Origin of the sequence: Natronorubrum texcoconense, from assembly GCF_900100335.1 — an archaeon.
Taxonomy (GTDB): domain Archaea; phylum Halobacteriota; class Halobacteria; order Halobacteriales; family Natrialbaceae; genus Natronorubrum; species Natronorubrum texcoconense.
Window position 1 is genome coordinate 335247 of sequence record NZ_FNFE01000002.1, and the last position, 448273, is coordinate 783519.

Genomic DNA, 448273 nt, shown 5'->3' on the forward strand with positions numbered 1-448273 from the left:
AATCGCTCGAGGTCGACGCCCATCGGGACGACTCGAACGGGCGTCGAGATGCCGATCGACTCGCGGACGTAGCGACGGGTCGTCTCCGACGGCGCGAGAACCACATCCGCGCGGTCGTAGAATCGACGTTCGTATGCGAGCGCACCGCGTCGTGCAAGTCCTTCGACGCTCCGGAGGCGATCCGACGGCAGGAGATACCGCGCGTACTCGGCCGTCGGCGTGTGATAGGAGGCGACGAGCGGCACGTCGGCGCGGCGCGCGAGTCGCTGGGCTGCGAGCCCGAGACCGAATGGGGTGTGCGTGTGGACGACGTCCGCCCGCGAGAGGTCGTGGCTGGCAGGAACTCGCGGCCAGCCGAGCCGATAGCCGTCGTACCACGGAAACGGCACGCTCCGGACGGCGTGTTCTCCCACCCGAGGATCGTAGCCGGGCGCGTTCGGGAAGACGACGGCCATCCGGCCGCCGCGCTCGAGCCAGCGGTCGCGCCAGTTGCGGACGGTGTACGTCACGCCGTTGATCGTCGGCAGGTAGCTATCCGTGAAGACGGTGATCTGTGGGTACGTCACGGGTCGCGGTTGCGGAGGCCACCGATCGTGGGAACGCGGCCGTCGACCCAGTCAGAAAGCGACCAGCGACCGACGAGGAGGTGTGCGAGTTCGACGCTGACGTACGCGAGCACGATCCCGGCGACGACGTCGATCGCCCAGTGGATGCCGAGGTACATCGTCGAAATCGCAACCGAGACCCCGAGGAGGATCGCGACGACGTTCCACTTCGGATAGACGTCTCGCGTGCGGTAGGCCAGGAAGGTGACGGTCGCCGCGAGCGAGGTGTGCAGCGACGGAAAGACGTTGGTGTTCCGATTCACCTGACGCGTGAGGTGTTGATACTGCGGGTACGTGTCGTACAGCAGCGCCTCGACGAGTTCGGGCATCATGTTCCGCGGCCCGTAGGCGATGACGAAGATGTAGAGCACCAGCCCGAGCGTGTAGTTCAGCGTGTACGCGGCCAACAGCTCCCGCAGCGGCCGCGTGTTCGACAGCGCGAAGTAGGCGACGACGGGAAAGACCAGCAAGAAGACGTAGCCGTAGATGTAGATAAACGAGAAGTACGCCGTCAGCCACGGCGTCGCCTGATCCTGCAGCCAGAGGATGAACTGCCCCTCGATGTCGTAGATCGCCCACGTCAGGTTCCAACCGATCATCCACGAGAGGTCGGGGACGATCTGTCTGGCGACGCTGTTGAACAGTAAAACGACGGCGAGCACGACCGTGATCGGTGCGGCCGCCCGAATCCGCCCGCGCCACTCCGTTCGCGTCTCGCGGAGCCGGTAGCGGCCAACGAAGAGCCCGATCGAGACGATCACCATGAGCGTCACGACCACGGCCAACTGCATCAGCACTTGTACCAACATCAGTGTCTCACCCGGAGGGTGCCGTCGGAATCGTACCGAAATCCGGCGTCTTCGAACGCCGCCCGCGCGGCCTCGACGTCGAGGTCGCCGTTCGAGCCGAGAAACGGCATCTCGGGGTCCTCGCCGTCCCACTCGAGCCCGTCGGGAACCCACTCCTCGGTGACCGGCGTCGCGATCGGTCTCGCGTGGCCGTCGAACACCTCCTCGACCAGCCAGGCCTTGTCGAGCAGCCGGGCGACGACCTGGCGGAATCGCGGGTTGCTAAAGGGTGCCTTGCGCGCGTTGAACCCGAGGTGGTAGAACGTCCACGACGGCGACTCGACGAGTTCGACGTCCTCGCTTACGTCGATATCGTCGACGACGTAGGTCTCGAGGGCCGAACTCGTGACGTCGGCGGCGTCGTCCTCGAGCAGCTGGATCGCCGACGTGCTCCGCGGATCGATCTGGACGCGGAGTTCGTCGACGGTCGGCTCCGGGCGGTCGACGTCCTCGCGTAGCGTGAAGTGGTCGTCGAACCGCTCGAACGTGACGTGCTCCCGGTCGGTGTGATCGGCGTACTGGAACGGTCCGCTGCCCACCGGCGGGAAGTTGTTCGTCACCACTGCCTCGGTCGTCCCCTGTGCGACGCGAACGCCGCGAACGGACGCCTCGTCCGCGCGGTCGCGCCAGATATGCTCGGGAAGGATCGGTACCGTCAACGCCTGTTCGCCGACCGCCTGACCCGCGTCGACCGCGAACTCGAGGGTGTGTTCGTCGCTCGCCTCGACCTCGTCGATCGCTGCAACGCGGCCCCGAAACCGCGGTGACGGCGCGGGCGAGCTGTCGCCTCCGAGCGCGGTGTCCGCGAGGAAGCGATAGCTGAACGCGACGTCGCTTGCGGTGAGCGACTCGCCGTCGTGGAACGTACAGTCGGGCTGAAGTTCGACGACGAGCGTCGACTCGTCGACCCACTCCACGTCCTCGGCGAGCCACGGCTCGAGCGAACTGTCGCCGTCGGCGGTGACGGTCTCGGTCGCGAGCGAGTCGTACAGCAGACCGGTGATCGTTCCCCGGTCGCGATACTCGGCGGTCAGGGGGTTGAGGTTCTGTGACGGACGAGCGTCCATGTGGACGGTCCGAAGCTGTTCGCTGCTCTCCTCTGTCAGCGGCTCGAGACCGAGATACCCGCCTCGCGTCGCGAGGTGGCCGTCCGCCCAGCCCTCGAACCGGTCGGCTCGCACGAGTCGGTGCTCGGTCGGCGTACAGACGGGGACGAACGGCTGTTCGACGGCAAGCGCCTCGAGTAACGTTTCGACGGCGTCGCGGCGCTCCTCGCCGTCGGCCTCTCGCTGTGTCTCGAGCAGGTCGTCGACCAGCAGGTTCGTAAAGCCGAAGGGGTTCTGCCAGCCGGATTCGTCGGCGTACAGCGAGTGCAGCGACTCGTAGAGAAAGTCCGGATCGATGCCGCCCGGATGCTGGCCGACGTAGATATCGAAGTCGTGGTTGATCAGGATCGCTCGCAGGAACTCCTCGTTCGAGCGCATCTCGATGGCCGTATCGACGCCGGCGGTCTCGAGCACGGCGGCGATCTCTCGAGCCAGCCGGATGCTCTCCCGGTCGCCGTCGGCGGGAAGCGTCGTGATGGTCAGCGAGAGCTGGTCGATATCGTCACGGTTGACGATGCTTCGGAACTGGCTGAGACAGCCGCTCGTCGCCATCGTGAGGCCGGCGGCGCCGGCCAGTGCGGCCCGACGGCTGATGGCGGGTGACCGACCGCCACGCCGTCTCTCGCCTTCGGTGTCGACCGACGCAGCTCCACGCTCACTCATTCGGATCGTTTGTCACAGTTCGCCGGTGGCGGTATAACAGTATTGCGTTGGCGGGCGGCGAGACGCGCCGCGAACGAGTCAGTCCGAGTCGACCCCATCGGACTCGTCGGCCCCGTCAGACCCGTCGGAACCGGTCAACCGACCGATCGATGCCGACAGCGACCACCGACCGACGATGACGTCCGAGAGCCAGACGCAAAGCGCCGCGAGCGCGAGGCCGGCGACGACGTCGATCGCCCAGTGGATGCCGAGGTACATCGTCGAGATGATGACGCTGACCGCGAGCACGACGGCGACGGGGAACCACTTCAGGTACTCGTCGCGGGAGAGGTAGGCGAAGATACCGACCGTGGCCGCGAGCGAGGTGTGCAGCGACGGGAAGACGTTGGTGTTCCGATTGACTTCCCGCGTGAGGTGCTGATACTCGGGGTTGTGATCGTAGAGGACCGTCTCGAGTTCGCCCGCCAAGATGTTCCGCGGCCCGTAGGCGATGACCAGGAGGTACAGGACGAGCCCGAGCCCGTAGTTGAGCGTGTACGCCGTCAACAGCCGCCGGAACATGCGGGTGTCCGAGAGCACGAAGTACGCCACGGCCGGAAAGATCAGCAGGTAGGTGTAGCCGTAGACGTAGATCCACGCGAAGTACTCCGTCAGATAGGCGTTGGCGACCCGCTGAAAGATCAGGATGAACTCCCCCTCGATGTCCCGGATCGCCGAGGTCATGTGGAAGCCGATATCCGGATCGCTTCGTCGCATCATCCGGTTGAGAACCAACGCGATTCCCAGCACGACGAGCACCGGGCCGGAGATCCGTAGGCGAGCGCGCCACTCGGTGAACGTGGTCTCGAGTCGTTCGCGGCCGATGAACAGCGCGATCGAAATCGGGAGCATGATCCCGACGACGACCGCAACTCGCGTCAGTACCTCAGTGAGCATCAGTTGTGCCTCAGTCGCCCGGCGTCCTCGTCGTATCGGTAGCCGATCTCCTCGAACATATCGTGCGCGAGCGTGACGTTCGGTTCGCCGTCGCTGCCGAGGAATCGGGTGACGAAGTCGTCGTCCTCGCTGTCCCACTCGAGGTGATCCGGGGTCCACTCGTCGGTGACAGGCGTCGCCAGCGGCTCCGCGTGGGCCTCGTCGAAGAACACTTCGTCGATGACCCACTCCTTGTCGATCAGCTGTGCGACCGCCTGTCGGAAGCGGAAGTCGCCACACGGCATCCGCCGCGTGTTGAAGCCGAGGTGGTAGAACGTCCACGAGTCGTCGTCGTAGCGTTCGATCCCGTCGTCCTCGGGGATGTCGGCCAGCGAGAACGCCTCGAGCATCGACTCCGTCAAGTCGGCGCCGCCGCTCGCGACGCGCTCGATGGAGGAGACGCTTCCCGGGTCGACGGTGAAGCGAATCTCGTCGACGGTCGGCTCGAGGTGGACGTCCGCGTCGAGCGTGTCGTCCTCCTCGTCGAGCGTGAAGTGGTCGTCGAAGCGCTCGAGGGTCAGGTGGTCGCGCTCGGACTGACTCTCGAACTGGTAGGGTCCGCTGCCGATCGGATCGATCGCGTCGCTGGTGACGATTCCCCAGCGCCCCTGCGGCGCCGAGAAGTCGTCGAGGTCGCCGATGCGGTCGTTGAGTTCCGCTAGCCAGACGTGCTCCGGCAGGATCGGAACCGTCAGCGCTCGTTCGGCGACCTCCCGGCCGGCGTCGAACGAGATCCGGAGCGTGTACTCGTCCTCGTCGTCGGTCTCGATCTCGTCGATCGCGCTCACGTGCCCGCGATAGCGCGGCGCCGGCGAGGGGTGCGTGGCGCTCGTGTACGACGTGTCCTCGAGGAACGCGTAGGTGAACGCGACGTCCGCGGCGGTGACCGGCTCACCGTCGTGGAACGTACAGTCTTCCCGGAGCGTGACGGTTGCGGCCGTCCCGTCGTCCTCGGTCTCGTCGTCCCACTCCCAGCCCTCGGCGAGCCACGGTCGGATCTCGTCGTCGACGAGGGTTCCGAGCGAATCGTAGAGGAGGTCGACGACCGTCCCCCGCTCGCGAACCGTCGCCGAGAGCGGGTTGACGTTTCGGGAGGGTCGCGCGTCGGTCACGAGGGCGTTCAGTCGCTCGACGTCGTCGTCCGGCTCGAGCCCGAGGTAGCCGCGTCGGGTCGCGAGGTGGCTGTTGTCCCAGCCCTCGAACCGATCGCTGGCCACCCGGTACTCGGTGGGTCGACAGATCGGCTCGAACGGTTTTTCGACGGCGATCTCTTCTAAGAGCGGTTCGATCGTCGCTTTCCGGTCGTCGGGGTCCGCCAGCCGCTGTGCTTCGAGGAGGCGGTCGATCTCCCTGACGGTTAGCCCGAAGGGGTTCTGCCAGCCGGATTCGTCGGCGTACGTGGAGTGGAGGGCCTCGTACAGAAAGTCCGGGTCGAAATCCGCGGGGTGGCGACCGACGTAGAGATCGAAGTCGTGATCGATCAGGGTCATTTCGAGAAACTCGGAGCGAGAGCGCACCGTGAGATCCGCGTCGATGCCGACTGCCTGGAGGTTCGACTCGAGATGGCGGGCGATCTGGACGGTTTCTCGGTTGTCGTCGCGGGGGACCGTGACGATGGAGAGCGAGAGTTGGTCGTCTTCCTCACCGGTGACGACGCTTCGAACACTGTCGATACAGCCGCTCAGGGAGAGCGAGAGCCCCGCTGCACCTGCAGCGAGGACAGAGCGTCGATCGACGCCGTCGACCGGATCAGTTGTATTACGGTTCATTCAGTCTATTACACCCATTTGCTGTTGATATATAACAATATTGCGCACTACGATCGACTATGGTGAGTCGTCAAAAACTTTTTCAATTGTCGTCCTTTTCGCAGAGATTCGCGCCACCTATGTTGTTTGGTGGCGCATAACTCGACAATAGATCGGAACCAAACGCTCACCAACGCGCTCGAGTGCGTGCCTGTGAGCGGTCTGCCGGGCGTTCGCTCCGAGACGAGTCCGGAGGTCGGGGTCGGCGACGAGTCGCTCGATCGCATCGCGAAACTCCCGCTCGGTCTGGCACTTGAGACAGTCGGTGCCGTGGGTGTAGAACTCCTCGAAGACCGGCAGATCCCGGAGAACGACGGGTTTGCCACAGGCCATCGCCTCGAGGACGGCGATCCCCTGGTTTTCGGCGTGGGTCGGAAAACAGAACACGTCGCCGGCGCCGAACGCGCCGCGTTTGTCCTCGATCCAGCCGGTGAACGTGACGTTTTCCGGCGGGTTGGCCGTCCAGTACTCGACCGTCCGACTCGCACGGATGCCGTCGTCGTAGGGACCGAACCAGACGAACTCGTAGGGAGTCCGCCGTGCCAGTCGGCAGAACGTCGACAGCCCCTTGCGCTCGAAGACGTTGCCGAGCGCGAAGACGACCGGTCCCTCGAGATCGTAACGCTCGCGGGAGGGATCGCGAAATCGCTCGTGGCCCGTCAGCGAGTCGCGGTCGACGCCGTTCGTGATCGACTCGATCGGCGCGTCGACGGGATAGGCCTCGAGATGACGTTTCGTCTGCTCGCTCGGACACAGCACGAGATCGGCCTGCGAGTAGAACCACCGCAGATAGCGACCGAGCGGTCTCGAAAGCGCGTTCGACGCGCGAAAGCTCTCCCGAAAGTCCTCGCGGGTGACGTGGGCGTGGAGAATCAGCGGCCGGCCGGTGCGTTTGGCGTGTCTGGCGACCGCGACCGATCCCGGACCGATCGCGTGGCAGTGAGCGACGTCGTAGTCGACGACCGGCGACTCCCCGCGACGGAGCCGCGACGGCAGCGACCGCGGCGATCCGTCCCACGGATCGGTCACCAGTTCGATCGCCGGTCTCGAGTCGGACTCGGGACTCGAATCGCTATCCTCGCGGCCGCCGTCGGGTTCGAACCTCTGGTCGTCCCCGTTGCGGCCGCTATCGGACTCAGCGTCGGACCTGCCACCGATTCGCTCGATGGCTGCCCGCTGCTGCTCGGCTGCCGTACTGATTCCGCTGCGCTCGAGTAGCGAGGCACGCTCGAGGTAATGCAACACGCGCAGGCTCACGGATCGGTATATTCGAGGTGCCGACGAAAACCCTCCCGATCTCTGCCGTGACGGTCGCCCGACGCTCGTCGCCGACACCGACGCGAGGTGAGCGCTCGGAGCGGAGAGCACAACACCGATATGTGAACCGGAGAAAGACGGGGTATGGACATCGCCGCCGAACGGATCGAGCGCCTCCACGAGTTGGCTCGAGCGGCGGCGGCGAATCGAAACGACGACCGGGCGCGCTACTACGTCCGACTCGCCCGGCGCGTCGCGGAACGGAACCGGCTGACGCTCCCTCGAGAGTTTCGGCGGTTCACCTGTGATCGCTGCGACGCGTACCTGCGTCCGGGGGTGAACGCCCGCGTTCGACTGCAGAACGGCCACGTCGTAATCACCTGCGACTGCGGGGATCACGCTCGGTATCCGTACGAGGATTGAGTGCGGACGAGCGTGGATACGTCCGGAGCGAACCCTGCTCGAACGGCCGACGTGTGGTCCAATCAACCGGGGAAACCGGGTCGACCGACCGACGGAGACGGACCAACTGACCGACGCGATCGGATTGTTACGCGTCTTGGCGACGGTTGTTCTATGACCGTGTGTACACGGAACGTCGACATTCCGATTCGAGAAGATTCAAACGGCTCGGTTCGGTAGGGTATTCCATGGATAAACAGACGCTCAAGCAGGAAGCGCACGACCTCGACGTCACCGTCTGGGTCGGCAAGAGCGGCCTCGAGTCGGTCGTCGACGAACTCGACGATCAGCTCTCGAACGAGAACCTGGTCAAAATCAAATTCCTCCGCGCGGCCCGTGCGGGCAGTTCGACCGAGGAGAAAGCAGCGGACCTCGCCGACCGCGTCAATGCCGAACTGATCGACACGCGCGGGCACACGGCGGTGGTCCATCGATGAGTATGGGTGCCGGATCGCTCCTCCAAGCTGACGGACTCGGGCCGATCGGTCGCGGACTCGAACAGCTGGGCCTCCCGTACGTCGACGCGGCCGTCGCCGGGAGCGCGGCGAGTATCATCCGGTTCGTCCTCGCGCTCGCCGTCATCTGGCTCGCGGGTCGTCTCGTCGTTATCCCGCTCATCAGCCGAGCGCTCGACAGGCGGGAGCTAGACGAACACGCCCAGAATCCCCTGCTGATGCTTACCCGCTTCGGCGTCCTCTTCTTCGGGGTCGCCGTCGCGTTCGGCTTCGCCGGCTTCGGGAACTTCCTCGTCTCCATGGCCGGGATCGCCGCGGCCGGCGCGCTCGCTATCGGCCTCGCGATGCAGAACGTCATCGCGAACTTCGTCGCCGGCGTGTTCATCTACACCGACAAACCGTTCCGCATCGGCGACTGGATCGAGTGGGACGACGGCACCTACTCGGGCACCGTCGAGGACATCAGTCTGCGCGTGACTCGAGTTCGAACGTTCGACAACGAACTGCTGACGGTTCCGAACTCTGCACTCACCGACAGCGTGCTCAAAAACCCCGTCGACGGCGGGAAGCTCCGCCTGAAGTTCGTCTTCGGCATCGGCTACGGCGACGACATCGAGGAGGCGACCGAGATCATCGTCGACGAAGCCGAGCGCCACCCCGACATCATGGACGATCCCGCACCCTCCGTTCGGCTAACCGAACTCGGCGACTCCGACGTCGGCCTCCAGTCGCGGTTCTGGATCGAAAACCCCTCGCGAGCCGACTTCGTCCGCACCCGCGGCGAGTACGTCACGGCCGTCAAGGAACGCTTCGACGAGGAAGGGATCGACATCCCCTACCCCGTCCGCACGCTCGAGGGCGGGCTGCAACTCGAGAACAGACAACAGATCGGCCAGACGGCCGAGTGAGTCACCGGCCGTAGCGATACGTTTTTTGTCGTCTTCGACTACCGCGATTCGACCGTGGCGTTTTCCGGCGGCTCGAACTCGAACGTCTCGTCGTCGAGTCCGTCGTTGAACGAGACCGTCTCGAACTCCTCGGTCATCTCGTACCGTTCGCCGCCGATCTCGAAGACCATCCGCTCTTTTATCGGGTAGTCGTACTCGTCGTCGACCCAGACCGTCTGCTCGACGACGGTGAGCTCGTCGGGCGCCTCGACCGTCTCGAGCGCGTAGACGTACTCGGTGCTCCCGATGAGGACCGAAATGCCGTCCGCGACCGCCTCCTCGTTCAGATCGACGTCGAGCACGTGCGTCTCTCGATCGGCGATCGTCTCGACGCCCAGATACTCGAGGTCGTACCACTCGAGGTGCATCTGGGCCATCTCGGCGCGATCCGACCGCACGGCCTCGCTCTCGAACGGTTCGTCGGCCTCGTGGTGCTGGGCGAGCGACGACTCGGGATAGTACCACCACGCTCCCGACGCGTTCGAGGCGAAGATGGCGCCGTCCTGATCGGCTTCCGTCGTCTCGAGTGTCTCCTCGTAGTAATCAACGTAGGGGCGCTCGTGGACGCGAACGGTTTCGGAAACCGTCTCGTTACCGCCGGTGATCTCGATCGTCATCTCGCCGGAGACATCCTCGAGAGTATCGCCGTAGACGTACGTGCTCTCGAATAGCGTCTCCGGGTCGGGATCGTCCGGTTCGGGGTCGTCGGTTGCGGGCGGAGAGAACGCGATGCAGCCCCCGATGAGAACGAGAATCACGACCGCTCCGAGAACAGCGTTGAATCGACGAGACGCCATAGAACGGGTAATACGAGAGAGGAGTCCTAAGCTTTGTTATTTCGTGGACGAACGAAAAGCGACTGCCCTGCGAATCGGGTCGAACGGGCTCCGGGTACGGACCGGAGACGAATGTCCGGGTAGGTCGGGTAACGCAGGTCTGTGACTACCGTTCTCTGATCGAAAGTGCACGCCGAACGCTGTGAGTGATATACGACCCTCCGGAAGAGTGTGTCTCCGAGCAGTAACGTCTCTGCCTTCTCGATCGACACGACGCGCAGCGCGGTCGCTCACGGAGGTGAACTGCATGAAGTATGAGTGTGGAAGCCGCGATTGCCCGGCGTTCCGGTCGGGGGAATCCCGGTTGCCTTCTCCACCCCGCGACCCGTCGAGCGACAGGTGTCCGGCGGTCCACTGCTCGCTTCCGCGCCTGATGGGCTGTCGCCGGCTAACCACGATGGGACGTCCCTGCGGACGGCCACCGTAGACCGCTGTCCCCGACGGACGAGGCTTCTCTGTTGGCTCCCGGGGCCCCGGCCGGTCTGACCGGACGCCCGCGGTGTTTGGTCCCCGCTAATGACCATAGCGCGGGTAACGAGCAGGGCCAAACTGCCCGACCTATCCATCCCTACGTAGGGGGGTGGAACTTAAGGACCTTTCGTCTCCCGAATCGCCGGCGCGCGCGGTGGTCAGTCCCGGAAACCGGCGTGAGATAAGGGAGGATTCGAGTCGTTCGTCGTCGAGAACGACACGAGTTCACGCGGCTGCGCCTCGAGCGCGACTTACTCGAGGTCGCCGTGCTCCGCCTCGCCCGATTCCCCGCGCTCTTTCGCCGACAGCGGGATCGCCAGCAGGAGCAAGGTGCCGTAGTAGATTCCGACCGCGGCGACGACGACGGTACCGTCGATTCCGGGGAGCGACGCGCTCTCGAGCAGCGTCTCGTCCGGGTTAAACGCCCAGATGTGAAAGAGCCAACCGACCAGCATCGCGGTAATCAGCGGGAGGTACACCCGCCGAAGGCGATGGCTGAACGCGCCTCGGTAGCTGATGTTTCTCGAGGGGTCGCGGTAGTCCTCGCTCAGTTCCTCCCGCCACGCGTCGCGTTCGACCCCCGCGGAAGGGTCGAGCGCGTTCGCGAAGAGGTTCTCCTGAAGTACGCGGACTCGAGAACGCCAGACGTCGTAGTCGCGAAACCGGCGGGCCTCGATGAAGAGGAAGACGGTTCCCATGATGAGTCCAGCGAGGATAACCGCGTGAGAGACCTCCCCCGAAAAGGCGTAGGCGACGATCGCCGACATCACCGTCACCGCCCAGTTCGTGGTGGTGTCGAGTCGGTCCCGCCACTCGACCATGCGTTCCATCTCGCCCCGGTAGAGGTGGGCCGCGACGGAGCCGAGACCGGTGCTCTCGTCGACCATCTCGCGGCCGATCTCCTTCTCCTCGGGAGCTTCGGGATCGAAGTCGGACTCGCCGTCGCTCATACCGATCGTACGACGTCACGGTACAACATGTTTACACCACCCACACTACCCTAGCCGACTGACCTCTCGCCGTACGCCTCGCGGAACGCCTCGAGTTCCGACTCGGTCCCCGCGAGGACGAGTCGGTCGGTTGCAGCGGGCGTTTCACCCTCGAGAAGCGGGCCCACGTCGCCGTCTCGTTCGCGCGCGACGACCGCACAGCCGGTTCGATCCCGGATCGTTTCCCGGTCGAGGGGGTCGGTCGTCGAACCGGGCACGTCGACGCGACGGAGGCGGATCCGGTCGCTGAACGTCATGGTCTCGCGCTCGAAGATCCGAAGCGCGAGCATTCGGCCGGCAACGCTCGCCAACCCGAGCGCGTAGGTCGCGCCGGCGTCGCGGAGCCGACCGACGTTCTCCGATCGAGTGGCGGCCGCGAAAATCTCGAGATCGGGCTCGAGTTCGCGAGCGACCAGCGTCGCGAGGAGCGTCGTCACGTCGTCGTCGAGGGCGAGGATCAGCGTGCCGGCGTCGGAGAGGGCCGCCGCGGCGAGTCCCGCTTCGGTCGTAGCATCGCCGACAACGTCGACGAGGTCGCCGTCGTGTCGGTCGAGAACGACGGTCTCGACGTCGGATCGCTCGAGCGTCCCGATCACGGACGCGCCGACGGTCCCGGTCCCGGCGACGACGACGGGTTCGGACTGCGGCCGATAGCACGAGCCGGACAGCCCGGTCGCCTCGGCGACCGACTCGATGGAATCCGCCGTGCCGGCGAGCAACAGCGTCGTGTTGACGTCGACGTGGACGTCCGTCGAGAGCGAGCGCAGGAAGTCTCCCCGAACCCACGCGCCGAGGAGCGTCACGCCCTCCGTCTCGATCGATCGGCAGTCGGACAGCGGTTCGCCGTAGAGATCGCTCCCCGGATGGATCGGATACTCGACCAGTTGCAGGCCGTCGTCGCGGGTATCCGCCGCCTCGGGTGGATTCGTGTCGCCGTGACCGTCGCGGTCGTTCGTACGCTGACGGTCCGTCGTGTCCGATCGGGCTGTATCGTCCGCGCTGGCTGGGGCGACTTCGAGGTCGAAATCGGCGTCGACGACCGGTCGCACCTTGTCACCGAGCGCCTTTCCCAGCCGGTGTTTCGGCGAGAGCACCTCGTCGGCACCGGCGTAGCGGAGGTACCTCGCGTGCGAGGGATCCACGACGAGGGCGAGCACTCGAGGGTCGTCGTCGCGTTGATCCAACTCGATGACGGCGGCGATCTGTTCGGTCTTCGAGGCGTCGACGACCACGGCGAGGGCGTCGCCGACCTGTGCGTCTTCGAGCGTGTCCGCGGCGGCAGGGTCGCCGTGGAGGACGACGAGACCGGCCTCGTGCAGCGATCGGGCTCGCTCCTCGTCCGGCTCGAGAACGACGTACTCGGTCCCGTCGGACTCTAGTTCGTCGACGAGCGACTCGCAGAGCGCGGTGTAGCCGACGATGATCACGTGATCTTCGAGTTCGCTGACGTCCGCCGGCGGCGTCGGTTCGACGATCGTCTGCAGCCACGGGACGACGAACAGCGGGATGGCCACGAAGATGTACGCGATCCCCGTCACCTGAATCGCGACCATCAGCGCCGTCATCGCGAGGGTCTCCCATGGAGCGTCCTGACCGTAGCCCGTCGTCGTCATCGACTGAATCACGACCTCGAGGGCGTGAAACCACGATCGCGACTCGCCCTCGAGCGTCGCCATTCCCCACTGATAGACCGCGACGTAGATCGCCGTCAAGAGTAGGAAGGAGCCGACGTAGGCGACGAGCCGGAAGCCGAGTCGAGCCACGGCTATCGTCGCTGTTCGCGTCGTTCACGGCCGTTCGTCCGATCTCGACTCGACTCGGCGCCTCCGGTGCCGTCGATCATGCGAGCTGCAACGCACAACGCCCTCCCGAACTATCGTTCTTTGTGGGGCCAGTGCAAGTCGGCGAGCGGACGCTGGACCGAATGGAACTAACGTCTTCGCTGTCCGTCGATCGTGCGGCGAGTCACGTTGTGACACCCAACGTGCTTTGGCAACGGTTGAAAGACGATAGCGAACGAACACCTCTCGTGATCCGTCCCGACGTTCCGAACGGCTCACGTCCGCTACACTCGAGCACTCATGAGTAGTAATTGTCCGGAGTCCGATGCGACCGATGCCGGGGTACCGCCGAACGAACACTGGTCGAGCGTGTCGAAACACGTCGTCAACAGCTACGTCGAGGCCAACAACGCCCTCCTCGCCGCGATGGGCTTTTCCTCGTCGTCCGGCGAACCGACCGGGACGCTCACCGCACGGCACCAACCCGAGACGGTCGACGCTCCGGTCACCGAAGTCGCCTTCGGCGACGAGTCCTGGCTGATGGAGCGCTCGACCGACGAGTACGAGGACCTCGCGGTCGGCGACTACGTCCGCTTTACGAAATCGATCGAGGAGACCGACGTCTCCGCGTTCGCACAGGTTTCCGGCGACACCAACCGACTCCACCTCGCGGAGTCGTTCGCCGAGGAGACCCAGTTCGGCGGCCGTATCGCCCACGGCACGCTCGTCGCCGGGACGATCAGCGCCGCACTCGCCCGGTTCCCCGGCCTCACGATCTATCTCTCACAGGACCTCGAGTTCCACGCGCCCGTCGAAATCGGCGAGACCGTCACCGCCGACTGCGAGATCGTCGAGGTGCTCGGCGACACCCGCTACCGACTCCACACGACGGTCGAGACGGCGGACGAGGAGACGGTGATCGACGGTGAAGCGATCGTCGTCATCCAAGAATCGCCCGACGCGTGATCTGAAGTCGGGAGTATCGACTCCGGTTTCTTCGCTTTTCAGTCGATTCGATAGCTGCAGGTCGGGACGTTCCGTCTCGGTCGGTTCGTCGTCCGTGGGGTTGTGAGCCGTGAAACGACCGTTTTCCCTCGTGTCGCTTTCACACAGCCAAAATACCTTGGAGCAATGGTGATACCCCTCCGCGTCCTTTTCACACGTAATGAGTAGGTCAGAATCGGTGTCGCGGATCGTCGCCGTGTGTCGCTCCTGTGAGTCGGTGTTCGTCTCCGAGCAGAAGCCGGACGGGACGATCAGGCCCATCGGCGTCTCCCAGGAGTGTACCTGTGGCGACGGCGATTTCGAGCGGATCACGCCCTCGGGTGGCAGCGAGCCGACGAACGACGGTGGCCCGGCGGTGCCACGGCCGTCGGACTAAGGCCTGAAGCGAGTATCAGACGAGAGCGGTGAATTTGCTACCCGCGGGCCAGAACGTTTTCGCGCGAGCGACCCGCACCGATTTCCGGCACCCGACCGTTTTTGGAACGCATCGGTCTGCGTAGCGTATGCCCAGACCGACGAAACGGGTCCGCCGAGCCGAGCGCTCGAGCATCCGCGTCATGTTCGATCTCGCGGAGCGCCACGACGGCGACCTCGTTCGGCTCGAGGTCGGCGAACCCGACTTCGACACGCCCGAACACGTTATCGACGCCGCCGCGCGCGCCGCTCGAGTAGGAGAAACACATTACACGTCGAACGCGGGACTGCCGGCGTGTCGGCGGGCGATCGGTGATATGCTCGCCCACGATCACGGCGTCGAGCACGATCCCGACGAGATCGTCGTCACGGTCGGCGGGATGGAGGCGCTGCATCTGGCGATCATGGCGACGGTCGGTCCCGGCGAGGAGCTCCTCGCTCCCGGGCCGACGTGGCCGAACTACGAGATCCAGGCACACCTCGCGGACGGCTCGTTCCGCGAGGTCCCGATGCCGGCCGAATCGGGGTTCGATCTCGAGGCCGACCGCGTCGTCGAGGCGATGAGCGACGACACCGCCGCGGTCGTGCTCACGACCCCCTCGAATCCGACCGGGCGCGTCTACGATCCGGTCGAGTGTCGAGCGGTCGTCGAAGCGGCCGCCGACCACGACGCCTACGTCATCGCCGACGAGGTGTACCTCGGGCTGACCTACGACGGCGAACCGGAGGGAATCGCCGCTCACACCGGCCATCCAAACCACGTTATAACCATCGGCTCCTGCTCGAAGACGTACGCGATGACCGGCTGGCGGCTGGGCTGGCTCGCCGGCGACGGCCACCTCGTCGACCGCGTGGTTACGGTCCGCGAGGCGACGACCGCCTGCGCCTCGAGCGTCTCCCAACACGCCGCAATTGCGGCGCTGACGGGACCCCAGGAGCCGTTCCGGCAGATGTATCGCGCGTTTCGGGAACGGCGTGATCTGGTCGTCGACCGTATCGCGGGGATCGAGGGTGCCTCCTGCCCCCGACCGGAGGGGGCGTTCTACGCGTACCTCGACCCGGGTATCGACGACGACAGCCTCTCGATCGCGAAACACTTGCTCGAGGAACACGGGGTCGTCCTCGCTCCGGGAGACGGGTTCGGCGAGTCGGAGCCGGGGCGACTGCGGCTCTCGTTCGCGAACTCGATGGAGCGGTTGGACGAGGGGTTCGATCGACTCGAGGCCGGGTTGAAGACGTACTGAGCGACGGGCTGGGGAATCGGTCGATAACGGTCGGAGACGTGACGACCCGGGAGACATCCCCGTCACCGAGACAGTAGAAGCCACCCGTCTCCGAGACGATTCGTCAACGGCGTGTTATCGTCGCCGGTCCGCGATGAACTCGAGGTTATTCGGTTCCGGTGTGTGAGATCACAACTCCATCGATCCCGACCGAACGGCAAAGTCATACGGGTGAAACAGCGTCTAACGGCCGTTTCGTCGCCGCCCCAGCGAACGCCCCGTCGACCGACGAGTCACCGCTCGAGGCGGAAACGTTCGCGTACTGTGACGACTTCGATCGAACACGGCTCCGCGTTCGCCGACTAACATCTCGGCGCAACGGGTTACTACAACGCAACCGTCCGTCGAATGAAGGCGCGGATTACAAAGCGGGGCGCAGCCGTTCCCGACATCGAGACTCTCACCCCGATGAGCGACGAACTACGCGTGCCCCAACCGACCGACGAATCGATCCGTTCGATGCTGGTAACGCTCGAACGGGACGCCGATCTCACCCTCTCCCCGATCGAACGGCTGTTTCTCGCGACCGACGGGACCGTCACCCACATGCTCGAGGCGCTGACGAGGGGCGACGTCTCGGTTAGCATTCTCGACCGCGCGGTGGCCGACAACCGGCTGTTCCGAACGGTCGCGCTCGTGCCGGACGCCGAGCGAAACCCGTTGGTCTGGGCTCGGTCGACCGTTCGGCTCTCGCCGCTTGCGGACACCGTCGCCGACGAACTCGTCGACGGCGAGATCGGTATCGGAGACGTGCTTCGCGAAGAGTGTACGGAGACGAGACGCGAAATCGTCGAGATGAATGTCCATTCGACCGCCGATCGCTTCCCGTCGTTCGTCGAGAGCGACGCGGCGTGTCTCCTCGAGCGGACGTATCAGATCTACGCCGCAGACACCCGTATCATGACCATTACCGAGTACTTCCCGAAGGATCGCCTCAGCACGTATCGAACGCCGTAGCCTGTGGCCACATGCCGGTCGCCGAAACGAGAACCGGCGCGTCGATCGTTCAAAACCGAACCATAACAAAGCCCGGATAGTCGCTACCCTCGAGCGAGACCATGGCCGACATGTGGAACCCGTTACTCGAGAGGATGCCGCGCGATCGACTCGAGCGCCGGCAGATCCGGAAGTTCAGGGCGCAAGCCGTCTACGTCTACGAGAACGTCCCCGTGTTTCGCCGAAAGCTGGATCGAGCCGGCATCGCGCCGGAGGAGATCGACTCCTTCGAGGATATTCGCGCCGTCCCGACGACGACGAAAGACGAACTGCGGCGGGCACAGGAGACGAGCGAGGACGGCTCGGAGGGATCGGCGGAACGGACCGATCGACCGACGGAGGCGGAACCGACGCCGTACGGAGAGCTTCTCGCCGTGGAGCCGACAGCGGTCCGCGAGTACCACCAGACCTCCGGGACCAGCGGCACGCCGCTCCGACAGGCGGATTCGGGCCGGGACTGGGAGTGGTGGAGCGACTGCTGGGCGACGGTCCTCTGGTCGCAGGGGATCCGACCGGACGACCGCGTCTTCTTCCCGTTCTCCTACAACGTGTTCGTGGCGTTCTGGGCCGCACACTACGCCTGCGAGCGGATCGGTGCCGAGGTAGTCCCCGGCGGCAACCTCTCGTCCGTCGAACGCGTCGAACTGATGGACGACCTCGAGGCCACGGTCTTCATGACCACGCCGACGTACGCGCTTCGACTCGGCGAGGTCGCCGAACAGGAGGGGATCGATCCCGCGGCGACCAGCATCGAACGGATCGTCTGTGCGGGCGAACCCGGCGCGAGCGTTCCGGGGACGAAAGCGAAACTCGAGGACCGCTGGGGAGCGACGGTCCACGACCACGCCGGCGCGACCGAGACCGGCGCGTGGGGGTACAGCTGCGAGGGCGACTCGCTCGGCCTCCACTTCAACGAGGCCCAGTTCCTGATCGAGGTGGTCGACGACGACGGCGTCCCGGTCGAACCGGGCGAAACGGGAACGCTGATCGCGACGCCGCTCGATCGACACGCCCAGCCGTATCTCCGATTCGAACAGCGCGATCGAGTGCGACTCGAGGAACCGAGCGCCTGCGACTGCGGCCGGACGTTTCGCCTCGCCGACGGCGGCGTTCTCGGCAGAGACGACGACTTCACGACGGTCAACGGGGTGTTGCTCTCCCCGACGGCCGTCGAAGACGTCGTCCGCCAGCACGACGGCGTGGCCGACGAGTACAAGATCGTCATCGACCACCACGACGAGAAGGAGTCGGACGTCGTCACCCTGATCACCGAGGCGAACACGCAGGACGTAGAGACGGTCAGAACCGAACTTCGCCACCGGCTCAAACAGGCCTGTGGCCTCTCGTTTCGAATTACACTGCGCGAGCGGGGTGCCCTCGAGCGACCCGAACTCAAAGCCGATCGCGTCGTCGACCAGCGGGTGAACCATGTCTGAGGACGACGACACTGGGCACCACGACGGCGACTCGCAGCCGCACCGATCGCAGCCGGCCGGCGACCAAGCCAATCGTGGCGCCGGCCGCGGTGACGAACGAACTGCGGTGGACCTCGACGAACTCGCTGCGCTCGTCGACGACCTCGAGGAGGCGTCGACGACCCTGATCGAACGGGGACGGGAACACGACGTTCCCGCGATCGAACACAACGCCCAACGGATCCGCGACGTTGTCCATATTCTCGAGCAACACGTCCCGGAGCAGAGTGGCGACGACTGAGACGGTTTGCTGTCCCGATGTATCGGTGGGACCGCAGGACAAATCGCGATCGCCGGAACTGACTTACAGCAGAGAGTATGGAGAGAAGGCACCGAGTGACAACCGAACGAACGGTCAGATCACGCTCGAAACCGATCCGAACGTGGGTTAGCCCGTATCGTACTCGCTGAACGTCGTCCGCCAGGCGTCGGGATCCGTTACTCGTTTGCCGTCGACGACCCAGCGGTCGCCGTCCGCTTCGTCGTCGTCCGTCAGCGCGTAGACGCCGTGAATCGTCGGCGTCGAGACCAGCGAGAGCGGGACGGTCTGATCGCTTCGAAAGCCGTACGCGGAGAGTACGGGGTCCGGAATCACGCCGGACGGCGCGACCACGAGCGCCGCGTCCTCGTTCGCCTCGAGGATCGCCTCGAGAACGGAGACCAGGACGGCCGTTCGCGGTCGACTCGAGACGAGCGGAACGATATCGGTGAGATGGACGATAGTCGTCCCGTCGTCGACTTTCGTTCCGGTGGTGACCGCAGCCACCGGCGAGCCGTCGTAGCGCCCGACGTAGGTCGTGTACTCCCAGTGGGGGTTGCCGAACCGCCACTCGTAGAACGTCTCGTCGCGGACGAGGTGGAGTTTGTCGGGGATGTCGTGTCGGTAGAGCGCCGCGAGCGTTTGCGCAGGAATCTCCGCAGTCCGTTCGACGTCGATCTTCGGGTGGTCGGCGACCGACGGACGCTGCCGGGATTTCGCCGCGAGATACCCTCGAGAAAGTACTCGAGCGCCGCCTCGAGCCAGCGCGGAGAGCGGACCGACCGACTCGCCGTCGACCATCGCGTCGGGCTGTTGGACCCGGAAGTACGTCTCCTGGCGTTCGACGAGCTGCCAGCCGTACTTCTCGAACGTCGCTTTGCTCAACTGATTCGGGAAATCGAACACGATCTCGAACCCGTCGTCAGCGGCGAACCGATCGAGCCCAATCCTGAACAGTTCGGTAAAGAGCCCTTCCCGCCGGTGTTCGGGTCGAACCGCGCCGTCACAGGACTGAACGGCGGGAATCTGCCGCGAGCCGGTGTGCAACTCGAGGACCCAGAAGCCGACCGCGCCGACGATGTCGTCGTCGAACTCGGCGACGTAAACCGGGATCTCCTCGGTGTACGGGTTGGTTTCGTACTTCCACGCGAACCAGTCACTGGAGAGCGCCGGATCCAGCACCTCCTGGTACACCGCAAGCAGGTCGTCGCGATCTCCCTCGCGGTACTGCCGGATGGTGTACTCGCGGTCGCCGCTGGCGTACTGTCGCTCCAACGAATCCATCCGATCCCGTCCGAACATACCCTGTCCAACGACCGATCAGCCATAGTAATAGATCCGGTATTTTGGATCTCGAGCGGGCTAGTATCGTGCTGACAGCAGTATCGACGTACTAGTGATCACTGCGGTGATAGCTAGTTGCTCGACCGAGTGACGGTCTCGAGAGCACGCCGTCCGTACAATTACGGTCGCACTACCGGACTCTTGAACCGGCGTCGCGCTGTCCGGAATGGGCTCGATCGGGACTAGGTGTGAGTTCGTTTACGGACTCGAGGGCGGCTCGATAGTCCATGCGCGACTACCGAATGATTGCTGTTCCACGGATAAACGGATCGACGAAGCAGAGTTGTTGGAAACGAGGCCGTGGGTAGGCGCTACAGGATTTGAACCACGCCGTCGGCTCGCTTCGCTCGCCGCCGTCTCATTCAAATCCTTCGCGGTCCAGTATCTGTCGCTCACGAATTTGTTCGCGACAGAAACATGGGCGCTACAGGATTTGAACCCGTGGCAACTTGGTCCGAAGCCAAGCACTCTGTCCAGACTGAGCTAAGCGCCCTCACTTCAGCATTTTCCGGCGACCCCGTATAAGTCGCTCGGTTTGGAGGCATTTCGACAGCCACCACCACGCACACTATCGGAACTTCTCAGCCGGTGAAAAGTGCCGCCCAGGGTCTTTGTCCTGCACCCGGAACACCTAGCTATTCATGACGGTGAACGAGGCCCCAGTTCCCGACGATGGTCGGTCCAGCGACGCACCGCTCGAGTTACTCACCGACGACGAGGACGTCTGGACCGCCGTCCCCGCCGATGCGACGGGTGACGACCGTGTCTGCAAGTGGCTCTCGATCGACGCCGACGCGCTCTGCGACCTCGAGGAGTGGCGGTGACCGTCGCGCTCGAGTGAAATCGGCCTCCGACTGACCCCGATTGCGACGCCGTCTGTGCCCTGTTCTCGACCGAGTGTGGACCGTACCGTTTAACCACCAGCGCTGAGCAGTTCCGGCAATGACAGCGGGGGAGACGATCCGCGGGTTGCTCGAGTTGACGCGGCCGGTGAACGTGATTGCGGCGAGCGCGTTGCCGTTCATCGGGGCGTTCGTCGCCGGTGGCGTCGGCGACCATTCGCTCGCGGTGGCGGCTGCGGTGGCCGCGACCGGACTGGCGGTCGGGGCCGGAAACGCGATCAACGACTACTTCGACCGGGAGATCGACCGGATCAACCAGCCCGACAGGGCGATTCCTCGCGGGGCGGTGAGTCCGCGGGGGGCGCTCGCGTTCAGTCTCGTCCTCTTTGCAGGTGCAGTTGCGCTCGCGCTCACGCTCCCGACAGCAGCGCTCGCGATCGCAGGAATCAACCTCGTCGCGCTGGTGGCTTACACCGAACTTTTCAAGGGATTGCCGGGGCTCGGAAACGCGCTGGTCGCCTATCTGGTCGGGAGTACGTTCCTCTTCGGTGCCGCAGCGGTCGGCGATATGGGGCCAGCCGTGGTGCTGTTCGTCCTTGCGGCGATTGCGACGCTAACTCGAGAGATCGTCAAGGACGTCGAGGACATCGACGGCGATCGCGAGGAGGGGTTGAACACGCTCCCGATCGCGGTCGGCGAAACGCGCGCGCTGCAGATCGCCGCCGCCCTGATCGTCGTCGGCGTCGTCGCGAGCCCGGTGCCCTACTTACTGGGCTACTTCGGCGTCGCGTACCTACTCGTGGTGATCCCGGCGGACGCGATCATGTGCTACGCAGCCTACGAGAGTTTCGAGGATCCGACAGCCGGGCAGTCACACCTCAAATACGGAATGTTTCTCGCCGCGCTGGCGTTCGTCGTCGGCCGAGCGGCGGTGGCGATGCCGGCCGGACTCTGAGCTGAATCGCGAGACGGTTCGTCGACGAAAGCGGACATAGCCAGAATGAATTAGCAATGGTTGTGCTCCTACAATCAAAAGTAATATAAGCTGGATCACGCATTCTCATAGCAACGCCGGAGTAGTCAGCGGACCCAGCAATGGACGTCACTACGGCTGATGGATGTGAGTATCTGGTATGTATGACCTCGCCGATGTCATTCCGGACGCCGAAATCGAACCGGGGACGAACCTGCTCGTCGCGGGCCCGCCTCTGACGGGAAAGCGACAGATCGCGTTCGATATCCTCGCGAGCGGTGCTGATCGGGGCGACGGATCGATCGTCGTTACGACCAAGGATAGCGCCGACAAAGTGCTCGAGACGTTCACCGCCTCCGTCGACGCCAGTACCGACGCCAACGTCGGTGTCGTCGACTGCGTCACGAAACAGCGCGGGATCGGCACGGTCGACGACGACCCGCGGATCAAGTACGCCTCCTCGCCCGTCGATATGACCGGCATCGGGATCAAGCTCTCCGAGTTCCTCCAGGAGTTCTACGAGGACCGCGGGCTGACCGAGAACCGCGTGCTACTCCATTCGGTCTCGACGCTGCTTATGTACTCGAACCTCCAGACGGTGTTTCGCTTCCTCCACGTCTTCACCGGTCGCATCCAGAGCGCCGACGCCATGGGCGTCTACGTGATCGATTCGACGGCCCACGACGACCAGACGATGAACACGCTCAAGCAGCTGTTCGACGCCGTTATCGAACTCGAGGAGCCGGCCGACGGTGAGGAGCCGGAGATCCGGACGGCCGGCCTCTCGACCTGAGACGTCCACACCGTCGCGCCGAGACGTCCGTTACTTCTTCCGTAACCCCGAAACGTTTCACTCGCGAGCCCCTCCACTCGCGTATGCCCGTCGACGCCACCGACGACCTCGCGGACGTGTTCGAGTACGAGACCATCGCCGTCGTCGGCTGCTCGAGTACTCCAGGAAAAGCGGCCCACGACGTTCCGAACTACCTGCGCGAGCAGGGCTACGACGTGATCCCGGTCAACCCGTTCGCGGACGAGATTTTCGGCCGGCCGGTGTACGACTCGCTCGCAGACGTCGAGGAGGCGATCGACGTCGTCTGTATCTTCCGCCCGAGCGAGGAAGTGAGCGAGATCGTCGACGCGGCGCTCGAGCGCGACGACGTCGAGGTCGTCTGGACCCAGCAGGGAATCCGCGACGACGAGGCGGCGGCCCGCGTCGAAGACGACGGCCGGGTGGCCGTCCAGAGTCGGTGCATGATGGTCGAGCATCGCCGGCTCTCGGCCTGACTGGTTGCAAACTACCACGGAAGGACGATGTATTAGATCGTCGACGCCGCACGTCGCTCGAGCGTCGCGAGCGCCTCCTCGAGCGAGGTGCTCATGACGCCGTCGGCGACCGTCGCGACGTGCGTGAGCGCGACGAGCACGTCCGCGAGCGGGTCGGCCGGAAGATCGGCGACTGCCTCGGCCAGCGTCTCAGGGTCGACGGCGGCCACGGTCTCGGAATCGTCGGCTGCACTGAACGGAAGGTCGGCGACGACCCTCTCGGCGACACGGTGCCTCGCCGTCTCGTCACCGGCCACCTGCGTGTGGATCTCACGTTGTCGGGCCGGCGGTACGGATTGTGCAACCGGAATCGAGCACGCCGACTCGCAGTACCACGCCAGCGCGCGATGCACCGCGTCGAGAATCGCCGCGTTCGGTCGATCCATGGTTTCGCCGAGGTCGTGAACGCCGGCCTCGAGGACGGCCCGTCGGTCGTCGAACAGCGTCTCGAGCCGTCGGGGCGCGTCGGACGCGAGAAACGAGTCGGCGATCGCGGCCGGCGAGTCGCACGCCGAGAGATCGCCGTCGTAGAGTGCGGTCGGAACGCTCGCCACGCCGTTGGCCACGTCTTCCGGAAGATCCTCGACGTCGTCGACGACCGTGAGAACGAACATCGCGTTTCTCGTGGCCGTTCGAAGTCGCTCGAGCTGCTCGTTCGAGTAGCCGTCGACCGCGCCGATCAACGAGACGGCGAGGTCGGCCCAGACGGCGCCGCGCTCGTCGACGCGAGCGATGGCGTCCTCGAGCGTCGCCGTGGACGGTTCGAGCGCCTCTTCTCCGAGTTGCCCCCGTCCGATCTGCCGGACCGTCTCCAGGACGGGCGACAGATCGATTTCGTGGGGGAGCGAGTTTGCGGCCTCGAGAACGTTCGTAAACGCGAGATCGCCGAGCGTGACGTGTTCGTTCAGCCGCCGCTTTCGATTTCCGATCCAGTCGTCGGCCTCATCGATCGCGTCGTCGTGGAGGCTGCTCGTGACGAAAAGCGCGGTGGGGATCGAAGCCAGCGTCGCCGCGAGGCCGTCGTCGTCGGTCTCGAGGACGACGGCGGCGTACGTAAACGCACCGAGCAGGCCACCCTGAGCGGCGTACGCCTCGTACTTCGTCCGCACGGCGGGGGAGAGCTCCCGTTCGGTGGGGAGGGCGAAAAGCGACTGGTCCATACGCTCACCTGTCAGCAGTGCGCAATCAATGTATTGGTCACCGAGGCCGCGCCGTTTCGAGTCGGCACGGACTGCTGCCACACGACTCGAGTCAGTCTTCCCACTCCTCGAACGACCGGTAGATCCCCTTCGAGAGGTAGCGCTCGCTCGAGTCCGGGAACACCGTCACCACCGTCTCGTGTGGCGCGTCGATCGCCCCCTCCGAAATACCGCGAGCGACCCGCTTCGTCGCGACGCTGGCGGCCCCGGCGCTCGAGGCGACGAGGTGGCCCTCCTCGCGGGCCAGCCGTTCGAGTTCGTCGTGGGCCTCGCGGTCGGGGACGGCGTGGACGGTGTCGACGAGATCGGGTTCGAACAGTTCGTTGGTCTCGGTGTTGTGCGTGCCGATCCCCTCGGTCTTGTACTCTCCCTCCTCGCGCTTTTCGTCGAGCAACTCGCCGTACAGTGAACCCTCGGGTTCGACGGCCGCGACGTAGGTGTTCGGGTCCTGCTCGCGTGCGTACCGCGCGATCCCCATGAGCGTCCCCGCGGTGCCACAGCCGGCGACGACGGCGCCGACCTCGCCGGAGAGCGCCGCGTAGATCTCGGGGGCGGTCGTCGCGTAGTGGGCCTCCGTGTTGAGCGGGTTCGAGAACTGCTGGGGGACGACGGCGTCGTCGAGTTCGGCGGCCAGTTCGTGGGCTCGCTCGATCGCGCCGCCCATGCCCGCGTCCGTAGGCGTGTTGATAACCTCGGCGCCCAGCGCGGCCATCAACTGCTGTTTCTCCAGACTGAAGCGCTCGGGGACGACGAAGATCGCCTCGAGTCCCAGCTGTTTGGCGGCGATGGCGAGCCCGATCCCGGTGTTCCCCGCGGTCGGTTCGACGATCGTCCCGCCCTCGCTCACGTCGCCACGCTCGAGCATCTTCCGCAGCATGTAGCGGCCGATCCGGTCTTTCACGCTCGCTCCGGGGTTGAACGACTCGAGTTTCGCGTAACACTGGACGTCCTCGGGACCGTCCTGAAGGGCGACGAGTGGCGTCCGACCGATCGTCTCGAGGACCGAGTCCACCGGCTGCTCGTGGGTCGTCATCGTGCTGGCAAAAGTTGCCCCTGCTGTTAGGTTTTACTCATCGAGCGGGACGCGTGACTCGGTACCGAGCGACCTACTCGGCGGTCGCGTCGGTTGCTTCGGCGTCGCTGGCGTCTGCGTCACCGTCGGCAGTCCCTGGTTTGCTGCCGTCCTCGTCGTCACCGTCGTCCGCGGCTTCGGCCTCGTCGATGGCTGCCTCGGCGAGGATCTGTTCGCCGTCGATTCCCTGCTCTTCGGCCAGCGCGAGCAACAGCGCGCGTTGTTCGGTGAGCTGGTGGTCGATGCTCTTGACCGTGTCGTGGGTGTCGTCGACCTCTTCCTCGAGACCGATGATGCGCTGTTGAAGCTCCTGTACCTGCTTGTACATCGCTTCGGCGCGGTCCGACAAACTCTGAATCTTCTTTGCAGTGCTGCCAAGTCCCATGCCTGAACGATGTGTCGGGTAACTAATGGGCCTTTTCCTCCGTCGGTCGCGGTCGCTGCTGGTTACGCCGCGCTCCCGTTCTCGAGAAACGCCGCGCTCGCGGAATTGAACGCATCCGGCCGATCCTGATTGACGAGGTGGCCCGACTCCGAGAGTTCCAACTGCTCGCCGGTCGCGACCTCCGAGACGAGTTTCGCGCCCTGCTGTTTGACCAGCGGGGCCTCCTGTTCGCCGTGGACGACGAGCGTCGGCGTCTCGACGTGCGAGAGGTCCGTAGGCTCGTAGCGGTAGAGCGCGCCGAACACCTTCCGGAACTCGCTGCGGGAGATGTCGCCGACGGCGTCCATCGCCTCCGAGCGGACGTCGGGGTTCACCGACAGCCAGCGCTCGCCGGTCGTCGCCTGAATGGAGTACAGCATCGATCGGAACGTCGTCTGCGGACCGGTCATCGACAGCGAGGTCGACAGCGCCGGCAGCGGCGACATGAGGGGTTTCATCATCGGCGGCAGATCCATCGGCGGCATCGACCGCACCGCGCCGCCGAGGATCGCGCCCGCCGCGCGGTCGGGGTGGCGGTCCATGTACTCCTGGACGACCATCGAGCCGAGCGAGAGCCCACAGAGGATGGGATCCTCGAGTTCGAGTTCCGAGAGAAGGGCCTCGAGGTCGTCGGCGAAGAGTTCGATCGAGTAACTGCTCGGCTCGGTCGTGCCCGTCTGCCCGTGGCCGCGAACGTCCATCGTGATCGCCTGATAGTCGTCCGCGAAACGGTCGACCTGCGGTTTCCAGGCCTGTCCGTTCATCCAGCCGCCGTGGATGAAGACCAGCGGTTGCCCGTCGCCGCGCGTTTCGTACCAGAGCGTGCCGTCCTCGAGAGCGAGTTCTGCCATTAATACGTGATGGGTGGGAACAGGTAAAGAAGAACGGGTTGCAGGACGTGCGAACAGCGATCGGTTGTCGAGCTTCGAATCGGTGGATCGTTCTGTTCGGATCGACTTCCGTACAGCCGAGCGTCCTGCGATCCTGGCAACGATGATCGCCACATCCTCCCCAGCCGATTCGCTCGCAAGCTCGCTTCATCCCTCGCACGACTTCGGTTCGTGGCTCACTCGGCTCACGGGTCGCGTTGCTCCCCGTTCGCTGGCCGAGACGCTCGCTTTGCTCGCGTCTCGCTTTCGTTCGCCACGGCCCAGCGCGCGCCACCGCACGTGGATCAGCCGGCCCGAAGCGACGCGTCGGACTGAAGCCAGCGTTACTCGAGGAAGTCCGTTACTGCCCCCGATCGGAGCCGACCCAGCGGTCCCAGAAGCTCTCGAAGTCGGACTCGTCCTCGGTGAGTCGATCCCACTCGGCGAGGCCGCGCTCCTCGCGGGTGCCCGGAATCGTGTTGTCGAGGACGAGCGCCGCGAGGCCGCCGACGGCCATCCCCGTCGAGCCGATGATGAAGACGGTGTCGACGACGGCCTCGGCCGCGGTCTCGAGCGGGGCCGGATAGCCGGCGAGTGCGGCCTCGAGGCCGATAGCGTCGCGGAACGCGAGCGTGCTCTCCCAGTTCCCCATGTAGGCCGGCATCGCCAGCCCGACGAACAGCGCGAAGCCGACGATGAAGACGTTTCTCGAGGAGTCCAGATCGACGTGTTTCAGGTTGCCGATACCGACGGCGACGATCTGGGCGAACATGGCGATGAACAGCCCGCCGACGATGGGATCCGGAATCGTCGCGATGAGTTGGCCGAAGTAGCCGATGAAGCCGAAGAACAGCATGACGACGGCGCCGATCTGGACGACGTAACGGGAGGCGACGCCGGTCAGGCCGATCGCGCCGATGTTCTCGGAGTAGGAGGTTGAACCGCCGGTTCCCATGACGCCGGAGAAGACGTTCATTACCCCCTCCATTCCGATCCCGTGGTTGATCCGTTTCTCGCTGGGCGCCGCGGCGCCGGTGAGATTCGCGACGGCGTAGTAGTCGCCGATGCTCTCGACGATCGAGGCGAGCACGCCCGCGAACATGCCAATGACGAACGCGGTCGTAAACTCCGGAATCCCCCACTGGAAGGGATAGATCGGGAGGAACAACGTCGTGTCAGTGACCTCACCGAGCGGGACGTGTCCCGGGTGGTCGGCGTCGAACACGTCCGCGAACGAAAGCCCCGCAGCGACAAACCACGCGATACCGATCGCTAGAATCACGGGATACAGACGAAACGCCTTGTGTTTGAGATCGAGATACTGTGAGAATAGCAGGATGAGTCCGAGCGTCAGCCCGAGCAGCAGCCAGTTCTGATCCGGCGTCGTGATCTGGGGCGCGTCGAACAGCGCCAGCCCGATCAGCGCGATCGTCGGCGCGATGACGACGGGCGAGAGGAACCGTCGAAGCTTCCCGACGAGGCCGAAGTACCCCATCGCGACCTGCACGGTCGCGGCGACGATGATCGCTCCCTGTAGCTGCAGGAGGGCGGCCTGCCAGTCGTCCCCGGTTCCGACGCCGCCCGCCGTGACGACGGCCACGATGGCGAGTGCGGGTGCGAGCATCGAGAACGGCGCGCCCTGGACGATCGGGTACCGGTTCCCGAACGTCGTCTGGGCCAACGTCGCGATTCCCGAGACGACGAAGAAGGTGCCGACGAACTGCGCCGTCACGTCGCCGGGCATCCCCATCGCCTCGGCCAGAATCAGCGGCACCGCGATGTTCGCCCCGACCATCGTCAGGTAGTGCTGGATTCCCAGCACCGCCGATTCGCCGACTGGCGGCCGGTCGTCAATGCCGTACTCGATATCGTCGCTGACGTCGCGATCGCCTGGATCACCGCCGGCGTCAGCGCTTCCGCCTGCTGATTCGTCCCCCGCGTCAGTCATGTCTCGTCGGATAACGATCGACCGGGGTCAAATGGATGTTGATCCGTCGGGCGCGACGCTCCGACAGAACCGGATTCGGTGGACGCTCACCGAACGCGGCGCCAGACGTGTCCGCAGTCGTCGCACTCGAGGCGCCGTTCAACCCGATCGTCGAGGACGCGTCGCTCGAGTTCGGTTCCGGCGTCGGCCAGACACGACGGACAGTCGTGTCGCTCGCTGACTCTCACGAAACACGATTATCGGGCCGCGATCCTGTGCGATGTGCCTACCTAGTTGGGGAGTCGTCCGCCGCAGCCCGATTGGCTGCGGCGCGAACCGTTTCGGCGGACAGCGACGAGAGGTCGACCAGTTCGCCGTCGGCTTCGGCTGCGACAAGTTCCGAAAGCCCGGCTCGAGAGTCGTCGCCGGCGTCCACGACGATCACGGTCGCGTCGTCGGCCGCGAGCCCGCGTGCAGCCCGACGCGTCGCCTCAGTCGGACTGCCGTCGGCCACGTTCGCCCGGCCGTCTGTCACCAGAACGACGACCGAGGCGTCCGTCTCGGCGCGCTCGAGGACCCGTCTCGAGGTCTCGAGCCCCGCCGGAAGCGGCGTCCGATCGCCCGACGGCAACTCCTTCAGGTGCCGCGCGGCCAGCGAGACGCTGTCGGTCGGGGGGAGCAGGACATCCGCATCGTCGCCCGCGAAGGCGACGAAGGCGACCTGATCGCGGTGTTCGTAGCTGTCCCGCAGGAGTTCGAGGACAACCCCCTTGGCAGTGCGCATCGCGGGTCGCATCGAGGCGCTGGCGTCGACCGCGAAGACGATCGTCACCGATGTCTCGCCGGCGCGGACCGACTGGCGGAGGTCCCGTTTTTCGATCTTCGAGTCCCCTCGAGCCGCGGCGGATCGAACCGATGCAGCCGCATCGATGGGGCCGTCTCCCGACGCGGGTTCCGTCCGAACGCGCGCGCCGCGGTTGTCGACGCTGGGGGTCGTGCTGGCTCGAGCGCCACCGTTCCCCGTCGCCCGTCGGCTCTCGACATCGGGCGAGTCGAGGTCGGGCGCCCGCGCCTCGCCGACGTCGGCAACCTCGCCGCGGCGCTGGCCGGGAACGAGCGGCTGGGCGTGATCTTCCTCGCTGTCGTCACCGTTTTCGCCGTGGTCGTCGGAACCGGATTCGCTCGAGTCGTCGCCCTCGCTCTCCCCGCCGTCGTCAGCTCGGGCAGGTGCGGGATTGCCACCCGACGGGTCGGTGCCGTCGTCGGGTTGACGTTCGGTTCCGGAGTCGTCCGTCTCCGGGTCGTCATTCCCGTCCGAGTCGTCGGTCCCGTCGTCGCCATCTTCCGAATCGGATTCGCTACGGTCCTCACTGCCCTCGCCGCCGGACTCGTTTCCCGTCTCACCGGCGTCCTCTCCGTCGTCACTCTCGCGCTCGTTCTCGTTCTTGCCCGACTCGTCCGCTTCGCCGTCCTCGACATCTTCGGGTGCGTCCTCCTCGAATCGATCCTCGAGTATATCCTCCAGATCCGGTTCGTCCTCGAACGGCGTGCTCCGGAGTCGGTGCGGGAGGGCGTAGCGCGCGGCCTCGTGGACGTCTGACTCGATAACCGTCGTCCGGCCCTCGAGTGCGGCAATAGTCATCGCGGTCCGGGCCGTTGCCACGTCGCCGCGGTGGCCGTCGACGCCGGCCTCGAGACAGAGGTGGGCGATCTCCTCCTTGAAATCGGTGGGGAGGGCGACGCTCGAGAGCCGTTCTCGGGCCGATACGACCACCTCCCGCAACGCTGCCGTCTCGTCGGCGTGCTCGACCCACGGATCCGACTCGTCGGTTCCGTTGTCGATGCCTGAGCCGTCGGACTCGAGCGCCCGATCGATAATTTCGACCCGATCGTCGACCTCGCGACACCCTTCGACGGTGGCCTGGAGGGCGAACCGGTCCCGTAACTGTGGCCTGAGGTCGCCCTCCTCGGGGTTCATGGTCCCGATTAGGGTGAACTCGGCGGGGTGTGAGACGCTGATCCCGTCGCGCTCGACGGTGTTGACGCCGCTTGCGGCCGAGTCGAGAATGACGTCGACGAGGTGGTCGTCGAGCAGGTTGACCTCGTCGACGTAGAGAATGCCGCGGTGGGCGCGAGCGAGCAGGCCGGGGTCGAAGTCGGCCGCACCGGCGAGGGCGTCCTCGACCGAGAGGGTGCCGACGACGCGGTCTCGAGTCGCGCCCAGTGGGAGGTTGACGAGTGGAACGGGCCGGGTTTCGACTGGTAGTTCGTTTGGGTCGCGCTCGCGGCAGTCGGCACACTGCTGTGTCGAGTCGTCGGGCGCACAGCCGTACGGGCAATCGGCGACGGCTCGCTGGTCCGGGAGGAGATCGACGAGTCCCCGGACGGCGGTCGACTTCGCGGTGCCTTTCTCGCCGACGATCAGGGCCCCGTCGAGGCCGTCGTTGGCCGCGACGGCGAGCAGCACGCGCTTTAACTCGTCCTGCCCGACGATCGCCGGAAAGGGGAGTGACGACAGCTTTTTGCCCCCAGCGTCTGCAACCATAGTTGAGCTAATACAATAGAGGTTTAAAAGTACGATGACACGGATCGGGATCTACACCGCGACGGAGAACGAACTCGGCTCGATCGGCCAGGCCGCCGAGCGCCTCGAGGGTATCGAGCTGGTCGTTCGCTCGGAGAGCGACCTCGAGGACGAAGCCGACATCGAGGAGTTCGTCGAGGAATTGACCGACGCCGCCGCGGCCATCTTCTGGCTGCACGGCGCCGAAGACAGCATGCCGGGCTACGACTACGCGACGGGCGCGCTCGAGGAGGCGGGCGTCCCGCTGATCGTCAAGGCGACCGGCGACGCGTTCGCGTTCGAGGATACGACGGTCTCGGAGGGACATCGCGACCTCGTCTACGACTATCTGGAGAAGGGCGGCACGATCAACGTCGAGAACTGCTGTCGGTTCCTCGCCGCCGAGTACGAGGGTCTAGACATGGAGTACGACGACCCCGCCGAACTCCCTACGGAGGGCGTCTACCACCCCGACTATCCCGGCGTCGAGTACGAGGAACTGCTCGAAACTCACGACGCCGAGAAGCCGACGGTCGCAGTCTGGTTCTACGAATCTCACTGGACCCACGAGAACACTCGCTACGTCGACGCACAGGTTCGGGCGCTCGAGGAACAGGGCGCGAACGCCCTGCCGATCTTCTGTAATCCGGCAACGGACACCGACGAGCAGGAGGATGCGGAGTGGGTGACCGACAACTGGCTCATCGACGCCGACGGACGGCCAGTCGTCGACGCCGTGCTGTCGTCCTTTATGTTCTCCCTCTCCATGGACGAGCGCGGCCGCAGCGCCAGCGACGAGGGATCGAGCGCCGAGGACGTCTTCCTCGACCGACTCGGCGTCCCCGTCCTCCAGACGATCACCACGATGCGCTCGCGGTCGCGCTACGAATCCAGTGACACGGGCGTGATGGGCTTCGAACTCGCGCTCTCGGTCGCCCTGCCCGAGTTCGACGGCAACGTCATCACCCATCCGATCTCGGGGAAGGAACGCACCGACGACGAGGCCGGCATCGGCAGCGCGCCGAAACACCACTACCCGATCGAAGATCGCGTCGATCACGCGACGCGGCTCGCGGTCAACTGGGCCGAGCTTCGACACACCCCGAACGAGGAGAAGCGGGTCGCCGTCGTCCTGCACAACTACCCGCCGAGCGACGACGGGATCGGGACCGCGTTCGGGCTCGATTCGCCGGAGTCGACCGTGAATCTGCTCGAGGAACTCGACGCTCGAGGATACGATTTAGGCGGAGAACTGCCCGAGAACGGGCAGACACTCGTCGAGAAACTTACGTCGCAACTCACGCTCGAGGACCGCTGGGTCGCCCCCGAGGACGTTCGCGACCTCTCGGTCGACGTCGTCGCCTCTGACACCTACGCGGACTGGTTCGCCGACGCCGACGAGCGATTTCAGGAGAACATCGTCGAGGAATGGGGCGAGGTTCCCGACCGGCCGTTCGCCATCCCGGGCGTCGAGTTCGGTAACGTGCTCGTCACCGTCCAACCCCCGCGCGGGTTCGGGATGGATCCCTCGAAGGTCTACCACGATTCGGACCTGCAGCCGCCACACGACTACTACGCGTTCTACGGCTGGCTGCGCAACGAGTTCGAGGTCGACGGGGTCGTCCACCTGGGCACCCACGGCAGCCTCGAGTGGCTTCCCGGAAAGACCGTCGGGCTGAACGGCGAGAGCGCGCCGGACCAGTTGATCGACGACATTCCGAACGTCTACCCCTACATCGTCAACAATCCGGGCGAGGGGACGCAGGCCAAACGGCGGTCCTACGCCGCCATCGTCGACTACCTAACGCCCGTGATGCGGAACGCGGGCACCTATGACGAGTTGTCCGAACTCGAGGAACTCGCCAATCAGTACCGCGAGGCCGGGATGGAAGACGCCCGCGCGGACGATGGTCAGCACCTCGAGGATCTCATGCGCGAGAAAGTCGAGGAACTTGATCTCGCCGTAGAGTTGGGTATCACAGGCACGATCGACGAGAAGGCCGACGTCCGCGGTCCGGACGAGGCGGGTTCGACCTTGGCTGAGGGCGACGTCGAAGGCGACGACCTCGCGATCGACGACCTCGTCGAGCGCATTCACGAGTACCTCACGGACGTCAAAACGACCCAGATTCGGCTGGGGCTGCACACGATGTCCGAGCCGCCGGCCGACGAGCGCCTCGTGAAGTACCTCGTCGCGCTGATGCGCCTCGAGAACCCCGGCGCGCCGAGCCTGCGCGAGAGCGTGGCCGGCGCGCTGGGCGTGGACTACGAGAAGATGCTCAACTCGCCCGGCGAGTACGACGAGGATCTGGGGATGACCTACGCTGAGGCCGCGGACGTAGTCTACGAGACCAGCGTCGACCTGATCGAGACGCTCGCCGAGCACGAGTTCGACGTGCCCGTGTCGGAACTCGAGGGCGGCCCCGACGACGAAGTGAACATGAACCTGCTCGTGGTCGACCTCGAGACGATCGGCGACGGGCGCGCGAAGTCACGCGCTCACGACAACTTGCGAAAGGCCCTCGCGTACATCTGCGAGGAGGCCCAGCCCCGCGTTCAGGGGGCCGAAGACGAGATTCCCCGGACAGCAGACGCGCTCTCGGGCGAGTACGTGCCCCCTGGCGGCTCGGGCGCACCGACCCGCGGCGGCGTCGACTTGCTGCCCACGGCTCGTAACTTCTACACGCTCGATCCGCGCAAGGTGCCCGCGAAGGCTGCCTGGCAGGTCGGAAGCGAGGTCGCGGAGGGAGTCCTCGAGCGCCATCACTCTGAAGAAGGGGCCTACCCCGAGGAGATCGGCGTCGTCGCGTGGGGGACCCCTACCGTCCGTACCCGCGGCGAAACGATTGCACAGGTGCTCGCGATGATGGGCGTCGAGCCACAGTGGACCGACGCCGGGCGGATCGACGACGTCGAGCCGATCCCGCTCGAGGACCTCGACCGTCCTCGAGTCGACGTGACCACCCGCGTCTCCGGGCTCTTCCGGGACGCCTTCCCCGCTGCGGCGGGCGTCATCCACGATGCCGTCGACGCTGTCGTCGACCTCGACGAACCGCTCGAGATGAACTACGTGAAGAAACACGTCGAGGAGGAGGCCGAAGAGTTGCAGGAAGAAGAGGGGCTCGACGAATCCGACGCCCGAAAAGCGGCCCTGCACCGCGTCTTCACCACCAAACCCGGCGGCTACGGCGCGGGGACGAACAAGGCCGTCGACGAGGGTAACTGGGAGGACCGTTCCGACCTCGCCAACGTCTACGTCCAGTGGGGTGGCTACGCCATGGGCTCTCGCGGGCGGGTTTCGGACGCCCACGACGCGTTCGAACGGCGGCTCTCGAGCGTCGACGCGACGGTCAAGATCGAGGACACGATGGAACAGGACGAGTTCGACTCCTCGGACTGGTACGCTTTCCACGGCGGCTTCATCTCCGCGGTGTCCGAAATCTCGGGCGAGGAGCCCGCCTCCTACGTCGGCGACTCCTCCGATCCCGACAACGTGGACGTCTACACGAACGAGGAGAAGGTCCGCAAGGCGATGCGCGCTCGCGTACTGAACCCCGACTGGCTCGAGTCGATGGAGGACCACGGCTACAAAGGGGCAGGCGACCTCTCGACGACCGTCGACGTGACCCTCGGCTGGGACGCGACGACGGGCGTCATCTCGGATACGCTTTGGGAAGACGTCGCCGCAAAGTTCGCCTTCGACGAGGATCGACGGGAGTGGATGCGCGACGTGAACCCGTGGGCCCTCGAGTCCATCACGGACACGCTGCTCGAGGCCGTCGAGCGCGACCTCTGGGACGCCGACGACGAGACGGTCGATCGACTGCGCGACCTGAACCTCGAGGTCGAGGGCGACCTCGAGGCGCGAACGACCAACGAGGCCGTCGGCGCGGGGGTGACCAACGATGACTGAGGGAGATCAACAGTTCGAGAGGGAGTACGCCGACCTCGGCGCGACCACCCAGAACGCGATGGATATCGCGGAGACGAGCATGGACATCGTCCGACAGTTCGTCCCCGACGAGACGCTGGCCGACCGAATTCGGCAGAAATCGGTTCACTCGATGGGCGACATCGAGTTCCAGCACCTGATCGAATTTTCGGGAAGCGACGAGCTCGGCGACGACGAGGACGCCCCAGTTCGCGCCGGTGCGCGGGCCGTCCTCAAGGAGGCAATCATCGTCACCGACATCACGATGTCCAAGGCCGGCATCACCGGCCGCGGCCACAACTGCGAGAAGCGCAAGGCGATCGGCAACGGGGCCGAACTGGCGAAGGAGACGGGGATGACCCGAACCGCGGCTTCGGTGCTCGAGTTGGACAAACAGGGCGTCTACGACGGTGCTATTGCGACGATCGGAAACGCCCCCACGGCCGCGTTCGCGCTCGCGGACTGCATCGAGAACGGTACCAGGCCCGCGGTCATCGTCGCGACGCCGGTCGGCTTCGTCAAGGCCGAGGAGAGCCGCCAACGCATCCGCGAGGTCAGCGAGGAGTACGATATCCCGGCGATTACGAACGTCGGCCGCCGCGGCGGGAGCGGGCTGGCGGCCGCGCTGACGAACGAACTGATCCACGTGGCGAAGGACGTGCGAACGGACGGGCTCGAGTTGGATATCACGGCCGACGAGCGGGCCGCACAGGCCACCAGAGATTCCGAGGAGGGCGAATGAGCGGCGAGTACGACCTCGACGCCGGCCCGGATCCCGCGACGTTCGCCGCGGCAGCGGCGGAGCCGGATATCGACGAAGAAGCGGACGACCCCGTTTACGCCGTCGGCGTCGGCCCGGGCAATCAGGAGTACCTCACGCCCCGTGGCCGGCGGGCGATCGAGGAAGCGGACGTCGTCGTCGGCTTCACGACCGTCGTGGAGTTCGTCGAGGATCTCACCGACGCCGACCTGCTGACCTGTGGCTACGAGGACGAAGCCGAGGCGCTCGAGGAATTCGGCGAACGCGTCGCGGCCGGCGAGCCAGGCACTGCCGTCGCGATGGGCGACCCGAATCACTCGGGCTACCAGTTCGTCGGGAAGGTACAAGATACTATTCAGCGACAGGATTCCGAAATACCCGTTCGCGTCATTCCTGGCATCTCATCGCTCCAGATGGCTGCGAGTCGTGCCCGGACACCGATGGAAGACACCGAGTTCGTCACGCTGCACAAAAGTGGCGACCTCGAGGCCGACATGGATCGTCTCGCCACCGCGGTCGCAGTCGAAGAGCGACACGCGCTCGTACTCCCGCGGCCGTACGATCGAATGCCCGGCGATCTCGCCCAGTTTCTGCTCGAGGAAGGGGCTGCGCCGGATATCGAGGCGCTGGTGCTCGAAAAACTAACGCACGACGACGAGCAGATTCACCGCTTCACGCTGTCCGAGTTGGCCGAACACGCCGGCGGAAGCGGGACGGAGGACACGCCGTTCTCGGATCTGGTCGTGCTTGCGGTCAGACAGCCCGTGTCGTAAACGGACTCGAGTCGCGTTTGGACGGCCGCCTCGTCGTCCCGTAACTTTTCGAGAACGCGTATCGTGGTGCTCGAAGAAATCGTGTGGGCGCGTGACAGAACGAACTACTCGGGCACGTCGCCGACCATGATGTACTTCTCGTAATTCGGCTCCTGTCCCCAGAGCGCAGACTCCGCCAGGGGGTCGTACTCGACGTTCTCGAGTCCCTGCTCTCTGAGGAACGCCGCCAGCTCTTCGGGCGGCCGACCGTCGTACAGCGGCAGGTCGTCGTGGATCTCCTCGTAGCCCTCGAACGTCTCGTCGAAGTCCCAGTGCCCCTCGATTAGGACGAGACGACCGCCGGGATGGACGACGCGCTGCCACTCGTCGATCGCGTTCTCCGGGGTCGGCAGCGTCCAGATGAGGTGGCGCGCAGTCACCAGGTCATAGGTGTCCTCGCGCTGTGCCAAGTTCTCCGCGTCGCCGCGCTGAAACTCGGCGGACAGTTCCGACCGCTCGACCTTCGTTCGCGCCTGCTCAAGCATTTCCGGCGCGAAGTCGACGCCCGTGACGTCGTGGCCGAGCTCCGCTAACAGCAGCGAGATCACGCCGGTGCCACAGCCGACGTCGAGGATCTGCTGTGGGGGATCGCCCGTCCACGGACGCAGCACCGACAGCCACGCCTCGCGTTGTTCCTCGCTGTGAATGCCGTGTTGGCTGTCGTCGTCGAACGACTCGGCGCGGCCGTCCCAGTACTGCTTGACGGTCGCCTTGACCTCCTCGTCGGACTGGGTCGGCTGAGTCATCGTTCACCCTCGCTACTTCGGTTGGTGTACTGTGCCGACAGACCGTGTTCGAACGGCTCGTGTGGGACAGTTCGAATTCGCGTCTCCGTTCCGGATACTCGCCGACTCGAGTCGTGTGGTGATTGCATGGGTGTAGTCGACTGGTCGTTCCCGTTCGCGGTGGGGCGATACCCAGTCACGAATCAGTAATATATCCAACTATGAGAGTATTACAAATAAATCTGCCTCTATGTATCCGTGCTAAGTGAGGTTAGGGAACGATACGTGCGGAAAAATACAGCGACGGACGTCGGCCGAAATCCGTCACTCGTCCTGCTCGTGCTCTCGCAGTACCGACGACAGGGTGTTCGAAACCTCCTCGAGCGCGACGGCGTTCGTCTTGCGGAGGTCTCCCTGCTGTGCGTCGCCGAGGTGTCGCAGTGCTTCTCGGAGGTGATGTTCGGTCTCGTGTTCGGTTTCGTCGGGCATGGGAGGGAGACGGTCGTAACCGACTCGAGTACTTACGTTCGTCGGCGGACCCCACTCTCATACGGATTGCTGTGAGTCATTTCGGTGCAACCGCAGGATGGTCGCGGTTACACCGGTAAATCGTTACAGCAGACCGTATCACTCGAGGGCGTCCCGAACCGCCGCCCGACGCTCGGCGAACGTCGGATCGTCGAGGACCGGCGTCGTCGACTCGAGACCGATCTCGACGTCGTCTGCGAGGTCGATCCACGCGCGACAGCCCCGATAGCTTCCCCGTTCTTCGATAATCCGGGGCGAGTCGAGTTCGCTCACTCGAAGTAACAGCACGCGCAGGTCGCCGTCCGGATCGTACTTGTCGCGCAGTCCCTCGGGGGTGTAGACATAGTGTCGGGCGAGGGACGCGAGGTCGTCGCTCGAGACGGTGTACTCCCCGCGGACGTCAGCGACAGCACGGATCGGCACCCCCTCTTCCGGCTTGGCACTGGCTCGGTAGTAGTAGTCCTCGTACCGGGGTTGATAGCGATCCGGTTCCTGATGGGTGTACGCGGGATAGAGCACGAACGGACCGTCGATCGTGCCCGGATCGAGCGTGGGGTGTCGAACGAGGACCGTCTGAGTGCCCTCGAGTACGGCGTTGACCACCCCGGCACGCTCTTTTAGTGCGGGTATCGCCGCCGTCTTGGCTTCGCTCATTGGTCTCGCTCGACCGAACGCAGACGAGTCCCAATTCGGTTTCGGTTACTCGAGATCACCGTCCCTACCGACGCATTCAAGTTCAGTTGTGCGAACGCAACCACAATGATAAACGGATTCGTCCTCGGCGGCGTCAGCTCCGGCGTCGGGAAGACGGTCGCGACGCTGTCGATCATTCAGGCGCTCGAGGACGCAGGCTACTCGGTCCAGCCCGCCAAGGCGGGGCCGGACTTCATCGACCCCAGTCACCACGAGGCGATTGCCGGACGACCCTCCCGAACGCTCGACCTGTGGCTCTGCGGTGAGGACGGACTCCGACGCAACTACCAGCGCGGCGAGGGAGACGTCTGCGTCGTCGAGGGCGTGATGGGCCTCTACGACGGCGACGGCTCGAGCACCGCGATGGTCGCCGAAGCGCTCGACATTCCCGTCGTGCTCGTCGTCGACGCGAAAGCGGGCATGGAGAGCGTCGCGGCGACCGCGCTCGGATTCCAGCAGTACGCGAAGGCGATCGGCCGCGACGTCGAGGTTGCCGGAATCGTCGCCCAGCGCGCCCACGGCGGCCGCCACGAGCAAGGCATCCGCGACGCGCTCCCGGATGACCTCGAGTTCTTCGGTCGAATCCCGCCGAATCCGGAACTCGAGATCCCGGATCGACACCTCGGTCTCGAGATGGGCGAGGAAGCCGCGCTGCCGAAAGCGGCGCTCCGGGAGGCTGCGGAGTCGCTCGAGGCCGAGCGTCTGGCAGCGGTGGCGAGCGAGCCATCCGCTCCCGACGGGTCGAGTTCGTCCGAAGAACCTGCTCAGTCCGGCGATCCGATCGACGCCACCGTCGCCGTCGCGGACGACGCCGCCTTCTGCTTTCGGTATCCCGCAACCATCGAACGGTTCCGCGAGCGGGCCGAACTGGTCACGTTCTCGCCCGTCGCGGGCGATCCCGTCCCCGATTGCGACGGCGTCTACCTGCCCGGCGGCTACCCCGAACTTCACGCCGCGGAACTCGAGTCCTCAGGCACCCTCTCGGAACTCGGCGAGTTGGCCAGCGAGGGACTGCCAGTCCTCGGCGAGTGCGGCGGCTTGATGGCGATGGGTCAGTCGCTGACGACAGCGGAGGGCGACCACCACGAGATGGCCGGTATCCTCCCGGCGGACGTCACGATGCACGACCGCTATCAAGCGCTCGATCACGTCGAACTCGAGGCGAGCGAGGGAACGCTGACGGCCAACGCCGGCGAGACGATTCGCGGCCACGAGTTTCACTACTCGAGCGCCGACGTCGACGGCGACGCCCGCTTCGCGTTCGAGACGGTGCGAGGGGACGGCATCGACGGCGACCACGACGGCCTGACGGAGTACGAGTCGCTCGGGACGTACGTCCACGTTCACGCCGAGAGCGGGGCGTTTGATCGGTTCCTCGAGCGGATCGACGAGTAGACCGATCCCTCTCATGTCGATCCCGCGGCCGTTTCCCGGTTCCGGACGGTCCATCGACCCAGATTTATCACGGGACGGCGACAAGAACCTGGCATGCCGGCTGCCACGCCGACGAGCGTCGTTCTCCCCACTACCGGCTGGACCGACGCCTGCGAGGAAATCGTCGAACAGCTTCGGCCGAGAGACGAGTTGCTCGTGGTTTGCGACGCCGAACGCGAGTCGGTCGCCGACCGCATCGAGGGCTGTCCGGACAACGCCAGGCTGGTGATCGCGGGCGAACCCGAACGCTGTTCCGGCAAGGCCAACGCGATCGCCGCCGGCATGGAGGCCGCCGAACACGATCGGATCGTCTGGACCGACGACGACTTCCACCATCCGCCGGAGTGGCTCGAAACCCTCCGAGCCGACTACGATAGACACGGGCCGACGACGGAGCTCCCGGTTTTCGTCGGTCGAGATCCGCTGGCCGTACTGCTGGAACCGATATTCGTCCTCAACGCCACGTTGGGGGTCTATTTCACAGCGATTCCGTGGGCCGGTGCCGTCGTCTTCGAACGCGACGACATCGACGAAGCGACCTTTCTCGACGACCTTCGTCGGACGGTGAGCGACGACGGTCTCCTCGCCGAGTACGCCGACGTCACTGCTGTCAGGCGGACGCGGCGCGTCGATATCGGCGGGTCAATCCGCGAATCGCTCGAAAACACCGCCAGGTTCGCGCAGATCGTCCGCTACTGTGTGCCGTTTGGCACTGCGACGCAAGCCGCGGCCGGCGCGCTTCTCACCGCCGTCTGCCTCCTGTTTCCGCTGCCCGCGCTGGTGCTGTCGACACTCGCGATGGGTGCCGTCTACGTCACATTCGGTATTCGCCGGTGGACATTCCTCCTGACGTACGCGGTGTTGCTGGCGTCGATCCCGCTCTTGCTCTACGGCCTCGCTCGTCGAACGTTCATCTGGGGCGGTCGGCGGTATCGCTGGCGAAGCAAATTCGACGTGACGGTGGAGTCCGAGTGAGGACGGTGGCTACTGATTTTGAACTAACGTTCGACGTGGCATTCATCGATTCCAACCATTAGTCAAACGGTTAACACCAATGCCGATGTAGGCCCAATCGTATGTCCGAATCAGTCCAGCGACTCGAGCCGCTAGACCAGCGACCACTGGCCGACAGAACCTGCCTCGTTACGGGATCCTCGCGCGGTATCGGCCGCGATATCGCGTTCGAACTCGCCCGCTGTGGGGCCGACGTGGCGGTGAACTACCGATCGGCAGAAGAGAAGGCCCGCGAGGTCACGGAGACTATCGAGGCTAACGACGAGACGGCCGTTCCCGTACAGGCGGATATCTCCGAACCGGCGGAGGTCGAAGCGATGGCCGAGACGGTCCGCGACGAACTGGGCGGGATCGACGTACTCGTCAACAACGCCGGGATCACCATCGACCGAAAGTTCGAAGACATGACTCACGAGGACTGGCAGACGGTCATCGACGTCAACCTGAACGGGACGTTCAACTGCACGAAGGCCTTCTTCGACGACATCAAGGCCTCTGACAACGGCCGCCTCATCAACATCTCGAGCGTCGTCGGCCAGCAGGGCAACTACGGGCAGGCCAACTACGCGACGTCGAAGGGTGGCCTGTTCGCGTTCACCCGAACGCTGGCGCTGGAACTCGCCGCGCACAACTCCACGGCGAACTGTGTCGCGCCCGGCTTTACCCAGACGGACATGCTCGAGAAGGTTCCCGAACGGGTCCAGGACAAGATCCGGGAGGATATCCCGCTGAACCGGTTCGCCCAGACCGAAGATATCGTCGGTATGATCCGGTTTCTCACCAGCGACTACGCGGAGTACATGACGGGGCAGGTGATCGGCATCAACGGCGGGATGGAGTGGTAACGAGAGTTGTCTTACGAAGTTTTGGCTCGAACGGCGAACTCGGTCCGGATCATCCCTGCAGCGGACAATCTGGATAAACGACGTTGAACCACGAATCTGTTTTTTCCACGAACTTTCATTTCGGGGGAGGTGATCTAGCAACCGTATGCCAATAGAGTACAGTAACCGTGAGAAATCGTACCAACTGTATCGGAAGGGGAAGCAGGAAGGGACGTGGGACCCGGACGAGTTCGACTTTGCGGCCGACAGGGCCGACTGGAAACAGTTCTCCGACGCGGAGAAACAGCGCTTTCTCGCCTCGTGTGCGGCCTTTTACGACGGCGAGGAGGACGTGACGCGGACGCTCGCGCCGTACATGATGGCGCTCGACGCGCTCGAGAACGACGAGATGCCGTTCGACACCGTCCAGGAGGAGATCTACCTGGCCCAGCAGGTCTACGAGGAAGCGAAGCACACCGATCTCTTCAGTCGGTACTTCGAGGAGGTGTTCGAGACCCAGGACACCGAACCGCACCGCGTCGGTGGCTATCAGGAGCAGGGGTACAGCACGGACGATCTGTACGACACCGCGGACACTCTCTTGGCCGCGATCAATAGCGGCGACCAGCGAGAACTCGTCTACGCGCTCGGCGAGGCCTACCTGAACTACATGGGGATCGTCGAGGCGCAACTCGCTCGCGGCGGCTATCTGAGCTTCGACCAGATGATCGAACTGAAAGCCGAGGAGATGGGGCGAGAGGTCGTCCTCGAGTCGTTCCAGACGGCCATCGGGAAGGTCAGACAGGACGAAACCCGCCACATCGAGAACGGCCGCTGGATCATGCGGAAGCTGGCCGAGGCCGAACCCGACATCGTACAGGACGTCTACGAACCCCGGATCGAGGAGTATGTCGAGAACCGGCTTCTCGGTGCACCGCCGGAAGAGATGCCGTTCGAGGGTTACGACCAGAGGAAGATCGGCAAACAGACGATGCAGTACCTGCAGGACACCGTCGATTACATCGGCGCCGATCGGTTCGAGGAGTACGACGACGTTCGTCGAGTCGTACAGACCCGGCGCGCCGCGGACTGAGTCCTTCGTTGCTTCGTCTCCCCTCGCTGAGCACCCACATTGTTCGATGGTCTCGACAGTCACGGGCCCGTGAACAAATCGCGTTGTTCTACTCCAACTCCATGTGGGCAATCGTAGTTTCTCTACTCCAAACAAAATTGTTTTAGGGACGGGCTCTGTTCCCACAGGGTGATGCCACCCATCGCGCTTCCACACGATGCGAAGGCCGGACCGACCAAGTCTGAGGTCCGCGCCGTCGTCCACTCGAAGCTCGCACTCGAGGACGACGATCACTTCGCGGAGGTCGGCTCCTGTACGGGGGCCGTCACGATCGAAGCCGCACAGCGAGCCGGGCGGGTGACCGCACTCGAGCGGAAACCGGAACGACTCGAGACGACCGAGAAGAACCTCGCGGCCAACGCGGAGTCGGTACGGGCCGACGTCGAACTGCGCAACGAGGAAGCGCCCGAGGGACTGCCCGACGACGCCGACGCGCTCTTTCTGGGCGGGAGCCGGAACTTCGAGGCCGTGTTGGATCACGCCGTCGCAACCGAAATCGACCGGGTCGTGATGAACGTCTCGCGACTCGAGGTTGCAGGCAAGGCGACGGAAGCCTTCCGCGAGCGGGATATCTTAGAGGAGGTCGTCCAGTTCCAGGTGAGCCACGGCTACGAACTCGCCGGGGCGACGAGTTTCAATTCGGACAACCCGGTTTACATGCTGGTCGGAAGCGCGACGCCGGAGTCGGATGACGAAGACGACGGTGGGAAGAAGATCGCTGCGGATGGACGCGGAGGGTCTCGATGACGCTCTTCGGCGTCGGACTCGGTCCCGGCGAGGCCGATCTCGTGACGGTTCGCGGCAAGCAGGTGCTCGAGAACGCGGACGTGGTCTACTCGCCCGGCCGCCTCTCGCGATCGGTCGCCCTCGAGCACGTCGACGAGTCGAAGATCGGGGACCTCGATTTCCCGATGACGAAAGACGAGGAGAAGCTTCGGTCGGCGTGGAAGGAAGCCGCGGCTGAGATCGCGCCGAACGCACGCGAGGGCGACGTCGCCTTCGTCACGCTTGGCGATCCGAACGTCTACTCGACCTTCGGGCACTTGCGCCGGACGATCGACGCCTTTCATCCGGACGTCGAACTCGAGATCGTCCCCGGTGTGAGCGCCGTAACCGCGTTCGCGACCGCGATGGGCGTCGAGATCGAAGCCGGCGCGGGTCTCTCGCTTCGCGAGGCCGCGAACGGCCACAGCCCGACCGGTCCGGACCGGATGATTCTGTTCAAGGTCACCGACGCGCCGGCGACCCACGAGGGGCTCGTCGAAGCCAGCTACGACGTGACATACGGCCGCCGGCTGTTCATGGAACAGGGCGAGACGCTGGTGACGGACGACCCCGCGGAGATCGACGAGCGAGACTACTACACGCTGGCGTACGCCGTGAAGGAGGATCTCGAGGTCGAGCAGGCGACGGCGGCGTTCCAGCAGGAGGGCAACGGAACTGAGGATGCCTCGAGCGAGGACGACTCGACGACGAGCGGCGAACCAGTCGCAGACGGTGGAGAGGTCGTCGTCGAAGAGATGGCGGAAGGCTGTGCACACGGCGACTGTGGAGGCCACTGAACATGACGGAGACAACTACGAACGACGATCCCGACGCAAGCGGCGGCGACCCGCAGGAAGCGATCGACGCCCAGGGAGCACTTCGCCGCGAGGAACTGGACGACCGAATCTTCGATCACAACGCCGGCGACGAACAGGAGGGGATCCCCTTCGTCGGCGCCGGCCCTGGCAACCCGCGACTGCTGACAGTCGCCGGGAAGGAACTGCTCGAGGAGGCCGACCTCGTCGTCCACGCGGGCTCGCTGGTCAACAGCGAACTGTTGGACGAGTACTGCGCCCACGCCGAGCTGGTCAATTCGGTGGGCAAGGATCTCGAGGAACTCATCCCCCTGATGCGCGACGCCTACGAAGACGGCGAGAACGTAGTGCGGCTCCACAGCGGCGATCCCGCGATCTACGGGGCCGCACTCGAGCAGATGGACGCCCTCGAGCACGAGGGCGTTCCGACCTACTTCGTGCCGGGCGTCACCTCGGCCTTCGCTGCGAGCGCGACCCTTCGGACCCAGTTGACGCTCAACGAAGTCTCGAACCACGTCGCGTTCACTCGGCCACAGGGCAAGACCCTGACCGAGGAGGAAGACCACATCTCCGAGTTCGTCGGCATGGGCGACGTGACGAGCTGTATCTACCTCGGCACCCACGCGGTCCGAGATACGATGGATCGGCTGCTCGAGGACGGCCACGACCCCGAAACCCCGGTCGGCGTGATCTACCACGCCTCCTGGCCGGACGAGGACGTCATCATCGGGACGGTTGGGAACATCGCGGACAAGGTTGAGGAGGCCGGCTATCGGGCCTCCGCGATGGTCGTTATCGGCGACGCCGTGACGGGTGCGGGCTACGAGCGATCGTTCCTCTACGGTGACTGGGCCAATCGAGGCTCGAGCGATACGAACGAAACGGAAACGCAAGCGGGGGACGACTGAGATGTCTTGCAGTCACTACCGCGAACACCGTGAAAGCCCCTGGCTCGCTCGACGGCTGCGACTCGCTTCGCTCCTCGCTCCTAACAGTCGCTTCGGTGCTTACATCGTCTCGCTCGCCGAGCGAGCCAGCCCCTTTCAGCCCCACCCACGCGGTGGACTGGACGGGTCGATAGGACGTGGACAGTACGGTTTCGGTACGATGGAGGTTTCACAATGAGTTCAGGAAGCACAAATACGGACGATACGGATAACTCGAGTACCGATTCCGGCGGCCACTGTTCGACGGCAGATTCGGACGGCGAGGTCGCCGAAGAGATCGCGATCATCTCCTTCGGGCGGAAGATGGAGACCGCCGAGGAGATCAAGGACGAGATCGGCGACCGGTACGAGACGATCGACATCATCGAGTACCACGGGACGGTCTTCGACGAGTACTGGGGCGAGTACGACTGCTTCATCGGGCTGATGGCTTCGGGAATCGCGATGCGGAAGACGGCCCATCTGCTCGACGACAAGTGGGACGATCCCGCGATCTGTGTCGTCGACGAGGAACTGACGTGGGCCATCCCGATCACGGGGGGCCACCACGGCGCGAACCAGGTCGCACAGGATCTGGCGACGATGGGCGCGATTCCGGCGATGACCACCGCGAGCGAGGCCGCCGGTAAGCAGGGCGTCGAGTCCCGCGCGAAGGCGATGGACACCCACGTCGTCAACGGCGATTCGACGGTGAAGACGAACCTCGCCGTCCTCGACGACAATCTGGGTCCCGTGGAACGACTCGAGGGCCCGAAAGCCGTCCTCGTCGGCGACGACGTAACGGTCCTGAAGCGAAACAAACGGGACGGGATCGTCATCGGCACCGGCAGCGTTTCCGGCGCGAGCAAGGACTCCTTCATCGCCGCGTGGGAGGAAGCACTCGAGCAAACGGAGTACGACCTCTCGGACGTCGAATTCGTCGGGACTGCAACCCGGAAGGAAGACGAGGAAGGGCTGCTCGAGGCCGCCCAGGAACTCGATCTCGGCGTGGTCGCCTTCGACAAGGAGACGCTCCTCGAGCACGAGGGGCCGACACCATCCAAATCGAAGGAGCTGATCGGCTGGCCCGGCGTCTCGGAGGCGAGTGCGATTGCGGGGAGTGCCGAACAGGAACTGGTGCTCGAGAAGATCGGCTACGAAAACGAGGTTACGGTGGCGATCGGCCGATGAGCGTCGACGATTCAGCTGCCGATACCAGTGACGGCACCCCCGACGACCACGGCACCCTCTACGTCGTCGGCATCGGCCCCGGCCTGCCGGATCATATGACCGCGAAAGCCAAGCGGGTCATCGAGTCCTCGGAGGTCGTCATCGCCTCGAGTCTCTACCAGGAGTTCCTGCGCGACGACGGCACGCTGCCGCCGGAAGACGCCGTCGACGACGAGGGATTTGCGACTCGAGACGACGGCTTCGAACAGGAGATCGTTCGCTCGACGATGGGCCGCCAGATCGAACTCGCCCGCGCGGCGTTCGACTACGTCCGCGAGGGGAAAGACGTCGCTCACGTCTCGGGCGGCGACCCCTCCGTCTACGGGAAATCCGACCTCATCTTCAAAATGGCCGAAGAGGAGGACGCGACGGACGTGCCGATCGAAATCGTTCCCGGCCTCACGGCGGCGCTCGGCGGCTCCGCCAACGTCGGCGCGCCGCTGTGTAACGACTTCTGTACGATCTCGCTGTCGGACAAGTGGCGCGGCTGGGAGGAGATCGAGGAGAAACTGCGCGCAGCCGCAATTTCGGGCTTTGTAATCGTCCTCTACAACTGCTGGCGCAACTACGAACAGGCCGTCGAAATCGTCCGCGAGGAGCGGACCGACGATGCCCTCGTGGCCATCGTCAACGATGCGGGCCGCGAAGACGCCGGCCGCAACGGCGAGAGCGAGTTCATTACGACACTCGGCGAGGCCGCCGACCACGACAACAAGGTCTCCGGGATGGGGACCTCGCTGATCATCGGCAACCACGAGACCGAGACCTGGAGCAACGACGATCGAACGTACCTCGTCACCCCCCGCGGCGGGCGTGACGTCGACGACTTCTGACGAATACACACGACACCCTATACCCATGAGCACAGACACCAACGCAGATGCTGACGACGAATCGACATCGAAGTGCGGTGCCTCGAGCACGACCGAAACGGAGACAGAGTCCTCGAGCGGTTCGAAGTGCGGTGCCTCCTCGAGTGACACCAGCGACGACTCGGGTTCGAAGTGTGGAGCGTCGGGTTCCAGTTCCTCGTCTTCGTCCTCCGGCTCGAACTGTGGCGCCTCGAGTTCGGACGACGACTCGAGCAGCAACGAGCAGGAGGTCGGCGCGAAAGTCGACGATTTCGACGCCGACCCGGGCCAGCTGACCGCCGTCGGTCTCGGGCCCGGTCACGCTGAAGGGATGACCGAGCGCGCGAAGAACGCGTTACTGGATGCCGATCACATCGTCGGCTACACGACCTACATCGAACTGATCCCGGACGAGATCACCGAGCAGGCCGACGACATCTACGACACGCCGATGTGCGGCGAGGTCTCCCGAACCGAGGAGTCGATCGACCGCACGCTCGCGGGCAACGACGTCGCCATCGTCGGCAGCGGCGATCCGAACGTCTACGCGCTTGCAGGACTGGCGCTCGAGATTCTCGAGTCCAAGGGCGCGACGGCCTCGATGGTCGATTTCGAGGTTATTCCGGGCGTCCCCGCAGCCCAGTCCTGTGCGGCCCGTCTCGGGGCGCCGCTGGTCAACGACACCGTCTCGGTCTCGCTGTCGGACCACCTGGTCCCGATGCCGGAGATCGAGTCTCGGCTGCACTCGGTCGCCAGCGAGAACTTCACGATCACGATCTACAATCCGTGGAGCCGCAAGCGCCGGGAGAACTTCCAGAAGTGCTGTGAGATTCTGCTCACCCACCGCGACGAGGATACGCCGGTCGGCATCGTCCACGGCGCGGGTCGCGAGGACGAGCAGGTGATGATCACCGAACTCGCCGAACTCGAGGACTTAGGCGAGAGCGAGATCATCGACATGACGACGACCATCGTTGTCGGCACCGAGGACACCTACGTCTGGGACGACCGGATGGTCACGCCGCGTGGCTACGAGACGAAGTACGACTACTGATTCAACGACGCGACCAGCGAACACACCCAACCCACAATGCCACGATACGAAGTCACCATCGAGAAGGACGCCTGCGACGGCATCTTCGCCTGTCTAACCCGCGATCCGCGGTTCGTCGAGGGCGAGGACGGCCTCGCGACGATCGATCCGAGCGCGGACCCCGTCTACGACTGCGAGGGCGAGGTCACCGACACCGACGAGCGGGTCGTCGCGACGTTCGACGACGACCGCATCGACGAAGCCAAACAGGCCGCCGCGGCCTGTCCGACGGACGCCATCGTCGTCGAGGAGGTGGCCGAATGAGCGAAACCGAACGGCAGATCGAAGTCCCGGCCGACCCGCTCGCGGGTCACCCCGCGACGGCGTACCTCTGGGGGCACGTCGCCGGGAGCGGCGACGTTTCGAATGATGGGATCGAAGTCGTCACTAACGACGAGGAGTCCGCACAGGTACTCGCTGCGGTCGCCGGCGGCAGCCTCGAGCACGAGACGACCAGTCGCGAGTACGCCCACGATACGTCGATCACCCGAACCGAGGACGAGTACACGCTCTCGATCGGCGGAGACGAAGGCGACGACGGGGACACGAGCCTACTCGGCCGCAGCGGCGCGCTCGGCCTTCCCGTCGACGGCCGCGGAAACTACCGATTCGGCGCGTTTGCGAGTCACGACCGTGAACTCCTTCGAGGGTTGCTCGAGGGCTGTGGCACCATCTGCTTCAAGTCCTCGAGCGGCACCGTGGGCATCTCGTTCGTTCACGACGATCAGGACCTGCTCGAACTCACGCGAGAGCTGATCGCCGACTGCCCGGTAGACGCGCCGATGGGCGACCTCGGCGAGACGTCCTCCGGCGGCTACTGGTTCGGCGTCGACGACGACGCCGCGCCCGCGTTCGGCACCTGGCTCTACGAGAACTGCGAGGAGACGGGGCTGTTCGCACCGAGTCGCCGCCGCAAACTCGAGCGCAGCCTCGAGCAGGCCGACGCGTACGAGTAGCCGACCGAGAATCCACAGACAACAGCGATCGAACCGGGCACGATCCGGAACCCCACAATGAGTACACCCGACAACGCCGACGAGACCACGTCCGCTCGCGCCACGGCCTTCGACGACGAAGCCATCCTGCTGATCGGCCACGGCTCTCGCCGCGAGAAGTCGAACGAACAGGTGCGCGAACTGGCCGCCGCCCTCGAGTCGCGACTGGGAATCCCGGTCGACGCCGCGTTTCTCGAACTCGCGGAGCCGGCGATCGACGAGGCCATCGCGGAACTCGCGGCCCTCACCTCGCAGGTGACGGTCGTCCACTGCTCGCTGTTCGCGGCGAGTCACGTCAAGAACGACGTGCCGCTGGCGATCGAACAGGCCCGTGCTGCGTACGACCTCGAGATCGACAACGGGGCCCACCTGGGGGTTCACCCCGCGATTCTGGATCTGCTTGACGACCGCGCCGCCGCGGTCGAAGACGAATTAGGCGTCGACCGCGCCGAAGACGACGTCGCCGTCGTCCTCTGCGGTCGGGGCTCGAGCGATCCGGACGCCAACGGCGACGTGCACAAGCTGGCCCGGCTGCTGTACGAGGGCCGAGAGTTCGACCGCGTCGAGGCGTCGTTTATCGGCGTGACCGAGCCGACGCTCGAGGAGAGCCTCCACGGGCTCTCCAAACACCGGCCAGACGCCGTGGTGGTCCTTCCGTACATGCTCGGCGACGGCGTGCTCACCCAGCGCGTTCGGGACTGGACGACGGAGTTCGATGACGAGTATCCGTACGTCGACGCACTCGCTGGCGACCCGCTCGGCACCGACTCGAGGCTCCTCGACGTCTTCGCTGACCGCTGGCAGGAGGCCCGCAGCGACAGCGTGGAGATGTCCTGTGACACCTGTAAGTACAAGGTGGATCTCGAGGGGTACGAGGAGGACGTCGGCGGCGCGCGAGCGATGCTGCGCGCACTGGCCCACCAGCAGTCCCACGCGGATCGCGAAGACGTCGACGACGAACCGCACAGCCACGACGCACCGGGGAAGCACGTCGCGGTCTGTACCAACCAAACCTGTGCGAAGATGGGGTCGCCGGCGGTGCTCGAGCGCCTTCGACAGGCGGCCCGCGACTCCGACCACTGCGACGCCCGCATCACCCGTACCTCGTGTCTCGGCCGCTGCGGCGACGGGCCGATGGTCGCCGTCTACCCGGATGGCATCTGGTACGGCGACGTCGCGAGCGAGGACGCCGAGCGGATCGTCGGCGACCATCTCGATCGCGACCGGATCGTCAGCGATCTGGTCGACCAGACGCTCTGAAAGCGGAATCGACACGAAACTATCGGACGCGAACACCACATCTGAAGATCACACATGAGCTGCCACGAAATCGAAGCGCTACGACTCGGACTGATGAACGTCCTCGGCGTCGGGGACCAGAGTACCCGCGACCACGCCGAGAAGGAACTCGAGGGCCACCTCGAGGGTCCCATCGAGGCCCTCGTCGAGGCCGAGAGCCTCACGGCGATCGAACGCCACCTCGACGCCGCACTCGTCGACTTAGAGGAGGAGGTCGCCGGAATGGATACCGATGATCCCGAGTACGACTATACGCAGGGACGGCTGCTCGAAGTCCGCAACGCCGAACGGACGATTCAGCGACTGACCGCGCAAGGCGAGAGCATCGTCGACGGACTCGGTGAGTCCCACGACATGCTTCACGAGACCTTCCCGGTCGAGGACTGACCATGGCCGGGACTGCTAACGCCGACCGCGAAGAGGAACGGGAACAGTCGCTCGAGTTCCAGTCGATCCCGCTGGGTGAGATCGAGACGGCCCGGAGTCGCCACATGTGGACACGATCTGCGGTCCACGTCGTTTCGGGTGGCGACCTCGTCGTCACGGGCGAGTGGGACGGGACCGTGACCGCTCGCGAGATCGGATCGGGATCGGAGTCGCTCGAGAGCCGCTGGGCCGTCGATCACCCGGACCACGCCGTTGGCATCACGACGATCGAGAGCGATGGCGGCGACGGAACCGTCGTCGTCGCCGGCCGCGGCGAAACCGGGACGATCGCGGGCTACGACGCCGCGACGGGCGAACAAGAGTGGCGGTACGACACGGTCGACGACCTCGGCGAGGCCGTCAAAGACACCGTCTTCTATCTGCCCTACGTCGTCTCAATCGAAACGGGAACCGATGCCGACGGCACCCAACGGCTCTACGCCGCCGCGCGACGCTACGAGCGCGACGGTGAAACCCGCCAGTGGCACAGCACCGTCTACGCGTTCGAGCCCGATGGATCGATCCGCTGGACGTACGAGACCGACGCCTCGCCCATCGCGATGGATCTGGACGAGACGGGCGAGCGTCTGGCGGTCGGCTACAATCGCTGTATGGGTGACCACGACACCGGACTCGTCGTCCTCGAGACCGAGACGGGAGACCTCGAGTGGACCTGGGACCCCGGCACGGAGGGAGACCGACGCGTCGGCGACGTGTCCTTCGACGGCGACTCGATCGCGGTCTCGAGTCACGGCGACAAACGAGGCTATCTGCTCGGTCCCGGCGGGGCCGAGCGGTGGCGCGTGGATCTGGCGATCGAGACCGATATCGGCGACGAGACGCTCTACGCGTATCCGAACCACGCTACTGCGAACGACGGTCGCGTGACGTTCGTGACCGGCAACACCTACGCCGTCGAGAGCCGCGAGACCGAACGTCGCCATCCCAACGAACACCGAATCGCGACGTACGACGTCGACGGCGAGTTGCGATGGGACGACGAGGTTCGCGGATTCGTACACGGTCTGGACGATGACGGCGACACGGTCGTCGCGCCCTGCGCGCAGAGCTTCCGCGTCCGCGACCCCGAGACGCACGCCGTCCGTTGGTTCGACCGCGAGTCCGGCCTGATCGGAATCGAACGCCTCGAGGGAATTGCCACCGCTGCCGCCGCAGCCGACGGGACGCTCGCGGCGATCGAAGAACCGGTCGAGTACCACGACGAAGGGCAGACGCGTGGCGAGTACGCCCTGCACGTCGCCTCGCTCGAGTAGGTCGACGGAAACTATCGGTTTGAAACCTAGTTTGAGGGTCTCGTTCGCCCTCCTAGAGAGCCGTCTGGCTCACAATCGTTCTGTACGACCAACAGTCGCATACGCAAGGCCAATTACCACAACGCTAACTCACGTGAGTTTGCCCGTATAATGACAACGGGCCTAGAAGATGTTGGCTCCGAGGAGTGTTCCGATCCGAAGGAGGTCGAGGACTCCTCGAGTCACTGTCACGGCGGTGAGCAAGCGGAGCTAACGGATCGCAGACTGATGACCGACGGCGGTCAAGCGGAGATGGCAGACGAGGACGCCGAAGAAGAATCGGCCGAGGAAGAATCGACCGAAGTGGAAGAAACCGGTGAGGGTGACGACGCTTCGACCGACGAGGAAACCGAAGAGAGCGAAGACGAAACAGAAGCCCAAGAGGAGGGCGAAGAAGACGAGAGCGAAGCCGAAGAGCAGGAAGTTGACGAAGCAGAGTCTGAAGACGAAGAAGATGAGAGCGAAGCCGAATCTGAGGACGAAGAGACAGCAGCGGAAGAAACCGAGAGCGGCGACGAAGCGGACGAAACGGAAGAAGCGGAAGAGCCGGAAATCTCGGACGAAGAAGCCGAAGAACCGGAAGTAGCGGCCGAAGCAGCGGACGAAGAAGGTGAGGAGGAGGCAGAAGCCGAAGAAGACGAGGACGAACTGGACGCCACCGGCGACCTCGTCGAAGACGACCGTGAGGAGGGCCACGCCGACGACGCCGAAGTGGTGTACGAGAGCGACGACGCCTCCGGCGTCCTGCACCTCGACCTCGACGGGCTGTTTCTCGACCTGCTCGGTCTCGAGGTCAACCTGAACCCGGTTACGCTCGATATCTCGGCCCGCCCCGGTGAGAACAATCTGCTCGGGAACCTCCTCTCTGCGGTGACGGGTCTGCTGGACGGACCCGGTGCGATGCTGGACAAGGCGAAGTCGCTGCTGAAGAAGCCGCTGGAACTGCTCAAAAAGGTTCCTGGGAAGGCGAAGGAGCTACTCAGCGGTCTGCTCGAGAAACCGAAGAAACTGCTCAGCGGTCTGCTCGAGAAGCCGAAGAAGTTCCTCAGCGGATTGCTGAGCAAACCGAAGGAACTGTTGAGCAAGCTCCTCGGAATCGGTGGCGAAGAGGCAGCAGACGAAGACGCTGCGGCGGACGAAAAAGGTGAGGAGGAAGCCGAATCCGGCGGTCGCCTCTCCTCGCTCGCGAGTTGGCTGAAGGGAATCGTCAGCAAGCCCGTCGAGTGGCTCCGCGGGCTCTTCGGCGGTGCAGACGAGGAGCCGGCCACCGAAGATGAAGCAGAAGCCGACAAGGGCGAAGAAAGCGACGCCGAGCCGGCGGACGAAGAGGAGACTGCAGAAGAGGAGTCTCCGGGACGGATCTCTGCGGCGACAAGTTGGCTGAAGGAGAAGCTACTCGGCCTCGTCCCTGGACTCCCAGTCGAAGACCTCGTGGCGGCGGTCGTGAGCCAGGTAATCGAACAGGTGATCGAGCAGTTAGAACCGGACGACCAACAGGACGAATCGGGTGACCAGCCCGAGGCACAATCACAGGAGGCAGCCTAATCATGAGCGAAGAATCTGAATCATCATCGATAGCGCAGCGCATCGATTTCGAAAAAGTCACCGAGAACGTCGACGTCGACGAACTAATCGAGGGAACCCAGTGGGAAGACGAGATCGACGAGGACCAGCCGCTGGGGGAAGCCCTCGGCGGACAGATCGGTGCGCTCGTCGGCCGAAAGGTCGGCGAGTCCATCGGGCGGACGATCGGCGATATGGTCGTCGACGAACTCCTCAGCCCCGACGAGGAGCCCGAAATTGAGGCCGACGAAGACGATGACGAAGAGGCGGACGAGGAAGAAGCGGAAGACGAAGATGCCGAAGAAGACAGCGACGACGAGGAAGCGGAGTCCGACGACGAAACTGAAGACGAAGAAGAGGAAGAAGCCGACGAGTCCGAAGCGGAAGAGACGGACGAGTCCGCGGACGAAGGCTCCGAGGAGGACGACGAAGCGTCGGCAGACGAGGGTGAGGAGGACAGCGACGACGACTCGAGCGGGGAGACAGAGGCCGGAGACGACTCAGCGGAAGAGGACGAGGAGGAGTGACCATGGCGACGAACCACCCTTCCGACGCGGAAACGAGTGCCCGTCGAGGTGTAGCCCATGAGTGACGGCGGGCTCAAAGAGATGGTCGCCCGGGAGGTAAGCGACCAGATCGACGTGGCCGATCTGCTCGGCGACGGGAGCCTCGAGGACAACATCGACGGCGGCGACATCGGCGCCGCGGTGGGTCGCGAGTTCGGCGAGCGCGTCGGTCGTGAACTCGGCGCCTCGATCGGCCGCGGGATCCACGAATCGATCGCCGCGGGGATCGAGGAGGAGAAAGACCGCAAGGAGGTACAGTCGGACCTCAAGTCGGCGATCCGCGACGGTATCGCGGAAACGGTCGAACAGAACGAGGCCAAGGAGTCAGTCAAGTCGCTCGCCCAGAGCGCGACCGAGGGAAGCGATCTCGAGGGACTCCTCGAGAGCGACTCCGAAGCGGAATCGGAGTCCGAGAGCGACGGCGAATCCGAGGAGACGGAGTCCGATGCGGCGGACTCGATCGAGTCGGTCGTCGAGGAGGTCAGCGAGAGCAGCGGACTCGACGAGTTCCTCGAGGCCGACGAGGCGTCCGAGGAGGAGGCAGATGCCGAAGACGACGGGGCTGAATCCGAAGACGAGGAGTCGGATGCCGACGAGATGGACGACGAAGCGGCGGAGGAAGCGGACGTTGAAGACGAGGAGACCGACGCTGAAGACGAAGAGACGGATTCAGCGGACGAAGAGGGTGACACCGAAGACGAAGCGGCGGAGTCCGAAAGCGAGGACGACGGCGGGGAGGAGTCCGAATCGACGGACGAGTCCGAGGCCGACGACGTCGACGAGGAGAGCGCCGGCGAGGACTCCGATGCCTCCGTCGAAGATATCGAGGATCTGCGACGAGACACCCTCGAGGACTTCCTCGGCGTCATGTCCTACGAGGATCTGCAGTCGGTGGCCAAAGACGTCGACGTGAAGGCGAACCTTAGCCGCGAGGAGATGACCGAAGAGATCATCGCAGCGGTGACGGACGAGGACGACGAGTCGAACGACGAGAACTCGGAAGCGGAAGCCGAAGCCGAGTAACCGACCGTCGTCCCTCGAGCGTTCACCGTCCGAGATCACCGGTACTGCGAACCGACGGCCGAACGCCGACCGACAGCGACAGAGAGACACTATGAGCCAAGACCTCCACGAACAGGTGAGCGAGATACTGCACGACGCCGAGACAGCGAGCGGTTCGATGATCACCGACGACGAGTCGGACGGACCCGACCTGCTCGAGACCGCCGAGCGGGCGAGCGACCTCCTCGAGTCGTCCGACCCGGACGACCTCCTCGAGGCGGTCGGGCTGGACGAACTGCCGGACGGCAGCGAACCCGACTCGCTTCCGGCGGCTATCGCACAGGGTGACCCCGAACAGGTCGAAGAACTCCAACGGCTGCTCCACCTCGGAAATCTCGCCGACGGGGACGACGGTGGTGCGCTCGAGGGGGCCGTCGGAGCGATACAGCAGTCGATCGACGACGGCGAGGACGAGGCGACGGACGAATCCGCGACGGCGGCGGACGATGGTGGCGACTCCGACGATGCGTCGGAGGCTGACGAAGACGTTGATGAAGACGCGGACGAATCCGAGAGCGAAGAGGGGGTCGTCCAGAAAGCGGTCGAATCAGTCACCGGCGACGATGACAGCGATGCGTCGGCCGACGGCGAAGCAGACGAAGGTGAATCAGGCGAGGGCGGGATCGTCCAGGAGGCGGTCGAGTCGGTTACCGGCGACGACGGTGACGAATCGGAACGCGAGGGTGGCGGGGCTCGAGAGGCCGTCGAATCGGTCGCTGAAGGTGCCAGCGACGCTCTCGGGAGCGACGATGCGGACGAAGCCGAGTCCGGCGACGAAGACGGCGAATCCGATGAGGAAACGGGCGACAGCATCGGCGACCAGCTCAGATCGACGATGGAGTCGACGTTCTCGGACGTCGGCGACGACCTCGAGGGACTCCAGGAGCGACTGCAGGAACGGTCTGCTAGCTCCGTCGGCAGCGAGACCGACGACGCAGACGATGCGGAAGCCGACGAGGAGGACGAAGACGACGGGCTACTCGGCTCGGGACTCGGCTCGGATCAGGACCGCGGGACGTCCTCCGGCGGGGCGACGCGCCACTCCACGATGGCACCACCGCCATCGGAGCGCGCCGATATGAAAGGGACCGCCCGTCACTCGACGATGCCCGACAAACACTGATCGTCACCTCGAGCCACACCGCACACCGCGTGTAGCCGGCACAGGACCGCTGAACCCTTATCCGCCGTCCCGACGTTCGGAACGAATATGAGACACGTTAGCGAGACGCAGGTCCACGAGTGGCTGGACGAGACGGCGATTCGCGACGTGACCGCCCACACCGACGAGGAGACGGCGTTCAACCTGCAGGTCGAACTCTCACAGCTGCCGGTCCACGTCATCAAGGAAGGCGAGTGGGATCCGGTCAGAATCGTCGGTCGGAGCGGCTTCGACACCGAACGGACGAAAGACCTCCTCCGGGACGATCAGCGGCGAAGCGAACTCCTCGAGTACGTCGGACCGATGCTGGCGGCGACGCCCGGGTTCTACACGTTTCTCGACTCGGCGGGGGAGTCCTGCCAGCTTCGACGCGCCGAGACCGTCCAAGTCGAGTACCGGCTCTACCCCGACGGGGCCAGCCAGCAGGCGCTGATGGACGCCGTGATGGCCATCGCGACGAGCATGCGCTACGTCAGAAACGTCGTCGCGGTGGTCGGCGCTCGAGCGCCGGCAGACGACGAGTGACGGAGGACCACGTGAGTCTCGGCACGGCGAGTCAGATCAGTCGTCTTGCTTCCAGTCGTCGATGAAGAGCCGAACCCCCATGATAGGGATGAACAGGAAAAACGCGAGCATCACCGCGCCGACGAACACGGCGTTGACGAACCGCGGAGAGAGTTCGAGCGAGACGGTCCCCCACGCGATGAGAAATCCGCCGCCAAGCGAGACGGCCACGAGGACGAGCAGATCAGTCCGAGTTACCGGGACTTCCTCGGTCATAGCTGCGTCTACGTCCCGCGGCATATATAGTAGACACTGAAAGTCAATGCACACCCGGTCGCTGGACAGCGTTGCGATCGGTGTGTAAATCGTTTCAGTGTCTACTATAGTGCGACGAGGTTTCGGCCGAACCCGAACGGTCGCGCCGGTGTGCTCGCATCGGGCGTAGGGCTTTGGTTCAGCGGGGCAAACGAGCAGGCATGTACGACGCGATCCTCGTCGCGACGGACGGGAGCGAGACGGCGGCCGAGGCCGTCGAACACGCGATCGAACTCGCCCGACAGGTCGACGCCACGCTGAGCGCGATCGCCGTCCTCGAGAGCCGAACCGAGTACGACAACGCCATCGTCGATCCAGAGACGGTCGATCGACGACGCCGGGAGCAGGCCGCGGCGACGCTCGGAGAGATCGTGGAATCCGGAGACGACGCCGGGGTCCAGGTCGAGACGGCGATTCGGAACGGCGTCCCGTCCGAGGAGATCGTCGCGTACGCCGACGAGCAGGCTGTTGACGCGATCGTTATCGGGGCGCGCGGCCGCTCGTCGCTCCGCGGCGCGCTCCTCGGAAGCACCGTCGACCGGGTGGTCAGAACCGCGCCCCAAGCGGTACTGGTCGTCGGTGGTGACAGCAGCCAGTAACGCCTCGACTCGTTGTCGGAGGCCGAACATTTACCTCGAGTGTCGTCGCAGATAGTGGCATGACGTTACTCGTCCCCTTCGATGCATCGCCGCTCGCGAGCAAAGCGCTCGAGAAAGCCTCGACGTTCGGCGACCTCCTCGACGAGGAACTCGTCGTGCTGACGGTGATCCCCGACGACGCGGAGTACGCGAGAGATCGAGGGTGGATTACGGAGGGAGAGCCGTTCAACGCCGACGCCATCGAAACGGGTATTCAGAACCGAGCGAGCGAGATCGCACCGGAGGCGACCTACCGGACGGAGCGCGTCAGCTCCGACGAACCGACGGCGACGTCGACGACGAACGTCGTCCGAGAGATCAGGCGTATCGCCGCCGAAATCGGTGCCTCGGTGGTGTTCATCGGCTCGGAGAACGCCGGCTCGGTGATCGCCCCGCAGTCGAGCGTCGGCAACCCCGTCGCCAGCGACCACCGCTACGACGTGTACGTCGTCCGCGAACCCGGCGGAGAGATCGATCCCGCGGAGCTGGCGGACATCGACTCGACGATCGACTGAGCCGACGAACGCCCGACCCGTCCACCGAGGCACGTCCTCGGTCGAAGCGAGAACGGGAGGGTAGAAACCCCAGGCTGCGCAGCCGAGATCCACAGACGGGAGGAACGTTTATTCCGCTGACTGTCCTCGGTTCGAACGTACTATGGTCGATCGGAACGGGTGGGGAGGCGACCGTCCCGTCCTCACCGGATCCCGCCGCAGCCCGCCACCGTCGTTCGTCGAACAGGCGAACGTCACGGACTCGGGCATCTACGACGAGTTCGACGCTAACTGGCCCGACTGCTGGGAACGTGCAGCCGACTTGCTCTCCTGGAACCGGCCGTACGAGACCGTCCTCGAGGACGAAAACGCCCCCTTCTACCGGTGGTTCACCGGCGGGCAACTGAACGCGGCCGAAAACTGCGTCGACCGCCACCTCGAGGCGGGCCGCAAGACCCACACCGCGATTCGTTGGGAGGGAAAACACGGCGACCGGAAGACGTACACCTACCGGGATCTGTACGTCGCGATCAACGAGTTCGCCGCCGCTCTCCGGGAGTTGGGCGTCGAAGAGGACGACGTGGTGACGATCTATCTCCCGATGATCCCGGAGCTCCCGATCGCGATGCTCGCGTGCGCCCGAATCGGCGCCCCACACAGCGTCGTCTTCGCCGGGCTATCGGCGGACGCGCTCGCGACGCGGATGGACGCCGCCGACAGCGAGTTTCTCGTCACCTGCGACGGCTACTACCGTCGCGGCGACGCCTTCAACCAGAAGAGCAAGGCCGACAACGCACGGCTCAAACTCGCACAGGACGTTCGAACGGTCGTCGTCGACCGACTCGGCGAGGACCTGCCCCACGTCCTCGGGGACGAGGAGTTCGACTACCACGGCCTCCGCGAGGAGTTCGCGGGCGAAACGGTCGAACCCGTCCCGAGAGACGCCGAGGACATGCTGTTCCTGATGTACACGTCGGGGACGACAGGCGAGCCGAAAGGCGTCGTCCACACGACCGGCGGCTACCTCTCCCACGTCGCGTGGACGAGCCACGCGGTCCTGGACGTCAAGCCCGAAGACACCTACTGGTGTGCCGCCGACATCGGCTGGATCACCGGCCACTCCTACATCGTCTACGGGCCGCTCGCGCTCGGGACGACGACGGTAATGTACGAGGGGACGCCCGACTACCCCGACCGCGATCGTCTCTGGGAGATCGTCGACCGGAACGCCGTCGACATCTTTTACACCGCGCCGACGGCGATTCGGGCGTTCATGAAGTGGGGTGAGGACTACCCCGATCGCCACGACCTCTCCTCGCTGCGGCTGCTCGGAAGCGTGGGCGAACCGATCAGCCCGCGCCCGTGGAACTGGTACTACGAGCACGTCGGCAACGGCGAGTGCCCGGTCGTCGACACCTGGTGGCAGACCGAGACCGGAGCGGTGACGATCTCGACACTGCCCGGGATCGACGAGATGAAACCCGGCGCTGCCGGGCCGGGGCTGCCCGGGATCGACGTTCGCGTCGTCGACGAATCGGGCGAGCCCGTCGAGCCCGGGGAGTCCGGCTACCTCACCATCGCCCGGCCGTGGCCGGGGATGGTCCGAACGCTGTACGACGGCGACGACCGGTTCCGGGCGGAGTACTGGGACCAGTTTTCGGCCCCCGACCGCGGGGAGTGGTGGTACGGCAGCGGCGACGCCGCTCGCATCGACGAGGACGGCTACATCACCGTCCTCGGCCGGGTCGACGACGTGATCAACGTCTCCGGCCGACGGCTGAGCACGATGGAGATCGAGAGCGCGATCACCGGCGTCGAAGGCGTCGCCGAAGCCGCCGTCGTCGGCCGCTCGAGCGGAACGAACGGAACCGACATTCAGGCCTACGTCAGCACCGAGGGTGGCTACGACGACCAGGGCGCGGTCCACGAGGCAATCGTCGACAACATCGAAGCTGCGATCGGGCCGATCGCCCGCCCGACTGACGTGCTCTTTACGCCAGAACTCCCGAAGACGCGCTCGGGGAAGATCATGCGACGGCTACTCGAGGACGTTGCGAACGACGAGGAACTCGGCGATACCAGCGCGCTCCGGAATCCCGAGATCGTCGGCGAAATTCAGGCCGAGATTCGCGAGGAGTGAGCTGATTTAGAACCTGTTTCGCTGATTCAAATGAGGCGAAACGGGATAGCGAGCCGATGGCGGTGGAAGAATCGCGTTCCGAGTTGTAATCGACGGGAGCGTCGATAGAATTATATTCGCGCCACTTGAACGAGCGAACAATGAGTCTCGAGGAGCCGGACTCGGCGACGCTCTCGCGGAGCCAGTACGAGTCGCTCCTCGACGCCGCCGAAACCTACCGCGAGGCGCTCGTCGTCCGCCTCTGTGGCGACGTCGGGCTTCGACCGACGGAGCTCACCGAACTCACTGTCGACGACGTCGAACAGGTCCGCATCGATCCACCACGATACCTCGTTCGGGTGCCGGCCGTCGACGACGGCTCGGGACGGACCGCCTACCTGCCGACCCACGTCGAGCGAGAACTGCGCCGGTACGCCCGGAGCAACAGGCTGTCGACCGACGACCGGATCTTTCCCGTCACGGCGCGCCGGCTCCAGATGCTGGTGTCGGAGGTCGCGGATCGGGCCGCCGAGTTCCTCGACCAGCCGACGCTCGCCGACGTCTCGACGAGCGATCTCCGGCAGTACTTCGCTCGAACCGCGCTCGTCGACCACGCGGTCAACCCGCGCGTCGTCAAGACCGTCGGCGGCTGGCGGAGCTTCGAGGCCCTCGAGCCCTACCTCCCCGAGCCGACGGACGCGGAGATCGTCGACGCCTTCGACGCCGCGGAACGACCGTCGGGTCCCGGTCGCGGCGGATCGGGAGCCAGAACCGGGCCGATGGTGAGCGACGACAGCGTTATCCGCCTGCTGCTCGCCGCGAGCGACCGGTACGCCCTGTTGCGACTCGACGCCGACGGCTACGTCGAGCGCTGGAACCGGAGCGCGGCCGCCATGTTCGGCTACCGGGCCGGCGAGATCGTCGGCACGCACGTTTCGACGTTCTACACGGACGAGGCCGTCGACGACGGCGTTCCCGAGCGGACGCTCGCCGCGGCGCTCGAGGACTCCGGCACCGAGACCGACGGGTGGCGCATTCACGAGGACGGCACGCGGTTCCGGGCGACCGAAGTCGTCTCGCCGCTACGAGACGAGCAGGGCCGCCACCGCGGGTTCGCCGTCTTCGTCCGCGACGCCTCGGCCGTCCGCGAGGAGATCGAGTCGGTCCGGGCGCGCCGGGACGAACTCGAGGATCGTTACGCGGTTGCGACGGCCCATCGTGCGGTCACTCGATCGCTGTTCGAATCGACCGATCACGAGGAGATCGAGACCGATACCTGCGCCGCGCTGGCGGACGGCCGAGCCTACGAGTGCGCCTGGATCGACCGGGCGACGCACTCGAACCAGCGAGGGGAGTGGCGGGTCTCGAGCGGGATCGACCCCGACGCCGTCACCCACCTGGTTCCGGATCGGTGGCGCGAGACGTCCGCGACGACTGCCGATCTCGTCGGCGAACGGACGAGTGACGAGAGCGAGGCGACGGTCTCGGTCGCGACCGACGTTTCGCTCACGACGGATCGGGACGACAGCAGTGAGTCGAGCGACGAGAGCGGCGCCCTCGCACGCGTCCCGCTAGTCTACGGCGACACGGTGTACGGGACGCTCTCGGTCGTGAGCGAACGGGACGGGGCGTTCGACGCGGACGAACGCCAGTGGCTCGAGACGATCGGCCAGCAGGTCGGCTACGCCATCGCGGCGGTTCGTCGGCGCAACCTCCTGCTCTCGGATCGCGTCGTCGAACTCGAACTCACCTGCCGCGACGAAGACTCCTTTTTCGTCGACGCCTCGCGCCGACTCGGCTGTCGGTTCGAACTCGATTCGCTCGTGCCGCTCGGGGAGACGACGCAGCTGTACTACCTGCGCCTCGAGGGGGCGTCGCCGGCCGACGTATTCGACCTCGCCGCGGACGAACCCGGGATCGAGGACTGCCGACTGATCGAGACCTACGAGGGCGGATGGCGCGTCGAGTTCGTCATCGACGGCTCCTGTCCGATCGTCACGCTCATCGAGTACGGCACCACCGTCCTCGACGCGCGATTCGAGGGTGGAACCGCGACGATCACGACCGAGTGTGCGGCCGACGCCGACTTGCGGACGATCGTCGACGGCCTGCGCGCCGTGTTCCCCGACTCCGAACTGGTCGGGAAACGCGAGGTCGAACGGACCGTCCAAACCGCCCGCGAGTTCCAGAAGGGACTCGAGGAGCGGCTGACCGACCGCCAGGAGGCGGCGCTTCGAGCGGCGTACTTCGGCGGCTACTACGACTGGCCGCGCGAGAGTACGGCCGAAGAGATCGCCGACGCGATGGGGATCTCCTCGCCGACGCTCCACAATCACCTGCGAAAGGGCCAACACGAACTCCTGCGAACCTTCTTCGACGATCCGGACGACGGCGGATCGGATAACGCCACGTAACAGTCCGGCGACGAACGCCGTCGGGTCGACACTAAACCTCTAGAGGGACGGCCTTGCGCCTGCGTGGTTACGCTCGTCGTCGGCCCGGTCGATTCGCGGGTGATCCGCGCCGCCGCGCCGCGCGACCGCTCAGCGGGGGGACCCTCCCCCATATAATCGACTATAGTATCCTAATACAGTCAATATCCTCTAGTTATTCGACCCGATTTTGCACAACTAGATGCCGACTTTACTATACCGGTTGTGTATTGAGTTGGTGTATCATGTCACAGGAGGATGCCAACCTCGAGGCCCGTCTCGAGGAACAGGAGACGTTCGAGCCCCCCGAGTCGTTCGTCGAACAGGCGAACGTCACGGACCCGGGGATCTACGATGAGTTCGAAGAGAACTGGCCCGACTGCTGGGAGCGGGCCGCCGATCTGTTGTCGTGGGAGGAGGAGTACGACACCGTCCTCGACGACGATAACGCGCCGTTCTACGAGTGGTTCACGAACGGGACGCTGAACGCCTCGTACAACTGTATCGACCGCCACGTCGAGGGCGACCGCGCCGACGAAACCGCGATCGAGTGGGAGGGCGAACTCGGCGAGACGCGCAGCTACACCTACAGCGAACTGCTCGAGGAGGTCGAGGAGTTCGCCGCGACGCTTCGCGAGCTCGGCGTCGAGGAGGACGACGTCGTCACCCTCTACCTGCCGATGATTCCGGAGCTCCCGATCGCGATGCTCGCGTGCGCCCGAATCGGCGCCCCACACGCCGTCGTCTTCGCTGGGTTCTCCGCGGACGCGCTCGCGACGCGGATGAACGCCGGCGAGAGCGAGTATCTCGTCACCTGCGACGGCTACTACCGTCGCGGCGACGCGCTCGATCACATCTCGAAGGCCAACGAGGGACTCGAAGGCGTCGAGCACGAGGTCTCCGACGTCGTGGTCGTCGATCGACTGGGCGACGACCTGGAGCACGACCTCGCGGACAACCAGCACGACTACGACGACCTCGTCGCCGAACAGGAAGGGGCGAGCGTGGATCCAGTCTCGAGGGACGCCGAGGACATGCTGTTCCTGATGTACACCTCGGGGACGACCGGCAAGCCGAAGGGCGTCAAACACACCACGGGCGGCTATCTGGCCTACAGCGCGTGGACGAGCCACGCGGTCCTGGACGTCAAGCCCGACGACACCTACTGGTGTGCGGCCGACATCGGCTGGATCACCGGCCACTCCTACATCGTCTACGGCCCGCTCGCGCTGGGGACCACGACGATGATGTACGAGGGCACGCCGGACTACCCCGAGAAAGACCGGATGTGGGAACTCGTCGAGAAGAACGACGTCGACATCTTCTACACCGCGCCGACGGCCATCCGCGCGTTCATGAAGTGGGGCGAGCAGTACCCCGCCGAGCACGACCTGTCGTCGCTCCGCTTGCTCGGCACCGTCGGCGAACCGATCAACCCGCGGGCGTGGAAGTGGTACTACAAGCACATCGGCGGCGAGAACTGCCCCATCGTCGACACCTGGTGGCAGACCGAAACCGGCGGCATGATGATCACGACGCTACCGGGGATCAGTAAGATGAAACCCGGTTCCGCGGGCCCGCCGCTCCCGGGAATCGACGCCCGGATCGTCGATGCGGAAGGGAACGAGATCTCGGCCGGTGAAGCCGGCTACGTCACGGTCAACAACCCGTGGCCCGGGATGCTCCGGACGCTGTACAACAACGACGAGCGGTTCATCAGCGAGTACTGGGCCGAGTACTCCGACGAGGAGGCCGACGAGTGGGTCTACTTCCCCGAGGACGGGGCGAAGATCGACGAGGACGGCTTTATCACCGTCCTCGGCCGGGTCGACGACGTCATCAACGTCTCCGGGCACCGACTCGGGACGATGGAGATCGAGTCGGCCGTCGTCGGCGTCGAAGGGATCGCCGAAGCCGCCGTCGTCGGCGGCGACCACGAGGTCAAAGGCGAAGCCGTCTACGTCTACGCGATTCCCGAAGACGGCTACGAAACCGGCGACGAACTCGAGGAGCGCGTCGTCCAGGGCGTGCTCGATTCGATCGGCCCGATCGCGAAACCGGAAGAAGTGATCTTCACGCCGGAACTGCCGAAGACGCGCTCGGGCAAGATCATGCGGCGCTTGCTGGAGAACATCGCGAGCGGCGACGAGCTGGGTAACACCTCCACGCTGCGAAATCCGGAGGTCGTCGACGAGATCGCAGAACAGGTCGACCTCGACTGAGTCGACCGGCTTCTTTCACACGAAATCACAGTCACGAAAACACAGACAGCGACACACACGGACAACACTACATGTCAGACAATAGCTCTCAAGGTTCGGAGCCGACCGCCGAAACGGACGGCGGTGTCACGACGGAAGCGTACCTCGATAAGGAAATAAACATATTCAAGCCGGCGACGCCGTTCATGCGGGATCACCTGCGGGTGATCTGGCTCTCGTTCGTCGCGTGGATCATCGTCGTCTTCGGCCCGACGACGGCAACGCTGCTCGCACCGGACCTCATGACCGGGACGACCGTCCTGAACGGGTTCCCGCTCCACTTCGTCATGACGGCGATCTTCACGCCGCTCGCGGCCTTGCTGCTCTCGGTCGCCTACGCCATGCAGCGCGACCGCCTCGACAGCAAGTACGATATCTCTCACGACGAGGAAACCGAGTCCGGCAGCGCCGTCGCCGCGGACGGAGGTGAGTCCGAATGATCGAGGCGGTCGATCCGGTGATCCTCCAGGAGACCGCCCTCGACGTGGGTGAGTTCAAACTGGTTCCGGCACTGACGGTCGCCGCGATGCTGGCGCTGTTCCTCGGCGTCGGCTACTTCTTCCGGGTCGCCGCGGTCGACGAGCTGTGGGTCGCCGGACGATCCATCGGCTCGATCGAGAACGGGATGGCGATCGGTGCCAACTGGATGAGCGCCGCGTCGTACCTCGGCGTCGCGGCGCTCGTCGCGACGGCGGGCTACTTCGGCCTGGCGTACGTCGTCGGCTGGACGACGGGCTACTTCATCCTGCTCATCTTCCTGGCCGCCCAGTTCCGCCGATTCGGGAAGTATACGGCCCCCGACTTCGTCGGTGACCGGTTTTACTCCGACTGGGCGCGCGGAATCGCCGCGTTCACCACGCTCGCGATCGCGTTCACCTACGCGATCGGTCAGGCGAGCGGAATGGGATTGATGGCCCAGTACATCTTCGGCATCTCCTACGAGGCCGGCGTCATCCTGCTGATGGCCGTCACCATCGGCTACGTCGCGCTCTCGGGCATGCTGGGGACGACGAAGAACATGGCCATCCAGTACGTCATCCTCATCATCGCCTTCACCCTCGGCCTATACGCCACCGGCTGGACCCAGGGTTGGTCCACCGCGCTGCCGTACTTGGAAGCCGGGCCGCAGGTCGCCGAAGCGGCGAGCATCGAAGCGCAGTTCGTCGAGCCGTTCGCGAACGCGAGCTACTACGCCTGGATCGCCCTGGCGTTCAGTCTGATCGTGGGGACCTGCGGACTGCCCCACGTCCTCGTGCGGTTCTACACGGTCGACAACGAGCGCACCGCGCGCTGGTCGACCGTCTGGGGCCTGTTCTTCATCTGCCTGCTGTACTGGGGAACGGCCACCTACGCCGCGTTCGGCGGACTGCTATACGCCGACGGTCCCGGTGACGGCACCTTCACCGGTATGGCGGGTGCCGAAGCCGACGCGCTGGTCGTGTTGACCGCCCAACTCGCCGACCTGCCAACGTGGCTCGTCGGACTTGTCGCGGCCGGTGCGGTCGCCGCGGCGCTCGCGACGACGGCCGGACTGTTCATCACCGCCTCCTCGGCGGCGGCCCACGACATCTACACCAATCTGTACAAGGAAGACGCGACCCAGCGCGAGCAGATGATCGTCGGCCGTGCGACGATCGTCGGAATCGGTATCCTCGTCGCGCTCATCGGCCTGAACCCGCCGGCGCTGATCGGCGAACTCGTCGCGATGTCGTTCGCGATCGCCGGCACCGTCTTCTTCCCCGTGTTCTTCCTCGGGCTCTGGTGGGAAAACACGACTCGAGAGGGCGCCCTCTCGGGGATGATCGTCGGCATCCTGATCTCGTTCGGGGCGATCCTGAACGACACCGCGATTCCGATGTACACCGGCGTCGAAGAGGCGGTCCTTCCCGGAGTCGCGACCTACCTTCCGGGTACCTCGTCGGCGCTCATCGGCGTGCCGGTCGTCTTCACTGTGATCATCGTCGTCTCGGTGGTCACGGACGAACCGCCACAGCACATCAAGCGCCTCGTCCGCCAGTGTCACAGCCCCGAACCGATGAGCCAGATGGAATCGGCCGAAGACGCCGCCGCTAACGGCGGCACCCCAGCAGACGACTAACCATGTACGATACGATACTCGTTCCCACTGACGGTAGCGACGTTGCAGCGAACGCGGTCCACCACGCGATCGATCTGGCCGAGAAATACGACGCCGCCGTCCACGCGTTGTACGTCGTCGACACCAGCGCGATGGACATCAGCCTCGGCACCGAACAGGTCGACCGCATCCGACAGGGCAAGTACGACGAGATGCCCGAAGTACAGGAGCGCGCCAACAAGGCGACCGGCAGCGTCGCCAGTCAGGCGCGCGAACGCGGCCTCGAGGTGACCGAATCCGTCGTCGCCGGCCAGCCCCACAGCCGGATCGCGGACTACGCCGCAAACCACGACGTCGACCTCATCGTCATGGGGTCGGCCGGCCGCGGCGGCGTCAAACGCGTCCTGCTCGGCAGCGTCGCCGAGCGGACCCTGCGGACGACCGACATTCCGGTCCTCGTGGTCGACATCCGGGAGGATTGACATCGGACTCGAGTCGAGTTTCCTCCTGTGACCGCTCGACTCGCTTTTTTGCGATGCGCTCAGTTCGAGACGCGAGCGGTGAGTCCGCCGCGATCAGCGCTCCGACGTCGCCAACTCGAGGCTCATAAAGAAGAGGAAGTAGGCGGCGATCCCCGCAAGCATGAACAGGTAGTACGCCCAGTCGGGGCCCTCGAGGACGCGAAAGATGAGGTCGACGACCGTCACCCAGACGATCGCGAACACCAGATCGACCAGCAGCCCCCAACGGTCCTCCCGGGCCTCCCGGATCCATTCGCGAACGCTCGTCATCGCCCGGTCACCCGCCGGCGTGCGAGGTCGGTCATTACGTGATCCTTTCGCAGGGGATCGAAAAAGCTTATCGACGACCGGAGCGCCGGTTACTCGTCCCAGTACGCTACGTCGTCGTCGATTCGATAGTAGCCGTCGAACGTCCGTTCATCGCGGCCGCCCGGCGGCGAGCCGACGAAGACGCCGAACTTCTCCATCTCGGGGTAGACGGTGAGGTCCGGCTCGTTCATCGTCGAGATCATCAGGTATCGGAGCGGTTCCTCGCCGTCGTTGACGATTCGATGGCCGCCGTTTTCGTCCGCCGGGAGGGTGACGAAGTCCCCGGCCGCCAGCGGCTCCTCGCCGGTCTCGGCTCGAAGCAGTCCCTCGCCCGCCAGCACGTACAGCGCCTCCTCGTTCGCCGTGTGGTAGTGGTAGGGCCACGAGCGCATCCCCGGCGGAAGTTCGTAGAGGCTACAGCCGAGGTCGTCGGCCTCGACGGCGCTCGAGAGCTCCTTGCGTCGGAACGCGGTCTTCCCGTGATCGTACTCCCGCCAGTCGACGTTCGATTCGTTGATCTTCTCCATACGGTCGGACAGAACACGTCACCGAAAGAAGGTTTGGGAGGAAAGGGTCGCGCACTCGGCGGAGTCGTCGAGTCGGAGTCGGCGGCTATTCGGCGGCAGGAAGCGTGAAGAAAAACGTCGATCCGTCGCCGGGTTCGGAGTCGACCCAGATTTCTCCATCGTGACGCTCGACGATCCGCTTGCACAGCGCGAGCCCGATCCCCGACCCAGCGTGTTCGTCGACCGAGTGTAGGCGCTGGAAGATGCCGAAGATTCGATCGGTCTCGTCGGGATCCACGCCGATCCCCTCGTCTCGGACAGAAATCGTCCACGTCGACTCTTCTCGAGTCGCCGAGACGTGAATCCGCGGCAGTTCGTCGCCGCTGTACTCGATCGCGTTGCTCACCAGGTTCTGGAAGAGTTGCTGTAACTGCCGTTCGTCTCCGTCAACGGCGGGTAACGGCTCTCGAGTGATCTCGGTGTCGGTCTCGTCGATCTTGAGCTGCAGATCCGTGAGGACGTCGTCGAGAACGGCGTCCAGATCGACGGGGTCAAACTGGCCGCCCTGCGTGCCGACCCGCGAGTACTCGAGCAGGCCGTCGATCATCTCGCGCATGCGATCGGCCCCGTCGACGGCGTACTCGATAAACTCCTCGCCGTCCTCGTCGAGTTCGTCGCCGTAGCGATCCTCGAGCAACTGGAGGTAGCTTGTCACCATACGGAGTGGTTCCTGGAGGTCGTGGGAGGCCGCGTACGCGAACTGCTCGAGTCGGTCGTTCGACGCCTCGAGCTGCGTGATCGCCCGCTCGAGGCGGTCCTCAGTTTCTTTCAACCGATCGTTCTGCTCTTCGACCGTTCGAGCGTGGGTGAGCGCCCGCGCCTCGTGGACGCCGATTCCCAGGCCTGCGATGGAGCCGATCGACAACAGGACCGCCTGCGTCCCGAACGTGTAGTTGACGGTGACGCCCGGGTGGAGGATGCGCAGCCCGACCACGAGACCCATAACGGCGATGCCGCCGAAGACCCACGTCACAATCCGCGGGTAGAGTTCGGACGGAATCGTCGAGGTGGGTAACCAGCGGCCGACGTACAGCATGATCAGCCCCGGCGTGCTGAGCAAGACCAGATCGAGCACCGCCTCGAGAAACCCACCAGTACCGATCAACGCGGCGAACGATCTGACGATTGAACTGGTGAGAAGCAACACACCGAGTACGGGAATAACGAGGTGCCAGCGGGTCGTCTCGTCCCGATAAGAGTCAGGAAGTATGTCGAGTTCGAGAGAGCCCACACCCATTACGGGTACATACGAACGGCGGCGCTGTTTAGCGTCGCTTTTTCGCACACAATCCGTTTAAATACTCAGCGGGAAGATTTCTCCAAGTCCGAGAGGGAACTCCCGAGGATTTGATTGATACCGCGTCGAAGTCGAGAGCCGACGGCTTGCTGCGTGATGCCGAGTTCCTCGCCGAGTTCGTCCATCGTCACCTCCCGCGGGGAGTTGAAGTAGCCGCGGTTGTAGGCGAGTACCAGCGCTTCTTGCTGCGAATCGGTCAGCGCCGCTTCGGGCTTCGTCTCTATCGGCGTGAGCGCGTGCAACTTCGTCAGCGTGATCGGAATCTCGAGTTCTCTGCACCGTCGCTGGAAGGACGCGATATCGCTTCGGTCGTCCCCGCGGATCTCGAACGTCCACTGCTGGTTCGTTCCGACCGCTTCGATGAGCGCGATATTCGTCTCCGTCAGCGTGTTCAGAACGCCGGCGTAATCCAGCGTCCACTCGATGCGCAACAGGTGCTCGTCCTCGACGGAATCGACGAGCTGGATCCCCTTCACCCCCGGATGCGCGGCAAACGAATTCTCGATGTCCTCGGCGGCAGTCCCGCGAACCCAGAAGTAGGGAACGACCACGTCACGTGCCGGGATGATTCGCTCCAGTTCGACCGTCACTCCCGGCAGTTGTTCGAAGACGCTCCCCAACGGGAACTCCTCGGACGGAACCGTAAACGTCGCCTCGGTAGCCATGCTCCGACCGTTATCTCCGCCGGTAAATATCTGCTACGGGGTTCGTTAGACGTCCATCCGACGCCGATACGAAACGACACCGCATGCGAGCCTGCGTCGCTACCAAAACGAAACCCCCTAACCTCGCCCGGGAGTCCACTCGAGCATGCACGACGACAGCGAGGTCGCCGTCCTCCGACTCGGCCACCGGCCCGGTCGAGACGAGCGGATGACGACCCACGTCGGTCTGACCGCGCGGGCGCTGGGTGCCGACCGCGTCTGGGTCCCCGACAACGCCGGCCAGTCCAGAGACACCGTCGCGGACATCACCGACCGGTTCGGCGGCCCCTTCGAGGTCGATCTCACGGACTCGCCGCAGGGAATCATCCGCAACTGGGAGGGGCGGGTCGTCCACCTCACGATGTACGGCGAGCAGGTACAGGACGTCGAGAACGACATTCGAGCCGCCCACCGGGATGACGGCAACCCCATCCTCGTCGTCGTCGGGGCCGAGAAGGTCCCGTTCGACGTCTACGAGGAAGCCGACTGGAACGTCGGCGTGACGAACCAGCCCCACTCCGAGGTTGCCGGCCTGGCCGTCTTTCTCGACCGGCTGTTCGAGGGTCGCGAACTCGAGCGCGAGTGGGAGGACGCGGACCGAGAAGTGATTCCGATGGAGACCGGCAAGCGCGTCGAGTCGACGGACGAAGAGTAACGAACGAACTCAACCGGACGGCCGAAACAGTCGAAACGGCCGGAGCAGTCGTCGGCCGACCGTCCGAACGACGTGTCGAGCCATCGCGACGGCACCCATCTCGTTCTCGTCGATCACGTAGCCGTTGCCGACCCGTTCGATCGGACCCGACTCGCCGTGAGTCTCGAGAAGACCCTCGAAGTCGGATTCGGTGAGCCCCGTCCGCGACTGGATCTCCGCGGCGGTGAGCGGTCGATCGGCCTCACGGAGCGTCTCGATCAGCCAGCGGTTGTGCTCTCCCAGCAGGAGCAGTTCGTCGTTCGATATGTCTTGCTCGTCCTCGCTCCGCTCGTCGGGAGGGGTGCCGTTGCGCCACGCGTCGACCCCGTCGAGTACGATCCAGGCCCCGACGACGGCGAGCGCCGGGCCGAGCCAGGAGTCGTCGGTTAGGACGCCGTAGCCGCCGGCGGCGAGGACGATCGAGCCGAGTACGACGGTCGCGAGTGCGGGCTCGATGTCGAGTCCCGCCGCATCCGCGGTCGTTCGAACGAGCGGTGTGACGACGACGATTCCGAGGACGACCGCGACCGCGGACGACTCGAGACCGAGCGCGTAGAGTACGCCGAGGAGGACGACCGCGCCGACGAGATCCGCCGTGTCGATCCCCTCGCGGAACCGGGCTGCGAACTGTCGGACCATTTGCACCAACGTAGACACTATCGTTCTTAACAGTATCGAGGATTCGGGGCTGACTCGTAAATCGCCGTGCGAACCGGTCTCGAGTCGGCGAGCAGCGATCGAAGTCGAATTGTCAGCACGCACTCCGGGGAACACGCGGCGAGCGGACGGGGGATGTCGAACCGCCGCGGACAACAGGTGACGAACTGCTGTGGACGAGTGGTGACGTGTGCCGTCGCACGACCCGAAGGGTGAGACGGGGACGGCCCGACCGACGAAGGGCTAGTTTTTCACCGTCTGCGAACGCAGCAGGCGTATGGACTCAGACTCGCCGCTTCCCCGGACGCCGATCGAGTGGTTCATGCTCGCCCCGGCGCTCGCCGTCATCAACGGAATCGTCCTGCTCGCGACCGGCCACACGCTTTTCGAGGCGATCGCGATGGGCGTCTTCTACGGGTTCGCGATGGCGTTCGTCGTCCTGCTTCTCGCCGTCACCTGGAACGTGCTCCGGAACAGGGGTAACGCGTCGGATGCGGACTCGACGGAGTAGCTGCCACGGCCATCTGGCCACAGCGGTTCCCGCTTCCGCTCAGTCAGTCCGGTAGAACCGAACGCCGTCCTCGAGATCGTACGTCACCGCTCCCCGATTCTCGAGCGTGCCGAGCGCCCCCATCGTATCCAACACGGGAGCCATGTAGCGAACGCTACCGGCCCGCTCATCGGCGACCGACAGCGGCGTCGCGGGTTCGACCGCGGCGAGCGCCGCTTCGGTCTCCGCGACCAGGCTATCGAGTCGGTCGCGCGTGAGTCCGACGACCCGGTTGGGGTCCTCGAACGTCGGCCCGTGGCCGGGGAAGGCGTGGGTCGCCGTCGTCTCCAATAGGCGATCCATCGCGTCGTAGTAGCGATCGACGCCGTCGTAGGTCTCCCAGTGGATCCCGGCGTGGAACGTCCCGGCACGGAAGGATTCGATCAGCGCGTCGCCGGAGAAGAGGACGGTTGCCCCCTCGAGCGTCGTCTCGAAACTCAGGTGGTTCAGTTCGTGACCCGGCGTCGCCAACGATCGAAACTCGCAGTCGCCGACCGAAAACGCGGCGTTCGGGTCGATCGGCTCGGTCGTCGCCGGGTCGAGCAGTTCGACGTCGCGCCGCAGCGACTCGAGTTCCTCGTCGACGATCTCTTCGCCCTTTTTATCGGTGTACCCCACCGACCGCGCGGTTTCGCGTACCGCCTCGCGGACCGTCTCGGGGTCGCGCTCGAGTCGGTCGAGGGCCGCCCGCGGCGCGTGAACCGTCGCGCCGGCCTCTCGCAGCGTGCCGGCCTGCCCGAGATGGTCGCTGTGGGCGTGCGTGACGAGCACGTGGTCGATGTCGTCGATCGTGTAGTCGAACTGCTCGAGGCCGGCCGCGAGCTCCGCCTCGCCCGCATCGGTCGGCGTGCCGGCGTCGATCATGATCGGTTCGGGTCCGTCGATCACGTACGCGGCGACGTGTTTCGGGGGCCACGGCACGTCGAACTCGAGGCGATGGATCGTCGAGAAGAGACGATCGCCTCGGCAGGCGCCTTCGGCGTCGGTATCCATTGACTCGAAGACGGCGGTCCGGAAAGGTGAAGGTTACTCTCTGCTGCGAGCGCCTCCCGCGGATGCACACCCGAGGTGGTCGCACGGCGAACCAGTGTAATAAGACTTAATGGCTTCATGCCGTTACACGTAGGTAATGGCTTTTGAGGACCTGCTCGAGGATCCAGTCATCCAGAAGTACTTGCACGAGCTGGTCGGTCCCAAGGGGATGCCCGTCGCGGCCGCGCCGCCTGACGGGGAAGTGACCGACGAGGAGCTTGCGGAGGATCTGGATCTCGAGTTGAACGACGTGCGGCGGGCGCTGTTTATCCTGTACGAGAACGATCTGGCCACCTACCGACGGCTGCGCGACGAGGATTCGGGGTGGCTCACCTACCTCTGGACGTTCGAGTACGGCAACATCCCGGAGAACTTAGAGGAGGAGATGTATCGGCTTCACGACGCCTTAGAAGACCGTCGGGAGTACGAGCGCAACCACGAGTTCTACCTCTGTGAGATCTGTTCCATCCGCTTCGAGTTCGGCGAGGCGATGGACTTCGGCTTCGAGTGCCCCGAGTGTGGCTCGCCGCTGGAATCGATGGACAACGACCGCCTCGTCAACTCGATGGACGACCGCCTCGACTCGCTCGAGGACGAACTCAACATCGACGCGGACGCCTAATGGTAGTTCTCGCAACCAAACTCTACATCGAAGGCGACGCTCGCGACCGCGCGCTGGACTCGCTGCGCTCGCTCGTGAACAACGAAATCGGCGATCTCGACGTCGAGTTCGAGATCGGTATCCGCCACGACGACTTCCCGAGCGTGACGATCGAAGGCGAGGACGCCACGGTCGCGCGCAACGTCCTCCGCGAGGAGTTCGGCGAGATCGTCCCCGACCTCGAGGTCGGCGAGACCTACGTCGGCACGCTCGAGTCGTGGGACGAGGACGGCTTCGTGCTCGACGCCGGACAGGGCGAGGGCGTTCGGATTCCGACCGAGGAACTCGGCCTCGGTCCGGGGTCGGCGATCCAGATCCGCGAACGGTACGGACTGGTTCAACATCTCCCGTTGCGGTTCGTCTACGGCACCGGCAACGGCGACGACGGCGGTGACCCACCGCGACTCGCCGAGGAAGAACAGGATCGCCTCTACGAGTGGACCCGCGGGAACGGCCGACTCAACGTCAACAGCGCGACTCGCGCAGAGGTTCGGGCGACGCTCAACCGTGCGGGCCACGCCCAGGACTACGTCACGGTCGAGCGACTCGGACTCCTCGAGCAGAGTGTAATCTGCCCAGAAGACACCGACCCGCCCGGCCTGCTGGCGAGCGTCGGCGAGTACCTCCCGGCGGAGCTCCGCTGTGTCGTCCCATAACATGAATCGACGGCTCGTTCTCGCGGTGCTCGCGGTCGGCTTGCTCGTCGGTCTAGCCGGCTGCTCGATGTTCTTCGGCGGCATCTCCGACGAGGACCTCGACCAAGAGCAGGAGTACGACGACTTACGAGACAGTGACGCCGACGTCGCCATCGACCTCGAGAGCGGGAGCCTGATCAGCAGCGGCGAGTTCCGTGCGGTCTACGAGCTGGAAGACAGGGAGTCGCTCTCGCTGTACCGATCGAACATCTACAGTGATCGAGCCCTCGATATCCACAGCGTCCGCTACTGGTATCCCAACGGGACGGAGGTGACCGGCTCGGAGCTGGACGTCGATCAGAGCCAGACGAGCACCGACGTCCGGGTTCCGGACGGCAACGGCACGCTCGCGTTCTCGGGTGACGCCGACCGCAAGTCGTTCACGCTGCCGGCCTACGTCGAGGGCTCCTACGAGGTGACGATTCCCGAAGGACACCGGACCACCGCCTTCCTGTTCGGCGACGTCAATCCCGGCGGCTACGAACGGGAGGTCGTCGACGACCGAGAACGACTCACCTGGGACGAGATGGATAGCACGCTCAACTTGCAGTACTACCTCACTCGCGACATCCCGCTGTTCATCGGCCTGGTGGCGGTCGTCACCACCGTCGGCGGCATCGGGATCGCCTACTACTACCGAAAGGTCAAGCGACTCCGGGAACAGCGCGAGGAGATGGGGTTAGACGTGGATATCGACGACGATTCCAACGACGGGCCGCCGCCGGGCATGAAGTGAGGTCGGCGACCCGCTCGTCACTTCGTTCGATACCGACGGAGAACAGCACCGATACGGAGCGTTAGCCGTGAATCGCCTGTTCGTCGAGCCACACAACGTCCTCGCCGTCGATCTCGAGGCGCCCCTTGACGTGGAGCATGTGTCGGCCCATTCGCGTCTCCTCGAGATCGCTCGGCCGGATCGTCCGCGTGACGTCGACGTCGTCGACGAGCCAGCCATAGTAGGCGTCGTCGGCGTCGGTGACGCGAAAGACGAGGAGCTTCGGCTCGTCGACGCGGGCCGTCGTTCGAACCGACGACGTAAACGCCCTCGGGAGGTCGACCACCCGCACTCGTTCGCCCCCGACCGAAACCGAGCCAGCGTTCCACGGATCGTCCGCCGTGGCGATCGACTCGTCGTCGGTCACGCCGAAGACGGACGCGACGGCGTCGGCTCTGACGCAGTATCGGTCGTCCTCGAGATCGAAGGTAAGAACGCTAACGGGATCGTCGGAATCGTCGGGCGTTGTCGCCGATGCCATGCTGCTACAAAATTTAGGAGGGGGAAAATAAACAGTTCGGGTTCGCTGGTCCGGACCGATCAGTCGTGTGGCGACTGCGGCCAGCGCAGTGTGACGCGCCGTGGGAGTCAACGTTTTAGTGTTGGAATGTGATGGACGAGCAAGAACATGGTACCGGATCTCTCCGAAAAACTTCTCGGAATCGATATCGACGATGCCGACGACCCCGATCGTCGGAACGCGGACGGCCCGGACGAGGACGAAGTGGAACTCGAACAGTTCGTCTACTTCGGGCTGGGCGACGACCGATTCGCGCTGCCGGTCGACGCGATTCGAACGCTCGCCGAGGTCTCCGAACAGGTGACGCGAGTCCCGCGCTCCCCCGACGCGATCGAGGGCATGATCGACCTTCGGGGAGAGATCACCGCCGTGATCGACCCGCACGTTCACTTTCCGGGCCTCGCAACCGACGAGCAGGTCGGGCGGGAACGACTGCTGGTGCTCGACCGGCCGGCCGACCAGCAGTCGGTCGCGATTCGCGTCGACGACGTGATGGGCGTCGAAACGGTTCCCGTGAGCGACGTCCACGACGAAGCGTCGCTGGAGGAGTCCCCGCTTTCTGGCGATGCACTCGCCCACCCGCTCGTGGTCGCCCTCATCGAACAGGAACGCGAGGTGGCCCCCGACGTCGACCGGCTCGTCTCCTCGAGTCAGCCGGAGACAGCTATCGCGTCCGAAACCGGCGGCGAGACCGATTTTGGCGGTGCCACCGCACTGTCGCCACCGGCAGGCGAGTCACCGGACGGTCCCGGAACCGTCGTCGGGAAACCCTTCGAACTCGAGACCGACGAGTCGGCGGAGTCGGAGCCCGTCGAGGCCGACGACGAACGGGCCCGAGAACTCGTCGTCGACGGCACGCCGCTGCTCGACGTCGAGAACCTGCTGTTGGCATCCGGACAGCAAGCGTAGCTGACTGGGTCGAAACCGCGTTTTCAGATGTCGTCGTCTGAACGGGGTCTTTGCCCCGTATTCGACACTTATCACGACTGATAATCGAGAGACAGCATTTATGGTAGTTGTATTTCTATCAGCGTTTGGTGTACTACTGAATGTCGACAGGGGTGCTCATCGTGGACGATTCTCATTTTATGCGGAATCTACTGCGCCAAATTTTGGAACAGGATTACCGCATTCTCGGAGAAGCGTCCAACGGCGCCGAAGCAGTCAAACTGTACAAAGAACACGACCCCGATATCGTGATGATGGACATCGTGATGCCCAAGTGCAACGGCATCAAGGCGACCGCCGCGATCAAGAAGATCGATCCGGACGCCCGAGTCATCATGTGTACGAGCGTCGGGCAGCGTGAGAAAATGAAACTTGCCGTGAAAGCTGGTGCGGACGGCTACGTGACGAAACCGTTCGAAGAACCCAGCGTCAGAAAGGCTCTCACAGACGTCGCGACTGCATGACGCGAGTACTCGTTGTCGACGACTCACAGTTCATGCGGACAGTCGTCGACAACGCACTCACGGAGGCTGGCTACGACGTCGAGACCGCGACGAACGGGTCGGAAGCGATCGAAACGGCCGCCGCGTACGATCCGGATATCGTCACGATGGACGTCGAGATGCCCGAACTGGGCGGTATCGACGCCGTCGAGCGAATTATGGCGAGGAACCCGACGCTAATCTTGATGCTGAGCGTTCATACTGAGCAGGGAACGGAGACGACGCTCGACGCCCTCGAGCGCGGCGCGATCGATTTCCTCCACAAACCCGACGGCTCGGACGGACGAACGCTCGCCGATCTCAGCAGCGAGGTCGTCGCGAAAGTCGACGAACTCGCGAACGCGAACGTCTCCTCGATCGCACTCGCTCGCGCTTCAGCGTCCGCGTACGCGACGCGGTCGTCCCGGGCGAACCGCGACGTGGCCACGGGACGGGCAGTCGCCGGAGCCGGAGCCGGAGCCGACTCGCGAGGCTCCCTCGAAGTCAGCGGCGGATCGACGACGAATCGACCGGCTGGCCCCGACGCCCAACGAGCGTTCAGCCCGGGATCCGGAGCCGGCAGCAAGAGCGAATCCGACGAGGATCCGGAACCGATCGAACTCGAGGGCGATCACGCGGACGATCCGACCGTCGTCCTCGGCGCCTCGACCGGCGGCCCGAAGATCGTCGAGGCACTGTTCGAACGGCTCCCGGCCGACCTCGGTGCCAAGGTGCTGGTCGTCCAGCACATGCCCGAGGGCTTTACCGAACGGTTCGCCGAGCGGCTCGACCGCCTCAGCGAGTACGACGTTCGCGAAGCGAGCGACGGCGAACTGGTTCGCGCCGGCGAGGCGGCGATCGCCCCCGGCGACGCCCACCTCGAGGTCGCGAACAACGTCGGCGGCCGCCTTCGCGTTCGACTCGACGACGGCGAGCGGATCCACGGCGTGCGTCCGGCGATCGACGTGACGATGCAGTCGGCGGCCGAAACGGCTGTCGACCCGATCTGTGGCGTCGTGCTGACCGGGATGGGCCGTGACGGAGCTGCGGGAATCGAATCGATCAAGCGTGCCGGCGGGCACACCATCGCACAGGACGAAGCGACGAGTCCGGTCTTTGGCATCCCCTGTCAGGCTATTCAGACGGGCTGTGTCGACGATATCGCACCCGCGACCGAACTCGTCGAGACGATCGTCGACGCGTTCGACACGGACGGTGAGACCGATGAGTGACTATCTAACCGACTTCGTTCAGGAGAGCGAAGAACGAATTACGGAGCTGAACAACGCGTTGCTCACGCTCGAGCGTGATCCGACCGACGACGACGCGATGGAGAACATCTTCCGCGTCGCTCACACGCTCAAGGGCAACTGTGGCGCGATGGGACTCGAGTCGGCGAGCGATCTCGCACACGCGATCGAGGACCTCCTCGATGCCGTCCGGCAAGACGAACTCGAGGTGACGCCCGAACTGATGGACGCCATCTTCGACGGCGTCGACGAACTCGAGACGATGGTCGACGAGGTGTCGGCCGAGGGTGAGATCGAAACCGATCCGACGGCGACGATCGAAGCGCTCCGTGAGCATCTCGGCGACGATGCCGACGCGGTCGGCATTGGCGTCCCGACGCCGAGCGAAATCGAGTCCGTCCTCGAGCGGTTCGAGCCGCCGGCGGACGACGAACACAACGCGTATCTGGTCCGGCTCGATATCGCGGACCGTCCGAACGTCAACAACGGCGAACTCGTCGTCGACGCGCTCATCGACGCGTTCGATCTCATCGGCACCGAGCCGCCGCGAGCGGAGATCGAAGCCGACACGTACGGCGGACAGTTCGACGCCGTCTTCGGCAGCGCCGTCGGCGAGACCGCGATTACGTCGGGTCTCGAGCCGGTCGAGGAGGTCGACGAGTTCGAACTGGTCAACGTGACCGAGCAGTTCGAACGCGTTGCCGGCGCGGCCAGCGAGGGCGACGCGGAGTCGGGCGGCGACACACCGACAGCCCAGCCGGGTGACGCGATCTCTTCGGAAGAAGCGCAGGATCTCGAGGTCGACGAACTGCTCGACGAGTTCGACGAGTTCGACGACTTAGACGAGATGGTCGAGGACGTCGGCGACGACGAACTCGACGCGTTCGACGACATGGGCGACGCCGGGACGTTCGACGACCTCCTCGAGGACGACGAACTGGCCGACGAATCGGGCGTCGACGCCGATACGGACGCTGATACGGGCTCCGAACCCGACGAGGCCACACCCGCGAACGACGAAGCGGACGTCGACGACGCGAACGCCGTCTTCAACGAACTCAAAAGCGAGGTCGAGATGGTCGGCTTCGACGAACTGCAGGACGAACTCGACGAACTCGAGTTCGACGAGTTCGACGACGACGACGAGGTCGGGATGGACGAACTCATCGGCGACGAGGTCGACATCGACGATACCTCGTTCCTCGACGACGAGGAGCCGACCGAGGCGACCATCGACGATATGCTGGTCGAGTCGGGCGAGGAGTCCGAGTCGACAGCTGTGACGGCGGACGCGACAACGGCGCAAAACGAGGCCGATTTGTCGCCAGCGGACGAGGCGACGGAAACCGGCCTCGAGAGCGAAACGGGTCTCGAATCCGACGACAGCGATATCGCGGTCGACGACGGATCGACACCGGATGCAGAGACGGCGGATTCGGAGTCGCCAGTCGAAACCGAACCGGCGACCGACCTCGAGGCGGACGCCGCCGCTGAACCCGAGATCGATTCCGATTCGGATACCGAATCCACGGACGAGGAACTCGAGGCGGATACCGAATCCGAACCGGACATCGAGTCCGAGACCGCTGTCGGTTCCGAACCGGACGCCGCGTTCGGCGAGGGAGACGAGAGCGAACCCGACGTGACTACCGAACCCGACTCACCACTGTCGGAGTCGGAAGCAGTCGATGCAGCCGACGACGATGATCCCGTATCGGCGGCGGACGCCGAAAACGGCGTCTCCGAGTCGGTCGAACCAGACGCGGACGCGGTTGAGACGGACGACGACGCGGCCGAGGCGAGCGAGGTATCCGCCCCGGATGGCCCTGCGACGGAGACCGAAGACGACTCCCCGTCCTCGGTCGAGACGGACGACGAAGAGCCGAGCGATGCGGCGGACGACGGTGATGCAATCACCGCCGACGCTGCGGACGGACTCGACGACGCGGACAGTACAGCCGAATCGGACGACGAGACCGAGTTCGAAGACGAGTTCGGCACGGCTCTCGAGGACGAGTTCGACTCGACGATGTCGTTCGACGACGGCACCGACACGGAGTCGTTCGACGACGACGATGACGCGGGCGTGGAGGACGCGGATCCGTTCGCCGACGACGCCTTCGACGACGAGTTGGAGGGCGACCTGTTCGCCGACGATTCGTTTACCGACGACGTCTTCGAGGACGACACCGACTTCGCCGATGCGGACGACGGTGACGCGTTCGGTGACGTCTCGGCGACACCGGACGACGAGACGTTCGGCATCGACGACGACGGATTCGATGCGACAGCGTCGAGTTCGTCGGAGAGCGAGACGACGGCCGCCTCGTTCGACGACGCTGCTGCCGAGACCGGCGGCGATGCAGACGAGGACGTCGTCCGTCGGATCGACGAACCGACGCTCGAGGTGCCGGACATCTCGATCTCGGAAACGGACGAGCGACCCGACGCCGACCAGCAGACAGACGAGATCCAGTCCGTCCGCGTCGACGTCGAACAGATCGACTCGCTGCTCACGCTCGTCGAAGGGCTGGTCACGAGTCGCGTTCGGCTCCGGCACGCGGTGACCGAAAGCGAAGATACCGGGGCGCTCGAGACGGAACTCGACGACCTGGAGGATCTGACGACGGAACTCCAAGAGACCGTGATGGACGTCCGACTCGTCCCGCTACAGACGGTGACGAACCGCCTGCCGCGGGTCGTCCGCGACATCGCGCGTGATCAGGACAAAGCGGTCGCGTTCGAGATGTCCGGCGAGGACGTCGAACTCGACCGGAGTATCCTCGATCGAATCGGCGATCCGCTGATCCACCTGGTTCGAAACGCCGTCGATCACGGCATCGAACCGCCCGAAGAGCGCGAGGCCGCAGAGAAGCCCCGTGACGGCGCCGTCGAGGTGCACGCCGATCGCTCGCGCGACCGCGTGACGATCACGGTCGAAGACGACGGGAGCGGGCTCGACCCCGACCGCCTCCGCTCGGAGGCCGTCGAGGCCGAGATCCTCACCGAGGACGAAGCCGCCGACCTGCCGGACCAAGCGGCCTACGAACTGATCTTCCACCCCGGGCTCTCGACTGCCGACGAGGTGACGGACGTCAGCGGCCGCGGCGTCGGGATGGACGTCGTCAAACGAACGATCGAGGACCTCGAGGGAACCGTCGCGATCGACAGCGAGGCCGGCGAGGGGACGACCGTCACGATGACGCTTCCCGTCTCGGTCGCGATCGACGACATCCTATTCGTCGAGTGCGGCGGCGAGGAGTTCGGCGTCCCGACGAAGACCGTTCTGGACATCGAACCCGCAGACAGACTGGAGACGGTCGATGGCGAACCCGTCCTCGCCGACGGTACCGACGAGTATCCGGTCGTTCGCCTCGACGAGACCCTCGAGACGCCTCGAGCCGGTGCGAACGGGGACGGCATGCTCGTCCGCATTCGCAACGACGTTCGGCCGGTAGCCCTCCACTGTGACCACGTCCACGGGCAACAGGAAGTCGTCGTCAAGCCCTTTGAGGGCTTTATGAGCGACATTCCGGGGCTCAGCGGTGCGACGGTACGGGGGCGGGGGGAGGTAGTCAACATTCTTGACGTGACGACACTATGACAATGAACGAATACCCACACCCACGGAGGAACCCATGACGCTAATGGTCGACATTCGAAAGCTGAGTTTCATCAACGAAATGGCAAAGGTCGGGACGAACGGCGTCGCCGACAACATGAGTAAACTGACCGGCGAGAACGCCCAGATGGAGGTGACGAAGACGAACTTCGTCGACGTCGACGACATCGAATCACAGCTCGACGCCGGCAAACGCGTCGGCGTTCGAGTTCGACTACTCGACCCACCGCACGGGCACATCCTCATTCTCTTCCCCGAAGCGAGCGCGAAGAAGATCACGGCGATCATGCTGCGTGACGTCGTCGACGACATGGGCGACGTCTCGGGGAAGATGGCCCGAAGCGCCGTCGAGGAGATGGGGAACATGATGGCGAGTGGCTTCATCGACGGCTGGGCGGACGTCCTCGGGCGCGCGATCGATATCGCGGCCCCACAGCTCGTCTACGCACCGACAGGAGACATCGTCACCCGGACGGCCGGGCTCGGCGGCGACGATCTCGCACTGTTCTTCGACTCGGATCTGACCGTTCCGAGCTACCAGATCGAGGCCGAAATCTACGCGTTCCCCGATCTCGAGGAGTTCGTCGAAATGGTCAACGGCATCGAAGTCCAACCCGCATGAAACTCGACGTCAACGCACTTGGAACGTTCTATCGAATGGCCCGGGAAGGTGCCGGGCTCGCCGCGGGTCGACTGACCCACATGACAGAGGTCGAGACGCAGGTCGGCGTCACGAAACTCAACTTCATGCGCGGCCGCGAAATTCGGCGCGATTTCGAGGACGCAACCGAGAAAGTCGCCGTCCGCGTCAAACTCACCGGCGCCATCGAGGGCTACTCGATGGTCGTCTTCGAGCGCGAGAATGCGCTTCGAGTCGTCGAAACGCTGCTCGCGGACTCCGACTCGGAGACCGATATCGACGTCGACGCGGGCGAGTTCGACGAGATGACCCAGAGCGCCGTAACCGAAGTCGGCCACATCATGAACAGCGGGTTCATCGACGGCTGGGCCGACGTCTTAGAGACCGTTATCGACGTCTCGACGCCCGAGTTCGTCGAGGGCGTGACGGCCGAGCCCTTCTTCGGTGAGGTCGACGAGACCCCGGACGAGGACGATCTCGCCTTGCTCTTCCAGAGCAGTATCGAGACCGTCGGCACCGAAATCGGCTTCAGCCACTACCTCTTCCCGAAGCGAGAGTCGATGGCCGCACTCCTCGATCGCCTGCGGACCAGCGGCGGCATCGAGTACGACAAACTCGACGGCTTCGATCGGATGGCCGAACGTGGCGCCGAGGAGGTCGCCAAGACGGCGACGACGCTGACCGGCATCGACACCAGCGTCGAGATTCGCCGGCTGAACTTCGTCTCGCTCGAGGCGATTCCCGAGCAGGTGGCCGACGAGACGCTCGTCGGCGTTGCCTTCGAGTTCGACGGGATGCCGAGCGGCTATCTGCTCTTCCTGTTCGACGAGGAGTCCGCCCACGAGATCGTCGATGCGATGGTTCCCATGGAGGTCGACGAGGACGGCTTCGGCGAGATGGGAACGAGTGCGATCAAGGAACTGGGCAACATCATGGCGAGTGGCTTCTTGGACGGCTGGGCCAACGTTCTCGACACGACGATCGACCACTCGACGCCGGAGTTCATCCACGATATGGGTGCCGCAGCGGTCGATCCCGTGATCATCCAACTCGGCGAGAATCAGGAGTTCGCGTTCGTCTTCGACACGGTCGTGATGGCCGACGGTCGGGAGTTCGACTGTGAGGTGTACGCGATCCCCGACGAAAACGACCTCGAACGCGCGCTGAACAACCTCGACGTCGATCGGATCGAAGAGACGCCGACGACGGCGGAATTCCAGGAACTCGAGAACTCATGAAGACGTACGGATCCGAACCGGGCGCGCCAACGCCGGTCCAGGTCGGCATCTCCGAACTGGTCGTCAGCGAGGGCGACGATACACTGAAATCCTACGGGCTGGGCTCGTGTCTCGCGATCGCGCTGTACGATCCGGAGAGCGACATCGGTGGACTAGCTCACGTTATGCTGCCGGACGGCGACGCTGCCGATAACAGCGACCGGAAACCCGGCAAGTACGCCGATACGGCGATCCGTGCGCTGCTGCGACGAATGGTCGAACAGGGTGCCAGCTACACCACCGTCGAGTCAAAAATCGCCGGCGGCAGCGATATGTTCGAGTTCGAGAGCTTCGGCGACGGCGTCGGACAGCGAAACATCGTCGCCGCGAAAGCAGAGCTCGAGAAACTCGGCGTCCCACTGGTCGCCGAAGACGTCGGTGGTGAGTACGGCCGAACCGTCGAGTTTACCCCAGGAACGGGGTCCCTCGTCGTCAAGACGGCCGACGAACGCGCCGAGAACGGAGTGACGGAACTGTGACCGACGACGCGTTCGACGCCCTCCTCACGTTCGTCGAGGACGAACTGGCGTTCGCGACGAGCCACTACAACGACAGCTACCTCGATCGACGCGTCTCCTCGCGCATGCGCCGGACCCGAAGCGACACCTACGCCGACTACCTCGAATTACTGCGGGCCGATGCCGACGAACAGCAGGCCCTGCTCGAGGCGATGAGCATCAACGTCACCGGCTTCTTCCGAAACCCGGACGTCTGGGCCGGAATCCGTGAGGTTCTTCGATCGCTCACAGCAGCCAACGAGACGGTCCGCGTCTGGAGTGCGGCCTGTGCCGACGGCCGCGAACCCTACTCCGTCTCGATGCTCGCACACGACGACTCCGATATCGACGAGTCGTCCCTCCGAGTTCTCGGCACCGACATCAGCGAACCCGCACTCGAGACGGCCCGAAACGGCGTCTACGAGGAGTCCCGAACCGTCGATTTCGACGACCAGCTCTCGTTTTTGGACGACTGTACCGACTACGTCGAACAGGACGGTCGCATCTACCGGATCGCAGCCGACGTCAAACGGACCGTGGACTTCGAGCGACACGATCTGATCAACGACGATCCGAAGACGGGGTTCGATCTCGTCATCTGTCGCAACCTGTTCATCTACATCGACAACGAGTACAAAGAGCCGATGCTCCGGACGATCGCCAGATCGCTCCGGGAGGACGGCTACCTCGTCATCGGCAAGGCGGAGACGATCCCGCCGACGCTAAAATCCGCCTTTTCGGTTCGCGACGCCCGGCTTCGGATCTACCACCGAGAGCCCCTGGAAACCAACCGGCTCTCGCGGGAGCAACCGCAGTCCAACACGTGACTGTCGGTACCAGCATCGACCAACGCGGCCGCGTTCCCGCCGCTCGTGTTGGGTGATGTTCCGACTGCTGAAAGACACACGGATGCTTACATACCGCTATGCCGAATACCACCGTAGATGAGTGTACTCGATCTCGACGCGTACGTCACCCGCTCCCGGGCGCTCGTCGACTCGACCCCGCCGTCGACGCGTCGGGAAACCCGTACCTGGCTCGTCGATCCCCTCCTCGAGACGCTGGGCTGGGACGTCCACGCCGACTCCTGTGTGACCGATACGGTCGTCGACGGGACCCGTCTCGAGTACGTCTGTTCGGTCGACGGCGTGCCCGCGTTGCTCGTTGCCGTCGATTCCTTCGGTGAGTCACTCGAGAAGTCCCGCGCCGTCGCCTTACTCGAGACGATGGCGTGGACGGGGGTCGATCGAGCGATCTACACCAACGGCCGCGACTTCCTGCTGCTGGCCGGAACGACCGACGTCGAACGACTGGCCTGTCGGCTCTCCTCCCTCACCGATCACGAATCGGCCATCGCCCACTACACGCGCGACGCCGTCGGTCGGTCCCTCGAGCGACACTCCCGCGAGTTCGTCGCTCGCCAACTCGCCATCGAACGATCGAATCTGGCCGACGCGATCGTCGATGAGTTGACGGACGCTACCGAACAAGGCGACGCCTACGCGAGCGAGTTCGAGTCCGCGGCCGATCGGTTTCTCGAGCGACTCGTCGCCTCGTTCGCCGACGGGGGGTCCGGCGGTGCTGTCGCGGAACTCGACTCGGCCGGCAGCGACGACGTTTCGGTCGAGTTCTCCGATCCATCGGCTTCGGACGCCGAAGCGGACCGATCGAGCGGCGAACGCTCGACGTCGCTCGGCGAGGGATACATCCGGCGCGAACGGACCGACGAGCCCACGCCCCCGGAGGAAGTCGACGACGCACGGTCCACCGGAACGGACTCGAGTGTACCCAACGCGAGCGACTCCGACTCCGTAGCCGACACCGGAGCCAGCACGGAGTCGGACGCCGTCGACTCGGATGCGGCGCAGCCGTCCGACGAGACGGGTGACGAAACCGAGACCGAAGGTGACGGCGAGTACGTCGTCCGATTCTTCAACGACCGCGGCTCGGTCGGTGCGATCGGTCACTCGAGTGCGGATCAGGCGCTCGTCGCCACCACGGAGTACCTCTTCGAGCGCGGGCTCTCGGGCGTCACCGTCCCCTGGCATCCCGACGACGAGGACGAACGCGCCGTCCTGCACGAGTCGCCGACTCATCCCGACGGAACGCCCATGTCCGAGCCACAGCAGCTATCGAACGGGCTCTACCTCGAAACGGCCGGCGACGCGGACGAACGGGCGGCGCGCGTCGACGCGCTGGTGGCTCGAGCCGGCTTGCGGGCGATGCTTACTGGGGACTGGGAGGAGTGAGGTTGCTCGAAAAGAGTTGGAAAGACGACGCCGAGATCAGAACGTTATCTCGGCTTCGACGATCGTTACGACGAGTCGGTCGGGTTCTACGCAGTTGCCCTCATCCCAGCCGTTACTGTTGAGAGCGGATTCCCACGCAGTGTCATACTGACTGTCCGTACTGCTGGCCTCGATCGAGACCGTATCACCATCATTAACGTCAATAACAGTGGAATATCGCTCATTGACACTCATCGTAACGCCAAGTCCCTCACTGCTCTGTATCGAGTGGTCTCCGCCGGTGATACTAACCAGTGAGATTATCGCCGTTTCATCCTTGCAGGTAATCCGTGGCTGTTTGAGAACGGCACTTCCGGACTCGTCCGCACGGACGAGCCCACCTCCCTCGTAGGCGACTGAGTCGCCCCCATCGTGGTACCTAAATTCGCCTAAATTAACCGTAGAGTCGGTTCCAAGGTCGAACTGTTCGTATTCGTCCTCAAGTTGCTCATCGCCAATCTCGATATCGATTGCCGTCCCGTCACCGCTCGTCGTCACCGTTCCCTCACGCATCGAAATCTCACCGTAGCGCTGATCGACGCCGCTGTAGCGCAACACGTCGTTGAAGTTGTCCGAAAGAGCGTCCATCGCGCGCTCGGCATTTGTGAGCTGTTCGTTCTCCTGATAGTCGTGCATCGCCTGGAAGCCGACGGTGTACAACAGCCCGACCGAGACGAGGATCATGCCGAAGACGAGCACGAACGCGACCACTTCGGAGACAGCACGGTCGTCGAATCGCGTCTTCGGACTCGAGTCGACTCGCCGATCGATCATCGGTCACCACCGGCGAGCGTGATCCCGTCGTCACTATCGTACGTAATTTCGACCGATCCACCGGTCACCGAAGTTTCACTCTCGATTCTATCGTCATCGATCGCGACCGGAACGTGAACCGTAACGTCGACATCGTATGAGGTCAATTTCACACACGGATTCGAGTCGTCGAGAAGCGGAGCCTCCTCGCAGGTTGTTCCCTGAAGTAACTCGATGGTATATTGGGAGTTCGCAATCGTCCGCGGGTGGTCGGCGACGATCGTCGCAGTATCCTCGTCCTTGTCCTCGTCTACGATCCGGTCGACGTTGTCGATTTCGCCGGCGAGCCGTTCGCCCACGGTCTCGAGCGAGGTTTCGGTCGATCGCTCCGTTTGCGAATCCAGCATCGCATTACCTGCCAGTAACAGCATCGCGATGAGAATCGTCGTGATGGCGATCGTCAGGACGTGCGTGAGCGCGACGGACATCCCGCGGTCGGTCTCCCGTGCTGGACCGATCATGATGGACACCCAGCTTCGATCGTCCGTTCCTGTTCGTAGCTGAGATCAGTTGAGTCGTACGTTATATCGACTGTCGCATTTTCTTCGGGATAGATATTATCTTCGGTGACATCGATATGTACTGCTGTTGGACTCGAATGAGCTGTCGAATTCTGGTACGTTCCCGCAAATGCCGTAATGTTCTCTTCGACTTGGCTACTGTTCCCTTCTGTCTTCTCAAGGACGCAACCGATCCCCTGCGTAATCTCGAGTTCGGTCTTCTCTGCAGTGCTCGCACTCTGACCCGTATCGGCCGACGAAAGCGTCTCGGTGTAGAGTACGCCGTTGAAGATGACGACGACACCGAGGATGATGAACGCAAGCGTGATCGCCCCAATAAGGATTACTTGACCTCGATCCCGCTGCTCACCACCGCCTGGACGTGTATGCTCTTGCTCTCGCATTCGGTCAACTACCATACGGAAACTCGCACCTCCACAACGTTGTACACGTTACTCGAATCGTCCAGAGCAGTGACCGGATAGTTGGACGTATTCCGGAGTTCAGTGTCATCATTTTCAGAGTATGTAAGCTCGTCGTCCTCAAATAGTGTCACAGTATAACTTGCTGTCACCGATTCAGATTCTCCCTGGTAGACGAGGTCCTCACTTTCATACGCATTTTCGCTCTCGTTCCAGTAGACCAGTTCGACGTTGTAGCTCTGGCCACTCGACGTGAACCGGTCCGAGAGGATTTCACCAAGAGTGAACTCGTAGAACACTGATTCGTCGGATCCGTCGTAGTGGTCACCACTGTCCGTATCGGGCCACTCATCGTTTTCTTCGTCATAGTGTCGAATCATCTCTGAAAGGTTGCCATCCTCTGCTGCAATCACCAGTGCGTCTTCCGCCTCCTGTTGCATCTGTGCCTCAACCGTCCGATCCGCCAGCCCGCCGGTCGTCGGCGTAATGACGATCGACTGTAGCGCGAACAGAAGCGCCATCAGAACGATCATCGCGCTGATGAATCCCTCGAGGGTGTAGGCCTGTCCACGATCGGTTGTAGTGTTGTCTCGCATGATATCACCAAATCCGTACGACGAGTCGGCACGCTGGATCACAGTCATCAGGGCCGTCTTCGACCGTCACGATCCGAGCCGAACTAGCCGCCGACTGGTCGTCGTACTCAGGCCCGAAGCCCTTGACCGTCGTACTCTCGTTGAGCGGTTGGAGGCTCACGTTCACCCGTTGGATGGGATCTCCATCTTGGTTCGTACGGAGGCCCAATGCCTTGGAGACGTTATGATCATCATCGTAATTTTCCAACTGATTGCCGTCGATCTCGTTTGCTGTTCCATCGGAGAGATTGTGCACGAGCCGATCCGCAACCCGATCAGCCTGTGCCGTCTGCCCGCCGCTGGTCGACGAGTCGAACGGCGTCAACATCGTCGGGAGAAACGAGAAGACGAACGCGACGGCGAGGATGAACACGCCAATCCCGACGATAAAGTCCTGCGTGGTCTGGCCGCGGTCACGCAGCGAGAGCGACACCGTCCGCGAGCGGCGGCCTCGTCCGTTTCGAGGTCGATCTCGAGTCATCTTAGGCCACCAGTGTCCAGCCGACCAAAGCAATCGTCGCCAGTCCGACGGCGTATTTCAGGCCGCTCAGGATGTCGGCGTCCCGGATGTAGCCGCAGATGAACCCGGAGATGATCGCCTGCATGGTGACGGCGTGGAAGAACAACACCGCCAGCATGTCGACCTGAATGTTCTCGCTCAGGTCGGCATCCGCGAGTTCACCACCGCCAGCACCACCAGCATCTGCGGTGTCGGCATCTCCGCTGCCGGCTTCCAGTCCCGCCATCGTATCGATGAACTGCGTCTTGAGGATCGCGATCACCGCGAGGACGGTCAGGAACGTCATGATGATGATCACGACCTGCATTCGGGTCCGGGACTTGCGTTCCCGTTCGATATCGTCGTGATTCTCGCTGGCGCGTGCGGCCGTTCGGAGCACGTCCGAGATCTGGTTCGACGCCTCTTGGGCTTCGGTGATCAGGCGAGTCGTCCGGGCGAGTCGGGGGATGTGGTACTTGTTGTTGAACTCGAGGAGCGCGTCTTTCAGGCTCGTTCCGTAGTTGACCTTCGTGTGCATCATCTCGAACTCACGGGCCAGTTTACCGCTCGTCGTGTCGGAGACGGCCTTGAGCGACTCGAGCAGCGTCAGTCCGGTGTCGTTCGAACTCGAGAGCTTGCGCAGGTCCTCGGACAGCTGACTGACGACGGCGTTTCGGTGGCGAACGTTCCACTCGCGGAAGACCGCAAGCGGGATCGCCATGACGTACAGCGGGACGTAGATGTAGAGGAACGTCCCCCAGATTGGATTGTCGAGGAGTTGCTCCCACGAGAGCGGTGCCGAGCCGTTCATCATGGCGGTCGCGATGATCACGAGCGACGCCGGCAGCGTCAACGCGAGCGTGAACAGGGGGTTATCCCGGAAGAAGATGTGTGGCTTCTGGAGGACCTCCATCGTCTCGTACGTTCCCTCCCGATTCTTGATGCGGTCGAAGACGCTGTGTTCGCCCGTGAACTGCTCGACGAGACCGAGGTTGAGCAGCCCCTGATCGCGCGGGGTCTCGATGCGTCGGTCGTTACCGCCCATCGAGAGGTAGCCGTCACCCGGTTCGTCGTGTTTGACCGTCGAAACAAGCACCAGAAAGCCGATCCCGGTCAGCGGAATGAGACCGTAGACGGTCATATACAGCATCTGGTTCGAGACCTCCGCATCGGGAATCATCTGCATGACGACCATGATGATGATCAAGAGCAGCGGGAACAGCGACAGCGTCATGTACATCTCGCCGAACAGTTCGAGGGTCTCGAGCGTGAGCTCCTGTTCCTGCTTGGCGGTTCGCATGTGCTTTTCCTTTTTGTCCTCGAGGAAGCTTTCCATGTCACCGCCGCTGTTGACGATCGAGAGCATGTCCGTCAGAAACTGGGAGAGTTCGTCGCTGGGCGTCTCGAGCGCCTGTGTTCGGATCGCCGTTCGGTAGTCGACGTCGAAGTACTCGGTCTCCTTGACGATGCTCTGGAACTCCTTTGCGACTTCGCCGTAGGTGTCGTCGGCCTCTGCCATCGCCTCGATGATTTCGAGCTGGTTGAGTCCGCCGACCGACAGCGCGTACATGAACGAGACCGAGTCGGTCATCAGCATGTTGATCTCGCGCTTGCGGGCAGATGCGCGGGAGTACGGAATCGCAACTAACGAGCCAAAACCGAGGGCGAAGCCGATCGAGCCGAAGACGAGTCCGGTGACGAAGACGAGCGCCGGCACCCGAAGCAGTTCGATGAGTTCGAGGATCGCCTCGCTGCTGACCGGGAATCCGAGAATGTTATCGACCTGGATGAGACCGGTCGCGAAGAGGGCGTATCCAAGGAGCAGTCCGAGCAGCCACAGTGCCAGCCCGCTAATGAAGCCGATTCCGAGCGCTCGAGAGAGGTACAGTTCGACCGTATCGGTCATCCGAGCCTGTGCGAGCTTCGTCTCGACGTCGGTGACGAACTCGCTGTCCTCGCTGAACAGCCAGTCGTACAGGGGGTAGAACGTATCACCCAGGACGTCGGAGCTACCCGATACGCCACCGGAGCCCCCGCCGCCGGTTTGGAGGCTCATGAGTCCGTCTCCTCGCTATCGTCGAACAGCGATCCATCGTCGCCGTCGTCTTCGTTCTCGTCCCCGTCGGTGTCGTTGGGGCCCTTGAAGATCGAATCGGCCGTCTCAGTTTGTTCAGTGTCGCCGAACAGCGATCCATCGTCGCCGTCGTCCGGAACGTCGCCATCGTCGTCGGCAAAAATCGGATCGGCGTCGTTTCCGAAGATCGATTCCGATTGCTCGACGTCGTCGGCGTCCGGTTCGCCGGGCGAGTTTGCCGCTGGTTCGTCGGCTACATCGCGAGATTCGTCATCCAGCGATTCGGAAGGGCGGTCGTCGTCTTCCGACGTCGCTGCGTTTGGCTCGCTGTCGACGATACTTTGCGGACCGTCACCGGTGTCACCACCGGACTCGATCCCGTCGCGCCCCGTCTCGTTGACGCTCGCTTCCTGCTCGTCTGCCAGCGGCTCGTCACTGCGGCTGCCATCATCGGCCCGTGCCGTGTCGGGTTCGCTCGACTCCTCGGACTCGTCTGTCCGTTCCGGCGTTTCGTCCGCCGACGGCACGTCCAGTTCGATCGTCGGTGCCTCGACGCTCTCCGCGTCTTCCGGTACCGACTCCGAGTCGTCGCTCGCCGCCAGCGTCGAGTCGTCGTCCGTTTCTGCCGCTGTGGCGTCGTCAGCGGTCTCGATCTGGTCGCTGAAGTCGCCTGCTACGTCGTCGGACGCCTCGGGATCGAAGATCGACTCGAGATCGCCCTCGGGGAACATCGAGTCGAAGTCCGAGGTGTCGGAGGTCGACTCCGACATGGCTTCGGTCGCTGCCGGCGACGTCTCACCGGCGTCGAGCCGATCGATCGTCTCATCCATGTCGTCGAACAGCCCGCCCATATCACCGTCTTCGGGGTCGTCGGTGGGGAGGACTGTCATCTCCTCGCCGGACTGTGACGCGGCCGGCGTGGATTCGGCTCCGGCACTCGTCGCCGGGGCGGGTGGCGTTTCGGCTTCCGCCGGCTCCTGACTACCCGTGTCGAGTCCGCCCGTTTCCGTACTCCGATCGGCGGGACTCGCGGACGAACTCCCACCGGAATCGGCGGCCGTCGCTTCGGTGGCCGTCCCGCCGGTGGCACTCGCGCCTCCGTCCTCCGACCCGATATCGAAGCCGGTGTCGTCACTGAGCCACGCCGGTTCGGTCTCTCCCTCTTGCGATCCGGCTCCGAACCCGCTCGAGCCGTCGCCGAGTTCCCACTCGTCGTCTCCGATGGTCTCGTCGACCTCGCCGGCGAACTCGAACTCGTCGGCGTCGGCGCGGTCGACCTCGATCGGGTCCGCCTCCTCGACCTCGCCGAGCGAACTCGCGAGTCCGCTCGGTACCTTGCCGCGGTACTCCTCGAACAGCGACTCCTCGGCGCGCTCGAGAATGTCCATCGAGAGGTTGTACGTCTCGTCGCTCGCGTCCGGGCGGGGAACGAGTTCTTCCTTTTCGGGGTCGACGTCGATCAGGACGCTCTCCATCTCCCGGAGGTCCTCGAGACTGTCCTCGAGTTGGCCGTTCGCGATGAGTGTCAGGATCGTGTCCGGGTCGTTGATGAACGCCTGGGCGGTCGCTGCGACCTCTGCGTACGTGTTCAGCCCGTTCTTGATGAGGTAGGCGAGGATGACCTCGCGTTTGAACAGCTCCTCCTCGAGTTTCTCGTTGCTCCAGCCGCGGTCGAACTGGATCTCGTCTAAGGTGTTCGAGTCCCCCATCTTGAGGTACTCGTCGGTCTCGGCCTGCCACTGGTAGACGTCCTGGACGTTGATCTCGTCGTGTTCGGCCTCGTAGTGGTTGATCTCCGTGAGGGATTTGTTTCGTCGAACCTTCCGGCCCTGAACCCGGGTCTGGGTCTGGATCGACACCAGGTCCAGCGCGGTGAACATCGTCTTCGAGACGTTGATCGGGTCCGTCGTGAACCGTTTGAGAACTTCGTCGACGGAGTCCGCGTGGAAGGTGGTGTAGGTGGTGTGACCCGTCGACATGACCTGGAAGAGGGTTCGACCCTCCTCACCACGGATCTCACCCATCACGATGTAGTCGGGCCGCTGACGCAGTGCGGCTTCCAGCAGGTCGAACTCGTCGACGTCACCCTGCTCGTCGTCGGCGAACGAGGGGCGAGTGACGCTCGCGATCCAGTTCCGCTGGGGAAGCTCGACCTCGCGGGTGTCCTCGATGGAGACGATCTTCGCGCTCGAGGGGATGAACAGCGAGACCGCGTTCAACGAGGTGGTCTTCCCGGACGCGGTACCGCCCGCGAAGATCAGGCTCTTGTGGTTCTCGATGCAGAGCCAGAGGAACGCCATCTCGTCCAGACTGAACGTGTTCCAGTTGATGAGGTCGATCGGCGTGAACGGAACGTCCTTGAACTGGCGGATGGTGTAGTTGGTCCCGTGGTCGGAGACCTCCTTGCCCAGGGTTAACTGCGCACGCGAGCCGTCGGGCAGCGTCGCGTCGACTTGCGGAAGTCGCTTACTGATACCCTTGCCCGAGCGCTGGGCGAGTTTGACGACGAAGTCGTCGAGTTCGTCCTCGCCGTGGTAGATGTTCGAGATGATCTGCTCGTACTCGGAGTGGTAGACGAAGACCGGGGAGTTGTAGCCGTCGACGGAGATGTCCTCCACGTTGATGTCGTGTTTGATGCCGTCGATGCGCTCGTAGCCGATGAAGTTCCGTTTGAGCTGGTAGAGCAGCTTCTCGACCTGGTACTCGTTTAACGTGTCCGGATCGTCCGCGAGAATAGCCGGCTCCGGTCGAACCTCGATCCCCTCGAGCTGTGTCGGCCCCGACGCTTCCTCAGCTTCCTCGTCGCTGTCGAGTAAGTTCTGGAGCGTCTCGAGGATGCCCTCCTGTGTGCTCCCGGAGGTCTTCTCGAAGAGGTCGTACCGTTTCAGCAGGCGTCGCGTCTCGTCTTCGATGACGACCCGTCGGCCGTCCTCGGTCGCTTTCTCCTTGATTCCATCTTCGGAGTACTTGATCGCCGTCCTGAGTTTGCCCGAGAGGAACTCCTGCAGTTCGATCTCGATCTCGTTCAGGTACGGCTCGATCATGTAGTACTTCTTCTCGTTTTCCTTCTCCGAGTGGAAGATGACGACGTACGCGTAGGGTTTGTTGACCCAGTAGCGTTCGACCTCACGGAAGTGAGTCTTCTTGTCCATCGGAACAGCCTTCTCGAGGTCGTAGCGGTTGGAGACGGTGGTGTTTCCGTCGGCCGTCGAGAAGAACTCGTCTTCGTCGATATCGTCCTGAATGTTGACGGTCCGCTCCTCGACGAGTTCGTCCAGTTCCATCGCGACTTCGTCACCGGCGAACAGCCGCTGCTCTAACGTGTCGGGGTCGAACCCGAGCGCTTCCTCCTCGTCGTGACGGACGATCTCGCCGTCGCTGTCACGCGGCCGGGAGCCGTCGTCTTCGTAGTAGTACTCCCACTTGTAGTGCTCCCACGTCCAGACGTCTTTGGTGACCGGCGTCGTCTCCGGATCGACGTAGTCGAGAAACGTCTCCTGAAGCGCGTCGGCGTTGTCGCCCGCGACTGGCAGCAGAGTCGATCGGAGATCGTCCGGATGAAAGCCGAGATAGGTCGCGGGATCGAACTCGACCCGATCCCAGTCGTCCCCGGTTGGGACCGAGTGTCGGGCCGATTCGTCGGTGTCGAGCCCCAGTTGGTCGTCGCCCGTCGGTTCGTCGGGATACAGCGTCGAAATCTCGTCGCCGTACCCGTACTCGTCCATGAACGTTTCCCACGTGTACTCGCCGACGTGAGCGCCGGGACTCGAATCCGAGTCCGTGCCCGGCGCGTGAGACCGGTTGTCCGCCGACCCGGAGTCGGATGCCTCCTCATCAGAAAAGTCCCCGGCATCCGACTGGTCGGCCTCGTCAATAGCCATTGTCGTCACCCAAACGCTTACCCTTCAAAAAATTCATCCACACATTACCACTTCTGATAACTCCGCGTACAAGGCTGCGTACCCGTCGTATTGCTACGTGTTTATTTGTTGCCATTCTTACAGTCACAGTACGAACACTCCGGTTGATTACCCCTACTTGTCTAACGATACTATTTATAATGTTGGACGAAATTATCAGTCGAGTCGATCCGAGCGTACGATCGAGCCATCCCTGACTGGTACAACGAGTGCGCCGGGGAGAACAAATATGCGGTCAGCACCAGTATCGATCGACCGATGACCACCACGCCGCAACAGGCTCGATCGGCCGAGGATTCCCGTCGAAGCGCGCCCACCCGACACGACGGAACGGATTCGTCGTCCGAACGGGTGATCTCGCGATGACCGAGCAGTTCAGCCTCGAAGGACAGGTTGCCATCGTCACTGGCGGTGGACGCGGTATCGGCCGGGCTATCGCACTCGGTCTCGCCGATGCCGGGGCCGCGGTGGTCCCGTCGGCGCGCTCGGCCGACGAAATCGAGGGTGTTGCCGACGAAATCGAAGCCAACGGCGGCGATGCACTGGCCGTTCCCGCGGACGTGACCGACTCGGACGCGGTTACCGACGTGATCGAGCGGGCCGACGACGTGTTCGGCGGCATCGACGTCGTCGTCAACAACGCCGGATTCAACCCCGGCGACGCGCTCGGCCGGCCCGAGGACGTCGCCACCGAAAGCCTCGACCGCGTTCTCGACGTCAACCTCAACGGTGCCTACGAGGTGACCGCCGCGGCGGCCGACCATCTCCACGAGAGCGACGGCGGGTCGGTGATCAACGTCGCGAGCGTCGGCGGTCTCGTCGGTCTCCCCCGACAACACCCCTACGTCGCCTCGAAACACGGCCTCGTCGGCCTCACGAAAAGCCTCTCTCTCGACTGGGCGCCCGAGGTCAGGGTCAACGCCGTCGCACCGGGGTACGTCTCGACGGAGCTGACCGAAGAGCTCGAGTCGAACGACCGTCTCAGACAGTCGATCATCGATCGAACGCCATTGGACCGGTTCGCCGAGCCCGACGAGATCGCCGGCCCGGTCGTCTTCCTCGCCAGCGACGCGGCGAGCTACGTGACGGGCTCGTGTCTCGCGGTCGACGGCGGCTGGACGTCCCGGTAGTCTGCAGACCAACCCCTGTACGGGGACTCTCTTCCATCAGTAGTCCTCACGGCAGTGTCTGAAACCAATGTATTCTTTCACGCGGTATACCTGAGTTATTATAAATACCTTTGGGAGTCTTCCACACGCCCGGGAACTCCCTCCCGCGCCTATCGTACGGCCGCGAGAAGGACTCGTATGCAGTACTCCGACTCGAAGCAGGCACAGGAGCTCGCCGACCGCGCGCACGAACTGATGGAGGAGGTCGTTCTCCCGCTCGAGCGGGAGCGACCGGGCGGCATGGCCGTCTCGAGTGGCACCGTCGCGGATCTCCGCGAATCGGCCCGCGAGTACGGCGTCTACGCACCCCAGATCCCCGAAGCGTACGGCGGAATGGGGATGAGCTTCCGCGACGCGTTGCCCGTCTTCGAGGAGGCCGGCCGCAGCCTGCTCGGCGCCGCCGCGATGCGCGTCGACGCTCCGGACGAGGGCAACATGCACCTGCTGGAGCTCGCGGGCGACAACATTCAGAAGGAGACCTATCTCGAGCCCCTCGTCCAGGGAGAAATCACCTCCGGCTTCTCGATGACCGAACCGCTGCAGGGGGCCGGCTCGGATCCGAAGATGATCCAGACCACCGCCGAAAAACGCGAGGCGCAGGGCGCCTCGGAACGGAGCGGCATCGCCGCGGAGAAAGACTCCGCCGAGGAAACCTCGGCTACTCGAGACGGCGACGAGTGGGTCATCGACGGTCACAAGTGGTGGACGTCCAACGGCGTCGAGGCCGATATCCTCATCGTCCTCGCACGAACCGATCCGGACGCCCACCCCTACGAGGGCTGTTCGCTGTTTCTCGTCCCGTCCGATGCTGACGGCGTCGACGTCGTTCGCGACGTTCCCCACATGGGCGGCGGAACCCGCGGTACCTCCCACGCCGAAATCGTCTACGAAAACGTTCGCGTGCCGGAGGAACACCTGCTCGGCGAACTAAATCAGGGCTTTACTCACGCTCAGGAACGACTCGGCCCCGCTCGTCTCACCCACTGCATGCGCTTTTCGGGCATGGCCCAGCGCTCCCTCGAGATCGCGAAAGCGTACATCAGCGAGCGCGAGGGCTTCGGGTCGACGCTCTCGGACAAGCAGTCGCTGCGCTATCGGATCGCCGACGCCGAAACCAGACTGCACGTCGCCCGAACCGCGATCCGCGACGCGGCCGACCGAATCGACGCGGGCGAGGAAGCGCGCATCCCCGTCTCGATGTGCAAAGTCTTCACCGCGAACATCACGCAGGAGGCGATCGATCTCGCGGTCCAATGCTGTGGCGCCAATGGCATCGGAAAAGACCTCCCGCTCGCTGATTTCTACGAGGCCGTCCGTACGTTTCGGATTGTCGACGGTGCCGACGAAGTCCACCGGCGCGTCATCGCTCGCGACGCGTTCGAAGGCACACACGACGAAGAACTCGAGCCCTTGACCCGCTTCGGCGAGCCAAACACGCGGCGCGCCGACGGGCACTGACTCGCGGCTCACGATCGACGGACTGTCGCCGTTTCTCTCGACTCTCGTTTTTGACGGAGCGCTCGAGTCGGTCGATATCTGTTGGCTCGAGTACCTTCCTGACGGTTAGTCTCGAGAGTAAGAGGTCCGAGCGGCCGCTCGCGACGGATTACGGGCGTGGCGGGATTCGAACCACGGTCGTTCCGCTTCGCTCCACTCCCTGATTCGAATCCCGTTCCCGTCCGCTCCTCACGTCCGTTCGTCGCGGACGGGCGTGACGGGATTCGAACCCGCGATCAGAAGGTTAGGAACCTCCTGCCCTCTCCGCTAGGCCACACGCCCCGTCAGAAAAGCGTTAGTTCGATTCCGTTTCGGTCTCTTCCTCAGTGACCGGCTCCGTATCGACGAAGTCGTCGTCGTCGGAATCGGTGTCGAGTTCCCCTTCGGCCTTGGCGGCGGCGAACTCCTCCTCTTCACCCTCTTCGAACCCTGCTTCGCGCATCTCCTCGAGTTCGGTTTCAACCTTTTCACGACCCTTCTGGAACTCGCCCATGGCCTCACCAGTCGATCGGGCCAGCTTCGGGATCTTGTTCGCCCCGAAGAGCAGAATGGCGATGAAAAGGATGATCAGTAGTTCCGGACCCCCTGGAATAGGGGCAAACAGCGGTGCGATTTCGACTACCATCTCTATGCGTGGCTAGTCCGCTGGCAATTATAACCTTTTTGGACCACTTAGAAAAACAAGTATCGCCGAAAGTCCGTTTGAGAGCGGTTTTCGAGCTAATTGTACGCTCCTGTCCCTGGAATATAGCTCCAGTTTTCGAACTGACCCAACACGTCAGCTGGTCGCCGAGCGAAGCGACACACGGCAGTATCGACCGCGAAGCAGCAGATTCGGTCGACTCGAGGGCGAACGATTGGGACCAAGGTTGCGCCCGCGCCCACCAGTGATCCGTTCCGCGAACGAAACTGACTTTCCGAGTTATCGTCAATCTACGGCTGATGCCAGAAACCGGAGATGCTGCGCCCGACTTCACTGCACCGCTCGCAAACGGCGACGTCGACTCCTTCACCCTCTCGGAGCGCCTCGAGAGCGAGGCCCCGATCGTCCTCGCCTTTTTCCCCGGCGCGTTCACCAGCGTCTGTACGACCGAGATGTGTGCGTTCCAGGACCGACTCGCCTCGTTCAACGACCTCGACGCCAGCGTCTACGGCGTCAGCCGCGACTCGCCGTTCACGCTCAACGAGTTCCGCGACCAGAACGATCTCGAGTTCGGGCTCATCAGCGACTACAACAAGGAGATCATCGACGACTACGGCGTCGCGATGGACTTCGCCGACCTCGGGGTCTACGGCGTCGCCAAGCGCTCGGTGTTCGTCGTCGACGCCGACGGCGAAGTTACCTACGCGTGGGTCAGCGACGACCCCGGCGTCGAACCCGACTACGACGAAGTCGAGGCCGCCGTCGAAGACGCGGCCTGAGCGGATCGGTCGATCAGATCCGACGGCCCCGTATCGATCATCGAACTCACTCGTCGCAGGGCTTTTTTAGTCGGCAGCCGACGTTCGCGTATGAGCGATTCTGCAGGCGACGACGCCGGGCGACGTGTCTATCATCCTGATGCCGACCACCATTTCCCGGACGCGAAACTCAACCAGGTTCTCGAGTTCGTACAGACGGACGAGGAGATCCAGACCTATCTCGAGGCCCAGAACGTCAACGCGGTCGACCGGATGCAGTACAACGATCACGGCGCGAAACACATCGAGATCGTCCGTAACCGCGCGCTGTGTCTCTACGACCTCCTCAAAGCCGGCAACGTCGACTTCAACGGCGCGCGCCAGCAGGGCCTCGAGGAGGAAGACGAGTCGGTCATCATCGCGCTCGCGGCGACGCTCCACGATATCGGCCACGTCGTCCACCGCGACGAGCACGCCTACTACTCGATCCCCCTCGCGGCGGACGTGCTCGACCGCGTCCTCCCCGAGTTCTACGGCGTAGCCGAGACCGTCCGGATGAAAGGCGAAGTCCTCCACGCGATCCTCTGTCACCACCGAACCGAGACGCCGCTGACGACCGAGGCCGGCGTCATCCGCGTCGCCGACGCCCTCGACATGGAACGCGGGCGTTCGCGGATCCCCTACGAACACGGCGGCCGCGGGATCAACACGCTCTCGAGTCAAGCCATCAGCCACGTCACCCTGCAGGAGGGCGACAGCAGCCCCGTCATGGTCGAGATCGCCATGACCAACGCCGCCGGCGTCTATCAGGTCGACAATCTGTTGAAGGCGAAGCTTCAGGGCTCCGGCCTCGAGGATCAGATCCGAATCGTCGCGGTCAACACGAACGAGAACCGCGAGCAGTTGGTGGAGCGGATCGAGCTCTAAAGAACCAAACTTTTGCTCTGCGTGCGGTCGCTTCGCGACCACACTCGGCAAAACTTTGATGAAAAGCACTCCTCCTTCCGTTCTCTCGCTCGTTTCACTCGCTCGTTCACATCAGTCGTCGGCCCGCTCGTTCGCCCTACGGGCTCACTCGCGGTGACTATCGTTGGATTGCCTACCCTCCCCCGGATCGCGAAAGCGCCGCAGATCGCGGCGCTTCCGCTCTCGGCCGTCGAAATCGCACCCCATCAGAAACCATCGTTCGTGGCTCGAGTCAGGCGAGTTCGAATCCGGAATCCGTCCGCTTGAGGTACCCCCGCTCACGAAGCGTGCCGGTGATCGAAAGCACGGTGCCCTTCTTGACGTCGAGATCGTCACAGAGCCGCTCGGTCGTCGCGCCGTCGGTCGTCGCGACGTACAGGTAGACCAGCTTCGCCCGTGGTGACTCGAGCTCGTCTGGAACCGGTACCGTCGACTGGAGTCGTCCGTCTGGTTGCATACGCCAGCGTCTATTTTCGACGATATTAAAACTGAGTGTCGTCATCTGTCGAACTTGAACGGGGACAGAACCGCCCGGTCAGAGTCGGGGCGTCGGGGCCGAGTCAGAGCGTTTTTTGGTATCGACCGTCTCCTCAACGGTCATGAATCTCCAACTCATCCTGTTGGGACTGCTGACCGGGACGCTCACCGGTGCGTTCTTCGCGTTGTTCGACGTCCCGATCCCGGCACCGCCGGAGCTCCCGGGACTCATGGGAATCGTCGGTATCTATCTCGGCTACAAACTCGTCCAGCACCTGGGCGTCAGCGTCGACGTCTTCGAGTCGGTCGGCTTCTGACGAGAACAGTCACGTCGGTTGTCGAACAGGTTGTGGCGTGTGGTATCAGGGCGCAGCGTCGAGGTCCGCGGCGAACTCGCGGGCCCGCGCTCTGATCGCCGCGGCGTCCGCGACGCACACGTCGCCGTCTCGCATCAGAACGTCGCCGTCGACCATCGTGAACTGGACGTCGTCGCCGTGCGCGGCGAACACCAGGTGGGAAAGCACGTCGTGAATCGGCGTGGCGCGGGTGATATCGGTCTCGAGCCCGACGATATCCGCTTTCCACCCCTCGCGAAGCGCCCCGACCCGGTCGAACCCCGCCGCGCGCGCCCCGTTGATCGTCGCCATCTCGAACACCGTCTGCGCGGGAAGCGCCTGGGGCTCGAGCCGATCGACCTTCTGGAGCAGGCTGGCCTGACGCATCTCCGTGAACGGATCGAGCGTGTTGTTACACGGCGGGCCGTCGTTGCCCAGTCCGACGTTGATCCCCCGGTCCAGATAGTCGAGCACCGGAGCCACGCCGCTCGCGAGCTTCATGTTCGAGGACGGGCAGTAGGTGACGTGCGTTCCCGTCTCCGCGAGCAGTTCCCGCTCCGCTTCGTCCGTCCAGACGCAGTGGGCGAGCACGACGTCCTCGCCGGTCAGCCCGACCTCGTTGAGCCAGTGGATGTTTCGGCGTCCGGTCTCGTCCTCGACCGTCTGGATCTCGCCCCGGTTCTCGCTCGCGTGCGTGTGAATCCGCACGCCGTCGTAGGCGTCCGCGAGTTCCCGGCTGCCGCGGAGACACGCTTCCGTACAGCTCACGGCGAACCGCGGCGTCACGGCGTACTGAATGCGGCCGTCCTCGATCCCGTGGTATCGCTGAATCAGCCGTTCGCTCTCCGCGAGAGCCTCGTCGGTGTCCTCGAGCAGCCCCGGCGGCGCCTCTTTGTCCATCATCACCTTCCCGAGTCGGGCGCGGATACCGAGCTCTCGAGCGGCCTCGAACGCCTCTTCGGCGTGGGCGACCGAGAGGTGATCGACACAGCCCGTCGTCCCGCTCTCGATCATCTCGAGGTAGCCGAGTTCGGCCGCGGCTCTCATCGCCTCCGGCGAGAGCGACGCTTCCATCGGGAGGACGTACTCGAAGAGCCAGTCGAGGAGTTCGGTATCGTCGGCGATGCCGCGGCCGAGACTCTGGACGGAGTGGACGTGCGCGCCGACGGTGCCCGGCGCGAGGAGGTCGTACGAATCGCGCTCGTGGTCCGGATACCGCTCGAGACAGGTCGACCGATCGCCGACGGCGACGATGCGATCGTCCTCGACGACGACCGCTCCGTCGTGAATCACGGTCTCGGCGTCGACGACGACGGTTCCCGACAACAACATATCGAGACTCGATAACCGGCGGTGGCCCTTATCTCTGTGGATCTCAGGACGATCTGAACGACATCGACAGCTGCGAGAGGCCCCACGCGAGCGATATGAGTACGGCGAACGTGAGGTAGCCGACGCCGAGCGGCAGGAGAATCAACGGCAGGTAGTCGGCGAGGAGGTAGAACGCGACCGCGAGCACCGGAACGAGAACGAGATTCAGCCGGACGAATCGTTCGATACCCATTACGTGAGGGAAACTGGACTGGACATTTAGCCCTGCTGGTGTTGGTCGAGAACGCGGCCGTCGGTAGCTGGCCGTCGGAAAACGGTCCGCAGTGAGCCGTCAGTAGCTGCGGTCTTTCGGCTCGTAGGTCTTGTCCTCGCCCTCGAGGATGACCGGCCGGTAGAAGATCTTCGGCTCGCCCTCCTCCCAGGAGATGAGCGTGTGTTTGAGCCAGTTCTCGTCGTCGCGGATCTGGTTCTCCTGGCGCCAGTGGGCGCCGCGGAACTCGTTTCGCACGAGCGCGCCGAGCGCGATGGTCTCGGCGACGTCGATCAGGTTGCGCGTCTCGATGGTCTGCTGAAGGTCGGTGTTGAACGTGCGCGAGGGGTCGTCGACGTAGACGTCCTGGTACTCCTCGCGGCACTCGCGGATGAGTTTCAGCGCCTTCTTGACGCCCTCCTCGGTCCGGAAGACGTTCACGTAGTCCGTCATCGCGTTCTGGAGCTTCTGTCGGATCTCGGCGTGCTGGACGCCGGTATCCTTCTCCATCAGGTAGTCGACGTGCTCGCGGGCGCTTTCGACCTGACGCTCGAGGATGCCCTCGGCGTCAGCGGTCATTCCGCCGTCCGCAGCGACACCGCCGCTGCCGTCGAGACCGGCGCTACCGGGCTGGACGGGCAACTCGGTGTCGGTCTCGTCCTCGACATCGTCGCCGTACCCCGTCCGAATCTGGGGCTCGCCGAGGTCGTCGCCGGCGGCGTGGCGTCCGGCGCGCTTGCCGAAGACGATCAGTTCCGGCAGGGCGTTGCCGCCGAGTCGGTTGCCGCCGTGGACGGAGACGCAGGCGCACTCGCCGGCCGCGTAGAGCCCGTCGATGCAGGTCTGGCCGTTCTCGTCGACCTCGATGCCGCCCATCGCGTAGTGCTGGCCGGGTTTGACCGGCATCGGCTCGATGAGGCCGTCGACGCCCTCGAAATCCTCCGCGAGGTGGAGGATGTTCTCGAGGCGGTCCAGAATGCGCTCCTCGCCGAGGTGGCGCATGTCGAGGTGAACGTACTCGTCGTTGACGCCGCGACCCTCCTGGACCTCGGTCAGTTCGGCGCGCGCGACGACGTCGCGGGAGGCGAGTTCGCCGTCGTTGTTCGCGTAGCCGTGTTCGAACATGAACCGCTCGCCGTCGTTGTTGTAGAGGATCCCACCCTCACCGCGGACACCCTCACTGATGAGGACGCCCGTCGAGGGGAGGGAGGTCGGGTGGAACTGGATGAACTCCATGTCCTCGAGCGGCGCGCCCGCACGATACGCCATCGCGTGGCCGTCGCCGGTACAGGAGACGGCGTTCGTGGTGTGGTCGAAGGCCTGTCCGGGACCGCCGGTCGCGAGGATGACGCCGTCGTTCGCTTTGAAGCCCTCGACGTTGCCGGACTGGACGTCGTAGGCGACGACCCCGTGGCACTCGCGCTCGTTGGGGTCGTCCTCGTCGGTCGTCGCCAGATCCATGACGTACCACTCGTCGTAGACCTGAATGCCGCGTTTGACGACCTGCTCGTACATCACGTGCAGCAGGTGGTGGCCCGTCTCCGCGCCCGCGTAGGTGGTCCGCGGGAACGAGAGTCCGCCGAAGGGGCGCTGGGAGACGCGGCCGTCCTCCTCGCGGGAGAACGGCATACCCCAGTGCTCGAGCGTGATGGTGTCTTCGGGCGAGTCCTGCGTGAGGGTCTCGACCGCCGGGGCGTCGGCCAGGTAGTCCGACCCCTTCATCGTGTCGTAGGCGTGGAGTTCCCAATCGTCGCCCTCGCGGAGCGCGGCGTTGATTCCGCCCTCCGCTGCACCCGTGTGACTGCGAACCGGGTGGAGTTTCGAAACGAGTGCGACGTCCGCACCCGCCTCGTCCGCTGCGACCGCAGCACGGAGACCGGCGCCGCCGGCGCCGACCACGATAACGTCGTGTTCGTACATGTTACCAGAATTTCAGGTTTTTCTTGACCGCTTCCCGCTTGAGCTCCTGAATGTGCTCGGTGAGCGGGATGTCTTTCGGACACACCTCGGTACAGGAGAACTGGGTCTGGCAGCGCCAGACGCCGTGTTCCTGTTCGATGATGCGAAGTCGGTGCTCTTTGACCTCCTCGTCCTCGCGGTCGTCCATCGCGAAGCGGTAGGCCTTGTTGATCGCGGCCGGGCCGAGATACTCGTTGTCGCCCGCGGCGATGTTACACGAGGACATACACGCGCCACACCAGATACAGCGCGTGGACATCTTGATCTTCTCGCGGTTCTCTCGAGACTGGCGCTGTTCCTCTAAGTCGCCCGTCGGGAGGTCGTCCTGCTGGAGGTAGGGCTCGACGGTGTGCATCTGGTCGTAGAAGTGGTCCATATCGACGACCAGGTCCTTGACGACCTCTTGGTGGGGCAGCGGCTCGATTCGAACCGGGTGCTCGAGGTCGGCCATCTGCGTCTTACACCCGAGTCGCTGCTTGCCGTTGACGAAGAAGGCGTCGGAGCCACAGACGGCCTGCCGACAGGAGTGTCGGAACGTCAGCGACGAGTCGTAGTGGTCCCGCGCGTACATCACGGCGTCGAGGACCGTCATTCCCTTCTCGAAGGGGACGTGGAACTCGTCGAACCGGGGTTCTTGCTTGTCCGCGACTTCGGGGTCGTAGCGGAAGACCTTGATGAGGACCGTCTCCCCCTCGAGTTCGGTCTCGTCCGCCGTCGTCTGGTCGATCTCACCGGTTTCTTTCTCTTTCTCGTCGACCGGTGACTCGGCCCCCTTCATTTCGGGGTCTTTCGGTGTCTCCTGACTCTCCGGCTGTTCGGGTTCCTGTTGTTGAGTGCTCATACGATCTCCACCCCTGCCATAGCCATTGCAACGTAGATTCCCTGCACGATGAGTGCCACGCTCGCGATAACAAGCACCGCGAGCACGACCTTCTTCTGCGTTCCCTTCAGCCCCTGGTTGACCAGCGCGTTGTAGACGCCGTTGACGCCGTGGAACGTCCCGGCGATCAGGAACAGGACCATCGTCAGGAAGTAGCCGACGTTCTCCATGCGGGCCTGCGTGCCCGCAAACGTGACATCGGCCGCGTGATTCACGAAGTGGAGCTGGAAGAAGTGGAAAGCGAGAACGACGACCAGAAACGCCGCCGTGATCCGCTGAAGCAGCCATCCGGTGCCGCCCGGCGTGAACGAGGAGTATCGTTCCGCCATCAGAGCGTCACCCCGTCCAGGAAGGTGGGAACGCTCGCGACGGTGATGATCGCCGTCAGCACCAGCGAGGCGTAGAAACTCTTGTCCTGTGCGTCCAGCCCGACGCCGAGATCGACCATCAGCAGTCGAAGCCCGTTCAGAATGTGGAACACGGCTACGGCGAGGAGACCGACCTCGAGCACGCGGACGATGAACAGTGACTCGAGCCCCTGGATCGTCGTCGTGTAGATGTCATCGCCCGATGCAACCAGCGAGGCGTCGCCGCTCGCTGCGCCGACGGCTGTACTCAGCACGGCGATATGGGTGAACAGATAACCGATTAGCATCCACCCGGTGAACTTGTGGAAGATCCACGCCCACATGCCGGCCGAGAACTCCTTCCATCGGCCGAAGTCCTCGATGAGACCGCGATTGTAAGACTGACTCATACGCTCATGTGCACCGTTAGACCGCGGGGGTATAGAAGTTACTTTTATCGCTCCTGTCTTGTCTTCCGCGCGAACACGAGTGGGCAGAAACAAACCAGGTTCGGCGACCGGTCCCGAACGGGTTCGCGACTCGGGCGCTGAGATGTCAGACGAAATATGTCAGTGGACTACTCAGTCTGGCCGGCCGGCCGGAGATCCGACTGCGAACTCTCCGTCGTTCGCTCGCGCTCTAAGGCCGTTCGGGTGTCCGCCGAGAGCCCGACGAGATGGCACAGCGGGTTCCCCGGGTAGACCACCGGATTCTCGAGGACGCCAACGATGAGGCCGGTGAACGGGGCTTCGACGGTGACGATGTCGTCTTCCTCCTTGAACGGGTTCGTGATCGCACAGATCACCTCGCCCTCGCGGACGAACTCCCCGCGACCGCGTTTCATGTCGACGATCCCGCCGGCGTCGGCGCGAATCCAGGTCTTCTCGTTGTCGTCGTCGATCACGGTCCGCCACCCGGGCCAGTGGACGGAAGAATCCGGGTGAAGCCCGAACTCGGCGAGGACGCTCGCCACGCCGGTCAGCGCGCGATCGATCAGGCGGCGCTGGAACCGGTGGGCTTCGCCCATCTCCACGGTGATGGTCGGGACATCGGCCTGCGTCGCCTCCCGTCGGAGCGTTCCGGCGGGTCCTTCGCCGGCGATGATGACGTTCGAACTGAACGACTTCGCGAGGCGCTCGACGCTCGGCTTCTCGATGTTCGCTCGCACGTGCAGCATGTTGGTTCGCCCGCGAGTGGACGTATGAAAGTCGATTCCGAGATCGCAGGGCTCGATGAAGTTCGTGAAAATGCGGTGGGCCATCCGTCGGGCACTGGTCGATCCCTCACGGCCGGGGAACGACCGATTCAGGTCCCGGTCGTAGATCGGCAGGTAGCGTTCTTGGGCGAGAAAGCCCGGCACGTTCATCACCGGGAGACAGACCAGCGTGCCGTGGAGCATCGAGTGGTCCCAGTCGTGTGCGACCTCGCGGACGACCTCGATCCCGTTGAGTTCGTCCCCGTGGGCCGCCGCCGAGAGACAGACCGTCGGGCCGGGATGTTTGCCGTTGATGACCGTTACGGGGATCCGTACCGGATCGCCGAGGTACGTCTCACTGATGCCGTACCGGATGTTGGCCGACTCGCCGGGATCGACCCGGCCACCGTTGTACGTAAACGCCTCGGCTGGGTCGGACGAACCGTCGTCGGGCGGTTCGTCTCTCTCGTCGCTCATAGTAGTGTCTCCGCGGGAAGCAATGTGAATGTTCTCTTGTAGACCCGAGAGATCCATCCAGTCGGACGGACGCCGGCGACTACTTACCGTTCCCGCGGTATCAATGTTACCGAAAAACGCTCGTTCCGCGAACAGAAGACCGGGAAAAACTGACCCCGTGGGCATACGTTTTGTACGAGGGCATGGTACTATCGGCTATGGAGATTCGTGAAGCGACCGACGACGACATCGACGCCATCCGATCGATCGCCCACCGCTCACTCGAGTCGACCTACACCGATTTCCTCGACGAGGAAACCGTCGACGACGCAATCGAACAGTGGTACGGCGAGTCGTTCGCCGACGAACTCGCGGACGACCACTCGCTCGTCCTCGTGATCGAACGCGACGGAGAGGTCGTCGGCTTCTCTCAAAACGACCTGATCGGCCAGCGCTACGATACCGGGCGAATCCTGTGGCTCCACATCGACCCCGACGCCCGCGGCGGCGGGACGGGTGTCCGCCTGCTCGTTCGGACCCGCGAGAAACTACTGGAGAAGGGTGCCGACCACGTGCAGGCGCTCGTCCTCGAGGACAACGAGGGCGGTAACGAGTTCTACCAGGATCACGGCTTCGAACGGGCCGGCCAACGGGATGTCGAGATCGGTGACGAGACGTTCACGGAGAACGTCTACGCCGAAGGCAAGATCGGTGACGAGGGCTGGGGAGCCGTCGACGAACTCGAGATCGACGGCGAAACCGTCTACGTGAGCTACGGCGAAGCCGCTCGCGGCGAGAAGTCGCCGTTCTACGGCGCCTACGAGACCGAAGAGCAGGAGGAACTGTACGCCTGGTTCTGTGGGAACTGCGACTCGCTGGACAACACGATGGACACGATGGGCCGAATCGAGTGTAACGTCTGTGGCAACCGACGGAAAGCGACGCGCTGGGACGCGTCGTACCTCTAACCTGCCAGCGACGCGACTGCTCGGGTGAGAACGGTCTCCGAATCGTTCACGCGTCCGATCCGATACGCGCACGATCGAAGTACGGCGGGCTTACCGAATCGTTTACGCGTCCGCTTCCCTCCTCGAGCGGGAAACCGGTCCGGGCGGCACATCGCCGGCGTGTCAGGCGGTTGGTACTGTAGCTGAACGTTTCAGCGCAGGTATCGCGACCGTACGCTGTTTGTCTCCGCATTACAATTGCGGGATCAGTCCACCGAACAACTACGTCGGACCCGCCGGTCGCCGAAGCCACCACGTCGTCCAACGGATTTCGAATGAGTAGACAGGAGCACATCGTTCACGGGTTCAAGGCAACGCTCGTCGCTCGAGCAGTCTACATGCTCTCGAGCGCGCTGTTGATGTTCGTTCTGGCGCGGTATCTCCTCGATACCGACGGCTACGGAACGCTGTACTGGGTGATCGGCATCCTAGCGATAGTGCAGTTAGTCGCGGACCTCGGGATCGGGAAATCCGCCGCCCGGTACATCTCGGAGTACAGCGAGAAGGATCCGGGACAGATTCCCTACCTGATCACGTCGACGATCACGATCAAAATTATCGCGATCACGTTCGTCGTCTACCTCCTCTTGCTGTTTCACGAGCAGATCGCGACCGTGTTGGGCAACCCCGAAGCCGCGCCGTTTCTCGCGGCCGGCGTGATCTACGTCACCGTCTTCTCCTTCAGCGGCTTCACGCAAATCGCCTTCCAGGGGTTCAACAATCTCACCTACAGCGCCGGTGTACAGGCGCTCAGCGGGTTCGCACGGCTCATCTTCGCCGTCGGATTCGCCCTGATGGGACTGGGTGCGCTCGGCGCCTTCTTCGGCTACATCGTCGGCTACGCGATTTCGGCCGCCGTCGGGTTAGCACTGCTTTACTACACCTACTACGCGCCGTACGACTCCGCAGACTCGTACGAGGACGGTCTGTCGCGACGGCTCCTCGAGTACAGCGTGCCGCTGACGGCGACGCGCAGCGCGAACGTCGTCGACAAGCAGATCGACACCGTCCTCGTCGGCGTCTTCCTGACACCCACGGCGGTCGCGTTCTACACGATCGCCAAGCAGATCACCGACTTCGTGCTCTCGCCTGCGGAGGCGCTCGGCTTTACGATCTCGCCGAACTTCGGCGAGCAGAAGGCCTCCGGACAGCTCGCGGAGGCCCGTCAGATCTACGAGACGGCGCTGACGAATACGATGTTGTTGTACATCCCTGCGGCCGCCGGGCTGGCGATCGTCGCGGGTCCGTTCATCACGATGATCATCGGCGAGAACTACGCGGGTGCGGTGCCCGTCCTCCAGATCCTCGCCGGCTTCGTCGTGTTGCAGGCGATTACGAACCTAACCAGCGACAGTTTGGACTATCTCGGCCGCGCCCGCCATCGAGCGATCGCAAAGGGTGGGACGGCCGCGGCCAACTTCGGGCTAAATATCGTCCTCATCCCGACGATGGGTGTTGTCGGCGCCGCAGCGGCGACGGTCGCCACGCACACGGTGTACGTCGCGGTAAACCTGTACATCGTCCACCTGGAGCTCGACCTCAACCTCCTGGCCCTCGCCCGTTCGGTCGGGCTGATCTGTGCCATCACGGGCGTGATGGCCCTCGCCGTGTTGGTCGTGATGCCGATGGTCTCGAGCATCGCGGTCCTGTTCGGTGCGATCGCACTCGGTGCGGCCACGTGGGCCGTCCTCGCCGTCGCGAGCGGACTGGTCGATCCGGGGGAAGTCCGAGCAGCAATTTCGTGAGAATTTCTCGGAAAGTCGAACAGAAACCAGCTATATCGGCCACCTGCCGTCGTTCGATGACAGTATACTTTTCCCGCACCTCATCGTCTACGCTAGTATGGCTGTCGACGATCCTGTCACCGTTGGAGTATTAAGTCTACACACGAGCAAGGAGACGAAGGCGATTTTGAACGCCGTCGAAGGGCTCGGTCACGAGACCGAGTGGCTCCGTTCCGAAAATACGTCGATCAGCGTGACCGACGGCAGCGTCGTCTTAGAACCCGACGTCGACGTCATCGCGAATCGAATGCTCCTGTCGAACACTGAACAGCCCGCCGAGGAGCTCGGGCTGGCGAACACCTTCGCACAGCTGGTTCCGACGCTGAACGAACCGTCGACGGTGCTGACGGCGATCCACAAACTCGCGACGGCGACGACGCTCGCGGCCAACGACGTGCGAACGCCCGACGTCACCCTCGCGCTGAGCAGCGAGAAGCTGAACGCCGCCCGCAAGCAGTACGGTGAGGAGGCCGTCTACAAGACGGCGATCGGGACCCACGGCGGCGGGACGTGGAAGGTCAGCGGTGACGATCCGGTCAACGCCAAAGTCGGTAACCGATACGCCTTCCTGCAGGAACTCATCGACCGAGACGACGATCGTCACTTCGACGCTCGCGTCTACGTCGTCGACGGCGAGATCATCAGCGCGATGTACCGCTACGCGCCGGAGAACGACTGGCGAACGAACGTCGCCCTCGGCGGCGACGTCGAGGATGCGACCGACGACCTCCCCGAAGAAGCGCGGGATATGGCCCGTCGAGCGTCCACCGCGATCGGCCTCGACTACGCCGGCGTCGACCTCGTCGAGGGCGACGAGGGCTGGTTCGTCCTCGAGGTCAACCCGACGGCCGGATTCAAGGGACTCTACGAGGCGACGCACGTGAGTCCCGCGCCGTACATCGCCAAGCTCGCGATCGAAGAGGCAGGTGGGGAGGTCGACGACGACCGCGTCCGCGACCTCGCGAACGTCCTCGACGACTCCCGACCGACGGCCCAGCCCGTCGAGGCGACGTCGCCGGATGCGGAGTCCGCCATCATCGGTTACACCGAAGAGGTCGTTCTGTCGGGAACCAGCGGCTCGAAATCCGTTCTCGCGAAGTCCGACACCGGCGCGACGCGGACGAGCATCGACACGAGTCTCGCGGCCGACATCGGGGCCGGCCCGATCAAATCCATCACGCGCATCCGCTCGGGCAGCAGCAAGACGGCCAAGAGCCGGCCCGTCGTCGACGTCGTCGTCGGCGTCGGCGGCAACCAGCACACCGTCACCGCGAGCGTCGAAGACCGCAGCCACATGGACTACCCCGTCATCCTCGGCCGGGATATCCTCGGAAACTACCAGGTCGACGTCGGTCGGCGAGCCGACAAGGACGTCCCCGACACGCCCGAAGAAGAGGAGTAATCGGACGAGACTCGGCGACTCCGGTGGGCTCTCGACGACCGACGACATCCGTCTCGAGTGGTCGCCAAGCAGTATCTCGCTTTTCGGTGTTCGAACACAACTCGAGTGGGTCAACAGTTATCGGTCTAAAACACGAATAGGGTAGCGAAGGAGAGGCACCATCGGGACCGAAACCGATCGCAGGCCACTGACGACGAGGACGGCTGAGTTTCTCGGATAACGATGGATCTCAGCGGTCGTACAGAGACACTTCCGAAAAGGTTTATGAAAATGAAAAATAAGTTGTGCCACAGCGAAGGCTAACTTCTCGCATTAGGAAATCTTAATACGGAAAAGACACAATCTCCCGATGATGACCAAGTCAAACCAAGACTGGTGGCCGAACCAGTTGAACGTGGACCTTCTCGATCAGAACGTCCCAACGTCCAATCCGATGGACGAGGACTTCGACTACGCCGAGGAGTTCGAGAAACTCGATCTCGACGAAGTGAAAGCGGACATCGCGGACGTTATGACGACGTCCCAGGACTGGTGGCCGGCCGACTACGGCAACTACGGACCGCTGTTCATTCGAATGGCGTGGCACAGCGCTGGGACGTACCGAACCAGCGACGGTCGCGGTGGCGCGGCCGGCGGTCGACAGCGCTTTGCACCCCTCAACAGCTGGCCCGACAACGCGAATCTCGACAAGGCACGCCGAGTGCTCTGGCCGGTCAAACAGAAGTACGGTCGCAAGCTCTCGTGGGCCGACCTGATCGTCCTGGCCGGAAACGTCGCCCTCGAGGAAATGGGATTCGAGACGTTCGGCTTCGCCGGCGGGCGCGAAGACGAGTACAAGCCCGACGACGCCGTCGACTGGGGTCCCGAAGACGAGTGGGAAGCGTCCGACCGCTTCGACGAGGAAGATTCCCTCGAGGGGGGGCTCGCCGCCACCGTGATGGGCCTCATCTACGTGAATCCGGAGGGTCCGAACGGTGAGCCGGATCCGGAGTGGTCGGCGGAACGGATCCGACACTCGTTCGGTGAGATGGCGATGAACGACGAAGAGACGGCCGCGCTCATCGCCGGCGGCCACACCTTCGGGAAGGTCCACGGCGCCGACGACCCCGACGAGCACGTCGGCCCGGAGCCCGAGGCAGCGCCGATCGACCAGCAAGGTCTCGGTTGGGAGAGCAGTCACGGCTCCGGGAAGGGGGCCGACACGATCACCAGCGGGATCGAAGGACCGTGGAACACCACGCCGACCCAGTGGGACACCAGCTACCTCGACAACCTGCTCGAACACGAGTGGGAGCCCGAGAAGGGTCCCGGCGGTGCCTGGCAGTGGACCACGAAGAGCGGCGAACTCAACGAGGCCGCACCGGGTGCCGAAGACCCGTCGGAGAAAGAGGACGTGATGATGCTGACGACAGACGTCGCCCTGAAGCGAGATCCCGAGTATCGGGAGATCATCGAGCGGTTCCAGGAGAACCCGATGGAGTTCGGGATGGCCTTCGCGAAAGCGTGGTACAAGCTGATCCACCGCGACATGGGGCCGAAAGAGCGGCTCCTCGGTCCGGAGGTTCCCGAGGAGGAGATGCTGTGGCAAGACCCCATCCCCGACGCCGACTACGACCTGATCGGCGACGAGGAGATCGACGAGCTCAAGGCCGAACTGCTCGACTCGGAGCTCTCGACCACCCAGCTCGTCAAGACGGCCTGGGCGGCGGCGTCGACGTACCGCGACAGCGACAAGCGCGGCGGTGCCAACGGCGCTCGTATCCGCCTCGAGCCCCAGCGGAGCTGGGAAGTCAACGAGCCCGACCAGCTCGAGACGGTGCTGTCGACCTACGAAACGATTCAGGAGGAGTTCAACGGCTCGCGATCCGACGACGTGCGAGTTTCGCTGGCCGACCTGATCGTGCTGGGCGGCAACGCGGCCGTCGAGCAGGCCGCGGCCGATGCCGGCTACGACGTCGAGGTGCCGTTCGAACCGGGCCGTACCGACGCTTCACAGGAACAGACCGACGTCGACTCCTTCGGGGCGCTCAAGCCCGAAGCCGACGGGTTCCGCAACTACCTCTCGGACGAGGCCGACCGATCCCAGGAGGAGCTGTTGGTCGACAAGGCGGACCTCCTCGATCTGACGGCACCCGAGATGACGGTGCTGGTCGGCGGTATGCGAGCGCTCGGCGCGAACTATCAGGACTCCGACCTCGGCGTCCTCACCGACCGACCGGGGACGCTGACCAACGACTTCTTCGTGAACCTGCTCGACATGGGGTACGAGTGGGACGCGTCCGACGAGAGCCAGGACATTATGGGCTGGGAAGCGGCCGCGGACTCCGAAGAGGACCAAGGGCAGGTCTTCGACATTCGCGACCGCGAGACCGGCGACGTCGAGTGGACGGCGACCCGCGCTGACCTCATCTTCGGCTCGAACGCCCGACTTCGAGCCATCGCGGACGTCTACGCGTCCGACGACGCGGAGGAGAAGTTCGTCCGCGACTTCGTCGACACGTGGAGCAAGGTCATGAAACTCGACCGCTTCGACCTCGAGTAACGACTCGAGCCGTCGACACCGGTCTCTCTGTCACCTCTTCTTTGCGGCCGTCGCGTCACGCAGTCGTGATCGCCCAGCGTCGTCACTCGACGTGTTCGTCGTCGCCTCGGTGCTGGATGATGACCTCGTCGTCGGTGATCTCGTTGATCTCGGAGCTCTCGACGGGGTAGTCGTCGTCGCCGTGGCCGCCCCAGTTCAGCCGCGCTTTGAGCCGGTCGGTCAGCCCCGGTTCGGGGTCGATGTAGGCGGTCTGACCCTCGACCTCCGCGACGATGCCGATCTGTTCGCCCCGCTCGTCGACGACGTCTTTCCCCTGATCGTCTTCGGAGAGTTCGACAGCTCCCGCACCGGTACCGCTCTCGACTTCGACGTCGGGTTCGGTATCGTCCGCCGCGGCACCAGCGCTCGCACCGGTACCAGCGCCGGCCTCGGCCGTCGTCTCCATCGCGCCGTACTCCTCGACGTCGATGATCTCGCCCTCGATGAGGTCGCTACCGATAACCTCCGACTCGAGCAGTTCGGTCTCCTCGAGCGCAAAGCGCATCCGGCTTCGTTCGTCGATCTGCTCCTCGATGGTGCGGCGCTCGAGCAGTTCGCTCCGGACGGTGTCGCCCTCGCCCCGCTTGCTCTGGATGACCTCTCGGTCGACGACCTCGTCGGCGGCGACGTCCGTCTGCACGACGTCGCTGTCGAGGATCGATCGCTGGACGCTCTCGAGTTCGATATTCGTCTTGACCTCGTCTCGTTCGAGCTGATCGTGCTGCTCGACGTCGACGTCGACCACCCGACTCTCGATCGTGTAGCGCTCGACCTCTTCGATCGTCTCGATGCGGGACTCGTCGGTCGTCACCTCGATGAGGTCGGCGTTGACGAACTCGGTGTCGACGATCTCTCGCGAGAGGAGTTCGGAGTCGACGACGGTGCGCTCGGCGAGTTCGGTGTCGACGACTTCGCTCTCGATCGTATCGCGTTCGACGACTTCGGTCTCGACGACCTGCGTCTCGACGATCTCGGTCGTCACGGTCTCGCCCTCCCGAAGCTGGTCTTCGAGCTCGCTCCGGCCGAGGTCGGCGCGCTCGAACGCCGCCTCGCGCTCGACGATCTCGAAGTGGCCCAGCCCCTCGCCGGTGGGTTCGTCCTCGTGGTAGACGAACACCAGATTCTCGTCGTCGAACGTCTCGACGAACTCGTCCCAGGTGTACTCCTCGTGGCGCTCCTCGAGGTGGCCCTGCCGGGCGAACGAGTGGCCGTGATCGTCGCTATCACGAACCGTGACGGGGACGGCGTCGCGGGCTTCCGCCCACTCGCGGATCCGTTCGGGATCGGTGGTTATTCGTCGCTGTTCGGGGCCGTCGTCTACGGGTGGTTCGTTTGCCATCTCGTTTCCGAACCCACCCGGATCGCACTTGAGTCGGTATGGCCGTCTCGTCGGTCAGTATCTCGTTTCTCGAGACGCCCCGTTCAGACTGTATCGTCGGGGACGTAATCGTCCGTTGTCCACCCGGGACGTCCGAACCTCGGGACGGAGATCGGCGACAGTAACGGATTACCGCAGCTGACCGGCCGAACCCGCCGCGACCGGCGACCGTTTCACTCCGTTTCTCCTCGGAAACTCGTGTTTGTACGTCGATCGCTGTGGTATTCGTGACCCGCACCGGAGCCCGCTACGCCGATTCGTACTCGGCCCAGATGTACCGCGTCGCGACGCTTCGGTACGGCCGCCACGCCTCGGCGATCTCGCGCATCTCCGCCCGCGTCAGCTCCTCGTCACCGTTCCCGTACAGCTGTTCGATACCGCGGCGAACGGCGAGATCGCCGAGGGGGAGAACGTCCGGACGCTCGAGGACGAACAGGAGGTACATGCGGGCCGTCCAGTCGCCGATCCCCTTGATTTCGGTGAGCAGATCCATCACGTCGTCGTTCGAGTGGTCGGCCAGCCCCTCCCTCGTGTAATCCCCCTCCTGAAACGCGCGGGCCGCGTTTCGGACGTACTCGATTTTCTGTCGCGAGAGTCCGGCCGACCGAAGGGCGTCGTCCGCCGCTTCGAGGACGGTTTCGGGCGTCACGTCGCCGTCTAACAGCTCGAAGAATCGCTCTCGAACGGCGGCCGCGCTCGCCGTCGACAGCTGCTGGTTGATGATCGAAATACAGAGCCGTTCGAACTCGCTCCAGTTCGGTTCAATGTACGGATCGTGTCGCTCGACGAGTTTCGCCATCACGGGGTCCTGCCGGAGAACCGGCTCGGCGTCTGCTAACATCTGTGTGGTTCGAATGAGAGGTGGCGAGGCGCCAAAGGCGTCTCGGTGACGATCACCGATCGGCAGAACCCGATCGACGGTCGCCCCGTTATTCGAGGTGGTGATAGTCGAGTTCGTGATCCTCGTCGAGGGCCGCTCGGACCGCATCCGACGGGTCGGCGACGCCGCGTCGCCGGATTCTGAGGCCGCCCTCGTCGGCCGAAAGGACGAGGTTCGCTCGCCAGTCCGAGTCGGTCTCGGGGAAGTCGGTCCGGTAGTGAGCACCTCTGGATTCGGTTCGCTCGAGTGCGGTTCGGAGCATCGTCTCCGCGACGGTGAGGCTGAACGAGAGGTCGACCGCGTACTCGAACGAGCGGGACGTTCGATCGCCGTCGACGCGGAGGTCGGCGGTCCGCGCTCGGAGTTCGGCGACGGCCGAAAGCCCCTCGCGGAGCGACTCTTCGTCGCGGAGGATGCCGGCGGTCTCCCACAGCACGTCGCCGAGTTCCTCGAGGAGTTCGACCGGGCGAACGCTGCCCTCGGCCGCAGCGAGGTCGTCGAGCGCTCGAAACTCCCGTTCGGCGAGGGCCTGTTGGGCGCTGGTCACGGTAGGCACGCGGTCCCTGCTGGTAACCGCGTTCACCACGTGCTCGCCGACGACTTTGCCCACGGCGACGGTCTCCGCCAGGGAGTTGCCGCCGAGACGGTTCGCGCCGTGGACGCCTGCGACGGTCTCGCCGACGGCGTACAGGCCCTCGACGCCCGTCTCGCCGGTTCGGAAGTCGATGTCGACGCCGCCCATCGTGTAGTGGGCGGTCGGCGCAACCTCCATCGGCTCCCTCGTGATGTCCACGCCGAGTCCCTCGAAGCGCTCGACCATCGTCGGCAGTCGGTCGCGGATGTAGTCGGGGTCGCGGTGGGAGATATCGAGGTAGACGCCGCCGTGGTCCGTGCCGCGACCTTCCCGCACCTCCTGTGCGATCGCTCGCGCGACGACGTCCCGCGCGTCGAGTTCCATCTGGGTCGGCGAGTAGCGTTCCATGAACCGCTCGCCCTCCGAATTGTACAGCCGTCCGCCCTCGCCGCGGACCGCCTCGGTCACGAGTCTGCCGTCCCACTCCTCGCCGTAGCGTTCGCCGACCATCCCTGTCGGGTGGAACTGGACGAACTCGAGGTCGACCAATCGAGCGCCCGCCTCGAGGGCCAGCGCCTGGCCGTCGCCGTTGTTCTCGTCGCCTCGCGAGGAGTGGCGGTGGTACAGCGCCGAGAAGCCGCCCGCGGCGAGCACGACGTGGTTCGTCCGGAACAGCAGCCCCTCGCCGGTCTCCATGTCGAACCCCACGGCGCCGTCGACGCGGGTGCCGTCGGAGAGCAGCCGGGTGATCATCACGTTGTCGCGGTAGGGGATCTCGAGCGCCTGTGCGCGGTCGATTAGCGTCTCGAGCATGGCCTCGCCGGTTCGGTCGCCGACGAAGCAGGTTCGGCGCGAGGACTGCGCGCCGAAGTAGCGCTGGTTGATCGCGCCGTCCTCGGTTCGATCGAACGGCATCCCCCACTCTGCGAGTTCGTGGATGCGGTCCGGCATGTGCTTCGCGGTCAGTTCGACGGCTTCGGGGTCGTTCAGGTGGTGGCCCTCGTTCAGCGTGTCCGCGGCGTGGATCGTCCAGTCGTCCTCGTCGAGCGAGCCGAGTGCGGCGTTGATGCCGCCCGCAGCCCACGTGGTGTGAGCGTCGCCGTGGTCTCGCTTCCCGATGACGAGCGGCTCGAGGCCCGACTCGGCGAGTTCGATCGCAACCCGTGCACCTGCGGCACCCGCACCAATGACGAGGACGGGGGTCGTGACGGTGTCGTACTCGATCTCGCGATCGGTGTCACCGCCGTTACGGGTGTTGATTCGGCCGTCGACGCCGGCGTCGTCGGTCGTCGGTACACCGTGGTCGGTCGGCGGTATTTTTGTCATCGATATAAGAGAAGGGGCGACGGGGAATAAGCCGACCACCAAACCATGCAGCCCGCGAAAGCGGTCGAGCGCGCACGCTCAGTCCGGGGATTTAGTAAGCTACATCGGCTACGTTCGGACGGATGCAACCGGTCGTCCATCTCGCCGTCGGCTACCTCTGTTATGCAGCCTACACGCGATGGCAACACGGTCGCGAGCCAGCCGATCTGCCCGCGCTCGTCGCCGTCTTCGCGGCCGGGCTCGCGGACTTCATCGACAAGCCGCTCGAGGCGGCGGGCGTCGTCCCGGTCGGCCGAACCATCGGCCACTCGCTGCTGTTCGTAGTTCCACTGGTCCTCCTCGTCTGGGTCGTCGCGAGCCGTCGGGACCGACGGTCCCTCGGCGTGGCCTTCGCGATCGGCTATCTCTCACACATCGCGACGGACGTGCCGTGGCACGTCCTCTCGGGCGATTTCGACGAACTCGGCTTTCTCCTCTGGCCGGTGACGGAGATGCCCGCGTACACGGGGGTCAAACCCCTCGGAATCGTCGGCGGGGTCGAGATCACGACGCTGTGGCTCGAGGCTGTAATCCTCGCCGCCGCCGTGGCTCTGTGGTGGATGGACGGGCGACCCGGCGTCGATCTGTTCCGTCCCAGCCGCAGAACGTGACAAACGGTGGAACTGACCGCTCGGTTGGGGAAATATCATAACCGCCGCGTCCGTTGGTTGTGGTATGAGTCCCGAAGAGAGACAAACCGTCGAAGACGTCATGTCATCCCCATTAGAGACCGTTTCGAAGGACGCGACGGTCGTGGAGGCCGTCCAGCAGATGCGTGAAAAGAATATCAACGCGTTGGTCGTCCCGACGACGCCACGGGCGATCATCAGCAGTACGGACGTCCTCGACGCCGTCGCCGACGGTCAGGACATCACGGAGCTGACGGTCGCAGACGTGATGACGACCGACGTCGAAACGGTCGCGCCGGATCTCTACATGGAGGAAGTCGCCGCGATGATGACCACGTACGGTATCAAACATCTCCCCGTCGTCGACGACGACTACGTCGGGATGGTGTCGTCGACAGACGTCACAGCGCACCTCTCGTAAGTCGGCCGTCCGCTCGATTCGCGCGCCGGAACGCTTTTCAGCAAATTCGATCGATCAGTGACCACCGTCGCCGCGCCCCTCGAGTCCCTCGGGCGTCTCGGGTTCGACGTTCGCCAGCCGCATCGCGTTGCCCGTCACGCCGAGGCTCATTCCCATGTCGCCGATGACGACCGCGTGGATCACCGTCACGATCCCGAACGGAGCACCAACCGCGAGGACGGCCTTGACGGCCAGACTCGACCAGACGTTCTGACGGATCACGCCGTTGGCCGTTCCGGAGAGTTCGAAGAGATAGGGGAGCCGAGTGAGATCGTCGCCCATCAGCGCGACGTCGGCGGTCTCGAGGGCCGTGTCGGTCCCCGCCGCACCCATCGCGATGCCGACGCTGGCGGTCGCGAGCGCCGGCGCGTCGTTGATACCGTCGCCGACCATGGCGACGTGGCCGTCGCCGCCGTTGCCCACACCCGCCTCGTCCGCTAACCGTCGGATCCACTCGAGTTTCTCGTCGGGCAGGAGCTCGGCGTGGTACTCGTCGATCCCGACCTCGCTCGCGATCGCGCGGGCGGTCCCCTCGTTGTCGCCGGTGAGCATGACGACGCGAACGCCCTGATCCTGGAGCCGTGAGACGGCCCACTTCGCTTCGGGCCGAACCCTGTCCGCGACGCCGATGACGCCGAGCGGTCGCTCTTCGGTGCCGACGATCACGACGGTCTTCCCCTCGGCCTGGAGGTCGGGGACGACCTCGCTGAGCACGTCCAGACAGCCCGCCCGGTCGCACTGGGACGAACCACTGTAACCCATCTCGGCGAGTGCCACGCCGCCGTCGGTCGTCGCGTGGGCGTGCTCGAGATCCGCGAGTCCGTCGAACAGGCCCGGTTTCCCGACGTAGTGTGTCGTCCCGTCGATCTCGGCGCGGACACCCTTGCCCGTCAGCGCCTCGAAGTTCGAAACATCGGATTCGGTCCCGTCCTCGCCGTCGGCCGCGATGCCCTGCTCGTCGGCGTAGCCGACGATCGCCTGCCCGATCGGGTGTTCGCTCCGTCGCTCGAGCGCACTCGCTCGGCGGAGCAGGTCGTCCTCGTCGGTGCCCTCGAGCGGGATCACGTCGGTGACCGTCAGATCGCCTTCCGTCAGCGTCCCCGTCTTGTCCACCGCGAGGACGTCGCTGTCGCCGACGGCCTCGAGGTGTTTGCCGCCCTTGATCAGGACGCCGTTGCGCGCCGCGCTCGTGATCCCCGAGACGACGCTGACCGGCGTCGAGATGACCAGCGCGCAGGGACAGGAGATCACGAGCAGCGTCAGCCCGACGACGAACCAGTAGCTCCAGGACGCGCCGAACAGCAGGGGCGGCACGACCACAGCTGCCACTGCGAGCACGACCACGATCGGCGTGTAGACGCTCGCGAAGCGGTCGATGAACTGTTCACGCTCGGTCTTCTCCCGCTCGGCGTCTTCGACCATCCGGACGATCCGCGCGATGGTGGAGTCGTCGGCTTCGCTTTCGACCTCGACCTCGAGATACCCCGACTCTGGGATCGTCCCGGCGAAGACCTCGGCCCCTGCGGCCTTGTCCACGGGCACGCTCTCGCCCGTGATCGGCGACTGGTCGATCGCGCTCTCGCCTTCCAGTACGACGCCGTCGGCCGGAATCTTCTCACCCGGTCGCACGATGACCGTGTCGCCGACCACGAGTTCGTCCGCGGGAATCGTCTCCTCGGTGCCGTCCTCTCGACGAACGGTCGCGGTATCCGGGGAGAGATCCATCAGTTCTCGTAGCGAGTCCCGGGCGCGGTCCATCGAGAACCGCTCGAGCAGTTCCGCGACGCTGAACAGAACCGCGAGTATGGCCCCTTCGAAGGGGTGGTGGGCCGCCACGCTGGCGACGATCCCGAGGCTCATCAGGAAGTCGATGTCGAGGCTCCGATTGCGCGCCGAGTAGTAGCCGTTGCGGAGGATCGGCGTCCCCGCGACGACCACGGCCGCGATGAACAGCAGATGCGAGAGTTCGTAGGTTCGGCCCGCGACGGCCCCCAGCGCTGGATCGAGGGCCGGGAAGACGAACTCGAGGGCCATCCCGACCGTCACGAGCACGGCGCCGATCGCGGTGCCGACGGCGCGGCGGCTCTTCCAGACGGCCGCTCGATCGGCGAGCGAGTCGCCGTCGTCGTCGATCGGCGACGCGTCGTAACCGGCGCTCTCGATCGCATCGATGACGGCCGTCGATTCGAGGCCATCGTCGACCGTCACGGTCACGCGACCCGAGGCGGGGCGCGTCTCGATGTCGTCGACGCCGTCGGTTCGCTCGAGGGCGTTCTCGACCTTGTTCGCACAGGAGGCACAGTCCATGTCGGGGACCGAAAACGTGCGCTCGTCGGCCGAGGATTCGATCTCGTAGCCCGCCGCACGCACGCGCTCGCGAATCTCGGACTCGCCGGTCAGCGTCGGATCGTAGTCGACGACGAGGCGGCCGCTGGTCACCCGTGGCTCGATGTCGTCGATGCCGTCGAGTCGTCCAACGCTGTTCTCGACCTTCCCGGCACAGGTGGGACAGTCCATGTCGGGAACGCGAAGTTCGAGGGTCCGACTCGAGTCCGGCGGCGTAGATGGGGAGGGGGTATCGCTCATTATCTGTTCATAGTCGCCGGGCCAACATACGGGTTATTTGGCGTGCGCCAACTCGCGACTCGTTCCGGGACAGCTCCGACTCTCGTATCGGCGTCTCAGCGTTCGAATCAGCGAACCATCGAGGGTCCAGGCGTTATTTGCCCCTGATTGACGTACCCTCCTCGATGGCAACACGCGTCAGGCTCGACGATTGGGAAGCGGCGGTCGACGAACTGCGCCGGTTCGGTAAACCCGGAGAGGTGACGACCGGCGACGACTGGATTCGGCTCGACTTCGGCTCCGCACAGGTCGAGGTAACACAAGGGGGGCGCGTCAGCACGGGTATGGCACTCCACGAGTTCGAACGAGAGGGGGAGGTCGAGCTTCTGGTGGACCACGACGAGGGGACGCTCGCGATCGAGACCGACGACGTGGGCTACACGTTCAGAAGACCTGGGGGGTGAACGAACCGCGAGCGACGATCCGTCCCCCGGCGACCGTTAGCGGCTCGCCGACAGCGCCTCGAGCGAGTCGTCCTCGTCGACGAACGTCGTCGCGAGGCTGGCTTCGGCCCGGCGAAGTCGGTAGGAAAGCGTCGACCGAGGGATCTCGAGCCGCTCGGCGAGGTCGGAGAGTTCGATCCGGCGCGGCGTCTCGTAGTAGCCGTGGTCGACGGCCGCGCGCAACGCCTCTCGCTGTTCGTCCGGCAACTCGTCTGCGGGTTCGGGATGGCTGCGATCCGGGTCGAGTTCGGTCAGCCGCAGCATCTCCATTCCCGTACACTCGCCGACCTCCTCGCCCAGCGCGTCGAAGAAGTCGTGAATCGGCGCGTCGCTCGCGAGGACGATCCGCCACCGGTAGCGCCGGCCCTCGCGGTAGGTTTCGAAGAGGAGTCCCTCGCCGAGGTACTCGAGGGCGACGTGGGGAACCGACGTACAGACCTTAGTTCGATCCCAGTAGGTGTAGACGACCAGCGTGTCGTTCGACCGGTCGAGCACCTGCACCTCACAATCCGCGCCGCAGTCGTCTTTCACGAGACAGTCGGCGAAGAAGTCCGCCGTCTCGTAGGCTTCCTCGAGGGCCTCGAGCGCCTCGCTCGACCCTTCGGCGTGGTCGACCCGCCAGAGGCTGTCCGCCGTGACGTGACACGACAGCGAGCGGATCGACGCGTCGGGGTAGTCCGCGAGCACGTCGGCGACCGGGTTCGTCCCCGATTCGTACTCGAGGGCGAAGACGAATTCTCTCATTAGCCCTACAGAGGGGGGCACACGCCAAAGGGGTTTCTCGATGGCTGCCGTAGCGATGACCGATGGGGCTGGCATCGACGGTCGTGCTCTCGAGCGTCACGCACTGGGTTCAGGACTTCTGGGTGTTCTATCGTCGCTATACGGACACGACGGTCCACACGGCGTCGACGGCGGCGCTCGCCATCTTCGGAATCCTCGTGTTCGTCGATCCCTGGTTCGCGGCGGTCGCGATCGTCTGTTACGTCGTTCCACCGATCGCGCTGTACGTGCTCGCGGACGACCCGATCCCCGGCCCGGAACGCCCCGTCGAACGGCGCGGTTCCGAGGGGAACGCGACAGAGACGGCCGGTCGAGCGGTCGAATCCGTGGCCGCGCGTTCGAACCCGGCACGCTCGAGCGGTGACGGGGACTCGAGGTCGTCCTCAAGCACGGCCGACGATAGCGTCGGCGCCGATAGCGGTAGCGAGGATGGAACGTGCGACGTCGATGCCGACTCCGGCGACGACGGCGACATTGACACCGATAGCGGTAGTACGGACACCGATTCGGACAGCGACGACGGTGACGCTAGCGCCGATTCTGATACCGATGATGGCGACACCGATTCGGACAGCGACAACGGCGATACAGACTCCGATAGTGACGACGGCGATACCGATTCGGATAGCAACGACGGCGACTCTGACTCCGACAGTGATTCGTGACGGGCCCTCACTCGTCGCAACCAGTTCGAAATCTCCGAGAGATACACTCGAGGTCGGCGGTCGACCGAGAACGGAGCGAGGTCGGACTGGGAACGGACGGTATCACGGCCCGGGGGCGACGCGGTGTCCGTCGCGTTGTCAGTATCGCTCGCCGTTTCCTGCTCGAACTCTCGTCCCGAGGCGGTCACGCTCCGACCCGAGCCGCGATCTCTTCGGCCGCCGTCTCGGCGCGGTCCAACACCGCCGATTCGTCGAGGGTTCGGACGTCGCGGTCGCGCATGAGAACTCGGCCGTCGCAGACGGTGTGTCGAACGTCGGCGGCCGTCGCCGCGTAGACGAGGTGGCTCACGAGATCGTGAGACGGCGTCAGATGGGGCTTCTCGAGGTCGATTACGGCCAGATCGGCCGGCGCGCCCGGTTCGAGTCGCCCGGCGTCGAATCCGAGTGCCCTCGCGCCCCCGCGGGTCAGCAACTCGACGACCGTCTCGGCGGAGACCGCTCCGGCGTCGTCAGCGGCGATCTTCCCCAACATGGCCGCGTCGCGGGCCTCGTCGAGCATCGAGAGATCGTTGTTCGAAGCCGCGCCGTCGGTTCCCAACCCGATCGAGACCCCCGCCTCGAGCATGCGCTGGACCGGAGCCATCCCGCTGGCGAGTTTCATGTTCGAGGCCGGGCAGTGGATCACGCTCGTCCCCGCGTCCGACAGCAGTTCGATCTCGCGGTCGTCGACGTGAACGCCGTGAGCGACGAAATCTTCGGGTTCGAGCAGCCCCCGTTCGGCCGCGTACGCGAGCGGTCGAACGCCGTGGTTCTCGACGATCGGCGACACTTCGTTCTGCGTCTCGTTCGCGTGGTAGTGGACCGGAAGGCCGGCCGCGCGGGCTTTCGGAACGAACTCCTCGAGGTACTCGGCCCCGACCGTGACCAACGAGTGGGGCATGAACGCCGTCGAGATGCGACCCTCGGCCGCGCCGTCGTACTCGCGGGCGAACGCGAGGCTCTCCTCGGCGTCGGCCCGCGCGGCTTCCTCGGCTTTTCCGACGGTCACGATCCCGTGTCCCAACAGGGCGCGGACGCCCGCTCGATCGACGACGGCGGCGATTTCGGGCGCGTGGAAATACATATCGGCAAACCCCGTCACGCCGGACGTGATCGACTCGAGGACTCCCAACTCGGCGCCCGCTCGGACGTCGGCGGCCGTAAATTCGCTCTCGGCGGGCCAGATGTCTTCCTCGAGCCAGTGATCCAACGGCTTGTCGTCGGCGAAACCGCGAAGCAGCGTCATCGGCGTGTGACAGTGGCCGTTGACGAATCCGGGCGTCACGAGGGCCCCTTCGGCGTCGAGCGTCTCGTCACCCTCGAGGTCGGATCCGATCTCGAGGATCGTGCCGGAGTCTCGATCGATCAGTACGTCCGCGCGTGTGGTCGTCAGATCCGGCAACAGTACGTCGCCGCCGGTCACCGAAAGCGTCACCATCGAGCGAATGTTTTCGACCTGCGCTAATAGTCACATGGTCACGCCCGGACGATTCAGAGGGTCAAGAACCCGGTCGAAGTCATCCATTGAGGGCAGCCCTCAGGCTTCGAGTGGACCGATGACTGGTGAGAGAGCGGCTGAAAGGAGCGAAAGAACGGACGGAGGTGCGTTTTGAATCGAATTTTTCCCGAGGGGCGCCGGAGGCGCACCCGTGGTTCGAAAGCCGCCTTCGGCGTCTTTCGTCATCGAGCGAGATCGAAGATCTCGCAGACCTCACGAATCGTTGACTCGCTCAGTCACGAGACAGTAAAACTACGTCTCTAGAATCCCTTGCCGAGCAGTTCCCGCGCGATCACGTTCTTCTGGATCTCGGAGGTTCCCTCGTAGATCTGGGTGATCTTCGAGTCGCGGTAGAAGCGCTCGACGGGGAAGTCGTTGACGTAGCCGGAGCCGCCGTGGATCTGGACGGCCTCGTTGGAGACGTCGACGGCGACGCGGGAGGTGTACTCCTTGGCCATCGAGGCGAGTTTCGTGATGTCGTTGCCCTGGTCGACGTTCCAGGCGGCCTTGTAGGTCAGGTTGCGGGCGGCCTCGGTTTGGGTCGCCATGTCGGCGAGTTTGTGCTGGATGGCCTGGAACTCGCTGATCGGCTGGCCGAACTGCTCGCGGTCCTGGGCGTACTCGAGGGCCGCGCGGAGCGCCCCTTTGGCGATGCCGACGCCCTGTGCGGCGACGCCGGTTCGGGTGGCGTCGAAGAACTGCATCTGCTGCATGAAGGCGGCGTCCTGCGTGCCGATGAGGTTCTCCTCGGGGACGCGAACGTCGTCGAAGATGAGTTCGGCGGTGTCCGACGCTCGAATGCCGAGTTTGCCGGTGATCTTGTCCGAACTGAAGCCGTCGCGGTCGGACTCGACGACGATCTGACTGAAGCCGTTGTACCGACCCTCGGCGTCGGGGTTGGTCTTACAGAGGACGACGAAGAAGTCGCCGACGGTGCCGTTGGTGATCCACATCTTGTTGCCGTTGACGACCCACTCGTCGCCGTCCTTTTCGGCGCGCGTCGAGACCGAGGAGACGTCGGAGCCGGTGTCGGGTTCCGAAATCGCGGCGCCCGAAATCTTCTCGCCCATCGCGACGGGCTCTAAGAAGCGTTCCTTCTGGTCTTCGTTCCCGAACTCCCGGATGGCTTCGGTCCCGAACGAACAGGCCATGATCGAGAGCGCGATGCCGGGATCCCAGGAGAACAGCTCCTCGGCGATGAGCACCGACTCGAGCGTCGAGTAGCCCGCGCCGCCGTACTCGATCGGGATCGACGAGCCGACGAGTCCCATGTCAGCGGCCTTGTCGACGATTTCGTGGGGGAACGTCTCTTCGACGTCGTACTTCTCGGCTTCGGGGACGATTTCGTTCTTGGCGAACCGCTCGACTTCCTCGCGAATCTGTTCCTGCTCTTCGGAGAGACCGAATTCCATGTGAACGTGTTCCTAGGCCAGCGGTAAAGAACTTTGTAACCGGGAGTAAACTGAACTGTAGTTTCTACCAAGCGGAGGGAAACGTTGAAACACGTGCCGATTGCATGTGTACCCATGGAGTTAGAAGATATCAACACCGTCGCAGTTCTCGGCGCAGGGAATATGGGCCACGGCATCGCGGAGGTCGTCGCGATGGCTGGCTACGACGTCAATATGCGCGACATCAAAGACGAGTTCGTGCAAAACGGTTACGACCAGATCGAGTGGTCGCTCGGGAAACTCGCCGAGAACGACCAGCTCAGCGAGGAGGAGGCCGACGCCGCCTTGGAACGAGTCACCCCGCTCGTCGACATGGAAGAGGCCTGTGGCGACGCGGACGTCGTCATCGAGGCCGTGCCGGAGCAGATGGAGATCAAAGAGGACGTCTACACCGAACTCGAGGCGGTCGCCCCCGACCGCGCGATTTTCGCGACGAACACCTCGAGTCTCTCGATCACGAAACTCGCCGAGTTCACCGAGCGGCCCGGGCAGTTCTGCGGGATGCACTTCTTCAACCCGCCGGTCCGGATGGACCTCGTCGAGGTCATCTCGGGAGCCGAAAGCGACGAGGAGACGCTCGACGTCATCGAGGAACTGGCCGACGACATCGGGAAATCGCCCGTGCGCGTGCACAAAGATTCGCCCGGATTCATCGTCAACCGCGTGCTCGTTCCCCTGATGAACGAGGCCTGCTGGCTCGTGAGCGACGACGAGGCGACCATCTCGGAGGTCGACTCGACGACGAAGTACGACATGGGGCTCCCGATGGGCTCGTTCGAACTCGCCGATCTCACCGGGATCGACGTCGGCTATCACGTCCTCGATTACATGCACGAGGTGCTGGGCGAGGCCTACGAGCCGAGCCCGCTGTTCGTCGAAAAGGTCGAAAAGGAGGAGCTCGGCAAGAAGACCGGCAAGGGCTTCTACGACTACGAGGACGGTCCGGGCGCCGAGATCCCGACCGACGAGCAGTCCGACCTCGTCAAGGCGCGACTGGTCGCCTCGATGGCCAACGAAGTCGCTAAACTGATCGGTAACGACGTCGCACCGCCGGCGTCCATCGACGAGGCGACCAAACTCGGCGCCGGTTTCCCCGACGGCCCCGTGAAGATGGTCGACCAGTTCGGCGTCGAGAAGGCCCTCGAGACGCTCGAGGAGGCCTACGAGAAGACGGGCCACGCGCGCTACGAGCCCGCCGACTATCTCGAGGAACGCGCCGGCGAGGGCGGCTTCTACGAGCAAGAGGGAGACGACGGGCGGACCGACTTCGACGCCATCCGCGTCGAGTACCCCGGGGACATGGTCGGCCACATCGTCCTCGACCGACCCCACCGAATGAACACGATCAGCGACGAATTGCTCGAGGAGCTCTCGGCGGCGATCGATCTGCTCGAGGACGACGACGAAGTTCGCTCGATCCTGATCACCGGCGAGGGTGAGAAGGCCTTCTCCGCGGGTGCGGACGTCCAGAGCATGGCCGCGGGCGGCGCGGACCCGATTCAGGCCCAGGAGCTCTCGAAGAAGGGCCAGTCCACGTTCGGCAAGCTCGAGGCCTGCGACATGCCCGTCGTCGCCGGCGTCGACGGCTTCTGTCTCGGCGGCGGGATGGAGCTGGCGACCTGTGCCGACATGCGCGTCGCGAGCGAGCGATCGTCGTTCGGCCAGCCCGAACTCGATCTCGGGCTGCTCCCCGGCTGGGGCGGCACCCAGCGGCTCAAACACATCGTCGGTGAGGGCCGCGCGAAGGAGATCATCCTCACGGCCGAGCGCTACGAGGCCGAGACGATGGCAGACTACGGCTTCGTCAACGATGTCGTCGACAACGACGAACTCGAGGATACGGCACTCGATCTGGCGGCCGATCTCGCGGGCGGGCCACCGATCGCCCAGAAGTTCACCAAGCGCGCGATGCTCGCCGGTCGCGACGACACCGACGCCGGCCTCGAGTACGAGGCCTCCGCGTTCGGTCACCTGATGGCGACCGACGACCTCATGGAGGGGATGACGGCCTTCATGGGCGACGGTGAGCCGAACTTCGAGGGCAAGTAAGGCGAGCGTCGAACGGCTCACAGCGCGAGTCGTTCGGACGGGAGCCCGAGTTCGACGAGACGTAACGCGGCGTCGGAATCCGCGGCCGACGCCGGTCGCCGACCATCGACACCGGTTACGATCGGCGTCTCCGCGAGTCCGCTGTAACCGCGTCTCTCGGAACGACTATGATTTTGAGACGGTCACTACTCCGTAGTTGTGTCTCTCGGTTATCGAGTACGCCGCGTCAGAGTCAGTCCAAAGCAGTCTGTGTTCTGACAACTGGTCGCGAGATTTATCACCAAGAGGTACCATTGGTGGCCCGTGGCAGTATTCGATGATGAGAACCGAGGGGGCAACCAATGAGTGAGAATCTCGAAGTACTCGTCGTAGACGACGAGTCTCGACTCGCCGACCTGTTCGCCGCGTGGCTGCAGAGCGAGTGGCGCGCCGATACGGCCTACGACGGCGAAGAGGCGCTCGAGAAGATGGCCGACTCCGTCGAGGTCGTGCTGCTGGACCGCCGCATGCCGGGGCTTTCCGGTGACGAAGTGCTGGCGAAGATCAGGGACGCCGGCTACGACTCGCGGGTGGTAATGGTCACGGCGGTCGATCCCGACTTCGACATCATCGAGATGGGCTTCGACGACTATCTGGTCAAGCCGGTCTCGAAGGACGAACTCGTCGACATCGTCGACAACGTCGCCGATCGATCGGAGTACGAGTCGGACATCCAGGAGTACTACGCGCTCGTCTCGAAGAAAGCGCTGCTGGAGTCCGAGAAGGCCGACCGCGAACTCGCGGACAACGAGGAGTACCAAGAGCTCCACGAGCGCGTCGCTGAACTCGAGAAACGGGTCGACGAGACGGTCTCCGGGATGACCTCCCACGACGACTTCGTCGGCGCGTTTCAGGATCTCCAGTCCGAGAACTGTAGCAGCCACTGAACGCCGATGCACACCCAATCGCACAGCACTCGTGCGATCAGTGTGTAACTCGTTTCAGTTGAGACAACGACGCCGGTCGTCCGACTCGGCGTCGAACGCGAACTCGAACCGGGCCCCTCCGGCTTCGCTCTCCGCTGCGGTAACCGACCAGCCGTGTCCAGTAGCGACTTCTCTGACGACCCACAGCCCGATTCCGAGCCCGTCCGACGACGACGAGACGGACGGATCGAACAACTCCTGGCGCATATTCTCGGGCAACCCCGCACCATCGTCCTCGACGAAGAAGCCGCGCGGCTCGACGTCCACCCCGTCGCCCGACTCGAGGAGCCCGATTCGAACTGAGAGCCCTGTGTCACCGTCGTTGCCCGTTTCTCCCTGAGCCCGTGACGCAGGGCTCGTCGAGCCGTGTTCCACCGCATTTCGAAACAGGTTCTCGAGCAACCGCAACAGCCGCGACCGATCGGCTTCGATGGCGGTCGTTTCCGCGACGGAGAGCGACGCGTCGGCCGTAGAAACGTACTCCCAGGCATCGTGGGCGACCGACTCGAGATCGACGGGTTCGGTGTCGGTCGCCCACTGGCCGTCGCGGGCGATCGCCAGGACGTCCTCGACGATCGATTCCATTCGATCGAGGCCGTCGCGGACGTTTTCGGCGTGCTCGAGCGATTCGGTCTCCTCGAGCAGGTCGAGATAGCCCTGGGCGACGCTCAACGGGTTTCGGAGGTCGTGACTGACGATTCGCGCGAAGGCGTCGAGGCGCTCGTTCTGCTCGCGGAGTTTCCGCTCGCTGCGCTTGCGTTCGGTGATGTCGCGGATGACGGCGACCGAACCCAGATACTCCCCGTCGTGGACGAGCACGGCGATCTGGACCTCGCACGGGATTCGGTCGCCGGTTTTCGTCTCGAGGTACAGTTCGAGGGTGTCGGTTCCGGTCCCGCTGGAGAGCAGCGAGCGAATCTTCGCCTCGCCGGCCTCGATATCGTCCGGATCGAAGACCAGCGAGGCGTGTTCGCCGAGTAATCCCTCGCGGCTGTAGCCGGTCATCTCCGTGAGGGCGTCGTTGACCGTCATGAAGTGGCCGTGTTCGTCGAGGACGTACATGCCGTCGCCGGCGGTCTCGACGAGGCGCTCGTATCGCCGGAGGCTGCGCTCCTGTTGCTCGAGGGCTCCGCGGGCGACGATCGTCTCGAGGACGTGCGAACTCGCGTCGGCGGCCGCGCGAATCGCCGTCCGTTCCGCCTCGGCGAACGGCTCGAGGGCGTAGACGACGAACACGCCGTAGACGTCGTCGCTGGAGGAAAGTGGGGCGACGGCGATAGCGTGGACGCCCCGATCGAACGCGTGGTCACCGAACGGAACGTCGTCGCGATTGTTCGCGATGTGTTGGAGCGTCTGCAGTTCGCCCGTTCGCAGTGCGCGTTCGAGCAACGGGTGCTCGCCGTCGCCGATGGGGAAGGTCCGTTGCATCGGCCACTCCATGCTGTCCGGATCGGTCAGCCACGGGACGACCTCGCGCTCACCGCGATCGTACTCGCCGACCCAGGCGAACCCGAACCGGTCGGTAGCCGTGAACTCCTCGCGGAGGATTCGTTCGACGGCGACGGGCGAAGTCACGTCGACGAGGCGTCGTCTGACGCCGCTGACGATGGCCTCGAGATCGTCCGGGAGGTCGGGGATACGCCGGTCGCCGTCCGTCCCGAGGGCTCCCTCCGTCGCACTCGAGCCGCCGGCTGCGGTCGATTCGTCAGTCTCGTCGGCCGCGCTCGAGTCGCTACGGGCGTCGTTTGCCGTGGCACTCGAATCAGCGTCGATACGTCCCGCGACGGCGTCGGCCAGCCGATCCGGTGACTCGGTGTCCTCGGTGCGCGCGACTACTTCGCTGAGGACGGCGACGGATCCCGCGTCCGTTTCGGTGTCGCCCCAGTGAACGAACGTCGGCGTCTCCGGCGACTCAGATTCGACGGTGTCGACGAGCGCCGGCACGTTCGCGACCGTGCTCGCGTCGATGACGATCGCGTCGATCGATTGCTGTGCGAGTCGCTCGACGGCGTCGGAAGTACACTGGGCGACGACGACGTTGACCGCGGTGTCGGTCAGCGCGAGCGTCACGGACGCTCGCGTCGAGCGATCGCTACTCACACAGAGGACGCGTGGTCGGCTCATCTCAGCTGAACTCCGTCGGGATATCCATCTCCATCACGGGGGATCGTCGGTGCTAGCTGATCGGAGGCGACCGCAACAGATTGTTCTTTCGACACAATTTTTGCGCTGGCCGGCCCGCAGGGCATCACTCCTGTTCGTCCGCAGTCAGACGTGTTGGTGGTTTCGGCCGAGGTCGTGGTCACGTTCGAGAGGCGAGAACGGACCTGTGGAGGCGGGAGCGCGCGATACCGTGATCGGCGTCGTCCGAGTCGATCCCCGTTATGACGGCGCCTGCCCGTAGATCAGGTTCCGCTGGATCTCGTTCGCCCCCTCGTAGATGACGGGGATGCGGACGTCGCGATAGACGCGAGCGATCCGTCGTTCGTCGAGCACCGATCGACCGCCGTGGAACTGCATCCCACGTTCGGCGACGTCGACGGCCGTCTCCGTCGCGCTCGTCTTCGACAGCGCCGCCCAGTAGCCCTCGTTCTCGCCGTTTTCGACCTTCTCGCAGGCTCGCCAGGCGAGCGACCGGGCGCGTTCGAAGCCCATCAGCATGTCCGCGAGCCCGTGTTGAACCGCCTGAAAGTCGCTGATCGTTCGGCCAAACTGTTCGCGGTCGTGGACGAACTCCCAGGTCTCCTCGATGGCGGCCGCCGCGAGTCCGAGACCGTGCCCGGAGACGGCGATCCGTCCGTGGTTGAAGAACTCCGCGAGCATCCAGAAGCCCGCTCCCTCCGAGCCGATCAGGTTCTCCTCGGGGATGCGACAGTCCTCGAGTTCGATGTGGGCCTGCTTCGAGGCGCGCATCGCCATCTTCTCGGGGATGTGCTCGGCCTCGTAGCCGTCGGTGTCCGTCGGTACGATAAAGAGCGAGTGGTTGCCGTACCGGTTGGTCTCGTCGTCGTCCGTCCGCGCGTAGAGCGTGATCCAGTCCGCTTCGACGCCGTTCCCGATCCAGTACTTTTCGCCGTTGAGGACGTACTCGTCGCCGTCTTTCTCCGCCGTCGTCTCCATCCCCGTGAGATCGCTGCCGGTGTCGGGTTCCGAGACCGCGAGCCCCGAGCGCTGCTCGCCGTTCGCGACCGGCTGGATGTACTCCTCGCACTGCTCGTCGGTCCCGTAGTTGTAGGTCATCTTGCAGCCGAAACTCGCCAACTGGAGCGTCAGCGCGATGCCCGCGTCCGCGCGGTAGAACTCCTCGGTGAGCGCGAGCAACTGCGGGAGGTCGAGCCCGCGACCGCCCCACTCCTCCGGAATGTCCTGGGCGACGAGGTTCGCCTCCTGACCGGCCTCGAGGATCTCCTCCGGGTAGGTCCCCTCCTGATAGTGTTTCTGCGCGTTCGGTTCGATGTGTTCGCGAGCGAACTCGCGAGCCTCGGCCTTGATCTCGTGGGCGTGATCCGGAACGATACTCTCCTCGAGTAGATCCATATCCTGTCACACGACAGCGAGGTGGATATATTCGCGGGGCAACAGTGCAAGCTTCGCTCCCTCACGGCGGAACGCGGCCGATCGGCGAATCCCCGTTCATCGAAGCGCGCGGACCAGTTCGTCCGCAGTCGCGGTCTCGTCGGCTTGCCGTTCCAGACGCCAGCGATCCCAGAGCACGTCACTGAGGATGTGGACGTAGAGCACGGTGCCGGTCAGAATCGCGAGAGGGACACTCGAGACCGCGAGTAGCGGGACGACGACGCCGACGATGAGGAGGTGGCTCGCCAGCCGCGAGAGGAGTCCGACGTCACCCGCGTCGAAGATCCGCTGTTGGTCGGCGACGGCCGCAGTGGGGTTCGCGAGACAGAACCTCACGGCGGTCCAACGGCCCGTCTTGAGCCGAGCGATGAGGAAGTGATCGAGGTCGACGAGCACGCCCACCGCGGTGCCGTAGCCGACGAGAACCACTGTTGGAACCGAATAGCCGAGGATCGCGACCGGTGACAGCGCGTAGGCGAGGACGCTGGCGACAGCGAACGAGACGAGCGCGTGATGTTTCGAGTAGATCGATCGTCACCCGGCCGATCCGACGGGGGCGGGCCACTAAATCGTCCCGCCGGGTTTCGGAGATTGGTTGGGTCGAGTCAAAAACACGGCAAAAGCCGTACCGATCGACGACTCAGCCGGCGAACCCGGAGAGCAGCCACTCGTCGTCGTCGTCGTCGCCGATGCTCGGTGCGCTGACGAGGACGAAGGCGCTCTCCTCGTCGCCGTTGCGGATCTGTCGCGTCGATGCCGGCGGGATCCACAGCGCGTCGCCGGTCTCCATCTCGACCGGTTCGTCGTCGATGACGACGGTCGCCGCCCCCTCGATCAGCACGTAGACCTCCTCGTGCTCGTTGTCCGTGTGATCGTGTGGCTTGCTGTTCCAGCCCGGATCGCAGCGTGCGACCGTCACGCCGACGTGTTCGGTCTCGAGCGGATCGCTCAAGAAGTGCATCGCACTCGAGACCTGATCGACGTCCTCGTAGTTTACCTTCCGATAGCTCATGGCTCTCCATTGGACGGGAAACCAGTAAAACTACGCGTTCCGCGACGGACGGCGAGAAATCGTTCGACCGGGGCGGTGCCTCGAGCGTGGCGTCGCGGCTAACAGTCGTCGCAACTGCAGTCGTCGCCACACGTACAGACCGGCTCACAGGCGCAGTCGGGTTCACAACAGGCGGACATTGGTACAGTGTACCATTGGGGAGGGACCGGGCATAACTGTTGTGGGTATTCCGGACGAACCGGACTGTGAGCGACCAGTTCGATTCCGTTCCGACCAGCGCGCATCGGCGGCTCCGATCGAGACGGGTGCATCGTGCTATCGCTGTGACCGGAACACGCGAAGAAGACAACCTTTTTTGAGGGGTAGCCGGAGTTGGGGAAGATAATGGCCTCCGACTCCGGTGATCCGGTCTACTACGTCATTAGTGACCTTCACATCGGCGGCGACGAACAGCTCGAGGAAGTCGAGTTTCTCGACGAGTTGTACGAGTTTCTCGAGCGACTGGAAGCGACCGACGAGAACGCCGAACTGATCATCAACGGCGACGCGTTCGGGCTGTGGGAGTTTACGACGGTCGAGGGGATCGAAAAGTTCGACGTGCTCGAAGAGACGTATCCGCAACTCTTCGAGCAGTTGCGTGCGACCGGCGAGAACGTTCCGATCACGCTCCTGCCGGGGAATCACGACCACGAACTCGCCGCGTACGACGAGTACGTCGAGCGCCTCGCCGCGTACAACGTGACGCTCGTTCAGGAGCAGTCGATCACGCGGTCGGTCGGCGAACAGGCGATTCACTTCGAGCACGGCCACCAGCAGGATCCGAACAATCGAATCGACGACTGGGGGAATCCCCACTCGACGCCGCTTGGCTACTTCTACAACACGCTCGTCACGAGCCGCGCAGGACAACTTTCGGATCGCGGACGGTACAACTGGCTGAAGGACGTACAGGCGGTGACGCCGACCGAACGAATGCCGGTGTGGCTCCTCTCGAAGTACTTCTATCGGGAGATGAACCCGCTGTTGCGGTACTCGTTGGTTCCGTTCCTGCTACTGTTCAACATCAGTGCGATCATCGCGGTGCTGGCGGGGCTGGATCTCGCGGGGATCTGGTCGATGCCGGTCGATCGGACGGAGACTTTCCTCGGTCAGTTCGGCACGGCCGGGACGGTGGCCTGGTTCTTCCTCGCCCTCAACGCGACCGTCGCCGGCTTGCTGTTGCTCGTCGGCATCCCGCTGCACTTTATCCGACGCGACATCAGAAAGACCGTCGACCGGTTCGGGGTGTTCGAGACCGAGATGACCGTCGATCCCGAAACGCCGTACGAGGAGGCCGCCGCCGACGTCTTCGCCGAGCAACCGGAGACGACGGTCTTCTGCTACGGCCACACGCACCGACCGACGATCACGGAAATCGACGGCGGAATCCTCGTCAATAGCGGAACGTGGCTGAAGCGACTCCACCGCAAAGACGGGATCATCGGGATTCTCCCGCCGGTCTTCCACCCGTCCTACCAGCTTGCTGCCGTCCGTATCACCCCCGAATCGTCGGGTGTGGCCGTCGAATTCGAAGAGATCACGAAGCCCAGCCCCGCGCCGGACGAACTGACGCGCACTGAGCGGTTTTTCACCGTCGGCCGGGAGCCTCGCCCCGAACTGCCAGACCGATACGTCGTCGAGAAAGAGACGGCCGCTCCTTCCCGGGAGGAGGAAGCGGCTCCATAAGAAACCGTATGCGTCGTCTAGTTGTCCTGTGAGATCGGATCGAAGCTGTCGACGGGGATCACGGAGTAGTCGACGGTCAGCGCGTCCTTGGTCGCGCGAATCTTTCCGACGAACGTGGAGATGTCCTCGAGTTCGCCCTCCAGGACGAACAGTTCCATGCAGTAGTGGTCGCCGACGTGGCTGTGGAAGTTCGAGGCCACGAGATCCTCGTGTTCGTGGCGCAGGTGCATCATGCGCTCTTCGACGCTGGTCGTCTCGTAGTCGAAGAGGACGGTAACGATACCCATCAGCTCTCGCTCTTCGAGACGGGTATCCTCGAACTCGCCGAGGAGGTTACGGGAGGCCTCTCGGACGACTTCGCTGCGGCCGGTGTAGCCGTGTTCGTCCGCAAACTGGTCGAGTCGCTCGAGGAGTTCGTCCGGCATGGAGACGCTTACGACTGCCATATAATAACTCGCGGGGCAAAATCTATTAAGCCTTATCATATATCCGGCGCTCGAGCCGGTCGGTCGGTGTCCGGTCGCGGCGGTTCGCCGGCACACACTGTTTTCCGACTCGACCGTGAGCAGCGTGTATGTACCTTCCAAACCGAACCTGGCCGGAGGTCGGCGAGTACGTCGCGGACGAATCGCTCGCGGTCGTCCCGCTCGGCTCGACCGAACAGCACGGTCCCCATCTTCCCGAGGGGACCGACCACCTGATCGCCGAGGCGCTCGCCCGGGAGGCGACCGATCGGACGGGGTATCTCTGCACGCCGCCGGTTCGGATCGGCGTCAGCTCCCACCACCGGCAGTTCCCCGGCACGATGTGGGTCGACGCGCCCGTCTTCCGGGACTACGTCGAGAGCCTCTCGAGAAACCTCACCGCTCACGGCATCGACCGCATCGTCTACGTTAACGCCCACGGGGGCAACGTCGCCCACCTCCGAGAGGTCGGCCGGCGGCTCCACGACGACGGGACGGCGTACGCCATCGAGTGGATGTGGGACGAATCGATCCCCGGGCTGATCGAAGAGGTCTTCGAGACGCCGGGCCCCCACGGCGGTCCCAAGGAGACCGCGATGATCATGCATATCGCGAACGAACTCGTCCGGAAAGAGCGACTCGAGGAGGCCCGCGACGGCGGCGCAATCTTCGATTACGACGCCGAGCGAGTCCACGGGGCGACCACCTTCTACGACTGTATCGAGAACAGTCCGAACGGCGTCTTCGGCGACCAGACGGACGCGACGCCCGAAATCGGCGAGGAGCTGTTCGAGGCCGCGACGGATCAACTCGTCTCGCTGCTCGAGTGGCTCGACGCGCGGCCGGTCGACGATCTCATGCCCGAGCCCCAGCTCGAGCCGTAGCCGCCGTCGGGAAACCGGCGATACTCCGCGTCGGATCACGCCTACTCGAGCGTCGTGCGGCCCGTGTCGTACCCGTTTCGCTCGAGGGACGGGGGCCGCCGAAGGGCGGGTCGAGGACGCCGCGAACCGGCCTTCTCGTCTCGCTGGACTTATGCGCCCGAAACGCCTGACACAGATAATGAGCGACCGAACGGAGTCGTCGGGAACGAGTTTCTGGACGGCCGGCGACGACCGGGCGACGAGAGAGTGTTGCCAGGCACTCGTCGACACGGTCGGAGACGGCGTCTTTCGGCTCGATGCCGACGACCGGTTCCTCGCGATCGACGACGCACTTCTCGAGACGACGGGCTACGCGCGCGACGCCGTCCTCGGCGAACACGTCTCGCTCCTGTTTTCGAGGTCGAACGCCGAGGCCCTCGAAGGAGCCGTTCGAAACGACGCCGACGGCGTCACGTCCCTCGAGTTCCCGCTCCGAACGAGCGACGGCACCACGATTCCCTGTGAGTGCCGAGCGAACGGCGTCAGCGTTGGCGGCCGATTTCGGGGATCGATCGTGACCGTTCGGGAACGCGAGGAGTCCGTCACCGAGACCGACAGCGTGTCCGAACGAACGAGCGCTCCCTCACAGTCTGCCACGTTCGAAGCGGCGACGACGGTCCTCGAGGCGGCCGACGTCGGCGTCTTCGTGCTCGACGACGAGTTCGACGTCGCGTGGATCAACGAGGCGACCGAGCGATACTTCGGTCTCGACCGGGAGGCGGTCCTCGGCCGAGACAAACACCGGCTGATCGACGAGACGATCGCCGATCGGCTCGCCGATCCGGACGCGTTCACCGAGACCGTCACCGCAACCTACGCGGACAACACCGCCGTCGAGCGCTTCGAATGTCACGTCACCGCGAGCGGCGAGCGCGAGGAGCGCTGGCTCGAACACCGGAGCAAACCAATCGAGACCGGACGATACGCCGGCGGCCGAATCGAACTGTACTACGACGTCACCGCACAGCACGACCGGGCGAGCCAGCTGCGACGGCTGAACGAGGCCGTCCGCGAGTGGCTCGCCGAGGACTCCCGCGAGCGGGTCGCCGAACTGGCGAGCCGCCACGTTCGGGAGATCCTCGACCTCGAGATCAACGGCGTGTTCTGTTACGACGACGACACGCAGCTGCTTCGCCCCGCCGGCTGGTCCGAACCGGCGGAGACGCTGCTCGGCGACATCCCGTCGTTCGCACCGGGAGAGGGAATCGCGTGGCGCGTCTTCGAGACCGGCGAACCGGTCGTCTACGACGACGTCACGACCGATTCGGACGTATACAACCCCGACACGCCGATTCGGAGCGAGATCTGCCTGCCGATTAGCGACCACGGCGTCCTCATGATCGGCTCCGAACAGCCGACCGAGTTCGACGACGGGGATCTCTCGCTGGCGAAGATCGTCGCCTCGAGCCTCGAGGTGATCTTCGATCGGATCCGCCACGAGCGCCACCTCGAGCGCGAGCGCACGCAAACGCAGAAACTGCTCCAGACGGCCCCGATCGGCATCTCGGTCGAGGACGCCGACGGCGAGACCGTGCTCGCGAACCAGCGGGTACAGGAACGCGTGGATTCGATGGCGGAGGCGGCGCTCGGCGAGACGGAGATGGTGCGGGAGTGGGCCGTCCGCGACGCGTCGGGCGAGCCGGTCGAGCCCGGATCGAACCCGTCGGCTCGCGTCAGGGAAACCGGCGAACCGGTGCTCGACGAAGAGCTCGTCGTCGAGGGGCCGACGGGCGAACGTCGGTGGCTCTCGGTCAACGCCGTCCCGGTGTTCGACGCCGACGGCGGTCTCGAGCGCGTGATCTCCAGCGCGGAGGATATCACGGCGCTCAAAGAGCGCAAACGTCGTCTCGAGCGCCGGAAGAGCGAGCTCGAGACGGAGCTGAGCGAGATCTTCGGTCGCATCTCGGACGGCTTCTACGCGCTCGACGAGGAGTTCCGATTCACGCACGTCAACGAGACCGCCGAACGGCTCCTCGACCGGTCACGGACGGAGCTGCTCGGGACCAAGCTGTGGGACGTCTACCCCGAGGCCGCGGGCTCGGAGCTCGAGGAACGGTACGAGACGGCCCTGGCCACGCAGGAGCCGGTCTCGTTCGAGCAGTACTTCGAACCGATGGAGATGTGGGCGCAGGTGCAGGTGTATCCCTCCGAAACCGGGCTCTCTATCTACTTCCGCGACACCACGGAAGAGAAAGCCCGCGAGCGAGAGCTGATCACCTACGAGACGATCTTCGAGACGGTCAAAGACGGCATCTACGTCATCGACGGTGAGGGCCGATTCACGACCGTCAACGAGGCGTACGCGGCCATGGCCGGCTACGACCGCGACGAACTGATCGGTGCTCACGCCTCGATCGTCGTCGACGAATCGGTGATGGATCTCGCACGGGATATCGCCGCCGAGGAGAGCGACGTCCCGACGATCGAAACCGAACTCGAGACGAAAACCGGGGACCGGGTGCCGATCGAAGCGACGGTGACCGCGCTCTCCGTGGCCGATTCCGATCGCGAACGCGTCGGCGTCGTCCGGGACGTCACCGACCGCAAGGAACGCCAACGAAAACTCGTGGCGAGCGAACAGCGCTACCGAACCCTCGCGGAGAACTTCCCGAACGGGACCGTTGGCCTGTACGACGACGATCTGCGGTATACGGCCGCCGGGGGCCAGCTACTCGATGAGCTCGGGATCGACCGCGCCGACGTGATCGGGCAGACGGTCGCCGACCGGTATCCCGAGTCGATTTTCGAGGCGGTCGAACCTCACTTCCGAGCCGCACTCGATGGGGAGGAGCGGTCGTTCGATCTGCGCTATCACGGCCGGGAGCTACTGGCCCACACCCTCCCCGTTCACACCGACGGCACCGTTCGTCGGGGGATGCTCGTCGTGCAGGATATCACCGAGCGGAAGGCCTACGAGCGGAAACTCGAGGAGTCGAACGAGCGACTCGAGCAGTTCGCCTACGCCGCCAGTCACGACCTGCAGGAGCCGTTGCGGATGGTCACGAGCTACCTCCAGCTGATCGAATCCCGTTACGCGGACGAACTCGACGACGACGCCGAGGAGTTCATCGCGTTCGCCGTCGACGGCGCCGATCGGATGCGCGAGATGATCGACGGACTGCTCGAGTACTCTCGCGTCGAGACGCGCGGCGATCCGTTCGAGTCGGTGGATCTCGACGACGTGCTCGAAGACGTGCGACGGGACCTCGAGCTCCAGGTCGACGAGAGCGGGACCGAGATCGAGACGACGGACTCGCTGCCCGCGGTCCGCGGCGACAGAAGTCAGCTTCGGCAGGTGTTCCAGAACCTGCTCGCGAACGCGATCGAGTACAGCGACGGCGAGCCGCGCGTGACCATCTCGGCCGAACGCGACGGGCGACGGTGGACCGTCTCGGTCAGCGACGAGGGGATCGGTATCGACCCGGACGACGCCGATCGGGTCTTCGAGATCTTTCAGCGACTCCACAGTCACGAGGAACACGACGGCACCGGGATCGGGCTCGCGCTCTGTCAGCGAATCGTCGAACGTCACGGCGGCCAGATCTGGGTCGACTCCGAACCCGGGGCGGGCTCGACGTTCTCGATGACGCTGCCGGCGACCGAGTGAGTCTCGTCGGATCCCGAACCGCCGGACTGGAACCCCCTACCGCGGGCAGCGGTCGGCACCGCGGGCTGGCGGCCGTCGGTCGGTTTTCCGGCACCCTGGCGAGTTCGAAGGGACGACTCGAGCGCTGACGCGCCGTTCCCAACGGCGAAGGCGACGATCAGGGAGCGACCGCTGGGGCGGAAATCAGTCCCTACCGAGTTTCAATCAGGCGTGTTTTGTGTTGAATGTGTGAAAGTCACCCGAACGTTTACTATTGTCTACCACACTTGATCCACCATGTCCACCGACCAGGCAGGCCTGTCGCTCCGATTCGATGCGGGACGGTTCGAAGAACAGTTGCTCTACCTGATTTTGATTCTACAACTGACGCTGGGGGCGATGCTCGTCGTGGTCGCGGTCGGGTGGCTGTTTTTCTCGTTCAACCACCTCTCGTACTCGGCGCAATCGGTTCTCTACCTGTTCGGAGTGATTCCGATACTGATCGGGTTAGCGGCGCCGCTTTACGTTCTTACGTATCTGTACGAATAATTCCCGTGCCAGCGTGAGCGACGGGGTTTCGACGGGCGTGATAGTTCTGCAGTGGTGGTGTGTCGAACGCCAGTCCACGGCCCGGGTCCGCCTCGAGCGTCTCGCACGCTCGATTCTCGAGCAGGAGATGATTTAAACGGGTTTCGTGAGTGTCGTTCGCGTCCGTCAGTCACTCGGGTGGGAGGTCTCGTGTGAGGTAGGCCAGAACCGACAGCCACAGGGGTGGGCCGTCCCTTCGGTCGGTCCGCGGACGGTCACGGCCGTGATCAGATTGCCGCAGGTCGGACACTCGGGCAGCGCGGGTCGGTCGTTCGTCGATTGTTCGTCCGTCACTGGCGACGACGTGTCGCTCATCGTGCCTCCCGGTCGGGCGCTCGAGGCGGGCGGTTCGTCGGTCGTGCGGGACGTTTATATCCCGTCGAAAGAGACGTAATCATGGCTTCAACCCGTCGTGGGGTTGGAAGCCACGTCTCGGGTGTCTCAGCACCCGGGACATTTCGGCGCATGCCCCCGGCGACTGGTGTGGAGAGCGGCTTCCGTTCTAATTGTTGAACTGTTGTGCCTTATATCTACTGCTAATGAGTGACAATGAGAACGCGGGCTCGAGGGGGAGTGCCGTTCTCGTTCGGTCCCTGACCGTTTGGGGTCCTTCAGCCAGAAGTTCGGTAGTCAAATCCGTATTTGACCTGTAGAAAGAGAGCGAGAAGAAACACCCCTATACCGAGGACGAGAACGACAGTCGTTACCGATTCAGGAGCCGTCGTTATCTCGAACTGCTGTTCGAACTGAAACACCTTCCCGATAGTCGAGTGCCGCGGGGTCGGGCCGAGCCAACAGCTATATATCCGACCGCCTGTTCGTCCCAGCAAAGCGGTGCACGACGTGATTTCGATACCTACTCGATCGAATCGGCTGTTGCTCGCCGTATCGTTCGCCTGCTTCGCCGTTGCCGGTCTTCTCACCAGTGCCGTCGACACACTCGTACCGACCCTCGTGGCCACCGCCGTCGCCATCGCGGGGGTCTACTGCGTCGCCCGCTACGCGACCCGCGTCTCCCGGCGAACGCTCGCCAACCTCGCGCTCGCGTTCTGGGTCGCCTTCCTCGCCGTCGCCGGCGTTCACGCGATCGGCCTCGAGACCGTCGGCGCCGCCATCCCTGGCAACGCGTCGACGTACGTTCACTCGCTGACCGCGATCACCTGGGGCACGCTGCTCATCGCCGCCGCGGCGACGGTCTTCCTCGGCTTTCGTGAGTACGGCGCGACCTCGAGCGCCGACGCTCCCGAAGAGCAGATCCTCGAGGGCGAATCCGACTACTCGACCCGGTGATCGGCGTCGAACGGCGGTGTCGCCGTCCACAACAGTTATTTCTCGTGGAACGTTCTGTCGGTCGTGAGTTACCGATCTCGTCGAGGAATCCTGTCGAGCAGATCGTTCGTCGTCGCGATTCTCGCGGTGTTCATCCTCGCCAGTATCCTCAGCCCCGTGCTCGCGGGCTGGACGGTGGCCTCAGTCCTCGGGCGAGAGGGTGACGTCCACTCCTGGCTGGCGCTGACGGCCGCGTACACGCTCTTTTTCGTGGCGCTGGGCGGACTGTGTAGCTACCGCCTCGCGGCGACGGTACGCGAACGCAGCTGAGACGTCCCGAGCCTCGACGTTTCGGACTCAACGATCCTCGAGTCGCTCTTAGCTGACCCGATAGCTCACCGCGATCCCTTCGCCCAGCGGGAGTACGATCGTCTCGAAATCCGGGTCGGCGGTCACCCGCTCGAGGTAGTCCGCGATCCCCTGCGTGTGTTCGTTCACGTCGTCGGGCGCTCCGCCCTCCGCGATTGTCAGCAACGCCTCGAAATCGATCGGCCCCGCGGTGATCGCGTTGTCCGCGATCACGACGCCACCCACGGGAACCTTCGAGCGGACGGCCTCGAACGCGTCCGCGTACCGGTGTTTCTGGTGGTCGATCAACACCACATCGAACGGGCCCGCGTACTCCTCGATGGTCGCCATCGCATCGCCCAGTTCGTACCGCGCGAGGTCGTCGTACTCGCCTGCGTCCATATACTCTCGAGCGAGCTCGAGTTCGTCCTCGTCGACCTCCGTCAGTACGATTTCGCCGTCGTCGCGCAAAGCTTGGGCCATCCAGTACGCCGAGTAGCCGTAGCCGGAGCCGAACTCGAAGATCCGCTCGGCGTCGGCCATCCGAGCGACGAACCGCAAGAACGCGCCGACCTCGGGACCGACGTGGGGGAACCCCTCACGTTCGGCGTAGTCGTCCATCTCGCGCAGCGTCTCGTCGGGTTCGGGTCCGACCGCGCGTACGAAGCGAGCGATCTCGTCCGAGAGAACGTCGACCATACGGCTCCCTACGGCCGCACCGATATCAAAGCCAGTGGCCTTTTCACGACCCGCTGCGGACTCGAGACCGAGAACCAGTGACGCTGACGACGGCCCTCGCAGGAGTGATCTTCGGACTCGCCCTCGCCGCACCGCCGGGACCCATGAACGCCATTATCGCCGAGGAGAGCGTCGTCCGCGGCTGGACGGCCGGCTTCCGGGCCGGACTGGGCGCGATGTCGGCCGACGTGCTCTTTTTCGTGCTCACGCTCGCCGGTGCGGTCGCCGTCATCGATCAGGTGCCGGCGGCCCGACCGCTCCTCTATCTCGTCGGCGGCCTCCTCATGCTGTACTTCGCCATCGGCGCGCTCGAAGAGGCGAGCGCCGCGGCCACGTTCACCGCCGACGGCGATCACGCCGTCTCGACGGGGTTCCGAAAGACGTTCGCCCTCTCGCTGACCAACCCCTATCAAATCGGCTTCTGGCTCACCGTCGGCGTCGGGTTACTCGAGTCCGGCACACTGGACGTCCTCTCGCACGTCCCGGGAGCCGGCGCGGCGCTCGAGGGCGCGTTGACCGTCCAGACCGGCTCGCCGACGCTGCTCGTCGGCTTCTTCGCCGGGATCGCGATCTGGATTGTGGTCTACCCCGCCGCGCTGGTCGCGGCGGGCCGGCGCGTCGACGCCTTCGCACCCGTCGTCGCCGCGCTGAGCGCCGTCGTCCTTGTTGGCTTCGGACTCCTCTTTCTCGCGATCGGGACGCTGCGAATCGTCTGAGGCGAGGCAAAGCGCAGCCTCCATGAAAAACGGCCGACGGTCGAATCAGAACCGATCGGACCGATCGTCAGACCCCTCGCGGTCCGCCTCATCGGTCGAGTCCCCAGCACCGTCCGAACGCTCGGAATCGTCGACTTCCGTCTCCGACGTATCGGCGTCGTCGCCGTCCGTCTCCGTGTCCCAGCCTGACCACGGTCTCGAGCCGCCGTCGCTCGAGTCGGTATCCGATCCTGTCGAACCGTCTCGTTCCGACTCGTCGGTCCAGCCGTCCAGGTCGTCCCACGCGGCCGATCTGTTCCACGTAGGTTCGTCTCGAGTTACGTCGCGTCGGTCGCTCGAGGCGGACTCTCCACCTCGACCGACTCTGTCGGCGTCGGTCCCTTGCTCCCAGTCGATCGCCTCACGTGGATCGCGGCCGGCTGATCGATCGACAGCGGTTCCCGTTCCGTCGTCGGACCGAACCGCCGCGCGCTGTGCCGGGATGAGGTCGAGCGCGTCGTCCGTATCGCCGAGGATCAACAGCGCGTGGTATCGAACGAAGCTCCGGACGGGTGCCTCGATCGCCGCGACGACGTACTGGTAGCCCAGATAGGCGAGGAGCAACAGGACGACCGCAACCCAGAGGAGGTTCGGATGAATCGCTTCGAACAGCAGCGCCACGAGGACGAACGCGATGATCCCGAAGAAGGTGAGGAAAAAGCCGATCATCGCGAACAGCATCCAGAAGGCGAACCCGATCAGCCAGGCGATCACGAGGTAGCCGAGCATCCCGCTCCAGTTCGACGCCAGCGTCGGGACGAACCGTCGCCAGGCGGCGATCGGGCCACACGCCTGCTGTAGCATGATCGGAACCACGAACGCCGTCGTGAGCGTGTAAACCGCGTACCAGCCGACGAAGATCACGATCGCAGAGAGGACGATGAGGGCGATGAGACCGTCCGAAAGATCGGCAACGTCGGTGACGTCGCCGCCGACGATCACAGCCCCGACGAGGGCCGCGATCGCGATGATTAGTCCGAGCCACAGTAGGATCCGGAACGCCAGCAGCCACAGGGCGCGGCCGAGGTTCGCGCGACCGTATCGCCGGAGGTGGATCGCCTCGGAGCGAAGCGACTCGACAAAGACGAACTCGAGGAGCGCGGCGAGATACCTGAACGCGCCGTAGACGGAGAGGACGAGGAGGAGCACCGCTACTGCGAGCCATCGGACATCGGGGTCGTCGACACCCTCGGCAATCGCGTCGAGCGGGACGTTGAAAAACTGCGTCGTAATGGTGATCCCGCCGAGAAAGAGGACGACGAGCGCGAGTTTGAGCCAGCCGACGGAGCCCAGCGCGCCGAAATAGCGTTTCGTGACCGCGAAGGCGTCACGCAGGGTGCCGATCGCATACATGTTGAGTGTAAAACCAGTCTCGACTATCAAATAGATGCTGATACGTTCCGCACGAAACGATAGCCGGCGCTCCCTCCGATACTCAACCGTGGGGATACGGACCCTCGCGCGGTCTCACGTGCGTCGGGTGGTTATCCCATCGCCGCGATCTCGTCCTCGAGCCACTCGCTGAACCACTTCACGCGCTTGAGTCGCTGGTGAGCGATGCTCTCGGCGGTGTCGCTTCGGACGCGCGAGGCAGCGTCGTAGCCGCGCTCTAAGACCCGTTCGACCATCTCGTCGGAGTCCATGTGCGTCCGAGCCTCGTAGCCCATCCGGAGGAGCATGAGCGCGGTGCCGTTCGCGCCGACTTTGTCGAGCAAGTCGGCCTCGATGAGACACTGGGTTTCGAGCGCGAGGTCGGTCAGCTCGCCCTGATAGGAGTGGTGTTCGATCGCGCGACACACCTGTTCGATGAATGATTCGGGGTACTCCGCGCGGGACTCGAGGTACTCGCGGGCGACGCGAGCCCCGGCCTCGGCATGGAGCTCCTGGTCGGTCTCGAGTTTGGCGACGTCGTGGAAGAGCGCGGCGACGCGGGTGACGTCGGGGTCCGCGCCCTCCTCGTGGGCGATCTCTTCGGCGAGTTCGACCACGTTGAGGATGTGGTTGTGCCGGTACTCCGCGGAGTGCCACGGATACCAGCGCATGCGGCCGCCTTCCTCCTCCTTTTCGACGCTGGCCGAGAGGTACTCGAAGACGAAACCCTTCATCTCCTCGAACTCGGCGTCGGACACCCTGGTCTCTTTTATTTCGACGCCCACGAGAGATCCCTCCGCAGTAAACGAACGATAGTCATTACCAGAATGTTAGGTCGTTTCGCTCTTTAGCCTTTGGTTCAGTTCAGTCCGTCTCGCCGCGAGACGGACACGAATTCAGGCGGCCGTCGCCTGCCGGTATCGTCGGTTCGGACCGGTCGCTCGCGGACGGATGACGGTACCGCTCGATGATGGGGCTAGCAACGACACGGTTGGCGACGTCCTGTTCGAACGACATCCCGCACGACCGTTCCACGGACCACGTTCCGGCGAAATATGCACGAACTTCCGTTAAAGTCAAACAGGCGGCTGGGAAAGTGGGGGTATGAGCAGCGAACAGGAGCAGGAGTCGATTCGATGTCTCGTCGCCAAGGTCGGTCTCGACGGTCACGATCGCGGCGCCCACGTCATCGCGCGCGCCTTCCGCGACGCCGGCTTCGAAGTTATCTACTCCGGACTGCACAAGGCCCCCGAAGAGATCGTTCAGGCGACCGTCCAGGAGGACGTCGACGTCCTCGGCATTTCGATCCTCTCGGGCGCACACGACACGCTCGTCCCGAAGATCATGGACGGCCTCGAGGAGTACGGCGCGAAAGAGGACACCCTCGTCTTAGCCGGCGGCGTCATCCCCGACGAGGATCGCGCGGAACTCGAGGCACAGGGCGTCTCGGCGATCTTCGGCCCCGGAACGTCGATCGAAGAGACGATCGAATTCGTCCGCGAGAACGCCCCCGAGCGATGAGCTCCGACGAGGACCTGCTCGAGGCGCTGCTCGCGGGCGAACACCGCGCGCTGGCTCGAGTGATTTCGAAGATCGAGAACCGGTCGCCGGGCTACCGGGACCTCGTTTCGGAACTGTACGCCCATACCGGTGAAGCCGACGTGATCGGCATCACGGGCAGTCCCGGCGCGGGGAAATCGACCTTAGTCGACAAACTCGCCGAGACGTACCGCGACCGCGGCGAGACCGTCGGCGTCATCGCGATCGATCCCTCCTCGCCCTTTACCGGTGGTGCCGTCCTCGGCGACCGTATCCGGATGGCGTCGACCGTCGGTGATATGGACGTCTTCGTCCGCTCGATGAGCGCCCGCGGAACCCTCGGCGGACTCTCGACGGCCACCGCCGACGCCGTCAAGGCGATGGACGCCTTCGGCAAGGAGAAGATCATCATCGAGACCGTCGGCGCCGGCCAGAACGAGATCGACATCGTTCGAACTGCGGACACCGTCGCCGTCCTCGTTCCGCCGGGATCGGGTGACGATATCCAGACGCTGAAGGCCGGCATTCTCGAGATAGCCGACGTTTTCGTGGTCAACAAGGCGGATCGACCCGGCTCGGATCGAACGGTCCAGGAACTGCGGGACATGATCCAACTCGGCGGCGGTGGAATCGGTGGTGGTGGCGGCCATCACAGCCAGGAGGTCATCGATGCCCACGACGACTGGGATGGAGAGACCGACGACGAGGGCGAGACGGCGGGCTGGACGACACCCATCGTCGAAACCGTCGCCACGAAGGCAGAGGGTGTCGACGATCTCATTAGCGAGTTCGCGAACCACCGTACCTATCTCGTCGACTCCGGCGAACACGCCGAGCAGGTCCGCGGCCGCTACGCCGAAGAGATCCGCACGCTCCTGCGCGAGGACGTCCACGCCCTGCTCGAGGACCGACTCGCCGACCGTGGCGGAATCGACGACCTCGCGGAGTCCGTTCGTCGGGGCGAGACCGATCCCTACTCGATCGCCGGCGAGTTGCTCGACCCCGTCGAGGACTGTCTCGACGAACTCGAGACGAACGGCGAAAACGGATAGCGAATAGCGAAGGGCGACGGGCTGGCTGGGCCAACGAGTTGGGGCCGACCAGCTGGAAGCGACTGGTACAGATTGTGAACGCCGACCGCAGGCCTAAGGCCGTCGACGGCATACGCCCCAGTATGAAACTCCGTACAGTCCTCGGTGCCGCGGTCGGTACCGTCGGCGCGGCCGTGCTCGGCAATCGACTCCTCGCGAAACGAGCCGGAGAACTCGAGAACCCGCTCGTCGGGGTCGAACGAACGTACCGCTGGCGCGGGATCGAGACGAAGTACACCGTCGCCGGTGATCCCAACGACCCGGATATGATCCTCTGTCACGGGATCCACGCGGGCGCGAGCAGCCGCGAGTTCGAACCGATCGTCGAGCGACTGGCGGAAGAGTACCACGTAATCGCGGTCGATCTTCCCGGGTTCGGTCGGTCGAACCGGCCGCCGTTGATCTACTCGTCGACTCTCTACGCCGAGTTCATCCGCGACTTCGCGGCCGACGTCGCCGACGAGCCGATCGTCGTCGCCTCCTCGCTGACCGGGTCGTTCGCCGCCGAAGCGGCCCAGGAGAGCGAGTTCGACCAACTCGTCCTGATCTGTCCGACCGACGAGACGACCGACGAACGTCCCTGGGTTCGGACCCTCGTTCGGACACCGATCGTCGGCTCGACGCTGTTCAACCTGCTCGCCACCAAACCCGGAATCCGCTACTTCTACGACCGGGACGGCTACTACGACAGCGACCGGATCGACGACGCGGAGATCGAGTACGCCTGGCGGAGCGCCCACCAGCCCGGCGCTCGGTACGCCCCTGCGTCCTTTAGCTCGGGAACCCTCGATCCCGAGTTCGACCTGGCGACGGAGCTGGCGGCGCTCGAGACCCCGACCACGCTCGTCTGGGGTCGCGACGCCGAGCTCGTCCCGCTGCGCGAGGGCCGAGACCTCGCCGATGCGGCCGATCTCGAACTCGTCGTCGTCGACTACGCGACGCAGCTCCCACACGCCGAACATCCCGACAAGTTCGTCGAGTATCTGAGCGCCGAGTTGCCACACGCCGACATCGATCTCGAGTAATATCGACTCGAGCCGACCGAGCGGCCCGTTCGACCGTCACTGTCCGTAAACGGCTCGCCGTCAGCCGGACCGATAGGTCGCCGATGGCTCACGTCGAATAGCGATCCGGCTGGAGCGTCCACCATCGATTAGTGACCGACACCGATCCGTGTATTACCAAAAATATACGCGAAATAGATGGAACAGACGAAGTCTACTTAGGGACGGGTCACAAGAAGTCGACAATGAGTCAGGAGAAAGAGTACAACTTCCAGCAGAATTCCCAGACAGAGAGTACTGCTACCGTCGACTCTCTGACCGTCGAGAGCGGGCTGGAAGCCCTGCAATCGAGTCCGGAGTTTCACGGCACGGTCGAGCCGCTCGACGGACTCGACGCCCTCGAAACTTGCGAGCACATCGCCCTGTTCCACAGAAGCCACGAAGAACGGTTCGCGACGGTAGCGCCGTTCGTTCGGCAGGGCATCGAGCGGGGCGAGCGGGTCATGTACGTCTTCGACGAGTTCACCAAGTCCGAGATTCTCGCGGAACTCCGCGGCGGTACCGTCGACGTCGACGCGGCCCTCGAGTCGGGTCAGCTGACGTTCCACACGCTCGAGGAAACCTATCTCCGATCCGGACGCTTCGACGCCGACGATATGCTCGACGTGTACGCCGAGGCGATCGAGGAAGCGAAAGCGGAGTATCCGGCGCTTCGCGTGACCGCGAGCACGAACTTCATTCTCGACGAGTACGCGACGATCGAGGAGTTCATGGCCTACGAGAGCCGGGTAAACGATCTCTTCAAGGGGGAGGACGCCATCGCGCTCTGTCACTACGACTGCGAGCGAATTCCGCCGGAGACGCTCGTCGACGTCGTTCGAACCCACCCGCATCTCGTCTACGACGATACGGTCTGTCACAACTTCTACTACACGCCGCCGGAGGAGTTCTTCGCGCCGGACGAGCCCACTCGAGACGTCGAGCGAATGCTGCACACGCTGGTGGACCGATCCAGGGCACGGTCCGAACTCAACGAAATGGTCGCGGAACTGGAGGAATCGAACGAACGCCTCAAACGGTTCGCCTACGTCGCCTCTCACGACCTCCAAGAGCCGCTGCGGATGATTTCGAGCTATCTCCAGTTGCTCGAATCCAGCTACGCGGACGAACTCGACGAGGAAGCCCAGGAGTGCATCGACTTCGCCGTGGACGGCGCCGACCGCATGCGGGAGATGGTCGACGGACTGCTCGCGTACTCGCGGATCGACATGGACGAGACGGAGTTCGAACCGGTCGCGTGCGACGATATCGTCGACGACGCCCTGATCGATCTGCAGGTGCGGATCGACGAGACCGACGCCACGGTCGTCGCCGGAGCGTTGCCCACGGTACGCGGCGACGCCAACCAACTCAAGCAACTCTTCTCGAATCTGCTCTCGAACGCGATCAAGTACAGCGGCGACGAGCCACCGCACGTAGAGATCACCGCCGAGCGACAGGGTGATCGCTGCGTGTTCTCCGTCGCCGACAACGGGATCGGAATCGAGTCGGAGTACGTCGATCAGATCTTCGAGATCTTCAATCGACTCCACTCGAACGACGAGTTCCAGGGAACCGGACTCGGCCTCTCCCTCTGCCGAAAGATCGTCAACCACCACGGCGGGGATATCTGGGTCGACTCCGAGCCGGGCGATGGGACGACCTTTTACTTTACCCTCCCCAAGGCCTCGTGAGGGTTCGTTCGGAACAAATGGTCGAGGAACCGCTACATGTGCTGGTGGTCGAGGACAACCGCGGTGACGTTCGGCTGATCGAAAACGGGTTCGAGGAGAGTAGCGTCGAGCGTTCGCTAACCGTCGTCAACGACGGCGAAGCGGCGCTCGACTACCTCTACCGACGAAATGGCTACGAGTCCGAGGCGAAACCGGACCTCGTACTGTTAGATCTGAACGTGCCGAAAAAGACCGGGAGGGACGTTCTCGAGCAGATCGGTGGCGAGCGGGATCTCCGCTCGATACCGCTCCTCGTTCTCTCGGGCTCGCAGGCCGAGAACCACATTCTCGAGACGCACGAGTTGGGTGCGGACGGCTACTTCGTCAAACCCGTCGACCCGCACGAGTTCATCTCGCTCGTGGGTCGGGTCGCGAATTCGATCGCCACCTCGGGAACGCTCCCCCCGGGAGAGTACTCCGAGATCGATCGCAGGACGTGAGCGGCGATCCCGCTCGAGAAGCGTCTGAGTACCGCGTTTCGACAGCGACGAAAAGCCGAACGGCAGCCCTAAACCGGACTGAAGCTGAGCACACGCTCGCCGGTCGTCTCCGAGACCGTGATCTCCGGCTCGACCTCGAGTCCGTTCTCGATCGCTTCGAGGTCCACGCCGACGATCTGTCCGGTGATCCGAACGGGTCCGAAGTCGACGACGGCCGTCGCGTACGGCGCGTCTTCCTCGAACGCCGGCGTCGGGACGTGTGTCACGGTGAACGTGGCGACCTCGCCGGATTCGGGGAGTGCAGTCTCCTCGAGTTCGGTCGAGCCGCAGTCGGGACAGACTCGCCGCGGCGGCAGCGAGCCGTGGCCGTTCGCACACTCGAGGTAGTAGGCCTCGCCCGCTTCCGCGGCGTCGAGCCACTCGTCGAAGCCGGCGTCTCGCGTCTGGGATTCGTCGTCGCTCATCAGTTATCCACCTCCAGCACGTGAACGGTCGCACTCGCAACCGTGCCACCCGCGTTGTGGGCGACGGCTGTCGTCCCGCTCTCGACGAATTCGCTGTTCGGGTGGTCGCCGGAGAGGAGCGTCGCGACCTCCGCGATCTGTGAAGCGCCGGTCGCACCGACCGGGTGACCCTTGGCCTTCAAGCCGCCGGAGAGGTTGATCGGCGTCTCGCCGTCGGCGGTCGTCCGGCCGTCGCGGGCCGCCGAGATGCCCTCGCCGACCGGGAAGAGATCCAGCGACTCGATCGCCAGCACTTCCGCGATGGTGAAACAGTCGTGGACCTCCGCGAAGTCCACGTCCGCGGCGTCGATGCCGGCGTCGGCGTAGGCCTGCTCGCCGGCCTCGCGGGCCGCGGGCGAGCGGGCGAGGTGATCGCGGTCGTGGAGCGCCATGCGATCGCCGCCCTGACCGGTTCCCGTGATGGAGACCGGCGCGTCGAGGCCGTGTTCTTCCGCGTACTCCTCGCTCGTGAGGACGATCGCGGCGGCGCCGTCGGAGAGCGGACAGGAGTCGTAGAGACCGAGCGGAGAGGAGACCTGCGGGGCCTCGAGCACGTCGCTGACCTCGATGGCGCTCTGGTACTGGGCCTTGTCGTTGTTCAGTGCGTTCTCGTGGTTCTTGACGGCGATGTGTGCCAGATCCTCGTGTTCGCCGCCGTACTCGGTGAAGTAAGCCTGGGCCATCAACGCGTACGCGCCCGGGAAGGTTACTCCGGCGCGCACCTCCCAGAGGTCGTCGGCGGCGATGGCGAGCGCTTCCGTCGCGCCCGCGGTACCGAGGTTGGTCATTCGTTCGGCGCCGCCGACGAGGAGCACGTCGTCCTCGCCGTTTCGGATCCGCATGACGGCGTCTCGAACGGCCGTTCCGCTCGAGGCACACGCGGATTCGTAGCGGGTTGCGGGGGCCTGCACGCCCGCGGCCTCGGCCATCAGCGGGCCGTGGTGACCCTGATGTTCGGACAGTTCGCCCATGAAATTACCGTAGAGGAGGGCGTCGACGTCGTCTCGAGGCACGCCGCTGTCCTCGAACGCCGTAATACTCGCTTCTGCGAAGAGGTCTCGGCTCGTTCGTTCGGGCGTGTTCCCGAACGATGTCAGACCGACACCCGCAACACGTACGTTACTCATGTACACGCGTTTAGCAGGTCGCTCCGTTAATACTCCGCGGTTGCTCTCGTGTCGAAACCTTCCAGTTACTAGTCGTACAGTATCGATCACGCGAGAGCGTCGCCGGATCTCCGTAGCCCGTATGTTTATGACGGATTCCCCATCAGACTGTGTATGGAAACAGTTCCGTTCGATGAAGACCTTCTGACGAAACTGACCGAGACGAGTGGCGTCCCCGGCTACGAAGACCGAATTCGGGACCTCGTGATCGACGAGTTCGAGGACAGCGTCGACCGGGTTCGCACCGACGCGATGGGGAACGTCGTCGGGACGCTCGAGGGCGACTCGGAGTACTCCGTGGCCATCGCAGCCCATATGGACGAGATCGGCTTTATGGTACGCCATCTCAAAGGCGACGACGACGGCTTCGGCTTCCTCGAACTCGACGCGCTCGGCGGCTGGGACGCCCGAATCCTCAAGGCCCAGCGCGTGACGATCCACACCGACGACGGCGACCTCCCGGGCGTCATCGGCTCCCCACCGCCACACACCCTGACCGACGAGGAACGCGAGAAGACGCCCAAAGTCGAGGACGTCGTCGTCGACGTCGGGCTCCCATACGAGGAGCTTGCGGAGCGCGTCTCGGTCGGCGACCTCGTGACGATGGACCAGACCACCGAGCGCGTCGGCGAGACGATCACCGGCAAAGCCCTGGACGACCGCGTCTGTCTGTTCGCGATGCTCGAGGCCGCCCGCCGACTCGAATCACCCGACGTGACGATCCACTTCTGTGCGACGGTCCAGGAGGAGGTCGGCCTGCGCGGCGCACGCGCGCTCGGCGTCGACGTCGATCCGGACCTGGCGATCGCGCTGGACGTCACCGTGGCCAACGACGTCCCCAGCTTCGACGCCGGCAAACACGTCACCGAACTCGGCGATGGCGCGGCGATCAAGCTCAAAGACGGGAGCGTCATCACGAACCCGAAGGTCCACAAACGGCTGCAGGCGGTCGCGGAGGAGAAGGGAATCGAGTTCCAGCACGAAATTCTCCCCGCGGGCGGCACCGACACGGCCGGCTTCCAGTTCTCGGGCGGGGCGAAGCCCGTCGGCGCGATCTCGATCCCGACGCGCTACCTCCACACGCCGACCGAGACGGCCCACGTCGACGATATCTCGGCGACGATCGACCTCCTCGCGGCGTTCCTCGAGAGCGAAAACGGGGATCACGAGTACACGCTCTGAGCGGCAACGACAGACGTTCTACCGCGGTTCAGCGCGTTTCGAGACCCGTCAGGGCATCTCGTGAACCGTCAGCTCCACGTCTCGGCGTTGGCCCTCGATATCCGCGACGAGGCGTTCGACGACCGACTCGGCTTCGCTCAGCAGTTTCGGTTGCACCTTCGTGACGACCCAGTCCAGCGAGACGAATCGCGGCAGCGAGAGTGCGCTCTTGTCCGCCGAGTAGGGGTCGTACTGCGCCTCGAAGTAGATCCGACTCGCCGTCTCGACTCCGTCGGGTGCCGACTCGGGCTCCGGTTCGACGCGCCACTCGCCGCGGGCGTCGAGGTCGTTGACCAACTGCCACTCGAGCGAGTCTGGTTCAGTGATGGCGATCACCTTCGAGCGCGCCGTGTAGCTGAGCTTCCACCAGCCCAACTCGAGGTCGTAGACGGAGCCGACGTCGCCGTCTCCGTGTACGCGGACCGCTTTCAGGTGGTCGGTGTACCGCGGGTAGTTTCTGAACGCTCGCACGTACGGAAAGACCTCCTCTGGCGAGCGGTAGGCGACTGTGCTGAGGAGAATTCTGTCCACATCGGCGTTACAACGCGTCCGAAAGTAAGGATTGCCATCGTGACGGTCGACTCGAGAGATGTCATCGTCCGACGCCGGCTGCAAGTACGAACCTTTGATACCCGCGACGGCCTACGACGACCCATGCGAGACGTCTGTATCGTCGGCGGAGGGGTCTCCGGACTCGCCGCGTCGATCTTCACCGCACGCGCGGGACTGGATACCCTCGTCGTCGACGGCGGCGAGTCCATCCTCGCGCGCAACGCCAGCCTCGAGAACTTCCCCGGCTTCCCCGACGGGCTCGACGCCCGCCGGTACCTGCAACTGACCCGCGAGCAGGCCCGAAACGCCGGTGCAACGTTCGAACTCGGCCACGTAACGCACGTGCACCCGGTCGACGACGCGGATCCGGAAGAGTCCCGAGAGATCGGTGCAACGACCCGACCGAACGATATCGAGGACGGCTTCGTCCTCGAGACCGAGGGCGGCGAACCCCTCGAGGCGCGGCGAGTGATCGCCGCCTCGTGGTCGAACAGCGACTATCTCGTTCCGCTAGATGTTGGCCGCAAACAGCGCGGAAACAAGCACTTCATCGCGGTCGACGAGGCCGGACGGACGGCCGTCGACGGCATCTACGCCGCGGGTCGGATCGCTGATGAACCACACCAGGCGATCGTCGCGGCCGGCCACGGGGCGAAAGTCGGCCTCGCGGTCATCCACGACTCCGACGCGAACTTCTATCACGACTGGGTCGTCCCGGCAGGCTACTTCACCGAGCGCGGAATCGAGGTGCCGCCGGGCTGTGAGGAGATCGACGACGCGGAACGGCGCGAGCGCGACGAACGCGCACGCGAAACGATTCGCGAGGCGTTCGCCGAACCGCTCGAGGAGACGCCGACGATGCACCCCAGCGTCGAACGGGAGCGAGAGTGATCCCAAACGTGGCGAGGGTCCGGTCCCGAACGCACCCAGGTGGCGGCGAGCGCACGTTCACAATCGCTGTACCGTCCCCCGGTGAGTTAACCCGTCGCGCGACGAACGCCGAACCGACGATTTCGTAACAATGGACGGGACGAACCGAGGGAATCGCGACCGGACGATCCTCGAGACGGCCGCGGAACGGGACGCGTTCGGTGCCGCGGCCCGATACGCGCGGGCGAACGACCTCGCGGTACCGGCCGAACGAGCCTACCTCGAGGCGCTCGCGGATGCCCGACGGGAGATTTGCCATCGGTTCGTCCGCGGGCTCCTTCGCGGCAAACCGGAGGGCCTCTCCGACGTGCGGTTCGTGGGACTCGAGCCGACAGCGACCGGATCGCCGGGCGCTCCTGAGGACCCCGGCCCACTGTCGGCCCTCGACGGCGAACGACTACCGACGCTCGCCGCGTCGCTTCCGGACGCGTGTCGGCAACTCGCGTTGCTTCCGTTGCCCGCCACCGAAAGCGTCCTCCTCGCACCGATCGCCGCGCGCCACGGCTTCGATCGGTTCCGACTGTGCGGCCCGGTTCGTCGGTGGTCCGTCGCGGACGAGACGACAACCGTCGACCACCCCGTCGATCTCGTCCCGCTGCTCGAGCGCGAGGGCGCGTTCATCGACGCCGGGCAGGCCGACCGAATCCGCGCGGAGGTCGCCGAAAGCGTCGCCAATCTCGCGTTGGCCCGGCTCGCCTCCCGAGTTCGCGCGCGTGCGTGCGACGCGAAAGGGGATAATCGATCGCCACTCGAGACCGTCGCGACCGGGATCCCGGCCGCCGACCCTGCCGCCGCGTTCGAGCGGATCGTCACCGACGGCCACCCGTTTCACCCGAGCGGGAAGATCCGTCGCGGGATGAACGCCGCCGACGGTCTCGCGTACGCCCCCGAGTTCACCGACCGGATCGACCTCCGATTCGTCGCCGTCGATCGCGAGTACGCCCTCGAGACGCAGGCGGAGACGACCGGCGGCGACCGACTGACCGAGCGGCTGTTCGCGACGTTCGATGGACTCGAGGGGGCGCTCGAACGAGCGATACCGGCCGAACGGCGGCCCGGCGAGTACGCCGTCGTCCCCGTCCATCCGCTGCAGTATCACCGGACGATCCCGGACCGCTACGCGGCACAGATCGGCGACGGCCGCGTCGCACCGATTCCCGACTACACGCAGCCGGCGACGCCGCAGCTCAATCTCCGAACGGTGGTGCCCTACGAGACCGAACGGACTGCCACTGCCGACGCTGACGGCGCGCTGCCACACCTCAAGCTCGCGATTCCCGTCCAGACGACGAACGTCGTTCGGACGCTCTCGCCCCACGCCGTGACGAACGGCCCGCAGGTGACCGACGTGGTGCGAACGATCGCCGACCGAGAGTCGTTCGAAACGCTCGGCCTGCTCGCCGAACCCGCGGCGACCTGTTACTACCCGCCGGGCGGCCCCCACCCGAGCGGCGACGGGTTCGACGACGCCCGGCATCTCTCGGGGTTGCTGCGGACGAACCCCGAGGCCCATCCGCTCGTTGCAGACCGGCCGGACGACGCGTACCCGGTGGTCGCGTCGAGTCTCGTCGCCGAGTCACCGGCGACCGGCCGGCCGCTCGTCTGCGACCTGATCGAGCAATACGGGACCTCGAGGAGGATTTCGAACGACGAAAACGCGGCGCTCGCGTTCCTCGAGCGCTATGCGGCAGTCGTCGTTCCCGATCAGCTTCGACTGCTGTCCAAATACGGCGTCGCCCTCGAGAGCCACCTCCAGAACAGCCTGATCGTCTTCGAGGGTGAGAGCGCGCGCCCGACGGCGACGATCGTTCGAGATCTCGGTGGAATTCGCGTGCATCGGGGGCGACTCGAGGAGCGCGGACTCTCGATCGATCCCTATCCGGACTCGGATCTGGATGCGGACGGTGAGGCCGACCTCTACCGGAAGCTGTACTACGCGCTCTTCCAGAACCACCTCGCGGAACTCCTCGCGACGATCAGTGACGAACTGGACGTCGACGAGCGGGCGTGTTGGCTGCGGATTCGCGAGCAGTGTGAGCAGGCGTTCGAGGCGATCCGCAGCGAGGGGACCGTTCCCGACGAGCGGATCGAACGCGACGAACGGGCGCTGTTCGAGGATCCCACGCCCCACAAGGCGCTGACCGCGATGCGACTGCGGGGGAAACGCCACGAGTACGTGACGAGCGAGGTGTCGAATCCGCTTTTTTCGGCGGATCGACCGTAACTCGACGACGCGAGAACACACGATCGGCGAAACCTCGCTACGCTTAACATACCCCGAGAGAGACTAGCAGACGAATGCTCGAGGGAGTCAACGTCGCGCTCGGGGTGACGGGATCGATCGCCGCCGTCAAGACGGTCGAACTGGCCCACGAGTTGCGACGCCAGGGAGCCGAGGTGCGAGGCGTGATGACCGGCAGTTCCCAGGGGATCATCCACCCGTGGGCGGTCGAGTTCGCCACCGAGAACGACGTGGTGACGGAGATCACGGGCAGCGTCGAGCACGTCGAACTGTGCGGCTACGACGGCTGGGCCGACGTGCTCCTGATCGCGCCCGCCACGGCGAACACGGTCGGCAAGATCGCCGGCGCGGTCGACGACACGCCCGTCACGACGTGTGCAACGACCGCACTCGGCGCCGGAACACCCGTCGTGATCGCGCCCGCGATGCACGAACCGATGTACGACCACCCCGGCGTCCTCGAGGCCATCGACACCGTCGCCGACTGGGGCGTCGACTTCGTCGACCCGCGCATCGAGGAGGGGAAGGCCAAGGTCGCCAGCGAGGCAGCTATGGTCACTGACGTCGCGCGCGCGACGGGCGAGGGCTCGCTCGAGGGCGAACACGTCGTCGTCACGAGCGGCGCCACGGGTGAGTCGATCGATCCCGTCCGCGTGCTCACGAACCGCTCGTCCGGAAAGATGGGACGAGCCGTCGCGAGAGCCTGTTACGCGCGCGGCGCCGACGTCACCCTCATCCACGGCTTCGTCGGTCCGCAGCCGTTGACACAGGACGCGGATCTGCCAGAGACTGACGACGACGGTGACGTCCCCTACGCCACCGTCGAGCACGTCGAAAGCGCGAGCGAGATGCTCGAGGCCACGCGAGCGGCCTGCGCGGACGCGGACACCCTCGTCTCGGCGGCCGCGATCGGCGACTACGCCACCGAGACGAGGGCCGAAAAGATTCGATCCGGCCAGGAGTTCTCGCTCTCGCTCGAGCCGACGCCGAAACTCATCGACGAGGTCCGCGACGAGCGGCCGGAGCTGCCGATCGTCGGCTTCAAAACGGAGACGTCGGGCGACGAGACGGCGATGATCGAGCAGGCGCGAGGGACGCTCGAGCGCGCGGGGCTGGCGTTCGTCGTCGCCAACGACGCGAGCGTGATGGGTGCGGACCGAACGAGAGCGCTCTTGGTCCACGACGCGGACGCCGCCCGCTACGAGGGGACGAAGGCGGGGCTGGCCGCAGAGATCGCCGATTCGATCGCGGCGATAACCGGCCCGTAGACGTACGGTATAGTAGACACGTTGAACGTTCTTTCCTTCGGTCGCCGTCCGTCAGGAGAGTTATATAGGTGGGGTTCCTGCCACGAATTAACAGGTATGCGACCGGTTTCAACGGCGGACTCGGCTTCGGTATCGGGCTCTCTTCCCGGCCCCGATAGCTTCGATCCGATCCCAACTGGCGCAACGAGGTGATCCGTGGTGGCTCAACAACAACGAACTGACAATATCGACGACAGCGGTCCGCTATCGAAAGGCGAAATATTCGAAGTGTTACGCAACCAGCGACGGCGCTACGTGCTGCAGTATCTCAAACAGGATACCCGACCCGTCGAACTCGGCGACCTCGCCCAGCAGGTCGCCGCCTGGGAGTACGAGACGACCCTCGAGGAAGTCACCCCCGAACAGCGAAAGCGCGTCTACACGACGCTCCAGCAGACCCATCTCCCGAAGATGGATCAGTCGGGGATTCTCCTGTTCGACTCCGACGACGGCGTGATCGAGGTCACTGATCGAACGCGCGACATCAGTATCTACCTCGAGATCGTCCCCGGCCACGAGTTCGCGTGGCGCGAGCTCTACCTCTCGCTCGGGGCGATCAGCTCCGCGCTGGTCGCCGCGCTGTGGCTCGAGATCTACCCGCTGACGATGCTCTCGGATCTCACCTGGACCGGAATCGTCGCCGTGACGTTCACCCTGACCGCCGTGGTTCACATCTACTACGAGCGCAACATGCGCCTCGGTCACGGCGAACAACCGCCGGAACTCAGCTACGGGAGCGACGACTGACTGCCGCGTCGCGGACCGACGCGAAACGCACCGTCTAGTTTCGGCGGTCGATAGCTCTACCGACCCTCGAGCGGTGCTCACGCCGAATTCGAGCGATGCGCCCGAACGTGACAGAGAGTCACCCACGCCTCGAGTGGATCGTCAACTTTTACTCCGAGACCACCAGACCCACGACATGGATCAGTTGAAGCAGTCGCTTCTCGACGCGCCGATCATCGAGAAAAACGGCTACCACTACTTCGTCCACCCGATCAGTGACGGCGTTCCGAAGCTCGACCCGGGACTGCTCCGGGAGATCGTCATCCGCATTATTCGGAAAGCGAAACTCGAGGAGGTCGACCGAATCGTGACCCCGGCTGCGATGGGTATCCACATCTCCACCGCCGTCTCGCTGATGACCGACATTCCGCTGACCGTCATCCGGAAGCGACAGTACGGTCTCGACGACGAGGTCGCCATCTCCCAGCAGACGGGCTACTCGGAGAACGAGATGTACATCAACGACGTTCGCGAGGGCGAGCGCGTGCTGGTGCTCGACGACGTCCTCTCGACGGGCGGGACCCTCGCTGCGGTGCTCGATGCCCTCAACGAGATCGGTGCGGAGGTCGTCGACACCGTCGCCGTCATCAAGAAAGTCGGTGGCGAGAACAAGGCCAGAGATGCCGGCTACGACATCAAGACGCTGATCAACGTCGACGTCGTCGACGGTGAGGTCGTCATCGTCGACGAAAGCGGCGATTGACGGCTCGAGTCGATGCTCAGTCGACGGGCCGGTACGTCGGTGTCGAACGGCAGTCGGAACAGTGGTGCCAACAGTGCCCGTTCGAATCCCACCTTCCGCGCCCGAGCAGCGATCCACCCTCAGTTCGCTCGAATCAGTGTCGTTCGCCGGTTTCGACACCCCGGACGAACGTATTTCACGAATAACATTAGCTGCCCGACAGTATATTACTTTATGACGAGATATTGTATTTAGGGACCGGATGTATTTGACTGTTACAATTCACAAATCTTTGTTTGTTTCTTCCACCAATAGTGCCCTATAGGCGACAAACGTGTCCATGGATGAGTTCTTTTTGTACTATGGCTGTCTTAAACTGTACACCATTGCACACGGTATTACTTGCCTTAGAGTAAAACCATACATATTTATGTCTTCGAACTACACCAAATATCCATGGTCAGGAATACCAAACAATCACGGTCAGAGATTAAGCGACGGCGAGTTCTCCAAGGGATTGGTGCAGCAGGTGCAATCAGTATTGCTGGATGTCTCGGCGACAGCGACGGTGATGCGCCGTTCGACATTCAACTCGAGGTAAACTCCGACAACGACGACCGCGTGCAGATGGTCGAACTGATCGCCTCGTCGCTCGAAGAATCCGGCTATTTCAATACCGAAATCGAGGATTACGAGTGGAACGACTACGTGGCTCGGGTCATGGATCCCGCGTACGCAGAGGACGGCTTCGTGCCGTGTATCGGTCTCTCCGGAACGTTCAACCCGGAGAGTTTCTGTCAGGCCCTCCATCACAGCGAGAACCACGGCCAGTGTTGTAACCTCAACGGGATCAACGACTCCGAACTCGACGACATGCTGGACGACGCCCGATACGGTGTCGACGTCGTCGAAGACCCCGACCTCCGCCGCGAACGGTACGACGAGATCTGGGAGTACCTCGCCGAGGAGCGATACAGCTCCATCACGCACTTCGACCTCGACGCGGCCGTCATGAACACCGATGTTCACGGGTTCAGCATGTTCCCGTTCAGCGAGAGCATCTTCAGCTACGGGCTGTTCTCCCCACAGGACGAGCAGGTCATGTGGATGGACGAGGACGCCCACCCGGACGACACCGACCTGTCGGACCTTCAGGAAGGCGGCACGCTCCGCATCGGTGCCGCGGAGAATCCCGACTCGTTCGACCCGCCGTACAGCACGGACACTACCTCGACGATGGCGCAGGTCTTCGGCTTCGAGCAATTGCTCACGAGCGACCGTGACGGCAACCTCTACCCGTGGCTCGCCGAGAGCTACGAACTCGTCGAGACCCAGGATATCGACCGGCTCGCCTACGAGGATTACATGGATGAAGTCGATGTCGACGAGGACGGCCTGCCTGACACCGACGAGCAGATAATCATCCAACACCCCGAAGACGATCCGGCGGACGGTTCAGTCCGCGTGCTGACACCCGCCGAGGCCGCAGACGCCGTCGACGACGGCGTTTTCGGCATGCAGTTCCGCTACGAAATCCGCGAGGGCGTCGAGTTCCACAACGGCGAGGAGCTGACGGCCGAACACGTCGTCGCGACCGTCGAGCGCTACGAGAACTCGGACCTCTCCGCACAGACGTTCGACTCGCTGCTCCACGCACGGGAGGTCGACGAGTACACCGTCGACCTGTACGCACAGGTCCCCGACGCGGAGGCAGAACGCGAACTGCCGGGTCTGTACATCCACTCGCTGGAACAGGCCGATCTCGAGGGTAACGACCTCGATCCACGCGAGGGCAACGATCCGATCGGTACCGGCCCGTACGTCTTCGAGGAGATATCCGACGAGCAGTACGTCGAATACTCCCGCAACGAGAACTACTGGGTCACCGAGCTGGGCGTCGAGCAGATCGACTGGTTCGACGGACCGTCCGAGTTCCCGGACGGCCCCGTGATCGACGAGATCGAAGTGGAGATCGTTCCGGACAACTCCACCCGGTCCGCCGCTCTCCAGAGCGACGAGATCGACATCACCTACGGGCTGACGACCGACGACCTGGACGGCTACGACGAGTCGAACGACTACGTCGTCAGGTCCATCGAGGCGGGTGGCTACGAGTACATCCAGTACCCTGCGAACGTCGAACCGTGGGACGACGACCGACTCCGACGCGCTGTCAACCTCCTCGTTCCGCGAGAATCGATCGTCGAGAACGTCCTCAACGGCTGGGCACGGCCAGCGTGGACGGACATTCCCGAACTCGCCGAAGAGAACGGAACCGTAGACGCCGCCGCCCTCGAGGACAGAATTCGACCGTACAACGAGTACGACCCCGAACGCGCCGAAGAGCTGCTCGAGGAAGTTATCGAAGACCACGATCTCGACTAGGTCGAAAGCGATAGCTTTCTGACGTTTGCCTGTTCAAACCGATACACTGAGGAGTCGTCGATTACCATGATGCTATACAATCTGACATTCGCATGAGCTTACGACGTTTCATACTGAAGCGGATACTATCGATCATCCCGATCCTGTTCGGTGTCTCGCTGATCACGTTTGCACTGGTTCATCTCACACCTGGTGATCCGATCGACCAGATGGTTGGGGTAAACCCGCACGTGACGGCGAGCGACGAGGCACAGCTCCGGGATCGCTACGGGCTGAACCGACCACTGTGGGAGCAGTACGGGGTCTGGATGGGCAACGTACTAACGGGGGATTTCGGTCAGGTTTACAGCAACGGCCGAGACGTCTCGGCCGTCATCATGATGCGCCTCCCCGAAACGATCGCACTCGGCATCTTCGGCTGGGTCTTCGGTCTCGCAATCGCGATTCCGACCGGGATTTACGCAGCCGTCAAGAAGGGCCAGCTCGCCGACGACGCGAGTCGATTCATCGCCCTTTCGGGGATCTCGATCCCGAACTTCTGGCTCGGCCTGATGCTGATTCTGATCGGCGCGGTCACGCTCAGCCTCTGGCCCGTGCTTCCGCCCTCCCGACAGCCGCTGTATCACCCCTACATGTTGTGGTATCTGGTGTTACCAGGGATCACGATCGGGACGGCAGCGGCGGCCAGCATCATGCGCGTCATGCGCACCTCCATGGCCGAAGAACTGAACAAAGAGTACGTGACTGCCGCTCGAGCGAAGGGCCTTCCCGAGCAGACGGTGATCCTCAAGCACGTCCTTCGTAACTCCCTCATCTCGGTGGTGACGCTCGCGGCCACCCTGACCGCGAGTATCGTCGCCGGATCGGTCGTCGTCGAGGTCGTGTTCAACTGGCCGGGACTCGGGAGAGAGCTAATCAACGCGATCAACGGGAGAGAGATCAACCTCATCATGGCGATCACGCTCTTTACGGGCGTCTTCATCATTATCGCCAACCTGATCGCCGACATCCTGTACGCGGTACTCGATCCGAGGATCAGATATGACTAACGAGAGAACAACATCTACGGAACGTGGACGAATACGGATCTCCGGATTCGATCCCGAGCGCGTAACCGAACGAGAGCCGCTGTCGGGCTGGACCGAAGAGACCGGTGGCGAGACGCAGAGCCGATGGAAACGGGCGTTCACCCGATTCAAGCGGAACCGAACGGCACTGATCGGCCTCTCCGTCGTCGGCCTACTGACGCTGCTGACAGTGTTCGCTCGTCCGATCGTGATCATGGGCGTCACGGTGCAGCCGTTCGGGCTCGCGCCGCACGATCCCGGAACGATCCTGTACATGCAGGATCCGTCGATCAGTACCTGGGATGCGCCGTCGTGGGCCCATCCGATGGGTGTCGACGGCAACGGCCGTGATATGTTCTCCCGCGTGCTCTACGGCGGCCGATACAGCATTTCGATCGGCTTCGTCGTGGTCGCACTAACCGCGAGCTTCGGACTCATCTACGGTGCCATCTCGGGCTACTACGGCGGCTGGACCGACGAGATCATGATGCGGGTCGTCGACACGATCTACGCGTTCCCCGGCCTCATCCTCGCCCTGATCGTCATCGCGACGCTCGGCCGTGGATACTGGCAGCTCGTGCTCGCGTTCTCGCTGTTCGGCTGGGTTACCTACGGCCGTCTCATTCGCGGCGAGGTGCTGAAGATCAAAGAAAACGAGTACGTACTGGCGGCGAAAGCTCTCGGAGCGCGAGATCGTTCGATCATCTTCAGACACATCGCCCCGAACGCGATGCCGCCGCTGATCGTCCTCGCATCGCTCAACATCGGCACCGTCGTCATCGGTGTCGCCGCGCTCGGGTTCCTCGGACTCGGTATGCCGCCCGGCTCCGCCGAGTGGGGGACGATGCTCGATCAGACTCGCGACACACTCATCCAGCCCCCCGGCGGATCGATCCCCTGGTGGGCTACGGTGTACCCCGGTGCAGCGATCTTCCTGTTCGTGATGGCCATGAACATGATCGGTGACGGGATCAACGACGCACTCGACGCACAGGAAACCGGAGTCGAACAGCAGGGAGGTGGATAATGACGCTACTCGAAGTAAACGATCTCACGGTCAAGTTCTACACACAGGAGGGTGTCGTCACCGCGGTCGACGACCTCTCTTATAGCATCGAACGCGGCGAGAAGTTCGGCGTCGTCGGCGAGAGCGGGGCTGGAAAGAGCGTCACCGCACTCTCGCTGATGCGTCTGATCGATAGTCCTGGCCGGATCGAAAGCGGCGAGATCCTGTTCAAGGGCGAAAACCTCCTCGAGATGGACGAATCGGAGATGCAGCGCATCCGGGGTAACGAGGTCGCGATGGTCTTCCAGGACGCCCAGACCGCACTGAACCCGGTTTATCCCGTCGGCGAACAGATCGCCGAGGCGATCAGACACCACCTCGACTACGACGATCAGGAGGCTCGCGAACGGACCATTCAACTGCTGGACAAAGTCGGGATCCCGGAGGCCGAAGCCCGGTACGACGACTATCCCCACGAGTTCTCCGGCGGCATGCAACAGCGCGCGATCATCGCGATGGCGCTGTCGTGCGATCCCGATCTGTTGCTCTGTGACGAGCCGACGACAGCACTCGACGTGACGATCGAAGCCCAGATCCTGGACGAACTCAAGGCACTGGCCGACGACTTCGACACGGCGATCCAACTCATCACTCACGACCTCGGTGTCGTCGCTCAAGTCTGCGATCGCGTGATGGTCATGTACGCGGGAACGCCGGTCGAAAAAGCACCCGTCGAAGAACTCTACTACGACCCGAAACACCCCTACACCGTCGGACTGATGAGTTCGATTCCGCGGGTCGGCGACGATCGGGAGCGACTCCAGACGATTCCCGGAACGATGCCCGACCTCGTGGAGCTGCCACCCGGCTGTAGCTTCCACCCGCGCTGTCCGTACGCTGAAGAGTGTTGCGCCCGAAAGGAGCCGGCGTTACTCGATCCGGAGACCGGAGTCGCCGCGACCAGCGACACGGAACACGCGGCTGCGTGTCTCGAGTACACCGGCGATCTCACTGGCGGTCTCGACTACGAGGTCACGGTCGACGACGCCGCGACCGAAGACGAACCGCAGTACGCGGGGCGTGATCACAATGTCTAGACGAGACGAGCCGATTCTGCGAACGGAAGGGCTGACGAAGTACTACGACACGAGCAGCGGCTTCATCGACAGTCTGCTCGGTCACGGCCAGCAGGTGAAGGCGGTCGACGGTATCGACCTCGAACTGCGCGAGGGCGAGACCCTTGGCGTCGTCGGCGAGAGCGGCTGCGGGAAAACTACGCTCGGCCGAACCCTACTGCAACTGATCGAACCGACCGACGGATCGGTCTACTACCGAGGACGAGCCGACGCGGACGACGACGAAGTCGACCTGACCGAGTGTTCGAGTTCGGAACTTCGCGACCTTCGCACCGACCTCCAGTACATCTTCCAGGATCCGTTCTCGAGTCTCAACCCGCGACTAACCGTCGGTGACATCATCCGCGAACCCCTCGACATCCACAACTTACCACAATCGAACGACGATGTCGAAACGCAAGCGGACGTTCGAGCTGTCGACGTCCCGGCTGGTGACGTCTCGGTGACGGTCGCAGACGATGTCGACACCGTCGTCGAGCCGACGAACGGCGTCGCAACCGTCACCGTCGAGGTTCGGCGAGGCGGGGATGCCTTCGAAGGGCCCGAACCGGGAACCGACACTGCAGGGGACGTCGTCGTCGAAGTCATGGAGGAAGGGCTCGAGGTGTCGGCCGAGCAGACGGAGGAGGGCATCATAGCTGACGTTTCCGTCGGGCTGTCGACGAGCGAACTCCGTCAGGAGCGCATCTACGAACTCCTCGAAATCGTCGGCCTGAACCCGAGCCACACCCACCGATACCCACACGAGTTCTCCGGCGGCCAGCGCCAGCGAATCGGTATCGCACGTGCGCTCGCGGTCGATCCGGAAATCATCGTCTGCGACGAACCGGTCAGCGCACTCGACGTGTCGGTCCAGGCCCAGATTCTCAATCTGCTCGAGGACTTACAAGAGGAGTTCGGCCTGTCGTACATCTTCATCGCTCACGATTTGAGCGTCGTCGAACACATCTCCGACCGAATCGCCGTCATGTATCTCGGCGAGTTCGCCGAGGTCGGCACCACCGAAGAGGTGTTCTCGCCGCCCCATCATCCGTACACGGAGGCGCTGCTCTCGGCGATTCCCGAACCGGATCCGCTCTGGGAGGGCGACCAGATCTTCCTCTCGGGGACGGTTCCCTCGCCGATCGATCCGCCGTCGGGCTGTCGATTCCACACGCGGTGTCCCCGCGTCATCCAGCCGACGGAGTACAATCTCGAGCAGTCGGTCTGGCGATCGATCATGGATCTGAAACTGCGGGTCAGAGATGCCGAGTCGATCAACTCGATCGTCGTCCTCGAGAACGACGGCGGAACCGACGACGACGAACCGGTTGCGGTGACCGACGTGACTCGAGACGAGTTCGGGGCCCAGCTCAGAGCGGAGTTCGATCTGCCGCGGCCGATCGCGGATCCCGACGCCGAACAAACCATCTCGGCGGTAATCGACGAGCTCGTGGCCGAGAATCTTGAGGACGCCCGAGGGCGCCTCGAGGATGCGTTCACCTCACCCTGTGAGGTCCACGACCCAGAACAGGTCCCGACCGGGAAGACCCACCGAATCTCGTGTCTGCTCTACGACGAGCGATACGACAACGAACGGCCGAGATCCGGTGGCCCGAGCGATGCCGTCGCCGACGACTGATCGGCTCGACGACCGGCCCGCGAACTGAACGTTTTAGTTCTCCCAACTCCATCACCAGCCAATGCGCCGGATCTACGAGTCTGGAGCCATTCGCCGCGACGAAGGTCCCTTCAGTCCCTCCGAAAAAGACACCGAACGCCGTATCGAAGCGATGCGGTCGATAAATTCGACCAAACTGAGTCGACTCATCTTGCCGAACGGGCTGAGTCGTCGCGCGATCTCGATCGACGTCTCGACGCCTCGAGACGAGTATCCGCTCGACGCCGCGATCCCGTTTCGGGTGACGATGCGAAACTCGATGCCGTTTCCGATCACGATTCCGACGCGGTCGCCGCTGCTGTGGACGTGGGACGTCGACGGCGTGACGGATGCGTCACACGTCCCCCTCCACGATCCGCCGGACGAACCCGACTCGCTAGTGTTCGATCGCGGCGAGCGAAAGCAGTTCACGAAACAGTGGCAGCAACTGTTTCGCGTCTCCGACAGCGAGTGGGAGCCCGCCGAACCCGGCGAGTACACGATCGGTGCCGAACTCAACGTCGAGAACGCAGTCGAGAAGGGGCTTCGCGGCGAGACGACGGTTCGTCTCGATCCGGACACGGAAGCGTAAGAAGGCGAGGTGCAGATCGGCCGTTCGCGACGCTATCGTTCCCAGGATCGAGGCTCGGCTTCGACCGTCGAATCGTACCGGTGACAGCACACCGAGTGGGCCGCTTCGTGTTCCGTAGCTGTCGGTACCCGTTGCTCACAGACGGTCGGAACCGTCTCGCTGAGACGATCGCGAGCGGTCTGCAGATCCCCCGCGATCACCGCCGAAATGGCTTGGTCGACGCCCGCATCGACGGCGTCGTCCTGCAGCGTCGCCGGGAGATCGAACCGGTCTCGAACCGTCGCGTCGTCGAGTTTGCCGTCGGCCGTTTCGACGGCGATCGACTCGGGCAGCTCGCCAGCCTGAAGGGTGAAGCGAAACGCGACGACCGCCCGCCACTGCTCCCAGGGGAGTTCCACGTCCTCCGGCGGAACGATCTCCGAACAGCGCGTGTGAAACCGACAGCCCGACGGCGGGTCGGCGGGATCAGGAACGGTGTCGGTCAGCGGCCGTTCGAACTGCTGGTCCGTCGGGTCGAGACTCGGGACGGAACCGAGCAGGAGGCGCGTGTAGGGATGTGCGGGGAACTCGAGGACGTTCTCGATCGGTCCCAGTTCGACGACCTCGCCGAGATACATCACGGCGACGCGGTCACAGAACCGGCGGACGACGTCGATATCGTGGCTGATGAACAGAATCGAGATGTTGAACTCCCGCCGGACATCGTCGAGCAGCGCGAGGACGTCAGACTGGACTCGGCCGTCGAGTGCGCTCGTCGGCTCGTCTGCGACGATCAGATCCGGGTTGAGGACGAGCGCCCGCGCGATCGAGAGCCGCTGTTTTTCGCCACCGGAGAACTCGTGGGGATAGCGATCCGCGTCCGCCGCCGACAGCCCGACCCGCTCGAGGAGATCCTCGACGATCGCTCGGCGACGGTCCGCATCCTCCATCCCGTGGAGTACGAGCGGCTCGGCGACCGCCTCGCCCATCGTCAGTCGCGGGTTGAACGCCTCGTTCGGGTCCTGGACGACGAGCTGGGCTCGACGGCGGAAAGCGCGGAGCGCCGCGCCCGAGAGCTCGTTTACTGACTGCCCGTCGAACCGGACTTCGCCACCGGTCGGCTCCTCGAGCCCGAGAACGGAGTGGGCAGCCGTGGTCTTGCCGCTGCCCGATTCGCCGACGAGGCCGAACGTTTCACCTCGTTCGATATCGAAACTCACACCGTCGACCGCCCGGACGCGACCGACCTCTCGTCTGAGCAGCCCCTTCGTGATCGGGTAGTGGACGTCGAGGTCTTCGACCTCGAGCAACGGCGAGGCGGCCGATTCCGGATCCGTTCCGCGCTCGCGGTTCGCTTCCTCGTCGGAGCCGGCCTCCGGTCCGATCATTGTTGTCCCCCCGATATCGGCCGCATCTCCCGCCAGTCGTCCAGAATCGGTTCCGGATCGCCCTCTGGCCCGAAGTGAACGCACGAGACGGCGTGGTGTTCTCGATCCGCGACGGCGGCGAACGTCGGCTGGTCGGGACCAGCACAGACGTCGACGGCGTGTGGACACTCGGCTCTGAATCGGCAGCCGTCGGTCGGAATCTCCCCTCGAGCCGAGCGGTCCGCCCGTCGTGAGAGCCCGTCGTAGCTATCGAGCAGCGCCTGCGTGTAGGGGTGAGACGGCTGAGTGAGGAGTTGTTCGGTCGTGGCACGTTCGACGATCGTGCCGCCGAACATCACCAGTACCCGATCGGCGAGCGCGGCGACGACACGCAGGTCGTGCGTGATACAGAGGATCGACATGCCGCCGTCGGTCAGCCCCTGGAGCAGTTCGATCAACCGCGCCTGAACGGTGACGTCGACGGCCGTCGTCGGTTCGTCGGCGATCAACAGGTCGGGGTCGGCCGCCAGTGCGATCGCGATCGCGATCCGCTGGCGCTGGCCGCCGGAGAACTCGTGGGGATAGTCGTCGATCCGTGCGGACGCTCGCGGGATGCCGACCGCACGGAACCGCTCGATCGCGCGCTCGCGGGCGGCCGCGGGAGAAATCTCTTCGTGGATCGTAATCGCTTCGACGAACTGGTCGCCGACCGTACAGACGGGATCAAGTGCGCTCTGTGGGTTCTGAAAGACGTGTGCGATGCGACTGCCGCGAATCGTACGGAGCTCCGACTCGGTCGCCTCGAGGAGCCGGCGACCGTCGAACTCGACCGTGCCGTCGACGATTTCGGCCGGCGGTTGCGGGACGATTCCGGTCAGCGATTCGCACGTGACGCTCTTTCCGCTGCCGGATTCACCGACGAGACACACCGTCTCGCCGCGGTCGACGGTAAAATTCACGCCGTCGACGGCGTAGATGGTCTCACGTTCGGTTCGAATACGCGTTCGGAGGTTCTCGACGGTCAAAAGCGGCGTCGCTTCGGACCGATCGTCTGCCGTCGTCGTGGAGTCGTGTTCTGTCGTCATCGATTGTGTTCAGTGGTTGCGGCGCGGGTCGAGCGCATCTCGGAGCCCGTCACCGACGAGTTTGAGCGAGACGAGCGTCAGCGTGAGTGCGATCGCGGGGAACGTCGAGACCCACCAGACTTCGTGGGGTTCCACCACGAGACCGACGCCGGTCATCGATGGGTCGAGACCTTCTTGAATCGTCGACCCCCACGAGTAGAGCTCGAGGTGGTGAAAGCCGAGGAAGGCGACGCCGGCTTCGACGAGGACCAGCAGCGCGAGGAGGTGGAAGATCGCGGGGACGAGCGTATTCGTAATGTTCGGAACGATGTGGCGTTTCGCGACGTAAAACGGTGAGGCGCCGAGGCTTCGAGCGACGAGTACGTGCCCGTCTTCCCGTCGCTGGAGCGTCTCGCTTCTGACCAGGCGGGCGATACCACCCCAGCTGAGCAGCCCGAACATAACTAGCAACAACAGCAACGAGACGTTCCAGTACATGTAGCCGATGAAAAAGACCACGATCGCGGGAATACAGAGCTGTACGTCGACGTAACTCATCAACAGATCGTCGATGCGCCCGCCTCGGAACCCGGCAACGATTCCGACGGCTGCAGCGAGCGGGACGACGAACGCCGCGGTAAAGACGAGCACGTACAACGTCGTGCGTGCGCCTTCGACGACGAGGTGGCCCATCGGGTGCCCGCGATGGTTCGTTCCGAGCGGGTACGTCATCGTTCCGTCACAGTAGCGAGTGATTCCCTCGCCGTCGGTCACCTCGCCGAGACACTCGGCGCTCCACGACGCCTCTCCGGTAAATCCGTACGGTGCGTGAAACCGGTGTTGAAACATGAGATCCGGAGACCCGAAGACGGCCGGCCCGACAACTGCGACGAGTGAGAGAACGCCGAGAAAGACGGCCCCAGCAGCGTGGATCGGTCGAGAGACGAGACGACCCAGCACACGTCGGGTCAGCTCACGCCGTCGGACGGCGGGAACGATCACACCCGAAGTCAGCACGACGGTGCCGAGCAAGATCACCCAGTCGATACGCTCGAAGTAGACGCCGAGCAAAACCGTATCGACCCGCTGGAGAACGTAGAGACCGACGAGAAGCACTACTCCCGCGAAGAACACCGCTCTGGCCGGCGTGACGAACCGCCTCGAGTGACCGACTTCGTTCCAGTCGACCTGTTCGAAGCGGTGGGGATCGGGAGATGTTCCCATAGGGGACGACCGAAATATAGACTATCGTGTAATAAATCTATCCATAGTGTGAACGACCGTCGCTCACTAAATCGAAGCGATACGTTTTTTATCTGACCGTTGGTACCGGTTGGCAATGCCCGTTACCCCCCGTTGCGGTACAGTACGCACTCGAGGCCGGACAGGGGACTATCCTCGGTTGCGATCGCGTACGACGCGGAATCAGCGTACGCGTTCCCTCCCGACATCGACGCCGCAGGTGACCGATTCGAGCGGGGAAACTGCCGCAGTGTGGTGGTCGGCGTGAATTTCCTTCGAATCATCGCCAAACGACTCGTGATGGGGCTCGTCGCTGCGTGGGCGGTGTTGACCACGGTGTTCGTAGTGTTTACGACGAGTCGCGACTGGGTCGAAGAGACGATCGAAGGGGCGATGCGATACAGCGGAGCCGACGAACGGGAGATCGAACGTTCGATCGACGAGTATCTGGCGACACACGGGTTCGATCGGCCGCTCTGGCAACAGTATCTCGACTGGATGGGGAACATGCTCACGCTCGAGTGGGGAGATTCGTTCTTCATCGCCGCGGGCGAAGGCACGGAAGCGTCGTTCTACACGACCGGCGAACCGGTCTTTCCGATGGTCATGGATTCCGTCGTTCGGACCGCGATGTACGTTCTCCCCGCGATCGTGATCGCGATCGTGCTCGGGATTTGCATCGGTCTCTACGCGGCCATGAATCCCGACAGTCGGCTCGCCGAGTCGGGACTGAACACGGCGTACCTCTGCTTTGCACTGCCGAACTTCTGGATCGGCGGAATGTTGCTCTCGTTCGCCGCGGGCGGCGTGATCCCCGACTCGGCGTTGCTGTTCGATCACGTCCTCCCCATCATACTCACCGCAACGACGCTGCTGGGCGGCTACGTGAGCTACTCGCGTGCACACTCGCTCGAGTACGCCTCTGCGGAGTTCGTGACGCTGGTCAAGGCGAAGGGGGCGAGCAGAGTGCGGATCGCGAGACACATCGTCCGGAACTCGGCGATCCCGCTGTTCTCGATGCTGTTTACCGAAGCGTTGGCGTTGCTCGTCCTCGCGGTGTTCGTGATCGAGTCGCTGTTTCGAATCGACGGCTTCGGCGCGCTCCTGTTCAGTGCAGTCCACATGCGTGACCTGCCCGTCGTCCTCGGCTGTACGCTCGTCATCATCGCGGTCGGGATCGTCGGAAACATCGTTCAGGATCTGGCTTACAACAGTCTCGACCCCCGTGTCGATACTGGTCGCCGATAAACGGTACCCACCGTTTCGCCGCCGGGGCTCGAGGCCGCCGTCCTCGCCGCCGATCTCTCGTGAATCTCACTCGAGCGCCTCACAGTCGGCGGCACCGCGTCGACGAGGGCGGTGCTCGCAAACGTACGCGAAATAAAAGTGTTGCGGGAGGTAGATTTGAACCACGCCGTCACCCTCGCTACGCTCGGATGCCGTCTGGTTCAAATCTACTCAGCGTATTTTCGACGCTCACGTCACTCATCACTCCGTTCTTCGTTATTGTTCGCGTCGAAAAGTAGCGGGAGGTAGATTTGAACTACCGGTCTGCGGGTTATGAGCCCGCCGGAATCTCCTGGCTATCCCATCCCGCTATCACATCATAACCGAGTGCACTAGTTAAGGGTTGTGATTCGGGTGCCGTATGCGGGTTTCTACCGTCAGTCCCGATGGACCTTCCACGTGTAGAGGCTCTCACAAGTGTAGTTGACGAAGAACCCGATTCCGGTTCCGATCAAGTTCGCTACCAGATACCAGACGCCGAACCAGGTGGTCAGAACGGCGAGCACCGACAACGTCACCAGAAAGCCGGCGAACCGAACCGCGTTCGAGCGAGCGAACCGCTTGCCGAGCGCTCGAGGCGTCATCGCGCCGTACTCCGAGAAGGTCCACCGTTCGTTGACCGCGAAGATGACGACGATCGATAGCTCCCAAGAGAGTATCTTCGCGCCCACGGGGCCGAGGCTGGTCAGTTCAACGAGCAAGACGAGGACGAGGTTGTCGACGGCCGCGCCGACGAGCCCGACGCCGGCGAACTGGCTAAACCGTGCGGTCGAGCAGAGGGCACGAAAACGCGTTCGGACGGCCTCTGACAGCGATCCACTCATCGTACGCACCGTCGGTCGATCGCTCGTCGTCTCCATCGAGCGTACATGCGAGCGTATGATCACGTGGCTCCGGCTTCGGTATCCATGTTGTGATTCAGCTGCAAAGGCACTGAAGTGGGATTGTACGATCCCGCGGGCACGCGCGAAGAAGACTTGTCACAAGCAGTAGATTATCGAGTGAAACGCAGTGAGCGGATGCCGCAACGAACGAGGCAGCGAGTTTGGTCGGAGACCTCTCCCATCGGACTGGGACTCGAGTCGATTCGAGTCGAAAACCAGCCCGTCGAACAGCTCGCTCCTCGAATCAGATCGCGAGGTCGGCTTTCGGGCGAACGACGTCGACGTCCTCGGCGTCGACGCGGTCCACGTCGAGGAAGTGGGGCGTGTAGTTTCGTTTTTCGTAGTCCTCGTACTCGTCTTCGGCGCCGACCGTACACCACAGCTGGACCTGCTCCGGGCCGTGCCACTCGCCGTTCCGGTTGATCCCGAAACAGACCAGCTCCGTTCCGTCGTAGTCGATGATGGCCCCCTTCCGGATCCCCGGATCGCCGTGGATGATGACCTGCTTCATACGCCAGCCTACTCGTGACGGCGGATTAAGCCCTTCGGAGTGTTCGTCGCCGTGACCGGCCGGCGCGTGATACGCGTGCGTACACAGCGAGGCGTTCGTGAGTAACACGCCAGACGGAGCTCCGACTGCGACCGACCGACGACGACGAACCAAACGGGTTTTAAACGGCGCTGTCTTAGCCCACGCCAAGTGAGATAACCATGCAGATGCCACGCCGATTCAATACGTACTGCCCGCACTGTAACGCACACCACGAACACGAAGTCGAGAAGGCACGTTCCGGTCGTTCCTCGGGTATGAAGTGGGACGCTCGCCGCACCCGGCGAAACTCCTCGTCGATCGGTAACTCCGGTCGCTTCTCGAAGGTGCCGGCCGGCGAAAAGCCAACCAAGAAGACCAACCTCAAGTACCGCTGCAGCGACTGCGGCAAGGCCCACCTCCGTCAGGGATGGCGCGCCGGCCGACTCGAGTTCCAGGAGTGATTACAATGGCAGGAAATTTCTACAGCGTCCGATGCAGTGACTGCGAGAACGAACAGACCGTCTTCGGCAAAGCCTCGAGCGAGGTCGCCTGTGCCGTCTGTGGCACGACGCTCGCCCGACCGACGGGTGGCAAAGCCGAGATCGACCACGAGATCTTAGAAACAGTCGAGTCACGATGAAGTACAGCGGCTGGCCCGATCCCGGCGAACTGGTCGTCGGCAAGATCGACGAGATCGAAGATTTCGGCGTCTTCGTCGATCTCGAGGAGTATCAGGACAAACGCGGCCTGATCCACATCTCGGAGGTCGCGAGCGGCTGGATCAAGAACGTCCGCGATCACGTCCGTGAAGGCCAGATCGTCGTCTGCAAGGTCCTCGAGATCGACGAGAGCTCCCAGCAGATCGACCTCTCGCTGAAAGACGTCAACGACCACCAGCGCTCGGACAAGATCCAGGACTGGAAGAACGAGCAGAAGGCCGACAACTGGATGGGCATCGCCCTCGGCGAGGACGCCGACGACGAGAGCTACACCGCGGTCGCCAACGAACTGATCGGCATCCACGGCAGCCTCTACGACGGCTTCAAGCAGGCCGCGATCCACGGCGAAGAGGCCCTCGAGGACACCGACCTCTCCGACGACGAGATCGACGCGCTCGTCGAAACGGCCCGCGAGAACGTCTCGGTGCCGTACGTCAACGTCACCGGCTACGTCGACTTAGAGAACGCCTCCCCGAGCGGCGTCGACGGCATTCGTGAAGCCCTCGAAGCCGCAGAGGGCAACGGCGAAGTGCCCGACGAAGTCGACCTCGAGGTCAGCTACGTCGGCGCTCCGGAGTACCGCATCAAGGTGAAAGCGCCCAACTACAAGACCGCCGAGTCCCAGCTCGAGGAGAGCGCTCGACGCGCGGTCGCCGCGATCGAATCCGAAGGCGGCGAGGGCGAGTACCACCGCGAGCGACGAACCGACGACGAGTAACGTATGAAGTCGGATATCCGGGTGTGTTCGGCGTGGCGCGGCGCGCACGACCGCCCGGTGTACACGCTTTCTGCGAGCTGTCCGGAGTGCGGTGCCGACGCCGAAAACAGCGCCCCTGCACCGTTCGATCCGAACGACCCACACGGCGAGTACCGACGGTCTCTTAAACGTCGCAATCGCTGATAGGGTATGGACGAACTCGAGATCGACGCAGTCGCCGAGGTCGAGCTGGACGACCCCGTCCTCGTCGAGGGGCTGCCGGGTGTCGGTCACGTCGGAAGTCTTGCCGTCGAGCACTTACTCGAGGAACTCGAGGGCGACAGTACGCTCGTACGCCGGATCTACTCCCACGAGTTCCCGCCGCAGGTGAGCGTCGAGGACGGCGTCTCGGAGCTCACCTGTGCGAAACTGCACGCCGTCACCGTCCCCGACGGTCGTGATCTACTGCTGTTGTCCGGCGACCATCAGGCCCAGACCAACGAAGGCCACTACGTGCTGACCGACGCTTTCCTCGACGTCGCCGAGGAGTTCGGCGCGAGCGAAGTGTACGCCCTCGGCGGCGTGCCGACCGGCGAGCTCATCGACGAGTACGCCGTCGTCGGCGCCGTCAGCGACGAGTCGATGCTCGAGGCACTCGAGGACGTCGGCGTCGAGTTCCGCGAGGACGAACCCGCGGGCGGCATCGTCGGCGTCTCGGGACTCATGCTCGGACTGGGCGAGCGCCGCGGCTTCGAGGCCGCCTGTCTGATGGGCGAGACCAGCGGCTATCTGGTCGATCCCAAAAGCGCTCGAGCGGTCCTCGAAGTGTTAGCGGACCGACTCGACTTCGACCTCGAGTACGAGTCGCTGGACGAGCGCGCCGACGAGATGGAGGACGTCATCGGCAAGATCCAAGAGATGGAGCAACAACAGCAGATGGACGTCCCGACGGACGACGATCTGCGCTACATCGGCTAAGTCGACGGGTTACGATTCCGACTCGTTTCGACGATTACGATTCCGATCCTCGCGTCGTCTGTGGGCGAAACAGTGCGCAGTTCGGGCACCAGACGGTGCCGTCGGTTCGGGCGATCTTCTTTCCACTACAGTCGGAACAGCGCTCCGCCGAGTACTGAGTCATACGATCTCGAGAATGAATTGCCCCGGGTGTTCATCTACCTTTCGGTGAAATTAACGTTCGATTCGGGTGACAGTCGTCGGCCGACGACGGTTCGTCGGTACTCCTGAACGTCGACCGTAACGGTCGGGCGACGGCAGATCACGCGTTGCCGTCCGGTGCGAGTCCCTCGAACACGCGACAGGCGTTTTTCGAAAAGGCGCGCCACAATTTATCTTCCGAGACGTCGAGCGTGAGGATCTCCATGACCGCGACGTCGGGATGGCAGGCCGGCGCGCCGCTGCCGAACAGCACCCGATCGGGATGTTCGAGCAGGGCCCGCTCGAGCAGGTCGCGATACCGGACGAAACTCGTCTCGAGGTAACAGTCGTCGTAGTCGTCGAGCAGATCTACCATCTCGTGCATGCGCGAGTGCTCGAGTGGGTGGCCACCGAAATGGGCGACGACGACGGGGAACGAGCGCTCGAGCAGCGTCGTCGCGAGCGTCTCGGGCGGGGCGTCGACTCCGCCGCGAACGATTACGGGGAGGCCGACGTCCTCGAGGGTGGCCAGGACGTCCTCGTCGGGGTAGCCGTCGACGGTGGCATCGATGACGAAGCCGTGAAAGCGATCGTCGTAGGCGTACTTCTCGACGTCTTCGGGGGTCGTGTGGAACTCCCGACGAGTACTGATCGCATTTCGGAATCGTCCCGTTACGGAGGTGTCCGTCCCCTCGGTCCCGTTTATTCGGGCGACGGCGACGAACGGCCGGTCGACGCTGCGGCGGGCGACACCGTTGTTCGGGGCGACGTAGCTCGTCTCCGCGCTGGCGGGCGGGAAGACGATCGATCTGGTGATGCCCGCCTGGTGCATCTCCCGCTCGAGTCGATCGGGCGTGATCGTCCGTCTCCCGAACTCCGCCGTCGACCCGTCCGGCGCCAGTCGCGCGTAGACGTCGACGATACGAAATCCGTGCTCCAGTTCCAGCATTCCGTACGCACTCTTTTCAGTCGAGACATATTTCCCTACCGGCCCCGTGACTGTCACGAACGGAGCCGTTCGGGCAGCTGTCGGGCGTGCAATCGCCAGACGGAGCCGGGGCGGGAGCAAAACACTTATATAGAAGTGCTGACGACATAGTTAGTGAGGATTCAACTATGGCACAACAGCGACGCATGGGCGGGCAGCCTATGTTCATTATGAGCGAGGATAGCCAGCGAACGCAGGGTCGCGACGCCCAGTCGTCGAACATTATGGCCGGCAAGGCGGTTGCCGAAGCCGTACGGACGACACTCGGACCCCGCGGTATGGACAAGATGCTCGTCGACTCCGCCGGTGAGGTCGTCATCACCAACGACGGGGCGACGATTCTCAACGAGATGGACATCGAGCATCCCGCGGCCCAGATGATCGTCGAGGTCGCCGACTCCCAGGAAGAGGAAGTCGGTGACGGGACGACGACCGCGGCCGTGGTCGCTGGCAACCTGCTCGGCGAGGCCGAGGACCTCATCGAACAGGACGTCCACGCGACGACGATCGTCGAAGGCTATCACGAGGCCTCCGGCATCGCACTCGAGGCCATCGCCGAACAGATCAGCGAAGACGCCGTCGACGACGACGTGCTCAAGCAGGTCGGCGAGTCGAGCATGACCGGCAAAGGGACCGGCGGTCTCACCGCCGAGTCGCTGGCCGAGACGGTCGTCGAAGCCATCCGCCACGTCGAGACCGACGACGGCGTCGCTCGCGACAACGTCACCGTCCACACGCAGGTCGGAGCCTCCTCGAACGCGACGGAGCTCGTTCCTGGCATCGTCATCGACGAGGAGCCCGCCCACGAGGGCATGCCCAGCGAGGTCGAGGACGCCTCGATCGCCGTCCTCGACGTCGAACTCGGCGTCCGCACGGGCGACATCGACGCCGAGTACGCCATCGACTCGATCGATCAGCTCAACACGGCCATCGACGCCGAGGAGAGCGAAGTTCGCGGCTACGCCGAGACCGTCGCCGAGAGCGGGGCTGACGTCGTCTTCACGACCGACGACGTCGACGACCGCGTCAGCAACTACCTCGCCAACGAGGGCGTCCTCGTCTTCGAGAACATCGGTAACAGCGACGCTCGAGACATCGTCTCCGCGACGGGCGCTCGTCGCGTCGGCGCGCTCGACGATCTCGAGGAGTCCGACTTCGGCCACGCCGATCGCATCCGGAGCGAGAACTTCGGCGACGACGACCTCGCGTTCATCGAGGGCGGCGCGGCGGCCGAGACCGTCACCGTCTTCGTCCGCGGCGGTACCGAACACGTCGTCGACGAACTCGAGCGCGCCATCGGCGACGCACTCGACGTCGTGGCAACGGCACTCGCCTCCGGCGAGGTCGTCCCCGGCGCCGGCGCGACCGAGATCGCCATCGCGGACAAGATCCGTCAGGAAGCCGCGGGTATCGAGGGCCGCAAACAGCTCGCAGTTACGGCCTTCGCCGACGCGCTCGACGTGATCCCGCGAACGCTCGCCGCCAACACCGGCCAGGACCCCATCGACGCGCTCGTGGACCTTCGTGCCGCCCACGAATCCGAGGGCCGCGCCGGCCTGATCACCGACGGAGAAACCGTCACCATCGACGACCCCTTCGAGTACGGGGTCGTCGACCCCGCCGACGTCAAGCGTGAAGCCATCGAAAGCGCGACCGAGGCCGCGACGATGATCGTCCGCATCGACGACGTCATCGCCGCCGAATAACGCCGTCGCCCACCGTTTTTCGTTTTACATCGAGTTTAGTGACAGTCGTGCGGCCAGCAATGTTATATGTTGACATGCCCAAGTGAGCACCGTATCATGTCAGGAACGACTCGAGATCGGCTAACGCCGGTTAGTAAGACGGTTGACCGTCCGCTCTACTACGACGAGGGCCGCGGAACGTATCACGCGTGGTGTGCCGATGCGGACTACGAGCCGGTGAGCACGGGACTCGTGATGGCCGTCTCGTCGATCCTCGAGGCCGATCCGGCCGATCTCGAGTCGCTCTCAGACTCCATCGATCCCGACGCGCTGAACGCGCTCGTCGGCCACTGGGGCGAACGCGAGTCACAGGGTGGGCGAAACTCGATCGCGTTTTCGTTCGCTGACTGCCTGATCACGGTCTACGCCGACGGCGAGATCGTGATCGATCCCGACCGATCTCTCGACGGACCGATCGGTGTGTAATCAGTCGCACATCGACTGCGGCCGTCGTCGGTCGGCTCCGTTCGTGCCGTCCGTTCACTCGCCATCAGAGAGGTCGCTACCGCAGTCGGCGGGAGCCGTGGTCTCGAGAACCACCCGATCGCCGGCCGCGAGATCGAACGCCTCGTCGCCCCGTTCCTGATTCACGTCGAGTTCGACGTAGCCGTGGCTGCCGACCGTTGCCAGACGCTCACCGGTAGGAACGGCGGCGAATGTCTCGCCGACGGGAACCGACTCGCCGTTCGTGACGATCTGCTCTCGCCCGTCGAGAAATTCTCCCGGAACGTTCGTGACGACGTTCCCGAAGTCGTCGACGACCAGCACCTCGCCCGTCGCGCGCTCGCCGGTGAGGGACGCTCGCGGGAGAACGAGATCGATGGGCTCGTCCTCGAGCGGCGAGAGCCACTCCAGATCGCCGAGGGTCTCGAGTGCGGTGTCGTGAACCGCCGCCGCAGCGGGCGCGAAGACGTCCCGGCCGTGGAAGGTGTTGCTCGCGGGTCCCGCAGTCGCATCCTCCGGATCGGTGGAATCCGCTGTCGCCGATCGCTGTGCGCCGGCGGGTTCGACGGGCTCGAGACGACGCTCGTCGATGACGTAGTACTCGAGGTCGGCGTCGCCCGCGAGTCGACGTGCGGCGGGGAGCAGGACGCCGTTGTCGGGACCGACGAGCGCGTGCTCGCCCGCGCGGACGACCAGTGCGTTACGGTCGGTTCCGACGCCGGGATCGACGACGACGAGGTGGGTCGCCGAGGGGAAGTAGGGGAGCGTTTCGCGAAGCCAGAACGCGGCCGCGCGAACGTCTTGCCGTGGGAAGTCGTGAGCGACGTCGACCAGCCTACAATCGGTTCGCTGGAGGATGACCCCCTTCATCGCCGCGGGATACGGCGAACCGAAGTCCGACGCGAGCGTGATCATGCGCAGGAGTACGGTTCGACCGTTGAAATCCGGTACGACTCACGATCGGGGGTGCCGGGGAATCGACGGGCCGGTCAGTCGCCGTTCGAGTCGGAGCCGCTGATCATCTGGATGCGTTCGATGCCGCCGATCTCGCCGACGACGTCGACGACGGCTTCGGGAACCAGCGTCTCCCAGTCGCCGCCGTGGATCATCCGCTGGCGGACTTCGCTCCCCTCGAGGACCTCGCGGTTGAACATCGGCGACTGGCGGATCTCGATGTCGGCCTCGCGAAACAGCTGGATGACCAGCGGGTTGTTCGAGTAGGCGACGTCGAAGTCGGGACTCATACTCTGGACGTGACTCACCCAGACCGAGTTTCGCTCCAAGTCCTCGATCGGGACGGCGTAGGTGACGAGATCGTGGTCGACGAGCGACTTCGTGATCATCATGATCCGTTCGCCGGCCGTGAACGGGTTTCGGATCGTGTGCGAGTCGTCGGCGCTCCCGATGCCGAGTACGAGTTCGTCGACGTCGTCGGCGATCTGCTCGACCATGCTGAGGTGGCCGTTGTGGAACGGCTGAAAGCGGCCGATGTAGAACCCCCGGGTCATGCCGGACACTGTTCGGGCCGCGTGCTTAAGCGTGGCGAGTTTTCCGGCGGCTGAACGGCCGTCTTTGCCGGCGTCTCGAGCGACCGCGAGTCTGTGGATTGTTCACACACGTCTTGTGGGCTCGACACGACCGGATGAAAACGACGCGGGAAACACTGATCGCGGTTTTCGGCGCCTGAGAGTGCCATTTTCAGGCACTGTCACCATACTCCGCATGGAGAAAGTATATCAGTCCCAATCCCTTCGAATCAGGTACTGAACAGAGTTCTATGAGTAACGATACGAACGTTGACGACCCTCCCGAAGACGCCACCTCCACTGAGCCTGACGAGGAGCAGGCACAGCCTCGGTCCCAGGACCAGGAGTCGGTGCGTCAGGGAGAACGGCCGCCGCCTGAGGAGGACGGCGACCGGCGCGACGACGTCGACGACGGTGACCAACAGGAGGAGATCGACGACGGGGACGAGTTCGACGATCCGATCGACGAGTTCGATCGGGAGTCGACCGACGAGGACGACGACATCGAAACCGTCGAAGATCTCGGGAGTACGGTCGACGTCGATCCGGGCGTCGAGATCGACGAGGAGAACGCCGAGGACGATCTTCTCGGCGGTCTCAAAGTCGACTCGACGGCAGATATCGAGGTTCCGGATCGGCTCGTCGACCAGGTCATCGGTCAGGACGAAGCACGGGATATCATCATCAAAGCGGCCAAGCAGCGCCGCCACGTGATGATGATCGGCTCCCCGGGTACCGGGAAGTCGATGCTGGCGAAAGCGATGAGCCAGCTGCTCCCGAAGGAGGATCTCCAGGACGTCTTAGTCTACCACAACCCAGACGACGGCAACGAGCCGAAGGTCCGAACCGTCCCCGCCGGCAAAGGAGAACAGATCATCGACGCCCACAAGGAGGAGGCTCGCAAGCGCAACCAGATGCGCTCGATCCTGATGTGGGTCATCATCGCGATCATCATCGGCTACGCGATTCTCAGCCCCGCCAGCATTCTGCTCGGCATTCTCGCGGCGGGTATCGTCTGGCTGATCTTCCGCTACACGTCCCGCGGCACGGACGCCATGGTGCCGAATATGATCGTCAACAACGGCGATCAGCGCACCGCGCCGTTCGAGGACGCGACCGGCGCCCACGCCGGCGCGCTGCTGGGCGACGTTCGCCACGACCCCTTCCAGTCCGGTGGGATGGAAACCCCGAGCCACGACCGCGTCGAACCCGGCTCGATCCACCAGGCCAACAAGGGCGTACTGTTCGTCGACGAGATGAACACGCTCGACATCCGCACCCAACAAAAGCTGATGACCGCGATTCAGGAGGGCGAGTTCGCCATCACGGGCCAGTCCGAGCGCTCCTCGGGTGCGATGGTCCAGACCGAACCCGTCCCCTGTGACTTCATCATGATCGCGGCGGGGAACCTGGACGCGATGGAGAACATGCACCCCGCGCTCCGCTCGCGAATCAAGGGCTACGGCTACGAAGTCTACATGGAGGACACCATTGAGGACACCCCCGAGATGCGCCGGAAGTACGCCCGCTTCATCGCTCAAGAGGTCGAACGCGACGGCCGACTGCCCCACTTCACCCGCGAGGCCGTCGAGGAGCTCATCCTCGAGGCCAAACGCCGCGCCGGCCGGAAGGAACACCTCACGCTACACTTCCGGAACCTCGGTGGACTGGTCCGCGTCGCTGGCGACATCGCCCGCGCCGAGGATCGGGAACACACCACTCGAGAGGACGTCCTGCAGGCCAAGCGCCGCTCCCGGTCGATCGAGCAACAGCTCGCCGACGACTACATCGAGCGCCGCAAGGACTACGAACTGCAGGTCACCGACGACGGCGTCGAGGGCCGCGTCAACGGACTCGCCGTCATGGGCGAGGATTCCGGGATCATGCTCCCCGTCATGGCCGAAATCGCCCCCGCACAGGGTGGCGGACAGGTCATCGCGACGGGACAGTTGAAGGAGATGGCCGAGGAATCCGTCCAGAACGTCTCGGCGATTATCAAGAAGTTCTCCGACGTGGACCTCTCGGAGAAGGACATCCACATCCAGTTCGTCCAGGCCGGCGAAGGCGGCGTCGACGGCGACTCCGCCTCGATCACGGTGGCGACGGCCGTCATCAGCGCCCTGGAAGACATTCCGGTCGATCAGTCGATCGCGATGACCGGCTCACTGTCGGTTCGGGGCGACGTGCTCCCCGTCGGCGGCGTCACCCACAAGATCGAAGCCGCCGCGAAGGCCGGCTGTAGCAAGGTCATCATCCCCGCCGCGAACGAGCAGGACGTGATGATCGAAGACGAGTACAAGGAGATGATCGAGATCATCCCGTGTTCGAACATCAGCGAAGTGTTAGACGTCGCGCTGATGGGCGAACCCAAGAAGGACTCGCTGGTCGACCGCCTCAAGTCGATCACTGGCTCCGCCTTCGACGGTAGTCAGAGCGGCGTCGGCTCCGCCAGCGGCTCGAACCCGAGTCCGCAATAGATGGCCGACTGGGCGACGTTCGTCGGCATTACGGGCGTCGTCCTCGCGCTGTTGCTGGTTTTATCGCATCTAACCCAATCCGCGTTCGACGACGGCTCCGAACCGGATCGTGCCCGTGACTCGAGCGAGGGGGCCGACCCGAGCGTCACCGCCGAGCCGAACGCCGAACTCGACTCGTCGACGCACACCGACCCAACAGACCCCCGTTCGAGCATCGGGATCGACGACTCGGTTGCGACCGGTCGTGACGGAACGCTCGAGCGCAATTCGAATCCGTCACTTGACCCTGAGACCGACGAGCGAGCCGATACCGTCACGGCCGATTCAGAGCACCGTTCCCGTCCCGAGACCGAACGTCCCGCGGATCGATCGGACGAGATCGACCCGCGATCGCTGTCGACCGGGGAACTCCTGGCGAACGTCGCCCTCTCGCAGGGGCTGTTCGCCCTCGTTCTGCTCGGAGCCGCGATCTACACGGGGATCCCGGCCGACGCGCTGGGGATCGAGTTCACGACCGGCTACCTCGAGCAGGGGCTGCTGCTGGGAACGGCGTTCGGCCTACTGCTGTACGTCGCAAACGAGATCGGTGCCGCGGCGGCGACGCGGTTCGGCTTCGACCACGACGAGGAGCTTCGGGAACTGCTCGCGCCGGATTCGGCGCGAGGCTGGTCCGCTCTCCTGCTGGTCGTGCTTCCCATCATCGCCGTCTTCGAGGAACTGCTCTTTCGCGCGGCGCTGATCGGCGTCGTCGCGGCCGGCTTCAGCATCTCGCCGTGGCTGCTCGCCGTCGTCTCCTCGATCGCGTTCGCCGTCGGCCACGGCATGCAGGGCTCGGTCGGCGTCGTCGTCACGGGCCTGCTCGGATTCGTCCTCGCGGCGATCTTCATCCTCACCGGCAGCTTCCTCGCGGTCGTCGTCGCGCACTACCTGGTCAACGCCCTCGAGTTCGTCGTCCACGAGGGGCTGGGCTTCGAGTGGGCCCGAACCCTCGAAAGCTAAGAGTCGTGACCTGCTGGGTGTGGGTATGAACGGGCTCGACGACGTTCCGGACACGGTCTATCGGGCGATCTTCTCCGGGATCGTCCTCTACTTCGCACTGCTGTTGTACGCACAGGCGACGGGCGACTCCCTGGCGGCGTTCGCCTCGGAGTTCGTTTTCGGCGTGATCGCTATCGGCGTGGGGACGATTCTGTACCTGCAGGCCGAGACGGGTCGCGGCTCGTGGGTGATCCCTGCCGCGGCCGTCTGTCTCGTCCTCGGCGGGATGTTTCAGTTCGCGTTCCTGTTTACCCGCATCCCGGTGCTCGATCAGGTGTCGTCGATCGTCGTCTTCGTCGGGATCGGGCTCTACATCTACGCGGTCTGGTACACCGATTAACGCGTGGCTACGAAGTGACGGTACATCGACGTAGCCCCGGAGTAACACGCGTTCGCCTGTGTTCGGCGATGTAACACGATCGCTGCCGATTACTCGAATACTGTGTGTCCAACTGTCCTCGAATCGAGACTACAGCCCCTCGAGCGACCGCAACTTCTGTTCGACGGCCGGCGGCGCTGCGCTCGGGCCGTCGCGCACGCGGTGGTCGGGAATCAACAGTGGTGTCGGGTTCTCGTCCAGCGCGGTCCGGACGAGGATGAGGTCGTCCTCGTCCTCCGGGTCGAGTTCGGGAGTCATCCGCGCGAGGGCGTCGACGCTGACCTGCTCGCCGTAGGGGATTCCGCGGACCTGCTCTAAGACGGCGCGCTGGTCTGTCGGCACGGTCAGTGCCACCTGGAGTTCGTCGAAGTGGACCTCCTCTAACCCGTCGAGGTACTCGAAGATTTGCTCGAGGATGGGGTGGTCGTCCTGGGCCTCCTCGTCCGGCAGGTCGGGAAACGAGACGCTCAGGACGCGGCCGCTCGCGGCCCCGAGCTGGACGTATCGATCGAGATACGACGATTCTCGCGCGTAGATTCCGGCGTCCGTGACGTCCTCCATAATCCTGCGTAGGTGATAGGGCCTTGAATAATCGCCGGTCGCCGTTTTCGAACGCGTCGGTCGGTCGCGGAAACGCCAAACGGTCGGCCGACCACCGAGTACCGTCGATTGCGATGGAACACGTGAGCCCTGTCGACGCTGGCACCGATGCAGGCCACATCCTCCCCAACCGCCTGCGGTCCTCGCTCCGTCCGTCGCTGCGGTCCTCGTCCCTCGCGCACCGTCGGCGACGGACCCTCGCTCAGTTTTCGAGGTGCTCGCGCGGCTCGCACCTCGCAACGCTCGGCTCCGTCGACAGCGCACGCCACCGCACGTCGACGGTCAGCAGGGCGAAACCCGGTGGTTTCGGGTCCGCCTCCCAACCCGATGGCGCAAAGCTTTTGTACATATGAGTACGTCGATGTACAACAATGAACTCTCGAACAGAGCTCGCGCCCGCGGTGGCGTCAATCCTCGAGGCCGCCCGGGAGCGGCCGGGGGGCGACGGCGTCGTGGACGTCGACGCGCGGTCGTTGTCCGACGCGCTCGCGCGTGCGGAGGCCGACGGTCGCGTCCCGGTGATCGCGGAGGTAAAGCCCACGAGCCCGACCGCCGACGGGACGCGAGACGACGACCCCGTCGAACTTGCTGAAGCGATGGTCGAGGGCGGCGCGGCGGCGATCTCGGTGCTCACCGAGCCGAGTCACTTCGGCGGCTCCCCCGAGTCGCTGACTCGCATTCGCGAGGCCGTCGACGTTCCCGTCCTCCGGAAGGATTTCGTACTCGAGGAGGCACAGCTGGACGTCGTCGAAGCCGATCTGCTCCTGTTGATCGTCCGGTTCGTGGACGATCTGGAGGGACTCGTCGCAGCCGCGCGCGAGCGCGGCTTCCAGCCGCTGGTCGAGGTCCACGACGAGGCAGAGCTCGAGACCGCCCTCGAGGCCGGTGCCGAAATCATCGGCGTGAACAACCGAGACCTGGCGCGACTCGAGGTGGACCTCGAAACCTTCGAGTCCGTCGCCCCCGACGCCCCAGAGGAGGTAACGCTGATCGCCGAGAGCGGCGTGTCCACACCCGCCGACGTCCGGCGGATGCGGGAGGCGGGCGCCGACGCCCTCCTGATCGGCAGCGCGATCATGGACCACGGTTCGGGCGACAGCGACGTGACCGAGAACACCCGACGGTTGGTTCACGCGGAAAACGAGGCGGACGGAGCACACACATGAGCACGAACGATCACGACGAACGCACCCGAGAGCGCGACAGCCAGGCAACGTTCGGCGAGTACGGCGGCCAGTACGTCCCAGAGGCCCTGATGCCGGCGGTTCAGGAACTCGAGGACGCCTACGAACGCTACGTCCTCGAAAACGAGGACGGCTTCATGGACGAGTTCCGCGACCGAATGCGGGATTTCGGGGGTCGACCGACGCCGTTGCAGCGCGCGGAACGCCTCAGCGAGCGCTACGACCGCGAAATCTACCTCAAACGCGAGGATCTGGTCCACGGCGGCGCGCACAAGCTGAACAACGCGCTCGGACAGGTCCTGCTGGCCAAGTACATGGGCAAAGAGCGGATCATCGCCGAGACCGGCGCCGGCCAACACGGCACGGCGACCGCGATGGCGGCGGCCCACCTCGATATGCCCTGTGAGATCTACATGGGTCGCACCGATATCAACCGCCAGCGACCGAACGTGTACCGGATGCGGATGAACGGCGCCGAGGTGAATCCGGTCACGGCCGGCAGCGGGACCCTGAAAGAGGCGATCAACGAGACGATGCGCGACTGGGCGACGACCGTCGAGCGCACCCACTACGTCATCGGGAGCGTCGTCGGCCCGCACCCGTTCCCGAAACTCGTTCGGGACTTTCAGTCCGTCATCAGCCAGGAGGCCCGGAAACAGATTCAGGAGAAGGCGGGCCGACTCCCCGACAGCGTCGTCGCCTGCGCGGGCGGCGGCTCGAACACGATGGGGACGTTTCACGAGTTCGTACCGGATGAGGACGTCGACCTGTACGCCGTCGAGGCCGGCGGCTCGAGCCTCGAGATCGACGAGGAAAACGCGCTGGCGCCGAACTCGGCGACGCTCTCGACGGGCACCGACGGCGTGCTCCACGGCGCGATGACGAAACTCCTCCAGAGCGCAGACGGCCAGATCATGGAATCCCACAGCGTGAGCGCCGGGCTGGACTACGCCGGCGTCGGTCCCGAACTCTCGTATCTCGTCGACACCGGACGCGTCACCCCCGCGAGCGTCGACGACGAGGCCGCGCTCAACGGCTTTCATCGCCTGTCGCGACTCGAGGGGATCATCCCCGCGCTCGAGTCGAGTCACGCGCTGGGATACCTCGAAGAGAACTACGAGGATCTCGGAGAGGTCGTCGTCGTCAACGTCTCCGGACGCGGCGACAAGGATCTCGAGACGGTGCTCGAGGAGACCGAGAAGCGCGATCTCGAGGCCGCCCCCGAGGTGGAGGTGTTCGATAGATGACGAGCGAGGATCGACGACCGGCGGGAGGAGAGCCTCGGGAAACGCGAACGGGGAGCGACGGTGGAAAGCGACCCGTGAGCGCCGACTACGACAGTGACGTCGAGGCCGCCATCCGCAAGAATCATCCCGCACTCATCACCTATCTCGCCGTCGGTGACCCGTCCATCGAGGAGACGAAGGCGTACGTCGAAGCCCTCGACCGCGGCGGCTCGGACCTGATAGAGCTCGGCCTGCCGTTCTCGGAGCCGATCGCCGAGGGACCGACGATTCAGGCGTCGATCAACCGGGCACTCGAGGCCGGGACCACCTCCGAAGCGTTCTTCGAGTTGGTCGAGGACCTCGAGACGGATGCGACGCTGCTGGTGATGACGTACTACAACAAGATCTTACAATACGGTGATGAACCCGATGTGGGGCCGTTCGTGAAACGCGCGGCCAAAGTCGGTCTGTCGGGGATTATCGTCCCCGATCTCCCCGCCGAGGAGGCCGACCCGCTGCGCGAGGCCTGCGACGAACACGGTCTCGATCTGATCTTCATCATCGCGCCGACGACCGAGGGCGAGCGCCTCGAGACGATCATGTCGCAGGTCTCCGGCTTCGCCTACGTCCAGGCCCGACTCGGGACGACCGGCGCCCGCGGCGACGTCTCGTCGGCGACCCACGACAGCCTCGCGCGCCTGTCCGACTACGAGGTCCCCAAAGCGGTCGGGTTCGGCGTCAGCGAAGGCGACCACGCAGCCGAGATCGTCGAAGCCGGCGCCGACGGCGTCATCGTCGGCAGCGCGCTCGTCGACATCGTGGCGGAAAGCGACGATCCCGCGGCCGCCCTCGAGGCCAAAGCCGAGGAACTCAAACGCGGCGCCGTTCGCGGGTCGGAGACCGTCACGAACGATACGGAAGATGCACCGGAACCAGAACAGCCATAACTGCAAGCTTGCTACACTCCCGCAATGACTACCACTGGCATCGACGCACGACTCGACAGAATCGGTACAAACGACTCGTACGTGATCATTCCGATGGATCACGGCATCACGATGGGGGCCGTTCAAGGGCTGAAAGACATCGAATCGACGATCGACGGTGTCACCAGCGGCGGTGCGGACGCGGTCCTCACGCAGAAAGGAATCGCCCCTCGCGTCCACGAACACAAGAACGGGAAGGGGTACATCGTCCACCTCAACGGCTCGACGACCATCGGCCCCGACGAGAACGATAAGCGGATGACTGGCACGGTCGAAGAGGCCGTCCGCGTCGGCGCCGACGCCGTCTCCTTCCATATCAACGTCGGCTCGGATCACGAACCCGAGCAGCTCTCTCACCTCTCCGAGGTCACGGCGAACGCCGAGCGACTCGGCATGCCGGTGCTCGCGATGGCCTACGCCCGCGGCCCGAGCGTCGACTCCGAGGATCCCGAAGCGCTCGGCCACGCCGTCCGTCTCGCGGAGGAGCTCGGCGCCGATATCGTCAAGACGGGCTACAGCGGCGACGCCGAGAGCTTTCAGCACGTCGTCGAATCGACGCGGCTGCCGGTCGTCATCGCCGGCGGCTCGAAAGGAACCGACCGCGAGACCGTGGAGATGGTCCGCGGCGTGATGGACGCCGGTGGATCCGGCGTCTCGATGGGGCGATCGATCTTCCAGCACGAGAACCCGGAGGCTATCACGACGGCCGTCGCCGGCGTCGTCCACCACGACCTCTCGACCGACGACGCGCTCGCGAAGGCCGGACTCGCGCTCGAGGCCTGAGCACCGCGGCTCTTACTCTCTGCGGCCAACCGCTACCGATGAAACGAGCCGCTCGGTAGCGGTTCGCAACCGGCCTGTGCGTGACCACCAATTATTACGGCCACTCGCCTATCCGACAGTCGTGACGCCAGCGTCGTTTCGGACCCACCGGCTCGAGGAAACCGACACCGGCCACTACACCGAACTGCTGTACGACGACGGTGATACCGACGAGATACTCGTCTGTGCCGCCCACGGCGGACACGTCGAACCCGGCACCGCCGAACAGGCGCTCGACCTGGCGGCTCGACTCCCTCGAGCCAGCTGCTGGGCCTGTCTGGGCTACGACGAGCAGCGAAGCCCGTTCGAGCTGTGGCATCCGCCCTCGAGTGCGTTCTCGCCCGACGACTACCCCCTGCTTGGCGAAATCGCCGACCGAGGCTTCGAGACGGTCGTCAGTTTCCACGGGCTCGGCGACGACCGAGTGCTCGTCGGCGGCGGGATCGACACCGATACGAAACGATACGTCAGCGATCGACTCGCGGACGCGGTAACGCCGCCGGTCGAACCGGTCTCGACGGGACCGTACGCCGGCGTCAGCCCGGACAACTTCGTCAACTGGCTCGCTCGAGACGGCGGCGGGCTCCAACTCGAGCAGAGCCGCACCGTCCGCATCGACGAGCGCGAGGCCGTCAATTCCGTGCTCGAGCGACTCCTCGCCGAGGACGTGCTCTGAGCGGACTGGACGACCGACCGGTCTAGCCGAGTTTGAATCCGCCAGATCCGAGCGGGCCGCTCAGTCGACGAACTCGTCGCTGGTCCCGATCTCGAGCGGGTCAGTTGCGACGAGTTCGTCGACCACCGCACCGCCGACGTGCGCGGCGTTCTCGATTCCCAGCGCGAGACTGGCGGGGTTGCCGTCGAAGCTCTCTGCCACCGACTGGCCGGGTGCCGCCCGATCGTAGTTCGAGACGGCGCGGACGCTCAGATACCGCTTGCGCAGTCCGAACCGTTCGAGGGCCGTTGCCGTCGCAGCGTCTTCCATCTGGGTCGTCACGTAGGGTGCGACGCCGTACTGCTCGCAGAGCCACTTTACCTCCCGCACGTAGCGAGGACCATGCCAGAACTCGTCGCCGCAGACGGTCGCCCCCCGTTCGATCGTCGGTCCCGAATCGGGGGCGTTCGGATACGATCGTTGGTAGTCCCGAGCGTCGGCGTCCTCGCGCAGGTCGACGTCTCGAGCGGCCTCGAGCGCGCAGTCGACGACGACCTCCTCGAGCCGGTGGACGTAGTCCCGCGGTCGGTACGCGAAGAGATCGATGGGGCGCTCATCGATGGGGTGCTCCTCGGTGGGCGCTTTCGACACGGAGTTCGTCCCAGCGGCGTCGGATCGGTGATCCCACCGGTGCTTTCGGTCCCAGTCGACGACGGCGTCCGCGATCGCGACCGAACCGAGCGCCGTCGTCTCCGGCGACGAGCCGGCGATACCGCAGGAGACGATGTACGTCGACTCGAGGTTCACACCCGGACTCGCCAGGATGGCGGTGACGGTCGTCGCCGCGTCGCTCTTGCCGATGCCGGTGGTCGTGACGGCGGTTCCGGCGTCGGTCACGTAGACCGGGGTCTCCGCACCCGGTATCTCGAGGGCGTCGACGAGGTCGTCACGCTCGAGCCACGGTCGGCGTTCGTCGAGCGGGTCCTCGAACGCGGCGGTGAGGACCAGCGCATCGGGGCTAATCGGATCGTCCGGATCGGGAGCTCGAGGCTTGGGGAGCGAGCTGTCCATCGGGATCAGCTCTCACCCTCACAGAGGCAGTCCTGAGTTCGAGTCAGTTGAACGACTTCCGCGTGGAGCGTCTCCGCGAGCCGGTAGATCGTTTCAGCTCTGTACTCCCCGGCGATACCAGTTCGGTAATACGATTCGGATCGGTTCTCGAGCCAGAGTCGCTCGAGTCGATCGGCGATCTCGTCCGAAAAGAGTCCAGCCTGTACGCCTAACTCGTACACCTCCGTATGCCGTTGAGCGGCCACGTCGTACCCCTTTTGTTCGACGTAAAACTGGATCGAACGCTCGATAGCGACGAACGAACTCTCGATGATGACCGTGAAGTGACCGTTGCGTGCGAGCAAGAACCCTGCTGCGTCGAGAAGGCGACACGCTTTCCGTAACTGGAGGACTGCTGGATCCGTAACGTACTCCAACCCGAACTCCGGATTCTCTGGCGTCCGTTGGAATGCGTCTTCCGCGTTTCCGAGTGCCGCCTCGAGGTCGTTCGACGTCATTCGGAATCGCCTCCGAACACGTCGCCTTTCACTTGTCTGAGTGTCTCCGTCTCGTAGAGAGTAATCCCTTCCTGGAAGATTAGCTGAAGGTCTCTTCCCCGTCTACGGCTGCTTTCATCCGACTCGACGAAGATTTCGAACTCGTAGCGTTGTCCGTCGAACGGCTCCGCCTCGAGATCGCGTTTGATATCCGACACGGTTCGTCGCATCTGTACTAATTCGTCGTCGGTGTCAACGAGAACGAACAGATCGATGTCGCTTATCCGATCCGCCTCTCCACGTGCCACACTGCCAAAACAGACGATTCCAGCAAGTGTCGATAGTTCTGTTTCGACTCGTTCGACGAACGACCGAAGCGGGGTCCGAAACTCGGCCTGTGGGATCGACAGAAACGGATCGTCCGTGCTGTACAGTCGCTGTTCGTTGATCCGGTAGAGGGTTCGTTTCCCAACATCCCGACGATCGATCAATTCCAACTGTCCGAGCAGCGTCAGCGCTTTCGAGACGCTCGGGCCGCCGAATTCAGTCAGTTCCTGCAGCTCCCGATTCGAAAACTCGGTAGACGGGTTCTGGGCCGTGATTTCGAGGATATCGTCCATCGCCTCGTACCGGAAGACCTGCTCTGCCGGAAGCGGTAATCGAATATCGACGCGCATCGTTACATGTGATGTAATGTGTTACATGACACATAACGGTTTCCCCGGGTTCCGTGCGCGGATCGACCGGAACACCTTCTAAATCCGCCTTCGTTCTCCGACTGTGACCGACGAGGACCTCACGATCGACGACGAGATCGTCGCTCGAGCCCGGATTCACGCCCGTGAGGTGCTTCGCGACCACGACCTCGAGATCGACCGTTCGTCCCTCGAGTGGGAGGTCACCACGCGCGCCCGTCGCCGCGCGGGGGCCTGCCGGTGGAATGCGAGCCGCGAGGTCGCGACGATCGTCCTCACGCGTCAGGCGTACGAACGCTACGAGTGGGAGACGTTCGCGGGCGTCGTCAGACACGAACTCGTCCACGCCTGGGAGTTCCAGCGCTACGGCGAGTCGGGCCACGGCTCGCGGTTTCGCGAGCAGGCGGCGCGACTCGAGGCGCCCAGACACTGCGAGACGTTTTCGGACCCGCGGTACGTCCTCCGCTGTCTCTCGGACGACTGCGATTGGTCGGCGAGACGCCATCAGGCCTCGAAACCGGTGAAATCGCCCGACCAGTATCGCTGTGGGACCTGCGGCAGCGACATCGAGGTCGAACACGCCGACAGCGGACGAACGTGGACGTCCGCGAGCGGGTTCGGCGGGACGAAGGCGGCGCTCGGGGACGATTGGTGAGCAACGAGGTACGACCAGCGGGAGTACCTCGAAATGGCGAACGGTGAACGAAGTGAACCGTGAGCAACGAGGTTTGAGCGAAGCGAGAACCTCGAAAAGCGAGCGGGGAGCGGAACGAGGTCTGAGCGGAGTGAAGACCTCGATGCGAACGGAGAGCGAGAGCGATCCGTGAGCGAAGCGACCCGCGAGCAGCGAGATTCGAACGGAGGGAGAATCTCGAAATGGAGAACGGTGAACGAAGTGAACCGTGAGCAGCGAGATTCGAGCGAAGCGAAAATTTCGGAACGGCGAGTCGCCCGCGGAACACTTATTCGAGTGCCCCTGTCTGTTTCAGCTATGGGAATACTCGAGTTGATGCTGGGCCAGTCGGGACCCGGCGAACAGGGAGTCGAGGGACGGTCGTACAAACTGCCGAAAGAGACCCACGACTTCGTCTACCCCGTCGCCGTGCGCCCGCGGGAACTCGAGGCCTTCGTCGAACTCCTCGAGACAGAGGGCGACGCGCCGTCGCTCGAGGACAACACCGACGAACTGCAGGACGTCTTCGACGACGTGCTCGGCGACGTCGAGATCGACGCCTCGGAACTGGCAGAACGACAGCGCAAGCCGCGACTCGAGACCGAAGCGATCGTCGACCACTGGCGCGGTCAGGTCACCGAGGATATCGGCGTCGTCTACGCCCGCCTGGACAGCTATCCGACGCTCCTGTCGTTCGTCAAGCGCTGCAAACAGCGCGACGAGCAAGCCGACGACCCGTTCGAACTCCCCGAGAGCTTCAGCGACGGAGCCGCGTTACTGGGGCGACTCGAGACCGCGACGAACGATCAGTATCGTGCGGTCGTCCACACGGATCTGCTCCCGCCCGAGAAGTAAGGTGACGGTCGCGGACTCGTGGTGGATTTTCGACCGATACATCCTACCGAGTGGCTATACTCCGGGTCGTCTGCCATCGGTACACGGCGTAACCCGTTGCTACCAGCAGCGTTCCGACGAATCCGAGGAGCCACGCGAGCGCACCGTAGCCGACGAAAACGTTCTCGTACGGTCCGAGAACGTCCTGTGGCGGTTCGATCGCCCACGGACCGAAGTGGACGACGGTGACGACGAGACAGAGCGTGCCCAGCAGGACGGCCCAGTACCCCGCCCCGACCCGCTCGGTGAGCGTCAGATAGAGCCCGACCGCGATGAGCGGGTAGACCGCGAGGGTGTAGGTGAACACGGTGACCTCGGGGATCAGCGGCCAGCCGACGTGATTTCCTCGAACGACGTGATCGACGTGGTGTCCGATTCCGAAGACTGTTGCGAGAGCGATCAGTGCGTAGAGCTGCGTATCGACGCTGGCCGGGCCTGACTGTTCGTTCTCGTAACGAGGGTGCGTGTTACTGGCGGTCTCGAACATAGCGAAAATCACTCGATCGGGATGTGAGTATATTGCCCCAACATGTTAGTCGCAACTGTGTCACCCCGAAACGGTCGACTCCGATCCGAGATCGGACGCTACCGACCACGTATCCCTTTCCGCTCCGGGCCGGTCAGAAACCACTTGATAAGCGCCGCTTCACCCCGTCGGAGCGTCGTGCTCGCCGTCGCCTTGTCGATCCCGAGCGTTTCGGCGAGTTCCGCGAGCGTACACTCCCGCGGGACTTCGAAGTAGCCTTCCCGAACTGCAGCCTCGAGGAGCTCTCGCTGGCGGTCGGTCAGTAACGTGCCCGAGTCAGTCGTGCTGACTACTGATTGCAGTTCGAACGCGACGGCCGATTCTTCGAGCGTCGTCCGCAACTGCTCGAGCTCCTCGCGCGTTCCGGTGAGGTCGAACTCGAACCAGCCGTTCCGGGCGACGACCGGGAACTCGACGGGCAACGACGACAGCTCGACGAACTCGTAGAGATCCGTGTCGGTCGTCTCGTACTTGGTGAGGGCGCGTCCGTCGGCCGACTCTAACAGCTCGAACTGCGTGATCGCGGGGTGGGTGCGCAGCGCGTCGACGTGCGCATCCGGCTCGTCAGCGTGTATCTCCCCGAGTTCGATAGCGGTCTCGCCCGCGCTGTAGCCCGCGAGGAGTGAAAACGTCGCGTCGGGAAACGTCTGTGAGACGTCCGTCAGCCACAGGCCTTCGGGGAGACGGATCAGTAACTGCGCACGGATCATGGCACGAAGGGAGCGACGTTCGAGCATCCGTCGGCAGCGAGTCTGTTGCGGTCGTCGCCGAACGAAGTTCGGCCGATCGAGTGTGGTACCAACATGTTGGGGTCATCGACAAGCTCTCTCGCCACCACTATGAGCGTAATGCAAGCGCAGGATCACAGCAGCGACGGGGTGACCGAACGACGAGTGACCGCCGAACGGGAGGACGCGTTCGTCGTGTTCCACATCGGAATGCGGATCAACGCACTCTGGAAGATCCACCGCTGGCTCCCGATGCTTCTCGTCGCGCCGCGGATGGTCCGCGAACTGGTCGCCGATCCGGGGTCGGGGCTGCTCGGCAGCCGAACGGTGATCGGACCCGGCATCCGCAATATCGGGTTCGTCCAGTACTGGGAGTCGTTCGGCGCGCTCGAAGCGTACGCCCGCGACGGCGACCGGTTACATCGCCCGGCGTGGCAGGCGTACTACGGGGATGGGACCGGAACGGACGCTTCGGTCGGCATCTGGCACGAAACCTATCTCGTCGATGCGGACGAATACGAAACCGTCTACAACCACATGCCGGCACACGGACTCGCGGCGTGTGACGGGACGGAGATCGTCTCTGCAACGGAGCGACGGACGACGGCTGCTGGCCGGTTGGGCCGGCCGGGCGAGACGGACACTCCTGCGGACGCGAGCGAATCGTCCCGATCAGGCGATTAGTAGAGAATCGTGTCGAAGGCCTCGAGCGACGACAGTTCGTACGTCGGTTCGTGCTCGACGCCGTCGCGGTCGTCGCGGCCGAGGTCGATCCAGGCCGAATCGATCCCCATCGCGTTCGCACCCGCGATGTCGGCGTGCAGGGAGTCACCGACGTGAATCGCGGCGTCGGGCGAGACCTCGAGTTCACCCAGCGCGTACTCGAAGGGGGCCGCGTTCGGTTTCGGGTGGATCCCCGCGCTCGGTTCGGTGAAGACGCGGACGTCGAAGGCGTCAGCGATGTCGAGCGCCTCGAGCTTCTGCGTCTGTGTCGGTCGACCACCGTTGGTGATCAGGCCGACGGGGCCACACTCGCGGGCCCGCTCGAGCGCCGTCTCCGCGCCGGGGCGAAATCGGACGGCGGTCGGATCCTGTAGCTCGAGATACTGCGCGGCGAGCGCGGGAGCAACCTCGGTATCGAGATCGGTTTCGGCGCGGTCGACGACCGCGCCGAACAGGTTCTCGTAGAACTCGCGATCCGTCTCGGCCGTCGGCAGCGACGGCACGGCCGCTCGCAGGTCCGCGGGCGTACAGAACGGCTCGCAGCCGACTCGGTCGAACGCGGATTCGAGCAGCGTCGCGGCGTCCTGCGTGGGTTCACAGAGCGTCTGATCGAGATCGAAACAGATCGCGTCGTACGCAGCCATATTCCACAGAGAGGACGGCGAGCGTTCTCAACGTTTCGGGGTGTGTGCGGTCGAGCCACAGCGTTGCCGCCGGGCTCACAAACGCACCTTCGGTGACGCGTCTCGGAGCCGATCGCAGGAACGGCCGACCGCCGACCGATCCGCAGCCGTTATTTTCGCGGCGGTTCCTGTCAACGTATGAACGTCGTCAAGCGTGTTCACATCGTGCCCCTCGGCTACGAGTACGACCGAATCGTCGAGCCGATCCGGGCGCAACGGGCCGACCTCGTCTACCTGCTCGCGGACGACCGAACCGACGGTGACGGGGACTCCGCCGACAGCGACACGGTCGCCGACGGTGGTGACACTGCCGCAAACGGCACCGCAGTCACGGCCGACTACCACGACGACCTCCGGACCGAACTCGAGTCGACCGTCCCCGAGGTCGAGACGCGACGCTGCGATCTGGGCGACGTCTACGCCGTTCTCGGCGAAGTGACGACGATCGCCGCGGAACACGCGGAGGACACCGTCTCGGTCAACGTCTCCGGCGCCGGGACGATCCCCGCGATCGGCGCGACTATGGCCTGCATGGACGTCTCGACGGACGCACACGCCTACTACGTCCAGCCCTCGGACTACGCCCACGAGGGCGAACGCGAGCCGATCTCGACCGGCGTCGCGGAGACCGAACGCCTCCCGACGTATCCGATCGACTCGCCGACGCCGGACCAGGTCGCGATTATGGGCTTTCTCGCCGATCCCGACGCGTGGGACGGGTACCACGAGGAACGGACCAGCCCGCCGAAGAAGAAAGACCTGATCGAGTACGCCCGAGATCGGAATCTCTCGTTCATGGCCGATCGTCGACCGCCGGCGGAACGCGGCGGCGAGGACAAGGGTGCCTTCCGCGTGCTCGATACGCACGTGCTGGACCCGCTCGAGGCCGACGGCTACGTGACGATCGAGTCCGTCGGTCGCCGCCGCGTGGTCGAACTCACCGAACAGGGAGCCAACGCCTACCGCGCGTTCAAGCACAAACTCGCCGACGCCGACTGAGTCGGGAATCGATCGGAACGGGAGAGTCACAGCCGAAGATGACGATGGGTGTGGATCGAACGGCAGTGCGGATTTGGAGGGCCGGATCGTCAGCGGGGGATGGAGACGAGTGGAGGACCGAACCGTCAGCGGGAGACGGAAACGAGTAGTCGACCGATGGCACCGGAACCGGCAGCGTGGAGGGCCGCCGTCAGCGGGGAATCAGTGCCTGGCAAGTCCTACTCGTCGCCCTCGACGCCCGCGTCGAGGAGCGTTCCCAGCCGGGCGAACTCGAGGTCGGCCTCGAGCCGCTCGGCGTGGGCCCGAAGCGCGGTTTCGTCGAGTCCTCCCGCGTCGTCGTCGCGACCGGAACCGGTCGCTCGAGCGAGCAGGAAGGGAGCCGCGTCGGCGAGCGACGAGCCGGGAAGCTCGGGGCCGACGACACTCCCGCGTTCGGCCGCGGCGAGGAGTTCGTGGACGACGATTAGTCGCCGTCGCAGCGATCGAATCTCCTCGGGAGCCGCCGGCGAACCCACCCGGTCCGCCAGCAACTCGTCGGCCGCGATCACGCAGTCCGGATCGACCTCGAACGCCGTCTCGAGACGCTCGCGATCGAGCGCTCGAGCGTCGGTCCGACGGCAGCCGAGTCGAACGGCACCCAGGACGGCTGCCGTTCGGCCGTACCGTCGCGACGCGAGGTCGCCCGCGTGGTCGAACGCCGCACGAGCGACGGGGGTAACCGCGTCGACCTCGAGTCGACGGGTCGCCTGGTCTACCGTCAGTCCGTCGCGTGCAGGGGAGTGTCGCTGACCCATATCTGAACAGTCACGCGAGAGTACATTATTCACTTCTAAGAGAGTGTTATAACAGTCAATACTACCACTACCTTCGTTACTAACAATACTATCTAACTATACGAGATTGGGCACAGACGAACACTCGCTGGCCCTCGAATCGCCCGCCACGGCTGACGGCACTGGTTCGGGAGAACAGCGCTCGAGGCAAGTGATTTCGACTCGACCATCGCACCGGGGACCGACTGCGTGTGTCGATTCCGTCTGCGGCATTCGCCACGTTCAAGCCGGTGCCCTCCGACGGTCGATTTATGACGCGATCTGTCTGGGTAAAAGCCGACGACACGGTTGGCGACTGGGACGCCCGCCGTAGCCGGATCACTGCCGCACTCGAGTCGGGTGCGGACTGGGTACTGGTCGACGAGGACGACGTCGCTCGCGTGCGCGAACTCGGCGACATCAACGTCGCGGCGTTCCGAACCGACGGCGACGTGACGCTGGTCGACGACATCGACGACGCGGAAGCCGACAGCGAGGAGACCGAACCGACCGCAGAACCCGACGCCGTCGTCGTCGGGAAGGAAGGCGAAGGTGACGCGACGATCGACCTTCCCGAGGACTTCTCCGGCTCGGCGGACCTCTCGACGCTTCGCCGACGCGACGGCGATCTCGAGCGCGGCGCGTACGTCCGCATTCTGGGCCAGGAGTACGAACAGTTCGCCGAAGCCGCCGCCGACGAGGCCGACTACACCATCGTCGTCGGCGAGGACTGGACGATCATCCCCCTCGAGAACTTGATCGCCCGCATCGGCGAGGAGACCGACCTCGTCGCGGGCGTCACCAGCGCCGAGGAGGCCAAGACGGCGTTCGAGACGCTCGAGATCGGCGCCGACTCGGTCCTGCTGGATTCGGACGATCCGGACCAGATCCGCGAGACCGTCGAGGTCCGCGACGAGGCCGAACGCGAGTCGCTCGACCTTCAGTACGCCGACGTGCTCGACGTCGAACAGATCGGCAGCGCCGACCGGGTCTGCGTCGATACGGGCAGCCTGCTGGAACACGACGAGGGGATGCTCGTCGGCTCGATGGCCCGCGGGCTCGTCTTCGTCCACGCCGAGACCGCCGAATCACCCTACGTCGCCTCCCGACCGTTCCGGGTCAACGCGGGGGCCGTCCACGCCTACGTGCGCACGCCCGACGGCGGCACGAAGTATCTCTCGGAGCTCCAGAGCGGCGACGAAGTGCAGATCGTCGACACCGCCGGCAACACCCGCGAGGCCATCGTTGGCCGCGTCAAAATCGAGAAGCGGCCGATGTTCCGCGTCGCCCTCGAGACCGAGGACGGCGACCACATCGAGACCCTCCTGCAGAACGCGGAGACGATCAAGGTCCCGACGCGCGACGGCCGGAAAGCCGTGACCGATCTCGAGAGCGGCGACGAACTGCTGCTCTACTACGAGGACACGGCGCGACACTTCGGCGAGGCCGTCGAAGAGAGCATCATCGAGAAATAACGGTACTGGACGTTAGTAGCAGGGTCGATTACGCCAATCGACAGAGAACGCAATTCTGACGCGCGAAACGAGTTCGGTTACGGACGGGGCGACGTCTCCTGCTCGGAATCCTCGACGTCGGCAGGCAGTTCGCCGTCTTCCGGCTCGACCGGCTCGAGGCGGGTCGTACACCAGTGACAGAACGTGAGGTCCTGATCGAGTTCCTTCCCGCACTGCGGGCAGGAGGGGCCGTCGCTCGACTCGGAGCCGTTCGGCGGGAAGCCGACCGCTCTGAAGGTGGCGTCGATGGCCGCGAAGAGGGCGATAAACATGATGAAGAACTGCGCCATCGTATCGGTCTGTGTGTTTGCGATGTCCATTCCTTCCGAAAACGACGCAGCGTCGACCATCTGATCGATCGGGAAGAAAAACCAGATCGCCGAGAAGTAGAGCCCGGCGAACACCAGCGCACGGAGCCAGTCCCGAATCAAGGCGTGGCCTGCACCGGGGAGGAAGATCGAGAGGCCGCCGGCGAACAGCGCGCGAAGCCATGTCATCGTACGTGGTGCTAGGGGACCCCGCCCCTTAACATTCCGATTTTCTCCGCGGTGTGACTGATCGGCTACGACGACAGTTCCGAAACGAGGATAGATAGCGTCTCGAGGTCGTACTGCCCCGGTGCAGTTGCCTCCGCCGGATCCACGGGCGCGTAGCCGATTTTCGAGCCGTACACAGGCGCGACCGCACGCGTATGGCTCCCCACGTCACCCATCGCCATCGTCGCCACGGTATCCCCGTGCGCCGTCACCTGTTCCGTCGCTGCGAGCAACGCGAGCGCGTCCTTTTTCGACTCCGCAGTGACGGCCATCTTCGCGACGTCGGCGTGTTTGGCAGCCTCCGTCAAGGTCGAGGCAATCTCGCCGCGCGAGGGCGTTCCCTCGAAGTCGTGGGCCGAGGCAACCACCGAGACGCCCCGATCACGCGCAGTCCCCAACACGCTCTCGGCATCGCCATCGAGGATCGCCTCGAGTTCCACGTCGATCGCTTTCACGGCGTCGAATTCGGTCGCCTCCGCTAACACCTCGAGTCGCTCCTCGTCGCTACCGTCCCATTCACCGCCCTCCCAAGCCGCACGATTCGTCGCGAGAATCGGCAACTCGCCTTCGTAACTCTCGAGTGCTGCCAAGGGCTCGTCGGTCAGATCCATCCGAAACTCGATCACGTCCGCGTGCTCGCGGGCGTCGGGTTCCTCGCTCAGGTCGGCGGTCGCCGCGGCCAGCACGAACTCGTCGAAGTCGAGACTCATGACCGAACGTAGCGGCGAGAGCGAGAAAAACGGTGTCGTTTCGGCGAGTTACGCCAGTCCCAGCGTCTCCTCGGCCTCGAGGAGTTCGTGGTACCGGTTCCGGATCGTCACTTCGGAGATGTCGGCGACGTCGCTGACGGCGGCCTGCGTGGTCTTCTCGTTGGTTAACAGTGCAGCGGCGTAGACCGCGGCGGCCGCGAGGCCGACCGGCGACTTGCCGCTGTGGACGCCCTTCTCCTTCGCGTTCTGGAGGAGGCCGCGAGCGCGGTGTTCGGCCTCGTCGGAGAGGTCGAGTCCCGAGGCGAAGCGGGGAACGTAGCTCTCTGGGTCGGCCGGCTGGACCTCGAGACCCAGTTCGCGGACGACGTAGCGGTAGGTCCGTGCGATCTCGTTTTTCTCGACGCGGGAGACGTCGGCGATCTCGTCGAGGCTCCGGGGGACGCCGGCCTGACGGGCGGCGGCGTAGACACAGGAGGTCGAGACGCCCTCGATGGAGCGGCCGGGGAGCAGATCCTCGTCGAGCGCGCGACGGTAGATGACGGACGCGGTCTCGCGGACGTTCGTCGGCAGTCCGAGCGCACTCGCCATTCGGTCGATCTCGCCTAGCGCCTGTTTCAGGTTGCGCTCCTTCGAGTCACGGGTGCGAAAGCGTTCGTTCCATTTCCGGAGACGCTGCATCTTCTCGCGCTGGCGAGAGCCCAGTGAGTTGCCGTAGGCGTCCTTGTTCCGCCAGTCGATGTTCGTCGAGAGCCCCTTGTCGTGCATCGTGTTCGTCGTAGGCGCACCCACGCGGGACTTCTCGTTCTTCTCGGCGGCGTCGAACGCACGCCACTCGGGTCCGCGATCGACCGAGTCCTCCTCGACGACCAGCCCACAGTCCTCACAGACGGTTTCGCCGTGTTCGTCGTCGACGACCAACTGCCCCGTACATTCGGGGCAGGCGAGGTCGCTCTGTTCCGATTCGTTCGTCTCTTCGTTCGATTCTCGTTCGGTACGCCGTACTCTGGTGCTCGATGGTGTGTTAGTCATACGATGGCGAGTGCTGACCGGCCGAACTGACTGCAAAAGCCCGGACGGGTTCGTTACCTACCCCGTTCTGATACTCGAGGGTTAAGGGTTTCGGAATCGCGGGCCGACACCTCTCGAAAACGGATAATTCGGTCGAACTAGTATGATCGATCGGAACAGTTACGCCGAGAAGTGGGGCGGAACCGGCACTGCCAAATTCGAACCGTTCGAACGACGGATATGGACGTCGCAGTCGGGAGCACGAACCCGGTCAAGGTGGACGCGGTCGAACGGACGCTCGAGCGATATCAGCCGTCGGTGTCCGCAATAGCCGTCGACTCGGGCGTTCCCGAGCAGCCGTGGTCGGTCGAGGAAACCGTGACGGGTGCCGAAAACCGCGCTCGACGAGCGCTCGCGGCGACCGACGCCGACTACGGCGTCGGTCTCGAGGGCGGCGTCGCCCGAATCGAGGGCGTTCCCGGCCTCTCGTTGATCATGTGGGCCGCCGCGACCGACGGCGACCGACTGGAACGCGGCGGCGGTCCCACGTTTTCGCTCCCCGACGACGTCGCTCGTCGACTCGAGGACGGAGCCGAGCTGGGACCGGTGATGGACGACCGGCACGGAACCAACGGGATCGCCGAACGCGACGGTGCGGCCGGCATCCTGACGGACGGGCTGACGAACCGCTCGCAAGCACTGAGTGAAGCGGTCGCGTGTGCCGTCGGTCCGTTCGTCACCGACGACTCGTTTACTAGCCAACTGTAACGCGTCGACGGCGTTTTCAGTCGACGGGCTGTCAGTAGTCTCGGTGAGACCCGTTCGGCTGTCAGCACCGTCAAGAATTGGCGATAGTACGGAAAAGTTGATGTTCTCTTACTATAGAGGCTCCCTATAAGAGATATATTAACCGAACGTACCAACGAAAGCTTTCTGCCCCGTTATGCATCCATTACTCACTAAGAAAACCGCATGCAGGCGCGGGGTTAACCGCACGTACCAAACCCCCTAAGGGCATTCTCGGCTTTGAGTAGTGTATGAGCACTGCACTAACCGCGGACCTCACGAGTAAACAGCGCCAGATCCTCCAGTATCTCCGCAATAACGCCGGAACGAAGACGTACTTTAAATCCCGTCTCATCGGCAAAGAGCTCGGCATGACGGCCAAGGAGGTCGGCTCGAATATCACCGCCCTGCAGGACGGCAACTACGACATCGAGATCGAGAAGTGGGGCTACTCCTCGAGCACGACGTGGAAAGTCAACGCGTAACGGATCACAGCCGGCCAGTCACGCACGCTGGCCTGCACACGACGGTTCTCCGCGTGTTACGTCGGACTCCTCGTTCGTCGACCGCTTTTTGGCGGCTCGCCGTGTACCCTCGAGCGACAGATGTCGCCGCCGATACTGTTCGACATGGACGGAGTCATCCTCGAGGGTCCCGGCACCGATCCGCAGGTGTACGCCGACGCGGCCGACAGGGCCCTCGACGAGCTCGGCGCCGAGCCGACGCCGGCTCAGCGAGACGATCTCAGACGCCACGACCTCGAGAACATCGCCGATCACTGCGCCGCGCTGGAAATCGACGCCGCGGCGTTCTGGAAGCTGAAAGACGAGTACGCGTCAGAGACGAGCCACGACCTGATTCGGTCGGGCGAACGCGGGCTGTACGATGATATCGATGCGATCGCCGATCTAGCCGATCGGACCACGGTCGGGCTCGTCACGAACAACCGACACGCGACCGCCGAGTTCGTCGCCAGCTACGTCCCCATCGAGTTCGACGTCGTCCGCGGTCGTCGACCGACGTTCGAGGACTTTCGGAGAAAGAAGCCCGAACCCGACTTCATCGACGACGCGCTCTCGGAACTCGATGCCGACAACGGGTTCTACGTCGGCGACTCGCACAAAGACGTCACGGCCGGGCGAGCGGCGGGTCTCGAGCCGATCTACCTCCGTCGAACACACAACCGCGACGTCGACCGACCGGCCGACGCCGTTGCAGTCGTCGACTCGCTCGCGGCGCTCCCGTCGGTCGTCGGAACGATCTGAACGGCGTGAACGGCGTCGCGTTCGAACAGTAATACGCTCTTACCGGCGGTAGTAGCTCGTTACCCATCGTAGACGACGAACTGATCGGCGTTTCGCGCGAGCTCTCGCGCCGCCTCTCCGAAGGAGTCGGCGTGGCGGACGACCAGAATCAGGACCGTTTCGGGGCGTTCGACGGCGTAACCGTCCTCGCGCGAGAGCAAGCCGGCGTCCTCGAGTTCGCCGGCGTACTTGCTCACCGTCGGCGGCGAGACGTCGAGGGCCGTCGCGAGGTCGCCGGCCGTCGCGTCCGGCGTCGAGAGGAGTTCGATCAACATCCCGCGGGGCGTATCTCGGCGGAGATAGCCGAGCGTCTGCTTTTCGAACTCGTCGAACCGATCCGCGAGAACGAACCGCTTGTAATCGCCGTCGCGGAAGCGTTCGATCGCGTCGAGTTCCTCGAGCCGGCGCAGATGGTGTTGGGTCTCTCCCGTGCCCAGCTGGAGGTCGTCACGGATCTTCGAGAAGTGCGCACCGGGCGTGGTAGAGAGATAGCCGGCGATCGCGTCGCGGGCGTCGCTCTCGCCCGTATCGGCTGCTGCAGAATCGGAAAGGCCGGCCAGCGGTGCCGCAGCACCGAGCGCTGCGAACCGGCGCAGGGTCGCTCGTTTGTCGTCGTCGACCCCATCGGAACTCGTCATGTAATACCTACCGACCGAAACGTGGCGGGACGTAAAACAGGTTTCGCTCCGCTTTCTTCACCGAGAACGGAGTGTCTGGAATCTATGAACTCTTGCCGGAGTCGGCGTCGCCGGCGAACTCCTGATCCATCTCCTCGATGACGTCGTCGGGATCGGAGATCGTGCCGGCGTCTTTGCCCTCTTTGATCGCCTGGGCCTCCTGCTCCATCGCTTCGAGGTCCATCTCGGCTTCCTCGTCGATCTCGCCGATGATCTCGGCGATATCGTCGAGGCCGATCAGTTCGCGGGTTTCCTCGTCGAACTCGAGGCTCTCGAGGGAATCTCCGTCCTCTTTGACGTCGCTGCCCGAGAGGTGTTTGCCGTAGCGGCCGACCATCGAGGTGAGCTCCTGTGGCATGACGAACGTCGTCGACTCGCTCTGACCGATCTCGGCGAGCGTCTCCATCCCCTGATCGATGATGGCGCGTTCGCCCATCGATTCGGCGGATTTCGCGCGCAGCACGGTCGAGATCGAGTCACCCTGTGCTTCGAGGATCTGACTCTGCTTTTCACCCTGTGCCCGGATGATCTCGCTCTGTTTGTCACCCTCCGCCTTCTCGACGGCACTGCGGCGTTCACCCTGTGCCTCGAGAATCATGGCGCGGCGTTTCCGCTCCGCGGAGGTCTGTTGCTCCATCGCGCGCTGGACGTCCTTCGAGGGGTTGACCTCGCGGACCTCCACCGACTCGACGCGAATACCCCACTCGTCGGTGGGTTCGTCGAGCTCCTGACGGATGCGTGCGTTGATCTCCTGGCGTTTGTTGAGCGTGTCGTCCAGCTCCATGTCACCCAGCACGGCACGCAGGGTGGTCTGGGCGAGGTTCGACGTCGCTTTCTTGTAGTCGTCGACCTGCAGGAACGCCTTCTTGGCGTCCATGACCTTGATGTAAACGACGGCGTCGGCGGTCACGGGCGAGTTGTCACGCGTGATCGCTTCCTGTCGAGGGACGTCCAGCGTCTGCGTTCGCATGTCGAACCGATACGTGTTCGAGACGAACGGCGGGACGAAGTTGATACCGGGCTCGAGGAGTTTTCTGTACTCCCCGAAGACAGTGAGCGCACGCTTTTCGTACGCGTCGACGATCTCGATCGCACTGAGCAGTGCGGCGATAACGACGAGGAGGACGAGTGCACCGAGGAACAGCAGTGCACCGCCGGTCTGCAATGGGAGTAGTTCTACGACCATAGTTCCGTCTTACGGGGGGGACGGGAAAAACGTTCCCTTATTTCAGTAACATATCGGTCTCCGTGATCGACTCGAGCCGGGGTTCAAACGGAGTCGAACCGAGCCGCAATCGACTCGAGCCCGATCCGTCACTCTCTCAGTTCGACTTCTCCGTCTCGGTCTCCGGCTCTCCATCGGTCTCCGGCTCTCCATCGGCCTCCGACTGTGACTCCTCGGTAGAGCCGTCGGCGTCCGCCGTCGAATCCGAGGCGGCAGCACCCTCCGCGAGCGCCCGATCGATCTCGTCCTCGCCGATCGCGCCGAGCGCCTCGACCGTGAGCACGTTCCCGCCGCCGGGATCGAGGACGATCACTTCTTCGCCCTCCTCGATCGTTCCGCTCGTCGTCCGCGCGCTGTAGAAGGGCGCGAACCCGCCTTCGTCGAGTTTGACCTCGCCGTCGCGAGTCGTGACGGTTTCGGTGACGTAACCCGTCGTGCCAGCGAGCGAACTCGAGTCCGACGTCTGGGCGGTCCCCTTCCCGCCGTAGAAGTCGAACTCGTTGTAGACGTAGGCCGCGGCGAGGCCGATGGCGAGCGTCAATCCCGCCAGTATGAACGTGTTGGCGACGGGCGGAAAGATGAGTCCGATGAGCCCGGCACCGACCAGTGCGACGCCGATGACGATGAGGTGTGCACCCGGCGAGAGGGCCTCGAGCGCCATCAGGACGAGCCCCACCGAGAGGAGCGCGAGCGGCATGTTCGCGAAGAGGAGTTCGAGCATACGTCGAGCTAAGTTCTCACCCAAATTAAAGGTTGCCGAGGCAATCCGCGAATCCGCTCGACCGGAAACGGACAGCGACGGGACTCTCGTCGATTCGCGGCCGCGCTCAGAGCATAATCGACGCGAGCTGGAACATCACGAGAACCATCGCGACCGCACCGAGAACCACGAAGAGAATGTTCTCGAGCGACGGATCGCCGGGTTCGATCGGCGTCGAACTGGGCTCCGGGGCGTACGGATCGTCTTCGTCGGCGTCCGAAGCCCCGTCTGCGTCCGCGTCGTCCTCGTCGGGTCCGCCGGAGAGGTCCAATGGAACCCGGTACTCCTCTTGCGTCCGATCACGCCGTTCGGCGCGGCCGTCGCCGTTCGCGAGACCGTCGTCCTCGAGTCGGTCGTCACCGCCCGTAGACGCGGTGATATCCTGGTCGGCCGTGGACCACGCCGATTCCGTCTCCCCGTCCGAGCGCTGGCCGTCCGGAGCTGCCGGTGGCTCACCTCGGTCGTTCTCACCGTCGCTTCCGGACGCGTCGTCTGCCATGATCGGTCCTAACAGGTCCGTCGTCAAAAATCCGCGGTCCGCGGGCGGGCGAAGGGGCACCGCACTCTCGCCGACGGATTTACGCCAGATCGACGCCGTCGTCTCGATCCGTTCGATCGCTGAGGTCGCCGCCGTAGATGACTCCGCGTTCGGCGTCGAGCGTTACGACGCTGCCCTCCTCGGCCGCCGAGAGGTCGGCTCCGCTGATCATCGGAATGTTCATTTCGCGCGCGACCAGCGCCGGGTAGCCGGTCAGTCCGCGCTGGGCGTCGACGATCCCGCCGATCGTCGTCAGATCGCCCTCGAACTCCTCGTCGAAGTCGGCCGCCAGCGAGAGGATCGCCCCCTCGGGGACGTCCGAGAGGTCGCCGTCCGTCATCCGCACGAGCGGGCCGGTTGTTCGCCCTTCGACGACGACGCGACCGGTCGTCAGCGCCTCCGCGGCGACGTGGACTTTCAGCATGTTCGTGGTGTTCGCGCCCTCGAGTTCGGTCATCATGCCACAGAGGACGACGACGGTGTCGCCGCTGTCGGCGACCCCGGCATCGAGCGCGGCCTGAACCGCCTTCTCGACGACCGCGTCGGCGCCCTGATCCGACACGCGAGCGTACAGCGGCGTCACGCCCCACGAGAGGGCCAGTCGTCGCCGGACTTCGTGACTCGGCGTGGAGGCGACGACCGGAACGCCGGGTCGGTACTTCGCCGTTTTCAGCGCCGTGTAGCCGGATTCAGTCGCCGCGACGACCGCGTCCGCACCGATGTCGCGGGCGAGGAATCGCGCCGAGCGGGCCAGCGCGTCCGTCCGCGCCTCGCCTGCGGCGGGGACGCGTTGCTCGAGCATCTCGGCGTACTCCTCGGAGTTTTCGACCTGGCGGATGATGCTGCCCATCGCGTCGACGACCGCGACGGGGTGGTCGCCGATGGCGGTCTCGGCCGACAGCATCACGCCGTCAGTGCCGTCGAGAACGGCGTTCGCGACGTCCGAGGCCTCGGCCCGCGTGGGACGGCGAGCGTGGACCATCGAGTCGAGCATCTCCGTCGCCGTGATCACCGGCGACCCCTCGTTGCGACACTTGCGGATGATCCGCTTTTGAATCATCGGGACGTCCTCCATCGGACACTCGACGCCCAGATCGCCGCGGGCGACCATGATCCCGTAGGCTGCATCGATGATTTCGTCGAGGTTGTCGACCGCACCCGCGCGTTCGATCTTCGCGATCAGGGGGATTTCGACGCCCAGCTCCTCGAGCACCTCGCTGACCGCGTAGATGTCCTCGGCGTCGCGGACGAAACTCGCCGCGACGAAGTCGACCCCCTTCTCGGCGGCCAGTTCGAGGTCCTTGCGGTCGGACTCGGTGACGATATCGAGATCCAGTTCGACGCCGGGAACGTTGACACCCTTTCGGCCGCCCAGTTCGCCGCCGGTGTCGACGCGGGCACGGACCGACTGGTCGTCGGCCGCTCGCGAATCCGTACCTTCGCGCTCGAGGACGGTCGTCTCGATCAGTCCGTCGTCGAGCAGAATTCGGTCGCCGGGCTCGACGGCCCCGATCGGCAGTGAGAGACCGACGGTATCGGAAGACGCCTCGTCGCCTTCGACGAACCGGATCTCCGAACCGGTCTCGAGCGTCACGGATTCCCCCTCCGGAAGCGGTGCGGTTCGGATCTCCGGACCCTGCATGTCGAGCATCACCGCGACGGGCGCCTCTCGTTCCTCGTCGACGGCCCGAACGCGGTCGATCAGTTCGGCACGATCCTCGCGGCTCCCGTGGCTCGCGTTTAGACGGGCGACCGACATCCCGGCGTCGGCGAGCTCCCGGATCGTGTTCCGGTCGCTCGAGGCCGGCCCCAGCGTACAGACGATTTTCGCGTTTCTCATAGCTCGACGTAGCGGGAGTACGGCCAAAAAGATAGGTGGTTTACTCGTCTTCGAGTTGTTTTTCGTCCCGTAATGTGCCACGCGAACGGTTTTCCCACGGACGACCCACCCATCGAACATGGCCACGTACGTATCACTCGTCGATATCGACGATCGGGGCGTACAGAACGTCCAGGAACTCTCGTCGATCTGGGGCGAGATCAGGACGGAGTTCGAAGAGCACGAAGCCGACGTGATCGACTCCTACGCGATCCTCGGGGGACACGACTTCCTCGTCTTATTCGAGGCACCGGACCGGGAGTCGGCGTTCAAGTCCGCACTGACGCTGCGTCGTCACGGGCTGTCGGCGGAGACCATGGAGATCACCCACACCGACGATTTCGCGCATCTGGTCGACGAGGTGTGAGCACTCGTCTCGAACCCGATACCCGAATCGGATTTCGAACGTGACCGCGTCTCGATCCGAACGAAAAACGCAGTCGCCGGGAGCTACTTGATCTTCTCGCCGATTTCGGCGTCGCCGTGAGTCGTCAGCAGGTCGGCCTCCTCGCCCGCGGCGAGGATCATCCCGTTGGACTCCACGCCGAACAGCTCCGCGGGCTCCATGTTCGCGAGGAGCACGCAGTTCGTCCCCGGCAACTCGTCGAGATCGTGTAGCTGCTTGATCCCCGCGACGACCTGTCGCGTCTCGAAGCCGATATCGACCTCGAGTTTGGCGAGATCGTCCGCGCCCTCGATCCCCTCGGCCGATTCGATCCGGCCGACGCGGATGTCCAATTCCTGGAAGTCCTCGAATCCGATCCGGTCCTCGAGGAGCGGCTCGAGGTCGCCTGTGTCTGTCATATCACCGGATTCGTCTGCGTCGGTGTCGTCAGTTTCGGTTTCTCCCTCGTCGGACTCGTCCTCGTCGTCCGCGGCCGCTTCGACCCGCTCCTCGAGCTTTCGAGTGAGTTCCTCGACGCGCTCGTCCTCGATCTTCTCGAAGAGTTCGCCGGGTTCGTCGAAGGTTCGTGGTGGTGCCTCGAGGGCGTCCTCGAGGTGGGCGTCCGCGACCTCGCCGTCCTCGCCGATCTGCTCCCAGAGCAGCTGAGATTTATCCGGCGTGATCGGCTCGAGGAGGACGCCGACGGCCTTGGCGAGTTGGACGCAGTCGCGGATGACCTGCGCCGCCCGCTCCGGCTCCTCGTCCGTGAGTTTCCAGGGCTCGTTGCCCTGAATGTACTCGTTACCGAACTGGGCGAGTCGCGTCGCGGCGTGTCCGACCCCGCGGAGGTCGTAGTCGTTGACCGCCTCGCGGGTCTCGCCGATCGCGCCCTCGATACGCTCGTGGACTTCCTCGGAGACGTCCGCCTCTGGCGTCCCCTCGTAGTTCCGGTAGGCGAACAGGAGCGAGCGGTACCAGAAGTTGCCGACCGTTCCGACGAGTTCGCCGTTGACCTTCTCCTGGAACGCCTCCCAGGAGAAGTCGACGTCCTGCTGGAGGCCGCCCGTTGTCGTCAGGTAGTAGCGCAGGAGGTCGGGGTGGAAGCCCTCGTCTAGATACTCTTTCGCCCAGATTGCCCGGTTTCGACTGGTCGAGAGCCCCTTGCCATTGATCGTGATAAACCCGGTCGCCGCGATTCCTCGCGGTGCGTTGTAACCGGCACCCTCGAGCATCGCCGGCCAAAAGATGGCGTGGTGCTGGATGATGTCCCGGCCGATGACGTGGACGATATCGCCGTCGTCCTTCCAGACGCGCTCCCAATCGTACTCGTCGGTGCCGACGCGTTCGGAGTACTGTTTGGTCGAAGCGATGTACTCGATCGGGGCGTCGACCCAGACGTAGAGGACGAGGTCGTCGCCGTCACTGTCCGCTCCGTTGGGATAATCGATCCCCCAGTCCATATCCCGCGTAATACACCAGTCTTGCAGGCCGTCTTCGATCCACTGCCGGGGCTGGTTGCGCGCGTTCGAGGTTCCCTCGAGACCGTCGAGGAACTCGGTCAGATAGTCGGTGAACGCCGAGACCTCGAAGAATTTGTGCGCTCGCTGTCGGTACTCGGCCGGGTTGCCGGTGATCGTACTCTCCGGGTTCTCGACCTCGCCGGGCTCTAAGTGGCGCTGACAACCCTCGTCGCACTCGTCGCCGCGGGCCTTCTCGCCGCAGTAGGGACAGGTCCCGACGACGTAGCGGTCGGGGAGGTACTGGTCGGCGTCGGGATCGTAGGCGACCTGAATCTCCTTCTCGTAGATGTGGCCCGCCTCGTCCAGCGTTCGGACGATCTCCTGGGTCAGTTCCGTGTTCGTCTCGTCGTGGGTGTGCCCGTAGTTGTCGAAGTCGACGTTGAACTTCGGGAACGTCTCCTCGTACTGGCGGTGCCAGTCCAGCGCGAAATCCGCAGGGTCGACGCCCTCCTGTTCGGCGTTGACGGCCACCGGGGTGCCGTGCATGTCGGAGCCGCAGACGTAGGCCGTCTCCTGACCCAGCGTCTCGAGCGAGCGGTTGAACGCGTCGGCGCCGATGTACCCCCGCAGGTGGCCGATGTGCAGGTCGCCGTTGGCGTACGGCAACCCGCAGGTCACGACCGCGGGTCTGTCCGTCGGAAATTCGTCGGTGCTCATATCTGTGTGGTGTCGGTGGCGGGCGTAAAACCCGCCGGTTTTCGGTCGTCGGTCGATTCGCGAGCGATACCGGTCGCTTTCGGGCGAGCGGTCGAGACTGACTCGAGTTTCGGCGCCACGCGACCGTCGTATGACCGACGTGTTCGCAGCGTTCCACTCGGTGCGGTACCGTCGCTACGGGCGCATCAGAAAAGCGTCGCGGACGGTACGCGTCCTCATTGGTTCGGTGTAGTCAGTATAACCTCCTAAATGTTTGGCTCTGTGACTCGAGTGTCGTCTCTTCTTGCATTCCGATCGAGTGCTCGTCTGGTACGATTTGGAAATTTGTATTTCAACGTCGGTGAAATGGAAAGTATTGTTTATATACGGACCACAAGCCCGGATTTCCGGACTCGACGATCACGTACCGTTTTGACATATACGGTAACACACCCCAGGTATGAGCTCCGTCGATATCCCGCGCGAACAGTGGGCGACTCGAGTCGGTTTCATCTTCGCGGCCGTCGGCAGCGCCGTCGGCCTCGGGAACATCTGGCGGTTCCCGTTCCAGGTGGGACAGGAGGGGGGTGCCGGTTTCCTGCTGATGTACCTGCTGTTTATCGTCCTCATCGGCTTCCCGGCGATGCTCGTCGAGTTCGTCGTCGGTCGCCGCACCGAACGTAACCCCGTCGGCGCGCTCAAAGAGATCGGCTCCGGCGTCTGGCAGTACGTCGGTTGGATCTTCATCGCGACCGGCTTCGTCATCCTGTCGTACTACAGCGTCGTCGCCGGCTGGACGATCCGCTACACGATCCTTGGACTACAGGACGGCTACATCGCCGACGCCGCCGAGGCCGAGGGACAGTTCGTCACGCTCGCGAGCGGGCTCGACGCGATCCTCTTTCACGCACTCTTCATGGCCGCCGTGATCGCCATCGTCGCCGTCGGGATCGAACGCGGGATCGAACTCGCGGTGAAGGTGATGGTTCCCGCGATCATCGTCATCACCATCGGGCTGGCGATCTACGCCGCAACCCTGCCGGGCGCGGGCGAGGCCTACAGCTACTACCTCTCTCCCGAGTGGGGCGTCATCGCCGACAACTGGCAGAGCATCGTCCCTGCCGCGGCCGGTCAGGCCTTCTTCACCCTCTCGCTCGGCATGGGGGTGATGATCACGTACGCGTCCTATCTCGGCGAGGACCGTAACCTCGCGGAGGACGGCGCGATCATCATCGGCTTCGACACCTCGATCGCCTTTATTACCGGCCTGATCGTCTTCCCGATCCTCTTCACCGCGGGCGTCGATCCGGCCGACCCCGGCGCGGGTGCGATCTTCGTCTCGCTGGCCGCCGCGTTCGGTGACCTCACGCTCGGCTGGCTGATCGGGGCCGTCTTCTTCGGCACCGTCGCCATCGCCGCGCTCTCGAGTGCGATCAGTCTCATGGAGGTCGTCGTCTCTTACATCATCGACGAGCGCGGTATCAGCCGACCCACGGCCGCGATCGGCATCGGCGGCGCGATGTTCCTGCTCGGCGTTCCGTCGGCCTACGATCTCGTCCTGCTCGATCTCTTCGACCTCTTCGCCGACCAGATCCTCCTGGTGCTCGGAGGCCTCCTGCTCATGATCCTCGTCGGCTGGTCCCTCCCCGACCTCGCGGTCGACGAACTACAGCGCGGGATCGGTGATCTCGGCTCGCTCGGCCCGGCCTGGATCTGGGCCGTCAGGATCCCCGTCATCCTCGTGTTGCTCGTCGCGCTCGTACTCGGGATTCTCGACTACTACGAGTTCCTCACCGGTCCCTTCGCCGAGTGGGTCGGCGACCAGTAGTCGCCCGCGTTAGCCGTCCCTCTGCCCCTCCACACCCTCGACGCCCGTCTCGTTCCAGATCGACGGGAGCAGGTCCAGTCGGTCCGCGAGCAACAGCCCGACGCCGAGAAGCAACGAGCCGAAGAACGCGACGACGAACGCGCCACCGCCAGGGACGATCACGAGCACGACGGCGGCACCGACCCACGACAGCCAGGCCAGCGCCTCCCAGGGCCGACCGCCGTAGAGCCGCCAACTCGAGAGCGAGAGCGCGAAGCCGCCGAGCGCGGCCGCCACGACGATCCCCTCGAGAGCCGTCGACGCCGCGATGATCGCTGCGAAGCCGACGATCGCGACGCCGTCGATTCGATCCATTGCCATACTCGAGTCTTTCAGCGGCAGGGCAAACAGCTACCGATTGCTCGCGGTTCGACCACGTATCGATTTGTCGCTAGTGCTGGTCCCACGACTCACTAGCCAGCAGCTCTGTGGCGGTGGCGCGCGCTGTCGGTCGACGGAGCGAAAGCGACGGCGACCGGCGAAAACGTGCGAGTGAATCGGTTGGGGAGGATGTGGAGCCCCTAGTCGCCAGTATGTGCAGCGTGCTCACGTTCATTTCCGAAGCGACTGTACTCGAGACCGCCTCAATCGTCACTTACGACGGGCACGCTCGCGCGCACCTCGAGTCGATCCAGATCCCCGATAAACGACGCCAGCATCTCCCGCGTCACGTGGGGCATACAGACCACCCGCAACTCGCCCGTCCCCGTCCGGGAGATCCGCCATCCCTCGTCCCGCAGCGCGTCGAACGTCGACCGCGGCAGGTCGGCCGCGACCAGCGGCAGGGTCGGGTCGACGACGTCGTAGCCCCGTTTCTCGAGGGCGTCCGCGAGCCACTCGGCATTGTGCTGTGAGCGGACGTATTGCTGGCGGTAGCCGTCGGGCCACAGCTCGTCCATCGCCGCCACGGCGCTGGCGACCCCCGCCCCGGACCGCGTTCCCGTCAGCGTCGCCTGCGAGGTCGACTCGAGGTATGGCGTGTCGACCGCGAGCTCGTCGAGCAGGTGGTCCGAGCGAACCAACAGCCCGCCGGCGGGGACTGCGGCCTGGCCCATCTTGTGGGGATCGATCGCCATCGTGTCGACCGCGGCGTGGCCGAAGTGCCACTCGTGGTCGGTAAACGGCAGGACGAACCCGCCCCAAGCGGCGTCGACGTGCAACAGCGCCCCGACCGACCGAGCGATCTCGCCGAGTTCGGGGATCGGATCGACGCGGCCGTACTCGGTCGTCCCCGCGACGCCGACCACCATGGCCGTCTCCGCATCGACGCAGGAGCGGACGGCCTCGAGATCGGCCCGAAAGTCGTCGTCCGTCGGCACGATACGCAACTCCACGCCGAGGACGTCGGCGGCCTTCTGAAAACTGAAGTGGCCCGATTCGGGCATGACGACGTTCGGCGTCCGCGTCTCCGCGCGGTCGCGAGCGATCCGGATCGCCTGAATGTTCGCTTCCGTCCCCCCGCTGGCGACGTAGCCGGATGGGTCCTCGAGCCCGGCAATCTCCCCCAACGTGGCGATCGCATCCTTCTCGAGGGCCGCCACGTTCGGATACGTCCCCGGATCGCCGGGGTTCGTCGCGAGAAAGCGTTCGGCCGCCTCGCGTGCGACCGGGTGGGGCGCCGTACACATCGACGAGAGCACCCGATCGAACGACTGCGGCTCGATTTGCATATCACGCACAAGAACGTTCACCGGTTTCAACGTTGCGTTTAGCGCTGACACGTCCGTTTTCATACACTCGGAGAAACCGACTCGCGGTTGTCGTTGCGCTCGAGCGTCGCCGCGACTGTGTCGAGCAATCTGCAGGCACTAAAAAACCGTTCGACGGCGACCGCGGCGTCAGCGAACCGAATCGAGCAACAGCTTCTGTTCGGTCCGCTTGACTTCGTGCTGGACGTCGCGAACGGCGTCGATGTTCGCCGAGATCGAACTCACGCCCTCGTCGACGAGGAACTGAACCATCTCCGGTTTGGAGCCGGCCTGGCCGCAGATGCTCGTCTCGACGTCGTGTTCGCGGCAGGTCTCGATGACGTTCCCGATCAGTCGCAGGATGGCCGGATGGAGTTCGTCGAAGCGGTCGGCGACGTGCTCGTTGTTCCGGTCGACCGCGAGCGTGTACTGGGTGAGATCGTTGGTGCCGAAAGAGGCGAAGTCGATCCCCGCCTCGGCCATCCCTTCGATCGACAGCGCGGAAGCCGGCGTCTCGATCATCGCACCCCACTTGCGCTTTGTGTGGTCGATGCCTGCCTTCTCCATCTGCCGCTTGGCCTGATAGATGTCTTCGGCGTCGTTGACCAGCGGGAACATGATCTCGACGTTGTCGTAGCCCATCTCGTACAGTCGGCGGAACGCCTCGAGTTCGTGGGCGAAGACCTCGGGTCGGTCGAGCGAGCGTCGAATCCCGCGATAGCCGAGCATCGGGTTGTGCTCTTTCGGCTCGTTCTCGCCGCCCTCGAGCTGGCGGAACTCGTCGGTGGGCGCGTCGAGCGTGCGAACGCGGACGGGACGGGGATAGAACTCGTCGGCGACGCCACGGATACCCTCGACGAGCTCCGTAATGTAGGCGTCCTCGCCGTTTTCCTCGATGTACTTGGCGGGCGTCTGGTTCAGCGAGAGGATCATGTGCTCCGTGCGGAGCAGGCCGACGCCGTCGGCACCTGTCGCGGCCGCGCGTTCGGCGGCCTCGGGGATCGAGACGTTGACCTTCACCTCGGTTGCGGTCATCGGCTTGACCGGCGACTGCGGACGAACTTCTTCGACGGGTTCGGTCTCCTCGTCCGGTTCGACCTTCTGGCCCTCGAGCACCGCGCCCTTGTCGCCGTCGAGCGTGACGAGTTGGCCGTCCTCCAAGACGGTCGTGGCGTTCGTCGTGCCGACGATGGCCGGCACGCCCAGTTCGCGGGAGACGATGGCGGCGTGGCTGGTCATGCCGCCCTCGTCCGTGATGATCCCCGAGGCGCGTTTCATCGCGGGGACCATATCCGGCATCGTCATCTCGGTGACGATGATGTCACCTTCCTTGACCTTGTCCAGATCGTCGAGTTTCAGGACGATCTGTGCGGCCCCGCTGACGGTGCCCGGACTCGAGCCGAGTCCGTCGACGATGACGTCCCCGGAACTGGCGCTCGAGCCGCCGTCACCGCCCGATTCGACCTGCATGCCGCCGCTGCCACTGCCGTCGGTGACACCCTTCGCGGCGTCGACGACACCGCTCGCGTCGGGCGCCTCGGCTCCGTTTCCGCTCTCGTCGATGGTGGTGATCGGTCTGGACTGCAGCATGTAGACGTCGCCGTCGACGATGGCCCACTCGACGTCCTGCGGGGTGTCGTAGTGGTTCTCGACGCGCTCACCGAGTTCGACGAGTGTGGCGATTTCGTCGTCGCTGAGCACGCGGGCGTTTCGTTTGTCCGCGGGCACCTCGCGCTCGACGGTTTCGCCCGTCTCCTCGTCCTTTTCGTGCATCACCTTCTTCTCGGCGACGGTGACATCGGTCTCGTCGTCGTTGCGCGGGACGACGTAGTTGTCGGGAGAGACAGCCCCCGAGACGACGGCTTCGCCCAGCCCCCACGCGGCCTCGATGATCATCGTCGGATCGCCCGTCGAGGGGTGGCTCGTGAACATCACGCCCGACTTCTCGGCGTCGACCATCTGCTGGACGACGACCGCGATGTTGACCGCGGAGTGGTCGAAGCCCTGCTCCTGGCGGTAGTAGATCGCCCGCTGGGTGAACAGCGAGGCCCAACACTCCCGGACGCGGTCCAGAAGCGCCTCCTCGGTCACGTTCAGGAACGTCTCCTGTTGGCCCGCGAAGGAGGCGTCGGGCAGGTCCTCGGCCGTCGCCGAGGATCGAACCGCGACGAACGCCTCGCCGTCGCCGACCTCGCGATAGGATGCGAGGATCTCCTCGCGCAGGTCGTCGGGGAACGGCGTCTCGAGGATGAGTTCCTGTGCGCGGTCGGCCGCGGTCGCGAGCGCGCTCGAGTCGTCGACGTCGACCTCGACGGCCTCGAACAACTCCTCGTCGATTTCGGCGTCTTCGATAAACGATCGATAGGTTCCGGCGGTTACCACGAATCCCGGCGGCACGGGCAGCCCAGCACCCGTAAGCTCGCCTAAGGAGGCGCCTTTGCCGCCGACCTTCTCGAGGTCGCCGGCACTGATCTCGTCCAGCCAGAGTACAGCCATCTCTAGTGGCGTGGACACTCGAACGAATAAAAAGGGTTGCGAACAGTCGCGCCGATTCGCAACTCGGGACCGAATGAGTTTCGACGGTAGGCGCCGGTTTATCGCCGGTTCCGGCAATTCTTCCCGGCCGGCGTCGGTCGGCTCGTCGGTTGCGCTCCTACACGTTCCGGGCGATCGTCAGGTAGCCCGTGTGCCCGACCGGCGCGGTCGACGGTCGCGAGCCCCGGTCGTCGAACTGCATCTCCCGCTGGATGGTCTCGCGGGTCCGGACGTCCGACAGGCCGGCCTCGCGGGCCGTCTCGACGACCGCACGAGTCGACTCGATGAAGGGGCTGTAGACCGCGACGAACCCGCCCTCGACCAGTAGGTCGGGAGCGTGTTCGACCAGATCCGCGGCGTCGCCGGTGTCGAGCGTCATGACATCGAACGACGACTCCTCGAGGTCGTCGACTTCCGCGGTCAGGTCGCCCGTGCGGATGTCGACGGCCTCGGCGACTCCGCCCAACTTCATGTTCTCGCGCGCGACGTCGGCGAACTCCGGGTCGCGCTCGTAGGTCACGACCGACGCCCCGGCGCGGGCCATCGACGCCGAGAGCACGCCCGTTCCGGTGCCGGTGTCGAGCACCCGGTCTCCCTGTGCGATCCCCGTCTCGCCGATGATCAGGCCGATGTCGCGGGGAACCATCGGCGCACCCGTGCGCTCGAAGTGGTGAAAGAGGTCCGGGCCGCGCAGTCTGCGGACCCGAAACTCGTCGCCCAGATGGGTCTCGATCGTGTCGCCCGGCTGGACGTCTTCGGGCACCTCGAGGACGCCCAGATCGGTCCCCTGCTCCGCGCCGGGTTCGACGAGGTAGTTCCGGTCCTCGCGGACCAGCAAGACGGGAACGCGATCGCTCCCGACGTCGGGTTCGGCCTCGTCGCCGGCTCCGGCTTCCGCATCTGCTTCCGCTTCAGCGTCGCTCGTAGCGTCGTCGACGTCCGAATCGCGCTTGCTCACGCGCGTCACTCGAGGGATTCGACTGCTGCGGCGAGGTCGCCGTCGACGTCCTCGAGTGCTGCGCGGGCCTCGTCCTCGCTGACGCCGGTACGGGTCGCGACGAGCTCGACGTCGTCGTCAGGGATCGCGCTGCCGGCATCCGCGTCGCCACCGGCGTCGGCGCTCCCGCCTGCGGCACCGGACTCGACCTGTTCCGGCGAGCCGATGACCTGGTAGGTCTCCTGGCCGCGGGCGTCCATCTTCGTGACTTCGGCGTCGTTGAAGACGAGGTCGTACTCGTCCGTGCGGATAATAACCTCCTCGGCATCGATATCCTCGACGTCGATCCCCATCTGTTCCATCATCTGTTCCATCTTTCGCGGGTTCAGTCCGCCGCCTCCTCCGAACATACCCGACACGTCGGCACCGGTGACCTTTTACCCTGCGGTCTAGGGCGCCCAGCGGTGACCGATCCCCTCACGCGATCGCGGCGAGTCCGAGCAACGGGAGCGCGACGTAGACGGAGTGATACAGGAGCGTCGACGCGCCGACGTGGAAGAGATATCGACGCCGCGGATACGAACTGACACCGGCGGGGATCGCGATCAATCCGCGACTCCACGGGATCACGTTCGTCCCGAAGACGGCGACGTCGCCGTAGCGGTCGAACCAGTCACCGACCCGGCGGAACCGGTCCGACGACGGATCGAAACTGAGGTAGGGGACTGCCGAGACGATCTCCTCGCCGTATCGTCTGCTTCCGGTGTAGACGGCGAACTGGCCGATCACGTGCGCGACCGTCACGAGGACGACGATCGTCGCGGCACCTACGTGGGTCGGGGTGGTGAGCACCACGTACCCCGAGAGGAACACGCTCGTCGGAAAGATCTTCCCGATAAGGGCGCCTTTCAAGACGAAGACGACGAACAGCGCCGGAAGACCGGCGACGCTGATCGCGGCGAGGGCGTACTCGAGCCAGAGCGTAGCGGACGACATGGGTGGGGACGGTGTCGAGGGAACGGCGCGACACCGAACGTACGCGGTCAGTCGAACGGGACGAACATAAACAGTGGACCGTATTTTCCGATCCAGAAACACGTCGGATCGTCGGCTCCATCGAACCGTCTCGACCTCGTTCAGTCGGTCGCAGGCGCACCCTCGCGTACGGTGACGGCCATCCCGGTCTCGAAGTCCTCGATAGCCTCGGCGCCGAGTCGTGCCGTCCCGACCGCGATCACCTCGCCGCGCTCGTGGACGACCACCACCTCGTCGCCCGGCCGGATTTCCGGTCCGACCTCGAGGACGAACTTCGTGAAGACGTTCTTCTCGTCGCGGACGAACGGTTCGCTCTCGTCGTCGACGACGACGCGGTAGGCCGGGTGCTCGAGCGCCGCGTGGAGCCGACGACCACCCTCGAGTCCGAGTGTAAATCGGCCGTCGGTACCGAACGAAACGATGCGGCCGGCATCGGCGTGGACCTGCTGGGGACGACCCGAGGTCGTCCGCTTGACCGTCAGCGATTCCGCGGGCGGGAACAGCGCCTCGCCCGCGCCCGCACCGAACTGATAGTCCGCGATCGTGCGGAGGTTCGAAAGCCCCGCCAGCCCGTTTTCGTCGGCTGTATCACTCATTGCGTGGCGTTTCGTGCGGGCGGTCGAAAGCCCTTCGACCTCGGGCGCCGCGTGGTCGACGTCCGAACCATGGACGCACATGTTTGATTGGCATACATATAAACGATGGATACAAAAACGAGATAGAGAACGTTATAATACTCGATTCTGTAGTACCGCTATCCAATGGACGTCACGCAAATCGGCCTCGGGGCGGCCCTCCTCGTCCTCGGCACCCTGACGCTGGCCGGCCCGGCCTCGCTCGTCTCGGGTCCGACGACCTATCTTCTGGCGGGTGTGACGCTGCTCGTTACCGGTTACGCGCTGTTGATCGGTCTCTGGCGGAGTGAGTACCCGCATCGATCCTGATCGGCCGACCGGGTCGCACGCGAGTCCGAACGGCGACACGCGAAACGCACCTACAGCAGAAACGTCTCGTGGCGCTCGCCGAGGTCGAGGAACGAATCCGCCGCGTCGATGAGTTCTTCGGCCGTCGAAGACTCGAACGCCATCACCTCGACGCGAACACCTTCGTGGCGCAGATGCGAGCAGAGCCGCGAGAAGTCGCCGTCGCCGGTACAGAGCACGAGCGTGTCGATGTGGTTCGCGAGCGTCACCGCGTCGAGGCTCATCCCGACGTCCCAGTCGGCCTTCTTCGTGCCGTCCGAGAACGTCTTGATGTCCTTGATCTTCGGCTCGAAGCCGATATCGACCAGCGCCTCGAAGAAGCTCTCTTCCTCCGGCGAGTCCGCGCGGATCACGTACGCGATGGCGCGAGTCAGTTGGCGATCCTGAACGGCCTTATCGAGGAGCGCGGAGTAGTCGATATTTCGACTGTGGAGGCTCTGTGCCGTGTGATAGAGGTTCTGTGCGTCGACCAGGACGGCGACACGCTGGCCGGGATGAATTTCGGTCATAGGCTACATTGTATCGGCAATCGTTAAAAAGGCGCGTCGTTGGGTCCGTATTTGCGCGCCTCGACCTCGGCGTATCGAGGCACGTAGCCGATATCACTCACGCTCGAGTGATCGTCATCACTCGAGTCGGCGGCCGACCGGCGCGGTCGCTCCGGACGGTGATGAACGGCGGCCAAAATATCGTCGGCTGTAGCCGATCGACAGCCGTTAGCTACGGAGTTTCTCGATGCGCTTTTCCGTCGGCGGGTGGGTCGCGAACACCTGCGCCATGAGGCTCTTGTCGGAGTTGAAGATGCAGAGCGCGTTCATGCTGTCTTCGACCTGCGACTCCTGGCCCTGGGATCCGCTCGAGATCTTCTCGAGCGCGCGGGCGAGGGGGTCGCCGCTGCCGATGTACTGGCGAGCGTCGTCGTCGGCGACGTACTCGCGGTACCGCGAGATGGCGAGGACGAAGACCATCACGAGCATGTTCGCGAGCGTCGAGGCGATCATGGCGACGATGTAGGTGCCGATGTTGCGCTCGCCGCCCATCAGAACCGCGAAGTAGGCGACGTAGCCGACCATCATCCCGATGGACTGGCCGATGACCATCGTGATGACGTCGCGGTTCTTGATGTGGGCGATCTCGTGGGCGATGACGCCCTCGAGTTCGTCGCGCTCGAGCAACCGCATGAGTTCCGTCGAGACGCAGACGACGCCGGCACCCTTTCGGCCGACGGCGAAGGCGTTGGGGACGCCCATATCCATCACCATCAGCTTCGGCTTCTTGACGCCCATATCGCGGGAGAGGGACTCGGTCATCTGATGGACTTCCCGATACTGTCCCTCGTCGGGCATCTCCTCGGCTTTTCTGGTCGCCAACCACTTTCCGAGTTTGTACTGGAACGCGGGGAGGATGATGATACCGGCGGGCAGTATCAACAGGGGATCGACGCCGAACATCAGCGCGAGCACCGTCGCTGCACCGACGTAGAAGGCGAACAGGATGGCCCCGACGACGACCATCCGTACTTTCAGTCCGAAGTCTGTCATACCCGGCCGTACGTACTACTCCGGGATAAATTACGCGAAACGTCATGTCAATTAGTGGCACAACCCGTTCGAGCCGACGGCTCGAAGTCACAACCGATAAGGTCGTCCGTTCCGACTGCTCCCATATGCGTCACGTCGCTCACCCGACCGATCGTCCCGTCGTGAGCGACGCCGACCTCCGTTTTTCGAAACGCAAACGTCTGTGAGATGTGCTCGAGGCGGGCGTAGCACCCCCGTCCCGGGCGCGACCTCGACGCGGTCAGGTCGAGTTCAATTCCACGCCTGACTCACGACGCGCGAATCACCAATAGCCAAGTACCTAGCAGCCGACTCAGATAGCAACACCCACCATGACATCAGATATCGACTTCACCGGCGTTTTCCCGGCCATGTGTACGCCGTTCGACGAGGACGAACGCATCGACTTCGAAACGCTCCAGACCGACGCCCAGCGACTCGAGAGCGCGGGCGTCGACGGGCTCGTTCCCGTCGGCTCGACCGGCGAATCCGCGACGCTGACCCACGACGAACACGTCCGCGTCGTCGAGGCCGTCATCGAGGCCGTCGACGACGTGCCCGTCATCGCGGGCACGGGCTCGAACAACACCCGCGAGGCGCTCGAGCTCTCCGAGCGCGCCGCCGAGGCCGGCGCCGACGGCCTCCTCCTGATCTCGCCGTACTACAACAAGCCCGAGCAGCGCGGACTCGTCGACCACTTTCGCACGATCGCCGACGCGGTCGATCTCCCGCAGATCGTCTACAACGTACCCTCCCGCACGGGCCAGAACATCGAACCCGACACGGCGGTCGAACTCGCCAGCCACGAGAATATCGCGGGTTACAAGGCCGCCAGCGGCGACCTGGGCCAGATCGGCGAGATCGCCGAGCGCACGATGGACGAGGACTTCGCCGTCCTCTCGGGCGACGACGCGCTCACCCTGCCGACGATCGCCGTCGGCGGTACCGGCACGATCAGCGTCGCCGGCAACATCGAACCCGAACTCACCTGCGCGATGGTCGGCGCCGCACTCGACGGCGACTACGCGCGCGCCCAACAGCTCCACCACGAACTCGGGCCGCTGTTCCGCGAGCTGTTCGTCGAGACCAACCCGATCCCGGTCAAGGAGGCCATGGAGATCCGCGGCTACGGACCCGCACGGATGCGTCCACCGCTGACTCGACTCTCCGAGGAGTACCGCGAGGACCTCGAGGCCGTCCTCGCGAACCTCGAGAACGAATCACCGGCGTCGGCCGACGACAGCAGCACGGAGCCGGCGGCGGAGGGTGATCGATGACGGTACGGGTCGGCGTCACCGGCGCGACGGGCCGGATGGGGCGTGAAGTGATCGCCGCCGCAGCGGACCACGCCGACTGCGAGGTCGTCTTCGCGGTCACCCGCGAGCCCGACGGCGAGACGGTCGACGGCATCGAGATCGAATCTGCCGGCGAGTTCGACTCGCTGGTCGTCGAGCGCGAGCCCAGCGTCGTAATCGACTTCACCGGCCCCGAATCGGCGGTCGACTACGCCGACGCCTGCGCCGACGCCGGCGTCGCATTCGTCACGGGAACCACCGGTTTCGACGACGACGGACGCGAGGCGCTCGAGTCCGCGAGCGAGGAGGTCGCCGTCCTCCACGCGCCGAACTTCGCCCGCGGGGTGCAGGCCCTGCTGAACGTCGTCGGCGAGGCCGTACAGAACTTGCCCGGCTACGACGTCGAACTCGTCGAGACCCACCACAACGCCAAACGCGACGCCCCCAGCGGGACCGCGAACCGGCTGCTCGAGGAAATCGAGACCAACGGCGACTTTACCGGACGGACCCACGGCCGCGAGGGCGAGGATCCGCGCGAAGAAGGCGAGATCGGCGTCCACGCGCTCCGCGCGGGCAACGTCACGGGCGAGCACGAAGTGATCCTCGCGGGCAACCACGAGGAGGTCCGGCTCACGCACCGCGCCGAGGACCGCGGGGTCTTCGCCGCGGGCGCGGTCGACGCGGCGGTCTGGATCGCTGGACAAAAGGCGGGCGACTACGACTTCGCGGACGTGATCAGCGAATGAGCACGCTCGAGACCGAGATCGACGAGCTGTGGGACCGCAAACAGAACGACGACGTCAGCGTCGAAACCGTCGGCGAGGACGAGAAAGCGACGCTCGACGCCTTCCTCGACGCGCTCGAGGACGGCGAGATCCGCGCCGCGGAGAAACGGGGCGACAGCTGGGAGGCCAACGAGTGGGTCAAACAGGGTATCCTGCTCAACTTCGGCCTGCGCGAGACCGTCCCCCGCGAGTACGGCGGCGTCACGTACAACGACGTCCTCCCGCTCGCGGACTCGAGCGAGTACGGCGACCGCGGCAGTCGCAACACGCCCGACGGCACCGTCGTCCGCAAGGGCGCCCACATCGGCTCGGACTGCATCCTGATGAGCCCGGCGTTCGTCAACATCGGCGCCCACGTCGGCGACGGCACGCTCGTTGACTCCTGTGACACGGTCGGCTCCTGCGCGCAGATCGGCGCGAACGTCAAACTCGGCGCGAACACCCTCATCGGCGGCGTGCTCGAGCCGGTCGAGGACGCGCCGGTCATCGTCGAGGACAACGTCTCGCTCGGCGCGGGCTGTCGCGTCACGAGCGGCTTCGTCGTCGGTGAGAACAGCGTCGTCGGCGAGAACACGCTGCTGACGCCGCGAATTCCCGTCTACGACCTCGTCGAGGACGAGGTGCTCTACGGCGAACTGCCGGCCGACCGCCGCGCGTTCACGCGGTTCGTCGAATCCTCTGTCAGCGAGCACGCGCTCTTTGACGGCGGCGCCTACAAGCCGGCCGTCGTCGCGACGGATCTGGAGACGGAGACGCTCGAGGCGACCGAGCGCGAGGACGCGCTGCGAGAGTAGCCGAGCGCCGAACCCAAACGTTTGAATTCTCACGCTCACGTACACTGAACAATGACTACGCCCGCAGCGTCCCCCGCCGTCCGCCGCCTCGACGACTGGGACGCCGTCGACCTGTCCGCGCTTATAGACGACTACAGCTCGCCGCTGTACGTGCTCGATCTCGAGCGCGTCCGCGAGAACTGCCACCGAATTCAGTCCGCGTTTCCGGACGCGGAGATTCTCTACGCCGTGAAGGCGAACGCCCTCGGAGACGTCCTCGAAACCCTGCACGAGGAAGGCGTCGGACTCGAGTGTGCCTCCGCGGGCGAAGTTGAACGCGCGCTCGCGGCCATCGATTCGAGCGCCGCACGCGATGAATCCGGCACCGGGGGCGATAGCTCGGGTGCGGACGTCCACTACACGGCCGTCAACCCGCCCGCGCGGGACCTCGACTGGGTCGTCGACGCCTGGGAGGACCACCCCGAGCTGACGATCACCGTGGGGGCCGAGGACACCCTCGACCGCCTCGAGGAACGCGGCTACGACGGCCGGCTCTGTCTCCGCGTGAACCCCGGAATCGGCGCCGGCCACCACGAGAAGGTCCAGACCGGCGCCAACGCGAAGTTCGGCGTCCCGGCCGAACGCGCGGTCGACGTGCTCACCGACGCCGCCGAGCGCGGCTTCGACGTCGTCGGCATTCACGCCCACGTCGGTTCGGGCGTCTCGAGCGACCAACTGGACGACCACCGGGAGTTCGTTTCGCGGATGGGCGATCTGACGCGGGAGGTGAGCGACGCGCTCGCGGCCGTCGACGGCGACGGCCTCGAGTTCGTCGACGTCGGCGGCGGCTTCGGCGTTCCCTACCACGAGGACGAGGAGCCGCTCGATCTCGAGGCGGTCGCCGAGGCGACGCGCGAGGCGATCGGCGAGGTCGACGCGCAACTGACGATCGAACCCGGCCGCTACTTCGTCGCCGACGCGGGGGTCCTCCTGACGGAAGTCAACACCGTCAAGGAGGCCCGCGACACCCTCGCGGTCGGCATAGACGCCGGGATGACGACCCTGCTCCGGCCCGCGATGTACGACGCCTATCACCCGATCCGAAATCTGACGGCCGACTCGAGCGGCGCGGACGAGAACGACAGCCACACCAGTCGCGAGATGCGGCCACAGACCATCACCGGCCCGATCTGCGAGAGCGGGGACGTGTTCTGTACCGACCGGCAACTCCCGACGAGCGAGCGCGGGGACGTCCTCGCGGTCGGCAACACGGGGGCCTACGGCTACGAGATGGCCAACCAGTACAACTCCCGACCTCGGCCCGCTTCGGTCGTCCTCGACGGCGACGGGGTTCGACTCGCACGCCGTCGCGAGACGGTCGACGACGTCACTCGGCTCGAGGCCGAGCGCTCCGACCCGACAAACGACGCCGGCGGCGCCGGATCGAACGGGAACGCTGATACCGACGCAGACCGAGAAGCACATAACGGCCACGATACTCGATAGCACGATGACTGTTCCATTTCAGAAGTACCACGGCACCGGCAACGACTTTCTAATTATCCACGCGGACGAGTTCGTCCCCGATCGGGGGGCACTCGCCGTCCGCGAGTGCGATCGCGACGCCGGCGTCGGTGCCGACGGAATCCTCTATCTCGCCCTCGAGGAGAAGTTCAGTCCGCCGCGCGTCGTGATGACGCTGGTCCAGCCCGACGGTTCGACGGCCCCGATGTGCGGCAACGGCGCGCGCTGTGCCGCCGAGTGGGCCATGGATCGGACCGACACCGACAGCGTCATGATCGACACGCAGTCGGGCACCCTTCGCGCGGATCGGACCGACGGCGTGATCACCATCGAGATGGGGACGCCCACGTTCGACCCCGGCGACGTCCCGGTTCGGGCGGACGAGCCGGTCTTCGAGGAGGAGATCGACGGCCTCGAGGTGACGATGGTCAACACCGGCGTTCCCCACGCCGTCGCGTTCGTCGACGATGTCGGCGACGTCGACCTCGAGACGGTTGCACCACCAGTTCGCCACGGCGACGCGTTCCCGAAGGGGACGAACGTCACGGTCGCCAGCCCCGACGGCGACGGCGGCTTCGACCAGCGGACCTACGAGCGCGGCGTCGAAGCCGAGACGGACTCCTGCGGGACGGGTGCGGTCGCCATCGCCGTCGTCGCCCGCCGACTCGGTCTCACCGACGCCGATCCCGTCGAGGTGCGCCCGCCGGGTGGCGACCTGCAGGTCAGCTTCAACGACCGCGGGAACGCGACGCTCACCGGCCCCGTCGAACACGAGTTCGACGGCGAAGTCACGCCCGAATCGCCGGCCGAACTGTGAGCGGGGAGCGGATGGACGAGAGCGAGAGCAAGCGACGACCGAGAACGACTGGAAACGGAGCCGAACGATGAGCGAGGACCGAGCGCGGACGACGAACCGAGCGGTCGACGACGCCTTCGATCCCGTCGCCTTCCTGGAGACCGCAGTCCAGCACGCCTCCCACGAGGACGTCGGCCCGATGCGGACGTTCCTCTGTGAGACGCTCGAGGAACGGGGCGTTACCCCCCGCGTCGACGAACACGGAAACGTGATCGCGACCCGCGGGCCGGCCGACGCCGACACCCACCTCGTGTTGAACACGCACATCGACACCGTCTCGCCGCACGTGCCGTTCGAACGCGACGCGACCGGCGTCGAGGGTCGCGGCGAAACCGAGACCGGCGACGTGATCCGAGGACGCGGCTCCTGTGACGCGAAGGGGCCGCTCGCCGCGTTGCTGTCGGCGTTTTTCGCCGTCGATCCCGCGAGCGCGACCGGCCGCGTCACGCTCGCGATCACGCCCGACGAGGAGGTGCTCTCGATCGGCGCGTACGAACTGGTGACGGGCGTGGAGTCGCCGACCCGAGACGCCGACGCGGTGATCGTCGGCGAGCCGACGAATCTCGACGTCTGTACGGCCGCCAAAGGGCGCTTCCAGGGGACGATCCACCTGACGGGCGCGAACGCCCACGCCGCCGAACCGGAGACGGGAGTCAACGCCGTCGCCGCGCTCGAGTCCGTCCTCGCGGCGATCCGAACGTTCGACGACCGAGACGACGCGCCACCGACGCACCCACAGCTCGGCGAGGCGACGCTCACGCCGACCGTCGTCGAGGGCGGCGCGGCCACGAATCAGGTGCCGGCCGACTGCGCGCTGACGGTCGACCGCCGGAGCGTGCCGCCCGAAGCGGCCGACGAGTTCCACGCGGCGCTCACCGAGCAGTTGCGGACCGCCGTGCCCGACGACGTGGGGCTCGAGTTTCGCTTCACCGACCGACCCACGCCGTTCCTCGAGGCCTGGGACACCGATCCCAACGAACGAATCGTCGAGGTCCTCGCCTCTGCGTCCGGCGGCGACGTCCGGCCCTTCGCCGCCGCGACCGAAGCCTCCTACTTCGCGGCCGACGCGCCGACGGTCGTCTTCGGCCCCGGCGTCCTCGCGGACGACGAGGGAGCCGTCGCGCACGCGCCGCGGGAGTACGTCCGGATCGACGCGGTCCGCGAGGCGGCGCGGGCGCTCGAGGAGACGGTGCTGACGATCGTCGAGTAGAAACCGTCGTGTTCGCGGAGCGACGGCGGCGCCTTCATCGTGAGAACGGATGATTCGTCGCGAGGCGACCGCGTCGCTACCACTTGATCGAGATGTAGAGGAGGGCGATCATGCCCAGAATTGCCACGACAAAGAGGGCGACGGTCGCGATTTCCGGGAAGAGATACTCGACTATCGCATCGCTCATACCGGCCGTTCGGAACAGTCGGTCAAAGCCATGTTGATCTCGATCCGTCGACGACCGTGCCCGAAGGCACGGGACCGGACTCGACGCGAACGGTTCTCGACCGATCCGATCGGACGATTTTTACCGACGCTGTCTAATGTAGACAGCAACACGTGTCCCCCGCTGTCGCCGCCGTGCTGTCCTCCCTCGCGACCGTCGGGGGAGACGCGACGCTCGTCACCGCCCAGTCGGTCGGCGGCGTCGATCTCCGCCGACCGCTCGGCGTCGCCGTCGGCTGGACAGTCCTCACGCTCGTCGTCGGCGGGGTACTGCTGGCCGGGTTCTCGTCGCCGATTCGAGCGATTCGGGACGACGCCCTCGAGCGGCCGGACCTGACGTTCGCGACCGGCTTTCTCGTCTTCTTCGCGCCGCTCGTCGTCGCCTCGATACCGCTGTTCGTCCTCACCTACGTCGCCGACCATCCGGCGGTGCTCGGAATCGGCGCGCTCGTCTCGCTGCCGGCGCTGATCGTCGCCGGTGGGCTGTTGATCGTCGGCGGTACGATCGGTTCCGTCGTCGTCGGCGATCGGATCGCCGGCAGCGTTGCGACCGGGACGCCGTCGCTCGGACGGTCGCTCGCGGTCGGATCGGTCGTCCTCGGCTCGAGTCAACTCGTTCCCGTCGTCGGGACGCTGGTCGCGATCGGATTCGCGACCGTCGGCACGGGCGCGCTCGCGCGACGACGGTTCGACCCCTGGAGCGACGACGAGGAACGCGGTCGCGTCCGCGACGGACCGGCGCGAACGGGCCGCCCGACTGTCCGCTCGACCGAGCGCTGGGAAGGGGCCGACTCGGACGAAACTGCCGTCTGGCGCTCGACGGAAATCGAAGGCGACGGGACCGAGACCGGTCCGGAGACACCGTCGGGCGTGGCCGGACGGGTCGACGACGAGACGGAGGACTCGAACCGTCTCGCGCGACGGCGGACCGATGGTGCCCGCCCCTCGACGGCTGATGGGAAAGAGCAGACAACCGGTGAGTGGACCGTCGACGACTGGGCGTGGGAGATCGGTGCCGACCGCGCGGACGAAACCGAGGACGCGTCGGAGTCCGATCGGTGACACGGCCCCAAATCGTGCGGTTCTGCGCGTCGAGTCGGCGGCTTCAGACGTACTCGAGGAAGTTCACGAGGTAGACGACCGCGTTGAAGAGGCCGTGGACCAGCGCGGGAACGACCAGATTGTCGGAGAGTTCGTAGAGGACCCCGAGATAGAGTCCGAGCGTCGTGACCGTCCCGAGGCTCACGAGGACCGCCCCGAGGTCCTCGCCCAAATAGGCGGGGAAGTGGACGATTCCGAAGACGAACGACGCGAGGATTACGGCGACCACCGTGGGGAACGTCTCGCCGAGGCGCGACTGGATAACGCCCCGGTAGAGTAACTCTTCGCCGGGACCGGTGAGGAAGATCGCGATCGGAATCCCGAGCAACAGCAAGAGCGGGTACTCCCGCCCCCGCTCGATGCCGGAGTGGGTCGTCCCCTCCCCGCCCGTTCCGAACGGATCGAACAGCTCGATGACCAGCTGGTAGCCCATGGCGACGGTGAACGCACCGATTAGACCGATTGCGATCCAGCTCAGGTCCCGGAGCGTGGGTTTTCGAAGCCGGAGGAACTCGAGGACGAACGCCGGATCGAACCCCCGACGACGAACGATCAAGTACGTCAGGGCGAGTCCGCCGGCGCCGACGACGTTGAACGCGACCGACGAGGCGAGCTGGTGAATCGTCGCGTCGTCGTACCCGAGGACGAGCAGCTGCACCTCGACGCCGACCGTCGCGGAGAGTCCGGTGAACCAGCCGCCGATCGCGAGCGCGAGACAGAGGACGACGGCTCGGACGCTCGCCGGAACGGGGACTCGAAACCGCCGTCTCGTGGACACAGGTGCCCGTAGTCACCAGCGATAAAAATAGGTACTGACCGTCGGCGAGTCGCGAGGCGGAGGCGGAGTATTCGACGATCCGCTCGTAAAATGCGCGTGGAAATGTCTGACACAGTATAAAAAGAATAATACCTCGTTTGCGTATCTCAACGAATGGACATGCCTGCTGGAACAGATCAAACCCTTCGACCGTTTCTGTGGCGTGCAGCCAACCTGTATTCCGACACGGAGATCGTCTCCCGAAACCACGACGGAATGCAGCGATACACCTACGGCGAGTACGAGGATCGAACGAGCCAGCTCGCGAACGCCCTCGACGAACACGGCATCGAGGAGGGCGACCGCGTCGGGACGTTCTGTTGGAACCACTCCCGGCACTTCGAGACGTACTTCGCCGTCCCGTCGATCGGCGCCCAGCTGCATACGATCAACCCGCTGCTTCCCGACGCACACATCCAGTACATCGTCGACAACGCCGACGATCAGCTGATCTTCGTCGATCAGTCGCTCGCACCGAAACTCGCGAGCGCGGTCGCCGATGCCGACGGCGACGAGTTCGCGGACGTCGACTTCGTCGTCATGGGGAGCGAGGAGTCCGACCACCTCGAGGCGACGCCGTACGAGTCGTTCATCGACGGCCAGGACACCGACTACGACTGGCCCGACGTCGACGAGGAACAGCCGGCGGGAATGTGTTACACCTCGGGAACCACCGGGAACCCGAAGGGCGTCGAGTACACCCAGCAGATGCTCTGGAGCCACACGATGGCGACGCTGACGCCACAGGGGATCCCGATGGCCGACGACGACGTCGTGATGCCCGTCGTGCCGATGTTCCACGTCAACGCCTGGGGCATGCCGTTCTCGGCGACTGCGGGCGGCTCGAAACACGTCTACCCGGGCCCCTCGCCGGAGCCCGAAGACATCGCGAGCCTCATCGAGAACGAGGGCGTGACGATCAGCGCCGGCGTCCCCACCGTCTGGCTCGGACTGATGGAGTACTGCTCGGAACACGACGTCGACCTCTCGACGCTCGAGACCGTGATCGTCGGCGGCTCGGCGGCGCCGAAATCGATGATCGAGTGGTTCGACGACCAGGGCGTCGAAGTGCTCCACGCATGGGGAATGACCGAGATGTCCCCGATCGGCTCGGTCTCCCACCTCAAATCCGATCTGCAGGACGCCGACTACGACACCCAACTCGAGAAACGCGGCAAACAGGGGCTGATGGTCCCCGGCCTCGAGTTCAAAGTGATCGACGAGAACGACGAGGAGATCGCCTGGGACGGCGAGGAGTTCGGCGAGCTGTGGGTTCGCGGTCCGTGGGTCACGAAGGAGTACTTCAAGCGCCCGGAGGCCAACGAGGAGGACTTCGAGGACGGCTGGCTCAAGACCGGCGACGTCGTCACCGTCGACGAAGACGGCTACATCCAGATCGTCGATCGCGAGAAGGACGTGATCAAATCGGGCGGCGAGTGGATCTCGTCGGTCGAACTCGAGAACGCGATCATGGCCCACGACGACGTCGCCGAGGCGGCCGTCGTCGGCGTCCCCCACGAGCGCTGGCAGGAGCGACCGGTCGCGTTCGTCGTTCCCGACGACGGCGTCGACCGCGAGACGCTCGTCCCCGAGATCAACGAGATGCTCGCCGACGAGTACCCCAAGTGGTGGCTGCCGGACGAGGTCGAGTTCATCGAAGAGGTGCCGAAGACGGCGACGGGCAAGTTCTCGAAGAAGGACATCCGCGAGGAGTACGCGGACCAGTCCCTCGTCGAGGGCCGGGTACCGGAAGACGCCGCGCCGGATCAAAACTGAACGCCGCGCCGGGCTATTTTTCGGCAGCGATGCAGCCGCCGGACGCTACCCGAACCGTCGCACTCGACGTTCCGACACAGGCTCGGTTCGACTCGTCACTCGCGCTCGAGGACGATCACGCCGGCGAGAATCAACGCGCCGCCGGCGACGGTCGCGACGGTGACCGGTTCGGCGAACAGCGCAGCACCGAGGACGACCGTGACGGGTGGCTCGGCGGTGCTGACGATACTCGCTCGGCTGGCGCCGATGTACCGCAGCCCGGCGAAAAACGCCACGACGGGAACCGCGGTCGCGACGACGGCGATACTGAGTAGAATCGCCCACGCCGACGGCGCCGTGGGAAACGCGAGTTGACCGGTGGCCGCCCCGATGCCGACGAACGACGCCCCGGCGGCGGGCAACACGTACGCGGTCAGGACCAGCGGATCGACCGTCTCGAGCACCGCCCGCGAGCCGGTGATGTAGCAGGCGTAGGCCAGCGCGGCGCCGAGGACGACGACCACGCCGACGAGCGACGCGCCCTCCGGGTTCGCGCCGGTGACGAGGACGATGCCGCCGAAGGCCAGACACAGCGCCACCAGCATGGCTCGGCTGATTCGCTCGCCGATCGTGAGGACCGCGAGAACCACGACGAACGCGGGATAGGTGTAGAGGACGATCGCGACCAGTCCGGCCGTCATGTACTCGAGACCGAGGAAGTAGAGCCCGCTCTGTGCGGTGTAGCCGAGGCCGCCGAGCGCGAGCGCGATCGCCAGCGGTCGTCCGCGGAGGATCGTCGCCTCTCCTCGCCACGCGAGAAAGGCCCAGATCACCAGCCCGGCGAGCAGAAACCGAAAGACGAGCACCGTCGGAATCGAGAGCCCCGCCCGCTGAGCGTAGATTCCGAAAATCCCGAGCGTCCCGAACCCGATCGCTGAGACGAGTATCAGCGCGATACCGAGGTGTTCGGTCTCGAGCGTTCGGTGAGAGAGATATTCAGGCATGCCAAATCGAGTCGCTGACTCGCAGTACCGCGCATCGGCTTACAAAAACTCCGATACGCGCGTCTCGCGGGCCGTGGCGAGTCGGATCGCAAAAGTGGCTGCTCGAGACCGCGCGTCGACTACTCGAGGTCGTCCACTAACTCGCTCGCGACGCCGGTGTAGCCCGCCGGCGTCAGCGCGTGCAGTTCCTCGCGAACGTCTTCGTCGACCTCGAGGTCGTCGAACATGGTACGGAAGTCCTCGAGCGTGACGTCCTTGCCGCGCGTGACGGCTTTGACGCGCTCGTAGGCGTCCTCCTGTCCCTCGCGGCGGAGGATCGTCTGGACGGCCTCGCCGATGATCTCGGGGGTGGACTCGAGTTCGTCGCGCATGACCCGCTCGGTGGGGACGACCTTCGAGAGCCCCGACGCAGTCTTGCCGTAGCCGATCAGGCAGTGGGCGAATGCGGCGCCGATGTTGCGCTTGACGGTCGAGTCGGAGAGGTCGCGCTGGAGCCTCGACGTGGTGATGTAGTCCGCCAGGAAGGTGAGATCCGAGTTGGCCTTCGAGAGGTTCCCCTCACTGTTCTCGAAGTCGATCGGGTTGACCTTGTGGGGCATCGTCGAGGAGCCGGTTTCGCCCTCGACGGCCTCCTGGCCGAGGTAGCGGTCGGAAACGTAGAGCCACATGTCCAGATCGAGGTCCAGCAGGACCTCGTTCGCCCCGCGGAAGGCGTCGAAGACGGCCGCGAGGTCGTCACAGGGGTTGACCTGCGTGGTCAGCGCCTCGAACTCGAGGCCCAGATCGGTGACGAACGCCTCCGCGAACGCCGGCCAGTCGACGTCGGGGTAGGCCGCGTGGTGGGCCGCGTACGTGCCCGACGCGCCGCCGAGTTTGCCCCGGAGTTCGTCGGTCGCTTGCCGAATGCGCCCCGTCGCGCGACCGAGACGGGCGGCGTAGACGGCCATCTCCTTGCCGAACGTGGTCGGCGTCGCGGGCTGGCCGTGCGTTCGGGCGAGCATCGGGAGGTCGCGGTAGTCGCGAGCCATCCCCGCGAGCGTCTCGCGGACCTCGTACAGCTCCGGCAGGAGCACCTCGTCGACGGCGTCGCGGACGAGCAGCCGGTGGGCGAGGTTGTTCACGTCCTCGCTGGTCAGCCCGAAGTGGATCCAGGCCGAGGCGTCGCTGCCCTCGAGCAGCCGGTGACGAACGAAGTACTCGACGGCTTTGACGTCGTGGTTGGTCGCCTCGAACTCGGCGTAGCCCTCCGTCTCGAGGGTCTTGATCAGCCGGGCGTCCTCCTCCGCGAAGTGTTTGTACAGTCCGCGAAGGTGTTCGCGTTCCTCGAGGTCGAGCTCGAGCGGCGTCGCCTCGAGATCCGCGAGCGCGAGCAGGTACTCGACTTCGACGCGGACCCGGGCGCGCATGAGTGCGGCCTCGCTGGCGTACGGCGACAACGGCGCGGTCCGGCTGCCGTAGCGGCCGTCCAGCGGCGAGACGGCGTACAGGGCGTTCGTGTCGGTCATTGAACGAGCCTTCCCGCACGCGGTCCAAAAGCGTGTCGAAACGCGGGTCGCTCGGGGCCACGAGTATGCATATCTCGGAGAGACCGTACGGAAATACTGCCGTTATAATACACGACCGTGCATATTTCGGTGGCCGAGACCGCAACCACTTTGCCCCTCGCGGGCGCGGGTTCGACCATGATGCGAATCGCCGGGATGGCCGGCAACCGAGGGCGTAACCTGTTGAACATCGCCGACCGCGCGCCGGGCGGGGCCGAACTCGCGGTCGTACTAACGAACAACGCCGACGCGCCGGTGCTCGACGCCGCCGCCGAGCGCGGGATTCCGACCGAGGTCGTTCCGCTCGAGGGCGGAATGAACCGGGCGACCCACGAGGAAGCCATGCTCGAGGTCCTCGCCGACCACGAGTTCGACCTCGTCTGTCTCGACGGCTACATGCGCATTCTCTCGGACACGTTCCTCGACGAAGCGCCGACCACGCTGAACGTCCACCCTTCGTTGCTGCCCGCATTCCCCGGGATGGACGCCTGGGGCGACGCGCTCGAGGCGAACGTCTCGGTGACGGGCTGTACGGTCCACGTCGTCACCGACGCGACGGACGAGGATGGCGAGGTCGTCGAGAACGAGGTCGACGGCGGTCCGATCGTCACTCAGGAGCCGATCCCGGTCTACGCGGGCGACGACGAGGAGAGTCTGAAAGAGCGCGTCCTCTACGAGGGCGAGTTCCGCGCGTACCCCCGGGCCGTGAAGTGGTTCGCGGAGGGGAGCGTCAATGTCGATCTCGAGGCGGGCGACGTGACGGTCGACGCAGACGTCGCAAGCACGGACGCTGACGACCACAACGGGCTGCCGGGTCGACGACTCGTCTCCGACGACCGGGCCGACACGCTCCGCTACGGGGAGAATCCCCATCAGGACGCTGCCGTCTACACCGACTACACCACGGACGAGGCCAGCGTCGTCCACGCCGACCAGCTGAACGAGGGCGCGAAGGCGCTGTCGTACAACAACTACAACGACGCCGACGGCGCGCTGAACCTGATCAAGGAGTTCGACGAGCCAGCCGCCGCGGTGATCAAACACACCAACCCGGCCGGCTGTGCAACCGCAGACGATCTCACCGAGGCCTACGAGAAGGCCCTCTCGACGGACCCGATGAGCGCCTTCGGCGGCATCGTCGCGCTCAACCGAGAGTGTGACGCCGCGACGGCCGAACAGATCATCGACTCGTTCAAGGAGGTCGTCGTCGCTCCCGGCTACACCGACGACGCGCTCGAGGTCCTCTTCGAAAAGGACAACCTCCGCGTGCTCGACGTCGGCGAGCTCGGTGAACGAACGGAGCGTTTCACTGAGAAGCCGCTCGTCGGCGGTCGACTCGTCCAGGAGCGTGACCTGCAGTCGATTTCGGTCGACGACCTCGAGGTCGTCACCGAGCGCGAGCCGAGCGAGGAAGAACTCGAGTCGATGGTGTTCGCCTGGCAGACGCTCAAACACGTGAAGTCGAACGGGATCCTCTTCACGAAGGGGACCGAGACGGTCGGCGTCGGGATGGGACAGGTCTCCCGCGTCGACGCGGTTCGACTAGCGGCGATGAAAGCTGACGAACACGCCGAAGGAAAGGACGCCGAAGGCGCGGTCATGGCCTCGGACGCGTTCTTCCCGTTCCCGGACGGCATCGAGGAGGCCGCGAAGGCGGGCATCGAGGCGGTCGTCCAGCCCGGCGGCTCGGTCAACGACGACGACGTGATCGAGGCGGCGGACGAACACGGGATCGCGATGGCGTTTACGGGACAGCGGAGTTTTCGGCACGACTGACCGTATCCGATGGAGCGTTTCGACTGTGCTCTGCGATGCGAGGCGGACCGACGCAACTGACTCAAAGATTCCTTTGAGCTAGACGAGGTGTTTTTTCACTGGCAAGAGTGCGAACGGACATGGATCGACGACAGTTCCTGGCGGCGTCGAGTATTGGCGTCGCAGCGGCGGTGGCCGGCTGTACCGGCAGTGCACTCAGCAGCGACGAGGGCGGCGAAACGACCCGCGAGACGTCCGAAAACGAGATCACCGTCAGCGCCGACGGCGAGGTCGAGGCGGAGCCGGACCGAGCGACGGTCAGCGTGGGTATCGAGGCCAGCGGCGACACGGCCGACGAGGTCCGGGACGAACTCGCCTCGAGATCCGATCCGCTTCGGGAGGTGTTCGACGACCTCGGAATCCCCGACGAGAACGTCGAGGAAGGACGGTTTCGAATCCACCCCGTACGGGACGGCGACGGGTTCGAAGGATCGCAGTCGTTCCACCTCACGATCGACGACGTAGAGGAGGCCGGCGTCGTGATCGACGAGTCGATCGACGCCGGTGCGGACGACATCGGTCGGGTGAACTTCACCCTACGGGAGGAAACGCGCGAAGAACTCCGCAACGACGCACTCGACGAAGCGCTCGCGAACGCAGATAGCGAGGCCGAACACGTCGCGGCCAATCGGGGCGTCGAGATCACCGGCACGAACTCCGTGACGACGAGCGACGTCAGCTACGGGACGACCCGGTACGCGGCGGACGACGTCGCGGAGACCGACGACGCCGCCCCGCCGGAGACGGAGTTCGACGCCGGTCCGGTCAGCGTGAGCGCGTCGGTGACGGTGACGTACGGGTTCGAGGACGCGGCGTGAAAACCGGACCGGAACGATCGCCTCTAGCACAAGTACCCACGCCCGGCCTCGGATCGGGTTACTCGTACTCTTCGGCGACGAACGCGTCGTAGAACGCAGCGGAGAGATGGCGACGTTCCCACTCGCGCCGGCGTTCCTCGGCGATGCTGGTCGACCAGACGGTCAACACGGCGAGAAACGCGGCACCCCCCGGGAGCACGACGAGCAGCGTCGTGGCCAGCGGCTCGATGAGGACCAATCCGACGAACCGCGAGACGAGTCCGCTCACGTCGGGACCGAACAGGGCCCAGCGAGCGACGAACGGCGCGGCGACGACGATCGCGATCGGATAGACGAGATTCAGGACTGGGCCGCCGTAGCCGCGCACGAACGCGAGCCCGAAGTACGTCCAGACGGCGACCGACGCGACGGCACCGCCGACGCGCTGTTCGGTGATGCTCGCTTCGGTCGCCAGCGCGTCGAGGCTGCCGAAGACGACCGCGACGGTCCCGAAGTAGACGACGAGGCAGAGCGCCAGCCCGCCGACCACCGTCAACGCGTGCTGGAAACGGCTCTGGGTGGCGAAACTCGAGAGACCGAGCGGACGCTCCATCGTGCGATCCGACGAGCGAGTTCCTGTTGAAGCTTGCGAGTCGTTTCGAGAACGACGGAGCGAAAAGCCGAGTGCGAAATTCGAAAGCGCCGATCAGTCGTCGGCGGGGACGGCCGTCGTCGCCCGCGTGTCGGCCATCGCGAGGACGTCGTCGAAGAAGCCGAGGGTGTCCTCCGGGCCGGGGTTGGCTTCGGGGTGGTACTGACGGGTGATGACGTCGTACTCGATGCCGTCGATCCCCTCCGGCGTGTCGTCGTTGACGTTGATCTGGGTGACCTCGAGGTGCTCGCCGGGGTCGGCGACGGTGTAGCCGTGGTTCTGCGTGGTCATGACGACCTGGCCGGACTCGAGATCGAGGACCGGCTGGTTGACGCCGCGGTGACCGAAGGTCATCTTCTCGGTGGTGCCGCCGAGGGCTTCGGCGACGATCTGCTGGCCGAGACAGATGCCGGCGACCGGCGTGTCCTCGACGAACGCCTCGACGAGCGAGATGGCGTTCTCGTAGTTCGCGGGGTCGCCGGGACCGTTCGAGATGAACAGAATGTCAGGGTCGACGGCCTCGACGTCGCTCGTGCTCGCGTCGTGTGGCAGGACGTGGACCGTCGCGTTGCGGGCGACCAGCGAGTCGACGATCGATCCTTTCGCACCGCAGTCGACCAGCGCGACGGTGTCGCCGTCGTTGTCCGCGCCGTGGACGACCGGTTCGTCGACGCTGACCTGCGCGCCGATCTCGGTGTGTTCGCTCATGCCCTTACACTGTTCGAGTTCCGCCAGCGCGTCTTCCTCGGTGACGTCCTCGCCGACGGCGATCCCGCACTTCATGGCGCCGCCGTCTCGGATGTCGGTGACGACCTCGCGGGTGTCGAGGTGGTCGACTGCGGGGACGCCCTCGCTTGCGAGCCACTCGGCGACGTCTTCGGTGAGTTCCTTCGCGAGGACGGCGCGTGGGTGGATGCGATCGGACTCGAACCGCTCTTCTCGGACGCCGTAGTTTCCGATCAGCGGGTACGAGAAGGTCAGGATCTGTTCCTCGTAGGACGGATCCGTGAGACTTTCCTCGTATCCGGTGTATGCCGTCGTGAAAACGAGTTCGCCACGAGCCGTTCCCGGAGCGCGACCACGTCCCTCGATCACGTGGCCACCCTCCAGTGCAACGTAGGCAGCTGTCATTACGATCTACGTATTGGAGCGACCGTCATAAGTGTTGTCTTCGAAGCTGAGTTACGAAATTCGTAATCGGTAAGTGCCGGTCGCGCGTAGTCACAGATCTCCATGGACGACCTGGACCGCCAGATCCTCGATATGCTCCGGCGAGACGCCCGAACACCGTACACGGAGATCGCCGACGAGGTCGGGACGAGCGAGGGGACCGTCCGCAACCGCGTCGAACGGATGATGGACGACGAGGTCATCGAACGATTCACTATTTCGACCCGGACGGGCAACGTCAAGGCCATGCTCGAGGTCGGCGTCGCGGTCGACGTCGATACCAAGGCCGTCTCCGAGCGGATCGCCGAGTGGGAAGAAGTCGACTTCGTCTGGATGGTCTCGGGCGAGCAGGACATCGTCCTCGTGGTCGACGCCGCGGACACGCGCGGCGTGAACGATCTCATCACGAAAGCCCGCGATCAGGAAGAGGTCGTGAGCACGAAAACGCGACTGATTCTCGACGAAGAACTCGGTTGAATCCGATCGACGGAGCCCTCGACTCATCGGAGGCGAACACGATTACTCACCGTATTGCCAGTACAGCGATCGTCCCCGCTTGACGAGCGGCCAGGCGGGGCTGATTCCCCGTTCCCAGTAGAGGTTCGGGACGAGCCGGCCGCCGAACTGCTCTTTGAACGTGAACCCCCCGTCCTCGAAGTCCGCGCCGCCGCCCCCGAAGTCGTAGTACTCGTAGCCCTCGTCGATCGCCCGCTGGAACAGGTAGTCGTAGACGAGTTCGGAGGCATGGTACTCGAAGTACTCCGACGGAACGGCGGCAAAGAACCCGTGAAGGATACCTCGTTCGTCGTTTCGAAGGGCGAGAAAGCCACCGGCGTACTCCCCTTCGACGGAGAGTGAAACGAGGAGCAGCCGTTCGTCCATCGCTCGCAGTCGGTCGAAGAACGCGAACGGATAGACCGTCCCGTCGATGCTCTCCATCCGCGTTCGGTACGCCTCGTAAAATTGGCCCAGATTCTCCCGGGAGGGCTCGACGTCGTCGATCTCGTGGTCGGTATCTCGACCTCGTCGAACGGCTCGGCGTTTGGAGCTATCCATCCCCTCGAAGACCGCGTCGTACCCGCTGGCGAGATTCAGCAGGAATCGACCGTCGACGCGGCTCGAGTCGTAGCCCTCGGCGACGAGGTGGTCGTCGTACCGGTGGAAGTTCGTGTTCGACGCGCGAATCTCGTGAACGATCGTACGGTGGCCGCACAGTTGCGGTATCGCGTCCGAGACGCACGAGAGCGACTCGGGGACGTCGTCAGTCAACAACGGGCCACCGAACCCCGGGTAGATCGACGTGAGCCGATCGAACGGCGTTTTCGGAATCGAGACGACGAAGTTTGGAAACAGCCCCACCAGATCGGTGCGGTTCTCGACCACGAGATGTCTGGCCGGGTACTCGAGCCCTCGTTCGATCGCCTCGAGCCACTCGTATCGGTGAAAGACGGTGCCGAGCTGGGATCGGTCGACGACCTCGTTCCACCGCGTGCGGTCGAACGCCCGAATCGTATCGACGGCGGTTACCTCGAGGTCGGATTCGGGCCCGGCCATCGTCCGGGCGCGTCCGACGTCTCGACTCGACTCGACGTTCGAGGCGGTGTACTGAAACATCTGTACTCTGGCAATAGAAACTCGAGCCACCAGTTAAATCATTGTGCCACTAAGGCATAAATTCACACAAACAAGGGACAGATATGTAGAGATAGTCGGTAAGTGCTAGATTATCTGCCCGATTGTGAACTTAATGCTCACCGACTGTCGTGTAAGCGGGCGCACCGACTCCACCGCCGCTCGGGTGGGGGATGACGGGGACGCCGCTGTCGCTACGAAATTGGGGACGAATCAGGCCGACTCCGTTTCGCGGTTGTATCGGTTGTACAGCGTCCGGCCGGTCTCGACCAGTTTCCAGGTCGGTCCGGTGCCGCGCTCCCAGTAGATATTGGGGAGCAGTTGTCCGCCGAACTCCTCTTTGAACGAGAAGCCGCCGTCTTCGAAGTCCGCGCCCCCACCCCCGAAGTCGTAGGTCTCGTAGCCCTCGTCGATGGCCCACTGGAACAGGTAGTCGTAGAGTCGTTCCGACGCGTGATACTCGAAGTACTCGGAGGGAACGGCGCTGAAGAAGCCGTGAACGGTGTCCTGTTCGTCGTTGAGCAGTTCCATGAACCCGCCGGCGTACTCTCCCTCGATGTAGAGTTCCAGCAGGAGGATTCGATCCTCCATGTTCGCCAACTGCTCGAAGAACTCGAACGGGTAGACCGTGCCGCCGACGCTCTCCATGTGCCGTTCGTACTTCTCGTGGAAGCGCTTCAGCGTCGACTGCGTGAGATCCGCTTCGACGATCTCGTGGTCGGTCTCGCGGCCGCGCCGGATGGCCCGCCGTTTCGAACTGTCCATCTCCTCGAAGATGTCGTCGTACCCTTTCTCGAGGTTCATGACGAACCGACCGCCGACACGACTGGAGTCGTACCCCTCGGCCTCCATGAAGTCGTTGTACCGGAGGAAGTTCGTATTCGAGGCCCGAATCTCGTGGACGATCGTTCGGTTGTCGCAGAGTTCGGGCACCACCTCGAGGATCTTCGACAGCGATTCCGAAACCTCGGTCGTCAGGAGTGGCCCGCCGAATCCGGGATAGATCGACGTCAGCTTGTAGAACGGCGTCTTCGGAATCTCGACGACGAAGTTCGGGAACACCCCGATCGGGTTCGTGTCCTTCTCCACGACGATGTGTCTGGCCGGATACTCGAGACCCGTTTCGATCGCCTCGATCCACTCGTAGCGATGAAAGACCGTGCCGAGCTCGGCGCGTTCGACGACGTCGTTCCATCGGTCGCGGTCCATCACTCGAACCGTGTCGATGACGTTTACAGTAAGGCCCGATTGGTCGTCCGACATCGTCTGGACGGTCCCCGTGGTAGTTTCGTCGCGGTTCGATTGTGGATTCTCTGTGACTTGCTGGGCCATCTGTCGTTTAGACGCCCGTTCAGGAGGAGGTTAAGTTATTTTAGCCTACAGCCATACATTATCGAGTGGAATCGTCTGTATTCCGCCCGTAATTAGGCAATGTTATCTACTGACATAGACTCCGTTAGTGCCGTATTTCGTCTGCAAGCGAAAGAGCTTTTACTATCTGGGTGACGCTCGGTAAGCCGTGAGGCGATTTAGCGCACATCGCTCCCAACCTCGCCGCAGGCCGGCGTTTCTGGCGGAGACAGCGAATAATTGAGGGTGTGGTACTGGCTCACTAGTCAGACTGAGTACCAGTTCAGAGGGTGGCGAGCCGGTCGATAGCGGCCGCCGATTTCGCCAGCACCTCGTTCGGGTGTTTTCGCTCGTGGATTCGCCGATAGCCGCGCCGAAGCAGTTCGTCGACCACACCACCGGCGACACGCGGCTCGACGCGCCCGTCGCGGATGGCCTCCACGACCGATTCGGGAGTGAGCGCATCCGCGTCGACCAGCGTGTAAGCTCGCCCTACTTCGAACGGGAAGTGGGCGTCGCTACCCGCAACCACCGGCAGTTCGCGGGTTGCAGCGACCGCTTCGACGAGCGGACGCGTCCGCGGATGTTTCCCGTTGATTTCGACCGCGTCGAACGGGACGTCCGCGAACCGGTCGTTCGTGACGTCGCTTCCCCGATAGGGATGGGCGACGATCGCCGCACAGCCGCGTTCGTGTGCCAGCTCGACGACTTCGGTCGGCGTGTACTCGAGCGGAACCGTCTCGGTCGGCGGATCGGGACCAACGACGAGGACGTGCCCGTGGGTCGTCGACACCTCGATACCGGGGATCAGCGTCACGTCGTCCGACGAAAACGGCGTGTAGTAGTCGTGGTTCGTCGTCGCGACGCCGTCGAGTCCCCGCCGTCGGCCGGCGCGAGCGAGGGCACGGACGCCGACGGGATCGAACCGGTCGCCGAGTCGACGTCGTCCGTGGAAGAATCGCGTGTGCGCGTGGAGGTCGACGGCGAACATATCTAGCGAAACGTGAACGGACGGTTTTGTTCTTGCCGAACTACGTGTGCACATGAGTCGACGCGGCGACGAGGAGTCCGTCCTGATCTGCAATCCGGTGAGCGGCAGCGAGGATCACGTCGATCGAATCACGACGCTCGCACGCGATCGCGGCTTCAGGATAGAATTGACCGAGAACGCGGGCGATGCAACGCGGCTCGCCCGGAAAGTTGCAGCCAACGGCGCACGTCTCGTCGCTGCCGCGGGCGGTGACGGCACGATCAACGAAGTCGTCAACGGGCTCGTCGACGCGGACGCCCTCGAGGGGACGACCCTCGCCGTCGTCCCGGTCGGGACGGGAAACAACTTCGCGTCGAATATCGGCGTCGAAAGCATCGACGACGCATTCGAGGTGATCGAGACGGGACGGCGACGTCGGATCGACCTCGGCGTCGCGAACGGACGGGCGTTCGTCAACTCCTGTGTGGGCGGCGTTACGGCGGAGGCGAGCGGCGTGACGAGTTCCGAGGAGAAGCGAACGTGGGGTGTCCTCGCGTACGTCGGAAAGACGCTCGAGACGGTGTCCTCGTTCGAATCACTGCCACTTCGAGCGGTACTCGAGAACGGGAATACGGGCGGCGAAGCGCATCCAGCATCGACGAACGAGACGGATCGAACGCGTGTCTGGACCGGCGACGCGATGTTCGTCCTCGTGGGAAACTGCCGCCGGTTTACGACCGCGCGCCGCGCGCAGGCGAACGTCGAAGACGGTCTGTTCGAAGTGACGATCGTCGAAGACGCGTCGACGATCGATCTCGTGACCGAGGCGGCGCTTGGCAGTTTCTTCGATCGAGACCAGACGCACATCGTCCGCCAACGGGTGCCGTCGGTGACCGTCGAGAGTCGACGCTCCGGACCGATCGAGTACAGTCTCGACGGCGAGTTGCTCGAGGCGGAGACGCTCGAGGTCACAACGCACGCGGGTGCACTCGAGGTCGCCGTGGGCGCGGACTATCGGATCGATCCTGACGGCAACGGGGTCGACGACTCGGAATCCGCGTGACTCACCCACGGCTCGGAGAGGGGCGTCGAACGGGCCACGGACCACAAGACGAGACGATACTGGTTTCAAGAACCTCTACAATTGTGGACGTATGAGCGCGCCACGCGACGAACTTCCCCACGAGAACGCCGAACAGGACGTGATCGCCGTCGATGCGGACGACACCGAACTCGAACTGGTCAACCGACTCGACGCCCACACCGGCGACGGGATTCGCCACCGGGCGTTCACCTCGCTCGTTTTCGACGGCGACGGGAACGTCCTGCTCGCCCAACGCGCACCCGGAAAGCGCCTCTGGGGTACTTACTGGGACGGTACCGTCGCCTCCCACCCCGTCGAGGGCCAGAGCCAGGAGGAAGCCACCCGCGAACGACTCGAAGAGGAGCTCGGAATCGCTCCCGACCAGTACGACGACCTGCGGCTCACCGACCGCTTCGAGTACAAGCGCTACTTCGAGAACGCGGGCGTCGAACACGAGGTTTGTGCCGTCCTGAAGCTGACGCTGTCCGATCGCACCCTCGAGCCGGACGAAGAGGAGGTCGCGGGACTCATGTGGGTACCCTACGAGCGTCTCCACTCGAACCCCGAGTGGTACCGCCAGCTTCGACTTTGCCCGTGGTTCGAGATCGCGATGCGGCGGGATATGCGGTCGGAGTGAGCTCGGCCGGGCGACGTGTCACCGTCAGCCGCACGTCCGACGTATGATAACAAGCAACAAGGCTTATACGACCCCACTTCGTAGCGTCGGCTGAGGACCGACGAAATCGGTCCGTGTGACGCAATGACCTCCCCACAACCGGAAACAGAGACGTACGAAGTCACGCTCTCCACCGACGAGCAGTGGGTCGCCCACGCGCTCCTCGCGAGCGAAATCGACGACGCTATCGACGACGACGAGACACCGCCCGCGTGGGCGCTCGAACTGTTCGACGCGCTCGAGGACGGCGACGGGACGACGGTACTCACGAGCTATCAGGCGCGACGGCTCGTCGACGCGATGACTGCGTACGTCGACGGCTCGGACGCTCCCGAACAGGATGTCGTCCACGGATCGGCCGTCGTCGAGCGACTCGAGGACCGCCTCGAGTCACGAGAGTCAATGCAGTAACCCACGGCCTGGGCCACCTGTAGAAGACCACTCGACTTTCGACTCGATTTTGGCGAACTACGGACGCGTCGTCGCCCAGACGGCTGTAACCGCGAGGAAGAAGGCTGGAAACAGCGGAAGTGTCAAGAGCGCGAAGCGGTAGCCAACGTCCGGCGGCCACAGGAGGATCGCCGTCGGAGCGATAATGAAGGCGACGACGATCATGCCGACGACCGTCCAGCCCCGCCAGTCGAACTCGCGGTCGGCCGTCTCGGGATGGGCCGGATTGACGAGCCAGTCGTCGTCGTCGGCCGACTCCGTCGGCTCTCCGTCCTCGTCGAACGCTGCGGGGTCGTGAACGTAGCCGCCGTCGTCGCTCGAACTCACACGTGGGACTTTCGAGTCCGTGGTCAAAGCCCTCACGGTTCCGGTGTCTCTCGAGTCGGCTCCGAATCGGTTCGGAGTGATACTCGAGTCGGTTCGGTGTGACACTCGAGTCGACGGTCGGAGTCTGCGGAAATTCTGGTCGGTTCGTCCCGATCACCCGCAAGGCGAACGGAACGTCGCTACATCTATCCAGCCATGTGGTCTGATCGAATGATTCCGATACCACCTAGGCTGAACTTCGCGTTACTTTGGACTGCTAATGAAACAGCTGAGTGAAACGAACTTGCGACTAATGCCAACTATCGAAGGGAAAATGTTACTTCAAAACCGCTTCTATTGAGTACAGATGTCCGACCAGTACGAATACAAGATAATCTCAGCATCGACAACATGGACAGGACGCATGGAAGAAGAAGAAACAGAACGCCGACTCAATCAATTCTCCCAGGACGGATGGGAACTCGATCAGACATCATTCGACTGGTGGTCATTGTCACCAAGATTTGTTCTCAGACGACTATGCCGAGACTAGTGCCATTTCAGTTGTGAATCGCTAGATTCTCTTCTGCTGTGCCTCTGGATCGACTGTCGCGGTGCCGGTAGGTGGTCCGTGAGTGCCCTATACCGAGCGAGGTTTACAAATCACTCTCGACCGGTAAATCCGGACGACTGGCTGTCGGTAACGACTACAGCTCGCTGTCGGGCCGGACGACGACCTTTCCAAACCCTTCCCGGTTCTCGATGATCTCGTGGGCGCGGGCGGACTCGCTCATCGGCAGTTCCTCCCGGATCGCGGGCTCGAACGTGCCGTCCCAGACGAGTTCCATCACGTCGTCGACCTGGTCGGGGGTCGCCATCGTCGAGCCGATGATCTCGAGTTGGTTCCAGAAGATCCGCGGGATGTCGGTCTCGGGAGCGCCGCCGCCGGTGCCGCCGCAGGTGACGAGTCGACCACCCTTGGTGAGGCTCTTGATCGAGTCCTGCCACGTGGGCGCGCCGACGTGCTCGACGACGACGTCGACGCCGCGACCGCCGGTCTCCTCGCGGACCCAGTCCGCGAAGTCCTCCTCTTCGTAGTTACAGACGTGGTCCGCGCCGTGTTCCTCGGCGTACTCGAGTTTCTCCTCGGTGCTCCCGGTCGCGTACACCTCCGCGCCCGCGTAGTCGGCAATCTGAAGCGCCGCGTGGCCAACGCCGCCGCTGGCACCCAGTACGAGGACTTTCTCGCCGGCCTCGAGGTCGGCCCGTTCGATCAGCATTCGCCAGGCGGTCTGGAAGACCAGACAGCTCGAGCCGGCGACCTCCCAATCAACGTGCTCGGGGACGGGAATCAGGTTGTCCTCGGGGATCGCGGCGTACTCCGAGTGGATCCCCGGAACGTGTTCGCCGATGATGTGGTAGCGGGGATCGAGCGTCGGGTCGTCCATCCGCAGGTCGCCGACGCCCGCCGAGAGTGCAACGCGGTCACCTTCTTCGAAGCGGCTGACGCCCTCGCCGACCGCTTCGACGACGCCGGCCCCATCGCTGCCCGGAATGTGGGGCATCTCGAGGTCCAGCCCGGGCATTCCGCGCCGCGTCCAGATGTCGAGATGGTTGAGCGCCGCGGCCTTTACGTCGACCAGTACCTCGTCGCGGTCGACCTCGGGGTCGGGATACTCCCCGTACTCGATGACGTCGGTGTCGCCGTGTTCGGTGATTTTGACTGCCTGCATACACGCAGATCAACGGAAACGTCGTGCATAACAGTTGGGCAACCAGCACCGACGGACCGCTTTCAGAGCACCATTGACGACGTCGAGACCGACAGCAGTTCGTCCTGCCACGAACCGACGGTGGACGGACAGTGCCAGTGTTTTACCCATCGGCTCTCGAACGGGAGAGTATGACCGCGGATCCGAGCCGGAACACGTCATCGGAGGGGAGGGAACCGTCACCCGAAGAGACGAACGAGAATGGGGACGAAGACCGGACCGTCGAGGAGGTCGACGCCGAACGTGATCCGCTCGGCGTCAGCGTCGTCACGATTTCGGCCGACCGGGAACTCGAGTCGGACCCCGCCGGCAACGTCATCGTCACGGCGCTCGAGGAGGCGGGCCACGACGTCGCGACGCGGGAACACATCGACGCCGACCACGACCGAGTCCAGTCGATCGTCTCGCGGCTGATCGACCGCGGCGACGTTGACGTCGTAGTGACCAGCGGCGCAACCAGCGTCGAACCGAGCGACGTCGCCATCGAAGCCGTCGAACCGTTACTCGAGAAGGAACTCACCGCGTTCAGCGAGCTGTTCACCGCGCTCGGCTACGAGGCGGTCGGGAGTCAGATCGTCGCCGCCCGGACGATCGCGGGCATCGCCGACGACGTTCCGATATTCTGTCTGCCCGGCAAAGCGCCCGCGGCACGGCTCGGCATCGAGGAGATCATCCTGCCCGAGATGCGCCACCTCGTCGGGGTCGCTCGCGCACACCGAGACGAGAGCGAGCGAGACGACGAAACGACGAACGACACCGATGGCGAATCCACGGTCGGAGACGCAAATGAGTGACGACGATCGAAGCCGAGACGACCGAACCGGTGACGTCGACAAGGAGTCCGTCCGCGAGCGCATCTGGGACGATCTCGAGGAGAGCGGCGAGGCCAGATTCCCCTTCCCACCGCACGGCCGGATTCCGAACTTCGCCGGGGCCGACGAGGCCGCCGACCGACTCGCAGCCACACCCGAGTGGCAGTCGGCGTCGACGATCAAGGCCAACCCCGACGCGCCGCAGTTGCCCGTCAGGCGACGCGCCTTACGCGAGGGAAAGACGGTCTACATGGCCGTCCCGCGACTCGCGGACGAGGACTGCTTTCTCGAACTGGATCCCGACGTACTCGAGGACTACGATGCGGCGACGACGGTGTCGGGATCGTCGACACACGGCGAGCAGATCGGCCCGGACGCTGTCGAATCGATCGATATGATCGTCTCCGGGAGCGTCGCTGTGATGGAAAACGGCGGTCGGATCGGCAAGGGCGAGGGCTACAGCGACCTCGAGTACGCGATCCTCTACGATCTCGGGCTCGTCGATTCGTCGACGACGGTCGCGACGACCGTCCACGAGCGACAGGTGATCGACGAAGCGGTCGCGATCGGCGACCACGACGTCTCGATGGACCTGCTCGTGACGCCCGAGCGAACGCTGCGTCCGGACGGACGACCGCAGCCGACGGGAATCGACTGGTCGGTGCTCGACGACGAGCGACTCGAGGAAATTCCCGTACTGAAACGGCTTCGCGAGGACTGAGTACGGAACGAGCGGTGCTACTTCTCGGCGATGAACGTCGACTAGAACCCAACTCGAGGCGCGAAGAAGACGCGCCTCGACTGCCAACCGCAGGTGACCCGGGCTGGTGCAAGAGCCCGCGTCGAAACCGGGGAAACGGTACGGTGTGGCAATGGTGGGGGGAAGGGTGCTGTGGTGGGGTTGCTGGAAGTCACGGGTACAGGCGGTGGATGCCTTGGTGGGGTCTGCCCGTCGACCTCCATCTGTCAGTATCGGTGGGAACCACTTGAACGGCGGCGATGGTATTAGAATCTTACACCGGATTCCGTCGAATTCAATCCGAGTTTACTCGGCCGAAAACGAGCTTACGAACGTTTATACGCCCGATATCACTCACAATGACGATTTTCTCGAGAAAGTCTCTTTCTCCGCCTCTTTCGAGCGGCGAACTCCGTTAAAAGAAACCGGCCGTCGTCCCGATTCAACCGGTCAGCTCTTCGGCGACCATCGCGGCGTCCATCAGCTTCGGATCGACGGCGAGATCGAGCTGTCCCTTGACGAACTCCGGAACGGTGTCGCGCGCGTAGACGACGGTCCGGATGTCGTCGGTGAGGTCGCAGACGACCGGAATCGTCGTCGCCTGCCCGACGTCGGTCAGCACGTACAGGTCGGCGTCGACGATTCCGGCCTCCTCGAGTGCGGGCCGGGAAACGACGCCGTCGAGACGGGTGACGCTCGCGCCCTCGGCCTCGAGGGCGTCGCCGATCGCGTCCTCGTCAGGGCCGGCGACGACTACGTTCGTCTCCGTCATTCGTACTCGATGGTCGCTGGCGGTTTGTGGGTGACGTCGTAGACGACGCGGGCGACGTTCTCGTGGCCGCCGGTGATCCGGGACTGGATGCGCTGGAGGGTCTCCCAGTCGATCTCCTGGGCGCGAGCCGTCATTCCGTCGCGGGATTCGACGGATCGAACGGAGACGACCCAGCCGTGAACGCGGTTGTCGCCTTTCACGCCCGTCGCCTTGCCGATGACGGCGGCGAGGGCCTGCCACGGTTCGTACTCCTCGAGTTCCTCCTCGACGACGTGACAGGACAGTCGGGCGACCTCGAGTTTCTCCTCGGTCACTTCGCCGATGACGCGGACGGCGAGTCCGGGGCCGGGGAACGGCATCCGTTCGGCGACGATCTCGTCGAGACCGAGGTGACGTGCGACCTCGCGCACTTCGTCCTTGTACAGGTCGCGAACGGGTTCGACGATGCCCTCGAAGTCGACGACCTCCGGCAGTCCGCCGACGTTGTGGTGGGACTTGATCCCGCCCTCGCTCTCGATGCGGTCGGGGTAGATCGTCCCCTGGACGAGGTAGTCCGCATCGGTGTCTTTCGCCTCGCGCTCGAACTCGCGGATGAACTGCTCGCCGATGACCTCGCGTTTCTCCTCGGGGTCGGTGATGCCCGAGAGCGCCTCGAGGAACCGATCTTTCGCGTCGACGATCCGCAGCGACTCCATGTAGTCGAACGTCTCGCGGATCTGGTCGGTCTCGCCTTTCCGCATCAGGCCGGTGTCGACGTAGACCGGAGTCAACTGGTCGCCGATGGCCTCGTAGGCCAAGGCGGCGGCGACCGAGGAGTCGACCCCGCCCGACAGGGCGATGACGGCGTTGGCGTCGCCGATTTCGTCGCCGATCTCTGCTACTGCGTCCGGAACAAACGTCTCTGTATCTACCATCAGTGGGTTACCTCCGTTTCGGTGTCGCTCGTCGATTCGCTCTCGGTCTCTGCGCCCTCGTCAGCTCCGGACTCGTCGAGGATGCCCTCGACGAGTCCCAAAAACGGCGGGCTCGGCTGACCGGGCCGAGAGGTGTACTCGGGGTGGAACTGCGTCCCGAAGAAGAACGGGTGGTCCTCGAGTTCGAGGATCTCCATCCGGTTTCCGGCCGTACCCGAAAACGTCAGCGGCTCGTCCTCGAAGTCGTCGAAGTACTCGGGGTTGACCTCGTAGCGGTGGCGGTGGCGCTCCGTACAGGATGTGTCGTCGTAGAGCTCGTACGCCAGCGTCTCGGGTTCGATGACGGTCGTGTGCTCGCCGAGTCGCATCGTCCCGCCCATATCCTGGACCTCGTACTGCTCGGGGAGAATGTCGATGACGGGGTGTGGGGTGTCCTCGACCATCTCCGCGGAGTGGGCGCCCTCGAATCCCAGTACGTTCCGGGCGTACTCGACGACGGCCATCTGGAAGCCGAGGCAGAGTCCCAAGAAGGGAACGTCGTTCTCGCGGGCGTAGCGAACGGCCTCGATCTTCCCCTCCGAGCCGCGCATCCCGAAGCCGCCGGGGACGATGACGCCGTCGACGTCCTCGAGTTGCCCCTCGTGGCCGTCGGCCATCTCGTCGGCCGGCACCCAGTGGACGTTGACGTCGACGCCGACCTCGAAGCCGGCGTGTTTCAGCGACTCGTGGATCGACATGTAGGCGTCCTCGAGGTCGTATTTCCCGACCAGCGCGATGTCGATCTCGCCGTCCTTTTCGGTGGTGACGATCTTGCGCCAGTCGTTCGTGCGCTCCGCGGGCGGCAGGGCGTCTTCGGCCATCCCGAAGTGCTCCAAGACGTACTGGTCGAGCCCCTCCTCCTCGACCATCAGCGGGACGTGATAGACGTCCTCGACGTCCGGGTTGGAGAACACGGCGTCGGTCGGAATGTCACAGAACAGCGCGATCTTCTCTTTCGTTTCGGGCTCGAGCCGATCCTCACAGCGGCCGACGATGACGTCGGGCTGGAGCCCGATCGAGCGCACTTCCTTGACGGAGTGCTGGGTCGGCTTCGTCTTCTGCTCGCCGTTTTTCGAGTACGGGACGAGCGTGACGTGCGTGAAGAGGACGTTCTCCTCGGGTTCCTCGTGGGCGAACTGGCGCAACGCCTCGAGGTAGGGCATCCCCTCGATGTCGCCCACGGTGCCGCCGACCTCGATGATACAGACGTCAGTACCTTCGGCGGCCTCCCGAATCCGGCGCTTGATGTCGTCGGTGATGTGCGGGATGATCTGGACCGTCTTCCCGAGGTAGTCGCCCGCGCGCTCCTTCTCGATGACGTGCTGGTAGGTCTTCCCGGTGGTGATGTTGTGGTCCGAGGTCATGTCGATGTCGAGGAACCGTTCGTAGTTCCCTAAATCGAGGTCGACCTCGCCGCCGTCCTCCAGAACGTAAACTTCCCCGTGTTGGTACGGATTCATCGTCCCCGCGTCGACGTTGAGATACGGGTCGATCTTGACCGCGGTGACGTCGAACCCGGCGTTTTTGAGGAGCCGGCCGGTGCTCGCGGCCGTGATCCCCTTACCGAGTCCCGACATCACGCCGCCGGTGACGAAGATGAACTTGTTCCCCAGGGAAGGGTCATAATGAGTGTCCGATTCCGTCGGCATACCGACTGTCCGCGTGAGCGGTTGAAAACGATTTCGGGAGCGGCCCGCCAGCGAGAGCCACTGTCATACTCGAGCGTGACAGGACCGTCGGTCACCGGTACGCCCTCAGCACCTCGTCCACGGGGTTCCGCCACCGGTTTTCTCGCCCGCTACTGCGGATTCTCATCCTGTACTTCGACGATCGCCGCCTGCTCTATGGACTCCATCCCGCCGCCCGTACGGAACTGGATCGTGTACCCAGGAAGGCCCGGATCCGTCTCGTCGGTCGGCTCCTGCGGAACGGATATCGCCGTGATCCCGTCGAGCGAGACGGATCGCCGTTGGATCGGATCGCCCTCGTACTCGACGGTCTCCCAAATTTCGGCGTCGAACTCCTCGATGTCGGCTCCGAAATAGGACTCCGAGTCCGGATTGACCGAATCCTCGGTCTGGGATTCGCCGGTCGTCCGGTTGTCGTCGAACTGGACTTCCTCGTGTTTGTACTGGTACAATTGAACGAGCATACGACGGTCCACCACGAACAGCGTGATAATGGTTACAGGGAGTCGTGGACCGTCGGCCGAACTCCGGCGATCCGTGTCCGAATTATTTTATAGCAAACCGACAACTAGTGAGACACTGTGGCGTCCCACGAACGACGTTCGATCCCCAAACAGACCGGCGAGGAGCTCGATATCGGCTTCAAGGCCGCAATCGGCTTCTATCTCGGAATTATCGTCGCCGGGCTGGCGACGGTCGCCGGAATCGTCGCCGACGCGTCGATGGCAGCGATCCTCGCGACCGCACCCAGTACGGTGACAGCCGTCCTGGTCCTCGCCTTAATTTTCGGCGATCGACTCCGCGGCCTGCCGGAACGGATCGGCCTGAGCCGGAGTCGACGGCTCGGCTGTTATCTCCCCGCAGTTGCCTTCGCCTCGATGCTCGTCGTGCCCGCGTTCGCCCCGCTCGAGTATTCCGCGCGGCTGACCACTGTCACGATTGCTTTCACCGTGCTCACCGCCACCGTCGCCGTCGGCGTGGCCCGAATGACTCGCAACAGATACGTGGCCGCCGCGACCGCGGACGAACCGACGGCCACCTGGTCGTGGCAAAACGCCCGGTTCCACAGCGGCGTCTGGGACATTCTCACCACCGTCGGCGCGCTCCTATTGGTCGCCGGCGGCCTCGTCGGCATCTATACGGGACACACCAACGGAATGTGGTTTCTGCTCTACGGCGGGTTCTGGCTGTTCATGCAGTGGAGCGAAACGAACGGCTGGTTCGATGCGGACGACGAGGACGGCTCGAAACGATGGGGCTCGAGCGACCTCCGCGCTCACGAGGCCGGGATCGTTCTCGACCGGGGCCACCAGCAAAAACTCGTGCCGTGGGACGCGATCGACGACGTTCGACTGACCGACGACGAACTCGTCGTAGAGCGCGGCCGCTGGCTCGATATCCGCTGCGATCGATCGGCCATCGACGACCCCGAGAGCGTTCTCGAGGGAATCCAACACGCACGCGAGCGAGCCGAACGCTCCCGAACGGCGGAGTTTACACACTGAAGTGGGCGGGGTGTCTGCTCTCGCGTATGGCTGATCTTTTCGTCACCGTCGATGGCCGCTCGCTCGAGGCGACCTGGACCGACGACGCACCCGAAACGAAGGCGGCACTCGAATCGGCGCTCCCCGTCGCCGGCGACGGAGTTCGCTGGGGTGAGGAACTCTACTTCGATCTCGCGCTCGACGCGCCGCCGGAGAACGCTCGAGAGGCGGTTCCCGAAGGCGCGATCGCCTACTGGCCGGCGGGGAGCAAACTGTGTCTGTTCTGGGGCGAGACGCCCGCCAGTCAGGATGGAGAACCGCGGGCCGCCGCGCCCGTCACCGTCGTCGCGCTGCTCGAGGACGTGTCGGCGTTGAGTGACCTCGAGGGAGGGGCTCGAGTACAACTCGAACGAGCTGAGTGAAAGCGAATTTAGGTTCGGTCGCGGGGGATCGATCCGGGCTCACGAACTTGTCCGCCGTATTTGGAGAGGACGATCCACTGGGGAACGGCGAGTGCCGCGAGCAGTACACCGGTAGCGAGTGCGATCGTCGTCGAACCGATCGCCAGTCCGTAGAAGAGTCCGGCTCCCAGGACGACGTACAACATGGCAAGCACCCAGACGAGCTGATTCATATGAATTATAGGCTTCCCGATATGATAAGGGTAGCGACCAGCTCTGCCCGACCAATCGGCAGAGATCGCTACTTGCCCTAGAACGGGTCCCGACTGCGCTGCTTGTCGAGGTACATGTTCAGCGCCTCGAGTTCGTCGGTACCAGTTGGCCCACTGGGCACCGAGTGAGAGAGCGAAAAGCCCTTGCGTTTGTGTACACAAACACAAATGCATGGGGACGAAGACGATCGGACTCAGAGACGATGTTTATGAGCGCTTGAAAGCGAGAAAACGGGACGAGGAGAGCTTTACCGAACTCGTCGATCGCTTGCTCGAGGACTCCGATCCGGACTGGCGTGAGGGGTTCGGGACGCTGCCGGAAGCGGAGGGAGCGGAACTCGACGCGATCGTCTCCGACTCTCGAACTCGACTAAGTGACGGGCTCTCTGAACGACAGAACGAAGCGCTGGAACTCCTCTCGGACGAGGACCACGAGGACGATGACCCGAAAACTGCTTGATACGACGTTTTTGATCCACTACTGGGCTGGAACGCCGGCCGTCGAGGACTACCTCGACGAGCACGAACAAACAACCGAGTTCGTCACGACGCCGATTAACCTCAAAGAGATCGTCGTTGGACGAACACTCCAGGGTAAATTCGATCGAACGGAGATACACTCGACGTTCGAATGGGTGGATATCGTCCCGTTCGGATCCGAACATGCCTTCCACGCGGGCGAACTCGAGGCGGAGCTTCGGAGCACTGATGGACACAATCAGGACAAACTCAATTCGCTGACTGCGGATCTCCTGATAGCTGCTGTTGCAAAAGCGCTCGATATTCCCGTCGTGACGCGAAATACGGACGATTTCGAACTGCTCGGCGGTGTCGACGTGGAAACGTACTAATTCACTTGCCCCAGAACGGGTCCCGACTGCGCTGTTTGTCGAGGTACATGTTCAGCGCCTCGAGTTCGTCACCGGGGATTTCGCTCGCGAGTTCCTGCTCTAAGATCTTCGCGTGTTTCTCCGGGATCTGGATCCAAAGTTCGTCGTCCTCCTCGATCTGACGACCGACGGTCGGGCCGTCGATAGCGACCGAAACGCGGTTGCCCGCGCGGGCTTCGTCCACGTCCTCGCCCTGTTCCTGAATTCCCTTGACCTGCCCGACGCGGTTGGGTTCGTTGTTCTCGAACTTGACGACGTTCGCGTTGTTCTGTACCGTCCCCGAGTTCACCTCGACGCCGACGACCGCGGGGTCGTTCTGGCGGAAGGTGTGATCCGGCAGGATTCGGAATCGGGCCGGTCGAATCACGTTCTCGAGGATCGTGTCCTGCTGGGCGCGCTCGAGTTCGTCGACGAACTCCTCGTACTCCTCGATGAGCTGGTAGATGACCTCGTCCGTGAAGATCCGCACGTCGTCGTTCTTGGCTCGCTGTTCGGCGTCGCCGAGCACGTCGACGTTGAAGCCGAGGATAACGCGCTGTTTCGGCTCCTCGGCCGTCGAGGCGACCGAGACGTCCCGGGGCGCGATGTCGCCGACTTCCGCCCGGACGATGGGCAACTCCACCTCGTCGAGCGCGTCGGCCATCGCCTCGAGGCTGCCCAGAGTGTCGGCCTTGACGACGACGCCCTGCTCTTCGGTGTCGACGGCGATGTCCGCAAGTTCGGCCCGTACTTCGCCGACGACGTCCTCGAGCGGCCGGTCGCGAACGACGCGGACCGGCGCGCCGGCCATCGCGTCCGCGAGGTCGGGCGCGGCGACCTTGATCCCCGAGGCCGCGGACACCTCGTCGACTTTTTCGAACCGGCTCTCGGTCCGAATTTCGGCGAGCGGGCGGGGTTGGAGCAGGGCGCGAACGTCGGTGACAATCGGTTCGTTCTTTCCGCCGATGACGATCTGGTCGTCGGCCCTGATCGTCCCGTCGTAGAGGACGGTGTCGATGGTCGTCCCGAACCCTTTCTCGTCTTTGACCTCGAGGACGGTGCCGACGCCGGGGCCAGTGACGTCGATCTCCATCTCCTCTTTCATGTAGCGCTGGGAGAGCCCCATCATCACCGTCAGGAGATCGGGGACGCCCTCGCCGGTCATCGCCGAGACGGGGACGACGCCGACGTTGCGCTGGAAGTTTTGGACCCGCCAGTAGAGGTCGGCCGAGAACCCTTCGTCGCTCAGGTTCCCGATGATTTCGTAGAGCTTTTCGTCGAGGCGCGAGCGGACGCGATCCGACTGGGCCTCGTAGGTGTCGTTGATCGGCGAGTCCTCGTTGACGTTCCAGCCGGGGACGGTGTCGATCTTGTTCGCCGCGACGATAAACGGCGTCTGGGAGCGACTGAGGATTTCTAAGGCCTCGAGCGTCTGGGGCTGAAAGCCGTCGTTGACGTCGACGACGAGGATGGCGATATCCGCCAGCGCACCGCCGCGAGAGCGCAGCGTCGTAAAGGAGTGATGACCCGGCGTATCGATAAAGAGGAGGCCGGGGAGATCGAAGTCGTCCGGATCGACGAGATCGCCCGCGATGGTGGAGATGATGTCCAGCGGGACGGCCGTCGCGCCGATGTGCTGGGTAATCGCCCCTGCTTCGCCCTCGATGACCGCAGAGCCGCGTATTTTATCGAGGAGACTGGTCTTGCCGTGATCGACGTGTCCGAGGACGGCGACGATCGGTGTTCTGAGAGATGTTGGGTCGCGCGTATCCGTATTCGACATGGTGAACCACCCGAGAAGGTCTTATCTAACGCGTCGGTAGAGCGGTAGTTAAACCCATCGTCATCCGCGGCCGCGTCGACGGCGATGGCGAGGGGTTCGTCATACTGTCGGACAGAAGTCAATGAAGAGAATTCGCTGGACGGGAGCGGCGAATTTTCACACTAGTTCTGTCCGACAGGGTCACTGTGTACCATGGGTCGAGACGACTGCGAACCGCCGCCGATATCAGTCGCCGCGACCGACGTCCGTCTGACGACGCCGTGGTTTTTAATACCGATTAGTAAGAACGGGTATGCATGAGCGATATACTCGCTGAAAATCTCTCGGGGAAGTCCGTCATGGGTTCCGACGGCACTGAACTGGGACTGCTCTACAACATCACGATGGATCTCAAGTCCGGCAAACTGCACAACCTCGTCATCGAACCCGACGAAGAGCTGCCGTCCCGGGCGGTCGACTTCGACCGCGACGACGGCGGCCGGTTCCTCGTTCCCGTCAACCGCGTCCAAGCGGTGAAAGACTACATCGTCGTCCAGCGCTAACGGAATGTACATTCTCGACTCCTCGGCGTTTATCCACGACTTTCACACGACAGAACAGACTGCAACGATCCCGCTCGTCCGCGAGGAACTCGAGGACGAATCTGCCTATCGCTACGACGCGATGGAAGGCTCGGGGATGCACATCCACATCCCCAACGAGGACACGACCGAGAAGGTTCGGCGTGCGGCCAAAGAGTCCGGTGATCTGGACGTCCTCTCCGACACCGACATCCGACTCGTCGCGGCGAGTTTCGAACTCGACGGAACGCTCGTGACCGACGACTACGCGATGCAGAACGTCGCCGAAAAGCTCAACGTCGAGGTCGAAGTGATCGCCCGGGAAGGGATCGACGAACAGCGACACTGGCACTACCAGTGTCAGGGCTGTGGCCGCGAGTTCGACGAACAGAAGGATCGCTGTCCGATCTGTGGCTCGGAACTGGCGCGCAAGAACCCGTCGTAACCGATCGTCGTCGCGATTCTACGGCCCCAGGACTCCGTCACTACAGCAACAGCGTCGCGAAGACGACCGCGTTGTAACAGCCGTGAACGAGCGCCGGCACGACCAGATTCTCGGTTCGTTCGTAGAGCACGCCGAGTATCAGCGAGAGCACGAACAACAGCGAGAGGCTCGCGAGAAGTTCGCCCGCCCCCGCGGTCGCGTAGGCCAGGATGTGGACCAGCGTAAAGACGACGCTCGCGACGACGACGGCCCCGTACCGGGAGAACGTCCCGTAGAGGGACTTCTGGACGACGTTCCGGTAGAGGAGTTCCTCGAACGGGCCGACGACCAACACCATCGCGGGGATGATGACGTACAACAGATCGGGGTTCTCGACCACCCGCTGTGTCGTCGTGTGCTCGGAGGACTCGATGCCGAGCACCTCCATGAGCGCCGAAACACCGAGATTCGCGCCGAGTATCAGGATCAGGCCGACGACGATCCAACCGACCGTCCGGAGCGTCGGTCGCTCGAGGTCGACAAACGACAGGTCGCGTTCGCGAAGGGCGAGGTAGCCGACCGTAACGGCGCCGAGTCCGACCGCGAACGCGAGGTACTCGATTACCGTCCACGCCAGTTCCGGGGCCTCACCCCCTGCTAGCTGTACCGGAATCGAGAGAAAGATCGACGCGACCGTGATACCGACCAGTCCGGCGACGCCGAGCACCGTCATCTCGACCGTCTGTCCGAGTCGGTGGAACAGCCCCGGTCCCGAGATGCCGGTGCGATCGGCGACGCCGACGCCGACGGCGGCCGTCGCCAGGAAAAACGCCACGAACAGCAGCGAGATCGACCACTCGAGGCCCGGAAGCGCGACCGAGCCGAGGGTCCCCTGCGTGATCGCGTAGCCCGAGCAGGCGACGGCGACGAGACTCGAGCCAGCGGCGACCGATCCGGAAATATGGCGCTCGAGGAACCCGTGTCGGCGGGCGAGAAAGGCGCCGGTAGCCACGAGCGCGGCGGCCGCCGCGGCCCAGAGGGCGGGGTCGTCGACTCCGCGGCGAATTGGAATCAGAAGCGCGACAAGGGCGACGGCCGAGAGGGCGGTTCCGGCGGTCGGCACTACGGCCGTCGACGAACGCTGGACGCCGTCGCCGTCGGCCGTCCGTGCGGTGTCGCTCATAGGAGGGTGTTCTCCTGCGCGCTCTTAGGCGAACCGGAACGGAGCGAAACGATCGGGCGGGTTGTCGATCCGCTGGAGGATGACTCAGGCCTTCGGAACCAGCCGCGCGAACGGACCGGTGTTGGCGTACTTGCGGGACCAGTACCAGATGAGCGGCACGCCGATCGCGGTCGGCCAGAGCCAACTCACGACGGGCGAGACCGCAGTGAAGTTGACGACGGAGACGGCGGTGACGGTGGCGATGTACGCGCCCATCATTCTCCCGAGGTGGTCGTTCAGCCACGGCTCTCGGCGATCCGAATCACGGAACGCCAAGAGGTCCGACACGCCGACGACGAGACCGATCAGCCCGAAGACGATCATCACGGTTCCAAACGAGTTTCCGCCGACGAGAAAGCCGACGCCCCAGCCGCCGAGGAAGAGACACGCGCCGACGACGAGTACCGCGGCCGTCCAGTCGACCGTCTCCGCCTCGTCCGTCGGTCGCTTTCGAGCGAGCACTCGGTAACCGGTGAACGCGAAGTAGCCGCTGAAGACGGCGACGAGCGTGAGAAAGATCCGATTCGACGACGGCTCGAACGCGAGTAAGGGAAGCACCGTCCCGACGACGATGCCCATCGACGCGACGTAGATTCGGCCGGCCCGCCGGTGTCGTCGCCCGCCCTTCACGGTTACGACCGCGACGAGTCCCGCCAGCAACGCGACGACGCCGGCCGCGATATGCGCCCAGAGCGTGACGCTCTCGAGTGTTACCATAGTACACGCATGGGCCACGACACGATAACTGTGCCATCGGTTCGTCACGCTCCCGTCCCGGATCACGAGTCGAGAATCCGCTCACCTGGGTGGGACCGCGAGTCGATCACCGTGCCAGTCGCTATCGCTCGATTCGAAGCTCCGTCTTCTCGGCGACGGCCTCGGCCTCTTCGAACTCGCCGCCGCCGAGCAGCCCTCGAGTCGCCTTCTTCGCCCACTCGACAGCCGGCTGTTCGAACGTGTTGACGGCGTAGAGTTCGCCCGCGAGCACGCAGGCCGCTTCCAGCCCGTACAGCAGACCGCCGAGTTCGTACTCGTCGACGCGCTCGAGTTCGAGCCGGACGTTCGGCCGGCCGGCCGCCGCCAGGCTGGCCTCGGTGGCTTCGAACTCGGCCTCGAGCAGTTCGCCGAGCGTCGCGTCGCCGAGGTACGCTAGATCGTCGACGTCGGTGTCGGGAATCGGACGATCGTCCGTCTCGCCCGGTGAGACGAACGTGACGAGTTTGTCCCGCGGCCCCGCGCGATACAGTTGGAGTTGGGAGTGCTGGTCGGTGACGCCGAGTGCGCGCACCGGCGTCTGCCCGAGGTCGTCTTTCCCCAGACTCTCGGCCCAGAGCTGCGCGAACCACTCGGCCGAGGTCTCGAGGGACTCCGCGTAGGGGACCATCGCGTTGATCCCGGCTCCGCGCTGGTCCAGCGCGTAGCTCACCGCGCCGTAGGCGTAGGCGGGGCAGTCGAACAGCGACCCCGAGAGCGTCTCGCGTTCGGCAGCAGCCCCGTCGAGCAGGGCGTCGAGATCGTGACCGCAGACTTCGGCGGCGACCATCCCCACGGCGGAGAGGGCGGAGAAGCGGCCGGGAACGCCATCGGGAACCTTCAGCGACGGGAGATCGTGGCGATCCGAGAGATCCCGAAGGGGCCCGGACTCACCGGTCGTGACGATGGTTCGCTCGGTCCAGTCGACGCCGGCGTCCTCGAATGCCTCGCGTACGACCAGAAAGTTGGCCAGCGTCTCCGCCGTCGTCCCCGACCGTGAGACCACGTTGATCGCCGCGTTCTCGAGGGGAAGTCGCTCGAGGTGGCTCGACACCCACTCGGGATCGACGTTGTCGAGGTAAACGGCCTCCGTGTCGCTCTCGTCGGCGAGCGCGTCGGTGATCGTCGCCGCACCCAGCGCACTGCCGCCGATACCGACCGTGATCAGCGCGTCGGCGTCGGAAACCGGTTCGACAGCTGTTCTGATCTCGTCCGGATCGGTCCGTACGGGGAGGTTCAGCGCTTCGTAGCCGTGTTCGTGGGCGTCCATCCCCCGTTCGATTCGGTCGTGAGCGTCCGCAACCTGCTCGTCCAGTCGTTCGAGAGACTCTCTCGAGACGCCTGGCGAGGCGACGGACGCGAGCGCGTTACCGATATCGACGTTCATAGGAAAGCAGGCGGTCGCCGGGGTAAAAGCCGTTCCGTGATACGCACGATCGACTCGCGTTCGCCCCATCGCGACGGACGAAACCGGAACACCACATGTGTAGGGGCCAGCTTTAGGCGGCCGACGCCACTAGTCGTTTTCGAGCACAATGCCTAGCCATACCCCTACCGAACCTGTCGACATCTTGCTGGTCGAAGACAACCCGGGTGACGTGCGCCTGACCCAGGAGGCGTTCAAATCGATCGACAGCGAGATCGAGTTCCACATCGTCACCGACGGTGAGGAGGCCACGAGATACTTCGACGTCTGTGGGACGGACACCTCGAGTACCAACCCCGATCTGGTGCTCCTCGATCTGAACCTCCCGCGGATAGACGGCTTCAGGATCCTCGAGATCCTCAAAGACGAACTCGACTACCCGCCACCACCGATCCTCGTTCTCTCGAGTTCGGAGACAGAAGAAGACATCGTCGAAAGTTACGAGCGAGCGGCGAACGCGTATCTCACGAAACCGGACACGCCGGACGAGTTCGACACCCTCGCGCAAGCGATCGAGGACTTCTGGTTCGATTCCGCGCGGCATCCGCCGGCACCGTCCTAACGCGCACGGTCCGGCACCGTCCTGCGGTATCGAGTTCGGTACCGGCAGTTTCTGGTCATCGTTTTCGAAGCCTCAGTCGGCTGGGTCCCGAATCTCGGGAAGTCCCGCCGTCACTAACCGGCGTAGTAATACTACGACGCCGTTCTGGAGCCCCTTGGCGAAGATAGCCTGCTCGGTGGTGCTTTCGCCCTCCGGGTAGTACGAACCGATCAGGAGCGTCTCGCGATCGACGAGCAGGATACGACTGATCGCCACCTCGCTATCGCCCTCGACGCCGGTGAGCCAGTGGAGGCCGGTCTCGAACACCTTGGTGGACGGGAGCCGCGACTCGAGCGTCTCCGCCGTCGCTTCCGTCTGTCCACCGAGGACGAGCGAGAGGTCGCGATCGATCGCCCCCTCGAGCGCGTCGAACAGCGCGTCGGACATGATCCGCTCGTCGACGACGAGAAGCGCGATCTCGGACTCCGCGTTCTCGATGAGATCGAGCGTGCGCGACTCGATCGCGTCGTGACCGGTCAGCGACCAGATCTCCTGAACGTTCTCGTTGTCCTCAGGATTCTGGATTTCAGTGTTTTCGAGGTACGTCTCGAGCGTATCGATCCGATCGGCGTACTTATGCCGGAGGATCTGCGTCGCTTCGGTGATCCCGACGGCGCGATACCGCTGTGGACTCGAGTGTTGTACCTCCACTAATCCCTGTGACTCGAGGACCCGTATCGCGTCGTACACCCTCGTTCGCGGCACGTCGGAGACCTCGTGTATCTCCTTGGCCGTCCCCCTGGGCAGTTTGTTCAATGCGACGAAGCAGCGCGCCTCGTATTCCTGTAGTCCGAGGTCCTGCAGTAGACTGATCGCTTCCGTTGTAGTTTCGTCCTGTGTCATGGCCCAACCACGAATTCGGATATCCGACTATCTAGAACATAGGGCGGGCATGGAAAAGAATTCGTGTTTGTGTATCTCTCAAAAGTAGTTTGCTCACAGATACTCTCGAAGAAGAAAGTTCACTCAGATAATCACACAAGCTACTTGAGGGTGCGTTGGGTACGGAGTAGTGACAGGCCCCGTTTGGCCCAACCACGACAGGGCCTGTCAATTTTGGCCGACTACTCGAGCGTCTCTTTACTTGGTCGTCCGAGGATTCTAGCCACTGAACGTCACTGAACACCTACTCGCACGATCACTGTTCGATCGGTGTGTAAATCAGTTCAATTGGTACTCTATCAATTCTCACGATTGGTTCGACAATCGACGCAGTTCTGAACTGTTAGTTCCGGCTCGTCGTTCGAACGGCTGCTCCGCTCTCAGAGAAGCAATTCGACGGACTGCACGACTGCGATACGATTCGGTTACAACGACGTTGCTGCAAACGCTTTGCGATGGGCGGCCAGCACCTCCAAAACCGGCACGATCTCGTCGAACCGAGGACCCGATTCGATCGCGTTGGCGTTCGGATACCAGTTGATAAAACCGTAGTCGTCTAACAGTGGCAGATGAACGTGGTGTCGCTCGATGCATGCGTTACCGCCATCCGCGATCGCATCGGGTGGAGAGTCGATATTGACCGACTCAGGCTCGTCCGCGAGGTCGAATAGAATTTGCCGTCGCTCTACGTTCGCTAACGCGGTAAACAGGTTATCGGGTATAGATGCCATCCGTAGCTGCACACTAGTCGTGGAGAGAGATTATGTTAGTGCATTTTCACGTCAGATTGTGTTTTGAGTAACTGAGTGAATAAGTATCCACTTCGTTTTCGAACGCGACGCACGGCGACCGCGTGTCGACCGAAAGCCGAAACCCGGAAACCGAACCCCGCCGTACGACCGACCATGACCGAAACCACCGGTACGTTCGTCGTCACCCACGCCGAGAGCGAGTCGGCCGTCGTCCGCGACGTCGAGACCGCACAGGTCCACACCCTCGCGTCGAATCCCGGCCTCGAGGTCCACGACGTCCTCGAGGCGACCGTCGCCCCCGACCCGCCGCTCGAGGTGACGTGGCAGGTCGTCGAGGTCGACGACCGGCGCTCGATCGACGTAGTCGATAGCGACCTCGAGCCGACGCAACTGGAAAAGGAACTGGCCGCCGACGCCGAAGTCGGCGACCTGATTCAGGAAGAACGCGCCGGCACCGGCGAGATACACGTCTTCCGCGTCCCCGAGGACGAGGTCGAGGCGGCGGCGCAGGACGTCCTCGACGACGAGGAGACGGTGGCCCGTGCGGCACGGCTCGAGGCGGTCCGCGTCGAGGTTCGACGGTCCCCCGAGGACGGCGTGTTGAGCGTTCGATACCTGCCGGATTAGTTCGCTAACTGAACCGTGCCCGCTCTGGTGCCATCAGTCGGAGAACGATTCCGGTGAACCCGGGCGAACCGATATCTACTGGACGGGCGAGTCTCCGGGTCGGAACTGACTGTACGCTCAATCGTGACGTTGCTCCCTGGCGACGCTCTCGAGGTCTTCGGCCTGCAGACTGTTGAACGGCACGTCCTCCTCGACCGTGAACTCGGCCACGTGGCCGCAGTCGTAGCACTCGAGGACGAGATCCGTTCCGTGGACGAGAATACCGACATCGTCGCCGTCAGTACAGGACGGGCACGTCAGCCAATCCCGAAAGCGAGAATCCATAGGGAAGTGTACGAGCGAGGCGAAATAGAGTCCAACGTTGTATATACCACGACGTTACCGCTGGTCGGCAGATCGACGAGAAATCACCCTGCCGGCGGACGGGACACGGATCACTCGTCGTCCGGGTGGCTGATCGTCAACGTACTCCTGATGAGATTCTTGTGACCGCTGTGGAACCGCTTCGAAAGCGCCTGTTGGGAGACGCCGAAGAGCTCCGCCAGTTCGCTCATCGTCACTTCCTGTGGAACGTCGTAGTATCCTGCCTCGAGCGCGGTCAACAGCGTTTCGCGCTGTTTCGGCGTGAGGTCGTACTGCGCGCTGGCCATCGGCTGCTCCTGTTCTTTGAGCTGGGTGAGTTCGAAGGCGATTTCGTTCTCGGCACAGTAGCGTTGAAACTGCGAGAGGGCGTCCCGATCGTCGAACCGCATCCGGAGCTCCCAGTACTTCGCTCGGCCGATCGCGTGGAGGATCGTCGCACCGAGTTCGACGTACGCGTAGACGATGCTCTCGACGTTCTGGGTCCACTCGGCGCGGTACAGTCTGGCCCCCTCGACTTCGTCGATCGCGGCGATGTTCCTGACGGAGTCGTCCTCGTGAAAGGCGGTCTCGAACTCCGCGTGATCGCCGCCGCTCACCCAGAAGTACGGCATCACCCGGTCTTTCATCGTCGCGACGACGCGCTCGATCTCGACGATCATCTGCGGAGCGGCCGTTAGCGCGTGGAACAGCGCGAAATCGTCGGACTTGACGGAGAATTCCGCAACGATGCTCATGGCGTCCGTTGGCCGTCGGCGGGCATAAACTCCCCTCTACGAGGCGAACGGGAGTTCCCGCCGCCGTGGTACATCGCTGCGAACGACCGTTCGGCGGCCGCCGAGAGCCGTCTTCAGGCCCGGTTCGGCCCGCCTGCACTCTGGACGCGCCAACTGCCCTCGAGGCCGCAGGCCTCCCGAACCTCGTAGCTGATCTCGGTCTCACCGTCGACTCGAGCGCCCCCGTCGACGCGTTCGACCCGCAGCGGCACGTCCAAGGTGTTGCCACAGCAGCCGACGCCGACGAACTCCTCCCAGACGTCGCCCGATCGAGCCTCGTCTCGAGTCTTGCGCAGGAACGCCCGGAACGACGGCTTCTCGACCTGAAACCGTCCCCAGTCCGAGAGGTCGGCCGGATAGGAAACCACGACGCGCTCGGCGGTCCTCGCGCTCGGCTGATCGGTCGGTTCGATCGATCGTCCCGAATTCTGACCTGATTCAGGCGTCATAACTACCGAGACGGTCTCGAGCGGCTTCAGATCATCGCTTCGAGAGTAACGTTCTTCGAAAAACATACTGTAGAAATTGAGAAGGCTTACTTTTGCTGACCCCCAGTGGTCGCGTACATGGGGTATTTCGACGTACCGGAGTTCGACTACACCCGGTACAGCAACCGCCAACTCGCGGCGGTGCCGCTAGCCGTTCTCGCGGTTGCATTGCTCGTCCTCACTGGTTCGTTTCTCGCGACCGGCGCACCGGTACAGCTGGGGATGGACTTCGCCGGCGGCTCCGAGCTGACCATCCAGACGACCTCCTCGGAGGAGGAGATCGTACAGGCGTTCGACGAAGAGCCCGAGTCGGTGCAGGCAGTCACCGCCCCCGACACGGAGAATCAGTACATCGTCCAGTTCACCTCGACCGATCTCTCGTCGTTGAGCGAGCAAGCCGAGGCGAACCTCGCGCAGGATGGCGACACAGCCGTCGTCCAAGAGGAACGGACGGTCTCCGAGAGCTTCGGCGAACAGACCCAGCAGACCGCCCTCCTGGGTATCGCCGTCGCGTTCCTCGGGATGAGCGTGCTCGCGTTCTTGCTCTTTCGGACGTTCGTCCCATCGATCGCGATCGTCCTCTCGGCGTTTTCGGACATCGTGATCCCGCTCGCGTTCATGACGATCACCGGGATCTCGCTCTCGCTGGGGACCGTCGCCGCGCTGTTGATGTTGATCGGCTACTCGGTCGACTCGGACATCCTGTTGAACAACCAGATCCTGCGCCGGCAGGGTGACTTCTACGAGAGCACCCTTCAGGCGACGCGAACCGGCGTCACGATGACGGTCACGTCGATGGCCGCGATGCTCGTGATGGGCGTCTCCGCGTGGCTGTTCGGCGTCGAACTGCTAGCGTCGATCGGGATCATCCTCTTCGTCGGCCTCGCGGCCGACCTGATGAACACGTACATGTTAAATCTGAGCCTGCTTCGCTGGTACAAGTTCCACGGGGTGAGATCGTAATGGGGCCGATCAGTTTCGTCAAGGAGTACTGGCGGCTGATGCTGTTGCTCGTCTTCGTTAGCTTCGCGCTCGTCGCCCTCTTCATCCCCGGCGGCATCATGGCCGACGACAGCTACGTCGACGGCGAGAGCGTCAACGACAACCCGACGAACCTCGAGTACGGACTCGGACTCGACGGCGGGACCCGAATTAGCGCGCCGGTCGTCGGCATGACCGCCGAGAATATCGACGCCGGAGCCGTCGACGACGACGGCCAGGTCGACCGGGAACGGCTCAACGAGATCGAGTCAACCCTTTACGACAACGACGAGTTCGAACTCGAGACCGGCGACGCACGCGTCAGCATCGACGACGACGGCAACGTTCACGCCGAGGTGTTCACCGACGAGGTGACCGAAGAACAGTTCGCCGCGGCGCTCGCGGAAGCCGGCGTCGAGGTCGACCCCGACGAAGACATCCGCGACGGCGTGACCGCGGAGACGCGCAATCAGATGATCGAGACCATCCAGTCGAAGATCAACGAGGCGGGTCTCGACGGCGGTGACGCCTACGAGTCCGAGCAACTCGGCGGCCAGCACTACATCGTCACCGAAGTGCCGGACATGGATCCCGACGAACTCCGCAACCTGCTCTCCGAACGCGGCATCGTCGAGGTCGTCGCCTACTACCCCGAAGACGACGCGGGCAACCACACGAACCAGACCGTGTTAGAAGGGGGCGACATTGCGACGGTCGATCCGCCACAGACGTCCGAACGCGGCGGCGGCTACGAAGTCCCGGTCGAAGTCTACAGCAACGCCGCGCCCGAGTTCCAGGACAACATGAACGAACTCGGCTTCACCGGCGAAGGGCAGGGGATGTGCCAGCTCAGCGGCGGCGAAGACGGCGTGAACTTCGATCACGACGGGCCGCAGTACTGTCTGCTGACGGTCGTCGACGGCGAGGTCATCGACGCCCACTCCATGGGCGACAACCTCGCTCGACCGATGGCGGAGGGAACCTGGTCGAGCGATCCGTCGTTCGTTATGGGCGCGCCGGACCAGCAACAGGCACAGGGGCTCTCGGTGAGCCTCCAGGCCGGTGCGATGCCCGCGCCGCTGGACTTCAGTCAGGAACAGACCTACTCGCTGTCGCCAGCCCTCGCCGACCAGTTCAAGCTCTACTCGCTGCTCATCGGCGGCCTGTCGGTGCTGACCGTCAGCGGGATGGTCTTCCTGCGCTACCGCGACGTCCGCGTCGCCTCGCCGATGATCCTCACCGCGATGGCGGAGGTGGTCATCCTGCTCGGCTTCGCGGCGCTGATACGCATGCCGTTAGATCTCTCCCACGTCGCCGGCTTTATCGCCGTCGTCGGAACGGGGGTGGACGACCTCATCATCATCGCCGACGAGGTGATGGACGAAGGTGACGTCAGCTCACAACGGGTGTTCGAATCGCGGTTCCGCAAGGCGTTCTGGATCATCGGGGCCGCCGCCGCGACGACGATCATCGCCATGTCGCCGCTGGCCGTGTTGAGCCTCGGCGACCTGCGCGGGTTCGCGATCATCACCATCCTCGGCGTGCTGATCGGGGTCCTGATCACTCGTCCCGCCTACGGGGACATCCTCCAGCGGCTGCTGACGGACAAATAAACGGTGCGTACTCGTTCGATTTCGATTCGGTTCGCCTCGCTTTCTCGCTCACTCGTCTCGACAGCGCGGACACCAGTCGACGGTTCCGTCGTGGCCGTACGCACGTGCAAAGTCGAGATCGTTACAGTTGGTACAGATCGGCATTTCGAACACAGCAACTGGACGCTGCGACGGCGATGAGCGGGCAGCCTGCAATCGCAGCCCGCTCGAGTCGGTCGCGAGAGGAATCGGAAACTCACGTCGATCGAGATGAGAGCCGGGACGACCGCGGTCAGAACTGCTCGAGACCCGTCTGTTCCGCCTCGGCCAGCACGTCCTCGCAGGTCGACCACGACTCGCGAGCGAACGGCGGGAGTTCGGCGTGCTCGTCGACGTAGGACTCGAGAAACTCGCGCGTGTTCGGGTCGCTCGGATAGCCGCTGCCGACGGGCCCGTACTCGTCGGCGATAGCGGCGACGTGGGCGTCGCGTTCGACCTTGGCGATGATGCTCGCCGCGCCGACGAGCCTCGAGTCGTCGTCGGCTCCGTGTCGGGCGTCGATCTCGAGATCGATGGCCGACTCGAGAACGTCCGCGCAGCTGTCGCCCACCCGACGCGCGAACCGGTCGGCGTCGGTATCGCAGGCGTCACAGAGCCCGGTGATCGAGTCCGACTCGAGCGCATTGAGACTGAGTCCCTCGAGCGCCCCGTCGATCGCCTCGGCGTGGGCTGCGACGGCCAGCGAGTTCATGTCCGTCTCGGGATCGTCGATCCGGGCCGTCGTGATTTCGGCGACGCCGACGCGGATCCGGGCGTCCTCGCGGATGGTGGTCGCCAGTTCCTCGCGACGCTCGGGTGCGAGTCGCTTCGAGTCCGCGATACCGTCGGGAAGGATCGCCGGGTGCTCGAGGGCGACGGTCGCGGCGAACATCGACCCGAACACCGGCCCCTTCCCGGCTTCGTCGACGCCGAATTGCATATCACGTGGATCAGTGGCCGGCCGCTAAACCGTTGCGTTGTCCGATCGTCGGTCAGTCACACACTACTATTGAGTTGGACGAACGATTGACAGATCATGAGTTCGGACACGAAACGGGTTCAGTTTCGCGCACCCGGCGAACTAGTCGAGCGAGCGGATATTCTGGCGACGGCCCTCGAGACGGATCGTGAGGACATCATTGCTACTGCACTCCGAGAGTATGTCGACGAAGCGGTATGCGACGACGAGACCGAGCAGGAGATCGCCGCTGCGTACTACGATGCGACGATCACGTACGAGCAACTGGCTTCACTCGTGGGGCGTGCGAGAGCGACGAATTTCCGCGTCCTCAAACGACAACTCGAGCCGTCGTACGTCGATGAGGTCGCCGATTTGTAGCGGCGGTGCCAGTTAGTGAGGTCGAGATAATCCATTCTCGATGAGGGAGAACGAATTACGCGTCCACCGACGCCGTCTCCTCGTCATCACGCGGCTCGTCCCGGAAGTACGCCTCGAGTTCGAACGGTTCCTCTTCACCCTCGACGCTGAGCACGTCCAGTGCGGTCACCTCGGCGTCGGTCTCGAGCACCCCCGCCAGACTCGGTACCGTGCGACCCTCGTCGCTGCTGACGAGTTCCTTGACGTAGAGGCCGCCTTCGCCGTGGATTCGGACCTCAGCCTCGGTCGGTCCGTGTAACTCGCCGTCCATGTCGTAGACGGTCCGCTCGCGCGTCAGCGCCGCTCGCCGGTGGTCGACGCGCTGGGGCGTGTCCTGCTCGACAGTTGTTCCCGTGAGTTCCTCGAGTGCGGCCTCGAAGTCGTGCTCCTCGACGGGGTCGGCGAACTCGACGTCGGCACGATACTGTTTGCTCGCGTCGTGTTCCTTGACGCGCTCGACCATCTCGTAGGTCGCGAGTCGGAGGCCGTCGACCTCGACCGCTCCCGCCGCGGCCTCGTTGATCTCGCGTTCGAGAGCTTCGACGTCGACCTCGCGCGTGCTCGGCCGCTTGACCTCGAGGACGAACGGCCGGCCGCCCTCGAGCATCCGGGCGTCGACGTCCTCGCGGCCCGCCCCGTGGAAGGTGCCCTCGTCGCCGTCCATCGCCTCGACGACGTGGGGGCGGACGACCTGTTCGACGCTCGTGTCGTACAGGTAGCCAGAGCCGCCGCAGTAGTCACAGGGCTCTTCGCCCGTGTCGGCTAACTGGACCCCGCTGCCGCCACACTCCCGGCAGGGCCACTCCGTCTGGGGGATGTCCCGCTCGAGTTTGCGGTAGCGGCCGTAGACGAACGCGGGGTTGACCTGCACGTCGACCGCGTGGCTCGTGACCGAGTCGGCGTCGAGCGCCTCGAAGGGGTCGAACCCCTCGAGATCGACGATGGCGAGGACGTCCGGGCGGTCGAAGTCCACGTCGGTCCCAGTGATATCCCCGATCCGGATGCCCACCTCGCGGTTGACTTCGCGTTTGAGCGACTCGCCGACGTCGGGTTCGAGGCCGGCGTCCTCGCGGAGAAGTCGTTCGTTCTCCTCGACCAGCGGCGGCACCCGGGAGCCGACCTGGTAGGTGTCGAACTCGACGGTCTCGAGGGCGTCGACGATCGTTTCGGCGATCGCGTCGAACGTACCGCAGTAGCCCTCGCAGACCCAGCAGTCGACGGGGGAAACGGGATCGTAGTCCTCGTCGTCGGCCATCGCAATCGTCGTACGTAGCGCCCGGCCGCGCTCGTCGTTCGTCAGTCCGAAACTCCGTGCGGCGAAGGGGCGACCGAGACAGGAGTCGCAGATGGCCCCCGTCTCGAGTAACGCGCGGGCGTCGTCCGTGATCATATCCGAAATCGGGCGGCCGCGGGTAACACGTTTTCCCTTCGGGGATTCCGTCACTCTCGATGATCTCGTCGGCAGATGACTGGTTCTCCCTCACGACATACCAACACACGTGAGCCCGGACGTTCAAATGGGTAGGGTGCTATCACCGGGACATGAACGATTCTGGACTGGATCGACGCGGCTTTCTCTCGCTCTCCGCCGCCGGAGTCGCCGGCGCGCTCGCAGGGTGTGCGGAACCCCGAACTGAGAGTTCGATCGAGGGGAACTCCTCGAGCCAGATCGACCGGGACAATCTCGCCGAGGGGTCGACCTACACCGACGTCTACGAGGCGGTCATCGACTCGGTCACGCAGGTCCAGGTCTTCGGTATCGAAGACCCGCTCACCGGCGAAGAGGGCGAGGGACAAGGCTCCGGATTTCTCTTCGACGGCTCCTACGTGGTCACGAACGAGCATGTCGTCTCCGACGACGCCGAGATCGATCTGCAGTACATCAACGGCGACTGGACGAGTACGCAACTGGTCGGCACCGACTTCTACACCGATCTGGCCGTCCTCGAGGCCGACCACGTTCCCGAGGCGGCGACGCCGCTGTCGCTCTCCGAGGAATATCCGGTCGTCGGCCAGGAGGTGCTCGCGATCGGCAACCCCTTCGGTCTCGAAGGGACGATGACGAAGGGGATCGTCAGCGGCGTCGATCGAACCCTCGACACGCGGGACCGGGACTTCTCCTACTCGAACGTGGTTCAGACCGACGCTGCGGTCAACCCCGGAAACAGCGGCGGTCCGCTCGTCGATCTCGACGGAAACGTCGTCGGCGTCATCAACGCCGGCGGCGGCGACAACATCGGGTTCGCGATCTCGGCGGCGATGACGAGCCGCGTCGTGCCGTCGCTCATCGAGACCGGGGAGTACGAACACCCCTACATGGGAATCGGACTCGCGACCGTCGACCGACACATCGCCGAGGCGAACGACCTCCCCGAAGCGACCGGCATCATCGTCACCCACGTCGAACCCGGCGAGGCCGCCGACGGCGTCCTCGAGGAGGCCACGATCCGCGGGGGAAGTGATCCGGTTCCCGTCGGCGGCGACGTCATCTTCGAAATCGACGGCGAACCGATCCCCGACCGCCACGCGCTCTCGACGTATCTCGAACTCGAGACCAGTCCGGGCGAGACCATCGAGATCGACTGCTGGCGGGACGGGTCGGAAACCACGGAATCGCTGACGCTCGGCAGCCGTCCGCCGGCCCAGTGAGATCCGCCTCGCTGTGAGATAGTAACAACTGCAACGATTTACACACTGATCGCCGAACCGTCTGGCGATCAGGTGTGCACTGACTTGCAGTGGCTACTATAGTTCGGCGACGCTTCGCCTCGAGTTCACCCCGATTGCGGCGCTCGAGCGCCGTGAGACGGTTCGAAAGCACCCCCTACACCGGTGGCTGTGCCGGCAACAACTGACGGGATGGTCGTAATCCCGCCGTACACGTTAGCGACGGTTTCGGTCTCGGTTTCGTGAGTGAACGATCTGAACTGGTACGGAACTGAACGCTACCGTCACTGTTCAACCGGTTAGAAGGTCGATAACAATAGGACACTCTCGGGTAGTCGTGACCAGAGCGATTCCCCCATCGCCTGCCACACATGAACACGGACATCAACACTGACGGCGACACGCAGTCACCGCCCGACGAACCGACGACGGAACTGGATCACGTGACCGTCGAGAACGACGACGCGCCGAACGAGTGTGCGATCTTTCCCCGAGAGGCGAGCGAAGAGGCCCTGATGACCAACTGGATCTCCGCCCACGAAGACTCGTTCGTCGCACTCGAGTCGATGCGCTGAGGCCATGAGCGTTCATCTGGGCCACGCGATCACCGCTGTCGGCTTCTGGCTCGGCACGCTCCTGCCGGTCGCCTATCTCCCGGTCTTTCTCGCCGGAATCGACTCGGTCGCCACGTTGTCGATCCTCGTCGGACTCCTCACGATCCACGCGCTCGCCCTGATCGTCGGCCACGAGTATCCCGCCTCCCGAACCCGCTGACAGCCTCCCGCGCCACCGGCGAGGCTTCGTATCGGCCCTCCCCACCCGTTCGAAATTGCTCGAGCCGTGCACTCGGCTCGCTGTCGCCGCGACGACGAGCCGTTCGACGTCGACGAACGCACACAGCAGATCATCTTACGGACTGGTCAGCGTACCCGATGAAAGAGATACGCTACTCGGCGTGGGAGCGACGCGTATGCGTACCCGCTGTCCGCTCTGTACCCGAGACGTCCCGCGCGAAAAGCAAGTCTGGTGTACGTGTGGGTCCGCGATGGATTCGGGCTGTTACGACGCCCACGAGGACTGGTGTGCCAGACGGGGGACCGACGCCTGGATCGGTGCGTTCGAGCGGTAGTCAGCCGCCTACCACAGCTGGGCTCGCGGGGTGTCGCAGCTGTCACAGACCACCGCTCGGTTCTCCTTGTAGGTGCCGCGCTCGAGTTCGCCGTCGTCGCAGTCGGGACAGGGCCGTCCCTCGAGAATCGCGAGTAACTTCGGATCGTCGTCGCTCGTCCGTGACGACTGTGATTTCGCCATATACGCAGTACAGAGCCGAGACACTGGAAACGGTTGGCCATGCCTATGCAATGTCAATCACCCCCAAATCGTGACGAGCGGTTGATCGAAACCGGCCGAGTTACCCCGTGTTTCCACTCGGTTCAGCGGTATGAGTTCCCTAGACGGCACTGGAGATCGGTCGTTATGAAACCGTGGCGGCTATCCCGTCGGTCGTCGTTCCTCCGATATGCGCCAATTCGTACTGCTCGGTCACGAGGTGCCGACCGAGCCCGAGTTCTCGCTCGACGACCTCGCCGGCGGGGCCGGTCGCCTCGACGCCCTCTGTCGCTCGATCACCGCCTCGTTCGTCACCTCCCACGGTATCCGTGAGGACGTCCGCACGCATCTCGTGGTGCAAGACGAACTCACGATCACCTTCGACGGGAGCGAGCTTCGCCGGCTGAACCCTGACGAACGGAGCACTGCGGCACTGGTTCGAAAGGCCATCGCGCACCGCGACGAGGCCATCGGCGCGCTACCTGCCGAACCCAGCCCGGGAATCGAGGTGTATCGGCGCGGGTTCGAGGAGACGCTCGAGACGGTTGCGACGGAGGGAACCGTCGTACAGCTACACGAGGACGGCGAGGCGATGGTCGACGTGGGCGGACTCGAGGATCCGGTGTTCGTGCTCTCCGATCATCAGGACTTTACCGACGACGAAGAGCGGGTGCTCGAGGGCGTCGTCGACCAGCGACTTCGACTCGGGCCGGAGCTGTTGCACGCGGATCAGGCGATCACGGTGGCCCATCACTATCTGGACACGGCCGGCTACGAGCAGTTTTGAGCGGGTGTGAGAATCGCGGTCCAGCGGCCCGATCGGCGGTTTCGCAACCGTTAAACGATCCGGCGTTCACAATTGTAGATGCGGGCCGGTGGGGTAGCTTGGTATCCTTCGGCCTTCGGGTGGCCGTAACCGCAGTTCGAATCTGCGCCGGCCCATTTCTGCCCGCGAATTCTAACCGACGAGCGAAGCGAGTCGCGTTCGTGAGCGGGCAGCAATGCAGCCGCGGAGATTCGAACCGACGGCGGTACCGCTATCGGTACTGAGGTCAGGAGTGTCAGGGTGGACCACCCTGACACGGAGCAGAGATGCGAACTGCTCTATGGAATTCGGACTCAGTTAGTGATTCTGGTGGTTGTGGTGGTTTCGGGTGCCTCTGAGTCCAATTCACGCCACTCAGTAAACGATAATAAATCTGCTAGTAGTTGGCAACAATCTCCGGGAGTTGTCTGCGAGAGCAATGGGTTTCGATGTGCTAACTAGTCGACCGATTCGACGAGGCTGTCGAGGCGGCTACGTGAGTTATCGAGACCACCCTCGACGCCGGTCCGTACGACCTCGAGTAACACTGACCAGTCAGCCTACGGAACTACTGTAACTGCCGACAGCCAGTCAGCAGCCGGGTCGAACGATACTTTGTCAGAGGCACGCTCCGGCCCGGCTACCGATTCGGATCCGTCGGACGTAGCCGTCCACGGATTCGAGACTGACGGCGGTCGGTCACGAACCAACCGCGAGCGCGCTATTCTCGATGCGCTCGCGGACGGCTGCACTGAGCGCCGCTCAACCCCGCCAACCGCCATCTACAACCAGGTTGACACCTCTCGCGGCTACCAGAAGAGTCTTTGCGGACTCATGGAATTATCTCGAGTATGGCTGCCGACGGACTCGACGAGATCGACTATGGAATCCTTCATCTTCTTCAGCAGAACGCCCGAGCCACGACGCCGGTCGATATGGCCGATCAGCTGCCGGTAACCGATACGACGATCCGAAATCGGATCGAGCGGTTGGAAGAGAAGGGGGTAATCGAGGGGTATGTACCGATCATCGACTACGAAGCGGCGGGCTTTCCGATGCGGCTCCAGTTTTCCTGTACCGCAGCGACGAACAAGCGCGAGGAGATCGCAGCACGGGTGCTCGAACTCCCCAATGTCGTCAAGGTGGACGAGATGTTGAGCGCGCGGGAGAACATTCGTGCGCTCGCCGTCGCGAGTACCACCGAGGAGGTCAACGATATCGCCGCTCGACTAGATGAACTGCCGCTGACGATCGAACGAGAGAGTTTGCTCCGAAAAGAGCGCATTCGACCGTTCAATCACTTCGGTGAGCACGTCGTCTCGAAGGAGTGATGGTCGTAAGATAAAATACAGGCGTTTTCCTTCGAAAATTCAAACACTTATAAGTTCCCGGTTTGGTTCCAAATAGATTTGGGGGAAGCGTTTTTGTATCGGCGAATAAGTTGCTGACGATGACTGTCGTAGCGGAGCGAAGTGTCGACATCGATTTCGGAGACTCGGCTCGAGCTCGTGCCTCACTGAACCGGCGAACCGACCGCCGCAAATATCCTCGTCGGCCGTCGAATACCACATCGGCAGCATGCGGCTGTCAGTACAACGCACGGCAATCGCTGCGTCGAGTGACGCCTGCGCCGGAATCACGGTCGAGTGACCGATCGACGATCATCGACCGATGAGTGAGGAACTGTATCGGTGTATCTGTCATACGTGCGAAACGGAACGACTGATCGAAGGACTCGAGAGCGCACAGGAGGTGTTCAACGAACACGCCGATATGTCCCACGAGGTGGAGTTGCTGAAACGCCAGTCGCTCCATCGATATTCGAACCGGTCGGTGGAAAACGATCACGACGACGGCTCGACTGCCGACGAATAGTCTCGCCGCTGCTCCGGAATCTCACAGGCACGGTGCCGGTTTCGGTGTCGACGAATCCTACTAGCTGGCGTCCTGTGCGTCGACGACCTCGTCGATGCGTATCCGCAGGAGGACGCGCTCCGTCTCGATCGGCATCGGATACTCGTCCTCGTCCATATATCGCCGCGTGAGTTCGTCGATGTGCGCTCGCGCACCGTCGGTCGTGATCTCGTCGACCTCGCCGATAATCGATAGACGTCGGTACGGATTGTCCGGATCGATCATACTGACTCCGACGGACGGATCGGCCTCGAGGTTTCGCACCTTTTGCCGGCCGCGTTCGCTGTTGATCAGTATCCGCCCGTCGTCGGCGTCGTAATCGATCCAGACCGGCGTGACGTGTGGGTCCTGCTCGTCGCTCAGCGTCGCGACGTGGGCGTACGTTTGCTTCTCGAACAGGTCCTGAAACGCGTCTGGAACGGATACCATAGGTTCGATTCAGCCGGCGGCGGCTTGCCTCTGGTGCCTACATTGAGAGGTGACTGCCAGACTCGAGACGCGAAGAGCGAGGGGGATCGGTCGCTCACCTGCGGCGAGAAGCGCGACCAGACGTCGCCTGATGGATGGACCGACGGCGACGAACGCGGCGGTTTCTCGCGCTCAGAGAGTAACTCGAGCGGTTCGGCGGGGGCGAGTGTTCCCCGTCGACGCCATCACCACCGAAATGCGGCATTCGAACCGACGAAACGCATCCGTCGACCACGCGAGTGTCGGCTGTCGGCTTATCAGCCTCGGGAGAGTGACTGTTGGTGTGACACGAACGAGACGGACGCGACGGCGGATGCTACAGCTGACAGGTGCCGCGGCGTCGACAGCACTGCTCGCCGGCTGTGGCGGACCCGGCGAAGAGGAAGACGGGGACGAACCCGGCGCCGAAGAGGGGACCGGAAACGGACAGGATCTGGAAGACGATGAGGAAGCCGACGACGAAGACGAGGACGATGTCGCTGGCGAGAACGGGGAAGACGTTCCCGACCAGGACGACGACGACGAAGCGTAACGGCGTTCAAACGACGCGGGGAGTGCGGAGGGTCGGAGCAACGATAGCGTAGTTGTGTATCGATTGCGCGGTCGTGTGACGGTAACGGCCGGTGAGTTCTCTCGAGCCGGCTGACAGGCGGCTATCTGCCGTATCACGGTCAGTTTCGCCGTGTCAGCTCGTTTTCCGTCGTTGTAGGTTCGTCCACGACGGCCCTCGCTCGGGAACTCGCAGCGATATCGACGAGAACGATTTCAAACGATAAACTCTAGTTCGAAAACGGGTTATTTGTTTATTATAGATTTCCATACAGTAATCGGGGAAAGTAATAAGTTGTATGATAATGGCACTCACAGATATGTCTTGGATAGACGATAGTGAGGATTTACGGACGCAAATCCCATCGGCTCGAGCAGCCATCGTCGTGATAGTCGCTGTGTTTCTTTTCACGGCAACGGTCGGGTTCGCCGCTGGATCCGTCGGAGCCGGGGACGACTCGGTGGACCGGTCGAGTGAGACGGAGTTCGTGGATTCGTCGCTCGAGACGGGCGAGCAACAGCCGATGTCGCTCTCGACTGCTGAAACAGCAGACAGTGACTACGTCGTCACGGCCGACGATACCGAGGCGAAACCGGGTGAGCGCGTCACGGTCGACGTCGAGGCCAAAGCGCTGGTGGACGACGACGACGCGGAGATAACCGGCTACGAACTGCTCATCGAGTACGACGACGAAAACCTCGCGTTTACCGGCGCCGAGACGTTTCTCGCCGACGACGACGATCTCGACGTGGAGTCGAACGACGGCTCGGCCACCGTGGAGCTGGATCCGAGTGCCTTCGAGGTCATCGGTGACGAACTGATCGGCGCGGCCACCGGCGGCGATTCGAGCGTCGAGATGGACGTCACGATCGTCACGTTGGAGTTCGCCGTCGTGGGAGCGCACGGCGAGAGCGCCGACATCGACTTCGAACAGGAGTCGACGATGCAGTCGGGTGCGACGGCGCTCTCCGAATACGACGACGACGAACTGCACTGGGACGGAGCCACTGTCGACATTCCCGAAGCGGACGAGGAGGACGGTGACGGCGACGGTGACGGTGGCGACGGCATCTCCGACGGCGTCCAGGTCGGCGAGCTCTCGGCCGTGAGTCAGGGCGGTTTCGTCGCGTTCGACGAAGAGACCGAGAGCGAGGCGGAATCGGAAGGCGTCTCGTTCCCGGTCGCCGACGACGGCGATACGCCGATCGAGCTAACGGGTGCCATCTTCGACGACGGAACGTGGGAGTCGACCGCGGTATCGTTCCCGACGCTCGATGCCGGCGCGGCCGACGCCGAGGTCGAAGCGCGCGACGGGCTGTCCGGCGAGATCGATCAGGAATCCGACGAGCTGACGGTCGAAGGGGAGCTGACCGTCCTGGTCGACGGCGACGAGGACAGGCAGTTCAGTTTCGATATCGAGGCGGTGACGGCGGACAGCGGTGAACTGAGCGGGAGTGCCGACTTCGATAGCTCACCGGCGACCGTTTCAGCCGTCGACAACGAGTATCTCGTCGAGGACCGAACCGGGGACAGCGTCGTCGACAGCTCGCTCGGGCTGCCCTCGACACAGGCCGGTCACAACTGGCTGCAACTCGACCTCGAGATCGAGACCGAAGAGGTCGACGTGGCGACCGGACAGGCCGCAGGCGTCGTCGAGGACGAGAGCGGAGCACCGATCGAGGGCGCGACCGTCGAAGTCGTCGACGGCGTCGGAGAGACCGAGACCGACGTCGACGGTACGTACGAACTCCCCGTCGAAGTCGGGACCCACGAGCTTCGCTTCGATTCCGACTCGCACGCCGAGAAGACCGTAGAGGTCGACGTCACCGAAGCCGAGACGACGGAACGGGACGTGACCCTCGAGGCGGGCGGCGCCGAGTTCGACGTGGAGATCGATGCCGAAGACGCCACGGCGGGTGAAACGCTCGCCGTGACCGGAACCGTACACAACGCCGGCACGGGCGTCGGCTCGCAAGACGTCACCGTCTCGGTCGGTGACGAATCGACGACGGAGACGGTCGACCTCGAGGGCGGCGAGTCGGAAACCGTGAGCCTCGAGTGGGTCGTCGACGAGGACGACGTCGGCGAGTACACGGCGACGGTCGAGAGCGGTGACGACAGCGCGAGCACCGACGTCCGCGTCGACGAACCCACCGGTTCGGCGGACGAACCGAACGGGACAGAAGACGAACACCCGGACGGCGAGAACACGTTCGTTGCTCACAGCCAGGGCGGCTTCATCTCGTTCGCCGAAGATACCGACCGCGAGGGTGCACTCGAAGCAGGTCTCGAGTTCCCCGCACAGGGAGAAGACGACGAACACATCCAAATCGTCGCCACGATCGACGACGACGGCTCGTGGGAGTCCACCAGTACCTCGTTCCCGAACCTCGTCACCGACTCCGGCATCGAAGCCGAGATCGACGCCCCCGACGGACTCGAGGGAACGATCGACGACGAAACCGGCGAGATGACGATCGAAGGGGCGCTCGACGTCGCCATCGAGGGCGACGACGACCGGCAGTTCACGTTCGAGATCGCGACGACGACCGGCGAGAGCGGATCGCTCAGCGGCGCGGAAGCGGCCGACGAGGACGGCGGCGCGGTGACCGTCGTCGACAACGAGTTCCTCGTCGACGATACGACCGGCGACAGCATCATCGATTCCGAACTCGACCTGCCGGCGACCGACGAGGGGACGAACTGGTTCGAACTCGAACTCGAGACCGAACTCGACGTCGACGAGGAGACCGCTGCGGAGGCGAGCGAGACCGACGAGGAGGCCAGCGAAGACGAGGAAGACGAGGCCGACGACGGGACGGCCGGTGCCGGATCCGGAATCGTGACCGGAATCGGACTGGTCGTCGGACTCCTGGGCGTCGTCTCGGTCGGTGGGCTCCTCCTGGCGGGTGGGATCGGACGGCTCGGTTCGTAAACTGCGTTCGTCTCGCGGGAACCGAAACGCGGACGACGTGTCTCCCGCGAGACTTTTTTTACCACGTTCTCGCAACCCGCGCGTTCCCGTGGACGATCCTCGAACACGGACGAGACGTGTACGGAACGGAGTGATGGTTCCCCGGGCTCGTTCGTTCGACGACGTCGGACGGCGTTCGACCAGCGGTCGCGCACTCGACAGTCGACGGCGAAGCCACGCTCGTGTGTCTTCCGTGATCCCTCGAGCGCCCGATACACTCCGAGACGGGATTAGCTCGAAGTCGTAGCCGACGACGCCGCGACGATCCCGTTCGAGATGGGACGTGAGAACGGCGTATCGAATCGATACTGTGCCCGGGGAGAACAGCGTACGGCGTGTGTCACACGATATCGAACCGTTACGTGCCGCCGACGGCCGACGTGACGGCGCCGACGATCGCACTGACGAGACCGCTCAGGCCCGCGAGCGCGACGAGGTCGGCCGGACCGGGCCCGCCGCCGCCGCCGGCCCCCGACGCACCGATGAAGAGACCCGAGACGAGAACCAGCAGCGTCGCACCGATCAAACAGCCCACCCCGATCACGATCGCCTCGCTCCGCGTCGAGAGCAGTCGTCCTTCGAAGAGGCCCACGATACTGGAGACCACCGGCGTCGCGAGGGCAGTAACGATGAGAAACACCAGCGGCGTGTACCCCTCGACGATGAGGGCTTCCGTCCCCTCCTGTTCCGGCAGGATCGCCGATTCGATCCAGAGCCACGTCAGCAGACAGAGCAGTCCGATCCCGACGCCGACGACGAACATCGAGACCGTGATTCGTCTGAGTATGTGGAACGAACGCCCCGGGATCGTGAGCTGTATCGTCGGTTCCGAGGGAGAGTCCCGGAGCGGTTCCCCGGACACGGGTTCCGGGGAAGACGGGAGCAACTGTCGCGTCGAATCGTTCTGTCCGGCTTGTTGTGACGAGTCACCGGTCGCTGATTGTTGTGAGTTACTTTCTGTCATGTAGGTGATTCACATTCATTATAGACCATTATCAAAGTAAGGATTATGAGATGAACAGGCGCAAAACCTCGCCCTTCAGGACTGGGATACGCGCCGTCACTGGATGACACTATCCACGGGTAACTGCATTGGTGGATATTTCACGCTCAATCAGTATCTTTAATACGGGAAATTCTATAAATCCTTATAAACACAGTCCGATGCTGGAGACGACCCGCACCTATCGAGCGAAAATCGTCAACCAGACCCAAGTGAGTGACGACCTCGATGACTGCGGGCACTCAGCATCGAAACTGTGGAACGTCGCCCGCTACCACACCCAGCAAGAATGGGACGAAACCGGAAATATTCCATCGGAAGCCGACCTCAAGCGTGAGCTAAAAGACCACGAACGGTATAGTGACCTACATTCTCAGTCAAGTCAGCGAGTTCTAGAAGAGCTTGCTGAGTCGTTCAACGGCTGGTTCAAAAAGCGCAAGAACGGCGACACCGACGCGAATCCACCCGGCTACAGAAAGCGTGGCGACAACCACCCACGCACCACCGTGACGTGGAAACAAAACGGTATCAAACACGACTCTAAGCACAACAAACTCCGCCTGAGCAAGGGCTTTAACCTCAAGAACCACCGCTCAGATTTCATCCTCGTCGAGTACGAAACCCGACCGGACGTAACCGTGGAGAACATCCAGCAAGTCAGAGCCGTCTGGAACGGCGACCAGTGGGAACTCCACCTTGTCTGCAACGTCGAAATACCTGTGGAAGACGCACCCGGCGACAACACGGCAGGTATCGACCTCGGAATTAAGAACTACCTCGCCATCGCCTACGACAATGGAGACGCCGAGTTGTATCCGGGGAACGTTCTGAAGCAAGACAAGCACTACTTCACCCGCGACGAGTACGATACCGAAGGCGAGAACGGCCCGTCACGTCGTGCGCTCCGCGCTCGTCAGAAGTTGTCTCGGCGGAAAGACCACTTCTTACACGCACTCGCCAAACACATCGTTGAGCAATGCATCGATCACGAGGTCGAACATATCGTCATCGGTGACTTAAGCAAGATTCGAGAGGATGAGAACGGTGACGCTCGAAACTGGGGAAAGCGTGGCAACAAGAAACTCCACGGGTGGGAGTTCGACCGCTTCACGGACTTACTTGAATACAAGGCCGAAGAACACGGTATCCTCGTAGACCGAAAGAGTGAGCGAGACACATCGAAGACGTGTTCGTGTTGTGGGCGGAAGCTAAACGCGAACCGCGTGGAGCGTGGCCTGTACGTCTGTGAGTCGTGTGGTGTGACGATGAACGCTGACATAAATGGTGCAGTCAACATTCGCAGAAAGATAACTCAGAATCCTCCTACGGGGGATATGAGTAACGGTCGTTTGGCACGGCCAGTAGCCTACCTGTTCAATCAAACCTCGGGGCGTTTCGCACCGAGCGAACGGGTGGGTTGCAAACCGTAATATCCCAACGCTCGGGAATTTTCGCGCTTTAGCGCGGGGAGGATGTCAAAGAAACGGTTCGATAGTCTCGATTCTTCGCGGGAGGGCGAGCGACGTACTGGTTCTCGAACGCCCTGTATTCCGCCCCTAAACGTCACGATAGCGGGGCTGTTCGGTGGATAACAATCCCCCGTCCGCACTAACCGTATCCGCATGAAACGCCGGACCTATCTCGCGACGGCAACGGGGGCGACTGCAGCGACCGTAGCAGGCTGCATCGGACTCGGTGGTTCCGACACCGACGAGGAGGCGGACGACGACGATGAGACCACCGACGACGGGCCGCCGGAACTCGAGGGACCCGACGAGGACGGGACGCTCGACGATTTCGACGATCTCGGCGCGTGGACGGTGGTCAGCGGCTCCATGTCCGCCGAATCTGATCAGGCCGTGGCAGGAGATCAGTCCGTGCTGCTCGAGACCGACGCAGACGACCAGCAGGCCCGGATCGTCCGCGAACTTCCCGAACCCGTCAACTGCTCGACCGTGAATCTCGGGCTGGCCGTCGCGAGCGAGGAGACGATTACGCCGATAATCCAGCTGTTCGACGACGATGGTAATGTGATCGACTACCGCGCGACGATCCATCCCGGCGGCCTGCAGCGCTGTAACTTCGGCGTCGCGAGGATGGACAGCGGCGTTGAGCTAACCGAAATCACCGACATTCACATCGCGTTTCTCTCCGCTGAGGACTCCGAAGACAGACTGTTGCTCGACGATCTCTACGCGGTCCCCAGACCCGAGGACGGGCAGGTGATGCTCCAGTTCGACGGCGGTCACGAGTCGATCGAGTCGGAGGGGCTGCCGATTCTCGAGGCGTACGACTTCCCCGCCACGGTGTTCGTTCCGACGGATTTGGTCCGCGAGGACGACGACGCCGAAGGCGACTATCTCACCGAGGATCAGGTCGAGGAACTCGACGACGCTGGCTGCATGATCGCGAGCTACGCGGCGAACGGACAGATACTCGACAACTACGACGAAGACGATCAGGCCGCTCAGCTCGTCGATGCACAGGAGTGGCTCGAAGACGAGGGCTACGAGAACGGGGCCCGCTACTTCTCGTATCCGGCCGGCCAGTACGACGAGGACACCCTCGATCTCGTCGCAGACACTTACGACGTCGGGTTTGCCGGACACCATCCCGTGCAGGGCCACGTCGTCAACGCGGCTCGCTATCCCCGCCTCCTCAACCCAGACGTCGAAGACGCCGAGGAGGACCTCGAGCGAACGGCGAAACTCGGCGGGATCACCACGCTCTGTTACTACTCGCTCGAAGAGGACGACACGGTCGATCGGCTCGAGGAGACGATGGATCTCCTCGAGGACTACGTCGACGAGGGTGAACTCGAGGTCATCATGCCGGACGACCTCGAGACCGAGTACGTGTTCGACGGCGAGTAGCCGGGGTCCATCGCTGACGGACTACCGGTCCGCAAGCGCTCACATCGGCGACCGAGCCCCTCGAGAACGAGTCTACGAACGAGACACACTGGGCCGCGGTGTTTCGGTCTCGAGAGTCGCGAGGCGCAACGGGTATTGACGTCCAGCACCACCTTCGGGTAATGACCGAGGGACTCGACGCGGACGTCGACGGCATGGACGAGGTCGCCGAACGGCGCGACGAACTGGCTGCTCGCGTCCGGACGCACGCCGGCCAGATCGCGCGCGAACTCGCCGTCTTACAGGGTGGCGACTACGGCCAGGAGGAGTTCGACACGGACGGCGGTAGCTGGACGGTCAAGTACGAAGCCGGCGACGTCCAGTACCTGCGATTCGACCCCAAATCGGGGTCCGAGACGTACGTCGTCTCGAGCAAGCAGCCGCCCGAACCCGGCCCGCTCGAGACGGCGATGGCCGACTACGGGAACTTCGTCGCGGCCTACAACGAGTACGTTCGGTCGTTCGACGGCCTGCTCGCGGACGTGCCCGACGAGTTTCCCGAGGTCGAGTCGACGGCGGAACTGGTCGCCGAACGCGACCGGATCGTTCAGCGAATTCGTGAGGTTGGGACCGCGATGGCTGGCGAGCTGTACCGGTACGAGGGCGAGTACGGTACCTACTCCACGACGGTGTCGGGAACGCGTTGGGAACTCAAGTGGGACGGCGACACGGTCTCCTATCTCCGAGTCGGCGGCTCGGACGGGACGTACCTTCTCTCGCAGTACGGTCCACCGTCCGCACCCGAAGTCCGTCGGCTCGCCGGCGACGTCGGTGCGTTCGTCGAGGCGTTCAACGAGCACGTCGACGAGCTCGAGGCGGATCTGTCACAGCTGTCGCTCGGCGAAGACTGAAAAGCGTCTCGGTGTTCGGAGCCGCTACCTGCGCTGTAGGAGGACGTTTCGATCCGTTACGAGCGTTCTACACCGATCCCTGTAGAGTAAACGCGTCGACAATCAGGGTAACTGACTGACCGGTTTTTCCCCATTTCGCCCGCCGGTTTAGTCGTAGCATGACTCTATCACGACGCTCGACAATCAAGGCGATCGGTATAGTTGGTGGCGGTTCGGCACTAAGCGGAACTGCACTTGCCATCAACGAGCACGAAGACGACGAGCGAGACGCCGACGAGGTACCGGACGACGAAGAGGTGGGAGCGATTCGCGTCGGTCACTTCTCACCGGACGCCCCAAACGTCGACGTCTACGTCGACGACGAGCAGATCCTCACAGACCTCGCGTACGACGAACTCTCGCCGTATCTGGAGATCGCACCGGGAACCTACAACCTGACGATCACGGCTGCCGGCGACGATGAACCGGTCTACGAGGATACCCTCCCTGTCGACACGGATTACTACACGGCCGCGGCGATCGGCGAAATCGAAGGTGACGACGCTGACGACGAGCTGGAAGGGGCGGAAACCGCCTCGGCCATCCAGGACGACGAGTTCGACGACACTGACGACGTCGAGCCGGACGACGACGAAGACGTCCTCGACGACGAGGCGCCCGAGGAAGACGACGCGGCTGCTGAAGAAGACGAGGCAGTTGCCGAGGAAGACGACGAAGACGGACCCGGAACGTTCGACGTCCTCCTGCTGCTCGACCGAGAAGAGGTCGAACAGGAAGGCACGTCACAGCTTCGACTGGTCCACGCCTCCCCCGACGCGCCCGTGCTCGACATCACGGACGACCAGGGACTCCCGCTCTACGAGGACGTCGGCTTCGGCGAGCCGTCTGGCTACGTTTCGTTCGAGCCCGGAGAGCAGACGCTCGAGTTGTTCGAAGCCGGCGAGAACGAGTTCGACGCGGAGTTCGACGAAGACGACGAGGAAACCGAACAGCCGGACACCGCAGCGTCCATCCAGGAGGACGATGACGATGGCCCCGACCTGGATGATGAGGACGACGAAGACGAGGACGATGACCTCGAACTAGACGACGAGGATGATCTCGATGAGGACGACGAAGACGAAGTCATCGATCAGGCCGAACCCCTCGTCTCCATCGACGTCGAGCTCGAGGACGACACGGTGTACACGGCGTTTGCAATCGGCTACTTCGAGGCCGAGGACGACGATGACGACCGACCCTTCGAGCTGCGCGTCGCCGTCGACGGTCGCGAAGAAGAAGACACCGACCACGACGAGGCGCCCGACGAAGCGGAACCGGACGAAGAAGAAGTCGAAAACGGCGATGACGACGACTACGACGATGACGACGACTACGACGACGATGAGGACGAGTACGGCGATGACGATGATGACGGGTACGACGACTACGACGATGACGACGAGCACGAGGAAGAAGAGCCGGTGACGGCCGACGACTGATCACGGACGATCTTTCCGGGGAACCCCGGTTCGAGCGGTCATTTTTGGAGCGCGATTCGCCGTTTGAGGTCGGCCATCGCACGCACGAACAGCCACTGTTCAGACTCCTGCACCCGGTGACAGCGGATCGTTCGTCGCACCACTCCGACAGGAGCACTCTCCTGCCGTAGGAATTCGCTGTGCGGGCGCGAACGACGCTTTTGACAGATGGTCGGTCGGGAAGCGACACGGACCGTTCACGGACGCCGCGGCCGGAACGGCCGGCAGACTGGCTTCCTGCCGCTGGCCGCGGGTCGCCGACCGATACGAGATCGCGGACTCGGCGAGTACGACGTAGCCGTGGCTCGTCGGGCTGCAGCACACGATACGCTCGAGAAGAGCCAGGAGTGTTAGACGTCGACGTACTGGTCGACCCACTCCTGACGGCGCTGCAGGACACGTCGCCCCTTCGGGGTCAGTGCGTAGTAGTTCGTCCGCCGATCGAGTTGGCCTTTCTCGACGAGTTCCTTCTCGACCAGCGTGTCGAGATTGGGATACAGCCGGCCGTGGGTGACCGGCTGATCGATGTACCGATTGATGTCGTCGAGTATCTCCTGTCCGGACGGACGGTCTTTACCTGCGATCACGTACAGCAAGTCACGTTGGAAGCCAGTTAACTGATCCATGGATCACCCTCTGAATGACGACGTTCACCGATCTGTGGCTTTGTTATAGAGCAGGTACGATCGTCGGAGCGTCCGGAACGCACCGCGTAGGACCGCTGCTGTGCGTCACGCCGCACGCAGCGACGACGGTACCAGCGTGACGCGGCGTTTTTGACGGTTACCGCCGTACAGCCCGGTATGCCTCCGGATCCGCTCGCGTGGGAGACCCGAGATCGCCAGGTAGCCTATTCCTGCCCGGGCTTCGACGTCGTTAACGAGACCGTTCAGCTGCCAGATGGCATCGAAACCGAGTTCGACTACCTCTCCGAGCCGGCGAGCGTCTGCGTGCTCCCGTTCGCCCCCGACGGCGACGTCGTCTGCATCGAGGAGTGGCGCCAGGCCGTCGGTCGGATCAACCGCGGTCTCCCCGTGGGCGGGACCGAACCGGCTGACGACGACCTCGAGGCGGCGGCCCGACGCGAACTCGCCGAAGAAACCGGCCACGAGGCCGAGCGACTCGAGCCGCTGGTGACCGTCGAGCCGGCAAACGGCATCGCTGATTCGGTGTTACACTTCTTCGTCGCCCACAGCTGTCGACCGACGGCCGAACAACGGCTCGACCACAACGAGAGTATCCGAGTGACCCGACGGCCCTACGGGGAGTTGCTCGAGGCCATCCGTGAGGGCGAAATCCGCGACGGGCGGACGGTGCTCGCCGTCTCGTACTATCAGCTGTTCGAGGCGGTGCCCTAAAAAATCGCAACGGAGTGCGATCGGTCGGTCGACCGATCGGCGGTCACGGTCGGTCCTCAGTTCAGTACTGCGACCGAGGGCTGTTCGTCGTTCTCGTCTTCGTCGGCGTCGTCATCGGTGTCCGTGTCCGCTTCGTCGTCTTCCATTTCGTCGTCCTCGTCGTCAGCGACGTCCTCGAGATCGGCCGTATCGCCGAGGGTAACGGTATCGGCGTTCATGGTGTCGACCGACATCGCCGACGCGGAGGCCTCGGAGACGACGACCTCGTCTTCTTCGTCAGTCGCTTCGTCGTCGGCCTCATCGTCCATCTCGTCCTCGTCGTTAGCATCGTCGTCCTGGATTGCTGCGTCGGTCGCTGCCTCGTCGTTCTGGTCGTCGGCAGCGCCGTTCTCGTCGTCAGCTTCCTCGAGCGAGTCGATCGTCATCGAGTCGATCGAGACGCTTTCGACGTCGAACTGCTCGATGGTGAGGGATTCGACTTCGTCGCCGTTCGCGTCGTCAGTTTCTTCGTCTTCGTCGTTGGCGTCGGTCTCGTCTTCATCATCGGCATCGGTCTCGTCTTCGTCAGCCTCATCGTCCTCGTCGTCGCCATCGAGGAGACCGCCGAAGAAGTCGCTGACCTGATCGATGATGCCGTCGTCCTCCTCGATCTCGAGGTCGTCGACCGTCATCTGTTCGACGTCCATGGACTCGATGGTGAGCTCCTGGACGGTGAGTGAGTCAGTGTCCTCATCGAGGAAGTCGGCTTCGCCGTTCTCGTCAGTTTCGTCGTCTTCCTCGTCGACGCCGGCAGCGTCCTCGTCGGTCTCGTCTTCATCGTCCTGGACGGCAGCAGCGGTTTCCGCCTCGTCGTCCTCGTCAGCGTTCGCGTCGTCCTCAGCCTCGTCTTCGTCAACCGCTTCGTCCTCGTCGGCATCCGCAACCGGCTCGCCGTCGAGTTCGAGATCGGTGAACGAAACGTTCTCGAGTTCGAGTTGCTCGATCTCGATATCGGAGATCGTCACCTGCTCATCGGTGTCGGCGTCGTCGTCCATCTCGTCGTCAGCCTCCTCCTCGTCCTGCTGGATGGCTGCGCCGGTCTCCGTTTCTTCGTCATTGTCGTCAGCACCGTTCTCCTCGCTCTCGTTCGCCTCGTCTTCGTCGTCAGCCTCGTCGATCTCCTCCTCGAGTGCCTCGTCGTCGACGTCGAACTGATCGACGTTCAACTCTTCGATCGTCGCGTTCTCGACGGTGACGTCCTCGAGGTCGAGGGTTTCGACCTGTACGTTTTCGAGTGATGCGCTCGTGTCTCCGGCGTCGTCGTTCGCCCCTGCGGATGCGCCAGCGAGGGCGGGACCCCCCGAGAGGGCGACCAGCAGCGCCACGAACACCACACCGACTGTCTGCAATCGTGAACTCATGCACTCGCTGTTACCGTCCAGTGACGGCTAAAACGAGCCGACTGTTACGGCGTTGTCCCGGAGAAACGCACAGTTAGCAATCACGACGAGAGCGCTAATCTCGCGTTCATCGTTATCGGTTCGATGACGGTCTTCAGCGGGCGTCAATCGGCCGAAATCGGCCTTCTGCCTGCGATCGCCACCGGCTTATCTCACTCGGCGAAGAACGAATCGTTACCGGGTCCGGTCGACGGTTCGAATCGCTGAGACGGGTATAGAACACTCTCTCGAGCGAACGTGGTCACAAAAAGAACGGCAACCGATAACGCGGTCAGCACCGCGCTGACCGGCGTGTTACGTCGCGTCGATCAGTTCAGGACGCCGAGGATTCCGTCGTCATCCTCCTCTTCGTCGTTCTCGTCATCCTCGTCTTCATCGTCGTCGAGGAGGTCATCGTCTTCCTCGTCGTCGTCCATCTCGTCGTCATCGGCTTCCTCGTCGTCGATGTCCTCGAGGTCGGCAGCGTCGCCGAACGTCAGGGTCTCGGCGGTTGCGTCACCGACGTCGATCGTGGATGCGGAGACGTGTGCGATGGTCTCCTCGTCAGCGTCGTCGTCCTCGTCGAGTGCGTCGTCGTCAGCCTCGTCGTCTTCGTCGTCGAGGCCGACGTCGTCGTCATCGTCGTCTTGGATTGCAGCGTCGGTCGCTGCCTCGTCGTCATCGTCGTTGAGGAGGTCATCGTCGTCGTCAGCTTCGGCGTCGTCAGCCTCATCGTCTGCCTCCTCGTCGTCAGCTTCCTCGACCGTCTCGACCGTCATCGAGTCGACGGTGATCTCGTCAACGTCGAACTGCTCGATGGTGAGTTCGTCGATCTCTTCGGCTTCGGCGTCGTCAGCGTCGTCCATCTCGTCTTCGTCGTCAGCCTCATCATCTTCGTCGTCGACGCCGACATCGTCGTCATTGTCGTCCTGGATGGCGGCGTTAGTTTCTGCCTCGTCTTCGTCGTCAGCGTCGGCATCGTCAGCATCAGCGTCGTCCATCTCGTCGTCTTCATCCATGGCGTCGTCAGCGTCTTCACCGACGGTCAGCTCGTCGATGGTCAGCGTTTCGACATCCATGGTTTCGATGGTGAGCTCTTCGACGGTGACCTCGTCAGCGTCCTCGTCGATGAAGTCGAGCTCGTCGTCGGCCTCATCGTCCATCTCGTCTTCGTCGTCGACGCCGACGTCATCGTCCTCGTCGTCGACACCGACGTCGTCATCGTCGTCCTGGATGACTGCGTCAGTTTCCGCCTCGTCGGCGTCGTCGTCGAGGGCGTCATCCTCGTCGTCCGCGTCAGCGTCCTCGAGTTCCTCGTCCTCACCGACTTCGAGGTCCTCGATGGAGACGTCCTCGAGTTCGAGGTGCTCGATCTCGATGTCCGAGATCGTCACTGCTTCCTCGTCAGCGTCGTCGTCGACGCCGACGTCATCCGCTTCGTCGTCGTCAGCCGCGGCGTCGTCATCGTCCTGAATTGCAGCGTCGGTTGCTGCCTCGTCAGTGTCGTCGTCTTCGTCGTCAGCCGCGTCGTCGTCAGCTTCGTCGAGTTCGTCCTCGAGCGCTTGCGTGTCAGCGTCGAGTTCCTCGACGTTCAGCTCTTCGATCGTCGCATTCTCGATGGTAACGTTGTCGAGTTCGAGCGTTTCGACCTCAGTATCCTGAAGCGTTACACTCATTTCTGCGCCGTCGTCGGTCGCTCCTGATGTTGCGCCCGCGAGGGCGGGGCCCCCTGAAAGGGCGACCATCAGCGCGACGAACACTACACCGAGTTTCTGCGATCGTGAATCCATGCACTCGATGCTACTGGCGGATGACGGCTAAAACGAGGCGACTGTTACGAGATTGTCTCGGGTAAAGTCACAGTTTGAAACCGTGCAACAGTCCCTAATCCGTGGTTCATCCTGTCGTCTGAAAGGACAGTATTGATGCGGGTCTGGCTACCGGTCGCTGAGAAATTTCCCTTGTGCCTGCGCTCGCCACCATCTTATCGTAACCAACCGTGAGACGCCTTCTTCCTATCCGTTCGTATGTCAGGAGACGATCGAATTACAACTCCCCGACAGCCGGCCGTCGAAAACCGTCATGACTTACGTCGGACGGTCCAACAGCCGACCAATGCGCGAGTGCTTCGAAGTCCGGGACACCGACGCCGCCGGGCGGATCGGCGAACTCACCGTCCCGAGAGCAGACGTCACCGTCGAGACACCGGCGCTCCTGCCGGTGATCAATCCGAATCTGGATACGATCGCCCCCCGTCGACTCGCCACGGAGTTCGGGGCCGAAATTCTCATCACGAACTCGTATATCATCCACGAGACCGAAGACGTTCGCGAGCGAGCCCTCGAGGACGGCCTGCACGACTTACTCGAGTTCCCCGGCGCGATCATGACTGACTCGGGCTCATTCCAGCTCTCCGAGTACGGCGACATCGGCGTGACGACCGAAGAGATCCTCGAGTTCCAACGCGAGATCGGCTCCGACATCGCCACGCCCGTCGACATCCCGACCCCGCCGGACGTCGACCGCGAGCGCGCCGAGACCGAACTCGAGACGACCCAGGAACGTCTCGAACTCGCCGAAGGCGTCGAGACGGGTGACATGCTCGTGTCGGCGCCGGTTCAGGGCTCGACGTATCCGGACCTCCGCGAGGCCGCCGGTCGCCACGCCGATTCCACCTCGCTCGACGTCTTCCCCGTCGGCGCGGTCGTTCCGTTGATGAACGACTACCGCTACGACGACATGATCGACGTCGTCGCCGCCGCCAAGCGCGGGCTGGGTGCCGACGCGCCGGTCCACCTCTTCGGCGCCGGCCACCCCATGATGTTCGCACTCGCGGCCGCGATGGGCTGTGACCTATTCGACTCCGCCGCCTACGCGCTCTACGCCCGCGACGACCGCTACCTCACGGTTCGAGGCACTCGTCACCTCGACGACCTCGACTACTTGCCCTGTTCGTGTCCCGTCTGTACCGAACACTCGCCCGACGACCTTCGTGCGCTCCCCGACGACGAGCGCGAGTCCGAACTCGGCGCGCACAACCTCCACGTGACTTTCGAGGAGATCCGCCGGATCAAGCAGGCCATCCGCGCCGGCAACCTGCTCGAACTCGTCGAGCAGCGCGCTCGCGCCCACCCGACGATGCTCGACGGCTACCGCACCCTGCTCGATCACGCCGCCCAACTCGAGCGGAGCGACCCCGTCTCCAAGGGTTCCTTTTTCTACACCTCCGCCGAGAGCGCCCGGCGGCCCGAAGTTCTGCGCCACCACCGTCGCCTCGAGCGACTCGCCGTCCCCGACTCGCTGCTCGTCACCGAAGGGAGTTCCCCGCGCGGCGACGAGTTCGACGACTCCTGGCGCGTCGAGCCGCCGTTCGGTCCGTTCCCGCGCTCGCTCTCGAAGAGCTACCCGCTCACCGCCGAGGTGCCCGACCGAACGGATCGCGCGGCGCTCGAGGCCGCAGCGGACGGCGTCGCTCGACTCGCGGCGGCGAATCCGGACGCCGACATTACCCTCGGTCACCGCGGCTGGCCCGACGGGGTCCTCGAGCGAGTCGCGGATGCCGTCGACGTCGTCGATCTGAGTCGGGAGTAGCCGCCTGCGTGCCGCTGACGGACGGTAGAAATAGCAAAACATCGGTCGAGCCACCGACTGACACGAGTTCGCGGGCACGGCGTCGGACGTGGCGGTCCGCTTCAGCCGTCGATCACCGAGTCGCCTGTCGACCCGACGTCTGGGCGGGCATCGGTTCGGCCATCGGCGTTCCGTCGACCGTGATCTCGAGACCGTCGCCGCACTCGATGGCGATGTCGTGGCCGTCGTAGGTGAACTCGAGTTTGCCGCGTCGCGGGCCGCCGCGTCGCGTCGGCTTGAACAGCGCGTCCAGTGCGTCGGGATCGATCCACTCGTAGAGCGGCGGGAGTTCGGTCGGAGAGACATCGCGTCGGGTCGAAACCGCGGTGACGACGGCGATGCTCACGGACTCGTCGAACCCGTTGTCAGTGGAACCGATGAATGTGTTGTTCACGCCGTACCCAAACGGACCGGCGGATAAAAGGGTAGCGTCGATACGGCGACAGTGACTGAATTATTCGAGCGATAGTTTCGTACTTCGAACATTCGTTCCGGTTCAAGATTCGTATCTATTCATTTGTCCACCTCAAATTCTCGTTACGACGGTCTCCACCGGGCAAACGAGCGTCGCGACGGTGTCGCGAGCAGTACCTGTCGAGGCGGCCGCGTTAATCTGGGACGACCACCGGCGTCGGCACCGATCGATCGAACATCAGAACAGCAAAGGTGTCGGCGGCGGCTGGTTCGCGTATGCTCGGGGTCACGTCGCTCGTGCTCGGTCTGATCGTCGTCGTGCTGTTCGGCTCGTGGCTGGTCAGGCGGTTCCGGGGCGGGAGCCAGTCGACAGCACAACGGGAGTCGTACGAACGCCACAAGGACGCCCAGCAGCGCGAGCCCCCGGTCGATATCGGCGACGTCCGGGAGGTCGGCGTCCAGGAGTTCTCCGAACACCACTCCGGCGAGCGACAGGCCGTCTGCAAGATCGAGGGGTTCGTCGTCTTCGTCGAGGATCTCCCGAACGACGTCGCGGTCGGCGACGTCCTCGAGATCAAAGTCCTCTCGTTCAACCGCGGCCACACCTCCGCGACGGCGACGTTCGTCGCTCGAGCCTGAGCGGCGACGCGGTTCGATCCGCTTTTGCCGGACCACGTATCGGTCTCAGCCCGACAGCGAGACGAGCGTCGCGCCGACCACGACGACCAGCGCCGCGACGACGACCGGCCAGGTAACTCGCTCGAGGCGTCGCGGCAGGAACAGCACCGAGAGAACCACCACGAGCAGCGGCGTCAGCTGTAGTAGGGGCATGACGACGACCACGGGGGCGATCTCGAGGGCCGCGAAGTAGGCGACGAAGCCGACGGTCGTGGAGACGCCGCCCGCGACGAACCAGCCGGTGGACGCGGCGCGGATCGGTATCCGCCGTAACGAGTCGGTCAACCGGAGGTAGCCGACGAAACCGATAGTCGCGACACCCGCCATGACCACGATTCCGGGCAGCGTCGGCGTTCCCGCGGCGAGTCCCATCGAGATAAAGATCGGCTCGATTCCGATGCAGGCGGCGGCGACCAGCGGGACGACGAGCGTCGCGCCGGTCTCCCGAATCGACTGCTCGGGACCCGTGGCGGCCGCGGTCTCCCACGAGACGACGGCGATGCCCGCGACGATCAGGACGATTCCCGCGAAGTGGACGGCCGTCAGTCGCTCCTCGAGGAAGACCACGGCGAACACCGTCGCGAAGAAGACGTTCGAGGCGATCACGGGCGAGGTGAGGTTCGCGCCGATCTCCTGGATGCTCTTGAACGTCAGTAAGCGGGCGACGAACATCCCGGCGAGGCCGGCCGCGCCGAACGAGGCGACCGAGTAGGGCGTGAACAGATCGACGTAGGGCGGCGAGTACAGTACCAGCACCGGTGGCGTGAGCAGTGCGATGTTACAGCCTAAGACGACGAGTACTCCGTCGGTGACCTCGCCGGTCTCCGTCCCGAGCCGTGCGAAGAGAAACTGCCCCGCAAAGCCCGCGGCGGCGACGCTCGCCAACAGCACGCCGAGCAGCGAGTCCGACACCTCGAGGACCATATCCCCCGGTTTCGCCGGCGACTGGATAACGGCACCGAACCACCGATTCGGCTCGCGCGCTCGATCCGCCGGCCGCTCGGACCACCTGCACCGTCGTTCGGAACGCGTACTCGAGCCCGCGGGGCGAACCGCGACCGACAGCCTCTTTCACCCTCCCGCTCGCAGGTTCAGGTATGACCGATTACTTCGAAGTCCACGAGCGCGACGGGGCCGCTCGCGTGGGCGAACTCCGTCTCGAGTCGCCCGTGACGACCCCAGCGCTCGTCGACGACGTCCTCGAGGACGCGGGATCGCTCTGGAGCGCCGACCGGACCGTCCCCGAGGGCGACGAGTCGACGCTCACCGTCCTCCCCCACCGGGCGTTCCCCGGCGGCACCGCCGCGGAAGTCCAGGACTCCTTCGCCGTCGACTCGCCCGACGTCGACTACCCGAGCGTCGCGGTCGTCTCGAGCGAGAGCGCGACTGACCAGGGGACGGACGCCTACGCCGTCTCCGACGTCCAGTCGATCACGGGCCACGGCGCGGCGCTCGTCGAGGCCGTCGTGAACGTTCGCGAGGCGATTCCCGCCGACACTGCGCTCTACTTCTCCGGCGTCGCCACGCCGCGCAACGTCGCCGTACTCGCCTACGCCGGCGTCGATCTCTTCGACGAGACCGCGGCCGTCGTGAAGGGCACTGAGGGCCGGTACCTGACGACCGACGAGGCGTACTTCCTCGAGGACCTCGAGGAACTCCCCTGCTCGTGTCCGGCCTGTCAACAGCCTCGCGAGGAGTTCACCCGCGAGGACTGTGCGGAACACAACGCCAACGCCCTGCAAGCGGAACTCGCCATCGTGCGCCGTCGTATTCGGGACGGACGACTCCGCGATTACGTCGAGGGTCAGGCCCGCCAGGACCAGTGGCTCACCGCCGCGATGCGCGAACTCGACTCGCAGTGGGGCTACCTCGAGGAGCGCACGCCCATCCTGCGCGACGCGCAGATCAACGCCGCGACGTCGGATACGATCCGGCGCGTCGAGATCCAGCGCTACGCGGACCGAGTGACCTCGCGCTACCGGAATCGATTCAAGAATCCGCTCGTGCTGGTCCCCTGCTCGGCGGCGAAACCCTACAGCGAGTCCCAGAGCCACCGCCAGTTCCACGACGCCATCCAGTGGCGCGGCCACCTCGTCTCGATGACGAGTCCGATCGGGGTCGTGCCCCAGGAACTCGAGACGACCTACCCGGCCCAACACTACGACACCGTCGTCACGGGCCGCTGGTCCGAAGAGGAGAAGCGGTTCGTCAGCGACGTCCTGCAGCGGTATCTCGAGCGTAACGACTACCCCGAAATCATCGCTCACGTCCCCGACGAGGGCTACCGCGACATCGTCGGCCGGGTCGAGGACGAACTGGGTCTCGATGTCACCTACACCGTCCCCGAGGGCGGCCACCCCACCGGCGAGCAGTCGCTCGCGAACCTCTCCTCGGCGCTGTCGGGCCAGCTGAAGTACTCCAAGCGGGAGCGAGAGCACAACACGGTCCGCGCCATCGCGGACTTCCTGCTCGGCGACGGCGCGGGCGACGACCTCTTCGCCGACATGCAGACGACGAGTCGCTACCCGAAGATTCAGGTCCGCGACGAGGAAGATACCCAGCTCGCGACGATGGTCCCTCAGTACGGAACGCTTTCGTTCACCCTCGAGGGGGCGAAACGTTGGGTTGACAGCGACGTGCCGACGAAGCGCGTCGAAATCGACGGCTTCGTTCCGCACGGAAGCGTCCTCGCGCCGGGGATCGTCGACGCCGACGAGGAGATCCGCGTCGGCGACGAGGTCGTCGTCGAGGGGCCGAAGGCGTTCGGTATCGGCCGCGCGGAGATGTTCGGCCGCGAGATGCGCGAGAGTACGCGGGGCATCGCCGCCGAAATTCGCCACGTCGAAGAGAAGTGACGACGGCGTTGCGATCACCGTCTCGCTCGAGGGTCACCGGCCCGGACACGATTTGAGCAGGTGCTCGCGATAGACGGCCGCGGGAACGGTCTCGCCGCAGAGTTCGCACTCGCGGTCGGCGCACCGATCGTCGACTGCTTCGTCGGCCTCGTGGCCTTCGGATCGGCGATCGTCGGTCACGGCGATGCGTTCAGTCGGCACGTCCCTGACGGTTTCGGGTGCGGACCACGGTCTGTGTCGTACTTGTTGAAGAGTACGTGAACGAATACGGTGCTAATAACGGATTATTCGGACATAAATCCGTTTTATCGAGTTGTTCTCCGTTGCATATCCACCGATCATGGACCTGGTAACTAACGTCTCAAGTGTTATCCCATTGCCACATGTCCTCGTCAGTGACGGTCGGTATTCTGGCCGAACCCTTTCTTTATCAGTGGCAAGCCCGCGCGATCGAACGGCTCGAGCAGAGGTCCGACGTGACGGTGTCGCTGGTCGTCTCCAACGCGGCCAACACGAACGCCGAAGCCGAGTCGTGGAACAGGAAGGCGCGAATCGAACTCGACGACGTCGTCCAGTTCGCCGACGTTATCCAGCGAGAACGCGCGTGGACGTTCGTCCTCGCCGAACGAACGCTCGGTCGAGTACTCGGCGACGAGCACCACCTCTGGCACCGTCACTCCCTCGAGAACGTCGACTGTCTCGCCGACGCCGAGTTCGTTCCCTGTGAACCGCGAACCGAGGACGGCTGGACCGAGTTCCCCGACGACATCGTCTCGCGACTCGCCGCCGACTGCGACGTCGCGATCCGCTTCGGGTTCGGTCTCGTTCGCGGTGACGTGCTGACCGCACCGGAATACGGCGTCCTGAGCTTCCATCCCGCGGATATCCGGCGCTATCGAGGCATGGGTCCTCCAGTACTCTATCGCGACGGACGGGATCGTGCCGGCGCGACGCTCCAACAACTCGACGAGTCGATCGACGGTGGCGCGATCGTCGCGTACGACGAGGTCTCGCTCGACGGCTGTTACACGCTCTGGGACGTCTTCGATCGACTGGCGGAGCTTCAGATCCGGCTCCTGACCGAAGGAGTTTCGAACGCGTGCGACCCCGAGTTCGATCCCGAGACCGTCCCCGACGATCAGCTCGGCGAGTTCTACTCCCGCGACCAACGACGGACGCTCGGCTTTTCGGGCCGGGTGCTGACGAAGAACAGTATCGGGCGCTTTCGACGGCGACTCGAGCACGTACGATCCTCGACGGAGACGGTAGATCGGCCGACCCAGTCGTCTAACTGACTACCCGGCCGTCACTCCCCGAGCACCGAATCGAAGAACTTCCGCTCGGCCGTCCGAAGGTGTTGGTTGAAGGTCGCGGGCGCGATGCCGAGTCGCTCCGAGATCTCCTCGCCGGTACTCTCGCGGGGCCAGTCGAAGTAACCCGCGAAGTAGGCAGTCTCGAGGGCCGCGCGTTGTTTTTCGGTGAGATCGTCCTCGAGCACCGAGTTCGACCCCGACTCGCTGCGCTCGCTGCGTTCGCTGGTGCGCTGGGCGAGGTAGGTGACGTCGTCGCGCTGTTCTTTGATGAGTTCGATCATCTGGCGGGTGTCCCGGCCGCGGGAGAGTTCGACGACGAAGCGGAACTCGCCGTCGTCGATCGTCGCGGACTGCACCCGGCCCCCGTGGGTCGCGATCGTCTCGAACAGCGAGACCGCGGCCGGCGCCACGAGTTCGAACTGGAACTCGTCGCGTCTGGCAGCGAGGAAGCGAACGTCACTGAACCCCTCGGTCTCCGCGATCGTCTCCTCGAACGTCTCCTGATCGACGCCGTGAGCCGAGCCGTAGGCGAGCAGCGTCTCGTCGCCCCGGATCAACTGCTCGAGCTCGATCCGACAGGAGTCCTCGGTCGAGAGCCGGATCAGCGGTTTGGCGAGGTCGTCGACGCGGAACTCGAGTTCGATGACGGCGTCGCTGACGAGCGCGTCCTTGCGCTCGATGGCCGTGATCGCGTGGGCGACGACGTCGCCGATCCGGGCGAGGATCGTCGTCTCCGGCCCCTCGAACGCACGCGGCGACGACGAGTAGACGTTCAACACGCCGTAGACGAGGTCCTCGTGGGTGATCGGGATCGCCGCGGAGGACTGGTAGCCGCGCTCGAGCGCTGCTTCGCGCCACGGTCCGAACGAGGGATCGTCCGAAACGTTGTTCGCAACCTGGACCGAGCCGGTTCGGATAGCCGTTCCGGACGGCCCCTGCCCGGTTTCGTCGTCTTCGTCGACGCTGATCTCGACCGAATCGAGGTAGCCGTCTTCGACGCCGGCCGCCGCCTTCGGAACCACTTCGTCGCTACCCGGGTTGACGCCGCCGATCCACGCGAATCGGTAGGCGTCGGACTCGGCGAGTCGGTCGCAGACGCGCTGTTCGAGATCCGCTCGGGTCTCGGTCGTGATCACCGCGTGAGTGATGTCGTGACCGATCCGGTTGAGTCGGTTGAGCGCCTCGAGTTGCTGGCGCTGGCGCTGGCGTTCGTGTTCCTGTCGGGCGCGCTCGATCGCGTGATGGATCGTTCGGACGAGGAGCTCGCTCGTCACCTCGTCTTTGACGAGGAAGTCCTGTGCGCCCCGTTGGATCGCCTGCACGCCGACCTGTTGGTCGCGGACGCCGGTCAGGACGACGATCGGCGTCTCCGCGGTCGCCGCGTGGACCGACTCGAGCGTCTGGAGCCCCTCGCTGTCGGGGAGGTTCAGGTCGAGCAGGACGACATCGGTGTCCAACTCCTCGAGGGTCTCGAGGCCGTCCTCGAGTCGGGTCTCGCGGGTGATCTCCGGCGTTCGGCCCGCCGACTCGTCCGGGCTGACGCGTTGGGCGAGCTCTTCGGTGCCCCGCAGCATCTCCTGGATCAGTCGCGCGTCGCCGGGATTGTCCTCGATCAGGAGGACCTCCAGCGTCTCGGTCTCGGCGTCGGAGTCGGTTTCGGTCTGCGCGTCGGTCTCGCTCATGCCTGATCACCCTCCGGCGGCAATCGAACGACCGAGAACCAGAACTTCTCGAAGGCGCGGACGGTCTCGATGAAGTCGTCCGGATCGACCGGCTTCGTGAGATAGGCGTTGGCGTGGAGTTCGTACGATCTGACGACGTCCTCTTCGGCCCGGGAGCTCGTCAGGACGATCACCGGAATCGATCGCAGCTCCGAATCCCCCTTGAGCTCCTCGAGGACCTCCTCGCCGTCCTTTCGAGGCAAGTTGAGGTCCAGCAGGATGAGATCCGGCCGCGGGGCGTCGTCGTACTCGCCCCGACCGTAGAGGAACTCGAGGGCCTCGTTCCCGTCGGAGACGACGTGAAGATCGTTTTCGATGCGGCCCTGTTTGAACGCCTCCTCGGTCAGTCGAACGTCCCCCGGGTTATCCTCTACCAGGAGAATCTGTGCTGGTTCCGGCCTGAATTGTCTCGAATTACTCATTGGTGGTTGATGTGCCCGTCGGTTCAGTCGTCGCCTCGGATTCCCGCGGTGTCGGAAGCGTTACGGTAAACGTCGCCCCCTCGTCCGTCGTCGAGGAGACGCGAATGTCGCCGTCGTGTCGCTCGACGATGCGCTGACAGAGGGCGAGTCCGATCCCGGTCCCAGCGTACTCCTCGACGCTGTGCAGCCGGTCGAACACCTGGAAGATGCGCTCCGTATCGGCCGGGTCGATCCCGATCCCCCGATCGCGAACTGAAAGACGCCACTCTTGTCCCTCTTTCTCGGCGAACACGGATATACGTGGGGCCTCATCGCCAGAATATGTGATCGCGTTGTCCAGTAGATTCTGGAACACCTGTCGAAGCTGACCGGGATCGCCGTACACCTCGGGAAGCGACTCCACCGTGATGTCGGCGTCGGTTTCCTCGATCCGCACCTCGAGATCCGTTAGCACGTTCTCGAGGACATCCTCGCAGTCGACGACCTCGAAGGGGTCGCCCTGCGTGTCGACCCGTGAATAGGCGAGCAAGCCGTCGATCATCTCCTGCATCCGTTTTGCGCCGTCAACCGCGTACGCGATAAACTCCTGTCCGTCCTCGTCGAGCTCGTCGGCGTAGCGCTGATCGACGAGCGTCAGATAGCTCGCGACCATCCGTAGCGGCTCCTGGAGGTCGTGGCTGGCCGCGTAGGCGAACTGCTCTAACCGTTCGTTGGACGCCTCGAGTTCGTCTACGAGCTCCTCGAGGCGGGCCTCTCGCTCGCGGAGTTGCCGCTGTTGCTCGTTGCGCTCGGTGACGTCTTGGACCATGATCATCCCGGCGAACACCTCGCCGCGGTCGTCCTCGACCGGCACCGTGTGCGCGAGCCACTCGCGGCCGTGAATGTCGTACTCGAAGCTGGTCCGCTCACCCGACAGCGCGGCTCGAAAGTTCGACTCGAACGTCTCGAGCGTCTCGCCGTCGTACCGGTCGTAAATCGTCTGTCCGACGAAGTCGTCGATCGAGATGTCGATCTCCTCGAGGATCTGCCCGCCACCGAGCGTGTATCGAAGCTCCTCGTCGAACAGCGCCACGATCCCGTTGGGGAACTGTTCGACCAGCGTTCGGTAGCGCCGTTCGCTCTCCTCGAGTTCGCGCTGGTGGTGTTCGCGCTCGAGTTCGTAGCTGAGCCACTGGGTGAGTAGTTCGACGAAGCTCCGTTCGGCGGGCGTAAACGAGACCGAACGGGGGGCGTCGTCGACGAAACACAGCGTGCCGTACGGTTGGCCGTCGACGCGAAGCTGCCCGCCCAGATAGCTGTCGAACTCCCACTTCTCGTAGGCGTGATCGTCGCCCCACCCCTCGACGGGCGCGTTGGTGAGCACGAGCAGCTCGTCTTCTTCGATCGTCCGCCGACAGTAGGTGTCGGACAGCTGCGTCACCGATCCGGGCTGTAACCGCTCGTCGTCACCGCTGGAGTGGACGACCTCGAACCGGTCGTTACGCTCGTCGATATCGGCCATGAACCCGACCTCGAGCCCGAGCCGTTCGCGGCCGAGGTCGAGCAGTTGCCGCGTCTTCTCGTCGAAACTCAGCTCGCGGTCCGCCGTGATCGCGTACAACCGCTGGAGCGTTCGATTGTTCGCCTGCAGCTCGCGCTGTGTGGCCTCGTGGTCGCTGACGTCCCGAAAGGAGATCGACAGCCCCGTCTCGGAGGGGGAGGCGGTGACCTCGAACCAGGTCTCGAGCGGCGGGTAGTACTCTTCGAAGACGATCGGCTCCTGCGTCGCCATCGCCCGGCGGTACTCTCGTTCGAACGCCGATTCGACGGTCGCGGGGAACGCTTCCCAAAGGGTCGCACCGACGAGTTCGTCGGCCTCGCGGTCGGTCAGCTCCCGCCCCCGATCGTTGACGTAGGTGACTCGCCAGTCGGCATCGACACCGATGAATGCGTCCGTGAACCGATCGATCGTCGTCTCGAGTCCGGTCTCGAGGCCCCGACGCATCCGCAGGTTCTCGATCGCGGACGCGAGGACGTTCGCGACGTTCCGGACGAACGACAGCTCGTGGTCGGCAAACTCCCGGCGCTCGGTCGTATATACGCTGAGAACACCCCACAGCTCGTCTCCGTCGGCGTCGATACCGATGCTGACGGTGCTCGTGACGTCGTGGCTGGCGAACAACGTCGGCGTCGAGAACCGGTCGCTCGCCTCGACGTCGGTGGCGACGACCACCTCGTCGGTCTTGAGCGCACATCCCACCGAGTTGGTCGAACGGGCGGGGACCGTCGCCGAACCGATCGCGCCGTCTCGCCAGCCGACGCCGTATCCGAGCGCGACCGCGTCGCTATCGGGGATCACCTCGAAAATCCCGCAGCAATCCGCCCCGAGCGCCTCCTGGACGGCGGCGACAGCGTCTGTGAGAAACCGGTCGAGATCGGACGACTCGAGCGCTCGTTTTCCGAGTTCGGCGACGACCTCCTGTTGCCGGATACGCGATTGAAGTGTCCCTGTCGGCGGGTCGGAGGTTGCCATAATCGATTGCTATGCACAAGTCGACTGACGTGTATAAATGTAGTGCTCGAACTCACCGTCTACCGTCAGAGTCATCGGACCTGGACAGTCTCGAACGACGACGACTGGGCGGGACCGACGGTCGGACCTGCAGAGCCGTCTCGGTTAGTCGACGAAGGCGGACAGTTCCAGAAGCCGACCGTCGTGTAGGGCGCGTCGAATCCGCGACCGGTCCCAGCCGAGCGGCGAGAGGACGCTCTCGCAGGCCCGGACGAGTTGGGTCGCGTAGTAGTCGACATCGTATTCGCCCCCCGCTTCGAAGGAGAGCCGAACCCGCTCGGGCCCGCTGGCGTCGTCGTCCGCGACGACGTACCGGACCGACTGCCCGGGCTGGCGGTCGATTCCGCGGCGCTCGTATCGCTCGAGCGCCGCCACGGTCCGCGTCCGTTTTCGGTACGCCGACAGCGGCTTCGACACTCGAGTCGTGATCTCGAGGGCGCTCGGATCGACGTCGCCGCCTCGAAGCGAGCTAAGCCGCCGCTCGAGGACGTCACAGACGGCTTCGGGGTCGCGTTCGCGGTCGAGTGCCTCGACGAACGCACGCTGGCTCTCGGCGACGAACGCCGGGGTGCTCCGCTGGCGGAGCTCGATGCCGCGGAACTTGTACGCGCCGGCCTCTCGCTTGCCGAAGTACTTCGTGAGCGCCCCCGCCGATCCGGATTCGAACGCTCCCGCCCCCTCGTCTGGCCCGTCCGGAATCGAATCGCGCAGCGGGACGAAACAGACCCACTCGTAGCTGCCGTCGTGCTCGAGTGGAATCCCGACGTCTGCGGAGATCTCGTCGATGACGGCCTCGAGCGGCTCCGGCTCGACGCCCTCGCGCGGCGTCACCCAGAGGCTGTCGACGATCCCGTGGACGATTCGCCAGCCCGCGTCCTCGAGTCGGCGTTTGGCCGTCAGCGCGACGTCGCGCGCGTAGGCGTTGATAGCCTCGTGACACTCGATCCGGCCGTACTTGGCGTTTCGGTAGCCCTGATAGCCGAAGCAGGAGACGAGGACCCACTTGATCGCGCCCGATTCGGCCCGAAGCCGGCTGGCCTCCGGTTCGGCCGGATCGTCGGCGAGTCGAGCCTTGATATCGCCCCGATCCGAAAGCAGGGGCTCGAGAACGGTGGGGAGAAACGCCGCGTCGCCGTCGGTCGCTTCGGGAACGTGCTCGCAGACCTCGTACCCGAGCTCCGGCACGCGGTGGCTGTCGTGGACGAAATCGCCCGCATCGTGGGCGCAGTCGACCGTCTCCGGGCTGATCCCGTGCTCGCAGATGATCCGCGGGTAGAGCGACGCGAAGTCGATTTCGTGGACGTCCTCGTGGAAGCCGACTTTGGGTTCGAACGTGAACCCGCCCCGGTCCGCCGCGTGCAGCGTCCGAAGGTCCGAAAAGCGTTCGGGCTCCCACTTGTTCTGGGGCGCGAGGACCGCCCACTCGCGGCGAGCGAGCCGAATCTGGCGCGAGGTCAACAGCGTGCCGATGCTCCCCCAGGCGGCCTCCTGCAGGGGACGGCCCGTTTGCTCGACCATGTACTCGAGCCCCGCCAGCCCCGACTGGTTCCAGAGAAAGCTGTTCGAGGTGTCGACGATCGCCCGACCCGGAGCCCGATACCGCGCCGGGGAGTGGCCGACCCGGCCGTAGCTCTCGTAGGTATTTTCGCCCGCCAACTGCGTCCAGCCCGGTACTCGGCCGAGGTGGAACTCGTCCTCCTCGAATCCCAGCTCCGTCGCATGTTCGGAGAGCAGCGGAATCAGCTCGCCGTGGCTGACGACGAGCACGTCCGGATCCTCGCGCTCGAGGCGGGTTCGAAGCGTCTCGAGCGCCGATCGCGGATCACCGCCACCGTCCTCACCAGCGACCGGTTCATCCTCGATTCGGAGCCCGGAAACGTCACCGTCAGCCAGCTCGCGATCCTCGAGTTCGAGCCGGAGCGTCCGCAACTCCCGCGTCGGCGCGGGGTCGATCCCGCGGTCGAGGCAGTACCGAAAACCGGGCTCGAGATCGACGTCGAACAGCCGGAACGTGCCCGGCGCGTGAGTGCCCGACTCGTGGACGCCGCGGATCTCGCGGGCGAGTTGGCGAACGTCGTCGACGCGATCGCAGCCGACTCGCAGCAACTCGCTTCGCTCGCCGACGTGGGCCTCGTGGAGGTCCGTCGCCCACCGCTCGACTCGCGTCTCGACGGTCTTGGGATCGGACTCGAGGCGCGCTCGCAGATCCGCGAGCGCGTCGTCGGGTCCCGAGACGAACAGCGCGGGCGTGTAGTCCTCCACGAGCGTCGGTTCGGCTCCCCTATCGGTCAGTCGCCACTCCCGGACGGTGCCGTCATCGAACTCGAACGCGTAGGGGTCAGTTCGGCTCATTCGCGCTCGTCACCCCCTGCCGTCGTCCGTCCGTCTCGTTCCTCGGGTGCCGTCCGATCGTTGCACTGCTCGCGTTCCTCGAGCTCCGCCCGCAGTCGCCGCAGTTCGACCTCGTGGGCCAGCGCCAGCGACAGCAACAGCGCCCGCTCGGGATCCGTCGGGTTCGCGTAGCCCGCCGCGTCGGCGAACGTACGGCCTCGGTCGAACAGCCGATCGAAGTCGGCCTGGTACTCCCGGCGGAGCGCGCGGCGCATCGGTTTCCACTCGCTCTCGAGTCCGCGGAGCGCGTCGCGGTAGGTCGGATTCGTTCGGCCCATCAGGCGGTCACCTCGAGGAGCCCACGGTCGTAGGCCTCGACGATTGACTGCCCCTCCGCGACAGCACCGTAGAGGTCGACCCAGTAGGGGATCGTCGTCTGCCAGTGGGTTCCGTGCCAGTAGCCCGCCGTGTCGTCGATTGCGCTTCCCATTTCGCCGTCGTCGTCCGTCGGTTCCTCGCCCGAACGCACGAGTCGAATCCCCTCACGCGTGCGGACGCACTCGAGAGTCGTGGCTGCGTACTCCGCGACCGTGTCAGCGCGGTTCTCGTCGGCGCTCGTTACCAGGATGGGACAGGAAAGCACGCGGCCCAACTCCGCGAGCGTCTCGAGGGCGGCCGCGAGGAGGCCTTCCCGTTCCCACTCGGGTAGATCGGCGTCGTGGTAGAGGCTGGCGACGTTCGGCGCGACGATTAGCTCCGTCTCCGGCCCCGCCTGGCGGGTTACCCGCCGGACCAGCGAGTGGTGCTGGTAGGCCGTAAACGCCCGAGCGACCCGCAAGGACTCGAGCGTTCGGTCGCTCGAGACGCAGTCGTAGAGCACCTGCGTCGCGGCCGTGTTCCGGGCGTCGATCCAGTACGCCGTGGCGTTCGTTTCGGGATCGTGCTCGGTCGCTGATTCGGTCAGGCGGGCGCCAACCAGTCGGTGGAGGATCGTCGATCGCGGTGACGGCACCTCGAGCAGCGTCAGTCCCGACTCGAACTCGAGTCCCAACGTGGGGGTGTGAGTGTCCATGGACGGAGACTCGAGCGAGAGGCAGATAAGCGACGGAGCACCGTTTCCGGAATTCCGAAAGCGAGTAGGAATCGGTTAGCCGGTCCGAGCGTACCGTTTCGAGCGGTGTAACGGCAATCGGAGACGATTCCGATTTCCGAAACGGTTGTCGGTTCGGCGACGCTGTGTCGTTTTCGTCACTATACTTGTTACCGGTAACGTGGGTGGAAGGAGTGCCCGCGGAGCGTCGGTCGAAGCCCAACCACCACCATACACTCCGCGGGCGCTGTTCGAGTACGGATGGGTTCCGTGAGAACCAGCGCCGCTACTGAACGCAGTCGTCGAGAGGTCTCACTCCCGGCCGACCGCGTCGTCGTCGATGATCCGGTAGGTCCGCCCGCGGCGTTCGCCGACGGCCTCGATCAGGTCGTAGTGGACCATCTTCGTCAGGTAATTCCGTAGCGTCCGGTTCGTCTTCGGGTCGTCGACCCGCCGCTCGTACTCGTCGTAGAGGTCGCCGGGTTCGACCTCGCCGACGTCCGCGACGATATCGTACAGCACCCGCTGGTGTTCGATCAGCCCCTCGACGGTCTTTCGCCGGATCGCCGTCCGCGCGTCCGGAATCGCCGCCTCGAGTACGTCGTCGGTCACGCGTTCGCGTCCCTGCTGGGTCGCTCGCCGAGCGGCCGACCGGAGGATCCCGATGCCAACTCTGGCGTCCCCCGACGCGGCGTCGGCGATCGTCCGCAGCTGCTCGCCGCTGATACAGCCCGGCTCGAGCGCTTTGTCCGCTCGTTCCGCGAGAATGGCCGTGAGTTCGTCGGTGCCGTAGCGATCGAACCGAACGCGGGTTCCCGCGCGGAGCCGCGACCGCACCCGGTCGTCGAAGCTCGCGAACAGTTCCTCTTCGCGGTTAGCGATCAACACGAGCGAGACGTGCCCGAGTCGGTGGAGATCGTACAGCGCCGCGGTCTCCTCCAACTGATCGACCTCGTCCAGGATAACGACGATCGGGCGGTCGTCGGTCTCACGCAGTCGCCCGAACAGTTCGTCCTTCGGCGTCGATCGATGGATGTCGATCGTTCGTCCGACGGCCTCGAGAACGCTGTAGAGCACTCGAAACCGGGTGTACTCCTGCCAGCAGTTGACGTATGCGACCTCGACCGCGGGCTCCTGTTCGCGGAGCTGGGCGAGCGTGTAGCGGGCGATGCAGGTCTTTCCGACGCCCGTCGGTCCGAAGCAGAAGGCCGGATCAGCTCGCCGGCCGTACAGCAGCGGCTCGAGGGACTCAGAGAGGAGGTTCACCTCGTCGTGGCGGTGGACCACCTCGCTGGGCACGAAATCCTCGCGCAAGACCCGGTCGTCGACGATCACAGCCGCTCTGTTCTCCGTCGACCGTTGTAAACGGTGGCGTCCCGGTTCCGAAAGTTCCGAAAGTGATTTTATATCGCATTATAAGATTTATTGACCGTTGTTCGGACCGATTCGGATCGAATTTCGACCTCGACGGCGGACGGGACGAAGCGATCGAACCGTCGTTCGGCGAACGCAGCCTCGAGTATCAGTTCGTATCGGATCGGCAGAACGGGAACGATGCGATGGGGCGCCGCCGACACCGACGGCACGGCTCGCGATCGGCGACTCCGCGACCGCCACGGGACCGAGCCCAGACGAGCGATCCGCTTCTCGAGTCGGAACCGGCGGCAGCCGTCGCTCGCGAATCCCAACACCGCAATCAGTAGCAGTACCCCAATCGAGTCAATCCACGTGCCGAGAATGGTATCGTGTCGCCCCGACTCGAGTGGTCTCCGTCGGTGGGAGACGGCGGAGTGTCCAACGAGCCCCTCGAACCCCGGAGTTGAGGCGTTCGAACGGGGTCGAAAAGTGCCGATCGTGTTGAGTTTGATTTTCCCAATCTGCGTCGAACGTTCTACGCGCGCACGAGACGTCCACGTTGAGTATCACGAGCCCACGTTGGATACCACGAGTTCTACCGGCGGACGAACCACCGGATAGTTTGATTCTCAAGTCGGCTCCGAACGGACGAATCGAGCTGTGATCCTCCCAACCATCAAGGCTGTTCCGACTGCCGGAGTCGTTTGACGCCCTCGAACAGTTTCGAGGTGGACGGCTCGGCCGAGCGGAACTCGCGCGGCGAACCGATCGACCGGCGTCTGACTTCGAGGCGTTCGTCCCGACTGCAGTCGTGTGCGTTCGGACTCGAAATGAGGCGCGATCGACACCACGATTCGAGGATCGAGACGGCGACTCGATCGGGCTGAGAGGCTGTTCTTCGTAAACGAGGGTACCCACCCCAGTATATAAATCTAATAATGCTATACAAAATGTGGCGTGTGCGGCTACGCTGGACAATGCAGCAAAGGCCACTGCCGTGGCTGTCTCGTCGGAAATCGATCGAAGCGCGCGATACGACGCTGTGCGTGTGAGTCGCCGCGACCGTTCGGAGAACGAGATAGTCGGTCGACGGACGCGACGAGCACGGCTCTCGAGTCGGTCACCGATCGCTGCCGGACGATACAGGCACCATACTAATACGGTCGCTCGGCGGTCATCAGCCTATGAGCGTCCACCCGACGTTTTCGTTCGACGACGAGATCCAGCGAACCGTCTACGAGTACGTCGAGCGAAACGGTGCCGTCGACCCCAACGAGCTCGCCCGATCGATTCGCGTCGATTCGGGAACCACACACTCCAAACCGGCCCGGTCCGGCACGTACACCGAATCGGTCTGTCCACCGACGGCGGACCTCGAGGCCTGTCTCGAATCGCTGAAAGACCGGGGCTACCTGACCGAATCGAACGGGAAGGTCCGCGTCGACTTCTCGGCGACGCCGACCGAATTCGACTGCGAGGCCGGCACCGTAACCCTCAGACTGGCCCGCGAGGAGGACCGCACCGGAATCGTCGAGACGATGCGCGAGGTCGCCGACGGCGGAACGTACATCGTCGCCGAAAACGTCGCGACGCAACTCGAGCGCGAGTCCGCGCTCGTCCGGGCGAACGAGGAGCGCTCGCGGGTGTTCTTCGTCGCGGTCCTCGAACCCGAGGACGATGTCGGCGAGTCCGACGGCGACGAATCGACGACCGACGCCGGAGGCGAGTCGCAGGTGATCGGCTGGCTCCACGTCGACGCCCACGAACTACCCTCGCTGCGCCACACCGCCGAACTGACCGTCGGCGTCGACCCCGAGTTCCGCCGTGCGGGCGTCGGATCGAACCTCCTCGAGTACGGCCTCGAGTGGGCCGGCGAAGCCGAGTACCACAAAATCTACCAGCACATTCCCGCGACGAACGAGGCCGCGATCGAGTTCTTGGAGGACAACGGCTGGCAACGCGAGGGCGAACACGTCGACCAGTACCGAATCGACGACGCCTACGTCGACGAAGTGATGCTGGCGACGTGGCCGTAGTCGGTCGTCGGAGCGAGGGACGACTCACCGAGGTCGCGTGTCGGAGCCGTAGTTTCTTGCCAGCCCATTGTGTACGTCCGGTATGGACGAACTCTCACTCGGCGTGCCGAAACCGGTACTGGAGCGACTACCCGATGATGACGAGACCGCCGCCGCGGACATGCAGGAAGCGGTCGCCGGCTGGGAACAGCGACTGAATCGCGCGATCGAGGACGCGGAAGACGACCGCGAGGCCGCGGCTCGAGTCCTCGAGGCGATCGATCGCTTCGAGCAGCGCCACGAGACCTACGACGACCTCGTGCCGGAGCTGCGAGCGTGGGGCCAGTCGCCGATCTACGCGATCGCGTGGCGGACGCTCTACGCGGACGTGATCGCACAACTGCACGCGCACGACGAACTCGGCGAGCGCCTCGATCAGGAGCGAAACGCCCGTCTGGTCGAGGATGGGATTCGATTGCAGGATCTGTAGCGACCGGTCGGGAGAGCGGGTGGAACGTTCCGGGAGCGGAAGCCACAATGGCTATGCCGTCATACTCGAATACGAACTTCCGTGGCATCGATCGACGATTCACCGATTGACGACCGTGATGGTGGACACGAGGTTGCGGACGGGACCGCGATCGACCTGACGACGCGCGTTCGCCGTCGCGTCCTGCCGACGCTCCACCGAATCAAGGAGCCACTCGGCGGCTTCGCGCAGTGTATTCAACACCCAGACGAGTACGTGGGGACGGTCCAGTACGGGCTCGGCGAGTTTCGTTCGGACCTCGAGGCGATGTCGTTCGCGCCGGAGCCGGTCGCCTCCCTGAAGGTCCACCGGGACGGCCGGCTCTCCGCGGGCAGTTGGGCCAGACGACCGTCGCCGCTTTCGACCTGGCAACTACACGTCGCCCTCTTCGTTGACGGTACCGACACTGTCGACGTCTTCGCCCACCGGGAGTACTCGTGGCTCCGCCACCCGTACAAACACTACACCGCCGAGGGCTGGGACACGACCGGCGGCGTCGACCGGATGCGATCGCTACTCTCGAGACACGACGTCGCGTTTCGAATCGATCGGCCGGACCGGTGAGGTCGACAGCACAATCGGGCGAGCAGACCTGTCGACGTTCGGAACAGATTTGATCGTGGCCGATGGATCGTCGATCAATGGTCGATACGGACGACGTCGCCGCGTTCACCGATCTCTACCTCCCGACGGTCAACGGGGTCACCTACACGATCGCGCTCTGGCGCGACCGGTGGCAGCGCTGCCGAGGCGGGACGATGGAGATCGTCTTCCCCGAAATGGACGGCTACGAGGCCGGCGACGGCGAGTATCCCCTGCCGAGCGTCGGTGCGCCGCTGTACCCGCGCTACCGGCTGGGGCTGCCGGCGATCCCCGACGGCCTCGAGACGCCCGACGTCGTCCACGTTCACACGCCCTTCACCGTCGGGGCGGCGGGCGTCCGGTTCGCCCGCAAACGGGACGTTCCCGTCGTCGCCTCCTACCACACCCTGCTCGAAGATCGCGTCCACCAGCACGTTCCAGAGTCGCTCGTTCCGAGCTTCAAACGGACGTGCAGGGCGTACGAACAGGGCTTTTTCGAGCGCGTCGATCACGTCACCGCGCCGACCTCGTTCGCCCGCCGGCACCTCCTGGAGCACATCGGCGCGGACGTCGAGGCGACGGTCGTCTCGAACGGCATCGATACCGAGTTCTTCCGATCGGTCGATCCGGAACCGTTCCGAAATCGCCACGACCTTCCCGATGGCCCACTGCTCGGCTACACCGGCCGTCACGGTCCCGAAAAGAACCTCGAGGAAGCGATCGACGCCGTCGACGGCACCGACTACGTGCTCGTCCTCGCGGGCGACGGTCCCGCGCGGGAATCGCTCGAGGACCGCGCCGAGGCGGTCGACGCCGACGTTCGGTTCCTGGGCTTTCTCGAGCGCGAGGAGCTGCCCGAATTCTACTCGGCGCTCAACGCGTTCGTCTTCCCGAGCCCGGTCGAAACCCAGGGGCTGGTCGCGCTCGAGGCGACCGCCTGCGGAACGCCGGTCGTCGCGGTCGACGCGGGAGCGCTCGTCGACAGCGTCATCGAAGGCGAGACGGGCTATCGCTACGATTCCGGCGACCTCGAGGAGTTCCGCTGGGCGATCCGGCGGACGCTGGCCGAAGGCGACCGACTCGCGGATCTCTGTCGCAGGCGGCGGCGCATGCTTTCTGTCGACCACTCGCTCGAACAGTTGGGACGGATCTACGACGACCTCGAGGGGTAACCGTCGCATTCGTCGAGGACGAGCCGCCGGATCCGGTCGGCAGCGTGTGCGTACAGACCAAGCGTTCAAACCCTCGCGGTCGGTAGAGAGCGTATGGAGTTTGCAGTCTCGCGGACGGGAACGACGCTCGTGACCCTCCACGGTGGAAGCGACACGACGGCCTGCGACGGAGCGACCGAGGAACTCGCGTCGACGCTCGAGGCGCTCGAGGCCGACGGAACGATCGCGGACTGGGCGGTCGACGACGCCGACGTCTACGAACACCCCACCGGTCCGTTCGACCCGTACACGGTCAGCGTCGAGTTCGCCGTCACCGTCGTTGTCGAGGCGGACGACAGCGACGCGGCGGCGGAGGTGGGTGTCAGTGCGATCGACGAGGCCCTCGAGCGCGGTGACGTCGACTCGGTCACGTACACGTCCTCGCCGGTGGCATCTCCCGCCTGATATCTCCCGGCGTTCTGCCGACAAACCCGCGACGATTTCGTCGGTTTCGTCGATCTTGTTGGTCTCGCGCGCGAATCGGACAGTCGGCCCCGGACGGACGACCGTCTGGCACCCGGACTTATGACGGGCGCACACGACCATCCGCTATGGAGATCGAACTGCGGTTTTTCGCCACCTTTCGTGAGGCCGTCGGACAGAAAGAGCGAGTGGAGACGTTCGACGACGGCGCCTCGGTCGGCGACGTGCTGGCCAGCCTCGAATCGACGTACGACGGGCTCGAGGGACAGCTACTCGAGGACGGCGACGACGGCGTCGCGATCAGACCGCAGCTGAGCGTGCTCAAAAACGGCCGCGACGTGACCCACATGGCGGGCGTCGAGACGGAGCTCAAGGACGGCGATCGGCTGTCGGTGTTTCCGCCGGTCGCCGGCGGCTGAGCCGTCCGGGGCCGTCGACCGTATGAAAGCACTCGTACGGTGGTGCAAACGATAACGCGGTCGAGTCCGGCTGAGCGAAGGCGCGACGGCGTCCGAGTCCGCGACGTCTCCGGACCGAATCGGCGCGCTCGAAACGGTCCTCCGACAGGGTGTCGTACTTGCAGTTTCAGGCCGGTCCGCTATGATGCGAGCTGGTGAAAATCGACATCAGTTCCTGAAATACATGTCTGTGTTAGATACATTCTACTCGGGTAACAGTGGCGACCGAAGCGGATCGATCGTCGTCCCGGCCGTCTCCGTCCCGAGTACCGACGCCTGTCTCCGCTCCCTGTCCCCGCGCGGTGTCCGCACGATCGTCGTCTCCGAGGATCCGACCGCGAAATCGTTCTGCTCGAGGTACTGCGACGAAGCAGTCCTGGTTCCCGACCCGACGACGAACCTCGAGGCGTACGCCGACGCGCTGCTCGCCCTCGCTCGGCGCGACGACGTCCGGACGATCGTCCCGGTGCGCGAACCGGACATCTTCGTCCTCTCGACGTACCGGGAGGCGTTCGCCGAACACATCGCAACACCGTGGCCGACGCTCGAGACGTTGCGGCGCGTCCACGATCGAGTGCGTCTGGCGGAGGCTGCGGACGCCGCCGGCGTCCCGGTCCCCGAAACGCGCCCGCTCGAGGACGCCGAAACGATCGAGACGCCGTCGATCGTCAAATCCCGGTACAACCTCCTCGTCGACGAGTACGTCGACTCGGTGCCGCCGGATCAGGTGCGACAGAGCAAGACCGTCGAACACCTTCAGGCGGGAACGACGCCAGACGTCGCGGGGCTCCGGGAGACGTTCGGCCACGATCCCATCGTCCAGGAGTTCGTCCCGATCGAGGAGGAGTACATGGTCGGCGCGCTCTACGATCGCGGCGAGCTGCTGGCGTCGGTCCAACACAGACAGCTTCGGGGGGCGTCGTACACCGGCGGCGGCGGCGTCTACCGTGAGTCCGTCTACGACGACGACCTTCAGGAGGCCGCACAGGCGTTGCTCGAGGAACTCGAGTGGCACGGGCTCGCCTGCATCGAGTACATGCGCCACCCCGAGACGGGCGAGTTCTACCTAACCGAGATCAACCCGCGAATGTGGACCTCGCTTTCGGCGAACGTTCAGATGGGCGCGGACTTCCCCCACTACTACTGGCAGCTGGCGACCGATCGCGCCGACGGGATCGAAGCCGGCTACGACCTCGGTGTCGGTTGTCACTACCTGAAAGGCGAACTGACCTACCTCCTCAGTCTCCTGCACGAAGAATCAGATCTCGTCGACCGACCGTCGCTTCCGAACACGATTCGAGAGATCGCTCGCTCCTGTTACGAACAGCCCAACTTCGACGTGCTGAGTCGCGACGATCCCTGGCCGTTCCTGCAGGACGCGCTCACCACGCTCGACAGGAGCGTTCTCGAGGGACGCGGGCTGTCCGAGTTCGGCCAGCGAGCCAGCGGTACGGCGCGACCCGTCGACTGGCGCGAGGCCGCAGACGTCGCTGAGACTCGAAGCGGGCGGTCGCAGCCGGTCGAACAGTAGCCGATCGGCCGGACCGGTCGAACTGAGACGGACCTAATAAGTGATAGCACCGACCGTTCCGATTCCGAGAACGCTTTACGCGCCGGCGGTCGCAGAGTGAGATACGCAATGGCGATGGATTCGGAGTCGAGCACGGACGCCCCTCGAGAGTCGAATCCATCCGTCGACGACGCGGGGCCGGAACGAGCGCCGGATACTGACGAGGTCACGTTCGGCTGGGAGGGGATCCGCGCCGGTTTTCTCACCGGCATTCCGATCGCGATCGGCGTCGGCGGGTACGGAATCGCCTTCGGCGTCCTCGCCAATCAGGCCGGGCTGAGCGTCGCGGAAGCGGCCCTGATGAGCGCGACGGTGCTGGCCGGGGCCTCCCAGATCATCGCCGTCGAACTCTGGGCGGACCCGATCCCGATCGCCGCGATCGTCGCCACGACGTTCGCGGTCAACCTCCGGTACTCGCTGATGGGCGCGGCGCTCCAGCCCTGGTTTCGCCACCTCTCGCCGACCCAGATCTACGGGAGCCTCGTGATGATGGCCGACGAGAACTGGGCGCTGACGATGCGCGAGTTCCAATCGGGCGGCGGCCGCGGCGCGTTTCTGCTCGGGAGCGGGATCGTGCTCTGGCTGTTCTGGGTCGGTTCGACGATTCTGGGCGTCCTCGCGGGCGAGTCTGTCGGCGACCCGGACCAGTACGGCTTCGACTTCATCCTCGCCGCGGTCTTCGTCGCGCTCGCGGCCGAACTCTGGGAGGGGCGATCGACGCTGGTGCCGTGGCTCGTCGCGCTGGGGACGAGCGTCGTCGCCGCGAACGTGCTCCCGGGCCGGTGGTACATCCTGATCGGCGGACTGGCCGCCGCCGCGGTCGAGGTGATGCGACACGATGGTTGAGGTACTGTCGCTCGACCCGCTCGTCGTCGGGGTCATTCTCGCGATGACCGTCGTCACGGTGATCGCGAAAGTCGGCGGTATCTGGCTCGTCCGTCGATTCGACGTGAGCGAGCGAGTCGAGGCCGGACTCGATATCCTGCCGGGTGCGATCGTGATCGCCGTCCTGGGCCCGGAGCTCGCGGCCGGCGGTCCTGCCGAGTGGGCCGCCGCGGGGATCGTCCTCGCCGTGATGTGGCGAACCGAGAACATCCTGCTGGCGCTGTGTGCGGGCGTCCTCGCCGTGGTGGCGTTCAGAGCGGTCGTCTGACTGCGCGCGATCGCTCGTCGTCCCGCGTCTCGCCGAGTATCGCCGCCGGGTCGGATTTATCTGGATCGCCCTCGAAAGACGGCTATGGGAACGCAGGTCGAACGATCTTTTCGCGGCATCTCCGAACGGCTCGCCGTTCGGTATCTGACGAATTTGGGCGGCGAGCAGGTCGCCGACGATACCGTCGCGGGCGACGACTGGACGGCGACGCTCTCCTCGGAAACGGTCGGCATCGGCCCGTCGTTGACGCTCACCGAAGTGACGGTCGTCTTCGAGGGAGCAGAAAACCGGAGCGATGGTAACGGCGAGAGCGACGGGGCCGAAGCGGATCCCCTCGAGCCGTTGATCGAGGAGTTCGCCCAGAAGGCGATGCGAGCGGGGGGCTGATGGCCGGCGACCCGATCGAGGGACAGGTGCTCGTACTGACGGCCGCGAAGGCGAGCGTGCCCCCGGAGCGACTGCCGACGCTCGTCGACCGGGCACAGGCGCTGCTGGGGCCGGCCCTCGAGCGCTACCGTCGCGAGTACGAGCGCTGCTACGCCGACGAGGAGCTCGAGGTGTTTCTGGTGGAGTGGGGCCACTGGGAGGAATTGGCCACCGATCTCGACCTGAGCGAGCGCGAGCGGTCGGCGGTCCGCCGCGCACACGAGGAACAACTGCTGCGGATCGGCCGTCGAACCGATCGCGAAGCGGCGCTCGAGACGGCACTCGAGATCAGAGAGCCGGTCTGTATCGGGACGGGCGACGTTCGCGACGATCGGGTGGAGAACTAACCGCAAACGAGAGGGCGAGTGCGGTTCGACGACGATGGCAACTATAAAGACCGTGTTCCTCCTTGCTCGAGACACTGAGACGATGGCTATCGATCAGGAGACCGAAATGAGCGACGCGGAGATCGACGACTTCCTCGGTCAGCACGAGACGGGGGTGCTCTCGCTCGCGCGCACCGACGATCCCTACGCGATCCCGATTTCGTACGGATACGACGGCGACGAGCGGGAGTTCTACATGCGGCTGGTGTCGACGCCGGAGAGCGAGAAACGGCAGTTCCTCGAGTCCTCGCCGGGGGCGCGACTCGTCGTCTACGACGAGGTAGCGTCGACCTACCGGAGCGTCATCGCCACGGGGAGCTTAGAGAACATCCCGCCGGCGGAGCTGACGCCCGAACAGATCGCCCAGTACGGCGACGCGAAGCGCCCGCTGTTCGAAATCTGGGCACAGGGGAAGCAGGACCTCGATATCGAACTCTACCGACTCGAGCCGACATCGCTCAGCGGGCGTCGGACCGACGTCGATCGCGAAGAGTAGGAGAGCGCCGTAGCCATCGAGAATCGACCGGTCAGTTCGTCTGCTGTTCGGCGGCAAAATCCGCCGCCGTAACGTCGCTCCCACAGACCGGACAGCCGTGTTCTAACGTGGCCTCGCGCATCTCCTCGTTGACCTCGATCGCTTGGCCGCAGTCGGGACAGGTAAATTCGTATCTGCTCATGAGATGGTCGGTAGTCGTCTGAGACGTGTGTTGTCTACGTTGATAGCTGTGCGTCCACTATATATAGGGTTGCGGTTCACCGCCGAATCGCAGTAGGTCCCGAAGGATTCTTGATCGATGCGGACGGCGCGTCGGTGTTCAATCATCGTACTCGAGGATCGCGTCGAGGAGTTTCGTCTGTGCGGCCGCGAGGTGTTCGGTGAACGTCGTGCTCGTGATCTCGAGCGCCTTGGCGACCTCGCCGGCGTTGGCCCGTTTGGGGTGTTCGAAGTAGCCCATTCGATGGGCCGTCTCGAGGACCTCCAACTGCCGCGCGGTCAGCGTGCTCCGGTCGACGAAGACGAGGTTCGTCTCGGCGTGGTCCTGCTGGGACTGGAGGAGCCGCTGGACGTCGAGGTTCGAAAACTGCGTCTTGAGGTCGCCGATGATCGCCTGCAGCCCCTCCATATCCGGTGCGTGGAAGGTGAGAAACAGGGCCGACCCCCTCGTTCGAACGTCGGTCACTGGCGAGTCGTGGCGCTCGATCCACTCGCAGGGACAGCCGCGACCGAGCTCGCGAGTGAATCGGTACACCTCGCTCGTGCCGTAGGAGAAGATCGACGTCAGTTCGACGTCGGTGTCGAACGCGTCGGGGTACTCCTCGGCCTCGAGCATGAACTCCTCGGAGACGCGCTCCGGCGCGTCCGGGTTGGTGCTCTTCGAGACGGACTGAACGTTGCCGCTCGCCGCCCCGGCGGCCTGCGTGACGACGCAGCCGGCCGGATCGTCGATCTTGATCTCCGCGCGAATCCCCGAGGGCATCGAGTGCAGATGTGGCTGGAAGCCTCCTAAACCCTGCGTCCGCACCCGTTCGTTGGGAACCCACCATTCGGCCCCCGAGCAAACGGACTCGAAACCGCCTCGAGCGTCCGAGTTTCGCCACCCCATATAAAGCACCCTGTATTTAGTGGGACTCAATTGGAGGTGAACCGACCGTTACTACGAACTGAAGACAATGTCCGCTACGAACCCCACCACGAAGCGAGGATGGCCAGCAACCGACGACGCGGTCGACGCCGGCGCGGTGCTCGGTGCGCTGGACGACGACGCCTGCCGGGCCATCCTCGAGGCGACGGACGACGAGTCGTTGACCGCAACCGAACTCTCCGAGCAGTGCGAGATTCCGATGTCGACGGCCTACCGAAAGGTCGAGAAGTTGACCGAAGCCGACCTCGTCGAGGAGCGGGTTCGCATCAACACCTCCGGCAAGCACGCGACGGAGTACCGCAAGTGCTTCGACGACGTCCTCGTCTCGGTCGACGACGGCGACATCGCGATCGAGATGACGAAGCCCGAGGCCGACACCGACGCCAGCGCACCCTACGCCGTCGCCGACGACTGATCGTCCCGCCGCATCCCCACACTGCTCGCGGGTCGTAGCGGACGGCGAACCGGTTGTCAGTCCGATCCGCTCGAGCATCACCCCCGTTCGTTTTCCTCGTTTCCAGTACGCCGCAACCGCTCGGTCTCGGCGGTCGACGGGAGAGCGACGGCACCGCGTCAGTTGACGCGCCCGTCGTATTCCTCGTCGATCATCGCGAGAAACCGATCCGGCACGGCCGAGAGTACGGGCTCGGGAGCCCGGTCGAGGAGCCACTCTCCCGCGCTCGCAAGCGGTTTCCTGATCAGCGTGTAGCCGACCGACACCACGAGCAACGCGGCCGCGACCGTCCGAATCGTGCCGTCGAAGACGACCAGCGCGGGGAGGGCCAGCGCGGCCGCGAGCGCGAGGTCCTCCGGCGCGCCGTCGTAGCGGATCCAGCGTCGCGGCTCGAGCCATCGGTCGTGATAGTGACTGTAGACGGCCCGCTCGGAGGTGGCCAGCCAGGGTTTCGGCTCGAGGCCGCCGCCGACGTGATCCGAGAGCGAGTGGAGCGCAGCGGCGAGGAGGAAGACGGCGAGACCGACGGTCGCCGCTGTCGGGACGGCGAGGGCGATGACACTCACGGGCGCAGCGACGAGCCAGTAGTAGACCGGAAAGTGGAGCGTTCGGCGGTGGGCCCCGACGAGATCGAGATCCGGGAAGATCCCCCCGAGAATTGCCGCGAGGGCGACGACGACGGCGAACTGCGGCGCGACGAGGGCGACGATCGCGGCGAGAACGAGCCCCGCGAAGGCGTGGGTCGTGGCCATCATGAACTCGAGGTAAGGCCGACGATCGGATACGTTCGGTGGCAGAATACGACGGCTCGAGCGGAGGACTGCGGCCCGTCGACTCGCGAACGCGGGGTGTGAGCGCCACGCGACGGGCGCTGCAAGCCCCGCGTTTTAGCGAACGTCCGTCGTACGTGACGACGAACGATCTCTCGTGCCGACACGCGCATTTCACGGGCAGCGAACGAACGCCCTCCTCTCGTGGGTCGCCGTCGCCATCGTGCTCGCCGTCGGCGGCTGGGCGCTCCTCGAGGGACTCGTCCACGAAACGTTGTTCGCCGCGACCGTCGTGGTGATCGCCCTCGTCCCGGCGGCCGTACTCGGGTCGAAACGCGCCGCACTCCCCTGGGAGGTGACGGTCGTGGCGGTCGTGCCGCTGCTCGCGGCGACGATCGCACCGGACCTCTGGACCCGACAGATCGTCCTGTACGCCGGCGCAGCCGCGCTCGCGCTGGCGCTCACGCTCGAGATTCACGGCCTCACCGAGGTCCAGTTCGAGCGGTGGCTCGCCGTCGCGTTCGTCACGATGCTCGCGGCCGCCATCGCGGCGACGTGGGCGACGCTCACCTGGGCGCAGGATCTCGTCGCGGGAACCAGCATCATCGCGAGCAACGCGGAGGTAATGTGGCTGCTGATCGCCGCGACCGCCGCAGGACTGTTCGCCGGCGTCTGCTTCGATCTCTACTATCGAGGGTTCCCCGGCGAGGAACTCGTCTCGGCGCCGGTCGACGGGGTCGACGAGGAACAGTTCGCGATTCGATCGGATATCGACGGCTATCCCTCGCTCGAGGAGCGACTGCCGGTTTCGGCGACGGTCCAGTGGTGGCTCGTCCAGATCCTCCGAGCGGGACTGGCGGCGATGGTCGCGTACGCGTTGCTCACCTTCGACACCGGGACGGTCACGAACGTCGCACCGATGCTCGCGATCACGTTCGTGCCGACGCTGCTGCGTCGGCGGTACGGACTGCCGTTCGATTCGGGGCTCGTCCTCTGGATCACGCTGGTGGTCACCCTCCACGCCGCGGGCTCGTTCTACATCTACGAGCGCTCGTTCTGGTGGCACAACGTCACCCATCCGCTCTCGGCCACGCTCGTCGGTGCTGTCGGCTACGTCGTGATCCGATCGCTGGACGAACTGCGCGAGGAGATCCACCTCCCGCCGGTGCTCGTTCCGAGCTTCGTCGTGCTCTTCGTGCTCTCCTTCGGCGTCTTCTGGGAGATCGGCGAGTTCGCCCAGGACATCGTCGCCGACTACGCCGGCGTCCAGATGCCCCTGGCCCAGCACGGCCTCGACGACACGATGACCGACATCGTCTTCAACACGCTCGGTGCGATCGTCGTCGCGGCGTGGGGACTGCCGTACCTCACGGACCTCACCGACGCCGTGACGGATCGACTCGGGGAATGGGGCGGGCTCGAGCGGTGAGCTACCACGCGAGAGCCCACAGGAGAACCGCGAGGATAAGGGAGAGACACCCGAGGCTAGCGAAGGCGATTCCCCGCCGGAGACGGGACCACGCGGCAGTGGAGGCGTCGCCGCTCGTAATCAGATAGCGGGATTCGTCGTCGCCACCGACGGTGACGTTGGTCTCGGCTCCCCACTCGGTCGACCGCGACTCGATCCGTCCGCCGTAGACGTAGACTGGATCGCCGGGCTCGAGTCGCCGCTCCTGAACTCGGAGGCGGTGTTCGATATCGATCGACGTTGGCCGGTTCGGAGACGACGGATCGGTCTCGGTTTCGGTCTCAGCCGTCTCCTCGAGTTCGTCTTCGCTTCCAGTATCGTCGGCCAGCTTCAGGAGCCACAGCTCCGTGGAGATCATCGCCAGCGGCAGATCCGAATCGGAGGTCGACGGCTCGACGGATCCTCGTTTCGTCGTTTCGGTTTGCCACTCGCCCAGACTGAGCGTCGCGGTTTCGGGATCGACCTCGGCGCGAACGGACCCGCAGTCGACGACGAACGGCCGCCCCTGTGCGTCGGTGTCGACGGTCTCCCACTGACTGTCCGGTCGGCCGTAGTTGCGGGTTGCCCGATAGCGCTGGAGGCGGGACTCCCAGAGCAGCGACGGCTCGTTCGAAACCGGCGTTGTGACCGGGTCGCTGCCGGCTACCGGGTGAGCGGTTCCCTCGAGATCGACCGGTCCGGTCGTCGGCGCGGCGCCACCGGAAAGCGAACTGCCAGTCCCGATCCGATAGGCGTCCCGTATCGCTCCGCCGCCCCGCCACAGGAGATACAGGCCGAGAACGCCGAAAACGGCACCGAGCGCGAGGAGGGACATTTATTCGATAAGTATCGCTCTCGGTCGAAAATAAACATTTGGGTGCCGTCGAAGTGACCGGACGTCCCATCGTTGCTGTCGTTCTGGCGGTCGTGCGTCGTTCTGATACCCGCCAGGTGTAGCGGTCGCGGTCTCTCGAACGATTCTCGACGGATCGCCGTCCGGGAGAGAAGCAACGTTCATCACGCTCCTGGAAAAACGACCCGTCGGTGACTACTGGTACGTTTGCAGCCACTACAATCTATCAACCAACAGGTGGACGCGCTTCGAGGCGACGGCCGCGGCACGGTGCTGGTTGCGGTCGCCTGCGGCTGGGGGCTCTCGATGGGCGTTCGGATGATCTATCCCGTGTTACTCCCGCACTTACAGGTCGCCTACGACCTCGACTACACGAGCGCGGGACTGTTGTTGACCGTCCTCTTCCTCGCGTACGCGTTCGGACAGCTTCCCGGCGGACTGCTCGCCGACCGGTTCGCGGAGCGGTACGTTCTGGCGGGGAGCGTCGCCCTCTGTGCGGCGACGATACTGCTGGTCGTCACGGCCGGCACGCCGGCCCTGCTGTTCCTCGCGACGATCCTGTTCGGCTTCGGCGCGGCGCTGTACGCCGTCGCGCGGTACACGACCCTCGCGAGACTCTACCCCGACACGATCGGCTCCGCGAACGGCGTGACGGCGGCCGCACAGGACGCCGGCCAGTCGCTGCTGCCGCCGCTCGCGGGATCGCTCGCGGGCGTCCTCGCCTGGCAGTACGGCTTCGGCTTCGCGATTCCGCTCTTCGTGCTCGTCGCCCTCCTGCTCTGGTGGGTCGTCCCCGAAAGCGACGACGACGGCTCGAGCGTCGATAGCGACGCGACCGACGATTCCGGGTCCGAAACCGATGCCGGCGGTGCGCTTTCGCTCGAGACGGCACGACTGGTCGCCTCGGAGCTCCGAAATCCGTCGATCCTGTACGGGACGGCGATCTTCACGCTCGGGCTCTGCATCTGGCAGGCGTTTACGGGCTTTTATCCGACGTACGTGATCGAAGTGAAGGGGCTGTCCTCGACGGTCGCGTCGATCCTGTTCGGGACGTTCTTCGCGCTCGGCGTCGTGATCAAGCCGATCGCGGGCGGCGCCTACGATCGGATCGGGCTGCGACGATCGCTGCTCGTCCTGCTTGGCGTCTCCGGAAGCGCGCTCGCCGTCCTCCCGTTCGTCGAGGGGCTGGTGCCGATCGCCGCGATCACCGTGCTCGTGAGCTTCCTGCTCGGATTCGGCGTGGTCACGGAGGCGTACCTCATCCTCGAACTCCCCGAAGAAATCCGTGGCACCGGCTTCGGACTCCTTCGAACGATCGCGTTCGGCGTCGGGGCGCTGAGCCCGGTCGTCTTCGGCGCCGCCGCCGACCGCGGCCTGTTCGATTACGCCTTCTTCGCGCTGGCGGCGATCGCGGGCGTGATGATCCTCCTCGCGCTGCGAGTTCCGGCCGCGACGAGGAACGAATCGAACGCCACCGGCCCGTCCCGCGGCGACCCATCGGAGTAGTCCAGCCGGTCGTCGGGTCCGTAACGAGCCGTCGAAATACGGATCGAAATCTTGCAGCTCCGTACAGCAGACCGCCTCAGTCGTCCGCCGGTGCCGCCGAGTCGCCCGCGGAGACGCCCGTTCCGGGACCGAGGTCGATGCCGAGTTCGTCGAGCTTCTCGTCCGGCACGACGCCGTCGACCCAGCCGCGGTGGTCGTAGTACTCCGCTTTCATCTCCTCGAGTTCGCAGTACTCGCCCTCGCTGGCGCCCTGTCCGGGGATGCCGTCCTCGAGGAATCGTGCGGGAAGCGAGTCGTCGTCGCCGTCGAAGCCGACGAGGTTGTTGTAGTAGCGCTCGAGGTTGTAGATCCGCTCGCCGGTCTCGAGCAGGTCCTCCTCACTGACATCGAGTCCGGTCATGCCGTTGTACTGGAGGACGTACTCCTCGATACCCTCCGCGAAGGCGTTGAACTTGCAGATGTCGAACGAGTCGCTGATAGCGTGAAGGTCCTGGAAGGCAGCGGTGAGTTCACCTTTGCCCTCGTACTCGTAGGGATCGACCTTCTCCGGGATGCCCAGGATTTCGGCGGCGGGGGTGTACCCGCGCAGGTGGCAGGCCCCGCGGTTCGAGGTGGCGTAGCCGATGCCCATCCCCTTCATGCAGCGGGGGTCGTAGGCCGCGATCGTCTGGCCCTTGACCGCCAGCGAGTTGTCGTGGGCGTCTTTCGCCTCGGAGACGCGGCGCGGCCCTTCGGCCAGCAGATCCGCGAGATCGTTCTCGCGGTGGGCGATCTGTTCGATCATGTCGATCATCGTTTCGGTGTCGCCCCAGTCGAGTTCGCCGACGCCCTCGAGTTTGCCCTCCTCGGTCATCTCCATCGCCATCGCCATCATGTTGCCCGCCTCGATGGTGTCGAGACCCATGTCGTTACAGCGGTCGAGCATGAGCGCGATGGCGTCGCGGTCGGTGTGCCCGGAGTTCGGCCCGAGCGCGTAGGCCGACTCGTACTCGTAGGACTCCGTGCGGACGTTCATCTCCTCGCCCTTGTGCATCGCCGTCACCTCGACTTCCTTCTTGCAGGCGACCGGACAGGAGTGACAGGTCGGTTCGTCGACGAGGATGTTCTCGCGAACGTTCTCGCCGGAGACGCGCTCGGCGTCGATGTCGGCGCCCTCGGCGTCGCGCATGGCTTCGGTCGAGGTGTACCGGCCGTTCTTCGTCGGCAGCCCGTCCATCTCCTCGCCGATGTTCATCAGGACGTTCGTCCCGTACATCGAGAGCCCGCCCTCGTTTGGCGCGGTGACGTCGGACTCCGTGATAGCTTGCATGGCCTGCTGGTGGCCCTCCTTGAACGTCTCCGGGTCCGCCGGTTTCGGCATCCTGGTGTTGGACTTGACGACGATGGCCTTGAGGTTCTTCGACCCCATCACACAGCCCGTGCCGCCGCGACCGGAGGCCCGGTCGTCCTCGTTCATGATACAAGCGTACTTGACGCCGTTCTCGCCGCCGGGACCGATCCCCATAACGCTGAGGTTCTTCCCGTAGGATCCGTCTACTTCCTCCTCGAGCGCGTCACGGGTGTCGTGGAACCCCTCGCCCCAGAGGTGGGAGGCGTCTCGAAGTTCGATCTCGCCGTCCTCGACGACGGCGTACACCGGCTCGTCGGCTTCGCCCTCGAACAGCAGGCCGTCGAAACCGGCCCACTTGAGCCGCGCGCCGGACCAGCCGCCGTGGTGGCTGTCGGTGACGGTACCGGTCAGCGGTGACTTCGTACAGACGGCGATCCGACCGCTCATCGTCACCTGCGTGCCCGACAGCGGCCCGTTCATAAAGGCGAGCAGGTTGTCGGGACCGAGCGGGTCGACGTCTACCCCTTGTTCGAAGACGTACTTTACGCCGAGCCCCCGTGCGCCGATATACTTCTTCGCGTCCTCCTCGTCGATCGATTCGTACGCGACCTCCCCGTCCGAAAGATCCACACGGGCGACCCTATCTTGAAATCCGCCGAGTTCAGTCATGATAACTCCTCACCGTTCACTTCGACGCCTATGCTGTTAGTCGTTCTCACCCAGACGTAACCAGAATACATTACGTCCCGTATTCGATCCGATCGCGGCTAGGTGAGAGAGTCAGTCAACACGTGCTGAATGAGTGGCTGACCGCTGGCTAACAAATACTGCCAGATCGTAACTGATGGTGGTCTCGAGTCGATCTCGAAACGAGACGAAACAGGGGACTCGAGACGGCGGCCGCTACAGGAGGAGCGCGACGATCGCGAGGATGATGAAGATCAGCACGAAGATGCGGGCGATCTCCATCGAGATTCCGGCGACGCCGCGAGCGCCGACCGCCGCGGCGACGATCGCGAGCACGAAGAAGATTAGCGCCCAGTACAGGAAGCCGCCACCGCCCATCTGCAGTGGTACCGACGTTGCGATATCGAGCATAGCCCGAGCTATCACGACCTGATAGATAAACCTCGGCGACCGTGCAGATACCTAAGTCTCGACTATAATCGGGTAAGCATGGCATTCAGCCGTCGGCCTCAACCCGAGAGTGTCCCCTCGTCGAAGAGCGCTCGGCAGAGCTTCGCTTCGGCCGTTCGCAGGTGTTCGTGGAACGTCGGCCGCGAGACGCCCATCGTCTGGGCGAGTTCCTCGCCGGTCGTCGGCCGGGGCCACTCGAAGTAGCCGCTGAGATACGCGCGCTGCAACGCGGCGAACTGCCGATCGGTAAGGTCACGTTCGAGTCGCGCCGCGAACTCCTGGCGCGTCTCCGGGTCGCGGTCGCGCTGCTGGAACGAGACGACGTCCGTTCCCTCGTACCGATCCTCGATGGCTTCGACGATCGAGCGGACGTTTGCCGAGCGAGGGATCTCGAGCGTGAGGCTGGCGCGCCCGTCCTCGCTCTCGATCGCATCGGTGCGGACGCCGCGCTCGGAGAGCCAGCCGACGAGGTTGTCCCCGCCGGCGAGTTCGATCAGACACTCCGACTCGCGCTCGACGACGATCCGGCAGTCGAGACCGGCGTCGGCCGCGGCCGTCTCGAGGGCTTCGGCAGTGGCGTCGGGCCCGGTGACGGTAAACAGCGACATCGTCTCGTCGTCGGTGCGGTGGATCGAGCGACGGTACTCGAGCCGACAGTCCGCGGCGGTCGAGAGGGCGACGGGAGCGACGGCCGTGTCGGCGAGCGTGAGTTCGACGGCAACGACGGCGTCGGTCTCGAGGACGCGACTGGTTTCCCTGGCGTTGATCCCGCTCGCGACCGCGCGCGCCAGCGCGGAGAGGATCACCGTCTCGCGGTCGTCGATCGACCGGTCGCGATCGGTTCGAACGGTGAGGACGCCGTACTCGATCCCATTGTACGACAGCGGGAACGACGCGTGGGCCGTTCCCTCGAGCGTCCCGGTGGCCGCCGCAGTCTCGGCGAGTGCGGTGGCCGCAGGGTGGTCGCCGTCGGTGGCGACGCCGTCCGTCGTGTCGCCGCAGTCGCCGGCGCTCGACCGGACGTCGATCGTCCCCGTCGCGGGGTTTCGCTCGCCGATCCACGCGCCGTCGTAGCCCGCCTCCGCGACGATCCGCTCGCAGACGTCGGTCTCGAGTCCGGAGCGATCGGTCGCACCGGCGACGACGTCCGTCACGTCCTGGATCAGCCCTTCGATCCGCTCGAGGAGGTACTCGAGTTCCTCGGTCCGGGTTTCGAGCGCGAGTTCGGCTTCCTTTCGAGCCGTGATGTTGTTCTGGAATCCGACGTAATTGGTGACCGTGCCCGCCTCGTTGCGGACGGGAGCGATCGTCACCTCGTTCCAGAACTCGGTCCCGTCCTTGCGGTAGTTCTTCAGTTCGACCGTGACCGGCCGATCCTCGTCGATCGCGGCCGCCATCTCCGCGATCGCGTCCTCGCTCGAGTCCTCGCCCTGCAGGAATCGACAGTTGCGGCCGACGACGTCGTCGTAGTCGTAGCCGGTGATCTCCTGATAGGCGTCGTTGACGTAGACGAGCGGGTTGTCCTCGCGGTCCGGATCGGAGATCGTGATCCCGACCGGCGCCTCGTTGATCGCCCGGTCTTTGACCGCGCGGTCGCTGTCGGCCGGCGACGGAGTCTCGTCGTTCTCTTCAGTCGCTCGATCGAACGTGATCGTCGCGCTGTCGGTCGATCGATGGATCCGGGCGTTGTACCGATCGCCAGCGATCTCGTCACCGCTGTCGCCGGCGGTTTCGAGGGTTACGTGGCGAACCGTCCCGGCCGTCGTCTCGTGGATCTCGTCCTCGAGTCGCGGCCACGACGCGAACACGGTCGCCGCCTCCCACTCGCCCGCACCGGTTCCGGCGTCGTCGTCCAGTCCGAACGCGTCCCGCGCTGCGCCGTTGGCGTACGTGATTGTCCCACTCGTCACGGCAACGACGGGATCAACGACGGCCTCGAGCGCTACGGCCGCCGATGTAGCCCGTCCCCCGCCACCGTACTCCGCGTTGGCGTTCTCCATACACGTCCTTGGAGGGGGAACTCCTAAGAACCTCGGTGATGGGACGAACGGGTTACTCGACGAACAAGAACCCCCGAATGTTATGAGGTACCGTGACATAGTGTGACACATGTCTGCGTACAGATCACCGTTCGAACAACTCCGAGCGAAATTCGACGAGTCGAACCCAGAATGCCCGGCGTGTGGGTACCACGACAGCGACGGCAGCTGGCGTGTTACGACCACTGGAAGTCGCGTTACGTACCAGTTCGTCTGTCCCACCTGCGACGCGATCGAGACGCGGGAGATGCGTCTGTAACGAGCCCGATTCCAACTCTGTAAGCGTCACCTGATTCGATGGGACAGCGTTTCATCGCCGAGTTAGTCGTCTCACACGACGATCTTCCGTTGATGCCGACCGTTCGGGACGTCTCCAGTGCGACGATCACGGTCGAGTCGCAGCCGCTCTCGTACCCGGAGCAACCCGGCCCGATCATCTTCTACTCGGTATCCGATACCGACTTCTCGACGTTCGAATCCCTGCTCGAGACCGATCACACGGTGGCCAAGTGGGAGGTGGCGATGGAGTTTACCGACTGTCGAATCTATCAGATCTACGTGAGTTCGGACGCTAAGTTCACGACCCCCGAAATAGCCGATCTCGGACTGCAGATGCTCTCGATTCGGAACACGGATCGCGGGTGGCAGTTCCGGCTGCTAGCCCCGAACAGGGAGCGCCTCGGCGACTACTGGCAGTACTGCCGCGAGGAAGGCGTCCAGTTCCATCTCGAGAAACTGTACAGCACCGGTCCCCGGGCGGGACCCGCAACCGGCGACGGGCTCGAGGCGGCCTTCACCGATCGCCAGCGAGAGGTCGCTCGCACCGCGGCTCGAATGGGCTACTTCGAACCCGACGGCGCCGACGCGGCCGCGGTCGCCGACGAACTCGAGATCACCCCGTCGACGTTGTCGACGCACCTGCGGCGAATCATGGCTAAAGTGCTCCGCCACACGTTCGACGACTGACTCGCTTCTCGAGAGGGACGGTGGAGGGTGTATCCGCCCCCATATAATAAGAAGAAGAATACGACAGTAGATACGAGGGTGCCACCGGCCGACGAAACGGTATGACAGAAGAGCTGCTTTCGTTCGCTCCGGAGTCGACGGACAGCACGGCCAGCCGCTCCATCGTCGAGCGGATCGCCGCGCTCGAGGAAACGGATCCGGTAACGCTTCCGCCCCTGTACGACGCCATCGATCCCGAAGCGCTGAATTCGCTCGTGGACACCTCGGCGGCACGCGACTCGCGGTCGCCGGCGACGGTTCGGTTCACCTACTGCGGCTACGACGTGCTCGTTCGACGCGACGGCGAGATCACGATAGCGGCCGCGTGATGGCCGACCGACTCGTTTGGCGGACCGAGTCGGTTCGGAGCCGGATCGAACGGTCTCGAGTCAGCCGCTCGAGAACGGGACGGACGACGACCCCAGACGAAGGCGCTTTAGGCGCTGGGCTGCTTGCCCCTGATAATGAGTAAACCCACGCCCGACGTCTACGAGCAGGGCAAGGGCATGGACGCCCACAACCAGGTGATGCGGGAGATTCGCTCGCGCAAGGAGGCGAGCTACGACCCCCACGAACCCACCCGAGTCTGGCTCGACGAGGACAACACCCCCGGCGGCGTCAAGACCAGTCTGACGATCATCCTCAACACGGGCGGCTGTCGCTGGGCCCGCGCCGGCGGCTGTACGATGTGTGGCTACGTCGCCGAGAGCGTCGACGGCGGCAGCGTCTCCCACGAGGCGCTGATGGACCAGATCGACGTCTGTCTCGCACACGAGGCGGAGAACGCCGACGAACCCGCCGACCTCATCAAGATCTACACCTCCGGCTCCTTCCTCGACGAGCGCGAGGTCGGCGCCGAGACCCGGAAAGCGATCGGCGAGACGTTCGCGGATCGGGAGCGAATCGTCCTCGAGTCCCTCCCCGACTTCGTCGACCGCGAGAAGATCGCCGACTTCGCGGGCCACGGCATCGACACCGACATCGCGATCGGCCTCGAGACGGCGACCGACCGCGTCCGTCACGACTGTGTGAACAAGTACTTCGACTTCGCGGACTTCGAGGACGCCTGCGCGGAAGCCGCCGCGGCCGACGCCGAAGCGGGCGACGTCGCGGACGCGGGGATCAAGGCCTACCTGCTGATGAAGCCGCCGTTCCTCACGGAGTCCGAAGCGGTCGCCGACATGATCTCCTCGATCGAGCGCTGTGCCGACGTCTCCGGCTGCCACACCGTCTCGATGAACCCGTGTAACGTCCAGCGGTACACGATGGTCGACGAACTCTACTTCAACGACGGCTACCGCCCGCCGTGGCTCTGGTCGGTGGCCCACGTCCTCGAGGAAACGGCCGACGTCGACGCCATCGTCGTCTCCGACCCCGTCGGTCACGGCTCCGATCGGGGGCCACACAACTGCACGGAGTGTGACGACCTGGTACAGAAGGCGATCAAGGATTTCGACCTCCGACAGGACCCGAGCGTCTTCGAGCAAGTTTCCTGTGAGTGTGAACTGACCTGGGACACCGTTATGGAGCGCGAACGGAGTTTCAATCAGCCGCTGACGCGATAGTACCGACGCGCCGCGAGCGATCCCACCAACGCTCCGCGAACCACCGACTCGAAATCCGATCCGATACGTCTCGTTTCTCCCGCAGTCCGTTAATCGCCGGTCGCCGCACTGTCACCCGTCGACTGGACGAGTTCGGCGTCGGCCTGTGGAATCTCGATCGTGACGACCGTTCCTCGCGGCTCGTTCGACTCGAAGGTGAGTTGACCGCCCGACTGGGTGACGACGAGGGAAACCAGCCAGAGGCCGAGTCCGCTCGTGTGGCGGAGCTGCGTGATTTCCCGGTCGCCCTGCAACAGTTCGCGCTCTTCGTCGGGCATCCCGGGGCCGTCGTCGGCGACTGAGATCGCCAGCATCCCGTTGTCCGTCCGACCGCAGACCGAGATGTCGATCGTCGGCGACGACGAATCGTTGTGCTCGACGGCGTTCTCGAGGATCTGAAACAGCGCCGTCTGGAGCGACTCGTTGGTCCGCGCGAACGTTCGCTCGGGGATCGAGCTGGTGAGTTCGACGTCGGGATAGCTGCTCTCGAGTCGCGCGGTCGCCTCGGCGATAGCGTCTGCGACCTCGATCGGTCCCGCGGTGGTCGATTCGCGCTCGAGGACGCGTTCGACGGCGCGAGTTTGCTCGGCGAGTCCGATGAGTTCGCCCGCTCGCTCCTGGATCGTCGTCGCGTATTCGACGTCGTCGTCGTCGACGGCCTCGGCGAGCATCTCCGCACAGCCGTCGATGATGTTCATCCCGTTTCGCATGTCGTGTCGCAGCACGCGATTCAGGATTTCGACGCGTTTCTGGCGCTGTTTCCGGTCGGTGATGTCGGTGTAGACGCCGAACGTACCGCTCGAAGACTCGTTCATCTCGACGGGAACGGCTCGGAGCATGAAATCGCGCAAGCCGTCGGCGGTTCGGCGTTTGACCTCCGCCTCGACGATTTCACCCCGACTGCTGCGTTGCGTGATCGCTTCGGCCTCGGATTCCTCGTCGGCAGGGACGATAAACTGGTGCAACGGTTCGTCGACGAGCGACGACTCCTCGTACCCGAAGAGGTGTTCGAACGCCGGGTTGACCGATTCGGTGATCGTGTCACCGCCAGACTGTCGCGCACTGACGACGGCGTCGGGGACGTTCTCGAACAGTGCGGCGAATCGGTCGCGTTCGGTCCGCAGCTGTTCCTCGAACGTGAGTCGCTCGAGCGCGTCGGTCACGTGAGAGAGCAGCAGCTCCGCCAGATCCTCGTCCTCTTGCGTGAACGCACCGACCTCGGTCGAGACCGTCTGGAAGACGCCCCAGCCGTTGATCGGCACCGACAGCACCGAGCGGAACTCCTCGGACCCCGGCTCGGCGGCGGGAACCGATTGGATGTCGTCGAATCGGTAGGTCTCTCTGGTCCGGTAGGTCATGCCGGCGATCCCCTCGTCCACGCCGATACGCTGGTGAAAGTCGCCGTCGAGCGACGACGTGACGGCCTCCTTGACGAGGTAGTCGCCCTCGGCGCGGTCGACGACGCAGACGTCGAACTCGAGGACGTCCGCGGCCGCCTCGACGGTGAGTTCGGCGATCTCCACCGTGCTCTCGCAGTCGTCGAGCTGTGAGGCGACTTCGTGCAGTCGCTCGATCTTCGCCTTGTGGTCGACGAGTTCCCGCTCCATCCGTTTGCGGTCGCTGACGTCGCGGACGACCCCGGCGGAGCCCTCGAGCGCGCCATCGCTCCGTAACAGCGTCGTGTTGACCTCACACGGAACGCGGTCGCCGTCGCGCGTCACCAGCGTGATCTCGTAGGTCGCGAGTCGATCCTCGTCGGCCGAGACGAGCGCGCGAACCCGTTTGCGACCGCGTTCGACGCTCTCGTCGGTGAGGACCGTCGAGGCGTGTTCGCCGACGAGTTCGTCTCGGTCGTAGCCCGTCGCCTCGGTCAATCGATCGTTGACCGTGATGAAGACGCCGTCCCGGTCGAGGGCGTAGACGCTGTCGCCGATCGTTTCGACGATCGTCTTCGTCTGTTCGAGCTCCCGATCGCGCGCCGCTCGATCGAGGGCCGCTTCGGCCGTCGCGGCGAGTACGTGAACGAGATGAATCTCGGCGAGTTCGAGCTCGTCGTCGCCCGACGCAGCGACGGACAAGAGCCCGTGTTCGCCGAGCGGGTGGACGACGGCGGTACCGAACTCGATATCGATGTCGTAGGGGACCATCTCCCTCGAAGCGTCGTCGAGGATGACCGGGTCGCCGTCGCTGTAGGTCTGCCAGAGAATGTCGTTTCCGGGGCCGATCCTGTTGATATCGCCGGTGTTGGCCTCGAGCGCCGACGTCCCCGCGACGAGTTCGAGCGTTTCGGTCTCGTCGTCGTAGAATCGGAGTGCGGCGAGCGACCGGTCGAGGATGTGTTCGGTCGCGTCCACGACGATCGAGGCGATTTCGTCGACCGACTCGGCGCGCATCAGCTCGTGTGTCGTCTCTTGAAGCGCCTCGAGAGCGTTCGCGCGCTTCCGCTCGGCCGTGACGTCCTGGACGAACGAGCGGACCCCAACGACGTCCCCGTCGTCGAAGATCGGCGTGTTGTACCACTCACAGGAGAGTACCGAGCCGTCTCTGGAGACGTTCTGTGAGGTCTGCCAGCCGGCGTTGGCGGGGCCGTCCCCGACGAGCAACTGATTCCAGTGATCGATCACCGACTCCCGTTCCGACTCGGGAACGAGCAACTCGATCCCATGTTCGCCGTGCGCATCCGTCGCGGTGTAGCCGAACAGCTCCGTTGCGGCGGGGTTCCAGGACGCGACCTCGAACTCGGGGGTCCACTCGATGATCGCGAACGGCGATCGGTCGACGAGCGTCGCGAGTCGATCCACGGAGTCTATCTCCGGGCCGTCCTCGGGGGCAATTGCCGGTGTCCCAGGGTCACCATCCGTCTCGAGTGTAGCGCAACCGTCGGAACGAGCGTGGCCGTCGGCGTCAGGACGGGTGGAGGAAGCGGCGTCCGCGTCAGTCGTGGCATTCGACCGCTCGAGCAGATCGTCGACTCGCGCGGCGAGGAGATCGACTCCCTCAGATTGCGGGACGTAGCCGTCCGCACCGGCGGCGATCAGTTCGCCGGCGAGCGCTTCGCTCCCGTCGGTGGGAAAGACCACGATAGGGACGTCGGGGCTACGCTCTCTGAGTTGCAGACAGCCGTCGACGAGGTCGGTATCGGGCACGTCCGACGTCAGAACGACGCAGTCGGCACTCGAGAGCTGTGCAAAACAGCCTGCCACAGTTCCGACGACGGTGACGCTCTTCGAGACGTTGCGGAGCCCCTGAACGACCTCGTCGCTCGCGTCGGGGTCGGCGTACACGAGACGCGTATCTGATTCCATACACCCATCCCCCTCCAGCAGGGTTCGTGCTCGTCAAGGAACCGCCACGTAATTACTCTTCGACTCGACTCAGAAACTGAGTCGTCGGACAGCCCGTCCGAATCGTCTCGAGAGTTCGCAAGAGAGAACGCCTCAGTCGGCTATTCGGCGCCGGTCGCGGCCGTTTCGAAGCCGCGGAGGATCCCTTGTCCGTCGGTCCCGCCGACGTCGGGCAGCGTCGCCCGTTCGGGGTGTGGCATCAAGACGGCGACGTGCTCGCGTTCGCCGAGGACGCCCGCGACGTTGTGTTTCGAGCCGTTCGGATTCGCGTCCGGCCCGGTCTCGCCGTCCTCGTCGCAGTAGCGAAAGAGGACCCGCCCCTCGTCCTCGAGTTCGGCCAGTCGATCGTCGTCGACCTCGTAGCGACCCTCGCCGTGGGCGATGGGAACTTCGATAACGTCGCCCTCCTCGTACGCCGCCGTCCAGGGCGTATCGTCGCGCTCGATGCGGAGGTAGACGTGCTCGCACTGGAAGCGGGCGCTCTCGTTCGTCGTGAACGCCCCCTCGGTGAGCCCCGACTCGCAGCCGACCTGCGCGCCGTTACAGACGCCGAGAACTGGCGTGCCGTCGGCCGCCGCCTCGCGGACTTCGTTCATGATCGGCGACCGCGCCGCCATCGCGCCGGCGCGCAGGTAGTCGCCGTAGGAGAACCCGCCCGGCAGGACGATTCCGGACGTCTCCGCCGGCAGGCCGTCCTCGTGCCAGACGATTTCGGCGTCGATTCCGAGGTGCGCGAGGGCGCGCTCGGCGTCCCGGTCGCAGTTCGAGCCGCCGAATCGAATGATGGAAACGGTCATCTACCGCTCGTCGACCTCCACGTCGTAGTCGTGGATGGTCGGGTTCGCCAGCAGGCGTTCGGCCATCTCGCTCGCGCGCTCGCTCGCGGCGTCGGCCGACTCGGCCTCGAGGTCGACCTCGAACCGGTCCGCCGAGCGCAGCCCCTCGAGATCGAAGCCCAGACGCTCGAGGGCCTGTTTCGTGGTTTCGGCCTCGGGGTCGAGCACGCCGTGTTTGAGTCGAACGGTCACCGTCGCGGTGTAGGCGGTCATCACCTGAAACCCCGTAACCGTGCTCAAAAACGCTTTCGGGTTTGCGCTGTGATACACGTTCGTGAATATCTCGACGGAACGGGCCGACGGCGGCGCGGTTCGACGACCGAGGGATCGTCAGACGTCCGTTCGAGCGACTCTGACCGCGAGAAAGAGCGCGGCGGAGACCAATCCGATGACGGCGGCGCCGACGAACGGTACCGCGTAGCCACCGAACTGGTCGATACCCATACCGACGCCGTACGGCACGAGGGTTCCGGCGATGGCGAACCCGATAGCCGTCACGCCGAACAGCGTGCTGAGGTTCCCCGTCCCGAAGAGGTTCGCGAGCAGCGGCGACATGAGCGTGGCGGTCCCGCCGTAGCCGAAGCCGAAGACCCCGGAGAGCACGAGCACGGACGTCGACGTTGGAACGACGACGAGCAATAGTATCGGCACGCACATCAGGACGACGCAGACGGCCATCATTCGATCCGTTCCGATCACGTCGGCGGCCCAGCCGGCGGTAAACTTGGCGACGACGTTCATCCCGCCGATGATGCTGAGCGCGAGGACGCCGATTCGGCGGGTCACGCCGACGGCGTCGGCGAAGTCGACGAGGTAGACCAGGATGGCGTTCGCCGGAACGAACATCAACAGCATGGCGGCGAACACGACGGCGAACAGCGGCGTCTTCACCGTCGACAGCGCCGTATCGATCTGTGCACGCATCGAGCGCAGTTCGCCGCCGTCGGCCGTCGGGGGCACCTCGAACTCGCCGGTCGTATCGGCGCCGACCGCGGACGGTCGGTCCGCGAGCAGGACGATGGCGACGACGAGCGCGACGAAAAACATGGCCGCGAGGGCGAGGTAGGTTCCCTGCCAGCCGAGCGAGCCGATGAGCACCTCTACGAACGGCGGCATCGCGAGGATGCCGACGCCCCATCCCGACACGGCGACGCCGGTCGCCAGGCTTCGACGCCGCTCGAACCACCGCGGCGGCGTCGTGTACGCGACGACGAACGTGATCCCCATCCCCGCCGCGGCGACAACGCTGTAGGAGGCGAGCACCCAGTAGAACGACGGCGACTGACTCGCGCCGAGCAGCCCGGCACAGATCAACGCCGCGGCGAGAACCAGCAACCGCTGCAGCCCGTACCGATCGATCGCGAACCCGAGTACGGCGGCGCCGCTGAACGTGACGAGCGATTGGATGCTGAACACCAGCGAGGTGTTCGCGTAGCTCTGGTCGAACTCCTCGAGAACCGGGCCGAGAAAGACGCTGAAAGAGAACATCGTCCCGGCCGTCATCAGCGACAGGGCGAAACAGCCGACGGCGACGAACCACCCGTAGTAGACGCCGGACTCGAGGAGTCGAGCCTGTAGTGGGTTGGCATCCGACATACGCTACGGTACCGGGTTCGGACAATAGTCGTCCACGAACCGTACGTTTTTGCCGCTTTTTCGATACGGGACCGTTCAGACGACGCTCGACAGTAAACGGACGGGCCGCTAACAACAGTACTCGAACGAGCAGCGGTCGCCCGAACACTCACCGGAGCAGTCGAGCGAGTGTCGACGACAGGCGGTAGCCGATCGAACCGTTTCGGTAGCCGTTCCAGCCTCGTATGCCGCCGGCGAGGGTGACGGCGTCGTAGCCTTCCTCCTCGAGGACCGCAGTCGCTTTTTTCGCGACGATTCCCGCTTTACAGACCGTGACCACCGTCTTTCCATCGGGAATAGCAGCGAGCGACTGCCGGAGTACGGTGTCGTCGCCGCGTCGAAGATCGTCGTAGACCGGGACGTTCTGACTGCCGTCGATGTTGCCGCGCTGGTAGCTCTCACGCGGACGGATATCGAGGACGTACGGTTCCACCCCGTTCGACAGTCTATCGTCCAGCTCCGGCGGCCTTATCTTGTCCATGAGCCCCAATATTCTGCAGCCATACAAAACGATACGGATGCCGTCTTCGGTTGAGGGGGTGGTCTCGAATTCGGACTCGAGTCACCAGAGACAGCTTAAGAGCGTCCCAATCGAACGGGTCGGAGACTCAATCCGCCGAAAGCGGCGGACGCTCACGCTTTGCGATCGCCGTCGTCAGACGATCCGCCCCTCGCCGCGCTCCGGCGATATTCCCCGCGAGGGGACCGACAGAACCGGCCGCTAATGCGCCAGTGACGTACACCGACGATCCGCTTCCGTCCGTCCTGGACCACGCCAGCGTCTCGTCGTCGAGGACCGGCATTCCCCGATGGCCGCGCTCGAGGTCGAGTGCCCCGGCGACGCGGTCGACGAACGGGTGCTCGAAGACGGGGGCGAAGCCCGTCGCCAACACGCCGCGCTCCGCCGAGAGACAGCCGCCGTCCTCGAGCAGGAGTCGAACCCGGCCGTCGACCTCGCGAGCGGAGCGGACGTCGCCGTAGCGGATCGATAGCGAGCCGTCGTCGACCGCCGTCTCGAGGCGCTCGAGCAGCATCGATGGGACCGTCGCGTCGTTGCGCGCCTCGCGGACGGTTTCGTACCGCTCGCGCGAGCCGGGCGGGTGTCGATGGAGGTGGCGACTGATGTGGTTCCAGTTGATCCAGCGCGGATCGGCCTCGGTGGTCGCCGTCTCGAGGTCGCGTCTCGCACAGAGCGTGACCGGTTCGCGGTCCCGTTCGGCGAGACAGGTCGCGAGTTGGGCGGCCGTGATCCCGCCGCCGACGACGACGGTCTCGTCGGCGGGCGTCTCGGGATCGAAGCCGTCCCAAACGTGGGTGATCGAGTCGATGCCGGCGGCCCACGGCGGCGTCCGGTACCGGCCACCGTGACCGATCGCCAGCACGCAGGTTCGGGCCCGAATGCGAGAATCGGACGTCTCGAGGGCGAGCGAGTCCGACCCGTCCGTCGACCGTCGGATCGATTCCACGGCCGCCCGTCGGTGAAGTGCCTCGAGGTCGGCTCGGTCGATCACGTACTCCGCGTAGTCGAGAAACAGCGACAGCGTCGGCCGGCGCGGATAGCCGGGCGTCGGTCGGAGTTCGTCCGTCCGGTCGCGTCCCTCGGCGAAGCTCTCGAGACCGAACGGCTCGGTGCCGACGTGGTGGACGAACGTCGACCGCAGTTCGTCCATCTCGCACGCGCGGGCCTTCTGTCGGAACGAATCGAGCAGTCGGTCGTGTGGATCGACGATCAGGAGGTCGCCGCGCTCGAGGTCGGTCTCCTCGAGCAGTCGCTGACAGCAGTACGTGCCGTGGATTCCGCCGCCGACGATGACGCACTCGAGCATCGAGACACGGTATGCAGAGTTATTACTTTACTCCTTCGGATTATTAATAGCTGTTATCGGTAGTTTGGATATTGCTACTCACGACAGGACTGCGACGATCGGTTCCGAGGGTTGGATTCGGCAGCTCGTCCCCGGAGGGGGACTTTTTATGTTTCCTCACGAACACGAGGGTATGAGTGAAAACCGGCCACTCGTTCGGGGAGTGACGCCGTCGGTAGCCGTCGTCATCGTCGCCGTACTGGCGACGTTCGTCGCGCTCACGGTGATCAACTCCTCGGTCGCGATCATTCTGGCCATCTTCGGCCTGCTGTTCGGCGGCGACCTGCTCAGGGAACTCGCCGAGGCGCTCGACGGCGAAACCGACCCAGCGGCCGACGACGAACCGACGACCGATCGCGACGCCGAAGACGCCCTCGAGCGGTTGCGCGTTCGCTACGCCGACGGCGAGCTATCCGACGCGGAGTTCGAGCGTCGGCTCGCCGTGCTCCTCGAGACGGAGACCGTCGCGGACGTCGAACGCTACCTCGAGGAAGGCGTCGCGACGCCATCCGCGCAGGGAGCCGAGACCGAGGTCGACCGCGAGTTCGAGCGGTCGTCGGGGTCGTAATCGAGATCAGAACAGCAGCCGCCCGCCCCAGGCGATGACGAGTGCGAATCCGATCGCCGCGACGGCCTGTCGAGCGAGCATCGTCGCGACGAACCGGGTCGAGACCTCCCGTGCGACCGTAATCGCGGTGACGAGACAGGGCAGAAGGACGCCCGCGAGGTAGACGGCGACCAGCACGTCGACGGGCGAGAGCGCGGCGACGCCGGCCGATTCCGACGTGAGGAGCGCGATACCGTCCTTTCGAATCGCGGCGAAGACGACCGGCAGGGCCGTTTCCGCGGGAAGGGCGAAGAGGGCCATCGCCGGCTCGAGAACGACGCCGAGTCGCTCGAGCGCCCCGAGATACTCGAGCAGTGCGGCGGCGACGCAGATCACGGCGAAGACGGGAAGCGCCGTCGTGACGAACCCCTCGAGCGACCGACGGGCCTCCCGCCAGATCGCGCGGGGACGGGGCCACTCGAGGAAGGTTCGGCGGTCGACCGCGAGAGCGGTGGTGCGGGCCTCGAGCGGGGCGATCAATCGGACGTAGAGCAACGTCGTCGCGACGAGCACGAAGAGGTAGGGGCCGACGAGCCACGGCATCCCCACGGCGGCGAAGACGGCGAGCGTGGCGGGGAACTGGTAGGAACACGCCGAACCGAACGAGATCGCGGAGATAGTCGTACAGCGGGTGCAGTCCGAACAGCCCCGGGTACTCGTGACCGCGGGGACGTTACAGCCGAATCCCATGACGACGCGGACGAGATCCCGGCCGGTGAGGCCGACCCGTCGCATGACCGGGTGGAGCGCGGTCGTCACCCGCATCGTGAGCCCGCTGGCCGAGTACGCCCCCATAAAGAGCGCGAAGATGAGCATCGTCGGCAGCGCCCAGACGAACAGAAACGGTCCCATCGAGAGCAGACCGTAACTCCCGCCCAGCGCGGCCGCGAGCGGACCAGGAAGCGTTTCCGTCCAGGCGATCGCGGGCTCGAGTGCGGCCCCCACGAGCGGATCGAGTTCGCCCGCGACAGTGTTAGCGAACCAGACGGCGACGGCGGCGGGAGCCAGGAGCACGAGCGCGCTCACGACCGGGCCGAGAATCGATCGCTCGAAGATCCGTGCAGGTGGCTCGAGCTGCCAGCCCGTCCGAACGCCGGTTTCGCCGGGTAGTTCGCTGCCAGCAGACGGAGCAGACGGGCCACTCGTGTGTCGAATCGCGGCCAGCACGTCGCGGCCGTCGGCCGCCAGCGCCGAGTAGTCGATCCCCCTGCCGTCGGTCTCCGTTCGGATCCCGCCGTCCGCAGCGACGCGATCGAGGGCTCGCGCGTCGACGGGCATCACGGGGACGGCGAGGTCGGACTCGAGGTCCGCGATCACCCCCCGGGCCTCGTCGACCGCCTCGATTCGATCCCAGTGCGTGACGACCACCGCACCCACTCGTCCCTCCACGAGCGGCAGGAGATCGTCGAGGTCCCGATCGAGATCGGTCGCCGGGACGACGAGCACGACCGTTTCGGCCCGCTCGAGGCTGTCCAGGGCCTCCCGCGTCGTCTCGGTATCCGCCTCGAGCGTGATCCCGGGGGTGTCGACGATCTCGAGGTCGTCGGTTCGGTAGACCTCGCTCGAGACCGTCGAGCCGCCGACGTTCTCGTCGGCCGGGGCTGCGCCCGTAAGGCCCGCCGCGAGCGCCGATTTCCCGACGCTCTCCTTGCCGATCAGCACGACCCGTTCGCGGTCCGTGTCAGTCATTCAGCGCTGTTCCTCGTTTCCGACGGCAGCAGCACGTGGTTCTCGATACATTCTCGACCGGGTATCGCCGCGTCGGTTTAATAATTCTATCGAATAAGATAATAACTACTATTAGATTGGAGTTCGTCTTGTTAACTGAATGCCCGACAACTCGATTCCCGTTACGGTACTGTCCGGGATCCTCGGCGCCGGCAAGACGACCGTCCTGAACCACGTGCTCCGCGAGAGCGGCGATCGAGAGCTCGCCGTCCTCGTCAACGATATGGGCGAGGTGAACGTGGACGCCGAACTCGTCGCCGAGTCATCGGACATCGCCGACGAAGACGAGGAGCTGATCGAACTCTCGAACGGCTGTATCTGCTGTGAACTGCGCGGGGATCTGCTCGACGCCATCGGCGAACTCTCCCGCGAGCGCGAGTTCGACGGTATCATCGTCGAGTCGACCGGCGTTGCCGAACCGCTGCCCGTCGCGCAAACGCTGACACTGGGCTTCGATCAGGCCGATCTCGACCCGACCGAGTTCTACGAGGAGACCGGTATCGAACCGCTCGAGGGCTGTCACCTCGATACGACGGTCACGGTCGTCGACGCCCACCAGTTTCAGGCGGCGATGCAGTCCGACGAACTGCTCGACGACGACGGCACCGAAAAACACCTCGGGGATCTCGTCGTCGAACAGGTGGAGTTCTGCGACGTCCTCCTGTTGAACAAGTGCGATCTCGTCGACGACGAGACGCTCGAGGAGATCGAAGCGACGCTCGAGGTGCTCCAGCCCCGCGCCGAAATCGTGCGCACCGAACACGGTCGAATCGATCCCGAGCGGATCGTCGACACCGACCGGTTCGACTTCGAAGCGGCCAGTCAGTCCGCCGGCTGGATCCGAGAGCTCGAGCAGCCCCACGCGTCGGCCGAGGAGGAACACGGCGTCACCTCGTTCGTCTTCGAGGCCCGACGGCCGTTCCACCCGGAGCGATTCGCCGACCTGCTCGACGAGTTCCCCGACGCGGTCGTGCGCGCGAAGGGGCACTTCTGGATCGCCAGCCGCGGGGACGACGCGTTCACGCTCAACGTCGCCGGCCAGTCGATTCGCGTCGGTCCCGGCGGGCAGTGGATCGACTCCCTCCCGGCCGAGGAGCGCCGCGAGCAGCTCGAGGACAGTCCCGAACTCGAGGAGATCTGGCACGAGGAGTGGGGCGACCGCAGTATCAGACTCGTCGTAATCGGCACCGAGATGGACCACGAGTCGCTGCAAAGCGACCTGGTCGATTGCCTGGTCACCGAGGCAGAACTCGACGCCGATCCGTCGACGTTCGAGGACCGATTCCCGACGTTCGAACCGCCGGAGGAAGCGGCGGCGGACGACGCAGTGGAGGGGGCAGAAGCGGACGGTGAGCACGACCACGACCACGACGCGACGGAGGAACTGGGAATTGCAGACTGAGACGACCCCATCATGAGCGACGGGAACACGGACTCGGACACCGACTCGAGTGCAGATACCGGCACGACGCCGCTCGGTCCGCAGTCGGACGACGGCGACGTTTCGCCGTGCTACCGGGCCTACATCGAACGCAACGACCACCGACCGGACGTCTGTACAATCTACTCGGCGGTAACGGCCGGTTCGATCGAGGAGACGTGGATCAGGGCGAACGGCTCGGCGTTCGTCTCTCGAGACGACGTCCGGTAACCGACCGAAGCCGTGATCGAACTGCCACCACGCAGTTCGAGATTCGATCCGCACCGATCGCCGATCAACCGACACCACCAGCGACCACCCAAATTCAATGTCAAACGCGTTCCAGACGGCCGTCAAACCGGCCGTCCACCACACCGAACGACACGACGCGATCGACCGACTGATCGACGAGAACGAACGGACGAACCTCTCGATAATCGTCCAGATGGGCGGCCTCCGCGCCAGCTTCCGGCGACAGGCACTCGAGGGGCTCGCGGACTGTAACGCGACCGACGAACTCGAGGAACTGGCCGAAGAGACGGCGATCGAGCCGTCACTGCGCCGCCGGGCGGCCGCCCTCCGCTAAGAGCGGTGCTCGAAAGCTGTCCCGACGGCAGATGCCGACGGCGTGGTAATCCGCGTCGTCGGATCGCGCTCGACGAGTGCCGGCGAGAGACCGCTCGTGCTTTTTGTATCTGTGCATCGTGAGTCGATACTGGCTATGTCCTACACCTGTTCCACCTGCGACGACTCGTTCAAGTCCGCGGCCGGCGTCACCCAGCACGTCGCGCTGCACCACAACACCTGTGCCGTCTGTGACGATTCGTTCGACGAGACCGACGAACTCCGCGAGCACATCCACGCGACGCACTGACGAGCGACCGACGCACCGAGGCCGGCGTCGGCGAGCGACTGCGGAACGACTCCATCGTCCATCTTTCTGCGGACGTCGAAATCGCTACTGGAGAGCGGACGGGCCGTCGCACGCTCGAGAACCGCTACTCAACAGTCGCAGTACTCCGGCTCGCAGCACTCGAGATCGTCTAAGAGCATCTGCTTCTCGCGATAGGCCTCGAGCGGTGCGGTGTCGACGCCGAGGCGCTCGCCGACGGTTTCGGCGACGACGGCGAACCGCTGGCGGAACTTGTAGATGAAACAGAACTGCTGGCCGTTGTGAGCCACTTGTGGGCCGACGAGAAACAGTCCCGGCGTCTCGGTCGATTCGTCGCGATCGGTGAGGGCGGGAAATCCGCGGTCGTCGAACGCGAATAGGTCGTCGACGAGCGTGAGACTCCCCTCGAACCCCGTTGTGAGAATTGGCGGCGTACTCGAGTGAATCCGATCACCGTCCTCGGTGACGACGGCGAACCCGTCGCTATCGAGGTCGATATCGGCTTCACTCGCCGACTCGCGATCGATTCGTTCGACGCGAGCCTCGGTGACGAGATCGATCGGTCGGCCGGCCTCGAGCGCCGTCTCGAGTCGTTCCGTCGTCCGGGGCGAGAGCACCTCGCTGGGATCGGGGCTGCGGTACTGCCACGGGCCGTCGTCGTCCAGCACGGTGACGGAGAGCCCGGCGTCGGCCAGTCCGAGTGCGGCATCGATACCGCTCTCCGCCCCGCCAACGATCACGGCGTCGTCCGCGGCGGGGATCGCGACGCCGGCACCGTCGGCCGCGACCGGTGTCGACGATTCCGGTTCCTCCGGCTCCGTCTCGCAGTCGGGAGCTGGGTTTTCGGTGGCTGAATCGGTCGAGTGCTGATCGGCGTAGGCCGACCACGAGTCGATCGTCGAGACGTGAACCGCGTCGGACGCGCCCGGAATCGACCCGCTCGAGGGGTACTGGTACTGTCCTGCGGCCCAGACGACGTACTGTGCGGCGATGGTCCCTCCACTGGTCTCGAGCGTGAACCCGCCTCGATTCGCGTCGCCTTCGTCCCCGCTCCGTTCGTCGGCCGACTCGTCGCCGTCGGGAACGACGGCCTCGACGTCGACCCCGGTCTCGATCGGGAGCTCGTGGAACTCCGCGACTGCCTCGAGGTAGTCGGCGTACTGGTCGCCGGTCGGATGCTCGCGAGCCAGCGCGAGCGCGGGCGAGGTGTCGAGCGTGATCGCGTTCAAGTCGCGCACGCCGAAGGCGTTGGCCGGGAACGACGGTGTTAGGAGCCGCATCTCGTCGGGCCACTGTCGAAACGAGGCACCGATACGGTCGCGCTCGAGGACGGCGTACTCGAGATCGAGCCGCTCGAGCGCCACTGCAGTCCCGATTCCTGCGGGCCCGGCACCGACGATTGCAACGTCGATCGGTCGTGAGAGCGTCATTCGGTACTAGCAACAGCCTCGACATTATTAACAACTTTGGTCCACAGGTTGTTAATCGTGGGCAAAAATAAGCTCGGACATAGTATCGTTCCATTCTCAGGAGCATCCACGGAAAGCAGGACTTTTGACTACAGGTAGACTCAAACTCGTACTGATGACTCTCCATTCGCCCGAGCGGAGGTGGCTGCGATGACGACCGACATCACCGAAATCACCGTGATCGGGGACGACGACACCGGGCTCATCGCCCGGGTGACGAGCCTCCTGTTCGAGCGCGGAATCAACATCGAGGATCTCGATCAGGCCGTCCGCGACGGCGTCTTCCGCATGTATCTCGCCGTCGACACCTCCGAGATGGTCTGTACCGAAGAGACGCTTCGCGAGGATCTCTCCGAGCTCGGCGACGACCTCGGACTCGACGTCCAGGTTCGGTTCCCCGCCGACCGCGACAGCCAGCAGATCGCCGTCCTCGTCACGAAGGAGAGCCACTGTCTCGAGGCGATGTTCGAGGCGTGGGCCAACGACGAACTCGGCGCGGACATCGGCGTCGTCATCGGGAACCACGACGACCTCCAGCCGCTGGCCGAGCACTACGACGTCCCGTTCCACGACATCGGCGACGAGGGCGGCCAGCAGAACGAGGACGAACTTCTCGAACTCCTCGCCGAGTACGACGTCGACCTGATCGTCCTCGCGCGGTACATGCGCATCCTCAGCCCGAACGTCGTCTTCCGCTACGAGGACCGCATCATCAACGTTCACCCCTCGCTACTGCCCGCGTTCCCCGGCGCCGAAGCGTACCGACAGGCCATCGAAGAGGGCGTCCGCGTCGCCGGCGTCACCGCCCACTACGTGACGACCGACCTCGATCAGGGACCGATCATCACCCAGCGCGCGTTCGACGTCCCCGACGACGCCGAGCTAGACGACATGAAACACAGCGGTCAGCCGCTGGAGGCGGACGCCCTGCTCGAGGCCGTCAAACTCCACCTGAACGGCGACGTTTCGGTCCACCGCGGTCGAACGTCGGTCCGGGAGAACGGCGACGAGTACCAGCTCGGCCTGCCCGACGAGGTCGACGAGTTCACGCCGGACCGGCCGGTCGACGGGATCGGAAGCGTCGTCGCGAACAACCAGTAGTCGGACTGTTCGATACTGAATTCGACGGGGGAGTACCCACCCCTCGCGATTCGCTCGCCCGCTGTGTCGACCTATGACTCCCAGTTCTCGAGACAGTCGTCGTTGCAGAAATGCAGGTACACCGCCTCGCTCTCCTCGAGCGTCGTGACGACGCGTTGCTCGGATGACGTTGCTACGGGGTCGCCACACGCTGGACACTCGGGTGAGTCTTCGTCCGTCGAATCAGCCATTAGATGTTCGAAGGGACAAGAGCCACTTGAACGAACCTATTGCGGCGGAATCGGCCATCGGCCGGTACCTCCCCCGCTCGAGGGGAACGTAGGCGAACGGGCGGCCTCGAGCGACGACTCGGTGGAGTCGATCAGGCGTCCGCCGGATCGCCGTCATATCCGCGGACAGCGACTGGGTCGTGGTTCCGGGAGCAGTAGTCTTATCGCCGATTCGGTCGTAGATTGGTACGTTATGGCACAACAAGAAGTCCAACAGGAGTTGTACGTCGATCAGTACACGCTCGGACTCGTGGGTCCCGACCAGGAGTGGGCGGGGACCGTCGCGGACGGCGGAACGATCCGAACGTACACGCCGCCGGGCTGCTGGGGACCGATGGTCACCCCCGAGTTCCGCGGGGGCCACGAGGTCACCCGACCGATTCGCGTCGAGGGGGCGTCCGTCGGCGACGCGGTCGCGCTCCGCATTCGGGACGTCGAGGTGACGAGCATGGCGACGAGTACGGGATCGATGGCCGAACGCGAGGACGCTTTCGGCGACGACCCGTTCGTCGATCATCGCTGTCCGGAGTGCGGGACGGAGTGGCCCGAAACGATCGTCGAAGGCACCGGAGAGGAGTCGATCAAGTGCGCCGAGTGCGGCGCGAACGCCTCCTCCTTCGGCTTCGAGTACGGCTACACCGTCGCGTTCGACGACGACAACACCGTCGGGATCACGCTCGACGAGGACGCCGCCCACGAACTCGCGGAGAACGCCGAGGAGGTGATGGATATACCCGAGAACTCCCGCCAGCACCCCATCCTGCTGTACGAACCCGGCGAGATGCCCGGCACACTGGGACGGCTTCGACCGTTCATCGGCAACGTCGGCACCACGCCGCCGGTCACGATGCCCGACTCGCACAACGCGGGCGACTTCGGCCAGTTCCTCATCGGGGCCGAACACGACTACGGCGTCGAGACCGAAGCCGACCTCGAGGATCGAACCGACGGCCACATGGACATCCCGCAGGTCCGGCCGGGTGCAACACTGATCTGTCCCGTCAAGGTCGACGGCGCCGGCGTCTACGTCGGCGACCTCCACGCGAATCAGGGCGACGGCGAACTCTCCCTGCACACGACCGACGTCAGCGGGACGGTCACGATGGACGTCGAAGTTATCGAGGGACTCGACATCGACGGCCCCCTCCTCCTCCCTCCAGAGGAGGACCTCCCCTTCATCAGCAAACCCTACAGCGACGAGGAGCGCGAAGCCGGCTGCGAACTCGGCGCCCAACACGGCGTCGACGTCGAGGACGATATGGGCCCGATCCAGGTGATCGGCTCCGGCGCGACGGTCAACGACGCCACGCAGAACGCCTTCGACCGCGCGACCGACCTCCTCGAGATGAGCGAGGGCGAGGTCCGCTCGCGGTGTACGTTCACCGGCGGCGTCCAGATCGGGCGGCTCCCCGGCGTCGTGCAACTCGACCTGCTCGCGCCGATGGGGGTGCTCGAGGAGCGCGGCATCGGTCACCTGGTGCGCGAGCAGTACGAGTTGTAGGAACTCGGGCCGTTATTTTCGAGAGCCGCCCTGAACCGCGGGCGTCAGCGACAGCGACGCGTCGCCCGAAACCGGGTCCTCGAGTCCGACGCGCTCACCATCGATCGAGACCCTGACGCTCGGTCGCAGGTCGTCGCCGTCGTAGAGGTACTGGGCCGCTCGCGGATACGCATCGGCAAAGTCGTCGATAGCATCCCCAACGGTATCGCCGTCGAACTCGAGCGACACCGTCTTCGCCCCGGTCGCGCTTCGCAACGGGCCGTACACCGTGATATCCATGCTCGTACGCGAGACTGGTTTCGGAGGACCATAACGTCGATCCCCGATTCGAGTCAATTCGGACGGAAAGACGCGGGACTCGGGACTGATCCCACTGCGTACGAGAACCGTCCGCAAAAACGAACCGCGAACCTCAGTCGTCGCTCGGCTCGGCGCTCGGCGTGGCCGACGACGTGCTCGTGGCGCTCAACTGCTCGGCCCACGAGTCGGAGACGAGCGGCGCGAGGGCGAAGAAGACCATCGCGCAGACGATGACGGCGAGCATGACGCTCGCGACGATCGTGATACCGTACGTTGGGTCAAACGGGACGATGCTCGTGACGATTCCACTGGCAGCGAGGGACATCGGTACTCGAGCGTATGGTTGTGGAGCAGTCGATATGAGGATTACCTTTCAAACAGCGGATGGTAATGGCTAGCGAACTACACAGCGACGAGACGAAACCGCCGGAGTGCGCTTCGGCGTGAGCCAGAGCTACGACCGATCTATCGTGACAGTACCTGGAGCGAACGCCGCCCGGGACAGCCGCTCGTAGTCGAGACGAAGTAGCCGAACCGCAACGAACGACGGATTCCGGTATCGATCCTTACAGCCGCTGGACGGCCCCGATCGCACTCGAGAGCGGCGGCGCGTCGAACAGCTCCTGGCCGGTGTAGGCGTTCGCGCCGGCACAGTACAGATCCCGCGCCGTCTCGAGGACGCCCTCCTCGAGCGGCTCCGGCGACTCGTCACAGAGGGACTTCCAGTCCGCGACGTCCTCCTGCTTCGCTTCGGCCTTCGCGGCCTCGACGGCCTGGACCCACTCGGGCTGAGTGCGCTTGTGGTGCTGGCGGAGGACCTCCTTCGAAAGCTGGGTGCCCTCGTAGCTGAAGCGGTTCTCGTCGAACGTGCCGACGACGTCAGCGACGCGGATCTCGCCCTGGTAGTAGAGACACTCGATCTTACCGTCCTCGTGGACCAGCCCGGCCGATTCGGCCTGCTCGGTGACGATCCGGTTGACCTCGCGAGCGACGGACTCGAGGTCGTCGATGTCGGCGACGCCCGCGATCGCGTCGGCCTCCTCGCGATCGAGCTGTCGGTCACCCTCCTCGTACTTCGTCGTGAATTCGACGATCGGCTCTTCGAGGTCGACGACTTCCTCGGGCCAGCTCTCGAACTCGAGGCCGTGGTCCGCGGGATCGGTCCGCCGGCGCAGACTCGAGCCGACCGGAACGCGGTTCCGGAAGACGACCTCGAGCGGGATCAGGTAGTTCTCGCCGGCCGCGTCGTGGTAGTGGTCGTAATCGTACTCCCGACCCTCGTTGGGCAGGTCGGGGACCTGCGTGAGGTCGATGGCCATCTCCCACGGCGGGCGCGACGAATCCGCGAGGGGGACGACGTCACCGTCTTCGACGACACCGCGGTAGTGGGTCGGGACGCCTTCGGACTCGAGCAGTTCGAAGTTGTACGCGCCCATCGCACAGAGGCTCGCGCCTTTCTCGGGGATCTGGTCGGGCATCTGTCCCCAGTCGAACACCGAGTAGGCGTCGGTGAAGACGAACGAGCCGGCCCCGAACTCGTCGTCGGTCGCCGCCTCTTCGATGCGGAACTCTTTGACACTCGTCATACGAGACACCTCAAGACGTAGCCGCCGCCGCGGTTCATACCCCAGTTGCCGTGGCCGGACCGTAAGAAGGTTTCAGTATCCGGCGGCGTCTCGAGTCCAGCCGCGGGTCGTCTCACACCCCGCTGGATCGCCGCCTATCGGCCATCGAGACGCCGACGATCACCGACGCGGCGACGAGCAGGATTCCGACGATGACGAGGAACGCGGCGCCGACGGACACCTCGTCGATGACGACGCCTAACAGCGCCGGGCTGATCACCGCGCCCAGCGAGAGCCCGGTGAAGAAGAAGCCGAAGCTCTTGCCGGTCGAGCCGGCTTCGGCGACGGTGGTCGCGAACGTATCCCGCGAGGGGAGCGCGACGCCGATGGCCAGCCCGATGCACGTAAAGAGGGCGGCAGCGGCGACGAAACTCGCGGAGGAGGGGATTATCACGGCGAGGAAGACGCCCGCAGCGGCGGCCACGAACGCGACGACGAGGACTGGCTGAAACGGGAGGCGGTCGGCGAGCGGGCCGCCCGCGATGACGCCGACCGCCGTTCCGACGAGGTAGGCGGTCAGCAGGTTGTTCGCGCTCGCGTCGCCGAAGCCGAGCGAGTCGACGGCGAACACGGTCGTGAACGACTGGAGCCCGACGATCGCCATCATCGAGAGCAGGTAGAATCCGAACACGACGAGCAGTTTCGGTCGGAGGAGTTGCGAGACGGTCGCGACGAATCCACCGTCGTCGTCGCTCGCATCGGGATCGGGTTCGTTTTCGGAATTGCGTTCGTTTTCGGGCCCGCCGTAATCGTCGGAGCCTGCGGCCTCCGCAGGTTCGCCCGAGCCGTCCGCGGACGCCGCTTGCTCGCGCTCGCGGATCTGTCGTCTGTAGACCGGTGCGGCCGTCACTAGCAGTATCGCGGCGTAGACGAAGCCGAGCGATCCGACGGCGAGCAGCGCCGGCTGCCAACCGTACCTGATGCCGATTCCGCCCACCAGTACGGGCGCCGCGGCGAAGCCGGCGAAGCCGCCGAAGGTGTGCAGACTGAACGCCGTTCCTTGATTCTCGCTGGTCGTCACGCTCTCGAGGAACGCGTAGTCCGCGGGGTGAAAGACCGACTGTCCGATGCCCGAGAGGAACGCGAAGGCGAGCAGCATCCAGTACCCCGTCGCCAGACCGGAGAGGGACACGCCGAGGGAGGTGACGACGAGTCCGCCCACGAGAATCCGCTTGGCGCCGATTCGGTCGACGAGTTCGCCCAACGGAATCTGCAGGAACAGCGTCGGGAGATAGATCGCCGTGACGAGCAGTCCGAGCTGGGCCGTCGTGAGGTCGAACTCGGCGCCAAGCAGCGGAAACAGCGGCGGAAACGCGAGCAGATAGACGTGAGAGAGGAAGTGCGCACCGGAAACCGCACCGACGATGTATCTCGTCCCGCCGCGTCGAAATCGCGGGTTCGCGTCGGTTCGAGATCCCATTCGTCTACCACCGGGACCTACCGGGGGTTGATTGTTACGAATCGAAATCTGCGACGCGATCACGCTGCGATGCAACCGCCAGCGACCGAGTGACCGCTCTCTCGACCGGTCGAGTCCGTCGATAATCCACACGCTTTTCTCGCTGTACTGGTATTGGTAGGGCGATGGAGCGACCGGTGACCGAGGCAGACCTCACGTTCGAGTACGTTCCCGAGACCGACCAGTCGTTCGAGAACGCACTCGAGAAGGCACGCGCCGGCGACCGACTCACGGTCGACGACGCCATCGAGTTACTCACGACCGGGACGGACGTCGAAGGTATCGACCGGACGCGCAAGGAGCGGGTGCTCGAGGCGGCCGACCGACGCCGCGCCGAGGTCGTCGGCGACGAGGTCACCTTCGTCGCGAATATCAACAACAACGTTACGACGGCCTGCAACGTGGGCTGTCTGTTCTGTAACTTCAAGGACGCCGCACACACGTTCGAGCGGGACAGTGAGGTCGAGACCGCGGGCTTTACGAAAACGCCCGCGGAGTCCCGCGAAATCGTCGCGGACGCCGTCGAGCGCGGCGTCTACGAGGTCACCTCGGTCTCCGGTCTCCACCCCGCGTTCGCACTCGACGAGGAACACCGCGAGATCCTCGAGTCCCACCCCGAGCCGAAGGAGGTCAACTACAAACCGCCCGAACGGTACGCGACCGATCCCGGCACCTACGTCGAGCAGATGAGCGCGATGAGCGTCGACGACGTCCACGTCCACTCGATGACGCCCGAGGAGGGCTACCACGCTCGACGGGGTACCGACTGGTCCTACGAGGAGATCTACGGCCGTCTCAAAGATGCCGGACTCGACACGGTTCCCGGCACGGCCGCCGAAATCCTCGTCGACGAGGTCAGAGACGTCATCTGTCCCGGCAAGATCGGCACCGACGACTGGCTCGAGGCGATGGAGGCCGCCGCGAGCGTCGGACTGGGCCTGACGGCGACGATCATGTACGGCCACGTCGAAAACGAGGCCCACCGCGCGATGCACCTGAAACGGGTTCGGGACCTTCAGGACCGGGTCGACGGCGCGATCGCGGAGTTCGTACCGCTCTCCTTTATCCACCAGAACACGCCACTTTTCGAGCACGACGTCGTCTCCGGCGGGGCGAGCATCGACGAGGACGAACTCATGATCGCCGTCGCTCGACTCTTCCTCGACAATATCGACCACGTCCAGTCGTCGTGGGTCAAGTACGGCGACGAACAGGGGCTGAAAATGCTCGCCTGCGGCGCCGACGACTATATGGGGACGATCCTCTCGGAAGAGATCACGACCCGCGCCGGCGGCGAACACGGCGAGTTCCGCTCGTTCGAGGACTACGTCGAGATGATCACCTCGGTCGGTCGAATCCCCGTCGAGCGCTCGACCGACTACGCGACCCGCCGCGTCATCGACCCCGACGATCCGCCCTTCGGCCCGCAACTGGGGCCGAAGGCGGACGGGACGCCGCTGCTCGACGCCGAAGAGCGCGCAGAGCGAACGGTTCCGGCCGACGACTGACGGACGGCCGATTTCGGCCGACCGACGAGCGCGCGGAGCGAATGATTCCGGCCGGTACCGGGCGTCGACGCCGACCGACGAACCGGGGACGGTTTTTTGCGGATTCCCGTCGTAGCGTACGGTGTGAACCATCTCGTTCCGATCGACGACGGAAACTGGCGGCTGCCGAACCACGCCCACGTCGTCGTCTACGACCGCGAGCCGAGAGACGGCGGCCTGCTGACGATTTACGACTGCGGGGCCGCCCAAAAGCCGCCGAAAGCGCAACTGCTCGGCACCCTCGAGTCGGTCGACGCCAGCGCCGAGGTCGAGTCGACGCCGACGGGCCAGGTCGTGACACTGCACGAGTCGGCGACGCTCACGGAGACCGATTCGAAGCAGTTCCGCATTCGATAGCAGTGGATAGTAGCGCGGTTTCGTTATTCAGAACCCCACCTGAAACTGGAACGGGGAGTTCGATCACTACACGTGTGAACTGACCGTATGAGACTGATTAGATTTCGGACTGCTGATATCGGTCAATAAGTATCGTGCCTGCTTGAACGAGAATGTAGAGTGCAACCGTCGCTCCAGTCACCAGAAGGACGATCTGCCAAAGTATACTCGATTGGTGAAGCGACTCAACGAAAAACGCTTGGATACCAAACATCTCTAATATGACCTGTAGAAACGATAGCCCGATTCGAATTGCAAGCATTACTCCAGTCCAAAACAGGAAGACACCAGCAATGATGACACCTTCACCAATCAACCATCGAAACGTTTCGCGGGGGGATTCGGAGAATTTACGGGAGGACATTGTATTATAATCTGATGTTTTCAATATAAAACTGCTGGAATAGTACTATCAGTCCCCGGTTACTATCTCAATTGTCGGTAGCTCTTTAATCTATATTGAACGCGATTTCACGAACCACTCTGAATAACGATATCGTATTCCCAACGACTGATATTCCGAACGAGTTGGGAGGTCAGCTCAGGCCCAGTCGGTGACTCGTCCCACTCGAGCCGGCAGCCCAGTGCCGCGGAGCGATGCTTTATGATGGTTCTCGGAAACGTGTGCGTATGCGACTCGAAGGCAAGACTGCGTTTATCACAGGTGCCGGGTCGGGACTAGGCCGTGAAGCCGCACAACTGTTCGCCGAGGAGGGCGCGTCGGTTGTCGGGGCCGATATCGATCTCGAGGGTGCCGAGGAGACGATCGATCGCGTCGAAGCGGCGGGACAGGAGGGAACCGCACTCGAACTCAACGTCACCGACGCGGACGCGGTCCACGCGGCCGTCGACGAGACAGTTTCGGAGTACGGACTCGATATCGTGGTGAACAACGCGGGGATCAGCCACCAGCGCGCGAACGTCGAGGAGATCGACGAGGACGAACGCGATCGAATCATCGACGTCAACGTCAAGGGCGTCTGGAACGGCTGTCACGCCGCCATCCCCCACTTCAAGGAGCAGGGGTCGGGGACGATCGTCAACACGGCCTCGCTCGCGGGCGTCATCGGCGCGCCCCAGCTCGGGGCCTACTCGCTGACCAAGGGAGCCGTCGTCAACTTCACGCGCACGGTCGCCGCGGAGGTTGGTCCCCACGGCGTGCGCGCGAACGCGGTCTGTCCGGGCGTGACGGATACGGCGATGCCTCGAGAGAACCGCACCGAGGAGGAGTGGGAGGCGACCAAGGCGGAGATGTCGAAGTACTATCCGCTGAAGCGACTCGGGCGGCCGGAGGACGTCGCCAACGCGATGCTGTTTCTCGCAAGCGACGAGGCCGACTGGATCACCGGCCAGGCGCTCGTCATCGACGGCGGCTTCTCCTGTACCTAATCGCTGCCGTAGAGACAGGCGTTTCACTGCCGGCGACGAAGGGCGATCCATGTCCACCGACGAGTCCTTCATCCGCGACGCGATCGACCTCGCTCGAGCGGCGGTCGACAACGGCAACACCCCGTTCGGATCGCTGCTCGTCGTCGACGACGCGGTCGTCCGGACGGCCGAGAACACGACCCGCAGCGACGACGATATCGCCGCCCACCCGGAGTTCAAACTGGCTCGCTGGGCCGCCAGCGAACTCGAGGCCGGCGAGCGCGAGGCGTGTACGATGTACACCAGCACGGAGCCGTGTCCGATGTGTGCGAGCGCGATCGTCTACGCGGGGCTGGGACGGGTCGTCTACAGCGTCTCCGTCGACTCGCTCGCGGCGCTTCGGGACGATGGAGTGATCGAAATCCCCTGCGAAGAAGTAATCGAGCGAGGCAATGGATCGACGACGGTCGAGGGGCCGGTCCTCGAGGACGAAGGGCTTGCGATCCACAAAGCGTTTTTCTGACGTCCGTTTCGGCGTCGGTCGCGAAACTCGAGGTATGGTGGAGGAGAGGACTACGACGGATGCTCAGCGCGGCCGATACTGCAGCGCTCCACTCGAAAATGACTTGTCGGTTGACATCAACGGGCCAGTATGATAAACGGACTGTTCAGGGAGCCCGACGGATGGCAGTCGGGAGGACTGTTGATCGCCGTCGGTCTCTTTTTCCTCGGACTGTACGCGTTCTACGGCCTCTTCGGCGCGGGAACGATATCGTCAGCGCTCCACTTCGGTGTACTGTGGCTGTTGCTGGGGATTCCGGAACTGCTGCCGAAAGAGCGTACGCAGATCGCTGGCGGGCTTCGAGTTCTCGGATTGGTGTTCGCCGTCGTGTTACTAATCTTCTACCTCTCGCGGCTGTCGATCTTCCAGTAGCAGCAGTGAGATGACCGTCGTCGCTCGAGATGCGGCCGCACCGCCGAATCGAACGCTCGCTACCGCGACACAACGCTCGTCTCGCTTCGAAGCACGGACCGGTATCGGTCGCCGGCCTCGTCGTCGGCCTCGAGCGCCGCCCGAATCGTCGGAGAGATCCACTCCCGCTCGGTGTCCGGTGCTCGAGGCCCCGACGCACCGGCCGTTCCGTCGGCGGCGACGCCGTCGAAGCCGTCGGTCCGCAAGTCCCCCGGCAGAAACCGCTCGTAGACCGGCAGTCGTTCGCCGAGCGGCAGGTCCGCGGCGGCCGCAATCTCCTCGAGTTCGCGCAGCGCGGGCCACTTGTAGTCGGGGTTGATGTGATCGTCCGTGATCGGCGACACCCCGCCCAGGTCGTCGACGCCGCAGTCGATCAGGTCGCGAGCGGGCGCGAGATTCGGCGGCACCTGCACCGAAATCTCTTCGGGGAGCGCGACGCGGGCCATCGCCGTCACGCGGCGCATCGTCTCGAGGTCGGGCGAGCCGTCTGACCAGCGCTCGTTATTCATGACTGGCTGGACGATCACCTCCTGGATGTGGTCGTAGCGCTCGTGTAGCTCGCGAATCGCGAGCAAGCTTTCGGCCCGATCGCGCCACGTCTCGCCGATGCCAACGAGGATGCCCGTCGTGAAGGCGACGTCGAGTTCGCCGGCATTTTTGATCGTTCGGAGGCGCTGTCCCGGCTCTTTCTGCCGCGGGCCGGCGTGAGCGCCGACCTCGGCGGTCGTCTCGAGCATCACGCCCATGCTGGCGTTGACGTCCGCCACTTCGGCCATCTGCTCGAGGGTCTGGTCGCCCGGATTGGCGTGTGGGAGCAGACCTTCCTCGAGGGCGACCTCGCAGGCCGCCCGGAGGTAGGTGTGAATCGAGTCGTGGCCCCACTCCGCGAGTTGCTCGTGGATCTCGGTGTACCGATCGTCGGGGTCATCGCCGAACGTAAAGAGGGCTTCCGTACAGCCCGCGTCGGCCCCGCGGGCACAGATGTCGCGGACCTCCTCGAGCGTGAGCAGGGAGGCCTGACCCGGCGGATCGAAGTACGTACAGTACGTGCAGGTGTAGCGACACGCCGTCGTCAGCGGAATAAAAACGTTTCGCGCGAAAGTCAACGCCGGCGGTGCCTCGACGTCGTCGGGCGTAACGGTGAGGAGGTCGCTGACCGCCGCGTCGTCGACCGCGATGTCGACGCCGTACTCGCTCGCACCGGGGAACATTACTGCAGAGTCCCGTCGCTCGACACATAAGGTTTCACTTCTGGCGAACGCGTGCCCGCGTTCGCAGCTATCGGTCCCGGTCTGCGGGTTCGCATCTGACGACGCCGACGCGACCGTCCCGTCGCTCGAGTTCGAACCCTAAATCGCGGAGCGTTTCGGGGGCGCGAGCGCGCTCGTCGCCGTGGACGAGCACCTCGACGAGATCGTCGGGTTCGTCGATATCGGTTCCTAATCGGAGGGAGTCGACCGTCTCGAGGCTCGCACCCACCTCCTCGGCGATCTCGCGGTGGTCCAGATAGGACGCCCCGTGGTAGTCCACCCGAAACGCGGGGTCGCGAACGACGAGCGCGTTCGTGCCGCCGCCGCGGCCGGGCGCGATGGCGACGGCCGTTTCGGTCGCAAAGAGGTCCTCGAGGGCGTCAGTCGCCGCGAGGGCGAGATCGGCCATGACGACGGCGACGGCCTCACTCGGGCCCTCGTCGCCGTGGTCACTGTGCTCTCCGCTCGGAAGCCGCGCGTTGACCGCGTCCGTGAGCGGACGGTCGTCCACCGCGACCGACACCGCCTCGAGCACGTGCGTCGGAAGGTCGAGTTCGGCGGGATCGATCGGCGCCGTCGACACCACCGTCGGCTTCTGGCCCGCCTCGACGATCGCAGACAGAACGTCCGCGAGCATTGCCCGTGCGAACGCCGACCGCTCCGTGGGAGAGAGCACCGACTCGAGGCGCGTCTTCGGGTCGGTCGCGGCGAACGGAACGACGACGTGCATCTATCGACGGTTGTCCGGACGCGGGCAAAAACACGTCGAAGCCGAGACCGAGGTGCAACGAGACGCCGTCGTTCGTCGACACCAGACACCACCGTCGTGCCCCCCGACACGAGCGCGGCCGCTGGGGTCGTCGAGTCGCGAAAGAACTGAGAGCCTAGAACAGCGGCTCGAGTTCGTCCTCGTCGTCTTCGACGAGTTCTTCGAGGTTCTCCTCGCTCTCCTGCTGGATGTCGTCCATGTTCTCCTGGGCCTCGATGGCGACCTGCTGGAGACGCTTGATTCGCGGCACGTTCGTCACGCCCGAGAGCAGAAGTGCTGCGGCCACTTCCGGCTCTTCTCGCGGGAAGTCGCCACCGCGGACTTCCATGCTTCCCGTTTCCTCCTCGAGCCACTTCCGCCCGCGTTCGATGCCTTTCCGGTTGAGATACTCCGACGGACCGGAGACGACGAGCAGCGCGCGCTCGGTGCCTTCGATCTCACACGGGAGCGTCAGTCGGCCGAGTGCGGCCTTCCGGACGAGGCTCGTGATGCGGTTGGTCGTGTTCGCGGCGTCTAAGTCGTCGGTGCTGCCGCCACCGTCGCCGGTAAAGCGCGAGAGCAGACCGCCGCTCGTGTTCAGGTCGACTTCCTCGCTGGCGAAGCCGACGGTCGAGACGCCGCCGCCCGAGAGCGTGTTGATGATTTCCGACGAGTCGACGACGCTCTCGGCAACTTCCTGTCCGTCACCGACTTCACCCGCACCGAAGAGAATGCCGAACCGGCGGACGATCTCCTCGTTGATCTGATCGTAGCCGCCTTCGACGGACTCGCCGGTCTGTCGCCAGGAGTCGTTGTCGAAGACCATCAGATTGTCCACTTCGCGGACGAAGGTCTGGAACGACCTGGCCGCGTTGAGGGTGTAGATCCCACCCTCGTCCGTGCCCGGGAGCACGCCGAGACCGTAGACAGGAATCGTGTAGATACGCTTCAAGTGTTTGGCGAGGACGGGTGCACCGCCGGATCCGGTTCCGCCGCCCATACCGGCGACGACCAGGAACGCGTCGACCTCGTGGGTCGGGATCGCGTCGATGGCGTTTTGCACCTCGTCGATGTCCTCCTCGGCGACTTCCGCGCCGAGTTCGTTGTCTGCACCCACGCCGTGGCCCTTTACGCGGGCCTGGCCGATGAGTACGCGGTTCTCCTCCGGAATATTATCGAGACCGATGAGGTCCGCTTTCGCGGAGTTGACGGCTATCGCCGCGCGGACGATTCCGCTACCCGTCCGATCGTCGTAATCGAGGAATCGATCGACGATCTTGCCACCAGCCTGTCCGAATCCGATCATCGCCAGCTTCATAATTTGTCAGGGGGCTCCGTTGAATTGGTACAGAGTGATCAAGGGCATAAGTCTTTTGTTGAATTGAATGTCTCTTCTTCTTTTGTGTTCCGGGAAATCGGACGCCGGCAGCCGATTCCGACTCGAAAAAACTCGCGAAAAACGAGTCGGTTTCGACGTCAGATCTGTTCTTTATACTAAATCTTTGGGCCGATCTGTCCACCCTTGAGTTCCCCGTACGGAACCGCAAACCGCCGATACGGCGACCGACCGATCTCAGACCGGCGTCGAACCTGTCCGTCGCCTCGAGATCGTGTCAGTCAGCGATTGAATACGTCAAGCAGACGCTGAACGCGTCACGCGACCGCCGACCGTCTCAGGCGGATTCGCGCTGTGGCTCGCGAGGTTCGTGGATACCGACCTCGAGATACGCGCCGAGCGTCGTCAGGTCGTCCTCCGAGACGCCGAACGCGCTCACATCGTTGGTGACGACGGTGTTGTTCATCTCGAGCGAGCGCGCCTGATCCGGGCCGAACGGAACGAGTGGGACCGCGCCGGCCGCGGTCAACCCGAGTTTCGTCAGCGAGAGGGGGACCGAGAGGATCTTGACGGACTTCCCCTCGGCCGCGTAGGCCAGTCGCGTCGCGTCCGCGAGCGTGACGATCTGCGGGCCGGCGATCTCGTAGATTTCGCCGACGTGGCTGTGATCCTCGACGGCGTCCGCGAGCATGGGGACCAGATCGCCGACCCAGATCGGCTGGAATCGCGTCTCGCCGCCGTTCGGGAGTCCCGTCACGTACGGCGTCGTGACCTGCTTGGTGAACTCGAGGAACTCCGCGCCGTCGCCGAAGACGACGGAGGGGCGGAAGATCGTCCACGCGAGGTGTGAGTCTCGGACGACGTCCTCGGCTTTTCCCTTGGCTTGGAGGAAGTCCGTCGGCGCATCCGGATCCGCGCCGAGGCCGCTCATCTGGACGAAACGATCGACGCCGCCCGCTTCGGCAGCTCGGACCAGATTGGCCGTGCCGCCGAGGTGGACGGTCTCGTGGTCGAGGTCGCCCGGCGGCTGGTACAGCGGCGAGAGCGAGACGAGATTGACGACGGCGTCGTGGCCCGCGACGGTGTCGACGATGGAGTCGTAGGCGCTGACGTCGCCCATCGCGCGGTCGACTTCCGCAGGGAGATCGCCGTCGCTGGGATCGCGAGACAGCGCCGTCACGTCGTGGCCGCGGTCGTCGAGTTCCGTACAGAGAGTCGTCCCGATGAACCCAGTACCGCCGGCAACGAGCACCTTCATACACCGAATATCCCCACGCAGCGATAAATAGCTGGTCGCCTCCGTAGTTTGGCCTTCGGGTCTCGATAGCGGTTACTAAGTAGTTCTCGCCACGAGGTGCGAGCATGCTGGTCACGCTCGAGGGATTGGACGGCAGCGGCAAAACGACGGTCTGGGAGGCCCTCCGGGAGTCCTACCCCGAGGCGACGTTCACCCGCGAACCGACGAACGACTCCTGGTACGGCGACGCCGTCTACCGATCGATCGGGGACGACGACGCCGACTCGCTCGCGGAACTGTTTCTCTACACCGCCGACCACGCCGACCACCTCTCGCGCGTGATCGAACCGGCGCTCGAGCGCGGCGACCTCGTCGTCTCCGATCGCTACTCGGACTCCCGCTACGCGTACCAGGGGGCGACCCTCGAGTCGTACGACCGCCTCGAGGCCGACCCCCTCGAGTACGTCGTCGACGTCCACGAGCCGTTCACCATCGACCCCGACCTGACGATCTACCTCGATCTCGACCCAGAGACGGCCGCGGAGCGCGCGGGCGCGACGAACAAGTTCGAACATGCGGACTACCTCGAGTCAGTGCGCGCGAACTACAAACGGTTACTCGAGCGTGATCCGGACCGGTTCGTTCGGGTGGATGCAACGCAGGAGCCGGAACGAGTGCTCGAGGCGGTCGAGGACGTGCTGGCCGATGTCGTTGCTGGCGAATAACGGAACTGTTCAGCATAGAGAACGGGTTTGCTATCGGCCGATTAGTACAGGAAACTCACTGACCGCAAGTGTAGAGATATTGTGAGAGCAGAAACACAAACGCGGTAGAAAAGAAGATTCCCAGTATTTCAATTGCTAACTCACCGATAGTCCAGTACTGATACGAGAGAACAACAAATCCAGCGACTAGAGCCGCTGTGAACCCGTTTCTGTAGCTTTTCGCTTTATTAGCATCTAAATCAGAATCTAGAACGGTTTCAGCAATCCCCATCGGAGTATCTATGAATTCCAACCACTTTGTTAAAAAGTTTCTGACGCTCAGGTCGCAGTTGTAGTGAAGTCCCCTTCGATCTCTGAATGGATTCTATGGCCGGAAGCGCGACGCGAGCACCGCGAGAGGCGCGCGACCCAATGGAAGATGCACAGCATCTTCCAAGCATCGCGGAAGGAAACCTTCCGCTCAACGGGGAAGGGCAGGCTATTGCCCAGAAAATCACCACGAGCGACCGTAGGGAGCGAGCGGGCCGACGACTGACCTGAAACGGAGTGAAGGGGAAGGAGGAGTGTCTTCGTGAGCGGAGCGAACGAAGGCTCGGAAGTCGCAGCCCGCGAACGAAGTGAGCAGGAACGTCTTCCGTTGCTTTTAATCGAATTTTTGCCGAGGGCGCGGCTCCGCCGCGCCCGCAGAGCAAAACTTCGTTCTTAGTCCATCGCGATGTACGTCTGTGTGTCCTCGATGCCGTCGATACCCTGTATCTGGGTTGCGGCGATCTCCTTGACCGCCGCGGGCGTCTCGACGCTGGCTTTCGCGATGATGTCGACGTCGCCGGCGACGATGTGAGCCGACTGGACGCCGTCGATCGATTCGATGCTGTCTCGGAGCCGATCCGCCTCGCCGGTGTTCGCCTTGACCATGATGAATGCTGTAACCATCAGTTGACACCTCCAGTACCCGACGTCGCGTCCGAACCCGTGTTCGCGGCCGCCTGCGCTTCCGACTCGCCGACGAGCAGTTGGCGAACCTCGCTCAACACGCCGTAATCCGCGAGCACGACGAGCCGGTCACCGTCCTCGAGCGAAAGATCCTCGTCCGGTAGCCCGAGGTCCTGGTCGCGCTTGCCGAAGGCGAGCACGGTCGCGTTGGCGGGCAGTTGCAGTTCGCTGATCGTGTAGCCGTTGACTGGGGCCCCGTTCGTGATCGTGAGTTCGACGACCTGCAGGTGCGGCGCGATGTCCGCGATGGCGCGGATGGTGCCGCCCAGCAGGGCGTTTTTCGCGCCGATGGCGCCGAGCCGTTCGGGGTAGATCACCTCGTCGACCTCGTCGGCGTACTTGCGGTAGATCCCCTCGCGGTAGGCCTCGTCGATGCGCATGATCGTCCGACAGCCGTAGTGGTTGGCGATCATACACGCCGTAAAGTTGACGTTCAGGTCGCCGGTCAGCGCACCCAGCGCGTCGGCGTCGGCGATGCCGGCCTCCTCGAGGACGTCCTCCCGAGAGCCGTCACCCTCGACGACGGTGAACTCCTGGTTGCGGGCCCGACGAATCATCGCCTCGTCTCGTTCGATTACCGACACCTCGTGGCCCTCTTCTCGAAGAACGCGCGCCGTGCGCAGGCCAACTCGTCCTGCCCCGATGATCACGAACCGCATGCACTGGGGTACGCTTCCCCCCGGCAATAAGCTTGCGCCGATATACCATGCCAACCAGTCGAACAGTGTCGAAAATCGGGCAAAGGTTTTAGTCATGCGAAGATGTACCACACCGTCGAGAATGGTTCACGCGTTTATTATGATCAAGACGGCCGCCGGGAAGTCCGAGGGGCTTCTCGAGTCGATCCGGGACGTCGAGTCGGTCTCCGACGCCCACATCGTCGCGGGCACGTACGACATTATCGCGGAGATCGACGCACCCGAGGTGTACAACGTCCTTCAGGCCGTCTCCTCGGGCGTACAGGGGCTCGAGGGCGTGACGGATACGAAGACGTACATCGCGATGGACTAGAGACCAGCTTTTACGCTGCGGTCTGCCGCGCTGACGGCAGCAGAGCTGCCGCACAGCGCGGTGTCCCTCGGTAAAACCTGGATCAAAAGCACTCCTCCTTCCGTTCTCTCACTCCGTTCCGTCGTTCGCACACATCAGTCGTCGGCCCGCTCGCTCCCTACGGTCGCTCGCGGTCGATGAACGGGCGAGTGCCTGCCCTCCCCCGGGTCCTACGACGCTCGCGGTGCTCGCGTCGCACTCCCGGCCATCTGAACGACTTGCAATCCGATCCCAGCAGAGGGCAAGCGGACGACGACCGATGAATCGTTCCACGAATGTTGCATCGGCGAGCGAGCGGTTTGAAAAACCCGAGCGTTGCCGTTCACCGAGCGAAACGCGTGAGCGCGTTTCGCTCGGGCCGACGACTGACTCGGAGCGAGTGAAACGAGCGCAGAGGAAGGAAGAGTGCTTTTAATCGAATTTTTGCCGAGGGCGCGGCGGAGCCGCGCCCGCAGAGCAAAACTTCGTACTACATCGGCATGCCGCCACTCTCTCCTTCGCTGGCCTGCTGGCCGCGGCTCTGGGCGTTCTCGAGCAGCGTCGCCGCCGCCCCCTGATACTCGTAGCCGGGGATGATCCCCTGCGCGTAGGTGCCCTCGACGTACTCGATGAGGGCCTTGGCGTCGTCGACGCCCTCGCCGGCGTCCCAGGCGACGTACTCGAGGGACACGGTGACGTCGGTCGCGTCGCGCTCGACGACCGGTTCGTCGTGCGTGCTCGTGTGGGCGACGGTGAAGACGTCCTCGAGGCGGCGCTCGAGCGTCTCGAGCCAGCCGTCTTCGACGACGGGAGCGACGGCTTCGCCCGCGACGGCGGCGTCGAGCGTCGGAAGCGTGACGGTGACGCGAAACTCTCCATCTCGCTTTCCCTCTGCATCGGTGGCAGTGACGGTCGCCTCGAAGACCGTCGTCGTGAGTTCGTAGCTGCCGTCGTCGGTAGTCGGTTCGAACGCGTCGTGCGACTCGAGTTCGCGGGCGACGGGCTCCGGAAGGGGGGTCATTACCGAACACACGGGCGTCACGAAAAAGGGTGTTACGTTCCGACCCCAGATCGGACAACCGTTTCATCCTATTACACAGTTAAAACCGAAAAAACGCCCGACTGCAGCGGGATCGTTTCACCGTCGTAGCCGACTGTTTCTGCGCAAAATGGGCTACATAACTACAACGGATATTGCCGTTTTTTGTCGGCATGAGTCTCGATAGACATGCTGCCGAACGACGCCGGTTCGCCCGCCTCCTCGGTATCGATGGCGAACTCGGGAGTGGGCTGCCGATCGGCACCCACTCGAGTGGAACCGCCGAGGGGGAACGCAACTGCGACCATCGCCGCGAGGCAGAACAGACCGGACGGAGCGACCGGCCCGAGCGCTAGTCGAGCGCCCGCTCGCCGAGAAACGAGTTGAGCGCCGTTGCAACTTCTTCGAAATCCTTGACCGTCAGTCCGTCAGTCGTGACCAACACGCCCTCCCTGTCGTTGGTCACTCGGATCAGGAAGCCGTTGTCGAAGACCCGAATCGTGTAGTTGTAGTCGCCGAGCTCCGACCCTTCGTAGGCGGTCTGGGCCGTTTTGAAGCCGCGCCACTCGTGGCCGATAAAGGTCGACAGGTCAGCGTCGCGTTCCAGATCCTCACGAAGGTAGAGCTGCTGGTAATCGTCGCGGGTGAAATACGTCGCCGAGCGGAGGCTGTCGCCGATAGCCGTCCGACAGGTCGTGACGATCTGGTCTGACGCGTCGTCGGTAAGTAATCCAGTAGGCATAACTGATGGATCGAACCCCCGAGACCTTAACCGCAGGGGCAATTGTCGATCAGTTGAGACGGAATCGCCCGCGGCGGTGTCGGTCTCAGACGGCGTCGATCGCCCGCTCGAGGTCCGCGATCACGTCCTCGACGTCCTCGATCCCGACCGAGAGCCGCACGAGGTCGTCGGTGGTGCCGCTCGCCAGTTTCTCCTCCTCGGTGAGCTGCTGGTGGGTCGTGCTCGCGGGGTGGATGATCAGCGTCTTCGCGTCGCCGACGTTCGCCAGCAGGCTCGCGAGGTCGACCTCGTTACAGACCGTCTCCGCGGCGTCGTAACCGCCCTCCAGTCCGAACGTGATCATGCCGCCGTATCCCCCTTCGAGATACTCGCTCGCGTTTTCGTGGGTCTCGTGGCTCTCGAGGCCGGGATAGTTCACCCAGTCGACCGCGTCGTGGTCCTCGAGGAACTCGGCGACGGCCATCGCGTTCTCGCAGTGTTTTTCCATCCGCAGGGGGAGCGACTCGAGTTTCTGCAGTGTCGTCCAGGCGTCGAAGGGTGACTGCTGGTTGCCCAGGTCGCGCAGGCCGCGGGTTCTGGCGACGATGGAGAACGCCTGCTCGCCGAAGGTTTCGGAGAAGTTGACGCCGTGGTAGGCCGGATTCGGCTCCGTGATTTCGGGGTAGTCGCCTTCCTCCCACGGGAACGAGCCGCCGTCGACCAGTATCCCGCCGACCGTCGACCCCGCGCCGTGGAGCCACTTCGTCGTCGAGTTCCAGACGAGGTCCGCGCCGTGCTCGAGCGGCCGGCAGAGGTACGGCGTCGCGAACGTGTTGTCGACGAACAGCGGTACGTTGTGCTCGTGTGCGATATCCGCGATGCGTTCGATGTCGGGCGTGACGAGCGCCGGGTTGCCGATCGTCTCGAGGTGGACGAACGCGGTGTCGTCGTCGATCGCTTCGTCGTACGCGTCGTAATCGAGGGTGTCGACGAATTTCGTCTCGATGCCGCGTTTCGCGACGGTGTGGGTGAGGTAGGTGTAGGTTCCGCCGTAGAGCGAGGAGGCGCTCACGATGTTGTCCCCGACGTCCGCGAGGATGAACGTCGCCAGATCGAACGCGGCCATTCCCGAGGCCGTCGCGAGCGCGCCGACGCCGCCCTCGAGCGTCGCGATGCGCTCCTCTAACATCGCGTTCGTCGGGTTCATAATCCGCGAGTAGATGTTCCCGAACTCCTCTAAGCCGAACAGCGCCGCGGCGTGATCGGTGTCGTCGAACTCGTAGGAGGTGGTCTGGTAGATCGGCGGGGCGCGCGCCCCCGTCGTCGGATCGGGTTCCTGGCCGGCGTGGATGCTGTCCGTGGCGAATCGGTGGTCGATGTCGTCGGAATCCTCACTCATGTGAGTACAGCCCACACAGCGAGTAGCAAAAGCCTTGGCGAAAATTGCCACGAGGGAGGAGTAGCGAGCCGGGGTTTCCGACGTGCTCGGCAAGTGAGCGGACGGGGGGTCCAGAACTGCTACTCGAGCAGCGGCTCGCCGGTCATCTCGGGTGGCTGCCGGACGCCGATCAACTCGAGCATGGTCGGTGCGATATCGGCGAGCGTGCCGCCCTCGCGGACCGCCCGACCGCCGTCGGTTCCATCGCTGGCAACGTAGACGAACGGCACGAGGTTGTACGTGTGTGCCGTGTGGGGATCCTCCTCGGTCCCCATATCGTCCGCGTTGCCGTGATCCGCAGTGATGAGGACGTGCGAGCCGGCGGCCTGAAGTGCATCCGTGAGCCTGCCGAGTTCGGTATCGACTGCCTCGACGGCCTCGATGGCCGCCTCGTAGTCGCCCGTGTGGCCGACCATGTCGGGATTGGCGTAGTTGAGCACGAGCACGTCCGGGTCGTCTCCGTCGCGGATCGTTCCTCCCCGCTCGCTTTCTCGAGGCCCTCGCTCCGCTCGCGCCTCGCCTTCGATGGCCTCAATCGCGGTGTCAGTGACCTCGGGCGCGCTCATCTCGGGCTGCAGGTCGTAGGTCGGTACGTCCGGACTCTCCACGATCTTGCGGATCTCGCCGTCGAACTCGACCTCGCGGCCGCCGTTCAAGAAGTAGGTGACGTGGGCGTACTTCTCGGATTCGGCGATCCGAAGTTGGGTCTTGCCCGCGTCGGCGAGCACCTCGCCGAGCACCTGTTCGGGCTGGTTCGGCGGGTAGGCGATCGGGAGGTCGAACGTCTTGTCGTACTGGGTCAGCATGACGAGCTCCGTCTCCGGCGGGTCGGTCTCGAACTCGTCCGCCCAGTCCTCGGGACGGATGTCTGCGAGCAGTCGCGTGAGTTGACGGGCGCGGTCCGAGCGGAAGTTGAACCAGACGACCGAGTCACCGTCCTCGAGCGCCGGCTGATCCGCTATCACGGTCGGCTCGACGAACTCGTCCATCTCGTCGCGGTCGTAGGACGCCTCGACGGCTTCGACGGCCGAATCGGCGGTCCACTCGGCCTCGCGCTCGACGATGGCGTCGTAGGCGCGTTTCGTCCGGTCCCAGTTCTGGTCGCGGTCCATCGCGTAGTATCGGCCCGAAACGGTGGCCACGTCTCCCGTACCGTGTTCGTCGACGATGCCCTCGAGTTCGGCCAGGTACTCCCGCCCGCCCGTCGGCGACGTGTCCCGGCCGTCGGTGAAGGCGTGGGTGACGGCCTCGACGTCGCGGTCGGCCGCCAGCTCGATCAGCGCGTGGAGATGTTCCTGATCGGCGTGGACCCCCCCGTCGCTGACGAGGCCGAGGAAATGGACACGGCCCCCACTCTCTCGCGCGTGGTCGAAAGCCGTGTTGATCGCGTCGTTGTCCCGGAAGGAGCCGTCGGCGATCGAGTCCGAGATGCGCGTGTACTCCTGGTGGACCACGCGTCCAGCCCCGATATTGAGGTGGCCGACCTCGCTGTTGCCCATCTGACCGTCGGGGAGGCCGACGCGTCGACCCGCGACCTCGAGCGAGCCGTCGGCACCCGCCTCTGCGAGTCGATCAAAGTTCGGCGTTTCGGCTGCCTCGACGGCGTCTCTGCTCGTTCCGTCGCCGAGTCCCCACCCATCGAGGATGATCAGCGCTGCGTTCATGTGCGACGGGTCATCTGCGTTCCGTAATTAGCTGTCGTTGTCGCACGAACGGGCGCGGCGTGACGACCGAACCCACTCCCGGCTCGAATCGGGGGCAACCGGAACGCTGAATTGTCGCTCCCCCCAACCCTCTCGTATCCGATGGGCACAGATATCCCGGAGGACGACCCGATTATCCTCTTCGACGGCGTCTGCAACCTCTGTCACGGCTTCGTGCAGTTCGTCGTTCCCCGAGACACGGAGGGCCAGTTCCACTTCGCGTCCCTGCAGTCCGACGTCGGACAGCAGTTGCTCGCCGATCACGGACTCGAGGGACACGACCTCGACTCCGTCGTCCTGATCGAGGGCGGCGAGACCTACGTGAAATCCGGCGCGGTGATCCGAATCGCCAGCCTGCTGGGCGGCGTCTACCGCCTCCTCGGGCCCACGCGATACCTCCCGCGGCGACTGCGCGACTGGGCGTACGACCTCGTCGCCGAACACCGCTATCGGCTCTTCGGCCAGAAAGAGCAGTGCATGATGCCGACGGGGAACGTCCAGGAGCGGTTTCTCGAGTAAGCTTCCGGCGAGCGTCGGCCGTCAGTCCGTCGATCCCGACCCCGCAGTCACGGTGACATCCTCACGCCAGGTGCCCGTCGCCGTCACGCGGTCACCGTCGACATCGAGCGAGCGCTCGTCAGCAGAGATGCCGATAATTTCCTCGAGCACCGCCTCGTCCGGATCGTCGACGATCGCCGCGAACTCGCCGGTAGCCGTCTCCGCGTCTGCTGCAGTGAGCGACGATACGATCGCCTCGGCGTCCTCGAGGCCGTCGAACGTGAACTCAGGGTCGGACGGATCGCCGTACTGGCCGACGGCGACATCGCCGCCCCCGGCGCTCTCGAGGAGCCACTCGAACGTCTCGGACTCCTCTGTCGCCCGTTCCACGTCGCCCGCCGCGGCGCCGACGGTCGTCTCGAGCGTCGTCGTCGGCTCGGTCTCACTGCCGAGTTCCGCGGCAACCACGAGTGCATCTTCGTCGACGGCAATGGCCGCGTCATCGGTCCCGTCGGCCGGAGTGTAGACGTCCGCGCCTGCAATTTCGCCGGTCGACTCGAACTGTCTGATGAACTCCGCTTCGGGCTCGGCAGTGAGTTGCTCGTCGATCTCTTCCGGTATCAGGTCTCCCGTAACGACGAACGCGGCGGGCGTCTGTAACAGCCCCTCCACGGTCGACTCGAACGCGGCCTCCTCGAGGAGTCGGCCGAGCCGGAACTGGCCGAGCGAAAGCCCGACGAATAGGTACGTCGAGAGCGCTCCCTCCGAGACGGGCCCGATCATCGGGTCTGCCTCGTACTCCGGTGGAATCTCCTCGCCGGGGTCTATCTCCTCGGAATCAGCCCGAATGACCTCGCCGAGACTCCCCCAGTCGAGGTACGCGAACTCGAGCGCCCCGTCCTCGAGCGTGAGCCACTGGCCGTACGCCGGGAGGTCGTCGTCGGGGTCTTCCTGGGCGACAACTGCGGGTCCGGTAACAGTCACTGCCGTGGTGGCCCCTGCGAGTTTCAGCACGTCTCTTCGACTCAGCGTCATGAAACGGTTCCACACCGTTGGTCCCAATATAGCCCGTCCCCTCGTTCATCGCACGAAGAGTGTCGACGCGTGAGTGTCAGGCGCCACAGCACGTGGACGAAAAAAGAGGTGGTGGCCTCAGATGTCCCGGCGCGTGAAGACAACAGTGGCGACGACGATCAAAACGAGAAAGACTGCCAGGAGGAGTCCGGCGTCGAGGAACGCGTACTCCTCGTGGACGAGAATGTCCGTCTCTTCGTAGTATCGGCTCGGGGTGAGCGTACCGATCCACTCGTAGTCCAGGTCTATGCGGGAGACGCTATCGACTAGCCAGAGGGCGAAGACCAGGGTCAGAGCCGTCGATCTGGCGCGTCTCACGCGGTCGACGACGACGGACAGGACGACTCCGATCCCGGCACAGACCAGCAGATAGGGAATCGAGAGCAGATGAACCATCGCGAGCGCGACGGGATTGAACGATTCGCCGATGACGAGTGCGCCGACGTAGACGATGATCGGGACCCCGACGTTCAACGCGACCAGGGGAACCCACAGGGCGGCGACTTTCTGGAGCACGACCGATTCGCGAGAAACCGGGTTCGAAAGCGTGAGGTCCATCCTTCGTTCCTGAACGTCACTTGCGATCAGCCCGGCCCCGACGTACGCAAAGTAAATGGCGAGAAGGAGGCTCCAGAAGAACGAGTACAGTTCGGCAGCGATGAATCCCTCGATCGTGTGGAGGTCTTCGATTCCGAACATGTCGAACATGTACTCCGGAAACGCGTCATCGAAAACGTCCATCTCCTCTTGGATACCGGGAAACATCGAGAAGTAAAGCGCTGCGAGTACGGCGAAGACGACGATCAGGACGACCGACCCACGGACGCGTTTTCTGGACTCGAGTCGGAGGATAGCCGTCATGCTAGATATCCCTCCGGACGAAGACGAGGACGGAAACGGCGACCAGAACGAGAAACGTCACGAGGAGGATCGTCGCGTCTATCGGGGCGTACTCCTCGTGGACGAGGATCGCCGACGGATCGTAGTATCGACTTGGAGTGATCTCGCCGACCCACTCGAAGTCGGAGTTCATCTGAGAGAGGCCGTCGATCAGCCAGAGCGCGAACACCAGAATCAACGCCGTGGTCTGAGCGGTTTCGACGCGGTCGACGACGACCGACAGGAGGAGACCGATCCCGGCACAGACCAGCAGGTAGGGAACCCCGAGCAGGTGGACCATCGCAAGAGAGGCGAGATCGATCGGCTCACCGAGGACGGTCGCCCCGGCGAATAAGACGGCCATCATCCCGACGTTCAACGCCACCACGGGGACCCACAGGGCGGCGACCTTCTGAAGGACGACCGACTCGCGCGAGACCGGATTGGAGAGCGTGAGATCCATCCGTCGCGTGCGGATATCTCGCGAGATCATGCCCGCGCTGACATATGCGAAGTAGATCCCGGCCAGCAGGATCCAGACGAACGGGAAAATGTAGCCGCCGATGAACCCCTCGATCGTGTGGAGTTCTTCGATCCCCAGAAGGGCGAGCAAGTAGTCCGGATACACCGCCTCGAACAGCTCCGCCTCCTCCTGAATACTCGGGAAGACGACGAAGAAAAACGCTGAGAGCACGACGAGCAACCCGGTCAGGATCACCGTTCCCCGGACCAGCTTCCGCGACTCGACGCGCAGGATGGCCGTCATCCTGTCTCTCCGAGGGTACTGCCCCCGTAGTAGTGTTTGAAGATGTCGTCGAGCTGTGGATCGCCGATATCGACATCCTCGACGTCGAACCGAGCGAGGTGCGCCAACAGCGCGTTGGCCTCGCCGGTGTAGGTGAATCGAACCGTTCGGTCGACGGTTTCGACGTCGATCATCGCTGGCGTCGTGAACCGCTCCTCGTCGACCGGCTCGGCCAGGTGCACTCGAACGTCCTTTCCGCCGCGCTCGAGCAAGTCGTCGATGTTCTCGAGAGCGACCAGTTCCCCCTCGCGGATGATCCCCACCCGGTCGCAGACGCGCTGGACCTCGCTGAGGACGTGCGAGGAGAAGAAGATCGTCTTCCCGGCGTCGCGTTCGTTCTCGAGGAAGGCGTGGAGTCGATCCTGTTTGAGCGGGTCCAGACCGGATGTCGGCTCGTCGAGGATCGCGAGCGTCGGATCGTGCATGAACGCCTGGACGATCCCGAGCATCCGCTTGTTCCCGTGCGAGTACGTCTCGACCGGCTTCTCGAGCGGCGGACGGAACAGCTCCAGCAGCTCCGCTCGCCGTTCGTCGCCGCGCATCCGGGCGAAGTAGTCGAGCACTTGCTGCCCTGTCAGGCGCTCCTCGAATCCGAGGGAATCCGGCAGATAGCCGATGTCGGCTTTCACTTCGGTGAGCGCTCGTCGATCGTGGATGTCGGCACCGAGCACGTCTGCGGTGCCGGAGGTCGGGTTGATGAGTCCGAGCAGCAGCCGAATGGTCGTCGTCTTCCCCGCTCCGTTCGGACCGAGGTAACCGAATATCTCGCCGGCGTGGACGTCGAAACTGACCGCATCGTTGGCGGTGACCTCGCCGTAGTGTTTCGCGAGTTCGTCGAGTCTGATCGTCGCCGCGTCACGGTCCGAATTGGTCTCGACAACGTCGGTCTGAGCGCACATAGCTGATCACTAATTCAAAGGTACCGGGGACCGCTCCGTTCGTCTCGCTCGAGCGAACGTCAACCAGCTATAAAATAGTCTTCACGCCGACGGTGACTGTCACCACGGAACGAAGACAGCCGCTCCGACTCGAGACGCGGTCGCGAAAATCACGCCGGACGGTCAGTGTTCGAACGTCGCACCGCAGTCGCCACAGATCGTGCTGTGGCCGGGTGCGGTCCGCTGGGCGAAGACGGCCCCGCAGTCGTCACAGATCATAAAGAGCCGGTGTTCCGGCCGGACGCCGGCCTCGAACGTCATCCGAACCCAGGCGTCGGGGTTGGTCTCGTCGTAGAGCGTGACGCCGTCGCCGTTCTGTCGCCAATTGATCGGTTGTCCGTCAGTTTCGCTCGCGTGCCTTCCTCGCTTGGACATCGGGATAGACGGCTCCACACCGCCGGTATATATAATTTTTCTGATGGTAATTTACACGTCCTCGAGTTAACGACGAACGAAACTCGGGCCACCCCCGACCGCTGACTTTTTGCGGGTGGACTGTGCGCGACAGGATATGACGCTCGATCCGGTCCACTACGACGGCATCGCGCGCCTCGCGAGGCGGATCGACCACGGCGCCGACGAGCGCGACCGTCGCGCGTTCGCCGAGACGGTCTGGGCGGAGTTTCTGGATCCGCTGCTCGACGACGGCCGGACCGTCGTCGACCCGGTCGGCGAACAGCGCCGCCGGTACGTCGACTGCGAGGACGTCGCCCTCCACGACCGGCCGTTCCCGACCGAACACGGCCTCGACGCGGGGACGATCAACCCGACCACGTTCAAGAACGGCCTCGTCATCGACATCGCACAAGCCGCGATGAGCGCGACGCCGAGCGATCTCGACCTCCATCGCTCGCGAACCACCGTGATGACGGTCCACTCGAACGACGAGACGATGACCGTCGACGAGACCTGGGGGAAGTTCGACGAGGGCTACAGCCGGAGCCGCGCCGTGAAGATCCCGCCGCTCCCGCGATTCGCGGAGGGCGTCGTCCACGCCCTCGCGCTCTACCTCGCGGAGAGCAAACACGCCTGCGACCACGTCGAGGACGTCGAAGACCTGCTCGTCCTCGACGGCCCGCTCTACCCCCGTGGGCTGCTCCGCTGGGCCGACCAGCACCCCGACCTCGCGGACTTCCTACTCGAGGATCCGCGACCCACGACGGTGCTCGAGAACTACGTCCGACTGGTCGAACGCTTCGTCGACAAAGAGGTTCCCCTCGTCGGCTTCGTCAAGAATCCGGCGACGCGAGTCATCACGCGGACGCTGAAGTCCCGCCGAGACGTCGACATCAGCGCCCCGTGGAACGACGATTCGGCGCTGTTCACCCGGCTCCTCGAGCGCGGGGAGTACGTCGACGACGTCGAGGGCGAGCGCTGGGAGCGAGACACGTCGGCGCTGACCTACACCAACTGGTTCCGATCGCGAGGCGGTGTCGACCGGCCGCTCTCGGTCGACGGCGACGCCCTCGGGGTCGAACGCGAACTGCCGCACGAAATTTACGAAGTAACGTTCTTCGTCGTCTACGACCCGCGCGACGACCTCGTCTACCGGATCGAGGCCCCCTACGCGTTCACGCGGGATCCCGAACTGCGCGAACGGCTGACGCACCAGTTGTTACAGAACGTCGCAGTCGCCCACGGGCCGCCGACGATCGTCCAGAAGGCCGACGAACTCGCCCGCATCAGTCGTTCGGAGAAACGGTCGCTCCGCGAGACGCTCGAGGCGCAGTTCGATACGTCCCAGGCCCGTACCTACGACGACCACCGGTGGGACGAGGACTACTAGCCCGGGACGTGTGACTACGTCGCCCATTCGAGTCCGCATGTGGAAAAAGTATCCGGAGAGCTAGTCGGATGTAAATCTATTAGTGGCTGCTATCGGTGAGTGTCACCATGACGCGAACCTCTACTGAGGTCGATAGTCACGAAGACGAACCAGCCGTCGACTCGAGCCGACGCCGATTTCTCGGGACGACCGCCGGCGTGTCGGCCGCGGCGCTCCTGCCGACCACGGCGAGCGCGGCGGCACAGTCGGGCGACGAGACGGTGACGCTCGTCCACGACACGCACTTTCACGGCCGATTCGAGGACGCCCAGGAGTCGGAACTAAATATCGCGCGGTACTACACGGTCGTCCAAGAGGCGCTCGAGGAAGCGGAGCAGTCGATGTTCGTCGGGAACGGCGACGAGATCGCCCCCTCGGTGCTCGGACTCGAGTTCGAGGGCGAACACATGATCGAGGCGCTGAACTACATGGATATCGACGTCGTCGGCGTCGGCAACCACGAGTACGACTTCGGCGCCGACGTCGCGACCGCTCGATTCGAGGAGAGCGAGTTCCCCTGGGTCGTCGCGAACCTGCTCGACGACGAGGGCGAGCCCGTCCCGGGAACGGAGCGCTGGCGAACGTTCGAGCAGGGGGACCTGACCGTCGGCGTCTTCGGCCTCGTCTCCGAGGGCTTTCACTCGCTGACCGACTATCCCGAGGAGTGGGAGGTGCTCGGCTACGTCGAGGGCTCACAGGAGGCGGTCGACGCGCTTCGGGACGAAGGCACGGACGTCGTCGTCTGTGCCTCGCACGTCTCGACGGGGGTCCACTACACCCTCGCGGAGGAGGTCGACGGTCTCGACGCCATCGTCGGCTCGCACTCCGGCGTCGTCTTCGACGAACCGGAGACCGTCGACGGGACGATCATCAGCGAGTTCGGCGACGAGTTCGACCACGTCGGCTCGATCACGCTCGACGCGAACGGCGACCTCGTCGACTGGCAGCGGACCGATCTCCTGCTCCCCGAGTGGGACCCCTCGCCGGCGGCCGAGGAGTACGACGAGATCAGCGTCCGCTACACCGACGAGATCGAGGAGGACGAGCACCTCGCCGAGCTGACCGACGAGTGGACCGGCGAACTCGAGGACGAACTCGGCCAGCCGGTCGTCGAGAGCGAGGTCGAACTGAACGCCACGTTCGACAACTACGCCGTCGAGACCAACTGGGGGAACTTCATGACCGACGTGATGCGCACCGTCGGCGACACGGCCGATATCGAGGTCGACATCGCCGCACAGAACGGCGGCGGCATCCGCGGCGACTCGACGCACGGACCGGGCGAAATCACGGGCATGGCCATCATGGACATCCTCCCGTTCCCGAACGAGATCGAAGTGGTCGAGGTGACCGGCGAGGACGTCGTCGCCTATCTCGAAGAGGAGCTTCGCACCCACCCGGACGACGCCTTCGGCGCCCAGCCGGCGATTCAGGTCTCGGGCGTCTCCTACGAGTGGAAGGGCCACGAGGACGACAACTGGGTCGACAACGTGTTCGTCGGCGGCGAGCCCGTCGACGAGGACGAGACGTACTACTTCGCGCACAACGACTACTCGATCGGAAACTCGCCCACACTCTCGGAGGCCGAGCGGATCCTCGCGTCCGGCCAGTTCCAGGGGCCGCTGCTCCTCGAGTACCTCGAGGACGTGGACACCATCGCGCCCGAGCGCGAAAACCGGATGCTCCGCGTCGACGAGACGGTCGACGAGGCGACGGTGTCCGGCGACGGCGACGAACGGACGCTCACTATCGACGTGCCGGACGGCGCCGCGGAGATCCAGCCCGACTCGTTCCGCGCGGTGATCCGCACCGGCGACGACCTCGAGGCCGAGTCGGCGGCCGTCGACGGCGACAGCGTCGCGGTCGCGTTCGACGCGGACGACCTGCTCGCGCTCATCGAGGACGTCGACGACCCCGCACTTCGACTGTTCGGGGAGTACGAACCGGATCAAGACCACTGGCCCTACGAGTTCGACGTGCCGACCTCCGACGGCTACGACTACTTCAAATTGCGCGCGGACGTCGACGCCGCGGCCGTCGAGGACCCGAGCGACGACGATTCCGGCGTCGACGGCGATCCGGACAACCACGCCGACGATGACGACTCCGACGACGGCGACGGCATGCCCGGCTTCGGGCCGCTCGGCGCGGTCGCCGGCGGCGGTGCCGGCGCGTACCTCTACGCGCGCAGTCGTTCCAGCGGTGACAACGATGAACGGACGGAGAGCACCGAACGCCCATCCGACGGTGACGGCCGCTAACTGACCGATCGTGGCACCGAACGACAGATGATGATCCCGAACCCTCTCCGACGACCGTGATTCCGAACCCCACCCGCCGATCGACCGTCACCTCCCGATCGGTCGCCGTCGGCGCCGGAATCGTACTCGTCGCGACAGCCCTCGCGTTCCTCGTCGTCGCGACGCTGGGGCTCGCCGCCGGAACGGCCGTCGCCGGCGATCAGTCGGCGGTGCTCCGGCCGTCGCCGTACGCGATCGACGCGGATCCCGGCGAGGAGTTCACCGTCGAGATCACCATGCAGAGCCAGGGCGGTCACGGCGGCGAGGGCGTCGAGTCGGTCGCGCTCGTCGCGCAGTACCACCCCGACTACCTCGAGATCACCGATATCGAACGGGGGCCGTGGCTCGAGCAGGGGACGGAGACCGACGTCGAAGCCGAACGAGTGCTCGCCCACGACGAGGGCACCGCCGTCCTCGAGCAGTGGCGAAACCCCGTCGAAGGCGGCGCGACGGGCAACGCCGAACTCGCGACGATCACCGTCGAGGTGGCCGACGACGCGCCGCCGTCCGAGGCGACGATCAGCGTCGGCGAGAGCCGCGTCGAGGTCCTTCGACAGATGCCGCTCCCGATCTTCGACCAGGACGCGACCGTCACGATCGACGGCGGTGGCGAGGCGGCGCCGGCGTTCGACCACCCGGATCCACACGACCTCGAAACGGACGCCGTCGACGACGGGGAGGGCGAGGATGCATCCGGAGCGAATTCGACGACGGCTGATGAGGGGGACGAAACTGACGGTGGCGATGCGGTCTCCGGTCTCTCGGCACCGGCAACGGCGGTGATCGTCGTCGGGACGGTACTGGCGTTCGTCGGCCGACGGTCGGTCGGAAACGTGTAGTACCGGCGAGAACGGACGGGAAGCTGGAATGAGGGGCTCGGCGTCGAGGACGCGGTTACGTGTCGGCGGCGTCGCCGTCGCGCTTCTCGACCTCGAGTTCGACGTCGACCGGATCGATGCCGATCCGGGCGAACTGCGTTCGAACGTGGTCTCTGGCCCCCTCGAGGGCCTGATCTCGAGTATCGAAGCCGCGGGGCATGGGCGACTCGAACGCGAGGTTCACCTCGCGCCCGTCGACCAGCTGCGTCGACCCGCCGCTGTCCACCTCGTAGAACTCGTCACAGACCCAGACGTACGCGGCGTCTTCGTCGGGCGCGCCGCGAAACGAGGGCGCTCGTTCACCTCGTTCGTACAGCGTGCCAGTCAGTTCGGTGCCGCCGGCACGACCGCGTACCAGGATCATAGCCCGAATACGACTCGCGACTGCAAAAAGACAGTGGCGGGCTGACAATCGCGCAGTCGACCGGTCGACAGTCTCGACCCGTCGGCGATGTGATCCGGCGAACGGGAGCACCGACCCGTGGCTTTCCGGACCCACGCCGTCCGTATCCGGTGCCAAAACAAGTTAGAGACCCGTATTATGCGGTTTATAGTACTGTTTCTATCAGCCGTATCGTTGCCACTACACCGGTATTTCGGGCCGCTGAGCGAGTTATCCGTCTCTTACGAAAGTAATCGCAGATTCTCGAGCCAAATCGTTTTGGAAACGGGCTTATCCCCCCTGCAGCAGTGGGTGTTAGTAATGAGTTCGGAAGCATCCTTCGGCGGCGGAAGCAAGCGGGACCCGTTGGCAGACGTTCCAACGGAGTGTTACGACGTCCTCCGGCACCCACGACGGCTTCGCCTCCTCGAGGTACTCGGTACCTACCGGACACGACTCTCCCTCGAGGAGCTCACGACGGAGCTCGTCGAACGCGAGTCCCTCGGAGTCTCGACGGGACAGGCGCGACACGACGTTCGCGTCAGCCTCGTCCACAACCACCTCCCGCGACTGGCCGAGTACGATATCCTCGAGTGGGACGCCGAAACCGGGGCCGAACTGGTCGACGAGCCGCCGGTCCACCCCGCGGACCTCGCGGGACTGCTCGCGCTCTGTGACGGCGACCGCGGACAGGAGCTGCTCGACGCGGTCGTCCACCCCGTCCGGATGCCGGTCGTCTCGGTCCTCTCGGACCACAAACGACCGCTCTCCGTCGAACAGCTCGCGTCTGAGCTCGTCGCACACGGCGTCGATATCGATCCCGAGCAGGCGAAGATCTCGCTCTACCACTCGCACCTCCCGACGCTCGCCGACATCGGCGTGCTCGAGTTCGATCACGACTCCGGGCTGGTCGTCCGACACGAACAGGAGCTGTCGACAATTCAGTAACCGCACTCGCCGGAACCCACCGTCTCCGCCCAACTGACGGAGTTAGCCGGTCTCAACCGTACCCTGCTTCCGACGCGTTTCGCCGACTCGCCGATCACCGCTTTTTGCCAGCGATCGTCGTTCGAACGAGTGACTGTCCCGAAATTACCACCGCGAGGGAACCCGCAGCTCCGGTTTACCTAAATCGAGGCGCTAAAGCCCCTTCCTCAGCGAGCGCCGAAGGCGCGAGCAGGGAGGGGATACAGCGTCCCCAGAAATCTCCGATTTCTGGTGTGCAAACGAGGCGCAAAGCGTCTCGTTAACGCTGAACAAGTTTCTTAGACTGTTCTACAGCAGGCCCACGTTATCGATATCATTATGAGTATCTACTTCGTAGATACACCCAATGGATCGGTACGAGGTCGAAGGACACGAAGTCCTCGAAGCCAAAGTCAAACCGACCGGCAACGGTGCGCACATATACGTCCCGAAAGCGTGGACCGGCGCAACCGTCAAAGTCGTCCGTGTCACCGATCCGTCCGACGAAGACGAGTAGACAATGCGCTACAACTACAGGTATCGGCTCAACCCGACCGACGAACTCCACGACCGCTTAGCATGGACTGTCGATACCTGCCGACAGGTCTACAACCACTTCCTGCACCGGCTCAACCGGGAGGACGACACGTCAGCCTACTCCGAACAGTCGGTCCTTCCCGACCTGAAGCGCGAGTGGACTGAACTCAAGCAGGTCCACTCGAAAGTGTTGCAGAAGGTCGTACAACGGCTGTACGACAACCTCTCGACACTGAGGGGCCGGAAGGACAACGGCTACCGCGTCGGAGAACTCAAGTGGAAGGCCCCGCAGGAATATCGCTCGATCAAGTACAGCCAAACCGGCTTCGAACTCAAAAACACGAGTGGTCGCGCTGTACTTTCTCTTTCCAAAATCGGTGATATTCCGCTGGTCTACCACCGCAACGTTCCCGACGACGCCACGATCAAAGAGGTCGTCGTCAAGCAGGAACCAACCGGCGAGTGGTTCACTGTCCTCGGGATCGAAATGGATCGAAAGTCGCCAGAGAAACCGGAGCATCCGAAGGACGTTGTCGGCATCGACGTGGGTATCCTGAAATACGCCCACGACACCGACGGGCTCGCCGTCGAACGCCCCGATCTGTCCGACGAACGCGGGCGGCTGGAACGCGAGCAACGGGAACTCTCTCGGAAAGAGCACGGCTCGGCGAACTACCGCAAGCAACAGCGAGTGGTCGCCAAACGTCACGCCGACCTGATGCGAAAGCGTCGGGACTTCTTGCACAAGCTTTCGAACCACTACGCTCGGACGTACGATCTCGTGGCGGTCGAAGATCTCGACGCCAAAGGATTGATCGAACTGCCATCGAACAGCCGAAACCGTGCCGGAGCGGCGTGGGGAACGTTCCTCCAGATGCTCGAGTACAAGTGCGAACGCGAAGGCACGCACTTCGTCGCCGTCGACCCGGCAGGGACGACCAAAGAGTGTGCGGCCTGTGGCGTCGAGTCGGACAAGCCGCTGTGGGTCCGCGAACACTCGTGTCCGTCGTGCGGCTTCACGGCAGACAGAGACTGGAACGCGGCCTACAACATCTTGGTACGCGGTCTGAATCAAGTAGGGACGGGCAGTCCCAAATCAACGCCTGCGGAGACTGCGCTCCCTACGGGAACCGATTCAGTTCCTGCAAAGCGCGTTTGTCGAGGGAACCTCGACAGGCTGTCAGACGTAGTCTGACAACGTCGTGGAAACAGGAAGCCCTATCCTCAAGGAGCGAACGGCGTCAGCCGTGAGCGAGTAGGGTGGGGAGGAAGTCACCGGATCGCTGTTTCAGCCGAAGCGGAGGGAAACGGGTTTGAGGACTCGGCCAGATGGAGTTGCTATGACCGATCTGGGTGACTTCGGTGAGTTCAGCGCCGACGCTGACACCGATTCGTCCGCTTCAGGCGACGTTGAAGCCGATTCGACCGGATCCGACACGGCGACCTCGAGTGCCGACGGATCGACAGGAACGAGCACGGAACCGACCGACGACTTCGAAGCGACGAGCGTCGAGCCCCGCGGCGAGGACGTCGGTATCGGTGCGCTCTGTGTCTCCCAGGGGCTGCGCGTCGCCGAGGACGAAGAGGAGACCTCGCTGCGCGCGTACGTCACCCACGGCAACCGCTCGTCGATTCGCATCGGCAGCTATCTGCTCGCGCCCTACCCCGACGGCGAGACGCTGTTCTGTCGCATTACGGGACTGGAGTACGCCCAGCAGTACCACGCCGACGACGCGACGGAGATCCACGCCCGACGCGCGATGCGAGTCGACGAGGTGGACGAGTCGGATTACAAGTTCGTCGCCGAACTCGAGCCGGTCGCGGTTCTGTACGACGACGACGGCGAACTGAAGCGGCGGATGACCGACCGCGTCCCGAAACCGCAGACGGTGATCGCGATGGCCGACGACACCGAGCAGATCAAGACGGGACTCAAGATGCCCGAAAACGGTGTCTTCCTGGGCCACCTCTCGGTCGGCGGCGAGAAGGTCAGAACCGCGGCGTCGCCGCCGACGATCGACTACCGGATCAAGGACGACTACGAGGCGGGCGATCCGCTGATCTTCCGACACACCTTGATCGCCGGCGGCACGGGATCGGGGAAGACCCACGGCGCGAAGAACATCCTCCGGCAGTTCCTCGCCGAGGAGCGGACGTACCCGATGGACGACGGCCGCGAGGTTAGCCCCGCGGTCGTCCAGTTCGACCCGCAGGACGAGTACGCCCAGATGCACGACGACAACCCGGATCTGGACGACGAGTTCGCGCGCCGTCTCGAGCGGGAGGGCATCGCCTACGGCGGCCACGACGAGACGACGGCGTTTGTCCCGAAGGTCGGCGATGCGTCGTACGCCGCGGGCCACCACAGCGCCCAGCAAGTCGAGTTCACGATTCCGTTCACGATGTGTCGAACGCGACCCTGGCTCGTCTCGGGCGGCTCGCTCAACGACAACCAGTACGGCGGGCTCACCTACCTCATCGACCGGTTCTTCGACGATTACGGGGACGGCGGAACCTACGCCGAGTTCAAATCCTTCCTCGACGACCCCGCGCTGCGCGAGGAGCTCGACGAGTCCGGTCGCGTCCACGAGGCCACCTACGACGCCGTCCGCCGGCGCGTCTTCGGCTTCGACGACGTCTTCGACCAGGACGCCCGGCCGATCACCGAGCTAATCCACCAGTTCGTCCGCCCCGGCGGACTCTCGGTCGTCCCGACCTACCACGTCAACGATACGCGGGCGACGGAGGCAGTCGTCCTCGCGCTCTCCTCGCTGCTGATCGACGAGAAGCTCTCGAACGATCCGTTCTTCGATCGGATCAAGGAGACGCCGCTCGTGCTGGGGATGGACGAGGCCCACAACTTCCTCACCGACGCCGACAGCGTTCAAGCGCGGAAGGTCATCAGCAAGTTCACGGAAGCCGCCAAGCAGGGCCGCAAGGAACGCCTCGGTCTCTTTCTCATCACCCAGGACCCACAGGACATCGACGACGCCGTCTTCAAACAGATTAACACCACCGTCGTCCTGAACCTGGGCGACGAGGACGCGATCAAGAGCGTCAACATCCCGAGCACGCTCGAGTCGAAAGTGCCCTACATGGAGAAAGGGCAGATGGTCGTCTACTCGCCGGACAACTCCGAGCCGGTGGAACTGATCGGTCTGCCGAAGTGTCTGACCAGACACGGTCGGGATTGAGACGGCAACCACCGGTCGCTCGAGACGAACGATCTACTCTTGAATGGTAATCGATAACGAGGGTGAGTGTGACGTCGAAAGTAATGTCTCGTAACTACGTTCCCTGTCTGGTGTGCGATCCGGAGATGCGGTTCGATCCCGAACTCGAGTTTCTGCATCCAGCACACCACAAAGCCACGCACGATTCCTCATCGCCACAAGACCACGAGTCGTATCTGACGTGGGTCACTGAGGAATACGAGATCGATCCGGAGCACCCCGTCTTCGATCCAGGTGGGTTGACGCGGCCGGAAGATTTCGAACGGTTCGAACACTTATTCGAGTAGGCGAGAACGAAAACCGCCGAAGTCGGTTCTGATTACGTCGAGTGGAGCAGCGTCCGCTCGAAGAAATCGCCGACGGAGTCGGCGATCGTTCCGTTCTGGCCGACGAAGAAGTGATCGCCCGAGACTGCAGTGATCGTATCGCCGCACTCCCGCGCACGCTCGACCACGGGCTCCCAGTCGACGGTGGAGTCCCGCTCGCCGTAGAGGACCTGAACGGGACACTCGAGTCCGTTGAGCGCCTTCTCCGCATCGAGGTCGTCGCCGAGTCGAGCCGTCGGTGCGAGGGCGGAGACGGCGTCGACGCCGCCAACATCTGATGCTGCAAGGAGGGCTAGACTCGCGCCGAAGCTGTAGCCGAAGACGCCGACGGGGAACGTCTCGTCTGCTCCACTGTCAAAACGGTCGTCGTCGCGAGCCCAGCGGACGGCGTTGCGCACGTCCTCGCGCTCGCCGTAGCCGTCGTCCCACGGGCCGTAATCGAATCGCAAGCAGGCGATACCCGACTCCCGAAGGGTCTCCGCGACCGCGACGAGCCGCGAATCGGTGCGCGAGCCCCCGTGCTGGGGATGGGGCGGGCAGGCAACGACGATCGCGTTCGTCTCGCCGTCAGGCTCCTCGAGCGTCCCGCGGACGTCGCGGCCGCCGGGAACGAGCACGTCGGTCATGGATGGTCCGACGACGCGCCGCCTATAGTAGCCACTGGAAGTCGGTGCACACGCGATCGTCGACGGCCGTGTGATCGGTGCGTAACCCGTTTCAGTTACGACGAGAATCAACGCGGCGAGAATCGTCCCGAATACCGTCGCTATCGTCATCGTCTGTCGCTGATGTGATGTTTTTAAGGGCGACGAGCGATACGTAGGAGTATGGGCATCCTCTCTCGGACCTCCTACGTCATCCGGTCGAAAATCAACTCGGTGCTCAACCGGGCTGAGGATCCGACGCAGACGCTCGATTACTCCTACGAGCAGATGCGCGACCAGCTCCAGCAGGTCAAACGGGGCATCGCGGACCTCACGACACAGAAAAAGCGCCTCGAGATGCAGAAGCGACGTCTCGAGGAGAACGTCGACAAACACAACGATCAGGCCCGCACCGCGGTCCAGCAGGGGCGCGAAGATCTTGCGCGACGCGCCCTGGAGAAGAAGAAGACGAAGATGAACCAGATCGAGGATCTGGAGCGTCAGATCTCCCAACTCCAGAGCCAGCAGGACAGCCTGATCGATCAGAAAGACGAGCTCCAGAACCGCATCGAGGAGTTCCGTACGAAGAAGGAGACGATGAAAGCGCGCCACGAGGCCGCGAAGGCGAGCTCCACCGTCTCGGAAGCGATGACGGCCACGGGCGAGGAGTTCGAGGACGTCGGCCGCGCCATCGAGCGCGCCGAAGAGCAGACCGAGGATATGGAGGCGCGGGCCGCCGCACTGGACGAACTCCACGAGTCCGGGGCGTTCGACGACGTGCTCTCGGACAAGGACAACATCGACCGCGAACTCGAGGCTCTCGAGACGGGCAGCGGGGTCGACGCCGAACTCGAGACGCTCAAATCCGAAATGGGCGAGGGCGAGACGGAGGCGTCCGAGCCAGCAGCCGACGTCGACGAGGAGGAACTCGACGACGTCGAAAGCGAGGTCGACGAAGAGGTCGAGGCCGAGCTCGCGGAGTTACAGGACGAAGAGAACGCCTGATCGCGACCGGCGGGCAGTAATCGGACGGCGTGAGCGACTCGGCGATCGTTTTCGTGACGATTTGCGCGGCGTGTATGCAAGAGCAACGACTACCACGGTCGACGCGAAAGGGGCCGTATGGGCACGGAACAGGCGTTCGAGACGCTGTCACTCACCAATCAGATCGTCCTTCTCGGGGTCTCCGAACTGCATCGAGACGGCGAGACACCGGTCCAGACGCACGAACTTCGACACGTATGCACGAGCCAGCTCGAGCACGTCGACACGGAAGTCGTCGGCACGATCACCGAGGCGGACGTCATGCGATCGCTCTACCGACTCGAGGACGAAGGGTTCGTCGAGGAGGTCGAGATCGACGGAACGTCGCCGACGGGGAAGGGGCGGCCGGCGTACGCGCTCGCGCTCACGCCGGACGAAGTTCGTGAGGGGGTCGACGACACCCTCCTCGAGGACGAGTAACGACTCGAGGCGCTACGCTCGGGGTTCTCTCAGTTCGAGTTCGAACCGCTACTCTCGCGCGTCTCGCGGTTTAAACCCGAACCACTCGGCGAGCGTCGAGATGACGCGGTCGTGGAGATACCAGAGGATAGCGACGGCGACGACGATGATGGCGCCATCCTCGAGACCGCCCATCAGTCCGAGCGCGACGATCAGCGTCGTCGCACACGCGGCCGCGTGATTCGTCTTCGTCAGCAGCATCGTCGTCGTCGTCAGCATCATCGCGAGCGTCGCACTCGCCATCAGGTAGACGAGTTCCCACGAGAACGCGATGTTTGGTCGGTCGAAGACCACGTACGCGCTGACCTCGTTGCCGACCAGCGCGTAGGCGATCAGCCCGCAGACGACGGCGACCGCGTGGCCGCCGATAACGTGGTAGCCACCTTCCGCCCGCGGCTGCTCGCCGGTCGCCATCAGGTACGCCGACGGGCCGAGGCTCGGAAACAGGAACGGCCGGCCGGTGACCAGCGTGATCACGCCGAGTACCATAAAGTGGAGAAAGACGTTGACCGTCGCGCTGTACTCGTCTTTCAGGTCGAAATCGGTCTCCGGCTCGTCGACCTCGAGATCGGCGTCGGGCACGGGAGTCGAACGACACCGCGTACGGACAAAAGCGCTCGCGCTGCAGCTAGTTTCCCCGATTGGTCCGTGGAAACAGTGACTCGAGGAGCGAAGGGAGGCGACCTCCCGTAGCGACCGCGTTCTTATTCCGATCGCCCGCCAACTCCGGCTTGTGAGTGGACGACGATCTCGACGACGACTGCTGTCGGCGAGCGCCGCAGCCGTCGCGACCGGAGTCGCCGGCTGTCTCAAGGAGGAAGTGGGCGCGGACGACCCGCTGTTGGGCGATCCCAAAGCGTACGCCGAGGTCGAGCTCTCGAGCGGCGACGCCGGGGATCAGATCGAGCCGCCGGTCGTCCACCTCGTCGCCGGCGGAACGGTCGAGTGGATCGTCGACGACGGCGATCACGAGATAGTCGCGTACCACCCTGACACGCACGGCGATCAGCGACGGATTCCCGACGCCGCGGAGCCGTGGTCGAGCGGCGAACTGGGTCCCGGTGACGCCTTCGACCGCGTCCTCGACGACGAGGGCGTGTACGATTACGTTTCTACACCTTACGAATCGGCCGGCGCGGTCGGCAGCATCGTCGTCGGCTGGCCGGACCCGGACGAAGAGCCGGGGCTCGACTCGCCGTCCGAGGCGTACCCGGACGCCGCGAGAGACGCCCTCGAGCGGCGCAACGATCGGGTCCGAGCCCTGCTCGAGGACGTTCACGAGTGAGCACGCGTTCTCGGCTGCCGATCAGCCGCTCGACCCGTCACGATATGACCCGTTCGAGGGTTGGCCCGTCGCGGTACGGCCCGTGGGAGCTACGTCGGCGTCCCGAGCGCGGTGATATCGTACTCGGCGAGATCTTCGGGGGGCTCGAGGATGATAACCTGAAACTCCCAGACGACGCCGCCGTCCAGGTCACCGGTCGACGCGAGGTAGCGGCCGATCTGCTCGCCGTCGTCGTTGTAGACCCGGACGCGGACCTCGACGAGTTCGATTCGATCGCCGCCGGTGTTCTCGACGGTTCCCTGCACGGTCGAGCCGCGGTAGTCGTCCTCGAAGACGAACTCGTGGTCGGTGAGCGAGACCTCCTCGAGCGGCGTGACGCCTTCGTCGATCTCCTGTTCGGCGAGCGCCTCGGCGGCGACCAGTTCGTCCTCCGTGCGCGGTTCGCCGTCGACATCGCCGATCTCGCCGGCCTCGTACTCCGGATCACCGCCGATTCCGGGACCGCCGTCGCCGGTGCACCCAGCGAGTGCGGTCGCGGAGCCGACGCCGAACGCGGCGAGTGCGCGGCGACGGCTCAGCGTCGGTCGCGTCATCGATACCGACCTCGCGTGGCGGGCGACGGAGGAACTCGCCGGCGATTTGCGTAGCCGAGCATGGTGATATCGTCAGGCTGAACGCATTTGAGTGTAAGCCCTGAAGGGGCAGCGTCGAGCGGGGCGAAACCGGTCCACACTCGTCACAGTGCGCGGAAATGCATGGAATCAGTATGTGCAACGCAGCCCCTTATTGTCGCCTCGGCTGTCAGTACGAGTATGGGGTCTTCTGAGACCGACGAGACGCTCGAATCCTACGGCACCGAGATCGGAAAGCGAACGAACTCGGTCACTCGCGTTCGAGAGTGGGTGCTGGTCGAAGGGGACCGACTGTTCATCGCTTCACTCGTCTCCGTTGCCGTCTTCTTGCTGTTTCTCGCCATGAATCAGATCGGATTTATTTCGTTTACCAACGACGACTCGATCACTCGGCTCGCGGGCGGAATGATCGCTGGTACCTTCTCGCTGGTCACGCTCGTCGTCTCGATCAACCAGCTGATCCTCTCTCAAGAGTTCGCTTCGGCCGGCGACGCGCGCGAGCAACTCGAGGGCGTGATGAGCTTCCGGGAGGACGTCTCCGAGACGACGGACGTCGCGGCGAGTCCGGCCTCGCCGTCCCGGCTGCTCGAGTTGCTCGTCGAGACGATCAACGAGCAGGCCGCCGCGCTCGACGACGCCGCTTCGGAGTACGACGACGCGGAGGTCAGAGAGCTGATCGGTCGGTACACGAACAGCATCAAGGAGAGCACCGAACGGGTCGACGACACCTTAGAGCACACGCGATTCGGAACGTTCAAGGCAGTTTCCGCGGCGGTAGGCTACGATGCCGCCTGGCAGCTCTACGTCGCGAGGAACCTCCGCGGGCGCTACGACGAGTCGCTCCCCGACGACGCGGTCGACGCGCTGGACGACCTGATCGGGACGCTAGAGCTGTTCAACACGACCCGCGAGCACTTCAAGACGACGTACCTGCAGAAGGAGCTCACCCGGTTCTCGCAGTTGACGATTTACTGCGGCGTGCCGGCGATTCTGGGGGCGATGACGCTCGGCTTCGTCTACGCGGATCTCACCGGGCCGACGATCAGCGCGGTCTATCTTCCGTTCGTCGCCAGCGCACTCATCGCGATTGTCATCTCTCCGCTCGCCCTGTTGGTCGCGTTCATCCTGCGGACGGCGACCGTCACCCGGCGGACGGCGTCCGTCGGGCCGATGTTACCGCAGAAGGATCCAGACGCCGGGCCGTTCGAGGTCACCGACGACTGAGGCGACACGGCGACCAGTTTCTCGAGCACTCACCCACCGAATTCGTCTCCCGAGTAGTCACTCGAACACCAACCTGTCGAACTCGTCGAGGTCAGCATCCTCCCGGTCTGCTAAGTCGTAACGGTCGTCTTCTCGCCCCGTATCGCGTGCTCGAGCGATACGTTTCGGGTCGCGTCGATCGCGAGCCGAACGGACGATTCTGGCCGTTCGAACCGCGAGCGGAGTTCGAAAAGAGCGGCGTCGGGCGGTTCTGATCGGCAGCTACTCGACTGTTACGCAGACTCGTCGGCCTCGTCGAACGGCGCGTCGGTTGCCTCGGCCTTCGGTTTGATCTCGGCGACGAGCGCGAACAGCGCGCCGAGCAGCAGGCCGTACAGCAGATGTCCGACGAGGCTCTCGAGGGCGAACGCCGGGAACCCGGTCTCACCGCCGCCGACAGTCGCCCAGAGGGTGAGGGCGATAACCGGGAGGAACGCCCAGACGGCCAGCCCGTAGACGACCCCGGCGAGCGTCAGCCGTAGGCCGGGCCCCATCGCCGCGAGGAATCCGGTCTCGACGTCGGCCGTGATCGTTCCGAGAATCGGCCCTCGAGTGACGAGTAAGCCGAAGACCGTCCCGAGGATCAGTCCGTGGGCGACGTGGAACGCCCAGCCGGCCGTCCCGACCGGCTCGAGACCGTATATGCCGGGGATGGCGTCGGTGACGATCGCCGGATCGACCAGCCACAGCACCGCGCCGAACAGCAGCGAACCGATCGCGCCACCGACCGCGCCGCCGACCAGCCAATTCAGGCTGCCGCCAACACCGAACGTCGTCGGGTCGTCGATCTGGTAGCTCATCGTAGTTCGTCGGTCGGCTTCGACGCGAATAAAGTCGCGACCTGTACATCAAAGTCGTCGCGCGCTCGCCGAGCCGTCGATCGCCACCGGACGAACTCGATCGTGTTTCCGTGCGAACACGTCCCAGTGCCGTCGCCTTCCGGGCCGGGTATTTTGCCGGCCACGGCCGTCCGTTCGAACAGTCGATGAGCGACGCTGACTCGGGCGACGACTCCGGCGGGCAGGACAGACTGGGCGGGGCCCGACTGTGGATCCTGCTGCAGTTGAATCGGTGGGCGTTCACGGGGGCGATCCTTCTGATCGTCTACGTGATTCTCGTCGCCGCCAGCCTGCTCGATCTCACGCCGCTACGAACGATCGTCGAGAATCAGGACGGGATCGAGTTCCTCTTCTCGGCCTTTATCGGGGCGATCATCACCGGCACCTCGATCGTCGTCACGATCAACCAGCTCGTGCTCTCCCAGGAGCTCGGCGCGGTCGGCGACCAGCGCGAGCGCATGGGCGAGGCGATGGACTTCCGGCAGGACGTCGAGGACACGATTTCCGAGGACGCGAGTCCCCCCGAACCCGGTGCGTTCCTCTTCGAACTCGTCGACGGCGTCTCCGAGCGGGCGAAAGAACTCGAGGAAGTCATGGAAGACGAACGGGACGAAGAGCTGCGGGAGAAGATTTCCGATTACGTCGACGACGCGACGGAGAACGCCGAAAGCGTCAAAGAGGACCTCGACGGCGCCCAGTTCGGGACGTTCCAGGTTATCTGGAACGCCCTCCAGTTCAATTACTCGCGGAAGATCTACGACGCCCGGAAGATCCGTGACGATCACGCGGACTCGCTTTCGGACGACGCCGACGAAAAGATCGATCACATGATCGAGACGCTGAAACTGTTCGGGCCGGCCCGCGAGCACTTCAAGACGCTGTACTTCCAGTGGGAGCTGATCAACCTCTCGCGGGCGCTGCTCTACATCTCGGTGCCCGCGCTGACGATCATGGGGATCATGATCATGTACGTCGACGGGAACACGCTGCTGGGGACGACGATGGGCGTCGACAACCTCGTCTGGATCACCAGCGCCGGCTTCGTCGTCGGCATCTCGCCGTTCGTCGTCTTCATCACGTACATCCTCCGGATCGCAACCGTCGCGAAGCGAACGCTAGCGATGGGGCCGTTCATTCTCCGGGAGTCAGAGCGGGACGAGGACCTGGGGTAGTCTGCGTTCCCGGCTTCCGCACTGGGTGGGCCCCGTCGCTGGCTGCAGTGTTTCCGTAGCTATTTCCGCCCCATCGTGGTAGCTCGCGAGCGATGAGCGGTGACGGCTCACAGCCCAGTGACACGATGGCCGAGCGAAGCGCTGACCCCACCTGGAAACATCAGCTCCTGCTGAACGCGAACCGGTGGCTCGTCACGGCCGGACTCATGGCTTTCGTCTTCGTCGGCCTGCTCGCCGTCGGGGAACTGAGTCCGATCTCGCTGCGGGCGCTGATGGGCGAGAAAGAGCCCGTCCACACGCTCTTTCAGGCGCTCGTCACCGCGCTGATCACCGGCGTCACGCTGGTCGTGACGATCAACTCGCTGGTGCTCTCACAGGAACTGGGGGCCGTCGAGGACCAGCGCGGCCGTCTCGATGGCGCCCTCGACTTCCGAACCGACGTCGAGAGCTCGATCGACGCCCCGATCAGCCCGCCGGAGCCGGCGTCGTTCGTCCAGGCGATCATCGCCGCCTCCGAAGAGCGCGCGCGAGAGTTCCGCGAAGCCGTCTCCGACAGTCGGGACGACGAACTCATCGAGCGCGTCGACGACTTCGTCGACAACCTGACGACGCACGCCGACTCGATCCGGGACGACCTCGAGGACGCCCAGTTCGGCACCTACGACGTCGTCAAGGCCGCGCTGGACTACAACTACTCCTGGAAGATTTTCAGAGCGCGGCGGATCAAGAACGCCCACGTCGACTCCTTCGACGAGGAGGCCGAAGCAGCCTACGACGAACTGCTCGAGTCGCTGAAGCTGTTCGGCCTCGCTCGCGAGCACTTCAAGACGCTCTACTTCCAGTGGGAGCTGATCAACCTCTCGCGGGCGATGATGTACGTCGCCGTCCCGGCGCTGGTCGTGGCGATGTCGATGCTGCTCTTCTTCGACGCCGATGCCGTGACCGGGACCGTCCTCGGCATCGACGCCGTCGTCTGGGTCGTCGTCGCCACCTCGACCGTCGCCGTCACCCCCTTCCTGCTCTTGATCGCCTTCATCCTGCGAATCGCGACGATGGCCAAGCGGACGCTCGCGATCGGTCCCTTTATTCTGCGGGACTCGAGTCGCGGCGAGGAGATCGACTGGGAGTCGGAGTGACGGCGCCGAGAAGCGCCGAAGTCGGCGCCGCCCCGAGCTACTTCTCGCTCGGCGACGACTAGTAACGTATGGCCAGCACTGCCTCCGACACCGTCCGCGTCTGGCTCGTCGAACGAACGTACTCGGACGATGAACAGAACCTGATCATCCTCACCTACGCGACCACCGACGGGGACCGATACTTCCGCAAGGAACGGGCGCTGACGTCGTTTACGGACGCTCGAGACACGACTGCCGCGATCGACGCCGATCCCGGAAATCTCGGTGCCGTCGACGACCCCGTCCTGCGAGAGCAGTACGCCGCCGAGGCCCGACGGATGGCCGACGTTCACGATCCCGATGACGTGATCTGACTACCGCTACCGACCAGAATCGATCGGACCACGTGCGGTGGCGCGCACTGGGCCGGAGTTCGCTCTTCAGAGGGAACTCCGGCTCGACTTTACGCGAGGTCGTCGCGAGTGTCACGAGCGACTGCGTGGAAGACGCGAAGCGTCTTCCTCTGGATGAGCGAGCGACTGAAAGGAGCGAACGTTAGCGCGGGACCGAAGGTCCCGCGAACCATGCAAACGGGTGCTCCGCACCCGTGAGCAGAAATCGGCTGGGGAGGACGTGGAAACCCTAGCCGCCATCGTCAGCAGCGTACTCGTTTTCGCTTCCAGTGATTCTCACTCTCCCCCGCTGAAATTCGTCAGGGAATCACAGCGGCGCGCCGACGAGCACGAGTTTGACACGCTCGTCGCCGCGGTTGAAGATCTGGCGCGACTCCTCGGCGTCGAGTCGAACGAGATCGTCCGCCTCGAGCGTCACCGTCTCGTCCCGATCGGTCAACTCGATCTCGGCGGTTCCCTCGACCACGTAGTAGATCTCCTCCTGATCGGTGTGGGTCTCGTCGTGTTCCTTCCCCTTCCCGCCGGGCTCGAGTTCGAGGATCGAGAAGCCGACGTGGTCGGACTCGAGTTCGTCCTTGAGAAACCACATGCCGCCGAACTCCTCGGGGACGACTGACTCCGGATCGGTCTTGGACGCGGTATCGTAGCCCATGCTCGGCTATTCGGGTGGAACGGCTAAATCGGTGGGGAAAGCGGAAATCGCGTTGGTCGGTGCAGATGGGACGATCGATCGGACGACGATCGGCGTTCGATCGCTGCATTCGAACACGCCGTCACGACCGTCGCTCGCTCTCCTCCGGAAGCCATGTCTGTTGAATGACTCACATGGGTTCAGTTACACTGATTCGTGCTATCACGATTCCCGCAAATCGTTTACTTGAGCCGCTGATAGTCACTTCATCAACTTCGAATCAGCCACACAGTATGAGGATATGATATGAGTGATGCGAAAGACGTGCTGCTGTTCGGTGCGCTCGCACTTATCTGGGGGACGGCCTTCACGGCGATCGAAATCGGGCTCGAAACCTTGCCACCGCTCCTGTTCGCGGCGGCCCGGTTAGACATCGCTGCGATCGTCTTCGCCGGCGTCGTTCTCCTCCGCCGCCTCGAGTGGCGACCCCGGACGAAAGCGGATCTGGCGCTCGTGCTCTCGAACGGACTCCTCGTCATCGGCGCGCACTTTGCGTTCTCCTTCGTCGGCCAGAGTTACGTCTCGAGTAGCGTCGCCGCGATTGTCCTCAGCTTCACGCCGATCATCACCCCGCTCATCGCGATTCGCCTCCTCGCGACGGAACGGATCGTCGTCACGGACGTCGTCGGTCTGGGCGCCGGACTCGCCGGCGTGATCGCGATCGCCGTCGCCGGAGGCACCTTCGACGGACAGCTCCTCGGCATCGGACTGCTCCTGGCGTCCGCGGTCGTCTTCGCGCTCGGCTCCGTGCTGACGGAACGCTGGACGCCGGTTCTCCCGACGATGTCGCTCCACGCCTGGTCGATGGGTATCGGCGCGGTGTTCCTCCACGCCACGGCCTACGCGCATTCGGGGGCGTCGATCCGAAGCGTGACGTGGACGCCGTCGGCAGTCGCGGCGCTCGCCTATCTCGGTATCGTCGCGACCGCGGGCGGATTCCTCCTCTATTTCGCCCTCCTGAGTCGGACCGGGGCGACGAACGTCAGCCTCATCAACTACGCGACGCCCGTCGTTGCCACCGTCTTCGGCGCGACGCTTCTCGGCGAGCAGATCACCGCGGCGACCGTCGCCGGGTTCGCGCTCATCGTCATCGGCTTCGCGCTCTGCAATATCCGCCCGCTCTGGCGGCTCGCCCGGTCCACTCGGAGCGCGAAGGGCGGCGGCCGCCCGCTCGAGCGCGGCGAGATTTGCGTCCGGGGGAACGTGTACACGGCGACACACGATTCACAGAGCCGTCTGCAACCGAGCGATTAACGCCGCTCGCTCGTTATCCAAGGCTCGCGGATAGCAGTACCGCTTCTTTCGCTGATTGACAATTTATTTTCTTATTTAACGTCGGGCATGAAACTCGTGGTAAGTGCAGTTCGAGGCGTTATCGGAGCAGCTACCTATCTCTCGGACAGGCGTCAGAAACGACCTGCTGAATATAGAGGGTGTGTGCAGCACGAGAGATGCATTTGTTTCACACCAAAACCAGTGAACCATCTGCTCCCTACACTTGTGATCCAAGCAGCGAAATGCGCGAATGCATCACGAGATTCGACTCGATCTACGAAAGCAAAGATCGGCGTACAGAAGACGTATCTATTGGCCTTGGACAATCACTGACTCCACCAGTAGAGCTGGACCGCCACCTGAAAATGGGATCGACACCGGAACGTCACTCCGACCTACAGCCAGCGTACCGGAAGCTCGTCCCGGTGGGTGGTGATCAACTCGATAAGCGGGGCGATCTCGTCGAAGCGCGGTCCGCGCGTAATCGTCTTCGAACCCCGGTTCCATTCGATGAACCCCGCCTCGTCGAGCTTTGGGAGGTGAGCGTGGTGTAGACGTACCAAGGCGTCCTCGCGTTGCTCGTCGCTGGTGAAGTCGCGTGGAGCGAATTCGACTTCGTCTCTCGGGTTCGCGTCGGCAAGCGCCGTCAGGATGCGGCGTCGAGGGGGCTTGCTGAGTACGTCGAATAGCTCGTCAAGGCTGGCACGCTCTCGTTGAACAGCCCGATTGCGTGGCGAATGGTTAGTCATAGGTTGTGAAGGAACAGATGAGCTTTTCCTCCCGATCCATCTGTTTCGATCTGCTAGTCTGCTCATATGCATAAAAGAGTTGCGCCAAACGCAGAATTCGGGCCGCATATTTCGTATTTGAGCGCTCAATAATTGCTGAATCAACAATCTAATCAGATATATTGATATTCTACTAGTTGAGCTACTCTTCGCCTGAGTTGGATTCGAACTCCCCCCACGGACGGGTGTAGTGGCTGGTGATGATTTCAGTGGATTCGACGGTGAAGCCTTGCGAAGAGAGGTCGTTAGTGATGTCGGTCAGGTCGCGGGTATCCGTTGCGACGACCTCGACGTAGATATTGCGTTTACTGGTGAGCATCTCACGGACGTCAACGACCCCGCGCTGTTCTAATATACGGCGTGCCAGCTCCTCGCGTTCCTCGGCGGGGGCGCTGCAGACGAACAGTACGTGGAGCGGAAAGTTCGCCCGCTCGTAGTTGATCTTCGGGAAGTAGCCCTCGATGACGCCCCCTTCTTCCATCTCCTCGATGCGGTTGCGAACGGTGCTGGCAGAGACCTCAACCTCCTCTGCGATCTCGGCAATCGTGATGTTCCGGGCGTCCTTCTGGAGCAAGAACAGGATACCGCGATCAATCTCGTCGAGTGTGACGTCACTCATGGATCTGTACAGTGTCGCCGCCTGTATGAATCTTCGTCCATCTTGGGGAATCCACATCGGTGGCGTCTCTCACCGCGAGAGGGATGGACTGAGACTGTCCTTTGAAAGGAGACCTGTGCTTTTTGCATATTGGCTGGCGATATTTGTGAAATCGGCATTTTCGGGGCAACATATATACACCATCGCAGCGCATGGGTAGGTAATGGTATCACACGTCCCGTCGTACCGGGTGGTCGAGGCGGTAGCCCAAAAGGAGGGGGTCTCGCCGACCGAGTTATCTCCGCCATTGTTCAACGTCGTCGATCCGGAGGCGCTGGACGCGCTCGTTCAGGATGATGCGAACTCGAACACCAGTCAGGTAGTGGTTGAGTTCACGTACTTGAATTACGTCGTTCAGATCCGGAGCGGCCCCACAATGAGCATCTCGGTGCAGGCTAAAGACGCATCAATTGACAATCCCGAGTTTATGCCCGAACAGAAAGCCAGCTTCGAGGAGTAGTCCTCTCGAAACGTCGTATTCTCAGGGAGCTGTAGATACGTAGCGGGAGACCACGATGAGTCCTCATCGATAGAATCCCGTATCTTTTGAACGAATCGTCCTTCACGCTCTGTATTCAGTAGGCCATTTCTGATAACCATCCGAGAGATGGATGACCGCTCCAGTAACGCTTTGGCCTGTATTGAGCGATCACCACCTTCGCAAATCGGGCTGAACCTCGTGCCCCATTCGCGCTGTGTATTCATCACGACTTTTCGAAGGGATACGCTGATTGGTAGGAACCCCGGCAGTCAATATGCATCTGTAGTTACCGAACGGTTCTAAATCGAGTACCCGCAGTACTGACTGCTGAACGTATGACTTTGAGTACCGACTACAGCCCCGGCACCAACGCCGCGAGGTCATCCGGGAGGTGCTGGGGGACGAGATCTTCTGGAAGCGTCTCCCAGCTCAGTTCGTCGGTGCCAGGTTCGGCGTCGGTCTCGAGGCCGGCGTTCTCGGCGGGCTCTTGCTCGCGGTACTCCGGCGGCGGCGCGCCGTGGGCGTAGACGCCCTCGGGGTGGTCGACGGTCCAGACGTGCATCATGCAGGGCGTTCGACAGGGTAGCTCGAGCCCGGCGAGCCCGTCCTGAGCGAAGTCCTGTTCGTAGGCCTGCCGGTAGTACCACCACCCGAACCGACCGGGGAGGCCGGCGTGGTAGTGCCAAGGGGAGCAACGACCCGGTTCTCCGTCATGATCGCCGTGGCCATGGTGGTCGTCGTGCCCATCGTGGTCGCCGTGATCGCCGTCTCCGTCGTGGTGATCTCCGTTGTGTTCATCGTGGCCGTCACCGTGTCCATCGTGATCATCTCCGTCCGCCGGCTCGCCGTCGATCACGTCGTCCGCTTCGTCCTCGTCCCCATCGGCGTCGCCGTCGTCGTACACCGCCGGCGGCGGATCTATCGGTTCGCCGCCTCGAGTCGCGATGAACATCACGCCGATCGAGCGCCAGGAGTCGTTGTCCACCAGCACGGACTCCGGCCGCTCGGGGTTCAGGATCTCGTCGTCGCCGACGTACTCGGGGTTGATCCAGTGGGACCAGCCGTCGTCGTCCCGGTTGAGCGTATCGAAGTAGGGTTTGAACCCCGCGTCGATTAACGCGGCGACGTCGGGGTACTGCTCCTCGAGCGACTCCCGAACGGCCGTCTGCAGCGCGATCGTCTCCGGGTGGTCGTCGTCGCAGCCGTCCATGCTCGCGTCGTCGCAGTGACCCATACTCGGCTCGATCGTCGCGTCGGGACAGCGGTCGTCGAACCAGGACTGCGCCCCGCCGGAGTCGCTCGCACTCGCCTGTCCTGCACCCACCACCGTAATCGCGCCGACACCCGCCGACGCGCGCAAAAGTGTCCGCCGGGACACGTTTCGACTGCCGTCATCGTCGTACATACCCGCATTTCCACACCGAGAAACGACATAAACCCCTGTTGACGATTCGACCGACACTCGTTCCGTGAAACTACTCGAGGGGCGAACGTTGATTTCCCACGGGCTAGTCCGACTTCGATTACCGCAGTACGGCACCCGTCCCCGCCCGCTCGAGACCCGACAGATCGATCCGACCGTCGGGCATCGGGACGCCGTCGTAGGGATCCTCGGCGAGCAACAGCGAGCCGTCGAGGTCGACGTAGTCGAGCAGCGGCGCGAGGTGGCACGCCGCCGCAATGGAGGCGTTGGACTCGGTCATACAGCCGCACATGACCTCGAGACCGTGGGCGCGGGCGGTGTGAATCATCCGTTTGGCCTCCCGGAGGCCGCCGCACTTCATGAGTTTGAGGTTCGCGATGTCACAGCGGTCGGCGATCCGTGGGATGTCCTCCAGCGTGATACAGGACTCGTCGGCCGCGATCGGCAGCGGCGAGCGCTCGTAGACGAACCGCAGCCCCTCGGGGTCCTCGGCGGCGACGGGCTGTTCGACGAACGCAAGGTCGTACTCGGTCAGTCGCTCGATCTTCGAAACGGCCTCGCGGGGCGTCCAGGCTTCGTTGGCGTCGACGAACAGGGAGACGTCCGGAGCGACCGAGCGGATCGTCTCGACGATCTCGAGGTCGCGGTCCGTCCCCAGTTTGACCTTCAGCGTGCCGTGGCCGCGCTCGAGGGCCGTCTCGGTCTTCTCGCGCATCGTCTCCGTGTCGTCGAGCCCGATGGTGTAGGAGGTCTCGAGGGTTCGCTCGGGATCGAGTCCCCAGTAGCGATAGAGGGGGACCTCGAGCCGTTTCGCCGCCAGATCGTGCAGCGCAATGCTGACGGCACAGCGGGCCGCCGGGTTCCGGTTGACGGTCTCGCGCATCCGGCGTTCGATCCGCTCGAGCTGGTGGACGTCGCCACAGTCCTCGACGACGGCGAGCAGGTCGGGGAGGACCGTCGTCACCGTGTCGACGGTCTCGCCGTAGTGGGGTGACGGGCCGGCGCCGCCGACGCCGACCGTCCCGTTCTCGTCCTCGATCCGAACCGTCACCACCTCGGCCTCGGTCGCCGTCCCGCGGGCGATGGTGAAGGGGTACTCGAGCGGCAGCGCGTGTCGTTCGAAGGAGGTCTCGAGCGTCATTTACATCAACTCCTCGAGCAGGGCGTCGCTCCCGAAGCGGATGACGTCGGACGCGGGCATGCCGAGGTCGCTCGCGTACTCGTCGACCGCCTCGCGTGCGGCCGCGTCGTCGTCGATGTTCGACGTGTTCAGGGCGCCGGCGACGACCTCGCTGTCCGCGACCGATGTGGCGAGGTCTTCGTAGAGATCGACGTACGTCGAGAGTTCGGGGAGCGCGAACGATTCGTAGCCGTGAATTACCTCCCGACCGGCGTCGTGACAGAGCACGAGTTTGTCGGCCATCGCGCCGTGGAGGATGCCGCAGGTAACCGCGGAGTACGCCGGGTGAACGATGCTGCCCTGGCCCTCGACGAAGAGGTAGTCGTGCTCGTCGCCTTTCTCGAGGATCATCTCCTCGACGGCGCCGGCGGTGAAATCGGACACCACGCGGTCGATCGGGTTCCCCCAGCCCTCGATCATGATCCCCGTCTGGCCGGTCGGGATCACTTCGGCGTCGTAGCCCGCCTCGCGAGCGTCGCGAGCGAGTTCCATCGAGACGGTCATCTTGCCGACCGAGCAGTCGGTGCCGACCGTGAGAATGACCTCGGCGTCGACCTGATCCGCGATGCCCTGACTGACCGTCAGATCCTCGGGGGGTTTGCGCACGTCCCAGAGTTCGCAGTCGTTCTCGGCCGCGAGCGCCGCGAGCTCCTCGTCCTCCTCGAGGAAGTAGTGCAGGCCGGAGACGACGTCGCAGCCGTACTCGAGTGCGGTTCGAACGTCTTCTCGCCAACTTTCCTCGAAGCCGCCGCCGATGGGCGCGATCCCGATCAGCAGCGCGTCGACGTCCTCGGCCGCGAGGTCGGCCATCCCCTCCCGGATCGGGGCGTTCTGTACGTCGGGGACGAAATCAGTGACCTGCTTCCCGACGTTGTCTCGGTCGAGAACGGCGACGACGTCGTCGTCGCTGTACCGCAACACGCCGAGAGCGGTCTTGGCGCGTCCGGGGAACTCCTCGTGGGCAAGTATTGCAATTCGCATACCCGATCATGAACGAGGGCCTACTTAACGGTAGATATTCACGAGATCACTGTCGTTTCGATTGACAGTGGCGAAAACGGGGTGGTGCTGCCCACAGCCCGGCTTCGACGGCCGCGAGTTCGACCGCCGCCAGCGTTCGACGGCCGCGGCCTCGAGATCGAAATCGTCGATTACTCGAGCGCACACGCGGGGGAACAGAACTCACGATCCGCGGCGTTGGTGCCGGGATGGGTCGTGAACTGTTCGCACGTAACGGAGACGAAGTCGGACATGACGTCCGGTCGATAGTACGGTCGCACCGATCAAAACGGCAGGAGGTCAGTTCACCGTCCTGAGGTGGTGAAACAGACGGAATCGGCACTCGGCTGGGTTAGAGGACTCGCAGATCGGTCGTCCAGAACGACCGGTGAGCGTCCTCGAGCGCCGGTTTCGGATCGCCGGTCGCGTCGACGGCGGCGGTCCCCGCAACGTCGAGCCCCGATTCCTCGACGAGCGTGTCGACGACGCCCCGCTGACCGACGACGAACAGGCGCTCGACGTCGTAGTCGGCGAGAGCTTCCGTACAGCGCTCGAGGTGGTCGTCGATCTGGTCGTCCCGAATGCGCTCGAATCGAGCCTGCGAGAAGCCGCCTTTCGAGTGGCTGCCCTTGACGTCGCTCTCGAAGCCCCGGTAGTCGACGCGCTCGTCGCCCTCGTAGACGCCGAGGGCGAAGAGATCGGTTCGAACGAGCGCGAGCGCGTACCGGCCGGTCGGCAGGAGCCACGCCTCCTCGAGGGCGAAGCGGTCGGCCCACGTCACGCGCGAGTCACCGTTGCCGAACGTCACGTCGGCGAGATCGACCGGCGGCTCGAGCGTGACGGCGACGAGGCCGGCGTCGTCGACGCAGAGCAGGCACGGGACAGCTTCGTCGACGAGTCCGGTTCGGTCGCCCAGCACGTCCTGCAGGTCCAGATCGAACTCGTCCTGAAGATCGTCGACGGTATCGTCGGCCCCGAGAACGGCCGTCAGAGCCCCCTCGGGACCGGTCCGAACGGAGGTCAGTCGATCGACCACGTCGGCGAGGCGACTTCCGCGCAGGCGTTCGCGACGACGGACCGCGAGGCTGTCGCCGTCGTCGTCGACCTGCTCGAGTTCGCCCTCGAGTTGGGCGATACGGTCCTCGAGTCGGTTAACTTGCTCTTCGGCGTCCTGTCTGGCCGTGGCCGCGTCGGCCCGGCGCTCGGATTCGGCCTCGTAGCGGCTCTGCAGTCGCTCGTTTTCCTCCTCGAGTTCGTCGATACGGTCTTTCAGCGAGGCGCGGCCGAGCAACTCGTCGAGCATTCGTTCGAAGGGGCGAAGCGAGAATACTTCTAGGTTCCGGCGTTTCGCACGTCGTCGCTGGAATCGGGCCAGCCGCCGGACCAGGTGAGCAGTCGCTCGGCGTGCTCGCGTCGGGCGAGCAACACCTCCCGAAGCGACGGCGGATTCCGGACGTCGCAGCCCTCGAGCATCGGCTCCGGAAGGGCGAGCGTGTTCGTCGGCACGTTCTCGTTCCCGTGGACCGGAAAGTGCTGGCTCTCGAGTTTCATCACGAGCGGGGCGTCGAGGCGTTCGACGCCGTCGCCGGTCGCGTACACCGCTTCGTTGATCTGCTCGTGTTGATCGCTGTGCATGAGGGCGTGATCCCCGTCGGTCGGCGTCACGTAGAGTCGTCCGAGATAGTAGCTCCGCGAAAAGCGCTCGAACATGCTATGTCATACCACACTCCGACGAGATATAACTATTTTCGGACAGGCTTAAGTCGAAGGACTATCAGCGAAGACGGTCACCGGCAACGGATTCCGGACCGCGAGGAGACGGTTCGGCTGGCCGATCAGTTCACGAACGATCAGGGAAGCGTGTGAACGATAGTCACGGCCTGGGAGCGCGACCCGACGGCGTGGGCCGCGACCGTCGCTCATACGGACACCGATCGGTGATGAACGGTCGTCCCGATCATGGCGTTCAAGTAAAACTCGGATTCAAGGATCGGTTGGATACCACCACAAACGGCGCTAACGGTTGTGAACGGTCAAAACTGGACCGATGATACGCGAACTCGATTGAACGGTACGAACGAAGGTCAGTCTTTTTAGTATGTTCGGGACAAGTAGAATAGTAATGAGAACCAGTCGGTCGGTCGCGTTCCTCGTACTGGTCGCCATCGTCGGACTCACGGTCGCCCCGGTCGCGAGTGGTGCCGTCGTGGGGACGCTTACCGACGAGTCCGACAGCGAGGGCGAGTCGAGCGGCGAGGTGGACACGGACGTATCCGCGTTCATGCAATCCGTGGCAACCGACACCGATCGGTCAGTCGAGTCCGGCATGCACAACTCGAAGTACGAAGCAGCCGACGACGATCGCCGGGCCGATATCGTCCTCGAGCGAACGGCCGACCTCGAGGATCGACACGCCGATCTCGAGGGCGAACGTGCGGAACTCGAGGAGCGGAAAGACGAACTCCACCGGGGTGAGTACCAGGCGCGGATGACGCAGTTGACCGTCGAGATCCAGTCGCTCGAGCGCGCGATCGATCGGACCGAACAGCAGGCCAACGAAACCGGCGTCGACGAGGAGCGACTCGAAGAACTCCGAGAGAACGCCGCAACGCTGTCGGGTCCGGAGGTAGCCGAGATCGCACGCGGGATCGGCGGTCCTGACGGTACTTTCGGCGGTGGCCCACCGGCACACGCAAGCGCCGGCAATCAGTCAAACGGTGCTCTCGACCAGGGAAACGGTAGCCCGCCGGATCACGCCGGTCCCGGAAACCAGTCGGAAACTGGGAGTACAGGGCCGGGAAACGATAGCCCGCCCGGTCAGGCCGATCCCGGCAACCAGTCGGACGACGGAAATCCGGGGCAAGGAAACGCTAGCCCGCCAGAACAGAGCGATTCTGACGATCGGACCGACGACGAAGCGCAGGCCGACAGCGAGAACCCGGGGCAGGGAGCCAGTCCTGACCGAGATACCGACGCCGATCGAGGAGCCGGTAGTTCGCCGGACCACGCCGAGTCCGACGGCCAGACCGATGACGGAGACGCCGAACAGGGCGACGAGCGTCCCTCGAACGAGGACGACTCCGGCAACCAGGCAAACGCCGGAAATCCGGGGCAGGGAAACGCTAACCCGCCGGGCCACGCTGGCGCCGGCAACTGACGGACGATTCGAACACCGACTCGAGCGATACGCCACCGTTCTCACGGATCGCCACCGACCCAGACCCGTACGTCTGCGTTCGCACCGAGCAGACACCCTTTTCAGCGACGACCCCTAACCCCCTTACGATGGACTCCGCCGCGTTGCTGGATTTGTTGGGGAACGAAAACCGGAGACGGATCCTCCGGCTGCTCGCCCGCAAACCCTGTTATGTCACCGAAATTTCGGAGTACCTCGGCGTGAGTCCCAAGGCGGTTATCGAACACCTCCGGAAGCTCGAGGAGGCGGGACTGATCGAGAGCCGGGTCGACGACCAGCGCCGGAAGTACTTTCATATCGCTCGCCACGTCCGTCTCGAGGTGAACGTCTCGCCCTACGGCTTCGCGAGCAAGAGCGCCTATCCCGCCAACAGCAGCTTCGATATCACGACCTGTCGGCATCTCACGCTCGACGTCTCCTGGGACGAAGGCGGGGATCTCGACGACCTCCTCCACGCACTGGAAGATCTCGAGCAACTCGAGAACGAACTCTCGCTGGCCCAGCGGTGGGTTCAGGGACGACTCTGTGACGTGCTCGACGGCATCTCCGAGACGGTCGGCACCGGTCCCGAAAGTCGGATCTACGCCGACCTGCTGGCGAGTATTCGCTCCGAACCGAAATCGGTCGGCGAACTCGGCGAGGACGTCGACGCACCTCGCGAACTCGTCGCCGAACTGCTCGAGTCGATGGCCGACGAGGGGGTCGTTCGCCGGACCGAGCGGGGCTGGGAGCTGACGACGGCCTAAACGAGCTCGACACCGCGAGTCGGTCACTCAGTCGATATCTCGAACGAGACCGTTACGCAGGTCTCGACCGAAGTAATACCCGATGAGACAGCCGACGAGCCCGGCGGCAACGCCGACGGCGACGACGGCCTGATAGGAGCCGGCGACCGCGAGCACGGTGTAGCTGGCCAACGCGGAGAGGCCGCCGACCGTCGTCCCCGCGGCGGCCATCTCGAGGTAGCGTCGTTTCGACGTGAGGAGTCCGATCGCGAAGGCGACGCCGAACATGCCGAGGACGCGGCCCGCGAACGGAATCGTCATTCCCCCGGCGACCAGTCCGGTTCCGACCAACAGGACGAACGCGAAGAACGCTCGCGGCGAGAAGTACTGCTCGAGCGAGGGTCCCGACGTGGGGATCGAGAGTTTCGATCTGAGCCTCGAGAGCCGCGACGAACCAGATTTGGTGTCGGATTCGGCGGGAGTATCGAGCGGCGTGGACGACGGTCGCGAATCCGTTTCGACCGACCGCCGTGGCTCGCTCTCCGCTGGGGCCCGCGGCTCGTCGGTGTCGACTCCGCCCCCAGTCCCCGAGAGCAGCTCCTCGGTCTCCGCGAGGAGATCCTCGGTGTCGCGGCTCTCGGTCACTTCTTCAGAGCGATCGCTCATACTCGTTCGTTGCATTCGAGAGCGCATGGGTTTTTCCCCGTCCGGCCACAGGATATACGACTCCGGAACACCCATCGGAGCCATGGAGTGGCTCGCGCCGGCGACGTTCGGACTGTTCGCGGCCGGCGCCGGCGTGCTGTGTTACGTCCTCGTCTCGAACCTCGAGCCACAACCGGAGTATCCGGCGCTGATGACGGACCTGATGCGACTGCTCGGGGCCGGCATCGCGCTCTGCGGGCTCGCGATCGGCGGCGTGTTTCTGTACGCGGCTGGAGGGCTGTATCTCGGCTGATCGACCGCTCGGAGCCGACGCAGATACCGACTTGCGATGCATCGTCTCCGTCCGTCGCGTCGCTGTTGCTCCCGTGGCCCGACGTCAGGCACAGCGACAGTTCTCGGCAGCCGATACGAAGAGACCTATTTTTCACCGCGGAGCCAGTATTTATCAGCGATGAACGCCGAACTGCTCGCGTTCGGTGTCAGTGCACTCGCCTTAGGGATCGGTGCGTTGGTCGGTGCCCGGCACCTCTATCCGCGACTCGAGCTCGCCGAGGACGCCGAGTCCTCGCTGCAGTTGCTGACCGCGATGATCGCGGGCGTTCTCCTCCTGACCGGGTTAGGACTGGTGCTGGTCGGATTGTTCGGCTAACGTAGCGTCACTGTCCGACGAGTTCCTCGTAGCGCGCGCCGGTCTGTTTCAACGTCTCGGTCGAGTAGAGCCGCTCGTGTTCGACCGGAAGGTAGTCGCTCGCCAACTCGTCGATTTTCGCGTCGACGGCGTCGGGATCGCGGCCGTGGATCATCGTGAACAGGTTGTACGACCAGCCCTGCTCGGGCCGGCGCGGTCGGTGATAACAGAGCGTGACGTAGGGCAGTCCGCCCGCACGCTCCCCCCACGCGTCGAGGTGGTCGTCCGGGACGTCCCAGACGACCATGCAGTTCGAGTCGAAGCCGGTGACGACGTGGTTGACCACGCAGCCAATGCGCTTGATGCAGCCGTTGTCGACGAGTCGGTCGATCGACTCGAGCACGTCCTCGACGTCCGCCTCGAGTCGAGCCGCGATATCCCGGTAGGGCGTTTTCGAGAGCGGGAAGCCGTTCTGGATCGCGAGTAAGAGGTCGGCGTCGAACGCGGAGAGGTCGCCGGTCGCCTCCTCGCTCATGCGGGTCGCAGAGGAGTCAGTGCTCTCGTCTATCGATTCGCGTGCGAACCGGTCCGCGTTGACGACGGGGAACTCGAGATCGATATAGTAGTCCGTCAGCATCGGCAAGTTGAGAACCGCACAGCCGGTTCGGGCCTCGATTTCCGCGAGGATATCGTCCCGCGTCGTCCGCGAGCCCGCGGTGACGACGAACCACATGTTCCACTCGTGGTCGCGGGCGTAGTTGTGGTTGACCTGCCGGTACTCGTTGATTATCGCGGCGACCTCGTCGAATCGGTCGTCGGGTGCCTGGACGGCTGCCAGCGTCGACGAGCCGATCACCGGCGGGTTGAGGACGGCACCGAACCGCCGGACGATGCCGGCGTCGTGGAGTCGGTTGACCCGCTCGAGCGCGTCGTCCTCGTCGATACCGAGTTCCGAGCCGATCTGTCGAAACGGACGTTCCGCGACGGGAACGCCGCTCTGGTAGCCGTCGATGATAGCCGCGTCGACGTCGTCGATCGACTCGCGCCACTCCCCCGAGAGGCTGCTCATTGGATGGGCTAGGGAGAACGGGACCGTATTGCTTTCGGGTCCGCGCGAGCGCCGGCGCGGTGTCGCGTTCGGTCCGCTCGAACGAGCCACTGGACGGCAGACCTGACACTCGACCAGCAGCCGCCCAAGAAACCGGAAGTAACCGGTCCGATTTCCGTCACTGTTCGCGCTGCTGGCCCAAAAACCCGTCATTCGTCGGCGACACGAGACCGGAAACGGGAGGTTTTTGCGCGGCCCGTCCCAACGAGAGCGTATGGCGAAGGCAACCCAGGAGTTCGGCGAGTGGCCGCTCAAACGGCTGATGACGGAGATCGTCGGCTCCGGTCCGAAGTCCGCCGACGACATGACTCGCGAGCAGGCTCGAGAGGCCTTCCAGCGCATTCTGGCCGGCGAACCCGACGAGACGACCCTCGGCGCGTTCTGGCTGGCCAACCGCTGGAAGCGCAACAACCCCGAAGAGCTGGCCGGCTACACCGACGTCATGCTCGAGGAGTCGGTCGAGACGGCCGAACCCGACGCGAACCCCGTCGACTGCGGCGCGAACTACGACGGCAAGCACACCTCCGCCGTCCTCGGCGTCGGCGCCGGCCTCGTCGCCGCCGCCGCGGGAACCCCCGTCGTCGTCCACTCCGGTGATCGGGTTCCGACCCAGAAGGCGACGGCGTACAAACACGTCCTCGACGAACTCGGCGTCCGGACGGAACTCGAGCCGACCGAGAGCGCCGACATGGTCGACGAGACCGGCTTCGGCTTCTACTACCAGCCAGCGTTCAATCCCGGCATTCAGGACCTCTACGAGCGACGCGACATGATGGGCGTCCGGACGTTCGTCAACACCATCGAGACCGTCGCCAACCCGGCCAACGCCGACGTTCACCTCGGCTCGTTCTACCACCTCGCGTTCGCGAAGAAGATGACCGATCTGATCGAGGAGAGCGACCATCTCTCCTTCTCCCGCGCCATCTTCTTCCAAGGGATGGAGGGCTACGACGATATCCGACCCGGCTACACGAAGGTGGCCGAGTGGGACGAGGGTGAAGACGAACTCGAGGACTACGAGGTCGAAACTGCGAACTACGGCATGGAGATGGAAGCCGAGGACCTCGCGGTCGACGACGTGACCGCCGACTCCGCGTCGATCACCGAGGAGGTACTGGCCGGCGAGCGCGACGATCACTTCGCCGACGCCATCGCGCTCAACGGCGCGTTCCGGATGTACGCCCGACAGGACGTCGAGAGTTTGGAGGCGGGGCTCGAGGAGGCTCGAGCGGTTATTGCGGACGGGAGTGCTGCAGCGGTGCTCGAGGATCTTCGCTCGTTCTGATCTACCCGGGTTTCCGTTCACCGACATCGATTGTCTGATTTCGAGCCAACGGCAACAGTTCACTTCGGAGTGTACGCGAGGGTCGATTTTTCAGCCCTTGATTAGCAGTGCGTGTTTACCACTGTTTGTGAATTGAACGAGTCCGTCAAACAAACCGGCCACCTGAACTATAAATAATGAACGAATTTATGTAGCTACCGTCCGATACCGCGAGTATGCGATTAGCAGACAAGACCGTCGTCATTACGGGTGCGGCATCGGGGATCGGCGAGGAGACAGCGAAGCGGTGTGCAGAGGAGGGCGCACGCGTCGTCGTGACGGACGTTGACACGCCGGGTGGCGAGGAGACCGTCGCCGATATCGAGGACGCCGGCGGCGTCGCGGAGTTCCGCGAACTCGACGTCACCGACAGCGAGCGATTCGACGAGGTTGTCGACGGCGTCGCCGAGGAATATGGCATCGACGTGATCGTCAACAACGCCGGCACCGGCCACCCCGGTGGCAGTCTCGAGGAGGTCGACGACTCCGTTCGGGATTTCGTGATCGACATCAACATCAAGGGCGTCTGGAACGGCTGTGCCGCCGCGCTTCCCCACATGAAAGAACAGGGCCACGGCTCGATCGTCAACGTCGGCTCCCTGGCGAGCATTCTCGGCCTGCCGAAGCAGGCCGCCTACTCGACGACCAAGGCGGCCGTGTTGAACATGACCCGAACGATCGCCGCCGAGGCCGGACCCTACGGCGTCCGCGCAAACGCCGTCTGTCCCGGCTTCACGGAGACCCAGATGCTCGATCAGTACTTGGCAACGCAAGACGATCCCGAGGCGGCTCAGCAAGCGATGGCCGAGGATTACCCGCTGAAGCGACTCGGTAAACCGGAGGAGATCGCCGACTCGATCCTCTTCCTCGCCAGCGACGAGGCCTCCTTCGTCACCGGCCACGGGCTGGTCGTCGACGGCGGCTTCTCGACCTGCTGACGGATTTGGCTGCGAACGCTGCCGGACGCGCAAATCGAAACCGGTTTTTCGCCGACGATCGTTTAGGGCAACTAACACGTCCGTCGGCCGGACGGCTTTCACAATGCTCGTTCCAGCACTCGTCGATGTCGGCTCGATTCTCGAGGAGACCTCCGGTCTCGGTCGCTACCTGCTCGTCTTCCTGCTCGCGATGACTCCGGCGATCGAGCCGTTCGTCGTCATCCCGGTCGCCATCGGACTCGGACTCGATCCGGTCGCGACGGGGCTCGCCGCCTTCGCCGGCAGCGCTACCGCCGTCGGCGCGATCGTCGTCGCCCACCAGCGGCTGGTCGCCTGGTGGGCCCGACGGACCGGCACCGACCCCACCGACTCGAGCGACCGATACGGACGCGCGCGCCGGCTCTGGAAGCGCTACGGACTCGCCGGTCTCGCCCTCGCCGGACCGATACTCGCGGGCATTCACCTTACGGCGCTGTTCGCGGTGGTCGCCGGCGACGACACGCGAGCGATCCTCGGGTGGCTCACGGTCGGACTCGGCGTCTGGACGGTCGCGCTCGTCATCGCCTCGACGGTCGGCCTCTCGCTGCTGGGACTCCCCTGAGCTCACTCCTCGCGGATCAGCGCGACGCTCGCGAGCTGGTCGCCGCCGACGACGGTCGCCTCCTGCGTGAGCGCGTAGAGGATGCCGTCGCGGTCCGCCGCCGCCTCGTGAAGCGGTTCGTACGTCGTCGGATCGTACACCGTGCCGATCGACGTTCCGGCGGTGATGGACTGGCCCACGTCGAGCGACGGCTCGGGATGAAACAGGCCGCCGTCGTCGGCGGTGACCTGCCCGAGGTGGTTTCGGGCGACGGTCTGCTCTCGATTCGGCACTTCGCCGGGGAGCATCCCGAGGTACCGACAGACGTCGAGCAGCCCGTCGACGCCGATCTCGACGGCGTCCTCGAGGATGTGTTTGTTGTGAGATAATTCGGGCGTGATCGACGGAATCCCCTCCTGTGCGGCGGCGACGCGGAGCTTTCCCCCGAACCCGCGTCGGTGCCACTCGTCGGAGGCATCATCGTCGGCCTCTTCGGAGAGCAAGAGGTCGGTTCCGAAGGCTTCGGCGAGGTTGCGGGCCGCCTCGTCGCCCTCCCGGTAGACGACGTGCGGGAGCATATCGGGACTGCCCGTGTGGAGGTCGACGATGGCGTCGGCCGCCTCGATCTCCTCCCAGAGCGTGTCGGCCATCCGCTGGTGGAGGCTGCCACCCTCGTCGCCCGGCCAGATCCGGTTCATGTTGGGATTGACGCTGTCGAACTCCTCGGGCGTGATGTAGGAGACGAGGTCGAAGGTGAGCGGGTTCGCGACGGGGACCGCGACGACGGTCCCCGACAGCGACTCGAGCGGCAGTCGCTCGTGAAACCGTCTGAGCGTTTCCGTACCGTTGATTTCGCGGCCGTGCTGGGCCGCCTGCACGTACAGCGTCGGTCCGTCGTCGCTCCCTTCGTACGTGTGAACGGTCGCCGTGAGTTCCACGCCGGAGGGAAGTCGCGCGAGCGTTACATCCTCGGCCGTATGCGTTCCTGCGGTCATAGGTCGCCGTTCCACGTCCGGCGGTATGTAGCTGCGGCCGTCTGTCGTCACCCGAACGTGACACCCGATCGGGTTCGCGGTCGCTCGAGCGGTCACGAGCGCGTCACAACTCGAGACCACTACCGTTTTCTGTCGGCCCACCGTCGGCGAAGCTATGGGAGATGTTACTGCGACCCTCCACACCAACAAGGGAGACATCGAGGTCGAACTGTACGACGAACGCGCGCCACGAACCGTCGACAACTTCGTCGGTCTCGCGACCGGCGGCAAGAGCTGGGAGGACCCCGAGACGGGCGAGGACGTCGACGGCGAGCCGCTGTACGACGACGTCGCGTTCCACCGCGTCATCGACGACTTCATGATTCAGGGCGGCGATCCGACCGAAACCGGTCGCGGCGGCCCCGGCTACCAGTTCGACGACGAGTTCCACGACGAACTCCGACACGACGACGCGGGCGTTTTGAGCATGGCCAACTCCGGGCCGGACACGAACGGCTCGCAGTTCTTCATCACGCTCGACGCCCAGCCACACCTCGACGACCGCCACTCAGTCTTCGGGAAGGTCACCGACGGGATGGACGTCGTCGAGGAGATCGGCAGCGTCGACACCGGCCGCAACGACGAGCCCAAAGAGGACGTCGTCCTCGAGTCGGTCTCCGTCGACTACGAGTAATCTCGGCACCGGTCTCGAGCGGCACTCGAGCGTGTCGTCCCCGAATCACGGAGCGGAGCGTCCCGACATCGCGACGTTCTTAGAGCGTGAGTGGTACCGCTCGAACAGACGCTCTCGTGAGTGCGGTGCAGAAACGGGTGATGCTTTTATAGAGATCTTCCGAAACACCGAACACGGTGACTCTCGAGACCCTCGTGGAACGTTCGCTGTCGGTACTGGGATATCCGTCCGTGACGCACGGGCTAGCTGACTGGTATCTCGATTCGACTAACCTCGAGATCGCACCCTCCGCTCGCATCGCGATGGGCTGTCTGCTTCGAGGCGAGATCGATCTTCGCTCGCATACGAGAGTAAGTCGAGGCTGTATCCTCGCCGGTGACGTGGCGATCGGGACGCGAACGAACCTCGAGCCGAACTGTGACCTCATCGGAGCGGTCACACTCGGTCGATACTGTGCAATCGCCCGCGAGACGACGTTCCAGCAGACGAACCACGAGACGACGAGACCGTCACAACAGATCCGGTTTTACGACGAGGTGCTCGACAGCGACCTTCCGCCGACGGCGAAGGGGCCGATCACGGTCGGTAACGACGTCTGGATCGGGACGAGGGCGACGATCCTCTCCGGCGTGACGATCGGAGACGGTGCCATCGTCGGGGCCGGAGCGGTCGTCAGTTCCGACGTCGAGCCGTACGCCGTCGTCGCCGGGGTCCCGGCCGAGCGGATCAAGTGGCGATTTCCCCAGGCGGTTCGAGAGAAGCTTCTGGACCTCGAGTGGTGGAACTGGGACGAGGAGACGATGCGCGATCGACGAGCGTTCTTCGAGCGCGACCTCCGGACCGTCGACGACGCCGCGGAGATCGCAGCCCTCCTCGAGTGAAGCCGCACTCGAAAGTTGTGTGCATGTCGTCACACCGACGGAACGCAGTCCGACGGTTTAAAGTCGTATTGTGCGCGTTCGCGGGTTGCCTCGAGACCGTCTCCGCCGACGACGGATACGCCTCGGGACGAGTTCGAAATCCGATATCGTTATTTTGTCGCCGCGCTCACCAGCGGTATCGCTCCACATCGGCCGCTCCATCGACGAACGCTGCTCGCAGCGACCGGCTCGACTCTCGGCCTTGTCCTCGCCGGCTGCGCGAATACCGCTGAAGACGATGTGAAACGCGACGCGGACGCGAGCGACAACGAATCGACTGGGGACTCGAAGACGGCCGACGCGCTGACGGCGACCCTCCACACCGACACGGGCGACGTGGCGGTCGAACTCTACGCCGACCGCGTCCCGCGAACCGTCGAGAACTTCGTCGGTCTCGCGACCGGCGAACGGCCGTGGACCGATCCCGAGACGGGCGCGGACGTCGACGGCGAACCGCTGTACGAGGACGTTCTCTTCCACCGCGTCATCGAGGATTTCATGATCCAAACCGGCGATCCGCTCGGTACCGGCCGCGGCGGTCCCGGCTACCGGTTCGACGACGAGTTCCACGACGACCTCCGACACGACGATGCGGGCGTTTTGAGCATGGCCAACTCCGGGCCGAACACGAACGGCTCGCAGTTTTTCATCACGCTCGGCGCCCAGCCCCACCTCGACGGCAGACACGCCGTTTTCGGGAGGGTGACCGCGGGGATGGACGTCGTCGAAGCGATCGGGAGCGTCGACACCGACGCGAACGACCGGCCTCGAGAGGACGTCGTCCTCGAGTCGGTCTCCGTCGGCGACGAATAACGGGAACCGAGAGCACGGGTTCGTCGTTCAGGACGGCGTTCGAATCTCGAGGTGCGTACAGACCGAGCACACGTCGCTCAGTCGGGCGAAGACGTGGAGTGGAGATGGGTGTGGGACAGGTGTGGAGTCCCTCGTGAGAGCCTCCTGCGTCATTCGGTGAAACAGTTGCACGGCGACGAACTCGCATTAAGAGCCAGATAGTGTTACGACAAGGTTCGACACATGGTCGTATGCCTACGTGGAAACGACGATCCGTACTGGCAACTGGTGCAGCGCTCTCGCTCGGCGGGCTTTCGTCGATCGGTACGGGATCGGAGGCTGACGACGCCACAGAGCTACCGGATTCGTCCATCGATCCCAATCCAGAAACGGACGAGGACTGGCCCTCCTACGACGGTGGCGCCGGGCACTCCAGGTCCATTTCGGACACCCGCGAGTTCGACGGCGAGGCTCTCGAGGCCGCCTGGTCGGTCGCCATCGATAGCGGGCGCGGCGAATTCGGCGCCGCAGTCGCCGTCGCCGACGATACCGTCTACGCGAAGACCGAGTCCGCGGTCGTCGCGCTCGAGGCGGCGGACGGGTCGGTCGTCTGGGAGGCCGACGACGTCGACGCGTGGGGGCCGGCGGTCGCCGGCGAAACCGTCGCGCTCTCGGGCGAGGAGGTGGTCGCACTCGATCGCGCCGACGGAAGCGTGCGGTGGACCACCGAGTTCGACCCCGAGAATCGAGGCGACGTCAGCAGGCACACGGTTGCCTACGACGCCGTCTTCGTTATTTTCGACGGAACGCTGTACGCCCTCGAGATCGACGACGGGTCGATCCGCTGGCGACTCGAGTCGATCCGGGACGAGGACGGCGAGGAACACGAGTTCGACACCGACGTCGCTGCGGCGAACGGCGTCGTCTACGCCGTCTCCGGGGACTTCGTCCTCGCGCTCGAGCCCGAGTCGGGCGACGAACGCTGGCGGTCCGAGGTGTACAACGGCGCGGTGTCCCTTCCGTCCCGCGCGACGGCGACGGGCGTCCTCCTCGGGGGCGATATGTACGAGCGTTCGATCAGCGATGCAGAGTCGGGTGAGGGTATCGGAGTGGTCAACTCGGAGTACATCGAGCCGGTTTTGGACGAAGAGATGTACGTCGACGGCGGTCCACACACGTTCTCGGGGCGGTCCTACGCCGCGGACGACGAGTACGAGTGGGACGTCGACATCCACTACAGTTCGGTGTCGACCGTCATCACCGGCGACACCGTCTACGCCTACGTCGACGAGGCGAACCACCCGCCGAACGCGGAGTACAGCGCGGATCTCGTCGCCCTGGACAGGTTCGACGGGACCGAACGATGGGTGCGATCGGCCGACGAGACGCCCGTCGGCCCGATACGGGCGATCAGCGGCGAGACGATCTACGTCGACCACGACGGCGAACTCGTCGCGCTCCGGGAGCAAACGGACGAGGAAGGCGGTGATGACCAGCCCGACGAGGATAACGAAAGCGGCGAAGATGACGACGGCTCCGGCGACGACGGCGCCGACGATGACACGGACGAGGGAGACGACGAGCAGAGCGGATCCGAGGACGATGACCAGCAACAGGACGGAGAGGACAATACCGACGAGGCCGAATCCGACGGCGACGACCAGCAACAAGACGGCGATAGCGAGTCCGGCGAAGGCGACACTGACGCCGGTTCGGAGGCTGGAGACGAAGACACTGATACCGAGGTAGACGCCGAAAACGAAACCGAGACCGACGTCAGCGATGACACCGACGGCGTGCCCGGATTCACGACCGGTGCCGGACTCCTCGGTGGGGCGACCGCCCTCGAGTGGCTGCGCCGAACGTCAGGCGCTGATGAATCGACCAGCGTGAACGAACCAGCCAAGTAAGAGACCCCGATTGCGGTCCGTCGGACGGGGCTGCTGACACCGTATCGATTCTCGCCTCTCGGTTACACCGTTTTCAGGTCCGACGCACCCGAATATCCCGCCGGTTTTACGTACCGACTGGATCGACGAAAGCCGTGTTATCGAACCCGCGTCTCCGAGACGCCTCGAGTTCGAGCGCCAATCACACGTTCCGAACGCTGTCGCCCAAACGGTCGAACGCTACAGTTCGAACTCGAGGCGGTCTCCCTCCTCGACGTCGCGCTCGTCGGTCCACTCGTAGACGACTTCCAGCACGTACTGGCCGTGGCCGGCGTAGGTCTGTTCGCTGCCGTCCTCGTCCGGCCCGGGTTCCGGCGCGTGATGGATCTCCGTGATCACGCCCTCGTCGTCCGCGAAGACGATGTCGATCCCGAAAGACATCTCCCGCATGAAGAACTCTCGATCCTCGACCGCCTCGTAGACGAACAGCATGCCGCGGTCGTCGGGTAACTCCTCGGTGTCGCTCAGGCCCAGCCCTTGCAACTCCGGCGTGTCGGCGATGGCCGCCGTGACCGTCCCCAGTTCCTCGCCGTCGGAATCCGTCACCGCTACCTCGGTCGTCTCGTACTCCGCGTGAACCTCGGACGAGGAGTCGTCACTGTCGTCGGTATCGTCGCTCGAGTTCCCCGTCGTCTCTTCGAGTTCGTCACCGTTGGCCCCCTCGTCGTCGCCGGTATCGTCGGCACAGCCCGCGAGTCCGAGCGAGCCGAGAGTTACCGCGGTACCTGCCAGCACGGTTCGTCGGGTCGAGGTCGACGGCTGTTGCGGAGTCATTTCGATACGGAACCGACCACGAAAGCGGTGATAAGTGTTTGTCGCCCGATTCGTGAATATAACTCGGCTGACAAGGTCTGTATCGGCCACCGGGGGGTTTCTCCCCCGCGTGACCGACGTTGTGTTGTTCTCCACAAATCTCTGTGACGTGCTAACTTCTGACAGTGTCGGACGAAGGCCGAGAGCCGTCAGTGGGGAATGCAGTGCGTACGTTTAGAAGCCATGCACGCGTTAGCGTCGCTGTGAACTGGACAGCCGACGACGTCCCCGACCAGCACGGCCGAACGGTCGTCGTCACGGGAGCCAACAGCGGGATCGGTCTCGAGGCAACCCGCGAACTCGTCCGAAACGGCGCGACGGTAGTCATGGCCTGTCGGGACACCGACCGCGGCGACGAGGCGGCGCGGGACATCCGCGCGGACGTGCCCGACGCCGACCTCCGCGTCGAGGCCTGCGATCTGGCGAGCCTCGAGTCGATCCGCGCCTTCGCCGAGCGCCTCGAGGACGAGGCGATCGACGTCCTGATCAACAACGCCGGGACGATGGCGATTCCTCGCTCGGAGACCGAGGACGGTTTCGAGACCCAGTTCGGCGTCAACCACCTCGGTCACTTCGCGCTCACGGGGCTGATGCTCGACGAACTCCATACGGCCCCTGACTCGGGACCCGCGCGAGTCGTGACGGTCTCGAGCGGACTCCACGAACGCGGCGAGATCGACTTCGACGACCTCCACGGCGAGCGGACGTACGACAAGTGGGACGCCTACGGCCGGTCGAAACTCGCCAATTTGCTGTTCGCGTACGAACTCGAGCGCCGGTTTCTCACCGCCGGGCTGTCCGCCAAGAGCCTCGCCGTCCATCCCGGCTACGCGAACACGCAGCTGCAGTTCCGCGGCATCGAGGGTCGCGGCTCCCGGATCCGGTTGTTGGGTCGACGACTGATGAACGCCGTGCTCGCCCAGTCAGCCGAGAAGGGCGCACTCCCCACGCTGTACGCGGCGACTGCGCCGGACGCGGCGGGCGGCGCGTACTACGGCCCCGGCGGACTGCTTGACATGCGGGGCACTCCGGAACGACAGGCTTCGTCGGAGCGGTCGTACGACCGCGGGACCGCTCGTCGGCTGTGGGAGGTCTCGAGCGAGCTAACCGGCGTGACCTACGATCTCCCCGAGCCGAAGGCCCCGTCGTCGTGAGTCGGTAACTCGAGTCCGCCCGTGTGAGATTCGTTCGGGAACCGTCCGAGCCGACCGTAACGCGAAAGGCGACGCAGCCGAACAGTCGAGTAATGAGCGACGACGACGGTATCCAGCGCGCGAGCGACGTCGGCTCGTCGGACGCGCCGCCGATCGAGGAGAAGCCCTACAAGATCATCTTCGAGGCGAACAAGTGCTTCGGCGCGGGCAAGTGCGCCGAGGTCAGCGACAACTGGGAGATGTCCATCGCATCGGGCATCGCCAAGCCGAAGACGTACTTCTTCGGCGAGGAGGATCTCGAGCACAACGTCCGTGCGGCCGACGTGTGCCCAGCGAAGAAGGACGACGGCTGCATTCACGTCGTCGATCGCCGCACCGACGAGGAGATTGCGCCGGACCCCCACGGCGACGGAACGCTGAGCGTCGACTGGTAGCGCTCGCGTTCGCAATCCGGCGGGCGCGACTCACTTCGTTCGCGGAAGATAACTCGAGAGAACACCGAAACGCACATCCCGAACCGGAGACAACGGTCGAGTGCCTTCTGTGCGAGGGTAGCCAAGCAGGCCAACGGCGGTGGGCTTAAGACCCGCTCCTGTAGAGGTCCGAGGGTTCGAATCCCTTCCCTCGCATGTCACCGCGAACACTCGTGAGCGGTGACTGCGAGCGGAGGGGTTTGAATCAGGGAGCGAAACAACTGAGGTTCGAATCACCCTCGTCCGTGACCTACTCGCAACTAATGCGAGAGCAACAGGATTCGTAACAAACATCAATCTGTTATCCATGCTTCTCGTTAGTGATCGGCGGCCAACAGTTGTCGTCGATCACGGGCCGCAGTCAACCGGCCCAGAAGTCAGGGATCTCACCCGCGGACACCGAACAAAAATCATTCGGGAAAGGCGTAACAGGTCCACTGACAAGCCCCTACTACGGCACTCGGGGCAGTTGATATCCCTTCCCTCGTAGACTCGAAATACCGTGTCAACGTATCGATTACGTGAGATCAGGCTACGAGAAGAGAACCCGTCAGCTTACGCGTAGAAAGACACCTCCGGAGATCATTCGCCGAGTTCGGACCCTACGACTCCGACCTTGAGTCCACGCCAATCCCCCTCGCCGCCGTCGCTTTGAACGACGCCATGATCGACCGGCCGGCCTCGAGCCCCAGTCGCTCCGCGCTGGCTCGAGTGACGAGCGCCTGTAGCGTCGCCCCATCGCCCAGTCGAACCACCACTCGGTCGATCGCATCGCCCGATTCGACCTCGACGATGGTTCCCGAAAACCGATTTCGGAGGCTGGTATCGTCGCCTCGAGGGGTCTCGTCGGGATCTGTCAGGACGACGGCGTCCGAGCGGATGCTAACCTGCACCTCGCTCGCGTCCTCGGGAACGAGCGCCAGTATCGAGCCGACGGTGGTCTCGACGGTCGCGAGTTCACCCGTTCGGTCCCGGACGGTGCCCGAGATCACGGACTCCGTGACCCGGGCGACGCCGTTGAGTTCGGCGGCGTGTCGGTCGAACCGTCGGCGGAGGTCGCGGGCGTTCTGCGTGAGAACTGTCCCGCCGCCACCGCGGCCCCCGCGTCGCCGTTCGGTAACCGGGCCGACGGCGTCTTCGATCTCGACGATTCGGTTCTGCAGACGCGCGTACGACCGGCCGAGTTCGTCGGCCGCGCTGTGCATCGAGCCGTGGTCGTCGATCGCCTCGAGCATCTCGATATCGCGGCGGTCGATCGTCACGCCGTCGACCGACAGTGTCGTGGTGTAGCCCTTTTCGATCGTCATCAGTAGATCAGCTCCCCGTCGATGAACTGTTGCGTTCGGTCATCGGTCGGCTCCTCGAACACCGTTTCGGTTGGCCCGACCTCGATGACCTCGTTTTCGAGAAGCACCGCGACCCGATCCGCGACCCGTTCGGCCTGGTGCATGTCGTGGGTAGCGATCGCGACGCCGATGCCCCGATCTCGCGCGTTGCCGATCGCCTCCTCGAGGACGGCCGTGTTTCGCGGGTCGAGGTCCGACGTCGGCTCGTCGAGGAGGAGCACGTCGGGTTCGTACGCGAGCGCCCGAGCGAACGCGACGCGCTGGGCTTCGCCGCCCGAAAGCGACGAGGCGTCCTGATCGGCCTTGTCGGCCAATCCGACGGCGTCGAGCGCGTCGACAACTTCGATAGTGCCGTTTTCGGCTCCGACGAGACTCGCGAGTTCGTGTCGAATGCGGTCCGTCCACGACTGTCTGACCCGGAGCCCGTACTCGGCGTTGCGAACGACGCTCGCGTCGAACAGGCTGGCCTCCTGAAAGACCATCCCGATCCGGCGACGGTACTCGAGTCGCTCGCGGTCGCCGACCGCCCAGACGTCGGTTCCGTCGTACTCGATCGAGCCATCGTCGGGCGCGTCGAACAGCGCGAGCAGCCGCAGCAGCGTCGACTTCCCGACGCCGGAGGGGCCGATGATGGCGACGACCTCGCCGGGCGAGACCGACAGCGAGACCTCCTCGAAGACGGTCTCGTCGTCGTAGGCGTGGTAGACGTCCGTCGCGCGTAGCGTCATCGGTACCGCCCTCCGCCGTCGTTTCCGAGCCGAACGACGATCGCGTTGACGGCCAGGACGAGGACGAGCAGGATCGCACCGAGGAGCATCGCGGTCTCGAACCGGCCCTGTCGAGCCTCGAGTTGGATCGCCGTCGTAAGCGTCCGTGTGACCGACGTTCCGTCCGAACGGGCGATGTTACCGCCGACGATGAGGACGGAGCCGACTTCGCTGATCGCGCGGCCGAAGCCCGCCAGCACAGCCGTCGCGATGCCGTAGCGCGCTTCCTTGATGGTGACGAACGCGACGTCCGTCCGCGTCCCGCCCATCGCGTACGCCGCGTCCCGGACGTTCTGCTCGACGCTGCTGACGGCGGCGAGACTGACGCCAGCGATGACGGGCGCTGCAAGCACGAACTGCGACAGGATCATCGCCTCGGGGGTGAAAACGAGGTCGAACGAGCCGAGCGGTCCCTGATTCGAGACGGCGAAGAGGACGACGAGACCGACGACGACGCTGGGAAAGCCCATCCCGGTGTTGATGAGCGACGTGAGCAGCGTCTTCCCGCGAAACTCTGTGAAACCGATGAGGAGGGCGACCGGGAGACTACACAGCGTGCTCAATGCGACGGCGACGAGACTAACGTACAGCGAGACCGCGATGATGCTGCGGATGTAGTGCCACTCGAAGGGAAAGTCGACGACCAGCGGCGCGCCCGTGGTGAGTTCGAGTACCATCCGTGCGCACCCTCAGTCGTCCGCGCCGTCCCAGCCCTCGGGGACGTACTGCTGGAAGTTCGGTTCCTCGGAGACGGCCTCCGGAAAGAACAGCTGTTCACCCTCGACCGCGTACTCCTCGATCCGTTCGCGGCTCTCGAGCCCCGTGAGATACCCGATGTACGCCATCGCGAGGTCGTAGTTCACGTTGTCGTGGACGGCCGGATTGACGGCGACGATGCCGTACGGATTCGCGAGCAGGTCCGGCCCGTCTTCGATCGGGCCCTCGACGTGGGTCTCGAGGCCGATATCCGACCGCATCGAGAGATACGTGCCGCGGTCGGCGAGCGTGTAGTCGCCGCCCTGGTCCGTCTGGGTGAGTATCTCACCCATGCTGCCGCCACCGTCCAGATACCACTCGCCGAACTCGTCGTCGCCGACGCCGGCGGCGTCCCAGATCTCGAGCTCTTTCGCGTGCGTTCCCGAGTTGTCCCCGCGCGAGACGAACGTCGACTCCGCCTCGGCGATGTCGGTAAACGCCGCTTCGACGTCCGTGGTCCCCGAAATCCCCGCCGGGTCGTCAGCGTCGCCGACGACCACGAAGTCGTTGAACATCAGATCGCGTCGGTTGACGCCGTACCCCGCTTCCAGAAACTCGTCCTCGAGCGCGCGGGCGTGGACCATCACGACGTCCGCGTCACCGCTGCGGGCGGTCTCGAGTGCAGCGCCCGTCCCCTGACCGATCGCCTCCACGGTGACGCCGTATCGGTCCTCGAAGGGCGCGTTGAGTTCGTCGAGCAGGCCCGTGTCGTAGGTGCTCGTCGTCGTCGTGAGCCGGAGCGTTTCGCCGGTGATCGCTCCCTCCTCCCGACTCCTGAACGCCGTACAACCAGCGATCCCGGTAGCTGCCACAGAGCCGACCGCTGCGACGAACTGTCGGCGTTGTATCGACATAGATACTACGATACTGCCTCGGATGAAATAGTTTTGGATCACGACGTAACCACAGTGGGTTACGTCCGATCCGGTAGAGAACGACGTTCGGGCTCGAGGAGTGCGTTTTCGACGTGGCCGAATCGGCTGCGTAACCAAAAAAGGCAACCCATCTGAGAGCTACTGAAACCCGGCGGAGATGTGCCGCGAGGAGCTACTCTTCGACCGGCGACTGTTTCTCGTCGGGCAGTCGTGCGAGCGCTTCGATGGTGGCGACGACCGGTTCGTCGGCGCCCGCAGGACGAACGACACCACTCGTCGCATCGTACTCGACCGCGCCGTCGGCGGCCAGTTTCGGCAGTCGGTGCTGGACGAGATCGAGGTAGACCGCCTCCTCGGTCGTCTCCTCGAGCGACGCGATCTGTGCCGCGATCGTCTCGACGCCGAGCGGTCGGTCGGCGAGCGACACCGCCTGGAGCGTGTACCAGGCTCGCGTATCGGACGCGAGACTGGCAACGGTTCGTGCAGGCGGCGAGAGGGAGTCGATGTCACCCCGTCCGTCGGCGGTATCCGTCTCCTCGGACGCTCCCAGTTCGACGGTGTGTCGCTGGTTCGCCACTGCGGCAGCCAGACCGACGACGCCGCCGCTCAACATGCCGATGACGAGCAAGAGCGACGAATCCGCGACGGCGTTTCCGACGAGCCACTCCGCGAGAAGGAAGCCCGAGACGAGGAGCCCGGCGGTGAGGGAGCCGACGAGAGACCACGTCGCGATCGACCACTGATCCTCGTAGGACCGGCGTTGCGTCGCGACCCAGTAGCCCGCGTAGACGAGCGCGAGCGCCGGCGCGATCACGAGTAGGCTCTCGATCGATTGGACGACGATCGGTTCGGGGTAGCGATACACCTGTGCCAGTCCGGCGACCCCGAGTGCGATTCCGAGTACGGCGACGAACCACGCTGCGCTATCCTGCCATCTCGTCGTACGCGGGCGTCTACTGTCCAGTGAGGTCATCAGTCACCTGTACTGTAGCACGTCACGCAGTAAGAACGTTCTTGCGTCCGGTCGAACGGGAGAGTCGATCGATCCTGCCAACCGGAGGGTGCAGGTGCAACTGTTTCACGTCACCGACTGGTATCACGGCCGAGAGTCCGATGACCAATCCGGATCGAGAGCAGTCACGGATCGCTAACAACCGACTGGCAGTCGCCGTAGCCGTCGGTTCGTTGCTCGTCCTCTCGGCAGTCGGACTGTTCTATCGGACCGGGCTGCTCGACTACATCGTGCCGACTCACGGCCCTGCAGCCGACGCAGCCCCGCTCTACGTCCTGATGGCCGTCGCTCTGTTCGCACTCATCGTCTGGAGCTGGAGCCGACTGGTCTCGTGGTTCGACTGAAGTCAGGAGAACCGACGGCAGCGTTCCGACCTAGAACGGGTACTCCCGAGACTCGCGCTGAATCGAGATCCACTTCGTCGTCGTCAGCTCCTCGAGGATCGACTCGCCGTTGTACCGCCCCAATCCGGACTGTTTCATCCCGCCGAAGGGGACGTGGGGCTCGTCGTTGACCGGCTGGTCGTTGATGTGGATCATCCCCGTCTCGATGCCGTCGGCGATCGATCGAGCCTGCGCGAGGTCCTCGCTGTGAACCGATCCCGAGAGGCCGTGGATCGTATCGTTGGCCAGTTCGATCGCCTCCTCGTCGCTCGAGTAGGGGATCACCGGCGCGACCGGGCCGAAGTGTTCGTTACACGCCGCGGCCATGTCGTTGTCCGCGTCGGAGAGGACCGTCGGCTCGACCACGAGTCCGTCGTGTTCGCCGCCGGTCTCGAGGGTCGCCCCTTCGTCGACTGAGGTCTCGACGTACTCGAGGATCTGATCGCGCTGGCCCTCGTCGATGATCGGTCCGACGACGGTGTCCTCGTCGGTCGGGTCGCCGGTCGGAAGGTTCGCCGCGCGGTCTGTAAGCATCCCCACGTAGTCGTCGTAGACGTCCTCGTGGACGAGGTGGCGGTTGATCGAGATACAGATCTGGCCCTGGTGGAGGAACGAACCGAAGACTCCGCCGTCGACCGCGCGATCGAGGTCGGCGTTCTCGGTGACGACGTGGACGTTGTTCCCGCCAAGTTCGAGCGCGGGAAGCGCGCAGTTGCCGGCCGCGTTCGCGGCGACCCGCTGGCCGATCTCCGTCGACCCGGTGAAGGCGAGCACTCGCGGAATCTCGTGGTCGGAGATCGCGTCACCGATCTCGGAGCCGCTGCCGGTGACGACGCTCAGGACGCCCTCCGGCACGCCGGCTTCCTCGAAGATCCGTGCGAGGAGCAAGCCGCCCGTAATCGGCGTGTTCGAGGCCGGCTTGAGCACGACCGAGTTCCCGGTCGCGATGGCCGGCGCGACCGCTCGCATCGAGAGGTGCAGCGGGAAGTTCCACGGCGAGATGACGCCGACGACGCCGGCAGGTTTGCGCTCGACGATGTTTTCCTTCCCGGGGATCGTCGACTCCATCTGCTTCCCGTCCATCCGGAACGGGTAGCTCGCCGCCTGCTGCATCATCGCCATCGCCGTCTGCAGTTCGGCCCCGCTTTTGACTCGCGTACTGCCGGACTCGAGGGCCAACAACTCGGAGATTTCCTCGCGATTGTCACGAACGAACTCGATCGCCGCCGTAATAACCTCCGCTCGTGCTTGCGGCGGTTGCTGGGCCCACTCTTTCTGGGCTTCGCTCGCGGCCTCGTAGGCCCGATCGACGTCGTCCTCGGTTCCGGCCGGAACGGTCGCAATCTTCTCGCGCGTGTAGGGGTTCTCGACCGCGATCTCCTCGCGGTCGCTCGGCTCCGTCCACTCGCCCGCGAGATACAGCGAATTCCAGCCCGATTCGGGTGTCAACGGGAGATCTGTCATACAGCGATACTACCCGACGAGTGTGGAAAAGTGACACACCGGCAGGCGCAACGGGGACTAAGTCCACGTTCGACTGAACAAACCACGTGCGGTGGCGCGCGCTGAGCCGCGGTGAACCGACGGTGAACCGCGGCCCGAATATGCGCGAGGGATGAGTGAGCGACTGTAAGGAGCGAACGAATCGGTTGGGGAGGACGTGGAACCCATCGCCGCCAGCGGCAGCAACACACTCGTTCTGACTAACCCCCATCGAAACAGCATCGTTCACTAAGTAGGTCTATTGATCGGCTGACTCACCGCAGTCCGATTGAAAGAAACGAAGCCCTCGTGGCGAACTCATCCGCTGAGAGTATAAAAATGACTTTCCACTCGCGATCAGGAGGACGAATCCACCGACTAATGTCAAGTACAGACCAGTCCCTGCAATAAACATTCCCGTCACTCCGTACTGAGTGAAAAAGAACACTAACGAGAGCACGACCGAGACGGTTCCGACAACCGTTCTAAATGCTTCGCTGCTAATCCACCGAATTTCGATCAGTATTCCGAGCGCAGCAATAACTGCAAGTACAAGCGTTACGAGTCCATACGTTTCCGTCCCTGATCCCATACCCGCGATCTTGACTAGATGGATGTACTCGTACGTCGGATTCGTGATGACCCACGGAAAGTACGCACCGAGACCGAGCAAACAGAGCCCCGCCCATACTATGACTTTCGAAGATGGGACCACACCATCATGTGACCTATCTAAAATATAGTCTTTTCGTGTAATTAGGAAGGGATCTGTACCGACCATTGCACTTCTCCACTCACTGAACGAACTCGCTGCCTGTACGGTGATGAACGGCTGCTGAATACATATTCATTATTTGGAATGAGTAACGCTGTCTGTAACTGGTAGAGTGTCCACTGATCAGTTTGTATCTGTAGTGTGTGTCCCGTACCTTGAGCGATCACAAGTGCCCGTGACCCGACGAGAACGCGCTGTAGACCTCACAGATTCGACCTACCTCCGATACGAAGCATGCTGATCGCTCGAGCGAACACGACGAGTCTCCGAGCCCGACCAGTGTCAGACACCCGTCCGAAACGACAGATCGAGCGACGGCGCAGAGTGCGTCAGCGATCCCATCGAGATGACGTCGACGCCCGTCGCGGCGTACGCCGCAACCGTCTCGAGCGTGATTCCCCCGCTCGCCTCGGCCAGTACGCCGTCGTACGCCGCGAGCAGGTCGACGGCGGCCCCGATCTCTTCGGGCGTCATATTATCCAACAGGACGATATCCGCACCGGCCTCGGCGGCCCGCGGCGCGTCCTCGACGGACTCGACCTCGACGTCGAGTTTCGTCGCGAACGAGGTCCGCTCCCGAAAGTGCGAAACTGCGCCCTCGAGTCCCATCTCGGCGAGATGGTTGTCCTTCACCATCACCATGTGAGAGAGATCGAGTCGATGGGTGTCCCCGCCGCCGGCGACGACGGCGCGTTTCTCGAGCCCCCGAAGCCCGGGCGTCGTCTTGCGAGTCGCGGCGATCCGCACGTCGCCGGATTCGGTGCGGGCGCGGTCAACTACCCGTCGCGTCCGCGTCGCGATTCCCGACGCGTGACCCGCGAGGTTGACAGCGACGCGTTCGCCCCGCAAAACCTCGCGTGCGGGCCCCTCGACGCGGAGGAGTTCGTCGCCGGGTTCGAGTTGAGCCCCATCGTCGAGCGACTCGAGCACGTCGACGCCGAGATAGTCGAAGACGGCCGTCGCGGCCTCGAGACCCGCGACGACGCCGGAGTCCTTCGCGACGAGGCGGCCGGTCGTCTCGCCCGGGACCTGATTCGTCACGTCGTGGTGGCCGACGTCCTCGCGGAGCCAGCGTTCGACCTGTGCGTTCGTGATCATTGTGGGTTAGTCGTCCGCCGGCTGCTCCGCCGTTGAGTCGTCCCTCGAGTCCTCCACGACGTAGTGACAGCCCGTCGACTCGGCGTTCTCGCTCGCCGCTCGAGCGATCAGCAGGGCCGTCACGCTCGCGTTCCGCAGTTCGTACAGATCCCGCGCCGTCCGCGTGCGGATGTAGGCGTCGACCTCGCCCTTGAGCCGCCGGAGGACGGCGCTCGCGCGGGCGATTTCGTCGGGGTCGCGCTCGAGACCGAGATACTCGTCCATCGTCCGCTTCAGGCGAATCGACTTTTCGGCGGCGAAGCGCTCTGGAAGGTCCGGATCGCTGTTGCGGAGGTCGGGGGCCTCGACGGGTTCGGGGTCCGCGTCCAGACCCGCAGCGTCTTCGCCCGCGCGGAGGCCCCAGACGAGGCCCTCGAGCAGGCTGGTACTCGCCAATCGATTCGCACCGTGAACGCCTGTGCGCGAGCACTCGCCGACCGCGTAGAGCCGATCGAGTGACGTTCGGCCGTGTTCGTCGACGTCGATACCGCCACAGAGGAAGTGCTCACAGGGCGCGACCGGGATCTCGTCGCCGTCGATGCCGCGGTCGCGACACTTCTCGGCGATGGCGGGGTACTCCTCGGCGAACGCGCCCTCGAGCGTGCTCACGTCCAGGACGACCTCCCCGGTCGCCTCCCGCTCGGTCTCGACCGCGCGAGCGACGACGTCCCGCGGGGCCAGATCGCCCTGCGAGTGGTAGTCATCCATAAACCGTTCGCCGTCACCGTTCCGCAGTATCGCGCCCTCGCCGCGAAGGGCTTCCGAGAGGAGGAACGGATCCGCTCCGTCGTACGCCGTGGGGTGGAACTGCACGTACTCGAGGTCCGCGACGTCCGCCCCCGCAAGGGCGGCCATCGCGATCCCGTCGCCGGTCGCATCGTCGGGGTTGGTCGAGCGCGTGTAGAGCGCCCCGATGCCGCCGGTCGCGAGGATGGTCGTGCCGGCGAATATCGGATTCCCCGTCGGATCTTCGTCACTCAGAACGCCGTGGACGCGGCCCTCGTGCGTAATCAACTCGAGCGCGGCGGTATCCTGCCGCACCTCGATTCGGTCGTGTGCGTCGATGTGGTTCAGAAACGGTCGCAGGATGTGGGTTCCCGTCGCGGCGTCGACGTGGAGGATGCGGTAGTCCGAGTGGGCGGCCTCCCGCGTGTAGTCGAACTCCCCGTCGTCCGTCTCGTCGAACTCGATCTCGAGCGTCTCGAGCAGCACGTCTTCGACGGCGTCGTCGGCGTTCTCGACCAAGACATCGACCGCGTCGGGATCGGCGGTGCCGTCGCTGGCTGCGATAATGTCCGCCTTGAGGCTCTCCGGTTCGCCGCGAGTCGTCGAGATGCCGCCCTGGGCCCAGTCGGTGCTGGCACCGTCGGGTTTCGTCGCCTTCGTGAGCAAGAGCACCTCGGCTCCCTCGCGGGCAGCCTGCAGAGCGGCCGCACAGCCCGCGATTCCGCTTCCGACGACGAGAACGTCCGCAATTTCGTGGTCGTGATCGTGAGTTGCGGTCATCGTGGATCAGATCTCGAGCATTCGATCGAGTGCGACGCCCGCGAGTTCCTTCTCCTCGGGCGCGACCTCGATGACGTTGCGTTCGCGACCCTCGACGAGTTCCTCGAGCACCCACGTCAGGTAGTTCGGGTCGATCTGGCGCATGGCGTTGCAGTCCATGCAGGCGTCACCGCAGAGCGGCAGGACGTTCACCTCGGGGTGCCAACGCTGGAGGTGCTCGGTGAGGTGGATCTCGGTGCCGATGGCCCACGTATCGCCGGGATCGGCCTCTTCGATCGTCTCGCATATCGTCGCCGTCGAACCCGCCTTGTCCGCAGCTTCGACGACCTCGCGGCGGCACTCGGGGTGGACGATAACCTTCGCGTCGTCGTGTTCGGCTCGGATCTGCTCGATGTGGTCCACGCGGAACCGCTCGTGGACCTGGCAGTAGCCGTCCCAGAGGATGATGTCGCTCTCGGCGACCTCGTCGGCGTCTTTCCCCTCCGGATCCCACGGGTCCCACTCCGCAATTCGGTCTTCCATCCCCATTCGGTGGGCCGTGTTCTCCCCGAGGTGCTTGTCGGGGAGGAAGAGGACCTTGTCGCCCCGATCGAAGGCGTACTCGAAGGCTTTGTGTGCGTTCGAGGACGTACAGACGAGCCCGCCCTGGCTCGCACAGAACGCCTTCAGGTCCGCGTAGGAGTTCATGTAGGTGATCGGGATGATGTTCGCGTCGGGCGCGGCGGCCGTGATCTCGGCCCACGCGCTGTCGACCTGCAGGGCTTCGGCCATTCCGGCCATCGGACAGGAGGCCTCCATGCTCGGCAGAATGACGGTCTGGTCGTCGTCGGTGATGATGTCCGCGCTCTCGGCCATGAACGTCACGCCGCCGAAGATCACGTACTCGGCGTCCGCGTTCGCGGCCTCCTTCGAGAGCTGATAGGAATCACCGACGAAATCGGCGTGCTCGACGATTTCGCGTCGCTGGTAGTTGTGACCCAGGATAACGACGTCGTCGCCGAGTTCGGAGAGCGCCGCCTCGATGCGTTCGGTCCGTTCAGACTCCTCGAGGTCCCGGTAGCGGGGCGGCAACTGCTCGAGATTGTCGTATTTGAACAGACTCAGATCAGTCTCCAGCTCTGCCGTTTCCATTTTGACCATATCACGTCACCTGTGGTTGACTGCACATCACAGGCCGCTATTGAATAACTTTTTCCTTCGGTACGGATATATGGCGGAATACCACTGGCCAATAACCGAGTTGAAAACAGCGAATTAGTTTTTCTCTGTTGCTAATAGGTATTCGGAGCCGACTCTCCGTCGGGCCGCCACTGACGACTTTCCGTTTGAGAGTGGAGGAGAGTGTATGTCACTCGAGGACGCCTTCGCGAACTTCACACGGAGAGACTGGGAGCGAGAATCACCCGATGGGACGGTCCGACTCGCCGTGATCGGCGTCGGCGGTTTCGCCCGAAATCGCGCCCTCCCCGGCATCGCGGACGGGAGCTACTGCGAGACGACGATGCTCGTCAGCGGCTCACCCGACCGAGCGCGGGCGGTCGCGGAGTCGTTCGACGTCTCGCACATCGTCGACTACGACGCGTTTCTGGCCGGCGACCACGCGGAGACGTACGACGCGGTCTACGTCGCCACGCCGAACGCGACCCACGGCAGGTACGCTATCGCGGCCGCAGAGCACGGGAAACACGTCATCTGTGAGAAACCCCTCGATACGAGCCTCGAGCGTGCCCGAGAGATCGCCGACGCCTGTACCGACGCCGGCGTGACGCTGATGACCGCGTATCGCCTCCAGACCGAGCCGACGGTCCGCCGCACGCGAGAGCTCGTCCGCGATGGCGTCGTCGGCGAAGTGGTCCAAATCCACGGGGGCTTCTCCCACCCGCTTCTGGAACACGCCGGACCCGGCTCCTGGCGGCTCGATCCAGACCTCGCCGGCGGCGGCGCGCTGGTCGACCTCGGCGTCTACCCGCTGAACACCACTCGATTCGTCCTCGACTGCGATCCCGAGGGCGTGTACGCGACGACCCACTCGAGCGGCGAGCCGTTCGACGCCGTCGACGAGCACGTCGCCTTCCAACTCGAGTTCGACACCGGCGCGACGGCCTCCTGTACGGCGAGTTTCGACGCCCACGCGAGCAGTCGGCTCGAGCTGGTCGGCACCGACGGGACGATCTCGATCGCCTCGCCCTTCGGCGGCGTCGTTCCCCAGGAGATGGTCGTCGAGAGCGGGGACGTGCGCATGGAGTACACCGGTCCGCCGGTCGACGAGGTCCGTGAGGAGTTCGACTACTTCGGCTACTGCGTGCTGACGGGGACCGATCCCGAACCCGACGGCGAGGACGGTCTCACGGACCTGCGAGCGATCGAAGCCGCCTACGAATCGGCGGAGACGAACTGTCGAGTGGCTCTCGAGTAAAGCTGAAGTCTCCAAAAAGCAGCAGCACGTCGCCAATCACTCCGACTGCTCTGGCTGCACCCACGGCTTCCCCTCGGCGTCGACGAATTCGAACAGTCGTCGAGCTCCGCGGGAAACTGCTGTTCGACGTTGGCGATGTCGCCGCCCGGAACCGTCTCGCTCAGGAGCGCGACGACGGCCTTGCTGGGGAACAGCGCCTCCGGCCGGTCGACGTCCGATGGTCGGCCGTAGTTCGACTCGAGGTCGAGATCCGCGTAGGTCATGCGATCGACGACCCGCTCGACGAACGCGTCGGCGTCGTAGTCGTGGCCGTGGTCGACGTGGAGGAGGACATCACACAACAGATAACACAATAAAAGCTGCAATACACTAAAGCACCAAGCTGTTATATATGGATCATCTATGCCAGGTAGGGAACAAGATACACCTCCACCGGAGCTCAAGCTTCTGTGCGTTGGATACGATCGCGACGCATGTGATCGGATTTCCGCTGCCGTGCAAGAGCGAACACTATACAACGTAACTACATTCGAAGCTCAAACGATCGATTCAGCTGAATATCTTCTTGACCAGAATGAGATTGCGTGCGTCGTCAGCGAGTATCGTCTTGACGGTGGGGTGGGGGCAGAAGTGGTCCATCAAACCGATGATGTGCCAATCATCCTGTTCGTGGAGGACGGAAGCGAAGCGATCGCAAGCGAGGCAGTCTCATCGGGTGTCGACGAGTACGTCCCAAGAGACGACGACCTAGAGACGTATCACGAACTCGCGGACACCGTTGCTGAGACAGTCATCGATGACAAGAGGGACGATCACTCGGATGCGACATTGACTGACGTTCCTGTTGACTCACTTCCAATCGTTCTATTTTCAATTGACGCGAATGGAATTATCACCCACTCTCAAGGTCAGGGGCTAATAGACCTTGGTATAGAACCGGGGGAACTCGTTGGCGAGTCACTCTATGAGAGGTATGCTGATCTTCCGGGAGCGATCGAGGGGTACGAGACTGCGCTTACTGGTGAACAAACTGTTACCCCACTGGAACTCAACGAACGTATCATCGAAACCACCTTCTCACCGTTGGGTGACCGCAACACTGTGAAGGGCGTCGTTGGGCTCTCGATCGACATTACCGAACAAGTTGATGCAAAGCATGAAACACGTCAACTCTACACAGCTATCGAAACCACGATGGACGGCGTCGCACTTCTCGATTCTGAGGGCGAGTATTTCTATCTGAACGAGGCCCACGCGAAGATGTACGGTTTCGATGATCTAGAAGAGTTGATCGGAGAGAGCTGGCAAACCCTCTACGATGATGAGGAACTCGAACGCTTCGATCAGGAAATTATGCCCGTGATCGGTCGTGAAGGCGAGTGGCGCGGTGAGGCAACGGGAAGGAGGATCGACGGAACTCGATTTCCGCAGGAACTCACACTCACCGCGCTCGACGCTGGTGGTCTGATTTGCGTTGTGAGGGATATCAGCGAACAGAAATCGATTCTTGACGAACTTTCGAGGACCAGGGCCGAATTACAGGCCGTCCTCGACAATGCTCTGGCAGCGATCTATATGCGGGACCCCGAAGGGCGATATCGATATGTTAACGAGCAGTTCGAGGACCTCGTCGGCCTCACAGACGAGGAACTTCTCGAAAACCAGCCAACGGCAGTTCACGAGGACGAAGAACTAATCGAGACCATCGAAGCAGGTGATCGCGAAGCACTTGACGCTGGAGAGGCCGTCAAACGGGAAGAAGAAGTGTGGATCAAGAATCGCCGTCGCACCTTCGTGACCACAAAGGTGCCACTTTTCGAGGAAAGCGGTGAGCCATATGCAGTCTACGGGATCGCGACGGAGATAACGGAAATGAAAGAACGCGAGCGCGTCCTACACTCGCTGAACGAAGTAGCGCCACAGTTCATGAACGCAAGCGGTCCGATCGAGATTTCCCAGATTGCCGTCAAAACCGCACAGGAGGTTCTTGATCTTCCGATAGCGGGCCTGTGTCGCTACGACGATGAGGAGAACGTTCTCGTCCCGTTTACCACCACGGATCAAGCCGATGCCCTCTTCGAGGAGAAGCCGGTCTTCCAGCCAGGACAGGGACTCGCCTGGGAGGTATTTGACAGTAAAGAACCACAGATCGTGCAGGACGTTGCGTCGAATCCAAACGTCTACAATCCGGAGACTCCCATCCGAAGCGAGATGATACTCCCGCTTGGGGAGCACGGTGTGTTGATCTGTGGCTCACTTCAACACAAACGCTTTGATGAGTACGATCACGAGTTCGGAACTATCCTCGCGGCAACAACGACGAGCGCACTTACTCGCGCTGACCGAGAACGCGAACTCAAACGGCGGGACCGAGAGCTCGAACGGAAGAACGACCGTCTCAACGAGTTCGCAAATGTCGTTGCCCACGATATTAGAAATCCACTGACTGTTGCGAAGGGCTATCTCGGACTGGAACGGGAAGACCAAGATAGTCCCCACCTCGAGACGGCCGAAGAGGGAATTGATCGCACATTCGAGATCGTTGAGAACCTCCTTTCGCTCGCGCGAGCCGGCGAACAAGTCGGCGAGGTAGAACGTGTGAGTGTCGATGATGTGTCCAAGCAGGTATGGTCGATGGTCTGCACGGACGAGGCACGACTCCTAGTTGAAGATGAAGTGACCGTTGAGGGTGACCAACTCCGGTTAACCCAGCTGTTCGAGAACTTCTTTCGTAACGCCATCGAACATGGCGGTAGCGACGTCACCGTTCGCATTGGGGAACTCGAGCGGGCCCAAGGATTCTACGTCGAGGACGACGGCCTAGGAATCCCTGAAGAGAAACGCGAGACGCTTTTCGCCGATCAAGAGATTCGAGATCAAGACGACCAGCGTCGGTTCGGACTGGCGATTATCTCGGACATCCTTGGCGCGCACGACTGGGAGATCACCGTGACCGAGAGTGAAGACAACGGTGCACGATTCGAAATTGTCACTGCCGTGGCCCACTCACCAAACGGGTCTGAACAGAAGAGAGAGAACTCATAATGACCAACCTATCAGACGACTCGAGCTCGAATCACGACAGTGAGGAAGACGTTCTCCACTCAGAGGACAGTACCCATCCCCGTATCGAGTTACTCCATCACATTGCGGCAGAAATCGCCAGGTGTTCGGCCGAGACGGCGGTCTACGCACCGTGATCACCGCCACGTACGACCTGTTCGACGTTCGATACGCAGTCATCGTCATTCGCAATGGCGGCCGGTGGATCACGAACACGAGTTCGCTACCGGACAACGACAGATGTGTCCAACAGGTTCCACTCACCGGCTCCCAACTCAACGCAGTAATCGGTTAAAACGAGACGGGCGTTATCGACAACGTCACGGGGACAGTCAATGACACGTCCGTCGAGCGTGGAAAAGCACTCTGTACACCGATTGGCGAGGCGGGGGTGTTTCAACTCATCACTGACGGCGACGGATTTAATGTGGATGGTACCCACTATATGAGCTCCTCGGGTGGATCGTAGACGCTCGACTTGATTTCCTGTCACTATAGTGACAACTAAAACGATGTACACACTGATCGCAACGCCGTCCTGCGATCGGGTGTACAGTGACGCTCAGTGGCTACTATAAATGATGAGGTCGATTCCATCGGAAAGTAACTGTACGCATTCACCGACTTCCAACAAGACGTTCTCGAACAGGCCTCACACGAACTCCTACACCACTAACATCGATCCATAGATACACGGAGATAATAGCCGGCAAAGACGTCGGATCGCTGTCCGAGCAACAAAAGTTACTGGCACAGACTGCACTTCGGACGGCTACTGAACTTGGTGCCGCCCTTGAGACCCTAATGTCGGCGTTTGATGGGCGGATCACGGAGGTTCGGGAACAAGAAAATCGCCCGAGCGCTGGTCAGCCAGCAGTCTTCGGGTCGGGTGATGGTCCATTTCTCCTCCTTGATATCGATGGGGTAATCGCCGACCCCTTGGCAGAACACCTCCGCGATATCGGGTACCTCGATCGGCGGCGTGAACACCAGCTCGGGGTGGACGAGAGTGATCTCGGCGATGACCCTCGAGTCACCCATAGCGGCGGCTTCGATACCGCGAACTATGAAAATTGGACCCGGCAGACGCCCGTCTCTCGGATCGAAACGGCTCACCGCTACCCGCCGCCGTCGAAAACGATCTCGCCGTCGACCACGGTCGTCGCCACGTCGATCTCGTCGATCCGTTCGGAGCGGTCCCACGGCGACTCCTCGAGCACCACCAGATCCGCTCGCTTGCCGACCTCGAGCGTTCCGAGTCGGTCCTCGTCGAACCCGGCGTAGGCCGCGCCGCGCGTGTAGGCTCGCAGCGCCTCGGTGACCGACAGCCGTTGGGCCTCGGTGCCCGCGTTCACCGCGTACTGGACCCCGAGCAGGGGATCGAGGGGCATGCAGTCGGAACCGAAAGCCAGGGGGACGTCCGCCTCGAGCACCCCCCGAATCCGATTCGTTCGGTTCCGACGCTCCCGACCGAGTCGCTGATCGTAGAGCCCGCCCTCGTCGGCCCAGCGGTGGAAATTCGGCTGCATCGACGCCACGATTCCGGCCTCGGCCATTCGCTCGAGGTGGTCGTCCGTCACCAACTCCGCGTGTTCGATTCGGTGGCGCGCCGTGGCCGCGTTGGGGGTCTCCTCGAGGAGCGACAGCGTCTCCTCGATCGCTTCGTCGCCGATGGCGTGGACGCAAATCTGAAACCCCTCGTCGCTAGCTCGGTCGGTCACGGATGCGAGTTCGTCTGGGTCGACGACCCACTGGCCGCGCGCGTCGTCGCCGTCTCCGTCCGTCTCGGCGTCCGCGTACGGCTCCCGAACTCTGGCCGTTCGACTTCCGAAACTCCCGTCGGAGAAGGACTTGATCGCGCCCGTCCGCACCCGGTCGCCGCCGGCGTTCGTCGGCAGGCCGACGTCGACGAGCGACTCGAGGTGGTCGCTCCAGTAGTCGAGCCGAACCCGTATCGGGAGCTCGTCGTCGGCCGCCAGTTCGCGGTAGACCTGCGGCGCCCTCGAGCCGCGAACCTTGTCGTGGACGCCGGTGACGCCGAGTTCCACGGCGTGTGCCATCGCCGCGGTGAGCACCTCGCGCATCTCCTCGCGGTCCGCCGTCAGTTTCGATCTGACTGCCTCGGCAGCGTCTTCGACCGCAACTCCGGTCGGCTCGCCGTCCGCGTACCGGAGATCGTCGTCGGGCAGGTCGTCCGCGAACGCCTCGAGCGCGGCCGTGTTCAGCGACACCGTGTGGAGATCGACGCGCAGCGCGACGACGGGGCGTTCCTCGCTGACTCGATCGAGTTCCTCGCGCGTGAGCGGCTGCGTCCGCGATCCGTTCCACGAACTCTCGTCGTAGCCGAAGCCGAGGACGTGCTCGCGGTCGGGATCCTCCCCGGCCTGTTGGCTCAGGAGCTCGACGCACGAGTCGGCGCTGTCGGCGCTCGAGAGATCCGCGTGGACCAGGTGCTGTCCCAGTTGCTCCATGTGCGTGTGGGCGTCGATGAAGCCGGGAAGGGCGACTCGACCGTCGCAGTCGAGAACGTCGGTTTCGACGCCCTCGAGGAACGTGAGCTCGTCGGCGTCGCCGAGACGGACGATCTCGCCGTCGCGGACGGCGACGGCCTCGTAGACGGTGTCGGGGTCGGTGAGGGTGTGAACCTCCGCGTTGGTAATGATGAGGTCGGCGGCCGCTGTCATAGCAGCAAGCGTGCAGGCGAAGGGCAAAACAGTTGGGTCCGCCGATCCATCTCCGGAGATGCTGAAACTGCATCTCAGCACAAGGTTGACCTGTGAGCCCGTGGAATTGGCCGTATGATCGACCGCGATGGCCGGATCGTCTTCGGCTCGCTCCTGGTGTTCGTCGTCGCCCTCACGGGCTCGAACATCGCGGAACACCAGTTCGGGGCGTCGCTGCACGATCATCCGGTACTGTCGTTTCTCGTGTTCGGCGGCGTCGCCGTGGTCGGCCCGCAGCTCTACCTCGCCGCGACCGAAGAGGAGCCGTGGTCTCGAGAACGGGTTCAGTTCGTGACGGTCGCGACGGCCGTCTTCGCGACCCTGTTCGCCGCCGACGCGGCCGGGATGTGGTATCTGGTGCTCGCGTCGGTCGGTGCGGGCTCGCTGTTCGCGCTCGTCTGCTACGAGGTGCTCCGGTGGCACCGGATGACGGTCGACGAGGTCCGACCGCCGCCGACTGACCCATAGCGGGCGGTCCGACCCGCGGCGGATCGGCCGAGAATGACAGAACTACTAACTGTCTTCGGTCGAACACGTTGGTATGGTCTCCCGCGAAAACCGCGTCATTCTCGGCTCGTTTCTCCTCCTCGTCGTCGCAGTCGCCGCCATTGCTGCCGCAGAGCAGTGGCTGGACCTTCGGTACGGCGACAATTCGCTGCTCGCGTTCCTCCTGTTTGCCGGGATAGCCGTGGCCGTTCCGCAGCTCTATCTCGCGAGGACCGACACCGACGTCGACCCGCGGAGTAGGGTTCGATTCGCCGTGATCGCCACGATGGTGTTCGCGGCGATGTTCGCGGAGTCGACGGCCGACTTCCAGAGCCAACTGATTCTGGCGATCGCCGGCGGTTCGTTCCTCGTGCTCGTCGCCGCCGAGTTCGTCCTGGGGTATCGCGGGTCGGCGGCCGGCGGTGCGGGAGCCGATCTCGATCGATAAGCGATTGCGTTCGGTCGGCGACGGGACGACTCGAGACCGTGCTCATCCGCCGGCGAGACGATTCGAGGCCGCGCTCGATCCTCGAGAGTGTCGATTCGCCGGCCCGTCCTCGAGCCACGACGATCAGCAACCCTTAGGACCGACCCCCGTCTTGGCCAACGCATGACAGACCCCGAGGAGCTCGCGGCGAAGGTGCGCGAGGGCGAGCTTCGCATTCACGAACTCGAGGAGCACGCAGACCACGATACCGCGGCCGAGGCCCGCCGGCTGTACGTCGAACGCGAAACCGGGACGGATCTCGAGTCGATCGGCGACTACACGTTCCCCGCCGAGCGGGCGGAGCCGAACATCGAGAACATGATCGGCGCGGCCCAGATTCCGATGGGGATCGTGGGACCGGTCGACGTCAACGGCGAGGAGACCGGCGCGAGCGGCGGTGCCGCCGACGGCGAACACTACCTGCCACTGGCAACGACCGAGGGCGCGCTGCTCGCGTCGGTCAACCGCGGGCTCGGCGTGATCCGCACCGCCGGCGGCGCCGACGCTCGCGTGACCAAAAACGGGATGACTCGAGCACCCGTCTTCCGCGTGAAGGGGGTCGCGGAGGCCGCCGAAACCGTCGAGTGGGTTAACGACAATTTCGACGCGCTGGCCGAGGCCGCCGAGTCGACCACGAGCCACGGCGAACTGCTCGACGTCGAGCCGTACGTCGTCGGCGACTCCGTCTACCTGCGCTTCGCCTACGACACGAAAGACGCGATGGGGATGAACATGGCCACCATCGCGACCGGCGAGGCCTGCGAGATCGTCGAGAGCGAGACCCCTGCCTCCTTGGTCGCCCTCTCCGGGAACCTCTGTTCCGACAAGAAACCCGCCGCGATCAACGCCGTCGAGGGACGGGGCCGCTCGGTGACGGCCGACGTGCTGATTCCCGGCGAACTCGTCGAGGAGCGCCTGCACACCACCGCCGACGCAATCGCCGAGGCCAACACCCGCAAGAACCTCACCGGCAGCGCCAAGGCCGGCAGTCTGGGCTTCAACGCTCACGCGGCCAACGTCGTCGCCGCGGCCTTCCTCGCGACCGGCCAGGACGAGGCCCAGGTCGTCGAGGCCGCGAACACGATCACGACGATGGACGCCCGGCAGCGCGAGGACGGGACGACCGACCTCTACGCCAGCGTCTCGCTCGCCTCCCTCGAGGTCGGCACCGTCGGCGGCGGCACGAAACTGCCGACGCAGTCCGAAGCGCTCGAGATTCTCGGTCTTCGCGGCGGCGGCGAGCCGGCGGGCTCGAACGCCGACGCGCTCGCGGAGATCATCGCCGTCGGCGCGTTAGCCGGCGAACTCTCCCTGCTCGCGGCGCTGGCCTCGCGTCATCTGGCCAGCGCACACGAAGATCTGGGTCGCTAAGCGAACCGCCGACCGGAGCGGCGTTCGAGAAATCGTCGCTCAGCCGGCTATCTCGCGCTCCGCCCTTCGCGCTCGGATCGTCACGAGCGCGATGTACGCTCCACCGACGACGAGCAACAGGTAGCCGCCGAGCACCTGAAGGGCGCTCGCGGCCGGAGCGACCAGAACCAGTCCGACCGCCGCGACGGCGTGAGCGACGGCGAAATCTCGACGCCCGTACGCGCCGTGGAGAACGGCGATGGCGGCGAACGTCGCGGCGAACGCGCCGATAGCCAGCATCGTCGGGTCGAGTCCGAGAATCGTCTCGTCGATGTACCTGCCGTACGCGAAGAAGGCGAGCGCGGCGATCGTTCCGACACCGATCGCCGTCCCCTGCACGTCCACCGTCTCGTCCATATGCTCGACGTTGGGACGCGCGGTGCAAAGCCCTGACGTTCCGCTCGGTACCCTGTCAGCATCCGACTACAGCGATCGGTATCGGCCGCCGCTCTCGCTCACCCCGCCGCGCCGGACCAGTTTCTCGAGCGCGTTTCGGGCGTAGTCGGCCGACACGCCGCGCTCGCCAGCGTACTCGATAACCTCGTCCTCGGTCGGTCGATCCAATTCCTCGAGCGCTCGTTTGACGATTTCTTTCTTGCTCCCGCTGCGACTCGGCTGGCGCGGGTCGCGGTCGCCGGCGGCTTCGACCTCGTCGACGTCCAGTCCGGACTCCTCGAGGTACTCCTCGTCGTCGACGACCCCCTCGGCGACGTCGTCCTCGAGGGCGTCGAACGAGTCCAGTTTCGCGAAGGCCTCGCCCTCGCCCTGCCGACTCGCGAGCATCGAGGCGCGGACGTCGCGGGCGTGTCCGGCGTCTTCGGTCTCGACAAACTTCTTGCGCTTCTTGTAGCCCCGACGCGAGCCACAGCGGGGACACTGCGTGGTCTCCGAGCGCCCCTCGATGATCCAGAGGTTCGAACACTCGCTACAGCCGACGACGGCGTACATGTCACAGTGTGTGGCAGCCGACCTGTTGAACGCGTCGGTTCGATCGATACCAGCGCGTCGAGCCGCCGCTCGATAGCCGAGAGCCGTCTTCCCGGTGGCTCGTCGGCGGTGTACGCTGTCCATCCGTACCGCTTCGTGTCATTCGTCTATCTCGATGGTAGGTTATTCCTATTATCAACGTGTATTCGAGGTATGGGGTCACACGTTTCCCGGCGGCGAGCGCTCGAGGTCGGCGCAGTCGTCGGCACGATCGGTGTGGCTGGTTGCTTCGACCCTCAGATGGAGTCCGACGACGAGGCGGAGTCGCCGACCGAATCGGAACCCGGCGACGACGGCTGGGGGACCTTCCGCGGCGATTCGCGACTGACCGGAGTCGCTCCGGCCGAGGCGGCTCCGGGCGAATCGCTCGCGGTCGACTGGCGCGTGGACGGCGCGGACGTCGCGGCCGAGCGAGACGCGTCGCTCGAGGGGCCGATCACCGTCACGGTCGTCTCCTCGCCCGTGGTAGCGGACGAGTCGGTCGTCGTGACCGTCGAGTGCGTCGACGAGTCGACGGACGATCTGCTCACGACGCTGCTGGCGATCGACGTCGAATCTGGCGAGATCGAGTGGGCAATCGGGATCGAAAGCCGCGAGGGACGAGTGCTCGATCCCGTCGTTTCCGATAGCCACGAGGCGATCGGGGTGGTCCACTGGACCGACGACGGTGGTCGACTCTCGCTGATCGACGCCGAGAGCGGCGAGCTTCGCGACGAACGGGCGCTCGAGCGACCGAGCCAGCCGACGATGGCCGACGGAACGCTCTACGTCGACGGGACGAGCGTCGTCTCGAGTGATCTGTCCGACGGGGACGGCCTGTCGGAGGGAGGCGACCCGTCGAACGGAAACGGATGGGAGATCGAGTTGGGAACCGAGGCGGCGCCGGCGGCTCGTCTCACCGTCACCGACGACTCCGTGCTGGCTCCTCGGGGAGACGGACTCGTCGCCCTCGAGCGCGAGGACGGAACCCATCGTTGGGACGTGTCGTTCGTCGCCTCGGACGGCACCGAACGGGTCCCCTCCGGCGTGACCGCCCCGGTCGTCGGTGACGAGTCGGCGTACTGCGCCGGCGACCACGACGCGCTCGGGGAGTACCAGCCGTCGCCGCTGATCGCGCTCGATCCGGACGACGGCGAGGAACGGTGGCAATTCCGGCCCGGCTCCGACGACGGCGCGTTCGGCGGCGTCTACGGCTACCCGATCGAACGTGACGGCATCGTCTACGCCGTCGGCCTCGAGACAGGAGACCCGGACGCGGAGTCGCTCGAGGACGAGTTCTCCCTGTTCGCCGTCGACGACGGTGACCTCGTCTGGCAGGTCGACGTCGGACCGACGCTCGCTCCCGTCGCCGCTGACGACGCCCTCTACGTGCCGACCGCAGCGGGCGTTTCGGTCTACGGAACCGGCGGCGAACGACGTGATGAGGTCGACCTCGGGTCGTCGCCGAACCCCTATCGCTCGCCGGCGATCACTGACGGCCGACTGATCGTTCCGACGGACGACGGACTGGTCGCAATCGGCGATTGACGGCCGCGGTGGTGCGGTCCGTTCACCGCTTGAGGAGCCTTTTTCTCCCCGGATGCCGACGCAGACGCTATGGAACGGATTTCCCTCGACGACCTCGAGCCGTCCGAAGCCGCCGACGGCGTCCACCTGACCCTGATGGCCGGCGCCGACTCGATGAACGTCCAGCACTTCGAGATCGAACCCGGTGCGGCGGTCGAAGAACACAGCCACCCCAACGAACAAACGGGATTCATCTACGAAGGCGAACTCGTCTTCCGCAGCGACGGTGAGGAGGTCGTCTGCGGTCCCGGCGACTCCTACGCGATTCCGGGGGATCAGCCCCACGCCGCCGAGAACCGCGGGGACGAGACGGTTCGGGGCGTCGACATCTTCAGCCCGCCGCGGGAAAATCCGAGCTGGCAATCCGACTAGGACCCGGCTCCGGTCCGCGGAAGTGATGCTTTTTCACTAGTTCCACCAAAGAATACCACGGAGTTATATGCCGTAGTTCGCAAGGACAGCCGATGGCAACCGAATCGAAATCCTCGGGTTCGTGGGGAGTCGGACGAGTCGGATCGTACCTCGAGCGACTGGGGCCGACGTGGCTCGACGGGGCGATCGCGGCGGGACCGGCGACGATGGTCAGCCTGCTGGTCGCGGGCGCGAGCTTCGGCTACGCGCTGCTGTGGGTGGTCGTCCTCTCAGCGATCCTCGGCACCGTCGGCCAGTATCTCGCGATGCGGCTGGGGCTGCTCACCGAGGCTGGAATCGTCGCGGTCGTCGAGGAGCACCTCGGCTCGTTCTGGGCCTGGGTGCTCGTCGTCGACGCCGTTCTCGCCGCGGGGCTCGCCCAACTCGTGATCATGAAGACGCTGGCGGACGTCAGCGCAACGGTCGTCGAGACGGCAGGCGTCGGTATCTCTGCGCTCGCCGATCCGCGCCTTTGGGGAGTCACCTGGGCGGTGATCCTCGCGCTCGGACTGGCCGGCGGGGGGTATCGGCTCGCCGAGATCGGTGCGAAAGTGCTCGTCTCGCTAGTAGTGCTGGCGTTCGTCGCGTCGCTGTTCGTCGTTCCGATCGATCCGGCTGCGGCCGCGTCCGGACTCGCTCCCGAGATGCCGGCCGGCGTCGGCGGCGCGGTCGTCGCCGCCGGCGTTCTCGGCGGTGCGGTCCACATCACGCTTCTCACAATGCAGAGCTACACGATGCGGGCTCGCGGCTGGACGGAGGGCGACCGCGACATCGCGACCTTCGACGTCGTCAGTTCGATGCTCGTCGCCTTCGGGATCTTCAGCCTCGCCGTCTTCCTCGTCGCGGCGAGCGTGCTCCCCGACGCCGGCGTCGATCCGGCGACGCTCGACGCGATCCGGGCCGCCGAGGTCCTCGGTCCCGTCGCCGGCGAGTACGCGACGTGGCTGTTCCTCGCCGGCCTCCTCGGGGCGGCCGTCTCGACGCTGGGCGGGAACACGATCGTCCCGCCCTACCTCCTCGCCGACAAACTCGGCTGGGAGCAGTCCGTCGAGGATTCGCGCTACCGAGGGGCGATCGTCGCCGTCGCGCTCGTCTCGGCCGTCGGCGCGTTTCTCGAGGGAGCCTTCTTCGAACTGCTCGTCCTCGTGCTCGCCTTCGGCCTCGTCGGGACGCCCTTCGTCCTCGCCGTGATCCTCTATCTGCTGAACGATCCCGACGTCGTCCCCGAGACGAACTCGCACCTGCTGAACCTCGGTGGACTCGCGCTGTTCGCCATCGCGAGCGTTCTCGCGGGCGAGTTCGTCCTCGAGGAACTCGAGACCGTCACCGAACCGACGTCGGCGTTCGTCGTGGCCTTCGCGGTCGCGATGGCGCTGGCGATCGTCGGTCTCGTCGGGCGGTACGTGCGGGAGCGATTCGGTGCCGAGTGACGTCCGTTCAAACCAATCTTCAAGCCGGTCGAGGGTAATTGATCCGCTATGCCAGTACTCGAAGACGACGTCGTGATCGTCACCGGCGCGAGCCGCGGTCTCGGGAAGTCGATGGTCGAACGCTTTTCGGCGGAAGGGGCTCGAGTCGTCCTCACCGCACGCGACGAGGACCGATTGAGCGAGGTCGCCGCCGACCTTCCGACCGAGTCGCTCGTCGTGCCCGCGGACGTCCGAGACAGCGACGCGGTCGCAAACGTAATCGAACAGACGATCGAGGCATTCGGTCGCATCGACACGCTCGTCAACAACGCGGGCGTGGCGCCGATGGATTCGGACGGCGGTCTCGTGAACGTCACCGACGAGGAGTGGGAGGCCGTCCTCGAGATCAATCTCACCGGCGTCTTCTGCTTTACCCGCGAAGTCCTACCCCACATGTACGACCAAGAACGGGGGAACGTGATCAACATCTCCTCGGGGCTCGGCCGGCGAGCGATGGCCGGCGTCGGCCCCTACGTGAGTTCGAAGTGGGGACTCGAGGGACTGACCCGAACGACGGCGCTCGAGGGCGAGGAGCACGGCGTCAACGCCAACGCACTCGATCCGGGCGGTCGGGTCGACACCGACATCTGGGCGCACCTGCCCGACGAAGAGCGCGAGCAGATTCTCGATCCGGACGTGATGGACGACGCGGCCGTTCTGCTCGCCGCCCAGGGCCCCGACGGTGTCAGCGGCGAGTCGATGGATGCCGAGGACTGGGAGGAACGACTCGGGTAGTCGACAGTTCGAACGACCACCGTCTCCGTTCGGATCGGTACGCTACTGCGGGTGGCGCGCGCTGGATCACGGTGACCGATAGGGAACCGTGATCAGAAGCCGTGCGAGGTCGTCGCGAGTGAAACGAGCGACTGCGTGGAAGACGCGGAGCGTCTTCCTATGGATGAGTGAGCGACTGTAAGGAGCGAACGAATCGGATGGGGAGGACGTGGAAATCCCTGTTGCCATGATAGCAAAGTAGTACTCTTTTCGTTGAGATTTCCCTGTTCCCGTTCTCTTAGCTGTACGCCTCGAGCGCGTCCCACTCGCGTCGCATGAGTTCGCGGACGCCGTGCTCGAGTATTCCCTCACCGAGTGAGGTCGCCCGGTAGTACGAGTACAGCCCGTCGCTATCGGGATCCTTCCGTTTTCTGTTCTCGACGAGGCCGACGTCGACGAGTTCGTCGAGGTGATAGTGTAACGTGTTCGATCGGATCTCGAGGCCGTCGCGCAGTTCGCTCGCGTGCTGTGGCCCCTCCTCGACCAGCGTATTGAGTACGCGAAACCGCGTTTCGTTCCCAATCGAGCGCTGCATCTCGAGGTACTCCTCCAGGCTCAAGATGCTCTGCTCCGGAAGCAATTCGTCCCCGGACCGTCGTGCCGAGCGCTCGGACTCTGCCATGTGACAGTGTTGAATCGCCCCGTGCTTAAGCGTTCCCTGAGTCAGTAATTGCTGAAATCGGCCTGCTTTATATAGTCAGGGTGAGCACGTCGCGTATGCGCGATCGGATCATCGACGAACTGGGCGAGTTACCGCGATCACGATTTCTCGTCTACTTGATGGGACCGTACGAGGCGTTCGACGTCGAGCACGTGCTCGAAACCGCCGATTCTGGTGCAGTTCTGGAATCGGTCGACTTCGGAACACTCACTGACGCTGACCACGACCTCGAGCGTGACGAGGCGGCACTGGATCTCCTGCTCGAGGTTCGCGATCACCTACGAGCAAATGCAGGTGTCAATGCATTTCTCGCGATCGACATCGACGTACCGCTCTCGGAGCTGGACGCCGCGACCCAGAGTATCGCCTTCGCTCGAGCGAGCAACGCGATCGTATACGTCGTTCCCGCCGTCGGTGACAATCTCGGTGTCGGGATCGAGGTAGGATCCGTGCTCGAGGCGCTGTACGCCGAGGATGCTGCCGATCACCGTCGCGAACGAGTCGTATTCGTGCACGAATCGGGTGTCCGTAGTGCGATGATCGCTGCCGTTCGTGATCGTTGGGAGGCCCGAATCTACTCCTACGACGATCGTGAGGACCTGAATCGCCAAATCCGACTGTTCGTCCGTGATCTCGTTCGGAAGGAACGAACGGGTGAGCTGCCACGACTCGAATAGTCGCGTTCGCGGCGACCCTTAGGACAACGATTTCCGCATCTTCACGTGCGGTATTCCGGCTTCCTCGAACTCCTTCCCGTAGCGTTCGTACCCCAGACGACCATAGAAGGGGGCAGCGTGCGTCTGGGAGTGCAGTTTCAACGACTCGAGCCCCTCCACACGAGCCTGCTCCTCGAGGGCGTTCATCACCGCGAGACCGACCCCCTCTCCGCGATGCGACTCGAGGACGGCGACGCGTTCGACTTTCCCGAGCCCCGGTTCGGGCGCTCGCAGCCGAGCGGCCCCGATCGGCTCGTCGCCATCGTAGGCGACGAAGTGGGTCGACTCGTCCTCGTACTCGTCGTACTCGAGTTCTTCGTCGACGTCCTGTTCCTCGACGAACACCGTCCGACGGACTGCGAAGGCGTCCTCGCGTTCGTCCACCGACTCGACCGCGCGTACCTCAGTCATTGCACGCCAGTTCGGCCCGCCGCAACGAGAGGGTTACGACACGTTTGGATGCCGTTTCTTCGATACGTCGTGACTCGAGCGGGTCCGAGAAAAATGCAGAAATACGGGTTCGACAGCCGAGCGCTACGTTGACTGCCCGAGAAACGAGCTTATGCGAGTTTCTCGATGTTTGCGACGACTTCCTCGGCGTACTCGCTCGTCGCGAGCTTCTCGGCGTCCTCGAGCTGTCGTTCGAGGTCGTAGGTGACCTTGCCGGAGGAGATGGTCTCCTCGACGGCGTCGACGACGAGGTCGGCGGCGTCGTTCCAGCCCATGTACTCGAGCATCATGCGGCCCGAGAGGATCATCGCGGTCGGGTTGACCTTGTCCTGGCCCTCGTACTTCGGTGCGGAGCCGTGGACGGGTTCGGCGAGCATGCGGCCCTCACCGAAGTTTCCACCGGGGGCGATGCCGAGGCCACCGATCTGTGCGCCGGCGGCGTCGGACATGTAGTCTCCGTTGAGGTTCATCGTCGCGATGACGTCGTAGTCTCCCGTTCGGGTCAGGAGCTGCTGGAGCATGTTGTCCGCGATGCGGTCGTTGACGACGAGCGTGTCGTCGTCGACCTCGCCGTCTTGCTCCTCCCAGAGGGTGTCCTCGGTGATGACTTCGTCGCCGTACTCCTCTTCGGCGACCTCGTAGCCCCAGTCACGGAACTGGCCTTCGGTGAACTTCATGATGTTGCCCTTGTGGACCAGCGTGACCGAGTCGCGGTCGTTCTCGAGGGCGTAGTCGATGGCCTCGCGGACGAGTCGCTTCGTTCCGAACTCCGTGATCGGCTTGACGCCGATGCCGACGGGGCCGTCGTGGATGACGTTGTCGGCACCCATCTCGCCCTCGACGAACTCCTTGACCTGC

General features: G+C 64.2%; 455 protein-coding genes, 5 tRNA genes, 1 other RNA gene and 1 pseudogene (2 of these 462 only partly in view). 248 read left to right on the forward strand and 214 right to left on the reverse strand.

Going from position 1 to position 448273, the window contains the following annotated elements; all coding sequences use genetic code 11:
• From BLT08_RS07910 to BLT08_RS07935, 6 genes are all read right to left on the reverse strand, one after another.
• On the reverse strand, nt 1-566 hold the 5' end (the start) of the coding sequence (locus BLT08_RS07910; RefSeq protein ID WP_090304689.1) for a glycosyltransferase family 4 protein. Its footprint begins 592 nt before the window's first position; the window shows 566 of its 1158 coding nt (coding positions 1-566); it begins with the start codon at nt 564-566; the stop codon falls past the left edge of the window.
• Nucleotides 563-1414 carry a phosphatase PAP2 family protein gene (locus BLT08_RS07915; RefSeq protein ID WP_090304691.1) on the reverse strand — a complete coding sequence of 284 codons (852 nt, stop codon included), beginning with the start codon at nt 1412-1414 and terminating at the stop codon, nt 563-565. Before BLT08_RS07915 ends, BLT08_RS07910 begins: the two co-directional genes overlap by 4 nt.
• Complete coding sequence (locus BLT08_RS07920; RefSeq protein ID WP_090304694.1) at nt 1414-3222, reverse strand: ABC transporter substrate-binding protein; 1809 nt, start codon at nt 3220-3222, stop codon at nt 1414-1416. The genes BLT08_RS07915 and BLT08_RS07920 overlap by 1 nt, the downstream gene beginning before the upstream one ends.
• Nucleotides 3223-3300: 78 nt before the next feature.
• Complete coding sequence (locus BLT08_RS07925) at nt 3301-4158, reverse strand: phosphatase PAP2 family protein (RefSeq protein ID WP_090304696.1); 858 nt, start codon at nt 4156-4158, stop codon at nt 3301-3303.
• Nucleotides 4158-5966 carry an ABC transporter substrate-binding protein gene (locus BLT08_RS07930; RefSeq protein WP_090304698.1) on the reverse strand — a complete coding sequence of 603 codons (1809 nt, stop codon included), beginning with the start codon at nt 5964-5966 and terminating at the stop codon, nt 4158-4160. Before BLT08_RS07930 ends, BLT08_RS07925 begins: the two co-directional genes overlap by 1 nt.
• Before the next feature lie 117 nt (nt 5967-6083).
• Nucleotides 6084-7256 carry a glycosyltransferase family 4 protein gene (locus BLT08_RS07935; RefSeq protein WP_394328195.1) on the reverse strand — a complete coding sequence of 391 codons (1173 nt, stop codon included), beginning with the start codon at nt 7254-7256 and terminating at the stop codon, nt 6084-6086.
• Between the two features lie 150 nt (nt 7257-7406).
• Here BLT08_RS07935 and BLT08_RS07940 point away from each other — a divergent pair, with 150 nt between their 5' ends.
• The 3 genes from BLT08_RS07940 to BLT08_RS07950 all read left to right on the forward strand — a co-directional run bounded on the left by BLT08_RS07940 (nt 7407) and on the right by BLT08_RS07950 (nt 9087).
• On the forward strand, nt 7407-7685 hold the full coding sequence (locus BLT08_RS07940) for a ribonuclease P protein component 4 (RefSeq protein ID WP_090304700.1): 279 nt from the start codon (nt 7407-7409) through the stop codon (nt 7683-7685).
• Nucleotides 7686-7912: 227 nt separating this feature from the next.
• Nucleotides 7913-8161: a YhbY family RNA-binding protein gene (locus BLT08_RS07945; protein WP_090304702.1), complete on the forward strand. Its 249-nt coding sequence runs from the start codon at nt 7913-7915 to the stop codon at nt 8159-8161.
• Entirely contained in the window at nt 8158-9087 is a 930-nt protein-coding gene (locus tag BLT08_RS07950; RefSeq protein ID WP_090304704.1) for a mechanosensitive ion channel family protein, read from the forward strand. The genes BLT08_RS07945 and BLT08_RS07950 overlap by 4 nt, the downstream gene beginning before the upstream one ends.
• A 38-nt stretch (nt 9088-9125) precedes the next feature.
• Here BLT08_RS07950 and BLT08_RS07955 read toward each other — a convergent pair whose 3' ends face one another.
• From BLT08_RS07955 to BLT08_RS07970, 4 genes are all read right to left on the reverse strand, one after another.
• Nucleotides 9126-9923, reverse strand: coding sequence for a LolA family protein (locus BLT08_RS07955; protein WP_090304706.1), 798 nt, complete (start codon nt 9921-9923; stop codon nt 9126-9128).
• Nucleotides 9924-10219: 296 nt separating this feature from the next.
• Nucleotides 10220-10531, reverse strand: an RNA gene (ffs, locus tag BLT08_RS07960) — signal recognition particle sRNA.
• A gap of 153 nt (nt 10532-10684) precedes the next feature.
• Nucleotides 10685-11383, reverse strand: a complete 699-nt coding sequence (locus BLT08_RS07965; protein WP_090304708.1) for a DUF2270 domain-containing protein — start codon at nt 11381-11383, stop codon at nt 10685-10687.
• 50 nt (nt 11384-11433) lie between these two features.
• Complete coding sequence (locus BLT08_RS07970) at nt 11434-13185, reverse strand: potassium channel family protein (RefSeq protein ID WP_245724178.1); 1752 nt, start codon at nt 13183-13185, stop codon at nt 11434-11436.
• 318 nt (nt 13186-13503) lie between these two features.
• On the opposite strand from BLT08_RS07970, the gene BLT08_RS07975 reads away from it, so the two are divergent.
• The 6 genes from BLT08_RS07975 (at nt 13504) to BLT08_RS08000 (ending at nt 18617) form a co-directional block, all read left to right on the forward strand.
• Nucleotides 13504-14169: a MaoC family dehydratase gene (locus BLT08_RS07975; protein WP_090304710.1), complete on the forward strand. Its 666-nt coding sequence runs from the start codon at nt 13504-13506 to the stop codon at nt 14167-14169.
• A 199-nt stretch (nt 14170-14368) separates the two neighbouring features.
• Nucleotides 14369-14584: a hypothetical protein gene (locus BLT08_RS07980; protein WP_090304712.1), complete on the forward strand. Its 216-nt coding sequence runs from the start codon at nt 14369-14371 to the stop codon at nt 14582-14584.
• Nucleotides 14585-14711: 127 nt separating this feature from the next.
• The gene (locus BLT08_RS07985) at nt 14712-15866 is read left to right on the forward strand and encodes a pyridoxal phosphate-dependent aminotransferase (RefSeq protein WP_090304714.1); all 1155 of its coding nucleotides are present in this window, start codon (nt 14712-14714) and stop codon (nt 15864-15866) included.
• A 447-nt stretch (nt 15867-16313) separates the two neighbouring features.
• The gene (locus tag BLT08_RS07990; RefSeq protein ID WP_090306089.1) at nt 16314-16862 is read left to right on the forward strand and encodes a chorismate--pyruvate lyase family protein; all 549 of its coding nucleotides are present in this window, start codon (nt 16314-16316) and stop codon (nt 16860-16862) included.
• A gap of 101 nt (nt 16863-16963) precedes the next feature.
• Nucleotides 16964-18337: a phenylacetate--CoA ligase family protein gene (locus BLT08_RS07995; protein WP_090304716.1), complete on the forward strand. Its 1374-nt coding sequence runs from the start codon at nt 16964-16966 to the stop codon at nt 18335-18337.
• Entirely contained in the window at nt 18330-18617 is a 288-nt protein-coding gene (locus BLT08_RS08000; RefSeq protein ID WP_090304719.1) for a hypothetical protein, read from the forward strand. The genes BLT08_RS07995 and BLT08_RS08000 overlap by 8 nt, the downstream gene beginning before the upstream one ends.
• Before the next feature lie 147 nt (nt 18618-18764).
• Here the strand turns inward: BLT08_RS08000 and BLT08_RS08005 are convergent, their stop codons facing one another.
• Both BLT08_RS08005 and BLT08_RS08010 read right to left on the reverse strand, forming a co-directional pair.
• A complete protein-coding gene (locus BLT08_RS08005) occupies nt 18765-19937 on the reverse strand; it encodes a GNAT family N-acetyltransferase (protein WP_090304721.1) in 1173 nt (390 codons plus the stop codon).
• A 460-nt stretch (nt 19938-20397) separates the two neighbouring features.
• Nucleotides 20398-20472: transfer RNA gene (locus BLT08_RS08010), tRNA-Arg, on the reverse strand.
• Nucleotides 20473-20620: 148 nt separating this feature from the next.
• Between BLT08_RS08010 and BLT08_RS08015 the strand changes: the two genes are divergently transcribed.
• The 4 genes from BLT08_RS08015 to BLT08_RS08030 all read left to right on the forward strand — a co-directional run bounded on the left by BLT08_RS08015 (nt 20621) and on the right by BLT08_RS08030 (nt 23081).
• Nucleotides 20621-20803, forward strand: a complete 183-nt coding sequence (locus BLT08_RS08015) for a DUF7511 domain-containing protein (RefSeq protein WP_090304723.1) — start codon at nt 20621-20623, stop codon at nt 20801-20803.
• 118 nt (nt 20804-20921) lie between these two features.
• Nucleotides 20922-21776, forward strand: a complete 855-nt coding sequence (locus BLT08_RS08020) for a geranylgeranylglycerol-phosphate geranylgeranyltransferase (RefSeq protein WP_090304725.1) — start codon at nt 20922-20924, stop codon at nt 21774-21776.
• Between the two features lie 178 nt (nt 21777-21954).
• Nucleotides 21955-22587, forward strand: a complete 633-nt coding sequence (locus BLT08_RS08025) for an RAD55 family ATPase (RefSeq protein ID WP_090304727.1) — start codon at nt 21955-21957, stop codon at nt 22585-22587.
• Nucleotides 22588-22670: 83 nt separating this feature from the next.
• On the forward strand, nt 22671-23081 hold the full coding sequence (locus BLT08_RS08030; RefSeq protein ID WP_090304729.1) for a CoA-binding protein: 411 nt from the start codon (nt 22671-22673) through the stop codon (nt 23079-23081).
• A gap of 32 nt (nt 23082-23113) precedes the next feature.
• Here BLT08_RS08030 and BLT08_RS08035 read toward each other — a convergent pair whose 3' ends face one another.
• The 7 genes from BLT08_RS08035 to BLT08_RS08065 form a co-directional block, all read right to left on the reverse strand.
• Nucleotides 23114-24280, reverse strand: coding sequence for a hypothetical protein (locus BLT08_RS08035; protein WP_090304731.1), 1167 nt, complete (start codon nt 24278-24280; stop codon nt 23114-23116).
• 91 nt (nt 24281-24371) lie between these two features.
• On the reverse strand, nt 24372-25352 hold the full coding sequence (locus tag BLT08_RS08040) for a PLP-dependent cysteine synthase family protein (protein ID WP_090304733.1): 981 nt from the start codon (nt 25350-25352) through the stop codon (nt 24372-24374).
• A 73-nt stretch (nt 25353-25425) separates the two neighbouring features.
• Entirely contained in the window at nt 25426-25776 is a 351-nt protein-coding gene (locus tag BLT08_RS08045) for a DUF5798 family protein (protein ID WP_090304735.1), read from the reverse strand.
• A gap of 62 nt (nt 25777-25838) precedes the next feature.
• Nucleotides 25839-26666 carry an alpha/beta fold hydrolase gene (locus BLT08_RS08050; RefSeq protein ID WP_090304737.1) on the reverse strand — a complete coding sequence of 276 codons (828 nt, stop codon included), beginning with the start codon at nt 26664-26666 and terminating at the stop codon, nt 25839-25841.
• Between the two features lie 379 nt (nt 26667-27045).
• Entirely contained in the window at nt 27046-28632 is a 1587-nt protein-coding gene (locus BLT08_RS08055) for a uracil-xanthine permease family protein (protein ID WP_090304739.1), read from the reverse strand.
• Between the two features lie 86 nt (nt 28633-28718).
• The gene (locus tag BLT08_RS22925; protein ID WP_175529262.1) at nt 28719-28859 is read right to left on the reverse strand and encodes a hypothetical protein; all 141 of its coding nucleotides are present in this window, start codon (nt 28857-28859) and stop codon (nt 28719-28721) included.
• 38 nt (nt 28860-28897) lie between these two features.
• Entirely contained in the window at nt 28898-31156 is a 2259-nt protein-coding gene (locus BLT08_RS08065; protein ID WP_090304741.1) for a VWA domain-containing protein, read from the reverse strand.
• 34 nt (nt 31157-31190) lie between these two features.
• Here BLT08_RS08065 and cobN point away from each other — a divergent pair, with 34 nt between their 5' ends.
• The 3 genes from cobN to BLT08_RS08080 are packed head-to-tail and all read left to right on the forward strand — an operon-like array spanning nt 31191 to nt 36638.
• Nucleotides 31191-35087 (forward strand): cobaltochelatase subunit CobN, encoded by a 3897-nt coding sequence (gene cobN, locus BLT08_RS08070; protein WP_090304743.1) that lies wholly within the window; start codon nt 31191-31193, stop codon nt 35085-35087.
• On the forward strand, nt 35080-35847 hold the full coding sequence (locus tag BLT08_RS08075) for a precorrin-8X methylmutase (protein WP_090304746.1): 768 nt from the start codon (nt 35080-35082) through the stop codon (nt 35845-35847). The genes cobN and BLT08_RS08075 overlap by 8 nt, the downstream gene beginning before the upstream one ends.
• Complete coding sequence (locus BLT08_RS08080) at nt 35844-36638, forward strand: cobalt-precorrin-7 (C(5))-methyltransferase (protein ID WP_090304748.1); 795 nt, start codon at nt 35844-35846, stop codon at nt 36636-36638. Before BLT08_RS08075 ends, BLT08_RS08080 begins: the two co-directional genes overlap by 4 nt.
• 104 nt (nt 36639-36742) lie before the next feature.
• On the opposite strand, the gene BLT08_RS08085 is transcribed toward BLT08_RS08080, so the two are convergent.
• The 3 genes from BLT08_RS08085 to BLT08_RS08090 form a co-directional block, all read right to left on the reverse strand.
• Nucleotides 36743-37423, reverse strand: coding sequence for a class I SAM-dependent methyltransferase (locus tag BLT08_RS08085; protein ID WP_090304750.1), 681 nt, complete (start codon nt 37421-37423; stop codon nt 36743-36745).
• A gap of 303 nt (nt 37424-37726) precedes the next feature.
• Nucleotides 37727-37891, reverse strand: a complete 165-nt coding sequence (locus BLT08_RS22930) for a hypothetical protein (protein ID WP_175529263.1) — start codon at nt 37889-37891, stop codon at nt 37727-37729.
• Nucleotides 37892-38029: 138 nt separating this feature from the next.
• Nucleotides 38030-38584: a DUF1802 family protein gene (locus BLT08_RS08090; protein WP_090304752.1), complete on the reverse strand. Its 555-nt coding sequence runs from the start codon at nt 38582-38584 to the stop codon at nt 38030-38032.
• A gap of 108 nt (nt 38585-38692) precedes the next feature.
• On the opposite strand from BLT08_RS08090, the gene BLT08_RS08095 reads away from it, so the two are divergent.
• The 20 genes from BLT08_RS08095 (at nt 38693) to BLT08_RS08190 (ending at nt 57618) form a co-directional block, all read left to right on the forward strand.
• A complete protein-coding gene (locus tag BLT08_RS08095) occupies nt 38693-40018 on the forward strand; it encodes a cobyrinic acid a,c-diamide synthase (protein ID WP_090306094.1) in 1326 nt (441 codons plus the stop codon).
• Nucleotides 40019-40111: 93 nt separating this feature from the next.
• Nucleotides 40112-41032: a glycosyltransferase family 2 protein gene (locus BLT08_RS08100; RefSeq protein ID WP_090304754.1), complete on the forward strand. Its 921-nt coding sequence runs from the start codon at nt 40112-40114 to the stop codon at nt 41030-41032.
• Nucleotides 41033-41133: 101 nt separating this feature from the next.
• Nucleotides 41134-41916 carry a 3-oxoacyl-ACP reductase family protein gene (locus BLT08_RS08105; protein WP_090304756.1) on the forward strand — a complete coding sequence of 261 codons (783 nt, stop codon included), beginning with the start codon at nt 41134-41136 and terminating at the stop codon, nt 41914-41916.
• A gap of 145 nt (nt 41917-42061) precedes the next feature.
• A complete protein-coding gene (locus tag BLT08_RS08110; RefSeq protein ID WP_090304758.1) occupies nt 42062-42988 on the forward strand; it encodes a ribonucleotide-diphosphate reductase subunit beta in 927 nt (308 codons plus the stop codon).
• Between the two features lie 171 nt (nt 42989-43159).
• On the forward strand, nt 43160-43774 hold the full coding sequence (gene cbiT, locus BLT08_RS08115) for a precorrin-6Y C5,15-methyltransferase (decarboxylating) subunit CbiT (protein ID WP_090304760.1): 615 nt from the start codon (nt 43160-43162) through the stop codon (nt 43772-43774).
• Nucleotides 43771-44589 carry a cobalt-factor II C(20)-methyltransferase gene (locus BLT08_RS08120; RefSeq protein WP_090304762.1) on the forward strand — a complete coding sequence of 273 codons (819 nt, stop codon included), beginning with the start codon at nt 43771-43773 and terminating at the stop codon, nt 44587-44589. Before cbiT ends, BLT08_RS08120 begins: the two co-directional genes overlap by 4 nt.
• Nucleotides 44590-44591: 2 nt before the next feature.
• Nucleotides 44592-45515, forward strand: a complete 924-nt coding sequence (locus tag BLT08_RS08125) for a cobalt-precorrin-4/precorrin-4 C(11)-methyltransferase (protein ID WP_090304764.1) — start codon at nt 44592-44594, stop codon at nt 45513-45515.
• Nucleotides 45516-45728: 213 nt separating this feature from the next.
• Nucleotides 45729-46724 (forward strand): cobalt-precorrin 5A hydrolase, encoded by a 996-nt coding sequence (cbiG, locus tag BLT08_RS08130; protein ID WP_090304766.1) that lies wholly within the window; start codon nt 45729-45731, stop codon nt 46722-46724.
• Nucleotides 46721-47596: a precorrin-3B C(17)-methyltransferase gene (locus BLT08_RS08135; RefSeq protein WP_090304768.1), complete on the forward strand. Its 876-nt coding sequence runs from the start codon at nt 46721-46723 to the stop codon at nt 47594-47596. Before cbiG ends, BLT08_RS08135 begins: the two co-directional genes overlap by 4 nt.
• Nucleotides 47597-47621: 25 nt before the next feature.
• A complete protein-coding gene (cobJ, locus tag BLT08_RS08140) occupies nt 47622-48668 on the forward strand; it encodes a precorrin-3B C(17)-methyltransferase (RefSeq protein ID WP_090304770.1) in 1047 nt (348 codons plus the stop codon).
• Nucleotides 48669-48704: 36 nt separating this feature from the next.
• Entirely contained in the window at nt 48705-48971 is a 267-nt protein-coding gene (locus BLT08_RS08145; protein WP_090304772.1) for a ferredoxin, read from the forward strand.
• The gene (locus BLT08_RS08150) at nt 48968-49663 is read left to right on the forward strand and encodes a cobalamin biosynthesis protein (protein WP_090304774.1); all 696 of its coding nucleotides are present in this window, start codon (nt 48968-48970) and stop codon (nt 49661-49663) included. The genes BLT08_RS08145 and BLT08_RS08150 overlap by 4 nt, the downstream gene beginning before the upstream one ends.
• Before the next feature lie 57 nt (nt 49664-49720).
• Nucleotides 49721-50962 carry a CbiX/SirB N-terminal domain-containing protein gene (locus BLT08_RS08155; RefSeq protein WP_090304776.1) on the forward strand — a complete coding sequence of 414 codons (1242 nt, stop codon included), beginning with the start codon at nt 49721-49723 and terminating at the stop codon, nt 50960-50962.
• Nucleotides 50963-51016: 54 nt separating this feature from the next.
• On the forward strand, nt 51017-51388 hold the full coding sequence (locus BLT08_RS08160; RefSeq protein WP_090304778.1) for a DUF3209 family protein: 372 nt from the start codon (nt 51017-51019) through the stop codon (nt 51386-51388).
• A 2-nt stretch (nt 51389-51390) separates the two neighbouring features.
• On the forward strand, nt 51391-52701 hold the full coding sequence (locus BLT08_RS08165) for an outer membrane protein assembly factor BamB family protein (RefSeq protein ID WP_090304780.1): 1311 nt from the start codon (nt 51391-51393) through the stop codon (nt 52699-52701).
• Nucleotides 52702-52851: 150 nt separating this feature from the next.
• Nucleotides 52852-54285 (forward strand): DNA primase, encoded by a 1434-nt coding sequence (locus tag BLT08_RS08170; RefSeq protein ID WP_090304782.1) that lies wholly within the window; start codon nt 52852-52854, stop codon nt 54283-54285.
• Between the two features lie 2 nt (nt 54286-54287).
• On the forward strand, nt 54288-54830 hold the full coding sequence (locus BLT08_RS08175) for a hypothetical protein (protein ID WP_090304784.1): 543 nt from the start codon (nt 54288-54290) through the stop codon (nt 54828-54830).
• 57 nt (nt 54831-54887) lie between these two features.
• On the forward strand, nt 54888-55892 hold the full coding sequence (locus BLT08_RS08180) for a hypothetical protein (protein ID WP_090304786.1): 1005 nt from the start codon (nt 54888-54890) through the stop codon (nt 55890-55892).
• 91 nt (nt 55893-55983) lie between these two features.
• Nucleotides 55984-57054: a hypothetical protein gene (locus tag BLT08_RS08185; protein ID WP_090304788.1), complete on the forward strand. Its 1071-nt coding sequence runs from the start codon at nt 55984-55986 to the stop codon at nt 57052-57054.
• Nucleotides 57055-57141: 87 nt separating this feature from the next.
• Complete coding sequence (locus BLT08_RS08190) at nt 57142-57618, forward strand: hypothetical protein (RefSeq protein ID WP_090304793.1); 477 nt, start codon at nt 57142-57144, stop codon at nt 57616-57618.
• Nucleotides 57619-57654: 36 nt separating this feature from the next.
• Here the strand turns inward: BLT08_RS08190 and BLT08_RS08195 are convergent, their stop codons facing one another.
• The gene (locus tag BLT08_RS08195) at nt 57655-57873 is read right to left on the reverse strand and encodes a hypothetical protein (protein WP_090304794.1); all 219 of its coding nucleotides are present in this window, start codon (nt 57871-57873) and stop codon (nt 57655-57657) included.
• A 200-nt stretch (nt 57874-58073) separates the two neighbouring features.
• Here BLT08_RS08195 and BLT08_RS08200 point away from each other — a divergent pair, with 200 nt between their 5' ends.
• The 8 genes from BLT08_RS08200 (at nt 58074) to BLT08_RS08235 (ending at nt 68415) form a co-directional block, all read left to right on the forward strand.
• Complete coding sequence (locus tag BLT08_RS08200; protein WP_090304796.1) at nt 58074-58511, forward strand: universal stress protein; 438 nt, start codon at nt 58074-58076, stop codon at nt 58509-58511.
• Nucleotides 58512-58570: 59 nt separating this feature from the next.
• Nucleotides 58571-59065: a universal stress protein gene (locus tag BLT08_RS08205; RefSeq protein ID WP_090304799.1), complete on the forward strand. Its 495-nt coding sequence runs from the start codon at nt 58571-58573 to the stop codon at nt 59063-59065.
• A gap of 142 nt (nt 59066-59207) precedes the next feature.
• On the forward strand, nt 59208-61184 hold the full coding sequence (gene acs, locus BLT08_RS08210; RefSeq protein WP_090304801.1) for an acetate--CoA ligase: 1977 nt from the start codon (nt 59208-59210) through the stop codon (nt 61182-61184).
• A gap of 140 nt (nt 61185-61324) precedes the next feature.
• Complete coding sequence (locus BLT08_RS08215) at nt 61325-63577, forward strand: bacterio-opsin activator domain-containing protein (RefSeq protein WP_090304803.1); 2253 nt, start codon at nt 61325-61327, stop codon at nt 63575-63577.
• A gap of 263 nt (nt 63578-63840) precedes the next feature.
• Nucleotides 63841-65817: an acetate--CoA ligase gene (acs, locus tag BLT08_RS08220; protein WP_090304805.1), complete on the forward strand. Its 1977-nt coding sequence runs from the start codon at nt 63841-63843 to the stop codon at nt 65815-65817.
• Between the two features lie 71 nt (nt 65818-65888).
• Nucleotides 65889-66296: a DUF4212 domain-containing protein gene (locus BLT08_RS08225; RefSeq protein ID WP_090304807.1), complete on the forward strand. Its 408-nt coding sequence runs from the start codon at nt 65889-65891 to the stop codon at nt 66294-66296.
• Nucleotides 66293-67954, forward strand: coding sequence for a solute symporter family protein (locus tag BLT08_RS08230; RefSeq protein WP_090304810.1), 1662 nt, complete (start codon nt 66293-66295; stop codon nt 67952-67954). Before BLT08_RS08225 ends, BLT08_RS08230 begins: the two co-directional genes overlap by 4 nt.
• Nucleotides 67955-67956: 2 nt before the next feature.
• Nucleotides 67957-68415 (forward strand): universal stress protein, encoded by a 459-nt coding sequence (locus BLT08_RS08235; RefSeq protein ID WP_090304812.1) that lies wholly within the window; start codon nt 67957-67959, stop codon nt 68413-68415.
• A gap of 93 nt (nt 68416-68508) precedes the next feature.
• On the opposite strand, the gene BLT08_RS08240 is transcribed toward BLT08_RS08235, so the two are convergent.
• The 4 genes from BLT08_RS08240 to BLT08_RS08255 all read right to left on the reverse strand — a co-directional run bounded on the left by BLT08_RS08240 (nt 68509) and on the right by BLT08_RS08255 (nt 71291).
• On the reverse strand, nt 68509-68724 hold the full coding sequence (locus BLT08_RS08240; RefSeq protein WP_090304815.1) for a DUF8119 family protein: 216 nt from the start codon (nt 68722-68724) through the stop codon (nt 68509-68511).
• An 89-nt stretch (nt 68725-68813) separates the two neighbouring features.
• The gene (locus BLT08_RS08245; RefSeq protein ID WP_090304817.1) at nt 68814-69290 is read right to left on the reverse strand and encodes a cupin domain-containing protein; all 477 of its coding nucleotides are present in this window, start codon (nt 69288-69290) and stop codon (nt 68814-68816) included.
• An 85-nt stretch (nt 69291-69375) separates the two neighbouring features.
• On the reverse strand, nt 69376-70566 hold the full coding sequence (locus BLT08_RS08250; RefSeq protein ID WP_090304819.1) for a sensor histidine kinase: 1191 nt from the start codon (nt 70564-70566) through the stop codon (nt 69376-69378).
• Nucleotides 70567-70631: 65 nt separating this feature from the next.
• The gene (locus BLT08_RS08255; RefSeq protein ID WP_090304821.1) at nt 70632-71291 is read right to left on the reverse strand and encodes a helix-turn-helix domain-containing protein; all 660 of its coding nucleotides are present in this window, start codon (nt 71289-71291) and stop codon (nt 70632-70634) included.
• A gap of 145 nt (nt 71292-71436) precedes the next feature.
• Between BLT08_RS08255 and BLT08_RS08260 the strand changes: the two genes are divergently transcribed.
• Nucleotides 71437-71985 carry a tRNA (cytidine(56)-2'-O)-methyltransferase gene (locus tag BLT08_RS08260; RefSeq protein ID WP_090304823.1) on the forward strand — a complete coding sequence of 183 codons (549 nt, stop codon included), beginning with the start codon at nt 71437-71439 and terminating at the stop codon, nt 71983-71985.
• Nucleotides 71986-71994: 9 nt separating this feature from the next.
• On the opposite strand, the gene BLT08_RS08265 is transcribed toward BLT08_RS08260, so the two are convergent.
• Nucleotides 71995-72663: a hypothetical protein gene (locus BLT08_RS08265; RefSeq protein WP_090304825.1), complete on the reverse strand. Its 669-nt coding sequence runs from the start codon at nt 72661-72663 to the stop codon at nt 71995-71997.
• Between the two features lie 295 nt (nt 72664-72958).
• On the opposite strand from BLT08_RS08265, the gene BLT08_RS08270 reads away from it, so the two are divergent.
• Nucleotides 72959-73192, forward strand: a complete 234-nt coding sequence (locus tag BLT08_RS08270) for a hypothetical protein (protein ID WP_090304827.1) — start codon at nt 72959-72961, stop codon at nt 73190-73192.
• Nucleotides 73193-73231: 39 nt separating this feature from the next.
• Here the strand turns inward: BLT08_RS08270 and BLT08_RS08275 are convergent, their stop codons facing one another.
• The gene (locus tag BLT08_RS08275) at nt 73232-74224 is read right to left on the reverse strand and encodes an MBL fold metallo-hydrolase (RefSeq protein ID WP_090304829.1); all 993 of its coding nucleotides are present in this window, start codon (nt 74222-74224) and stop codon (nt 73232-73234) included.
• Between the two features lie 136 nt (nt 74225-74360).
• Here BLT08_RS08275 and BLT08_RS08280 point away from each other — a divergent pair, with 136 nt between their 5' ends.
• From BLT08_RS08280 to BLT08_RS08290, 3 genes are read left to right on the forward strand one after another with little or no spacing between them, the layout of a single operon-like run.
• Nucleotides 74361-74885 (forward strand): transcription factor TFIIE subunit alpha, encoded by a 525-nt coding sequence (locus tag BLT08_RS08280; protein WP_006089263.1) that lies wholly within the window; start codon nt 74361-74363, stop codon nt 74883-74885.
• On the forward strand, nt 74885-75580 hold the full coding sequence (locus BLT08_RS08285) for a DUF2110 family protein (protein WP_090304831.1): 696 nt from the start codon (nt 74885-74887) through the stop codon (nt 75578-75580). Before BLT08_RS08280 ends, BLT08_RS08285 begins: the two co-directional genes overlap by 1 nt.
• A gap of 1 nt (nt 75581) precedes the next feature.
• Nucleotides 75582-76355 (forward strand): DUF5803 family protein, encoded by a 774-nt coding sequence (locus tag BLT08_RS08290; protein WP_090304833.1) that lies wholly within the window; start codon nt 75582-75584, stop codon nt 76353-76355.
• Between the two features lie 61 nt (nt 76356-76416).
• Here BLT08_RS08290 and BLT08_RS08295 read toward each other — a convergent pair whose 3' ends face one another.
• The gene (locus tag BLT08_RS08295; protein ID WP_090304834.1) at nt 76417-76875 is read right to left on the reverse strand and encodes a chemotaxis protein CheW; all 459 of its coding nucleotides are present in this window, start codon (nt 76873-76875) and stop codon (nt 76417-76419) included.
• Nucleotides 76876-77022: 147 nt separating this feature from the next.
• On the opposite strand from BLT08_RS08295, the gene BLT08_RS08300 reads away from it, so the two are divergent.
• The 9 genes from BLT08_RS08300 (at nt 77023) to BLT08_RS08340 (ending at nt 87879) form a co-directional block, all read left to right on the forward strand.
• A complete protein-coding gene (locus BLT08_RS08300; RefSeq protein WP_090304836.1) occupies nt 77023-77823 on the forward strand; it encodes a chemotaxis protein CheW in 801 nt (266 codons plus the stop codon).
• A 140-nt stretch (nt 77824-77963) separates the two neighbouring features.
• Nucleotides 77964-78326: a chemotaxis protein CheY gene (gene cheY, locus BLT08_RS08305; protein WP_090304838.1), complete on the forward strand. Its 363-nt coding sequence runs from the start codon at nt 77964-77966 to the stop codon at nt 78324-78326.
• Nucleotides 78323-79576 carry a chemotaxis-specific protein-glutamate methyltransferase CheB gene (cheB, locus tag BLT08_RS08310; protein WP_090304840.1) on the forward strand — a complete coding sequence of 418 codons (1254 nt, stop codon included), beginning with the start codon at nt 78323-78325 and terminating at the stop codon, nt 79574-79576. Before cheY ends, cheB begins: the two co-directional genes overlap by 4 nt.
• On the forward strand, nt 79569-83198 hold the full coding sequence (locus BLT08_RS08315; protein WP_090304842.1) for an Hpt domain-containing protein: 3630 nt from the start codon (nt 79569-79571) through the stop codon (nt 83196-83198). Before cheB ends, BLT08_RS08315 begins: the two co-directional genes overlap by 8 nt.
• 34 nt (nt 83199-83232) lie before the next feature.
• Nucleotides 83233-83838, forward strand: coding sequence for a chemotaxis protein CheC (locus BLT08_RS08320; RefSeq protein WP_090304844.1), 606 nt, complete (start codon nt 83233-83235; stop codon nt 83836-83838).
• Entirely contained in the window at nt 83835-85094 is a 1260-nt protein-coding gene (locus BLT08_RS08325; RefSeq protein ID WP_090304846.1) for a chemotaxis protein CheC, read from the forward strand. The genes BLT08_RS08320 and BLT08_RS08325 overlap by 4 nt, the downstream gene beginning before the upstream one ends.
• Complete coding sequence (locus BLT08_RS08330) at nt 85091-85612, forward strand: chemotaxis protein CheD (RefSeq protein ID WP_090304848.1); 522 nt, start codon at nt 85091-85093, stop codon at nt 85610-85612. Before BLT08_RS08325 ends, BLT08_RS08330 begins: the two co-directional genes overlap by 4 nt.
• Nucleotides 85609-86457 (forward strand): CheR family methyltransferase, encoded by an 849-nt coding sequence (locus BLT08_RS08335; RefSeq protein WP_090304850.1) that lies wholly within the window; start codon nt 85609-85611, stop codon nt 86455-86457. The genes BLT08_RS08330 and BLT08_RS08335 overlap by 4 nt, the downstream gene beginning before the upstream one ends.
• Before the next feature lie 117 nt (nt 86458-86574).
• Entirely contained in the window at nt 86575-87879 is a 1305-nt protein-coding gene (locus BLT08_RS08340; RefSeq protein WP_090304852.1) for a hypothetical protein, read from the forward strand.
• Between the two features lie 36 nt (nt 87880-87915).
• Here BLT08_RS08340 and BLT08_RS08345 read toward each other — a convergent pair whose 3' ends face one another.
• The 7 genes from BLT08_RS08345 to BLT08_RS08375 are packed head-to-tail and all read right to left on the reverse strand — an operon-like array spanning nt 87916 to nt 96742.
• Nucleotides 87916-88692 carry a DUF7289 family protein gene (locus BLT08_RS08345; RefSeq protein ID WP_090304854.1) on the reverse strand — a complete coding sequence of 259 codons (777 nt, stop codon included), beginning with the start codon at nt 88690-88692 and terminating at the stop codon, nt 87916-87918.
• Complete coding sequence (locus tag BLT08_RS08350) at nt 88689-89192, reverse strand: DUF7266 family protein (RefSeq protein WP_090304856.1); 504 nt, start codon at nt 89190-89192, stop codon at nt 88689-88691. Before BLT08_RS08350 ends, BLT08_RS08345 begins: the two co-directional genes overlap by 4 nt.
• Nucleotides 89189-89650, reverse strand: coding sequence for a hypothetical protein (locus BLT08_RS08355; protein ID WP_245724179.1), 462 nt, complete (start codon nt 89648-89650; stop codon nt 89189-89191). The genes BLT08_RS08350 and BLT08_RS08355 overlap by 4 nt, the downstream gene beginning before the upstream one ends.
• Nucleotides 89644-90249 (reverse strand): DUF7288 family protein, encoded by a 606-nt coding sequence (locus tag BLT08_RS08360; RefSeq protein WP_090304858.1) that lies wholly within the window; start codon nt 90247-90249, stop codon nt 89644-89646. Before BLT08_RS08360 ends, BLT08_RS08355 begins: the two co-directional genes overlap by 7 nt.
• A 4-nt stretch (nt 90250-90253) precedes the next feature.
• On the reverse strand, nt 90254-90769 hold the full coding sequence (locus BLT08_RS08365) for a DUF7287 family protein (protein ID WP_175529264.1): 516 nt from the start codon (nt 90767-90769) through the stop codon (nt 90254-90256).
• 1 nt (nt 90770) lies between these two features.
• Nucleotides 90771-92843, reverse strand: coding sequence for a type II secretion system F family protein (locus BLT08_RS08370; protein WP_090304861.1), 2073 nt, complete (start codon nt 92841-92843; stop codon nt 90771-90773).
• Nucleotides 92840-96742: an ATPase, T2SS/T4P/T4SS family gene (locus BLT08_RS08375; protein ID WP_090304863.1), complete on the reverse strand. Its 3903-nt coding sequence runs from the start codon at nt 96740-96742 to the stop codon at nt 92840-92842. Before BLT08_RS08375 ends, BLT08_RS08370 begins: the two co-directional genes overlap by 4 nt.
• A gap of 401 nt (nt 96743-97143) precedes the next feature.
• Here BLT08_RS08375 and BLT08_RS08380 point away from each other — a divergent pair, with 401 nt between their 5' ends.
• Both BLT08_RS08380 and BLT08_RS08385 read left to right on the forward strand, forming a co-directional pair.
• Nucleotides 97144-97911, forward strand: coding sequence for an SDR family NAD(P)-dependent oxidoreductase (locus tag BLT08_RS08380; RefSeq protein ID WP_090304865.1), 768 nt, complete (start codon nt 97144-97146; stop codon nt 97909-97911).
• Nucleotides 97912-98088: 177 nt separating this feature from the next.
• Complete coding sequence (locus tag BLT08_RS08385; protein ID WP_090304867.1) at nt 98089-99408, forward strand: acyl-CoA dehydrogenase family protein; 1320 nt, start codon at nt 98089-98091, stop codon at nt 99406-99408.
• Between the two features lie 248 nt (nt 99409-99656).
• Here BLT08_RS08385 and BLT08_RS08390 read toward each other — a convergent pair.
• Nucleotides 99657-99729, reverse strand: a tRNA-Arg gene (locus BLT08_RS08390).
• Between the two features lie 13 nt (nt 99730-99742).
• Entirely contained in the window at nt 99743-100072 is a 330-nt protein-coding gene (tatA, locus tag BLT08_RS08395) for a twin-arginine translocase TatA/TatE family subunit (protein ID WP_090304869.1), read from the reverse strand.
• Between the two features lie 317 nt (nt 100073-100389).
• On the opposite strand from tatA, the gene BLT08_RS08400 reads away from it, so the two are divergent.
• Entirely contained in the window at nt 100390-100869 is a 480-nt protein-coding gene (locus BLT08_RS08400) for a redoxin domain-containing protein (protein ID WP_090304871.1), read from the forward strand.
• Nucleotides 100870-100959: 90 nt separating this feature from the next.
• Complete coding sequence (locus BLT08_RS08405; RefSeq protein ID WP_090304873.1) at nt 100960-101775, forward strand: HD domain-containing protein; 816 nt, start codon at nt 100960-100962, stop codon at nt 101773-101775.
• 271 nt (nt 101776-102046) lie between these two features.
• On the opposite strand, the gene BLT08_RS08410 is transcribed toward BLT08_RS08405, so the two are convergent.
• Entirely contained in the window at nt 102047-102271 is a 225-nt protein-coding gene (locus BLT08_RS08410; RefSeq protein WP_090304875.1) for a MarR family transcriptional regulator, read from the reverse strand.
• Nucleotides 102272-102413: 142 nt separating this feature from the next.
• On the opposite strand from BLT08_RS08410, the gene BLT08_RS08415 reads away from it, so the two are divergent.
• The gene (locus BLT08_RS08415) at nt 102414-102608 is read left to right on the forward strand and encodes a XapX domain-containing protein (protein ID WP_090304878.1); all 195 of its coding nucleotides are present in this window, start codon (nt 102414-102416) and stop codon (nt 102606-102608) included.
• A 45-nt stretch (nt 102609-102653) separates the two neighbouring features.
• On the opposite strand, the gene BLT08_RS08420 is transcribed toward BLT08_RS08415, so the two are convergent.
• The 7 genes from BLT08_RS08420 to BLT08_RS08450 form a co-directional block, all read right to left on the reverse strand.
• Nucleotides 102654-103958, reverse strand: coding sequence for a 5'-deoxyadenosine deaminase (locus BLT08_RS08420; RefSeq protein ID WP_090304880.1), 1305 nt, complete (start codon nt 103956-103958; stop codon nt 102654-102656).
• A 43-nt stretch (nt 103959-104001) separates the two neighbouring features.
• The gene (locus tag BLT08_RS08425; protein ID WP_090304882.1) at nt 104002-104190 is read right to left on the reverse strand and encodes a hypothetical protein; all 189 of its coding nucleotides are present in this window, start codon (nt 104188-104190) and stop codon (nt 104002-104004) included.
• 99 nt (nt 104191-104289) lie between these two features.
• Nucleotides 104290-106128, reverse strand: a complete 1839-nt coding sequence (locus BLT08_RS08430) for an FAD-binding protein (protein ID WP_090304884.1) — start codon at nt 106126-106128, stop codon at nt 104290-104292.
• A 1-nt stretch (nt 106129) separates the two neighbouring features.
• A complete protein-coding gene (locus tag BLT08_RS08435) occupies nt 106130-107008 on the reverse strand; it encodes a succinate dehydrogenase/fumarate reductase iron-sulfur subunit (RefSeq protein WP_090304886.1) in 879 nt (292 codons plus the stop codon).
• Nucleotides 107005-107376 carry a succinate dehydrogenase hydrophobic membrane anchor subunit gene (locus BLT08_RS08440; RefSeq protein WP_090304888.1) on the reverse strand — a complete coding sequence of 124 codons (372 nt, stop codon included), beginning with the start codon at nt 107374-107376 and terminating at the stop codon, nt 107005-107007. The genes BLT08_RS08435 and BLT08_RS08440 overlap by 4 nt, the downstream gene beginning before the upstream one ends.
• Entirely contained in the window at nt 107376-107804 is a 429-nt protein-coding gene (sdhC, locus tag BLT08_RS08445) for a succinate dehydrogenase, cytochrome b556 subunit (RefSeq protein WP_090304890.1), read from the reverse strand. Before sdhC ends, BLT08_RS08440 begins: the two co-directional genes overlap by 1 nt.
• 167 nt (nt 107805-107971) lie before the next feature.
• Nucleotides 107972-109066 carry a succinylglutamate desuccinylase/aspartoacylase family protein gene (locus BLT08_RS08450; RefSeq protein WP_090304893.1) on the reverse strand — a complete coding sequence of 365 codons (1095 nt, stop codon included), beginning with the start codon at nt 109064-109066 and terminating at the stop codon, nt 107972-107974.
• Nucleotides 109067-109263: 197 nt separating this feature from the next.
• On the opposite strand from BLT08_RS08450, the gene BLT08_RS08455 reads away from it, so the two are divergent.
• The 4 genes from BLT08_RS08455 (at nt 109264) to katG (ending at nt 115780) form a co-directional block, all read left to right on the forward strand.
• Nucleotides 109264-110013 (forward strand): GNAT family N-acetyltransferase, encoded by a 750-nt coding sequence (locus BLT08_RS08455; RefSeq protein WP_090304895.1) that lies wholly within the window; start codon nt 109264-109266, stop codon nt 110011-110013.
• Nucleotides 110014-110327: 314 nt separating this feature from the next.
• Nucleotides 110328-111797, forward strand: a complete 1470-nt coding sequence (locus tag BLT08_RS08460; RefSeq protein WP_090304897.1) for an oligosaccharide flippase family protein — start codon at nt 110328-110330, stop codon at nt 111795-111797.
• A 97-nt stretch (nt 111798-111894) separates the two neighbouring features.
• Nucleotides 111895-113238 (forward strand): RimK family alpha-L-glutamate ligase, encoded by a 1344-nt coding sequence (locus tag BLT08_RS08465; protein ID WP_090304900.1) that lies wholly within the window; start codon nt 111895-111897, stop codon nt 113236-113238.
• Nucleotides 113239-113590: 352 nt separating this feature from the next.
• Nucleotides 113591-115780: a catalase/peroxidase HPI gene (katG, locus tag BLT08_RS08470; protein WP_090306103.1), complete on the forward strand. Its 2190-nt coding sequence runs from the start codon at nt 113591-113593 to the stop codon at nt 115778-115780.
• A gap of 82 nt (nt 115781-115862) precedes the next feature.
• Here the strand turns inward: katG and BLT08_RS08475 are convergent, their stop codons facing one another.
• The 3 genes from BLT08_RS08475 to BLT08_RS08485 form a co-directional block, all read right to left on the reverse strand.
• Nucleotides 115863-117158 carry a hypothetical protein gene (locus BLT08_RS08475; protein ID WP_090304902.1) on the reverse strand — a complete coding sequence of 432 codons (1296 nt, stop codon included), beginning with the start codon at nt 117156-117158 and terminating at the stop codon, nt 115863-115865.
• A gap of 286 nt (nt 117159-117444) precedes the next feature.
• A complete protein-coding gene (locus tag BLT08_RS08480) occupies nt 117445-118038 on the reverse strand; it encodes a DNA-3-methyladenine glycosylase family protein (RefSeq protein ID WP_090304904.1) in 594 nt (197 codons plus the stop codon).
• Nucleotides 118039-118126: 88 nt separating this feature from the next.
• The gene (locus tag BLT08_RS08485) at nt 118127-119977 is read right to left on the reverse strand and encodes an L-aspartate oxidase (RefSeq protein WP_090304906.1); all 1851 of its coding nucleotides are present in this window, start codon (nt 119975-119977) and stop codon (nt 118127-118129) included.
• A gap of 122 nt (nt 119978-120099) precedes the next feature.
• On the opposite strand from BLT08_RS08485, the gene BLT08_RS08490 reads away from it, so the two are divergent.
• Nucleotides 120100-120627 (forward strand): metal-dependent hydrolase, encoded by a 528-nt coding sequence (locus BLT08_RS08490; RefSeq protein WP_090304908.1) that lies wholly within the window; start codon nt 120100-120102, stop codon nt 120625-120627.
• A gap of 64 nt (nt 120628-120691) precedes the next feature.
• On the forward strand, nt 120692-121066 hold the full coding sequence (locus BLT08_RS08495; protein WP_245724180.1) for a CBS domain-containing protein: 375 nt from the start codon (nt 120692-120694) through the stop codon (nt 121064-121066).
• Between the two features lie 54 nt (nt 121067-121120).
• Here the strand turns inward: BLT08_RS08495 and BLT08_RS08500 are convergent, their stop codons facing one another.
• Nucleotides 121121-123691 carry a heavy metal translocating P-type ATPase gene (locus BLT08_RS08500; protein ID WP_090304924.1) on the reverse strand — a complete coding sequence of 857 codons (2571 nt, stop codon included), beginning with the start codon at nt 123689-123691 and terminating at the stop codon, nt 121121-121123.
• A 164-nt stretch (nt 123692-123855) separates the two neighbouring features.
• Between BLT08_RS08500 and BLT08_RS08505 the strand changes: the two genes are divergently transcribed.
• Nucleotides 123856-124134: a hypothetical protein gene (locus BLT08_RS08505; RefSeq protein WP_090304926.1), complete on the forward strand. Its 279-nt coding sequence runs from the start codon at nt 123856-123858 to the stop codon at nt 124132-124134.
• A 36-nt stretch (nt 124135-124170) separates the two neighbouring features.
• Here the strand turns inward: BLT08_RS08505 and BLT08_RS08510 are convergent, their stop codons facing one another.
• On the reverse strand, nt 124171-124917 hold the full coding sequence (locus BLT08_RS08510; RefSeq protein ID WP_090304928.1) for a helix-turn-helix domain-containing protein: 747 nt from the start codon (nt 124915-124917) through the stop codon (nt 124171-124173).
• A 62-nt stretch (nt 124918-124979) separates the two neighbouring features.
• Between BLT08_RS08510 and BLT08_RS08515 the strand changes: the two genes are divergently transcribed.
• Nucleotides 124980-125621 (forward strand): hypothetical protein, encoded by a 642-nt coding sequence (locus BLT08_RS08515; protein ID WP_090304930.1) that lies wholly within the window; start codon nt 124980-124982, stop codon nt 125619-125621.
• Nucleotides 125622-125805: 184 nt separating this feature from the next.
• Here BLT08_RS08515 and BLT08_RS08520 read toward each other — a convergent pair whose 3' ends face one another.
• Nucleotides 125806-127098: an amidohydrolase gene (locus BLT08_RS08520; protein WP_090304932.1), complete on the reverse strand. Its 1293-nt coding sequence runs from the start codon at nt 127096-127098 to the stop codon at nt 125806-125808.
• A gap of 320 nt (nt 127099-127418) precedes the next feature.
• Nucleotides 127419-128570, reverse strand: a complete 1152-nt coding sequence (locus BLT08_RS08525) for an acyl-CoA dehydrogenase family protein (protein ID WP_090304934.1) — start codon at nt 128568-128570, stop codon at nt 127419-127421.
• Between the two features lie 114 nt (nt 128571-128684).
• On the opposite strand from BLT08_RS08525, the gene BLT08_RS08530 reads away from it, so the two are divergent.
• On the forward strand, nt 128685-130658 hold the full coding sequence (locus BLT08_RS08530; RefSeq protein ID WP_090304936.1) for a 3-hydroxyacyl-CoA dehydrogenase/enoyl-CoA hydratase family protein: 1974 nt from the start codon (nt 128685-128687) through the stop codon (nt 130656-130658).
• Nucleotides 130659-130999: 341 nt separating this feature from the next.
• Nucleotides 131000-131584: a HalX domain-containing protein gene (locus BLT08_RS08535; protein ID WP_090304938.1), complete on the forward strand. Its 585-nt coding sequence runs from the start codon at nt 131000-131002 to the stop codon at nt 131582-131584.
• 54 nt (nt 131585-131638) lie between these two features.
• Here BLT08_RS08535 and BLT08_RS08540 read toward each other — a convergent pair whose 3' ends face one another.
• From BLT08_RS08540 to BLT08_RS08555, 4 genes are all read right to left on the reverse strand, one after another.
• Nucleotides 131639-133747, reverse strand: a complete 2109-nt coding sequence (locus BLT08_RS08540; RefSeq protein WP_090304940.1) for a PAS domain S-box protein — start codon at nt 133745-133747, stop codon at nt 131639-131641.
• A gap of 258 nt (nt 133748-134005) precedes the next feature.
• The gene (locus tag BLT08_RS08545; RefSeq protein ID WP_090304943.1) at nt 134006-135160 is read right to left on the reverse strand and encodes an acyl-CoA dehydrogenase family protein; all 1155 of its coding nucleotides are present in this window, start codon (nt 135158-135160) and stop codon (nt 134006-134008) included.
• Between the two features lie 96 nt (nt 135161-135256).
• Nucleotides 135257-135667 (reverse strand): hypothetical protein, encoded by a 411-nt coding sequence (locus tag BLT08_RS08550; protein WP_245724192.1) that lies wholly within the window; start codon nt 135665-135667, stop codon nt 135257-135259.
• A 172-nt stretch (nt 135668-135839) separates the two neighbouring features.
• Entirely contained in the window at nt 135840-136211 is a 372-nt protein-coding gene (locus tag BLT08_RS08555) for a cupin domain-containing protein (protein WP_090304944.1), read from the reverse strand.
• Between the two features lie 384 nt (nt 136212-136595).
• On the opposite strand from BLT08_RS08555, the gene BLT08_RS08560 reads away from it, so the two are divergent.
• Nucleotides 136596-137936, forward strand: a complete 1341-nt coding sequence (locus tag BLT08_RS08560; protein ID WP_090304945.1) for a metallophosphoesterase — start codon at nt 136596-136598, stop codon at nt 137934-137936.
• 17 nt (nt 137937-137953) lie between these two features.
• Here BLT08_RS08560 and nikR read toward each other — a convergent pair whose 3' ends face one another.
• The gene (gene nikR, locus BLT08_RS08565; RefSeq protein WP_090304946.1) at nt 137954-138382 is read right to left on the reverse strand and encodes a nickel-responsive transcriptional regulator NikR; all 429 of its coding nucleotides are present in this window, start codon (nt 138380-138382) and stop codon (nt 137954-137956) included.
• Nucleotides 138383-138510: 128 nt separating this feature from the next.
• Here nikR and BLT08_RS08570 point away from each other — a divergent pair, with 128 nt between their 5' ends.
• The 3 genes from BLT08_RS08570 (at nt 138511) to BLT08_RS08580 (ending at nt 143458) form a co-directional block, all read left to right on the forward strand.
• Nucleotides 138511-139284: a creatininase family protein gene (locus BLT08_RS08570; RefSeq protein WP_090304947.1), complete on the forward strand. Its 774-nt coding sequence runs from the start codon at nt 138511-138513 to the stop codon at nt 139282-139284.
• Between the two features lie 178 nt (nt 139285-139462).
• Complete coding sequence (locus tag BLT08_RS08575; protein WP_090304948.1) at nt 139463-142930, forward strand: PAS domain S-box protein; 3468 nt, start codon at nt 139463-139465, stop codon at nt 142928-142930.
• A 276-nt stretch (nt 142931-143206) separates the two neighbouring features.
• Nucleotides 143207-143458 carry a hypothetical protein gene (locus tag BLT08_RS08580; RefSeq protein WP_090304949.1) on the forward strand — a complete coding sequence of 84 codons (252 nt, stop codon included), beginning with the start codon at nt 143207-143209 and terminating at the stop codon, nt 143456-143458.
• Between the two features lie 165 nt (nt 143459-143623).
• Here the strand turns inward: BLT08_RS08580 and BLT08_RS08585 are convergent, their stop codons facing one another.
• The gene (locus BLT08_RS08585) at nt 143624-143812 is read right to left on the reverse strand and encodes a hypothetical protein (RefSeq protein WP_090304951.1); all 189 of its coding nucleotides are present in this window, start codon (nt 143810-143812) and stop codon (nt 143624-143626) included.
• A gap of 519 nt (nt 143813-144331) precedes the next feature.
• On the opposite strand from BLT08_RS08585, the gene BLT08_RS08590 reads away from it, so the two are divergent.
• On the forward strand, nt 144332-144787 hold the full coding sequence (locus tag BLT08_RS08590; protein WP_175529265.1) for a hypothetical protein: 456 nt from the start codon (nt 144332-144334) through the stop codon (nt 144785-144787).
• A gap of 63 nt (nt 144788-144850) precedes the next feature.
• Nucleotides 144851-145096, forward strand: coding sequence for a hypothetical protein (locus BLT08_RS08595; RefSeq protein ID WP_090304953.1), 246 nt, complete (start codon nt 144851-144853; stop codon nt 145094-145096).
• 48 nt (nt 145097-145144) lie between these two features.
• Here BLT08_RS08595 and BLT08_RS08600 read toward each other — a convergent pair whose 3' ends face one another.
• A complete protein-coding gene (locus BLT08_RS08600) occupies nt 145145-145813 on the reverse strand; it encodes an O-methyltransferase (protein WP_090304955.1) in 669 nt (222 codons plus the stop codon).
• Between the two features lie 77 nt (nt 145814-145890).
• Here BLT08_RS08600 and BLT08_RS08605 point away from each other — a divergent pair, with 77 nt between their 5' ends.
• Nucleotides 145891-146568 carry a LysE family translocator gene (locus tag BLT08_RS08605; RefSeq protein WP_090304957.1) on the forward strand — a complete coding sequence of 226 codons (678 nt, stop codon included), beginning with the start codon at nt 145891-145893 and terminating at the stop codon, nt 146566-146568.
• A gap of 45 nt (nt 146569-146613) precedes the next feature.
• On the opposite strand, the gene BLT08_RS08610 is transcribed toward BLT08_RS08605, so the two are convergent.
• Nucleotides 146614-147960 carry a DUF7544 domain-containing protein gene (locus BLT08_RS08610; RefSeq protein ID WP_090304959.1) on the reverse strand — a complete coding sequence of 449 codons (1347 nt, stop codon included), beginning with the start codon at nt 147958-147960 and terminating at the stop codon, nt 146614-146616.
• A gap of 131 nt (nt 147961-148091) precedes the next feature.
• Nucleotides 148092-148763, reverse strand: a complete 672-nt coding sequence (locus tag BLT08_RS08615) for an HD domain-containing protein (protein ID WP_090304963.1) — start codon at nt 148761-148763, stop codon at nt 148092-148094.
• Between the two features lie 319 nt (nt 148764-149082).
• Here BLT08_RS08615 and BLT08_RS08620 point away from each other — a divergent pair, with 319 nt between their 5' ends.
• The 5 genes from BLT08_RS08620 to BLT08_RS08640 all read left to right on the forward strand — a co-directional run bounded on the left by BLT08_RS08620 (nt 149083) and on the right by BLT08_RS08640 (nt 153824).
• Entirely contained in the window at nt 149083-149499 is a 417-nt protein-coding gene (locus BLT08_RS08620) for a cobalamin B12-binding domain-containing protein (RefSeq protein ID WP_006089193.1), read from the forward strand.
• Nucleotides 149496-150569 carry a methylmalonyl Co-A mutase-associated GTPase MeaB gene (meaB, locus tag BLT08_RS08625; RefSeq protein ID WP_090304966.1) on the forward strand — a complete coding sequence of 358 codons (1074 nt, stop codon included), beginning with the start codon at nt 149496-149498 and terminating at the stop codon, nt 150567-150569. Before BLT08_RS08620 ends, meaB begins: the two co-directional genes overlap by 4 nt.
• 122 nt (nt 150570-150691) lie before the next feature.
• Nucleotides 150692-151633: an alpha/beta fold hydrolase gene (locus tag BLT08_RS08630; protein ID WP_090304969.1), complete on the forward strand. Its 942-nt coding sequence runs from the start codon at nt 150692-150694 to the stop codon at nt 151631-151633.
• Between the two features lie 224 nt (nt 151634-151857).
• Nucleotides 151858-153345 (forward strand): sensor histidine kinase, encoded by a 1488-nt coding sequence (locus tag BLT08_RS23680; protein ID WP_090304979.1) that lies wholly within the window; start codon nt 151858-151860, stop codon nt 153343-153345.
• A gap of 17 nt (nt 153346-153362) precedes the next feature.
• Complete coding sequence (locus BLT08_RS08640) at nt 153363-153824, forward strand: response regulator (protein WP_090304981.1); 462 nt, start codon at nt 153363-153365, stop codon at nt 153822-153824.
• 68 nt (nt 153825-153892) lie between these two features.
• Here BLT08_RS08640 and BLT08_RS08645 read toward each other — a convergent pair whose 3' ends face one another.
• Both BLT08_RS08645 and BLT08_RS08650 read right to left on the reverse strand, forming a co-directional pair.
• The gene (locus tag BLT08_RS08645; RefSeq protein ID WP_090304992.1) at nt 153893-154288 is read right to left on the reverse strand and encodes a Zn-ribbon domain-containing OB-fold protein; all 396 of its coding nucleotides are present in this window, start codon (nt 154286-154288) and stop codon (nt 153893-153895) included.
• Nucleotides 154288-155454: a thiolase domain-containing protein gene (locus BLT08_RS08650; protein ID WP_090304995.1), complete on the reverse strand. Its 1167-nt coding sequence runs from the start codon at nt 155452-155454 to the stop codon at nt 154288-154290. The genes BLT08_RS08645 and BLT08_RS08650 overlap by 1 nt, the downstream gene beginning before the upstream one ends.
• A 153-nt stretch (nt 155455-155607) precedes the next feature.
• On the opposite strand from BLT08_RS08650, the gene BLT08_RS08655 reads away from it, so the two are divergent.
• On the forward strand, nt 155608-156675 hold the full coding sequence (locus tag BLT08_RS08655; RefSeq protein ID WP_090304997.1) for a M42 family metallopeptidase: 1068 nt from the start codon (nt 155608-155610) through the stop codon (nt 156673-156675).
• A gap of 48 nt (nt 156676-156723) precedes the next feature.
• Here BLT08_RS08655 and BLT08_RS08660 read toward each other — a convergent pair whose 3' ends face one another.
• On the reverse strand, nt 156724-157245 hold the full coding sequence (locus BLT08_RS08660) for an SRPBCC family protein (protein WP_090304999.1): 522 nt from the start codon (nt 157243-157245) through the stop codon (nt 156724-156726).
• A 123-nt stretch (nt 157246-157368) separates the two neighbouring features.
• Here BLT08_RS08660 and BLT08_RS08665 point away from each other — a divergent pair, with 123 nt between their 5' ends.
• The 11 genes from BLT08_RS08665 (at nt 157369) to BLT08_RS08715 (ending at nt 171038) form a co-directional block, all read left to right on the forward strand.
• Nucleotides 157369-158157: an FAD-dependent oxidoreductase gene (locus BLT08_RS08665; RefSeq protein ID WP_090305001.1), complete on the forward strand. Its 789-nt coding sequence runs from the start codon at nt 157369-157371 to the stop codon at nt 158155-158157.
• A 130-nt stretch (nt 158158-158287) separates the two neighbouring features.
• On the forward strand, nt 158288-160420 hold the full coding sequence (locus BLT08_RS08670) for an IucA/IucC family protein (RefSeq protein WP_090305003.1): 2133 nt from the start codon (nt 158288-158290) through the stop codon (nt 160418-160420).
• 74 nt (nt 160421-160494) lie between these two features.
• Nucleotides 160495-161706 carry a bifunctional phosphopantothenoylcysteine decarboxylase/phosphopantothenate--cysteine ligase CoaBC gene (coaBC, locus tag BLT08_RS08675; RefSeq protein WP_090305005.1) on the forward strand — a complete coding sequence of 404 codons (1212 nt, stop codon included), beginning with the start codon at nt 160495-160497 and terminating at the stop codon, nt 161704-161706.
• Nucleotides 161707-161904: 198 nt separating this feature from the next.
• Nucleotides 161905-162492 (forward strand): DUF7344 domain-containing protein, encoded by a 588-nt coding sequence (locus BLT08_RS08680; protein ID WP_090305007.1) that lies wholly within the window; start codon nt 161905-161907, stop codon nt 162490-162492.
• Between the two features lie 175 nt (nt 162493-162667).
• Nucleotides 162668-163234: a hypoxanthine/guanine phosphoribosyltransferase gene (gene hpt, locus BLT08_RS08685; RefSeq protein ID WP_090305009.1), complete on the forward strand. Its 567-nt coding sequence runs from the start codon at nt 162668-162670 to the stop codon at nt 163232-163234.
• Between the two features lie 435 nt (nt 163235-163669).
• Complete coding sequence (locus tag BLT08_RS08690) at nt 163670-165598, forward strand: ABC transporter substrate-binding protein (RefSeq protein WP_090305011.1); 1929 nt, start codon at nt 163670-163672, stop codon at nt 165596-165598.
• Between the two features lie 92 nt (nt 165599-165690).
• Nucleotides 165691-166647, forward strand: a complete 957-nt coding sequence (locus BLT08_RS08695; RefSeq protein ID WP_090305013.1) for an ABC transporter permease — start codon at nt 165691-165693, stop codon at nt 166645-166647.
• Entirely contained in the window at nt 166640-167692 is a 1053-nt protein-coding gene (locus BLT08_RS08700; protein WP_090305015.1) for an ABC transporter permease, read from the forward strand. Before BLT08_RS08695 ends, BLT08_RS08700 begins: the two co-directional genes overlap by 8 nt.
• Nucleotides 167692-168768 carry an ABC transporter ATP-binding protein gene (locus tag BLT08_RS08705; RefSeq protein ID WP_090305019.1) on the forward strand — a complete coding sequence of 359 codons (1077 nt, stop codon included), beginning with the start codon at nt 167692-167694 and terminating at the stop codon, nt 168766-168768. Before BLT08_RS08700 ends, BLT08_RS08705 begins: the two co-directional genes overlap by 1 nt.
• Nucleotides 168761-170428: an ABC transporter ATP-binding protein gene (locus tag BLT08_RS08710; protein WP_090305021.1), complete on the forward strand. Its 1668-nt coding sequence runs from the start codon at nt 168761-168763 to the stop codon at nt 170426-170428. The genes BLT08_RS08705 and BLT08_RS08710 overlap by 8 nt, the downstream gene beginning before the upstream one ends.
• 61 nt (nt 170429-170489) lie before the next feature.
• Nucleotides 170490-171038, forward strand: a complete 549-nt coding sequence (locus BLT08_RS08715; RefSeq protein ID WP_090305024.1) for a DUF7974 family protein — start codon at nt 170490-170492, stop codon at nt 171036-171038.
• Nucleotides 171039-171070: 32 nt separating this feature from the next.
• Here BLT08_RS08715 and BLT08_RS08720 read toward each other — a convergent pair whose 3' ends face one another.
• Genes BLT08_RS08720 through BLT08_RS08730 form a run of 3 tightly spaced genes read right to left on the reverse strand, consistent with a single transcriptional unit; the run spans nt 171071 to nt 174672 of the window.
• On the reverse strand, nt 171071-172405 hold the full coding sequence (locus tag BLT08_RS08720; RefSeq protein ID WP_090305027.1) for an ABC transporter ATP-binding protein: 1335 nt from the start codon (nt 172403-172405) through the stop codon (nt 171071-171073).
• Nucleotides 172402-173469, reverse strand: a complete 1068-nt coding sequence (locus tag BLT08_RS08725; protein ID WP_090305030.1) for an ABC transporter ATP-binding protein — start codon at nt 173467-173469, stop codon at nt 172402-172404. Before BLT08_RS08725 ends, BLT08_RS08720 begins: the two co-directional genes overlap by 4 nt.
• 9 nt (nt 173470-173478) lie before the next feature.
• Nucleotides 173479-174672 (reverse strand): ABC transporter permease, encoded by a 1194-nt coding sequence (locus BLT08_RS08730; protein WP_090305033.1) that lies wholly within the window; start codon nt 174670-174672, stop codon nt 173479-173481.
• 273 nt (nt 174673-174945) lie between these two features.
• On the opposite strand from BLT08_RS08730, the gene BLT08_RS08735 reads away from it, so the two are divergent.
• A complete protein-coding gene (locus BLT08_RS08735; RefSeq protein WP_090305036.1) occupies nt 174946-175938 on the forward strand; it encodes an ABC transporter permease in 993 nt (330 codons plus the stop codon).
• 275 nt (nt 175939-176213) lie between these two features.
• On the opposite strand, the gene BLT08_RS08740 is transcribed toward BLT08_RS08735, so the two are convergent.
• From BLT08_RS08740 to BLT08_RS08750, 3 genes are all read right to left on the reverse strand, one after another.
• Nucleotides 176214-176288: transfer RNA gene (locus tag BLT08_RS08740), tRNA-Met, on the reverse strand.
• Nucleotides 176289-176354: 66 nt separating this feature from the next.
• A complete protein-coding gene (locus BLT08_RS08745) occupies nt 176355-176801 on the reverse strand; it encodes a GtrA family protein (RefSeq protein WP_175529266.1) in 447 nt (148 codons plus the stop codon).
• Between the two features lie 304 nt (nt 176802-177105).
• Nucleotides 177106-177372 carry an HAH_0734 family protein gene (locus BLT08_RS08750; RefSeq protein ID WP_090305042.1) on the reverse strand — a complete coding sequence of 89 codons (267 nt, stop codon included), beginning with the start codon at nt 177370-177372 and terminating at the stop codon, nt 177106-177108.
• Between the two features lie 200 nt (nt 177373-177572).
• Here BLT08_RS08750 and BLT08_RS08755 point away from each other — a divergent pair, with 200 nt between their 5' ends.
• Genes BLT08_RS08755 through BLT08_RS08775 form a run of 5 tightly spaced genes read left to right on the forward strand, consistent with a single transcriptional unit; the run spans nt 177573 to nt 179787 of the window.
• Nucleotides 177573-177854, forward strand: a complete 282-nt coding sequence (locus BLT08_RS08755; protein ID WP_090305045.1) for a 50S ribosomal protein L44e — start codon at nt 177573-177575, stop codon at nt 177852-177854.
• Between the two features lie 5 nt (nt 177855-177859).
• Nucleotides 177860-178033: a 30S ribosomal protein S27e gene (locus BLT08_RS08760; RefSeq protein ID WP_006089161.1), complete on the forward strand. Its 174-nt coding sequence runs from the start codon at nt 177860-177862 to the stop codon at nt 178031-178033.
• Nucleotides 178030-178830 carry a translation initiation factor IF-2 subunit alpha gene (locus BLT08_RS08765; protein ID WP_090305048.1) on the forward strand — a complete coding sequence of 267 codons (801 nt, stop codon included), beginning with the start codon at nt 178030-178032 and terminating at the stop codon, nt 178828-178830. The genes BLT08_RS08760 and BLT08_RS08765 overlap by 4 nt, the downstream gene beginning before the upstream one ends.
• 3 nt (nt 178831-178833) lie before the next feature.
• Nucleotides 178834-179013: an RNA-protein complex protein Nop10 gene (locus BLT08_RS08770; RefSeq protein ID WP_090305051.1), complete on the forward strand. Its 180-nt coding sequence runs from the start codon at nt 178834-178836 to the stop codon at nt 179011-179013.
• Nucleotides 179014-179019: 6 nt separating this feature from the next.
• The gene (locus BLT08_RS08775) at nt 179020-179787 is read left to right on the forward strand and encodes a proteasome assembly chaperone family protein (RefSeq protein ID WP_090305054.1); all 768 of its coding nucleotides are present in this window, start codon (nt 179020-179022) and stop codon (nt 179785-179787) included.
• Between the two features lie 301 nt (nt 179788-180088).
• Here the strand turns inward: BLT08_RS08775 and BLT08_RS08780 are convergent, their stop codons facing one another.
• Nucleotides 180089-180916: an amidohydrolase family protein gene (locus BLT08_RS08780; RefSeq protein WP_090305058.1), complete on the reverse strand. Its 828-nt coding sequence runs from the start codon at nt 180914-180916 to the stop codon at nt 180089-180091.
• A 200-nt stretch (nt 180917-181116) separates the two neighbouring features.
• On the opposite strand from BLT08_RS08780, the gene thsA reads away from it, so the two are divergent.
• A complete protein-coding gene (thsA, locus tag BLT08_RS08785) occupies nt 181117-182661 on the forward strand; it encodes a thermosome subunit alpha (protein WP_090305061.1) in 1545 nt (514 codons plus the stop codon).
• 96 nt (nt 182662-182757) lie between these two features.
• Complete coding sequence (locus tag BLT08_RS08790) at nt 182758-183126, forward strand: HalOD1 output domain-containing protein (RefSeq protein ID WP_090305064.1); 369 nt, start codon at nt 182758-182760, stop codon at nt 183124-183126.
• A gap of 54 nt (nt 183127-183180) precedes the next feature.
• On the opposite strand, the gene BLT08_RS08795 is transcribed toward BLT08_RS08790, so the two are convergent.
• Nucleotides 183181-184059, reverse strand: coding sequence for an SAM hydrolase/SAM-dependent halogenase family protein (locus tag BLT08_RS08795; RefSeq protein WP_090305067.1), 879 nt, complete (start codon nt 184057-184059; stop codon nt 183181-183183).
• A gap of 74 nt (nt 184060-184133) precedes the next feature.
• Entirely contained in the window at nt 184134-184652 is a 519-nt protein-coding gene (locus BLT08_RS08800; RefSeq protein WP_090305070.1) for a nicotinamide-nucleotide adenylyltransferase, read from the reverse strand.
• Between the two features lie 269 nt (nt 184653-184921).
• Here BLT08_RS08800 and lonB point away from each other — a divergent pair, with 269 nt between their 5' ends.
• The 3 genes from lonB to BLT08_RS08815 are packed head-to-tail and all read left to right on the forward strand — an operon-like array spanning nt 184922 to nt 188525.
• Nucleotides 184922-187147: an ATP-dependent protease LonB gene (gene lonB, locus BLT08_RS08805; RefSeq protein WP_090305073.1), complete on the forward strand. Its 2226-nt coding sequence runs from the start codon at nt 184922-184924 to the stop codon at nt 187145-187147.
• Nucleotides 187148-188146, forward strand: a complete 999-nt coding sequence (locus BLT08_RS08810) for a CPBP family intramembrane glutamic endopeptidase (RefSeq protein ID WP_090305076.1) — start codon at nt 187148-187150, stop codon at nt 188144-188146.
• 25 nt (nt 188147-188171) lie between these two features.
• A complete protein-coding gene (locus BLT08_RS08815; protein ID WP_090305081.1) occupies nt 188172-188525 on the forward strand; it encodes a hypothetical protein in 354 nt (117 codons plus the stop codon).
• A gap of 129 nt (nt 188526-188654) precedes the next feature.
• Here the strand turns inward: BLT08_RS08815 and BLT08_RS08820 are convergent, their stop codons facing one another.
• Nucleotides 188655-189125, reverse strand: a complete 471-nt coding sequence (locus BLT08_RS08820; RefSeq protein ID WP_090305085.1) for an MGMT family protein — start codon at nt 189123-189125, stop codon at nt 188655-188657.
• Between the two features lie 410 nt (nt 189126-189535).
• Between BLT08_RS08820 and trpC the strand changes: the two genes are divergently transcribed.
• The 5 genes from trpC (at nt 189536) to BLT08_RS08845 (ending at nt 194058) form a co-directional block, all read left to right on the forward strand.
• On the forward strand, nt 189536-190330 hold the full coding sequence (gene trpC, locus BLT08_RS08825) for an indole-3-glycerol phosphate synthase (protein WP_090305088.1): 795 nt from the start codon (nt 189536-189538) through the stop codon (nt 190328-190330).
• Nucleotides 190327-191595 carry a tryptophan synthase subunit beta gene (trpB, locus tag BLT08_RS08830; RefSeq protein WP_090305091.1) on the forward strand — a complete coding sequence of 423 codons (1269 nt, stop codon included), beginning with the start codon at nt 190327-190329 and terminating at the stop codon, nt 191593-191595. Before trpC ends, trpB begins: the two co-directional genes overlap by 4 nt.
• Nucleotides 191592-192521, forward strand: coding sequence for a tryptophan synthase subunit alpha (trpA, locus tag BLT08_RS08835; RefSeq protein WP_090305095.1), 930 nt, complete (start codon nt 191592-191594; stop codon nt 192519-192521). The genes trpB and trpA overlap by 4 nt, the downstream gene beginning before the upstream one ends.
• A gap of 24 nt (nt 192522-192545) precedes the next feature.
• Nucleotides 192546-193343: a 2-amino-3,7-dideoxy-D-threo-hept-6-ulosonate synthase gene (locus BLT08_RS08840; protein ID WP_090305097.1), complete on the forward strand. Its 798-nt coding sequence runs from the start codon at nt 192546-192548 to the stop codon at nt 193341-193343.
• Between the two features lie 121 nt (nt 193344-193464).
• On the forward strand, nt 193465-194058 hold the full coding sequence (locus BLT08_RS08845; protein WP_090305100.1) for a poly-gamma-glutamate hydrolase family protein: 594 nt from the start codon (nt 193465-193467) through the stop codon (nt 194056-194058).
• Between the two features lie 60 nt (nt 194059-194118).
• On the opposite strand, the gene BLT08_RS08850 is transcribed toward BLT08_RS08845, so the two are convergent.
• From BLT08_RS08850 to BLT08_RS08860, 3 genes are read right to left on the reverse strand one after another with little or no spacing between them, the layout of a single operon-like run.
• The gene (locus BLT08_RS08850; RefSeq protein ID WP_090305103.1) at nt 194119-195108 is read right to left on the reverse strand and encodes a phosphorylase family protein; all 990 of its coding nucleotides are present in this window, start codon (nt 195106-195108) and stop codon (nt 194119-194121) included.
• Nucleotides 195109-195113: 5 nt separating this feature from the next.
• Nucleotides 195114-195605 carry a DUF8154 family protein gene (locus tag BLT08_RS08855; protein ID WP_090305106.1) on the reverse strand — a complete coding sequence of 164 codons (492 nt, stop codon included), beginning with the start codon at nt 195603-195605 and terminating at the stop codon, nt 195114-195116.
• Nucleotides 195602-196261 (reverse strand): nucleotidyltransferase domain-containing protein, encoded by a 660-nt coding sequence (locus BLT08_RS08860; RefSeq protein WP_090305109.1) that lies wholly within the window; start codon nt 196259-196261, stop codon nt 195602-195604. The genes BLT08_RS08855 and BLT08_RS08860 overlap by 4 nt, the downstream gene beginning before the upstream one ends.
• A 103-nt stretch (nt 196262-196364) precedes the next feature.
• Here BLT08_RS08860 and BLT08_RS08865 point away from each other — a divergent pair, with 103 nt between their 5' ends.
• Both BLT08_RS08865 and BLT08_RS08870 read left to right on the forward strand, forming a co-directional pair.
• Nucleotides 196365-196934 (forward strand): SprT family zinc-dependent metalloprotease, encoded by a 570-nt coding sequence (locus BLT08_RS08865; protein WP_090305112.1) that lies wholly within the window; start codon nt 196365-196367, stop codon nt 196932-196934.
• A gap of 336 nt (nt 196935-197270) precedes the next feature.
• On the forward strand, nt 197271-197807 hold the full coding sequence (locus BLT08_RS08870) for a hypothetical protein (RefSeq protein WP_090305115.1): 537 nt from the start codon (nt 197271-197273) through the stop codon (nt 197805-197807).
• A 43-nt stretch (nt 197808-197850) separates the two neighbouring features.
• Here the strand turns inward: BLT08_RS08870 and BLT08_RS08875 are convergent, their stop codons facing one another.
• Both BLT08_RS08875 and BLT08_RS08880 read right to left on the reverse strand, forming a co-directional pair.
• Nucleotides 197851-198333: a hypothetical protein gene (locus BLT08_RS08875; protein ID WP_090305118.1), complete on the reverse strand. Its 483-nt coding sequence runs from the start codon at nt 198331-198333 to the stop codon at nt 197851-197853.
• Nucleotides 198334-198431: 98 nt separating this feature from the next.
• Nucleotides 198432-199082: a helix-turn-helix domain-containing protein gene (locus tag BLT08_RS08880; RefSeq protein ID WP_090305121.1), complete on the reverse strand. Its 651-nt coding sequence runs from the start codon at nt 199080-199082 to the stop codon at nt 198432-198434.
• Between the two features lie 138 nt (nt 199083-199220).
• Between BLT08_RS08880 and BLT08_RS08885 the strand changes: the two genes are divergently transcribed.
• Nucleotides 199221-199784 (forward strand): DUF4188 domain-containing protein, encoded by a 564-nt coding sequence (locus tag BLT08_RS08885; protein WP_090305123.1) that lies wholly within the window; start codon nt 199221-199223, stop codon nt 199782-199784.
• On the opposite strand, the gene BLT08_RS08890 is transcribed toward BLT08_RS08885, so the two are convergent.
• Complete coding sequence (locus BLT08_RS08890) at nt 199781-200467, reverse strand: HAD family hydrolase (RefSeq protein WP_090305126.1); 687 nt, start codon at nt 200465-200467, stop codon at nt 199781-199783. The genes BLT08_RS08885 and BLT08_RS08890 overlap by 4 nt on opposite strands.
• A 177-nt stretch (nt 200468-200644) precedes the next feature.
• On the opposite strand from BLT08_RS08890, the gene BLT08_RS08895 reads away from it, so the two are divergent.
• A complete protein-coding gene (locus BLT08_RS08895; RefSeq protein ID WP_090305129.1) occupies nt 200645-201505 on the forward strand; it encodes an HFX_2341 family transcriptional regulator domain-containing protein in 861 nt (286 codons plus the stop codon).
• A gap of 218 nt (nt 201506-201723) precedes the next feature.
• On the opposite strand, the gene BLT08_RS08900 is transcribed toward BLT08_RS08895, so the two are convergent.
• Nucleotides 201724-202299 carry a hypothetical protein gene (locus BLT08_RS08900; protein ID WP_090305132.1) on the reverse strand — a complete coding sequence of 192 codons (576 nt, stop codon included), beginning with the start codon at nt 202297-202299 and terminating at the stop codon, nt 201724-201726.
• A 290-nt stretch (nt 202300-202589) separates the two neighbouring features.
• Between BLT08_RS08900 and BLT08_RS08905 the strand changes: the two genes are divergently transcribed.
• On the forward strand, nt 202590-203792 hold the full coding sequence (locus BLT08_RS08905) for a 3-dehydroquinate synthase II (RefSeq protein WP_090305135.1): 1203 nt from the start codon (nt 202590-202592) through the stop codon (nt 203790-203792).
• 77 nt (nt 203793-203869) lie between these two features.
• On the opposite strand, the gene BLT08_RS08910 is transcribed toward BLT08_RS08905, so the two are convergent.
• The 3 genes from BLT08_RS08910 to BLT08_RS08920 all read right to left on the reverse strand — a co-directional run bounded on the left by BLT08_RS08910 (nt 203870) and on the right by BLT08_RS08920 (nt 206106).
• Nucleotides 203870-204328: a zinc ribbon domain-containing protein gene (locus BLT08_RS08910; protein ID WP_090305138.1), complete on the reverse strand. Its 459-nt coding sequence runs from the start codon at nt 204326-204328 to the stop codon at nt 203870-203872.
• A gap of 65 nt (nt 204329-204393) precedes the next feature.
• Nucleotides 204394-205077, reverse strand: a complete 684-nt coding sequence (locus BLT08_RS08915; RefSeq protein ID WP_090305141.1) for a type I 3-dehydroquinate dehydratase — start codon at nt 205075-205077, stop codon at nt 204394-204396.
• A gap of 48 nt (nt 205078-205125) precedes the next feature.
• Complete coding sequence (locus tag BLT08_RS08920) at nt 205126-206106, reverse strand: transcription initiation factor IIB (protein ID WP_090305143.1); 981 nt, start codon at nt 206104-206106, stop codon at nt 205126-205128.
• 219 nt (nt 206107-206325) lie between these two features.
• Here BLT08_RS08920 and yjjX point away from each other — a divergent pair, with 219 nt between their 5' ends.
• The 3 genes from yjjX (at nt 206326) to BLT08_RS08935 (ending at nt 208136) form a co-directional block, all read left to right on the forward strand.
• Nucleotides 206326-206853 (forward strand): inosine/xanthosine triphosphatase, encoded by a 528-nt coding sequence (gene yjjX / locus BLT08_RS08925; RefSeq protein ID WP_090305146.1) that lies wholly within the window; start codon nt 206326-206328, stop codon nt 206851-206853.
• Nucleotides 206854-207122: 269 nt separating this feature from the next.
• Nucleotides 207123-207356: a DUF7123 family protein gene (locus BLT08_RS08930; RefSeq protein WP_090305149.1), complete on the forward strand. Its 234-nt coding sequence runs from the start codon at nt 207123-207125 to the stop codon at nt 207354-207356.
• Nucleotides 207357-207476: 120 nt separating this feature from the next.
• Nucleotides 207477-208136, forward strand: a complete 660-nt coding sequence (locus BLT08_RS08935) for an HAD family hydrolase (protein WP_090305152.1) — start codon at nt 207477-207479, stop codon at nt 208134-208136.
• A gap of 59 nt (nt 208137-208195) precedes the next feature.
• Here the strand turns inward: BLT08_RS08935 and BLT08_RS08940 are convergent, their stop codons facing one another.
• From BLT08_RS08940 to pyk, 5 genes are all read right to left on the reverse strand, one after another.
• Nucleotides 208196-208813 carry a winged helix-turn-helix transcriptional regulator gene (locus tag BLT08_RS08940; protein ID WP_090305155.1) on the reverse strand — a complete coding sequence of 206 codons (618 nt, stop codon included), beginning with the start codon at nt 208811-208813 and terminating at the stop codon, nt 208196-208198.
• An 82-nt stretch (nt 208814-208895) separates the two neighbouring features.
• A complete protein-coding gene (locus BLT08_RS08945; RefSeq protein ID WP_090305158.1) occupies nt 208896-210038 on the reverse strand; it encodes an SPFH domain-containing protein in 1143 nt (380 codons plus the stop codon).
• Between the two features lie 136 nt (nt 210039-210174).
• Nucleotides 210175-210798 carry an NfeD family protein gene (locus BLT08_RS08950; RefSeq protein WP_090305161.1) on the reverse strand — a complete coding sequence of 208 codons (624 nt, stop codon included), beginning with the start codon at nt 210796-210798 and terminating at the stop codon, nt 210175-210177.
• A gap of 106 nt (nt 210799-210904) precedes the next feature.
• Nucleotides 210905-211336 carry a DUF7312 domain-containing protein gene (locus tag BLT08_RS08955; protein WP_090305163.1) on the reverse strand — a complete coding sequence of 144 codons (432 nt, stop codon included), beginning with the start codon at nt 211334-211336 and terminating at the stop codon, nt 210905-210907.
• Between the two features lie 79 nt (nt 211337-211415).
• A complete protein-coding gene (pyk, locus tag BLT08_RS08960; RefSeq protein WP_090305167.1) occupies nt 211416-213215 on the reverse strand; it encodes a pyruvate kinase in 1800 nt (599 codons plus the stop codon).
• A 118-nt stretch (nt 213216-213333) separates the two neighbouring features.
• Here pyk and BLT08_RS08965 point away from each other — a divergent pair, with 118 nt between their 5' ends.
• Nucleotides 213334-213621 carry a GYD domain-containing protein gene (locus tag BLT08_RS08965; RefSeq protein WP_090305170.1) on the forward strand — a complete coding sequence of 96 codons (288 nt, stop codon included), beginning with the start codon at nt 213334-213336 and terminating at the stop codon, nt 213619-213621.
• 83 nt (nt 213622-213704) lie between these two features.
• Here the strand turns inward: BLT08_RS08965 and metG are convergent, their stop codons facing one another.
• Nucleotides 213705-215816: a methionine--tRNA ligase gene (gene metG / locus BLT08_RS08970; RefSeq protein ID WP_090305173.1), complete on the reverse strand. Its 2112-nt coding sequence runs from the start codon at nt 215814-215816 to the stop codon at nt 213705-213707.
• 439 nt (nt 215817-216255) lie between these two features.
• Between metG and BLT08_RS08975 the strand changes: the two genes are divergently transcribed.
• On the forward strand, nt 216256-217623 hold the full coding sequence (locus BLT08_RS08975) for a sodium-dependent transporter (RefSeq protein WP_090305176.1): 1368 nt from the start codon (nt 216256-216258) through the stop codon (nt 217621-217623).
• 9 nt (nt 217624-217632) lie between these two features.
• Here BLT08_RS08975 and BLT08_RS08980 read toward each other — a convergent pair whose 3' ends face one another.
• The 7 genes from BLT08_RS08980 to BLT08_RS09010 all read right to left on the reverse strand — a co-directional run bounded on the left by BLT08_RS08980 (nt 217633) and on the right by BLT08_RS09010 (nt 224453).
• Nucleotides 217633-217983 (reverse strand): hypothetical protein, encoded by a 351-nt coding sequence (locus tag BLT08_RS08980; RefSeq protein WP_090305179.1) that lies wholly within the window; start codon nt 217981-217983, stop codon nt 217633-217635.
• Between the two features lie 263 nt (nt 217984-218246).
• Nucleotides 218247-219332 carry a tyrosine decarboxylase MfnA gene (gene mfnA / locus BLT08_RS08985; protein ID WP_090305182.1) on the reverse strand — a complete coding sequence of 362 codons (1086 nt, stop codon included), beginning with the start codon at nt 219330-219332 and terminating at the stop codon, nt 218247-218249.
• A 168-nt stretch (nt 219333-219500) separates the two neighbouring features.
• Nucleotides 219501-221846: a phosphoenolpyruvate synthase gene (gene ppsA, locus BLT08_RS08990; RefSeq protein ID WP_090305184.1), complete on the reverse strand. Its 2346-nt coding sequence runs from the start codon at nt 221844-221846 to the stop codon at nt 219501-219503.
• A 157-nt stretch (nt 221847-222003) separates the two neighbouring features.
• On the reverse strand, nt 222004-222852 hold the full coding sequence (locus BLT08_RS08995) for a 50S ribosomal protein L11 methyltransferase (protein WP_090305187.1): 849 nt from the start codon (nt 222850-222852) through the stop codon (nt 222004-222006).
• The gene (locus tag BLT08_RS09000) at nt 222849-223232 is read right to left on the reverse strand and encodes a nascent polypeptide-associated complex protein (protein WP_090305190.1); all 384 of its coding nucleotides are present in this window, start codon (nt 223230-223232) and stop codon (nt 222849-222851) included. Before BLT08_RS09000 ends, BLT08_RS08995 begins: the two co-directional genes overlap by 4 nt.
• A gap of 67 nt (nt 223233-223299) precedes the next feature.
• The gene (locus BLT08_RS09005) at nt 223300-223818 is read right to left on the reverse strand and encodes a DedA family protein (protein WP_090305193.1); all 519 of its coding nucleotides are present in this window, start codon (nt 223816-223818) and stop codon (nt 223300-223302) included.
• 140 nt (nt 223819-223958) lie between these two features.
• The gene (locus tag BLT08_RS09010; protein WP_090306117.1) at nt 223959-224453 is read right to left on the reverse strand and encodes a PUA domain-containing protein; all 495 of its coding nucleotides are present in this window, start codon (nt 224451-224453) and stop codon (nt 223959-223961) included.
• Between the two features lie 165 nt (nt 224454-224618).
• Here BLT08_RS09010 and BLT08_RS09015 point away from each other — a divergent pair, with 165 nt between their 5' ends.
• Nucleotides 224619-224801, forward strand: a complete 183-nt coding sequence (locus tag BLT08_RS09015; RefSeq protein ID WP_090305196.1) for a hypothetical protein — start codon at nt 224619-224621, stop codon at nt 224799-224801.
• Nucleotides 224802-224851: 50 nt separating this feature from the next.
• Here the strand turns inward: BLT08_RS09015 and BLT08_RS09020 are convergent, their stop codons facing one another.
• A complete protein-coding gene (locus BLT08_RS09020) occupies nt 224852-225349 on the reverse strand; it encodes a LabA-like NYN domain-containing protein (RefSeq protein ID WP_090305199.1) in 498 nt (165 codons plus the stop codon).
• 207 nt (nt 225350-225556) lie between these two features.
• On the reverse strand, nt 225557-226381 hold the full coding sequence (locus BLT08_RS09025; RefSeq protein ID WP_090305202.1) for a M48 family metallopeptidase: 825 nt from the start codon (nt 226379-226381) through the stop codon (nt 225557-225559).
• A gap of 350 nt (nt 226382-226731) precedes the next feature.
• Here BLT08_RS09025 and dapA point away from each other — a divergent pair, with 350 nt between their 5' ends.
• The 7 genes from dapA (at nt 226732) to BLT08_RS09060 (ending at nt 234129) form a co-directional block, all read left to right on the forward strand.
• A complete protein-coding gene (gene dapA / locus BLT08_RS09030) occupies nt 226732-227676 on the forward strand; it encodes a 4-hydroxy-tetrahydrodipicolinate synthase (RefSeq protein ID WP_090305205.1) in 945 nt (314 codons plus the stop codon).
• Nucleotides 227673-228440 carry a 4-hydroxy-tetrahydrodipicolinate reductase gene (dapB, locus tag BLT08_RS09035; RefSeq protein ID WP_090305207.1) on the forward strand — a complete coding sequence of 256 codons (768 nt, stop codon included), beginning with the start codon at nt 227673-227675 and terminating at the stop codon, nt 228438-228440. The genes dapA and dapB overlap by 4 nt, the downstream gene beginning before the upstream one ends.
• Nucleotides 228437-229273 carry a 2,3,4,5-tetrahydropyridine-2,6-dicarboxylate N-succinyltransferase gene (locus tag BLT08_RS09040; RefSeq protein ID WP_090305210.1) on the forward strand — a complete coding sequence of 279 codons (837 nt, stop codon included), beginning with the start codon at nt 228437-228439 and terminating at the stop codon, nt 229271-229273. The genes dapB and BLT08_RS09040 overlap by 4 nt, the downstream gene beginning before the upstream one ends.
• 51 nt (nt 229274-229324) lie before the next feature.
• Nucleotides 229325-230758: a diaminopimelate decarboxylase gene (gene lysA / locus BLT08_RS09045; RefSeq protein ID WP_090305213.1), complete on the forward strand. Its 1434-nt coding sequence runs from the start codon at nt 229325-229327 to the stop codon at nt 230756-230758.
• Nucleotides 230759-230762: 4 nt separating this feature from the next.
• Entirely contained in the window at nt 230763-231593 is an 831-nt protein-coding gene (gene dapF / locus BLT08_RS09050) for a diaminopimelate epimerase (RefSeq protein ID WP_090305216.1), read from the forward strand.
• A 67-nt stretch (nt 231594-231660) separates the two neighbouring features.
• On the forward strand, nt 231661-232842 hold the full coding sequence (locus BLT08_RS09055) for a M20 family metallopeptidase (RefSeq protein WP_090305219.1): 1182 nt from the start codon (nt 231661-231663) through the stop codon (nt 232840-232842).
• Between the two features lie 339 nt (nt 232843-233181).
• Complete coding sequence (locus tag BLT08_RS09060; protein WP_090305222.1) at nt 233182-234129, forward strand: DUF8173 domain-containing protein; 948 nt, start codon at nt 233182-233184, stop codon at nt 234127-234129.
• Between the two features lie 43 nt (nt 234130-234172).
• Here the strand turns inward: BLT08_RS09060 and BLT08_RS09065 are convergent, their stop codons facing one another.
• On the reverse strand, nt 234173-234946 hold the full coding sequence (locus tag BLT08_RS09065; RefSeq protein ID WP_090305224.1) for a CPBP family intramembrane glutamic endopeptidase: 774 nt from the start codon (nt 234944-234946) through the stop codon (nt 234173-234175).
• A 159-nt stretch (nt 234947-235105) separates the two neighbouring features.
• On the opposite strand from BLT08_RS09065, the gene BLT08_RS09070 reads away from it, so the two are divergent.
• Entirely contained in the window at nt 235106-236761 is a 1656-nt protein-coding gene (locus BLT08_RS09070; RefSeq protein WP_090306120.1) for a long-chain fatty acid--CoA ligase, read from the forward strand.
• A gap of 95 nt (nt 236762-236856) precedes the next feature.
• Here the strand turns inward: BLT08_RS09070 and BLT08_RS09075 are convergent, their stop codons facing one another.
• The gene (locus BLT08_RS09075) at nt 236857-237744 is read right to left on the reverse strand and encodes a DMT family transporter (protein ID WP_090305228.1); all 888 of its coding nucleotides are present in this window, start codon (nt 237742-237744) and stop codon (nt 236857-236859) included.
• A gap of 119 nt (nt 237745-237863) precedes the next feature.
• Nucleotides 237864-239249, reverse strand: coding sequence for an adenylosuccinate lyase (purB, locus tag BLT08_RS09080; protein WP_090305231.1), 1386 nt, complete (start codon nt 239247-239249; stop codon nt 237864-237866).
• A 177-nt stretch (nt 239250-239426) separates the two neighbouring features.
• On the opposite strand from purB, the gene purH reads away from it, so the two are divergent.
• Both purH and BLT08_RS09090 read left to right on the forward strand, forming a co-directional pair.
• On the forward strand, nt 239427-241064 hold the full coding sequence (gene purH, locus BLT08_RS09085) for a bifunctional phosphoribosylaminoimidazolecarboxamide formyltransferase/IMP cyclohydrolase (RefSeq protein ID WP_090305234.1): 1638 nt from the start codon (nt 239427-239429) through the stop codon (nt 241062-241064).
• A 119-nt stretch (nt 241065-241183) separates the two neighbouring features.
• Nucleotides 241184-241921: an SIMPL domain-containing protein gene (locus BLT08_RS09090; RefSeq protein WP_090305237.1), complete on the forward strand. Its 738-nt coding sequence runs from the start codon at nt 241184-241186 to the stop codon at nt 241919-241921.
• A 58-nt stretch (nt 241922-241979) separates the two neighbouring features.
• Here the strand turns inward: BLT08_RS09090 and BLT08_RS09095 are convergent, their stop codons facing one another.
• Together BLT08_RS09095 and carA are read right to left on the reverse strand one after the other, a co-directional pair.
• Nucleotides 241980-242513 carry a hypothetical protein gene (locus BLT08_RS09095; protein ID WP_090305241.1) on the reverse strand — a complete coding sequence of 178 codons (534 nt, stop codon included), beginning with the start codon at nt 242511-242513 and terminating at the stop codon, nt 241980-241982.
• A gap of 93 nt (nt 242514-242606) precedes the next feature.
• Nucleotides 242607-243683: a glutamine-hydrolyzing carbamoyl-phosphate synthase small subunit gene (carA, locus tag BLT08_RS09100; RefSeq protein ID WP_090305244.1), complete on the reverse strand. Its 1077-nt coding sequence runs from the start codon at nt 243681-243683 to the stop codon at nt 242607-242609.
• Between the two features lie 102 nt (nt 243684-243785).
• Here carA and BLT08_RS09105 point away from each other — a divergent pair, with 102 nt between their 5' ends.
• On the forward strand, nt 243786-244199 hold the full coding sequence (locus tag BLT08_RS09105; RefSeq protein ID WP_090305247.1) for an Lrp/AsnC family transcriptional regulator: 414 nt from the start codon (nt 243786-243788) through the stop codon (nt 244197-244199).
• 42 nt (nt 244200-244241) lie between these two features.
• Here BLT08_RS09105 and BLT08_RS09110 read toward each other — a convergent pair whose 3' ends face one another.
• From BLT08_RS09110 to BLT08_RS09120, 3 genes are all read right to left on the reverse strand, one after another.
• Nucleotides 244242-245336: a GNAT family N-acetyltransferase gene (locus BLT08_RS09110; RefSeq protein ID WP_394328193.1), complete on the reverse strand. Its 1095-nt coding sequence runs from the start codon at nt 245334-245336 to the stop codon at nt 244242-244244.
• Nucleotides 245337-245567: 231 nt separating this feature from the next.
• Nucleotides 245568-246686 carry a GNAT family N-acetyltransferase gene (locus BLT08_RS09115; protein ID WP_090305250.1) on the reverse strand — a complete coding sequence of 373 codons (1119 nt, stop codon included), beginning with the start codon at nt 246684-246686 and terminating at the stop codon, nt 245568-245570.
• Nucleotides 246687-246987: 301 nt separating this feature from the next.
• Nucleotides 246988-247695 carry a PHP-associated domain-containing protein gene (locus BLT08_RS09120; protein WP_090305253.1) on the reverse strand — a complete coding sequence of 236 codons (708 nt, stop codon included), beginning with the start codon at nt 247693-247695 and terminating at the stop codon, nt 246988-246990.
• A 52-nt stretch (nt 247696-247747) separates the two neighbouring features.
• On the opposite strand from BLT08_RS09120, the gene BLT08_RS09125 reads away from it, so the two are divergent.
• From BLT08_RS09125 to BLT08_RS09135, 3 genes are all read left to right on the forward strand, one after another.
• Entirely contained in the window at nt 247748-248737 is a 990-nt protein-coding gene (locus tag BLT08_RS09125) for a diacylglycerol/lipid kinase family protein (protein WP_090305256.1), read from the forward strand.
• Between the two features lie 91 nt (nt 248738-248828).
• Nucleotides 248829-249395, forward strand: a complete 567-nt coding sequence (locus tag BLT08_RS09130; RefSeq protein ID WP_090305262.1) for an NUDIX hydrolase — start codon at nt 248829-248831, stop codon at nt 249393-249395.
• Between the two features lie 123 nt (nt 249396-249518).
• The gene (locus BLT08_RS09135) at nt 249519-249845 is read left to right on the forward strand and encodes a DUF7853 family protein (RefSeq protein ID WP_090305265.1); all 327 of its coding nucleotides are present in this window, start codon (nt 249519-249521) and stop codon (nt 249843-249845) included.
• A gap of 57 nt (nt 249846-249902) precedes the next feature.
• Here BLT08_RS09135 and BLT08_RS09140 read toward each other — a convergent pair whose 3' ends face one another.
• Nucleotides 249903-250211 (reverse strand): DUF7977 family protein, encoded by a 309-nt coding sequence (locus BLT08_RS09140; RefSeq protein WP_090305269.1) that lies wholly within the window; start codon nt 250209-250211, stop codon nt 249903-249905.
• Nucleotides 250212-250557: 346 nt separating this feature from the next.
• On the opposite strand from BLT08_RS09140, the gene BLT08_RS23740 reads away from it, so the two are divergent.
• Entirely contained in the window at nt 250558-250743 is a 186-nt protein-coding gene (locus tag BLT08_RS23740) for a DUF4177 domain-containing protein (RefSeq protein ID WP_090305272.1), read from the forward strand.
• A 154-nt stretch (nt 250744-250897) separates the two neighbouring features.
• Here the strand turns inward: BLT08_RS23740 and BLT08_RS09150 are convergent, their stop codons facing one another.
• Nucleotides 250898-251923 carry a zinc-binding dehydrogenase gene (locus tag BLT08_RS09150; protein ID WP_090305275.1) on the reverse strand — a complete coding sequence of 342 codons (1026 nt, stop codon included), beginning with the start codon at nt 251921-251923 and terminating at the stop codon, nt 250898-250900.
• A 170-nt stretch (nt 251924-252093) separates the two neighbouring features.
• Here BLT08_RS09150 and BLT08_RS09155 point away from each other — a divergent pair, with 170 nt between their 5' ends.
• Both BLT08_RS09155 and BLT08_RS09160 read left to right on the forward strand, forming a co-directional pair.
• The gene (locus tag BLT08_RS09155) at nt 252094-252756 is read left to right on the forward strand and encodes a MogA/MoaB family molybdenum cofactor biosynthesis protein (RefSeq protein WP_090305278.1); all 663 of its coding nucleotides are present in this window, start codon (nt 252094-252096) and stop codon (nt 252754-252756) included.
• Nucleotides 252749-253495 carry a 5-formyltetrahydrofolate cyclo-ligase gene (locus tag BLT08_RS09160; protein ID WP_090305282.1) on the forward strand — a complete coding sequence of 249 codons (747 nt, stop codon included), beginning with the start codon at nt 252749-252751 and terminating at the stop codon, nt 253493-253495. Before BLT08_RS09155 ends, BLT08_RS09160 begins: the two co-directional genes overlap by 8 nt.
• A 460-nt stretch (nt 253496-253955) precedes the next feature.
• Here BLT08_RS09160 and BLT08_RS09165 read toward each other — a convergent pair whose 3' ends face one another.
• From BLT08_RS09165 to BLT08_RS09180, 4 genes are all read right to left on the reverse strand, one after another.
• Nucleotides 253956-254285, reverse strand: a complete 330-nt coding sequence (locus BLT08_RS09165) for a DUF7126 family protein (protein ID WP_090305285.1) — start codon at nt 254283-254285, stop codon at nt 253956-253958.
• A complete protein-coding gene (gene guaA, locus BLT08_RS09170; RefSeq protein WP_090305288.1) occupies nt 254282-255199 on the reverse strand; it encodes a glutamine-hydrolyzing GMP synthase in 918 nt (305 codons plus the stop codon). Before guaA ends, BLT08_RS09165 begins: the two co-directional genes overlap by 4 nt.
• Nucleotides 255199-256887 carry a glutamine hydrolyzing CTP synthase gene (pyrG, locus tag BLT08_RS09175; protein WP_090305291.1) on the reverse strand — a complete coding sequence of 563 codons (1689 nt, stop codon included), beginning with the start codon at nt 256885-256887 and terminating at the stop codon, nt 255199-255201. The genes guaA and pyrG overlap by 1 nt, the downstream gene beginning before the upstream one ends.
• A gap of 149 nt (nt 256888-257036) precedes the next feature.
• On the reverse strand, nt 257037-257390 hold the full coding sequence (locus BLT08_RS09180; RefSeq protein WP_090305294.1) for a hypothetical protein: 354 nt from the start codon (nt 257388-257390) through the stop codon (nt 257037-257039).
• Between the two features lie 117 nt (nt 257391-257507).
• Here BLT08_RS09180 and BLT08_RS09185 point away from each other — a divergent pair, with 117 nt between their 5' ends.
• A complete protein-coding gene (locus tag BLT08_RS09185; RefSeq protein WP_090305297.1) occupies nt 257508-258431 on the forward strand; it encodes a hypothetical protein in 924 nt (307 codons plus the stop codon).
• Between the two features lie 26 nt (nt 258432-258457).
• Nucleotides 258458-258832, forward strand: coding sequence for a cyclophilin-like family protein (locus BLT08_RS09190; protein ID WP_090305300.1), 375 nt, complete (start codon nt 258458-258460; stop codon nt 258830-258832).
• Between the two features lie 8 nt (nt 258833-258840).
• Here BLT08_RS09190 and BLT08_RS09195 read toward each other — a convergent pair whose 3' ends face one another.
• A complete protein-coding gene (locus tag BLT08_RS09195) occupies nt 258841-259044 on the reverse strand; it encodes a hypothetical protein (RefSeq protein WP_090305304.1) in 204 nt (67 codons plus the stop codon).
• Nucleotides 259045-259255: 211 nt separating this feature from the next.
• Between BLT08_RS09195 and BLT08_RS09200 the strand changes: the two genes are divergently transcribed.
• Complete coding sequence (locus tag BLT08_RS09200; protein ID WP_090305311.1) at nt 259256-259543, forward strand: antitoxin VapB family protein; 288 nt, start codon at nt 259256-259258, stop codon at nt 259541-259543.
• Complete coding sequence (locus BLT08_RS09205) at nt 259524-259934, forward strand: type II toxin-antitoxin system VapC family toxin (protein WP_090305314.1); 411 nt, start codon at nt 259524-259526, stop codon at nt 259932-259934. Before BLT08_RS09200 ends, BLT08_RS09205 begins: the two co-directional genes overlap by 20 nt.
• 1 nt (nt 259935) lies before the next feature.
• On the opposite strand, the gene infB is transcribed toward BLT08_RS09205, so the two are convergent.
• Nucleotides 259936-261735: a translation initiation factor IF-2 gene (gene infB, locus BLT08_RS09210; RefSeq protein ID WP_090305317.1), complete on the reverse strand. Its 1800-nt coding sequence runs from the start codon at nt 261733-261735 to the stop codon at nt 259936-259938.
• 296 nt (nt 261736-262031) lie between these two features.
• Here infB and BLT08_RS09215 point away from each other — a divergent pair, with 296 nt between their 5' ends.
• Entirely contained in the window at nt 262032-262277 is a 246-nt protein-coding gene (locus BLT08_RS09215) for a PRC-barrel domain-containing protein (RefSeq protein ID WP_090305320.1), read from the forward strand.
• A 4-nt stretch (nt 262278-262281) separates the two neighbouring features.
• A complete protein-coding gene (locus BLT08_RS09220; protein WP_090305321.1) occupies nt 262282-262740 on the forward strand; it encodes an NOB1 family endonuclease in 459 nt (152 codons plus the stop codon).
• A gap of 40 nt (nt 262741-262780) precedes the next feature.
• On the opposite strand, the gene BLT08_RS09225 is transcribed toward BLT08_RS09220, so the two are convergent.
• The 3 genes from BLT08_RS09225 to BLT08_RS09235 form a co-directional block, all read right to left on the reverse strand.
• Nucleotides 262781-263902, reverse strand: coding sequence for a CPBP family intramembrane glutamic endopeptidase (locus tag BLT08_RS09225; RefSeq protein WP_090305324.1), 1122 nt, complete (start codon nt 263900-263902; stop codon nt 262781-262783).
• 84 nt (nt 263903-263986) lie between these two features.
• A complete protein-coding gene (locus BLT08_RS09230) occupies nt 263987-264658 on the reverse strand; it encodes a DUF2306 domain-containing protein (protein WP_090305327.1) in 672 nt (223 codons plus the stop codon).
• 121 nt (nt 264659-264779) lie between these two features.
• On the reverse strand, nt 264780-266081 hold the full coding sequence (locus BLT08_RS09235) for a hypothetical protein (RefSeq protein ID WP_090305330.1): 1302 nt from the start codon (nt 266079-266081) through the stop codon (nt 264780-264782).
• Nucleotides 266082-266229: 148 nt separating this feature from the next.
• Here BLT08_RS09235 and BLT08_RS09240 point away from each other — a divergent pair, with 148 nt between their 5' ends.
• A complete protein-coding gene (locus BLT08_RS09240) occupies nt 266230-266682 on the forward strand; it encodes a response regulator (protein WP_090305333.1) in 453 nt (150 codons plus the stop codon).
• A gap of 72 nt (nt 266683-266754) precedes the next feature.
• Here the strand turns inward: BLT08_RS09240 and BLT08_RS09245 are convergent, their stop codons facing one another.
• Together BLT08_RS09245 and BLT08_RS09250 are read right to left on the reverse strand one after the other, a co-directional pair.
• A complete protein-coding gene (locus BLT08_RS09245; protein WP_090305336.1) occupies nt 266755-267564 on the reverse strand; it encodes a TrmB family transcriptional regulator in 810 nt (269 codons plus the stop codon).
• A gap of 464 nt (nt 267565-268028) precedes the next feature.
• Complete coding sequence (locus tag BLT08_RS09250; RefSeq protein ID WP_245724182.1) at nt 268029-268346, reverse strand: hypothetical protein; 318 nt, start codon at nt 268344-268346, stop codon at nt 268029-268031.
• A 162-nt stretch (nt 268347-268508) separates the two neighbouring features.
• Here BLT08_RS09250 and BLT08_RS09255 point away from each other — a divergent pair, with 162 nt between their 5' ends.
• Nucleotides 268509-268982, forward strand: a complete 474-nt coding sequence (locus tag BLT08_RS09255; RefSeq protein ID WP_090305343.1) for a DUF5812 family protein — start codon at nt 268509-268511, stop codon at nt 268980-268982.
• A gap of 117 nt (nt 268983-269099) precedes the next feature.
• Here BLT08_RS09255 and BLT08_RS09260 read toward each other — a convergent pair whose 3' ends face one another.
• The 3 genes from BLT08_RS09260 to BLT08_RS09270 form a co-directional block, all read right to left on the reverse strand.
• On the reverse strand, nt 269100-269306 hold the full coding sequence (locus BLT08_RS09260) for a hypothetical protein (protein ID WP_090305346.1): 207 nt from the start codon (nt 269304-269306) through the stop codon (nt 269100-269102).
• Between the two features lie 110 nt (nt 269307-269416).
• Entirely contained in the window at nt 269417-270079 is a 663-nt protein-coding gene (locus BLT08_RS09265; protein WP_090305349.1) for a helix-turn-helix domain-containing protein, read from the reverse strand.
• Between the two features lie 113 nt (nt 270080-270192).
• The gene (locus BLT08_RS09270; protein WP_175529267.1) at nt 270193-270567 is read right to left on the reverse strand and encodes a DUF7968 family protein; all 375 of its coding nucleotides are present in this window, start codon (nt 270565-270567) and stop codon (nt 270193-270195) included.
• A gap of 117 nt (nt 270568-270684) precedes the next feature.
• On the opposite strand from BLT08_RS09270, the gene secF reads away from it, so the two are divergent.
• Both secF and BLT08_RS09280 read left to right on the forward strand, forming a co-directional pair.
• The gene (secF, locus tag BLT08_RS09275; protein WP_090305355.1) at nt 270685-271569 is read left to right on the forward strand and encodes a protein translocase subunit SecF; all 885 of its coding nucleotides are present in this window, start codon (nt 270685-270687) and stop codon (nt 271567-271569) included.
• Nucleotides 271569-273200 (forward strand): preprotein translocase subunit SecD, encoded by a 1632-nt coding sequence (locus BLT08_RS09280; RefSeq protein ID WP_090305358.1) that lies wholly within the window; start codon nt 271569-271571, stop codon nt 273198-273200. The genes secF and BLT08_RS09280 overlap by 1 nt, the downstream gene beginning before the upstream one ends.
• 271 nt (nt 273201-273471) lie before the next feature.
• Here BLT08_RS09280 and rnhB read toward each other — a convergent pair whose 3' ends face one another.
• Nucleotides 273472-274158, reverse strand: a complete 687-nt coding sequence (gene rnhB, locus BLT08_RS09285) for a ribonuclease HII (RefSeq protein WP_090305361.1) — start codon at nt 274156-274158, stop codon at nt 273472-273474.
• Nucleotides 274159-274254: 96 nt separating this feature from the next.
• Here rnhB and BLT08_RS09290 point away from each other — a divergent pair, with 96 nt between their 5' ends.
• Entirely contained in the window at nt 274255-274557 is a 303-nt protein-coding gene (locus BLT08_RS09290; protein ID WP_090305364.1) for a hypothetical protein, read from the forward strand.
• A gap of 55 nt (nt 274558-274612) precedes the next feature.
• Here BLT08_RS09290 and BLT08_RS09295 read toward each other — a convergent pair whose 3' ends face one another.
• Nucleotides 274613-275986 (reverse strand): tRNA pseudouridine(54/55) synthase Pus10, encoded by a 1374-nt coding sequence (locus BLT08_RS09295; protein WP_090305366.1) that lies wholly within the window; start codon nt 275984-275986, stop codon nt 274613-274615.
• Nucleotides 275987-276138: 152 nt separating this feature from the next.
• On the opposite strand from BLT08_RS09295, the gene BLT08_RS09300 reads away from it, so the two are divergent.
• The 4 genes from BLT08_RS09300 to BLT08_RS22935 all read left to right on the forward strand — a co-directional run bounded on the left by BLT08_RS09300 (nt 276139) and on the right by BLT08_RS22935 (nt 278392).
• Nucleotides 276139-277245: a S1C family serine protease gene (locus tag BLT08_RS09300; RefSeq protein ID WP_090305369.1), complete on the forward strand. Its 1107-nt coding sequence runs from the start codon at nt 276139-276141 to the stop codon at nt 277243-277245.
• Between the two features lie 389 nt (nt 277246-277634).
• Nucleotides 277635-277838, forward strand: coding sequence for a DUF7511 domain-containing protein (locus BLT08_RS09305; RefSeq protein ID WP_090305372.1), 204 nt, complete (start codon nt 277635-277637; stop codon nt 277836-277838).
• Nucleotides 277839-277842: 4 nt separating this feature from the next.
• Complete coding sequence (locus BLT08_RS09310; protein ID WP_090305375.1) at nt 277843-278037, forward strand: DUF8028 family protein; 195 nt, start codon at nt 277843-277845, stop codon at nt 278035-278037.
• 196 nt (nt 278038-278233) lie between these two features.
• A complete protein-coding gene (locus tag BLT08_RS22935) occupies nt 278234-278392 on the forward strand; it encodes a hypothetical protein (RefSeq protein ID WP_175529268.1) in 159 nt (52 codons plus the stop codon).
• Between the two features lie 8 nt (nt 278393-278400).
• On the opposite strand, the gene BLT08_RS22940 is transcribed toward BLT08_RS22935, so the two are convergent.
• Nucleotides 278401-278574 carry an HVO_A0556 family zinc finger protein gene (locus BLT08_RS22940; protein WP_175529269.1) on the reverse strand — a complete coding sequence of 58 codons (174 nt, stop codon included), beginning with the start codon at nt 278572-278574 and terminating at the stop codon, nt 278401-278403.
• Nucleotides 278575-278782: 208 nt separating this feature from the next.
• Here BLT08_RS22940 and trmY point away from each other — a divergent pair, with 208 nt between their 5' ends.
• The 4 genes from trmY to BLT08_RS09330 all read left to right on the forward strand — a co-directional run bounded on the left by trmY (nt 278783) and on the right by BLT08_RS09330 (nt 281272).
• Nucleotides 278783-279379: a tRNA (pseudouridine(54)-N(1))-methyltransferase TrmY gene (trmY, locus tag BLT08_RS09315; RefSeq protein ID WP_090305378.1), complete on the forward strand. Its 597-nt coding sequence runs from the start codon at nt 278783-278785 to the stop codon at nt 279377-279379.
• Nucleotides 279380-279461: 82 nt separating this feature from the next.
• Nucleotides 279462-279534: transfer RNA gene (locus tag BLT08_RS09320), tRNA-Pro, on the forward strand.
• 714 nt (nt 279535-280248) lie between these two features.
• The gene (locus BLT08_RS09325) at nt 280249-280728 is read left to right on the forward strand and encodes an Lrp/AsnC family transcriptional regulator (protein ID WP_090305381.1); all 480 of its coding nucleotides are present in this window, start codon (nt 280249-280251) and stop codon (nt 280726-280728) included.
• A 340-nt stretch (nt 280729-281068) separates the two neighbouring features.
• The gene (locus BLT08_RS09330) at nt 281069-281272 is read left to right on the forward strand and encodes a hypothetical protein (RefSeq protein WP_090305383.1); all 204 of its coding nucleotides are present in this window, start codon (nt 281069-281071) and stop codon (nt 281270-281272) included.
• 60 nt (nt 281273-281332) lie between these two features.
• Here the strand turns inward: BLT08_RS09330 and BLT08_RS09335 are convergent, their stop codons facing one another.
• Nucleotides 281333-281740, reverse strand: a complete 408-nt coding sequence (locus BLT08_RS09335) for a TIGR03618 family F420-dependent PPOX class oxidoreductase (RefSeq protein ID WP_090305387.1) — start codon at nt 281738-281740, stop codon at nt 281333-281335.
• 322 nt (nt 281741-282062) lie between these two features.
• Here BLT08_RS09335 and BLT08_RS09340 point away from each other — a divergent pair, with 322 nt between their 5' ends.
• Both BLT08_RS09340 and BLT08_RS09345 read left to right on the forward strand, forming a co-directional pair.
• Nucleotides 282063-282311, forward strand: a complete 249-nt coding sequence (locus tag BLT08_RS09340) for a hypothetical protein (RefSeq protein ID WP_245724183.1) — start codon at nt 282063-282065, stop codon at nt 282309-282311.
• A gap of 478 nt (nt 282312-282789) precedes the next feature.
• Nucleotides 282790-285264, forward strand: a complete 2475-nt coding sequence (locus tag BLT08_RS09345) for a carboxypeptidase regulatory-like domain-containing protein (protein ID WP_245724184.1) — start codon at nt 282790-282792, stop codon at nt 285262-285264.
• A gap of 397 nt (nt 285265-285661) precedes the next feature.
• Here BLT08_RS09345 and BLT08_RS09350 read toward each other — a convergent pair whose 3' ends face one another.
• Nucleotides 285662-286066, reverse strand: a complete 405-nt coding sequence (locus BLT08_RS09350; RefSeq protein ID WP_245724185.1) for a hypothetical protein — start codon at nt 286064-286066, stop codon at nt 285662-285664.
• Between the two features lie 401 nt (nt 286067-286467).
• Between BLT08_RS09350 and BLT08_RS09355 the strand changes: the two genes are divergently transcribed.
• The 4 genes from BLT08_RS09355 (at nt 286468) to BLT08_RS09370 (ending at nt 291550) form a co-directional block, all read left to right on the forward strand.
• Nucleotides 286468-287736 (forward strand): RNA-guided endonuclease InsQ/TnpB family protein, encoded by a 1269-nt coding sequence (locus BLT08_RS09355; RefSeq protein WP_090305398.1) that lies wholly within the window; start codon nt 286468-286470, stop codon nt 287734-287736.
• 192 nt (nt 287737-287928) lie between these two features.
• The gene (locus tag BLT08_RS09360; protein WP_090305402.1) at nt 287929-289179 is read left to right on the forward strand and encodes a polysaccharide deacetylase family protein; all 1251 of its coding nucleotides are present in this window, start codon (nt 287929-287931) and stop codon (nt 289177-289179) included.
• Nucleotides 289180-289340: 161 nt separating this feature from the next.
• Nucleotides 289341-290069, forward strand: coding sequence for a profilin-fold protein (locus BLT08_RS09365; RefSeq protein WP_090305406.1), 729 nt, complete (start codon nt 289341-289343; stop codon nt 290067-290069).
• 158 nt (nt 290070-290227) lie between these two features.
• Entirely contained in the window at nt 290228-291550 is a 1323-nt protein-coding gene (locus BLT08_RS09370; RefSeq protein WP_090305408.1) for a DUF4397 domain-containing protein, read from the forward strand.
• A gap of 389 nt (nt 291551-291939) precedes the next feature.
• On the opposite strand, the gene BLT08_RS09380 is transcribed toward BLT08_RS09370, so the two are convergent.
• Entirely contained in the window at nt 291940-292215 is a 276-nt protein-coding gene (locus tag BLT08_RS09380) for a PadR family transcriptional regulator (protein WP_006089028.1), read from the reverse strand.
• A 177-nt stretch (nt 292216-292392) separates the two neighbouring features.
• Here BLT08_RS09380 and BLT08_RS09385 point away from each other — a divergent pair, with 177 nt between their 5' ends.
• Complete coding sequence (locus tag BLT08_RS09385; RefSeq protein WP_090305413.1) at nt 292393-292947, forward strand: NUDIX hydrolase; 555 nt, start codon at nt 292393-292395, stop codon at nt 292945-292947.
• Between the two features lie 56 nt (nt 292948-293003).
• On the opposite strand, the gene BLT08_RS09390 is transcribed toward BLT08_RS09385, so the two are convergent.
• Entirely contained in the window at nt 293004-294347 is a 1344-nt protein-coding gene (locus BLT08_RS09390) for a hypothetical protein (RefSeq protein ID WP_175529270.1), read from the reverse strand.
• 347 nt (nt 294348-294694) lie between these two features.
• On the reverse strand, nt 294695-296155 hold the full coding sequence (locus tag BLT08_RS09395; protein WP_090305419.1) for a hypothetical protein: 1461 nt from the start codon (nt 296153-296155) through the stop codon (nt 294695-294697).
• Nucleotides 296156-296480: 325 nt separating this feature from the next.
• Here BLT08_RS09395 and tgtA point away from each other — a divergent pair, with 325 nt between their 5' ends.
• On the forward strand, nt 296481-297956 hold the full coding sequence (gene tgtA / locus BLT08_RS09400) for a tRNA guanosine(15) transglycosylase TgtA (protein ID WP_090305422.1): 1476 nt from the start codon (nt 296481-296483) through the stop codon (nt 297954-297956).
• A gap of 112 nt (nt 297957-298068) precedes the next feature.
• Here the strand turns inward: tgtA and BLT08_RS09405 are convergent, their stop codons facing one another.
• Nucleotides 298069-298389, reverse strand: coding sequence for a DdfA family disk-determining factor (locus BLT08_RS09405; protein WP_090305425.1), 321 nt, complete (start codon nt 298387-298389; stop codon nt 298069-298071).
• Between the two features lie 296 nt (nt 298390-298685).
• Here BLT08_RS09405 and BLT08_RS09410 point away from each other — a divergent pair, with 296 nt between their 5' ends.
• On the forward strand, nt 298686-299048 hold the full coding sequence (locus BLT08_RS09410) for a TRAM domain-containing protein (protein ID WP_090305428.1): 363 nt from the start codon (nt 298686-298688) through the stop codon (nt 299046-299048).
• A 45-nt stretch (nt 299049-299093) separates the two neighbouring features.
• On the opposite strand, the gene BLT08_RS09415 is transcribed toward BLT08_RS09410, so the two are convergent.
• On the reverse strand, nt 299094-300011 hold the full coding sequence (locus BLT08_RS09415; protein ID WP_090305431.1) for a DMT family transporter: 918 nt from the start codon (nt 300009-300011) through the stop codon (nt 299094-299096).
• A gap of 173 nt (nt 300012-300184) precedes the next feature.
• Between BLT08_RS09415 and arcS the strand changes: the two genes are divergently transcribed.
• Nucleotides 300185-301942 carry an archaeosine synthase subunit alpha gene (arcS, locus tag BLT08_RS09420; RefSeq protein WP_090305433.1) on the forward strand — a complete coding sequence of 586 codons (1758 nt, stop codon included), beginning with the start codon at nt 300185-300187 and terminating at the stop codon, nt 301940-301942.
• A gap of 33 nt (nt 301943-301975) precedes the next feature.
• Here arcS and BLT08_RS22945 read toward each other — a convergent pair whose 3' ends face one another.
• Nucleotides 301976-302122 (reverse strand): hypothetical protein, encoded by a 147-nt coding sequence (locus BLT08_RS22945; RefSeq protein ID WP_175529271.1) that lies wholly within the window; start codon nt 302120-302122, stop codon nt 301976-301978.
• 203 nt (nt 302123-302325) lie between these two features.
• Here BLT08_RS22945 and BLT08_RS09425 point away from each other — a divergent pair, with 203 nt between their 5' ends.
• Nucleotides 302326-303237, forward strand: coding sequence for a formyltransferase family protein (locus tag BLT08_RS09425; protein ID WP_090305436.1), 912 nt, complete (start codon nt 302326-302328; stop codon nt 303235-303237).
• Between the two features lie 11 nt (nt 303238-303248).
• Here BLT08_RS09425 and BLT08_RS09430 read toward each other — a convergent pair whose 3' ends face one another.
• From BLT08_RS09430 to BLT08_RS09460, 7 genes are all read right to left on the reverse strand, one after another.
• Nucleotides 303249-304937 carry a bacterio-opsin activator domain-containing protein gene (locus BLT08_RS09430; protein WP_090305439.1) on the reverse strand — a complete coding sequence of 563 codons (1689 nt, stop codon included), beginning with the start codon at nt 304935-304937 and terminating at the stop codon, nt 303249-303251.
• Entirely contained in the window at nt 304934-305398 is a 465-nt protein-coding gene (locus tag BLT08_RS09435; RefSeq protein ID WP_090305444.1) for a response regulator, read from the reverse strand. The genes BLT08_RS09430 and BLT08_RS09435 overlap by 4 nt, the downstream gene beginning before the upstream one ends.
• Nucleotides 305391-307910 carry an ATP-binding protein gene (locus BLT08_RS09440; RefSeq protein ID WP_090305447.1) on the reverse strand — a complete coding sequence of 840 codons (2520 nt, stop codon included), beginning with the start codon at nt 307908-307910 and terminating at the stop codon, nt 305391-305393. The genes BLT08_RS09435 and BLT08_RS09440 overlap by 8 nt, the downstream gene beginning before the upstream one ends.
• Before the next feature lie 144 nt (nt 307911-308054).
• Nucleotides 308055-310301, reverse strand: a complete 2247-nt coding sequence (locus BLT08_RS09445) for a type B DNA-directed DNA polymerase (protein ID WP_090305450.1) — start codon at nt 310299-310301, stop codon at nt 308055-308057.
• Nucleotides 310298-310618: a DUF8156 family protein gene (locus BLT08_RS09450; protein ID WP_090305453.1), complete on the reverse strand. Its 321-nt coding sequence runs from the start codon at nt 310616-310618 to the stop codon at nt 310298-310300. The genes BLT08_RS09445 and BLT08_RS09450 overlap by 4 nt, the downstream gene beginning before the upstream one ends.
• Nucleotides 310618-311352: a hypothetical protein gene (locus BLT08_RS09455; protein WP_090305456.1), complete on the reverse strand. Its 735-nt coding sequence runs from the start codon at nt 311350-311352 to the stop codon at nt 310618-310620. The genes BLT08_RS09450 and BLT08_RS09455 overlap by 1 nt, the downstream gene beginning before the upstream one ends.
• Nucleotides 311353-311682: 330 nt before the next feature.
• Nucleotides 311683-312705, reverse strand: a complete 1023-nt coding sequence (locus tag BLT08_RS09460) for a Cdc6/Cdc18 family protein (protein WP_090305459.1) — start codon at nt 312703-312705, stop codon at nt 311683-311685.
• A gap of 1205 nt (nt 312706-313910) precedes the next feature.
• Here BLT08_RS09460 and BLT08_RS09470 point away from each other — a divergent pair.
• The 12 genes from BLT08_RS09470 (at nt 313911) to BLT08_RS09525 (ending at nt 321975) form a co-directional block, all read left to right on the forward strand.
• Entirely contained in the window at nt 313911-314762 is an 852-nt protein-coding gene (locus BLT08_RS09470; RefSeq protein ID WP_090305462.1) for a GNAT family N-acetyltransferase, read from the forward strand.
• 82 nt (nt 314763-314844) lie between these two features.
• Nucleotides 314845-315231: a DUF7971 family protein gene (locus BLT08_RS09475; RefSeq protein WP_090305465.1), complete on the forward strand. Its 387-nt coding sequence runs from the start codon at nt 314845-314847 to the stop codon at nt 315229-315231.
• Nucleotides 315232-315321: 90 nt separating this feature from the next.
• Entirely contained in the window at nt 315322-315834 is a 513-nt protein-coding gene (locus tag BLT08_RS09480; protein WP_245724193.1) for a hypothetical protein, read from the forward strand.
• A 77-nt stretch (nt 315835-315911) separates the two neighbouring features.
• A complete protein-coding gene (locus BLT08_RS09485) occupies nt 315912-317024 on the forward strand; it encodes a glycosyltransferase (RefSeq protein ID WP_090305467.1) in 1113 nt (370 codons plus the stop codon).
• Between the two features lie 93 nt (nt 317025-317117).
• Nucleotides 317118-317468, forward strand: a complete 351-nt coding sequence (locus tag BLT08_RS09490) for a hypothetical protein (protein ID WP_090305470.1) — start codon at nt 317118-317120, stop codon at nt 317466-317468.
• A gap of 146 nt (nt 317469-317614) precedes the next feature.
• The gene (locus tag BLT08_RS09495; protein ID WP_090305473.1) at nt 317615-317905 is read left to right on the forward strand and encodes a ubiquitin-like small modifier protein 1; all 291 of its coding nucleotides are present in this window, start codon (nt 317615-317617) and stop codon (nt 317903-317905) included.
• Between the two features lie 223 nt (nt 317906-318128).
• Complete coding sequence (locus tag BLT08_RS09500; RefSeq protein WP_090305477.1) at nt 318129-319475, forward strand: carboxylate--amine ligase; 1347 nt, start codon at nt 318129-318131, stop codon at nt 319473-319475.
• 108 nt (nt 319476-319583) lie between these two features.
• Nucleotides 319584-320360 (forward strand): AzlC family ABC transporter permease, encoded by a 777-nt coding sequence (locus BLT08_RS09505; RefSeq protein WP_090305480.1) that lies wholly within the window; start codon nt 319584-319586, stop codon nt 320358-320360.
• The gene (locus BLT08_RS09510) at nt 320353-320667 is read left to right on the forward strand and encodes an AzlD family protein (RefSeq protein WP_090305484.1); all 315 of its coding nucleotides are present in this window, start codon (nt 320353-320355) and stop codon (nt 320665-320667) included. The genes BLT08_RS09505 and BLT08_RS09510 overlap by 8 nt, the downstream gene beginning before the upstream one ends.
• An 84-nt stretch (nt 320668-320751) precedes the next feature.
• The gene (locus tag BLT08_RS09515) at nt 320752-321054 is read left to right on the forward strand and encodes a MoaD-like domain-containing protein (RefSeq protein ID WP_090305487.1); all 303 of its coding nucleotides are present in this window, start codon (nt 320752-320754) and stop codon (nt 321052-321054) included.
• Nucleotides 321054-321440, forward strand: coding sequence for a DUF8048 family protein (locus BLT08_RS09520; RefSeq protein ID WP_090305490.1), 387 nt, complete (start codon nt 321054-321056; stop codon nt 321438-321440). The genes BLT08_RS09515 and BLT08_RS09520 overlap by 1 nt, the downstream gene beginning before the upstream one ends.
• Before the next feature lie 82 nt (nt 321441-321522).
• Nucleotides 321523-321975, forward strand: coding sequence for a pyridoxamine 5'-phosphate oxidase family protein (locus BLT08_RS09525; protein WP_090305494.1), 453 nt, complete (start codon nt 321523-321525; stop codon nt 321973-321975).
• Nucleotides 321976-322006: 31 nt separating this feature from the next.
• On the opposite strand, the gene BLT08_RS09530 is transcribed toward BLT08_RS09525, so the two are convergent.
• Nucleotides 322007-322156: a DUF7560 family zinc ribbon protein gene (locus tag BLT08_RS09530; RefSeq protein WP_006088986.1), complete on the reverse strand. Its 150-nt coding sequence runs from the start codon at nt 322154-322156 to the stop codon at nt 322007-322009.
• 138 nt (nt 322157-322294) lie between these two features.
• On the reverse strand, nt 322295-322957 hold the full coding sequence (locus tag BLT08_RS09535; RefSeq protein WP_090305497.1) for a helix-turn-helix domain-containing protein: 663 nt from the start codon (nt 322955-322957) through the stop codon (nt 322295-322297).
• 193 nt (nt 322958-323150) lie between these two features.
• Here BLT08_RS09535 and BLT08_RS09540 point away from each other — a divergent pair, with 193 nt between their 5' ends.
• Nucleotides 323151-323537, forward strand: coding sequence for a winged helix-turn-helix domain-containing protein (locus BLT08_RS09540; RefSeq protein ID WP_090305500.1), 387 nt, complete (start codon nt 323151-323153; stop codon nt 323535-323537).
• A gap of 158 nt (nt 323538-323695) precedes the next feature.
• Here the strand turns inward: BLT08_RS09540 and BLT08_RS09545 are convergent, their stop codons facing one another.
• Nucleotides 323696-324331 (reverse strand): hypothetical protein, encoded by a 636-nt coding sequence (locus BLT08_RS09545; RefSeq protein WP_090305503.1) that lies wholly within the window; start codon nt 324329-324331, stop codon nt 323696-323698.
• Between the two features lie 172 nt (nt 324332-324503).
• Here BLT08_RS09545 and BLT08_RS09550 point away from each other — a divergent pair, with 172 nt between their 5' ends.
• Nucleotides 324504-325775, forward strand: a complete 1272-nt coding sequence (locus BLT08_RS09550; RefSeq protein ID WP_090305508.1) for a DUF2238 domain-containing protein — start codon at nt 324504-324506, stop codon at nt 325773-325775.
• 1 nt (nt 325776) lies between these two features.
• On the opposite strand, the gene BLT08_RS09555 is transcribed toward BLT08_RS09550, so the two are convergent.
• Complete coding sequence (locus BLT08_RS09555) at nt 325777-326628, reverse strand: hypothetical protein (protein WP_090305510.1); 852 nt, start codon at nt 326626-326628, stop codon at nt 325777-325779.
• A 324-nt stretch (nt 326629-326952) separates the two neighbouring features.
• On the opposite strand from BLT08_RS09555, the gene BLT08_RS09560 reads away from it, so the two are divergent.
• A complete protein-coding gene (locus BLT08_RS09560; protein WP_245724194.1) occupies nt 326953-328152 on the forward strand; it encodes an MFS transporter in 1200 nt (399 codons plus the stop codon).
• Between the two features lie 76 nt (nt 328153-328228).
• Here BLT08_RS09560 and BLT08_RS09565 read toward each other — a convergent pair whose 3' ends face one another.
• The 3 genes from BLT08_RS09565 to BLT08_RS09575 form a co-directional block, all read right to left on the reverse strand.
• Entirely contained in the window at nt 328229-330151 is a 1923-nt protein-coding gene (locus BLT08_RS09565) for an aldehyde ferredoxin oxidoreductase family protein (protein ID WP_090305515.1), read from the reverse strand.
• A gap of 234 nt (nt 330152-330385) precedes the next feature.
• On the reverse strand, nt 330386-330580 hold the full coding sequence (locus BLT08_RS09570; protein WP_006088979.1) for a DUF1328 family protein: 195 nt from the start codon (nt 330578-330580) through the stop codon (nt 330386-330388).
• A 98-nt stretch (nt 330581-330678) separates the two neighbouring features.
• Complete coding sequence (locus BLT08_RS09575) at nt 330679-332619, reverse strand: bacterio-opsin activator domain-containing protein (protein WP_090305518.1); 1941 nt, start codon at nt 332617-332619, stop codon at nt 330679-330681.
• Nucleotides 332620-332728: 109 nt separating this feature from the next.
• Here BLT08_RS09575 and BLT08_RS23365 point away from each other — a divergent pair, with 109 nt between their 5' ends.
• The 4 genes from BLT08_RS23365 to BLT08_RS09595 all read left to right on the forward strand — a co-directional run bounded on the left by BLT08_RS23365 (nt 332729) and on the right by BLT08_RS09595 (nt 335228).
• Nucleotides 332729-332917, forward strand: coding sequence for an HVO_0649 family zinc finger protein (locus BLT08_RS23365; RefSeq protein WP_090305522.1), 189 nt, complete (start codon nt 332729-332731; stop codon nt 332915-332917).
• 38 nt (nt 332918-332955) lie between these two features.
• Nucleotides 332956-333624: a helix-turn-helix domain-containing protein gene (locus BLT08_RS09585; RefSeq protein WP_090305525.1), complete on the forward strand. Its 669-nt coding sequence runs from the start codon at nt 332956-332958 to the stop codon at nt 333622-333624.
• A 101-nt stretch (nt 333625-333725) separates the two neighbouring features.
• A complete protein-coding gene (locus BLT08_RS09590; RefSeq protein ID WP_090305529.1) occupies nt 333726-333992 on the forward strand; it encodes a DdfA family disk-determining factor in 267 nt (88 codons plus the stop codon).
• A 135-nt stretch (nt 333993-334127) separates the two neighbouring features.
• Complete coding sequence (locus BLT08_RS09595) at nt 334128-335228, forward strand: archaeosine biosynthesis radical SAM protein RaSEA (protein ID WP_090305532.1); 1101 nt, start codon at nt 334128-334130, stop codon at nt 335226-335228.
• A gap of 89 nt (nt 335229-335317) precedes the next feature.
• Here BLT08_RS09595 and BLT08_RS09600 read toward each other — a convergent pair whose 3' ends face one another.
• The 6 genes from BLT08_RS09600 to BLT08_RS09625 form a co-directional block, all read right to left on the reverse strand.
• Nucleotides 335318-338572 carry a PAS domain S-box protein gene (locus BLT08_RS09600; protein WP_090305534.1) on the reverse strand — a complete coding sequence of 1085 codons (3255 nt, stop codon included), beginning with the start codon at nt 338570-338572 and terminating at the stop codon, nt 335318-335320.
• Nucleotides 338573-338712: 140 nt separating this feature from the next.
• Nucleotides 338713-339408, reverse strand: a complete 696-nt coding sequence (gene purQ / locus BLT08_RS09605; protein WP_090305537.1) for a phosphoribosylformylglycinamidine synthase I — start codon at nt 339406-339408, stop codon at nt 338713-338715.
• Nucleotides 339409-339660: a phosphoribosylformylglycinamidine synthase subunit PurS gene (purS, locus tag BLT08_RS09610; RefSeq protein ID WP_006088971.1), complete on the reverse strand. Its 252-nt coding sequence runs from the start codon at nt 339658-339660 to the stop codon at nt 339409-339411.
• A gap of 117 nt (nt 339661-339777) precedes the next feature.
• Nucleotides 339778-341043, reverse strand: coding sequence for an MFS transporter (locus tag BLT08_RS09615; RefSeq protein WP_090305540.1), 1266 nt, complete (start codon nt 341041-341043; stop codon nt 339778-339780).
• Nucleotides 341044-341191: 148 nt separating this feature from the next.
• Entirely contained in the window at nt 341192-341563 is a 372-nt protein-coding gene (locus BLT08_RS09620; protein ID WP_090305543.1) for a rhodanese-like domain-containing protein, read from the reverse strand.
• Between the two features lie 127 nt (nt 341564-341690).
• On the reverse strand, nt 341691-342908 hold the full coding sequence (locus tag BLT08_RS09625; protein ID WP_090305546.1) for an FAD/NAD(P)-binding protein: 1218 nt from the start codon (nt 342906-342908) through the stop codon (nt 341691-341693).
• A 172-nt stretch (nt 342909-343080) separates the two neighbouring features.
• Here BLT08_RS09625 and BLT08_RS09630 point away from each other — a divergent pair, with 172 nt between their 5' ends.
• The gene (locus BLT08_RS09630) at nt 343081-343515 is read left to right on the forward strand and encodes an SHOCT domain-containing protein (RefSeq protein ID WP_245724186.1); all 435 of its coding nucleotides are present in this window, start codon (nt 343081-343083) and stop codon (nt 343513-343515) included.
• A gap of 6 nt (nt 343516-343521) precedes the next feature.
• Here BLT08_RS09630 and BLT08_RS09635 read toward each other — a convergent pair whose 3' ends face one another.
• Nucleotides 343522-345243, reverse strand: coding sequence for a nucleoside recognition domain-containing protein (locus tag BLT08_RS09635; protein ID WP_090305552.1), 1722 nt, complete (start codon nt 345241-345243; stop codon nt 343522-343524).
• A gap of 139 nt (nt 345244-345382) precedes the next feature.
• Between BLT08_RS09635 and BLT08_RS09640 the strand changes: the two genes are divergently transcribed.
• The 4 genes from BLT08_RS09640 to BLT08_RS22950 all read left to right on the forward strand — a co-directional run bounded on the left by BLT08_RS09640 (nt 345383) and on the right by BLT08_RS22950 (nt 347576).
• The gene (locus BLT08_RS09640) at nt 345383-346684 is read left to right on the forward strand and encodes a GTP-binding protein (protein ID WP_090305557.1); all 1302 of its coding nucleotides are present in this window, start codon (nt 345383-345385) and stop codon (nt 346682-346684) included.
• Nucleotides 346685-346696: 12 nt separating this feature from the next.
• Complete coding sequence (locus BLT08_RS09645) at nt 346697-346933, forward strand: DUF7511 domain-containing protein (protein ID WP_090305559.1); 237 nt, start codon at nt 346697-346699, stop codon at nt 346931-346933.
• Nucleotides 346934-347030: 97 nt separating this feature from the next.
• Entirely contained in the window at nt 347031-347288 is a 258-nt protein-coding gene (locus BLT08_RS09650) for a hypothetical protein (protein ID WP_090305561.1), read from the forward strand.
• Nucleotides 347289-347423: 135 nt separating this feature from the next.
• Nucleotides 347424-347576: a C2H2-type zinc finger protein gene (locus BLT08_RS22950; RefSeq protein WP_175529272.1), complete on the forward strand. Its 153-nt coding sequence runs from the start codon at nt 347424-347426 to the stop codon at nt 347574-347576.
• A gap of 128 nt (nt 347577-347704) precedes the next feature.
• Here BLT08_RS22950 and BLT08_RS09655 read toward each other — a convergent pair whose 3' ends face one another.
• Nucleotides 347705-349024 carry an NAD(P)/FAD-dependent oxidoreductase gene (locus BLT08_RS09655; protein WP_090305563.1) on the reverse strand — a complete coding sequence of 440 codons (1320 nt, stop codon included), beginning with the start codon at nt 349022-349024 and terminating at the stop codon, nt 347705-347707.
• A 189-nt stretch (nt 349025-349213) separates the two neighbouring features.
• Between BLT08_RS09655 and BLT08_RS09660 the strand changes: the two genes are divergently transcribed.
• Nucleotides 349214-350164 (forward strand): formyltetrahydrofolate deformylase, encoded by a 951-nt coding sequence (locus BLT08_RS09660; RefSeq protein WP_090305565.1) that lies wholly within the window; start codon nt 349214-349216, stop codon nt 350162-350164.
• Nucleotides 350165-350235: 71 nt separating this feature from the next.
• On the opposite strand, the gene BLT08_RS22955 is transcribed toward BLT08_RS09660, so the two are convergent.
• Nucleotides 350236-350394 carry a DUF7576 family protein gene (locus BLT08_RS22955; RefSeq protein WP_175529273.1) on the reverse strand — a complete coding sequence of 53 codons (159 nt, stop codon included), beginning with the start codon at nt 350392-350394 and terminating at the stop codon, nt 350236-350238.
• Between the two features lie 232 nt (nt 350395-350626).
• Between BLT08_RS22955 and BLT08_RS09665 the strand changes: the two genes are divergently transcribed.
• The gene (locus tag BLT08_RS09665; protein WP_090305569.1) at nt 350627-351934 is read left to right on the forward strand and encodes an acetamidase/formamidase family protein; all 1308 of its coding nucleotides are present in this window, start codon (nt 350627-350629) and stop codon (nt 351932-351934) included.
• A gap of 12 nt (nt 351935-351946) precedes the next feature.
• Here BLT08_RS09665 and BLT08_RS09670 read toward each other — a convergent pair whose 3' ends face one another.
• The 4 genes from BLT08_RS09670 to BLT08_RS09685 all read right to left on the reverse strand — a co-directional run bounded on the left by BLT08_RS09670 (nt 351947) and on the right by BLT08_RS09685 (nt 355279).
• A complete protein-coding gene (locus tag BLT08_RS09670; protein ID WP_090305571.1) occupies nt 351947-352213 on the reverse strand; it encodes a MoaD/ThiS family protein in 267 nt (88 codons plus the stop codon).
• A 133-nt stretch (nt 352214-352346) separates the two neighbouring features.
• Entirely contained in the window at nt 352347-352559 is a 213-nt protein-coding gene (locus BLT08_RS09675; protein WP_090305575.1) for a hypothetical protein, read from the reverse strand.
• Nucleotides 352560-352800: 241 nt separating this feature from the next.
• Nucleotides 352801-353820, reverse strand: coding sequence for a phosphoribosylaminoimidazolesuccinocarboxamide synthase (locus BLT08_RS09680; protein WP_090305580.1), 1020 nt, complete (start codon nt 353818-353820; stop codon nt 352801-352803).
• 112 nt (nt 353821-353932) lie between these two features.
• Nucleotides 353933-355279 carry an MFS transporter gene (locus tag BLT08_RS09685; protein WP_090305581.1) on the reverse strand — a complete coding sequence of 449 codons (1347 nt, stop codon included), beginning with the start codon at nt 355277-355279 and terminating at the stop codon, nt 353933-353935.
• Between the two features lie 164 nt (nt 355280-355443).
• On the opposite strand from BLT08_RS09685, the gene cofH reads away from it, so the two are divergent.
• Together cofH and BLT08_RS09695 are read left to right on the forward strand one after the other, a co-directional pair.
• Entirely contained in the window at nt 355444-356826 is a 1383-nt protein-coding gene (cofH, locus tag BLT08_RS09690) for a 7,8-didemethyl-8-hydroxy-5-deazariboflavin synthase subunit CofH (RefSeq protein WP_090305583.1), read from the forward strand.
• Nucleotides 356827-356949: 123 nt separating this feature from the next.
• Nucleotides 356950-357222 (forward strand): hypothetical protein, encoded by a 273-nt coding sequence (locus BLT08_RS09695; protein WP_090305586.1) that lies wholly within the window; start codon nt 356950-356952, stop codon nt 357220-357222.
• 97 nt (nt 357223-357319) lie between these two features.
• On the opposite strand, the gene BLT08_RS22530 is transcribed toward BLT08_RS09695, so the two are convergent.
• Nucleotides 357320-357625 (reverse strand): hypothetical protein, encoded by a 306-nt coding sequence (locus BLT08_RS22530; RefSeq protein WP_139171289.1) that lies wholly within the window; start codon nt 357623-357625, stop codon nt 357320-357322.
• Nucleotides 357626-357891: 266 nt separating this feature from the next.
• Between BLT08_RS22530 and BLT08_RS09700 the strand changes: the two genes are divergently transcribed.
• From BLT08_RS09700 to BLT08_RS09710, 3 genes are all read left to right on the forward strand, one after another.
• The gene (locus BLT08_RS09700; RefSeq protein WP_090305589.1) at nt 357892-358650 is read left to right on the forward strand and encodes an SDR family NAD(P)-dependent oxidoreductase; all 759 of its coding nucleotides are present in this window, start codon (nt 357892-357894) and stop codon (nt 358648-358650) included.
• A gap of 49 nt (nt 358651-358699) precedes the next feature.
• Nucleotides 358700-359152 carry a nucleoside deaminase gene (locus tag BLT08_RS09705; protein WP_090305591.1) on the forward strand — a complete coding sequence of 151 codons (453 nt, stop codon included), beginning with the start codon at nt 358700-358702 and terminating at the stop codon, nt 359150-359152.
• A 129-nt stretch (nt 359153-359281) separates the two neighbouring features.
• Nucleotides 359282-359563, forward strand: coding sequence for a DUF8011 family protein (locus tag BLT08_RS09710; RefSeq protein ID WP_245724187.1), 282 nt, complete (start codon nt 359282-359284; stop codon nt 359561-359563).
• Nucleotides 359564-359622: 59 nt separating this feature from the next.
• Here BLT08_RS09710 and cofG read toward each other — a convergent pair whose 3' ends face one another.
• The 4 genes from cofG to BLT08_RS09730 form a co-directional block, all read right to left on the reverse strand.
• Nucleotides 359623-360813 (reverse strand): 7,8-didemethyl-8-hydroxy-5-deazariboflavin synthase subunit CofG, encoded by a 1191-nt coding sequence (gene cofG, locus BLT08_RS09715; protein ID WP_090305594.1) that lies wholly within the window; start codon nt 360811-360813, stop codon nt 359623-359625.
• A 67-nt stretch (nt 360814-360880) separates the two neighbouring features.
• Nucleotides 360881-361582 (reverse strand): 2-phospho-L-lactate guanylyltransferase, encoded by a 702-nt coding sequence (gene cofC / locus BLT08_RS09720; RefSeq protein ID WP_090305597.1) that lies wholly within the window; start codon nt 361580-361582, stop codon nt 360881-360883.
• A 154-nt stretch (nt 361583-361736) separates the two neighbouring features.
• Nucleotides 361737-362918 carry a tubulin/FtsZ family protein gene (locus tag BLT08_RS09725; protein WP_006088947.1) on the reverse strand — a complete coding sequence of 394 codons (1182 nt, stop codon included), beginning with the start codon at nt 362916-362918 and terminating at the stop codon, nt 361737-361739.
• Between the two features lie 355 nt (nt 362919-363273).
• The gene (locus tag BLT08_RS09730; RefSeq protein ID WP_090305600.1) at nt 363274-364194 is read right to left on the reverse strand and encodes a complex I NDUFA9 subunit family protein; all 921 of its coding nucleotides are present in this window, start codon (nt 364192-364194) and stop codon (nt 363274-363276) included.
• A 104-nt stretch (nt 364195-364298) separates the two neighbouring features.
• Here BLT08_RS09730 and tmk point away from each other — a divergent pair, with 104 nt between their 5' ends.
• Nucleotides 364299-364898: a dTMP kinase gene (gene tmk / locus BLT08_RS09735; RefSeq protein ID WP_090305603.1), complete on the forward strand. Its 600-nt coding sequence runs from the start codon at nt 364299-364301 to the stop codon at nt 364896-364898.
• Nucleotides 364899-364953: 55 nt separating this feature from the next.
• On the opposite strand, the gene BLT08_RS22535 is transcribed toward tmk, so the two are convergent.
• The 3 genes from BLT08_RS22535 to BLT08_RS09745 form a co-directional block, all read right to left on the reverse strand.
• Nucleotides 364954-365169, reverse strand: coding sequence for a hypothetical protein (locus tag BLT08_RS22535; protein ID WP_139171290.1), 216 nt, complete (start codon nt 365167-365169; stop codon nt 364954-364956).
• 431 nt (nt 365170-365600) lie between these two features.
• On the reverse strand, nt 365601-365831 hold the full coding sequence (locus tag BLT08_RS09740) for an Lrp/AsnC family transcriptional regulator (RefSeq protein WP_006088941.1): 231 nt from the start codon (nt 365829-365831) through the stop codon (nt 365601-365603).
• The gene (locus BLT08_RS09745; protein WP_090305606.1) at nt 365831-366550 is read right to left on the reverse strand and encodes a potassium channel family protein; all 720 of its coding nucleotides are present in this window, start codon (nt 366548-366550) and stop codon (nt 365831-365833) included. The genes BLT08_RS09740 and BLT08_RS09745 overlap by 1 nt, the downstream gene beginning before the upstream one ends.
• A gap of 121 nt (nt 366551-366671) precedes the next feature.
• On the opposite strand from BLT08_RS09745, the gene BLT08_RS09750 reads away from it, so the two are divergent.
• Nucleotides 366672-366902: an Lrp/AsnC ligand binding domain-containing protein gene (locus BLT08_RS09750; protein ID WP_090305611.1), complete on the forward strand. Its 231-nt coding sequence runs from the start codon at nt 366672-366674 to the stop codon at nt 366900-366902.
• A 508-nt stretch (nt 366903-367410) separates the two neighbouring features.
• On the opposite strand, the gene BLT08_RS09755 is transcribed toward BLT08_RS09750, so the two are convergent.
• Nucleotides 367411-367941: a DUF5813 family protein gene (locus BLT08_RS09755; protein WP_090305614.1), complete on the reverse strand. Its 531-nt coding sequence runs from the start codon at nt 367939-367941 to the stop codon at nt 367411-367413.
• A gap of 191 nt (nt 367942-368132) precedes the next feature.
• Here BLT08_RS09755 and BLT08_RS09760 point away from each other — a divergent pair, with 191 nt between their 5' ends.
• Nucleotides 368133-368315 carry a hypothetical protein gene (locus tag BLT08_RS09760; protein ID WP_090305617.1) on the forward strand — a complete coding sequence of 61 codons (183 nt, stop codon included), beginning with the start codon at nt 368133-368135 and terminating at the stop codon, nt 368313-368315.
• Here BLT08_RS09760 and BLT08_RS09765 read toward each other — a convergent pair.
• The 3 genes from BLT08_RS09765 to gpmI form a co-directional block, all read right to left on the reverse strand.
• Entirely contained in the window at nt 368312-368701 is a 390-nt protein-coding gene (locus BLT08_RS09765; protein WP_090305620.1) for a DUF7522 family protein, read from the reverse strand. The genes BLT08_RS09760 and BLT08_RS09765 overlap by 4 nt on opposite strands.
• A gap of 85 nt (nt 368702-368786) precedes the next feature.
• Nucleotides 368787-370079: an O-acetylhomoserine aminocarboxypropyltransferase/cysteine synthase family protein gene (locus BLT08_RS09770; RefSeq protein WP_090305623.1), complete on the reverse strand. Its 1293-nt coding sequence runs from the start codon at nt 370077-370079 to the stop codon at nt 368787-368789.
• 119 nt (nt 370080-370198) lie between these two features.
• Entirely contained in the window at nt 370199-371782 is a 1584-nt protein-coding gene (gene gpmI, locus BLT08_RS09775) for a 2,3-bisphosphoglycerate-independent phosphoglycerate mutase (protein WP_090305626.1), read from the reverse strand.
• Between the two features lie 141 nt (nt 371783-371923).
• On the opposite strand from gpmI, the gene BLT08_RS09780 reads away from it, so the two are divergent.
• Nucleotides 371924-372340 carry a thiol-disulfide oxidoreductase DCC family protein gene (locus BLT08_RS09780; RefSeq protein WP_090305630.1) on the forward strand — a complete coding sequence of 139 codons (417 nt, stop codon included), beginning with the start codon at nt 371924-371926 and terminating at the stop codon, nt 372338-372340.
• A gap of 21 nt (nt 372341-372361) precedes the next feature.
• Here BLT08_RS09780 and BLT08_RS09785 read toward each other — a convergent pair whose 3' ends face one another.
• The 5 genes from BLT08_RS09785 to BLT08_RS09805 all read right to left on the reverse strand — a co-directional run bounded on the left by BLT08_RS09785 (nt 372362) and on the right by BLT08_RS09805 (nt 376390).
• Complete coding sequence (locus tag BLT08_RS09785; protein WP_139171291.1) at nt 372362-373354, reverse strand: twin-arginine translocation signal domain-containing protein; 993 nt, start codon at nt 373352-373354, stop codon at nt 372362-372364.
• 117 nt (nt 373355-373471) lie between these two features.
• Nucleotides 373472-374254 carry an ABC transporter permease subunit gene (locus tag BLT08_RS09790; protein ID WP_090305634.1) on the reverse strand — a complete coding sequence of 261 codons (783 nt, stop codon included), beginning with the start codon at nt 374252-374254 and terminating at the stop codon, nt 373472-373474.
• A gap of 1 nt (nt 374255) precedes the next feature.
• Nucleotides 374256-375038 (reverse strand): ABC transporter permease, encoded by a 783-nt coding sequence (locus tag BLT08_RS09795; RefSeq protein WP_090305637.1) that lies wholly within the window; start codon nt 375036-375038, stop codon nt 374256-374258.
• The gene (locus tag BLT08_RS09800; protein ID WP_090305639.1) at nt 375035-375976 is read right to left on the reverse strand and encodes an ABC transporter ATP-binding protein; all 942 of its coding nucleotides are present in this window, start codon (nt 375974-375976) and stop codon (nt 375035-375037) included. Before BLT08_RS09800 ends, BLT08_RS09795 begins: the two co-directional genes overlap by 4 nt.
• Before the next feature lie 162 nt (nt 375977-376138).
• Entirely contained in the window at nt 376139-376390 is a 252-nt protein-coding gene (locus tag BLT08_RS09805; RefSeq protein WP_090305642.1) for a hypothetical protein, read from the reverse strand.
• A gap of 136 nt (nt 376391-376526) precedes the next feature.
• On the opposite strand from BLT08_RS09805, the gene BLT08_RS09810 reads away from it, so the two are divergent.
• From BLT08_RS09810 to BLT08_RS09820, 3 genes are all read left to right on the forward strand, one after another.
• Nucleotides 376527-377801, forward strand: a complete 1275-nt coding sequence (locus BLT08_RS09810; protein ID WP_090306136.1) for a DNA double-strand break repair nuclease NurA — start codon at nt 376527-376529, stop codon at nt 377799-377801.
• A gap of 107 nt (nt 377802-377908) precedes the next feature.
• Nucleotides 377909-380101, forward strand: coding sequence for a bifunctional metallophosphatase/5'-nucleotidase (locus BLT08_RS09815; protein WP_090305645.1), 2193 nt, complete (start codon nt 377909-377911; stop codon nt 380099-380101).
• A 56-nt stretch (nt 380102-380157) separates the two neighbouring features.
• Nucleotides 380158-380979 (forward strand): hypothetical protein, encoded by an 822-nt coding sequence (locus BLT08_RS09820; protein WP_342707643.1) that lies wholly within the window; start codon nt 380158-380160, stop codon nt 380977-380979.
• 55 nt (nt 380980-381034) lie between these two features.
• Here the strand turns inward: BLT08_RS09820 and BLT08_RS09825 are convergent, their stop codons facing one another.
• Nucleotides 381035-381382, reverse strand: coding sequence for a DUF7113 family protein (locus tag BLT08_RS09825; protein WP_090305648.1), 348 nt, complete (start codon nt 381380-381382; stop codon nt 381035-381037).
• Nucleotides 381383-381721: 339 nt separating this feature from the next.
• Here BLT08_RS09825 and BLT08_RS09830 point away from each other — a divergent pair, with 339 nt between their 5' ends.
• The 5 genes and pseudogenes from BLT08_RS09830 (at nt 381722) to BLT08_RS09845 (ending at nt 386423) form a co-directional block, all read left to right on the forward strand.
• Complete coding sequence (locus BLT08_RS09830; protein ID WP_090305651.1) at nt 381722-382348, forward strand: DUF7344 domain-containing protein; 627 nt, start codon at nt 381722-381724, stop codon at nt 382346-382348.
• 385 nt (nt 382349-382733) lie between these two features.
• The gene (locus BLT08_RS22540; protein WP_139171292.1) at nt 382734-382883 is read left to right on the forward strand and encodes a DUF2080 family transposase-associated protein; all 150 of its coding nucleotides are present in this window, start codon (nt 382734-382736) and stop codon (nt 382881-382883) included.
• A 3-nt stretch (nt 382884-382886) separates the two neighbouring features.
• Nucleotides 382887-384162 (forward strand): annotated as a pseudogene (locus BLT08_RS09835) (RNA-guided endonuclease InsQ/TnpB family protein).
• An 81-nt stretch (nt 384163-384243) separates the two neighbouring features.
• Entirely contained in the window at nt 384244-386097 is a 1854-nt protein-coding gene (locus BLT08_RS09840; protein WP_090305653.1) for an ATP-binding protein, read from the forward strand.
• Between the two features lie 83 nt (nt 386098-386180).
• The gene (locus BLT08_RS09845) at nt 386181-386423 is read left to right on the forward strand and encodes a hypothetical protein (RefSeq protein WP_090305656.1); all 243 of its coding nucleotides are present in this window, start codon (nt 386181-386183) and stop codon (nt 386421-386423) included.
• 32 nt (nt 386424-386455) lie between these two features.
• Here BLT08_RS09845 and BLT08_RS09850 read toward each other — a convergent pair whose 3' ends face one another.
• Nucleotides 386456-387088 carry an alpha/beta hydrolase gene (locus BLT08_RS09850; protein WP_090306143.1) on the reverse strand — a complete coding sequence of 211 codons (633 nt, stop codon included), beginning with the start codon at nt 387086-387088 and terminating at the stop codon, nt 386456-386458.
• A 201-nt stretch (nt 387089-387289) separates the two neighbouring features.
• On the opposite strand from BLT08_RS09850, the gene BLT08_RS09855 reads away from it, so the two are divergent.
• Nucleotides 387290-388111: a PspA/IM30 family protein gene (locus BLT08_RS09855; protein WP_090305659.1), complete on the forward strand. Its 822-nt coding sequence runs from the start codon at nt 387290-387292 to the stop codon at nt 388109-388111.
• A gap of 117 nt (nt 388112-388228) precedes the next feature.
• Nucleotides 388229-388570, forward strand: coding sequence for a hypothetical protein (locus tag BLT08_RS09860; protein WP_090305663.1), 342 nt, complete (start codon nt 388229-388231; stop codon nt 388568-388570).
• A gap of 48 nt (nt 388571-388618) precedes the next feature.
• Here BLT08_RS09860 and BLT08_RS09865 read toward each other — a convergent pair whose 3' ends face one another.
• Nucleotides 388619-389191, reverse strand: a complete 573-nt coding sequence (locus BLT08_RS09865) for an HPP family protein (protein ID WP_090305666.1) — start codon at nt 389189-389191, stop codon at nt 388619-388621.
• Between the two features lie 151 nt (nt 389192-389342).
• Between BLT08_RS09865 and BLT08_RS09870 the strand changes: the two genes are divergently transcribed.
• On the forward strand, nt 389343-389894 hold the full coding sequence (locus tag BLT08_RS09870; protein WP_245724188.1) for a cupredoxin domain-containing protein: 552 nt from the start codon (nt 389343-389345) through the stop codon (nt 389892-389894).
• Nucleotides 389895-389983: 89 nt separating this feature from the next.
• Here the strand turns inward: BLT08_RS09870 and BLT08_RS09875 are convergent, their stop codons facing one another.
• Entirely contained in the window at nt 389984-390487 is a 504-nt protein-coding gene (locus tag BLT08_RS09875) for an FxLYD domain-containing protein (RefSeq protein ID WP_090305672.1), read from the reverse strand.
• A 219-nt stretch (nt 390488-390706) separates the two neighbouring features.
• On the opposite strand from BLT08_RS09875, the gene BLT08_RS09880 reads away from it, so the two are divergent.
• A complete protein-coding gene (locus BLT08_RS09880) occupies nt 390707-391750 on the forward strand; it encodes a DUF7972 family membrane protein (protein WP_090305675.1) in 1044 nt (347 codons plus the stop codon).
• 272 nt (nt 391751-392022) lie between these two features.
• On the opposite strand, the gene BLT08_RS09885 is transcribed toward BLT08_RS09880, so the two are convergent.
• The gene (locus BLT08_RS09885) at nt 392023-392589 is read right to left on the reverse strand and encodes a hypothetical protein (protein ID WP_090305677.1); all 567 of its coding nucleotides are present in this window, start codon (nt 392587-392589) and stop codon (nt 392023-392025) included.
• A 185-nt stretch (nt 392590-392774) separates the two neighbouring features.
• Here BLT08_RS09885 and BLT08_RS09890 point away from each other — a divergent pair, with 185 nt between their 5' ends.
• The 3 genes from BLT08_RS09890 (at nt 392775) to BLT08_RS09900 (ending at nt 395289) form a co-directional block, all read left to right on the forward strand.
• The gene (locus BLT08_RS09890) at nt 392775-393800 is read left to right on the forward strand and encodes a DUF7972 family membrane protein (RefSeq protein WP_090305681.1); all 1026 of its coding nucleotides are present in this window, start codon (nt 392775-392777) and stop codon (nt 393798-393800) included.
• Between the two features lie 92 nt (nt 393801-393892).
• Nucleotides 393893-394936 (forward strand): DUF7972 family membrane protein, encoded by a 1044-nt coding sequence (locus BLT08_RS09895; RefSeq protein WP_090305684.1) that lies wholly within the window; start codon nt 393893-393895, stop codon nt 394934-394936.
• Nucleotides 394937-395004: 68 nt separating this feature from the next.
• On the forward strand, nt 395005-395289 hold the full coding sequence (locus BLT08_RS09900) for a DUF7967 family protein (protein WP_090305688.1): 285 nt from the start codon (nt 395005-395007) through the stop codon (nt 395287-395289).
• A gap of 346 nt (nt 395290-395635) precedes the next feature.
• On the opposite strand, the gene BLT08_RS09905 is transcribed toward BLT08_RS09900, so the two are convergent.
• Nucleotides 395636-395980, reverse strand: coding sequence for a cupin domain-containing protein (locus BLT08_RS09905; RefSeq protein ID WP_090305691.1), 345 nt, complete (start codon nt 395978-395980; stop codon nt 395636-395638).
• Nucleotides 395981-396265: 285 nt separating this feature from the next.
• On the opposite strand from BLT08_RS09905, the gene BLT08_RS09910 reads away from it, so the two are divergent.
• Nucleotides 396266-397273 carry a DMT family transporter gene (locus tag BLT08_RS09910; RefSeq protein WP_090305693.1) on the forward strand — a complete coding sequence of 336 codons (1008 nt, stop codon included), beginning with the start codon at nt 396266-396268 and terminating at the stop codon, nt 397271-397273.
• Between the two features lie 416 nt (nt 397274-397689).
• Here the strand turns inward: BLT08_RS09910 and BLT08_RS09915 are convergent, their stop codons facing one another.
• Nucleotides 397690-398043, reverse strand: a complete 354-nt coding sequence (locus BLT08_RS09915; protein WP_090305696.1) for a DUF7344 domain-containing protein — start codon at nt 398041-398043, stop codon at nt 397690-397692.
• A gap of 181 nt (nt 398044-398224) precedes the next feature.
• Complete coding sequence (locus BLT08_RS09920; protein WP_090305699.1) at nt 398225-398701, reverse strand: Lrp/AsnC family transcriptional regulator; 477 nt, start codon at nt 398699-398701, stop codon at nt 398225-398227.
• A gap of 202 nt (nt 398702-398903) precedes the next feature.
• Between BLT08_RS09920 and BLT08_RS09925 the strand changes: the two genes are divergently transcribed.
• Nucleotides 398904-399200, forward strand: a complete 297-nt coding sequence (locus tag BLT08_RS09925) for a HalOD1 output domain-containing protein (protein ID WP_090305701.1) — start codon at nt 398904-398906, stop codon at nt 399198-399200.
• A gap of 373 nt (nt 399201-399573) precedes the next feature.
• On the opposite strand, the gene BLT08_RS09930 is transcribed toward BLT08_RS09925, so the two are convergent.
• From BLT08_RS09930 to BLT08_RS09950, 5 genes are all read right to left on the reverse strand, one after another.
• Complete coding sequence (locus BLT08_RS09930; RefSeq protein ID WP_090305704.1) at nt 399574-400626, reverse strand: twin-arginine translocation signal domain-containing protein; 1053 nt, start codon at nt 400624-400626, stop codon at nt 399574-399576.
• Between the two features lie 118 nt (nt 400627-400744).
• The gene (locus BLT08_RS09935) at nt 400745-401785 is read right to left on the reverse strand and encodes a dipeptide epimerase (protein ID WP_090305708.1); all 1041 of its coding nucleotides are present in this window, start codon (nt 401783-401785) and stop codon (nt 400745-400747) included.
• Nucleotides 401786-402805, reverse strand: coding sequence for an N-acetyltransferase DgcN family protein (locus BLT08_RS09940; RefSeq protein WP_090305711.1), 1020 nt, complete (start codon nt 402803-402805; stop codon nt 401786-401788).
• 370 nt (nt 402806-403175) lie between these two features.
• Nucleotides 403176-404126, reverse strand: a complete 951-nt coding sequence (locus BLT08_RS09945) for a Vms1/Ankzf1 family peptidyl-tRNA hydrolase (protein WP_090305715.1) — start codon at nt 404124-404126, stop codon at nt 403176-403178.
• A 29-nt stretch (nt 404127-404155) separates the two neighbouring features.
• Nucleotides 404156-404533 (reverse strand): DUF5802 family protein, encoded by a 378-nt coding sequence (locus BLT08_RS09950; protein WP_090305719.1) that lies wholly within the window; start codon nt 404531-404533, stop codon nt 404156-404158.
• Nucleotides 404534-404945: 412 nt separating this feature from the next.
• Between BLT08_RS09950 and BLT08_RS09955 the strand changes: the two genes are divergently transcribed.
• Nucleotides 404946-405980 (forward strand): hypothetical protein, encoded by a 1035-nt coding sequence (locus BLT08_RS09955; RefSeq protein ID WP_245724189.1) that lies wholly within the window; start codon nt 404946-404948, stop codon nt 405978-405980.
• A gap of 128 nt (nt 405981-406108) precedes the next feature.
• Entirely contained in the window at nt 406109-406765 is a 657-nt protein-coding gene (locus BLT08_RS09960; RefSeq protein WP_090305722.1) for a metalloregulator ArsR/SmtB family transcription factor, read from the forward strand.
• A 27-nt stretch (nt 406766-406792) separates the two neighbouring features.
• On the opposite strand, the gene BLT08_RS09965 is transcribed toward BLT08_RS09960, so the two are convergent.
• Entirely contained in the window at nt 406793-407410 is a 618-nt protein-coding gene (locus BLT08_RS09965; RefSeq protein ID WP_090305725.1) for a hypothetical protein, read from the reverse strand.
• Nucleotides 407411-407492: 82 nt separating this feature from the next.
• On the opposite strand from BLT08_RS09965, the gene BLT08_RS09970 reads away from it, so the two are divergent.
• Both BLT08_RS09970 and BLT08_RS09975 read left to right on the forward strand, forming a co-directional pair.
• The gene (locus tag BLT08_RS09970; protein WP_090305728.1) at nt 407493-407702 is read left to right on the forward strand and encodes a hypothetical protein; all 210 of its coding nucleotides are present in this window, start codon (nt 407493-407495) and stop codon (nt 407700-407702) included.
• Between the two features lie 159 nt (nt 407703-407861).
• Nucleotides 407862-408059, forward strand: coding sequence for a hypothetical protein (locus BLT08_RS09975; protein WP_090305731.1), 198 nt, complete (start codon nt 407862-407864; stop codon nt 408057-408059).
• Between the two features lie 7 nt (nt 408060-408066).
• On the opposite strand, the gene ahbB is transcribed toward BLT08_RS09975, so the two are convergent.
• Entirely contained in the window at nt 408067-409107 is a 1041-nt protein-coding gene (ahbB, locus tag BLT08_RS09980) for a siroheme decarboxylase subunit beta (protein ID WP_090305734.1), read from the reverse strand.
• 253 nt (nt 409108-409360) lie between these two features.
• On the opposite strand from ahbB, the gene BLT08_RS09985 reads away from it, so the two are divergent.
• The 3 genes from BLT08_RS09985 to BLT08_RS09995 all read left to right on the forward strand — a co-directional run bounded on the left by BLT08_RS09985 (nt 409361) and on the right by BLT08_RS09995 (nt 412009).
• The gene (locus BLT08_RS09985; RefSeq protein ID WP_090305737.1) at nt 409361-410431 is read left to right on the forward strand and encodes an anthranilate phosphoribosyltransferase; all 1071 of its coding nucleotides are present in this window, start codon (nt 409361-409363) and stop codon (nt 410429-410431) included.
• A 215-nt stretch (nt 410432-410646) separates the two neighbouring features.
• Nucleotides 410647-411408 carry an SDR family NAD(P)-dependent oxidoreductase gene (locus tag BLT08_RS09990; RefSeq protein ID WP_090305742.1) on the forward strand — a complete coding sequence of 254 codons (762 nt, stop codon included), beginning with the start codon at nt 410647-410649 and terminating at the stop codon, nt 411406-411408.
• 103 nt (nt 411409-411511) lie between these two features.
• Nucleotides 411512-412009 carry a small multi-drug export protein gene (locus tag BLT08_RS09995; RefSeq protein WP_090305745.1) on the forward strand — a complete coding sequence of 166 codons (498 nt, stop codon included), beginning with the start codon at nt 411512-411514 and terminating at the stop codon, nt 412007-412009.
• A gap of 2 nt (nt 412010-412011) precedes the next feature.
• On the opposite strand, the gene BLT08_RS10000 is transcribed toward BLT08_RS09995, so the two are convergent.
• A complete protein-coding gene (locus BLT08_RS10000) occupies nt 412012-412983 on the reverse strand; it encodes a succinylglutamate desuccinylase/aspartoacylase family protein (RefSeq protein WP_090306148.1) in 972 nt (323 codons plus the stop codon).
• 154 nt (nt 412984-413137) lie between these two features.
• Between BLT08_RS10000 and BLT08_RS10005 the strand changes: the two genes are divergently transcribed.
• The 4 genes from BLT08_RS10005 to BLT08_RS10020 all read left to right on the forward strand — a co-directional run bounded on the left by BLT08_RS10005 (nt 413138) and on the right by BLT08_RS10020 (nt 417278).
• Nucleotides 413138-413656 carry a peptidylprolyl isomerase gene (locus BLT08_RS10005; protein WP_090305747.1) on the forward strand — a complete coding sequence of 173 codons (519 nt, stop codon included), beginning with the start codon at nt 413138-413140 and terminating at the stop codon, nt 413654-413656.
• Between the two features lie 176 nt (nt 413657-413832).
• Complete coding sequence (locus BLT08_RS10010; RefSeq protein WP_175529274.1) at nt 413833-414537, forward strand: CatB-related O-acetyltransferase; 705 nt, start codon at nt 413833-413835, stop codon at nt 414535-414537.
• Nucleotides 414538-414879: 342 nt separating this feature from the next.
• Nucleotides 414880-415389, forward strand: coding sequence for a peptidylprolyl isomerase (locus tag BLT08_RS10015; protein WP_245724195.1), 510 nt, complete (start codon nt 414880-414882; stop codon nt 415387-415389).
• Between the two features lie 230 nt (nt 415390-415619).
• Nucleotides 415620-417278 (forward strand): outer membrane protein assembly factor BamB family protein, encoded by a 1659-nt coding sequence (locus tag BLT08_RS10020; RefSeq protein WP_090305753.1) that lies wholly within the window; start codon nt 415620-415622, stop codon nt 417276-417278.
• A gap of 219 nt (nt 417279-417497) precedes the next feature.
• On the opposite strand, the gene BLT08_RS10025 is transcribed toward BLT08_RS10020, so the two are convergent.
• Nucleotides 417498-418091 carry a DUF192 domain-containing protein gene (locus tag BLT08_RS10025; RefSeq protein ID WP_090305756.1) on the reverse strand — a complete coding sequence of 198 codons (594 nt, stop codon included), beginning with the start codon at nt 418089-418091 and terminating at the stop codon, nt 417498-417500.
• A gap of 242 nt (nt 418092-418333) precedes the next feature.
• On the opposite strand from BLT08_RS10025, the gene BLT08_RS10030 reads away from it, so the two are divergent.
• The 3 genes from BLT08_RS10030 to BLT08_RS10040 all read left to right on the forward strand — a co-directional run bounded on the left by BLT08_RS10030 (nt 418334) and on the right by BLT08_RS10040 (nt 419913).
• A complete protein-coding gene (locus BLT08_RS10030; RefSeq protein WP_090305759.1) occupies nt 418334-419284 on the forward strand; it encodes an oxidoreductase in 951 nt (316 codons plus the stop codon).
• A gap of 92 nt (nt 419285-419376) precedes the next feature.
• Nucleotides 419377-419718 carry a ferredoxin gene (locus BLT08_RS10035; RefSeq protein WP_090305762.1) on the forward strand — a complete coding sequence of 114 codons (342 nt, stop codon included), beginning with the start codon at nt 419377-419379 and terminating at the stop codon, nt 419716-419718.
• 111 nt (nt 419719-419829) lie between these two features.
• Nucleotides 419830-419913, forward strand: a tRNA-Leu gene (locus tag BLT08_RS10040).
• A gap of 446 nt (nt 419914-420359) precedes the next feature.
• On the opposite strand, the gene BLT08_RS10045 is transcribed toward BLT08_RS10040, so the two are convergent.
• The 5 genes from BLT08_RS10045 to BLT08_RS10065 all read right to left on the reverse strand — a co-directional run bounded on the left by BLT08_RS10045 (nt 420360) and on the right by BLT08_RS10065 (nt 424474).
• Nucleotides 420360-421064, reverse strand: a complete 705-nt coding sequence (locus BLT08_RS10045; protein ID WP_090305765.1) for a TOBE domain-containing protein — start codon at nt 421062-421064, stop codon at nt 420360-420362.
• Nucleotides 421064-421831, reverse strand: a complete 768-nt coding sequence (locus tag BLT08_RS10050) for an amino acid ABC transporter ATP-binding protein (RefSeq protein WP_090305769.1) — start codon at nt 421829-421831, stop codon at nt 421064-421066. Before BLT08_RS10050 ends, BLT08_RS10045 begins: the two co-directional genes overlap by 1 nt.
• A complete protein-coding gene (locus BLT08_RS10055; RefSeq protein WP_090305774.1) occupies nt 421828-422547 on the reverse strand; it encodes an ABC transporter permease in 720 nt (239 codons plus the stop codon). Before BLT08_RS10055 ends, BLT08_RS10050 begins: the two co-directional genes overlap by 4 nt.
• 12 nt (nt 422548-422559) lie before the next feature.
• Nucleotides 422560-423480, reverse strand: coding sequence for an ABC transporter substrate-binding protein (locus tag BLT08_RS10060; protein ID WP_090305777.1), 921 nt, complete (start codon nt 423478-423480; stop codon nt 422560-422562).
• A gap of 193 nt (nt 423481-423673) precedes the next feature.
• Nucleotides 423674-424474, reverse strand: a complete 801-nt coding sequence (locus tag BLT08_RS10065; protein ID WP_090305780.1) for a DUF7344 domain-containing protein — start codon at nt 424472-424474, stop codon at nt 423674-423676.
• A gap of 140 nt (nt 424475-424614) precedes the next feature.
• Here BLT08_RS10065 and BLT08_RS10070 point away from each other — a divergent pair, with 140 nt between their 5' ends.
• On the forward strand, nt 424615-424857 hold the full coding sequence (locus BLT08_RS10070) for a hypothetical protein (protein WP_090305783.1): 243 nt from the start codon (nt 424615-424617) through the stop codon (nt 424855-424857).
• 30 nt (nt 424858-424887) lie between these two features.
• Here the strand turns inward: BLT08_RS10070 and BLT08_RS10075 are convergent, their stop codons facing one another.
• The 4 genes from BLT08_RS10075 to nadA all read right to left on the reverse strand — a co-directional run bounded on the left by BLT08_RS10075 (nt 424888) and on the right by nadA (nt 430936).
• Nucleotides 424888-426360: an aldehyde dehydrogenase family protein gene (locus BLT08_RS10075; protein ID WP_090305786.1), complete on the reverse strand. Its 1473-nt coding sequence runs from the start codon at nt 426358-426360 to the stop codon at nt 424888-424890.
• 1075 nt (nt 426361-427435) lie between these two features.
• Nucleotides 427436-428251: a carboxylating nicotinate-nucleotide diphosphorylase gene (gene nadC / locus BLT08_RS10085; protein ID WP_090305793.1), complete on the reverse strand. Its 816-nt coding sequence runs from the start codon at nt 428249-428251 to the stop codon at nt 427436-427438.
• Nucleotides 428252-428257: 6 nt separating this feature from the next.
• Nucleotides 428258-429796: an L-aspartate oxidase gene (locus BLT08_RS10090; RefSeq protein ID WP_090305796.1), complete on the reverse strand. Its 1539-nt coding sequence runs from the start codon at nt 429794-429796 to the stop codon at nt 428258-428260.
• 6 nt (nt 429797-429802) lie between these two features.
• The gene (gene nadA, locus BLT08_RS10095; protein WP_090305799.1) at nt 429803-430936 is read right to left on the reverse strand and encodes a quinolinate synthase NadA; all 1134 of its coding nucleotides are present in this window, start codon (nt 430934-430936) and stop codon (nt 429803-429805) included.
• A 205-nt stretch (nt 430937-431141) separates the two neighbouring features.
• Here nadA and gfo6 point away from each other — a divergent pair, with 205 nt between their 5' ends.
• Entirely contained in the window at nt 431142-432212 is a 1071-nt protein-coding gene (gfo6, locus tag BLT08_RS10100; protein ID WP_090305802.1) for a D-xylose 1-dehydrogenase Gfo6, read from the forward strand.
• Here the strand turns inward: gfo6 and BLT08_RS22545 are convergent.
• Complete coding sequence (locus BLT08_RS22545; RefSeq protein ID WP_245724190.1) at nt 432170-432553, reverse strand: DUF2267 domain-containing protein; 384 nt, start codon at nt 432551-432553, stop codon at nt 432170-432172. The two genes, gfo6 and BLT08_RS22545, sit on opposite strands and share 43 nt — an antisense overlap.
• 154 nt (nt 432554-432707) lie before the next feature.
• Between BLT08_RS22545 and BLT08_RS10105 the strand changes: the two genes are divergently transcribed.
• Nucleotides 432708-435257: a PAS domain-containing protein gene (locus tag BLT08_RS10105; RefSeq protein ID WP_175529275.1), complete on the forward strand. Its 2550-nt coding sequence runs from the start codon at nt 432708-432710 to the stop codon at nt 435255-435257.
• Between the two features lie 819 nt (nt 435258-436076).
• Here BLT08_RS10105 and BLT08_RS10115 read toward each other — a convergent pair.
• Nucleotides 436077-436316 (reverse strand): hypothetical protein, encoded by a 240-nt coding sequence (locus BLT08_RS10115; RefSeq protein ID WP_090305813.1) that lies wholly within the window; start codon nt 436314-436316, stop codon nt 436077-436079.
• Between the two features lie 77 nt (nt 436317-436393).
• Entirely contained in the window at nt 436394-437959 is a 1566-nt protein-coding gene (locus tag BLT08_RS10120; protein WP_090305816.1) for an amidohydrolase, read from the reverse strand.
• Nucleotides 437960-438073: 114 nt separating this feature from the next.
• On the opposite strand from BLT08_RS10120, the gene BLT08_RS10125 reads away from it, so the two are divergent.
• The 3 genes from BLT08_RS10125 to hmgA all read left to right on the forward strand — a co-directional run bounded on the left by BLT08_RS10125 (nt 438074) and on the right by hmgA (nt 440342).
• Complete coding sequence (locus BLT08_RS10125) at nt 438074-438466, forward strand: hypothetical protein (protein ID WP_090305819.1); 393 nt, start codon at nt 438074-438076, stop codon at nt 438464-438466.
• Nucleotides 438467-438539: 73 nt separating this feature from the next.
• Nucleotides 438540-438932: a DUF7987 family protein gene (locus tag BLT08_RS10130; protein WP_090305822.1), complete on the forward strand. Its 393-nt coding sequence runs from the start codon at nt 438540-438542 to the stop codon at nt 438930-438932.
• Nucleotides 438933-439094: 162 nt separating this feature from the next.
• Nucleotides 439095-440342 (forward strand): hydroxymethylglutaryl-CoA reductase (NADPH), encoded by a 1248-nt coding sequence (gene hmgA / locus BLT08_RS10135; protein WP_090305825.1) that lies wholly within the window; start codon nt 439095-439097, stop codon nt 440340-440342.
• Between the two features lie 39 nt (nt 440343-440381).
• Here hmgA and BLT08_RS10140 read toward each other — a convergent pair whose 3' ends face one another.
• On the reverse strand, nt 440382-440738 hold the full coding sequence (locus tag BLT08_RS10140) for a hypothetical protein (RefSeq protein ID WP_090305827.1): 357 nt from the start codon (nt 440736-440738) through the stop codon (nt 440382-440384).
• Nucleotides 440739-440804: 66 nt separating this feature from the next.
• Nucleotides 440805-441329 carry a DUF5817 domain-containing protein gene (locus BLT08_RS10145; protein WP_090306154.1) on the reverse strand — a complete coding sequence of 175 codons (525 nt, stop codon included), beginning with the start codon at nt 441327-441329 and terminating at the stop codon, nt 440805-440807.
• A gap of 192 nt (nt 441330-441521) precedes the next feature.
• Between BLT08_RS10145 and BLT08_RS10150 the strand changes: the two genes are divergently transcribed.
• From BLT08_RS10150 to BLT08_RS10165, 4 genes are all read left to right on the forward strand, one after another.
• Complete coding sequence (locus tag BLT08_RS10150; RefSeq protein ID WP_090305830.1) at nt 441522-442895, forward strand: outer membrane protein assembly factor BamB family protein; 1374 nt, start codon at nt 441522-441524, stop codon at nt 442893-442895.
• A gap of 69 nt (nt 442896-442964) precedes the next feature.
• Nucleotides 442965-443306 carry a cupin domain-containing protein gene (locus BLT08_RS10155; protein WP_090305833.1) on the forward strand — a complete coding sequence of 114 codons (342 nt, stop codon included), beginning with the start codon at nt 442965-442967 and terminating at the stop codon, nt 443304-443306.
• Nucleotides 443307-443398: 92 nt separating this feature from the next.
• Nucleotides 443399-444775 carry an NRAMP family divalent metal transporter gene (locus tag BLT08_RS10160; RefSeq protein WP_090305836.1) on the forward strand — a complete coding sequence of 459 codons (1377 nt, stop codon included), beginning with the start codon at nt 443399-443401 and terminating at the stop codon, nt 444773-444775.
• Between the two features lie 48 nt (nt 444776-444823).
• Entirely contained in the window at nt 444824-445549 is a 726-nt protein-coding gene (locus BLT08_RS10165) for an SDR family NAD(P)-dependent oxidoreductase (RefSeq protein WP_090305839.1), read from the forward strand.
• A 277-nt stretch (nt 445550-445826) separates the two neighbouring features.
• On the opposite strand, the gene BLT08_RS10175 is transcribed toward BLT08_RS10165, so the two are convergent.
• Nucleotides 445827-446210 (reverse strand): winged helix-turn-helix domain-containing protein, encoded by a 384-nt coding sequence (locus BLT08_RS10175; RefSeq protein WP_090305842.1) that lies wholly within the window; start codon nt 446208-446210, stop codon nt 445827-445829.
• 95 nt (nt 446211-446305) lie between these two features.
• Between BLT08_RS10175 and BLT08_RS10180 the strand changes: the two genes are divergently transcribed.
• Nucleotides 446306-446926: a DUF7509 family protein gene (locus tag BLT08_RS10180; protein WP_090305845.1), complete on the forward strand. Its 621-nt coding sequence runs from the start codon at nt 446306-446308 to the stop codon at nt 446924-446926.
• An 18-nt stretch (nt 446927-446944) separates the two neighbouring features.
• Here the strand turns inward: BLT08_RS10180 and BLT08_RS10185 are convergent, their stop codons facing one another.
• Both BLT08_RS10185 and icd read right to left on the reverse strand, forming a co-directional pair.
• A complete protein-coding gene (locus BLT08_RS10185) occupies nt 446945-447376 on the reverse strand; it encodes a GNAT family N-acetyltransferase (protein ID WP_090305848.1) in 432 nt (143 codons plus the stop codon).
• A 149-nt stretch (nt 447377-447525) separates the two neighbouring features.
• Nucleotides 447526-448273: the 3' portion of an isocitrate dehydrogenase (NADP(+)) gene (gene icd, locus BLT08_RS10190; protein ID WP_090305851.1), read on the reverse strand. Its footprint extends 515 nt past the window's final position; the window shows 748 of its 1263 coding nt (coding positions 516-1263); the start codon falls outside the window, past its right edge; the stop codon is at nt 447526-447528.

Bases quoted from the DNA above. Each gene is read 5' to 3' on its own strand.
- BLT08_RS09110 (WP_394328193.1), bottom strand. From the start codon at position 245,336: ATGTTTCAGTACACCGCCTCGAACGTCGAGTCGAGTCGAGACGTCGGA.
- BLT08_RS09455 (WP_090305456.1), bottom strand. From the start codon at position 311,352: ATGGACACTCACACCCCCACGTTGGGACTCGAGTTCGAGTCGGGACTG.
- BLT08_RS08225 (WP_090304807.1), top strand. From the start codon at position 65,889: ATGTCAGACAATAGCTCTCAAGGTTCGGAGCCGACCGCCGAAACGGAC.
- BLT08_RS09850 (WP_090306143.1), bottom strand. From the start codon at position 387,088: ATGACCGACGTGCTCGTTCCCGGCGGCCGCGACGTCCGCGGGACGCTC.
- BLT08_RS08645 (WP_090304992.1), bottom strand. From the start codon at position 154,288: ATGAGCGACGACGAATCCCAGACGCGAGACGCCGGCTTCGACGAGTGG.
- purH (WP_090305234.1), top strand. From the start codon at position 239,427: ATGATGCGAATCGCCGGGATGGCCGGCAACCGAGGGCGTAACCTGTTG.
- BLT08_RS09125 (WP_090305256.1), top strand. From the start codon at position 247,748: ATGAGTCGACGCGGCGACGAGGAGTCCGTCCTGATCTGCAATCCGGTG.
- trpA (WP_090305095.1), top strand. From the start codon at position 191,592: ATGACGAGCGAGGATCGACGACCGGCGGGAGGAGAGCCTCGGGAAACG.
- BLT08_RS09395 (WP_090305419.1), bottom strand. From the start codon at position 296,155: ATGGATTCACGATCGCAGAAACTCGGTGTAGTGTTCGTCGCGCTGATG.
- BLT08_RS09970 (WP_090305728.1), top strand. From the start codon at position 407,493: ATGGAGTGGCTCGCGCCGGCGACGTTCGGACTGTTCGCGGCCGGCGCC.
- BLT08_RS08185 (WP_090304788.1), top strand. From the start codon at position 55,984: ATGAGCCAAGACCTCCACGAACAGGTGAGCGAGATACTGCACGACGCC.
- BLT08_RS08365 (WP_175529264.1), bottom strand. From the start codon at position 90,769: ATGACTCGAGATCGACCTCGAAACGGACGAGGCCGCCGCTCGCGGACG.
- BLT08_RS08015 (WP_090304723.1), top strand. From the start codon at position 20,621: ATGACGGTGAACGAGGCCCCAGTTCCCGACGATGGTCGGTCCAGCGAC.
- infB (WP_090305317.1), bottom strand. From the start codon at position 261,735: ATGTCGAATACGGATACGCGCGACCCAACATCTCTCAGAACACCGATC.
- BLT08_RS10185 (WP_090305848.1), bottom strand. From the start codon at position 447,376: ATGACTGAGGTACGCGCGGTCGAGTCGGTGGACGAACGCGAGGACGCC.
- BLT08_RS09585 (WP_090305525.1), top strand. From the start codon at position 332,956: ATGGGACAGCGTTTCATCGCCGAGTTAGTCGTCTCACACGACGATCTT.
- BLT08_RS08945 (WP_090305158.1), bottom strand. From the start codon at position 210,038: ATGGTCGTAGAACTACTCCCATTGCAGACCGGCGGTGCACTGCTGTTC.
- BLT08_RS08415 (WP_090304878.1), top strand. From the start codon at position 102,414: ATGAATCTCCAACTCATCCTGTTGGGACTGCTGACCGGGACGCTCACC.
- BLT08_RS08610 (WP_090304959.1), bottom strand. From the start codon at position 147,960: ATGTATGCGATCGGCACCCTGCGTGACGCCTTCGCGGTCACGAAACGC.
- BLT08_RS10145 (WP_090306154.1), bottom strand. From the start codon at position 441,329: ATGTACGCCGTCGTCGGCTGTAGCGAGTGTTCGAACCTCTGGATCATC.
- BLT08_RS09305 (WP_090305372.1), top strand. From the start codon at position 277,635: ATGAACACGGACATCAACACTGACGGCGACACGCAGTCACCGCCCGAC.
- cbiG (WP_090304766.1), top strand. From the start codon at position 45,729: ATGAGTTCAGGAAGCACAAATACGGACGATACGGATAACTCGAGTACC.
- cheY (WP_090304838.1), top strand. From the start codon at position 77,964: ATGTCGACAGGGGTGCTCATCGTGGACGATTCTCATTTTATGCGGAAT.
- BLT08_RS08260 (WP_090304823.1), top strand. From the start codon at position 71,437: ATGCACGACGACAGCGAGGTCGCCGTCCTCCGACTCGGCCACCGGCCC.
- BLT08_RS08725 (WP_090305030.1), bottom strand. From the start codon at position 173,469: ATGACGACAGAACACGACTCCACGACGACGGCAGACGATCGGTCCGAA.
- BLT08_RS09165 (WP_090305285.1), bottom strand. From the start codon at position 254,285: ATGACGGAGACGAACGTAGTCGTCGCCGGCCCTGACGAGGACGCGATC.
- BLT08_RS09650 (WP_090305561.1), top strand. From the start codon at position 347,031: ATGTCAAACGCGTTCCAGACGGCCGTCAAACCGGCCGTCCACCACACC.
- BLT08_RS09130 (WP_090305262.1), top strand. From the start codon at position 248,829: ATGAGCGCGCCACGCGACGAACTTCCCCACGAGAACGCCGAACAGGAC.
- BLT08_RS10070 (WP_090305783.1), top strand. From the start codon at position 424,615: ATGACCAATCCGGATCGAGAGCAGTCACGGATCGCTAACAACCGACTG.
- BLT08_RS08250 (WP_090304819.1), bottom strand. From the start codon at position 70,566: ATGGGTGTGGGCTCTCTCGAACTCGACATACTTCCTGACTCTTATCGG.
- BLT08_RS07955 (WP_090304706.1), bottom strand. From the start codon at position 9,923: ATGGCGTCTCGTCGATTCAACGCTGTTCTCGGAGCGGTCGTGATTCTC.
- BLT08_RS08955 (WP_090305163.1), bottom strand. From the start codon at position 211,336: ATGGCAGACGACGCGTCCGGAAGCGACGGTGAGAACGACCGAGGTGAG.
- BLT08_RS08100 (WP_090304754.1), top strand. From the start codon at position 40,112: ATGCCGGCTGCCACGCCGACGAGCGTCGTTCTCCCCACTACCGGCTGG.
- BLT08_RS08055 (WP_090304739.1), bottom strand. From the start codon at position 28,632: ATGACTGACGCGGGGGACGAATCAGCAGGCGGAAGCGCTGACGCCGGC.
- BLT08_RS09150 (WP_090305275.1), bottom strand. From the start codon at position 251,923: ATGCAGGCAGTCAAAATCACCGAACACGGCGACACCGACGTCATCGAG.
- BLT08_RS09095 (WP_090305241.1), bottom strand. From the start codon at position 242,513: ATGGAGCGTCCGCTCGGTCTCTCGAGTTTCGCCACCCAGAGCCGTTTC.
- BLT08_RS09920 (WP_090305699.1), bottom strand. From the start codon at position 398,701: ATGAGTGACGTCACACTCGACGAGATTGATCGCGGTATCCTGTTCTTG.
- BLT08_RS09010 (WP_090306117.1), bottom strand. From the start codon at position 224,453: ATGAGTGATACAGCCGACGAAAACGGGCTGGCGGGGCTTTCGAACCTC.
- BLT08_RS08850 (WP_090305103.1), bottom strand. From the start codon at position 195,108: ATGGACAGCTCGCTCCCCAAGCCTCGAGCTCCCGATCCGGACGATCCG.
- BLT08_RS07920 (WP_090304694.1), bottom strand. From the start codon at position 3,222: ATGAGTGAGCGTGGAGCTGCGTCGGTCGACACCGAAGGCGAGAGACGG.
- BLT08_RS09265 (WP_090305349.1), bottom strand. From the start codon at position 270,079: ATGAGCATCGTTGCGGAATTCTCCGTCAAGTCCGACGATTTCGCGCTG.
- BLT08_RS09090 (WP_090305237.1), top strand. From the start codon at position 241,184: ATGGATCGACGACAGTTCCTGGCGGCGTCGAGTATTGGCGTCGCAGCG.
- BLT08_RS08745 (WP_175529266.1), bottom strand. From the start codon at position 176,801: ATGAGTGGATCGCTGTCAGAGGCCGTCCGAACGCGTTTTCGTGCCCTC.
- BLT08_RS08905 (WP_090305135.1), top strand. From the start codon at position 202,590: ATGACGCGATCTGTCTGGGTAAAAGCCGACGACACGGTTGGCGACTGG.
- BLT08_RS08495 (WP_245724180.1), top strand. From the start codon at position 120,692: ATGAGTCCCGAAGAGAGACAAACCGTCGAAGACGTCATGTCATCCCCA.
- BLT08_RS08840 (WP_090305097.1), top strand. From the start codon at position 192,546: ATGACTACCACTGGCATCGACGCACGACTCGACAGAATCGGTACAAAC.
- BLT08_RS09470 (WP_090305462.1), top strand. From the start codon at position 313,911: ATGAGCGTCCACCCGACGTTTTCGTTCGACGACGAGATCCAGCGAACC.
- BLT08_RS08280 (WP_006089263.1), top strand. From the start codon at position 74,361: ATGGCTTTTGAGGACCTGCTCGAGGATCCAGTCATCCAGAAGTACTTG.
- BLT08_RS08575 (WP_090304948.1), top strand. From the start codon at position 139,463: ATGAGCGACCGAACGGAGTCGTCGGGAACGAGTTTCTGGACGGCCGGC.
- BLT08_RS09675 (WP_090305575.1), bottom strand. From the start codon at position 352,559: ATGTCCCTCGCTGCCAGTGGAATCGTCACGAGCATCGTCCCGTTTGAC.
- BLT08_RS08265 (WP_090304825.1), bottom strand. From the start codon at position 72,663: ATGGTCCGACAGTTCGCAGCCCGGTTCCGCGAGGGGATCGACACGGCG.
- BLT08_RS10120 (WP_090305816.1), bottom strand. From the start codon at position 437,959: ATGACAGCGGCCGCCGACCTCATCATTACCAACGCGGAGGTTCACACC.
- BLT08_RS09885 (WP_090305677.1), bottom strand. From the start codon at position 392,589: ATGAGCTACCAGATCGACGACCCGACGACGTTCGGTGTTGGCGGCAGC.
- BLT08_RS09635 (WP_090305552.1), bottom strand. From the start codon at position 345,243: ATGACTGACACGGACCGCGAACGGGTCGTGCTGATCGGCAAGGAGAGC.
- BLT08_RS09430 (WP_090305439.1), bottom strand. From the start codon at position 304,937: ATGAGCGAGACCGACGCGCAGACCGAAACCGACTCCGACGCCGAGACC.
- BLT08_RS08330 (WP_090304848.1), top strand. From the start codon at position 85,091: ATGAAGACGTACGGATCCGAACCGGGCGCGCCAACGCCGGTCCAGGTC.
- BLT08_RS08820 (WP_090305085.1), bottom strand. From the start codon at position 189,125: ATGGAGGACGTCACGGACGCCGGAATCTACGCGCGAGAATCGTCGTAT.
- BLT08_RS08815 (WP_090305081.1), top strand. From the start codon at position 188,172: ATGAACGGGCTCGACGACGTTCCGGACACGGTCTATCGGGCGATCTTC.
- BLT08_RS08110 (WP_090304758.1), top strand. From the start codon at position 42,062: ATGCCAATAGAGTACAGTAACCGTGAGAAATCGTACCAACTGTATCGG.
- BLT08_RS09955 (WP_245724189.1), top strand. From the start codon at position 404,946: ATGAGAACCAGTCGGTCGGTCGCGTTCCTCGTACTGGTCGCCATCGTC.
- BLT08_RS08030 (WP_090304729.1), top strand. From the start codon at position 22,671: ATGCCCGTCGACGCCACCGACGACCTCGCGGACGTGTTCGAGTACGAG.
- BLT08_RS09380 (WP_006089028.1), bottom strand. From the start codon at position 292,215: ATGGATCAGTTAACTGGCTTCCAACGTGACTTGCTGTACGTGATCGCA.
- BLT08_RS09195 (WP_090305304.1), bottom strand. From the start codon at position 259,044: ATGAATCAGCTCGTCTGGGTGCTTGCCATGTTGTACGTCGTCCTGGGA.
- BLT08_RS09225 (WP_090305324.1), bottom strand. From the start codon at position 263,902: ATGAGCGACACCGCACGGACGGCCGACGGCGACGGCGTCCAGCGTTCG.
- BLT08_RS08780 (WP_090305058.1), bottom strand. From the start codon at position 180,916: ATGCTGGAACTGGAGCACGGATTTCGTATCGTCGACGTCTACGCGCGA.
- BLT08_RS09105 (WP_090305247.1), top strand. From the start codon at position 243,786: ATGGACGACCTGGACCGCCAGATCCTCGATATGCTCCGGCGAGACGCC.
- BLT08_RS09355 (WP_090305398.1), top strand. From the start codon at position 286,468: ATGCTGGAGACGACCCGCACCTATCGAGCGAAAATCGTCAACCAGACC.
- BLT08_RS08950 (WP_090305161.1), bottom strand. From the start codon at position 210,798: ATGCTCGAACTCCTCTTCGCGAACATGCCGCTCGCGCTCCTCTCGGTG.
- BLT08_RS07965 (WP_090304708.1), bottom strand. From the start codon at position 11,383: ATGAGCGACGGCGAGTCCGACTTCGATCCCGAAGCTCCCGAGGAGAAG.
- BLT08_RS07945 (WP_090304702.1), top strand. From the start codon at position 7,913: ATGGATAAACAGACGCTCAAGCAGGAAGCGCACGACCTCGACGTCACC.
- BLT08_RS07975 (WP_090304710.1), top strand. From the start codon at position 13,504: ATGAGTAGTAATTGTCCGGAGTCCGATGCGACCGATGCCGGGGTACCG.
- BLT08_RS09770 (WP_090305623.1), bottom strand. From the start codon at position 370,079: ATGAGTGAGGATTCCGACGACATCGACCACCGATTCGCCACGGACAGC.
- BLT08_RS23365 (WP_090305522.1), top strand. From the start codon at position 332,729: ATGTCTGCGTACAGATCACCGTTCGAACAACTCCGAGCGAAATTCGAC.
- BLT08_RS09750 (WP_090305611.1), top strand. From the start codon at position 366,672: ATGGTTCACGCGTTTATTATGATCAAGACGGCCGCCGGGAAGTCCGAG.
- BLT08_RS09620 (WP_090305543.1), bottom strand. From the start codon at position 341,563: ATGGACAAGATAAGGCCGCCGGAGCTGGACGATAGACTGTCGAACGGG.
- BLT08_RS09390 (WP_175529270.1), bottom strand. From the start codon at position 294,347: ATGAGTTCACGATTGCAGACAGTCGGTGTGGTGTTCGTGGCGCTGCTG.
- ppsA (WP_090305184.1), bottom strand. From the start codon at position 221,846: ATGGCTGTACTCTGGCTGGACGAGATCAGTGCCGGCGACCTCGAGAAG.
- BLT08_RS22535 (WP_139171290.1), bottom strand. From the start codon at position 365,169: ATGGGGATTGCTGAAACCGTTCTAGATTCTGATTTAGATGCTAATAAA.
- carA (WP_090305244.1), bottom strand. From the start codon at position 243,683: ATGACAGCTGCCTACGTTGCACTGGAGGGTGGCCACGTGATCGAGGGA.
- BLT08_RS09995 (WP_090305745.1), top strand. From the start codon at position 411,512: ATGCTCGTTCCAGCACTCGTCGATGTCGGCTCGATTCTCGAGGAGACC.
- BLT08_RS09020 (WP_090305199.1), bottom strand. From the start codon at position 225,349: ATGACCGAAATTCATCCCGGCCAGCGTGTCGCCGTCCTGGTCGACGCA.
- BLT08_RS09595 (WP_090305532.1), top strand. From the start codon at position 334,128: ATGAGTAAACCCACGCCCGACGTCTACGAGCAGGGCAAGGGCATGGAC.
- BLT08_RS09655 (WP_090305563.1), bottom strand. From the start codon at position 349,024: ATGACGCTCTCACGACCGATCGACGTTGCAATCGTCGGTGCCGGGCCC.
- BLT08_RS08420 (WP_090304880.1), bottom strand. From the start codon at position 103,958: ATGTTGTTGTCGGGAACCGTCGTCGTCGACGCCGAGACCGTGATTCAC.
- trpB (WP_090305091.1), top strand. From the start codon at position 190,327: ATGAGCACGAACGATCACGACGAACGCACCCGAGAGCGCGACAGCCAG.
- BLT08_RS09805 (WP_090305642.1), bottom strand. From the start codon at position 376,390: ATGTCCAAGCGAGGAAGGCACGCGAGCGAAACTGACGGACAACCGATC.
- BLT08_RS08180 (WP_090304786.1), top strand. From the start codon at position 54,888: ATGAGTGACGGCGGGCTCAAAGAGATGGTCGCCCGGGAGGTAAGCGAC.
- BLT08_RS08480 (WP_090304904.1), bottom strand. From the start codon at position 118,038: ATGTTAGCAGACGCCGAGCCGGTTCTCCGGCAGGACCCCGTGATGGCG.
- BLT08_RS08430 (WP_090304884.1), bottom strand. From the start codon at position 106,128: ATGTACGAACACGACGTTATCGTGGTCGGCGCCGGCGGCGCCGGTCTC.
- BLT08_RS09950 (WP_090305719.1), bottom strand. From the start codon at position 404,533: ATGTTCGAGCGCTTTTCGCGGAGCTACTATCTCGGACGACTCTACGTG.
- BLT08_RS08690 (WP_090305011.1), top strand. From the start codon at position 163,670: ATGGTCAGGAATACCAAACAATCACGGTCAGAGATTAAGCGACGGCGA.
- BLT08_RS08755 (WP_090305045.1), top strand. From the start codon at position 177,573: ATGCAGATGCCACGCCGATTCAATACGTACTGCCCGCACTGTAACGCA.
- BLT08_RS09215 (WP_090305320.1), top strand. From the start codon at position 262,032: ATGAGCGATATACTCGCTGAAAATCTCTCGGGGAAGTCCGTCATGGGT.
- BLT08_RS09350 (WP_245724185.1), bottom strand. From the start codon at position 286,066: ATGTTCGTCGTCGGCGTCGGGATCGGACTGCTCTGTCTGCTGACGTGG.
- BLT08_RS09645 (WP_090305559.1), top strand. From the start codon at position 346,697: ATGAGCGACGGGAACACGGACTCGGACACCGACTCGAGTGCAGATACC.
- BLT08_RS08655 (WP_090304997.1), top strand. From the start codon at position 155,608: ATGGAAACAGTTCCGTTCGATGAAGACCTTCTGACGAAACTGACCGAG.
- BLT08_RS08155 (WP_090304776.1), top strand. From the start codon at position 49,721: ATGAGTACACCCGACAACGCCGACGAGACCACGTCCGCTCGCGCCACG.
- BLT08_RS09520 (WP_090305490.1), top strand. From the start codon at position 321,054: ATGGCCGGCGACCCGATCGAGGGACAGGTGCTCGTACTGACGGCCGCG.
- BLT08_RS08295 (WP_090304834.1), bottom strand. From the start codon at position 76,875: ATGGCATCGGCGACAACGCCCGACGATTCCGACGATCCCGTTAGCGTT.
- BLT08_RS09905 (WP_090305691.1), bottom strand. From the start codon at position 395,980: ATGGGCTACGATACCGCGTCCAAGACCGATCCGGAGTCAGTCGTCCCC.
- BLT08_RS08710 (WP_090305021.1), top strand. From the start codon at position 168,761: ATGTCTAGACGAGACGAGCCGATTCTGCGAACGGAAGGGCTGACGAAG.
- BLT08_RS08040 (WP_090304733.1), bottom strand. From the start codon at position 25,352: ATGACGACCCACGAGCAGCCGGTGGACTCGGTCCTCGAGACGATCGGT.
- BLT08_RS10060 (WP_090305777.1), bottom strand. From the start codon at position 423,480: ATGTCGATACAACGCCGACAGTTCGTCGCAGCGGTCGGCTCTGTGGCA.
- BLT08_RS08620 (WP_006089193.1), top strand. From the start codon at position 149,083: ATGAGCAGCGAACAGGAGCAGGAGTCGATTCGATGTCTCGTCGCCAAG.
- BLT08_RS08795 (WP_090305067.1), bottom strand. From the start codon at position 184,059: ATGATCACGCTCGCGTCGGACTTCGGTTCGCCGTATCCCGCGGCGATG.
- BLT08_RS08975 (WP_090305176.1), top strand. From the start codon at position 216,256: ATGAGCTCCGTCGATATCCCGCGCGAACAGTGGGCGACTCGAGTCGGT.
- BLT08_RS09155 (WP_090305278.1), top strand. From the start codon at position 252,094: ATGACCGCGGATCCGAGCCGGAACACGTCATCGGAGGGGAGGGAACCG.
- BLT08_RS09560 (WP_245724194.1), top strand. From the start codon at position 326,953: ATGGGCGTTCGGATGATCTATCCCGTGTTACTCCCGCACTTACAGGTC.
- BLT08_RS08300 (WP_090304836.1), top strand. From the start codon at position 77,023: ATGGTACCGGATCTCTCCGAAAAACTTCTCGGAATCGATATCGACGAT.
- BLT08_RS08720 (WP_090305027.1), bottom strand. From the start codon at position 172,405: ATGATCGGACCGGAGGCCGGCTCCGACGAGGAAGCGAACCGCGAGCGC.
- BLT08_RS08530 (WP_090304936.1), top strand. From the start codon at position 128,685: ATGGAGTTAGAAGATATCAACACCGTCGCAGTTCTCGGCGCAGGGAAT.
- BLT08_RS09440 (WP_090305447.1), bottom strand. From the start codon at position 307,910: ATGGCAACCTCCGACCCGCCGACAGGGACACTTCAATCGCGTATCCGG.
- BLT08_RS09240 (WP_090305333.1), top strand. From the start codon at position 266,230: ATGCCTAGCCATACCCCTACCGAACCTGTCGACATCTTGCTGGTCGAA.
- BLT08_RS08455 (WP_090304895.1), top strand. From the start codon at position 109,264: ATGGAGATTCGTGAAGCGACCGACGACGACATCGACGCCATCCGATCG.
- nikR (WP_090304946.1), bottom strand. From the start codon at position 138,382: ATGGCAGTCGTAAGCGTCTCCATGCCGGACGAACTCCTCGAGCGACTC.
- BLT08_RS09895 (WP_090305684.1), top strand. From the start codon at position 393,893: ATGAGCGGTGACGGCTCACAGCCCAGTGACACGATGGCCGAGCGAAGC.
- BLT08_RS09785 (WP_139171291.1), bottom strand. From the start codon at position 373,354: ATGACGCTGAGTCGAAGAGACGTGCTGAAACTCGCAGGGGCCACCACG.
- BLT08_RS10020 (WP_090305753.1), top strand. From the start codon at position 415,620: ATGCCTACGTGGAAACGACGATCCGTACTGGCAACTGGTGCAGCGCTC.
- BLT08_RS08580 (WP_090304949.1), top strand. From the start codon at position 143,207: ATGTCCACCGACCAGGCAGGCCTGTCGCTCCGATTCGATGCGGGACGG.
- BLT08_RS09120 (WP_090305253.1), bottom strand. From the start codon at position 247,695: ATGTTCGCCGTCGACCTCCACGCGCACACGCGATTCTTCCACGGACGA.
- BLT08_RS08290 (WP_090304833.1), top strand. From the start codon at position 75,582: ATGAATCGACGGCTCGTTCTCGCGGTGCTCGCGGTCGGCTTGCTCGTC.
- BLT08_RS09860 (WP_090305663.1), top strand. From the start codon at position 388,229: ATGGGCACGGAACAGGCGTTCGAGACGCTGTCACTCACCAATCAGATC.
- BLT08_RS09880 (WP_090305675.1), top strand. From the start codon at position 390,707: ATGGGGTCTTCTGAGACCGACGAGACGCTCGAATCCTACGGCACCGAG.
- BLT08_RS08705 (WP_090305019.1), top strand. From the start codon at position 167,692: ATGACGCTACTCGAAGTAAACGATCTCACGGTCAAGTTCTACACACAG.
- BLT08_RS08235 (WP_090304812.1), top strand. From the start codon at position 67,957: ATGTACGATACGATACTCGTTCCCACTGACGGTAGCGACGTTGCAGCG.
- BLT08_RS08490 (WP_090304908.1), top strand. From the start codon at position 120,100: ATGCAACCGGTCGTCCATCTCGCCGTCGGCTACCTCTGTTATGCAGCC.
- BLT08_RS08385 (WP_090304867.1), top strand. From the start codon at position 98,089: ATGCAGTACTCCGACTCGAAGCAGGCACAGGAGCTCGCCGACCGCGCG.
- BLT08_RS09815 (WP_090305645.1), top strand. From the start codon at position 377,909: ATGACGCGAACCTCTACTGAGGTCGATAGTCACGAAGACGAACCAGCC.
- nadA (WP_090305799.1), bottom strand. From the start codon at position 430,936: ATGGTCAAAATGGAAACGGCAGAGCTGGAGACTGATCTGAGTCTGTTC.
- BLT08_RS09365 (WP_090305406.1), top strand. From the start codon at position 289,341: ATGACCGAGGGACTCGACGCGGACGTCGACGGCATGGACGAGGTCGCC.
- BLT08_RS08190 (WP_090304793.1), top strand. From the start codon at position 57,142: ATGAGACACGTTAGCGAGACGCAGGTCCACGAGTGGCTGGACGAGACG.
- BLT08_RS09755 (WP_090305614.1), bottom strand. From the start codon at position 367,941: ATGACCCCCCTTCCGGAGCCCGTCGCCCGCGAACTCGAGTCGCACGAC.
- BLT08_RS08090 (WP_090304752.1), bottom strand. From the start codon at position 38,584: ATGAGCGAAGCCAAGACGGCGGCGATACCCGCACTAAAAGAGCGTGCC.
- BLT08_RS08135 (WP_090304768.1), top strand. From the start codon at position 46,721: ATGAGCGTCGACGATTCAGCTGCCGATACCAGTGACGGCACCCCCGAC.
- BLT08_RS08285 (WP_090304831.1), top strand. From the start codon at position 74,885: ATGGTAGTTCTCGCAACCAAACTCTACATCGAAGGCGACGCTCGCGAC.
- BLT08_RS08085 (WP_090304750.1), bottom strand. From the start codon at position 37,423: ATGACTCAGCCGACCCAGTCCGACGAGGAGGTCAAGGCGACCGTCAAG.
- BLT08_RS08460 (WP_090304897.1), top strand. From the start codon at position 110,328: ATGAGTAGACAGGAGCACATCGTTCACGGGTTCAAGGCAACGCTCGTC.
- BLT08_RS09115 (WP_090305250.1), bottom strand. From the start codon at position 246,686: ATGGCCCAGCAAGTCACAGAGAATCCACAATCGAACCGCGACGAAACT.
- BLT08_RS08940 (WP_090305155.1), bottom strand. From the start codon at position 208,813: ATGACGAGTTCCGATGGGGTCGACGACGACAAACGAGCGACCCTGCGC.
- BLT08_RS09190 (WP_090305300.1), top strand. From the start codon at position 258,458: ATGGCTGATCTTTTCGTCACCGTCGATGGCCGCTCGCTCGAGGCGACC.
- BLT08_RS08885 (WP_090305123.1), top strand. From the start codon at position 199,221: ATGCAAGCGCAGGATCACAGCAGCGACGGGGTGACCGAACGACGAGTG.
- BLT08_RS09685 (WP_090305581.1), bottom strand. From the start codon at position 355,279: ATGGGATCTCGAACCGACGCGAACCCGCGATTTCGACGCGGCGGGACG.
- BLT08_RS09280 (WP_090305358.1), top strand. From the start codon at position 271,569: ATGGGGCCGATCAGTTTCGTCAAGGAGTACTGGCGGCTGATGCTGTTG.
- BLT08_RS08435 (WP_090304886.1), bottom strand. From the start codon at position 107,008: ATGAGCACTCAACAACAGGAACCCGAACAGCCGGAGAGTCAGGAGACA.
- BLT08_RS08775 (WP_090305054.1), top strand. From the start codon at position 179,020: ATGGACGAACTCGAGATCGACGCAGTCGCCGAGGTCGAGCTGGACGAC.
- BLT08_RS09900 (WP_090305688.1), top strand. From the start codon at position 395,005: ATGGCCAGCACTGCCTCCGACACCGTCCGCGTCTGGCTCGTCGAACGA.
- acs (WP_090304801.1), top strand. From the start codon at position 59,208: ATGGTCGATCGGAACGGGTGGGGAGGCGACCGTCCCGTCCTCACCGGA.
- BLT08_RS09975 (WP_090305731.1), top strand. From the start codon at position 407,862: ATGAACGCCGAACTGCTCGCGTTCGGTGTCAGTGCACTCGCCTTAGGG.
- trmY (WP_090305378.1), top strand. From the start codon at position 278,783: ATGCGCCAATTCGTACTGCTCGGTCACGAGGTGCCGACCGAGCCCGAG.
- BLT08_RS09640 (WP_090305557.1), top strand. From the start codon at position 345,383: ATGCCCGACAACTCGATTCCCGTTACGGTACTGTCCGGGATCCTCGGC.
- BLT08_RS08860 (WP_090305109.1), bottom strand. From the start codon at position 196,261: ATGCGCGTCGATATTCGATTACCGCTTCCGGCAGAGCAGGTCTTCCGG.
- BLT08_RS10175 (WP_090305842.1), bottom strand. From the start codon at position 446,210: ATGGCAGAGTCCGAGCGCTCGGCACGACGGTCCGGGGACGAATTGCTT.
- BLT08_RS09985 (WP_090305737.1), top strand. From the start codon at position 409,361: ATGGCGAAGGCAACCCAGGAGTTCGGCGAGTGGCCGCTCAAACGGCTG.
- BLT08_RS09485 (WP_090305467.1), top strand. From the start codon at position 315,912: ATGGTCGATACGGACGACGTCGCCGCGTTCACCGATCTCTACCTCCCG.
- BLT08_RS09680 (WP_090305580.1), bottom strand. From the start codon at position 353,820: ATGACGAGTGTCAAAGAGTTCCGCATCGAAGAGGCGGCGACCGACGAC.
- BLT08_RS08585 (WP_090304951.1), bottom strand. From the start codon at position 143,812: ATGAGCGACACGTCGTCGCCAGTGACGGACGAACAATCGACGAACGAC.
- trpC (WP_090305088.1), top strand. From the start codon at position 189,536: ATGAACTCTCGAACAGAGCTCGCGCCCGCGGTGGCGTCAATCCTCGAG.
- lysA (WP_090305213.1), top strand. From the start codon at position 229,325: ATGACTACGCCCGCAGCGTCCCCCGCCGTCCGCCGCCTCGACGACTGG.
- BLT08_RS08895 (WP_090305129.1), top strand. From the start codon at position 200,645: ATGAACGTCGTCAAGCGTGTTCACATCGTGCCCCTCGGCTACGAGTAC.
- BLT08_RS08240 (WP_090304815.1), bottom strand. From the start codon at position 68,724: ATGACGAGCGTTCGCGAATGGATCCGGGAGGCCCGGGAGGACCGTTGG.
- dapF (WP_090305216.1), top strand. From the start codon at position 230,763: ATGACTGTTCCATTTCAGAAGTACCACGGCACCGGCAACGACTTTCTA.
- BLT08_RS09930 (WP_090305704.1), bottom strand. From the start codon at position 400,626: ATGTACGACGATGACGGCAGTCGAAACGTGTCCCGGCGGACACTTTTG.
- BLT08_RS10165 (WP_090305839.1), top strand. From the start codon at position 444,824: ATGCCAGTACTCGAAGACGACGTCGTGATCGTCACCGGCGCGAGCCGC.
- guaA (WP_090305288.1), bottom strand. From the start codon at position 255,199: ATGGTAGATACAGAGACGTTTGTTCCGGACGCAGTAGCAGAGATCGGC.
- BLT08_RS09910 (WP_090305693.1), top strand. From the start codon at position 396,266: ATGAGTGATGCGAAAGACGTGCTGCTGTTCGGTGCGCTCGCACTTATC.
- purQ (WP_090305537.1), bottom strand. From the start codon at position 339,408: ATGACCGTTTCCATCATTCGATTCGGCGGCTCGAACTGCGACCGGGAC.
- BLT08_RS07990 (WP_090306089.1), top strand. From the start codon at position 16,314: ATGAGCGACGAACTACGCGTGCCCCAACCGACCGACGAATCGATCCGT.
- BLT08_RS09840 (WP_090305653.1), top strand. From the start codon at position 384,244: ATGACCGATCTGGGTGACTTCGGTGAGTTCAGCGCCGACGCTGACACC.
- BLT08_RS08540 (WP_090304940.1), bottom strand. From the start codon at position 133,747: ATGAGCCGACCACGCGTCCTCTGTGTGAGTAGCGATCGCTCGACGCGA.
- BLT08_RS09310 (WP_090305375.1), top strand. From the start codon at position 277,843: ATGAGCGTTCATCTGGGCCACGCGATCACCGCTGTCGGCTTCTGGCTC.
- BLT08_RS09410 (WP_090305428.1), top strand. From the start codon at position 298,686: ATGCTCGGGGTCACGTCGCTCGTGCTCGGTCTGATCGTCGTCGTGCTG.
- BLT08_RS07985 (WP_090304714.1), top strand. From the start codon at position 14,712: ATGCCCAGACCGACGAAACGGGTCCGCCGAGCCGAGCGCTCGAGCATC.
- BLT08_RS09255 (WP_090305343.1), top strand. From the start codon at position 268,509: ATGACCGAAACCACCGGTACGTTCGTCGTCACCCACGCCGAGAGCGAG.
- BLT08_RS09630 (WP_245724186.1), top strand. From the start codon at position 343,081: ATGAGTGAAAACCGGCCACTCGTTCGGGGAGTGACGCCGTCGGTAGCC.
- BLT08_RS08730 (WP_090305033.1), bottom strand. From the start codon at position 174,672: ATGGGAACATCTCCCGATCCCCACCGCTTCGAACAGGTCGACTGGAAC.
- BLT08_RS08545 (WP_090304943.1), bottom strand. From the start codon at position 135,160: ATGGATCTACTCGAGGAGAGTATCGTTCCGGATCACGCCCACGAGATC.
- BLT08_RS09515 (WP_090305487.1), top strand. From the start codon at position 320,752: ATGGGAACGCAGGTCGAACGATCTTTTCGCGGCATCTCCGAACGGCTC.
- BLT08_RS08025 (WP_090304727.1), top strand. From the start codon at position 21,955: ATGTATGACCTCGCCGATGTCATTCCGGACGCCGAAATCGAACCGGGG.
- BLT08_RS08160 (WP_090304778.1), top strand. From the start codon at position 51,017: ATGAGCTGCCACGAAATCGAAGCGCTACGACTCGGACTGATGAACGTC.
- BLT08_RS09795 (WP_090305637.1), bottom strand. From the start codon at position 375,038: ATGACGGCCATCCTGCGCGTCGAGTCGCGGAAGCTGGTCCGGGGAACG.
- BLT08_RS08855 (WP_090305106.1), bottom strand. From the start codon at position 195,605: ATGACGTCGAACGACCTCGAGGCGGCACTCGGAAACGCGGAAGACGCA.
- rnhB (WP_090305361.1), bottom strand. From the start codon at position 274,158: ATGCAATTCGGCGTCGACGAAGCCGGGAAGGGGCCGGTGTTCGGGTCG.
- BLT08_RS09730 (WP_090305600.1), bottom strand. From the start codon at position 364,194: ATGAAGGTGCTCGTTGCCGGCGGTACTGGGTTCATCGGGACGACTCTC.
- BLT08_RS08560 (WP_090304945.1), top strand. From the start codon at position 136,596: ATGGCCTCCGACTCCGGTGATCCGGTCTACTACGTCATTAGTGACCTT.
- acs (WP_090304805.1), top strand. From the start codon at position 63,841: ATGTCACAGGAGGATGCCAACCTCGAGGCCCGTCTCGAGGAACAGGAG.
- BLT08_RS09495 (WP_090305473.1), top strand. From the start codon at position 317,615: ATGGAGATCGAACTGCGGTTTTTCGCCACCTTTCGTGAGGCCGTCGGA.
- BLT08_RS09360 (WP_090305402.1), top strand. From the start codon at position 287,929: ATGAAACGCCGGACCTATCTCGCGACGGCAACGGGGGCGACTGCAGCG.
- BLT08_RS08405 (WP_090304873.1), top strand. From the start codon at position 100,960: ATGAGCGATTCTGCAGGCGACGACGCCGGGCGACGTGTCTATCATCCT.
- BLT08_RS09005 (WP_090305193.1), bottom strand. From the start codon at position 223,818: ATGTCGTCCGCTACGCTCTGGCTCGAGTACGCCCTCGCCGCGATCAGC.
- BLT08_RS08715 (WP_090305024.1), top strand. From the start codon at position 170,490: ATGCGCCGGATCTACGAGTCTGGAGCCATTCGCCGCGACGAAGGTCCC.
- BLT08_RS08170 (WP_090304782.1), top strand. From the start codon at position 52,852: ATGACAACGGGCCTAGAAGATGTTGGCTCCGAGGAGTGTTCCGATCCG.
- BLT08_RS09335 (WP_090305387.1), bottom strand. From the start codon at position 281,740: ATGGTATCCGTTCCAGACGCGTTTCAGGACCTGTTCGAGAAGCAAACG.
- BLT08_RS09475 (WP_090305465.1), top strand. From the start codon at position 314,845: ATGGACGAACTCTCACTCGGCGTGCCGAAACCGGTACTGGAGCGACTA.
- BLT08_RS09025 (WP_090305202.1), bottom strand. From the start codon at position 226,381: ATGACAGACTTCGGACTGAAAGTACGGATGGTCGTCGTCGGGGCCATC.
- BLT08_RS09510 (WP_090305484.1), top strand. From the start codon at position 320,353: ATGGTTGAGGTACTGTCGCTCGACCCGCTCGTCGTCGGGGTCATTCTC.
- BLT08_RS09925 (WP_090305701.1), top strand. From the start codon at position 398,904: ATGGTATCACACGTCCCGTCGTACCGGGTGGTCGAGGCGGTAGCCCAA.
- BLT08_RS09915 (WP_090305696.1), bottom strand. From the start codon at position 398,043: ATGACTAACCATTCGCCACGCAATCGGGCTGTTCAACGAGAGCGTGCC.
- BLT08_RS10005 (WP_090305747.1), top strand. From the start codon at position 413,138: ATGGGAGATGTTACTGCGACCCTCCACACCAACAAGGGAGACATCGAG.
- BLT08_RS23680 (WP_090304979.1), top strand. From the start codon at position 151,858: ATGAGTCAGGAGAAAGAGTACAACTTCCAGCAGAATTCCCAGACAGAG.
- BLT08_RS08315 (WP_090304842.1), top strand. From the start codon at position 79,569: ATGAGTGACTATCTAACCGACTTCGTTCAGGAGAGCGAAGAACGAATT.
- BLT08_RS10075 (WP_090305786.1), bottom strand. From the start codon at position 426,360: ATGACAGATCTCCCGTTGACACCCGAATCGGGCTGGAATTCGCTGTAT.
- BLT08_RS09965 (WP_090305725.1), bottom strand. From the start codon at position 407,410: ATGAGCGATCGCTCTGAAGAAGTGACCGAGAGCCGCGACACCGAGGAT.
- BLT08_RS09940 (WP_090305711.1), bottom strand. From the start codon at position 402,805: ATGCGAATTGCAATACTTGCCCACGAGGAGTTCCCCGGACGCGCCAAG.
- BLT08_RS08245 (WP_090304817.1), bottom strand. From the start codon at position 69,290: ATGGAGAAGATCAACGAATCGAACGTCGACTGGCGGGAGTACGATCAC.
- coaBC (WP_090305005.1), top strand. From the start codon at position 160,495: ATGCTCGAGGGAGTCAACGTCGCGCTCGGGGTGACGGGATCGATCGCC.
- BLT08_RS08485 (WP_090304906.1), bottom strand. From the start codon at position 119,977: ATGACAAAAATACCGCCGACCGACCACGGTGTACCGACGACCGACGAC.
- meaB (WP_090304966.1), top strand. From the start codon at position 149,496: ATGAGCTCCGACGAGGACCTGCTCGAGGCGCTGCTCGCGGGCGAACAC.
- BLT08_RS09075 (WP_090305228.1), bottom strand. From the start codon at position 237,744: ATGCCTGAATATCTCTCTCACCGAACGCTCGAGACCGAACACCTCGGT.
- BLT08_RS08870 (WP_090305115.1), top strand. From the start codon at position 197,271: ATGGGAATACTCGAGTTGATGCTGGGCCAGTCGGGACCCGGCGAACAG.
- BLT08_RS10035 (WP_090305762.1), top strand. From the start codon at position 419,377: ATGAGCGACGACGACGGTATCCAGCGCGCGAGCGACGTCGGCTCGTCG.
- BLT08_RS09295 (WP_090305366.1), bottom strand. From the start codon at position 275,986: ATGATCACGGACGACGCCCGCGCGTTACTCGAGACGGGGGCCATCTGC.
- BLT08_RS09555 (WP_090305510.1), bottom strand. From the start codon at position 326,628: ATGTCCCTCCTCGCGCTCGGTGCCGTTTTCGGCGTTCTCGGCCTGTAT.
- BLT08_RS09765 (WP_090305620.1), bottom strand. From the start codon at position 368,701: ATGCCTACTGGATTACTTACCGACGACGCGTCAGACCAGATCGTCACG.
- purS (WP_006088971.1), bottom strand. From the start codon at position 339,660: ATGACCGCCTACACCGCGACGGTGACCGTTCGACTCAAACACGGCGTG.
- BLT08_RS09290 (WP_090305364.1), top strand. From the start codon at position 274,255: ATGAGTTCGGACACGAAACGGGTTCAGTTTCGCGCACCCGGCGAACTA.
- BLT08_RS09945 (WP_090305715.1), bottom strand. From the start codon at position 404,126: ATGCTCGACGAGTTGCTCGGCCGCGCCTCGCTGAAAGACCGTATCGAC.
- BLT08_RS08535 (WP_090304938.1), top strand. From the start codon at position 131,000: ATGAGTGAGAATCTCGAAGTACTCGTCGTAGACGACGAGTCTCGACTC.
- BLT08_RS08650 (WP_090304995.1), bottom strand. From the start codon at position 155,454: ATGAGTAACGTACGTGTTGCGGGTGTCGGTCTGACATCGTTCGGGAAC.
- BLT08_RS08045 (WP_090304735.1), bottom strand. From the start codon at position 25,776: ATGGGACTTGGCAGCACTGCAAAGAAGATTCAGAGTTTGTCGGACCGC.
- BLT08_RS08345 (WP_090304854.1), bottom strand. From the start codon at position 88,692: ATGATCGATCGGCGAGTCGACTCGAGTCCGAAGACGCGATTCGACGAC.
- hpt (WP_090305009.1), top strand. From the start codon at position 162,668: ATGGATCAGTTGAAGCAGTCGCTTCTCGACGCGCCGATCATCGAGAAA.
- BLT08_RS08145 (WP_090304772.1), top strand. From the start codon at position 48,705: ATGCCACGATACGAAGTCACCATCGAGAAGGACGCCTGCGACGGCATC.
- secF (WP_090305355.1), top strand. From the start codon at position 270,685: ATGGGGTATTTCGACGTACCGGAGTTCGACTACACCCGGTACAGCAAC.
- BLT08_RS08670 (WP_090305003.1), top strand. From the start codon at position 158,288: ATGGACGGGACGAACCGAGGGAATCGCGACCGGACGATCCTCGAGACG.
- BLT08_RS08915 (WP_090305141.1), bottom strand. From the start codon at position 205,077: ATGAGTCTCGACTTCGACGAGTTCGTGCTGGCCGCGGCGACCGCCGAC.
- yjjX (WP_090305146.1), top strand. From the start codon at position 206,326: ATGGACGTCGCAGTCGGGAGCACGAACCCGGTCAAGGTGGACGCGGTC.
- BLT08_RS08520 (WP_090304932.1), bottom strand. From the start codon at position 127,098: ATGGTGACGCTTTCGGTGACCGGCGGCGACGTACTGTTGCCGGATCTG.
- BLT08_RS08205 (WP_090304799.1), top strand. From the start codon at position 58,571: ATGACGTTACTCGTCCCCTTCGATGCATCGCCGCTCGCGAGCAAAGCG.
- BLT08_RS09135 (WP_090305265.1), top strand. From the start codon at position 249,519: ATGACCTCCCCACAACCGGAAACAGAGACGTACGAAGTCACGCTCTCC.
- BLT08_RS09570 (WP_006088979.1), bottom strand. From the start codon at position 330,580: ATGCTCGATATCGCAACGTCGGTACCACTGCAGATGGGCGGTGGCGGC.
- BLT08_RS08005 (WP_090304721.1), bottom strand. From the start codon at position 19,937: ATGTTCGGACGGGATCGGATGGATTCGTTGGAGCGACAGTACGCCAGC.
- sdhC (WP_090304890.1), bottom strand. From the start codon at position 107,804: ATGAGTCAGTCTTACAATCGCGGTCTCATCGAGGACTTCGGCCGATGG.
- BLT08_RS07950 (WP_090304704.1), top strand. From the start codon at position 8,158: ATGAGTATGGGTGCCGGATCGCTCCTCCAAGCTGACGGACTCGGGCCG.
- BLT08_RS08980 (WP_090305179.1), bottom strand. From the start codon at position 217,983: ATGGCAATGGATCGAATCGACGGCGTCGCGATCGTCGGCTTCGCAGCG.
- BLT08_RS09660 (WP_090305565.1), top strand. From the start codon at position 349,214: ATGACGACCGACATCACCGAAATCACCGTGATCGGGGACGACGACACC.
- BLT08_RS10050 (WP_090305769.1), bottom strand. From the start codon at position 421,831: ATGACGCTACGCGCGACGGACGTCTACCACGCCTACGACGACGAGACC.
- BLT08_RS22540 (WP_139171292.1), top strand. From the start codon at position 382,734: ATGGATCGGTACGAGGTCGAAGGACACGAAGTCCTCGAAGCCAAAGTC.
- BLT08_RS08640 (WP_090304981.1), top strand. From the start codon at position 153,363: ATGGTCGAGGAACCGCTACATGTGCTGGTGGTCGAGGACAACCGCGGT.
- BLT08_RS08900 (WP_090305132.1), bottom strand. From the start codon at position 202,299: ATGGGTCAGCGACACTCCCCTGCACGCGACGGACTGACGGTAGACCAG.
- BLT08_RS08380 (WP_090304865.1), top strand. From the start codon at position 97,144: ATGACCGAGCAGTTCAGCCTCGAAGGACAGGTTGCCATCGTCACTGGC.
- BLT08_RS10140 (WP_090305827.1), bottom strand. From the start codon at position 440,738: ATGGACGAGACGGTGGACGTGCAGGGGACGGCGATCGGTGTCGGAACG.
- BLT08_RS09055 (WP_090305219.1), top strand. From the start codon at position 231,661: ATGAGCGAGGACCGAGCGCGGACGACGAACCGAGCGGTCGACGACGCC.
- BLT08_RS08600 (WP_090304955.1), bottom strand. From the start codon at position 145,813: ATGGTCGACGTTCTCTCGGACGAGATCGCTCGCTTCGTACGCGCGGTC.
- BLT08_RS08665 (WP_090305001.1), top strand. From the start codon at position 157,369: ATGCGAGACGTCTGTATCGTCGGCGGAGGGGTCTCCGGACTCGCCGCG.
- cofG (WP_090305594.1), bottom strand. From the start codon at position 360,813: ATGTTCCCCGGTGCGAGCGAGTACGGCGTCGACATCGCGGTCGACGAC.
- BLT08_RS08880 (WP_090305121.1), bottom strand. From the start codon at position 199,082: ATGATCCGTGCGCAGTTACTGATCCGTCTCCCCGAAGGCCTGTGGCTG.
- arcS (WP_090305433.1), top strand. From the start codon at position 300,185: ATGACCGATTACTTCGAAGTCCACGAGCGCGACGGGGCCGCTCGCGTG.
- BLT08_RS09705 (WP_090305591.1), top strand. From the start codon at position 358,700: ATGTCCACCGACGAGTCCTTCATCCGCGACGCGATCGACCTCGCTCGA.
- cofH (WP_090305583.1), top strand. From the start codon at position 355,444: ATGGAGCGACCGGTGACCGAGGCAGACCTCACGTTCGAGTACGTTCCC.
- BLT08_RS09505 (WP_090305480.1), top strand. From the start codon at position 319,584: ATGGCGATGGATTCGGAGTCGAGCACGGACGCCCCTCGAGAGTCGAAT.
- BLT08_RS09540 (WP_090305500.1), top strand. From the start codon at position 323,151: ATGTCCGCTACGAACCCCACCACGAAGCGAGGATGGCCAGCAACCGAC.
- BLT08_RS09200 (WP_090305311.1), top strand. From the start codon at position 259,256: ATGGGGACGAAGACGATCGGACTCAGAGACGATGTTTATGAGCGCTTG.
- BLT08_RS09590 (WP_090305529.1), top strand. From the start codon at position 333,726: ATGACAGAAGAGCTGCTTTCGTTCGCTCCGGAGTCGACGGACAGCACG.
- BLT08_RS08810 (WP_090305076.1), top strand. From the start codon at position 187,148: ATGGCCGACTGGGCGACGTTCGTCGGCATTACGGGCGTCGTCCTCGCG.
- BLT08_RS08275 (WP_090304829.1), bottom strand. From the start codon at position 74,224: ATGGATACCGACGCCGAAGGCGCCTGCCGAGGCGATCGTCTCTTCTCG.
- katG (WP_090306103.1), top strand. From the start codon at position 113,591: ATGACCAAGTCAAACCAAGACTGGTGGCCGAACCAGTTGAACGTGGAC.
- BLT08_RS09015 (WP_090305196.1), top strand. From the start codon at position 224,619: ATGGACGTCACGCAAATCGGCCTCGGGGCGGCCCTCCTCGTCCTCGGC.
- BLT08_RS08175 (WP_090304784.1), top strand. From the start codon at position 54,288: ATGAGCGAAGAATCTGAATCATCATCGATAGCGCAGCGCATCGATTTC.
- BLT08_RS08555 (WP_090304944.1), bottom strand. From the start codon at position 136,211: ATGAGCTATCGGAAGGTAAACTACGAGGACGTCGATCAGGTCTCGAGT.
- BLT08_RS08360 (WP_090304858.1), bottom strand. From the start codon at position 90,249: ATGCGAGACAACACTACAACCGATCGTGGACAGGCCTACACCCTCGAG.
- BLT08_RS09875 (WP_090305672.1), bottom strand. From the start codon at position 390,487: ATGACGCGACCGACGCTGAGCCGTCGCCGCGCACTCGCCGCGTTCGGC.
- BLT08_RS10065 (WP_090305780.1), bottom strand. From the start codon at position 424,474: ATGACCTCACTGGACAGTAGACGCCCGCGTACGACGAGATGGCAGGAT.
- cobN (WP_090304743.1), top strand. From the start codon at position 31,191: ATGACACGGATCGGGATCTACACCGCGACGGAGAACGAACTCGGCTCG.
- BLT08_RS08125 (WP_090304764.1), top strand. From the start codon at position 44,592: ATGACGGAGACAACTACGAACGACGATCCCGACGCAAGCGGCGGCGAC.
- BLT08_RS08270 (WP_090304827.1), top strand. From the start codon at position 72,959: ATGGACTCAGACTCGCCGCTTCCCCGGACGCCGATCGAGTGGTTCATG.
- BLT08_RS10125 (WP_090305819.1), top strand. From the start codon at position 438,074: ATGATCGACCGCGATGGCCGGATCGTCTTCGGCTCGCTCCTGGTGTTC.
- BLT08_RS08935 (WP_090305152.1), top strand. From the start codon at position 207,477: ATGTCGCCGCCGATACTGTTCGACATGGACGGAGTCATCCTCGAGGGT.
- tatA (WP_090304869.1), bottom strand. From the start codon at position 100,072: ATGGTAGTCGAAATCGCACCGCTGTTTGCCCCTATTCCAGGGGGTCCG.
- BLT08_RS09435 (WP_090305444.1), bottom strand. From the start codon at position 305,398: ATGAGTAATTCGAGACAATTCAGGCCGGAACCAGCACAGATTCTCCTG.
- BLT08_RS09490 (WP_090305470.1), top strand. From the start codon at position 317,118: ATGGAGTTTGCAGTCTCGCGGACGGGAACGACGCTCGTGACCCTCCAC.
- BLT08_RS08695 (WP_090305013.1), top strand. From the start codon at position 165,691: ATGAGCTTACGACGTTTCATACTGAAGCGGATACTATCGATCATCCCG.
- BLT08_RS09300 (WP_090305369.1), top strand. From the start codon at position 276,139: ATGAACGATTCTGGACTGGATCGACGCGGCTTTCTCTCGCTCTCCGCC.
- BLT08_RS10025 (WP_090305756.1), bottom strand. From the start codon at position 418,091: ATGACTCCGCAACAGCCGTCGACCTCGACCCGACGAACCGTGCTGGCA.
- BLT08_RS08120 (WP_090304762.1), top strand. From the start codon at position 43,771: ATGACGCTCTTCGGCGTCGGACTCGGTCCCGGCGAGGCCGATCTCGTG.
- BLT08_RS09670 (WP_090305571.1), bottom strand. From the start codon at position 352,213: ATGGATATCACGGTGTACGGCCCGTTGCGAAGCGCGACCGGGGCGAAG.
- BLT08_RS08515 (WP_090304930.1), top strand. From the start codon at position 124,980: ATGGGGCTGGCATCGACGGTCGTGCTCTCGAGCGTCACGCACTGGGTT.
- pyrG (WP_090305291.1), bottom strand. From the start codon at position 256,887: ATGCCGACGGAATCGGACACTCATTATGACCCTTCCCTGGGGAACAAG.
- BLT08_RS08765 (WP_090305048.1), top strand. From the start codon at position 178,030: ATGAAGTACAGCGGCTGGCCCGATCCCGGCGAACTGGTCGTCGGCAAG.
- BLT08_RS08200 (WP_090304796.1), top strand. From the start codon at position 58,074: ATGTACGACGCGATCCTCGTCGCGACGGACGGGAGCGAGACGGCGGCC.
- BLT08_RS09220 (WP_090305321.1), top strand. From the start codon at position 262,282: ATGTACATTCTCGACTCCTCGGCGTTTATCCACGACTTTCACACGACA.
- pyk (WP_090305167.1), bottom strand. From the start codon at position 213,215: ATGAGAAACGCGAAAATCGTCTGTACGCTGGGGCCGGCCTCGAGCGAC.
- BLT08_RS08875 (WP_090305118.1), bottom strand. From the start codon at position 198,333: ATGTTCGAGACCGCCAGTAACACGCACCCTCGTTACGAGAACGAACAG.
- BLT08_RS10150 (WP_090305830.1), top strand. From the start codon at position 441,522: ATGGGGTCACACGTTTCCCGGCGGCGAGCGCTCGAGGTCGGCGCAGTC.
- BLT08_RS07915 (WP_090304691.1), bottom strand. From the start codon at position 1,414: ATGTTGGTACAAGTGCTGATGCAGTTGGCCGTGGTCGTGACGCTCATG.
- BLT08_RS08525 (WP_090304934.1), bottom strand. From the start codon at position 128,570: ATGGAATTCGGTCTCTCCGAAGAGCAGGAACAGATTCGCGAGGAAGTC.
- BLT08_RS08150 (WP_090304774.1), top strand. From the start codon at position 48,968: ATGAGCGAAACCGAACGGCAGATCGAAGTCCCGGCCGACCCGCTCGCG.
- BLT08_RS08890 (WP_090305126.1), bottom strand. From the start codon at position 200,467: ATGGCTGCGTACGACGCGATCTGTTTCGATCTCGATCAGACGCTCTGT.
- BLT08_RS08325 (WP_090304846.1), top strand. From the start codon at position 83,835: ATGAAACTCGACGTCAACGCACTTGGAACGTTCTATCGAATGGCCCGG.
- BLT08_RS07940 (WP_090304700.1), top strand. From the start codon at position 7,407: ATGGACATCGCCGCCGAACGGATCGAGCGCCTCCACGAGTTGGCTCGA.
- BLT08_RS09725 (WP_006088947.1), bottom strand. From the start codon at position 362,918: ATGAAGCTGGCGATGATCGGATTCGGACAGGCTGGTGGCAAGATCGTC.
- BLT08_RS09710 (WP_245724187.1), top strand. From the start codon at position 359,282: ATGATAAACGGACTGTTCAGGGAGCCCGACGGATGGCAGTCGGGAGGA.
- dapA (WP_090305205.1), top strand. From the start codon at position 226,732: ATGACATCAGATATCGACTTCACCGGCGTTTTCCCGGCCATGTGTACG.
- BLT08_RS08920 (WP_090305143.1), bottom strand. From the start codon at position 206,106: ATGACTAACACACCATCGAGCACCAGAGTACGGCGTACCGAACGAGAA.
- BLT08_RS09800 (WP_090305639.1), bottom strand. From the start codon at position 375,976: ATGTGCGCTCAGACCGACGTTGTCGAGACCAATTCGGACCGTGACGCG.
- BLT08_RS08910 (WP_090305138.1), bottom strand. From the start codon at position 204,328: ATGACATGGCTTCGCGCGCTGTTCGCCGGCGGCCTCTCGATCTTCCTC.
- BLT08_RS08195 (WP_090304794.1), bottom strand. From the start codon at position 57,873: ATGACCGAGGAAGTCCCGGTAACTCGGACTGATCTGCTCGTCCTCGTG.
- BLT08_RS09425 (WP_090305436.1), top strand. From the start codon at position 302,326: ATGTCCTCGTCAGTGACGGTCGGTATTCTGGCCGAACCCTTTCTTTAT.
- cbiT (WP_090304760.1), top strand. From the start codon at position 43,160: ATGCCACCCATCGCGCTTCCACACGATGCGAAGGCCGGACCGACCAAG.
- BLT08_RS08215 (WP_090304803.1), top strand. From the start codon at position 61,325: ATGAGTCTCGAGGAGCCGGACTCGGCGACGCTCTCGCGGAGCCAGTAC.
- BLT08_RS09205 (WP_090305314.1), top strand. From the start codon at position 259,524: ATGACCCGAAAACTGCTTGATACGACGTTTTTGATCCACTACTGGGCT.
- BLT08_RS08630 (WP_090304969.1), top strand. From the start codon at position 150,692: ATGAAACTCCGTACAGTCCTCGGTGCCGCGGTCGGTACCGTCGGCGCG.
- dapB (WP_090305207.1), top strand. From the start codon at position 227,673: ATGACGGTACGGGTCGGCGTCACCGGCGCGACGGGCCGGATGGGGCGT.
- BLT08_RS08065 (WP_090304741.1), bottom strand. From the start codon at position 31,156: ATGGTTGCAGACGCTGGGGGCAAAAAGCTGTCGTCACTCCCCTTTCCG.
- metG (WP_090305173.1), bottom strand. From the start codon at position 215,816: ATGAGCACCGACGAATTTCCGACGGACAGACCCGCGGTCGTGACCTGC.
- BLT08_RS09960 (WP_090305722.1), top strand. From the start codon at position 406,109: ATGGACTCCGCCGCGTTGCTGGATTTGTTGGGGAACGAAAACCGGAGA.
- cobJ (WP_090304770.1), top strand. From the start codon at position 47,622: ATGAGCACAGACACCAACGCAGATGCTGACGACGAATCGACATCGAAG.
- BLT08_RS09325 (WP_090305381.1), top strand. From the start codon at position 280,249: ATGGCTGCCGACGGACTCGACGAGATCGACTATGGAATCCTTCATCTT.
- BLT08_RS07925 (WP_090304696.1), bottom strand. From the start codon at position 4,158: ATGCTCACTGAGGTACTGACGCGAGTTGCGGTCGTCGTCGGGATCATG.
- BLT08_RS09070 (WP_090306120.1), top strand. From the start codon at position 235,106: ATGCCTGCTGGAACAGATCAAACCCTTCGACCGTTTCTGTGGCGTGCA.
- BLT08_RS10000 (WP_090306148.1), bottom strand. From the start codon at position 412,983: ATGACCGCAGGAACGCATACGGCCGAGGATGTAACGCTCGCGCGACTT.
- BLT08_RS08570 (WP_090304947.1), top strand. From the start codon at position 138,511: ATGTACCTTCCAAACCGAACCTGGCCGGAGGTCGGCGAGTACGTCGCG.
- BLT08_RS08320 (WP_090304844.1), top strand. From the start codon at position 83,233: ATGACGCTAATGGTCGACATTCGAAAGCTGAGTTTCATCAACGAAATG.
- BLT08_RS09740 (WP_006088941.1), bottom strand. From the start codon at position 365,831: ATGGTTACAGCATTCATCATGGTCAAGGCGAACACCGGCGAGGCGGAT.
- BLT08_RS09855 (WP_090305659.1), top strand. From the start codon at position 387,290: ATGGGCATCCTCTCTCGGACCTCCTACGTCATCCGGTCGAAAATCAAC.
- BLT08_RS09500 (WP_090305477.1), top strand. From the start codon at position 318,129: ATGTCTGTGTTAGATACATTCTACTCGGGTAACAGTGGCGACCGAAGC.
- BLT08_RS08465 (WP_090304900.1), top strand. From the start codon at position 111,895: ATGGCTGTCGACGATCCTGTCACCGTTGGAGTATTAAGTCTACACACG.
- BLT08_RS10180 (WP_090305845.1), top strand. From the start codon at position 446,306: ATGCGCGATCGGATCATCGACGAACTGGGCGAGTTACCGCGATCACGA.
- BLT08_RS09825 (WP_090305648.1), bottom strand. From the start codon at position 381,382: ATGATCCTGGTACGCGGTCGTGCCGGCGGCACCGAACTGACTGGCACG.
- BLT08_RS08500 (WP_090304924.1), bottom strand. From the start codon at position 123,691: ATGAGCGATACCCCCTCCCCATCTACGCCGCCGGACTCGAGTCGGACC.
- BLT08_RS08790 (WP_090305064.1), top strand. From the start codon at position 182,758: ATGTCAGGAACGACTCGAGATCGGCTAACGCCGGTTAGTAAGACGGTT.
- BLT08_RS08800 (WP_090305070.1), bottom strand. From the start codon at position 184,652: ATGACCCGGGGGTTCTACATCGGCCGCTTTCAGCCGTTCCACAACGGC.
- BLT08_RS09830 (WP_090305651.1), top strand. From the start codon at position 381,722: ATGAGTTCGGAAGCATCCTTCGGCGGCGGAAGCAAGCGGGACCCGTTG.
- BLT08_RS08760 (WP_006089161.1), top strand. From the start codon at position 177,860: ATGGCAGGAAATTTCTACAGCGTCCGATGCAGTGACTGCGAGAACGAA.
- BLT08_RS09260 (WP_090305346.1), bottom strand. From the start codon at position 269,306: ATGGATTCTCGCTTTCGGGATTGGCTGACGTGCCCGTCCTGTACTGAC.
- BLT08_RS08020 (WP_090304725.1), top strand. From the start codon at position 20,922: ATGACAGCGGGGGAGACGATCCGCGGGTTGCTCGAGTTGACGCGGCCG.
- BLT08_RS09535 (WP_090305497.1), bottom strand. From the start codon at position 322,957: ATGCCCTCGGGGATTCGCGCGGAGATCAAGATCGACGATCCGGCCGGC.
- BLT08_RS09990 (WP_090305742.1), top strand. From the start codon at position 410,647: ATGCGATTAGCAGACAAGACCGTCGTCATTACGGGTGCGGCATCGGGG.
- ahbB (WP_090305734.1), bottom strand. From the start codon at position 409,107: ATGAGCAGCCTCTCGGGGGAGTGGCGCGAGTCGATCGACGACGTCGAC.
- BLT08_RS09615 (WP_090305540.1), bottom strand. From the start codon at position 341,043: ATGTCGGATGCCAACCCACTACAGGCTCGACTCCTCGAGTCCGGCGTC.
- BLT08_RS09530 (WP_006088986.1), bottom strand. From the start codon at position 322,156: ATGAGCAGATACGAATTTACCTGTCCCGACTGCGGCCAAGCGATCGAG.
- BLT08_RS08965 (WP_090305170.1), top strand. From the start codon at position 213,334: ATGGCCACGTACGTATCACTCGTCGATATCGACGATCGGGGCGTACAG.
- BLT08_RS08510 (WP_090304928.1), bottom strand. From the start codon at position 124,917: ATGAGAGAATTCGTCTTCGCCCTCGAGTACGAATCGGGGACGAACCCG.
- BLT08_RS09760 (WP_090305617.1), top strand. From the start codon at position 368,133: ATGAGTCTCGATAGACATGCTGCCGAACGACGCCGGTTCGCCCGCCTC.
- BLT08_RS09745 (WP_090305606.1), bottom strand. From the start codon at position 366,550: ATGCGGTTCGTGATCATCGGGGCAGGACGAGTTGGCCTGCGCACGGCG.
- lonB (WP_090305073.1), top strand. From the start codon at position 184,922: ATGAGTAACGATACGAACGTTGACGACCCTCCCGAAGACGCCACCTCC.
- purB (WP_090305231.1), bottom strand. From the start codon at position 239,249: ATGACCGACACGAACGCCCTGTACGCCGTCTCGCCGCTGGACGGCCGC.
- BLT08_RS08370 (WP_090304861.1), bottom strand. From the start codon at position 92,843: ATGAGCCTCCAAACCGGCGGCGGGGGCTCCGGTGGCGTATCGGGTAGC.
- BLT08_RS07995 (WP_090304716.1), top strand. From the start codon at position 16,964: ATGGCCGACATGTGGAACCCGTTACTCGAGAGGATGCCGCGCGATCGA.
- BLT08_RS08080 (WP_090304748.1), top strand. From the start codon at position 35,844: ATGAGCGGCGAGTACGACCTCGACGCCGGCCCGGATCCCGCGACGTTC.
- BLT08_RS09230 (WP_090305327.1), bottom strand. From the start codon at position 264,658: ATGGTAACACTCGAGAGCGTCACGCTCTGGGCGCATATCGCGGCCGGC.
- BLT08_RS08410 (WP_090304875.1), bottom strand. From the start codon at position 102,271: ATGCAACCAGACGGACGACTCCAGTCGACGGTACCGGTTCCAGACGAG.
- BLT08_RS09270 (WP_175529267.1), bottom strand. From the start codon at position 270,567: ATGACGCCTGAATCAGGTCAGAATTCGGGACGATCGATCGAACCGACC.
- BLT08_RS10155 (WP_090305833.1), top strand. From the start codon at position 442,965: ATGGAACGGATTTCCCTCGACGACCTCGAGCCGTCCGAAGCCGCCGAC.
- cheB (WP_090304840.1), top strand. From the start codon at position 78,323: ATGACGCGAGTACTCGTTGTCGACGACTCACAGTTCATGCGGACAGTC.
- BLT08_RS08750 (WP_090305042.1), bottom strand. From the start codon at position 177,372: ATGAAGCAGGTCATCATCCACGGCGATCCGGGGATCCGGAAGGGGGCC.
- BLT08_RS08400 (WP_090304871.1), top strand. From the start codon at position 100,390: ATGCCAGAAACCGGAGATGCTGCGCCCGACTTCACTGCACCGCTCGCA.
- BLT08_RS10090 (WP_090305796.1), bottom strand. From the start codon at position 429,796: ATGACCGCAACTCACGATCACGACCACGAAATTGCGGACGTTCTCGTC.
- BLT08_RS08035 (WP_090304731.1), bottom strand. From the start codon at position 24,280: ATGGACCAGTCGCTTTTCGCCCTCCCCACCGAACGGGAGCTCTCCCCC.
- BLT08_RS08425 (WP_090304882.1), bottom strand. From the start codon at position 104,190: ATGGGTATCGAACGATTCGTCCGGCTGAATCTCGTTCTCGTTCCGGTG.
- BLT08_RS09415 (WP_090305431.1), bottom strand. From the start codon at position 300,011: ATGGTCCTCGAGGTGTCGGACTCGCTGCTCGGCGTGCTGTTGGCGAGC.
- BLT08_RS09935 (WP_090305708.1), bottom strand. From the start codon at position 401,785: ATGACGCTCGAGACCTCCTTCGAACGACACGCGCTGCCGCTCGAGTAC.
- BLT08_RS09665 (WP_090305569.1), top strand. From the start codon at position 350,627: ATGGCACAACAAGAAGTCCAACAGGAGTTGTACGTCGATCAGTACACG.
- BLT08_RS22955 (WP_175529273.1), bottom strand. From the start codon at position 350,394: ATGGCTGATTCGACGGACGAAGACTCACCCGAGTGTCCAGCGTGTGGC.
- BLT08_RS09575 (WP_090305518.1), bottom strand. From the start codon at position 332,619: ATGGAGAACGCCAACGCGGAGTACGGTGGCGGGGGACGGGCTACATCG.
- BLT08_RS09810 (WP_090306136.1), top strand. From the start codon at position 376,527: ATGACGCTCGATCCGGTCCACTACGACGGCATCGCGCGCCTCGCGAGG.
- BLT08_RS09625 (WP_090305546.1), bottom strand. From the start codon at position 342,908: ATGCTCGAGTGCGTCATCGTCGGCGGCGGAATCCACGGCACGTACTGC.
- BLT08_RS08350 (WP_090304856.1), bottom strand. From the start codon at position 89,192: ATGATCGGTCCAGCACGGGAGACCGACCGCGGGATGTCCGTCGCGCTC.
- BLT08_RS08505 (WP_090304926.1), top strand. From the start codon at position 123,856: ATGGCAACACGCGTCAGGCTCGACGATTGGGAAGCGGCGGTCGACGAA.
- nadC (WP_090305793.1), bottom strand. From the start codon at position 428,251: ATGATCACGAACGCACAGGTCGAACGCTGGCTCCGCGAGGACGTCGGC.
- BLT08_RS08450 (WP_090304893.1), bottom strand. From the start codon at position 109,066: ATGAGCGACGAGAGAGACGAACCGCCCGACGACGGTTCGTCCGACCCA.
- BLT08_RS07930 (WP_090304698.1), bottom strand. From the start codon at position 5,966: ATGAACCGTAATACAACTGATCCGGTCGACGGCGTCGATCGACGCTCT.
- thsA (WP_090305061.1), top strand. From the start codon at position 181,117: ATGTTCATTATGAGCGAGGATAGCCAGCGAACGCAGGGTCGCGACGCC.
- BLT08_RS09790 (WP_090305634.1), bottom strand. From the start codon at position 374,254: ATGACGGCTATCCTCCGACTCGAGTCCAGAAAACGCGTCCGTGGGTCG.
- BLT08_RS09890 (WP_090305681.1), top strand. From the start codon at position 392,775: ATGAGCGACGCTGACTCGGGCGACGACTCCGGCGGGCAGGACAGACTG.
- BLT08_RS10045 (WP_090305765.1), bottom strand. From the start codon at position 421,064: ATGACGATCGAAAAGGGCTACACCACGACACTGTCGGTCGACGGCGTG.
- gpmI (WP_090305626.1), bottom strand. From the start codon at position 371,782: ATGAACGCAGCGCTGATCATCCTCGATGGGTGGGGACTCGGCGACGGA.
- BLT08_RS08050 (WP_090304737.1), bottom strand. From the start codon at position 26,666: ATGGCAGAACTCGCTCTCGAGGACGGCACGCTCTGGTACGAAACGCGC.
- BLT08_RS09370 (WP_090305408.1), top strand. From the start codon at position 290,228: ATGACTCTATCACGACGCTCGACAATCAAGGCGATCGGTATAGTTGGT.
- BLT08_RS08930 (WP_090305149.1), top strand. From the start codon at position 207,123: ATGAGCACTGCACTAACCGCGGACCTCACGAGTAAACAGCGCCAGATC.
- BLT08_RS08475 (WP_090304902.1), bottom strand. From the start codon at position 117,158: ATGGCAAACGAACCACCCGTAGACGACGGCCCCGAACAGCGACGAATA.
- tgtA (WP_090305422.1), top strand. From the start codon at position 296,481: ATGCGCGAGTGCTTCGAAGTCCGGGACACCGACGCCGCCGGGCGGATC.
- BLT08_RS22530 (WP_139171289.1), bottom strand. From the start codon at position 357,625: ATGTCCTCCCGTAAATTCTCCGAATCCCCCCGCGAAACGTTTCGATGG.
- BLT08_RS10055 (WP_090305774.1), bottom strand. From the start codon at position 422,547: ATGGTACTCGAACTCACCACGGGCGCGCCGCTGGTCGTCGACTTTCCC.
- BLT08_RS08165 (WP_090304780.1), top strand. From the start codon at position 51,391: ATGGCCGGGACTGCTAACGCCGACCGCGAAGAGGAACGGGAACAGTCG.
- BLT08_RS09160 (WP_090305282.1), top strand. From the start codon at position 252,749: ATGAGTGACGACGATCGAAGCCGAGACGACCGAACCGGTGACGTCGAC.
- BLT08_RS10130 (WP_090305822.1), top strand. From the start codon at position 438,540: ATGGTCTCCCGCGAAAACCGCGTCATTCTCGGCTCGTTTCTCCTCCTC.
- BLT08_RS09600 (WP_090305534.1), bottom strand. From the start codon at position 338,572: ATGGAATCAGATACGCGTCTCGTGTACGCCGACCCCGACGCGAGCGAC.
- BLT08_RS09545 (WP_090305503.1), bottom strand. From the start codon at position 324,331: ATGATGGCCACGACCCACGCCTTCGCGGGGCTCGTTCTCGCCGCGATC.
- BLT08_RS09385 (WP_090305413.1), top strand. From the start codon at position 292,393: ATGCCTCCGGATCCGCTCGCGTGGGAGACCCGAGATCGCCAGGTAGCC.
- BLT08_RS09245 (WP_090305336.1), bottom strand. From the start codon at position 267,564: ATGACACAGGACGAAACTACAACGGAAGCGATCAGTCTACTGCAGGAC.
- hmgA (WP_090305825.1), top strand. From the start codon at position 439,095: ATGACAGACCCCGAGGAGCTCGCGGCGAAGGTGCGCGAGGGCGAGCTT.
- BLT08_RS09780 (WP_090305630.1), top strand. From the start codon at position 371,924: ATGGGCACAGATATCCCGGAGGACGACCCGATTATCCTCTTCGACGGC.
- BLT08_RS09330 (WP_090305383.1), top strand. From the start codon at position 281,069: ATGAGTGAGGAACTGTATCGGTGTATCTGTCATACGTGCGAAACGGAA.
- BLT08_RS22930 (WP_175529263.1), bottom strand. From the start codon at position 37,891: ATGCCCGACGAAACCGAACACGAGACCGAACATCACCTCCGAGAAGCA.
- BLT08_RS08355 (WP_245724179.1), bottom strand. From the start codon at position 89,650: ATGGTAGTTGACCGAATGCGAGAGCAAGAGCATACACGTCCAGGCGGT.
- BLT08_RS10115 (WP_090305813.1), bottom strand. From the start codon at position 436,316: ATGGGTGACTCGAGGGTCATCGCCGAGATCACTCTCGTCCACCCCGAG.
- BLT08_RS09525 (WP_090305494.1), top strand. From the start codon at position 321,523: ATGGCTATCGATCAGGAGACCGAAATGAGCGACGCGGAGATCGACGAC.
- BLT08_RS23740 (WP_090305272.1), top strand. From the start codon at position 250,558: ATGTCCGACCAGTACGAATACAAGATAATCTCAGCATCGACAACATGG.
- BLT08_RS09700 (WP_090305589.1), top strand. From the start codon at position 357,892: ATGCGACTCGAAGGCAAGACTGCGTTTATCACAGGTGCCGGGTCGGGA.
- BLT08_RS09235 (WP_090305330.1), bottom strand. From the start codon at position 266,081: ATGAACGTCGATATCGGTAACGCGCTCGCGTCCGTCGCCTCGCCAGGC.
- BLT08_RS08075 (WP_090304746.1), top strand. From the start codon at position 35,080: ATGACTGAGGGAGATCAACAGTTCGAGAGGGAGTACGCCGACCTCGGC.
- BLT08_RS08770 (WP_090305051.1), top strand. From the start codon at position 178,834: ATGAAGTCGGATATCCGGGTGTGTTCGGCGTGGCGCGGCGCGCACGAC.
- BLT08_RS07980 (WP_090304712.1), top strand. From the start codon at position 14,369: ATGAGTAGGTCAGAATCGGTGTCGCGGATCGTCGCCGTGTGTCGCTCC.
- BLT08_RS08440 (WP_090304888.1), bottom strand. From the start codon at position 107,376: ATGGCGGAACGATACTCCTCGTTCACGCCGGGCGGCACCGGATGGCTG.
- BLT08_RS09565 (WP_090305515.1), bottom strand. From the start codon at position 330,151: ATGACTGAACTCGGCGGATTTCAAGATAGGGTCGCCCGTGTGGATCTT.
- BLT08_RS08230 (WP_090304810.1), top strand. From the start codon at position 66,293: ATGATCGAGGCGGTCGATCCGGTGATCCTCCAGGAGACCGCCCTCGAC.
- BLT08_RS08000 (WP_090304719.1), top strand. From the start codon at position 18,330: ATGTCTGAGGACGACGACACTGGGCACCACGACGGCGACTCGCAGCCG.
- tmk (WP_090305603.1), top strand. From the start codon at position 364,299: ATGCTGGTCACGCTCGAGGGATTGGACGGCAGCGGCAAAACGACGGTC.
- BLT08_RS09180 (WP_090305294.1), bottom strand. From the start codon at position 257,390: ATGCTCGTTCAATTGTACCAGTACAAACACGAGGAAGTCCAGTTCGAC.
- BLT08_RS08105 (WP_090304756.1), top strand. From the start codon at position 41,134: ATGTCCGAATCAGTCCAGCGACTCGAGCCGCTAGACCAGCGACCACTG.
- BLT08_RS22940 (WP_175529269.1), bottom strand. From the start codon at position 278,574: ATGGCGAAATCACAGTCGTCACGGACGAGCGACGACGATCCGAAGTTA.
- BLT08_RS10160 (WP_090305836.1), top strand. From the start codon at position 443,399: ATGGCAACCGAATCGAAATCCTCGGGTTCGTGGGGAGTCGGACGAGTC.
- gfo6 (WP_090305802.1), top strand. From the start codon at position 431,142: ATGTCACTCGAGGACGCCTTCGCGAACTTCACACGGAGAGACTGGGAG.
- BLT08_RS08255 (WP_090304821.1), bottom strand. From the start codon at position 71,291: ATGGCTACCGAGGCGACGTTTACGGTTCCGTCCGAGGAGTTCCCGTTG.
- BLT08_RS22950 (WP_175529272.1), top strand. From the start codon at position 347,424: ATGTCCTACACCTGTTCCACCTGCGACGACTCGTTCAAGTCCGCGGCC.
- BLT08_RS22935 (WP_175529268.1), top strand. From the start codon at position 278,234: ATGCGTACCCGCTGTCCGCTCTGTACCCGAGACGTCCCGCGCGAAAAG.
- cofC (WP_090305597.1), bottom strand. From the start codon at position 361,582: ATGCACGTCGTCGTTCCGTTCGCCGCGACCGACCCGAAGACGCGCCTC.
- BLT08_RS08375 (WP_090304863.1), bottom strand. From the start codon at position 96,742: ATGGCTATTGACGAGGCCGACCAGTCGGATGCCGGGGACTTTTCTGAT.
- BLT08_RS09845 (WP_090305656.1), top strand. From the start codon at position 386,181: ATGTCTCGTAACTACGTTCCCTGTCTGGTGTGCGATCCGGAGATGCGG.
- BLT08_RS08340 (WP_090304852.1), top strand. From the start codon at position 86,575: ATGAGTGTACTCGATCTCGACGCGTACGTCACCCGCTCCCGGGCGCTC.
- BLT08_RS08700 (WP_090305015.1), top strand. From the start codon at position 166,640: ATGACTAACGAGAGAACAACATCTACGGAACGTGGACGAATACGGATC.
- BLT08_RS09040 (WP_090305210.1), top strand. From the start codon at position 228,437: ATGAGCACGCTCGAGACCGAGATCGACGAGCTGTGGGACCGCAAACAG.
- mfnA (WP_090305182.1), bottom strand. From the start codon at position 219,332: ATGCAAATCGAGCCGCAGTCGTTCGATCGGGTGCTCTCGTCGATGTGT.
- BLT08_RS09000 (WP_090305190.1), bottom strand. From the start codon at position 223,232: ATGTTCGGAGGAGGCGGCGGACTGAACCCGCGAAAGATGGAACAGATG.
- BLT08_RS09445 (WP_090305450.1), bottom strand. From the start codon at position 310,301: ATGAGCCGAACTGACCCCTACGCGTTCGAGTTCGATGACGGCACCGTC.
- BLT08_RS09450 (WP_090305453.1), bottom strand. From the start codon at position 310,618: ATGGGCCGAACGAATCCGACCTACCGCGACGCGCTCCGCGGACTCGAG.